The sequence below is a fragment of the Cellulomonas sp. URHB0016 genome (genome assembly GCF_054057935.1).
Genome location: NZ_JBSRZU010000001.1, coordinates 2633847 through 3088006, shown reverse-complemented (window position 1 = coordinate 3088006; position 454160 = coordinate 2633847). Strand labels below are relative to the sequence as shown.

The following is a 454160-nucleotide window of genomic DNA, read 5'->3' as shown; positions in this document are numbered from 1 at the left end:
CGTTGGGGCCGAGCACGCCGAGGACGGTGCCGCGGGCGACGGAGAGGTCGACGCCCTGCAGGGCCTTCGTCTCACCGAAGTGCTTGAGGAGGCCTTCTGCCTCGATCACCAGGTCTGTGGTCATGGCCGTCAGCCTGCCCGGGGCGCCTGACACGGCACCGACACGGCGCTGACACGCCCGCCGACACGGGCTGACGAGCGCCGACATGGCCTGACGTGCGCCGACACGGGCCGACGTGCGCCGACACGGGGTGGCCCCGGGGTGCCGGGCCTGCGGGTTGCGAGGCTTCTGGGGTGCCGGGGTCAGGCTTGGGTGGTGCCGAGCGCGGCCAGGGCGGCCACCAGGCCCGTGCGCGGGGACGTGAGCACCGGGACCGGCACCGCCGCGCGGTCGGCGGCCGCGGCCATCGTGGCCTGGGCCAGCACCACCACGTCGGCACCCGCCGCGGCCCGGACCACGGCGTCGGTGACCAGGCGGTCGGCCGTGTCGTCGTCGCCCGCGTCCCGGGCGTCCGCGGCACCGGGCACCACGACGGTGTCCACCTCGACGTGCACGCCCGCCGCCCGCGCGGCCTCCGCCACCAGCCGGCTCGTGGGGCCGACCGTCGACGACAGGGTGGCGAGGACCGCGACCCGGCCACCGTCCCCGGCGACGGCGACGGCACGGGCGGCCATCGGGCGGTCGACCCGCAGCACCGGGACGCCGGCGACGGCAGCCGCCTCGTCCACGACCTCACCGATCGACGAGCACGTGACCAGCACCGCCGACGCGCCCGACCGTTCGAGGTCCCGGACGTGTGCCAGCACCGTCGCCCGGACGTCGTCGGTCACACCCTCCCGCCGGACCGTCATGAGCACGTCGGCGTCGACGACGTGCACCGCCTCGACGCGGGGGGCCCGGTCGGCGAGCAGCGCGTCGAACGTCGGGGGGTGCACCGCACCGGTGTGCAGGAACCCGACGACCGCCCGGGCCCCGTGCACGGCCCGCTGCGCGGCGGGCGCATCGGCGGGCGGGTAGGCGACGGGGCCGTTCGGGTGGTCCACCGCGACGGGTGTCCCGGCGGTCCGGGCGGCAGCGACGAAGCGCGCGAACACCGCGCCCACGGCCTGGTCGTCGGCCCGCGGGCGGGACGGGGGGCCCGCCGCGAGCGCAGGGGCCGGTCCGTCCAGGAGGCCGGAGCGGTCGGCGGCCAGGAGCGCGGCGCCGGCGGCGACGGGTTCGGCCGCCTGCACCAGACGGGTCGGCGCGGGCGTCACGCGTGCCTTCAGGCCCAGCCACGCCGGGTTGCTCGTCATCGGCGCGCCGAGCAGGGCGACGTCCGCGGGCGAGGCCCCGCCCGCGAGCGCGAGCTGCGTCTGGAGCATCCAGCGGGCCTGCAGCGCGAGGCCGAGCAGCAGGCCGTGGGTGCGTTCCGCCGGCGTGCCGGTGCCGAGCTCCCGTACGCGGGCGGCCGGGTCCGGATCGGGGGTCTGCCGGCCGTGGAGGTACGGCAGGACGACGACCGGGCCGGGGTCGTCGCCGAGCGCGCGCACCTCGGCCATGAGCCGGTCCGGGTCCTCGTCGGGCACCTGCGTGCGCAGCCACCACGCGACCGTGGCGCCCGCGCTCGACGAGCCGGCGAGCAGCGCGGGCAGCCGCCCGGTCACCGTGCGGACCAGGCTCATGCCGGACTCCGCCACCGGGCCGGGCGCCGGGTCCACGGCCAGGACCGTGCAGACGGCCTCGGCGGTCCCGACCGAGTCGGCCACCTGGCCCGGCGCCCGGACGCCCGCTGCCCACGCTCCGACGGCGTGGTCGTGGCCCGCGATGGTGACGGGCGTCCCGGCAGGCAGCCCGGCCTCGGTGAACGGCCCGGGCCGGACGCGCCCGAGCACCTCGTCCGGTGCGAGCACGTCGGGCACCTGCGGACGCCGCAGGCCCACCTCGGCGAGCAGGTCGGTGTCGAAGCCGTCGGGCAGCGCGCCCGGGGTGCCGAGCCGGTACGCCATCGTGCGGCCCGCGAGGGTGTGGTCGGTGGCCAGCCGGCCGGTGAGGAGCAGGCCGACCAGGTCCGCGGCGCCCGCCCAGCGTCCGTCCCGCAGGTGGTCCGGCCGGTGCTCCGCCAGCCACGCCCACGTCGCCATCGGCACCTTGGCGCTCGCCCGGACCCCTGTCGCTGCGAAGAGCTCGGCCCGGCCCAGCCGCTCCGCGAGCACGGCGGCCTCCGCACCGGCGCGGTGGCCGTCCCAGCGGAGCCAGCCTCCGCGTGGCTCGCCGGACGCGTCGAGCGGGACGCCGGTCTCGGCCATCGACGCCACACCGACCGCCTCGGGTGCCGGACCGGAGGGGAGTACCTGGGCGACCAGGCCGGCGAGCACCGCACCGAGGGCGTCGGGCGACGGCGTCGGTGCGGAGGCCAGGCCGAGGACCCGGCCGTCCGCGACGTCGACGACCGCGACCTTGATGTTCGTCGTCCCGACGTCGACCCCGAGCGCTGTCCGTGGCACCCGAGCATTCTCCCGCCCCCGGCGCCGGCGAGGGCACCCGTCCCGGCTCGTCCGGTTGCCGGACGTCCCGGACCCGGAGCCGCACGAGTGAAGTGCGTCTCGGCGGAGCGAATCACCCGACGGCCACGGACGCCGGGCCGGTAGCCTTCCGACGCGCCCGCGCCGTCCACGGTCCGGTGCGTGATCCGTCCGCCGCACCGCATGTCCCGGTGCACGCTGCCCTCCGGGCGGCCTCAAAGGAAAGGGCCGCCCATGTACGAGCCTGATGCCTCGTCGTCGGCAATCCCCATCGTGGGGATCATCCTGATCGTGCTGTTCGAGGCGGCCATCGTCGCGTTCGCCGTCTACTGCTACGTCCGCGTGGCCCGCAAGGCCGGCTACTCCGGCTGGTACGCGGCACTGTGCTTCGTGCCGATCGCGAACATCGTGGTGCTCATCATGTTCTGCTTCCAGGAGTGGCCCATCGAGCGTGAGCTGCGCGAGCTGCGTGCCGCCGTGGGCGGCTATCCAGGGCAGGTCGGGTACCCCGCGTACGCGGCGCCGGGCACCAGCCAGTGGGGCCAGCCCGCCGCGCCGGCGTCCTGGGACACTGCGCCGCCCCAGTACCCGCAGGGCTACGGCCAGCAGGGACCCGGCACGGGCGGGCAGCCGCCCTCGGGTCCGCAGTACTGACGTCCGACGCGCACGCCCCCGGTGAGCCTTCACCGGGGGCCGTGGCGTCTGAGCGCCGGGACGCCGCGTCCTGACGCCGTCGGGCGCCTCCCGCGGCGCCGCCGGCCAGTCCAGGCCGGGCTCGGCGCCGCCGGCCAGTCCAGGCCAGGCTCGCCGCGGCGAGCCCTGCGAGGACGTCAGTGCCGGGGCAGGGCGCCGACCGCCCGCTCCAGCTCGTCGTCCGACGTGTAGTAGTGCGGTGACGCCCGGACCACCTCCGTCAGCCCACGGGAGGCCAGGTCGAGCTGGGACGACGACGACCGGGTGATGCTCACGTTGACCCCGGCGGCGTGCAGCGCGTCACGGACGTCGGCCGCAGGGACGCCGTCGACCGTGAACGTGACGATCGCGCACCGGTCCACGCCCTTGTCCCGGAGGGTCACGCCGGGAACGTCGGCGAGCAGGCCGCGCAGCCGGCCACTGACGGCACGCGCCTGCTCCTCGATCGTCCGAGTGCCCCAGCCGAGCGCGTACTCGGCCGCCGCACCGAGCCCCAGCACGTTCGCCACCGACCGTTCCCAGGTCTCGAACCGGCGGGCGTCGGGGGCGGGTTCGTAGGTCGTCGCCGACGTCCACGTCGCGGCGCCCAGGCCGAGCACCGGCGGGACCAGCCGTGGGGTCACGGCGCGTGACGCGTACAGGAACCCGGTACCTCGTGGTGCCCGCAGGAACTTGCGCCCTGTCGCCGCGAGGAGGTCGCAGCCGATCTCCTCGACGTCCACGTGCAGCTGGCCGACGGACTGGCAGGCATCGAGCAGGAACGGGACGCCGGCCGCACGCGTCAGGCGGCCCACGGCGGCCACAGGGTTGACCAGCCCCCCACCGGTGGCGACGTGCGTGAGGGCGACGAGCGCGACGTCGTCGTCGAGCCGGGCCGCCAGGGCGTCGACGTCGACCTGGCCGTGCTCGTCGTCGTCGACGACCTCGAGCACCGCACCGGTGCGCTCGCACGCCTGGAGCAGCGCGATGGCGTTGCTGACGTACTCGGTGCGGGCGGTGAGGATGCGCTGACCGGCTCGCAGGGGGACCGACGCGAACGCGACGTCCCAGGCGACCGTCGCGCTCTCGACGAGCGCGATCTCGTCGGCGTGGCCGCCGACCAAGCGGGCTACCGACCCGTAGACGGCCTCGACCCGGTCGGCGACCTCGTCCTCGGCCTCGTACCCGCCGATCTCGGCCTCCCGGCGCAGGTGCGCGACGACGGCGTCGGTGACCACCTGCGGACGGAGCGCGCTCCCCGCGTTGTTCAGGTGGGCGACGACGGCGGTGCCGGGCGTGTCACGGCGGGCGCGGTCGAGGTCGAACGTCACCCGGTGGAGTCTAGGCAGCACCAGCCGGGCTGTCGGCGCCTTCCCGCAGGTCGTGGGCCTGTCTCAGGCCAGGACCGCTGCCCGGAACGCGCCGCCGAGCACCTTCCCCAGCCCGTCGGCACGGCCGGGCGCGACGCGTCTCGCGACTGCTCCCGCGAGCACGTCGAAGTGCGTCGCGAGCGCCTCCGACCCGTGCTCGGCGAGCTCGGAGGCCGGGACGACGACGTTGGCAGTGACCCGCCGCTGCTTCGCCGAGAAGCCCACGTGGTGCACTCCGAACGAGCGGCGATCTCCATGCCACACCACCTTCGTACGTCGGGCGGATCGCCGGGCGACGGTCCACCTCAGGGCCGGACGACGGTCAGCGTGGCGTCGGCCGCCACAGGACGACGGCGCCGGTCTCGGCGGTGTGGCCGCTCCGTCGGGCCCGGAGCCCGCGCGGGACGGCCACCACGTCGCCACGGGCATCCGCGGTGAACACCCGCCGACCGGGCTCGACGAACGCCCGCAGGTACTCGACCTGCCGGCGCAGGCCGTCGATCTCGGACTCGAGCTCGAGGATCCGCTTGATCCCTGCGAGGTTCACGCCCTCGTCCTGCGAGAGCCGCTGGACCTCCCGGAGGGTGGCGATGTCCCGGAGCGAGTAGCGCCGGCCACGCCCGCTCGTCCGGCCCGGCGACACGAGTCCGAGCCGGTCGTACTGGCGCAGGGTCTGCGGGTGCATGCCGGCGAGCTCGGCCGCCACGGAGATGACGTAGACGCGGGCGTCGTCGGACGGCACGTCAGGTCACTTCCTGGCGGCGTCCAGCAGGCCGGCCCGCACGTCCTCGCTGGACGTCGCGATGCCGAACGCCTGGACGGCCTCGCGGGCGGCGCCGTTGAGGCGCTGCGGCACGACGACCTGGACCGTGACCAGCAGGTCACCGGTCACCTTCCCCCGCGTGATGCCCTTGCCCTTGACCCGCAGGACCCGCCCGGACGGGGTGCCCTCGGGCACCTTGAGCCGCACGGTCGAGCCGTCGAGCGTCGGGACCTCGATCGTCGCGCCCAGTGCCGCCTCGTCGAACGCGACCGGGACCGTGATCCGCACGTTCTCGCCGTCGAGGGAGAACACGGGGTGCGGGGTCACGTTGACGGTGACGACGAGGTCACCGGCGGGCGCGCCGCCGTCGCCGGGGCGCCCCTTGCCGGCCAGCTTGATCTTCTGGCCGTCGCGGACACCCGCGGGGATGCGGGCATTGACCGTGCGGCCCTCGACGCCGAGCGACACCGTGGAGCCCTCGGCGGCCTGCCGGAACGGTAGCGTGACGCTCGCCGCGAGGTCGGCACCCTGCTGCGGGCCGCGCTGGAACCCGGCACCGCCCTGCTGGCCGAACAGGCCGCCGAGCAGGTCCTCGAAGTTGGCACCGCCCGCGCCGCTCGTCGAGTACCGCGTCCGGCTGCCCGGCTGGCCACCGAACATCCCGCCGAACACGTCCTCGAAGCCACCGGCACCGCCGCGGCCCCCGGCGGTGAACCGGGGACCGCCGGCCATGGCCCGCAGCTGGTCGTACTGCTGGCGGTGCTCGGGGTCGGACAGGACCGAGTAGGCCTCGCCGACCTCCTTGAACTTCGCCTCCGCCTGCGCGTCACCCGGGTTGTGGTCGGGGTGCTTCTCGCGGGCGAGCTTGCGGTACGCCTTCTTGATCGTCGCGGCGTCCGCGTCCTTGGGGACGCCGAGAACCGCGTAGAAGTCCTTCTCCAGCCAGTCCTGCCCGGTCACGGCGCCTCCCTCCTGTTGTCGATGATTCTCAGGCCTCCGGGTCGACGACGGCGACGCGCGCCGCCCGAAGCACCCGGTCGGCCGTGCGGTACCCGTGCTGCAGCACCATCTGGACGGTCGGCTCGGTGACCTCCGCCGAGTGCGAGTGCATGAGCGCCTCGTGGACGTTCGGGTCGAACGCCTCGCCGACCTCGCCGTACTGCTGGATGCCCACGCGGGACAGGGTGGCCTGCAGCTTCTCGGCGATCGACGCGAACGGGCCGGTCAGGTCACCGTGCTGGCGGGCCAGCTCGATGTCGTCGAGCACCGGGATCAGGGCCTCGGCGAGGCTCGCGACACCACGGTCGTGGGCCGCGATCGCGTCCGCCTTGGCGCGCTTCACGTACGACGAGTACTGCTGCTCGAGGTTGTAGTACGCCGCCTGCGAGCGCTGCAGCTCGTCGAGCCGCTCGGCCGCCAGCTTCTGGGCCTCGACGAGCCCCTCCAGCACGACCTCCTCCTCGGCACCCGCCGCGATCTCCTCCGCGTCGGCGAGCACCTGCTCCTCGGGCGTGCGCACCTGGCCCGTCTCCGGGTCGATGCGCCGCTTGTCGACGAACCGCGGGGCCCCCTCCTCGGGGTCGGGCTGACCCGACCCCGAGGAGGTCTTGTCGGTCACTTGGCCGCCTCGTCCTCGTCGTCGACGATCTCGGCGTCGACGACGTCCTCGTCACTGCCCTGGCTCGCGGCCGGCTGCTCGGCGCTCGCGTCGGCGGACTGGCTCGACGAGTAGATGGCCTCGCCGATCTTCTGGCTGACCTGGGCGAGGTGCGCCGTCTTGGCCTTCACCTCGTCGGTGTCCGTGCCCTCGAGCGCGACCTTCAGCTCGCCGACCGCGGCCTGCACGTCCGTCTTCACGGCGTCCGGCAGCTTGTCCGCGTTGTCGACGAGGAGCTTCTCGGTCGAGTAGACGAGCTGCTCGGCGGAGTTGCGGGCCTCGGCGTCCTCGCGGCGGGCCTTGTCCTCGGCCTGGTGCTCCTCGGCCTCCTTCACCATGCGGTCGATGTCCTCCTTGGGGAGGGCGCTCCCGCCGGTGATCGTCATCGACTGCTCCTTGTTCGTGCCGCGGTCCTTGGCGGACACGTGCACGATGCCGTTCGCGTCGATGTCGAACGTGACCTCGACCTGCGGGACGCCACGCGGGGCCGGCGCGATGCCGGTCAGCTCGAACGTGCCGAGCGGCTTGTTGTCCCGTGCGAACTCGCGCTCGCCCTGGAACACCTGGATGAGGACGGACGGCTGGTTGTCCTCGGCCGTGGAGAAGATCTCCGACCGCTTGGTGGGGATGGCCGTGTTGCGCTCGATGAGCTTGGTCATCACCCCGCCCTTGGTCTCGATGCCGAGGGACAGCGGGGTCACGTCGATGAGCAGGACGTCCTTGCGGTCGCCCTTCATGACACCGGCCTGCAGCGCCGCGCCGACGGCCACGACCTCGTCCGGGTTGACGCCCTTGTTGGGCTCCTGGCCGCCCGTGAGCTCCTTGACGACCTCCGTGACCGCGGGCATGCGGGTGGAGCCGCCGACGAGCACCACGTGGTCGATGTCCGAGAGCTTGATGCCCGCGTCCTTGATGACCGAGTGGAACGGCGCCTTCGTCCGGTCGAGCAGGTCCTGCGTCATCTGCTGGAACTGCGCGCGCGTGAGCTTGGTGTCCAGGTGCACCGGACCGTTCTCGCTCATGGACAGGTACTGGAGGCTCAGGTTGGTGCTCGTCGCGGACGACAGCTCCTTCTTGGCCTGCTCCGCGGCCTCGCGCAGACGCTGCAGGGCGATCTTGTCCTTGGACAGGTCGACGCCCGTCGTGTTCTTCACCTCGGAGACGAGGTGCTCGACGATGCGGTTGTCCCAGTCGTCGCCGCCGAGGCGGTTGTCGCCGGACGTCGCGCGGACCTCGATCGTCGAGAAGCCGTCCTCGTCCTTGCCGACCTCCAGGAGGGACACGTCGAACGTGCCGCCGCCGAGGTCGAAGACGAGGATGAGCTCGTCCTCCTTGCCGCGCTCCAGGCCGTACGCCAGGGCGGCCGCGGTGGGCTCGTTGATGATGCGCAGGACGTTGAGGCCCGCGATCGTCCCGGCGTCCTTGGTGGCCTGGCGCTCGGCGTCGTTGAAGTACGCCGGGACGGTGATGACGGCCTCGGTGACCGGCTCGCCCAGGTAGGCCTCGGCGTCGCGCTTGAGCTTGGAGAGCACCCGCGCGCTGATCTCCTGCGCGGTGTACTTCTTGTCGTCGATCGCCGTCGACCAGTCCGTGCCCATGTGGCGCTTGACGGACGTGATCGTGCGGTCGACGTTGGTGACGGCCTGGCGCTTGGCGATCTCGCCGACCAGCACCTCACCGGTCTTGGAGAACGCCACCACCGACGGCGTCGTGCGCGACCCCTCGGCGTTGGCGATGACCGTGGGCTCGCCGCCCTCGAGGACAGCGACCACCGAGTTGGTGGTGCCGAGGTCGATGCCGACTGCTCGTGCCATGTGAGTGCCTTCTTTCGTGTCGTGCTGGGTCTGAGGTGGCCCGTGGTGTGCGGGCCGCTCTTGAGTCCGCCGCGCTCAAGTTTGCGTGCCGTGGTGGGCGGGCGCAAGTTCGAGGCGGGCGAACTTGAGTCTGACTGGCTCAACTCTTGGCGGGGAAGAGGCATTCCCGTGGCTCGTGACGGGAGTCGCCCGTGATGTGTGTGGGTTCGCACGCCCGTGAACGACCACGCCGGTGTGGGTCGGTGCCGGTACGTTGCCTGGGGAATCAACGACGCAAGGGGGCGGCATGAAGTTCGCGATGGAGGCTGACGCGCTGCAGGTGCTCGGCCGCAAGACGTCCACCGAGTCCGACGACCTGGCCCAGCTGGTCCGCAACCTCGTCGAGGCCGCCGAGCCGTTGGAGGGCACGTTCAACGGGACCGCGAAGGCGGCGTTCAACTCGTTCAAGTCCCGCACCGACGAGGTCGCTGCGACGTTGAGCAACGCGCTGGTCGGGATCACCGAGTCGATCGCCGGGCAGAACCTGGCGTTCGTGACCGCGGCCGACGAGGGCGCCGACGCGCACGCCTCGGCCGAGGGGTCGGCGGACTTCGCCGGCGCCGACACCACCAAGTTCGCACCGCGCTGAGAGGGGACCTGACCATGTCGAGCAACCAGATCGACCGCAACGACTTCGACATCGCCTCCTCGCAGTCGGCGCAGGCCAACTTCGAGCGGGCCGCCGCCGCCCTGGAGGCCGCCCTGGCCCGCCGTGACCAGGACGTCAAGGCCGCCCTGGCCGTCTACCAGGCCGACGGTGTCTCCGACCAGTACGCCGGCGTCGAGCACCAGTGGAACGCCGCCGGCACCGAGGTCCGCGGCATCATCCAGGCCATCCGCAACTCCCTGGCCGACAACGACGAGATCGCCCGCCGCTCCCTGCAGCGCGCCGCCTCGGCCATCCCGGGCTGAGCATGACGGGGTGGCGGATCGTGTCCGCGGACGTCCAGCAGGTGCTGCTCGACGTGCAGGGCACCGCCGGGGAGCTGCAGGCCGAGCTGTCCGACGTCAAGTTCGCGTCAGTCATGGACGGGGTGGCCACGGGTGGGCCGTTGACCGGTGACGTCGCGACCGCGCTGGACGCGGTGCTCGGCGCGCAGGCGGCGAACCTGACGCACATCGGCAACCGGATCCGGGCCGGGATCGTCGGGGTCGCGAACGCGACGATCGCCTACGACCAGTCCCAGCTCGACATGGCCGCCACGTTCCAGGCGGCCACGGTCGCCGCGGCGGACAGCGGTGACCTGGCGTACTTCGCGCAGTTCGGGAACCCCGGCTGATGGCCGCCAAGGGTGTGCTGATCGACCCGTCGCAGTTCCCCGCGACGTCTGCCGACCTGGACCCGTCCCGAGTCCGGGACTCCGCACGCGACCTGCGCACGATGGGCGCGGCGGTCGGACAAGACCGTCACAGTCAAGGCGACCTGGGACCGGCTCGGGGACTGTTACAACGCCCCCGAGCAGGACCAGGTCCTGTCCCTGATGGCACCGGCGGTGACCGCGGCCGCCGACGTGCGGGCCGCGTTCACCGCGGCCGGCAAGCACCTGGACACCTACGCCGGCGAGCTGGAAGCGATCAGGCCACGGCTGGTGCGCCTGGAGGCCCGGGCGCGCACGTTCCGGGCCGCGGTTGTGGGCGGGGTGTGGGTGGACGCCGCCGACGCGGCGGACGCCTCCTGGTTCGACCACCTCGACTGGTTCTCCCACGGGGGCAGGACGGGGCGTCAGGTCAAGGTCCCGTGGAACCAGGACGACGCGACGAACGCGAAGAACACCGCGCTGGTGACCGAGTACGGCCAGATCCTGGCCGACCTCAGCGCCGCCGCCGCCGCGTGCGCGTCCAGCCTGGAGTCGTTGGCCGGGGTATGCCTGCCGTTGACCGGTGCCATCCCGGTCGAGGCGTTCGTGTCCCCGGAAGCCGACCTGCCGTTCGGCAGCCCCGCCGTCGAGGACCGCAACTGCCGCGAGTCGGTCGGCAACGGCATCTACACGTTCGGCAAGGAGCTGGGCCAGGGGGTCGGCGCGCTGATCTTCGGGTACAACCCGCAGACCGACGACTGGTTGGACGGCGGCACCTACGGGCAGGCGTGGATGGGCGTCGCGAACCTGGTGACCTCCATCGCGATCGTCGGGTCCGCGACCCTGCGGCCCGGCGGGATCAAGAACCCCGACGCGATCACCGTGGATGCTGCCTACACCGTGCAGGCCGCCGCAGGGGCGTTGGTCGGGTGGGACCCGAACGCGAAGGACGGCTGGCACAAGTGGCACGAGGACGGCATCTCCACCGGCGTGAGCAGCGTGCTCGGCATCGCGACGTTCTTCGTCCCCGTCGCCGACGTCGGCGGCGCCCTGAAGGTCGGATCGGTCGGTGCCCGGGCCGCGGTCATCAGCGGCACCGCCGCTGAGTTCGCGATCGCCGGCGGGTCCTGGGTGGTCCGCGGCGCGGCGAAGGTCGTCGTCGGGCTGCGCGACGCGGTCAAGCTGTTCGACCTCGACAGCGCCCTGGCCACCGCCCGCCCCGGGGTGGTCCTGGACGCCGCCGCCGGCCTGCGCCTCAACCCGGCCGCCCTGGTCAACGCGATCGACGACGCCTCACACGCCGCCACCCGCCTCGACCCGTCCACACCGCTCAGCGACGCCGCGTTCGGCCGCGACACACACGCGACCACCGCCCTGGCCGATCCGCGGGTGCACGCCTCGGGCGGCGAGAGCGGTGCAGGGCCCCACACAGGCTCGACACCCGAGACCGGCGCTGCTCCGCGAGGCGACGCGCCTGCTGCCGCCACACCCGACGACGGGGCACCCGCGGGCCACTCGGGCGATCCGGCCGGCACCGCTGGGGACGTGTCCGAGACTGGACGACTCCAGACCGACGCCGACGTCGGGCAGCCCGGGACTGACGCTCCGGCCAACGCCGACGGTCGAGCTGTCGAGAACGGCACCGCCGAACCGCTGACCGCCGCTCGCGCCGAGGCGCCTCCGTCGCGCGACAACTGGGAGCCGCCCTCGACGAACCCTCGCCCTTTCGTCGAGCGCACGGTCACGCTCGTCGATACTGCTGGGGAATTGCCCGGGCCTCAGACACCGTTCGCACGAAGGTCCGACCTGCTACCTGACACCCTCTACCAGGTCACGACCCGGTCCGGCATCGAGAGCGACTTCTACACCGATGCCTCCGGAAAGGTCGTCTACGTCGAGACCACGTACGGCAAGAGCGGGGCGCTCAACTGGGACCTGGTGAAGCCCCAGCCCGAAGTGACCTACGTCGTGCACCCGCATACGGAAGGCGGCTCCGGCACCTACACCCACGTCTTCCGAATGGACGAGGCCGGACGTACCGTCGCCGCATCGACCGACGACCTCCAGCGTGGCCTTGCAGACCGCTCACCAAGCATCCAGCAGCGCGTCGGCAGCGTAGGGACTGCGCAGTACGGCATCCCCTACGAGGGCGGGCATCTGCTCGCGAACATGTTCGGAGGCGGGCCGGAGTCGGCGAATCTCGTCGCGATGATGGAGTCGGTTAACCGAGGGAAGGCACCAAGCTTCAGCAGCCTGGAACGGCTGTGGGACGAGAGCATCGCGCAGGGGAAGAAAGTCGAGGTCGACGTCATTGCCCGCTACGGCGACCCTGGCACGGTGCCGACTCGCGTGACTGTCAGATGGACGATCGATGGCGTCCCGTACCGAAGGGTGTTCGGAAATGTCCCCAGCTGAGCTCGGCCATCCGAGCCCTCTGATGGAGCAGGCGCGGATCGTCAACGAGGTCGCCCGGCTTGTCCTGGACGAGGTCGCACAGCCGTGGGAGCTCGCCGTCCTGGAGTTCCGGGTGCTGACGACGTCCGCTGAGGACGGCCTGACGATCATCCATGCGGGGCAGCCACGCAAAGACTTCCCACCAGACGACACTGTCGACCTCCTGCTCGACCTGCGGCGTGTGATGTACGTGCCGGGGTCGGGTACCTGGTTCAGCATGGAGCTCGAAGTTCGGCCGGACGGACGGACAGCGACCCGCTTCAACTACGACACTGAGCCGTCGTGGGCTCTCGTCCCCGATGATGCGACCTACGTCGAGGACCTGGAGCTGTTTCCGCGCGACGCTGAGCACCAGCCCGACTGGCTGCGCCAGAAGCTTGAGCGCGGTCGGGGCTTCGCTCGCGGGCGAACTCGGTGCGGATGCATGGGTAGGGGTGCGGTTCCAGGAGTCGTTCACCGCGGACGGTGGGCTCCCGACCGATCTGGACTTCACTCCGCCGCCCGCCGCGACCCGCTGGGCTCACGAAGTCGCCGCGAAACTCGTCGAGGCCGGCATCGCCGCGCACGTTGATGAGGACACGGACGACGAGAGCGACGCCCGCTTTCCCACTGTCGACGTAGCCGTGGGGCCCCGCGGGTCTTGCCAACTCGCCTTTTGGAACCCGCAGGTGTTCTGGAGCGTAGAGGTGACCTCCTCAGAGGTCGACCTGGCAACGGCTCGCCAGATGCTTGCGACGGTACGGCAAGTCGTCGAAGACGTGACGACCTGGAAGTTCGTCGATTCAATAGTGACGAGCGCGTACGAGAGGACGCTGCTGGGCCTACCTCCGCACAGTCGGTGACCCAAGCACGCGCACGGGCTGTGGCAGCCGCCAGCTGCGCGGACCGTGTCCAGATGCATGGGCTACTGCACAGATAGGTGACACCTTTGACGGCTCATCACGAATGAGGGTGTAGTCGGGGTCGGAAGCCGCCGGTCTCGAGCAGGGACCTGGCGATGTAGTTGGTGAGGTTGCGGAAGCCGAGGGCGGAGCCGCGGAGGTGTTCGAGGCGGCCGTTCATGGCCTCGGTGGGTCCGTTGCTGGTGCCGGGGCGGTCGAAGTAGGCCAGGACGTCCTCGGCCCGCTTGTTGAGGGTCCGCCCGAGGGTGCGGATCTCGGTGAGCGCGGCCGGGACGCCGTGGCTGACGGACTCGATCAGCTTCGTCATGAGCTGCTTGCCGCGGCTGCGGTCGGGTTCGCGGTAGGCGTCGATCATGCGCTGGTAGATGCCCCAGGTGGCCTCGACCTGGACGTGGTCCTCGAGGCTGAACAGGGCGGTGAGCCGTTGGCGTTGGCGGTCGGTGAGTAGGTCGTGGCCGGTGTGCAGGGTCCGGCGGGCCCGGTAGAGCGGGTCGCCGGCGCGGCCGCGGTGCCCGTGCAGGTCCTGCTGGACCCGGCGCCGGCAACGGTCCAGGGCGTCGCCGGCCAGGCGGACGACGTGGAAGGGGTCCATGACCGCGGTCGCTTCGGGCAGCTCTTCGGTGGTGGCGGTCTTGAAGCCGGTGAAGCCGTCCATCGCGACGACCTCCAGGCCCTCACGCCAGGGCGTGGGTCGCTCGGCGAGCCAGGTCTTGAACGCTTGCTTGGAGCGGCCCTCGACCATGGCCAGCAGCCGCGACGGGCCCGTCTTGTCGCGGACCGGGGTGAGGTCGATGACCACGGTGACGAACTTGTCGCCGCGGCGGGTGTGGCGCCAGACATGCTCGTCGACACCGATGACCCGCACACCCTCGAAGCGCGCCGGGTCGTCGATCAGGACCCGCTGCCCTTCGGCCAGTACGGCGCTGTTGGCGGTGTCCCAGGACACTGCGAGTGCTGCGGCGAGGCGGGCGATGGTGAGGTGTTGGCAGACCAGGGCGACCAGGGCCCAGCGCAGCGCGGTCCGGGACAGCTTCGCGCGGGGCTCGGCTGCGCGGCTGGTGTCCTGGGGCCACACGTGCCCGCAGCCCATGCACTTGTAGCGGCGGATGGTGACCAGCAGCGTCGTGGGGCGCCAACCCAGCGGCTCGTGCGCCAGGCGCCTGGTGACGGTGTCCCGCGGGCTGCCTTCGCAGCCGCAGCGGCGGCACCAGTGGTCGTCCGCGTCGGCGTCGACCCGACAGGCGAGCACCGCCTTGTCCGGTTGCAGGTGCTGGCCGACCACGACCAGACCGAGCTCGTCGAGGCGGCAGAACGTCGTCAGGTCAGGGGTCGCGAAGGTAGCGTCGGGCACGTCGAGGTCTTCCTGGATGGGCAGTGTGAGAACTTCCATCCTCGGGAGGCCTCGACCTCTACCCAGGCATCGACGCGCCAACCCTTCCCGCGCCCACCGCGCCTCCAGCTACACCCTCAACTGGGAAGAGCCCCCAAAGGTGCAGACCCGTATCGGAGGCGAGGGCGGGGTCGGCTATGACGGCGGGCACCTGTTCGCCAAGATGTTCGGCGGCGGCGGAGAAGACATCAACATCGTCCCCATGCTCGACGAGGTGAACCGAGCCGGGACCGGTAGCTTCTACGAGCTCGAACAGCAGTGGAGGTCGCTGATCGGGCAAATGCCACCGGTCGACGTCAGCGTCCGGATCGAGCCGGAGTATGTCGGAGCCAGTCGGGTTCCGGACCATTTCGTCGTGCTCTGGTCAGAGAATGGGGTTTGGAAGGACAGGGAGTTCGACAATGTCGCTAGTTGATGTCGATGGCATGCCGCCGATGATCGCGCAGTCGCGAATCATCGAGGCGATTGCTCGTTCGCTCGCGCTGGTCGTCGAACCGGGATGGACCGGGATCGACTACCGCCGCGCCGTCCTCTCGCCGGTGAGCGAGGGGCATCTGCACGTCGTGTATCCGGAGCGAGAGGCCTACCCGCCCGCGCCGCGCGAGGTCGCCAAGTTGGTGAAACAGCTTCGCGACGTGATGTACGTGGAGCGGTCGGGGACGTGGTTCACGTTCGAGCTGTGGATCGAGGCGCCGGGCTCGGTGAGGTCAAAGTTCAACTATGACGACGAACCGGCATGGGACGCGCCCGTCCCCGCTGGCGCGTACGTGACGGACCAGCACTCCTACCCTCGTGACGTCGAGCACCAGCCAGCTTGGCTGCGGGACAAGATCGCCGCCGGGTGGGCTCGGATCAACGACCTGGCGCCCGGCGAGCGACCGGAGTGGGTGCGGCGCCGCATCGACGAGGGCACACACCACCTGACCGCGGAAGGCCTCGTGGCCAAGCAGTAGGCCCAGATTCAGAATGTCGGTGGCTGATGTGGACGGGTTGCCGCGGACAAGAGGCGAGGCCCGACTGATCGAGGCGATCGCCAGGTGCATGCCCCACGGGCGACGCCGACCGCTCCCCGAAGGTGCAGACCTGCGTCGGAAGCGAAGGGGGACCCGGCTACGACGGCGGACACCTGCTCGCCAACATGTTCGGCGGCGGGGGCGAGTACCTCAACACCGTCCCCAGTGGCGATCACTGATCGGGCAGACCCCGCCGATCGACGTCAGCGTGAGGATCGAGCCGGAGTACGTGGGCACCAGCCGGGTACCCGACAGCTTCCTCGTCGAATGGTCCGAGAACGGAACCTGGAAGGAAGAGGTGTTCAAGAATGTCGCCGGTTGATGTCGACGGACTGCCACCGATGATCGCGCAGGCACACCTGATTGAAGCCATTGCCCGATCGCTCGTGTTCTCGGTGGAGCCGGGGTGGACCTCGATCGAGTACCGGCGGCTCGTACTCTCGCCCGTGAGCTACGGCGCTCTCCGCGTCACCTACCCGGACGGGGTGAAAGGGCCGCGCTCGCCACGCGACGTCTACAAGATGGCAGAGCAGCTGCGCGACGTGATGTATGTCGAGGGACCGGGGACGTGGTTCACGTTCGACCTGCGCATCGAGGCGCCCTCGTCGGTAACTTCGCGGTTCAACTACGACGACGAACCGGAGTGGGACGTCCCGGTCGACCCCATCGCCTACGTGGTCGACCAGCACTCCCATCCCCGAGATATCCAGCATCCGCCAGCATGGCTGCAGGAGCGGATCGCGACAGGGTGGGCTCGCATCAATGAGCTGCCGGCCGACAAGCGACCTGCCTGGGTGCAGCGCCACATCGACGAAGGCACACACGACCTGACCGCGGAAGGCCTCGTGGCCAAGCAGTAGGCCCAGATTCGGAATGTCGCTGGCTGATGTGGACGGGTTGCCGCGGACAATTGGCGAGGCCCGACTGATCGACGCGATGGTCAGGTGCATGCCCGTGATGTCGAGGATGGGCAGCGACGCGCGGTGACTGCATCGGAGTCGGCCGAGCTGCGGAAGGCCGATCGCAGAGTCCGGCTGCTCGGGCACGAGAACGAGCCTGGCGCCGCTCGGAGGCCCGCTTGTTGCAGGCGGACCTTCCGGGACAGGGTTCTACCCGAGCACTCACCGGCGACCGTCTCCCGTCGCGGTGACGTGTCGAGGAGGCTCGCAATCACCCACGAACCGATGGTCTGCTAGGTCGCACATGACCGCGGGCGGAGTGGGTTCGCCCGATGTTCTCAGGCGAGGACCGTAGGTTGCGACGTATGCGCTTTGAGGTGGACGCGATCCTGTTCGACATCGACGGGACGTTGGTGGACTCGACCGCTGCGGTCGGGCGCTCGTGGCGGGCATGGTCCGCTGTCCGCGGGATCGACGCCTCGGAGGTCCTCCGGGTCTGTCACGGGCGCCGCTCGGAGGACACCGTGGCCGAGTTTCTGCCGGGCGACCAGCGCGCCGCGGCGGTCGCTGAGCTCGAGCGGCTGGAGATGGCAGACCTCGATGACGTGATCGCGCTCCCCGCCACGCGAGACGTCTTGTCGCGCGTCCCATCCGATCGATGGGCCGCAGTGACGTCGGGGTCGCAACAGCTGATGCGTGCGCGGCTGGCCGCCGCGGGGCTGCCGGTGCCCGGCGTGCTGGTAGCGGCAGAGGATGTCCGGCTGGGCAAGCCTGACCCGCAGGGATATCTGGACGCGGCCCGCCAGCTCGGCTTCAGCCCTCGCCGGTGCCTCGTCGTGGAAGACGCACCAGCCGGCCTGGAGGCGGGACGTGCAGCGGGAGCGCACGTGCTCGGGGTGGCTACCTCCCACCCGGCCCACGACCTGAGCACAGCGCACGTGGTCGTGCCCGACCTGGCGGCCTGCGTCGTCGAGGTGACTGTCGAGGGCCTGGTCATCAGCACGGGAGCCTGAGGCGACAGCACCTTCAGCGCTTCACTACCGTGGCGCGACCTCGGCGACGAAATGGGCTGACCGCTCGCTTCTTTCCCACGTGCTCGGCCGAGCTCCACACTACGAGGCCCACGATCGACGCCAACGCGGCGACCAGCCACGCCAGAACCGCTCCGAGCAACATCCAGTCCTGTACCTGCCCCCCGACGGCGGTGATGACCAGGCTGCGCTCGGGCCCGGCGTCGTCGACGTCGGGCACCACCGCGCCCGTCGCGAAGATCGCAATCCCGAGCACCCACGCCGCCGCGAGCGCCCACGGGCGTGTCCGAGCCGCGCGGCGGGCTCCGACGAGTGCCGATGTGAGGAAGCACGCTCCGGCGAGGGGTACGCCCAGCAGCACCGGGGAGCCGAGCAGGGCCATCGCGAGCATCCAACCCGGGAACGCAACCTTGACCACGACACCCGCGATGAGCAGGAGCCACATCGCGATGACCGCGACGGACGCCGCCACCGGCTTGCGGAGCCCGCCCGCGGCCGGAGGCGGAAAGGCCTGCGTACTCATGGTCGACGAGGCGTCTGCGGACGGCATGGCTGGGATCGTAGGGCGGCTTCGCCGCCCGCGCCCGGACCACCCCCAGGCGAAGCGGCGGACCGCCGGATCAGCCCGCGCGTCCGTCGTCGACGATGGAGAGGCCCTCAGCGACGATCGCCTCCGCGAGAGATCGGCCCGGACCCAGAATCTGGCTCCTCCTCTCTTCTCGTGGACACCTGCTTGACGACCGCAGGTCTGCGGCCGCCGGACGAAGCTCGGTGCTGGACCGGGGACCGTATCCCCCGGTGGCTCACGAGCGAGCCGATGCGGCCGCGACGAGGCCGCCCGAGACATGGGCTCGGTGACGCCGGTGGGGCGCGCCTCGCAGCGCGCCGGCGAGGATTCGGACAACGGGGTGAGACGACGGGCGTCCCGGCAAGCTTCCCGGTGCAGGTCGACGGCGGCACCCGGTTTGCCGACACGATGGGAACGTGGATCTCGACATCGAACTGCGTGCTGCCGGCGAGTTCACCGATCCCGAGCTCAATGGGTTGCACGCCGAGGCGTTCGGCCATCCGCTCACGGAGGAGCCCTGGGGACAGCGCCTGGCGCACCACAGCCTCACGTGGATCACCGCCCGCCTGGAGGGTCAGCTGGTGGGCTTCGTCAACGTGATCTGGGACGGAGGCCGTCATGCGGTCCTCCTGGACACCTGCGTCGCACCCGATCTCCGGGGGCACGGTATCGGAACAGCTCTGGTCGCGGCCGCGGGGCACGAAGCGAGACGTTCAGGCTGCCAGTGGCTGCACGCGGACTACGAGCCGCACCTGGTCGACTTCTACGAGGGCGCGTGCGGCATGCGGCACAGCGAGGCGGGTCTCCTGCGCCTGGAGGGCAACGACTGAGACTGGCGGTCGCGTACGATGTCCGCAGTCCGCGCTGAAATCGGGCGTCGGTCCAGCAGGACCCGAGGGCCGGCCCTGTTCGCGTCGACACCCGTCGGCACCCTACCGGCGGTGCAGGTTCTTCAGGCCGACGACGGCCGCCGCGGGCTTGATGAGGGTGATCTCGCCGACGCGATGGTCCTCACCCCGTCGCAGACGGCTCGCCAGGTCTGGACGGAGCCGCCAGAGGTAGGCGCGCCCCTTCTCCGCGTGCACGGAGCTCGAGACGACCTTGATCGTGTCGGCGTCCTCGATGAGGGGGATCGCGTTCTGGATGTTCTCCCACGTGGACCGACTCCCGCGGTCGAGGAGGACCGGACCCGCGTACCCGAGATCGCGGGCGTAGCGCTCCAGGAGCTCGGCCTCGGGGACGTCACCCCCGACGGCCCCGCCGCACAGCACGAGGACGCTCTCGCTCGCCGCCGGATCCAGCGACCGGAGACCAGCGCGCACCCGGTACCGGTTCACGTAGTTGGCGCGCGCCCCCCGGTTCCGGTAGCCGAGCACCACAACCGCTTCCCTGCCGCCCGAGCTGCGGCCGTCGCCGAGGCGGCGCCAGCTCGCTCTCCAGTGCGTGGCTTCACCCCAGACGAGGATCGCCACGGCACCCGCAACGCCAGCGATGATCGGGATCGGGCCCACACCGCCACGATAGTGAGCAGGACACCGGCGCCGCGCTCTCCGAGGATTCGGACGACTTCGTGAGACCTGCGCCGGTACGACTACGTGTCCAGTCGCAGGTCGCGACGCCGGGCCCCGGACAACTTCGATGAGCTCCTACATCACGTGTGGGATCCCGTTCTGGTTGTCCGAATCCACCTACCTGTCCGCGGCGTGTCCGAATCCCATCTGTCTGTCCGCCCGGCATGCTCGGGGCGCGGGCACAGGAGCGGCTCGCTCCGCCTGGGGGCGGTAGCCCCGGCGCGTCACCGAGGCCGGCGCGGTCCTCCGCACGAGCCCGAACAGCAGCCCGCGAGCCACGAGCCGAGGAGCCCGACCCATGGCGTCCGCCCCGCAGTCACCCGCACCCCCGCCACCCGCACCTCAGTCACCCGCGGCCCCCGGAACGCCCCCAGGCCCCGGCGCGCCCGGCGCCCTCGACGTCGTGGCCTTCGCCGGGGAGCTCGTGCTGGTCGCGCTCGTCGCCGTCTCGGGCTGGCGCCTCGGCGGTGGCGGGCTCGCGTCCGCCCTCCTCGCCGGCGGTCTGGTCGCGGTCCTCGTCACCGCGTGGGCCGTGTGGGTGGCGCCCCGCAGCAGCCGGCGGCTCGGCCGGTGGGGACGCTGGTCGGTCGTCACCGTCCTGGTGATCGGGAACGCGGTGCTCGCCGGGCTCGCCGGGACCGCGCTCGCGCCGGCGATCGTGCTCGCCGGCGTGATGTCCTGGCTGTTCAGTCGCGACGCCTGAGTGCCGGGCTCAGCGAGGCTGGGTTTCCCGTCACCCGCGTCTGGGGTGGGGCGACCCGCACACCCACGACAGCCGACTCGCCTCTCCTGATCTTCGAGGCTTGGAGCAAGATGAGCGCGTCCCGCCGCAGGTCCGAGCGCTGAGCACCGGACAACTCTGACCACCTCGGCCACGACATCGCGCAACGTCGGCGCCCTCCGGTCCGCACGCTTGAGGACGTGGACGCGTAGGAGGACACGCACTGTCGCCTGCTTGTCCCATCGCAGGTCAGGAGCGTGCACGTCGGACAGTGACGATCAGCTCCTATGGCGGCAGGTGCTCCCGGGAGGACGCCGGCTCGTGGTCGCTCGACCTCATCGCCGCCGTCGACGCATGGGCAAGGGCTTCGTCGTTCCTGGGGTCGAGTGGGCTCACGTGCTGTCCGGCAAGCGACGTCCCTCACGTTCGACGCCGGTGTGGTCGTCGTCGGCCGAGAGCGGGCCGGGGTGCTCAGGAGCCATACGGCGACATCCCCTGCAAGGATCGAGACCGTGATCGCGTTGCTCGACCTCGACGAGACGCTGGTCAACCGCGCCGCGGGGTTTTCCGCGTGGGCTCGGTCCTTTGTCGACCGGTGGTCGCTGAACGACGATGAGCTGGCCTGGATCGAGCAGTCGGACAGCACCGTCAAGCAGCGTGACCAGTTCTTCAGCATCCTCTGTGAGCGCTTCCCGCAGGCGGGACCACCTGACCAGGTCTGGCAGGACTACCGCACCCAGATGCCGCTGCTCACGCCGGCCTTTCCCGGCGTCCTCGAACGGCTGCAGTCACTGCGGTCCGCTGGCTGGCGCCTCATGGTGGTCACGAACGGGCGTGTGGACAACCAGGTCGGCAAGCTGCGGCGAACCGGCATCGCCGACCTCGTCCACGGCTGGTGCGTCTCCGAGGAGGCCGGGGTCCGCAAGCCCGACGCGGCGATCTTCGCCATGGCCATGACACGACTTGGTGCACGCGACGACGACGAATGCTGGATGGTCGGCGACGATCCGGCCGCCGACATGGCAGGCGCGACCGGCGCGGGCCTGCGAACGATCTGGATCAGCCACGGTCGCTCGTGGCCGTCGAGCGACTTCCGGCCCGACCGGACCCAGGTGTCGCCGAGCGACGCACTGGCCGCTCTCGAGGCCTGAGTGGCATTGGTCTCTCGGGTGCACCGCCCGCCCTGAGGGACCGCATGACCCGAGGATTCGGACAGGGGCGGTCGTACCCCAGGCGCGACGAGCTCAGCGCTGTCCCCCCGAGACGAGGATGACGTCGCCTGTGATCCAGCGGGCTGCGTCCGAGGCGAGGAAGGCCGCGACGGGACCGTAGTCGTCAGGGCGGCCGGAGCGGCCGAGCGGGGTCGCGAGGACCGAGGCGGACTCCATGTCCGAGCCGACGAAGCCGCTGGCCCTGGTCCCTTCGGTGTCGGAAGGGCCGGGGGCGATGCCGTTGACGCGGATGCCGCGCGGGCCGAGCTCCTTGGCGGCGATGATCGTGAACGCTTCGACGGCACTCTTGGTGGCGACGTACATGCCGCCGCAGGCGGGGTGCTGCAAGGTGCCGCCCGTCGAGACGTTGATGATGGATGCGCCGTCGATGTCTTCCTGGGCGGCGAGCGCCTGGGTGGTCTGGACCACGCTCCAGAAGTTGGTGTCCATCTGGCGGCGGTAGTCCTGCGCCGTGATCGCCGTCAGGGGAGCGAAGGTGACGACGCCGGCGTTGTTGACCAGGATGTCGACCGGCCCGAACTCGGCGCGTGCCGCGCGGAACAGCGAGTCGACGTCTGCGGCTACCGAGACGTCGCCGGCCACGGCGATCGCTCGGCCGCCGGCAGCGCGGATGTGCTCGACCACGCGCTCGGCGCCTGCTGCGTCAGAGCGGTAGTTCACGGCGACGGCGGCGCCGGCCTCGGCGAGCGAGCGTGCGATGCCCGCTCCGATGCCTTTCGATGCTCCGGTGACGATCGCGGTCCGGTGGGGCGTGTTCATGGTCCTCTTTCCGACGAAGGAGCTTTCACGCTACGGATCCGATAGGAACCGTTTGGTACCTTTCAGGACATGAGTGCGACGCCGGGAACGATCTTCTTGGCCGACTGCCCGGCTCGGACCGCGATGGAGGTCATCGCGAACAAGTGGGCGGTCGTGACGCTGTATGCGCTCCACGACGGGCCGAAGCGGTACGGGGACCTCGTGGAGATGTCCGGCGGGATCTCGCGGAAGGTCCTGACGCAGACACTGCGCCGGTTGCAGGGGAACGGGCTCGTGCTCAGAACTGCGTTCGCGGAGGCGCCACCACGCGTCGAGTACAGCCTGACCGGGCTCGGGATGTCGCTGCAGGAGCCCATCGCAGCCCTGACGAGGTGGGCGCAGGAGCACGGTGAAGCGCTCGTCGAGTTCCAGGAGAGCGTCGAGCCGTCGGCCGACGGCGTGTCCTGAGCGGGCAGGTCTTCCTGCGCCCCGGAGAGACCTTCTGGGTCGACGACCGGACCTCGTACATCCGGAGGCTGGACGGTGCAGTGCGGCAGGTGACCGCGCGACCGTCGCGTCCCGACGACGCCCGCTAGCGGCCGAGCCGTCAGAGGGGGCGCGGTCGGTAGGCGTCGAGAAGGCGCTCCGTGAGCGCCTCGTACTGCGGATCGATCGCCCGGCGCGTGGGGTCGGCATCGTGCCAGGCGACGATCTCGCGGGCGCCCTGCGCGAAGGGGATGCGGGGCGAGAACTGTGGGACCAGTCGTCGGATCTTCGTGTTGTCGAAGATCATCGTGTGCGCCTTGTCGCCGAGGATCCCTGCGCCGACCTCGGGGTCGGCGGCGGCGATCGCGTCGGATGCGACATGAACGAGGCGCGGCTCGTGGACGCCGGCCGCCCTGGCCATCGCGAGGTAGATCTGGTCCCACGACGGCGCCTCGTCGCCGGTGATGTGGAACGCCTCGCCGATCGCCTCCTCGCGCCCCAGCAGGCCGACCAGCCCGACCGCGACGTCGGCGCTGTGCGTGATGGTCCACCGAGACGTCCCGTCCCCGGGGACCACGACCTCCAGGCCTCGACGCATCCGGTCGATCACCGTCCAGCCGCCGTCCATCGGGACGAGTGTGGCGTCGTAGGTGTGTGAAGGGCGCACGATCGTCATCGGCAGGCCGGTGGCGCGGTACGTGCGGACGAGGAGGTCCTCGCACGCGATCTTGTTCCGGGAGTACTCCCAGAACGGGTTGCGCAGCGGCGTCGACTCGACGACGGGCAGGTGGGTCGGCGGCGTCTGGTAGGCCGAGGCGGAGCTGATGAACACGTACTGATCGGTGCGGCCGGTGAACAGGTCCAGGTCGGCCTGGACGTGCTCGGGGGTGAACGCCATGAACTCCACGACGGCGTCGAACTCGAGGTCACCCAGCGCGGAGCGGACGGACCTGGGGTCGCGGACGTCGGCGTGAAGGACGCGGGCGTCGTCGGGCACCGCCTGCGTCGACGACCGCCCGCGGTTGAGCAGGGTGAGGTCGACGCCTTCCGCGATCGCCCGCCGGGCCGCCTCCGAGCTGATGATGCCGGTCCCGCCGATGAAGAGTGCGCGCAGTGCCATGCCTCGGAGGATACGAACAGCGGACTGCGGTGTCGCGGGAACTCGTCTGGGCGCGAGCGCGTGGGGTCCTCCGTCAGCTGACCTCGCGGCCCGCCGTGCCTGGACCGGACGCTCCGCCGTCAGATCGCGTCGGGCCCGTGCTCGCCGGTCCGCACGCGGACGATGTCCTCGACGGACTGCACCCACACCTTGCCGTCGCCGATCTTGCCGGTCCGCGCCGAGGCGACGATCGCGTCGCTGACCGCGGCGGCGTCCGCGTCGTGCACGACGACCTCGAGGCGGACCTTCGGCACGAACTCGACCTGGTACTCCGCGCCGCGGTACACCTCGGTGTGCCCGCCTTGGCGGCCGTAGCCCTGCACGTCGGAGATCGTGAGGCCGCGCACCCCGAGGGCGTCGAGCGCGTCGCGGACGTCACCGACCTTGAACGGCTTGACGATGGCGGTGATGAGCTTCATCAGTGGAGCCTTCCCGTGCTGGACGTGGACGAGAGCTCGTAGGCCGTCTCGGCGTGCTGCGTGGCGTCGAGGCCTTCGGACTCCTCGTCGGGCAGCACCCGTAGCCCCATCGCGGTGTGCAGGACCCGGGAGATGACGTAGGTCACGACGAACGCGAACGTCGACGCGGCGACGACGGCGAGCAGCTGCCGCCCGAGCTGGAGCAGTCCGCCGCCGAGCAGCAGTCCCTCGTGGTGGACTGCCGGATTGACGACGGCCGCGGCGAACAGCCCGATGAACAGCGTCCCGATCACCCCGCCGACGTAGTGGACTGCGACGACGTCGAGGGAGTCGTCGTACCGGAACCGGAACTTCAGGCGGATCGCCAGCAGGCACACCGCGCCGGCGACGACGCCCAGCAGCAGGGCCGGCAGCGGCTGGAGGTAGCCGGACGCGGGGGTGATCGCCACGAGCCCGGCGACAGCGCCCGACGCGCCGCCGAGCGTCGTGGCCTTGCCGGTCAGGCGCTTCTCGAGCGCCAGCCAGCCGATCATGCCGCCGACGCCCGACAGGTGGGTCGCGAGGGCCGCACTCGCCGCGAGCTGCCCGGCGCTGAGCGCGGACCCGGCGTTGAAGCCGATCCAGCCGACCCACAGCAGTCCCGCCCCGAGCAGGGTCAGGGGCAGGTTGTGCGGCGCCATCATCTCGCGCGGCCAGCCCCGACGTGGACCCACCACCAGCACGATCGCCAGCGCCGAGGCGCCCGAGCAGATCTCCACGACGGTGCCGCCCGCGAAGTCGAGGACGCCGAGCTTCGCCAGCCATCCATACGGCGACCAGGCCCAGTGCGCGAGGGGTGCGTAGACCACGACGGACCAGATCGCGATGAAGGTCACGAAGGCGCCGAATCGCATGCGGTCGGCGGTCGCGCCGGTGATCAGGGCGGCGGTGAGGATCGCGAACATCATCTGGAACAGCACGAACGCGTACGGCGGGAACGTGAGGTCGATCCCCGGGACGGCCACCTCGGCGTGCGCGAGCCCAGCCAGGTGCAGGCCGCCGACCAGCCCACCGCCCGCGTCGCTGTCGAACGCCAAGGAGTACCCGACGACCACCCACGTCACCGACACGACCGCGATGCAGACGAAGCTCTGCATGATCATGCTCAGCACGTGCTTGGAGCGGACCATCCCGGCGTAGAAGAACGCCAGCCCGGGTGTCATCAGGAGGACCAGCGCGGTGCAGACGATGATCCACGCGGTGTCGCCGGTGTCTGCTTGCGCGGCCGCGGACAGGGGGTGCATCGTCGTCGAATCACTCTCGCCGGTGGCCGCCCGCCGCGTGCCGGGAGCGTGCCGCGGGCCAGGGTACCGTCGCGGCGTCCCGTGCCGGTCACAGCCCTCGCGCCGGCAAGACGCTCAGGTCCCGTGGGGGATACGGCAGCTGGCGTGCCGGAGGGCCCTCCACTGCGCGGCGATCTCATCTGGGCGGCGGGACTGCCCGACCGGCGAGGTGGGCCGTCAGTGGGTGGTTTGTCCGGCCCGGTCCGCGGCGGCCTGAGATCGTCCGCGCCCGCGGCGCGCGGCGATCCAGCACCCCACACTGGCCGCATGACCCGATTCGCCATCGACGCAGCCACAGCCGTGATGCTCGCGCGGGAGAACGTCACGGTCCCCGTCGAGCACCAGCTCGTCGCACCCACCCTGCTGCGCTCCGACGTGCTCTCGATGCTCTACCGCGAGGTCCGTCGGGGCGAGCTCGACCCCCGGGAGGGAAGAGCTCTCCTGGACCGGGTGACGACGACCCGCATGCGCCTGCTCGGCGACCGCGTGTCGCGCGCGACCGCGTGGCGGATAGCCGAGCAGCTGGGCTGGGAGGACACCACCCGCGCTGAGTACGTCGCCGTCGCGGCGCTGCAGGCGGACTTCTTCGTCACGGCCGACGACGAGCTGGCGGCAGCGGTCGCGGGCACGGTGGCGCTCGCGCCCTTCGACGCGCTCAGCAGTCCTCGTGGTGGCGGAACGTCCTCGCTGTGATCTCCACCTCGAGTGGATCAACCTGCGGCCTCGCCGATCGCCAGATCCCCGACCCCGAAGCGGCCGGTGAGCTCGAGCCCGTGCATCTGGGGAACGTCGAACGTCGCACCGGCACGGGCGCACCAGCGCGCCCGGCCCGCATCGACAGTCGGGTTCGCCGTCGGGACGGATGGCTCGGTCGCTACCGATCCTGGGGGCCCCGTCAGAGCCGGCAGCCAGCGTCTGCTGGCCGCCGGCTCTGATGGTGTCGTTCGTGCAGGTCAGAGCGCAGCTGCACCCGCCGTGCGCCTCCGCCGGACCTGGAGCAGGAGGAGACACCCGGCGACCAGTGTCAGCACGGCGCCGATCGCAGCCATCGGGGTGTGCACAGTCGGGCGAACGTGGTTCGTCCCGAGAGGTGACGTGCCCGGGACGAGCGAGCGCGGGCTGCCCAGGAGGGTTTCGCCCGGCTTGATCTGGCCCGCATCGAGAGCCTCGTGGTAGTCCTTGTCGTACGCGGCCACTCGCGCCGCTTCCTGCGTGGCCTTGACGTCCCGGAACTTCTCGACCGGCATCGCGCCGTTGCCGATGATGTCTCGGGCCACCGCGTTGAGCGGTCGAACCTGCTTGAGGTTCTTGGACACCTCGTAGAGGTCACCCTCAGGTCCGCCCGACGCGAGCATCTCGGTGGGCCTGACGTGTTCCACGTCCTCGATGTCCTCGAACATCCAACCCAGCTGCATGAAGTCCCCGTTCTCGTGCATGACGACGACGCTGCTGGCAACACCGTCCACGTACTGCACGGCCGCGTACATCACGGTCGGGTACAAGTCTTCCGGCGACAGGGCCTCGGCGGTCGAGCCCGCGACAAGGTTCATGAACACATACCTGACCGGGTCGCCGAACGTCGTTCCTGCGACCTTCTTCCTTGCGGCTGCGGAAGTGTTCGCCGTGCCGTCAGGGTTGGTCTGGTCGAGCTCGGCCACCTTCTTGGCGCCCTCGCCACCGTGCACGCTCTCCAGGACAGCCTGCGGGATCGGTGGGTTCTCCGACCAGTCCTGCGATGCGTCCGCCATGGCAGGCGTGCCGATACCTGCCACAAGCAGAGCAGCTCCGACCGAGACCGCAGCAGCGGCGAGTCCTCGCTTCACGCGTCGAGCCCCCGTCACTTGTGCCCCATAGGCCAGGAGGGAGTGTAAGCCGTCCATGCACCCGTGCCGGCGATGTAGGAGCTGTAGGTGATCCACACCCCCGTCGCGCTGGGCCCCACGCATCAACGACGCGGTCGATCGGGGTGAGCGGGTCTGGCGAGCGGGTCTTCGCCGGCAGGCCATCGGGATGTCGCCGATGTGGTGGCCGAGCAGCGACGCTGGCGCCCCCTCAGCGAAGGGACCCGAGCTGCTGCGCGTCGTAGAGCTGGACGAGGTCGTCGTAGTCGGTCCAGAAGTCGCCGATCGGAAGGTCGGCACCCCGGAGGTGCGCCTCCAGGTAGTGGAGATGACGGTGCCAGCCGGCAGCGTAGGAGACCGCATCGTCCAGGCCCTGATGATGCACGGACAGCGTCGCCGCGGACGAGCCTGCCTCGTCCAGTGCGAAAGCAACCTGACTCTGCCGCTCCTCGGGAAAGTCCCACGTCAACGTCAGCAGGCGTGCAGGGCGCCACTGCAGCACGGCGTGCCGTGACCGGACGTCGTCGTCGTGCCAGAGATCGAAATGCGCGCCGCTGGTCACGGCGTCGACGTCGATGCGTCCGAGCCACGTGGCGGTGTGCTCACCGTCCGTCAGCGCTTTCCACACATCCTGGACGGGCGCCGGCAGCGCGACGTGCATCCGGACTTCTCCATGGGCCTTGTCGGCATGGCCGACTGTCGCGGATGCCTGCACGCGCCGATCGTACCCAGAGCGGTCGGAGCTGAGAGCCGGCCGCGACGGCTCACGCCGTGCGCGTGGCCAGGAACTTCAGCACGGCGAGGACGCGGCGGTTGTCGGTGTCGGTGGGGGGCAGGTCCAGCTTGGCGAGGATGTTGCCGACGTACTTCTCGACCGCGCTGTGACTGACCGACAGGGCCTCGACGATCCCGGCGTTGGAGCGGCCGTCGGCCATGAGCCGCAGCACCACCAGCTCGCGTGGCGTGAGGCGGTCGATCGGGTCGTGGCCGCGGCGCACGAGCAGCTGGGCGACGACCTCGGGGTCGAGCACCGTCCCCCCGGCGGCGACCCGGCGCAGCGCGGCGAGGAAGTCCGGCACGTGCGCGACGCGGTCCTTGAGCAGGTAGCCGACACCGCTGGTCTGCACGGACAGCAGATCGGTGGCGTAGCGCTCCTCGACGTACTGGGACAGCACGAGGATGGCGACCTCGGGGTGCTGGTGGCGGATCAGGAGGGCGGCGCGGATGCCCTCGTCCGTGTGGGTGGGCGGCATCCGGACGTCGATCAGCGCCAGGTCGGGGCAGTGCTCCTCGACCGCACGCAGCAGCTCCTCGGCGTCGGGCACAGCCTCCACCACCTCGATGTCACCGCCCGTGAGCAGCGTGGTCAGGCCGGCACGGAGCAGGACGGAGTCCTCGGCGATCACGACTCGCACGGCAGCTCCACGGTGATCGTCGTCGGCCCCCCGGGCGGGCTGTGGAGGCGGAACGTGCCGTCGACGGACGCGGCGCGCTGAGCCAGGCCGCGCAGCCCGGTCCGGTCGGGGGCGGCGTCAGGGTCGGCGCCACCCTGGCCGTCGTCGGACACGACGACCCGGAGCCGGTCGCCGACGCGCTCGACGACGACCTCGGCGCGGTCGGCCCGGGCGTGCTTGGCGATGTTGGTGAGCGCCTCGGAGACGGTGAAGTACGCGATCGCCTCGATCACCGGGGAGCAGCGTGGGGTCACCGCGACGGTCAGCCGCACCGGTAGCGGCGCCCGCGCGGCGATCCCCGACAGGGCGGCGTCAAGCCCCCGGTCGTCGAGGACCGCCGGGTGGAGGCCGCGGACCAGCTCGCGGAGCTCCGCGACGGCCTGGACGGCCTCGTCGTGAGCCGCCTCGATCGCCCGCCCGGCGGGTCCGGACTCGTCCGTGAGCCCGGCGCGGGCCATCCCCAGGTTCATCGCCAAGGAGACCAGCCGCTGCTGCGCGCCGTCGTGGAGGTCCCGTTCGATCCGCCGTCGCTCGGCGTCCGTGGCGGCGACGATGTCGGCCCGGCTCCGCGACAACGCCTCCACACGCCCGGACAGCGTCTCCCTGCGGCTCGGGCCGAGCAGGGCCCCGGCCGCGGCGGTGTCCACCCTGGCCACTCCCCTGGCGACCCACGGGGCCGCGAGCAGTGCCGCCACCGCCAGCGCCGTCAGCGCGGCGGTGCGTGCCGGTGGCTGGGCGCCGCCGGACGCCAGTGCCGTGGCCACCCCGACCCAGGCCAGCCAGGACACCGCCACCGCGCCGGCGCCGAGCGCGCCGAGGGGCAGTGCCAGCCCGTGGTACGCGATCTGCCGCCAGGTGCCCGGCGCGACCCGTTCGCGCAGCAGCGACCGCGACCACCGGCCGTCGGGGCTCGGCGGCGGCAGGTCGACCCCGAGGAGAACCCGGAAGCGCCGGCGCTGCAGTGCGGTGAGGGCCCGGACCGCGGCCAGCACTGGGAGCGGGACGACGACGGCCACGGCCACCAGGGCGACGGTCCGCACCCGGTCCTCGGGGGCGGCGTAGATCAGGCTCCACACCGCGCAGTACACGGCGGCGACCGGCAGCACCCAGGCGAGCGCGAACGAGACCACACCGAGGGGCAGCCCCACGAGCGCGTGCGCGGTGCCCCCTCGGCCGCGCGCCGACCACCAGGCGCCCAGCACCGCGGTGAGGGCCGATCCGCGTCGCCGGGCCACGGCCGCTCCAGTCGAGGTCACGGGGTCACCGTAGAGGCGAGGCCGGCCGTGCAGCCATGAGGCCACCCCGCCGCCGGGGTGCGGACATCCCCACCCCGCCGCGACCGTCAGCCCCACCGACAAGGCCCCGCGGTCCCGGCAGCCTGACAACGCGGCCGCCGAACGGGCCCGCCATGACACAGGAGGAACCCCCACCATGCGCACGAGCTCCCCACGGCACCGACCCTGGCTGCTGACCGCCGCACTCCTCACCGCGGGGCTCGGACTGGTCGCCGGCGCCGCGCCGGTCGCCGCCCAGCCCGGCCACCCGCCCGTCACCGCCGGCTACCGCCTCCCGGCACCGAGCGGTCCTGAGCGCCTCGGCACCGTCTCGCTGCACCTCGTCGACTCCGCGCGCACCGACCCGTGGGTCCCGTCCCACCCCGTGCGCGAGATCATGGTGCAGCTCTGGTACCCGGCCCAGCGGACCCACGGGTACCCGGTGTCGCCGTGGTTGTCGCCCGGCGCGGTCCCGCACTTCGCCGAGGCGTTCGGCCTCCCCGCGGACACGGTGCGGTCCACCGTCACGCACGCCTACGACGGTGCACCGGTGCACCGGGCGCCGGGCGGCCGACCGGTGGTGCTCTACTCACCGGGCCTCGGCGGGGACCGCGGCACCAGCACCGCGCTCGTCGAGGAGCTGGTCAGCCACGGCTACGTCGTGGTCACGATCGACCACACCCACGACGCCAGCGAGGTCGAGCTCCCCGACGGGCGCGTCGAGGTCGGCGCCATCCCCGAGATCGACGACGCGGTCATCGCCCAGGTCGCGGCCGTGCGCGAGGCCGACACGCTGTTCGTCCTGGACCAGCTCGCCGTGCTGAACGCCGGGCGCAACCCCGATGCGGAGGGACGCCGGCTGCCGACGGGCCTGCGCGGTGCCCTCGACCTGGACCACATCGGCATGTTCGGCCACTCCCTCGGTGGCAGCACCGCCGCGGCGACGATGCACGACGACCCGCGCATCACGGCCGGCGTCGACCTGGACGGGACCCTCGTCGGCACCAGCGCGACCTCCGGCTCGGACAGGCCGTTCCTGCTGCTGAGCAGCGACCACGGCGCCGAGCCACGGGATCCGAGCTGGGACACGTTCTGGGCGAACCAGACGGGGTACGGGCGGGAGCTGAGCCTGAGCGGCTCGACGCACGGCTCGTTCAACGACGGTCTGGTGCTCTACCCGCAGGCGGCCTCGACCATCGGGCTCCCCGCCGACGTGCTGGCCGGGCTCGTCGGCACCCTCGACCCCGACCGCTCGCTCACGATCCAGCGCACGTACCTGCGGGCGTTCTTCGACGAGCACCTGCGGCACGGGAGCGGCCGGCTGCTCCGTGCGCCACACCCGCGGTACCCCGAGATCCAGTTCGTCCGGTAGCACCGAGCCGGGTGCGCGGCGGGCCGGTGGCGCGCCGCGCGCCCGGGGTCGGGGAACCTGGAATCTGGAGGACACGCTTCGTCGGGCGCCATAACGTTCGGCCATGACTGTCGAGTCGCACCACCTCATCTGGCGCCCGCTGGCCGTGTCCGACGCCGCGGCGATGGCCGACCTCATGAACGCGATCGACGCGGAGGACCACGTCTGGGGGCAGTACACCGCGGAGGACGCGGCCGAGGAGCTGAGCTCACCGGTCGACGACCTCCCGACGTCCACGCTGGCGGTGTTCGACGGTCCGACGATGCTCGGCTTCTCGGCGGTCCACCACCAGCCGACAGCCGAGATCGTCCACACGGTGCAGGCGGCCGGCGCCGTCCGCCCCACCCATCGTCGCCAGGGGCTGGGGACGACGCTCATGCAGCACGGGCTGGCCACCGCCGAGACGCTGCACGCACGGCATCACCCCACGCTCCGTCTGGTCGTCGAGTCCATCTACGGGGAGCACGTCGACGGTGCCGTCGCCCTCTACCGTGCGGCAGGCATGACGGCCACGAAGTGGACCCGGCACATGAGGCATCCGCTGGGCACCGCCGTTCCGGACGCACCCCTTCCCGCCGGCATGCGGATCGAGGGCTACACGGCCGAGGCCGACGAGGAGTTCCGCGCGGTCCGCAACGCGGCCGTCCAGGTCGACCCGACCAGGTCGCAGCTCACCGCCGAGCAGTGGAAGGTCTCGGTGGTGGGCTCGAGCTTCCGGCCCGAGCTGAGCTTTCTGCTCCGTGACGGCGAGACCGGGACGGCGGCCGGCGTGCTCCTGGTCGTCTCGTGGGAGGCGGAGACGGAGGCGACCGGCACCCCTGACGCGTACTTCAGGGTCATCGCCACACGGCCCGCGTACGAGGAGCGCGGCGTGGCCGAAGCACTGATCTCGCACACGCTCCGGGCTGCGCAGGACCAGGGCTACGGACGTGCCAGCCTCAGGGTCGACGCCGACAGCTCGAGCAAAGAGCTCGGAGCCTACGAGAGTGCCGGGTTCGTCACGCAGGACACCCAGGTCCACTACCGCCTCGAGCTCTGACGCGCTGGGTCTTCCGCAGCTCAGTGCATGGCGGCGAGCAGCACTGCGGTCTCCGGGTAGGTCTCGACGGGGCCGAAGCCGTGCTCGACCAGCCACGGGATCGCCGTGAGGGCTCGGTACGACCACCACCCCTGAATCAGCTCGAGGTCGGCTTCGCCGTACCCGGCAAGGACATCGTCGAGGTGTTCCGGATGTCCCAGCGTGAGGACGGCGAGGTCGTGCAGGGGGTCCCCCGGCCCGGCGCTGGACCAGTCGATGATGCCGGTCACCCGGTCGTCGACGACGAAGATGTGGTCGGGCTGCAGGTCGCCGTGCGCGAACACAGGCGTGTGAGGCCGCAGCACGAGCCGCGCCAGCCGACGATTGTGCTCGAGGACGTCGACGGTGACGGCCTCGTTCGTCAGGATCCATGCGCACGCCTCGTCGAGGCGCTCGACGAGCTCGTCGACGGATCGGCCACCCCATGACGGCAGCGGGGTGGTGTCGTGCAGTGCCCGCACCGCGGCGCCTGCGGCCGTCCACGAACCGGGACCCACCGGCGACCGGTGGCCGTACTTGCCCAGCGCCGTCCCCGGCACGAGCCCGATCGCGAGCACCGGATGGTTGCGCCACAGGATCTCCGGGGTGGGTACCGGAACCAGTGCCATCGCCGCGACCTCGGCGTCGATGCCGGCTCTGTCAGGGTCGACCTTCAAGAACACGTCGCCGACCCGCAACGTCGCTCGTGCCCGGTGGGCGACGACGACGTGGACCTCAGGCACGGCCTCGGTCTTCATGGCGCGATGGTGTCAGCGGCCTCCGCGCCGTCCACAGTGCTTTTCCTCGGCGGTCGAGGGAGCTCCATCACAGGTCGGACAGCATCCCGCACGGCATCGGCCAAGGACCACTCGCACCGCACGGTGGCCGCCGTGGGCGCATCGACGCCGCGATCACGCACCTTCTCGGCAGCGCCGGAGTCCTCTCCCTCGATGAGCTAGGAGGTCGCCGCGGGAGCGACCACGCCGGCCGGTAGCTCGCCCTCGGCCAGCTGGGAGCCGCCGCGGCGCTTCGCTGTGTACATGGCGGCATCGGCCCGGTGCAGGACCTCCTCGATGCACCCGGTACCGCGGTCGTCGTCGTGCAGCGACGCGACGCCGATGCTCGCACCGACGTGGGCGGACGACCCGTCGCGCAGCACGTACGGCGCGTCGAGCGATGCGAGCAGCCGGGCGGCGACTGCCTGGGACGCCTCGGGCGGTCCGGGGACCAGGACGGCGAACTCGTCGCCGCCGAGACGCGCTGTGGTGTCGCCGTCGGCCACGTGGGCGCGCAGCCGCCGGGCGACCTCGACGAGGAGCTGGTCGCCGGCGTCGTGCCCGTGCTCGTCGTTGACCTCCTTGAAGCCGTCGAGGTCGATCACCAGGACGCCGACCGGTCGGGTCGCGGTGGTGAGGTGCTCGAGCAGCAGCGCGCGGTTCGGCAGCCCGGTCAGGACGTCGTGCGAGGCGCGGTGGCGCAGCTCGGCCTCGCTCGCGGCGAGCCGGGCCACGAGGTCCCGGTTCTCGGCGAGCGTGACGAACTGCCGCAGGAGCACGAGCGCGACGAGCGCCGCGGCGCCGACCTCCTCGGGGGCGCTGAGCGCGCCCGTGCGCAGTCGCGTGCCGAGCAGCACGACAGCCGCGGGGGCGGCGAGGACGTACGGCGCGAGACTCACGAACCACGCGCTCGGAGAGACGTCGCGGCGTGGGGAGGTGCCGGGGTAGACCAGGCCGGCCGCGAGGACGAGCAAGAAGCACAGCACCCACGCCCCCGCTGCCGTCCGTGACGGGTCGCCGCCCGTGAGCGCCTGGACGGAGCGTGCCGTCTCCGCGCCGGCGGCGACCGTGAGCGCGCCGCTGAGGAGCAACGGCATGGGCCACCGCTGCACCGGGATCTCCGCGACCATGATGCAGAGGTAGAACATGGCGAGCAGAGCGGGTACGACGGGCCGGACGAGCGGCATCACGTCGAGCCGCCCGGACGCCTCCCACAACGGGCCGAGCAGGACGGCGTAGGTCAGGGTCACGGCGGCGACGGCGGCCGTCGTGCCGTCGAGCAGCATCCGGACGCGCGAGCGGGCGTCGGCGCCGCGGGAGGTCAGCCACATCCCGGCCGCGACCAGGGCGGGGGCGGTGACGTCGAGCAGCGTTCGCGGGACGGCGGTCAGGGGCAGAGGGCCGAGCCAGCCGACCGCCGCCCCCAGCGCCCACGCGAGGCACGCGGCGGCCTGGCAGCGCCACGCGAGCGCGCCCCGGGACGACGCCCGGGCGGCGGCGCGCAGGCAGACGACGGCGGCGGTGACCGCCGTCACCGCTCCCGCCACGTCCAGGGTCGACACCGTCTGAGCTCCTCCGGGCGCGCAGAAGGCGCGCGCACGTCCACCCTCCCTATCGGCACGTGCGGCGCGGGACTGATGCCTCGGGAGGTGCGGTCCGCCACCCGCGCTGGACGGGCCGACGGGAATCCGGCACCTGCGACCTGCGCCGTGAGATCGTCGCGCCATGCCGAGCACTGCCGCGCTGCTGCACGCCTACGACGCCCAGCTGCGCACCGACGCCGAGACTGCCGGCGCCGTCGCAGTGGAGCGGCTCGGCCCGCTGCGCCTGGTCACGTTCGCCGCGGGGCGTGGTTTCATCACCTATCCGGACCTCGCGGGGGCGAACGCCGGGACCATCCGTGGATGGGTGGGCGCTGCGATCGACCACTTCCGGGCGGACCCCGACGTCATGCAGGTGGAGTGGAAGTCGCGCGGCCACGACGACGCGCCGGGTCTGCACGACGCGTTGGTGGAGCACGGCTTCGTGGAGGGCGAGGCGGAGTCGGTGATGATCGGCGAGGCGCGGCGCCTCGACGTGGACGTCGCGCTGCCGGCCGGCGTGACGCTGCGGCGGGTGACGGGCGAGGCAGACGTGCGGGCGATGGCCGCGATGCAGGACCTCGTGTTCGGCGGGTCCGGCTCCGACGCGATCGCCGACGCGCTGCTCGGTCGGCTCGCACGACGCGACGGGATCGAGCTCTGGGTCGGTGAGGCCGACGGGCACGTCGTCAGCGCGGGGCGGCTGCAACCGGTCGAGGGCACCGAGTTCGCCGGGATCTGGGGCGGTGCGACCCTGCCCGGCTGGCGCGGCCGGGGGATCTACCGCGCGCTCACAGCCGAGAGGGCGCGCTCGGCGCTCGCCGGCGGCAAGACGCTGATCCACAGCGACTCGACGGAGTACTCCCGCCCCATCCTCGAGCGTGCGGGGTTCGTGCGGGTCTCGACGACGACGCCCTACGAGTGGCGCCGCTGACCGCTCGGGCGCCGTGTCGCCGGCCCAGCGCCACCGCCGGCTCGGGCAGGCCGTTCCTGCTGCTGAGCAGCGACCACGGCACCGAGCGACGCGATCCCAGCCGGGACACGTTCTGGGCGGACCGGACGGGGTACGCGCGCGAGCTGAGCCTGAGCGGCTCGACCCACGGCTCGTTCAACGACGGTCTGGTGCTCTACCCGCAGGCGGCCCCGACCATCGGTCCGGCCGCCGACGCGCTGGCCGAGCTCGGCGGCCCCAGCGCCCGGGCGGGACGGCTCCCGCCCGGGCGCTGCGCAGTCAGGCGGCGCGCTGGAGCCCGACCCGGGGGAAGTCGACGGGCACGGCGAGTGCGACGTTGACGTAGTTGGTGAACAGGTTGAGCGCCACCTGCGCGATGGTCTCGACGATCTGCTCGTCGTCGAACCCCTGGTCGCGGACGGCCCGGACGTCGTCGGCGGTGATGTGCCCACGCTCCTCGACCACGCGCAGCGCGAACGTCAGCAACGCGGCGGTGCGGGGGTCGTCGGACTCGCCGCTCTGCGCGGCGGCCATGGCCTCGCCCGTGACCCCCGCCTTGCGACCGAGGGCGGTGTGGGCGGCGAGGCAGTACTCGCAGGAGTTGCGGTCGGCGACGGCGACGGCGATCTGCTCGCCGAGCGCAGCCCCGAGAGAGCCACCCCCGAACGCGCCGAACGAGGTCCACATGCTCGTCAGGGCGGCGGGCGAGTTGGCGACGGCCCGGAACATGGCAGGGACGGTGCCGAACGTGGCGTGGATCTGGTCGAGCTGGTCCTTGACGGTGCCGGTAGCGGACTCGCGGTCGACGAGGTGGACGTGAGACATGTGTGGCTCCGTGGATCGGGATTCGCCCTCTTGCTGGGGCACTCCCTCATCTTGTGGGCGCTGACGAGACGGAATGACTCGCATCGTCTCCAATACACGTCTGATCGTCTGGCACACTGCTCCCGTGGCGTCCGTCGACCGTCTCTCGGCCCTCCTTGATGTCTTCCGCGCCCACACCCGCGTGTTCCACACGGGTCCCCTGTGCGGCGTGACGACATTCGCCGCGCAGCCCGGCCGCGGCTTCCTGCACGTGCTGCGCCGCGGCGAGATGCAGGTGACCCACCAGGGCCCCGGCGGGTCGCTCGTGACGCGGCAGGTCGACGAGCCCAGCCTCGTGTTCTACCCGCGGCCGCTGGAGCACGCGTTCCGCAACGCCCCCACCGAGGACTCCGACTTCGCGTGCGCGACGTTCGAGTTCGAAGGAGGTCGCACCCACCCGCTGGTCCGCACGCTCCCGCCGGTCCTGGTGCTCCCCCTGGACGCTGTGGTCTCCCTGGAACCTGCGCTGGACCTGCTGTTCTCGGAGATCGACAACGTCCGGTGCGGGAACCGGCTGCTGGCCGACCGTCTCTTCGAGATCGTCCTCATCCAGCTGTTCCGCTGGATCCTGGAGCACACCGAGGAGCTCGCGCTGCCTGCCGGGCTGATCTCGGGCCTGTCCGACGAGCGGGTCGCGCGCCCGCTGGTCGCTCTGCACGAGCACCCGGGCCGCCCGTGGACGCTCGCGTCGATGGCCCGTGAGGCGGGGATGTCGCGCAGCTCGTTCGCCGCACGGTTCAAGGAGCTGGTCGGCCAACCACCCGCCGAGTACCTGACGCACTGGCGCCTCACCATCGCCCAGGAGCGGCTCCGCTCCGGGGCGTCCGTGGGGCGGACGGCGACCGAGCTCGGCTACGCGACGCCGGCCGCGTTCTCCCGCGCGTTCACCCGCGCGCTCGGGTCGTCCCCACGAGCCTGGCTGGCGGCGTCGCAGGACCTGGTCGTCCGACCGCACGTCCGGACAGGCCGGGCGACACTCGGCCAAAACGGTGAACTCGCCGGAGTCTGAGCACCCCGCCTGCCGAACGGCTCACGGATGGGTCGCCATATGCCGACGACTCGGACACAACCCGCGCACGTTCGTCGCGGGATCGGCACACCTAGGAGGACCCCTGTGCGCACTCGCACACTGACCGGGCTCGCGCTCGGTCTTTCACTCACCGTCGCCCTGACGGGCGTCGGCGCCGTGGCTGCCTCGGCCACCCCCCACTCCTCGCACGGCGCGCTCCTCCCGTCGTCGTCCTGGGACACCGCCGCAGCGGCGCCCGACGCGTCGGCGGACGGGACGCAGGCCGCCATGTCGGCCACGGTCGACCGCACCGTCAAGGGCCTCGACTGGCCCGCGTTCCGGAGCGTCAACCTCGCCCGCCTCTCCGGCGGACACGAGCCGGTCAGCCGCCGCGCAGAGCTCGACTCCGTCGCCGGGGACTGGGCCAGCCGGCAGGCGGAGCTGGGCTGGACCCAGAACGACGAGGGCGAACCCCAGCAGGACCCGGACCTCGAGTCGAAGGTGCCGGCCGGTTCGCTGGACGGCACGTCGGGCCTCGTCTACTGGTGGGGCACCTGGGAGGACGGGTCGCCCGTCACCCAGGCCGACTTCCTGGACGAGGTGGCGTTCTGGCTGGACGAGTGGGAGTACGAGGGCTGGGCCCCGAACATGACCGATGCGGGCGTCGCGATCGCGCACTCCGACTACGGCTGGGTCGCCAACATCGTCCTGGTCCAGTACCCCCACAGCACCGCCGCGGCGGATGAGATGCCCCTCTACCGCTTCTACGTGCCGAGCACGGGGACGCACTTCTACTCGACCTCGGACGGCGAGCGCAACACCGTCATCGGCTACCCCGAGTACCTGTACGAGGGCCGGGTGGCCTACATCAAGTCGCCCTACGCGACCTCGTCCACCACGCCGCTGTCCGACCTGAACCGCTTCCAGCTCAAGGGCACCGCCTCGCACTTCTACACGGCGAACACCGTCGAGTACGCGCAGGTCGTGGGCTTCCCGCAGTACCAGCTCAACGGGATCGCCGGTCGCGTCTTCTCCGCGAACGGCCCCGGCCTGAGCGCCATGCACCGGTTCTACCGGCCCGCGTCCGGCACGCACTTCTACTCGGCCAACCCGGACGAGATCGCCCTCGTCAAGACCATGCCGGAGTACCAGTACGAGGGTCCCGCGTTCTACCTGCGCCTCGCGAACTGACGTCCGGGCCCGACGGTACGCCGACGTCGTAGCTCACGACTGTCGGCGGACCACGTCACCCCTGGTCAGGCCCGGGTGTGATGGTGCAACGCTTCTCGCGCCGTCACACCCGGGCTGGCGACGGCCGGCCCGCGCGCCGGACGCCCACCGCCGTGCCTGGGCATGACGGGACCACCCAGATCCGCCTGATTCCCCCTTACGGTCGCACACATGACCCGTGACCGAGCTCAGCTGGCGGCGTTCCTGCGCTCGCGCCGGGACCGGCTCACGCCCCAGCAGGCAGGCATCAGCCCGGTGCCCGGTGAGCGCCGGGTACCCGGTCTGCGCCGCGAGGAGCTCGCCATGCTCGCCGGTGTCAGCGCCGACTACTACAGCCGCCTGGAGCAGGGCCGCCAGGCCAACATCTCCCGCGAGGTGCTCGATGCCCTGGCCAGGGCGCTGCGCCTGGACGAGGTCGAACGTGCCCACCTCGACGACCTCGCCGCACCCGGGGCGGCGCACCCGCTGCGCGCGACCGCCTACCGGCCGCAGCGGCCGGATCCTGGTCTGCTGCGCGTGATCAGCATGCTCGACCACCTGCCCGCCCTCGTGATCGGACGACGCGGGATCGTGCTGGCCCGCAACGCCTTGTTCTGCGCCGTCTACGGGCACCCGATGGAGCCGGGCACGTCCTACACGCGCTACCTGCTGCTCGACCCGGACGCACGCGAACGGATCGTCGACTGGGCCGCTTGTGCCCGCGCAGCCGTCGCCGGGCTGCGACGCGAGGCCGCGCGGTACCCGCAGGACCGCCGCCTGGAGCACCAGATCGACGAGCTGCGCCGAGCCGACCCGGACGTCGCACGCTGGTGGGACGACCATCGCGTCAGCGAGTACTCCTCGGCCCCACGCCGCATCCGGCACCCGGTCGCGGGCGACCTCGTCTTCGACGTCGAGCTGCTCGTCGCCCCGCAGGAGACCGACCAGCACCTCGTGCTCTACACCGTCGAGCCGCACTCCCGGACGGCGCGCACCTTGCCGCTGCTCGCCGCCTGGGGCGCGGAGCCCGCCGCGTCCGTCGTGATCACCGAGCAGACCCGCGAGCCGTGACCAGCGCAAGCGCACCCATCCCGTGTCGCCCCCGTCGGCGACTGCCGGTCCCAGCTCAGGAGTGACATGAGATCTCCCCTCGCTCACCCGTCCCTCGGCGGCGCGACGCACCCCGGTGCCCGGTCTCCGGCGAACCGCCGACGGGTCGTGGGTCTCACGCCGACGTGGATGCCGGCCGTGGCCATGGGGATGGTGCTGTGCCTGCTCGCAGCCGTCCTGGTCGCGCTGCACGCCGCGCCCGCTGCGGCTGAGGACCGGCCGCTGTCCAGCACGCCGTTGGTCACCTGGAACATGCGGGGCGCCAACGAGGACGAGGCGGACACCAACAAGTGGTTCAACAACGTTCGCGGGTGGGCGCGGCAGTACCCGATCGTCCTGCTGCAGGAGGCGGGCGCCACTCCGGCGTCCTCGTCCACCCAGCTGACGGGCCTGACCCGCACGACCGTGTCCAGGAACGGCACCATCACCGCCCACCAGATCCAGCGCTACAGCTGGAACGTCGGGACGGAGAACACCGCACCGGCGTACCGCACGGTGTACTTCGTGCTCACCCAGAACGGTCGGGGTGGCCGGGTCAACATCGCCGTCGTCGTCGACCGCGAGCCCGACGAGGTGAACGTGGTGGAGAACCCGATCGACGCGGGCCGCATCGCCCTCGGCGTCCGGTACGGCGCGCACTGGTACTTCACCGTCCATGCCCTCTCCGGTGGCGGCGGCGACGCCGGCCTCCTGCTCGACGAGATCGACAGCGAGGTGCTCCGCTGGGGCGAGGACCGAGGGGTCGACTACCGGTGGACGGTGGGCGGGGACTTCAACGTCGAACCGCAGGTCCTCGTCGACCGCGACTACTTCCCGCCCCTGGCCGGCATGATCGCCACGGACGTGAACACTCCGACCCACGACAGCGGGAACCGGTACGACTACTTCGTCACCAACGAGCGCAACACCGACCTCGGCGACGCCTACGTGCTCGGCGGCCCACCCTCCGACCATCGCCCCGTGGGCATCGGGCGGCAGCGGGCCGCTGCCGAGCCGCCGTCCGGGCTCCGGCTGATGCCCCTGGGCGACTCGATCACCGAGGGCTACGGCAGCAGCAACGAGTCCGGCTACCGCGACAAGATGCAGGACGACCTCGGCAAGGTCACGTTCGGCCAGCTGCTCGGCACCCTGGCGGCCACGCTCGTCTTCGCGTCGATCCTCAAGCGGGACCTGGTCGGCAGCCGGAACCACGGTCGCGACATTCCCGACACCGACCACGAAGGGTGGCCCGGGTACACGATCGACCAGATCTCCCAGAAGGCGTCGACCGCCGTACCGTCGAAGCGCCCGAACGTCGTGACGTTGCTCGCCGGCACCAACGACATGGTGGGCAACGTCGACGTGGCGAGCGCCCCTGCCCGGCTGAGCGCGCTGATCGACCGGACCTTCGCCGGGTCGCCCGGCGTGGCCATCGTGGTCGGTACCCTCCCGCCGGCGCAGGACCCGAGCGTCCAGGCCCGGATCACCGCGTACAACGCGGCGATCAGGACGATGCTCGACGACCGGATCAACCGGGGCGACCACCTGGTCCGGGTGGATCTCGACGCGGTCACCCTCGGCGACCTGGCCGACGGGCTGCACCCGAACGACGAGGGCTACCGCAAGATCGCCGACGCCTTTGCGGGAGGCGTCCAGACCGCCCTCGTCATGGGCTGGGTGGGGGAACCCGGGACGCCGTCCACCCCCGGCGGACCGGTGCGGGGCTGGGCACCGCAGGGCGTCGTGGCGAGCGGCACCATGGCGCCCGGCGCGTACCCCGGTGGCCTGGCCCTCGGCAGCGGTGACGAGGTGCACTTCGCCGACCTCGACGGCGACGGCCGCGCCGACTACCTCGTCACCCACCCGGACCAGACGGTGGAGCAGTGGACCAACGGCGGCGTCAACAACGACGGCACCGTGACCTGGCACTCGCACCGCACCGTGAGCACCCCCGCGTGGGACGTGCGCCCCGTGTGGCGGTTCGCCGACTTCGACGTCGACGGCAAGGCCGAGATGATCAAGTACGACCCCGACCACGGGGACATCGCGACCTACAAGGCCGACGGCACCGCCACGTCGTACCTGCCGAGCCGCGGCATCGCCGGCCGGCACTACTTCGCCGACATCGACGACCCCGGCCCGGCCGACTGGCTGACCGTCGCCGACGACAGCTCGGTCACCGCACGGCTGTACGTCAGAGGCAGCGTGGGCCCGGTACTGAAGATCGCCCCGGGCGTCGGGGTCCCCGGCGACCGGGTCCGGTTCGCCGACATGGACGCCAACGGCACCGCCGACTACCTCGTGGTCAACCCCGACAGCTCGGTGCGGGCGTGGCTCAACGCCGGCTTCAAGCCGTCGGGCGGCGAGGAGCTGGCCTGGCGCGAGGAGGGCACGGTCGCGACCGGCGTCGGCGTGTCCGGCGACCGTATCCAGTTCGCCGACATCGACGGCGACGGGCGGGCCGACTACCTCGACGTCGACCCGACCACCGGCAACACCCGGATGTGGCGCAGCACCGGCGTCTGGCAGTGGGAGCCCCGCGGTTCCATCACCACCGGCAGCGCCAGCCGGGTCGTGTACGCGGACCTCGACGCCAACGGGTCGGCCGACTACCTGCAGGTCAACGCGAACGGCTCGGTGCAGGCCTGGCTGAACGGCGGCCGCAACCCGTCGGGCGGCGATGAGTGGATCTGGCGCCCGCAGGGCACGATCGCCAGCGGGGTGGGCGCGCCCGGCAGCAGGGTGCGCTTCACCGACCTCGACCGCAACGGCCTCGCCGACTACCTCGTGGTCAACCCCGACAGCTCGGTGCAGGCGTGGCTGAACGGCGGCCGCAACGGGTCGGGCGGCGAGGAGTGGATCTGGCGCCCGCAGGGCACCATCGCCAGCGGGGTGGGCGCGCGCGGGGACGAGGTCCGGTTCGCCGACCTCGACTCCGACGGCCTGGCCGACTACTGGCGGGTGAACGACAACAGCTCGGTCCAGGCGTGGCTCAACGGCGGCATCAAACCCACCGGCGGCGACTGGTCCTGGACGCCGCAGGACACCATCGCCAGCGGCGTCGGCGCTCCCGGCAGCCAGATCCGGATCGCCGACCTGACCGGCGACCGCCGACCCGACTACCTGGTGCTGCACGACGACAGCTCCGTCGACATGTGGACCAACGGCGGCCCGAGGCCCGGAGGCGGCGAGTGGATCTGGCAGCCCCAGGGCCAGGTCGCCTCCGGGGTCGGCGTGCCGGGCAGCCAGGTCCAGCTCGCCGACCTCGACGGCGACGGGCGCGACGACTACCTCGACGTGGACCCCCACACCGGTGCGACCCGGGCGTGGATCAACACGCCCTGACCTCGGCCGCGCTCTCCTGCCGCCGTCTGGCACCGCGTGGCCGCCTCGACGTCGGCGACCCCCTCACTGGACCCGGTGCCCCGGCGGCCGCGATCATCGAGCCGAGGTGATGCTCATGACCACCCTGCGTCACGGCAAGATCTGCCACGTCGAGCTGCCGGCAGACGATCCGCAGAAGGCGGCCGAGTTCTACGCCCGCGTCTTCGACTGGAAGGTGCGTGCCGAGCACGGCACCTACTTCTTCGAGGACTCGACCGACGAGGTCAGCGGCCACTGGGTCCCCCACCGGGACGCGGCCGCGCTCGGGGTCCTGGTGTACGTCTGGGTCGACGACCTCGAGGCGGCGGTCGGGCGCGTGATGGCCGAGGGCTGCGAGATCGTCCAGCCGGTGGGCGGGGACCCGGGTGAGCTGACCGCTCGATTCCGCGATCCGGGAGGGAACGTCGTCGGCCTGTACCAGGAGCCGCCGGCCTGAGCGTCGGCGACGGCCTGTGGTCGGGGAGCGCCGGTCGGTGACCGGCTCTCACGTCGCGGGCCGCGCGCGCCGACATAGTCCGTATGCGTCGCTACCCGGCACTGCATCTTCTCTGGTCGCTGCCGATCACCTGCGCCGCGGGGTTCGCCGCGTGGCTCGTCGCGGACCTCGCGCTGTGCGGCATCAGCGGGTGCACCGGCGGTGGGTTCGGTGTCGATGACGCCGACCGCCTGTACGTCCTCCCCTTTCTGCTCGCGTCCGCGCTCGTCGCGCCCGTGCCGGTCGCGGTCGTCCCGTGGACGACCCGCGGTCGCCGCGTGGCGGTCTACCTCGCAGTCGCGTTCGGCATCTTCGCCCTCACCGGCGTGCGCATGCTGTGGATCTTGTCGAACGCGGCCGCTCCGGCGAGCTCCTGAAGCGGACGTCCCCGACCACCTCGTCCCCACACCCACTGCCGACGGCGCGTCAGCGACGCAGCCGCACCTCGGCGTCCAGGACGTCCGTGACGACGACGCCGGACGCGTCGTCGGTCGCCTGCGCCGTCGCGTCGAGCTGCGCCAGTCCGCGGCCGAACGGGACGCTCCCGGCGGGGACCACGGTCGCCGTCCAGGTCGTGGCGGTGGGCCCGCACGCGACGTCCTCGAGGGACCAGGAGCCGGTGGCCAGCTTGCCGCGGGAGATGCGCTGCGCGAGGGTGCCCGCGAGGTCCACCTGGGTCTCGCGGCTGCACGTGAGCGTGCCGGTCAGCTCGGCGCGGCCGGACACCCGCGAGACCGTGCCGGAGGTCACCTCGGCGTCGACGGTCAGCTCGACCGGCGCCACCTCGTCCGCGATGACGACCCGACCGGTCGCGACGGACGTGGTGCTGTTCTCGCAGTGCTGCTCGAAGGTGGCCTCGAACTGCTCGACCGACCCGTCGGGGTTGAAGTCGGCGGCGAGCACCGTGAACGACCCGCTCAGCTCGTTGCAGCCGCGGCCGTCACCCGACAGGCTGAGCCCGGGCTCCTCGGACTCCTGGAACGGGTAGCGGGTCGCGCCGTCGTAGGTGACCCCTGCGGTCAGGCTCTCGCCCGCCGGCGCCGCGAAGTCGAGGTACCACCGGGTGTCGCCGTCGATGCCGAGGTTGAGCCGGTTGCCGTCGGCCGATGCCGTGGCCGTGATCGTGGCGTCGCTCGTGTCGTAGGACCAGGCACGGTCCTGCGTGATGTAGTCGCCCCCGCTCCCGGAGAAGTCGACGGTGCTGCCCGCACCGACGGGCGCGGCGGAGGCGGGAGCCGCGCCGGCGAGACCGGCCGTGAGGACGGCTGCCAGGACGATCGGTAGACGCAACGAGGACAAGCCCGACATGGACGAACGCATAGGTAGAGCCCCCTGACCGTGGGGCGCGCCCCGGGTGGGCGGCCACCGCGGAAGGCTAGTGGAGGTGCTGCGACCGCGCATCGGCTCTGGGGGGCCGCCGGATCGTCGGCCGTGGTCAGAGGCCGCCGGAGGTCCGCGACGCGGGTCGGCGTAAACGATTCGTCCCCGAGGAAAGACGCGACCGCCCCCACGCGACCCCGACACCGAGGTGCACACTCGGGGCGATCCGTCGCCCACCGGGAGGAACCGTCATGTCCGCGCAAGGGAAAGTCCGTCCGTGGAGTCGTGTGCTCGCCGTGCTGCTGGCGGGCGCGGCGCTCGTCGTCGCGCAGGTGCCTGCGCACGCCCTGACCCCCGGCGGTGAGCCCGCGCCGGTGACCGGCAGCGCGACGTGGTTCGACAACCTCGGCGCACCGTACGGGGGCTGCGGACTGCCGCAGGACCAGCTCGAGACCCAGAACTGGATCGCGCTGAACGTCTTCAACACGCCGCGTGACTACGCGATGTACTCGCGGCCGATGGCCGCGAACGACCCCAAGGTCGGCATGTGGAACAACGGCCTCAACTGCGGCCGCTGGGTGCGGGTGTCGATCTCCGACTACTGCACCGGCATCAACGACGGCGCCGCCGGGCAGGCGTTCTGCCGCAACGGCGCGTGGGTGCAGGACAAGTACAACGGCGCGACGCTCGACATGCTCGTCGCCGACAGCTGTGGTGACCCCAACGCGTGGTGCCGTGACGACCCGTACCACATCGACCTGGCTCACCAGGCCATCAACCTGTTCCAGAAGAACGGCACCGCGGTCGGTGACCTCGAGCCCGCGCACTGGGGCAACCGCAAGGTGACGTGGGAGTTCATCAAGGCGCCGAACTACTCCGGCGACATCGAGATCGGGTTCATCCAGGGCTCGGAGAAGTGGTGGGCCGGGGTCTCCATCAACCACCTGCCCAACGGCATCCACGGCGTCGAGCACTTCACCGACGGCGCGTGGGTGACGACCCCGATGAACATCGACATGGGGCAGTCGTACCTGGTCAAGCCGACCACCGCGGGCGGCACGGACTACCGGATCAGGGTCAAGGACGTCACCGGCGCGTACCTCTTCGGCGGTCGGGAGTACTCCTTCTCGTTGCCCTCGTCCTGCGGCGGCAAGTGCTCGGCGGCACGGACGGTCGTCACGTACAAGACGGCGGGCGGGGACGGCTCGACGCCCACCCCGACGCCGACGCCCACCGTCACGCCGACGCCCACGCCCACGCCCACCGTCACTCCGACCCCGACCCCGACCCCGACGCCCACCCCGACGCCGACCGGCGGTTCGTCCGTGTGCACCGCCACCTACCGCACCGTCAGCGCGTGGCAGGGCGGCTACCAGGGCGAGGTCACGGTCACGGCCGGCAAGTCGGCGATCACCTCGTGGAACGTGACCCTCCCTGGCGCGTCCGTGAGCTCCACGTGGAACGGGGTCGCGACGGGCTCCGGCGCGACACTGACCGTGCGGAACGCGCAGTACAACGGCAGCGTCGCCGCCGGCGGATCGACGAGCTTCGGCTTCCTCGGCAGCGGGTCGCCCAGCACGTCGAGCCCGACCTGCTCCTGACCCGCTCGATCCCGGAGAGCGGGCCGTCACGGCGCTGAGCCGCCGTTCCGCTCTGCCGTGGTCCATGCGTGGGTGACGCGAGAGGCCGCTCCCTCAGGAGCGGCCTCTCGCCTTGCACCATTCACCCGGCCACGCCGTCATCCAGGGTGAGCCGCGCGCGGCCCCGACGAGCGATCGTCGGGGCCGCGCTCACACGGTGTGCACCACCGGTGGGCGGTGGATCATCGCGAGACGACCACCTTGCCGATGCCCGGACCGTCCGGGTCCGTGAGAGGCCTCGTCAGAAGGACGGTCGCCTGGCCCGTGGCCGGGTCGTGCCGGGTGACGGACCGCGTGACTGCATCGGAGCCGCACTCGGACTCCCCGGTGTAGAGGAACCCGTCGACCGCCCCGATCGCGGACGTGGACCCGTCGCCCGCGGACGGGACCGGCGCCGTCGCCCGACCCTCGCCGTCGAACCACACGACCCCGGGACAACGAGCACCGGGCCAACCACGGCCTTCCCCGGCCCACGCCGCGAACACCCCGTCCGCGACCCGCACGGCGTTCGCCGGGTACGGCTCGCCGTCGTCGTACTCCCGCGTGGACACCACCACGGGGTCCCCGCCCGAGACGTCGACGACCACTGCGGTCTCGACCACCGACTGGTCCTCGCCCAAGGAGACGCAGTTGACCAGCAGGCGTGTCGCGCTGAACCAGACCCCGGAACCGCACTGGTCGCCCGCCGGCCGCTCCACGCTCATCGGCGCGCCGAGCGTCTCGGACGTCAGGTCGAGCACTCCGGGGCCCTGCCCCGTGCTGACCGCCGCGTACCGGCCGGAGGGGTCGACCGCAAGGACGTCCGTGTCGTCGTTCTCGCCGCCGGGCCCCACCTGCCGAGCCTCCCCCGACGCCGGGACCACCCACACGCCGCCGAGCGGGAACGCACCCGGCGACCTCTCCCAGACCTCGGTGCCGTCGGGCGTCACGTCGACGAGCTGCATCTGCTCCGGAAGGCCGCGGTCGTCCTCCGTGACGACTCCGGTGAGCAGGTCGAGGCGGCCACGGTGCTGCCACTCACCCAGGCCGCTCACCACGGCGTAGGACGCACCCACGGGCCATCGTTCCAGGGTGAACGCGACCTTGGACCGAGGGCCGACGGCGGACGGGTCGGGAGCAGCCGCGCGGTAGACGTCGCCGGTCGGCGACGACACGAAGATCGCGGTGCCCTCCGCCGGGACGAAATCGGACTCGTCCGTCCCGGGCAGGTCGAGCTCGCTGACGACCCATCCGGCACCTGCGGTCGCCAGCACGTCGGCGGTCAGTGGCCGGTAGGGCGGCAGGCCGGGCTCCTCGATCAGCGGCACCGGCGGCGTCGACGGCACGGCCGTCGCGGTCGGTGTGGTCGACGGGTGCGGGCTGGTCGAGACGTGCGGGCTGGGCGTCACCGCCGGGTCCACGTGCGGTCGGGCCAGGTTGCCCGCCAGCACCACCGCGACCCCCAGGGCGGCGACCGCCGCGACGCCGAGCACCGTCTGCTGGGAGTGCCGGACCCGGCGACGGTGCCGCACACCGGCCAGGGCGCGCCCCATCGGACCCTCGGTGCCCACGTGGGCGAGCGTCGCCTCGTCCGCATCCGCTGCGACACGCATCAGCTCGTACAGATCACGCTCCACGACCAACCTCCTTCACGTTCGCGAACTCCAGATCGCTCGCCGAGGTACCGAGCGCCGCGTTCAGCGCGCCGATGCCGTCAGCGGTGTACCGCTTGACCGACCCCTCCGTGAGCCCGAGGGCAACCGCGGTCTCCCGGATCGACAGGTCGTCCAGGAACCGCAACGCCACACAGGCCCTCGCACGCGGCGGCAAGGCCGCCAACGCGCCGACCACGTCGCGCGACAACCCCTGCGGCTCCACCAGCACGGCCGGCGCCGCGTGTCCGGCCAGCCGCGACCGCGCACCCCACTCACGCCGCGCAGTTCTCGCGCGGTCCACCGACCTGGTCGTGATCGCCCGGCGGACGTACGCCTCGGCCTCGTTCACCGAGCCGAACCGCGCCCGTCCCGAGAACGAGGCCACCAAGGCCTCCTGGACCAGATCCTCCGCATCCTGACGCGACCCCGTCAGGAACGTCGCGCGCGACAACAGCCGCGCGTACCGCTCCTGTACGAGCTGCTCGAGCATCGGCTCCCACCGAGCCATCAGCACACCCACCTCTCCATCGGTCAACGCCCACAAGAACGGCGCAACCGCCAAAAAGGTTGGGGCACCGGCGGAAGACTGTCCCAGACCGGGTCAGTGAGGGCTCCTGGCATCCACGACGGATCATCGGCACGCACGTCGTCACGGGCGCCGGGCCGTCGTCGACGCATCGACCCGTCGCGGTCCCCCGGGCACTTGCCGGTGCCTCCGTGCCGCTGCCAACCTTGAGCTCCCGTCCGGTCGGAGGCAGTCATGGGCAAGCTGATCTACGCAGCCAACACGTCGCTCGACGGCTACCTGGAGGACGAGGACGGCTCCTTCGACTGGTCGATGCCCGACGAGGAGGTGCACGCGTTCTGGAACGAGCACGAGCGGCACATCGGCACCTCGCTGTACGGCCGCCGCATGTACGAGACGATGCGCGTCTGGGAGGACGACGAGTGGTTGACGGACGAACCGGCCGTCGTCCGGGAGTACGCGGGGATCTGGCGCGACGCCGACAAGGTCGTCTACTCCACGACGCTCGACGCGGTGTCCACGGCACGGACGACCATCGAGCGACAGTTCGACCCGGAGGCGGTCCGACGGCTCAAGGAGACGTCCGGCTCGGACCTGAGCGTCGGCGGCGCGACCCTCGGGGCTGAGGCGTTCCGGCACGGCCTCGTCGACGAGTGCGTCCTGCTGCTGGGCCCGGTGCTCGTGGGCGGCGGCAAGCCCGCGCTGCCGCGGGGCGTCCGTCTCGACCTGGAGCTGCTGGATCACCGAGCGTTCGGCAACGGCGTGATCTACGTGCGCCATGCCGTACGACGCTCCGCCTGACACCGGTGGTGGTTGACGTCGTCGCATTGACCACGGCTCGTGCCGGCATCCCCCGAGCGAGCTACAGGCCAGTGTCCACCGAGCGGTGACGCGCCGGAGGCACCCCGTTTTCTAGCGTTCCCAGGAGCCGCAGCACCCCGCCGCGGCATCTGAGGAGGGCTCGTCATGCGTCTGGTGAAGCAGCTGGGGACAGTCGGGAGCGTCGCCGTCGCCGGCGGCCTGGCGGTCGGTGCGGCCAAGGGGAGCTGGCTCCTCGCGCTCGTCCTGGGGCTGGCGACGGCAGTGCTGGCGCTGCTCGCGTACTCGTGGGTGGTGCGCAGGACCGAGCACCGCGAGCCGGTCGAGGTCGGGCTGGCCGGGGCCGGCTCGGCGCTGGTCCGAGGTCTGGGGATCGGCCTGGTGATGTTCTCGGTGGTGATCGGCGGCATCACGATCGCCGGCGGCTACGACATCACGGGCTGGGGGTCGGTCCCGGCGGCCCTGGCGTTCGCGGGTCTCACGGCCGCCGCCGCGGTGTCGGAGGAGCTGGTGTTCCGCGGCATCGTGTTCCGGCGCCTCGAGGAGCGCACCGGCACGTGGGTGGCCCTGGCGCTGACGTCCGTCCTGTTCGGCGCCGTGCACCTGGTCAACCCCGACGCCACCCTCTGGGGAGCGGTCGCCATCGCGGTCGAGGCCGGCGCGATGCTGGGTGCTGCCTACGTCGCGACACGCAGGCTGTGGCTCCCGATCGGCATCCACTTCGGCTGGAACTTCGCCGCGGGCGGCATCTTCGGCACCGTCGTCTCGGGCGCCGGCACCCCTGCGGGCCTGCTGCACGGGGTCACGTCGGGGCCTGTCCTCCTGTCCGGAGGCGCGTTCGGCCCGGAGGCGAGCCTGTTGTCCGTGCTGGCAGGACTGGCGCTGACCGCCGGCTTCCTGCGGCTGGCCCACCGGCGCGGCCGTCTGGTACCGCGGCCGCGGCGGGCGGCGCGGGCCGCATCGACCGTTACGGTCTGACCGTGATCGAGCTCCGGCGGGCGTCCGCGACGTGGCAGGGCTACGACGTCGTCGTCCGGGACCTCCCGCTCGCGGTGGCGCTCCTGCTCGGGTCGTTCGTCGGGGCTCTGCACGACCAGGGGACGCAGCTCGGCAACCTGCCGGACCGTGCCACGGACGGGGTCGCCGTCGTGGTCGTCGTGCTGCAGTGCCTGCCGCTGGCCGTCCGCCGACGGTCGCCGGCCCTCTGCCTGGCGCTGGTGTCGCTCGGCTTCGCGATCGACCAGCTCCGCGGCTACCACACGGTCGCCGGCGTCGCGCTGCTCGTCGCGCTGCTCAGTGCGGCCGCGCACCTGGAGCGCCACCGGCGTCTCACGGTCGTCGCCGCCTCTGCCGCCTACGCGGTGCTGGCACTCCTGCTCGCCCGGCTCGGGTCGTCCGAGGGCGGTTCCGGGTTCGTGACGTTCTACCTCGTGCTGACGGTCTCCTGGGGCATCGGGGCGTGGCTCCGGCAGACGAGGGTCGCCGAGGCCGAGCATCGCCGCCACGTGGCCGAGACCGCCCGTGCGGGCGAGCGCACCCGCCTCGCCGCCGAGCTGCACGACGTCGTGACCCACCACGTGACGGCGATGGTGGTGCAGGCCGAGGCGGCCCGGTACCTGACGGCCGACGCGGACCGCCTCGACCGGACCCTCACGGCCGTCACCGACACCGGGCGTCGGGCCATCAGCGACCTCCGGCACCTGCTCGACGTGCTGGACCCCGGCCACGACCCCCACCCGCGCACGCCGACCGTCGGCGAGCTCGGTGGCCTCGTCGAGCACGCCCGGCAGGCGGGCCAGCCGGTGGAGTACGTCGAGGAGGGTGTGCCGACGGCCGACGACAGCAGCGGGGCGATCGCCGCCTACCGGGTGGTGCAGGAGGCCCTCACCAACGCGCTCAAGCACGCGCACGGCAGCCGCACCGTCGTCCGCGTCCAGCACGGCCCGGACGACATCCTGGTCGAGGTCCGCACCGACGCCCCCGGCTCGCTCACCGTGTCTCCCGGGGGGAGCGGCCGGGGCCTGGCCGGGCTCCGGGACCGCGTCGGCCTGCTCGGCGGCGAGCTCACCGCGGGACGCCAGGTGGGTGGCGCGTTCGTCGTCCAGGCTCGCATCCCCGGGCCGGGTCGGCCGTGACGGCACCCGTCCGCGTCGTCGTGTGCGACGACCAGGCCCTGATCCGCACTGGCTTCGCGACGATCATCGACGCCCAGCCCGACCTCGAGGTGGTCGGCGAGTGCGGCGACGGTCGTGCCGCGGTGGACCTGGCGCGAAGGGTGCGGCCCGACGTCCTCGTGATGGACGTCCGCATGCCCGTGCTCGACGGCATCGAGGCGACCCGCCTGCTGGCCGGCTCCGGCGTGCCCGACCCCGTCAAGGTGCTCGTCGTCACGACGTTCAACCTCGACGAGTACGTGTACGAGGCGCTCCGCGCCGGTGCGAGCGGGTTCCTGCTCAAGGACGCCCCACCGGCCCAGCTGCTGAACGGCATCCGCACGGTCGCCACCGGGGCCGCTCTCCTGGCGCCCGAGGTGACCCGACAGCTCGTCGGCCGGTACGCCAGCCGGATCAGCCCGCCCGCGTCGGCGCCCGACGAGGCCCGGCTCACCCCTCGCGAGCTCGAGGTGCTCCGCCTCATCGCCGCCGGCCTGTCCAACGGCGAGATCGCCGCCACGCTCGTGCTCAGCCCGGAGACGGTCAAGACGTACGTGTCACGCATCCTCGCGAAGCTGGGCCTGCGCGACCGGGTGCAGGCCGTCGTCTACGCCTACCGGCGCGGGCTGGTGACCTGAGCGGTCGACTCCTGCGAGCGTCAGCGCTTCTCCACGTGGGCCGCGCGACGCGAGGGGCGCTCGTCGAGCGGTCGTCGGGACGGGCGGATCCGACCATCGGCCTCGGCCTTTCGGGGGAGCCGCGTCACCGGCGGCTTCGCGATGATGGCGCGATGACCTCCCCCGCAGGAACGGTTCGCCGGACCGATGTCCGGGTCTGGCCGCTCGTCCTGCTGCTGATGGTCGTCGCACCCGTGTCGGCGGAGTACCTGACGGCCTACGACCCGGAGGTGACCGGTCGGCCCTGGCAGCTGCTGGGCGGGCTCCTCGTGCTTGCACCCCTCTACGGAGGACCGGCCGTGCTGATCCGCGAGGTCGCGGCGCGCACGAGGATGCACTGGACCGGGATCCTGGCGCTCGCGGGGGCGTTCGGCGTCCTGGAGGCGGGAGTCGTCGACCAGTCGCTGTTCGCCCGGTACTACATGGAGTACGCCGACTGGGGGGACTGGATCGGACCGACCCTCGTCGCGCCGATCGGTGTGAGCGGCGCCTTCGCACTGAACTTCCTGGTCGGGCACGTCGTCTGGAGCATCGGCGCGCCGATCGCCCTGGTCGAGGCGTTCGACCGACGGCCCGGTCGGCAGCCGTGGCTGCGCGTTCCGGGCATCGCGGTGCTGACGCTGCTCTGGGTGCTGGCCTCGGTCGCCGTGTGGTCGGACAGCCGGACGTCCGGCAGCGACCCGGCCTCGGCGGCCCAGCTGGCCGGCGCCGTGACGGTGGCGGCGGTGCTCGTCGTCGTCGCCTGCACGTTCGGCCGGCGCACCCTGCCGGCACCGGCGCCCACGCGCGTGCCCTCTCCGGCCCGGGTGGGGGGTCTGGTGCTCGTCCCGGCGCTCGGCTACGGGTTCATCCCCTTCACCTGGGTCGGCGTGGCGGTCGGGGTACTCATCCTGGCGATCACCGGCGTCGTCGTCACGGCCTGGTCGCGTTCCGCCGCGTGGGGACCTCGCCACGTCGCCGGGGTCGCAGGGGCAGCGGTCGTGGCGCGGGCGATCAGCGGGTTCGCGACGGTCGCGTCGGCGAGCCCGCGCCCGGCCGGCGGCTTCGCGCAGAACACGGTCCTGCTCGTCCTGTCGGCCGCGCTGGTCCTCGCGGCGCTGCGGGCCGCCTCCCACCCGGGCCGGGCCGCAGCCGACGGGCTGAGCGAGCGCGAGGCGGGCGGCTGACAAGCGTCGGATGGCACGGTCAGGGCCAGCGACAGTGCGTCGCCGTCGTCGACGACGGCCCGCCCGCGGCCCTGCGCCTCCCGGGCCGGTGCACCGGCTCGGCCGCGCGCCGCCCGGTACGGCGTCTCGTCGGGCACGCTCCGGGCGATGTGGTTACCGTCCGGATATGAAGCGCTCGCTGCGGACGGCGAGGTCCGCCGTCGTCGTCATGGCCGCCACGCTCGCCCTCGCCGGCGCCAGTGCCAGTGCGGCCCCGGCCGCCGCCCCGCGCGTCGTCTACGACGCCCTCGGCGACTCGTACGCCTCCGGTTACGGCGTCCCGCCCTACGCCGCGTGCGGCCGCTCGCAGAGCGCCTACCCCGTGCAGCTCGACGGGCGCCACCACCTCCGGCTCGACGACTTCGTCGCCTGCGCAGGCGCCACGACGACCTCGCTGGTCAGCGGCGGCCAGCTCACCGCGCTGGGCGCCGACACCGATCTCGTGACGGTGAGCGTGGGCGGCAACGACATCGGCTGGTCGACCGCCGTCACCGCCTGTCTGGGCGGCACCGACGCCCAGTGCGCGGGTGCGGTCGCCCTTGTCGACAGCCGCATCACGAGCCAGCTGCCGCTGCTGCTCGACACCGTGTACGCCGGGATCGCCGCGGCGGCCCCGCACGCCCGCGTCGTCGTGACCGGCTACCCGCGGCTCTTCTCGACGAGGGACGGTGACTACCTCGCCGCCTCGCCGGCCGAGCTGGGTGCCCTCAACGCCGCTGCCGACAACCTCGACGCGGTGATCGCCGCCGCGGCCGCCCGTGCCGGGTTCCGGTTCGTCGACGTCCGCAAGCGCTTCGCCGGCCACGGTGCGAACTCGCCGGACCCGTGGATCCTGGGGCCGTCCGACCCCGCGGCGTTCCACCCGACGGTCGAGGGCTACGAGGCCTACACGGCCGCCGTGACCTCGGCGCTCGGTCCGGTCAAGCCGCGAGGCGGCAGGCACCACCACTGAGCGACCGACGGCGCCCGGGCCCCCTCACCAGGGCAGGGTGCCCGTGTCGTTGCGGAACGTGCCGTTCGGGCCGCCGTCGGGCAACGTGGCGAGCTCGAGGAAGACGGCGGCTCCCTGCTCGGGCGTTCGCGTCCCACGGTGGCCGTTGAGGTCGGTCGCCACGTACCCGGGGCACCCGGCGTTGACCAGGATCCCGGACCCGGCGAGCTCCTTGGCGTACTGCACCGTGACGGCGTTGAGGAACGACTTGGACGGGGAGTACGCGGCCGAGATCGGGCCGACGGCCTCGGCCTGCGCTGTCTGCAGCGCGAGCGACCCGACCGTGCTGGACACGTTGACGATGCGCGGGGACCGGCCTCGGCGCAGCATCGGGAGCATCGCGTTGGTGACCCGCAGGACGCCGACCACGTTCGTGTCGACGACCCTCAGGACCTCGTCGGCGCTGACCTTGCTCGGCTCCTGCGGCACGCCACCGGTGATGGCGGCGTTGTTGACGAGCACGTCCAGGCCACCGTGCTCCTCGAGCTGCGCGGCGGCGGCGGCGACACTGGCGTCGTCGGTCACGTCGAGCGGTACGCCGAAGACGTCGAGCCCCTCGGCCCGGAGCTTCTGCACGGCGTCCTCGCGTCGACCGGTGTCGCGCGCACCGACGCCGACGCGGAACCCGAGCCGAGCCAGCCCGGCGGCGATCTCGTAGCCGATGCCCTTGTTGGCACCCGTGACGAGCGCGGTCCTCTTGTTCGCGGTGCTGTTCTCTGTCATGCGTCGATCGTGCGACCGTGGGGGCGTCGCCCTCCAACACCGATCAGGTGGGGCCTGATACCGCGCCGGTATCGCACGAGGCCAACGGCGTACGCTGGCTGGCGTGGAGACCCGCGAGCTGCGCTACTTCGTCGCCGTCGCCGAGGAGTCGCACGTCGGGCGGGCCGCCCAGCGCCTCGGCATGGCGCAGCCTCCCTTGTCCCGGGCCATCGCCCGGCTCGAACGCCGGATCGGGACCCACCTGTTCGAGCGCTCTCCCCGCGGCATGACGCTCACCACCGCCGGCGAGACCCTGCTGCGCGAGGGCCGGTCGGCCCTGGCTGCGGTCGAGGCGGCCGAGCGGCGCACCCGCCGCGTCGCGGAAGCGGCCGGCCGGGCTCCCGTCGTGCTCACGGCGAAGGCCGGCGCGTCCAGCGAGCTGATGGTCAAGCTGCTCGACGCGTATGCCGCCGAACCCGATGCCGTCGACGTCGAGGTGGTGCTCAGCCCGCCGGGCCATCAAGGACCGATGCTGCGTGACGGGCGCGCGGACGTCGCGATCCTGCACCACCCCTTCGACGACCTCAGCGGCTTCGACGTGGACACCCTGAGGGTCGAGGGCCAGGTCCTGATCCTGCCCGCCGGCCATCCCGTGAGCCGCGCGACGTCGCTGACCGTCGCCGAGGCGAGCTCGATCCCGCACCTCCCCCTGCCGCGCTGGCCTCGGCTCGACGGCACCTACCCCGACGGGCCGGGCCCGGAGCTGCGCGACCTGACACAGGTGCTGCAGCTCGTGCGGCTGGGCCGCACCGCGATCGTGATGCCGGAGTCGGTGCGCGACGCCGTGCGCGACGGGGTGGCGGTCGTCCCCGTCTCCGACGCCGCGCAGGTCACGACCGTCATCGCCTGGCCGCCACAGAGCGTCTCGCCCGGCGTCGCCGGCCTGGTGCGCACCGCATCGCGTCTCTCGGAGACGCCGGGCGACTGAGGGCGCCGGGCGCGGAGCTGCGGTCGTCCACCGACACAGGGGGCGACACGGACGGCTCTCGCCGTGCCGCCTCCCCTGCCGCCTCGCCTGAGCGCGCCAGGAATGGGGAGACACCTCCTAGGCACACCGCGGCATCACGGATAGCGTCGTCGGGCATGGACATGCTGACGGGTGGCGAGATCGCCGAGGCCGACCTGACCGACTGGCGCCAGCTGGCTCAGGGGCTGCATGCCCGCTACCTGGTCGACGACTTCGGCGCCGGCGCCCGGTTCGTCGCCGCGGTGGGCGAGGCGGGCGACGCGCTCGGGCACCACCCGAGCGCGTCGATCGGCCACGGGTACGTCGACCTCAAGCTGATCAGCGCCGACGCCGTGTACCGGGACGGCGAAGGTACCGAGCACGTCGTCGAGTGGGTGACCCACAGGGACGTCGACCTCGCTCGACGGATCACGGAGATCGCCGCCGAGCACCACCTCGACGCCGACCCTGCCTCGGTCAGCGTCATCGAGCTCGGCCTCGACACCGCGCACCCCGGGGTGATCGCGCCGGTGTGGGCCGCCCTGCTGACCGGGAACGCCGAGGCCCAGGGTCACGGTTCCCCCAGCGACGAGGTCCGGGACGCCACCGGACGCGTGCCGAACCTGTGGTTCGGGGACGCCGACGAGGACGAGACGGCCCCCCGGCAGCGGTTCCACGTCGAGGTCTACGTGGCGCCCGAGGTCGCCGAGCAACGGGTCGCCGCCGCCGTCGCCGCGGGCGGGACCGTCGTCGACGACAGCGACGCGCCGTCGCTCACCGTGATCGCCGACCAGGACGGCAACACCGGCGTCGTCTGCGTCGCCTAGGCGGGTCTCGCTCGGTCGGTCGCTTCCCACGCCCCTGACGGCACGCAGCGGCCACGTGACGCTCGCGCGCTGAACACCGCGTGCGTATGCCGATAGCGTGACGTCAGCAGCGAACGCTTGGAGGTCAGTCACGTGCCCCAGCTCCCGCCGGTGCGGCGTGCCGACGCCACCGTGACGGGCGCGTGTGCTGCGCGGGTGGCCGCGGCCGTGCCGCTGGTGGTGGCGGTGCTGGTCGCTCTGGGCGGCGCGATGACCTCCCACCCGCAGCTCGTCCTGAGCGCAGCGGTCGGTGTCGCCGGCGCGGCCGTCGTCGCACGCCTGTACGGGCTCGTCGTGGCCGTCGCAGTCGGTGTTCTGCTCCTCACCGGACCGCTTCGGCGTCCGGACCTCCTCGTGCGGCGCGGGCCGGCACGGCAGAGCGACCCCAACAGGCCGGGCCGTGCCCGACCACGTGCGCCCGGGGCATCGACGCCCCCGTGCGCCGCCTGACTCACTCCACCGGAACGACTCACCCACCTCGGTGAGCGGGCTCGCGCACGGGACTCCCGTCCCGTCCCGTCCGCCTGAGGAGTTCCGTCATGCCTGTCATCCACCTGCTCTCCGCCCTCACCTTCCCCGTTCGCTGGCTCGTCGCCTCGCTACTGGTGGGCCTGCACGACCTCGTCACCGCCCTCGGCCTGGAGCCGGCCAGCGGCGCCGCCTGGGCGTCGGCCATCGTCGGCCTCGTCGTGGTCGTCCGCGCCGTCCTCGTCCCGCTCGCCGTCCGCCAGGTGCGCGCCGCCCACGCCATGAGCGCGCTGCAGCCCGAGCTGCGCCGGATCCGGCACCGGCACCGCACCGACCCAGCGGCCGCGCGCCGTGAGCAGCAGGACGCCATGCGGTCGGCCGGGGTCAACCCGGTCGCCGGCTGCCTGCCTGCCCTGCTCCAGGCGCCGGTCCTCTACGCGCTGTACGCCACGTTGTCGGGGCTCGGCCGGCGCTCGACCATCGGTCCGCTCGGAGCGGCGTCGGTCGCCCAGGCGGGAGCGGCGACGATCTTCGGTGCGCCGCTGGGCGTCGCGGTATCCGCCGGCGGTGCGGGGAGCATGGCCGGCGGGACTCTGTTCGTGGTCCTGATGTGCGTCGCCCAGCTGTGCGCCGCGTGGCTGGCGGCCCGGAACCGTCCCCCTGTCGGCGACGACGTCCCGTTCGCGCAGCAGACCCGGTGGCTGCCGTACCTGGCACCGCTCGGGATGGCGGTCGCGGCGGTGCACCTGCCTGTGGGCGTGCTCCTCTACTGGGCCACGAGCGCCGTGTGGTCGGCCGGTCAGCAGCTCGTCGTCAACCGTGCCCTGCCGTACCCCACACTCGCAGCACCGTGACCTCGTGGTCCCTGCGACGACGAGCCGGCCCTCGCGCCCGCGGACGGGCTCAGCAGCACGGCATCGGGTCCCGTCGGGAGCGACCGGCGTCGGCACGCGGCGGCCACGGTCATCCGGCGCTCGACGGAGCGCGGGCGGATACCCTGCCGACCGTGCTCGCGGCAGCGGAGCTCCAGGTCGTCACAGTCCCCGTCGGGGCCCCCTCCCGCGCCGACCACAGTCGAGGAGGGCTCCATGGCACGGGCCGACGACCTGCGAGCCCTCCGCGCGCGCTGGTCAGGGGTGGATCGGGCCGAGATCGCGCGTCTGGTCAGCCACCTCGTCCGAGGCGTCCCGATCGTCGACGGACCGTTCGGGCACGTCGACGATCGGGTGGACCTGCGTGGATGTCCCGTGACGCCGACGTCCACGCCGGCCCAGCGCACGACGGTCGGTGCACGTGCGGAGGGCGCTGCCGACCTGCCGACCTGGTCGGGCCTCGACCTCTCGGGCGCCCACCTCGACGCGATGTCGTGGATGGAGCTGTCGGTCCGGGACTGCGTCCTCGACGATGCCGACCTGGGCGGCCTGCGCTGCTGGGGTGTCGAGGTGGCCGACACCTCCCTGCGCCGGACGAGCCTGTCCCACGGCCAGCTCGGCACCGGGCTCGAGTCGTACCACCTGCCGAGCTCGTGGACGGACGTCGACCTGCGAGGCGCGGACCTGCGCGGTGCACATGCCCAGGTCCGGTTCGAGCGCGTCGACTTCCGCAACGCCCGGTTCAGCGCGACGGACTGGGGATGGAGCGACCTCGTCGGCTGCACGTTCGCGGGCGTCGTCCACGGTCTGACCATCGGCGGGAGACGGGCCGCGGACCGGCCTCCGGGATGGACGCTGCGCGAGGTCGACCTCACCTCGGCGCGACCCCGTGACCTGGTCCTGAACGGTGTCGACCTCGGCGCTCCCGAGGTCGACGTCCGTCTGCCGGCCGACGACGAGCACTGGCGCGTCGAGGGCTGGCCGGCGTTCCTCGACCGCGTCGCGTCCGCCGTCGCCGACCTGCCGGACGGCGACGACAGGACGGTCGCCGCCATCTGGCACGAGTACGAGGTCGGGTACCTCGGCGCGCGCCAGCAGCAAGGCTTCATCGCCACGTGCGACGTCCTGAGGCTCGGCGGCCCACCGCTCCGCGAACTCCTGCGGGCCTGCCTCGCGCCCGACGCGTGACGCGCACGGCGCCGGGCGGGGACTGAGGTCGGTCCGGGCGCCTAATCGATTCCGCCTGGCCCCAGGCGTCCGTCGCGGCCGCCGGCCGCCCTACCGTGGCGCGAGCGCTCCCACGACGGCCGTGTCCAGCGCTGGGCAGAGGGCCGTGCGTGGTGGGTCGCCGTCCACCACGTCGCCCGCCCAGCAGAGGACAGCCATGTCACCGAGTACCCACCACGGAGGCCGGTTGACCCGGCGCCGCGCCGCCGGCCTGGCGGTGGCCGCCGCACTGGCGGTCTCCGGCCTCGTCGTCGCCCCGCAGGCCGCCGTCGCCGCGACCGACCCGGGCTCCCCGGTCAAGGTCAACCAGGTCGCCTACGTGCCCGGCGTCGCCAAGGTCGCGACGCTCGTGAGCACGTCCACCGCCCCGGTGGCGTGGACGCTGCGGAACGCGGCCGGCACGGTCGTCGCGTCGGGCCAGTCGACGGTCAAGGGCACCGACGCGCTGTCGGGCGACTCGACCCACCTCATCGACTTCTCGACGTTCGACACACCCGGCTCGGGCTACGTCCTGTCGGCGGCGAACGCCAGCAGCTACCCCTTCGACATCTCCGCCGACCCGGTGAAGAAGCTGCGCTACGACTCGCTCGCGTTCTTCTACCACCAGCGCAGCGGCATCGCGATCGACGCCCAGTACGTCGGCAGCACCTACGCGCGCGCGGCCGGTCACCTCGGCATCTCGCCGAACCAGGGCGACACGAGCGTCCCGTGCCGGCAGTCGTGCGGCTACAGCCTGGACGTGCGGGGCGGCTGGTACGACGCGGGCGACCAGGGCAAGTACGTCGTCAACGGCGGCATCGCGACGTGGCAGCTGCAGAACGCCTACGAGCGCACCCTCTACGTGTCGGGCGCCGACAAGACCGCGCTGGCCGACGGCACGATGGCGATCCCGGAGCGCGCCAACGGCGCGCCGGACATCCTCGACGAGGCGCGCTGGGAGGTCGAGTTCCTGCTCCGGATGCAGGTGCCGGCCGGACGGACGAACGCCGGGATGGTGCACCACAAGATCCACGACGAGAACTGGACCGCGCTGCCGACGATCCCCGCGCAGGACAGCCAGCGCCGGCTGCTGTCGCCGGTGAGCACCGCAGCGACGCTCAACATGGCCGCCGTCGCGGCGCAGGCGTCGCGGCTGTGGAAGACGCTCGACCCGACGTTCTCCGCGCGGGCGCTCACCGCGGCGCAGACGGCCTACACCGCCGCCAAGGCGAACCCGAACCGGTTCGCGTCCGCGGACGACGGCGCGGGCGGCGGCGCCTACGGCGACCCCTCCGTGACGGACGAGTTCTACTGGGCGGCCGCCGAGCTCTACGCGACGACCGGCTCCGACACGTACCGCGCCGACGTCACCGGGTCGTCGCTGTACAAGGGCGCCAGCTTCGCGCAGCGCGGGTACGACTGGGGGTGGACCGGCGGGCTCGGCGACACGACGCTCGCGTTGGTCCCGAACGGGCTGCCGGCCGCCGACGTCGCCGCCACCCGCGCGGCCGTCGTGGCGTTCGCCGACGCGGCGCTGGCCCGCGCCACCAGCCAGGCCTACCCGGCACCGAACAACCCCGGCGCCTACAACTGGGGCTCCAACGGCCAGGTCGCCAACAACGCGAACGCCCTCGCCCTCGCGTACGACTTCACGGGCCAGGCGAAGTACCGCACCGGTGTGTACGCCGCGCTCGACTACTTCCAGGGCCGCAACCCGCTCAACCAGTCCTACATCGCGGGCTACGGCGAGAAGGCCGTCCAGAACGTGCACCACCGGTTCTGGGCCCACCAGGCCGACGCGTCACTGCCCACCGCCCCGCCCGGATCGTTCTCCGGCGGCCCGAACAGTGAGCTCCAGGACCCGAAGGCGGCGGCCGCGGCCGCCGGCTGCGCACCGATGAAGTGCTACGTCGACGACATCGAGGCGTACTCGGTCAACGAGGTCGCGATCAACTGGAACTCCGCGCTGGCGTGGCTCGCGAGCTGGGCCGCCGAGCACGCGGGTGCGACCCCTGCGGTCGACACGACCCCGCCGAGCGTGCCGGGCACGCCGGTCGCGAGCACCGTCGGCGACACCTCGGTGACGCTCACGTGGTCGCCCTCCACGGACGCGGAGAGCGGGGTCGCCGGGTACGACGTCGTGCGCGTCGCCGGGGACTCCCTCGAGATCGTGGCGACGACCACCACGACGTCCGCCACGGTCACCGGCCTGCGTGCGGGCACCGCCTACACGTTCGTCGTCGTGGCCCGCAACGGCGCCAAGCTGTCCTCCACGTCGCCGTCCACCACCGTGACGACCACCGACGGCGTCCCGGTCGACCAGTCGCCGACCACGCCCGGCACCCCCGTGGTCTCGGGCATCACCCAGACGGGCGCCACGCTCACCTGGACGGCCTCGACCGACGACAAGGGCGTCGCGGGGTACGACGTCCTGCGTGTCCAGGACGGCACGTCCACGGTCGTGGCGAGCTCGACGAGCACCTCCACGACGCTCACCGGGCTCACCCCGGACACCAACCAGGTGTTCGCCGTCCGCGCCAAGGACACCGCCGGACAGCTCTCGGCGGTCTCGACGACCGTCACGTTCCGGACCCTGCCCACCGTCACCACGCCGCCCGGCGGGTGCAAGGTGACGTACTCGGCGAACTCGTGGGGCAACGGGTTCACCGCGAACATCACGCTCACGAACACCGGGTCGACCGCGTGGACGTCGTGGAAGCTGGCGTTCACCTTCCCGGGCGACCAGAAGGTCACCCAGGGCTGGAGCGCGACCTACAGCCAGTCCGGCTCGGCCGTGACCGTGGCGAACGCGGCGTGGAACGGGAACCTGGCGGCCGGCGGCTCCACGAGCATCGGCTTCAACGGCTCGTACAGCGGCACGAACTCCGCGCCGACGGGCTTCACCGTCAACGGGGCGGCCTGCGCCTGAGCCCCCGGCACGTGCGGCGAGGGCCGTCGGTCACGAGACCGGCGGCCCTCGCCGTCTGCGTCCTACGCGGTGAGGTGGTCGATCGCCTGCAGGATCACGGCGACGACGGCGTCGGGCTGCGACACCATGACGGAGTGCGACGCCCCGGGAACCTCGGTGGTCGTCACCGCTCCGGCACGGTCGGCCATGAAGCGCAGCCCCTCGACGGGGATGTTCCTGTCGGCGTCGCCGAACACGAACCACGACGGGAGCGACGCCCAGGCCGGAGCCGACGGCTGCGCCTCGGTCAGGGCGACGTCCCTGACCGGTCGCTGGGTCCGGGCCTGGATTGCGGCCTCGGCGGGGGCGACGTCGGCGGCGAACTGGTTCGGGAACAGGTCCCGGTCGACGAGGAGGTCGTGAGTGCCGTCCCCGAGCGGGTAGGACCGCAGGGTCTCACCCAGGGTGCTGCCGGGGAACTGCCCGGTGAGCTGCAGCGCGTTCTCCCCGAGATCGGGCGCGAAGGCGGCCACGTAGACGAGGCCGACGACCGCGGGGTTGTCGACGGCCGCCTCGGTGATGACGGCGCCGCCGTAGGAGTGCCCCACGAGCAGCACAGGGCCGCCGATCCCGTCGACCGCACTGCGGACGTTGGCGGCGTCGGTGCTGACGCTGCGCAGCGGGTTGGGCGTGGCCACGACGTCGACACCGCGCTCGGCGAGCAGCTCGATCACCGCCGACCAGCCGCCCGACTCGGCGAACGCACCGTGGACGAGGACGACTGTGGGTTCGGTGGACATCGGCTCTCCTGTGGTTCGAGCGGTGACAGGACGGTCGGCTCGATCCATCAGTCGTCCTTCGCGCCCGGGGAGGCGTCCGGCCCGGCGTGGTCCGCGCCGAAGAACGGCGTCGTGAGGTCCTGGTCGAGCTGCGAGGCGCCGTTCAGCACCCCGGTCGACCGCTACCCTGCGCGGTGGAACAGACCCCGGTCCCGTCGGAGATGGTGATGTACGGAATCTCGCTCGTCCTTCGTCTGGATGTCGGCGCCCTTCTCAGGGCACCGCTCCGCGGGCCGACCGTGAGACCCATTGGACCGACGGGGAGCGCCGCCTGACCAGGCAGGAAGCAGGCAGAACTGCGGACTTGCCTGCTGTCGGTGCGTCCCGCTCGCTCGCCGAGCGGCTCCGGGAGCTACGGCTCTCCGCCGACCTGACCCTGGAGGGCCTGGCCGAGCGCTCAGGCGTCGGCGTCCGCACGCTCAGCGACATCGAGCGCGGCGTCAGTGCCGCGCCGCAGCGCAGGACGGTCGAGGCCATCATCGGCGCGCTGGGCCTGGCACCGCAGGAACGTGCCGGTGTGCTGCGCGAGGCCCGCGCCCGGCGAGCGGCATCGGCTCAGAGCCGAGAGGGGTCGGCGGTCGCCCCGCACCGGGTCCCGGACTTCACGGGACGGGAGCGCGAGCTGGTCGAGCTGCTCGCCCTGCTCGCCCGGACGCCGACCGGGCCCACGTCGCCGGTGGTGATCTCCGGGCCGCCCGGCGTCGGCAAGACCAGCAGCGCGTTGGAGGCGACGCATCGCGTCGCAACCGGCCGGCCGATCCTCGTCGTCGACCTCGCCGGGCTCAGTCCGGTTCCCCTGTCACCGCTGCAGGTGATTCGCACGCTGCTGCGCCAGGTGCCGGGAGCCCGGGCAAAGGTGCCGCCGAACCTGGACGAGGCGACGGCGATGTGGCGCTCGACCGTGGCGGACCACCCGGCAACCGTCCTGCTCGACAACGCGGCGACCGAGAGCCAGGTCCGGCCCGTCCTGACGGCCGGCCCCGGCACCACGGTGGTGGTGACGTCGCGGCGCACGCTCGCCGGGCTCGAGGGTGTACGCCGGATCACGCTGGGCCCGCTGGACCACGAGGACAGCGTGGCACTGCTCGCGAAGCTGATCCCCTCGGCGCAGTGCGCGCCGGGCGACCTGCGGGAGCTCGCCGAGCTGGCCGACCACATGCCCCTGGCCCTGCGGATCGCCGCGAACCGCATCGCCAGCCGCCCCGCGCTGCGGGTGGCCGACTTCATCGACCGGCTCCGCACGAGCGAGAACCGCCTGCGACTGCTGGTCGCCGGCGACCTCGCGGTCGAGGCGGCGTTCGCCCTGTCGTACGACGACCTCGAACCGGAGACCGCGGACCTGTTCCGGTCCATCTCGGTGATCGACGTCGGGACGTTCGACGCGCGTGTCGCCGCCGCCACCCTCGACCACGACGACGGTGACGTCGACCTTCGACTGGACGAGCTCGTGGACCTCGGCCTCGTCGAGGCCCGCGGCGGGAACCGCTACCAGCTGCACGACCTCCTGCGCCTGTACGCCGCGGCACGGCTCCTGTCGTCGGAGGGAGCCGACGCGGTGGAGCGGCGCCGCGCCCGGCTCCGCGCCTGGCTGCTGGGCACGCTCGAGCGCGCGGGCGCCTGGTTCGAGCCGGCACGCACCCCCACGCGGCCCGGTGGGACGGGGACCGGCTTCCCGGACGCCACGACCGCCGAGGCGTGGATCCGGCTCGAGGACCACCAGTGGTGGCCCGCGATGCAGGCAGCCGCCCACGCCGGCGACCACCTGCTCGTCGTCGACGTCGGCGACGCCCTGCACTGGTTCTCCGAGAAGTGGCTGGAGTGGGGCAGCTGGCGGGAGCTCTTCAGCCTGGCCGTCGACTCGGCGCGTGCGCTCTCGGACAAGCGGCTCGAGGCCATGCACCTCGGGTACCTGGTGTGGGCGACGATCCTGGAGACCCGGGACGGCGCGGAGTCGCTGCGGATCGCGCGCCTCGCGGTCGACGCGGCAGAGGCGTCCGGCGACCACCAGCAACGCGGGTGGGCCTACTTCTACCTCGCGTGGATGCTCACGAGGACCGAGCCGGACGACGCACTCGCCGCGTGCCGCGAGTCGCTGGCGCAGTTCGAGCTGGCCGGGGACACCGACGGCGCCGCGCAGTCGATGATCCAGCTCAGCCAGATCCTGCACCACTCCGGCGACGACGCACGGGCCATCGAGGAGTACCAGCGGGTGCTCGAGCACCTGGAGGCGAACCGGTCGACGACGCACGACCTGGTGCAGTCGATCACGACGCTGAGCCTGCACCAGCGCCTGTCGCAGACGTACCTGGCGCTCGGCAGGAGGGCCGAGGCCGTCCGGTCTGCGACCACGGCGATCACCGCCGCCGAAGCGGTCGGCTCGCCCACGAGAGTGGCGGAGATGCTGCGGCTCCGGGCGACCGCGCACCTCGCAGCAGGAGCGACCGACGAGGCCGGAGCCGATGTCGAGCGTGCCCTCGGCGCCCTCGACGCCGGCTCGACGAGCCCGTACGTCGTGGCCGAGCGCGGGAGGCTCGAGGCGCTTCGCCACGAGATCGGCTCCGCGGCCGCCGCCTCTCCGCCGGCCTGACGCAGACCTTCGCTACCGTGGCGCCGTGACGGTGACTGCGCGGCAGGTGGCGGAGCGGATCGGTGCGCACGTGGGGGTGCCGCCGAGACCGACCACGGTCGACGGCTTCCTCGCCGGGGACCCGGACGCCCCCATCAGCGGGGTGGCCGTGACGATGATGGCGACGCTCGACGTGCTGCACCGCGCGGCGGCGCGAGGCCTCCACCTCGTCGTCACGCACGAGCCGCTCTACTTCGACCATCACGGCGCCTCCGACGCGGTCCTCGCCGCGGAGGCCGACCCGGTGTACGCGGCGAAGTCGGCGTTCGTCGCCGAGCACGGGCTCGTGGTGCTCCACCTGCACGACGCCTGGCACGACCGCGAGCCGGACGGCATCCTGACCGGCACCGCCCGGGCCCTCGGCTGGCTCGACGCCGAGCGGACAGGCGACCCGGGGGTCTACGACCTGCCCCGGACGACGCTCGGCGCCCTGGCCGCGCACGTCGCACGGACGCTGGGGGCAGGCGCGCTGCGCTACGCCGGCGACCCCGAGACGGCCGTGTCCACCGTCGGCCTGCAGCCGGGCTTCCAGGGCTTCGAGCGGAACCGGCACCTGCTCGCCCGGCCGGACGTCGACGTGGTCGTGATCGGCGAGGGCCACGAGTGGGAGACCGGCGAGCACGCCGCCGACGCCGTCACCGCGGGCCTGTGCGCCGGCCTCGTCGTCGTCGGGCACGTGCCGTCGGAGCAGGAGGGCATGGCCGAGCTCGGCCGCTGGCTGACGGACCTCGTGCCCGAGGTCCCGGTCGAGCTCGTCGCGACCGCCGACCCCTTCCGGACGGTCGCGGTCTAGGGGCGCTGCCGGTCGCCGGCGGTGAGGCGGGGTGGCAGCGCGCTCGACGGCCACCTGTGCCGGCCGGGTCAGCGCCCTGCTGCGTACCCCTCGGACGCCTCGCCGAGCCAGGCCGTCAGCAGCGGCCCAGGCGGGTTGAGCCGGCGGGCGAACCCGGCGTCGGACTCGTCAGGCGGCATCGTCGCGACCAGCAGGAGCACCTGCCGGCGGGCCGACCCGGTGCCGAACACGCCTTCGTCGTCGAGCAGCCGCAGCGCGGCCTCCATCGACGCGAGCCGGAGCCCGTGCTCGCGCTCCGCGTCCTGCGGCGCCAGGTCGCGGACGTCCCCGCGCTCGGCGTAGAGCGGCTGCACGCCGGCGAGGTGCTCGTCACCGTAGATCGCGAGGGGGCTGTCGGCCAGGTCCCACCGCTCGGGGCCGTCGAGGGTCACGCTGAGGTACGGGCGCAGCGCCTCTCCGGTGGTCACCAGCGCGAACACGCAGAACGGGCCCGCATGCTCCTCGCGGAGCCGGCCCACGGCCCGCCGCGTCGCGTCGGCGAGCGCGGCGGTCAGCACGGGGTCACCGTCCGGGTTCATCGCCGTGGCTTCGACGCTCGACACCCCAGCCTCCTGTGGACGTTCGCCCCGCGACCCACGCCGCGGGGACGGCACACGATCAGACCAGCTCGACGCCGTCGGCCTGCGGTCCCCGGTCGCTCTGGCGCACCTTGTACCGGACCCGGTCGCCCTCCTGCAGCACGACGGCGCCCCGGACGACGGAGACGTGCACGAATAGGTCCGCACCGCCGGCGTCCGGCGTGATGAAGCCGAAGCCGCGGTCCGCGTCGTAGCGCGCGACGACGCCCTCGCCACCGCGCACGGAGCTCTCGAACGCCGGCGGCCGCCCGGTCCGACCGCGGTCCGGCGCCGCCGGTGCGCCCCGACGTACCGGGCCGCCCACGAGCCGCACGTTGCGGGCCTGCAACCCTCGCTCGCCCTCGGCGACGTCGAACGTCACCCGGTCGCCCTCCGACAGCTCCGTCAACCCTCCGGCCAGCGACCGGACGTGGACGAAGATGTCCTCGCCGCCGGACTCCGGCGTCACGAACCCGAAGCCCTTGCCGTCGTCGTACCACGACACCGTGCCGTCCGCCCCGTCGGACGCCACGACGTGCCGGGCCGCCTCGGCCCCGAGCGGCAGCACGTGGTCGGCCTGCGGCCCCTTCTCCCCGTCGACGACCAGGAACGCCACCCGTTGCCCGTCCGCGATCACGCCCCCGCCCACGATCGCGGAGCTGTGCACGAAGATCTCCGCGCCACCGCCGTCGGGCGTGACGAAGCCGTACCCCTTGCCCGGCTCGTACCAGGAGACGGTGCCGAGCACGCCCAGAGCCGCGTCCGGGGCGAGGTCGCTGGTGACGCGGACCCGGCGTGCCTGCGGGCCACGGTCCCCCTCGCCCACCTCGAACTCGACGACCTGCCCCTCGCGGAGGACCCTCGGGCCGTCGTCGCCGAGGATCTCGGACGCGTGCACGAACAGGTCCTCGGCGTCGCCCCCGAGGGACAGGAAGCCGAACCCCCGCTCGGCGTCGAACCAGCGGACAGTTCCCTCAGGCACGGTGGACTCCTCGTCGATGCAGGACGTTGCTGTCGCCCAGTCTCCCCCGACGGGACCGCGGACAGGTCACGCCCGGACCGCGACCCGTCGGTGACACGATGACGGCGTGACTCCGTCGACGGATGCGAGCGACCTGCGGTTCGTCGGCGTGTCCCTGGACTGTGCCGACCCCGCCGAGCTGGCGGACTTCTACGTCCGGCTGCTGGGCGGACGCCTGCTGTGGAGCCGCAGCAGCAGCGTCGGGGTGCAGGTCCCAGGACTGCTGCTCATCCCGCAGCGAGTGGAGGGCTATCGTCCGCCCCGGTGGCCGGGGGCCTCGATCGTCCACCTGGACCTGACGGCCGGCGATCGTCTCGAGGAACCGGTCCACCGGGCCGTGGCTCTCGGTGCCACGCTGGCCGACCCGCAGCCGGACCCCCGGTGGAGGGTGCTGCTCGATCCCGCGGGTCACCCCTTCTGCATCACCACCGTGGCACCACGCCCCGAGCTGCTCGCGTCGACGGCGGACCCGGCCCGCCGGCCATGACGGCGTGCGATCCCGCACCCACGACGGGGGCTCCCGCGAGATCGGTCGCGCCGGCCCGGACCGGTGGGCGCCCGCGTGCCTCGGCAGCCCGCGGAAGCGGCTGAGCCAGACCGCACACGCCCCACTCCTCAAGGTCGACGGCCGGCGGCCGAACTGACACCAGGAGACCTCGCAACGCGTGAGGTGCGATCTGGCGTCCCCTGCTGGGTCCGAGCGACGGGACCAGGGTGAGGAAGACGGTGAGGATGAGCAGGCCGACGACGCGCCGTCGTCCCTTCTCGTCACCCCTCGCCTCGGCCGCGGTCGCGACCGCCTGCGTGCTCGGACTGCTCTGGTGGTGGGCGCCTGCGTCGAGCGCCGAGGCCGGCGTCGACCTCGTGTCGGACACGGCGACCGCGTTGTTCACGCCCGACGTCCCGCTCGTGGTGGGGCAGCCCGTGGACTCCTGCGTGGTCGTCGCCTCCTCCGGAGCCTCGGCCGGGGACGAGGTGCGGGTGGGCGCCAAGGACGTCGTCGGGGCGCTGGCACCCGGCCTGCAGGTGGTCGTGGAGGTCGGAACCGGCGGTGGCGGCGGGTCGTGCACGGGCTACTCCCGTGCCAGGACGGTCTACGCCGGCACGCTCACGGACCTCGCGACGGCGTACGCCGACGGCGAGGGCGTGCCGACGGGCTGGCTTCCCGAGGCCGCGCCGCAGGTCACGTTCCGGATCGCCGTGACCGTCGCGGACGGGGCACCGCAGGACGAGACGGCGAACGCGCGCTTCACGTGGCGGCTGCTGCCCCCGAGCGCACCCCTGCCGACATCGACGCCCACACCGGAGCCGACGCAGCCGACCCCGACGTCGACGCCCACGCCGGAGCCGACGCAGCCGACCCCGGAGCCGGAGCCGACCCGGCAGCCCCAACCCACCCCGGAGCCGGAACCCACCCGGCAGCCGGAACCCACCCCGGAACCAGAACCCACCCGGCAGCCGCAGCCGACCCAGGCACCGCAGCCGACCCGCGAGCCGAGCGTCCCCGCACCCCGGCAACCCACCGCCCCCGCGACCGACCAGCCGACCACCGGGCCGACCACCGGGCCGACCACCGGGCCGACGGCCGCGCCCGTCCCGCCAGGGGGCGCGCCACCACCCTCCGGGCCCGCCGCCGGCACACCGGACGTCGAGATCGAGCCGGGCGGCATCGCGGGCGTCGTGCAGTCCGCACGCGACCTCGCCACCCGCACCGGCCGCGCCGTGGACCAGGCCCGGGCGGAGGTGGACCGTGCCGTGGAGAGGACCGTCACCGGCCTCCTGGGCGGGGTGGTCGACGAGGAGACCGCCGTGGCGGCCGGCCGGACGGTGGCGAACGTGGTGTCCCACCCCGAGTACCTGATCGCCAGCGTGCTCGCCGCCCTGGCCTTCCTCGCGCTGCAGGGCCGCGTCGACCGACGCGATCCCAAGCTGGCCCTCGCCGCGCGCTCCGGGCGCGACAACGAGCGGTCCTTCGACGATCTCTTCCCCGACGGCACGAACCCGACGAGCGAGGCCCACCCATGAACGTGATCCCCACCGGGCGCACCGCGCCGACGACCGACGACACCGGCTCCCGGGCCGACGTGGGCGGCGAGATCGTGCCCCTGGCCGAGCGGGCCCGAGCGCTCGCCGTCCTGCGGGTGGTCATCACGGTCGCCGTCCTCGGTCTCGCGGCGGCGGGCGGCAGTCTGCACGTCCGGGACGCCCTGGTCGTGGCAGTGCCCTACCTCGTGATCACCTCGCTGCTCGGGCTCGCCGTGTACCTCCCGCGGCGCTCCCTCGGGATCCGCGCGTTCGGGTTCGCGCTCCTGCTGGACGGCGCCTACCTGCAGAACCTGCTGCAGAAGGACGGGCACGGGTTCGCCGTGCAGTTCGCCATCGCGGCGTTCCTGGTCGCCGTGACGCTGCTGGGCTCGTTCCGTACCGGCATCAAGATCGCCGTCTGGAGCTCGATCCTGCTGGTCATCGGCCACCAGGCGCAGGTGAACGGCCTCATCGCCGCCGGGTCGGGCCGGCCGACCGACCTGGCCCTCGTGTCTGACCTGGTGCTCATGTGGATCGTCGTCGTGACGGCCGCGACCGCCGCCTCGATCAACGAGCGGGAGCTGCGCCGGCGCCGGTACGACGCCGAGGTCCTGCGGCGGCTGGCCACCGTGCAGCATCGCAGCGAGACGCCCGGGGACGTGCTCGGGACGCTCGTCACCTTCATCCACCACGAGCTGGACGCCGGTCGCGTCCTGCTGTGCCGCGACGCACCGGCCGGTCTGGAGGTGCTGCACGGCCTGGGGCTGTCCGAGGTCCCCGACGACACGGCCCAGCACGCCGCGGAGTCGGCGCTGCTCCGGCTGGTGACCAGCGCCGACCCGGTGCTGGTGCTGCGCATGGACCCCGCCCGTGACGCGTGGCTGGCCGGCCACCTGCCCGGCGCCAGCAAGCTCGTCGCCGTCCACCTCACGACCGGCGGTGAGCCGGTGTACCTGGTGCTCGAGCTGAAGGTCGGCGGCACCCGCGTGGAGCGACGCGTGGTCGACACGCTGGAACAGGCGGCAGCGACGACCGCCCTGGCCCTGTCCCGCGCCGAGCTCCTGGTCCAGGCCCGGCGGTCCGCGTCGACCGACGGGCTCACCGGGGCCTGGAACCGCCGGACGTTCGACGCCGAGCTCACCGCGAACGTCCAGCACGCCCGGCAGGCCTCCGTCCCGGTCTCCTTGATCATGGTCGACGTCGACCACTTCAAGAAGGTGAACGACGACCACGGGCACCAGGTGGGCGACGAGGTCCTCGTCCTCGTCGCGCACACCCTCGCCGCGACGCTGCACGCGCTCGACGACGTCGGCATGGCGTACCGCTACGGCGGTGAGGAGTTCTCCGTGCTGCTCCCCGGCGCGGACGCGAGCACCGCGGCGGCCGTCGGCGAGCACCTCCGCGCGGCGATCGCGAACCTGCAAGGCCCCGTCCCGGTCACCGCGAGCTTCGGTGTGGCCGCCTTCGGCCGTGCGGCGCACGACGAGGCGGGCCTCGTGCTGCATGCCGACGCCGCGCTGCTCCAGGCGAAGCAGCGCGGCAGGAACCAGGTGCGGCTCTTCGAGGGGGCGACGACTCTGGCTGCGGCGCAGATCCCGACGCCCCGCCGGCCGTCCGGCATCCCCACCTCGCACCCGTCGGCCTGACCGACGCCCGGTGCCGGCCAGCGTCCCGCGGGCCACCGGAGGGCCGTGCGCCCGGCAGCCAGGAATGCCTCAGCGACCCGGCACGAGCCGGTTCGCCCGTGAGCCACGCTTGAGTGGCGACCCGGCATGAACCGGTTCGCCCGTGAGGTCACGCCTGCGTGGCGTCCCACTTGAAGGCGGCGCTCGCCGTCTGAGCCGGCACGTTCGCGTCGTCGGGCAGCTCCCAGGTGAGCCGGTAGGTCCTGGACTCGCTGGCGGACGGTGACCAGGCGGAGAGTCCGCTCGCCGGGTCGTGGTGCGTCGAGCCCAGCCGGGCGAGCGTCGCCGGCCCGAACAGCGCCGGGCCGACCGGCGTGAACCCGGTGCAGTCGGGGTCGCCTCCCGTGCCTTCCTCGACGCTCACCTGCAGGGCCGACGCGAGGGGGCCTGACGTCTCGGCCCACAGCTTCACGTGCACAGCGACGTTCCCGGTGTACTCCACCCGGATGCACCGCGTACCGCTCTGGCCCGGCATGACGCGCTTCGCCGTGAAGAGGGCGGTGGAGGCCGCGTCGGTGCTCAGCACGACCTTGCCGCTGCGCCAGCCGTTCACCTCGGTGTCGTACGCGGCGGTCGACGCAGCTCGTGACGCCTGCACGACGAGGCCCGTGCTCAGCAGGGCGGCGAGCGGCACGGCCACGGCGACCGCGACGGGCGGTCGGCGGCGCGCCTGCTTGTCGGGGGTCACCGTCAGTGATTCGACCAGGAGGGGTCCGACCTTGAGCCCTGCCGGGCGGCAAACCTGCGCCGGCCGGCAGCGGTCAGACGCGCTCCAGCGCCTGCCACGGCTGCGGTGGCAGCTCGACCAGGATGTCGTCCCCGACGCGCACGTCCCCGCCGGCGAGGACGACGCTCATGATCCCGGCCTTGCGCCGGACCGTGCCGTCGGCATCCCGGGGCGTGAGCGCCTTGAGCATGCCGGGCCGGAAGGCGTTGATCTGCGCGCACGGGTTGCGCAGCCCGGTCACCTCGACGACGGCCTCCTCACCGAGGTGCAGCCGCGTTCCCCGGGGCAGCTCGAGGAGGGCCAGGCCCCGGGTGGTGATGTTCTCGCCCAGCTCACCGGGGCCCACCTCGAAACCGTCCTCGTGAAGCTCGTCGTGGAGCTCGCCGTGGATGAGGTGCACCTGGCGCAGGTTGGGCTGCGTCGGGTCGGCCGCCACGCGGCTGCGGTGCTTGACCGTGGCCCCGGCGTGCGCGTCACCCTCGACACCGAACCCGGCCACCAGGGTGATCGTCTCGACGACGGGCTTGCTGAACCGGTGCGTGCCGTCACGGGTGACGGCGGTGACTCGTCCTGCCTGCTCGGTGCTCACGGTCAGATCATGGCCTACGGCGCGTCGCCGTGGACCGGTCGGACCCGGGGTCGTCGTGGACGGGCGACACGGACGGTGACCTTGACGCCTCCCTGAGCCGTACCTACGTTGTCACCCACACGGCCTAGCGAGCGATCATTGTCGATGCGGTCCTCTACATCGATAGAGAACGTCCGGGGGCTGCGCCTGGGGCGGCTGTCGACAGTGCTGTGCGACGGCAGGGCCTCGGGGTGTCGTGTGCAGATGTCGGCCAGACGGGGGCTCACCGCCGCTGCGCCGACTCCGAGGGTGCCAGCGGGAGGAACGTGTGATGACGGGGCTTGCCACACGACGGCGTGGTGGTGGACAGCAGACGGTGCGGCGGGAGAGCCGGCGCTGGGTCGCACGGTGGGCCGGAGCGGCCACGGCGGTGGTGCTGGCGGCTGTCGGCCTGGCTGCGCCGGCCCAGAGCGCCGTCGCGCCCGACACGTTCGACGTCCAGATCCGGGTGTCCGGGCACGGGACCGTCTCCGGCGCGGGCACCTACCAGGCCGGTGACACCGTCGAGCTGACGGCCATTCCGGGCAAGGCGGACGTGTGGGGCGGGTGGACGTCGGCCGACCTCGACTGGATCGGCGCCCGGGTCGGCTCGTTCACGATGCCGGCGGGCGACGTCGTCCTCGACACCACGTTCCGGCACCGGATGGCTCCGCTCAAGGACGCGTACCGCGACTACTTCGACGTGGGCAACATCTACTCGGGCCCCTGGAGCTACGAGGACGGGTCGCTCCCGTCGACGACCATCGCGCGGCACTACAGCGTCATGACGGCCGAGAACGCCATGAAGCCGGACCAGCTGCTGCCGAACGACAACATCGACCCCGTGACCGGTGCGTTCACGTTCGACTTCGCGGCCGCCGACGCCTTCGTCGACCAGACCCTCGCCCGGGGCATGAAGGTCCACGGCCACGTGCTCGTGTGGCACGGCCAGACGCCCGCCCGCATCAACACCGGCACCACCGGCGGCGCCCGTGCGCTGGCCCGGGCCAACATGGAGCGCTACATCAAGGAGGTGCTGACCCACTTCCGTGGCCGCGCGGCCTCCTGGGACGTCGTGAACGAGGCGTTCGTCGACGGGCTCGACGAGTTCGACCCGGCGACCGAGGACTGGCGCGACTACCTGCGCGGCGGACCCCACGGCGGCTGGTCCAGCTGGTACGCGGCCTACGCCAACGGCACGGACGCGGCGGCCGGCGAGAGCCCGGCCGACTTCCTCTACGACGCGTTCGTCCTCGCCCGCACGTACGGGCCGGAGGTGCGGCTCGTGTACAACGACTTCAACGTCTTCCAGTCCGAGGGCAAGGCGCAGGCCATCATCGCGATGGCCACCGACCTGAACGCGCGGTACGCGGCCGAGCACCCGGAGGACCCGCGGCTGCTCGTGGAGACGATCGGCCTCCAGTCGCACAACTACATCAACCAGACGCCGGCCTTCGCCTGCTCGGACCTCACGCGGCTGCCCGCCCTCGTCCACGACGACGCCGAGGAGTGGCAGCCCGGCGCGTGCTCGGACCACGCGTCGGTCGAGCGGTCCCTCCAGCTCATCACCGAGGCGGGCCTGACGGCCGACGTCAGCGAGCTGGACCTGCAGGTGTGGGAGGCGTGGAACGGCCAGCCCGAGGGCGACGACCGGGCGGCGTACCGCGACCTGACCGACCCGTCGGTCAAGGACCGGATCTCCCGTGACGGGTTCACCTACTGGGTCGGCAAGATCACCAACCGTGCGGAGCTCGAGGCGATCCAGGCGCAGCGGTTCGCCGAGTACTTCGCCGTGTACAAGAAGTACTCGCAGGACATCGACCGCGTGACGTTCTGGGGCCTGACGGACCAGGCCAGCTGGCGGTCCACGCACAACCCGCTGCTGTTCAACAGCGACTTCTCCGAGAAGCTCGGGGCGGCCGCCAGCGCCGACCCGGAGCGCTGGCTCGGTGTCCGCGGGCAGATCACCGACACCTCGACGCTCGAGGCGACGGTCACCGGGGCCCGCGCGCTGGACGTGCGCGGCTACACGCCGAAGAGCGCCGCCGCGGTGAAGAAGGCACTCGGCCGCGCCGAGGCCGTCCTCGTCAAGGGCGGGCCTCAGGGCGAGGTGAACAAGGCGACCGTCGCGCTGGCCGACGCCGTCGCCGCGCTCGAGCGGGACACGCCGCGCCCGCCGAAGCCGGGGCCGCACCCGCACCCCCACCCGAGGCCGTGACCGCCTCGTGCTGACACTGCAGCCACCGGTGGTGCGGCCGTTCTGCACGCTCGAGGTCGAGCTCGCCCCGGTGCTCGACCTCGGGCTGGGCCGGTTCGCGCAGCGGCGGATCATCCCCGTCGTCGGCGGGCGCGTGACGGGGCAGGTCAGCGGCACCATCCTCGACCTCGGCGCGGACTGGCAGTCCGTCGCGCACGACGGCGTGGCCGAGCTCGACGCGCGGTACGCCTTCCGGACCGCGGACGGGGCGCTGGTCGAGGTCGTCAACAAGGGATACCGGCACGGTCCGGCCGACGTCATGGCCCAGCTCGCGTCGGGTGCGCCGACACCGCCGGAGTCGTACTCCATGCGGTCGACGGCGCGGCTCGAGAGCGGCCACCCGGACTACCGGTGGCTCAACCGGATGGTGTTCGTCGGCACCGGCGCACGCGACGCGAACGCCGTGCAGATCGACCTCTACAGCGTGGGATGAGGACCATGTCCGGACCGCACGTGCTGATCGCGGGTGGCGGCATCGGCGGGCTCGCGGTCGCGCTCACCCTGCACCAGCTCGGCGTCGGCTTCACGGTGCTCGAGGGTGCCCGGGAGCTGGCACCGCTCGGGGTGGGGATCAACCTCCAGCCGAACGCGGTGCGCGAGCTCGGCGACCTGGGGATCGGTGCGGACGTGCTCGACCGCATCGGCATCGCCACCCGCGAGTGGGCCCTGGTCGGACGCAACGGCAAGGAGATCTACAGCGAGCCGCGGGGCCTGCTCGCCGGCTACCGCTGGCCGCAGTACGCCCTGCACCGCGGCCGGCTCCAGGTGCTGCTCGCCGAGACCCTCCAGGAACGGGCCGGTGCGGACGTGGTCCGGCTCGGTCACCGCGTCACCGGCTACGAGACGCACGCGGACGGGTCCGTGACGGCGACCGGGAGGCGGGCCGACGGGAGCGCGTGGCACGAGCGCGGCACGCTGCTGATCGGGGCCGACGGCATCCACTCGGCGGTGCGGGCGCAGATGCACCCCGACCAGCCGCCGATCCACTGGGGCGGCACGATCATGTGGCGCGGCACGGCGCAGGCGAAGCCCGTCCGGACCGGCTCGTCGTTCGTGGGCCTGGGCACGGCTCGGCAGCGGGTCGTGGTCTACCCGATCTCGCCGGCCGACCCGGACACCGGCCTGGCCACCGTCAACTGGATCGCCGAGGTCACGGTGGACGACGCCCAGGGCTGGCAGAGCACCGGCTGGTTCCGGCCGGTCGCCGTCGAGGAGTTCGCGCACCACTTCGCCGACTGGACGTACGACTGGCTGGACGTGCCGGACCTGCTCAGACGCACCGAGGTGGCCTACGAGAACCCGATGATCGACCGCGACCCGGTGCCGACCTGGCAGGACGGGCCGGTGCTGCTCGTCGGCGACGCGGCCCACGCGATGTACCCGACAGGGTCGAACGGGGCGAGCCAGGCCGTCATGGACGCCCGCCTGCTCGGCGCCGCGATGGTCCGGCACGGCGTGACCCCCGACGCGCTCGCCGCCTTCGACGCCCAGCTCTGCGGCCCGGTCTCGGAGCTCGTCCTCCGGAACCGCGGAGCGGGGCCGTTCGGGCTGCTGGACCTCGTGGACGAGCGGTGCGGCGGCCGGTTCGACGACATCGACGACGTCGTCCCGCGGGCCGAGCGCGACGCGTTCATGGCCGGGTACAAGGCGGCGGCGGGCTTCGCCCTGGAACAGCTGGACGCGGCGGGGCCGACCATCGCCGCCGGTGCCGGCGCGGTGACGCGCCCGGGGTCCGCGCGCGTGCAGCCCCTGCACCCGTGACGGCGCCGGGTGCCCGGCGAGGTCACGTCGCTCGCAGGACGTCGCCGATGATGCGGGCGGCGTCGACGAACCGGTCCGCGTCCGGTCCGGAGTAGTTGAGCCGGACGTACGGCGCGGGCGCCTCCGCGGGGAACCACTCGTCCCCGGGGGCGATGGCGACGCCGCGGGCCTGGCAGTCGTCCGAGAACCGCGCGGCGTCGGTGCCGTCGGGCAGCTGCGCCCACAGGTTGAGCCCGCCGGCGGGGACGTGGTCGATGTCGAGCTCGGGGGCGTGCTCGCGCAGCGCGGCCAGGAGCAGGTCGCGCCGTGCACGCAGGGCCGGTGCGAGGGTGCGCAGGTGCGTGCGCCAGGCGGGTTGGGTGACGACGTCGAGGGCGGCGGCCTGCAGGAGGCCGCTGACGTACATGGTCTCTGCTGCGCGGTCGGCCAGGATGCGGTCCCGAGCGGGTCCGCGGGCGATGACGGCGGCGACGCGCAGCGCCGGGGAGACGCTCTTGGTCAGGGAGCGCAGGTAGATGACGTGCCCGTCGTCGTCGTGGGCGGCGACGGGGTGCGGTTCGGTGTCGATGGCCAGGTCGTGGGCCCAGTCGTCCTCGACGAGGAAGGCACCGTGCCGCACGACGATCTCGTGGATGGCGCGTGAGCGCTCGGTCGACCACTGTGCGCCGGTGGGGTTGGCGTAGGTGGGCTGGGCGTAGAACGCGCGGGCGCCGGTCTGCTCGAACGCCCGGTCGACCTCGTCCGGGTCGGGGCCCTGGGGGCCGGCGGGGACCGGGACGAGCCGTACGCCGGTCTGGGCGGCAGCGAGGACCGCGCCCCAGTAGGTGGGCGACTCGATGAGCAGGGGTTCGCCCGGCCTGACCACGGTGCGGAAGATCGAGCTCAGGCCGGCCTGGCTGCCGGACAGCACGATCACGTCCCGGGCGGTGGGGCCGCCGGACGTCGGGCTCACTGCGGCGAGCTCGGCGGCGAACCACGCCTGCAGCTCGGGCAGGCCCGCCGCGCGCGCACGGGTCGTTGCGGCGTCGGTGCGCGCCGCGCGGGCGATCGCCGCGCGCACGAGGCGCTCGGGCAGGAGCTCGCCCGCTGGGTAGCCCGAGTGCAGCGCGATCGCGTCGGGCGCGGTGACGCGCTGCGTGGATGAGAGCGTGGTCGCGTGCGACGGCGGCGTGCTCAGCGCGGAGGTCTGCCATCCGTAGTCGACCGGGCGACGCGTGCGACGGGCGCGGACGAACGTCCCGACCCCCGGACGACTCTCGACCAGTCCTTCGGCGGTGAGCCCGCGCATCACCTTCTGCACCGTCACAGGGCTGACGGCGAACCGAGCGGTCAGCTCCCGGCTCGACGTCACGCGGGCGCCGGCCGGAGCGTTCGCGATCCAGGCGCGCAGGTGGTGGGCAACCCGGCTGGTGCTATCGTCGCTCATGACGGGGCACAGTAGCACTATCGCCGATAGGCGCTCGGCGCTACCGGCGCCCGGTGCACCCACGGTGGTCGCAGCGGCCTGGGCTGAAGCTCGCTCGGGTGGCAGCGTGCGCGTGGCCGTCGGCGGGTCTGCTCCCGCAACGGACGCAGGACGGACCACCCCGATCCCCGCCGGGGAGAGCGGTCGCCGGCTCTCCGCCATCGACCGAAGGAGGACGACGTGCGCCAGACACCGCGTTATCTCATGACCGATCCGGGCGAGGTGAAGGCCCTGGTCCGGGCACACCCGTGGGCGACCTTCGTGTCGGCCACGAGCCACGGGCTGCTCGCGTCGCACTACCCCGTCCTGCTCGAGGAGGACGACGACGAGATCGTCATCCTCAGCCACTTCGGCCGACCGGACGACGAGCTGCACGAGCTCGGCCGGCACGAGGTCCTCGTGATCGTCCAGGGCCCGCACGACTACGTGTCCGCGAGCTGGTACGAGCCGGGAGAGCTCGTCGCGACCTGGAACCACGTCACCGCGCACCTGTACGGCACGCCGCAGATCCTGAGCGACGAGGAGAACTACGCCGTGCTGTCGCGGCTCACGGACCACTTCGAGGGCGGCCGTCCGGGCGCCCGGCACCTGTCGCAGGACGAGGCTGGGACCAGGCGGGTCGCGAAGGGGACCGTGGGGCTCCGCATGGTCGTCGACCGTTTCGACGCCCGCGCCAAGCTGAGCCAGAACAAGGCGCCCCACGTCGTGCGACGCATCACCGAGAACCTCGAGGCCACGAACCCCGAGCTCGCGGCAGCGATGCGGGACGCCCGTGAACGCGGGTCCTCGCCGCGGTGACGGCCCGTGGGTCCGCTGGTTCGCCGGCGACGTGACCCGCGCGCCGGCCGGAGCGCTCGCGACCCAGCGCCGAGGATGGTCGGCGATCCTGCTGGTGCTATCGTCGGCCATGAGAGAAGAGAGTAGCGCTATCGGCAGCGCGCCCGTGGCGCTATCCCGTCCCCGGTACCCGCACAGCATGCGCAGCGGCCTCGGCTGGGGCCTCCTCGCGGTGGTGGCGTTCTCGTTCACCATGCCGTTCACCCGCGTCGCCGTCGGCGGGCAGGCGCCCGTGTTCGTCGCGTCGGCGCGGGCCGTCGGAGCCGGCCTCCTCGCCGCCGGGGCACTCGCCCTGACCCGTCAGCGCGTGCCGTCGGGAGGGCAGTGGCGGCGCGTGGCCGTGGTCGCCGCCGGCGTCGTGGTCGGGTTCCCGTTCCTCACCTCGTTCGCGCTGCAGACCTCGCCCGCGAGCCACGGGGCCGTGGTCGTGGGTCTGCTGCCGGCGGCCACCGCCGTCATGGCGGTGCTGCGCGGTGGCGAGCACCCGCCGCGCTCCTTCTGGGCCTTCGCCGGCGCGGGCGCCGTCGCGGCGGTGGCGTTCACGGCCGTGCACGGTGGCGGCCTGGGCAGTCTGCACCGCTCGGACCTCCTCCTGTTCGGCGCGGTGCTGGCCGCCGCCGTGGGCTATGCCGAGGGCGGCCTGCTCGCCCGGGAGCTCGGCGCGTGGCAGACGGTCTCGTGGGCGCTGGTGCTGGCGTGGCCCGTGATGCTCGCCCTCACGGTCGCCTCCGCCGTGCAGCAGACGCCGACCGGCACCACCGGCCAGCGGCTGGCGCTCGCCTACCTGGCGGTGGTGAGCATGTTCCTCGGGTTCTTCGCCTGGTACCGCGGGCTCGCGATCGGACCGATGGCGCAGGTCAGCCAGGTCCAGCTCGTCCAACCCGTCCTGGGCATCCTGTGGGCGGCGGTCATCCTGCACGAGCAGATCGGCCGGCTCACCGTGCTCGGCGGTGTCACGGTGATCGCGTGCGCCGCCTGCGCCGTCCGCAGCCGCGCCGGGCGCGGGACGGACCGCCCCGAGCCCGCCCCACAGGGCGTCGGGGCGTGAGGCAGAGGATCAGGCGTCGGCGACGACGACCCGGTCCCGGCCCGCTTCCTTTGCCCGGAGCAACGCGAGGTCGGCCAGGTGCAGCGGGTGGTCGCCGGCGACCAGCGGTCCCACGCCCACGGAGACGGTCACGGCGAGACCGGGGACGAGCTCGCCCCACGCGCGGCGGCGGACGAACTCGTGCACCCGCCGGGCGACGGCCTGGGCGGCCACCGGCCCGTCGCCGGGCAGGATGACGAACTCGTCGCCGCCGTAGCGCGCCACGACGTCGCTGGTGCGGGACGCGGCACGCAGGATCTCGGCGACGGCCTGCAGGACGAGGTCCCCGACGGAGTGGGACAAGGTGTCGTTGACCGCCTTGAAGTTGTCGACGTCGACGAACACCGCCCAGGCGTCGGCCGCGGCCGCGTCGAACGCCGCCGACAGGGCGCTGCGGTTCGCGAGCTGGGTCAACGGGTCCTGCCCCGCCGTGCGGCCGACCCTGTCGGTCTCCGACGCCAGGCGGCGCAGGTCGTTCCGGTCGCGGAGCGCCGAGTACCGGGCCTCGCGTTCCGCCCACGCGCGCCCGAGGGCCGCCTGGGCGGTCTGCCGCCAGAGGTCCATCGCGGGCTGCGGCCCGTGCTCGGCGACCACGAGGTCGGCCAGCTCGGCGCGAGCGGCCGCCGCCCACACCTCCCGGCTCGTGCTGTGCGTCGCCTCGAGCAGGGCGTTCAACCGCTCGGCCGCCGCGGGGTAGTCCCTCGCCGCGCGGTCGGCCCGGGCCAGGACAAGGTGCAGCAGGTGCGTCTCGGGGAGCTCCGGCCGCGCCGAGAAGCCCTCCGCCGCACCACGGGCGCGGACGAAGGCCAGCTCCGGCTCGCCCAGGTGCAGCAGCGCGTACGCCTCGATGACGTCGGCGCGCGCGTGCATCGACGGCTGGGACGTCCGCTGCGCGAGCCGCCGCATCCAGGTCGCCCTGCTGGCGGCGCGCACCAGGTGGGCCGCCGCCTCCTGGCCGCGCCCCTGGATGAGCAGGGCCGTCGCCCAGTACGCGCTGAGCACCGCCGTCTCCTGCGCGACGTGGATCAGGGTCTCGGGCGCATGGTCCCGAGAGATCGCGGCGAACGCGGCCTCCGACTGCTCCACCAGGTGCGTCGACCGCATCGCCAGGGCCACCGCCATGCTGGCCGAGAGGTGGCCGAAGGTGTCGGGCGGGATGTCCTGGAGCAGCCAGTCCGCCTCGGCCATCGCGGCGATCGACACGCTGTGCTCACCGAGGTGACCGCTGGCCTCCGCCACCACGGCGAGCGCCCGGGCCCGCCAGTCGGGCAACGGGTCGTCCCCGAGCATCGTCAGGAGAACCTGGGCGGCCGTCACGGCGGCCCGGTGCTCGCCGAGCTCCAGGAGCACGATCGCCTCGCCGTAGTGCACGTACCGGGACGTGGACCGGTCACCGGTGGCCTCCGCGACGCACGCCCACTGGCGGCACTGGGCCACGGCGCGGGCGGAGAACCCGTCGATGTAGCTCTGGTGCGCGACCGCGGCGAGGTCGTGCAGAGGGCCGAGCTCGGACACCGGTACCAGCTCGCGCGACGCCGACGAGCGCCCGGTCGCCTGCACGCGGTCCGGCGCCGGCGCGGCGAGCGTGCTCTGGTCCAGCGCCGGCCCGGCGAGCGTGCTCTGGTCCAGCGCCGGACCGGCGGGCGTGCTCGGGTCCGGCGCGGCCCTGGTGGGCTCGGCAGCGGTGAGGGGCACGACCCTCCACGGGAGACGAGTGCGACGGCGGGTACGCCGACCGGCGCCCGCTCGACCCATCGGTCGCCGGGATCGACCTTCCAGCGTTCCCCGCGACGAAGTCGGCCGGGTCGGTGTCCACGGCCCGCGAGAGCGGGTGGTCACCGACCAGGACGCGTGCCCGATCCGTTGCCTGGAGGGGCACGTTCGACCGGCGCGGGTGCTGGCAGGCTGTCGCGGAGGCTTGTGCGGCCGCACGACGCGCGGTCGGCCGGAGTGCGACGCGGGGGGCGTCATGGACCGAGTCGGTGGTGCTGCGCGGTCGGTGACCGGTGGGCAGCGGGACGTCGTGCCTGCTCGGCGGGGCGCCGGGCGGGCGCTGGCCGCCCTCCTGAGCGCGCTCCTCAGCGTCGCGCTCCTGGTCGCGGTCGCCCCGGCGGCACAGGCCGCGACCATCAAGCCCAAGACGCTGTCGGTCGTCGAGGTGTGGGACGCGGCGCAGTCCCCTCCGTGGCAGCTCACCATCACCGCGACGGCGGATTTCGACCCGCCGTCCGGCCTGACGGAGGCGGACCTCTACTGTCGCGCCATCGGCAGCGGTCAGTGCACCGACCAGGTGCTGTTCGGCTCGGGCTCGAGCTCCACGGTGACGTTCCAGCTCGCGGTGCCCCCGGGCCACTACCAGTTCTGGGTCACCTGGTCCGGCAGCGGGCTGGCCTACACAGGCATGCACGAGGACTCGCCGGTCAAGGACATCACCCTGCCGGCGTACAGCCAGCTCTGCAACGCATCCTGCAAGGCGAGCATCCAGGCCGCCACGGTGGGGTCCGCCGCAGTGGGCCTCCTGACCTGCGCCGCCGCCGGGATCGCCGCCGGGGTGAGCGTGACCGGCGTCGGTGCACCGGCCGCCGCACTGCTGCCGTGGCTCGGTGGCGGGTGCGGTGCGGCCGCCATCGCGACGGCCGCCGGGGTCGGCCTCCTCCTCGCTGATCCACCGGACCAGGACTACGGCGAGATCGCGGAGCCCGGTTCGCTCAGCCCACCCGGCCTGCCGTCGCTGTGCGGGGCGCTCCCGGACCCGCCGTGCAGCGCGCTCGGCGCCGCCGGGGAGGCCTACCGGCAGGCCGCGTACGACGTCGCGAACCTCCAGGCGGCGATCTACCGGACCACGAACCGGTACTCGACCGCCGCCGACGCCCTCGACGCGGGCAGCGCGGGCCTGCAGGCGTCCGCGCTCGACACCTATGCGGGGCTGCTCGCCACGGCGCTGACGGCGCAGAACACGGCGGCCGCGGCGCTCGCACAGGAGCTGCGCCAGGCCGGCATCGACTTCGTCGCGACCGACCCGTCCGCCCTGGCGGCCGAGGCGGAGGGGGCCGACTGGCTCTCGGCGGCGGACCCGCAGGACAGGGCCTTCGCCACCGCGCTCGGCGTCACGAGCGCGGACATCGGCTCCGGCTTCCACTACGAGCTGGAACGGGAGCCCGGCATCGCCTCGATGACCTTCACGGACGCGCTCTCGCTGCCCGTCGACACGACCGGCCTCGACGAGGCGCTCGCGTCCTTGGTGCCGGGCGTGGTGCGGGCCCAGGTCGACGCGCTCCAGGCGCAAGGGCGGGTCGGCTCCGCCGCAGCCCAGGCCCTGACGGCCGACCTCGACCACCTGGGCGGCGTGAACGCGGTGCAGGGGGCGGCGGTCGCAGGCCCGTGCGCCGCCGCGGTCGCGCCCTTCCAGAACGACGTCACCAGTCTCGTCAGCGACGACTTCGCCCGGGCGTTCCTGCTGAGCAGCGCTCAGGGCCTGGCGCAGAACCCGGCGATCTGCCCGGCAGCCGGCGGGGTTCCCGTGGTCCTCGGCGTCTCCCCCCAGGTCGGCCCGACCGCCGGTGGCACGCCCGTCGTGATCACCGGCACCGACCTCGGCGGCGTCACCGAGGTGGCCTTCGGCGACCAGGTCGTCACGGGTGGCACCTGCAGCGACACCGAGTGCGACGCGACGTCGCCTCCCGGTGTCGCGGGCACGGTCGACGTCACGGTGACCGGCCCCGGCGGCACCTCGGCGACCACTCCCGCGGACCTGTTCACGTATGTCGCAGGACAGTTCGGCCCGACGCAGCTCCCGGCCGGCACGCTCGTGTCGAACGGCGGCTTCGAGCCCCCCGCGTCCACAGCGGTCGGCAGCTACGACACGCTCGGGACCGGTGACTCGGCCGAGCTCGGTGGTACGTGGACGATCTCGGCCGGCAGCATCGACCTGGTCGGACCCGACTCGGCCCAGGCGACCGAGGGCGTGCAGTTCGTCGACCTGGCCGGCAATGACGAGGACGCCGGCCCGGGCACGATCACCCAGACGATCGCGACGCAGCCGGGCCACCTGTACCGCCTGCAGTTCTCGCTGTCCGGGAACCCCAACGGCGACCCCGCCGTCAAGACGCTCGACGCCACCCTCGGCGCCGTCACGCGGACCTTCGGCTACGACACCGCGACGGCGTCCAACGTCGACCTGCAGTGGCAGGTGCAGACGCTCGACGCGGTGGCGTGCGCGGAGACCACCGCCCTCACCTTCACGTCGACGACCCCGGGCATCCGCGGGCCGCTGATCGACGCGGTGAGCGTCGTCGACCAGGGCGCGTCGGCGGAGCCGTGCACGCCCACGCCGACGGGCTCGCCGACCGCGGTCCCGTCGACGACGACCACCCCGGCGATCACGGTCGACACGACGACGGTGACGGCCGGCGGCACGATCCACGTGCGCGGCACCGGCTTCGCCGCCGGTGCGCCGATCACCCTCACGCTGCACTCGGCCCCGGTCCGGCTCGCGACCGCGCAGAGCGACGCCTCGGGCGCGTTCACGGCCGCCGTCGTGGTCCCCGTCTACACGGCGGCCGGGGCGCACGACCTCGTCGCGTCGGACGCCGTGTCCGATGCCGGCGTCCACCTGACCGTCGTCGCGGCGGCCGAGCCGGCGTCCACGCTCCCCACGACCGGCGCCGACGTCGCGCGGTACCTCGCCCTCGCCGTGGTCCTCACGGCGCTCGGCGTCGCCCTCCTCCTGACGCGGTCACGCCGGTCGGCCCGCTGAGGGCATCGCACGAGCGTCCCGGCGACCGCCCGTGCGACGATCCACGCAGAGACCTGCCGCAGGACGGGGGACGGATGAGCGAGACGACCGACGTGCTCCCCACGTTCGACTTCGCCGCGTTCATCGGCGCGGTCGACCGGGCACGCCGCGGCCAGGAGCTGCACTGGTACGCGCTCGCCGACGAGCTCTGGGACCTGTCCGTGACGCTCAACGCCCAGCGCGACGACCACCCGCTCTGCGGGGGCGCGGTCTCCCGGCTCGGGGCGCGTGGTGAGACGTCGTGCCAGTACGCGCTCTACCTCCTGCGCTGGCTCGGGGAGCCGCCCGAGGCGTTCCTCGTCGGCCCGGTGGTGGACGTCGGTGACGCCTCGCTCCCCGATCCGGGGCCCGACAGCCGGCTCCGCTGGGACCTCCCGCAGCTGCACGCCGCCGTCGACGAGCAGCGGCGCCGGCAAGGGCTCACCTGGGTGGCGCTGGCTGCCCACGTCGGCTGCACGCCCGCACGGCTGACGGGGCTGCGCGGCGCGCGGCAGGCCGACATGGCTCTGACGATGCGGGTGACCCAGTGGCTGCGCCGACCCGCCGCCGACTTCATCCACCCGGCGAGCATCCGGCACCGCGCCGACCTGCTCTGACCACCGGGCCCGGCTGTGACAAGGTCGACCCCGTGGACGCCACCCCGCTCCCACCGACACCCGGCCGGGTGCCGGCGCGCGAGCGCACCGTGAGCGTGGTGACGCACCCGGAGGCCACCCATCACGTCGACGGCCTGGTCGGCGGGCAGTTCGACTCGGCCCTGACACCGGCCGGGGAACGGCAGGCAGCGGCCATCGCCCGGACGCTCCGCGACCGCATCGACACGCCGGCACGGGCCGCTGTCGTGACGTCCGACCTGCAGCGCACCCGCCGGACCGCCGAGATCCTCGGGGCCGCGCTCGCGGTCGAGCCGACCCTCGATGTCCGGCTCCGCGAGAAGTCGTACGGCGAGGCCGGCGGGCGGCCGCAGTCCTGGCTCGACGCGCGCTTCGTGCCCCCGCCCGCCGTGGGCGACCGGCTCCGCCACCACGAGGGGATCGCGGGCTCGGAGACCCGGCTCGACGTCGCCGTCCGGGTCTACCTGTCGATGACCGACCACCTCGCGCGGGACGTCGACCACCTCGTCGTCGTGACGCACGGCTTCACCGCAGCGCTGGTCGTCGCCGCCTGGATCGGCATGCCCATCGAGGCTGCCGGCCACGTCGCCTTCCCGGTGCCGTCAGGGAGCATCACGACGCTCCGCGAGGACGGGTACTTCCACAACCGCGCCGTGGTCTGCGTCGGCGACACCACCCACCTCGCGGGCTGACGCACCACGCGGACGTCCCGGGTGGCCGTCCCTGAGCAGCACCACGCCGAGGACCAGGAGCCCGAGGTACCACACGGAGTAGACGGTCGAGCCGACCGCGGTCAGCCCGTCGTCGTCGAACCAGCCCGCGGGGACGAGGGTGACCGACCACGCCACGGCGAGCACGGCGAGCGACCGACGCAGCCAGGCGGGTGCGACGTCGGCCGCGCGCCAGGCGAGGACAGCGATCCCGACGGCCCAGACGCCCTGCAGGAGCCAGCCGAGGTGCTCGCCGAGCGCCCCGCCGGCGTAGGCGTTGAGCAGGTCGTAGCTCGCGGCGGTGGCCTCCTTCGCCGCGCCGGTGGTGGACGGGTCGAGGTAGTGCTCCGCGAGGGCGGGGACCACGAGCGGCCACCGGACCCACCCGAGGCACTGCACCACGGGCGCGACGACGCCGAAGGTGGTGACGGTCAGGAGCACGGCGTCGGTGCCGCGGCTGCGCGCGAGGATCCGGTGCAGCGCGATCACGCCGGGGACGAGGGCCAGGCTGGCGACCATCTGCAGGACGAAGAGCGCCTGCACGGTGGCGGCGACCTCGGCGAACGCGGGCAGCGCCTCGGTGGCGGGGGCGTCCAGGACGTCCGGCCAGCCGAACGTCACGCTCAGGCCCACGCTGGCGGTCGCGGCGATCGCGCCGGAGGCGACGAGCGAGACGGCGGCGGTGCGGCGGTCGCTGGGCATGGCGGCTCCTGTCGTCAGAACGAGAACACTGTTCTCGTATTTCCCGGCCAGCATCTCGTTCCCGCAGCCGCGTGTCAAGAACAGTGTTCTCGTTTAGAGTTCCGGACGTGCCCAGGACACCGCGTGAGCAGCGACGCCAGGAGATGACCGACGCGATCCTGAGGTCCGCACGAGCACAGCTGGAGACCGCGGGCGTCGAGGGCGTGACCCTGCGCGAGGTCGCGCGGGACATCGGCATCGCCGTCTCCGCGCTCTACCGCTACGTCGACAACCGCGACGACCTGATCACCGAGCTGCTCGTCGACGCCTTCACCGACCACGCGGACGCGGTCGACGCCGCGGTGGACGGCGTGGACCCCGACGACGTCGCGGGCGCGATCGTGGCCGCCCTGCGCGCCTACCGCTCCTGGTCGGTGCACCACCCCGCGCAGTTCGGCCTCGCGTTCGGCGCGCCCGTGCCGGGCTACCGCGCACCCGCGGGTCGCACGATCGCGGTCGCCGTCCGGCCGGGCAACCGCGTGATGGCCCTATACGCCCACGCCCACGCGGCCGGCCTGGTCGACCCCGGTGCCCTGGACCGCAGAGCCGCACGTCTCGACGAGGGGACGGCGGCGGGTTTCGAGGCCCTGGCGCAGCGGCAGTCGTACCCGTTGCCGGTCCCCGCGGTCGCCCTCGCCGTCGACGCCTTCGTCCGCGTGCACGGGTTCACCGTCATGGAGGTGTTCGGCCAGCTCCGCCCGCTGGTCAGCCCGGCCGACGCGTACTTCGACACCCTCCTCACGGACACGCTCGCCACCCTCGGCCTGCAGGTATGACGTCGAAGCAGGGCCCAGGACCTTTGCGACGGGTCCGCGGGCGGGACGTCGGGCATCCTGAGCCGATGGATCTGACGACCACCCGGCACCGCGACCCGGTCGCCGACGCCTACCGTGCCTTCGCCGAGCAGGAGGCCCGAGGTGTCTCGCCGACCTACGAGGCATGGGCGCTCGGGGTGAGCGAGGACGCCACCGTCACCGACCTCCTGCTGACGCTGCCGCCCGGCAAGCGCCAGCCGAACCTCGTCTTCGCGGCCGCGCGACGGCACGGCGCCCGAGGCGCGTACGACCAGCTCCGGTCCACCGTCCTGGAGAGGTGGCCGCAGGTCCGCGCGACGATCCTGGCCCGTGCGACCCAGACCAACGAGGCGAACCGCTGCGCGGTGCTCCTCCCCTACCTCGCGGAGCTGCCCCAGCCGCTCGCCCTTCTGGAGGTCGGCGCCGCCGCCGGGCTCTGTCTGCTGCCCGACCGCTACTCGTACCGCTACGACGACGGCACCGCCCTCGACCCCGACGCCGGCCGCAGCGACGTGGTGCTGCCCTGCGCGGTCGGTCCCGGTGTCGCCGTACCCGACCGGCTCCCGCGGGTCGCCTGGCGCGCCGGCATCGACCTGGCACCGGTCGACGTGCACGACGATGACGCGTGCGACTGGCTCGAGACGCTCGTGTGGCCGGAGCAGGACGACCGCCGCACCCGCCTGCGCGCCGCGGTCGACGTGGCGCGCCGCGACCGGCCGCGCATCGTGCGGGGCGACCTGCTCGAGGCGCTCCCCGCCCTGGCGGCGGAGGCGCCCGCCGACGCGACGCTCGTCGTCTTCCACAGTGCCGTCCTGGCCTACCTCGACCCCGAGGGGCGTGCGGCGTTCGTCGACCTGGTCGGCACGCTGCCCGGGCACTGGATCAGCAACGAGGGAGCACCGGTCCTGCCCGCGACCGCACATCTGGGCTCGGGCTCGGCCGGACGCGCCTTCGTCGTGATGGTCGACGGCGCGGTGCGCGGGTACGCCGACCCGCACGGACGCTCGCTGGTGGGGCTCGACGACTGAGCGCCCGGAAGCACCCGGACGCGGTCATCGACGCCGTCTGCCGCGGGACGGCGCGGCAGTCGACGCCGCCCGCGGTGCGCCGAGCCGCCTCACGCCTGCCACAGCTCCAGCAGCCACTCCTCGACACCGCTGTAGAAGAGCTCCCGACCCCGCCGTGCCGCGGCGTCGGCCCGCCCCCGGCACCGCACCCGCACGGCGTACCGGCCCGGCGCCGGCAGCCGGACGTCCTCGCCCGCCGGCAGCCCGTTCACCGACTCCAGCCGCAGCGACCCGCTGATCGCCTCGAAGTCGACCGTCGCCTCACGCTCCCAGGTCCCGCCCGCGTCGACCGGGTCCGCGGTCGGCTCGCCCGACAGCACCCGCAGCTCCACCGACGGCTGGAAGTCGTTGCCCGCCGAGTGCAGCACCGCGCCGTAGGGCGCCGTCGACACCAGCCGGTCCTCCCCTCGGGTGCCCCCGGAGCGCGACAGCGGGTTCTCGGGCGCGAGCACGTCGGTGAGCACGTAGACACCGAACTCGACGTCCGGGAGCTGCACGTACCGTGCCACCACCTCGGCCACCAGCACTCCTCTCGACGATCTCCCCGGCGGTCCCCCCGGACCGGCAGGTGCCCGGCCAGGCGGCGAGCCGGGCCGGGCACCTGTGTCCTGTCGGACCGCGGTCACGGGCGGCTGATCAACACCTGGCCCTCGCTCATCGTCCTCGGGTCGGCGATGTCCACGTCGAAGTCGGCGTCGGGCGAGTTGTCGAACAGCGTCCCGGTGCCCGGTGTCAGGCCCTCGGCCAGCGGCCAGACCAGCGTGCGCACCTTGCTCGTGCCCGGCTGGCACGGCGGGGGCGACTGGGCGCAGCCCTGGTAGCCGTAGACGACGAACCCGTAGCCGGGCTTGTTGTCGACGCTGCCGGTGCCCTTGGCCACCGTCTTGCCGTCCGGTGTCACGACCAGCCACTCCAGGTCGCGCGCCTCGAGCCGGAACGAGGTCGCCGGGACCCAGAGCGCGGCGCGTCCGGTCGGTGTGGCCGAGCCGTTGTAGTAGCGGCCGGTCAGGTGGTGCCACGAGGGGCCCGTGGCGGCGGACTGCGCCGCCACCGCCGATGCCGCCGCCGGTGCCTTCGCCGGTGCCGCCCCGCCGGGTGCGGTGGAGCCGCCGAGCGCGGACGAGCCGTCGAGGTTCGTCCAGCCCGCGTCCGGGTCGTACACGATGACCATCGTCTCGTCCTTGGCGCTGCCGCCGTCGTCGTCGGCGACCGTCGCCTCGATCGTGTACATGCCGGGTGCGGTGAACACGTGCCGCCGGTCGCACGTCCCGCCGGACGCCGGGTACCCGTCCGTCGACCCGTCGTCCCAGCTCACCGAGCACGTCAGCGGGTCGTTGCCGGCGTCGCTGACCGTGGCCGTCAGGTCGACCGGGGTGCCGGCCCGGAAGAGCGTCCACGGCGCCGGCCCGGTGAGCTCGATCTTCGGCGGCACGTTCCGCAAGGTCACCTGGGCGCTGTCCGAGACCGCACCGTCGGGCGAGTCCGCCGTCAGGGTCACGGTGAACACCCCGTCGTCGTCGCAGGTGAACGAGGTGGCCGCCCTGGCCGCGTTGCCGAACGAGCAGGAGGTGCCGGCGTCCGCCTCGACCGTCGAGTACGTCCACCGTGCGGCCGCACCACCCTCGGACAGCGAGTGCACCGACCCGTGCAGGGTGACCGGCGACCCCTCGTCACCGGTGACGTCGGGCCCCGCGTTGACGCTGGTGTGGTGCGCGGGAACGATCCCCCCGGCGCCCTGGCCACCGCCGCTGCCGGTGTAGCCGTCGTCCCCCCGGACCACGATGACGTAGTACGGGTCGTCGTGCAGGATGCGCTGCGTGCCGTACCAGTTCCCGATCCGCCGGCCCAGCTCCTGGTTGTCCCAGCCCGGTATCACGCGCGCCGAGTAGTTGCCGTTGGCGGTCGCGGCGCCCTGGTAGGTGGACGCCAGCGGGTACTCGTCGCAGTCGTTGCCGCCGTCCGCGTAGTTCGTGCCCCAGTACAGCCGGCAGGTGCCGCGGGCGGTCTCGCGGTTCGCGCGGTAGATCGTGCCCTCGTACCCCGGGTACAGCCGGTGCAACGGCGACGTGTTCGGTGCGAACGGGCTGCCCGGCATCGACTTGCCGTCCAGCGGTGGCAGCGTCAGCTCGGGCCGGAACTGGGCGTCGTAGACGTGCGCGGCCGCCTCCGGGTACTCCGGGTTGTCCGTGCTCACCGGGATCTGCTCGGTCACCCGGTTGAACATGCAGCCCCGCCGGCCCACCAGGTAGGTCGCCGAGTCGCAGCGCCACTCGTTGCCGCCGATCGTCACGGAGTCACCGTCCGGGCCCTCGACCGCGAGCTCGGTGTCGAACTCGAAGTAGGCGAGGGTGTCGCGGCCCTGGCCCTCGGTCGGGTCGTGCAGGAACCGGATGAAGGTGCCGCCGTCCAGCATCCACTGCGCCACCGTCTTCGTCTGGCCGTGGTCGAACGGGTGCTGCAGGCAGAGCGCGCCGTCCGTCTGGGCCTCGCACTGCATGCCGACGCGCAGCACCATCGCCGGGCCCACGCCGGTGGTCGTGAACTCGTCGAGCAGCGTCACGAACCGCATCTGGTTGTAGCTCGCGTCGACGTACTCGTCGTCGATCCGGGGCATCGAGCCGTCCCAGCCGTACCCGATCGTGGTCATCCGGAACGTCGCCGTCCCGATCACACGCCTGTAGACGCAGCGGAACGGACCGATCCGGGTGCACACCTCCGTCTTGGCGCGGAACCGCCCGGTCTGGCACCAGTAGTAGTGGCTGACCACGAAGCCGCCGGAGCCGCGGGCGAAGTCCTCGTCCTGGCAGTCGGTGATGTTCACCTGCTGCAGCGGCGCCAGCGCCTGCGGGGTCAGCCCCTGCGCCGTCGCCCCGTCCGACCCGGGCGCCAGCCTGCCCTCCGGGACGGCGTCGACCTGCGGGTCGTCCTGCGGCGGGTCGGTGTCCTCGGGTGGGTCCGTGTCCTGGGGCGGATCCGTGTCCTCCGGCGGGTCGGCGTCCTCGGGCGGCAGCTCGGTGCCTTCCGGCACGGGGGGCCGCGCACGGGTGCCGTTCTGCGTCACCCGCAGGCGCTCCTGCGCGTCGGCGGCGGACACGTCGTCCTCCTGCGCCGCCCGCAGCTGCGGCTCGGTCGACGACGCCTCGCCCTCGTCGCCGAGGTACTCGATCGTGGAGTGCGTCTCCTGAGCACCCGACGTGGCGGACGCGCTCGCGGCCGAGGGCGACGGCGCCCGTGCGGTCGACGACGCTGCTCCCGGTGCGGTCATGGCCAGCACGGTGGCTGCGCTCACCGCCAGCACGACAACGGCTCGTCTCACCAGTCATCCCCCCTCGAGCGGTCGGCGCGTCGAGGTGGCGAGGCCGGCTCGTTCCACTGGTGCCGGATCTGCCGGCACATGACGTGGCGGCGCCGAGCCTAGGGCGGGCGTCCGCACGGGCGGGACCCCCCAGGGGACGAGTTGGCGGAAACCCGCCGAATTTGGGCGTCCCGGACCGTGACGCCGTGGCCGAGGACCGGCGAGGGGTTCCGGCCCTGCGGCACATCGGGCAGGCTGAACGGGGCCGTCGGGTCGGGTGCGGCACGGACCGGGAGGGCGCGCGACGAGGGGGACCGGGCTTGTCCGTACCTGGGACGACGCGGCAACGAGAACGGCGGGCGGGGCCGGGGCGGCCCCCCGGTGGTGGTGCCACCGAACGCCAGCTCACCATCGTGCGGCTGCTGGCCGAGGGGATGAGCGACCAGGAAGCGGCCGCGGCGGCGTTCATCGGGGAGCGGACCCTCCAGCGGGACCTGGCCGGCCTGATGCTGACGCTGGGGGTGCGCAACCGGTTCCAGCTCGGCTGGGAGGTGGCACGGCGCGGCTGGCTGGAGGACTGACCCGCCGCGCGCGGCGTGGGAGACCTCGGGCACGGCGCCGGACTCCCGACGCCGGTGCGGTAGGAAGCACCCGTGACCTCACCTCCGGCCCTGCGCGAGTCACGCGGCTTCACCCGCCTGTGGACCGCCTCGACGGTGTCGTCCTTCGGCACCTACGTCACGATCCTGGCGGTCCAGGTGCTGGTGGTGGACGTGCTGCACGGCGACCCCCTGGACGTCGGTCTCGTCAACGCGGCGCGCTGGCTGCCGTATCTGCTGTTCGGGCTGCTCGCCGGGGTGCTCGTCGACCGGGTCCGTCGCCGTCCGGTGCTCGTCGCGACCGACCTCGCCAGCGCAGCAGCCCTGTCGGCGATCCCGTTGCTGGCCGCCGTCGGGTCGCTGACCGTCGGCCGGCTCGCCGTGCTGATGGCCGCGTTCGGGCTGTGCTCCCTGGTGGGCGACGCGGCGTTCCAGTCGTTCGTCCCCCGGCTCGTCCCTGCGCCGCTGCTCGGGCCCGCGCACGCCCGGCTGGACCAGTCCGACGCGGTCGCGCAGGTGAGCGGGCCGGCGATCGCCGGTGGTCTCGTGGTGGCCCTGGGCGCGCCGCTGGCGGTGCTCGTCGACGCGGTCAGCTACCTGGCCTCCGCCGTCCTGCTGTTCACCGTGAAGGTCGAGGAGCCCCCAGGTCGCTCGTCGCGGCGGGTGCGGGACATCGGTCCCGAGATCCGTGAGGGACTCCGGTGGATCTACCACCACCCGACGCTGCGGCCCCTCGCCGTCTCGACGCACGCGTGGTTCGCCTGCTCGGCCGTGGCCGGAGCCGTGATGTCGCCGTTCGCGCTGCGGACGCTCCGTCTCAGCCCTGGCACGTTCGGGCTGGCCCTCGCCGCCGCCGGCGCCGGCGCGCTCGCGGGCTCCTCGGTGGCGGTCCGGCTGGGCGACCGATGGGGCGCGGGGCACGTCATCATCGGCGCACGGTTCGGCACCGGGATGGCGTGGTGCCTGATGGCGGGTGCGTCGCTGCTGGTCCCCGCGGGGCCGGTCGACGGGACGTGGTGCGGGGGACCGGCCTGGGCGGTGTTCGCACTCGGTCAGCTGCTGCTCGGGCTCTGCATGGGGGCCGAGAACGCCAACGAGATGGCGTACTGGCAGACCGCCACCCCCGACCGGCTGCAGGGCCGGACCAACGCCACGAGGCGGTCCGCCAACCGTGCGGTGATCGTCGTCGCCGCACCCCTGGGCGGCATGCTCGGCAACGCGGTCGGCGCCGGGGCCGCGCTCGTGGTGGCCGGGTCCGGGTTGACCGTCGTCGCGGCACTGTCGGCGGCCACCAGGTTCCGGCGAGCCCGGCTCGGCGACGCGTACACGTCGGTGCCGGGCTGAGCGCCACGCCTGCGACCGGCGCGTCGGGGCGGTGCACGAGCGGGCCGACCGAGCGGACCACGACGGCGGTCAGGAAGGCGTCGGGCCGACCGAGCGGACCACGACGGCCGTCAGGAAGGCGTCGGGCCGACCGAGCGGACCACGACGGCCGTCAGGCGGGCGCCGAGCCGCCCGCGTGGCCACGGAGGGCGGCGACCACCGGTTCGATCGCGCCGCAGGCCTCGTCGAGGGAGTCGGCCTCCTCCCACAGCTCGCGCCACTCCGAGCCCTCGGCGACGACGCGGTCGACCGCCCGCAGCGCCAGGTCCACCTCGCCGGGGTCGAGGCGCAGGCCGACGAGCGTCTCGACGTCCGGGCCGTAGTTGTGGTTGACGTCAGGACCGTCCGGCAGTCCCGCGGCGACGACGGCGGCCGCCGCGAGCGCGACGCTGGCGTCGTCCAGGTCGAGGTCGTCGTCCGCCTCGACCGCCGCCAGGAGCGCGGTCCGCACGAGGGCGGGACGGTCCGCCGCCTCGGCGTCGTCGAGGCCACCGGCCCAGTCCGCGGCCGTGTCGTTGTCGAAGATCCCGCTTCCCCACGCTCCCATGGGCAGACCATAGCCGGGGGTGCGGCGCCCGCGGACCGCAGGCCCCACCGGCGAGCAGCCGCCCGACACCGTCCACGGTCTGCCGGACGCACCACCGCGTCCCGGCTCGCGCGGCCGGCCGGACGCCCGCCGCCCGTCTCCTCGTGAACCGTTTCGCCTCTTCCGGTCCCGCGTGGTAATCGATGTAGATTCGCTGGACCCGCGGGACTCGACCCGCGACCGCCGCCTCCGGCACCGTCGCCGGGGCCCGTCGAGGGAGAGACCCGTGCGACACCTCACCCCGTCCCGAGGCCGGCGCGTCCTGCTGACGGCCGCCGTCGCCGTGCTGGCGACCGTCGGGCTCACGGCGCCGTCCTCCGCGCTGACCGGCGGCGGCGTCCAGGCGGCCGCCACGGCCGGCTGCGGCAAGCCCGCGGGCCTGGCGACCGGCACGCAGACGATCACGAGCGGCGGCCAGTCCCGCATGTTCCGGCTCGACGTGCCGTCCGGGTACGACCGGAACCGTCCCTACCGGCTCGTGCTGGCGCCGCACTGGTGGCACGGCACCTCGGCGGACGTGGTGAACCAGGGCTTCTACGGCCTCAAGCCGCTCGCGGGCGACAGCACGGTGTTCGTCGCCCCGCAGGGCATCGACGACGCGTGGCCCAACACGAACGGCCAGGACGTCGCGTTCATCGACGACGTGCTGCGCACCGTCGAGTCCGCGCTCTGCATCGACACCACCCAGCGGTTCTCCACCGGCTTCAGCTACGGCGGCGGCCTGAGCAACGCCCTCGCGTGCGCACGGGCCGACGTGTTCCGCGGCGTCGCCGTGCTCAGCGGCGCTCAGCTGTCCGGCTGCGCCGGTGGCACCCAGCCGATCGCGTACCTCGGCTCCCACGGCGTCGTGGACAGCGTGCTGAACATCTCGCAGGGCCGTGCGCTGCGGGACCGTGCGCTGCGGAACAACGGCTGCCAGTCGCAGCAGGCACCCGAGCCGGCAGCGGGCAGCGGCACCCACATCCGGACCGCGTACACGTGCCGCGACGGCTACCCGGTGGTGTGGATCGCGTCCGACGCCGACCACCAGTGGGACGTGCGGGACCGTGGGCAGCAGCAGTCGTGGGTGCCGGGTGAGGTCTGGCGGTTCTTCACGTCCCTGACGTCGACGACACCGACGCCCACCGCCACGCCGACTCCCACGCCGACGGCCACGGCCACACCCACACCGACCTCCACCCCGACGCCCACCGTGACGCCGACGCCCACCGCGACTCCCACGTCCGGCCCCACGACTCCCGCGGGCGCCTGCACGGCGACCTTCCAGACGGTGCGGGCCTGGACCGGCGGCTTCCAGGCGGAGGTGACCGTCCGGGCAGGGGCCGCGTCCACCGCATGGAGCGTCAGCTGGCGCACGTCGGGCGAGCGCGTCGACCAGGTGTGGAACGGCACGGTGACGTCGCAGGGCGATCTCGTCGTCGTCCGGAACGCGGCCTGGAACGGCGGGCTGCCGGCCGGCGGCACCACCACGTTCGGCCTGCTGGGCAGCGGGACGCCGCCGACACCGACGCTGACGTGCGCGAGCTCCTGACGGAGCGCACGGCCTGACGGGCGCCTCCGCCTCCACCCGCGGTGGCGGCGGGGCGCCGGACGGCGCCGCCCACCTGCAGCGTGCGGACGTCGGCGGCCGCACGGTTCACACGCCGGTCAGCCCGGTCGGAGGGCCGAGTACAGCAGCATGTCGACCCGCCGGCCGCCGATCACCTGACGGCTCCGCAGGAGGCCCTCGCACCGGTAGCCGACCTTCTCGGCGGTCCGCGTGGACGCCACGTTCCACGGCTCGATGTCGAGCTCGACACGGTGCAGCCCGGTGATCGTCCAGGCGAACGTGGTCAGCGCCGTCAGGGCCCGCGCGGCGACACCGCGGCCGCGTTCGTCGGGCGCGACGCCGTAGCCGGCGGTGGCGCGTCCGTGCTCGATGTCCCGCAACCACAGGCCGGCCTGCCCGAGCGCACGGTCGTCCTGGACGTCGGCGATGCAGAACGAGTACCCGACGCCGGCCGCCAGGCGGCCCTGCTGCCGCGCGATCCACTCCCTGGCCTCCTCGATCGTGGCGTCGGCGACGAGGGTGCCGGTCAGGGGCACGTAGGGATCGGTGGAGAGGCGCCGCGCCATCGCCGCGTCACGCGGTTCGAACGGGCGCAGCCGGACGCCGGCGAAGGTCGGGGCGACTGCCGGCATGGTCAGCATGAAGGCCAGTATCGAGGGCGAGGCCTTGACCAGCTGCTTGTTTTTTGCAAGCGTGGTGCTCGTCCGCACGCCCATCTGACACGGGAGACCACGATGACCGCCATGTTCGTCAACCTGCCGGTGACCGACCTGGAGCGAGCCAAGGCGTTCTACACCGCTCTCGGGTTCACCATCAACCCGCTCTTCACCGATCACAACGCCGCGTGCGTGGTCGTCGAGGAGGACCACAGCGCCTTCATGCTGCTGGTGCGCGACTACTTCCAGACCTTCAGCAACCGGCCGATCGGCGACCCGGCGCAGGCCGTCTCGACGTCGACCGCGATCTTCCTCGACAGCCGGGAGGCGGTCGACGCGACGCTCGCCGACGGGCTCGCCGCCGGCGGCACCGAGGACCAGCCCGCCTCGGACTACGGCTTCATGTACCAGCGTCAGCTGACGGACCCCGACGGTCAACGTCCTCGAGTTCGGGTATTTCGACCCGGTCGCCGCCGGCCAGGGGCCGCAGGCCTTCCAGACGCAGCAGGCCTGAGGTCCGTGGCGGCACGCGAGTACGGGCAGTACGGCGGCGTCACGCGCGCCGTGGAGCTCGTCGGCGAGCGTTGGGCGCTGCTCATCGTCCGCGACCTGCTCGTCGGGCCGCGCCGCTACGGAGAGCTCGCGGCGGGCCTCCCCCGCATCCCGAGCAACATCCTGGCGGCGCGGCTCAAGGAGCTGCAGGCGGCCGGCGTCATCCGCCGGGCACCGCGCTCCCGGGTGATCGTCTACGAGCTGACGCCGTACGGCCGTGAGCTCGAGCCCGTGGTGCTCGCGCTGGGCGCCTGGGGCTTCAAGGCGATGGGAGACCCGCGCGACGAGCAGATCATCACCCCCGACTCCATGACGATCGACCTGCGGACCGCCTTCCGCCCGACGGTGGCGGCCACGCTGCCCGCCACCGCCTACGGGGCCCGCGTCGGTTCCACCCCGCTGCTCATCCGGGTGGACGGCTCGACGCTCGACGTCACGCGCGGGGACGGACCGGTCGACCTCGCGTTCGCCGCCGGCCCGGGGATCCACCGGATCATCTCCGGCGAGCTCGCGCCGGACCGCGCGATCGCGTCGGGCGACGTCGAGGTGCTGCGCGGGCGCGGCGAGCTGCTCGACCGGTTCGCGAGCACCTTCCACCTGGCCGCCTGACCGCCAGGGGCCGCGCGCCGACCGGCTCGACCCGGCCGGCGCGCGGGACGCCCGCGTCACCCGCAGGGGGGTGCGGTGGCACGCCGGGCGCACCCGATCGGGCGAAACCGGGCGAATCCGGCACCGTCGGTCCGGCCCACCACGCACACTCGAGGTCCGGCGCGGAGCGCGTCGTCGTCGAGCCAGGAGGATCGTCACGTGTTCGGCAGCCGCACCACCCTCCCCGACCCGCCGCTCCCTGCGCACGAGGACGACTGGTCCGAGGGCCAGCTGGCGGCCTTCCACCAGCAGCTCGCGGTGGCGGTCACGTCGGACCCCGGCTCGACGCACGTCGCGGCGCTGCTCGACGAGGTGCCCGACACCCCCCGGAACGTCGCGTTCCTCATCGAGCACCTCGTCGACGAGCACGCGCGGCGGGCTCGCGGCGAGGGCCGGGCGCGCCAGGTCGTCAAGGGACCGGTGCCCACGGGGCCCGTGCCGCGCGTCGGCCACATCCTGGTCGTGCGGTGGCTGACCCGACGCGAGGCGACGGGACGCCGGGTGATCCGGCACGTCGCGCACCCCCGGACCTCCGCCGTGCCACGGTCGGCACGGACCGGTTGGCTGGTGCTCCGGCACCTGGCCGACCAGCTCTCCTCGCCCGCGCCGGCCTGATCGCTCCTGCGGGCACCGGCCCGGTCGCTCTCGCGGGCACCGGCCCGGTCGCTCTCGCGGGCACCGGCCCGGTCCCGCGGCCACGCCGACGCCGGCGCGGGACCGGATCCGGGGACGGCCCGGCCCCTCACTCGGCCGGGCGGACGGCGCGAGCGGCCGCCTCGACCTGCGCGCGGTACGTCGCCCGGGCGGCCAGGGCCGCGTCGTCCAGGGCGGACGGCCGGCCCGGGACCTCACCGACGGCGCCGTCGAGCCCCTCGCGGAGGATGTCGGCGTGGCCGGCGTGCCGGCTGGTCTCGGTCAGGACGTGGACGACGACGTTGAAGAGCTTGACCTCCGGCCTCGGCCACCACGGCACGTGGCCCGGGGTGTCGACGGGCAGCGCGTCGATGGTCGCGTCGGCGTGCCGGCACGCCCGCTCGTAGCGTCCCAGGATGTCGGCGCGCGTCTCGTGCTGGGTCACCCACAGGTGTTCGCGGTTCGCGGCGGCGTCGTCCCAGCGCGGGATCGGCTCGGGGAACGGCCGACCGAAGATCTCGCCGAGGTAGCGGGCCTCCGCCACCGCCAGGTGCTTGACGAGCCCCAGCAGGTTCGTGCCGGTGGACGTCAGTGGCCGCCGGGCGTCGTACTCGGAGAGCCCGTCCAGCTTCCACAGCAGCGACTCCCGGGTCCACCGCAGCTCGTCGCGCAGGTACGCCTTCGCGAAGTCGTCGATCATGGCGCCAGCCTCCCAGCCGGGAGTAGGGACCGCGTCCTGACCTGTGGTTCCATAGCGCGGGTGAGAGACCGTGAACGCCCGGCGGGCGACTTCGACTACGAGCAGCACGGCACGGGTTACGCGGCGGTCCGCCGTCCGGACCCCCGGATCGCGGCACAGGTGCACGCCGCGCTGGGTGCCAGCCGGACGGTGCTGAACGTCGGTGCCGGGACGGGGTCGTACGAGCCCGCCGACCGGTACGTGCTGGCGGTCGAGCCGTCGGCCGTGATGCGCGCCCAGCGACCCGCCGGTGCGGCCCCCGCGGTCGACGCGACCGCGGAGCACCTGCCGTTCGACGACGACAGCTTCGACGCCGCCATGGCGACCGTGACCGTCCACCAGTGGAGCGACGTGGAGCAGGGCCTGCGCGAGCTGCGCCGGGTGAGCCGGGGGCCGGTCGTCGTGCTGACCTTCGACGCGCCCCTGCTGCACGAGTTCTGGCTCGCTGACTACGTCCCCGAGGTCATGGAGGCCGAGGTCGACCGGTTCCCCACGCTCGACCAGGTGACCGGCGCCCTCGCCCCGGGCAGCACGGACGTCCGCGTCGAGGTGGTGCCCGTGCCGTGGGACTGCATCGACGGGTTCGGCGAGGCGTTCTACGGCCGACCGGAGGCCTTCCTCCGTCCCGAGGTGCGCGGCGCGACGTCCGCCCTGGCCCTGGCCGACCCCGGCGTGATCGAGCGCGGGCTGGACCGCCTCGAGGCGGACCTGGCCAGCGGCGCGTGGGACCGGGCGTACGGGCACCTGCGCACGCAGCCCGAGCGCGCGGGCGCGCTGCGCCTCGTCGTCGCGCGGGCCTGAGAAGCCCCCAGGGCTTGACCTTCGAGCCGGGTCGAAGGTTTACCGTCGGGCTCATGAGCTACCGCATCGCCGAGGCCGCTGACCTGGTCGGTGTGCCGGCCACCACGCTGCGCTACTACGAGGAGATCGGCCTCGTGGCGGCGCCCGCCCGGGGCGGCAACGGGTACCGCAGCTACGACGACGGCGACATCGCCCGGCTCCGGTTCGTCACGGCCGTGAAGAACCTGGGCCTCCCGCTGTCGGACGTCGGCGACCTGGCCGAGGCGTACGACGCGGAGGACTGCTCGACCGTCGCCCACCAGGCCGTCGAGATGGTCTCCGCACGGCTGGCCGAGGCCCAGGACCGGATCGCCGAGCTGGTGGCGCTCGCCGCGCAGCTGCAGACCGTCTCGGCCCGCCTGGCCGTCGCGCCGGCGGCCGGCCCGTGCGGTCCCGACTGCCCCTGCGCGACGTCGGCGCCCGAGCCGCTCGCGGACCGGCGCACGTTCGTCCCGCTGACCCGCGGCGCGGTTCCGGCACCCGGGGCGGCCGCTGTGCCCGTGGCCTGCTCGCTGGACGCGGAGGCGGTGCCCGACCGGGTCTCGGACTGGCAGGCGCTGGTGCCGCGGGCGACCGCCCGGGAGGCGATCAACGGCGGCGTGGCCCTGACGTTCGGCGCGTCCCCCGAGCTGGCCGCGGAGGTTTCGCGGCTGGCAGCGGCCGAGCAGGACTGCTGCCCCTTCTTCACCTTCACCCTGCGCCTGACCACCGGGCAGCTCCGCCTGGAGATCAAGGCACCCGCGGACGCCGCCGACGTGGTGGCCGCGATGTTCGGCACGGCGTCACCCTGATCGTGCAGGCTCCACGCGGCACGGTGGCCTCCGACGCCCGACGGTGTCGCCCGCGTCACCCCTGCCGGTACCACCGGCCCCGCGGCAGTGCTCATCAACGGCCGCCGCGTGCCGATCAGACGGTCGCGAACATCGCCATCTCGCCGCACCAGTGCGGCCATGTCGACCGGACGGACCCCACCATGCACGACCTCGCACGCTGCGCCCTTGCGGCCGGTGGCCAGCTGCTCGACGGCCACGTCGACGCCTTCGACGACGACACGCTCACCTTCGGCGCCGAGCACGGCGTCATCGGCGCGGTCCGGGTCGGCGAGGACGTCGAGGTCCTGGTGCTCGACGAGGTGCGGGGAGAGGTCCGGTACAGCGGCTGGGTCGCCGGCGTCGGCGCGACGACCGTGCAGGTCTCGGGGCTCGAGCTCACGTCCATGGTGCAGAAGCGGAAGGTCGCGCGGGTCAGCATCGCGCAGCTGTGCACGGGCGTGGCGCGGACGCCGGGCGGGGCCTCCCGGCCGATCTCGTTCGTCGTGGTCGACGTCGGTGCGCACGGCATGCGGATCTCCACGACCGCGGAGCTGACGGAGCAGGACAGGATCACGTTCCAGTTCCCTGCCCCGGAGCGCGCCGTCGCCCTGGACGCCGAGGTGCTGCGGTCGCAGACCACCCGCAGCAAGTCGACGCAGTACGGGTGCCGCTTCGTCAACCTCGCGGAGAAGGACGCGGACGTCCTGTTCGCCTTCGTGCTCCAGACGCAGGGCGCCCAACGGCGCGCGCGTCTGCAGCCCTGACCCTCCCGGAGCGCTCGGCGGCCACGGGCCGCCGGTACAGGGTCGTCAGCCGGTAGTCCTTCAGCGGGCCTGTCGCGTGCCAGACCTCCTCGAACCAGTCGTCGCCGAGGAACCGTCCGGCCACCGTGTAGGTGTCCCGGCCGCACGAGTGCTCGGCCGCCCAGCGGTCGTCCACCACGTCGAACCGGTAGAACGGACGGCCGTCGCCGAACAGCACGTCGACCGACCGCGCGCCCGCGCTGCGCAGCAGGAGCCGCCGGACCGCCGGCAGGACGTCATCACCGAAGGTCAGGACCCCGTGCTCGACGTAGGCCACGCCCTCGTCCGCCGTCGGCTCGAACCGCGCCGTACCGCGCAGGCGTCCTTCCACCCCGGCACGGGCGTCCACGACGGCACGGTCGATCGACCACTCACCGAGGAACCTGTCGACGACCACGGTCGTGAGCCTGCCACGTGGTCCGCGCGCACCGCAGGGACGGGACGACTCTCAGTGCCAGACGGTCGCCTGGGTGTCCTGCTCGGCGGGCACCGGCGGGACCGGGGGCACCGACGCGGGGGCGGAGGCGGCCAGGTCCCGCACGTTCTTCTGGACGGCGACCACGGAGAACAGCGCCATCGCGTAGCCGAGGCCGAAGAAGCCCTTCTCCGAGAGCTCCAGCGACGAGTTGCTGAGACCCGTCGCCACCAGCACGAGGGAGATGAGGACCATGCTCCACGCCAGGCCCAGGAAGATCCCCGTGACCGGGATGCCCTCGGCCCGGTCCCGGACCGACTTCTGCAGGGCGATCGCCGAGAACAGGCCGAGCAGCAGCAGCGTGCCGTAGAAGCCCTTCTCCGAGAGCTCCATCTTCGCGTTCCACAACCCGATGCCGAACGCGCTGACGGAGATGAGGAGGGCGACCCACGACGCGCCGACGAAGGCGGCGGTCGGTCGGGCCGGGACGGGCTGCTGCGACATGGGATGCTCCGGAGGTCGGGCTGCCGGCATCGTGCCAGCCGCGCCCACGATGGTGATGGTCCGGAACGCCCGACCGCAAGCATCTCGCCGCACGCCCCTCGGTCGGGCTAGCGGTCCCGCCGGCGGCCACGTCGGGCGCCTAATCGTTTACATCGCGGCCCACGGCCGCGAAGGGGTGGCAGGGAGCGCCGCCACAGCGCACCCTTTTGCCTGCCGCCTGACGAAAGCCCGCGCACGGTCTCCCCCGAACGTGCCGGTCGTCGGCGCACACCACTCATCGACGAGGAGCTCTATGTCACAGCGCACCAGGGCCGCCGCCCTCCTGTCCGCCGCCGTGCTGGCGGTCACAGGGATCGGCGCCATCACCGCAACGTCGGCACAGGCTGCGGTCGGCTGCAAGGTCGACTACTCCATCACCAACCAGTGGGGAGAGGGCTTCGGCGCCAACGTCACGCTGACCAACCTCGGGGACAACCTCGACGGCTGGACGGTGGGCTGGACCTTCGCGTCGGGCCAGAAGGTCACCCAGCTCTGGAACGGCACGGCCACCCAGTCGGGCAGCACGGTCTCCGTGCGCAGCCTGAGCTGGAACAGCGCCGTCCGCAGCGGAGGCACGACCAGCTTCGGCTTCAACGGCTCGTGGAGCGGCTCCAACCCCGTCCCCACCGGCTTCACCGTGAACGGCACCGCCTGCACGGGCTCGGTCACCACCACGCCGACCCCGACGCGGACGGCGACGCCGACCCCCACGCAGACCCAGACGCCGACCCCCACCCCGACGCCGACGCCGACGGTGACCCAGCCGACGGGCTCGACGCCGCTGGCGATCAACGGCCAGCTGCACGTGTGCGGCGTGAACCTCTGCAACCAGTACAACAAGCCGATCCAGCTGCGCGGTGTCAGCACGCACGGGCTCCAGTGGTTCGGGGCGTGCTACAACACGAACTCCCTCGACACGCTCGCGTACGACTGGAAGGCGGACGTCCTTCGCATCGCGATGTACGTCAACGAGAACGGCTACGTCACCGACCCGGCCGGCTTCACGGCGAAGGTGAACAACCTGGTCGACCAGGCCGAGGCGCGTGGCATGTACGCGATCATCGACTTCCACACCCTCACGCCGGGTGACCCGAACGCCAACCTCGACAACGCGAAGACGTTCTTCAACAACGTGGCCACCCGCAACGCGTCGAAGAAGAACGTGATCTACGAGATCGCGAACGAGCCGAACGGCGTCACGTGGGACCAGATCCGCACCTACGCCAACCAGGTCATCCCGGTGGTCCGGGCGGCGGACTCCGACGCCGTGGTCATCGTCGGCACGCGCGGCTGGTCGTCGCTCGGGGTCTCCAACGGGTCGAGCTCGGCCGAGATCATCGCCAACCCGATCACGTTCTCGAACATCATGTACACGTTCCACTTCTACGCGGCGTCCCACACGGACAACTACCGCACCGAGGTGAAGAACGCGGCGAGCAAGCTGCCGATCTTCGTCACCGAGTGGGGCACCACCAGCGCGACCGGTGGCGGCACCGTGGACATCGCCAGCTCCACGGCGTGGCTCGACCTGCTCGACTCGCTGAAGATCAGCCACACCAACTGGACGTACTCGGACGCGAACGAGAGCAGCGCCATCTTCAAGTCCGGCACCTGCTCGGGCTCGAACTACGGCACGAGCCAGCTCTCGACCTCCGGCCAGTTCGTGCGGAGCCGGATCGTCACGGCGGACAACTTCCCCACCAGCTGACGAACGACACGACGCCGCCCCGGAAGCCCTGGCTTCCGGGGCGGCGTCGTGCGTGCTACAGGGTGAGCAGCACCTTCGTGGCGCGCCGCTCGTCCATCGCCTGGTACCCCTCGGCCGCCTTGTCCAGCGGCAGCGTGAGGTCGAAGACCTTGCCGGGGTCGATGGTGCGGTCCCAGATGAGCCGGATCAGCTCGGGCAGGAAGCGGCGCACGGGCGCCGGGCCGCCGTGCAGGTGGACGCCGGAGAAGAACAGCTCGTCGCCGGGCAGCGACACGTCGTGCGCGACGCCGACGTACCCGACGTGGCCGCCGGCCCGGGTGGAGCGGATGGCCTGCATCATCGACTCCTGGGTGCCGACCGCCTCGATGACCGAGTGTGCGCCGAGGCCGCCGGTCAGCTCCTTGACCCTCGCCACCCCCTCGTCGCCCCGCTCCTCGACGATGTCGGTGGCGCCGAAGTACCGCGCGAGGTCCTGCCGGTCGGCGTGCCGGGACATCGCGATGACCCGCTCGGCGCCGAGCTGCCGGGCGGCGAGCACGCCGAGCAGACCCACGGCGCCGTCGCCGACCACGGCGACGGTCTTGCCCGGCCCGACCTCGGCGGCGACGGCGGCGAACCAGCCGGTGCCGAGCACGTCGGAGGCGGCCAGCAGCGACGGCACGAGGTCGGGGTCCGGCGTGCCGGGCGTCGCGACGAGCGTGCCGTCGGCGAGCGGGACGCGCACGTACTCGGCCTGCGTGCCGACGGACCCCATGGGGACCGCGTGCACGCAGCGGGACTGGTAGCCGGCCCGGCAGATCTCGCACGTGTTGTCGGAGGCGAAGAAGGACCCGACGACGAACTCACCGACCTTGACCTCCCGCACCGCGGAGCCGACCTCCTCGACGACGCCGACGTACTCGTGGCCCATCGGGGTGTGGTCGACGTGGTCGGCGCCGCGGTACGGCCACAGGTCGGACCCGCAGATGCACGTGGCGGCGAGCCGGAGGATCGCGTCCGTCGGCTCGACGATCGTCGGGCGGGGGGTCTCGTCGACCCGGACGTCGCCCGGGGCATACATGACGACTGCTCGCATGGGTGGTGCCTTTCTCTCGGGGTGCTACCGGTGCGCGGTCGGCGCGACGGCAGGTGTGCGTGTCCGGCCCGTGCGGGGTCGGGCGGTCAGTGCCAGGAACGTCCCCGCGGCCAGCAGGAGGGACGTGACGGTGACGAGGCCGAGCGGCAGGATGCTCGCGGCCCCGGCGACGCCGACGAGCGGCGCGGCGATGCCGCCGAAGCCGAAGCGCACCATGCCCAGCAGCGAGGACGCGGTCCCGGCCATCTGCGGGTAGGGGGTCAGGGCCAGCGTCGTGGCGGGCGGTGAGCTGAACGCGACGCCGCAGGCCAGCACGAGGAGGGCGCCGATCACCACGCCGACCGGCACCGACGCGAGCCCCGCGAGCAGCAGCCCGGCCGCGCCGACGCCGGCGACCGTCGTCCCCGCGAGGAGCGTCGGGCGGGCGCCCCACCGGGCCGAGCAGCGGCCGGCCAGGTGGCCGGACACCATGTACCCGGCGGAGTTGAGCCCGAACGCGAGCGCGTAGCCCTGGGGTGACAGCCCGTAGACGCCCTGGAGCACGTAGGTCGCCCCGGCGAGGTACGCGAACAGCGCCGCGTACACGAGCCCCTGGCTGACCACCGCCCCACGGTAGGTCCGGTCGGAGAGCAGCACACGGTAGTCGCGGGCGGTCTGCGCGAACCCGCCCGTGGCCCGCAGCCCGGCCGGCAGCGTCTCCGGGAACAGCGCCAGGACGGCCAGCAGCAGCAGGACCCCGACGGCCGCGAGGACCACGAACATCCCGCGCCAGTCGGTCAGCGTGGTCAGCTGACCGCCGACCAGCGGGCCGACGACCGCGGCGAGCCCGCCGACGACCGTGAGCTGCCCGTAGAACCGCATCAGGCGGTCACCGTCGAGCACGTCCCGGCCGGCGGCCTGCGCGATCACGATGCCGACGCCGCCGGCGAGGCCCTGCACGAACCGGGCGGCCACCAGCAGCTCCACGCTCGGGCTCGCGGCGCACAGCAGCGACGTGGCGACGTAGGCCGCCACCCCTACCAGGAGCACGGGCCGCCGGCCGAGCCGGTCGGAGAGCGGCCCGGCGACGAGCTGGCCGAGCGCCAGGCCCACGAGGCACGCGGTCACCGTCAGCTGCGCCGTCGAGGTGGCGGCACCGAGCTCGGCCGTCAGGGCGGGCAGCGCGGGCAGGTAGAGGTCCATGGAGAGGGGGCCGAACACCGTCATCAGGAGCAGGAGCGTCGGCAGCCGGTGGGCCAGGTCCAGGCGGGGGGATCGCGACGAGGGCATGTCCACCAGGGAACCGGGCGCCCGGGACGGCCGGGAGCCCCTGTGGAGGGGTGTACCCGCGGTGCACCTCATGCCGTGGACTCCCGCACCGCCGGCGACCGGCCTACCGTCGGAGCCATGGACAACCGAGCGGACGTACGGGAGTTCCTCATGTCGCGGCGGGCGAAGGTCACCCCGGACGCGGCCGGGGTCGTCACGGCCGGCCACCGTCGCGTGCCGGGCCTGCGGCGCAGCGAGGTCGCAGTGCTCGCGGGCGTGAGCGTCGAGTACTACGCCAAGCTCGAGCGCGGGGCGATCGCCGGGGCGTCCGCGTCCGTGCTGGACGCCGTGGCCCGGGCCCTGCAGCTCGACGACACCGAGCACGCGCACCTGCTCGACCTGGCCCGCGCCGCCGACGGCATCCCGCCGTCCGGCCGGGCCCGCCGGCGCGGCACCCGGTCCACGACTCCCCGGCCGAGCCTGCAGTGGGCGCTGGCCGCGATCACGGACGGCGTCGCGTTCGTCCGCGACCAGCGCCAGGACCTGCTCGCGACCAACGCGCTGGGCCGTGCGTTCTACTCCCCCGTCATCGGCTCGGGCGGACGCACGCCCAACCTCGCCCGGTTCCAGTTCCTCGACCCGGCCGCGCGGGACTTCTACCCCGACTGGGACCTGTTCGCGGAGATGTGCGTCGCGATCATGCGCGCCGAGGCGGGGCGCGACCCGCACGACAAAGGGCTGCAGGACCTCGTCGGCGAGCTCTCGACGCAGAGCGAGACGTTCCGCCGCCTGTGGGGCGCGCACGACGTGCGCACCCACGGTGCCGGCACCAAGCGGTTCCACCACCCCGTCGTCGGCGATCTCACGCTGGCGTACGAGGAGCTCGCCATCACGGCCGAGCCGGGCCAGGTGCTGCTCGTCTACACCGCGGAGCCGGGGTCGCCCTCGGCGGAGCGTCTGCGGCTGCTCGCGTCGTGGTCGGCGGACGCCCAGACGAGCGGCCCGGTCCGGGCCGGGGGCTGACCGGCGGCTCCCCTCCCCAGCCGGGCTACCCCCGCACCGACCGCGTCCCCGACGCGTCGGGGAGCAGGCGCGCCCAAGCGGTGCGGACCAGCAGCCGGCGCACCGCACCCGTGCCGCTCGACGCGCCCAGGGCCGCCCGGGCCGCGTTCCAGCCGCACGCGCCGTGCACCCCACCGCCGGGGTGGGCCGACGCGCTGGCCAGGAACAGCCCGTCGATCGGCGTCTCGGGTCGACCCAGCCCGGGCGTGGGCCGGAAGAAGAGCTGCTGGTGGACGGCGGACGTGCCGCCGTTCACGGCACCGTCGCGCAGGCTGGGGTTCGCGGCCTGGAGGTCTGGTGGGCTCTGCACGTGGCGGGCGAGCGCGATGTCCCGGAAGCCGGGCGCCACGCGGCTGACGGCGTCCTCCATCCGCCTGACCTCGGCGGCCACGTGGTCCGCCGACCAGTCGAGGGCGTGCGGCACGTGCGTGTACGCCCACGCCGACTCGGTGCCCGCGGGCGAGCGGGTCGCGTCGGCCGTGGTCATCTGTCCGAACAGCAGGAACGGGCGCTCGGGGACGCGGCCGACGGACAGGTCCGCCGCGAAGTCCGTGAACCCCAGCCGGTCGACCCCGAGGTGCACCGTGCCGGCGCCCCGGGCGGCGGTGGACGTCCAGGGGACCGGACCTGCGAGCGCCCAGTTCACCTTGAACGTCGGGTGGTCCCACTGGAACCGGTCGAGCTCGCGCAGCAGCCGGGCGGGAAGCTGGTCGGCACCCACCAGCTCCCCGTAGAGCGCCGGGGCGGTCACGTCGGCGAGCACGGCTCGGCGTGCCCGGACGTGCCGCCCGTCCGCCGTGCTCACCCCGACGGCCCGGCCGCCCGCGACGTGCACCCGGTCGGCCGCGGCCCCCGTCTCGAGGTGCCCGCCGCCGGCCGCCAGGCGCGCGACGAGCGCTCCGGCGAGCTCCCCCGCGCCGCCCTGCGGCACCGGGAACCCCACGTCCTGCCCCAGCATGGCGAGCAGCCAGCCGAGGACGCCGCTGCCGGCCGCGTCCGGCGGGACGTCGGCGTGCATCGCGTTGCCCGTGAGCAGGAGCCCGCCCCCGTCACCCCGGAAGTGCTCGTCGGAGAGCCGTCGGACGGGCAGCACCGCGAGCCGCGCGAGGTCCACGGTGCCGGCGACCCCCAGCCGGCGCAGCAGCCGGGCGGCCGAGACGACCGGCGGGAACGGCGTGAACAGGGCGTCCAGCAGAGGGTCGCGGAGGTGCTGCCACGCCGCGCAGAGCGCGGCCCACGCCTCTCCGTCACCCGGCGCGAAGCCGTCGAGGCTCGCTGCGGTGTCCTCGACCCGGGGGTGCAGCACCGCGGCCCGCTCGTCGTCGAGCACGTGCGCGAGCACCTTCGGCGCGCGGACCCAGCGCAGCCCGTGGTCCTCCAGGTGCAGCCCACGGATGACCGGTGACGCCGCGGCCAGCGGGTAGAACGCGCTGAAGAGGTCGCTGCGGAACCCCGGGGCCGTCACCTCGGCGGTGCGGACGGCACCCCCCGGGGCGTCCTGCGCCTCGAGGACGAGCACGTCCCAGCCTGCGTCCACCAGGGCGTTCGCCGCGACGAGACCGTTGGGTCCCGCGCCGATCACCACCGCGTCGACCGTCCGCACCGCCATCCGCCCTCCTCCTGACCGGCGGACGTGGCCACCGGTCGCTCCTGTCACCGGCCGCTGCCCGTGCCGTCCCCGACGACCCGTGCGGACCACCGCCGGGCGACCACCGCGCCGCCGACGACCGCGCAGGCGCCGACCGCGCGCAGCCAGTGCCGACCCCAGCGCCCGTGCAGCGCCTCGCCGGCCGGCGTCGGTTCCCAGAGGTTGCCGGGGCGCGGCTCGACGCGCCCGGGCGCCAGGCCGGTGACCCACATGGCCGGCCGCACGAGCCGGTCGTACACCCCGGGCAGGTACCGGAACCCGGCCACCGCGACGGCGTTGGCCGCGCCGACGGACGCGTGGCGCCGCGGGTGGTCGAGGGCGCGCACCAGGGCCCGGGCGACCGCCTCCGGCCTGCTGACCGGTGGCGGTGGACGTCCGATCCGCCCGCCGTAGCTACCGGCCTGGGTGTACACCGGCGTGTTCACCGCTCCGGGGCTCACCATCGAGACGTGGACGCCCCGCATCCCCCGCGCCTCGATCTGCACCGTGCGCACCAGCCCGTGGAGCGCCCACTTGCTGGTCACGTACGTGCTCATCCAGGGCGTCGCGATCCGCCCGAGGAGCGACCCGACGACCACCAGGTGCCCGCCACCTTGTGCGGAGAAGGTCTCCAGGGCGGTGCGGGCCACGTTGGCCGCGCCGAGCAGGTTGACCTGAACGACACGGTCGAAGGCCTCCGCGGGGACGACGTCGAACCGTCCGTAGGCCACGACGCCGACCGTGTTGACGACGGCGTCGACCCGGCCGAACCGCGATCGGGCACGCGCCAGGAGCTGCTCGACCGAGGCACGGTCGCTGACGTCGACGGGGACGACCAGGACGTCCTGCACCGTGAGCCCGGACCGCGCCCCCATCGACCGGCACTCCGACGCGACGGTCTCGAGCGTCTCCGCCGACCGGGAGGCCAGCACGAGCGCCGTGCCCTGAGCGGCGAGCGCGTGCGCGGTCGCACGGCCCACCCCGCTCGAGGCTCCGACGACCACCACGACCCGCCGCGGGGCGTCCCCGCGCAGGTCACCCACGGACGTCCTCCGGGACCGGGTGCTGCTTCGCGCGGGCGGGCTGGGGCATCGTCGGGCGTCCTTGGTGACGTTCGATGCCGGAGGCTTCCTCCCCGCTCCAGCGATTGTGCGGTCGGACGCCCGGATCCGCCTGCCCAGCCGGGTGCGATGCCAGGATGTCGGCATGGAACGTGTGACCGGCATCGGCGGGTACTTTGTCCGCGCCTCCGACCCTGCCGCCCTCGGCGCCTGGTACCGCGAGTGCCTTGGCCTCGACGCCGACGAGAACGGGCTCTGGAACCCGGAGGCCGGACCGACGGTGTTCGCGACCTTCGAGCCGGGGACGGACTACTTCGGGTCGCCGGCCCAGCAGACGATGCTGAACTTCCGGGTCCGCGACCTCGACGCGATGCTGGCGCAGCTGCGAGCCCACGGGGCGGACGTCGCGGCCGACACGATGGACATGGACGGTGTCGGCCGGTTCGGCTGGGTCACCGACCCCGAGGGGAACCGGGTCGAGCTGTGGCAGCCGGCGTGAAGGTCGACCACAAGGCGCTGGTCCCGACGTACACCGCCCGGCTCGGCACGTTCGACGTCGTGACCGTGCCGCCGCTGCAGCTCCTCATGGTCGACGGTCACGGCGACCCGAACACCTCGCCGCGGTACGAGGACGCCCTGGCCTCGCTCTACCCCCTCGCGTACGCGCTCAAGTTCCTGAGCAAGGGCGAGCTCGGCCGCGACTACGCGGTGATGCCCCTCGAAGGGCTGTGGTGGTCGCAGGACCTGCACTCGTTCACGACCGCGCGCGACAAGTCCCGCTGGGACTGGACGATGATGACGATGGTCCCGGACTGGCTCGGGCAGGAGCACGTCGAGACGGCGCGCGCGGCGGTCGTGTGCAAGGGCGGCGCGCCCGTGCTCGACGCGGTGCGTCTGGAGACCTTCGACGAGGGTCTCTGCGTCCAGACGTTGCACGTCGGGCCGTACGACGACGAAGGGCCGGTGCTCGACGCGATGCACCACGAGGCCATCCCCGGCCGAAGCCTGCGGATGACCGGCAAGCACCACGAGATCTACCTGTCCGACGCCCGCCGGACGGCCCCCGCGAAGCTGCGGACGATCCTGCGCCAGCCGGTCGAGCCGGCGCCAGGCCCGGTCAGGCCGCCGCGTGCGTCAGGAACACCGTGAGCTGCGCACCGGGCTCGCCTGCCTCGCCGGTGCCCGGCGGGTCGACCTCCCGCACGGTCAGGCCCACCTGCGACGCCAGCGCAGCGATGCTCTGCGCGGTCTGCCAGTGGATCACCCACACGCGCTCCACCTGCTCGGGCGGACCGCTCGGGGGGATGCGCTCGTACCGCACGGTCGAGCGCCGGGTGCGCGAGGCGGGGTCGTAGTCCTCGGAGACGGGGGTGTAGCGCAGGACGGTCCCCGAGTCGTCGACGGCCTCGCGGGCCACCCCGAGCTCCTCGGCGGGCGTGGGTCCCGCGACCCAGAGGGGAACCATGGCCGTGCCGTCGGGGGCCAGGTGGCGGCGGAACGCGGCGAGCGCCCGGACGGCCACCTGGTCGTCGGGCAGCAGCTCGAACGTGGGGCCGGCCAGGTACACCGACCGGTACAGCCGGCCCAGGTCCATCTCCTCCATCCGGGCCACGTGCAGCCCGACCTCCAGGCCCCGCTCACGCGCCGTGACCCGGGCGCGGTCGATCATGTCCGGCGAGGAGTCCACCCCGTCCACGTCGAGCCCCTCACCGACCAGGTCGAGCAAGGGCTCACCGGCGCCGCACCCGACCTCCAGGCCCGGCTGACCGTGTGCCCGGACGAACGCGGCGTACGGGGCCGGGTCGAAGGTGTACGCCCTCAACGCCGAGTACGCCTCGGCGACGAGGCCCGTGTAGAAGTCGGCGGGGTCGGTCATGCGGGAATCATCCACGAGCCCGGCGCCGCCGCGTGCACCGCCCGGGCCGGACGGCCCGGACGGCGAGCACGGACCGCTGACCAGCGCCCCGACACCTCCCGGCCCGTGCTGCGCCCGGTTGCGGCGCCTTGTGCGCCGCGTACGGTCGGCTTGCTGTTCGCCGACGAGCCGTAGGGGGCCTCCATGGTTGCGCGCATCTCCGAACCCGTCCGCACCGATCCCGACCTCCCTCCGGTCGCCGTCGTCGAGAGCGGGCCGATGCCCGCGTCGAAGCGCGCGCTGTTCGTCGTCGTCGCCGTGGTCGGGGCCGTCGCGTGGTCCGTGCTCGCGCTGGCGCGCGGCGAGACGGTCAACGCGGTGTGGTTCGTGTTCGCCGCCGTGTGCACGTACGTGATCGGGTACCGGTTCTACTCGCGGCTCGTCGAGGCGAAGATCGTGCGGCCGCGGGACGACCGCGCCACACCGGCGGAGCTGCACGACAACGCCAAGGACTTCATGCCCACCGACCGGCGGGTGCTGTTCGGGCACCACTTCGCCGCCATCGCCGGCGCCGGCCCGCTCGTCGGTCCGGTGCTGGCGGCGCAGATGGGCTACCTGCCGGGGACGGTGTGGATCATCGTCGGCTGCGTGCTCGGCGGCGCCGTGCAGGACTACCTGGTGCTGGCGATCTCGGTGCGGCGACGTGGGCGCAGCCTCGGCCAGATGGCGCGCGACGAGCTCGGCCGGTTCGGCGGCGTCGCGGCGCTCGTGGCCGTGTTCGTCATCATGATCATCCTGATCGCCGTCCTGGCCCTCGTGGTCGTGAACGCGCTGGCGGCGAGCCCGTGGGGCGTGTTCTCGCTCGCGATGACGGTGCCGATCGCGCTGTTCATGGGCGTGTACCTGCGGGTCCTGAGGCCCGGGCGGGTCTCCGAGGTGACCGTCATCGGCGTCGTGCTGCTGCTGCTCGCGATCGTGGCCGGCGGCTGGGTCGCGGACACCGGCTGGGGCCAGGACTGGTTCTCGCTGAGCCCCGTCGCGCTCGCGTGGTGGCTGGCCGCGTACGGGTTCGCGGCGTCGGTGCTGCCGGTGTGGCTCCTGCTCGCCCCGCGCGACTACCTGTCGACGTTCATGAAGGTCGGCACGATCGTGCTGCTCGCCGTCGGCATCGTGGTCGCGCGGCCGGAGGTGCAGGCGCCCGCCGTCTCGTCGTTCGCCCGGAACGGCGACGGGCCCGTGTTCGCCGGAGCCCTGTTCCCGTTCCTGTTCATCACGATCGCGTGCGGGGCGCTGTCCGGGTTCCACTCGCTGATCGCGTCGGGCACCACGCCCAAGCTCCTCGAGAAGGAGAGCCAGGCCCGGCCCATCGGGTACGGCGCGATGCTCACCGAGTCGTTCGTGGCCGTGATGGCGCTGGTCACGGCCGTGATCATCGACCAGCACCTCTACTTCGCGATGAACGCGCCGGCCGGGGCGACCGGCGGCACCGCCGCGACGGCGGCCGACTACGTGAACGGGCTCGGCCTGAGCGGGTCCCCGATCACCCCCGGGGAGATCGAGCGGGCCGCCTCGGCCGTGGGCGAGGACTCCGTCGTCTCCCGGACCGGTGGTGCGCCGACGCTCGCGTTCGGGATGTCCCAGGTGCTCAGCTCCGTGATCGGCGGCTCGGGCCTGGCGGCGTTCTGGTACCACTTCGCGATCATGTTCGAGGCGCTGTTCATCCTCACCACGGTCGACGCCGGCACGCGCGTCGCACGGTTCATGCTCTCCGACAGCCTCGGCAACCTCCCCGGACCGGCGCGCCGGTTCCGCGACCCGTCGTGGCGCATGGGGGCGTGGTTCTGCTCGGTCGTGGTCGTGGTCCTGTGGGGGGCGATCCTGCTGATGGGCGTGACCGACCCCCTCGGCGGGATCAACACCTTGTTCCCGCTGTTCGGGATCGCCAACCAGCTGCTCGCCGCGATCGCGCTCACCGTGGTGACCGTGATCGTCGTCAAGAAGCAGCTGTACCGGTGGGTGTGGATCCCCGCCGTCCCGCTCGTGTGGGACCTGGCCGTGACGATGACCGCGTCGTACCAGAAGATCTTCTCCGACGAGCCGCGCATCGGGTACTGGGCCCAGCACCGGGCCTTCCAGGACGCCCGGAACGCCGGTGAGCAGACGTTCGGCGTCGCCACCTCCCCCGCCCAGATGGACGCCGTCATTCGCAACACGGCGGTCCAGGGGACGCTGTCGATCGTGTTCGCCGGGCTGGTGCTGGTCGTCGTGCTGGTCGGTCTCGTCGTGATCGTGCGGTCGGTGCGCGCCGGCGGCCTGCCCACCACGGAGGAGCCCGACGAGCCGTCGCGTCTCTTCGCCCCGCGGGGGATGATCCCGACGGCCGCCGAGCGGGAGGTCCAGGCGCTGTGGGACGCGCACGACCGGGAACACACGCAGGCCACGACCGGAACGCGGCCGTGAGCACGGTCCGTCGGGGCGGCGCCGGACGGGGCCGTGCGCTGGCGCGTCGGCTGGCGCGTCCGCCGGCGCGCGCCGGCCGGGCCGTGCACTGGTACGTCACCGCGCTCCTCGGCGACCAGGACTACGCCCGCTACGTCGCGCACGTCGAGCGGCTGCACCCGGGAAGCACGCCCGTGTCCGAGGCGACCTACTGGCGCGAGCGGCACGCGGAGCAGGACGCCCACCCCGGGGCGCGCTGCTGCTGACCGGAACGAGGACGAGCCCGCCGACGGAGCGCGATCCCCGGCTGATCACCGCCCGTCGAAGGGGGACGCCGACCGGTCAGTGCTGGCCGACCACGGCCTTGGCGTAGGCGCTGAGCTCCAGGCCGGCGGCGCGTGCGGCCGCTGTCAGCTCGCGACGGGCGGTCTCCGCGTCGGTCCGGTCGCGTGCCATGAGATATCCGACGGCGATCTCGACGGCCTCCCTCTCGGCGAGGCGGGCCGGACCTTCCCGGGCGTCGTCCAGAGCACGCATGGGGAGGTCGTGGTTCAGCACCGCCGTCTGCGCGGGGGCGCCGAGCAGCGGCAGCAGCACGTGGGAGCAGGCGGTGAACGCGTCGGGCCGGGTGGCGTAGGCGGTCAGCTGCCCGGTCATCTGGTCCTGCTCGTGCAACGCGATGGCGATGCTGGCGGCGCATCGGGCGTCGGCGTCGCCGGCCCGCTCGTGCTGCCAGCGTCGCTCCGACAGCACGTCACCGAGGTCCGGCCCTGCGGTGCGCAGGGGCCGACGCGCGAGGTAGACAGGCCCGGTGAGGGCGATGGTGACGCCCGACGACAGGGCCAGACAGATCGCGATGCACGAGGGCACCAGGTCGGCGATCAGCGCGGCGCGCACCGCCAACGCCTCGGCCAGCCCGGGGTTCCCACGGGCCTCGAGCGCGTCGAGGACGCGACGGCTCTCAGGGATCAGATGCATCGCGGCCCACCGCCCGGGGAGCACGTGGGCGGGGCGAGACGCAGCCGGGGGGGGTGTGCATGGAGCCAGTTCCTGGCGGACGACGATCGCCCGGCATGTTGCCGTTCATCGCAGACGGTCCGCTCGGACGAGCAGGCTCAAGAGAGCCGACGACCCCTCCAGCATGCGCTCTCTCCTCAGTTCGTCAACCCCCGGTGCCGAGCTCGTCAGGTCAGGCCGATGTCGGCGCTCACGGTCAGCCCGTCGGCGTCGGTGACCTCCACGACGACGGGCACGTACACGTCCTCGTGGCCGAGCCACCAGTCCTCCTCGACGAACACCCCGGTGGTCGCGTCGAACCGGACCCCCTGCGGCAGCTCCACGGACGCCCCGGGCACGGCCGAGGTCACACGGAACGTGAACGGCTCGCGGCCGCCGGTGATGACGGGCTTCGCCGAACCGTCGTAGACGACGTGCACGCTGACCGGGTAGTCGATCGAGAAGGCCTCCGCCGCGCTCGCGAGCGGGCACACCTCGACACGGGTCCGGCCCGACCTCGGGCCGCCCTCGTCGTGCCCGTGGTACCGGCCACGGACCGGGTCCCTCGACACGGCGCACACGGAGCGGTCCGTCGCGACCAGCAGCAGCGGCACGTGCCCGCCCGCCAGGACCGATGTGCGCGCGGTCGTCGCGAGCTCGTCCCCGCTGCCGTACATCCCCGAGACGGTCACCTCGCCGGCCGCCCGCGCGTCGAGCGCCACCCGGACCGCCTGGGCGGTGTCGCGGCGGGCGTGCGAGGCGTCGGCGCTCGTTGAGACCAGCCAGGACACGAGCACCACCACCGCGGCCGTGACCACGACGCAGAGCCCGACGACGCGCTTGTGGCGCATGCGGGCGACCGGGCCGACGAACAACGCCACGACCGCCAGGACCGCGCACGGCGAGCCGACGAGCGCCCCCCACCACGGCACCAGGAGAGCGGCCGAGGCGAGCGCCATGAGCACGGCGGGGACCAGCGCCCGGCCGGCTCTCCAGTACGCGACCGCGACCGCTGCACTGAGCGCGACGCCGGCGACGAACACCGCAGGGACGTACGCCGGGGCGGGTTCGGAACCCATCCAGCCGCTGAACGCCAGCACCACGCCGGCCCCCGCTGCGACCTGCGACACGACCAGGCCGACGACCGCGAGCGCCGCCACGACCCGCAACGGCCGGTCGCCGAAGAGCCGGTCACGGGTCGACCGAGGGGTCAGCTCCGCGTCGAGGCTCAGTGGGGCGAAGGTCACAGCAGCCGATCGTGACCCATCGGAGGGCCGACCGGCACCGCCACAGCCCTCAAGTCATGCGGACGGCGCAACACCGCCTCGGCCGGCCGGACCTCGCGTGCGACGGCTCCTACACTCGGGCGCATGACGGGGACCGAGGTGCTGATCGAGCGTGTCGAGGCCGTCGACGACGAGCTCGTCGAGGCGTGGCACCGGCTCCTGCCGCAGCTGTCGGCCGGCGCAGCCGAGGTCACCGCCGAGCACCTGCGCGAGATCGTCGGGTCCGCGACCACCAGCCTGCTCGTCGCCCGTGTCGACGGGAGGATCGCCGGGTCCCTGACGCTGGCGGTCTTCGCCATCCCGACCGGACGGCGGGCCTGGGTCGAGGACGTCGTCGTGGACGCCGGGGCGCGGGGGCGCGGCGTCGGCGAGGCCCTCACCCGGGCGGCGCTCGAACGGGCCACGGCGCTCGGCGCCCGCACCGTCGACCTCACCTCACGGCCGTCACGCGCGGCGGCGAACAGGCTGTACCAGCGGGTCGGTTTCGAGCGGCGCGAGACGTCGGTGTACCGGTGGTCGGGGAACGACCAGTGATCGTCGACGCCCCGGTCCCGCTGGGCGTCGCGCTCGCGGTCTCCCCGGACGCGGCCGGCTGAGGTCGCGCGAGCCGGTCACGGCAGCTCGGAGAGGTCCACCCGCAGCCAGCGGAACGCGCTCAGGTCGTCGTCGACGAGGGACCAGGGCTCCCCCACGTCGGGGTCCGGACGGAACGTCACCGAGGTGCCCGACGCCCTCGCGGCACGGACCGGCCGCAGCTCGCCGTCGGGGACGCCGTACCGGTAGGTCTGCGACCACGCTCCCGTGGCGCGGTGGTTCTCGTGGACGAGGACCGCGCTGAGCGCCGCGACGGTCGAGATCCCGTGCCGTGGCAGGCCGTCGGGCAGCCGAGGAGCGTCCGGGGCGCCGAAGAACCGGACGTCGCGCGTGGCCATGACCGGCTTGCGGACCACGTTGCCGGCGGTGTCCGTGCGGGTGTCGGTGCCGCGGCCGTCGTCCGCCACCGTGACCGACCCGTCGGCGTGCGTCGTGACCGCGGCCCGGCCGACGCGGCCGAGCGACTCGGCCTCCTCGTCGGCGTACGCGAGCACCTCCAGGATCAGGTGCCGCCGGCCGCCGGCCCCGTACACGGTCCGGCTCTGGCGGATGCCTGCCAGGTGCGCCCGGTCGACGTCCTGCGACCACTCGTGGGTCGTGACCGTCCAGGTCTCCCGCTCGCTCACCCGCCCGACCCTAGACGTACCGACCGGACGCAGGCGGCCCTGAGCGGAGGTCCCGCAAGAGCGCGACACACCGGGCTGCTGAAGGATGTTCCTGATGGAGTCGAGCACACGAGCACACGCCCGGCGGCCGAGCTCGGCCGTCGTGCCGCTGGCGCTCTCGTTGGTGCTCGTCGAGCTCCTGGCCGGGATGCAGCGCTACCTCTCGCAGACCGTCGTGCCGCTGGTGGCCGCCGAGCTGCAGGGTGCTCGCCTGTACGGGCCGCTCGACGCCGCCGCGCAGGCGCCGATGTTCCTGATGATGCCGGTGGGGGCCTGGCTGCTGTCCCGGTTCCAGGTCCGCCGGCTCATGGTGCTCTTCACCACGGTGACCGTCGTCGGGTCCGTGCTCTGCGCCGTCGCGCCGACCATGCCGGTCTTCGTCGCCGGGACGGCCGTGCGCGCCCTCGCCGCCGGGGCGCTGGCGACCGTGGGGATGGGAGCGATCAGCCAGGGACTGCCGACGAGGTACCGCCAGCTCGTGCTGGGGGCGATGTCGGGCGTGTGGGTGTTCGCGTCGGTGCTGGGGCCCGTGTACGCGGTCGCGGTGACCGAGATGCTGAGCTGGCGGTGGGCGATGGTGCTTTACCTGCCGGTTCTGGTGCTCGCGAGGCTGCTCGTCGCGCGGTACGTGCCGGAGCGCACCGAGGAGGCCGTGGGCGAGGACGCCCCCTGGGGGTGGGCCGTGGTCCTGGCGACGGGTTCCGCGGTGCTGGCGCTCCCGCTCGGCGGGTGGTCGGCGGTGGCGGTCGTCGTCGGTGCCGGGTCGATGCTGTGGGCCGCCCGCGCGATCCTGCCCACCGGCACCTTCCGGGCCACCCGCGGGCGCCCCGCCGCGCTGTCGGCACTCCTGGTGACGGCTGCCGTGTACTTCGGCGCCACGACGGTGCTGTCGGTCGTGTCGCACGACGCGTTCGGGCTCGGCGCGCGGACGTTCGGGCTCGTCATCGCGGCACCCGGCCTCACGTGGGCGCTCGCCGGGCTGTGGACCGGGTCGCACCCTGCAGCCGACGAGGACGCGTTCCGGCGTCGGGTGCTGCCGGCGGGGTCGGTGATCACGCTCGGTGTGGCCGTGGTCCTCGGGACGACGCTGCTGGCGACCGACGCGTCGCGCGCGATGGGCGGTCTGCTCCTCGGCGCCTCGCTCCTCGGCCTCGGGATGGGCTCGCTGTACCCCGACCTGCTCGGCCGGTGCCTGACCCGGCCGGCCGTCGACGACGGGATCTCCGAGGACCGGATGGCCGCGGCCGTGGTGGTCGCCGAGTCGGTCGGCCTGGCGCTGGCCACCACGGCGGCCTTCACCTGGCTCGGCACCGGCTTCGGTGTGGTCGACGAGCCGCTGCGACGCGCCCAGGTGCTGTACGTGGTCCTGCTGCCGTCGGCCGTGGCCATGGTCGGCCGCCTGGCGGCCGCCGGCCGGTCTGCGCGATAGCGTCCGGTGGGTGAGGCGGGCGGTGGTGCTCGGCGGGACGGGCGCGATCGGCGGCGCCGTCGCGTCGAGGCTCGTCCGCAGCGGCTGGGACGTGCAGGTGACCGGTCGCGACGTGCGCTCGATGCCACCCGAGCTGCAGCGAGCCGGTGTCGGCTTCCACGCCGTCGACCGTGCCGACGTCCGGGCGACGGAGGCCCTGGTCGGTGACCGGACGGACCTGCTCGTCGACACGCTGGCCTGGGGCTCACCCGACGTGCGCGCGCTCCTGCCGGTCATGTCGGCCGCGGGCTCGGTCGTGCTCGTCTCGTCCCGGGCGGTCTACTGCGACGGCGCGGGCAGGCACCTGAACGGACCGCAGGCGCCCACGTTCGAGCACCCGGTCCGCGAGGACGGCGGCACGGTGCCACCTGCCACGCCCGGGACCGATCCGCGGTCGCGTGCGGGGTACGCACCCTCGAAGGTCGCGGCCGAACGCGTCGCCCTCGACAGCGGGCTGCCCGTCACCGTCCTGCGTCCGTCCCAGGTGCACGGCCGCTGGGCGCGCAACGCCCGGACCCGGCCGTTCGTGGAGCGCATGCTGGCGGGCGAACCAGTGATCGCCCTCTGCGACCGCGGCGGCCCGGTCGTGCAGCTGACCGCCGCGACGAACGTCGCCGTACTCGTCGAGGTCGTCGCGGACGTGCCCGGGCGCCGCATCCTGAACATCGCCGACCCGGACGTGTCGACCGCTGCCGAGATCGTGGCCGCGGTGGGCGCCGAGCTCGGCTGGACGGGCCGCCTGGACCTGCTCGCTGCCGACGCCCCGGGGGGTGACCATCCCTGGCGGGCGTCGCACGGGCTGCTGCTCGACACCACGGCGGCCCGCGTGCTCGGCTACCGGCCGGCAGGCACCGGGCTGGAGCTGTTGGCGCAGGAGGTCCGCTGGCTCGCGGACCTCGCAAGGTGAGACGCAGGCTAGCCTGCCTGCTCGTGCGCGCACTCACGTGGGACGGCTACCGCAACGCCCGGGACCTGGGCGGCCTGCCCACGCCGCTGTCGTCGACGGGCACCACGACGCACGGGCGCGTCGCGCGGGGCCCGCGGCGCGAGTGGCTCACGGCTGCCGGTCGGCGGGAGGCGCGACGCTGGGGCGTGCGGACGGTCGTCGACCTGCGGAACGCCGACGAGCACGGCCCGCGCCCCGGCGACCCGGACGTCGCGGCCTCGCGGTGGGACGGGGTGACGATCGTGCACGCGCCGACGGAGGACCCGGCGCACGAGGAGTTCATGACCGTCTGCGGGCCGATCCTTGACTCGCCGGAGTACTGGACCCACAACGCCCGCCTCCTGCCGGACCTGCTGCGTGGCGCCCTGCTCGCCCTCGGCGACGCCGAGCCCGGCGTGCTGGTCCACTGCAGCGCAGGACGCGACCGCACGGGCATGGTCGTCGCGCTCCTGCTCGCACACGCCGGCGTGCCGCCCGAGGTCGTCGCGGACGACTGGGCGCAGTCGGTGCGCGCGATGGCCGGACGCGGCCACCACCCCGACGACCGGCAGTCCACGTGGAGCAGCGCGCAGGTCGAGACCTTCCTCGCCGCGACGACGCCCATCGTCGAGGACGTCGCGGACGGCGTCAGCACGGTGTTCGACACCGTCGGCCTCGGCGACGACGCCCGTGAGCGCCTGCGCGACCTGCTCGTCTCCTGACGGGCGCCGGCCGGTTCCGTGGCCTGACGCGCGTCCGGTCCCGGGCCCGGCTCCGTCCGGACCAGCCTGAACCGCTTCACACGCTGTGCCGGCGGACCGGCCTCCTGTACCAAGGGACGCTCCTGCCGACCGGCCGGCGCCACCTGACGAAAGGACCTGGTGTGCGACGACTGCGTACCGCCCTCACGCTGACCGCTCTCACGGCGTGCGTCGCGCTGCTCCCGGGCGGCGCCTCGGCGGCGTCGTCGAGCACGGACCTCTCCGCCACCGTGCACACCGCCGGACGGGTCTCCGTCGACGGCGCGACCTGGCAGCACGCGTGGCCGGGCGTCTACTTCGAGGGCCGGTTCCGCGGCACCGGTGTCGGCGTGGTCCTCGACGACGCCTACGGCGACTACGGGATCGAGGTCGACGGGAAGCCGTACGCCACGCTCGTCACACCCGGCCGCATCACGTACCGCGTGACCGGGCTGACCGCGGGCGTGCACAGCGTCCGGGTCGTCAAGCGCAGCGAGGTGCCGTGGGCCACCAGCACGTTCGGCGGCTTCGTCCCGTACGACGGCGAGATCCTGCCGGCCCCGGCGGCCCGCGACCTGCAGCTCGAGTTCGACGGCGACTCCTACACGGCCGGCTACGGCAACACGTCGACGAGCCGCGACTGCACGAGCGACCAGGTCACCCGCACCACGAACGCCGACCTGTCGTTCGGTGCGCTCACCGCCCGGGCCCTCGGTGCGGACTACCAGGTCAACGCGTTCTCCGGGCGCGGGATGGTGCGCAACTACGCGGGCGGCGAGCCCGGCACCAGCTACCGCACCTACTACGACCGCGCCCTGCCGGGCGTCGCCGGTGACGTGTGGGACCGGCCGGCCGACTGGCAGCCCGACGCCGTCGTGGTGGGCCTCGGGATCAACGACTTCTCGACGGCTCTCGGCAGCTCGGAGCAGTGGACCAGCACGACCGCCCTGCGGGAGGCGTGGGTGACGGCGTACCACGGGTTCCTCGACAAGCTCCGCGCGCACTACGGCCCGGACACCTACCTCGTCGTCACCGGGACCTACGTGTCGACCGGCACCGACCAGTCCGACCTGGCGCGCCGGGTCGTCGCCGAGGAGAACGCGGCGGGCGACGACCGGGTCCGGTACTGGTACTACGGCAACGAGGGGCTCGACTACAGCGGCTGCCACTGGCACCCGTCGGTGCACGACCACCAGGTGATCGCCGCGCAGCTCACCGACTTCCTCACGGCACTGCACCTCGACGGCGGGTCCACCCCGGTGCCGACAGCCACGCCGACGCCCACCGTCACGCCCACGCCCAGGCCCACGCCCACGCCGACCGTCACCCCGACGCCCACGCGCACGCCCACCCCCACCGTCACGCCGACGCCCACGCGAACCCCCACCCCGACGCCCACCGTGCCCGGCACGCCCACCGACCCGCCGTCGCCGTCGCCGACCGTCCGTCCCGCCGCCTGCCGCGCGACGCTCACCGTCGGCGGCACGTGGCCCGGTGGCTACACCGCCTCGGTCGAGGTCACCGCCGCGACGACGATCAGCCGCTGGGCGACCACGGTCCAGCTCCCCACGGGCGGCGCGGTCACCAGCCTGTGGTCGGGTGACGTCTCCACGTCCGGGACGCTCGTGACAGTGCGGAACAAGGAGTGGAACGGCTCCCTCGCGCCAGGCGTGTCGACCGTGTACGGCTTCCTCGGCACCGGCACACCCCCGGCCGACGGCACGGTTGCCTGCACCGCCTGACCTGCACCGCATGACCGGCCGACGTGCGCCGGACGTGGGACGGGCGCCGTCCCACGTCCGCACGCTCGTAGGCTTCGACGGATGCGGCCGCGCTTCGAGGACACCTACGTCTCCCGCGAGGAGTGGTTCACGCTCGGCGTCGACGTCGTGACCGGCGGCTTCTACGCGTCGGTCCCCGTCCGCAACCGCCGCGTCGAGTACTCCGAGTACTACGCCCTCTCCGCGGACGAGTACCGCGCGTACCTCGCCGACCCCGAGGCCGCGCTGCCGTTCGTCGAGGCGTGCCGCCGCCACGAGCACGACGACCGCCTGCTGCTCGCACCGGGCAGCGACCGCGGCAGCCCGATCTGAGCCCGGCACGGAGCACGCCGACCGCCCGGGCGCCCGTCACGGCGCGGCGGCCGCGAGATCCGCGTCGTGCTCCCACGCCGTGAGATGACGCAGCTGGGTGACGCAGACCAGGGCGGCGAACCCGAACAGGCCGCCGGCGACGGCGAACGGGACGAGGAACCCGAACGCCGACGCGAGCACACCCCCGACGACGGCGCCGACGGTCAGACCGAGCAGACCGAGCAGGCGGCTGACCGACCCGGCGCGGCCCATCATCGCGGCCGGCGTCGCCCGCTGGCGCACGGACGCGGCCATGACGTTCCACACCACGGCGTGCGCGATGTACGTGGCGAGCGCGACCGCCACGACGACGACGTCCGTGGTCAGCGACATCACCACGAACGACAGCGCCCCGACGGCGAGGGCCGCGACAATGGTCCGGCCGTAGCCGAGGCGGCGACGCAGCCGGGACGCGACGAGCGCTCCGACCAGCCCCCCGAGCGCCGAGAAGGACAGCAGCAGCCCGTAGCCCGTCGGGTCGAGCCCGAGCGCGTCGCGGGCGTACAGGACCAGGTAGGAGAAGGGGATCATGTAGGCGACGCTCGCGATCGCGCCGAGGACGACGAGCAGTCGCACGACGCGGTGGTGCCACGTCCACACGGCCCCGTCCCGGATCGACGCGAGCACGCCGGCCGGCGACGCCGCACCTGCGTCGCGCGGGACCACGTAGGTGCCGCGCAGCCGCCAGTAGGCGAAGCCGGCCACCAGGAACGCCGCCGCCGTGAGGGCGGACGGGGCGAACGCCGCACCCGCGAACAGGAGCCCGCCGAGCGGTGGGCCGACGAACTCGTCCACGACCGTCTGCGTGGCCGCGATCTGCGAGTTGGCGCGGTCGAGGCCGCGACCGTCGACCGCCTGCGGCAGGACCGCGAACGCGGCACCGTCGGAGAGCGTCTCGACGACCCCCATCACGGCGTAGACGGCGTACAGCGCGGCGAGCGGCACCGCGGACGTCAGCACCAGCGCCGCGAGCACGGCGAACACCGCCGCCCGGGAGAAGTTCGCCAGGTACAGCAGCCTGCGCCGGTCGGCCCGGTCGATCAGCACGCCGATCCCGAGCACCGACAGCACCCGCGGCGCCGAGTACGCGACGGCCAGTGCCGAGACGGCGAGGGGGCTGTCCGTCAGGGTCGCCGCCAGGAGCGGGAGCGCGACGAACGTGACCCCGTCGGCCAGGTTCGACGACGCGTTGCCGAACCAGATCCGGTGGTACTCCCGGCCGAGCGTCAGGGCGGCCCTCCCGTCTGTCGAGATGCAAGATAGCTCGACTGAACGGGCCTCGCGGTGGACCCGGAAGATCTCACCGTGGCAAGAACGGCGGGTCCGCGTCGAGGTCGACCACCAGGTTCTCGTCGTCCCCCACCCAGAGCCCTCCGAACCGGTGCACCTCCAGGTAGTGGGCCGACGGCCGCCGCCGCCCCAGACCGGACGGATCCATGAACGTCCCGCCGACGTGCGACGTGGAGAACCGTTCGGGCCCGTGACGGCGATAGCCGTCGGGCTGGGCGGACGTCGCGCAGTGGTGCAGCGGCTGACCGGTGCGGGGCGACCGCCGCCACGTCACGGGGTCGATCGCAGGCCCGCCGGACCCGACCCAGCCCACGTCGACCGGAGCCGGACCGTCGGGCCGGTGCGCCCGCGCCTGGTCGGCCGTCCCCACCACGAGGTCGTACGCACGCAGTCGGGACACACCGCCCATGCTGGCACGCAAGCCTGCGACGCCACACGGACCGCCCGGTCACTGCGCCCTGTGCTGGACTGGTCCGTGGAGGTCGCGGCATGGCGCACCCGTACTTCGGCGAGGCCGGTGGTGTCGCCGCGCTCGCGCACCGGGGGTTCTCGCCGGCCGGGCTGGAGAACTCGCTCGCGGCGTTCCAGGCGGCCGTCGACCTCGGGTTCCGGTGGGTGGAGACCGACGCGCACGGGACGGCCGACGGCGTCGCGGTGGCCCTGCACGACGCGACGCTCGACCGCACGACCGACGGGACCGGCCGGGTCAGCGAGCTCGCCTGGTCCGTCGTCGGCCGGGCACGGATCGGTGGGGTCGAGCCGGTCCCGCTGCTCGAGGACGTCCTCGGCACGTGGCCTGGGCTGCACGTCAACATCGACGTCAAGGAGCGGTCCGGCGTCGGGCCGGTCGCGGCGGCCATCGAGCGGACGGCGTCGCACGACCGGGTCTGCGTGGCGTCCTTCTCGGCCGCCCGGCGGGAGGCCACGCTCGCGCGGCTCACGCGTCCCGTCGCGACGTCGGCCGCGACCAGCGAGGGTGCGGCGTTCTTCGCGTCCGGATGGACGGGCCGGGTGCCGGTGTGGGCGGTGCACCGGGTCGACGCGTTCCAGGTGCCGTGGCGCCTCCGGGGCCGGCAGGTGCTCACGGAGCGGCACGTCCGGGCGGCGCACCGGATCGGCAGGCTGGTGCACGTCTGGACCGTGAACGACGCGGCAGACATGCGGGCCCTGCTCGACCTCGGGGTCGACGGGCTCGTCAGCGACCGCGCCGACGTGCTCCGGGACGTGCTCGTCGAGCGGGGCCGGTGGTCCTGAGCACGCACCTCCCGCACCGCTGGCCCGCGGCCCGGCAGGGAGCCCTCGTGCGGGCTGTACGTTGGGCGCCGGACCGGCGATGCGGGCCGCCGGGTCGTCGAGCGGGTGCGTGCGCCCCGCTCTCGGAGTTCCCGCCCGGCACCGGCCCTCAGGGAGGCGTCGCATGGCGAAGGCGACCGACGAGCAGAAGGAGCGGTTCCGGGCGCTGGTCCCCGACGGGCCCGGCGTGCAGGTGAAGCCCTTGTTCGGGCAGCTCGGGGCGTACGTCAACGGCAACATGTTCGCGGGCCTCTACGGCGACTCGGTCGGCGTCAAGCTCGACGACGTGGCACGGGCCGAGCTCGGCGCCCTCGAGGGGACCGGGCCGTTCAGCCCGGGCGGCAAGCCGATGGGCAGCTACCTGGCACTTCCCCCCACCATGTCTCCCGACGACGCGGCCGGCTGGCTGGCCCGTGCGCGCGACCACGTCGCCTCGTTCCCGCCGAAGGGCTGACCTCCGGTGACAGCCGGCTGACCCGCGCCGCCCCAGGGGTGCCCTGCCAGTGCCTCGCTGCCTTCGACGGACGGACGTACCGTCGAAGCCCCGGCACGAAGGAGGACACCATGCACACCCGCACCCTCGGACAAGGGCTCCAGGTCTCCGCGATCGGCCTCGGCGCCATGGGCATGTCCATGAGCTACGGTCCGAACCCGGGCTCGCGCGACGACATGATCGCGGTGCTGCGCGGCGCCGTCGACCTCGGGGTCACGTTCTTCGACACGGCCGAGGTGTACGGCCCGTACGTCAACGAGGAGCTCGTGGGCGACGCGCTGGCACCCGTGCGCGACCAGGTGGTGGTCGCGACGAAGTTCGGCTGGAACATCGTGGACGGCCGCATGCAGGGCACCGACTCCCGGCCCGAGCAGATCCGCCGCGTCGCCGACGCGTCGCTGGCCCGGCTGCGCACCGACGTGATCGACCTCTTCTACCAGCACCGGGTGGACCCGGACGTGCCGATCGAGGACGTCGCCGGCGCGGTGGGCGAGCTCGTCACCGCCGGGAAGGTGCGGCACTTCGGCCTGTCCGAGGCCGGAGCGACGACGATCCGCCGGGCGCACGCCACCTACCCGGTGACCGCGGTGCAGTCGGAGTACTCGCTCTGGACACGCGACCCCGAGCCGGAGGTGCTGCCGACGTGCGCCGAGCTCGGCATCGGGTTCGTCCCGTTCAGCCCGCTGGGCAAGGGGTTCCTCACGGGGACGGTCTCACCGTCCACGGAGTTCAGCGAGGGGGACATCCGCACGACGATCCCCCGGTTCACGGAGGAGAACCGCGACGCCAACCAGGCGCTGGTCGACCATGTCCGCGCCCTCGCCGGGTCACGGGGAGCGTCGCCGGGCCAGGTCGCGCTCGCGTGGCTGCTCGCGCAGCAGCCGTGGGTCGTGCCGATCCCGGGCACGCGGCGCCTGACCCGGGTCGAGGAGAACGCGTCGGCGACCCGGGTGGCGCTGTCCGCGGACGAGATCGCCGACCTCGACGCCCTGGCCGCCAGCGTGGGCGTCGTCGGCAACCGGTACAACGACGCGGGGATCGCGATGGTCGGCCGCTGAGCCGGCGTCGGGATCGCGCCGGTCGGCCGCCGAGGCGGCGCGGCGATCAGGCCCGCTCGGCCTCGATCAGCCGCGTCCGCAGCCGCAGCATGGCGGCGGTGTGCATCTGGGAGATCCGCGACTCGGTGACGCTGAGCACCCGGCCGATCTCGGCCAGGGTCATGCCCTCGTAGTAGTAGAGCACCACGACGATCCGCTCGCGCTCGCCGAGCTGCTCGATCGCACGCGCCAGCAGGTGCGTGGTCTCGGCCGCGTCGAGCGCGCCGCCCGGCTCCACGCAGTGCGGGTCCGCCAGGGTGTCACCCAGAGGCGTGCCGCCGCCGTCGTGGCTGCCGCCGAGCATCTCGTCCAGCGCAGACACGTTGACCGTGGCGAGCTGGGCGAACACCGCCCGCAGCTCGCGGACGGTCAGGTGCAGGTGCGCGGCGGTCTCCTCGTCGGTCGGCGAACGGTGCAGCATGGCCTCGAGCTCGGCGCGTGCGCGGTCCACCGCGCGAGCCTTGGTCCGCACGGAGCGGGGCACCCAGTCCATCGCCCGCAGCTCGTCGATGATCGCGCCACGGATGCGCGCGGAGGCGTACGACTCGAACTTCACGGCGCGGTCGGTGCTGTACTTCTCGATGGCGTCGATGAGGCCGAACATCCCGTAGGAGGCCAGGTCGGCCTGCTCGACGGTGCGCGGCAGCCGCATGCCGACCCGACCGGCCACCTGGGCCACGAGGGGCGCGTAGTGCACGATCAGCCGGTCGCGCGCCTCCTTCGCACCGGTCGTCTTGTACTCCTGCCACAGCAGCGCCGTGGCCTCGTCGAGGCTGTCGGAGCGCTGGGCCGGGACGTCCTCGACCAGGGTGAGGTGCGGCGCGTCGGCCGGAACCGCGAGCTCCGCGGTGACGTCGCCGTCCAGCGCGAGCTCCGCGACGACCGCACCCGGGACCGGGCGCGGCTGCGGGACGACCCCGTCGGGGGCCGGGTCCGCGAACCGCGTGCGCGGCAGGTGCAGCGCGTGGGGAGTGGTCATCGTTGACTCCGTTTCGACCATGAAGCCTGGGGTGAGCGAGCTGGGGACGAGCACGACGGCTCGACGTGGTTGGTGCTACCGCGGCGTGCCGGCCAGCTGGAGGGCCGGCGGCTCGCTTCTGCCTCACGCAGGTCCGACATGTACTGACCTGTCGGGAGGGGGTACACACGAGAATACGCGTATACACGCATTCGACTTGAGGGACCTAAGTCCCTCTCCTTGACACCGGACAGAGCCGTTTCTATCGTGCTGTTCCATGTTCTATAGAGACGAGGCGCCCTCATGACGATCGCTCCGGCCCAGGACGCCGTCGGCCTCGAGGCCGCCGAGCACGCCGCCCGCTCGTTCCTCGAGGCCCTCGGGGTGCCGTGCGACACGTCCGGCACCGAGCGCAGCCCGCGCCGCATGGCCGAGGCGTTCGCCGCGATGCTGACGCCGCGCCCGTTCGAGATGACGACGTTCCCCAACGACGAGGGGTACGACGAGCTCGTCGTCGTCCGCTCGATCCCGGTCCAGTCGCTGTGCGAGCACCACCTGCTGCCGTTCGTCGGCGTCGCGCACGTCGGCTACCTGCCGGGCGACCGGATCCTCGGCCTGTCGAAGTTCGCCCGGGTCGTCGAGATGTTCGCCCGCCGACCTCAGGTCCAGGAGCGGCTCACGCGTCAGGTCGCGGACTGGATCGACATGGAGCTCGAGCCTCGCGGCGTCGGCGTCGTGGTGGAGGCCGAGCACATGTGCATGACCCTGCGCGGCGTCCGCGCGGGCGGGGCCGTCACGACCACGTCCGCCCTGTCCGGGCTCCTGCGGGACTCCCCCGCCACCCGGGCGGAGTTCCTCGCCGCGGTCCGTCCATAGGGACGGGGAGGGACAGGTAGGCGAAGCCGGTCGCCGCGACCGTCACGCGAAGGCGGCGGGACTGCGAGGCGTCAGCATCGCCGCATACGTCCGGTTGGTCGCCATCTCGGTGAGCACCCGCACGTCGCGCGCCGGAGCGCCCGTCATGCTGCCCACCGCGCGGCACACGCACAGCAGCAACAGGTCCTTCATGGCCGCCGAGGTGGTCGCCGCCGCGATCTCCCCCGCTGTCGCCTGGGCGGCCATGAAGGCCCGCGCGGTGGCCTCCGTCGCGAGCTGCACCCGGGCGAGGTCCTTCGCGCGGGACACGAGCCGGACGAGCCCCTCGGACAGGGCCACGTCGGTCTGCGTGACGGGCGCCGTCGACGAGAAGGCCCCCGCGGCACTGAGACCGGGACGGTCGTGCACCGTCAGCGCCTCCACCTTGGACCAGTACGGCATGCAGTCCGCGAAGTGCGTCGCCGTCGCGCCGGAGTACGCGGCCGTCAGGTCGACGGAGGCCCAGTCTCCCCTGCTGAGGTTGAGCCGGACCCAGAGGCTGTGCAGGTTGAGGCCCATGTTCCAGGCGGACCGGGTCACCTCGGACGCGTCGCGGTTCGCCTGCTCGAGCGCGGTCAGCGGGGCCGCGGTGTGGACGACGCCCCCGACGGTGACCGACGTCCCCGCCTCGACGAAGACCGTGCCCGGGTACGCGTGGGCCATGCCCAGCAGTCGCCTGGCCGGAACCTCGTAGTGCGCGGCGTTGTCGAGCTTCACGGCGGGCGCCAAGGTCGTGAAACCGGGCGTCCCCAGGTACCCGTAGTCCTTCACCGTCGACGTGCCGGCGTGCATGGACTCGTGCAGCACCAGAACCGTCGCCGGGTCGTTGGCCGGCGAGTCGATCGTCCCCGGCGACAGGGCCATCCGTGCGCTGTTCGTCAGGCCGCCGAGCCCCACCTGCCCGGAGTACCCGGACCGGTCGGTGACGATCCGCCCGTTCGTCTGGAGCCAGGCCAGCCGGGCGGCACCGGCGCCGTACCGGGCCTGGGCGGTGGCGACGTTCGCCGCACCGAACACGTCGCGCAGGTGCGGGACCGCGGCCGGGGCCATGCAGAGGTTCATCAGCGCCGTGGCGTTCGTGACGAGCGTGGCGATGTTCGCCGTGTCCGCCGTCGAAGGACGGGCACCGATGTTGATCAGCGCCGGGTCGCCGAGCACGAGCGCCGGCCGGAACGCGCGCAACGCCGTGGCGAGCGTGCCCGCCCGGTCCGCCGGCGGCAGGGCGGCGTAGGCCGCGGCGGAGCCTGCTGCCGCGTGCGCGCTCGCCATCACGGTCGCCCGGTCCGCGGGGGTCAGCTCCGACAGCGCACGCTCGTTGAGGCGCTCCAGCCCGGCCACGTGCGCCGCGCGATCCATGGCGCCGGGAGCCGTCAGCGGGTTCGTGCGCGCGGCCGACGGGATCCGCCGCTGCACGGTGGCGGCCGGCCGGGACCGGTGCATCGCACCCGCCACGGCCCGGTTGCCGGCGAGCCGCTGGAGGCGGAGCGCCGTGAGCGCACCCCACGCCACCGGGGGCCGGACCGGACCGGCGCGGCCGTCGATCCTGGTGCCGAGCCCGGCGTCGAGCCGGCCGTCGAGCGGCGCGCCGAGCGGGCCGTCCAGCCCGTCGCCGAGCCCGCCGTCGAGCCGGCCGTCGAGCGGCGCGCCGAGCCCGTCGTCGAGCCGGGCGTCGCGCCCGTCGCCGGGACGCGCGTCGGACGGCCCGTCCGTGCGCGCGTCGGCACGGTCGGCCGGCCGTGGCGCTCGACCGGGCGGTGGCCCGTCGCGCGCGACCGACGCGGCCCCCGCTCCGGGATGCTGGTGGACCGGGCTCATGCGCTCACTCGTCCATGGGCGGATCGCCGATGGCGACCTCCGCCGGACCGGACCCGTCGTCGGCGGGGTCGTCGGCCGGCGCGACCGCCGGGGCGGTCGCCGGCACGGTGGTGAACGGCCGCAGGAGCTCGGCGACGTCGGAGGCCCCGGCGTCGAGTGCGTGCTGGAGCGCGGTCCGGCCCGCGCGGTCGACGAGGTCCGCACCGGCGTCGGGCCGCCGCAGCAGGGCCGCGACGACGTCGGCCCGGCCGTGGCGCGCGGCGTCCATGAGCGCCGTCGCGCCCTGGCCGTCCCGTGCCTGCGCGTCGAGGTCGGGTCGTGCGAGGAGTGCGTCGAGCGCGGCGGTCCGGCCGAGCCGTGCCGCGTGGTGCAGGGCGGTCGCGCCGGTCGAGTCACCGCGCCGGACGTCGGTGCCGTCCTGCGCGAGCAGCCAGTCCACCACGTCCTGCATCCCGGCGACGACGGCCGTGACGAGCGGCGTCCACCCGTTCCACGCGCTCGGAGGGTCCAGGTCCGCACCACGTCGGCGGAGCTCCGCGGCGAGTGCGAGGTTCCCGTTGCCCAGCGCGTGCGCGAGCGGGGTCGAACCGTCCTTCGCGCGCGGGTCGACCGGGACCCGGTCGAGCACCCAGGTCACGACGGCGGTCTCCGCGCCCGCGGACGCGAGCTCGTGGAGCAGGGTCATCCCGTCGGCATCGGGGTGGGTCGGGTCGACTCCGGGGTGCTCGACGAACGCCCGCACGACCTCGAGCGCCGCGCCGCGTGCCCAGCACCACGACCCGTGCTCCGGCAGCGCCCGTCCCGCCGACACCCCGGGGAGCGCCAGCACCGCGTGGAGGAGGTCGACGTCACCGGTCAGCAGGACCGACTCGAGGAGCGTGCGCGGCCCTTCCGGACCGGGGATGACGAGGAGGCCGAGATCGGTACCGGCGCGCGACAGGGCGGCGAGCGCGTCCGGGTCGCGCGCGTCGACGGCGGCGCGCGCCGCGATCACCGCTGCATCGACGGACACCGGCACCACCTCTCCTCGTACGACCGGGGGCAATCCCCTTGCGGCGCACCTCGCCGCGGCGGCCATGCCGTTGCGCCCTGGCTCGCCGCGGCCCGCACGCCGTTGCCGCCTGCACCCGCCGGGCCGGCACGCCGTTGCGCCTTGGCTCGCCGGGGCCGGCACGCCGTTCCGGCCTCGGTCCCAGCCTGTTCCCCGGGCGGTCGCGGGTCCAGGGCCTCCGGGGCACTCGATGGGCCACAACGTGGTGTTGACAACAGGTTGTTGAGGGCTTCTCCTGTCGGCATGACCACGGACGACCATGCGGCTGCTGCGGCGCTCGGGGCGGCCCGTGCCGCCCTGCACCGAGCCGGCGCCTCCGACCTCCCACCACGCCCCTGGCAGGCCCCGGGACAACCCCCGTCGGACACGGAGCTCGTGCGCTTCGCCGCCTGGGCGTCCCGCGACGCCGCCTCGACCGACCCCGACGTCGTCGCGGCGGGGCTGCGGCTCGTGGCGTCCGCCCGTGCCGAGCTCGACCAGGTCGAGATCGCGCTGCTGTTCGCGGGCCGAGCAGGCGGGATGACGTGGCCGCAGGTCGCCTCAGCGCTCGGACTCGGCAGCCCGCAGGCTGCGCAGCAGCGTCTCGACCGCACGCTCAGCCGGCTCGGCGGCCGAGATGAGCGGGACGGCCGCGACCCTGGCGAGCGGGCCCCGTGACCCGCGGCGAGGGCGAGCCGGTCAGCATCACCCTCGCCCAGGGCGAGCCGGCCCGCATCACCCGCGGCCAGCGCGAGCCGGTCCCCCTCACCCGCGGCGAGGGCGAGCCGGTCCCCATTACCGTCGTGCCGCTCGCCGAGGCCGATGCCAGGGCCGGCGCGAAGGCCGCCCACCTCGGCACCCTGCTGCGCGCGGGCTGTCCTGTGCCGCCCGGCGTCGTCGTGCTGGACCCACTCGGCGACGACGCCTGGGAGCGCACCATCGGCGGCGCGCTGAGCAGGCTCGGGACCGGACCGTTCGCGGTGCGCTCGTCGGCCCACGGTGAGGACGGTGCGCGCGCGTCGTTCGCCGGCCAGCTGACCACGGCGCTCGGCGTCGACGCGTCCGACGTCGTGCAGGCCGTGCGCCGCAGCGCTGCCTCCGGCGGGTCGGAGCGGGTGGCGGCCTACGCGGCGCGGACCGGCCGGCCGGTGCCGTCCGTCGGCGCGGTGCTCGTGCAGGTGATGGTCCGGCCGGACTGCGCGGGCGTCATGTTCACCCGGAACCCGACGACCGGTGCGGACGAGGTCGTCGTCGAGGCGGTGCGCGGGCTCGGCGACGGCCTCGCCGACGGGACCGTCACTCCCGAGTCGTCCGTGGTGGCCGGCGGGCACCTGCGGTCGGCCGGGACGGTGCTGACGGCGGTGCAGGTCCGCGAGCTCGCAGCCGTGGGGCGCAGGATCGAGACCATGCTCGGCGGCCCGCAGGACGTGGAGTGGGCGATCTCGGGCAAGGTGACCTGGATCCTGCAGTCCCGACCGGTCACCACCGGTCGTCCGTCGGTCCTCGGCGACGCGCCGACAGGAGCCCCGCTCGCCACCGGCGTCGCCGCGGGGCCCGGCACCGCCGTCGGGGCGGCGCGCGTCGTCACGGGTCTCGACGACGCCGCGTCCTTCCGCCCGGGTGAGGTCCTGGTGTGCCGCACCACCTCACCGGCCTGGACCCCGCTGCTCGCCCGGGCCGCCGCCGTCGTCACCGAGACCGGCGCGATGCTCTGCCACGCCGCCATCGTCGCGCGCGAGTTCGGCATCCCCGCCGTCGTCGCCGCGAAGGGCGCGACGACCGTCCTCCGTGGCCGGGTGGTGGCCGTGGACGGGGCCCGCGGTGTCGTGACGGCCGCCGACCATCAGTGAGAGGTCCGATGCCCGACGACATCCTCGTCCTGCACGCGCTCCGCGTGCTCGGCCACGGCACCACGGCACAGGTCGCCGCCCGGTTCGGGCTCCCGCCCGGACCGACCGCGGAACACCTCCTCGACGCGCAGGCGTGCGGGTGGGTCGGCGAGATCCCCGCCGTCCTCGGGGGCGGCTGGTCACTGACGGAGGCGGGCAAGGCGCGCGGCGAGCATCTCCTCGCCGTCGAGCTGGACGGCGTGGGCGGACGGGCGGCGCTGGCCCAGGTCTACGACGACTTCCTCCCGCACAACGTCACGGTGACCCAGGCCTGCACGTCATGGCAGCTCGCCGGGCTGGGCCTCGGACCCGCCGTCCGGCTCGACGAGGTCCTCGCCCGGCTCACCGTCGGGGCCGACGCGCTCCTGAGCCTGGAACGGCGTCTCGTGGCGATCCACGACAGGTTCGGCGGCTACCACCGGCGGTTCGCCGACGCGGTCGCGGCGGCGCGGACGGACAGCGCCTGGGTCACGGCGACCGGCCGGGACTCGTGCCACCAGGTCTGGTTCGAGCTCCACGAGGACCTGATCGCGTCCCTGGGACTGACCCGCTGACCACGAACGGGGATCGGTACCTGCTTCCACCGGACCTGGACAGGTGTTCCGTTCGACGATAACGATCCGATAACGTCGCGGGCATGCCTTCGCCGTCAGCACCACGCCGCCGGGATCTTCGGCGGTGGGAGCGGAGGCGACGCACGAAGGTCCGCCCCCGCCGTGTCCTCGTCGGGACCGTGCTGGTGTCGGCGCTGCTCGGTACGGCACCGGTGTGGGGACCGTTCGCGGCGTCGGACCTGCCGTCCACCAGGTCGGACGCAGTGAGCGTCGGCGCCGTGGTGGACCGGGCCACCGACGCGGTCAGCCGCGGCTTCAGCCGGGACACGGACGACGACGCAGGTCCCGACCCGGCCCCTGCGGGTCCGGCGACGACCTCCGCCGAGGCGACACCGTCGAGGTCGCCGTCGACCTCGGACGACGCAGGAACCGCACGCCCGGTCGCACCGGTCACGGAGCAGACGGAGACGGCGCCGGCTCCCGCCGCCCCGGCCCCCGCACCGGCCGCACCCGTCGTCGACGCCTCCCCGACGGTGGTGCTCGCCCAGGAGATCGTCGTGGCGACCAACGCCGAGCGTCGCAAGGCCGGCCTGAGCGAGCTGGTCGTGAACGAGTGCGCGACGGCGATGGCGGTGCTGCGCACGGACCGCCTGGTGGCGGAGGGCCGGTTCGAGCACGACCCGCTCGGCGAGATCGTCGACGCGTGCGGCATCGGCACGATCGGCGAGAACCTCGCCCTCGGCTACCCGACGGCAGCCGCCGTGCTCGCCGGGTGGATGGGGTCGGAGGGGCACCGGGCGAACATCCTGCGCCCCGGCTACGAGCAGATCGGCGTCGGTTGCACGTCCGGGCCGAAGGGCATGCTCTGCGGGCAGGTCTTCCTCGGCTGACCGGATCCCGGGCGAGCGACGGAAGTGAGCCGCTCACGCGGGCCGCAGCGACGGGAGTGAGCCGCTCGCGCCGGCCGCGGCGGCTGGCGCATGCTGAGCCGCGGTCTGGCGCGCCGGCGCGAGGCGGGGTCAGCCGGAGAGGGCCGTCGAGACCGCCCGGGCCACCGGCCAGGTGCCGTCCGACGTGTTGCTGACCACCGTCCAGGTCGTGCCCGTCGTGCGGTGGTGCGAGCTGCGGAACGAGACCCCGGCGTCGGCGCCCTCGAGCTGGACGCGGTCGTCGTCGGCGGCGTCCACCCAGAAGCCGAGCCCGTAGGAGGACGTCCTGCCCGGGCTGCGCGGCGCGACCATCGTGGCGACGGTCGCGGCGGGCACGATGCGACCGGCGTCCAGTGCGGTCCAGAACCGGTGCACGTCCTCGACCGTGGTGGAGGCGCCGCCGTCGCCGGTCGCGAGCACCGGCAGGTGGAGCACGTTGCTCCGTTCCACGCCGTCCACCTCGACATACCCGATCGCCGCGTCACCGGGCAGGTCGTCGCCCCGCAGGAAGTCGGTGCGGGTCATGCCGGCCGGGGCGAGCACCCGCTGCCGGACGAGGTCGTGGTACGACGCACCGGCCGCCCGCTCGGCGAGAAGGGCGAGGACCACGTACCCGCCGTTGCAGTAGGAGAACTGCTCGCCGGCTGGGAACCGGGTCGCGTGCCCGTCGAGCATGGGCAGGAACGCCTCGGTGGTCGCCAGCCGGTGCACGGGAAGGGTCATCAGGTACTCCCCCGAGCCGGCGTCGTCGTCGAGGTAGTCGCCGATGCCGGACCGGTGCGCGAGCAGGTGCTCGACGGTGACGTCGCCGGAGATCAGCGGCAGGTCCGTGCCGAGGAGGGACCGCGCGGTCGTCGACAGGCTGAGCATGCCCTCCTCGACGAGGGACATCACGGCCAGCGCGGTGAACGTCTTGGACCCGCTGGCCATACCGAGCCGGGTGTCGGGGGTCATCGCGATGCCGTGCGCCCGGTCGGCGAGGCCGAACGCCCGGACCAGGGGAGGTTCGCCCGGAACGTCGACGCGGACGACCCCCGAGAAGTCCGTCTCCGCGGCGGTGCGGGCCAGCTCGTCGTCGAGGGTCGGCATGCGTCGGACCCTAGTCCTGCCCCGGGCGCCTGATGCGGTCCGGCCCGGTGCAGGCCACGAAAACGGGCGATCACCCCTTCGGCGCAGAGCGATACTTGCGATACCGCGTCTGCCACGTTGTAAATGCCGCCTTAATCGATTCAGCACTCGATGTGATGGATGCGCCTGTCTTGCTGCAGGTCACAGGCCCCACCACACTCGGCCAAGTGCCTCCGCAGGTACCTGAACGGGCCAACGCGGATCACGCAGGGAAGGCCGACCGCTCCCTTCGAGGAGCGACAGCCCGACACTTTCGACGCCGATGTCGCAAGAAGGAGCCCATCTTCATGACCCCCAGCTCAATCCTGACCAGGGGCGCACAGACGCGCCGCCGGTCGCTGCGCGCCCTCGTGAGCGTCGCCGCCGCGGGCGCGATCGCCGCGACGGCCCTCGTCGCCGCGAACCCCGCCGCCGCCGTGTCGTCCAACGAGACCGGCACCAACAACGGGTACTGGTACTCGTTCTGGACCGACAGCCCCGGCACGGTCTCGATGACCCAGGGCTCGGGCGGCAACTACTCCACCCAGTGGTCCAACACCGGCAACTTCGTCGCCGGCAAGGGCTGGTCCACCGGGTCGCGCCGGGCCGTGAACTGGTCCGGCTCGTTCAACCCCTCCGGGAACGCCTACCTGTCGCTCTACGGGTGGACCAAGAACCCGCTCGTCGAGTACTACATCGTCGACAACTGGGGCACCTACCGGCCGACCGGCACGTTCATGGGCACCGTCAACAGCGACGGCGGCACCTACGACATCTACCGGACGCAGCGCGTCAACCAGCCCTCCATCGAGGGCAACAGCTCGACGTTCTACCAGTACTGGTCCGTTCGGCAGTCCAAGAAGACCGGCAGCGGCACCATCACCGCCGGCAACCACTTCGACGCCTGGGCCTCCAAGGGCATGAACCTCGGCACGCAGAACTACCAGATCCTCGCGACCGAGGGCTACCAGTCCTCGGGCAACTCCAACATCACCGTCAGCGAGGGCTCGAGCAGCGGCGGCGGCAGCACCGGCGGCGGTGGCACCAGCACCGGCTGCACCGTGAGCGTCACCAAGGGCAGCGACTACAACGACCGGTTCAACGTGAACTTCGCGGTCTCCGGCAGCACCGGCTGGGTCGTCACCGTCAAGCTCAACGGCTCGCAGTCCGTGCAGAGCAGCTGGAACGCCACCGTCTCCAGCAACGGCAGCACCGTCACCGCCAAGCCCAACGGCAACGGCAACAACTTCGGCATCACCGTCTACAAGAACGGCAGCACCACGCTTCCGACGGCCACCTGCGCCAAGGCCTGACCCGACGAGCGGGTGGGGTGCCCGGCATCCACCGGGACCCCACCCGCTCGACGCGCCTCCGGATCGCGGAGGCGTAGCTCGGCGTCGCAGCGGCTCTGTCCGTGAGGCGACGCCGTCCACGACCGCGACACCGATGTCGCCCGAAGGGAATCCCACCTATGTCCGTCACCTCCATCCCGAGCCGCGGCCTGCATGCACGCCGCCGGTCGTTCCGCGCCCTTGCCGGCGTGGCGACCGCCGCCGTCATGGCCACCGGCGCACTCGCCGCCGCGGCAGGCCCCGCCTCCGCCGCCACCTGGTCGGGCAGCTGCTCCGCCGGGTACGTCGGCCTGACGTTCGACGACGGCCCCACCCCGGCCACGACGAACACGCTCATCAGCACCCTGACGTCCGCGGGCGCGACCGCGACCGTGTTCCCGACCGGCTCGAACGCGACGAACAACGCGTCGCTCATGCAGGCCTACAAGAACGCGGGCCTGCAGATCGCCAACCACAGCTGGGACCACCCGCACCTGACCACGCTGAGCCAGAGCGACATCCAGTCGCAGCTGTCGCGGACCCAGACGGCCATCAAGAACACGGCCGGCGTCACGCCCACCCTCTTCCGCCCGCCGTACGGCGAGTCCAACGCGACCCTCAAGTCGGTCGAGGCCTCGCTCGGCCTCCGCGAGATCATCTGGGACGTCGACTCGAACGACTGGAACAACGCGTCTGCTGCCGCGATCCGCTCGGCGGCCGCTCGGCTGACCAACGGCCAGATCATCCTCATGCACGACTGGCCGGCTGCGACCCAGCAGGCGCTGCCGAGCATCCTGAGCGACCTCAAGTCGCGCAACCTGTGCCCCGGCCAGATCTCGTCCAGCACGGGCCGGGCGGTCGCACCGTCCGGCACGAGCACCGGTGGCGGCAGCACGGGTGGCGGCAGCACCGGCGGCGGCAGCACGGGTAGCTGCACCGTGTCCGTGACCAAGGCCGACGACTGGACCGACCGCTTCAACGTGAACTTCGCGGTCAGCGGCAGCAGCACCTGGGTCGTCACGATCAAGCTGAGCGGCAGCCAGTCCGTGCAGAGCAGCTGGAACGCCTCCGTCTCCAGCAGCGGCTCGACGGTCACGGCGAAGCCGAACGGGGCCGGGAACAACTTCGGCCTCACGCTCTACAAGAACGGCACCAGCACGGTCCCGACCGCGACCTGCGCGAAGGCCTGACCTGACCCACGGGTGGCGGTGCCGGCAGCGCGCCGGCACCGCCACCCGTCGTGTTGTCGAACCGGTACGACCGAAGACCGGCAACACTTTCGGCAACTATCGGCCGAACGATCCGCATGACCGGGCCGAAAACTTAATCGGTTCGACGTGGCATTCAGGTATTCACGAACTCTCGGACTCCACTGCACACTCGGCTCGATAACGATTTCGACGCCGCGGGTCGGCCCGCGACGTCGATGGTCGGCCGCCCACCCGCACCCGGGCGCCCATCCAGCATCGCCACCGTCGGTCAAGCAGCTGGCACAAAGGAGTGCATGATGTCCGATAGTTTCGCCCTCGCCCGACGCGCCCCCCGGCGTCGACGGTCCTTCCGAGCGCTGGTCGGCTTCGCCGCTGCCAGCATCACGGTGATCGGCGCCCTCGTCGCGGCGAACCCGGCCGCCGCCGTCTCGTCCAACGGGACCGGCACCAACAACGGCTACTGGTACTCGTTCTGGACCGACAGCCCCGGCACCGTGTCCATGGACATGGGCTCGGGCGGCCAGTACTCCACCCAGTGGTCCAACACCGGCAACTTCGTCGCCGGCAAGGGCTGGTCCACCGGCGGCCGCAAGACGGTGAACTGGTCCGGCTCGTTCAACCCCTCCGGGAACGCCTACCTCTCCCTGTACGGCTGGACGCAGAACCCGCTCGTCGAGTACTACATCGTCGACAACTGGGGCACCTACCGGCCGACCGGCACGTTCATGGGCACCGTCAACAGCGACGGCGGCACCTACGACATCTACCGGACGCAGCGCGTCAACCAGCCCTCCATCGAGGGCAACAGCTCGACGTTCTACCAGTACTGGTCGGTGCGTCAGTCCAAGAAGTCCGGCAGCGGCACCATCACCACGGGCAACCACTTCGACGCCTGGGCCTCCAAGGGCTGAACCTCGGCAACCACAACTACATGATCATGGCGACCGAGGGCTACCAATCCTCCGGCAACTCCAACATCACCGTCAGCGAAGGCACCAGCAGCGGTGGCGGCGGGAGCACCGGCGGCGGCGGCTCGACCGGTGGCGGCGGGAGCACCGGCGGCGGGACCAGCACCGGCTGCACCGTGAGCGTCACCAAGGCCGACGAATGGTCCGACCGGTTCAACGTGAACTACACGGTCAGCGGCGCCACGAGCTGGACGGTCAACACCACGTTCAACGGTGGCCAGACGCTCCAGAGCAGCTGGAACGCCAACGTCACGGGTAGCGGAAGCACGCGGACCATCACACCGAACGGCTCCGGGAACAGCTTCGGCCTGACCCTCTACAAGAACGGCAGCACGGCGCTGCCGACCGCCACCTGCACGGCGGCGGGCACCGGAGGTGGCGGCAGCACCGGCGGCGGCGGCTCGACGGGCGGCGGCGGCTCGACCGGAGGCGGGACGACCGGCGGCTGGACGGGCTCCTGCTCGGCCGGGTACGTGGGTCTGACGTTCGACGACGGCCCGACGGTCGGCAACACCGCCAACCTGACGAACATCCTCAAGAACGCCGGCGCCACCGCGACCGCGTTCCCCGAGGGCCAGTACGTCCAGGCGCACCCGGACCTGCTCAAGCTCTACCAGTCCGCGGGGCTCGCCATCGGGAACCACACCTGGGACCACCCGCACATGACGAACCTGAGCCAGTCGGACATGACCTCCCAGATCTCCCGGACGCAGTCGATCATCCAGCAGACCGTCGGCACGGCACCTCGCCTGTTCCGGCCGCCCTACGGCGAGACCAACTCGACCCTCAAGTCGGTCGAGAGCTCGCAGGGCCTGCGGGAGATCATCTGGGACGTCGACTCCAGCGACTGGAACAACGCCAGCGCCGACGCCATCCGTCAGGCCGCAGCACGCCTGACCAACGGCCAGATCATCCTCATGCACGACTGGCCGGCCAACACGATCTCGGCGCTGCCGAACATCCTGAACGACCTCAAGTCGCGCAACCTGTGCCCCGGCTCCATCTCGCCGGACACGGGCCGGGCGGTCGCCCCGTCCGGTAGCACCGGCGGCGGCGGGAGCACCGGCGGCGGCGGGAGCACCGGCGGTGGCGGGAGCACGGGCGGCAGCTGCACCGTCAGCGTCACGAAGGCGGAGGACTGGAGCGACCGGTTCAACGTCACCTTCGCGGTCAGCGGCAGCAGCTCGTGGGTCGTCACGGTCCAGCTGAACGGCAGCCAGTCCGTGCAGAGCAGCTGGAACGCGTCGGTCAGCAGCAGCGGCTCGACGGTGACGGCCCGGCCGAACGGTGCCGGGAACAACTTCGGCATCACGCTGTACAAGAACGGCAACAGCAACACGCCGACCGCGACCTGCGCGAACGGCTGATCGACCGGGGTGGGGTGCGGGCGGCAGCCGGCACCCCACCCCGGGAAACACATCGAGGTCCCCCGGGCGGCGCCCGGGGGACCTCGGTGCATGTGTGGAGCGGGCCGCGCACCTGCGGCGGCCCGTCCGGCGGCGGTGGTCGTCAGCCGGCGGCAGCCGGTCGACCGTCAGCCGGCGGCAGCCGTCAGGCGGTAGCCCTCGTCGGCCGGCCGCGCTCGTCAGGCGGCGGAGCGGGTGCGCGACCAGCGCCAGATCGCGGTGATGACCACCGCACCGACGATGGAGCCGATGATGCCGCTGGGTCGCAGCTCCAGCCCGTCCCCCGCCAGCAGGCTGGCGAGCAGGCCACCGACGAACGAGCCGACGAGACCGGCGACGATCGCCATGGTCCAGTCGACCCGGCCGGATCGCCTCCCGAGGACGAGCTGCGCTGCGGCACCGACGAGCATCCCGAACAGGATCAGGCCAAGGATCAGCATGGGCCGAGCGTAGAGCAGCAGGTCACGCCGCGCCCAGGGTCAGTGGACGGCCGTGTGCGGCATCGCGAAGCGTGCGTGGACGCCCGGCGAGTAGAGCACCGAGTCCGGCGGTCGGGACGTGACGCCCGGCAGGCCGCCGGCGGCGACGAGCTCGTCGTCCAGCGTCACGAGCTCGGCGCGGCGCAGCGGCCACGGCTGGTGCTCGACGGGCACGTACCGGGTGCGGCCGAGGATGCTCGTGTGCGCGCCCCATCGAGCGGTGAGGAAGTCGGCGAGCGGGTCACCGACGACCGGTTCGCGCGTGGGCCGCACCACGATGCGGGTGGAGGGATGGGTGCCGGTGAGCCTGGTCGACCGGTAGTCGATCGCGTCACCGGTCCGGCGGACGGACATCCGCGCCCACTCGTACGGCACGTTCGTCGCGGCGCGTGCGCCGAGCACGGTGAGGAGCCGCGTCGCCTCGAGGGAGCGGAACACGACCCCGCGGCGTCCGTCGTCGTCGACCGAGTACAAGCGCACGTTGATCTCGGGGAACGTGCCGATGTACGGCAGCGGCGGCCCGGGGAGGATCGCGAACCGCTCGACGCGGAAGGCGATGAGGCCCACCCACGACGTCCCGTCGTACAGGTCCGGGTGGGTGCCTGCCGGGAGCAGCGGCACGACGAGCGACGGGTCCACCCGCCAGTGCAGGAAGCTGAGCCGGACCCAGTCCTGCGTCAGGACCACACGACCGTCGAGCGGGGGCGCCGTCGGGCTGAGGGGATCCATACCGCCACCGTAGGTCCGGGCATCCCAGGCTGCTGCCGCGACCACGTCACACCCGGCACGGCGTCGGCCCCAGCCCGTCGGCGGTGCTGTCATGCGCGGGCGCGTGACGACCCGGCTCCCGGTGGCGGAGCACCGGCGCGCTGGAGCTTCAGCCGCCTCGCGACGCGGTGCCACACCACCTGCTGGACGAGCAGCGTCGCCCAGCCGGCCACCGCCATACCGACGATGTTGACCAGCAGCTGCAGCGCGCTGCCGCGGGCCTCGGACCACGCGCCGAACGTCAGGCTCAGCGCGAGGCTGCCCGCGGCCGGCACGGTCGTCACGGAGATGAACACGCCGGACAGGCCACCGAGCCGGGCGGATGTCAGGGACAGCACCCCCGCCGCACCCGCGATGACCGCGACGACGATCGACCACCGGTCGGGCGAGAAGACGAACGACGTGTCGGGACGCGGCCGCGCGAAGTCCTCGACCGTGACCCAGCCGACCGCCTCCCCGACGAGCGCCCACCCGGCGGTCACCACGATGGCCAGCGCGAAGCCGAGGAACAAGGTCACCACCGCCCGGCGCAGCAGCATCGGCCGGCGTCGCACCAGCCCCACGCCGAGGGCCACCACCGCACCGAACTCCGGGCCGAGGACCATCGCGCCGATCACGAGCACCTGCGAGTCCAGCAGCAGCGCGATGGCGGCGATCATCGTCGCGAGGCACATGAAGCTCGCGTAGGTCCAGTTGAGCTCCGAGTCCTCGTAGGCCTGCTGCGTGACCTCCGCCCACACCACCGAGTCGGCGCTGCTGCCCGGGGCCGCCCGCTCGGCGTCGAACCCGCGCTGCGACACCCACGTCTCGACCTCGTCGACGCGCAGGGTGCCCTCGCGGTGCACCCCCAGGCCGACGAGGCGCTCCACGACGCCGTCGGTCGCCTCACGCGCCACGTCGGCGATCACGACGTCGCCGACCGGCAGCACCGACGCGTCGCGCAGCACGGTCAGGCTGCTCACCGCCCGGTCGTCGGACAGTGCGTCGACGACCTGCGCGCTCAGGTCGTGCGGGACGGAGAGCGTCAGTCGTAGCACAGAGGCATTGTGGACCCCCCGCCGGCACGATCTCGGTGGTCGGGCGGGTGAGGGCCGCACGGGTCGCGGTGCGAGGGCGCGTGCCGGTGGTGGTGTGAGGGCGACGCGGGTGTGTGGCCGGGTGCCTGTGCGTCAGGCCGGCCGGGGCGCCGGCTCACCCGTCCGGCGGCGCGGGCCGAGCCGGCCTGACGGACGCGGCCCCGTCAGCAGCACGACGGCGACCATGCCACCGGCGAGCAGCCACACCACCGCCTCCGCAGCGGCCTCAGGCAGGACGAGCACGAGGGCCGACGAGACGAGCACGGGCGCCCCGATGCGCACGGCGCGGTCGAGCGCCGCCCGCCGGTCGGGACCGGACGCGCGCAGACCCACGGCCAGGTGGATCCCCACCGACTGCAACCCGTACAGCAGGTACGCCGCGACGGCGAGCACCCGGTCGTGGTCGCTCACCGGCGCGGCAGGGTCGGCGACGAGCCCGCCGAGCACCGCCGCCACGGTCGCGAGGGCCAGGGTCGCGCACAGGTGGGCCGCCCAAGCCAGGCGCGGGGTGATGCCGCCCTGCGGAAGCATCGCGACGCCGGCGTACCCGCGGCGTACGGCGACGGCCCACAGGGCGAACACCAGCGCGAACGCACCGGCGCCGGTGACCGCGAGCTGCCGGTCCCAGGTGGCCTCGCTCGCGGCGTCGATCACCTGCACCAGCCCTTCGCCGAGCACGATGAGGACGAACAGCCCGAGCCGCTCGCCCAGGTGCGGGGCGTCGGCGTCCATCGCGACGACCGTCGTGGGGAGCTCGCGGCCCTGGCGCCGGTCGTCGCGGCCGCCCTGACGGCCGCGGCCGCGCCCGCGGCCGTCGGCGACCCTCGCGAGCACCCGGTCGAGCCGCGACTGGCTGTCGGCCAGGAGCCGCTCACGGGTCGTCGTGAGCAGGATCAGCAGGTCCAGCGCGAGCCCGACAGCCCACAGGACGTACCGGGCCGTGCCGTCGACCCACCAGGAGGCGACCCACGGCAGCACCCCGACCGCGGCCTGCACGACCGGGAGGTCGACGACGACGGTGGCCTGCCGCCAGGGCCGCGCCGCGATCACCCGGCCGACCACGTAGGCGATCGCGAACGCGCGGGCGTGCTCCTCGCGGATCTCGGGCACGGCGGCCGTCATCACGCCGAGCACGACCATCCCGGCGAGCATCTGCGGCGTGTGCGTCTCCTCGCCCGCGATGTTGCCGTAGGTGGTGAAGCACGCCCACACGATCCAGAACGCGGTGAACGCGACCACGTACACGGCGAGGGCGCCGCCGGTCTCGTCCTCCTCCAGCAGGTGCGCGAGCATCCCGATGCCCGCCACGGCCACGAGGTCGAAGAACAGCTCGAGCCAGGACGCGTGCCGTTCCTCTGCCATGCCAGGCATCGTGCCGAAGGCGGGTGCCGCTCGTCGAGGCCGCCCCGGACGGTGCCGACGTGCGGCAGGACGTGCGGCACCGGTGTCCGACGTGCCAGGCTGGACGGCGGTGCGCGCGGCCGTCCCCGCGCGGCCGGGAGCGGAGGTCGACGTGGTCCTCGTGCCGGCCTGGGAGGCGCTCGGGGGCGATCCCGACCTCACCTCGCTGGTGCGCGTCATGGGCGACACCGGCCTGGACTCGGTCCTGGGCGTGGGCGACCTGGCCCTCGGAGCCGTCGCGGCGCAGCGGCTCGCCGCCGAGGAGCTCGGCACCGGGTCGGCCCCGACGGCGCCCGTGGCGCTGGACGCCCGGCACATCGGGATCGCGTTCCGCAGCGAGCGGTTCCTGCGGCTCGACGGCCACCCGGCGGGTGGGCGCTTCGCGCCGCTGTCCCGCTTCGCGGCGACGGCGGACGGCTGGGTGCGGCTGCACGCGAACTACCCGCACCACGTGCGGGCGCTGCACGACGCGCTCGGACCCGATCCGCTCGACGCGGCCGCGACCATGCCCGCCGCCGCCGTGGAGGACGCGGTCGTCGCGGCAGGCGGGGTGGCCGCACGCGTCCGGACCGAGGAGGACTGGTCGGCGTCGGACGCGGGCCGGGCCGTGCAGGACCTGCCGCTGCTGACGCTCGCCCGCGTGGGCGACGCACGGCCGACGGTCCCCCGGCTCGACGGCCTGCGCGTCCTGGACCTGACCCGCGTCATCGCCGGGCCGGTCGGCACCCGGACCCTCGCGTCGTACGGCGCGGACGTGCTGCGGCTCGACAGCCCTCGCCTGCCGGAGGACCCCGCGACCCTGCTCGACGTCGGTCCCGGCAAGCGGCACGCGCACCTGGACCTCGCGACGAGCGACGGACGCGAACGGTTCGAGGACCTGCTCGACGGCGCCGACGTGCTCGTGCAGGGCTACCGCCCGGGCGCGCTCGCCCGGTTCGGCCTCTCGTCGGCGGAGCTCGCCGAGCGGCGGCCCGGGCTCGTCGTCGTGAGCCTGTCCGCGTGGGGCACGGCCGGTCCGTGGGCGGGGCGCCGCGGGTTCGACTCGATCGTGCAGGCCGCCACGGGGATCGCACACGCCACCCGGGGGCAGGACGGCTCGCCCGGCGTGCTGCCCGCGCAGGCGCTCGACCACGCCGCGGGCCACCTCGTCGCGGCCGCGGTGATGCGGGCCGTGACGGAGGCCGGTCGCGGCGGCACGTGGCACGCCGACGTCTCGCTGGCGCAGCTCGCGACCTGGCTCCTCGCCGCGCCACGGTCGCCGCAGCCGGCCACCGCACCGCACCCCGACCCCGACCCGTACCTCGTCGACCTCGACTCCCCGTGCGGCACCGTCACGCTGGTCGCACCGCCGGGCTCCCCCATGTGGCGGCACGGGCCGGTGCCGAGCGGGTACGACGAGTCGGCGTGGTGAGCACCGGGCCCGTCGGTGCGGCGCGACCGGGGGTGCCGCGCGAGCGGTCCGACGTGACCGCGCACCGTACCGACGTGTGACGTCTGCGCCTCGTGAGCCGGATCCTCGACACCGTGGTGCCGCCCCGGCTCGGCCGTGGGTTCCGCTGGCTGCTCGCGTCGTCGTGGACGTCGAACCTCGGCGACGGCATCGTGCTGGCGGCGGGTCCGCTGCTGGTGGCCTCGCGGACGCAGGACGAGTTCCTCGTCGCGCTCGCGGCGCTGCTGCAGTGGCTGCCGCCGCTCCTGTTCGGCCTGTGGGCGGGGGCCCTGACCGACCGGCTCGACCGGCGTCGGCTCGTCATCACCGTCGACCTGGTGCGGGCGCTCGTGCTCGTGCTGCTCTCGGTCGCGGTGTTCACGGACGTCGCGTCGATCGCGCTCGTCCTGCTGGCGATGTTCCTGCTCGGCACCGCCGAGACGTTCGCCGACAACGCGTCCAGCACGCTCGTCCCGATGCTCGTGGTGCGCGACGACCTCGCCCTCGCCAACTCCCGCGTCCAGGCCGGGTTCGTCACCGTCAACCAGCTCGTCGGGCCACCGATCGGCGCGCTGCTGTTCGCGGCCGGCCAGGCGAGCCCGTTCGCCGCCGAGGCCGTGCTCGTCGCGCTCGGCGCCGTGCTCGTGTCCCGCGTCGAGCTGCCGCCGCACCGCGTCGAGCCCGCGCACCGCAGCCACCTCCGCGCCGACATCGCCGAGGGCGTCCGCTGGACGTTCCGCCACCCGGCCGTCCGCACGCTCGTCCTGACGATCTTCATCTTCAACGTGACCTGGGGCGCGGCCTGGTCGGTGCTGGTGCTCTACGCGCACCGCCGGCTCGGGCTCGGCGCCGTGGGGTTCGGGCTGATCACCACGGTCGGCGCGCTCGGCGGCCTGGTCGGGACCGCCTCGTACGGGTGGATCACGCAGCGGGTCAGCCTCGCGAACCTCATGCGGACCGGCCTCGTCGTCGAGACGCTCACGCACCTGGCGCTCGCGCTCACCACGACCCCCGCCGTCGCGTTCGGCATCTTCTTCGTGTTCGGCATGCACGCGTTCGTGTGGGGCACCACGTCGGTGACCGTGCGGCAGCGGGCCGTGCCCACGGCCCTGCAGGGACGGGTCGGGTCCGTCAACCTCGTCGGCGTGTTCGGCGGGCTCGTGATCGGGTCCGCGATCGGTGGGGTGCTCGCGCAGAACCGCGGGGTCACCGCACCGTTCTGGTTCGCGTTCGTCGGGTCGGCGCTGTTCGTCGTGCTGATCTGGCACCAGCTCCGGCACGTCGCACACACGGACGCCCAGGACGCGCCCGAGCCGGTGTGACGGTGGCCGGTCGGCCGCCGTCAGGAACCGGCGGCCTGCCGGACGAGGTCGGCGGTCAGCGGCCCCCACCGGTCGCTCGCGACGACGGCGCGCACGTCCGCGCGGGTGAGGAGGCGCCGGACGTCGGCGGGGAGCTGGTAGGCGGCCTGGGGATCGTCGACGGCCTCGGGGTGGGCCCGCAGGTGCTCGGCGAGCAGCGGCCACCGGACCTCGACGATCGTCCACAGGGCGAGCGGTTCCAGGCGGATCGGCACCCGGTCGTTCAGCCGCAGGAAGTGCAGGATCCCGAAGTGGTTGACGAACAGCTTGATGCTCCGGGGGTTCGAGTCGAGCAGCTCCGCGAACGGCTCGAGCGCGTGGGCGACCCGCTGCTGGAACTCCGGATCGTTGAACGTGCTCCTGACCTGCTCTTCGACGAGCCGGGCGTCGGCGGACGGCAGCCGGTCCAGGTGCTGCGCGACGTCGCCCAGGTCGTCGACGGTGGCCGGGTTCTCGGCTCGTGCCCGCAGCTCCGGACCAGCCGGCCGTGCGGTCTGCTCGACGTCGGCGTCCGCCGGCGCCCTGCCCAGCACCTCCGCGAGGAAGTCGGCGCTCGACGAGGCGGTCGGCGCGCTCAGGCGGACCCGGAGCTGGAACAGCTTCTCCAGGAACAGGTAGCCCAGGGGGCGACCCGGCTGGGCGGTGGCCGAGAACGTCTCGTAGTGCGTGTCGTAGCTCCTGCGGATCCACGCGCCGTCCGCGGCGACGACGAGGCAGATGCGCGGTGACGGCCCCCGCTTCGCCCGGGTGTCGCGCGCCCCGGCAGCCCGTCCCCCGGTCGGGCCGTCGGTCAGCCCGTCCGCCTGCTCGTCGGTCAGCAGGTCCGCCTGCCCGTCGGACAGCCCGTCGGTCGGGCCGTCGAGCACGTCGCGGACCAGCGTCTGCACCGCTTCGAGGAACTCGACCACGTACTCGGCGTCGCAGCGGTCGAGGTCGTCGACGAGGAACACGACCGGCCGCCCGGCGCGCCGGAGGGTGCGGCGGAAGAGCTCGCGGACCTCGTGCATGGGGTCGTCGGCCCGGGCGACGAGGCTGCGGGCGGCCCGTCCGGAGCTGGGTGCGACGTACTGCAGGGCCGCGAACACCGCGCCGACCGCGGCGATGACCACGCCGGACACCTTGAGCCACATCTCGACGTTCTGCTTGTCCGCCCCCAGCACCAGGGCGGCGACGACGAGCCCGAGGGCGAGGACCATGCCGACGATCAGCGAGGACCACCGGGCCCCCACCCGGTCGTACGCGATGCCGACCCGGGCCGTGAACCGCTTGCGGCCTGTCCGCGACCCGACGTGCGCGCGCTGCAGCGCGTTGAGCAACGTCCACCACTGGACGCCGACGCGCTGCTCCCGCCACGCGTTGATCTTGACCACGAGGAACTCGACGGGTGGCTCGTCGGCGTCGCGGTCGCCCGGCGGGGCCGGTGACCTGAGCGCACGTTCCAGGAACACGAACACCGACGACTTCCCGGCACCCCACGGGGCGTCCAGCAGCACGAGCAGGGAGTTGTCGGTGCGGTCGGCCGACCTGGCGAAGCTCCGCATGCGCAGGGCGAGGTGCCGCGCGAGCTGCTTGCGCCGGAGGGTGTCCCTCCGGGCCGGGCCGTCGCCCAGCAGGTCGGTCTCCTCGCGGACGCGTGGGCGCAGCGCCGACCGGTCCTCGATCCTGGACCGAAGACCGGTCCGGTCCGCGTACGCGGAGAGCGCCCGGTCCAGGACCGCCAGCCCGAGGAACGTCAGGCTCTCGTCGACCCGCGCGTGGTGGGAGCTCGCGACGGCGTCGAGGTCGTAGAGGGTGAGGATCTGGTCCAGCCACGTGTCGGTCGGCTGGGTGGAACCGGCGTCCACGTCCAGGGCCTGCGCCGGATCCACCTCGCCCACCACCGTGATCCGGAGCTGCTCGACGATCGCCCCGGCGGTCACCGGCACGGTCGGCCCCAGCCGGGCGCGCGCCGCGAGCACGGCGGGCGTGAACCAGCGCTCCACCTCGGACGGCTCGCCGGGGGGCGCCTCGTCGGTGGGCGGAGGCGGCGCAGGGACCGGAGCGAGCGGTGGTCTTTCTGCAGGCGGCTCAGAGGACGAGGAGGGTGCCCCCGACGACGCGCCGGCGAACGGCTCCGGGAACGGTTCGGAGAACGGTTGGTGGAACGGTTCGGAGAACGCCTCTGAGGAGACCTCGACGAAGGGTTCCGAGAACGTTTCGGTGGGCTCCTCGACGAAGGGTTCCGAGAACGTTTCGGTGGGCTCCTCGACGAAGGGTTCGGAGAACGGTTCGGCGCGCGGCTTGCCCGGCGGTCGAACGGGCGGCCCATCGGACGGGCCGGGCTCAGGGGACCGCTTCCCGACGGACCGCTCCGCCGCGGCCGCGGCCCGGTCCACGTCGAGCCCATGACGTGCGAGGCGACCGGGAAGCCGGCCCTCGTCCGGATGGGCGCGCACGTCGCGGAGGATCGCGAGGACGACGTCCCCGACGTCGATCGGCCGCCGCCCGCGCACGTGCGGCAGGTAGTCGTCGAGGGCACGGTGCAGGTCCTCGTTGAGCGTCGGCAGGGTGGCCCCTGGCGCCACTGCGACGTCGTCGAGCCGGAGCGCGCTCGTGAACGCAGCCGCGTCGAGCCCGCTCGACCGCAGGAGCCGGCGGGTGGAGGGGTCGAGCTGCATGGCGGCCCACAGGGCCGTGGACCGGTTGAGCGACAGGTAGCGGCTCGCGTTCCGGTCGCGCCGTACCGCCTGCGCAGCCGCGCCCGACCGCATGACCTGGTCGAGCTCGGCGGTCGCCTCCCGGCCGTGCGCGTGGAGGAGGGCGCCGATCGTGCCTGCGCCCTGGCCGGCGCCGCCCGGGGCCCTCGGGGATGGTGCCATCGTCATGAGTCGTCCCCCATGGGGAGAAGGAACGGGCGAGGCGCCCGGTGATACGCCGGACGCCCTGAGCGTCGTCCCGGTGCCCCGGGGACGGTCGGGGGCCCGGCCGGTCTGCACGGCCTCAGCCGAGCCGGACGCCAGTGCCCTCCGGGAGGTTCAGCGCCCCCAGACCAGCGTGGTCGAGGCGCGCCTGCCCGAGACGCGTGGGAATCGCGCCGGCCCCGACGCCGACCGCGCCGACTCTGGCGTCGAACAGGTCCGCTCCCCGGAGGTCCGCTCCGGTGAGGTCGCACCCGGCGAACGAGGCGCCCCGCAGCGATGCCCCGCGCAGGTCGGCACCCGACAGGTCGCAGAGCTTGAAATGAGCCCCGTCGAGAGTCGCGTGGCGCAGGTCGGCGCGGGTGAAGCGGCAGCGGTCGAACCACATCGACGTCGGTAGGGCCACGGAGCTCAGCAGCTCTCCGGTGAAGTCGGCGCGCCGGATCGACTGCCCGTAGCGCGCCGCGGCCAGGCGGGCCCTCGCCGTGGGCGGGTTCGTGTGGCGGGTGCTCACGCACGGCAGTATGCGCGGTCGCGGTCGTGGTCGGGGTGATGCTGACGACTTCGGGTCGCCTGGTGGGACGACGTCCTCAGCCGCCCGCCCGTCGGCGGCGCGCCACGACATAGGCCCCGGATCCGGTCCGGTTGCCGCACCCGGCGCCCTGAACCGGGAGGATGGGTCGGTGACCACCACCGACGCCCCGCCGAGCGGCTCCGACCGCCGCTACCGCTGCGCCCTGTTCGTCGACTTCGACAACGTCTACATCGGCCTGCGCCGCCTGGACCCGGACGCGGCCGAGGCCTTCGCGACGGACCCCGGCCACTGGCTGTCCGAGCTGGAGCAGGGCAGCGACCCCGAGGGCGACTTCACGCGCCGGTTCCTCATCCGGGCCTGCTACCTCAACCCGTCGGTGTTCTCGCGGTACCGACCGAACTTCACGCGCGCCGGCTTCCAGGTGGTCGACTGCCCGTCGCTGACCCAGCAGGGCAAGAGCAGCGCCGACATCAACCTGGTGCTCGACGCGGTCGACGCCCTCGCCGCGGACACCCGGTACGAGGAGTTCGTCATCGCGTCCGCCGACGCCGACTTCACGCCGTTGGCCCTGCGCTGCCGCGCCGCCGACCGGCGCGTCACCATCATCACGTCCGGGCCGGCCGCGAGCGCGTACCGGGCCGTGGCGGACACCGTCATCACGGCGGACGACCTCGCCGAGCTGGTCACGTCGTCGGCGCTGAGCGAGGACCTGCAGCCGGTAGAGGTCGTCGCGGCCGAGCCGGCGGTCGTTCCCTCCCCCGCCCTCGCGGCGGACGATGTCGCGACGTCGATCGTCGTCACCTCCCCCGCCCACCGGGCCGTGCTGCAGCGTGTCCGCTCGGCGGACCGACCGCTCCCGCTCGGCGTGGTCGCGCAGGCCGCCCAGAAGGCCGACCCGCACCTGGCGACGACCGGGTGGGGTCCGGGCGGGTTCTTCGCCTGGCTGACCCGGACGGTCCCCGAGGTCGGGGCGTCGTCGCGCCCGCCGGGCTTCGTGTGGGACCCGGCCCGGTTCGGCGAGGCGGACCTGCCGGGCGCGGTCGCGGACACGGACACGACGGCGCTGCAGCAGCAGGTCGTCAAGGTCACCGACACCCCGGGCCTGAGCCAGGCCAACTACCGGGTGCTGCTGGAGTCGTTGGCCGCGGACCTCAAGGCCCACCCGTTCGAGCGGGTGTCCACGTCGAAGCGGGTCCGCAACGCGTGCCAGGAGGCCGGCGCGGCGGTCGGACGGTCGACGGTCGACTACGTCATCTCCTGCGTGCTGTACGGGGGCCTCGAGCTGACGTCGGCGGTGGCTGCGCCCGACCTCGCGGCGGCGTGGGCGGACTACGTGGTCAGCCTGTGCCGGGGGGCCCGGATGGAGCTCAGCCCGGGCGAGGTGGCCGCGATCCGGTCGTGGGTGGGCGGCGGTCTCGTGGACCGCTGAGCCACGGGCGGCGGGCGGGTCGGCCTGGCCGGCCGGCTCACCCGTGGGGGTCAGGCCGACTCGCGCCGGATGAGGTGGATGATGTCCGACCCGGGTCGCCGCGGGGCCGCCCGGCCGGACAGTCCCCGGAGGACGAGCGCCGCGATGTACTCCGCGATGGTGCCCTGTTCGGCGTGCACCGTGGTCAGGGGCGGTGACGCGAACGGCGCGGCGGGGATGTCGTCGACACCGACGACGGCCAGGTCGCCGGGCACCGACACGCCCGCGAGCCGGGTGCCCGCGAGGACGGCGAGCGCGACGTCGTCGTTGTACGCGCACACCCCGGTGACCCCTTCGGCCACCCACGCCCGGACGGCGGCGGCGGCGGAGTCCGCCTCCATGGCGACGGTCCGGACCACCGGGGCGTCGAGGCCGAGCTCGGCGCACGCGGTGCGCACGCCCTCGAGCCGGGGCTCGGCGAAGCCCTTCACGCGCGGGTCGTCCGGGTAGGCGTAGCCGATCAGGCGGTGGCCGGTGGCGGCGAGGTGCTCGGCCTGGACGCGGCCGGTGCGCTGCTGCGGGACGAGGAGGTCGCCCCGCCGGCGGCTCGTGGGGCTGAGCAGCGCGACGGTGACGGCGATCCCGGCCGCGCGCATGGCGTCGAGCTCGGCGTCGTCGAGCTCGTCCCACAGGACGACGGCGGCGGGGCCGAGCGAGCGCCACACCTCGGACACGGGGCGGCCGGCGGCCCGCGGGTGGGCGTACAGGGTCAGGCCCTCGGCGGCCAGGCTGGTGGAGAGGGTCTCCAGGAGGCTGCCCATCGCGGGGCCGATGGGCCAGTCCGGCAGGAGGCAGAGCACCACGTCGGACCGGCCGCTCTGCAGGGCGCGGGCGGTGGCCGACGGGGCGTACCCGAGGCGTCCGACGGCGTCCATGATCCGTTGCCGGGTGGCGTCGGGGATCTTCTGGTGCGGCGTCCCGTTGAGCACGTAGCTCACGGTGGTGCGTGAGACCCCGGCCTCGCGCGCGACGTCCGCGCTGGTCACGCGCTTGGGGCGGTCGTCGACCGACATCTTCACAACCTCCGCGGTCCGGACATCTTGTGCTCCCGGGCATTCTTGTGCGATCTTACTTACACGCGCAAGTGACGCGTGTCAGTGACACGCAAAAGTGAGTGGCTGGAAGCCAACCGCCCTCCCCCACAAGCAGTTGCTCCCCCTCAGAAGACGGAGAACGACCATGCGCCACGACGCGGTCGAGCACATCAACCCGCTCATCGACGAGACCCCCAGCAGCAGCGAGCTGCCGGCGTCCATCGTCACGTCGGGCATCCCGGGCCACGAGCGCCCGGTCCCCCCGTACGCGATCGAGCCGCCCACACAACCCGTCACCACCAAGTTCGTGGTGACGTTCGCCTTCGCCCAGCTCGCGCTCTTCATCGCGCTGCTCGGGCCGGTGACCATCAGCATGGCCATCAAGGTCACGCAGATCGTCGGCGACGCCCAGGCCACCACGGCGCAGGGCCTCATCCTCGGCGTCGGCGCCCTCGCGGCCCTCGTCGCCAACCCGCTGTTCGGGCGGCTGTCCGACCGCACGATGTCCCGGTGGGGCCGTCGCCGCCCCTGGATGGTCGGTGGGTCCCTCGGCCTCGCGGCCTTCCTGTTCGTCATCGCCGTCGGCACCAACGTGCCGACGTTGCTGATCGGCTGGTTCCTCGCACAGCTCGCCGCCAACGCGTGCTTCGCGGCCTACCTCGCCACCATCGCCGACCAGGTCCCCCCGACGCAGACCGCCAAGATCAGCGCGCTGGGCGGCGTCATGCAGAACGTCGGCATCCTCGCCGCCACCTGGCTCGCCGGCATGTTCACGTCCCAGATGATCGCGCTGTTCATGGTCCCCGCCGCGATCGGCGTGGTCGGCATGCTGGCCTACGCGCTGGTGCTCCCCGACAAGCAGCTCCCGAAGCGCCCGCCGGCCATGACGCTCAAGGCCCTGGCGCACACGTTCTGGATCAGCCCTCGCCGCCACCCCGACTTCGCCTGGGCCTGGGTGTCGCGGTTCATGCTCGTCCTCGGCAGCTTCATGTTCTCGACGTTCCGGTTCTTCTGGATGAAGGACCACCTCGGGCTCTCCGACGCCGAGGCGGCGTCCGCGGTGTTCAAGGGCATCCTCATCTACACCCTTGTGCTGGTGGTCGTCGGCCAGGTGGCCGGGTTCGTGTCCGACAGGCTGGCGCGCCGCAAGGTGTTCGTGTTCGCGTCGACCGCCCTGTTCGCGATCGGCCTCGGCCTGCTGACGCAGGTGGGCACCGTCAGCGGCTTCTACGTGGTCGAGGCGATCCTCGGTGCCGCGTACGGCATCTACATGGGCGTCGACCTGGCGCTCGTCATCGGCGTGCTGCCCAACCCGGACGACTCCGCCAAGGACCTCGGCGTGTTCAACATCGCCAACGCCGGCCCCCAGTCGCTCGCACCGTTCCTCGGTGCTCTGCTGATCGGTGGGGCCGCCAAGAACTACGACCTGCTGTACCTCACGGCGGCGGCCCTGACGTTCGTCGGAGCCCTCGCGATCATCCCCGTCAAGAAGGTGAAGTGATGACGACCCAGCCCGCGATCGACCCCACCGTCCTCGTCTCCAAGCTCGACCTCGAGACCAAGGTCCGCCTCCTCACCGGCGCCAGCGCGTTCACCCTGGCGCCGGAGGAGTCGATCGGCCTCGGGGAGGTCAACCTGTCCGACGGCCCGACGGGCGTCCGTGGCCTGAAGTTCAGCGGCGGCCGCCAGGTGGCCCTGTTCCCCAACGCCACGCTGCTCGCCTCCGCGTGGGACGAGGAGACGACCGCCGAGGTGGGCCGCATGCTCGCCGAGGAGGCGATGGCCCAGGACATCCACGTGGTGCTCGGCCCGACCATCAACCTGCACCGCTCGACGCTCGGCGGCCGGCTGTTCGAGGCGTACTCCGAGGACCCGCTGCTCACCGGCAAGCTCGCCGCCTCGTACGTCCGGGGCCTGCAGTCGCTGGCCGTCGGCGCGTGCCTCAAGCACCTCGTCGCCAACGAGTCCGAGACGGCCCGCAACACCATGAACTCCGTGGTGGACGCCAAGACGCTGCGCGAGCTGTACCTGCTGCCGTTCGAGATCGCGACGGCCGAGTCGGACCCGTGGTCGATGATGGCCGCGTACAACGACGTCAACGGCGTCGCCGCCACCGAGCAGGACCACGTGATCAACGAGGTGGTCAAGGGCGAGTGGGGCTACACCGGGCTGATCATGTCGGACTGGTTCGCGACGAAGACCGCCGCGCCGGCCGCCGCGGGTGGGCTCGACCTCGTGATGCCCGGGCCGGACGGGCCGTGGGGGCAGACCCTCGTCGACGCCGTGCGCAACGGTGAGCTCGACGAGTCCGTGGTCGACGAGCACCTGCGCCGGCTGCTGGTCCTGGCGGACCGGGTCGGAGCCCTCGGCGAGCTCCGCGAGCTGCCGGCCGACCTGCCGGCGCCCGACTCCCCCGTCCGCCGCGAGCAGCTGACCCGTCTGGCCGCCTCCGGCATGACGGTGCTGACGAACGACGGCGCCCTGCCGCTGACCCGCGGCACGTCCGTCGCGCTGATCGGCCGGCACGCGCTGGAGACGATCGACATGGGCGGCGGCTCGGCGCAGGTCAACCCGCCGTACCAGGTCAGCGTCGCCGAGGGCCTCACCGCCCTGCTGGGCGACGCGGTGCAGGTCGTCGACGGCGTCGAGGTGCGGACGCGCCCCGTGCCCGCCCGGCCGGGCTTCGTGGTCGACCCGTCCACCGGGAACCCCGGGGTGCACGTCACGCTCCTCGCCGCCGACGGCTCGGTGCTCGACGAGCGGCACGACGCCCCGCCGACCGTGATGGTCGGGTTCGACGACGACTTCACCGAGCCGGTCGCCACCGTGCGGTTCCGGGCGCAGGTCGCCGCCGAGGGTCCCGTGGAGCTCGGCGTGATCGGCGTCGGCGCGTGGGACGTGCGGGTCGGCGACACGGTCCGCTCGTTCGAGCTGCGCTCGTCGGGCGGGTTCGCCGAGGAGATGCTCGCGCCGCCGGTCGAGACGGGCACGGTGGAGGTGGCCGCCGGGGACATCGTGGACGGCTCCGCGATGCTGCGACCGCCGACGTCGACGGAGGTCGTCGAGGGCGCCGCCGCGATCGAGGCCGCGGCCAACCCGCTCGCCGGGGTCGGCCTGTTCGGGATCGTCGCCCGCCCGGCCCCGCGCTCGGTCGACGAGGTCGTGGCCGAGGCCGCCGCTGCGGCGGCGGACGCGGACGTCGCCGTGGTCGTCGTCGGGCTCACCGAGGAGCAGGAGACCGAGTCCGTCGACAAGTCGACCCTCGCCCTGCCCGGCGCCCAGGACGCGCTGGTCAGCGCCGTCGCGGCCGCCGCCCGGCGGACCGTCGTCGTGGTGAACGCCGCGACCCCGGTGCTCATGCCGTGGCTCGACGAGGTCGACGCCGTCCTGTGGGCCGGGCTGCCCGGCCAGGAAGGCGGTCACGCGGTCGCCGCCGCGCTGCTCGGCGACCTCGAGCCCGCCGGCCGTCTGGTCACCACGTTCCCGGCCGCCGACGGCGCCGCACCCGCCTGGTCAGTGACGCCCGTGGACGGCGACGTCGAGTACGCCGAGGGCACGTTCATCGGCTACCGCGGCCACTGGGCCGGGACCGCCCCGGCACCGGCGTTCTGGATGGGTCACGGGCTCGGGTACGCCACCTGGGACTACACCGACGCGGCCGTGTCGCAGGACGGCACGTCGCCCGAGGTGTCCGTGACGGTGACCAACACCGGCGAGCGGGACTCGCGCGAGGTCGTCCAGGTGTACCTGGAGCCGTCGTCGTCCGACGAGCCCGTGCGGCTGGTCGGCTGGGCGGCGGTGCCGGTGGCCGCCGGCGCGTCGGCCCGCGTGCGGGTGCAGACGGACGACCGGCTGTGGCGGGCCTGGGACACGGGGTCGGGCACGTGGACCCGGATCGCGGACGGTGGCCGGCTGCTGGTCGCCCGCGGGCTGGGCGACGTGCGGGTCACGCTCCCGCTGTGACCTGAGGCTCGACCCCGGGACCGGGCCCCGGCGCCACCACGGCGTCGGGGCCCGGTTCCGCCTCCGGCACCGGGTCGGCGACGTCCGGGCAGGTCGGCGCACGTTCCTTGCGCGTCGCGGTGCGCGCCACTACGTTCGCGTCGTCCGGAGCGGGTGGGCCGGGCGCCACGCATCAGGGGGTTCGACGGTGAGCGGAAGCGGCCTGTCCGAGGACGAGCGGCGCGCGACGGTGCGGATGCTGGTCGAGTCGGCACCGGAGGGCGTGGACGTCCACAGGCTCCTCGGCGGCTCGCTGGCGGGCGCGGAGAGCGCCGACCGGCCGGACGTGCCCGTCTGGGAGTACGCCGAGCACGTCGCGACCCACCCCGACCTCACGCTCGACGACCTGGCGTCCCTGCGCTTCCCGTTCCGCAACGCACACGGCGACACCGCCCTGACCTCGCTCGACGAGCTCGTGGCGGCGGGGCCCGTCCCCGGTGCGGTGCATCCGACGCGCCACGACGTCGTCGACCTCTACGGCGCCCTGCACGCCGCCGGCCTGCTCCGGTGGGACGCCGAGACCCGCACGGTCGTCCAGGTGGAGGCGGCCCCGGCCGACGTGGCCGCCGTCGTCCGGGCCTGGCGCGACCGCGTCACGGGAGCCACCGGCCGCTGAACGCCGCCGGGCCGCGAGACAGCCGGCCGTTTCGCCCACGTCCGCAGCGAATCGTCGGTATCGTCGGCGACCGGTCGACGGCTGCGCTGGTCCTACCGGCAGTGCCTGCACAGGTGGCGCTGAGCCTCTCCGAGTGCTCGTCGTGGGTCATGGCTGTCCGCAGCCCCGTGTCCGTCGCAGGTCCTCCGCTCCATGGTGGGAATCAGATGAGATCCGTCCGTCCTGTCGCAGCCGCCGCCGTCCTCGCGGTGACGACCGGCCTCGCGCTGCTCGGCGCCTCGTCCGCGCACGCTGACACCGCGCCGACCATCTCCATCGCGCCGTCCACCGTGAACGCCGGCGGGGTCGTCGTCGTCTCGGGCACCGGGTGGGGGGACCTGACGGGTGCGCCCCCGCTCGCGAGCTTCTCCGTCACGGACCAGGGCGCCGGGTACACGATCACCAAGGGAACCTTCGCCGCCACCGCGGGCCCGTGGACGCAGAGCATCACGATCCCGATGTACATCGAGCCTCCCGACCCGGAGATCCACGAGCCTGGTGGGGACTACGACCTGTGCGTGTGGCTCGAGAAGGCCGGCTCGCGACAGAGCGGTGGGTGCGCCACCGTCACAGTGATCCCTGCCCCGCAGCGACCCATCCCGAGCATCCCCGTGTACCGGTTCTGGAGCCCGACCTTCTCCAACGCCCACTTCTTCACGACGAACGCCGACGAGGTGGCGCACGTCCGCGCGACCGACCCGAACTGGAGCTACGAGGGTCTTGCGTTCCACGCCGTCCCCCTCGGTGACAAGGGGTGCAGCTTCGGTTCAGCGGTGTACCGGTTCTACTCGGCGGTGGTCCAGGAGCACTTCTACACGCAGGACTGGGAGGAGAAGGAGCACATCATCGCGACGGACCCCACCTGGCACTACGAGGGCGTCGCCTACTGTGCGCTGTTCCACCAGGTCGACGGGTCGGTCCCGCTCTACCGCTTCTGGTCGCCGGGGTTCGGCAAGCACTTCTTCACGGCGAACCAGGCAGAGGCCGACCACATCCGGGCCGTCGACCCGCGATGGAGCTACGAGGGCATCGCGTACTACGTGCTGCCGTAGTCGCGCGGAGCTCCCAGCCGACCAGAGGACACCCGATGTCGAGCACGTCCGCGTCAACGGCAGCGCCGCGTTCGCACCGACGGCGGGTGGGGGCGGCCGCGACGATCGCCTCGATCGCGGTCTACGTCGCTGCGGGCCGGCTCGTCGGGTCCGACGACCCGGCGGCCGTCGCCGTGCTGCTGTGCGGCGTGCTGAGCATCGCCGCGGTCGTCGGCGCTGCGTCCGGCCTCGCTGTCGCGACCGCACGGCCCGAGGGTGCGGCGAGCCCGCCGGACGCAGCACCGGGCGGCCGCGGCGCGGGACGCGCAGGTGCCGCCACGCTGGTCGTCGGGGTCGCGCTCGCGGCGGCCTACTGGGTGCTCCGGGCGCTCGGCGTCGCCGACCTCGGCGCTCCCGCGAACATCGGCGGGGGCATGGTCCAGCTCGTGACCTATGCCGTGACCGCGGTCGGGGCATTCGTGTTCGTCGCTGCCCGACGCTGAGGGCATCGCCCGTCTCCCGGGTCGCCCGTGCACACGGGATCACCTGCGCTGCTTCTTCTCCGTTCCGCCGAGAAGGGGGTCGCCGGGCCGCTTGGCCACGGGGGCGTTGGCGGTGTTGTACCCGTACAGGTAGCCGCCGTGCTGGTGGACGGGCGCCGGCACGCCGTTCCGCTTGTCGGTCTCGCCCGCCGCGTAGTCGCCCCAGCCCTTGCTGAACACGACCCGCGCCGGCTGGTCGGGCTGCGCCGCGTGCCCGGCGGCGACCCCGGCCGCGTACTCGCGGAAGCCGCGCGCGGTGACGCGGCCTGCGGGGGCCGCTCCCTGCAGCTGGGCGAGGCCGGCGCGCGCGTGCGCCCGACCGGCCCGGAAGTGGTGGAAGGCGGTGTCGGCGGCGGCGTGCCCGCCGGGCGCGTTCACGCTGCCGACCGCATGGGCCTCGCCCGACCAGTAGTCGCCGGCGCCCTCCGCCCCGGCCGTCGTGGCGGGGGGCGGCGTGCCGGCCGCGTTCCCGACGGCGTGCACGACGCCGGCCTGGTAGTCGGTGACGCCCTGGGCGGCTGCGGTCGAGGCGGTCGCGACGGCGGCAGCGTGCGGCTGGGCCCGGGCGGCGTCGACACCGTTCCAGTAGTCCGTCACGGCGGCGTCGCCCGCGGCGCCACCGACCGCCTGGCGACGGGGCGCGGTCCGTGCCGCGGCGAGCGCGTTGCCGTACGCGTCGAACGCGGCGCGGTCCACCAGCCGGCCCGGCGGCGTGGCCAGGTCGCGGCGGGCCGCGTCCAGCCCTGCCGTGTAGCCGGCGTGGCCCGTGCTGCGGACCGCCTCCTCCGGTGTCGTCGCCGGGGCGTCCGGCAGCCCGGAGTGCGCCCGCGCCCCACCCTGCGCGTGCAGGTAGCCCGAGACGAAGCCGCCGTCGGTCCGGTCGGTCGCCGCGTCGACCTGCTCCTGGCCACGGGCCATGCCGTCGGCGCAGTCCTGCCAGCCACGGGCTCGCGCGCTGCGTGCCACGTCGGCAACGGCACCCGACTTCCTGTCCTCGACGCCGGCCCGGTAGTCGGCGAAACCGACCGCGGCACCGCCGCCTGCCGGGGCCGCGCCGGTCAGGCGGGCGAGGGTGGCGCTCGCCGCGTCGGCGCCGGCCCGGTAGTCCGCGTAGCCGGCGGACCCGGCCGAGCTCGCGCCGCCGTACGGGGCGCCCCAGACGGCGGCCTGGCCGCGGTCCACGCCCTGCCAGTACTCGGTCCAGCCGGCGGTCGTCGCCACGTTGTCCGCGCCGGGCGGGGCCGACCTCAGCCCGGCCCGCGCCCGCGCGATGCCTGCGACGAACTCGTCGAACCCGAGCCGCGCACCCGGTTCCGGCGGCGGGGTCGCGTCGCGGTCGGCGCGGGCGGCGGTGATCCCGTCGCCGTAGTGGCCGTGGCCCGCGGCGGTGAGCTGGTCCTCGACCGTCGCGGTGGTCGCGGGTGCGGAGCCGCCACCGCGCGCCGCCGCCGCACCCTGTCCGTACAGGTGCCCGCTCGTGAACCCGCCCTCGGTCCGGGCCGACGCCGAACCTGCCTGCCCCGCCGCGACACCCGCGATGGCGTCCGCCCAACCGGTCGCGTGCGCGGACCGGGTGGCGTCGGCGGGGCGGCCGCCGACGCCGTGCTCGACCCCCTGGCGGTAGTCCTCGAAGCCCTCGCCGCGGCCGCCACCCGCCGGTGCGGCGCCGGTCATCGACGGCAGGTCGGTCCGCGCCAGCACGGCCCCGGACCGGTAGTCGGCGTGACCTGCCGCCGCTGCCGAGCTCGTGCCCGCGTACGGCGTACCCCACGCCGACGTCCGGCCGGCGTCGACCCCGCGCCAGTACTCGGCCCACCCGGCGGCGCTCGCGTCGCTGCTCGCCGGCGCCGGACCGGTGCGGACGCCGGCCTGCGCCTGCGACAGCCCCGACACGAACTCGTCGAACCCTCGCGCGGCCGCGGTGCGGGTCGGCTTCGAAGCGTTCCGGTCCGCCCTCGCCGCGTCGACGCCGCTGCGGTAGTCGGCGTGCCCGACGCCGGTGAGTGCGTCCTCGACGACCCCGCCGCCGGTCGGCGCCACGTGGCCGGCACGGGCCGCCACGGCGCCGTGCGCGTACAGGTACCCGCTGGCGTAGCCGCCGTCCGTGCGGCTCGGCTTCGTCCCGGTGTCGGCCTCCGCCATCCCGTCGCCGGAGTCCTGCCAGCCGCGTGCCTGGCCGGTCCGCTTCGGGTCCGTGGCCGCGCCGGCCTTGCGGTCCTCGACGCCGTCGCGGTAGTCGGCGAACCCGAGCGCCGCCCCGCCGCCGACGGGCGGTGCGCCCGCGAGCGCCGCCAGGCTCGCCCGGGCGCCCTCGACACCGCTGCGGTAGTCCTCGTGGCCCGCGGACTCGGCCGAGCTCGACCCCGCGTAGGGTCCCGACGGCCCGGTGCGGGCCAGGTCGGCGCCGCGCCAGTACTCGGTCCACCCGGCGGTCGTCGCCTCGCTCCCGGTCGGGGCGGGGCCGGCGGGAACGCCCGCCTGGGCCTTGGTGATCCCGGTGAGGAACTCGCCGAACCCGAGCGCGGCACCGCGGTCTGCGGGCTTCGCCGACTTCCGGTCCGTCCGGGCCGCCGCGAGACCCTTGCGGTAGTCGCCGTGCCCGGTCGCACCGACCGCCTCCTCGGTGGACGCGCCGGTCGGGGCGGCGCCTCCGGCACGGGCGAGCGCGGCGCCCTTGCCGTACAGGTGACCGCTGGTGAACCCGCCCTCGGCCCGCGACGGGGCCTTCGCCGCGTCGCCCTCGGTGAACCCCTCCGAGGCGTCGGTCCACCCGCGCGTGTGCGCGGGGCGTGCGACGTCGGCGGGCTGGCCGCCGATGGCGGCCTCCACGCCCTGCTTGTAGTCGGTGAACCCCTCGGCGGCGCCGCCACCGGCGGGCGGTGCCGCAGTCAGCGTCGCGAGGCTCTTCGCCGCCTGCGCCGTGCCCTCGCGGTACTCGGTGAAGGCAGCCGCGGCGGGGGCGTCCTTGCCCGTGTACACGACGGGCGGTGCGGACTTGCGGGCGAGGTCGACGCCCTGCCAGTAGGTCGTCCACACCGCTGTCTGGACGAGCGTGGGCGTGGCGACCACGCCGGTCCTCGGGTTGGCGCGCGCGAACGTCATCGTCCCGAGCGCGTCGGTGTGCGCCGCCAGGCCGGCCTGCACGGTCGGGGCGGCGACGGCGAGGTTGGCGACCACCTTCTCGGCGGCGTCCCAGTAGGCGTCGTGCGCCTCCTTCTGGGCGAGGTTGTTGACCGGGGGCGTGCCCTTCGCCGACTTCTGCGCGTGCTCGATGCCCGCCCAGTAGTCGTCGTGGCCCGCCTTCTGGGCGGCCTTCGCGGCGGGCGGGCTGGCCTTCGCGTGGGTCCGCGCGTGCTTGACGCCCTCCCAGTACTCGGCGTGGCCCGCGATCTCCGCCCGGTTCGTCACGGGTGGCGCGGCGAGGAGCGCCGTCCTGCCCTTCGCGACGCCCGCCCACAGCTCGGTGTGGCCCGCGATCTCGGCAGCCCAGTTCGTCGGCGGGGTCGCCAGGGGGTTCTTCTTGCCGTGCACGATGCCGTCGTCGAAGTCCTTGTAGCCGAGGAGATAGCCCCGGCCGAACCGGGTCGTCGACTTCGGACCTGCCCGGGACCCGGTGACGCCCTCTCCGTAGTGCTGGTGCCCGAGCAGGTACACGGCGTTCCCCCCGGGATCCGTCGGGTTGCCGGCGCGCGCGTCGTCGTTGCCGCGCCACCGCTCCGCCAGGATGAACGTGCGCGCCGGGTTCGGCGGTGCGTTGGCGGCCCCGCCGGGAGGGAGCACACCGGTCCACACCCCCCGGTGGGTCTGCTTGAAGTTCTCGTGGTGCTGCCAGGAGCGGTTGGGGATCGCCGGGAACTCCAGGGCGCGGGTCGCGGGTTTCGTCGCCGACATCGGGCTCGGGATCGCGAGGCTGAGGGTCCCGCTGATCCCGGCCGGCTTGAGGACGGGGGCCGCGTTGGTGTGCGCGGTCGCGTCGACGAGCTCGTCCCAGTCCGCGAACAGCGACGACGCGTAGGTGAAGGTCGCCGCGGCCGGTGCGATGCCTGCGGCCGTCGCGACGCCCAGGTTGGCGGCGCCGAGCCGTTTGCGCAGCCGCGGCCCCGAGTCCGTGCTGTACCCGATGGTGACGCGGTACCGGAACCAGCTGCCCGCGGCGGCGGCCTTGACCCACTCCTCGATGCCGTTGCTGTGGTCGACGTTGGTGGGGACCTTCGGGAACGCGGTGAGGTTCTCGTCGGCATGGGCGGTGCCGGACCTCGCGGGGCCTCCGAGGTTGTCGTTCAGCAGGTGTCCCTGGACGTACGAGACGCCGGTCACGGTCTTGAAGAGGCGCATGTAGTCGTACGGCCGGAACCCGGGAGCCGCCCCGGTCTTCTGGCCGTACGTGAAGTGGGGGCCGACGATCGCGTCCACGCCGGTCCCCTGGCCTGTGTTCGGCTCGACGGGAGTCCAGGTCCTGTCGTTGACGTACGAGCGCTGCACGGCGGCGACCGGCGCGGCGGCAGCGGCCGGCGCCGGGCTGAACGCCTCGCCGAGCGCGCCGGTCAGGGCGGGCACGGCGACTGGCCCGGTTGTCACCGGGGCGGTCACGACCGCCGGCTGGGTCACGGGCGCCGCCCGCGCGAGCAGCCCCACCACCGCACGGTTCCCGGCGGAGCGCTGCAGACCGACGAGCCGGGTGGCGGCCGGCCCCGGCAGGGAGGGCCGTGGCGGTGCACCATGCGCGACGACCGGGGGTGTGCGCACGGACGCGCGGACGCCGTCGGCGCGCGAGGACGGCTCCTGCGCCCCGCGGGACGCTGCCCCTGGCCCCATGCTGCTCATCGTCACCCCGGCCGACGACGCCCGGAAGGTGCGCTCGCGCAGCGTCGGCGGCCCTTTCGGGCACGCCACCGGACTGCGGGTCGCGGTGACGACCGGCTGCGCCGCCGGCCGCCACCGCTGGACGGCGGTCGCGGTCAGGCGGTCCGAGCCCGCTGGGCGCGCCGGCGGGCGGCGAGGTCCCGACCGGCGACGACGGCGGTGAGGAGCCGCGGCGACAGCAGCAGGACGCCGAGCACGAGCGCCTCGTAGAACGTCCACGTCGTCGGTCCGGCGGCCACCAGCGAGTCCCGCATCCACGACAGCAGGTGCCACGTCGACGGCAGGAACAGCACCACGAAGAACCAGGTGGCCAGGAGCAGGCCGGCCACGTGCACGAACCGGTACCAGCGGGCCACCGCCAGGTCCCGCGCGGGGCTCGACGCCAGGGCCGCACGCTCGTCGGGCGTGAGCCGCCAGAACGTGCGCCGCAGCAGGAGCCGGGTGGTGCGCTGCAGGTGCGTGCAGCCGAGCAGGGCCGTCATGACGGCGTACACGTCGCTCCGCAGGAACACGAAGAACTGGGCGACGATCGCGGACAGCTCGACGAGCGCGATCGCGGCCCACAGCCGGTCCGGGCCGAGACCGGCCAGACGCAGCGCCAGGACGGCCGCGAGCACGATCGCGTCGAACGCCATCCCCGCCACGAGCGGACCGACCCGGCGGCGCGGCGGCAGCGCCCACAGGCCGGTCAGGTTCGTCTCGAACGTGAGGAAGTACAGGCGCCGCGTGATGCGCAGGCGGGCGGGCACACCGAGCGCCGCCGCACCCATCACGTGCGCGAGCTCGTGCACGCCCGCCAGCAGGTACGTGATCACCGTCAGGGCGGCGAGGCTCTCGGCGGGGGTGCGCAGGAAGAACACGTCGAGCGCGCGGGGCCGCACCTGCGGAGCAGCGACGAGCATGACGACGACCGCGACGGCGCAGGCGGCGGCCACGGCGGCGCCTGCGGGCGAGAAGAGCCAGCGGGCACGGGCGCGCGGGGCGACGACGAAGCCGCGCGGCGGGTGGACGGCGGTCCCGCCCGTCCTGCCGGTGGTCGTGCCGTCAGTCGTGCCGCCGGTCGTGCCGTCCGTCGGTGCGTCGTCGACCGCGGCGACGAAGCCGAGCCGGACCAGGCTCCGGGCGAACCCGAGCACGTCCACCGGGTCGGCGGCGTCCGTCGGGGTCACCGCACGCTCGACCTCGTCGACCGTGAAGCCGGCCTGCAGCAGCTCGAGGGCCTGCGCGCCGACGGCCGGGATCGCGACGAACCGGCCGGTGTCCGCCCGGCCCACGACCACCCGGTCGGCCTGCGCGGTGCGGGTCAGCGGTTGCAGACGCAGGACGGACGACGCGCGGACCTCCGGACCGGTGAGCGCTGCGGCGGAGGCGGTCCCGTCGGCGGGACGCGTGGTGTCGGTGGCGCTGGCGGGACGCATGGCGGCCGTCCCGTCGGCGGGACGCGCGGCGGCGGAGGCGGTCGCGGCGGCGGAGCGCGCTCCCTCGGCGGCGGCGGCCGCGACGGCGGTACGCGCTCCCTCGGCGACGGCGGTCATCACGCGGCCGTGGCCGCGAGCGCCCGGCGGGCCGGCGCGGTGGCGCACACGGGGCAGCCCGGGTCGGCGGGCCACGCGTCGCTCGACGTGCGGCCGTCGCCCGCGAAGTCGACGAGCTGGTACCGGCCGAGCGCCACGGGCGGGGTCAGCCCGGTGAGGAACCGCATGGCCTCCATCGCCACGAGCCCGCCCAGCACGCTCGTCACCGGCCCGATGGCCCGGTTGACCCGGTCCTGCACGAGGACGCGTGGCCGGTCGACGACCTCCCGGTCGATCCCGTCGGCGAGGCGGTCCCGGTGCCGTTCGAGGCACTCGCGGCACGCGCTGCGGCCGGGGTCGACGGACCAGTAGAGGCCCTGGGTGTAGGCGAGGCCACCACGGACGAACGGGACGCCGGCGGCGACGCATGCCTGGTTGACCCAGCGGTCCACCTCGTCGGGCTCGTCGATCGCGGAGACCACGAGGTCGGGCAGGGCGGAGAGCGCCGAGCCGCGGAGCAGCGCGGTGACGTCGTCCGGCGACTCGACGCGGCGGCGGACCGCCTCGACGCGCAGGGTCGGGTCGAACGCCGTCAGCCACTGGGCGACGCGCTCGGCCTTCGGCGACCCGACCTCCGCCTCGGTGTACGTGAACTGCCGCGCGAAGTTGCGCAGCTCCACCCGGTCCTGGTCGACGACCGTGACGGCGCCGACGCCGAGCCCGGCGAGGTTCATGAGGACGGCGGACCCAAGCCCCCCGGCGCCGAGGACCAGCACGTGAGCCGCGCGCAGCCGGTGCTGCGGCTGCTCCCGCGGCGTCGACAGGGTGGTGAACGCGTCGAAGAACGCGAGGTTGCTGAAGTACCGCTCGCGGTCGTGCGCGTCGAACGCCGTGGGGGCGGACGCGTCCTCCAACCAGCCGAGGCGGTCGAGCTGGGCGAGCACGGCGGAGACGTCCTGGTCGGTGGTCGCGGGCCACCGCTCACGCAGCAGCGCCGCGAGCGCCGGGACGTCGCGGGTGCCGTCGCGCAGCAGCGTGAGGAGCGCGAGGACCTGGCCGTCGGGGTCGGCGACCCGGGTGCGGACCTTCGGGTCGAGGCTGACGATCAGCTCGCCGTCACTGGCGAGGCAGTTGAGCGACTTGAGTCGGGGCAGCATGGTGCGGATCCTCAGGACGGTGCCGGCGGGAACGTGAGGAGCCGGCCCGGTCGTGGTGACCGGGCCGGCTCACGGGCGGGCTCAGGCGCCGCCTGCGTCGGGGTCGAGGTGGATCCGCGTAGCGGTGATCTCCTCGACGTCCATGATCTCGATCGTCATCTTCGTTGCACCTCCCCCTGGTTCCTTGCCGTTCTGCGTCGCTCTCGCGGCGACAACACCGGATCAGGAACGGGAGGGTGCCAGGCTGATACGGACGGTGGCGGTCTTCACCCGCCGCGCAGCAGAACCGCAGGTCAGACGGGGGTCGTGCCCACGGGGACCACGGGTGTCGGTGCCGTCGTGGCACCGCGTGCCTCCGGCGCGACCACGACGGCGGGCTCGCTGCTGCGGGCCCGGACCGGGCTCACCGCCTCCTGCGGCGTGAGCACGGACGAGGTGCGCAACCGGCGGCGCATGAACCACTTGTCGACCTCGGCCACCACGGGGAGCAGCAGGGCCAGCAGGAGAGCGACGGCCCACTGGTCGCCGGTCAGCTCCTGCGTGGTCAGCCAGTCCTGGAGGAAGTCCAGCTCGGTCGCGAGCCACATGAGCAGCGCCGGGATCGCGAGCACCTTGACGGCGGACAGCAGCGGCGGCAGCAGGCCGGACTCGGGCTCGCGGCGCAGCACCAGGCCGGAGAACGTGCTGCCCAGCCCCATCACCACGAACGCCATGGTCATCGACGCCGACGGGGAGTCCGCCGACGGCTCGTCGGGGCCGGCGACCAGCGGGATGAGCGTGGCGAGCATCAGGATGCCGCCGTACAGCAGCCACCGGCTGAGCGCGCGACCGTTGCTGATCCCGACCTTCGGGTCGCGCGGCGGCCGGTTCATGATCTCCGGACCCACCGGGTCGAGCATGATCGCGATGACGGGCGCCACACAGACGAAGAAGTTGAGGAACAGCACCATCATCGGCGTCATCGCGACGCCGTCGTTGAGGTCGGCGATGCTCGCGATGAGGAACAGGGACACGAGCCCGATGAGCTGGCTCATCTGGAACCGGATGTACGCGGTGATCTTCTGGTAGATGCTGCGGCCGAGCTCGACGGCGTGCACGAGGGTCGAGAAGTTGTCGTCCGTCAGGACGAGGCGGGCCGCCTGCTTGGTGACCTCGCTGCCGGACCCCATCGCGACCCCGATGTCGGCCTGCTTGATGGCGGCGGCGTCGTTGACGGCGTCCCCGGTCATCGCCACGACGAGGCCCTGTCGCTGCATGAGCTGCACGAGGCGCAGCTTGTCCTCGGGGGTCACGCGGCCGAACACGTGCAGGTGCGGGAGCCGCTCCAGGAGCTCGTCGTCGGTGAGCCGCGCGAGCTCGGCACCGTTGATGGCCCCGGTCGGCAGGCCGAGGTCGCCACCGATGGCGGCGGCGGTGACGGCGTGGTCACCGGTGATCATCCGCACCACGATGCCGGCCTTGTGGGCGATCTCCACGGCGACCTTCGCGGTCGGTCGCAGCGGGTCGACGATGCCGACCATGCCGACGAACACGAGGTCCTCGACGTACGACATGGGGTCCGCCACGAGCGGTCCCTCGTCCGCGGGCGTCAGGATCCGCACGGCGAAGGCGAGCGTGCGCAGCCCGCTCCTCGCCAGCCGCTCCTGCTCCTCGTCGATGTCCGCCCGGAGCTGCTCGATGCCCACGAACTCGCCGGGAGCCGCGAGGGCCCGGGTGCAGCGGGCCAGCACCACGTCGGGCCCGCCCTTGACGACCTCGACGAGCGAGTGCTCGCCGCGCCACGGCATCCAGTGCGCGGTCGCCATGAACTTGTACGCGGAGTCGAACGGCACCACGGCGACGCGCGGGTACGTGCGGCGGCTCTCCACCGCGTCGACCCCGAGCTTCGCGGCCAGCACCACGAGGGCGGCCTCCGTGGGGTCGCCGACCACGTCGCCCGTGTCGGAGACGGTCGCGTCGCTGGCCAGGCACAGCCCGTACGCGAGCGGTGTCAGGTCGGGGACCTCGGCGCCGGCCGCCGCGAGGATGCGACCGGTCTTGGCGTACCCGGCACCCTCCACCGTGTAGTGCCGGCCGCCCAGGTACAGCGCCGTGACCGTCATCTCGTTGAGCGTCAGCGTGCCGGTCTTGTCGGAGTTGATGGAGCTCGTGGCCCCGAGCGTCTCGACGTCGCTGAGGTTCGCGACGATGGCCTTCGCCGCGGCGAGCTGCTTCGCGCCGTACGCGAGCATCGCCTGCACGAACGTCGGCAGACCCGTCGGGATCGCGGATATCGCCACGGCGGTCGCGAGGAACAGCAGGTCGCCGATCGAGTCGCCGCGTGCCAGGCCGATGACGACGATGAGCGCCACAGCGGACCACGCGATGGCCCCGAGCACCTTGGTCAGGCTGTCGAGCTCGCGCTGCAGCGGCGACTTCGTCTTCTCGACGGACGACAGCAGCGTCGCGATGTGGCCGATCTGCGTCGACATCCCCGTCGAGGTGACCAGCAGCGTGCCGGTGCCGCGCGTGACGGCGGTGTTCTGGAAGGCCATGTTGTCCCGGTCGCCCAGCGGCACGTCCTCGTCCGCGAGCGGCTCGGTCGCCTTGCCGATCGGCGCGCTCTCCCCGGTGAGGGCCGCCTCCTGGGTCTCCATGGTCGCCGTCCGCACGAGCCGGCCGTCGGCGGGCACGATGTCCCCCGCCTCGAGCGCGACCACGTCGCCCGGCACGAGGTCGTGCGCGGGGATCATCGCGAGGACGCCGTCCCGCACCACGCGGCTGGTCGGCTCCTGCATCGTCGCGAGCGCGTCGACGCTCTTGCGCGCCTGCATCTCCTGCCGGGTGCCGATGACCACGTTGACGAGCACGAGGAAGGCGACGATCGCGGCCGTCGACCCCTGGCCGATCGCGACGCTCACCACGGCGACCGCGATGAGCATGAGGTTCATCGGGTCGGCGAGCTGGGTCAGCAGCACCGCCCAGACCGACGGCGGCGCCTGCGCGGTCAGGGTGTTGGGCCCGTACTGCCGCTGCCTCTTGCCCACCTCTCCGCCGGTCAGACCCGTCTCGGGGTTGGTCCCGAGCGCACGTGCGACCTCGACGGAGGACAGCGCCCACCACCGGGTGTCGTTCGCGGGCGCACCGGGCGGCGGAGCTGGGACGACCTGCGACGGCGACTGAGCCACGGAATACCCCCACACGTCGGCCCGGGATCTTCCGGGCTGTGGCGCCTTGTCCTGCTCGTCACCGTAGCAACGCCCCCGAAGGGCGCCTCACCCGGGGCGGGTGACCCGGGCCCGTCCGGGCCCAGTGCCGGCCCGTGCCGGTGTATCTCCCGACGGGACGACGACTCCTCCTCATGTCCGACGCCGCCGCGTGCGGCCCGTGGCCCGGAGGTGCACCGTGCGGAGCATGACGGCGAGTGCCGCGCGACTCGTCGCGGCACTGTGCGCGCTGCTCGCGCTCGTCGCCGGCTGCATCCGGCCGACGACCGTCGGACCGACACCCGCACCACCGGCCTCGTCGTCACCCGCGGCGACGGACCCGGTCGGGCCGTCGAGCTTCGAGCTCATCCGGGCGGCACGTGAGGCCGGCGCCCTCTCGCTCGACGCGGCGGTGCTCTACGAGGCCTACGCGACGTTCGACGCCACCCGGCTGCCTCGCCGGTACCGCGGCGACCCACGCAGTCCCGACCAGGGCGACTTCGCAGGCGAGGTGGAGGCGAGCTGGTCGAGCCTGAGCTCGTCCGCCCGACAGGCGATCCGGCCCTGGACCCTTCCGGCGTACACGGCGGGCAGCGCGTGGAACCAGCCGGAGAGCAGCACCATGCCGGCGGCCTCGCGCGCTCCGGACGCGAGTCCGTGGTGCTGGGGGCACGGGCCGGAGCTGGACTTCTCCACACGATGGACCAGCGTCGACGGCCCGGGCGGGTTCAAGGTCTGGTGGAACCGAGGTGACTCGGAGGACGAGGATCTGGCCAGGCACGTCGCCGAGATCGCCGCCGAGGCACGCGACCGGACGAGCAAGGCGCTGGACGGTCTGACCGCTCCCGCGGACGACGGCAGCCCGTGCGCCGGCGGGGACGCCTCGTTCGACATCGTCATCCTGAACCTGAGCCTCGGGGCCGGCCAGACCTATCCACGGACCTCCGCGAATCCCACGCCGTCCTACACGATCATCGACGCGAGGACGTCGTGGAGGTCCGACGACACGTGGCTGCGGTCGATCCTGGCTCATGAGCTCAGCCACTCCGTGCTCCTGGGCATCGCCCACGACTGGCCCGCCGCCGACGCGTGGTTCTCCGACGGCACCGCTGTCTGGGTCCAGCGAGAGGCCTACCCCCGGGCCCACGTGGAGCAGACGACCGGTCCCGACCTCGTCCAGAACCTGGACCGGCCGTTGGATGCACCCGCGCTGTCGGGCGGTGATCGCGCCTATGCCACGTGGCTGTTCTTCTACGACGTGGTCCGGCGCCACCATGATCCCGGGCTCGTGGCCGCGATGTACCGCAACCGCGCCACGCTGGGCGCCCTCCCGTCCGTCGCGCTCGCGCTCGCGCCGTCCGCGGCGGCACCGGACCGCAGAGGGCTGGCAGCCGACTGGCGGCAGTTCGTCCTCGATGCCCGCAACAAGGACGAGCACGCCGAGTGGGGGCAGTGGCTCCCGACGCTGACCTACGGTGCGTGGACCTCCGCACCGGACTCCGGCGGGCCGCCGACCGCCCCGCGTCCGACGGTCGTCGACCTGGCGCACGACCACGTCCGCACGTACCGCCTCGTCGACACCGCCACGGAGTCGTTGGCCCACCTGTCGGCGCGCTACTACGCCTTCGACCTGGCCGCCTCGACGACGGTGCACGCGATCGAGCTCCGCAACCCCTACTCCACCGGGTCCGCCGGGGACATCCGTGCGTTGATCATGCGGGACGGCACCTGGACGACAGAGGACTGGACCGGGAGGGCGACGGTCGACCTGTGCCAGGACCACGACGCGGAGCGCGTCGACCAGCTCGTCCTGGTCATCGGGAACCACGACGACACCCGCGCGGCGCCGGGCACTCCCGAGCTCGTCGCGCGAGATGCCTGCGACCGCGACTTCACCCTCACCGGCACCCACCGGTGGACGCACAACGCCCCCCAGGACGCGGTCCCCTGGGACACGGACGGCGACATGACGTTCGCCGGCGACATGCACTGCGCGCGTCCCGACCTCCCACCCTGGGCGGGCGAGTGGACGTGCACCGGACGCGTCACCGTCAACGGCGGCGGCACGATCTACGCCTACCGGGTCGGGACGTCGACCCAGCCACCCGACTGCCAGGAGCCGTACGTCGTCCTCGACCTGCCGATGAGGTTCTCGGGGAGGGCGCCCGCGGGTCCGCTGGAGAAGGTCGGGCTCACACGCGACCCGGCGGGCGTCCCGAAGGACTTCAAGTGCCGCACCAGCGCCAACGCCACACCCGGGCTGGCCGTCGACCGCGTCTATCTCGGTGGCGAGCTGCCCCTGCCGGACATCGGGGCCACTCTCCACGAGACGTTCCCGGCACTCGATCCTGCGTTCGGCACGCCGAACGGCCAGATCACGGTGACCGTCGCGGACAAGAACCGCTGACCCGGGCCGGCGCACTACCGATGTCCGCGCGGACGAGGGCCTGGGAGTGGGACACGACCTCGGTGATCGGCCCCTGTCAGGGCAGGAGGCCGAGGTCGCGCCCGCGCCGCACGGCCTCCCGGCGCGTGCCGACCTCGAGCTTGCGGAACAACGACTTGAGGTGCGCCTTCACGGTGTTCACGGAGACGAACAGCTCGGCGGCGATCTCGGCGTTGCTCTGCATCGTCGCGAGCGCCGTGAGGATGGCGAGCTCGCGGTCGGTCAGCGGCGTGACGAGCGGGGCGGGCTCGGCGCCGGGCGGGCGCCGGCCGAGGTGGGTGCCGATGGCGGTCGAGATCGCGTCGTGGCGGCCGGCGACGGCACGGTTCACCGCGGTGCGCAGCGGTTGCGGCGCACCCACGACGAACGGCTGCACCAGCCCGGTGCCGGCGGCCTCGTCGAGCGCCTGCCTGGCCCACGCGTCCGCACCCGCGGTGTCCCCGACCGCCTCGGACGTGCCCGCGAGCACCAGCAGCGCCTCGACCCGGGTGAGCGGGATGACGTCCACGCCGGCCGCGAGCACCTGGCGCGCCGAGTCCGCGGCCGTGGCGGTGTCGTGCCGGGCCAGCGCCGTGCGGGCGCGGCACACCAGCCGCACCTCCCGCGTGGTCCGCGTGTGGGGCGCGGGCAGCTCGACGCGCTGGTCGTGCAGGAGCGCGTGGACGGACAGGTCGGTGGCGGCACGGGCCAGCAGGTCCGCGGCCACCGGCGGCAAGGGGACGTCGGTGGCGTCCCGGCAGGCGGCGTCGAAGGCGGCCCGCGCGGCACGGATCCGCCCCGAGGCGACCGCGACCTGCGCCTGGAGCGCGTGCAGGGCCACCAGCAGCACCGGTTCCTCGCCGCCGACGTCGGCCGCGAACCCGTAGGCGAGCGTCCGGTCGGCGCCGTGCCAGTCGCCCCGCACCAGTGCGACGAGCGCCGAGGCGGCGTACGCGGGGCGCAGGTGCTCGTAGCCCTGCCAGCCGGCGTTCTCGGCGAGCACCAGCGTGCCCTCGGCCTGGTGCGAGGCGTCGTCGTAGCGGCCGTCGACCGCGTCGCAGAAGGCCAGGTACGCCCGCCCGTTGAGCGTCGTCAGGCTCGCCACCGTGGGGTCCACGTCGCGCAGCATCCGGCCGAGCTCGGCGCGCGCGGGCTCCAGGTCGCCCTCCCAGCACAGGCCGGTGGCGCGCAGGTCGTGCACCCAGGTGCCGTACTGCTCGAACGCGGGGAACGGCCAGGGGGTCTCGGTCAGGATGCGGTTGGCCGCCGTGGCGGCGGAGACGGTCCCCGGCAGGTCCCCACGGCCGAGGGCCACGTGCGCCTCCAGGATCTCGACGAGCACGTCCGCGGCGGCCCGGTGCTCCGGCGGGAGCTGGGCGAGCAGCGCGCGAGCACGCCGCAGGTGCACGTGGCCGGCGGGGATCCGCCCCCGCACGCACGCGTCGGTCGCGGCGCAGAGCTCCAGCAGGGCGGACTCGGGGGCGTCGACGAACGGGACGCGGCGGGCCGCGGACAGCACCGCCTCGCGCTGCGGCCCGACCACCAGCGCGGCTCCGGCCTCCACGAAGATCTCGCCGAACAGGTCCCACGACCCGGCCGTCGCGGCGTGGTCGAGGGCGTGCAGCGGGTCCCCGTGCTGCACGAGCCACCGGGCGGCCCGCACGTGCGAGTCCCGGAATCCCACCGGGTCCTCGAACCGGAGCGTGCCCATGAGCATCTCCCGCAGCAGCGGGTGGTAGCGGTAGTGCGCCGAGACGCCGCCCAGCGGGGTGACGAAGTCGTTCGACGCCACGAGCTCGGCGAGGTACCGGTGGGCCGGCGCGCCCGGCACGATCGCCTCCGCCAGGTCCGGGGTGAGCGTCATCGCGACACTCGTGCGGACCAGGAAGTCCCGGACCTCCGGCTTCTGCCCGGCCAGGACCTCCTCCAGGAGGTACTCGCCGACCGCCCGGTCGGGGTCGGGCAGGCCCGTCAGGGTGCCCGTGCGCGGGTCCGCGGGCTGCCGCAGCCCGAGCCGGACGCCCACCGGCCAGCCCTCGGTGCGGTCGAGCAGCACGCGGCTGCCCGCGGCGGACAGCGGCACGGCCTCGGCGGACGCGAGCGCCCGGACGTCCAGCGCGTCGAAGGCGAGGTGCTCGGCGCGGACGTGGTCGACGCGCCCGTCGAGCGACATCCTCTGCAGGGTGAGCGGCGGGTCCGCACGGGTCACGACGACGACATGCACGGGCAGCGCGTAGCGCACCAGGTCGCCGACGGCGGCGAGGACGTGCGGGTCGTGCACCACCTGGAAGTCGTCGAGCACCAGGACGAGCTGCTCGGGCAGGTGCTCCAGCGCCCGCAGGAGCCGGGTCGCGAACGGAGCGGTGACCGTCGGCGGCACCTGCAGCCCCGCGAGCTGGTGACCGCGCGGCACCGCACCGCTCGCCCGCACCGCCTCCACGACCCGCAGCCAGACGGCGCTCAGCGTGTCGTCCCGCGGCTCCAGGGTGACCCACGCCGTCCGGACGTCACGGCTGCGGCACCAGGACGCCACCGCGGTCGACTTGCCCCAGCCCGCCCCCGCGGCCACCACGGTCAGCCGGTGCGCGAGCACCCCGTCCAGACGCTCCTCCACCCGCGGGCGGACGATCGCGCCCGTGGTCGCCGGCACCGTCGACGTGCGCGCGCGCTCGGCGCCGCCGCTGCTCCATCCCACCGTGCTGGAGATGGTGCTCTCAGCGGCGTCGGAGGTCCGGCCGTGGGCCGGCCCGACGGGGGCCATATCGGGAGAGTAACCACATCAGTACCCATTTCGGGTGATGAGAGGTGTCCGGCCCGCGAACACACTTTCGGCACGCGGCGGAGGAGGGGGCATGCCCGCACAACCTGTCGAGGTGACCGTCCTCGGGACGCTGCCCCCGACGGCCGTCCTCCGGCTCCGTGCCCGCGGCGTGCGCGACACGCAGCGCCAGACCGTGGTGCACGGCACCGTGCAGGACACCGCGGCGCTGCTCGGCCTCGTCGAGCAGTCGCACGCGCTCGGGCTCGACGTCGTCGCCGTGCGGCGCACCACCCCGGTGGGCCGCCGCACCGAGGGCATGGGGGTGGCCCTCGTGGTCGCGGGCGGGGTCGGGGACCTGCTCCTGTCCATGCTCGACCACCTGCAGGACCGGGAACGGCTGCGCTGCACCGCCCTGAGCGTCCGGCCCGACGCGTTCGACGACGTCCTGGCCTGGCTGCGCGCGCACGCCGTCACCGTCCTCACCACCGCCGCGGGACTACCACCCGCCGCGGGTGATGCCCCGGCCAGGGCCGGTGACGAGGCTGGCGGTGCGACGGGACGCACGGCGCCGGCCCGCTCACGGGCGGGTGCCGTGCCTGCAGACGAGGAGGACGACGTGGTTGACCTGGACGACGACGACAGAGACCTGGGACCGATCGACTACATCGTGGTCGAGTTCCCGCACAACAAGCTCGACGGCACGGCGCTCCCGCTCCTCGTCGACCTCGTGGACCGCGGCGTCATCCGCATCCTCGACCTCGTGTTCGTGGAGAAGCAGGACGGCGTGGTCCGCGGGCTGCAGATGCACGAGATCGAGGAGGGGGGCGGGGTGGACCTGTCCATCTTCGAGGGGGCCTCGTCGGGCCTGCTGGGCGACGACGACATCGCGGAGGCCGCGAGCGCGCTCGAGGACGGCACGGCGGCCGCGATCCTCGTCTACGAGAACTCGTGGGCCGGCCCGTTCGCGGCGGCCCTGCGACGTGGCGGCGGCCGGCTCGTCGCCACCGGACGCATCCCCGTCCAGTCGCTCCTCGCGGCGCTCGACGACCTCGACGCCGTCTGACGCTCGCGTACCGCACCCAGCTAGCACGAGGAGGACACCATGCCTGGTCTGATCCGCGGGGTGGCCCGCACCGCCGTCGTCGCAGGGACCGCGAGCGCCGTCTCCGGTCGCGTGCAGCGCCGCCAGCAGGGGCGCTGGGCGGCGCAGGAGGCACAGCAGCAGGGCTACCCGCCCCAGCAGTCGTACGCCGCCCCTCCGCCGCCGCCCCCGCCGACCTACGCGCAGCCCGTGTACGTCGAGGCCGTACCGCCCGACAGCCCCGACATGGACGCCAAGATCGCCCAGCTCAAGCAGCTCGCCGAGCTGCGCGACGCCGGCATCCTCACGCACGCCGAGTTCGACGCCCAGAAGGCGCAGATCCTCGCCGGGTGACCGGACACCACGACGGGACGGGGCCCGGGACCGCTGACGCGAGGGGCTGACGCGGTCCACGAGGACCGTCCCGTCGTGGCGTCACGGTGCCGGCGCCTGCCCGCACCGACGGTCGTGCAGCACGCAGGGCTCACGGAGGACCCATGGACGTGTCGTTCGTGCTCGAGGCGGTCGTCGTCCTGGCCGCGATCGTCATGGGGACCCGCTCCGGCGGCGTCGGCGTCGGCGTGTGGGGCGGGCTGGGCGTCGCGGTGCTGGTGTTCGTGTTCGGGGAGCGGCCCGGTGAGCCGCCCATCGACGCGATGCTCATCATCCTCACGGTCGTCACCGCCGCGTCGCTCATGCAGGCCGCGGGCGGCATCGACTGGATGGTCAAGGTGGCCGCGAACGTGATCCAGGCGCACCCCCGGCAGATCACGCTGCTCGCGCCGTTGACCGCGTTCGCGTTCTCGATCGGCTCGGGGACGGGCAACATCATCTACCCGCTGCTGCCGGTCATCTACGACGTGTCGTACCGGAACCACATCCGGCCGTCGCGGCCGCTCACCGTGTCGGTGGTGCAGTCGGGGATGGCGCTCGCCGCGTCCCCGGTGTCCGCGGCGATGGCGGCGATGCTGACGCTCACCGACGTGCCGCCCTACGACTTCGGGCTCGCGCAGATCCTGTCGATCACGATCCCTGCCGCGCTCGCCGGCATCGTGGCGACGGCGGTCGTCGTCGGGCGGATGGGCACGGACATGGACGACGACCCGGAGATCCAGGAGCGCATCCGTTCGGGCGCCCTCCCGGACCCCGACGCCGCCTCCGAGTCCATCGAGCTGACCTCGACGACGGCCGGACGGAGGTCGGCGATCGTGTTCCTGCTGGGCGTCCTCGCCATCGTCGCGTTCGGGCTGTTCCCCGGGCTGCGGCCGTCGTTCGCGGAGGAGGGCGGCGAGTCGGTCCCGATCGACATGACGACCACCATCGAGCTCGTGATGTTCACCGTCGGGGTGCTGATCATCCTGGTCGGGCGGCCCAAGCTGTCCGAGGTGCCGAACACGTCGGTGTTCAAGAGCGGGCTCGTCGCCGCGATCGCGCTGTTCGGGATCGCGTGGCTGACCGCGACGTTCATCGCCGCGCACGAGGAGTACATCGTGTCGACCGTCGGCGCGTGGGTCACGGACTGGCGGTTCATCTTCGCGCTGGCCGTGTTCCTCGTCGCCGCCCTCACCACCAGCCAGTCGACCGCCACCCGCACCATCGTGCCGATCGGGCTGGCCGTCGGGCTCAGCCCCGCGCTCGTCACGGGCATGTGGGCCGGTGCGCTGAACGGCGTCTACACGCTGCCGGCCAACGGCACGCAGATCGCCGCCGCCAACTTCGACCTCACCGGGTCGACGAAGCTGGGCGGCAAGCTGCTCGACCACTCGTTCTTCGTCCCGATGCTCGTGATGAGCGTCGTGTCCGTCGGCGTGGGTGCGCTCATCGCCGTGATCTTCTACTGAGCCATCCTGCTGCTGAGCCGTCCTGCTGCTGAGCCGTCCTGCTGCTGACCCGTCCTGCGAAGGAGCACCACCGTGGACCAGTCCGAGGCCCGCACCCGCGTCGCTGCCGTCATGCCGGGCGTCCTGACCGACCTGGAAGGGCTCGTGTCCCTCCCGTCGGTCGCGTTCCCCGGCTACCCGCCCGAGCCCGTGCACGCGATGGCCGCCCGCACCGTCGAGCTGTTCCGCGGCGCCGGCATGACCGACGCGTACCTGGCCGAGGTGCCGACCGGGTACCCGCCGGTCGTCGGGGAGATCGCCGGCCCGGAAGGGTCGCCGGTCGTCACCCTCTACGCGCACTACGACGTGCAGCCGGCGCCGGTGACGCAGGGTTGGACGTCGGACCCGTGGGTCGCGACCCGGAAGGCCGACGGCCGCATCTACGGTCGCGGCGCGGCCGACGACAAGGGCGGCCTCGCCATCCACCTCGCGACGCTGCGGGCGCTGGACGGGCGGCCGCCCTGCACGGTCCGGCTCGTGGTCGAGGGCATGGAGGAGACGAACAGCAACCTCGAGGAGTTCGTCCTCGCCCACCCGGAGCTGTTCCGGTGCGACGTGTTCGTGGTGTGCGACGAGGGCAACCTCCGCGTCGGCGAGCCGTCGCTCACCACCACCCTGCGCGGTGACGTCGCCTGCATCGTGACGGTGTCCACCCTCGAGTTCCCCCTCCACTCGGGAGTCTTCGGCGGGCCCGCCCCCGACGCGATGATGGCGCTCGCGCGGCTGCTCAGCTCGCTGCTGGACGACGACGGCGACGTCGCCGTCGAGGGCGTGACCCGGTACGACTGGACCGGCGCCGAGCAGTCCGAGGACGAGTTCCGCGCCAGTGCCGGCCTGCTGCCGGGCGTCCGGACCACGGGCACCGGCTCGATCAGCACGCGGCTCTGGACCCGGCCGTCGGTGTCCGCCATCGGCGTGGACATCACGTCCGTCGCCGGCTCGTCGAACGTCCTGCACCCGTCCGCCCGGGCCAAGGTCTCGATGCGCATCCCTCCCGGGGCGGACCCGGAGGCCGAGCTCGAGGCGCTCGTCCGCCACCTGGAGACGCACGCCCCGTGGGGTGCCCACGTGGAGGTGGAGCGGACGAAGACCGCCCCGCCGTTCTCGTGCACGTCGGACGGCCCGGGGTACGCGGCGGCCCGCCGTGCGCTGCACGCCGCGTACGGGCAGGACGCGGGCGAGGTCGGGTCCGGAGGGTCCATCCCGCTGCTGCAGACCCTGGCCTCCGTGTCCCCCGGCGCGGAGTTCGTGCTGTGGGGGCCGGAGGACGTCGCGCTGTCCCGGATCCACGCGTCCGACGAGAGCGTGGACCCCTCGGAGATCGAGCGGATGGCGGTCGCCCAGGTGCTGCTGCTGGAGGAGCTCGCGCGCTCGTCGGGCTGACCGCGACCGCTCGGTGCCGGGGCCGGCCGCGCCCGGCCGACGGTTCGCCGACGGTTCAGCGACGGCTCAGCCGAGCGCCACGCCCTCGATCGCGCTGTTCGGCGACGGGTCCGGCAGCCGGCGCATCCGGAAGCCGTTGACGATGCCGGCCAGCCCCACGAGCAGCGGCACGAGCAGCGCGACCTGCAGCGCCCGGGGCCGCACGTCGGTGTTGATCCGGATGATCTCCGCCTGCACGTCCGGCGGCTCCTGCACGAGCAGCTCGTTCAGCGCGGTGTTGCTCATCAGCTGCGCGTCCTCCTCCAGCACCGAGGACACCTGCTCCTTCTGCGCCCCGTCGAGGACCGTGCTCGCGTCAGCCTGGGTGGTGAAGCCGAGCGACAGCGCCGCGAGCAGCACGCCGCCCGCGAACGCCAGGCCGAACGACAGCCCGAACGAGCCGGCGGCGGAGTTGACGCCCGCGGCCTCGCTCACGTGCTCCTCGTCGATGGGCGACAGCGTGTAGTTGTTGAGCTGCGACACCAGCAGGCCCAGCCCGGACCCGAGCACCACGAGCGGGATCGACAGGTACCAGCCGGACGTCGCCCGCGGCACCACCACGATCAGCCCGATGACCCCCACCACCACGAGCACGAACCCGGCGAGCACGATGTCCGCGGGCCGCCGGCCGCCCGAGCGCTTCCCGGCGAGGATGGCCAGCGCGAACATGCTCAGCGACAGCGGCGCGAGCGAGAGCCCTGCCGACATCGCGTCGTACTCCAGGACCATCTGCAGGAAGATCGGCAGCGTGATCATGGCGGCACCGAGCGTGATCTGCTGGAGCATCTGCTGGGTCACGCCGATCTTGAACAGCGGGAGCCGGAACAGGTCCGGGTCGATGAGCGCCGGCTTGCCCGCCCGCTTGCGGCGCACCAGCCACCGCGCGAGCCCGAACAGCGCGACGGCGCCGACCAGGATCAGCGCCCCGACGGCCTCCCCGCCCTCCTGCCACACCAGGATGCCGAGCACCACGCCACCCATGCCGAGCGCGGACAGCGACGCCCCGACGAGGTCGATCTCGCGCCGTCCCGTGTAGGGGACGTCCTTGACCAGCCCGATGCCGACCAGGACCACCGCGATGATCACGGCCTCCAGCCCGAACGCCACCCGCCACGACAGGTAGGTGGTGATGAAGCCGCCGAGCAGCGGCCCGACGGCCGCGGCGATCGCGGCGGACGCCCCGACGAGCGCGTACACCCTGGTCTGGGCCGACCCGGTGAAGTTGCCGTGGATGAGCGACTGCATGGACGGCAGCAGCAGCGACGCCCCGAGCCCGCCGATGATCGCCCAGAAGATGATCACCGCCGTCAGGCTCTGCGCCAGCACCATCGCCACCGCGCCGGTCGCGTAGGCGAGCAGGCCCACCACGTAGGCGCGCTTGCGGCCGGCCAGGTCGCCGATCTTGCTGCCGATGAGGATGAACGCCGCGGACACGAGTGCTTCCAGCGCGATCGCCGACTGCACGCCGCTCACGGTCGTATCCAGGTCCTTCACGACGGCCGAGATGGACACGTTCATGAAGGACGTGTCCACCACCAGGACGAACATGGCCATGGCGAGCAGCACCGCGAGGCGCTTGTCCAGGGGTGCTTCGGTCTGCGGTGCGTCGGCCACGTCGTGGCTCCGTTCGTCCGGTCCGATCCTCCGAGCCTCGGGTACCCGCGGGCGGCTGGGCGTCACCCGTTACGGGTGGTCCTCCGTGGGCGGCACGCTGCGAGGATCGCGGCGTGGGGACGGTCGCCGCAGGGTGGACGGAACGGACGGTCAGCGTCGGCGGCCGTCGGATGTTCGTGCGCACCAGCGCGGAGGTGCCCGACGCGGTGCCGATGGTGCACGTGCACGGGTTCGCGATCTCGGGGACGTCGCTCCTGCCGACCGCGCTGCGGCTCACGGGCCGGGCCACCAACGTGGTCCCCGACCTGCCGGGCTACGGCCGCAGCGAGGACCCCGAGGCCACCCTCGGGATCACGGCGCTCGCCGAGACGCTGCTGGAGTTCCTCGACGCCGTCGAGCTCGACAAGGTCGTGCTGGTGGGCAACTCGATGGGCTGCCCCGTGATCCTGGACGTCGCCCACACCGCCCCCGAGCGGGTGCAGGCCGTGGTCCTCGCGTCCCCCGCCGGCGGCGTCTGGAACCAGCCCCTGGGGCGCGGGCTCATGCAGCTCGCGCGGGACGCCGTGCGGGAGAGCCCCAAGATGGCGCGGCTGGCCGTGCCGGACTACTTCCGGTTCGGTCCGGTCAACGCGCTCCACCTGTTCAGCGAGCTGACCCGGTTCCCGTCGCAGGAACGCATCCTGCGCACGCCCGTCCCCACGCTCGCCGTGGTCGGCAGCCGCGACCCGCTGATGCCCCCGCCGTGGCGGGTCATGGAGGTGGCCCGCCTGGCACCGGCGCACGTGACGCTCGCCGTCATCCTCGGTGCCGCGCACGCGATGAACTTCAGCCACCCCGGGGAGCTCGCCCACGTGATCGGGTCCTGGCTCGACGGCCGGGAGATCGTCGACGACCCCGACGAGCCCGGCATCTCCCGCGTCCTGCAGGTCCCGCACGAGTGAGCCGACCGGCTCCGCTCGGACCTGACCTCCGACCTCAGCGGTGACCTACCCGCCGACCTGCGCGCCGACCTGCCCGCCGACCTGCCCGGTGACCTGCCCGCTGACCTGCCCGCTGACCTGGCACGACTACCCGCCACGGGTGAGGGACCGGGGACCTGCGAGGGCCACGGTGGTCCCAGACGCCGGAGCCCTACCCGGCGCGGACTTAGAGGAGGCCACACGTGGACAGCTTCTGGAGTTGGTTCTGGCTGCTCGTCTGGTGGTTCGTGTTCTTCATGTACCTGATCATCCTGTTCCAGATCTGCGGCGACCTCTTCCGCGACAAGACCACGGGCGGGTTCGCGAAGGCGCTCTGGGTCATCGGGCTGATCCTGATGCCGTTCCTGATCGCGCTGATCTACATCATCGCCAAGGGCCGCGGCATGGCCGAGCGCCAGACGGCGCAGATGGTCGAGTCGAAGAGGGCGACGGACGAGTACATCCGGCAGACGGCGTCCTCGTCGCCGGCGACGGCGATATCCGAGGCGAAGAACCTGCTCGACGCGGGTGTCATCGACCAGAACGAGTTCGCGGCGCTCAAGGCGAAGGCGCTCGCCTGATCCCCACCTGACCGCCGTCCGACCACGCTGCGGGCAGTCCGCCGGCCTCCGGGCCGTGCGGGCTGCCCGTCGTCGTGCCCGGATCCATGTCCGGCTCCTCCATTGAACGGAACGGAACGTTCCGTTACGCTCGGACCATGCGGAACAGGACGTTCCGTTCCGCGTGTCGACGAAGGAGAGACCGATGACCACGACCATCGCCTGGCCCGTCCTGGACGACGCCCACGCCGCACTGCGCACCGCCGTCGCGGACCTCACCGACACCGACCTGTCCCGCCCGACGCCGTGCACGGCGTGGGACGTGGCGCAGGTGATCCAGCACGCCGCCGGGGACCAGCGCGCCTACGCGGCCCGGATCACCGGCGAGGACGGGCCCACCGAGGACCCGTTCGCGCCCTCGGGCACGCTCGACACCACCCTGGCCGCGCTCGTCGAGCCCGCGCTCGACGCCTCGGCCCGAGCGTTCGCGACCGTCGCCCGCGGCGCCACCGCGCCGACCCCGCTCCCCCAGGGCGCCCTGCCGGCGGAGGTCGCGGCCGGCGCTGCGGCCCTCGACGCCGCCGTGCACGCGTGGGACGTCGCCGTCGCCACCGGTCGGCCCTCCCCGCTCGACGACGGGCTCGCCGCCCGGCTGCTGCCCGTCGCCCGCGCGATCGTCGAGCCGCTGCGGCCCTACGGCGCCTACGCGGCCGCCCTGGACCCGCAGCCTGGGGAGCGTCCGGCCGAGGAGCTCCTGCGGTACCTCGGCCGCGACCCGCGCTGGACCGCCTGACACGCGCCGAGCGGCGGTGGGGAGCCGCTCGGCGCGTGTCGTCAGCGGGTGTAGACGTTCGGCTGGGCCGGCATCGTGAACGGGCTGCCCAGGAAGAACCCCGGGTGCGGCGGCTGGTTGTACGCCGTGTTCTGCCACGCGATCGCCGTCCGGTACTGCTGGTCGTGCAGGAGCGTCCAGAGCCGGGTCGTGGTGGGCGTCGGCGTCGCGTAGATCCGCAGCGCGGAGTCGTCGGACGTCGGCCACACCACCTCCTCGCGCCAGTCGCCGAGCAGGTCGCCGGACAGGGACGGCGTCGACTTGGTGCCGTTGTTCGCGTGCACCCCCGACGCGGTCAGGAGGCGGGTGTCGCCGCTCGTGCCGTACTTGTCGACGTGCGTGCCGTCGAGGAGCTCACGGCTCGTGTCGGCGTCCCACCAGGCCAGGAAGTTCGTCGACCCGGGCTTGCGGCCGATCGTCGCGCCTGTGGTGTCCCGGAGCTGCGAGTCGGACGCCGACCACGACTCGGCCCCGGCGCTCCCCGGCCAGATGTCGCCGGACACCCCGCGGCCGTTGTCGACGGTGGCGGCCGTCTTCCACAGGATCTGGCCCGTGCGGGCGTCGGCCATCCACGAGTCGGGCTGGCTCGTCGACTCGGTCACCTTGTAGTACTCCAGGCCCGGACGGCCGGGGATCAGGTCGCCGAGGTGAGCGGCGTCACCGTGGCCCGTCTGGGTGTTCCACAGCGGCCGGCCGTCGTCGTCGATCGCCATCGCGCCGTAGACGATCTCCTGGCGGCCGTCCCCGTCCACGTCTCCGACGGTCAGCGCGTGGTTGCCCTGACCCGCGTACGAGCCGTTGCCGGTGCTGTCGGAGTCGAAGGTCCAGCGCCGGGTCAGCCTCCCGTCGCGCCAGTCCCACGCGGTGATGACCGTGCGCGTGTAGTAGCCGCGGGCCTCGATGATCGACGGCCGCTGCCCGTCGAGGTACGCGGTCCCCGCGAGGAACCGGTCGACGCGGTTGCCGTAGGAGTCGCCCCAGCTCGACACCGTGCCGCGCGCCGGCAGGTAGTCGGTGGTCGCGAGGACGGCACCCGTCCGGCCCGAGAAGACGGTGAGGTACTCGGGGCCCGACAGCACGTACCCGGACGAGCTCCGGTAGTCCGCGCTCGCGCTGCCGATCACCTGGCCGGTGCCGGAGACCGTGCCGTCGGCCGTCTTCATCACGACCTCGGCGGTGCCGTCGCCGTCGTAGTCGTACACCTGGAACTGGGTGTAGTGGGCGCCGGCCCGGATGTTGCGGCCCAGGTCGATGCGCCACAGCCGCGTGCCGTCCAGCCGGTAGCCGTCCACGACGACGTCGTCGGTCACCCCGGACTGCGAGTTGTCCTTCGCGTTGGTCGGGTCCCACTTGAGCACGACGTCGAGGTCGCCGTCGCCGTCGAGGTCGCCCACGCTCGCGTCGTTGGCCGTGTACGCACTGCCCGGCTTCTGTATGGGGACGTCGAGGTAGCCGTTCGAGAAGGGCAGCGACGGGGCCGACGACGCCTGCTCCGCGCCGTCGACCACCGCGCGGACGGTGTAGGTCGCGTCCGCCGGTGCGCCGTCGTCGAGGTAGTTCGTCGAGCCCGTGACCGGGCCCGCGATCCTGGTGCCGCCGCGGTACACGTCGAAGCCCGTGGCCGCCGGCTCCGTGCCGAGCAGCCGCCACTGGACCAGGTTGCCGGTGCCCGAGCGGACGCTGATGAGGCCGCGGTCCAGGTTCTCCGCCTGCCAGGCGCCGGACCGGGGCGTCGCGGTGGGGGTCGGCGTCGCGCTCCGGGTGGGCGTCGTCATCGGGTTCGACGGGGTCGGCGTCGCGCTCCGGGTCGGGGTGGTCATCGGGTTCGACGGGGTCGGGGTGGTGACCGTCCCCGTGCACGTGGTGCCGTTGAGCGCGAAGCTTGCCGGGACCGGGTTGCTGCTGCCGTTCCAGGAGCCGTTGAACCCGAAGCTCGTGCTCGCCCCCCGCGCGACGGCACCGTTGTACCCGGCGTCGGTCACAGTGACGGCCGACCCGGACTGCGTCGCCGTCCCGTTCCACGCCTGCGTCACGGTCTGGCCCGCGGCGAACGACCAGGTCAGCCGCCATCCGGCGACGGCGTCGCCGAGGTTCTCGATCGCCACGTCGGCGCCGAACCCGGTCCCCCACTGGTTCGTGACCGTGTACGTGACGCGGCAGCCCGTCGCCGCCGAGGCCGTGGACGCACCCGCGAGCCCGGCGGCGACGATCCCCAGCGCTGTCACCAGCACGGTGGCGCCGAGCCCTCGACCTCCGGACATCACGCGTCTCCCTCGACCGTGAGCAGGACGCCGCTTGCCGGCGCCCCGCTCGACGGTAGGGGCCGCCTGGCACGGCCGCGGCCCTCCGAATCGGTTAAGCAGTGCGGCCCCCGTCAGCCTTCGGCGCCCCGGGGACGCCCGCCGTCGGCCCGGTAAACGGCCCCGTGGCTGCCGTCAGGCCGCCACCGGCCGCCCGGCCGGGGTCAGAGCCGGGCGAGCAACGCCCCACCGTGGACCGCCAGCACCTGGCCGGTCGTCCACCCGGCGTCGGGCGCCGTCAGGTACGCGACGGCCGCCGCCACCTCGTCGACCGTGCCGGGCCGCCCCGCGGGGATCCGCGCCACCCGCGCCTGCCGCTCGCGGTCGTCGAGCCGGTCGTCCCAGAACTCCGTGTCCGGGACGAAACCTGGCGCCACGGCGTTCACCGTGATGCCGTCCTTCGCCACCTGCCCGGCGACCCCGGTGACCCAGGAGTTCACCGCGGCCTTCGCGGCCCCGTACGGACCGGCACCCCGCAGCGCGGCGACCGAGCTCATCGCGACGACCCGCCCTCCCGGGCGCGACAGGTGCGGCAGCAGCGCCTCCCCGAGCAGCACCGTCGTCAGGACGTTCAACCGGAAGTCGTCCGTCCACAGACGCGCGGTCGCGGCCAGCCCGTCACCGTCCCGCTCGAGCATCCCGCCCGCGTTGAGGACCAGGACGTCGACCGGACCACCCTCAGCCAGCCGGGCCGCGAGCGCCTCCACCTCGTCGGGCTCCTGCAGGTCAGCCGTCTGCACCGTCACCGCCGGCCGCCCCGCCGCCGCGTCGACCTCCGCGGCCGCCCGCTCCAGCACGTCGCGCCGTCGCCCGACGACCACCACGTCCGCGCCGTCGGCCACCAGCCGCCGCGTCACCGCCAGGCCGATGCCCGTCCCGCCACCCGTCACCACCGCACGCCGCACGTCGTCCCCTTCCGGGCGCCGGGACGCCCCCGGCGCGCGCGGACCAGTCTGTCCTCGACCCCCGGCCCGTGCCTGTCGATATCCGGGATCCTCGCGCGTCATCTCCCCGACGGGCACAGTGAGGGTGCTCGCGACGACGAGAGGACCGGCCATGACCACCGCGCGCTACGTCGTGCTGCTGCACGGCGACGAGAACGTCTGGGACGCCCGCGACGCGTCCCAGCGGCAACGGACCGACGAGGACCACCGGCAGTTCGGCGCCGCCTGCGCCGCCCAGGGCCACAAGATCGTCGGCGGCGAGGAGCTGCAGGCGGCCTCCACCTCCCTCCTGGTGCGCCGGGGCGACGGGCCCCTGCAGGTCACTGAGGGGCCGTTCGCCGAGACGGCCGAGCAGCTCGGCGGGTTCTACCTCGTCGAGACGGACGACCTCGACGGGCTCGTGCGGCTCGTCGGTGCGTTCCAGCGCGAGGCCGAGACCGCCGAGATCCGCCCCGTCGTCGACCACTCGGAGGTGTGACATGACCAAGTACCTCGTGCTGCTCTACGAGGACGAGCGGATCTGGGCCGAGGCCGACGACGCGCAGCAGGCGGAGTGGTTCGGACAGCACCGCGAGTACTCGGCCGGTGGCGCCGAGCACGGCGTCACCTTCCTGGCCAGCGAGGCGCTGCTGCCCGTCGCCACCGCCACCACCCTGCGGCGGCCGGACGGGACGACGACCATCACCGAGGGGCCGTTCGCCGAGACCGCCGAGCAGCTCGGCGGCTTCTACCTGGTCGAGGCGCCCGACGTGGACACCGTGGTCAAGCACGCGCACCTGCTGCCGTCGCACTACACGGTCGAGGTCCGCGAGATCATGCAGCTGTGATGCCGTCGATCAGCGGGCTGTCTGGTCGCCTCCCCGGAGGGCTCCCGTGAGGTTCGTGGTGCTCGAGCGGGGCGCGCCGGTCGACGAGGCCGGGCTGGCGGCCCGGGCGGCACGGTGTGGCGTCACCGTGCTGACCCGGGAGGTCGTCCGGCCCGCCGAGACCGCCACGACGGTGCTGGGCGGGCTCGCGCTCGACCGGCCGTCCGACGAGGGCGACGGGCCGCTCGCCGCCGTCCTGCTGCTCGACGCGCCCGACCTCGACGCGGTCCTGGACGTGCTGCCTGACCGCGGGACGGGCTCCTTCGAGGTCCGTCCGGTGGCCGGATGAGCGACGTGCCCGACGTGCTGCCCGACCGGCTGGCTGCGGCTGGCGCCGCGTCCGCTGCGGTGCCCGCCGGTGTGCCCGCGGCCGCCGTTGCGGGTGTGCCCGCAACGGCGGTGGCCGCGGCCGCGGGTGCGGGTGCGCCTGCGGACGTGCCCGCGGCCGCCGCCGTGACCGCGGCGTGGCACGACCACTGGTCGCGGCTCATCGGCCTGCTCATCGGCCAGTTCGCCCGGCCCGACCTCGCCGAGGACGCGGTGTCCGACGCGTTCGAGTCCGCCACCACGCACTGGCCGACCGACGGGATCCCCACCAACCCCGGGGCGTGGCTGCTCACCGCGGCCCGCCGCCGGGTCATCGACCGGCTGCGCAGCGAGTCCGTGCTGCGCCGGAAGGAACCCCTCATGGTCGTCGACGACGAGATGCGCGCCCTCGCGGCCGCCGTCGTCGACCCCGGCGCCCACGTGGCCGACGAGCAGCTGCGTCTCGTGTTCACCTGCTGCCACCCGGCGCTCGCGCCCGACGACCGGGTGGCACTGACGCTCCGCTTCGTCGTCGGGCTGACGACCGCCGAGATCGCCCGGCTGCTGCTCGTCCAGGAGTCCGCGATGGCCGCGCGCCTCACGAGGGCCAAGAAGCGGCTCGCGTCGTCGGGCATCCCGTTCGCCACCCCGCCGGCCGCGCGCCTCGACGAGAGGCTCGACGCCGTCGCGACCGTCGTGTACCTCGCCTTCACCTCCGGCTACCAGCCCGGTGTGGGGTCCGAGCCGCTGCGCGTCGACCTGGGCGACGAGGCGATCCGGCTGCTGCGCGTGCTCGACGGCCTCCTGCCGGGGCGGTTCGTGGTCCGCTCGCTGCTCGCCCTGCTGCTGCTCCAGCACTCCCGGCGCGACACCCGTCTCGACGGGGACGGCCGGATCGTGCTGCTGCCCGACCAGGACCGGGGCCGGTGGCACCGCGACGAGATCGCCGAGGCGGTCCGCATCCTCGCGTCGCTGCCCGACGACGCACCCCACCGGTCGGCTGCGGACCGACCGGCCGCCGACGACGAGGTCAGCCGCTCCGCGTACCGCACCGGCGCCCTCGCGCGGGAGTACCGGTTGCAGGCGCTGATCGCCGCGGAGCACGCCACCGCTCCGACGGCCGACGCCACCCGGTGGGACGTCATCGCCGCCCTGTACGCCGAGCTGGAGGTGCTCACCGGGTCACCGGTGGTCCGGCTGGCCCGCGCGGTGGCCGTGGCCGAGGCCTCCGGACCGGACGCGGGCCTGTCGCTGCTCGACGGCCTGGAGGACGCGCTGCCCCGGCACCACCGCGTCCCGGCGGTCCGCGCCGAGCTCCTCGCCCGCGCAGGGCAACCGGTCGCGGCAGCGGCCGCCTACCGCCGGGCCCTCGCACTCGTGACGAGCCCGACGGAACGCGCGTACCTCGAGCTGCGGCTGTCGGCGCTCGACGACGCGTGACCGCGGCATCCGTCGGGCACGGTGGGCGATCTTCGAGGGCCGGTCGGCTGAAGGTTGTGGACGAACCGGTCCCCGTGTTCGCTTTGCGGGCTACGGTTCCGGCGCGGCGGTCGGCCGTCGGCCTCGGGTTCCCGGGGTACACCGAGCTCGGAGGATCTGATGGCGAACCTGAACGTGTCGTACCAGGAGATGCGGGACGCGGCGACGCGCCTGACCAACGGCCAGGACGAGATCACCACCAAGCTCAACGAGCTCAAGGGGTTCATCGAGTCCCTGATCTCCTCCGGGTTCGTCACCGACCAGGCCTCCGTCGCGTTCGGCGAGTCCTACCGGCAGTTCACCCAGGGCGCCACCGACACCGTCGCCGCCCTGACCAGCCTCGGCGACTACCTGCGCAACGCCGCCGCCACCCTCGAGGACGCCGACACCCAGCTCGCCTCCGGCCTGCGCGGCTGACCCAACCGTCTCCGGCGTCGTGCCCGCCCGCTCGCGTGGCGGGCACGACGCCCCTGGTCCGGGTTCGCACGTGAGGGGAGAACGATGAGCGACGAGCTCAAGGTGGACACCACGGCACTGCGGGAGGCGGGCACGCTGCTGCGCTCGATCACGCAGGAGCTGCACACCGCCGGCGCGCACGCCGACCGGGTGGCGGACCTCGTCGGCCACCCCGGGCTGGCGCAGTGCATGCAGGACTTCGCCAGCAGCTGGGACGGCAGGCGTGCCCGCCTGGTCGACGAGATCGGCGCGCTGGCGACCGCGTGCGGGGACATCAGCGACCAGTTCGAGGCGATCGACACCCAGTTCGCCTCCGCCCTGGCCGGTGAGTCATGACCCGGCCCTACTCGTGGTACCCGTTGGCATCGTCCGACCCGGTCCCCGGCGACCCCGACGGGGTGCGGCGCGCGAGCCTGGAGTACGGCACGATCGCCGACACACTCAAGGACGCCGTCGACGCGCTGGCTCGGGTCGCCGACCAGTCCGCGAACCGCTCCAAGGCGGTGAACGAGGTCCGCGACCGGGTCAACGATGTCAAGAAGAAGGTCTTCAAGGCGATCGAACGCTACGAGGCTGTCGAGACGGCGCTGACCCGGTACGCCACAGCACTGACGGACGCCCAATCGAATGCTGACGCGGCCCTCCGGGATGCGCAGAACGCGCAGAATGCGATCGACCTGGGGGAACGTCACGTCGCTGCCGCGTCCCGTGCGCTGGACGACGCCGCTCCCGACGACGTGTCCACCGCACGAGGAAAGCTCCGCGCCGCTCGGGACGACGTACACGCCGCCGACGCCCGCCTCGAGTCGGCACGGCGAGCCCTCGAGGCGGCCGTCACGGACCGGGACCGGGCCGCGCAGACCGCGATCGACGACATCACGGCGGCCGTCGAGTCGGACGACCTGAACGACGGCGTGTGGCAGGCGTGGGCAGGTCTCGCGCACTGGGTGCACGACAACATCGGCAAGGCCGCCACCGTGGTAGGCGTCCTGGCACTCGTGCTGTGCTGGGTGCCCGTGCTCGGCCAGGCCCTCGCCGTCGCCGCGCTGCTGCTCACGGCCGTCACGCTGGTGGCGGACATCCTCCTTGCGATCAACCACGAGGGTTCCTGGACGGACGTCATCTTGGGGATCGTCGCCGTTGCGTCGTTCGGCCTCGGACGGGTCGTCGGCATGGGAGCCAAGGCTGCGGTCAGTGCCGCCCGCGGTGCCACGCGGGTCGCCGCAACAGGGTTACGCGCGGGTGGGCGGTCCACCATCCGCTCGCTGGTGGGTAGCGGGATCGGCCGGCTCAGCCTGAAGCAAGGTAAGGCCATGGCTGCGGCTGGCGGCTTCCGCACCGGCGCCATGCAGGGATGGCGGGCACTGCACCCCAAGGTGCTCTGGAAGGAGCTCGCCGACCTTAAGACGTTCCGCTGGTCGGATGTTGGCACCGGCTGGAGCGCTCTCCGTAACGGGCTGCGTTCGGCGAATCCGCTGTCTCTGTTCGCCCTCAGCCAAGGCGAGACGGCAGCAGCCCAGGCCTACGCGGAGCTGGACGACGTGGCCGCGTCGGTGCTTCGGGCCGACGGTGCACGGCAGGCCGCCGCCAGCGCCACAGGGGGCGCCGTGGCGTGGATGGCCGCGGTGGGCCACGACTCGTTCCACTCGGTCATCGGTGACAGCTGGGCTATCCGCACCGCCCAGGACATGCCGGCCACACCCGCCGTGGTCGACGCCTATCAGTGGATCACGTTCCAGCACGATCCGTCCGCGCCGCAGGTGCTGCACCTGACCGGGGACGCATCATGACGCTTCCCCCGCCCGGGATCCCGTTCGTCGACATCGGCTATTCGCCGAGCTCGGACCCCACAGTGCTGACGAACGTGCTGGCCGGCGTCAGCGCACTCGCGATTTTCTTCTTCGTGGCGGTGTGCATCGGGGCCGGTCCGACCTCCCGCAAGGGATACAGCCCTTACCCCCTCTTCCTGATCGCGCTGGTTGCCATGGTGCTCGCGATCAGCTCGACGTACGTCAGCTTTCGCATCCACGAGACAAGTTACGAACGCGCCATGGAAGCGCACGAGACCCTGGAACGGACCACCACCGAACGAGTACTCGGCCAACTCCAGGACGCCTACGGGGTGACCTTCCTCGACGACCACCAGCGCCTGCCACACCGGGCCGACAGTGAGCTCCTCGCGGATCTGCGCCTGCCGGACGGCACAGAGCAAACCTGCGCGATCGGCAGCTTCGATGACGTATTCGCGCTCAGGTGCGGCGACGCCTACTGGGAGGACCAGACTCCGCTCCCCATCGTCGAGGGCTGGACCGGCCCCGGCGAATGACCCAGATCACCACCGACTGCACGCTCGCCATCCGCACAGCCGAGGAGAAGCCGGCCGCTCCGGCCGTAGTCCAGGCACACCAGTGGATCACCGTTCCGCGCAAACCCTCCGCAGCCCACGTGCTGCACCTCACCGGGGCGACATCGTGACGCTTCCACCGCCCGGGATCCCGTTTGTCGAGATCGGCTATCAGCCCAGCGCGGATCCCGGGACGCTGGGCTGGGTGCTCCTCTGGATCAGTACCGTCGCGATCATCTTCTTCGTCGCGGTGGTCATCGGAGCTGGCCCCACGGCCCGCAAAGGGAACAGCCCGTATCCACTGTTCCTGATCGCGCTCGTAGCAATGGTGCTCGCTCTCGGCTCCACCTACCTGAACTACCGAGTGGAAGACGCGCGCTACGAACGTGCCATGGAAGCGCACGAGACCCTGGAACGGACCACCACTGAACGGGTGCTCGGCCAGCTCGAGGACGCTTACGGGGTGACCTTCCTGGACCGATGGCAATGGCTGCCGGACATGGCAGACGCGGAAGCCCGTGCGGACCTGCGTCTGCCTGACGGCATCGAGCAGAGATGCCACATCGGCAGCTTCGAGGGCACGTATTCCATCCGATGCGGTGAGGGCTACTGGGAGGAACAGACCCCGCTACCCATCGTCGAGGGATGGACCGGTCCCGGCGAATGACCCAGATCACCACCGACTGCACGCTCGACGCTCACGCGGAGAACGTAGCCGCCGCGTCGGCGCTCCGGGTCGGCGGGCCACGGGACACCGCCGCCCACACCACGGGTGGCGCAGAAACGTCGATGGCCGCGGTGAGCCACAACTCGCTCCACTCAGTCCCCGGCGACAGCTGGGCCATCCACACAGCCAAGGAGAAGCCGGCCACCCCCGCCGTGGTCCAGGCACACCAGCGGATCACCATCCCACGCGAACCCTCCGCAGCCCACGTGCTGCACCTCACCGGGGCCGCATCGTGACGCTCCCACCGCCCGGGATCCCGTTCGTCGAGATCGGTTATTCGCCGAGCTCGGATCCCGGGACGCTGGGCTGGGTGCTCCTCTGGATCAGTACCGTCGCGATCATCTTCTTCGTCGCGGTGGTCATCGGAGCCGGCCCCACGGCCCGCAAGGGGAACAGCCCGTATCCACTGTTCCTGATCGCGCTCCTAGCGATGGGGCTCACTCTCGGCTCCACCTACCTGAACTACCGGGTGGAAGACGCGCGCTACAACCGTGCCATGGAAGCGCACGAGACCCTGGAACGGACCACCACCGAACGTGTACTCAGCCAGCTCCAGGACGCCTACGGGGTGACCTTCCTCGACGACCACCAGCGCCTGCCACACCGGGCCGACAGTGAACTCCTCGCGGATCTGCGCCTGCCGGACGGTACCGAGCAGACCTGCGCGATCGGCAGCTTCGATGACGTGTTCGCGCTCAGGTGCGGCGACGCCTACTGGGAGGAACAGACCCCGCTACCCATCGTCGAGGGATGGACCGGTCCCAGCGAATGACCCAGGAGACCGCCGGCTACGCGCTCGGCCCTCACGAGCCGGACGACGCGGCCACATCGGTGCACCAGATCGGCCCTTTACGGGACATCGCCGCCCACGCCACGGGTGGTGCCGAGGCCCGGATGGCCGCGGGCCGCAACTCGTTCCGCTCTCTCCACGGCGACAGCTGGGCCATCCGCACAGCCGAGGGGAAGCCGGCCACCCCCGCCGAGGTCGGCGCCCACCAGTCGATCACCTTCCCGCGCGCACACTCCGAAACCCACGTGCTGCGTCTCAGCGGGGCCGCATTGTGACCCTTCCACCGCCCGGGATTCCGTTCGTCGAGATCGGCTACGGGCCGAGCTCGGACCCCACAGTGCTGACGAACGTGCTCGCCGGCGTCAGCGCGCTCGCGATCTTCTTCTTCGTGGCCGTGTGCATCGGGGCCGGTCCCACATCCCGCAAGGGCTACAGCCCGTATCCGCTGTTCCTGATTGCGCTGATCGCCATGGTGCTCACAATCAGCTCGACGTACGTCAGCTTCCGCATCCACGAGACACGCTACGAACGTGCCAGGGAGGCGCGGGAGATCCTGGAACGGACCACCACCGAACGGGTGCTCGGACAGCTCCAGGACGCCTACGGGGTGACCTTCCTCGATGAACGGCAGACGTTGCCACTGGTCGCCGGGACCGGCGCCGACGCCGACCTGCGTCTGCCTGACGGCGGGGAGCAGACCTGCGATCTCGGCGGATACGACGGCACTTACTCCATCAGGTGCGGGGAAGGCTTCTGGGACGACGAAGTTCCCCTGCCTCTCGTGCACGGGTGGACGGGGCCCCACTCATGACGCTTCCCCCGCCCGGGATTCCGTTCGTGGAGATCGGTTACGCGCCGAGCTCGGACCCCACAGTGCTGACGAACGTGCTGGCCGGCGTCAGCGCGCTCGCGATCTCTTTCTTCGTGGCGGTGTGCATCGGGGCCGGTCCGACCTCCCGCAAGGGATACAGCCCTTACCCCCTCTTCCTGATCGCGCTGGTTGCCATGGTGCTCGCGATCAGCTCGACGTACGTCAGCTTTCGCATCCACGAGACACGCTACGAACGTGCCATGGAAGCGCACGAGACCCTGGAACGGACCACCACCGAACGGGTTCGGGGCCAGCTCGAAGATGCCTACGGGGTGACATTCCTCGACGAACGCCAGCGCATGCCGAAGGTGGCAGGCGCCGAGATCTACGCAGAGCTGCGTCTGCCTGACGGCACCGAGCAGACCTGTGACGTGGGCGGGTACGACGGCACGTACTCCATCCGATGCGGCGAGGGCTACTGGGAGGACCAGACTCCGCTCCCCATCGTCGAGGGCTGGACCGGTCCGGGCGAATGACCCAGATCGCCACCGACTGCACGCTCGCCATCCGCACAGCTGAGGAGAAGCCGGCCGCTCCGGCCGTAGTCGAGGCGCACCAGTGGATCACCGTCCTGCGCGAACCCTCCGCAGCCCACGTGCTGCACCTCACCGGGGCGGCATCGTGACGCTTCCAGCGCCCGGGATCCCGTTCGTCGCGATCGGTTATTCGCCGAGCTCGGATCCCGGGACGCTGGGCTGGGTGCTCCTCTGGATCAGTACCGTCGCGATCATCTTCTTCGTCGCGGTGGTCATCGGAGCCGGCCCTACGGCCCGCAACGGGAACAGCCCGTATCCACTGTTCCTGATCGCGCTCGTAGCGATGGGGCTCGCTCTCGGCTCCACCTACCTGAACTACCGAGTGGAAGACGCGCGCTACGAGCACGACCGGCAAGCCCGGGAGACCTTGGAACAGACGACCACCGCACGGGTGCTCGGCCAGCTCGAGGACGCTTATGGGGTGACCTTCCTCGATGAACGGCAGTCGTTGCCACTGGTCGCCGGGACCGGCGCCGACGCCGACCTGCGTCTGCCTGACGGCGGCGAGCAGACCTGCGATCTCGGCGGATACGACGGCACTTACTCCATCAGGTGCGGGGAAGGCTTCTGGGACGACGAAGTTCCCTTACCCGTCGTCGAAGGGTGGACCGGGCCTCCGTCATGACGTTTGGCCCGCCCGGGATCCCATTCGTCGAGATCGGCTATCTGCCTAGCTCGGATCCCGGGACGCTGGAAGGGCGGTCGATCATCGCGGCGACCAGGAGTGAGAGGTCCCCGTGGTGGAGCACACCGCTCCGACGGGTACGAAGCCTTCGATCGTTCAGGCGCCCACCCGCCCGGACCGGCCGATGCCCGGGACGAGCAGGTCGTCGTCGGACGGGGTGGCCGGTGACGTGGGGATCGTCATGCCCAGCGGGGTGTGCACACGCTCGGTGAGGACGGGCAGGCGCCGCACCCCCCCCGGTGGGCGGCGAGGTCGCCGAGCAGCAGGCCCGCATGCCCGGGACGAGCCGGTCGTCGGAGATGCGGTGGGCGATCTTTGGGGGCCGGTCGGCTGAAGGCTGTGGACGAACCGTTCCCGGCCTCGGCGCCGCGGGCTAGGGTTCCGGCGCGGCGGTGGGCCGTCGGCCTCAGGTGGGCGAGGGCTACTGGCTAGACCAGGCCTCGTGACCGGCCGTCGAGGGCTGAAGGGGCCGACCTCATGACGAAAGTGCTCGCGGACTACACGCTCGGCGCTCCCGAGGACTGGGGCGGCTGGACGCCCGGCAACGGGCTCGCGGAAGCCGACGAGGTCGCCGAGCTCCTCGCGGACGGGGACGCCGCCCGGGCCCGGGTCCGGGAGGCGGTGCTCACGTTCGACAAGGGCCTGGGCGACGACCGTGCCGTGCTGAACGCCGCCGTCTGGGTGCCCGACCGGGCCACCGGTGAGCTCGGCGCGTTCCTGCGGGTGGACCTCCTGGAGCTCGGCGGGCAGACGGCCGACGAGTGGCTGCGCACACAGCGCCGGCCCCGGCGCGAGCGTGGCGTCAAGGTGTTCCACTGGTCGACGGACCTCCGGGAGATGCCCGCCGGTCAGGCGAGCGTGGTCGTCCGGACCTGGGCGCACGAGCGGACCAAGGTCGTGGTCGCCGACGTCGTGTGGACGCTCTTTCCCGACGGGTCGAGCCAGGGCCTGCAGCTGGAGTTCACCGCCGCGTCCCCGGAGCTCGCGGACACGGTGGGACACCAGAGCGTGACGGTCGTCGAGACCGTGAACGTGGTGCTGGAGGACGCTCAGTGAGCGCGGAGACGGACGTCCGCAGGCCCCGTGTCGACGGCCTGGGTCTGCTGCTGCCGGAGTCGTGGTGGACGGTCGACCTCACCTCGGAGGCCTCGCGTCGCCGCTCGGTGGCCAAGCTGGTCGAGCATCAGGTGGGTCGCGACGACCAGCGCGCGAACCTCCGCGCAGACCTGCGCAAGGAGCTCGGGCGCGCCGTCGACGAGTCGGCCGACCGCGGCGGGCTGATGATGGCGATCTCCCTGATGCGTGCGGGCGACGTGCCTGTCCCGGCCACGCTCACGGTGTACCGGGTGCCGGGTGCCGGCCTGCTCGGCGTGGGCCTCGACGAGCTCGAGCTGATCCTGCGCGCAGGGTCGGGGACGTTCGACTCGTTGGACCTGGCCGAAGGACCACGCGGTCCCGTCCTGCGGCGGGTCGGTCGGCGGGACGGACCCGAGGACCTCGGTGCCGAGAAGGTCGAGATGCTCGTCGCGGAGTACTGGCTCAGCGCAGGCGACGAGCTCGACGACCTGGACCTGGGTGACGACCTCGACGACCTCGTCGGCGGCCACGAGCTCGGCTCTCCCGGCAACCAGAACCTGCCCGGCGACAACGGCGAGCCCGGCAACGGCGAGCCGGCCGACGACGAGCCGGGCAACGACGAGCTGGGCCATGGCGAGCTGGGCAACGGCGGGCTGGGCAACGACGGCGAGAGCGGTGCCAGGCATCCGGCGGGGGACGCTGACGGGCCGGGTCTGGTGTCGCTCGTGTTCAGCACGCCGCTGGTCGTCGCACGCGAGCCGATGCTTCTGCTGTTCGACACGATCGTCGCGACGCTCGGCGCCGCGGAGTCCTGACCGGTCGACCGCCGCCCGTCAGGTCAGGTCGTCACGAGGAGGAACAGCAGCGTCAGGTTCAGTGCGACGACGAGTGCCACGACCACGATCAGTACCGCGTGCAGCCACGGGCCGTTGCGGGCGGCGCCCATCAGAGTGCGGTCGCGGGTCAGCCGGACCAGGGGGATCACGGCGAACGGGATGCCGAAGCTCAGCACCACCTGGCTCAGCACGAGGGTCCAGGTCGGGTTCACGCCGATGGCCAGCAGCACCACGGCGGGGATGAGCGTGACGACGCGGCGGGCCAGCAGCGGGACGCTGCGGTGCAGCAGTCCTTCCATGATGGTCGCGCCCGCATAGGCACCGACCGAGGTGGAGGCCAGCCCCGACGCGAGCAGCCCCACGGCGAAGGCGATCCCGACGGCCGGCCCGAGAGCGACGACGATCGCCTCGTAGGCGCCCCCGATCGAGTCCGTGCCAGCGGCCCCTCGCAGCCCTGACGCGGCGAGCAGCAGCAGCCCGATGTTCACGACGCCCGCGATCACGAGTGCCGTGCCGACGTCCCAGCGGGTCGCGCGCAGCAGCCGCGTCCGGGAGGAGCCCGACGCCTTGCCGTGCCGGTCCCGCACGAGGGCCGAGTGCACGTAGATCGCGTGTGGCATCACGGTCGCGCCCAGCATGCTCGCCGCGAGCAGCACCGAGTCCGGCCCGTCGAACCGCGGGACGAGGCCGGACAGCATGCCCCGCGCGTCGGGCGGGCTGACGAGCAGGCCGCACAGGAAGCCGATGGAGATGACGGCGAGCAGGGCGACGATCACGGCCTCGAAGCGCCGCTGCCCGTAGCGGTTCTGCGTCAGGAGCAGCGCCATCGAGACGACCCCGACGATCACCCCGCCCAGCGCGAGCGGCACGCCGAACAGCAGGTGCAGCGCGATGGCCCCGCCGACCACCTCGGCGATGTCCGTGGCCGCGGCGACCACTTCCGCCTGGAGCCAGTAGGCGAGCCGCGGGCCGCGGCGCAGGCGCCCGCCGAGCACGCCGGGCAGCGACTCTCCGGTGACGAGGCCCAGCTTGGCCGACTGGTACTGGACCAGCACGGCCATGCCGTTCGCGACGACGAGCACCCACAGCAGCAGGTACCCGTAGCGGGCGCCGGCGGTGAGGTTCGCGGCGACGTTGCCCGGGTCGACGTACGCGATCGCGGCGACGAACGCCGGGCCCAGCAGCAGTGGCGTGCGGCCGCGACCGGTGCCGGGCGTCCGACGGTCGAGCACGGCCGTCGGGGCTCCCTCGACGTCCACACGGTCCTCCAGCAAGTTCGGGTTACCGAAACTCTACTCGGGGACGTCCCGATCGGCGCACGGCCGGACGGGGGCACTGTCGGGCCAGACGTCACGCCGCCACCTCCACCTGCCGCTCCCACACGCCGTCGCGCGCCCGGAAGCCCACGCGCTCCAGGTACTCGGTGTTCCTGGGCCCGGGCTCCGCGACCAGCGACCGGAAGCCGTGCGCGGCGAACACGCCGCTGCGCCGGTACACGAACTCCCCCGGCGTGAAGTCCCGGAACCGCGGCGTCACCCAGTCGAGCTCCACGCGGCCGACCCCGTCACCGACCGCTCGCACCACCACCACGCCGACCGTCTCGTCCCCGCGCACGACGAGGAACGACGCATGCCCGGGCGGCTCGAGGTCCCCGGCGGGCGGGCCCTCGGAGGCAGCGGCAGGGACGGGGACAGGTCCAGACGCCGGCTCGGGGACCGCGCCGTCAGCCGGCCCGTCGAGCGCGAACCCCGGCTGGAACTGCGCGATGTCCTCCCGGTGGACGCGGAGGAGGTGCCGCAGGTAGGCGTCGTCGGAGCGGACCTCCACGACCGCGTACACCTGGTCGTCGTGCCGCTCGCGGGACAGCCGCCACAGCCAGTAGACGTCGATGACGGAGATGACGGCGTTCATGGCCGCGAACGGCCACACACCGATCGCCACGTTGTAGCCCGTCGCGAGGAGCGCGCCGACGAGGTTGAGCACCCGGAACCGCAGCACACGCGCCTGCATGAGCGACAGGATGACCAGCAGCGAACCGGCCCAGCCGATGAGTTCGAGCATCCTCGAAGTAAATCGCCTCGACCGTTGCGCGGCACAGGCGGATGGTGGTGGGCATGACGACGTGGTCCATCACCGAGGTTCCGGTACCCGCCACCCTGGACGAACCGGGGGCGGGCCTCCTGCGCGCGTACACCGAGGTGCGCAACGCAGTCATCGAGGAGTCGTGGGGGGTCGACGACTTCCATCGCACCGCGCCCGACGAGCTGGGCTCGCTGCACGACCAGAAGTACGTCCGCAAGCTGCGCTTCGTGGTCGGCCCGGAGTCCGGCGACGCGTGGGGCTACCTGGCGCTGAACCTCCCGCTGCAGGACAACACGCACCAGGCGACGTTCGACATGGGCGTGCTGCGCGGGCGCCAGGGCCAGGGCCTCGGCTCGGCGCTGCACGACAAGGCCCTGGAGGTCGTCCGGGCGGCCGGGCGGACGACGGTGCACGCGTCGATCGACCAGCGGGTGGAGCCTCCTGAGGGGCCGACGACGCTCACCCCGTCGACGGGCTCCGGCCTGGTCGACTCCGAGGACCCGGCGACGCAGTTCGCCCTCAAGCGCGGGTGGGAGCTCGCCCAGGTGGCGCGGTACTCGGTGCTGCAGCTCCCCCTCGACCAGGCCGTGCTCGCCGCCCAGCGCGCCGCCGCCCAGGAACGGGCCGGCGACGACTACCGGATGGTGTCCTGGGGCACGCACTGCCCGGACGAGTGGCTCGACGAGTACGCCAAGCTCAACACCCGGATGAGCACCGACGTGCCCCTCGGCGACCTCGACTACGAGGAGGACGTGTGGGACGGCGCACGCGTCCGCACCACCGAGGCCCAGTTCACCGAGCGCGGTTTCGAGCTCGTCGTCACGGCCGCGGAGCACGTGCCGACGCGCACCCTGGCCGCCTACACGGTGCTCCTGGCGCTGCCCCACACCGACCGGTACGTGGCGCAGGAGGACACCCTCGTGATCCGCGAGCACCGTGGACGACGTCTCGGCATGCTCGTGAAGGCGGCGAACCTCGAGCTGCTCGCGCAGCAGCGCCCCACGGTCCGGCGGGTCGGGACGTGGAACGCCGAGGAGAACTCGTTCATGCTCGACATCAACGTCGCACTGGGCTTCCGACCGTCCGGCGGCTCCGGCGAGTGGCAGCTCCGGCTCACCTGACCGGCGGTCAGGCTCCGACGGCGGCCTGACCGTGGCCGCTCGGCAGGGACCTGCGCCACCACCCCGACCACCGCTCGCGGACCTGCTCGAACGTCTCGTCGTCGAGCCCGAACGTGTTGAGGACCGCGCCGACGGTGCCGTGCGGCGGGTGGCTGGCCACGGGCGTCTCGAAGATCACCAGGAACGACTCCGTGATGCCGTGCAGGGTCAGCCCGAACTGCTGGTCCTCCTTGTAGACGAGCGTGCCGCCGAGCAGCGTCCCGTCCGGGCGGCGCGCCTGCACGTGACCGCCCAGCGGCACCCCCCGGATGCCGTGCAGCCCGGCGCGGTCCAGGAGCCGGTCCGTCCGGTCGCCGGCGTCCAGGCCGAACACGGAGAGCGTGCGCCGGTCCTGCCCGGGCTGCACCGTCAGCGCGAACCGCAGCTGCTGGGCGGACGCGATCCAACGCTCGTCGATCTCGTCCCGCACACCGTCGTAGCCGGAGCGGCCGTCGTGGCTCGGACGGGTGACGATGAGCTGGGTGTGGCCGGGCTCGTGCACGGTCGACCTCACGGCGACCACGTCGCCCTTGCGGTTCGGCCACGACAGCAGGCGGGTGGTCGTGTCGCCCTCGATGCGCCGGCCCTCGACCGGGCGCTGCTCGAACACCTTGTCACCCTCGAACACGTGCTCCTCGATCGACCGGTCGAGGAACACCCGGCGGATCTCGGCCTCGAGGGCCGGGTCGTCCCAGCCGTACCAGCGGCGGATCAGCTGCGGGTCGCGCAGGTGCTCCCAGACGGTCGCGAGCGGGATCGGAATGTCGATCGACACGATCTCGCGGCGGTCCAACGTCATCGCTCTCACCCCTCGTCAGCGGCGCCCGGTCCATGCTGCCCGGACGCTTCCGACGGTAGTGCGGGGGGCGCGCGGATGCCCACCGACGCGGGGACCCTGCATCGCGGCGCAGGGACGACACGCCGCGTCGGGACGGCGCGCCGCGGCGCGGACGGCGGGCGTCTGTCAGGGACGCACGGGGGCGCGCGTCACCGCCGCGCGGAGCCGCCCGGCAGCACCGCGAGGGCGTCCGCGTCGACGACGAGCGGCAGGACGGCGCCCGCGTCGAACCGTGCGCCGACGGGCGCGAGCGCGGTGACGGTGCCGATGCCGTCGACCTCGACGCGCACCTCGGAACGGCCCCGGCGCGAGGTCACCGCCCGCACCTCGCCCTTGACGGTGTCGGGCAGGTCCGAGGTCCCGGCGCGGACCACGAACGCACCCTCGCCGAGGGCGAGCACGTCGTCGGCGTGCAGGTCCCGGCCGAGCGCCCGGGTCAGGGGCCCCGCCGCGGCCGACGAGGCGACGACGAACGCCTCGTACCCGAGGAACTCGGCGACCGCCCGGGACGCCGGCCGCCGCCACAGGTCGGCGGGTGCGTCGACCTGGAGGAGCCGCCCGGCACTCATCACGGCGACCCGGTCCGCGACGGCGAACGCCTCGTCCTGGTCGTGCGTGACGAGCACGGCGGTGGTGCCGGTCGCGACGAGCACGGCCCGCAGGTCGACCGCGAGGCGTTCCCGCAGGGCGCGGTCGAGGGCGGACAGGGGCTCGTCGAGCAGCAGGAGCCGGGGTGCGGGCGCGAGGGCGCGGGCGAGGGCGACGCGCTGGCGCTCGCCGCCGGACAGCGTGGCGACAGGGCGGGCGCCGTAGCCCGCGAGCCCCACGAGGTCGAGCAGCTCGTCGACCCGGTGCGCGCTCGCGGTCCGCAGCCCGTACGCCACGTTCCCGGCGACGTCCCGGTGCGCGAACAGCTGCCCGTCCTGGAACATCAGCCCGAACCCCCGCCGGTGCACGGGCACGCGGTCGACCGGGTCCCCGTCCCACGCGACGGACCCCGCGGCGAGCGGCTCGAGCCCGGCGACGGCCCGCAGCAGCGACGACTTGCCGCACCCGGACGGCCCGAGCAGCGCGACGACCTCGCCGGGCGCCACGTGCAGGGACACGCCGTCGACGGCGGTCGTCGGGCCGTACCGCACCACCGCCGCGCTGACCTGCAGACCTGCGCTCACCGCTCACCTCCCGCTGCTGCGCTCACCGCTCGCCCCGCCCCTGCGGGCACCACTCGCGTCGCTCCTGCGCGCACCACTCGCCCGGCTCCCGCGCTCACCACTCGGCTCGCACCTGCCTCACCACTCGCCTCACCCCTGCGCTCACCACTCGCCCCCCGCTCCGGCGACGCGCAACCGCTCGCACGCCGCGACGATGCCCGCGGTGAGCACCGCGAGCACCACGGAGGCGGCGAGCGCCATCCCGTAGCTGTCGGCCCCCGGTCGCCCGATGAGCCGGAAGATCACGACCGGCAGCGTCGGCCGGTCGGGCCGGGCGAGGAACGACGTCGCGCCGAACTCCCCCAGCGACGCGGCGAACGCGAACCCGACGGCGAGGCCGACGGACCGGGCGGCGATGGTCAGGTCGACGGTCCGCAGCACCCGCCCGGGAGCGGCGCCGAGCGTCGCGGCGGCCTCCCGCAGGCGCGGGTCGATCGCCCGCAGCACGGGGAGCACGGTCCGGACCACGAGCGGCACGGCGACGACGGCCTGCGCGATCGGCACCAGCACCGGTGAGCTCCGCAGGTCGACGTCGAGCCCGAACGGCCGGTGCATCGACAGCAGGAAGCCGAAGCCGACGGTGACCGCCGAGACGCCGAGCGGCAGCATGAACAGCGCGTCCAGCCCGGCGACGGCCCGGCGTCCCACCGCGCGGCGGGGCCGCCGGGACACGACGAGCGCGACGAGCCCGCCGACGACGAGCGCGATGACCGTCGCGTCGAGGGCGATCCGCAGGGAGTTGAGGGCCGCCTGCCACACGGTGACGTCGAGCGCGCCGCCGGTGGTGCCCAGCGCCGTGTAGTGGTCGACGCCCCAGCGGTCGCCGACCCGCAACGAGCGGACCACGAGGTTGACGAGCGGCAGGGCGAGGAGCAGCACCACGGCGGCCGTGACGCCGGCGGCCGCGAGCGCCGGGCCGTGCCCGTCGCCGGGCGGCATCCCGGTGGGCCGGCGCAGCGTCAGCGGGCGGACGCTCTGCGCCGGGGCGCCGAGGGCGAGCGCCCGCTCCTGCCGCGACCGGGCCCGGCCGGCCAGCACGAGCACCCCGGCGACGATGACGAGCTGCACCACCGACAGCACGGCGGCGGCACGCAGGTCGAGGAACTGCGTCGTCTGGATCCAGATCTCCGTCTCGACGGTGCCGAACCGCAGCCCGCCGAGCACGAGGACCGTGCCGAACGCCGTCGCGCAGAACAGGAACGTCAGCGACGCCGCGGACGCGATCGCCGGGGTCAGCGCGGGCAGGGTGACGGTCCGGAACGCGCGCCACGGTGACGCGCCCAGCGCCCGTGCGGCCTGCGCCGGCCGCGGGTCGAGCCGCTCCCACAGGCCCCCGACGGCCCGCACCACGACCGCGTAGTTGAAGAACACCAGCGCGGCGACGATGGCGGCGAACGTGCCGTCGAGGTGCAGGAACCCCAGCGGTCCGCCCTGCACCAGCAGCGACCGGAACGCGACGCCCACCACGACGGTGGGCAGCACGAACGGCACGGTCACGAGGGCCCGGACCGCCGACCGGCCCCGGAACCGACGGCGGTACAGCACGTATGCGCCCGGCACGCCGAGCAGCACCGACGCGACCGTCGCGATCGACGCCTGCGCGAGGGTCAGCCCGACGATCCGCCACGTCCGCGGCCGGGAGAACACCTCCGCGAACGCCGACAGGTCCAGGTGCCCGTCGGTGACGAAGCCCTTGCCCACCATCACGACGACGGGCCACGCGAAGAACACCCCGAGGAACAGCAGCGGGACGACGACCGCGGCGGACCAGAACACGGCCGTGCCCACGGGCACACCCGGGCGCACCCCCGGACGCACGCCCCGCCCCGGCCCGCCGGTCACCGGCAGGTCGGGGCGGGTCGTCGTCGCCGTGCTCATCAGCCGACCACGGTCTCCGACCAGTCGGCGAGCCACGCCTCGCGGTGCGCGGTGATCTCGTCGGGCGGCACGGTGAACGGCTTCGGGGCCAGCGGGGCCCACTGCGCCCACTCGTCGGGCAGCGTGGCCGTGCTGCTGACCGGGTACATGTACATGGACCCCGGGATGTCGTCCTGCACCTCGTCGGAGAGCAGGAAGTCGAGCAGCTGCTGCGCGCCCGTCGGGTTCTTCGCCCCCGCCAGCACCCCGGCGTACTCGACCTGACGGAAGCACGTGTCGAGCAGCGCACCCGTCGTGGGCTCGGTGCCGCCCTCCGGCACGCTCGCCGGCGGCGACGACGCATACGAGAGCACGATCGGCCGCGGGCCGCCGCCGCCACCGCCGCTGAAGTCGGTGTCGTACGCCTCGGTCCAGCCGCTCGCGACCTGCAGGCCGTTGGCCCGCAGCTTCGTCCAGTAGTCCTGCCAGCCGTCCTCGCCGAACGCCCCGACGGTCGCGAGCAGGAACGCCAGCCCGGGCGACGAGGTCACGGCGTCCGGGACGACGAGCAGGTCCTTGTACTCGGGCCTGGTGAGGTCGTCGAGCGTCGTCGGCTCGGGGACGCCGTGCGACCGGAACCAGGTGTGGTCCGTGTTGATGCAGACGTCACCGAGGTCCACGGCGGTGAGGGCGCCGGTGTCGCCGACCGCGTACTGGGCCGCGTCCTTCGCCGCCGGGGCGTGCGACGTGTAGGGCTCGACGACGCCCTCGTCGACCGCGCGGGACGCGAACGCGTTGTCGATGCCGTAGACGAGGTCGCCGAGGGGCGCGTCCTTGGTCAGCACGAGCTGGTTGACGAGGGTGCCCGCGTCGCCCGGCTGGACCACCTTCACCGCCAAGCCCGTCTGCGCGGTGAAGTCGTCGAGGATGCCGTCCGACAGCCCGAACGAGTCGTGCGTGACGAGCGTGACGGTGCCGGCCGAGCCGCTGGGCCCGTCGGACCCCGAGCCGGACGAGGTGCCGATGGCCGAGCAGCCGGCGACGGCCGCCGTCGTCAGGCCGGCGACGAGGACGAGGGCCGTGCGGCCCGGGTGCGAGGACGTGCTCGCCATGTGTGGTGCTCCTCCTGGTCATCAAGGAGGGGGTCACCGCGTCCGTCGTCGGCCTCGCGCGGGACGCCGACGACGACCGCGGGGACTGAGAAGCCCGACTCCCTACGCCGGTACCAACCGGATCAGGTTCGAGGGTCTGCGGTGGTCCGCACTCTCAGCGTCCCGGCCTCCCGGCGATGTGCCGGGCCACCTGACGCTCCCCTGTCGTTCGCCCGCGATCCTACGCCCGGTCCCTGCGGCGTCCGGACGTCCGTCCAGGCGCCGGGTTCCACCGTCGGGCAGCGACCTGACCGGCCGCCGGTTACGGTGGACGGCAGGCCGTGACCAGGCCCCTCACCTGGAGGTTCGCCATGCCCAGCAAGTCCCAGCAGTCGATGTTCGCGAAGATCGTCGGCGCCGCGGTCGCCCTCGGGGCGGCGTGGGCGGCGCAGCAGGCGATCAACCAGTCGTGGAAGGCCGCCACCGGCCACAAGCCGCCGAAGCCGGACGACGACGACGGTGACCACGGCCTGACCGAGATCGTCATCGCCGCCGCGGCGACCGGCGCCCTCGTGGCCGTCGCCCGCGTGCTGGCCACCCGAGGCACGGCGAACTACGTGTCGAAGGTGGACCGCAAGCGCGGGCTCGACACCGACTGAGACGGACCCGCCCGCCGGAAGGCCGACGGCAGTCGACCTTGTTCGTCAGATCGAGGCGTGGTCGAGCAGCTCGTCAGATCGACGCCTCGTCGACCAAGCGGTCAGATCGACGGGTCGTCGACCAGGTACCGCGGCAGTGGTGACAGGTCCGGCACGGTCGGGTCGCAGAACACCTCGCGCAGCACCCGTCGGGCCGCGTACCAGCCGGAGAGCCCATGCACCCCGGGCCCGGGCGGCGTGGACGCCGAGCACAGGTACACCCCGTCGCGCCCGGTGGCGTAGGGGTTGAGGCGCGCCGTCGGCCGGGCGAGCACCTGCCCGATCGTGGCCGCGCCGCCGGCGATGTCGCCGCCCACGTAGTTGGCGTCGTGGTGGCTCATGCGCGCGGCGGGGACGCAGCGGGAGGCCACGACGACGTCCCGGAACCCGGGCGCGTACCGCTCCACGTGGGCGGTCACCGCCTCGGTCACGTCGACGTCGGAGAACGCCGGGACGTGCGCGTAGGTCCACAGCGGTCGCACGCCGCCGCGCTCGCGGTCCGGGTCCACGACGGTCGGGTCGCTGAGCAGCACCGTCGGCCGCTCGGCGTGCCGGCCGGCGGCGACGGCGGCCTCCGCCGCGGCGACCTCGGCCCGGGTGCCGCCGACGTGCACGGTACCCGCCAGACCCACGTCGGGAACGGTCCACGGCACCGGGCCCGAGAGCACGAAGTCGACCTTGGCGGCGGCGTTGCCGTGCCGGAACGAGCCGTAGGCCCGCCGGATCCGCGCGGGGATGCGGTCACCGAACACCTCGACGACCGCGCCCGGCGTGGTGTCGAACAGGTAGCAGTGCGCGGGCGGGAGGTCGGCGGTCGACCGCACGGGGTGGTCGGTGACGATCTCGCCGCCGTGCGCGCGCAGGTCGGCGACCAGGGCCGCGACGATCGCGCCCGACCCGCCGCGCGGGATCGGCCACCCCGCCCCGGCGTGCCCCAGGCTCGCGAGGAGCAGAGCCGTCCCGGCGGCGGCGAGGCTCGGCATCGGCGTGATGGCGTGCGACGCCACCCCCGTGAGCAGCGCGGGCGCGACGTCGTCCACGAACCGCCGGTCCCACGCACGCGTCCCCTGCTCGAGGAGCTCCAGCCCGAAGTGCGCCGCGGTGCGTAACCCGGTGGGCAGCAGGCCGGGCGGGATGCTCCGCTTGTCGCCGAGCGCGACCCGGACGGTGTGCTCCGGCTCGGCGACGAGCGGGCCGAGCAGGCCGCGCCACGCGGGCCCGTCCACGCCGAGCCGCTCGACGGTGCGGTCGAGGTCCCGGTAGGCGATGCCCGCACGGCCGCCGGCGAGCGGGTGGGCGAACGACACGTCCGGGGTCAGCAGCTCGACGCCGCGTGCGGCGAGGTCGAACGCGCCGAAGAACGGCGACGCCCACGCCATCGGGTGGACCGCGGAGCAGACGTCGTGCACGACGCCGTCGGCCAGGCCGAGGTCGAGGGTCCGCGCACCGCCGCCGATGGTGGGCTGGGCCTCGAGCACCGTCACGGAGAGCCCGACCCGTGCGAGCGTCACGGCGGCCGCGAGCCCGTTGGGGCCCGAGCCGACGACCACGACGTCGCCGGTCATGCGTACGCCTTCATCTCGCGATTCAAGCACCGGTGCGGGCGGTCCGTCAGTGCCCAAGGTCCCTTGCGCTTATTTAGTCCGTGCGCCTATAGTCGGTCCACGGACTAAATACCTTCCGAAGGAGCGACGTCATGTGGAGCACCGAGCACACCACCGAGACCACCCTGTCCCCGAAGGCCGTCTGGACCGCACTCGCCGACCTGCACCGCGGGGTCCTGACCTACCCCGGCGCCGACGTGTTCGAGCTGCACGGCCCGTTCGCCGTCGGCTCCACGCTCGCCGTCACGCCCGACGGCGGCCCGGAAACCTTCCAGTCCACGATCGTCGACCTCGTCGAGGAGGCCACCTACGCCGACCAGACCGCGTTCGGCGACGTGGTGCTCCAGTTCCGCCACACCCTGACCCCGCTCGACGACGGAGGCACCCGCCTCGCACACCGCCTCGAGATCACCGGCCCGGGCGCCGACGCCACCGGCCCTGTGCTCGGCCCGCAGATCAGCGGCGACTTCCCCGAGTCCATGGCCGCGCTGCTCGTGGCGGCGGAGCAGTACGCGTGACCCGGTTCGCCGGCGGCCCGTCGCAGAGCCCCGGGTTCCTCATGTGGCACGCGACGATGGCCTGGCAGCGGACCATGACGGCCACGCTGGCGCCGCTCGGGCTCACGCACGTGCAGTTCGTGCTGCTCGCGTGCGCCTGGTGGCTCGCCTCGACCGACGAGCCGCCCACCCAGGTCCGGCTCGCGGCCCAGGCGGGCACGGACGTGAAGATGACGTCCGACGTCGTCGTCCGGCTGGAGGCCAAAGGGCTGGTGCGGCGCGACGCCCACCCGACGGACGCCCGCGCCAAGGTCGTCACCGTCACGGACGAGGGCGCGGCGCTCGCGCGACGCGCGATCGAGCAGGTCGAGGCGGCCGACGCCGACTTCTTCGCCGGTGTGGACACGGCCGGGCTGGTAAAGGTCTTGACGACGCTCGCGACGTCCGGCTGACGCCCCGGAGCCCGGACCTTGTCGGCGCGCGAGAGCGGGACGGACGACGAGCGAACGCGCGAGCATCGACGGGAAGCAACGCCGTCGGACCGAAGGAGTGCACGTGCCCGACCGACCTGAGATCGTCTGCCTCTGCGGCTCTGCGCGGTTCGTGGACCAGCTGCGTGCGGCGAACCGTGAGCTGACCTTCGCAGGAGTCATCGTCGTCGCACCAGGCGAAGCAGACGAGGTGGTGACCTCCGAGCAGAAGACCGCGCTCGACGCGCTCCACCGGCACAAGATCGACCTGGCCGACCGGGTCCTTGTCGTCAACCCCGGCGGGTACATCGGCGAGTCGACGCGCAGGGAGATCGCCTACGCCGAGACCACCGGCAAGCCGGTGACGTTCACCGATCCGTCTGGCCCGTAGACGAGCCGTGGTCCGCGCCTCCGTGGGCTTCGGGGCTCATCGCGGTTCTCCGCCTGGCACGCCACGGGCCGAGCGGCGGCGGGTGTCGGAGGCGCGCGGCAAGATCGTCCCCGCAGGACCGAGCCGTGGCCTGCGCCGAGCGTCCGCGACGTCACCGGAGGTCCTGACATGGCCGAGATCCTGCTGCTCCACCACGCCCAGGGCCTGACCCCGGGAGTGCGGGCCCTCGCGGACACCCTGCGAACCGCCGGCCACACCGTCCACGCGCCGGACGTGTACGACGGCCGGACGTTCGACACGCTCGACGACGGCATCGCCTACGCGGGCGAGGTCGGGTTCGACACCGTGATGGAGCGCGGTCGCGCGGCCGCCGACGGGCTGCCTGAGGACCTCGTCTACGTCGGGCTGTCGCTCGGTGTGATGCCGGCACAGCTCCTCGCGCAGACGAGGCCGGGCGCCCGCGGCGCGGTGCTGCTGCACGCCTGTGTGCCGACGTCGGAGTTCGGCGGCCCGTGGCCCGCGGGGGTGCCCGTGCAGGTGCACGGGATGGACGCCGACCCGTTCTTCGTCGGCGAGGGGGACATCGACGCGGCACGGGCGCTGGTGGCCGAGACCGACGAGGCCGAGCTGTTCCTGTACCCCGGCGACCAGCACCTGTTCACCGACAGCAGCCTCGCGTCGTACGACGAGCCCGCGACCCGCCTCTTGACCGAGCGGGTGCTCACGTTCCTGGACCGGCTGGCGTAGTGGGCCGGGCGAGCGGGCTCGCACCTGCTCGGACAAGGGCCGGATGCGCGTCCAGCGACTCCTTGGCAGCCGCGGGGAGCCGACGAGCTACTCGATCGCTCCGAGGTCGAGGCTGTACCAGGTGGTGCCGACGAAGAAGTGGGCCTCTGATCCACGGCAGTGCACCTGTGCCGCAGGCAGCCGCGTTCCGTCCGGCGTGCGCAGCTTGAACCGGCCGTTCTCCACGAAGGAGTGGTCCCCTGCGAGGCGTCCGACGACCAGCAGCGCGGGGTCCTCGTAGCTGCCGACGAGCCCGACGCGGTCCGCGGTCGCGATCAGCCCTCTCACCCCGGCCACCTTGCGGGTGGGGTGGACGGTGACGTGCCCGCCGGCGATCCGGATCACCGGGAAGTCGGTGTACGTGCAGGCGAGGACGTCGTCCGCGGTGACGTTGAGCGCGTAGCAGTCGCTGACCAGGCCCTCGCTGGGATCGAGCTCCCAGACCTTCTCGAGGTCGGCCGACCAGGCGACGATCCCCCCGCGCCCGAGAGGCGCCGGCCCGTCGGGCGCGCCCCAGCCGTAGCTGCCGAACACGCCCTCGTCGAAGTAGCCGGCCCAGATGGTCCCGTCGGCCGCGACCTGGACGTGCTGCAGACCGTCACCGAGGCACCCGCGTCGGACGGTGCGGCCGTGCTCGTCGACGACGACGGCGTTGAGCTCCGGTCCGGTCTCCCTGGTCCAGCGGCAGCGTGCGCCCACCGCCAGGAATGAGCCGTCCACGAGCCGGTCGACGTAGGGATGCGCGACTGCGAGCGACCGGAGCTCGACGACCGCCGTCGGCGCGCCCGACTCGGGATCGGTGTACGCGGCCAACGTGACCGGCGGTCGTCCTGCCGGGCGAGTTCGTGGGAAGGAGGGCATGCCTGGCTGCGTGTCGCGCTCATGGAGGGCCTGCTCGCCTTCGCTGGAGGCCCAGATCGCGACCGGGCCGCTCGTCGCGACTCCGACGGTGACCAACGCGTCACGGCCGGGGGGCGGCGCCAGCTCCCCGCGTCGGCGCAACCGGACGTCGCGGCCTCGGGAACCGGAGAGCTTCACGACCGCACGGCCCGACGTCGCCTTCCCATGGCGAGGATTGTGCCCTGTCCGCGTCGCCGGTCGGCGACGGACGCACCCTGCGGTGCCGGCGCGTCGCCGTCGCCTACGCCGTCATGGCCCCGCCGCCGTCGGCCGCGAAACCGGAGGTCGCGGCGACGAGAACGGGAAGAGCTCCGCGGCTGCGCTGTCGCACGGCGCCATCGCGTGGAGAGGACTTGCGCCCTGTGACCGGGTAACCGGTCAGCGGTCGGTGACCGGCGTGGACCCGGTCGTCCCCGCAGTGTCGCCGTCGCCCGCGCGGTCCAGGTCGCGGGTCAGCTCGTCGACGACGAGCAGGTCGGCGCGCACCTTGCCGGTGCGGAACCCTGCCCGACCCACCATGTGGGCGGCGACGGGCGCGGTGAGCATCTGGAACACGACCACCAGCACGAGCGCCCACACGGCCCCGCCGGACCGCAGCCGCAGCGCGAGCCCGACGAGCACGAGGACCAGGCCGAGCACCTGCGGCTTGGTGCCGGCGTGCATGCGGGAGAGCAGGTCGGGGAACCGCAGCACGCCCACACCGGCCGCGAAGGCGAGGAACGCCCCACCCAGCAGGCAGACGGCCGAGAGCACGTCGGCGACGGTGTCCCAGGCTCCGTGCGTCATCGGACCTCCCCGTGCGCTGCGCCGCCGTGGTGCTCGTCGGCCTCCACGGCACCGTCGTCGGCCGCGGCCTCGTGCGCGTCCGACAGCGACGCCTCCTCGGCGGCCCGACGGGCGGCCTCCTGCGCGGCGATCTCCTCACGGGTCCGCACGCGGCCCTCCCCCTCGGGCTCGATGGACGCGAACCGCGCGATCGTCACCGACCCCACGAACCCGACGAGCGAGAGGACCACGAGGATCGGCACCACGTCGGCCCGGCGGTACACGGCGGCGTACAGGGCGATGCCGGCGAGCATCGTGGTGACGACGATGTCGAGGGCGATGGTCCGGTCGAGCATCGACGGGCCCTTCTCCGCCCGGACGACCGCGAGGACCGCGCCCAGGACGAGCAGCGCGGAGCAGACCAGCACGACGACGCTCATGCTCCCACCGCCACGAGATGCGCCGCCGCGAGCTCCTCGTCGGACGCGAACGCCCGGAGCACGCGCGCCTCCTGGTCGAGCACCGACTGCCGGGCCGCCTCGATGCCGCGCGACTGACGCACGTCGAGCACGTGCACGTAGAGCATCCCCGTGAGGCGGTGCGCCTCGACCACGAGCGAGCCGGGCACCAGCGAGCACAGCTCGGCGGTCAACGTGAGGTACAGGTCGGAGTGGCTGCGCAGCTGCACGCCGATCACGGCTCCCCGGGGCGTGTACCCGAGACGCAGCGCAATGAGGCTGACCTCGAACGACGCGCGCACCAGGTCGACCGCGAACCGCCCGACGAGGTGCAGGAGGGGGCCCAGCCGCAGGTGGCCGTGGAACCAGATCGGCGTCATCCGCAGCCCGGCGGTGACGACGAACCCGATGACCAGCCCGGCCAGCACGTTGCCGACGGACAGGTCGCCCCAGAGGAACACCCACACGACGGTCAGCCACACGATCGTCGCCCACTGGGTGCGCCACCGGGCGCGTCGGGGGTGCAGGCTCATCCGTCGCTCCCCTCGCCGCCGGCGGCGGGACCGTCCGCCGCAGAGCCGCCGGTCGCAGAGCCGTCCGCCGCAGGACCGTCCGCCGCGGGGCCGTCCGGGCCGGAGCCGTCCGCCACGTCCGTCAGCCTCGCCGACTCGCCGGTGCCCCGCTCGCCGTCGGGCAGCACCGCCTCGATGTACGGGGTCCGCTCGGTGAGGGCGACGGCGGCGCGGCCGGTGTAGGCGTACAGCGGCCCACCGGCGAGCGTCAGGGTCAGGCCGACCGCCACGAGGGCCGCCGCCGGCCCGACCATCCCGAACGGCAGGCGCACGGGCGGGCGCTCGACGGGCGGGGTCTGCCAGAACGCCTTGTTCCACGCCTTGACCAGCGCGTACAGGGTCAGCAGCGACGTCACGACGGACCCGGCGACCAGCACGTAGGCCATCGGGGTGCCGACGGCGACACCGGCCTCCAGGAGCCCGACCTTGCCGAGGAACCCGGACAGCGGCGGGATGCCCGCGAGGTTCATGGCGGGCACGAAGAACAGGATCGCCAGCACGGGGGTGAGCTTCGCGAGGCCACCGAGCTTGGTCAGCGACGTCGAGCCACCCGCGCGCTCCACGAGCCCGACGACGAGGAACAGGGCCGTCTGCACGGTGATGTGGTGCGCCACGTAATAGATGGCCGCGGTCCAGCCCTCGTCGGTGGACAGGGCGATGCCGAACACCATGTACCCGATGTGGCTGACCAGGGTGAACGACAGCAGACGTTTGATGTCGTCCTGCGCGACGGCCCCGAGGATGCCGACCACCATCGTCGCGAGGGCGAGCCACATCAGGACGTCGTCGAGCCGCCCCTCGGGGAACAGCAGGGTCTGGGTGCGGATGATCGCGTAGACGCCCACCTTGGTGAGCAGGCCGGCGAACACCGCCGTGACGGGTGCGGGGGCCGTCGGGTAGGAGTCCGGGAGCCACGCCGACAGCGGGAAGACGGCGGCCTTGATGGCGAACGCGAGGATCAGCAGGACCTGCAGGACGAGCCGCACACCGGGGTCGATCTCGGGCAGCCGCAGCGCGAGCTGCGCCAGGTTCACCGTGCCGCACGCGGCGTAGATCATCGCGATCGCGACGAGGAACAGGACCGACGAGAGCAGGGCCACGACCACGTAGATGGTCCCGGCGCGGATCCGCTCGCCCGTCCCGCCGAGCGTCAGGAGCACGAACGACGCGGCGAGCAGGATCTCGAAGCCGACGTAGATGTTGAACAGGTCGCCGGACAGGAACGCGTCGGCGACCCCCGCGGCCAGCACCAGGTACGTCGGGTGGAAGATCGAGATCGGCGCGGACTCCTCGTCGTCCTCGCCGCCCTGCGCCAGCGAGTACAGCAGGACGCAGAGCGTCACGGCCGACGAGATCGTGAGCATCAGGGCCGACAGCCGGTCGGCGACCAGGTCGATGCCGACCGGTGCCGCCCAGCCGCCGACGTCGAGCACGAGCGGGCCGTCGTCGACGCTCACCAGCAGGGTCACCGACGCGGCGAGCACGATCGTCAGCGCACCCACCGACACGATGCGCTGCAGGTTCGGCCGGCGGTACAGCGCGAGGGCGAGCCCGGCGGCGAACAGCGGGACGACGACGGGCATGGGGACCACCCACGTGAGGTCGCTCATCGGCGCGCCTCCCCCGCCGGCTCGGCGGCCGGGTGCCCCTCGTCGGTCTCGTCGCGGGTCTCCGCGGCGTCCTCGTCGAGCGTGCGCGTCGGGCCCTCCTCGTCGCTGTCCGACACGGCGAGCTCGTCGAGCGCGGCGAGCTGGGCGATGCGCCGGTCCTCCACGTCGTCCTGCACCTCGTCGTGCCGGTGCAGCTGCCAGGACCGGTACGCCATGGCCAGCAGGAACGCGGTCATGCCGAGGGTGATGACGATCGCGGTGAGCACCATCGCCTGCGGCAGCGGGTCGCTCATCTCGCCCTCACGGGTCACGCCCACGATCGGCGGGCCGCCCGCGGCACCGCCCGCGACGAGGAACAGCAGGTTCGCGCCGTTGCCGACGAGGATCACGCCGATCAGCACGCGGGACAGGCTGCGCTCGAGGAGCAGGTAGACGCCGACGGTGAACAGCACGGCGATCGTCACCACGAGGACGAGGTTGGGGCTCATGTCGATCACGGCGTCGACCCCCTCGCGGCGACGACGGCGTCCGCCGGGTCGGCGTCCCCGCCCGTCGCCTCGTCGATCTCGCCGTCCTCACCGGTCTCCGCGCGCCGGTCGATCTCGGCACCGAGGCTGCGCAGCACGTCGAGCACCAGCCCGACGACGACCAGGTACACGCCGACGTCGAAGAACAGGCTCGTGACGAGGTGCAGGTCACCGACCAGCGGGAGGTGCAGGTCCAGCGTCCACGACTGGAGCACGGACCCCCCGGCGAGCTGCGCGACGAGCCCGACCCCGGCCGACAGGAACAGCCCACCGCCGAGCAGCAGACCGGGCTGCACGGGGGCCGCCTCACCGAGCTCGTACCGGCCGCCCGCGAGGTACCGGACGACCAGCGCGATGCCCGTGACGAGACCCGCGGCGAAGCCGCCACCGGGGGCGTTGTGCCCGCTGAACAGCAGATACACCGAGTAGACGATCATCGTGTGGAACAGCAGCCGGACCACGACCTCGAAGATCACCGAACGCCGCTGCGGCGCGAGCGTGCGGCCGGCGCGCAGCCACTCGCGGGCGCGGGCGGCCGACCGGGGGGCGACGTCGCTCGTCGGGCCCTGACCGCGGGACTCGTCCACCGTGCTGCCGGCGACGCGGGGCCCGTCGGGCCGCCGCAGCTGCGCCATCGTGTCGGGGATGCCGCCCCACACGGCACGGTCGGCGGGGGCGTCGCGCTCGCGGAAGATCGCGCCGCCACGACGGGAGAGGAACACCAGCGACGCGACGCCGGTCGCCGCGACGAGCAGCACCGAGATCTCGCCCATCGTGTCCCAGGCACGGATGTCGACGAGCGTCACGTTGACGATGTTCTTGCCGCCGCCGAAGGTCACGGCCTCCTCGGCGAAGTGCTCCGAGACGGGCGCACGGAGCCGGGCGCCCGGCGCGACGAGCGCGATCCCGCCGACGGTCAGGCCCACGGCCAGCCCGATCGCCAGGCGCACCCACCGGCTCGCCGCGAGGGGCCGGTCGGAGAAGTACGGCGGCAGCCGGCGCAGCACCAGCACGAACACCACCAGCGTCACGGTCTCGACGAGCACCTGCGTGAGCGCCAGGTCGGGGGCGCCGTGCAGCAGGTACAGCCCGGCGACGGCGTACCCCCCGATGCCCAGCAGGATCACCGCCTTGAGCCGGCGCCGGGCCCGCGCGACGAGGACCGTGGACACGATGGTCATCCCGGCGAACACCACCTGCGCCGGCTGGTCCCACGCCGTGACGTCGTCCGGCCAGGTGGTCCCCGCGAGGGTCGTGCCGCCGACGCCGACCACGAACACCAGCAGGATGATGCCGAGGTACAGCGGCAGCGACCCGCGCTGGGTGAGCGCGGTGACGTCCGCGGCCACGTCGTCGAGGCGGCGCATGAACCGCCGGTACACGCGGTCGGCCTCCGGTCCGGAGTACACCCCGGCCTGCCAGCGCTCCACCCGGTCGCGGACCGCGAACAGCAGCGCCCCGGCGGCGAGGATGCCGAGCGTGAGGACGAACGTCGGCGTGACGCCCGCCCACAGCGTCAGGTGTCCCGGCGCACCCTCCGGGTAGGTGTCCGCATAGGGGCTGAGCAGGTGCTCGCCGAGCTGCGGCAGGAGCGCGACGGCCAGGCCGAGGACCGCGAGGACGAGCGCGGGCCACACGAGCAGCAGCGACGGGGTGGTGATCGGCGCGGGGGCGGCGCTCTCCCGGCCGGCCTCGGCGATGGACACGCTCTGCCCGTCGTCGGACTCGGCGACGGCGGCGGGCACCACGGCCGGCTTCGTCGAGAACGCGCCCCACCACAGCCGGCACCCGTACGCGACCGTCAGCACCGAGCCCACGGCGACCGCCGCGAGGACCCAGGGCAGGTCATGCAGCGACTCGAGGCCCGCCTCCTTCGCCACGTACCCGGCGAACGGCGGCAGCCCGATCATCGACGCCGTCGCCAGCGCCCCTGCCGTCGCGGTCAGCGGCAGCCGGCGGCCCACGCCGGACAGCCGCCGCAGGTCACGGGTGCCCGTCGCCGCGTCGATCCCGCCGACCACGAGGAACAGCGACGCCTTGAACATCGCGTGCGCGCCGAGCATCGCCAGTCCCGCGAGCGCCGCCGCCCGGGTTCCGAGGCCCACCAGCAGCACGATCAGCCCGAGCTGGCTGACCGTGCCGAAGGCGAGCACGAGCTTGAGGTCGTGCTGCCGCAGCGCCCGGTACCCGCCGAGCAGCAGCGTGCCGCAGCCGAGCGTGAGGACGATCCAGTGCCACACCGCGTTCGTCGAGTAGGCGGGGGCGAACCGGGCGACGAGGTAGACGCCGGCCTTCACCATCGCCGCGGCGTGCAGGTAGGCGCTCACGGGCGTGGGGGCCGCCATCGCGGCGGGCAGCCAGAAGTGGAACGGGACCAGCGCCGACTTGGTGATCACACCGACCAGGAGGCAGACGACCGCGACCGTGGCGACCGTGCCGCCCGGCGGGTCCGCGATGACCGCGGAGAGCCGGTACGTGCCCGCCGCGTTGCCGAGGAGCACGACGCCGACGAGCATCGCGAGGCCGCCCGCGGTGGTGATGACGATGGCCTGCATGGCGGCCCGGCGGCTCGTCTTGCGGTCCGCGTAGTGGCCGATGAGCAGGTACGACGTCACCGTGGTGAGCTCCCAGAAGACGAACAGGAGCAGCATGTCGTTCGCCGTGACGAGGCCGAGCATGGCCCCCGCGAACGCGACGAACACCCCGCCGAACCGCCCGAGCCCCTGCGCCGCGGCGGAGAAGTAGCCGGCGCAGTACACGAGGACCAGCGCGCCCACGCCGCCGACGACGATGGTCATCAGCCACGACAGCGTGTCGAGTCGGAAGCTCAGGCCCAGGCCCAGCGCGGGGATCCACTCGACGTTCTCGACAGGCCCGTCGCCGCTCTGCACCTGCGACGTCCACGACAGGGCCCAGACCAGCGCGCTCGCCGGCGCCAGGGCCAGCACCCAGAACGCGCGGCGGCCCATCCAGGAGACCAGGGCGGGCGCGACGACGGCGGCTGCGAGGTGCACGACGAGCAGCAGCAGCACGCGTCCGGCTCCGTCCTGTCGGGGGCGGGTGGTCGGTCGGGAGGCTTCGAATGGATTTGGTCAAGACTCTACCAACCCGGTTCGAGCCCGGCGGCGTGCGCCGGGTCGTCGGCGGCCGGGCCACGGCTCAGGCGGACGCGCCGGGTGGACGCGCCGAGTCGACTCGCCGGGTCGGACGCGCCGGGTCTGACGCGCCCGGTGGACACGCCGGGTGGACGCGCTGCGGTGGACGAGCCGGGTGGACGCGCTGCGGTGGACAGGGTCAGATGGTCGCGCACAGCCGCACAGCCGCACAGCCGCACTGCGCCGCCCGGCGCTCCGTCCCGCCGGGCACCCCGAGACCGCACCCGGCCGCCCCCACACCGCGCCCGGCCGCTCCGACACCGCGGAGGACCCGATGACGTCGAGCCAAGGACCCTCGTCCGCCGACCAGCAGCCCCCGGAAGGCACGTCGCCCTCGCCGGCGCGCGTCCCCCTCCCGGGGAGCGGACGCACGGCGGTCCCGCAGGCTGCCGTGCCCGTCGACGGGCCGGTCCACGAGCCGGTCGACGGGCCGATCGGCGGGCCGGTCCACGAGCCGGCCGACGGGTCGGAGGTGGTGACGGTCACCGTCGTCCTGCGTCGACGCGCACCGCTCCCCGCGGTGGAGTCACTCCCGGGCCCGCTCGGCAGCGACTCGATGGCGGACCGCTTCGGCGCGGCCCCCGAGGACGTCGCCGCCGTGACGCAGGCCCTGGAGGCGTCGGGGCTGCGCGTCGACTCCGTCTCGGTGGCATCGCGCACGCTGCGGGTCACCGGCACGGTCGACGTGCTGAGCGGGTTCTTCGGCACCCGCCTGTACCGCAGCACCGTGGCCGGCCAGGAGGGCACGTACCGGACCCGTCACGGCGAGCTCTCCGTCCCCGCCGACCTGCACGGGCTGGTCGTCGCCGTGCTGGGCCTGGACGACAGGCCGCAGGCCTTCCCGCGCTCGGAACGGGCCGCGCGCGCCGCCACCAGCTACACCGCGCCGGAGCTCGCCGAGCTGTACGGCATGCCCGACTCGGACGGCGCCGGCCAGACCATCGCGATCATCGAGCTCGGCGGCGGCTTCGCCCGGAGCGACCTGAACCACTACTTCGCCGGTCTCGGCCTGCGGACGCCGACGGTGACGGCCGTCGGCATCGACGGGGCGACGAACGCGCCCGGGCAGGACCCCGCCTCCGACGGCGAGGTGCTGCTCGACATCGAGGTCGCAGGCGGCATCGCCCCGGGTGCCCACCAGGTCGTCTACTTCGCGCCCAACACCGACGCCGGGTTCCTGGACGCGGTGACGGCGGCCACCCATGCCACGCCGACCCCCGTCGCGATCAGCATCAGCTGGGGCCAGAGCGAGGACCAGTGGACGGCGCAGGCGCGCACGGCCATGGACGACGCGTTCGCCGACGCCGCGGCGGCCGGCATCACCGTGACCTGCGCCGCGGGCGACAGCGGCAGCGGCGACACCGACCCGGCGGGCGGCGACCACGTCGACTTCCCGGCGTCCAGCCCCCACGTCCTCGGCTGCGGCGGCACCACCCTGCGCGCGACGGACGGGAAGGTGGTCAGCGAGACGGTGTGGAGCTCAGGCGGTGCCACGGGCGGCGGGGTGAGCGACGTGTTCCCGCTCCCGTCCTGGCAGGCGCGGGCCGGGGTCCCCGCCCGGCCGCGGGGCGGACGCGGCGTGCCCGACGTCGCGGCGGTGGCCGACCCGGACACCGGCTACGCGGTGTACATCGACGGCAGCCCCGCGGTGTACGGCGGCACGAGCGCCGTCGCCCCGCTGTGGGCGGGCCTGGTCGCCCGGGTCGCGCACCTCGCCGGCGGGCCGCCCGGCTTCGTCCAGCCGGCCCTGTACGCCGGCGCCGTCGCCGGGGAGGCGAGCGCGGCGCTGCGCGACATCACGCGCGGCAGCAACGGGGCGTTCCGGGCGGGACCCGGCTGGGACGCGTGCACCGGTCTCGGGGTGCCCGATCCCGCCACGGCCACCACGCTCGGCACACCTGCCTGACCGGCGGTGCGGCCCGGCGCGCGGGGTCGCTCGGGGGCCTCCCGTCGAGCGGTCAACCCGGCCCGCTCAGACGGCGAGCACGTCGCACGAGAGGCCCGGCGCGCGGGCCAGGCGCCGGTCACGCGTGAGCAGGGGGCAGCGCAGGCGCTCCGCGAGGGCGACGTAAGCCGCGTCGTAGCCGCTCAGCGCGCCAGTGAGCCGCCACACGTCGTCCTGCACCGCCGCGAACGGCCACAGCTCGGCCGGGAGCGTCACGAAGGCGTCGAACGCGAGCGTCGCCTCGGTACCGGAGAGCACGCCCGCCGCCCGGTGGCGGCGCAGCACGTTCGTCACCTCGTACGGCAGCAGGTCGGGCGCCGCGAGGCGCGCTGCCTCGACGTGCCTCGCGACGGCCTCACCGTCGCCGCCGGGGTCCAGCAGCAAGGTCACGAGGGCCGAGGCGTCGACGACGAGATGGCTCACCGACGGTCGGTGTCGAGGTCGTCGAGCACGCGCGCCAGGTCGAACGGCGGGTACGACTTCGGCGGAGCATGGCGGCGGGCGGTGATCCGGCCACTACCGTGGCGCCGTGGATGCCGTGCAGTGGGTGTGTCTCGGGCTCGTCGTCGTGGCGACCGTGGTCGGGGTCGGGTTGTTCGCGCGCGGGGCCGTGACGATCGGCCGGACCGCGGCGATCGGGAAGCCGGCGCCGGGACGGCTCGCGCCCGTGGGCACGCGGCTCGGCACGCTCGCGCGGGAGGTCGTGGGGCACGGGCGGTTCCAGCACCGACCCGTGGTCAGGGCGGCCCACTGGGTCGTCATGGTGTCGTTCCCGCTCCTGTTCGTCACGCTCGTCACCGGGTACGGGCAGGTCGTCGACCCGGAGTGGTCCCTGCCGGTCGTCGGGCATTTCCCCCCGCTGGAGTGGGCGGTCGAGCTGTTCGCGTGGCTGGCCCTCGTCGGGATCGTGGCGCTGTTCGTGCTGCGGGTGCGGCTCGGCTCGACGCGGCGCGCGTCGCGGTTCTTCGGGTCGAACCAGGGACAGGCGTTCTTCGTCGAGGGCACGGTGTTCGCCGTGGTCGTCGCGGTGATCCTGCTGCGTGGGCTGGAGTACGCGCTGGCCGCGCAGGACCCGGCCACCGCCGGGATCGCGACGCCCTGGCACTTCCCGCTGACCGCCTGGTTCGGGGCGTCGTGGGTGGAGGTCGCGCACGGCACGCTCGCGACCGCCGTGGTGCTGTTCGCCACCGTGAAGATCCTGGTGTCGATGTCGTGGTTCGTGGTCGTCGGGCTGCAGCCCACGATGGGCGTCGCCTGGCACCGGTTCCTGGCCATCGTCAACATCTACGCCCGGCGCGAGGCCGCCGGCGGCCCGGCGCTCGGCCCGCTGGCCCCGCTCACCGACCGCAGCGGCGCGGCCGTCGACCTCGCCGCGCTGGAGGACCTCCCCGACGACGCCCGCCTCGGCGCCGGCGCGATCGAGGACCTCTCGTGGAAGCAGCTCCTCGACACCGCGACGTGCACCGAGTGCGGCCGCTGCCAGGACCAGTGCCCGGCGTGGGCCACGGGCAAGCCGCTGTCGCCGAAGCTGGTCACCCTCGCGCTGCGGGACCACGCCGCCGCCACGGCGCCGTACCTCCGGGCGGCAGGCGCGCCGTCGGCCGGTGGCGCAGCGACCGTCGACGACTCCCACGCCGGGATCGACCTCGTGGGATCGGGCGTCATCGACGCCGACGCGCTGTGGGCCTGCACCATGTGCGGCGCGTGCGTGCAGCAGTGCCCGGTCGACATCGAGCACGTCGACACGATCGTCGACCTGCGGCGCTACCAGGTGCTCATGGAGTCCGCGTTCCCCAAGGAGCTCGGCGGCACGTTCACCAAGCTCGAACGGCAGGGCAACCCGTGGGGCCTGCCCGCCCGCGCCCGGCTCGACTGGGCCAAGGGACTGCCGTTCGACGTCCCCGTGGTCGGTGCCGACGTCGAGTCCGCCGCCGACGTCGAGTACCTGTTCTGGGTCGGCTGCGCCGGTGCCTACGAGGACCGCGCCAAGAAGACCACCCGGGCCGTCGCCGAGCTGCTCCACACCGCGGGCGTCTCGTTCGCGGTGCTCGGCGACGGGGAGTCCTGCACCGGCGACCCCGCCCGGCGCGCCGGCAACGAGCTGCTCTACCAGATGCTCGCGTCCGCCAACGTGGAGGTCCTCACCGAGGTCGGCGCGCAGCGCATCGTCGTGACCTGCGCGCACTGCTTCAACACCATCTCCCGGGAGTACCCGCAGCTCGGCGGCCGGTTCGAGGTGGTGCACCACACCGAGCTGCTGAACACCCTGGTCGGCGACGGGCGGCTGGTGCCCCTTCCTGCCGACGAGGGCTCGGCCGACCAGCGCATCACCTACCACGACCCCTGCTACCTGGGCCGTCACAACCAGGTGTACTCCCCGCCGCGCGAGCTGCTCGGCGCCCTGCCCGGCGTCGAGCTGGCCGAGATGCCCCGCAACCGCGAGCAGTCGTTCTGCTGCGGCGCCGGCGGCGCACGGATGTGGATGGAGGAGTCCATCGGCACCCGGATCAGCACCACGCGGGCGGAGGAGGCGATCGGCACGGGCGCCGGCGTCGTCGCGACGGCCTGCCCGTTCTGCTCGGTGATGCTGTCCGATGGCGTCGCGGCGGCCGGTGGCACGTTTGCGTCGGCGGGCGGCGCGTCGGCGTCGGCCGGCGGCGCGTCGGCGTCGGCCGGCGGCGCGTCGGCGTCGGCCGGCGGCGCGTCGGCGGCGGCCGGCGGCACGTCGGCGTCGGCCGGTGGCGCGTCGACGCCGGCCGGCGGCGCGTCGGCGTCGGCCGGCCCGTCGGCCGGCGTGTCGGCCGGTCCGGCCGATCGGTCCGCCCCTCCCGCCCGCGCAGCGGTCGGCGTCCCGGAGGTCGCCGACATCGCCATCCTGCTGCTCGACCGGGTCCGCCGGTCCGGGACCAAGGACGCGTGACGGCATCGACCGGCTCGGGCGCCACGGCCGGCGGCCCTCGCACACCCGCGCAGCGCCGTGCCGACACCGAGCACCGGCTCGCGCACGACGTCGACGCGTGGGTCGCCACCGCCGACGACGGTGACACCCCGCGCCTGACGCCGCTGTCGTTCCTGTGGGACGGCTCGACGCTGCTGCTCGCCACCTCGGTCGCCGGCCCGACCGGCACGAACCTCGCGGCCAACCGCTCGGTCCAGGTCGGCGTCGGCCTGACCAGGGACGTCGTGCTGGTCCAGGGCACGGTCGACGTGGTGGCGCGAGACGCACTCTCCGTCGAGGAGGGCGACGCGTTCGCCGAGAAGACCGGGTTCGACCCCCGTGCCCTCCGCTCCGATCACGCCTACTTCCGGGTGCTCCCGCAGACCGTCCAGGCATGGCGCGAGGTGGACGAGCACGCGGACCGCTGGCTCATGCGCGACGGCGTCTGGCTCGTCTGAGCATCAGGGGGCCACGCGGTGTGGCTCCCGGACCAATTCGATGTCCGCCGGGGCGCACAAGTCACGGTGGATGTCCGCCGGGGCGCACAGGTCACGGTGGATGTCCGCCGGGGCGCACAGGTCACGGTGGTCGCGGTGCGCTCGACCCGGCCGCAGGTCGTCGGCAGCGGGATCGGGCCGGGTCGCCCGCACCACGTCGCCGCCGAGCGGCGCCCCCTCCGGCGTCAGGACGAGCCAGACCAACATCGCGGCTGACCCGGACCGCCCCGTCCACCCCCATGTTGGTCTCGCGCTCGAGGTGGGGGTGGTGACCGTGGTGCGGCGGCCGGGGCGGGGCGACGGACTGCCTGCCGCTGGTGGTGGCCCGGGTGGGGCGGCCCGGCGGGGCGAGCGGCTGCCTTCTCGCTGCAGGGTTCGCGTGGCTCAGCGGTGCAGGGCCTTCACCGGGCGGCGGCCGGGGAGCCGACGCGCCGCAGCGACGGCAGGAGGTGCTCGGCGGCCATGTCGACGAACGCGTCGAGCGTCGCGCTGCGCGGGGTGGCGGTCGGTGCGGCGTCGCCGTGCTTCGCGTGGTCGGGCCGCGGGTCGGTCGCCACCTGGTGCAGGTAGAGCGCGTCGAACCCCAGGTCCGCGAGCGCCACGAGCCGGTCCAGCAGCCGCTCGGGGTCGTGCTCGACGACGACGCTGGCGCGGACCTGGTCGTCGCCGACGTCCCTCGTCGCGTCGTCGAACGCCTCGGGGGTGTCCAGGTCCCACGCACGCGGCGGGCCGAGGACGTTGGACCTCCACTGCTCGCGGGCGACGCCGATGGCGGTCTCTTCGTCGGGCGCCCAGGAGACGTGCACCTGGAGGGCGGTCGTGCCGCGGCCGCCGGCGTCGCGGTACTCGTCGAGCACGCGGCGCAGCACGTCCGGCGGCTGGTTCACGGTGACGAGCCCGTCGGCCCACTGCGCGTGCCGGCGGGCGGTCTGCGGCGTGACGGCGGGACCGACGAGTCGCGGCGGGACGTCCGGGAGCGTCCAGAGCTTGGCCCGGTCCACCGTCACCAGCCCGTCGTGCGTCACCTCGTCGCCCGCCAGCAGGGCACGGATCACGTCGACGCACTCGCGCAGCCGCGCGTCGCGCTCGTCCTTCGAGGGCCAGGGGTCGCCGGTGATGTGCTCGTTGACGTTCTCGCCGCTGCCGAGCGCCACCCAGAAGCGTCCGGGGAACATCGCCGCCAGCGTCCCTGCGGCCTGCGCGACGACCGCCGGGTGGTAGCGCTGACCGGGTGCGCAGACCACACCGAACGGCAGCCGGGTCGTCGCGAGCGCCGCACCGAGCCAGGACCAGGCGTATCCGGAGTGACCCTGGCGGACGCTCCACGGCGCCCAGTGGTCGGAGCACATGGCGGCGTCGAAACCCGCCTGCTCCGCCCGCTGGACGGCCGCGAGGAGGGCGGCGGGGTGGACCTGCTCGTGCGAGGCGTGGAAGCCGACGATCGTCATGCCGACCGTTCCTACCGGTCCCGGCGGGGTCGCGCGCGCCGAGCCGGCTCCGGTCGCAGCGCTCGTCCGGGCCGCTACGGCCGGATGATGCGCAGGACGCTCTCGGACAGCAGTGCGACTGCGACCTCGTGCGTGACGGCGAGATCGAGGACGTGCGACTGCGCCGCACCTCCGGCGTGCCGCCGCCGGCTTCGCTACCCTCACGTCGGCGGGCGCCCATCGTGGGCACCCCGGCCGTGGAGGCGCACGTGGTGGATCGGGTCGTTGCTCTCGTGGTGTCGGTGCTGTGCGTGGGCGGCCTCACGGCATGCTCGACGCCTGCTTCGGCGCCCGAGCCGGTCGCGCAGACGGCGAGCGCTGCACCGACACCGACACCCACGCCGACGCCGACACCCGCCACAGGCGTCGTGTTCGAGAACATCCCTGCCATGGGGATCGACGAGACCCATGTCTGGAGCGCGCTCAACAAGTTCGAGAACGCGTACTGGCGGACGCTGACCAGCAACGAGCCCTCGACCGAGATGAACTTCTCCATCTCGACGGCGGTCGACGACGCCCTGGCGCAGCTCGCCACCAGGAACGCGGGTGCGGGACAGACCGTCGGCGGCGCGCTCCACGCCCGCATCGGGGACATCGTGGTCGGCGACGGCACCGCGACGGGCACGATCTGCAACGACTTCCGGGAGACCACGTTCGCCACCCCGACCGGCACGTCCACCGCTGCGGACGTGGGCATCGGTGAGCCGATCCTCTCGAGCTTCACGCTCACGCAGTACTCGGAGGGTGTCTGGACCGTCCAGACCGTCGAGGCGGCCGGGTCCTGCTGACGTCAGTGCGCGGCGTCCTGCTCCCATGGCCGCCGGACGTGACGTCGACGGCGCGCTCGCCGACGAGGAAGCGCCGCGTCCGTCGCGGTCACCCAGCCGTGCACCGTGTCGAGGTCCGCGTCGGGGCCGAGCACCCGGACGCCTAGGGCCCCCGGCCCTCGACCTCGCGGGGGTGCACCACCTGGCCCTGCCACCCGGTGGCCGGCGGGCGGCCGCCTGTCACGCCGGCCCCTTGCACGTCGGCCGCCGTCACGCCGAACCCCGAGCGCCGGGTGCGACGGGCGTCGGCCACGGGTGCGGCCGGAGCAGCTCCCAGCCGGTCACGACCGGCACGGTCCGGGCCGCCGCCCAGTCGCCGAGCTGGTCGGCGAAGTGCGGGCCGGCCGGGTCGCCCGACGCACCGAACGGCACGCCCCAACGGCTCCCCCGGCGGTCGTCGAGGTCCCACACCCAGCGCGCCACCGACCCGCGGAACACGTCACCGCCGAACCAGGGCAGGCCGGTCGTCGAGCGCACGCAGTCGGCGTCGCCCCCGAGGGGGACGCCGGGCACGGCGGGGGCGTCGACCCCGGGCACGGCGTCGAGAACGTGCACGGGCCGCAGCCGATGCACGTCGCCCCAGCGCGCCGGCTCGCGGGTCGAGCCCGTCCGTCCGTCGGCGCTCCCGTCCGTGCCGGCGTGCTCGGCGTCTGCCACCGCTTGGTCCACCGCCAGGGCGGCTTCCTCCCAGGCGGCACGAAGCACCTCGTCGGGGTCGAGCGCGGGCACGTCGAGCAGCCGTGGCAGCGCGTCGGTGACGCGCCCGGCGACGGAGAACCACGGGTCGAACAGCGCGCCGTCGCCGTGCGGCCGGTGCAGCGGCGCGAGGTCGGGATGCGAGGCGAGCCGGGCGACGACGGCCGCCCGCCACCGGGCGAACAGGGCGGCGTCCGGGCTCGCCGCGTCCATCCGCCGGTCCCAGGCGAGCATGCGCGAGCGCGCGTCGTCGGCCGCCGGGGTCAGACCGTCGAGGGCGGCGAGACGGCCGAGCAGGGGCGCCGCGGTCGCCAGATCGGTGTCCGCGTGGATCGTCGTCATGTCCTCGGGCGTGAGCGGCTGCTCGGCACGCGCGGCCAGCAGCTCGGCGATCCGGTCCGCGCGCGAGGACGACGGGTACCCGGTGCCGAGGTCGGGTGAGCGCCCGTCGGGCCGCTCGTTGGCGTCGACGGCCACGTCGGTGACCTCGACGGCGGCGGGCAGCACCTGCCACGCCTCCGGGCGCGCGGCGGCGGACCACGCGTCGAGCGGTAACCGCCGGTCCGCGGACGGACTGGGCCGGCGCACGGCCCGCAGTGAGGCTCAGCACGGTGCCGTCGGTGTCGGCGGCGAGCACCCGGTTGACCGGGTCGACCCACCCGGCGAGTGCCGTCGCGACGTCCCGTGCGGTCCGGGCGCGCAGGAGGGCGGGCAGGCACGCCACCCCGAGGTCGCCGTCGACGCGCGCCGGCATCCGCACGCTGTACGCCGCCCCGGCCCCACGGTCGACGACCACCGGCCCGCGCCGGGTCTCGACGACCTCCACCGTCTCGCCGGGCCCCCCGCGCACCTCGATCCGCTCCACCGACACCTTCGTCGGCTCCCAGCCGTCGGGGCCGAGCGCGCGGACGCCGCCGCCGTCGCGGTGCAGCCGCTCGCGGAATACGTCCACGTGGTGCGCCATGGCGTTGGTGATCCCCCACGCCGCGGTGCCGGTGTGGCCGAAGTGCGCGACCCCCGGCACGCCGGGGAAGGCCAGCCCGACCACGTCGTACTCGGGGCATGCGAGCCGGACCTGCTGGTAGGGGCCGGGGAGCTCGATGACGCGGTGCGGGTCGCCGGCGAGCAGCGGCCGGCCGGACGCGGTGCGGGACCCGTGCAGCGCCCACGCGTTGCTGCCCGCGGTGGGCTCATGCGCGGTCCCGCCCGTCCCGTCGGGCACGAGGACCGACGCGAGGTCGGGTCCGACCGTCCGGAGCACGTGGTCGTGCCACAGCAGCCGCGGGAACGACGAGAACAGCGCGTGCGCGACGTGCAGCACCCCCAGCGGTGCCCACACGGGCCACGGCTCGGCCTCGACGACGTCCCCGAACCGCTCGTCGAGCGCTGTCGTCTCCGGGGTGCCCCCCGACGACGCGAGCCCGTCCCGCACGCCGTCGACGTACGCCGCGACCCAGTCCTGGACGTCGCCGGGCTGCGCGTCGAAGGCCCGTCGGGCCGTGTCGGCGAGCCGGGCACGACGCGCGAACCGGTCCCACTCCACGCCCGCTGCGCCGAGGTGCTCGGCGAGACGGCCCTCGGCCCGCCACCGGCCGACCTGGATCTGCCAGCCGCGGTCGAGCGCCGTGACCCGTCCCTGGGCGCGGGCGAGGGCGAGGTGGCCGGTGGCCCGCACGTGCGGGATGCCCCAGGCGTCGCGGAACAGCTCGGCGCCGTGCTCGTCGGGCAGCGGCGGGCCGAGCGGTTCCGGCGGGGTCGGCCGGTCGTCGCCGCTGCGTGCGGCCGTCATCGGCGCGCGATCGGGTCGGCGATCGTTCCCGCGCGGGTCAGGGAGCCCGGCCGGGACGACCGGAACCACCGGGACGACCACAGCTCGTGCACGACGACGGCTCCCTGACGAGGTGCCTGACTCAGCGCGACCCAACCTACTGAGCTCCGGCAGCCCGTCAACCCCGGCAGCGCACGCTGCGCCACTTCTCCCACCGGGTCCTGCCGGTCGACACCGCGGTCGCGCTCGCCGCGGCGGACCTGCACCTGCCCGACCGCCGCCCGGCGAACGACGCCTACCTCGCGGCCACCGCGATGGTGCACGACCTGGTCCTCGTCACGCGCAAGACCGAGGACTTCGTGGGGCCCGAGCCGGAGCTGGTCAACCCTGGGGCCGCTGAGCCCGCCGAACCTGAGGCAGGATGCTCCGGTGCCGTCCCCCGTTCCTGTCGCCCCCGCGCCGGGCGCGCTCCACGCCCCGGTCCTGGCCTGGTTCGACGAGCACGCGCGCGACCTCCCGTGGCGCGCCCCGGACCGCACCCCGTGGGGTGTCCTGGTCAGCGAGGTGATGCTCCAGCAGACGCCGGTCGTCCGCGTGGAGCCGGCGTGGCGGGCATGGATGCGCACCTGGCCGACCCCGGCCGACCTGGCCGCTGCCTCGACGGGCGACGTGCTGCGCGCCTGGGACCGGCTGGGCTATCCGCGCCGGGCACTGCGGCTCCAGGAGTGCGCCCGCGCGGTCGTGGAGCGGCACGGCGGCTCGGTGCCCGCCTCGACGGCGGACCTGCTCGCGCTGCCCGGCATCGGCGCGTACACGGCGGCCGCCGTGCAGGCGTTCGCGTTCGGCCGCCGGTCGGTGGTGCTCGACACGAACGTCCGCCGCGTCCTGGCCCGCACGGTGGCGGGTGCGGCCCTGCCGGCCCCCTCGCAGACCGTGGCGGAGACGCTGCTCGCCGGCACCTACGTGCCGGACGACGACCTGACGGCCGCCCGCTGGGCCGCCGCCTCGATGGAGCTCGGCGCGCTCGTCTGCACGGCACGCGCACCACGCTGCGACGACTGTCCTGTCGCGGCCCTGTGCACCTGGCGCGCCGCCGGCAGACCGTCGGACGAGCACGCCGCTCGACGGCGCACCCAGACGTGGACCGGGACCGACCGGCAGGTCCGGGGCCGGATCATGGCCCTGCTGCGGGAGGCGACCGGCACGGTCCCGGCCGAGGCGGTCGACGCCGTCTGGCCGGGTACCGCCCAGCGCGAGCGCTGCCTCGACGCCCTGGTCGCGGACGGTCTCGTCGTGCGCGGCGACACCGACCCGCCGACCTACCGCCTGCCGCACTGACCGGCCCGCCGCCGCGATGGCCGCGCCGGTCCCGGGCACCACGTCGAGCTCCAGCGACCCGGCCGCCGCACCGACCCGGTGCCGCCCGGTGCCGCACTGGCCTGGTGCTGCACTGGCCTGGTGCTGCGCTGAGCGCGGGCCTGCGACGAGGGAGGATGCCGGCATGCGCCTCTTCGCGATCCCGTCCCGCACCGTCGACGCGTTCGGCTCGTCCGGCGTGCTGATGGACTTCCTCCCGCCGCTCACCGACGCCGCAACCGCCTCCGTCAACGTGGCGCACGTCGCCGCCGGCGGCACCCTGGGCCGGCACCCGGCGGTCCGCCGTCAGGTGTTCGCGGTCGTCGCCGGGACGGGCGAGGTCCAGGTCGACGAGGAGCCGCGCCGTCCGGTGACCGCCGGGACGCTCGTCGTCTGGGAGCCGGGCGAGACCCACCAGACGTGGGCGACGACGGGCCTCACCGCCGTGGTCGTCGAGACGTCGGGCGCCCTGGACCTGGGGACCTCCTTCCGGGAGCTGCCGCACTGAGAAACTCGTCGGCCTCCGGCCCCAACACGGAGGGCCCCTCGTCCGTCTTGGTGGTGACGGCCCTGTCCTCTCACCATGAAGGAGCGCGGTATGCACCGCTGGTCCCACGTGCTCGACGAGCTCGTGCGCGACCGCGGCCCGGGCCTGCTGCGGTACGGCTACCTGCTCACCGGTTCTGCCGACGACGCCCAGGACCTCGTTCAGGAGGCGATCGTCCGGGTGCTGACCCGCAAGCCTCGGCTCCGGGCGGCCGCGACCCTCGAGTCGTACGTGCGCCGGACGATGCTCACGATCCTCATCGACGACTCGCGCCGCACGCGGCGCTGGCGCGAGGTGCAGCACCTGGTCGCCGCGCCGGCCGTGGCCCCGGACGCGTACACGGGCGCCGACGACCGGGACGCCCTCGACGCGGCGCTCGCGACCCTGAGCCCGCGGCAGCGGGTGTGCGTGGTGCTGCGCTACCTCGAAGGCCTGTCCGGTGCCGAGATCGCCGCGACGCTCGGCATCAGCGAAGGAGCCGTGCGGCGGTACCTGTCCGACGCCCTGGACCGGCTCGGGACGGCGCTCGGTCCGCTCGCCGCGCCGCCACCCGCACCGGACACCGAGGTCGAGCTCGCGGTCGAGAGGAGCCATCGATGACGTACGACCTGCACGAGCACCTCGTCGAGCGCGAGCGGACCGCGCCCGTCGGTCGCCTCGACGTCGCCGCCGTCGCGGCCCGGACCGCCCACCGCCGCACCGCCCGCGTCGCGACGCGGCTCGTCTCCGCCGCCGCCGGGTGCGCGCTGGTGCTCGGGCTCGGGCACGCCGGGTGGACGTCGGTACGCACCGCACCGGCCGGGCCGGACGTGGCACCCGCCCCGACGGCGCCCGCGACCGCGCCTGCCTGCGGCGATCCGCTCCCGGCGGTCGCGGGGAGCACCGCGGGTCTGTCGGCCGTCGCCTTCCCCGAGCTCCCGGGCGCGCCGGGGCCGGACACCGTCACCGTGAACGTGGACCTGCGCGGCCGGTCCGGCGCCACGTTCGACGGGCGCCTGACGCGTCCCGTGCTGTACCTCGCAGCAGACGACCGGATCGTCTCCGCCGCGGCGTCCGACGAGGCGCACCCGGTCCATCTGGCACCGGGCTCGGCGACGATGACGATCGCGACCGCGTCCACGCTGGGCTGCACCGGGGACCGTCTACCGGACGGCACCTACGCCCTGTACACCTACACCACGCTGGTCTCGACGACGGGAACCGTGCAGCCGGTCTTCACCGGCGGCCTGCCCGTCACGATGGTGGACGGCAGCCTCGTCCCGGTGCCCGTGGAGCCGGCGCGGGGCCTGACCACCACCGCGACCGTCGCGGGCAGCGGAGCCGACCGGGGCGTCGACCTCGACATCGCCTGGGACCAGGAGGTGAGGGCAGGCGACACCCTGACGGTCCAGGCGACGGCGGTCGCGCTCGATGCGACCGGCAGAGTGATCGCGACCGGCCCGTTGGCGATCAGCTCCGTCACCGCACCCGACCGGCACCTGCGGCTGCCCGCGCCGGGCGTCGCCGAGCAGCTGGCCGTCGTCGGCACGGGCCAGCCGCTCCCGGCGGGGGAGCACCGCCTGCGCATCCTCGTCTCCGGGTTCGTCGTGAGCGCCGACGGGACGAGGACCGAGGTCGTCGGCGACAGCATCGACGTCGAAGGGCTTGCCCTCGGCTGACTCGTCGTGGCGGGACGGTCAGGTGAGCTCGACGAGCATCCGGGTGTTGCCCAGGGTGTTCGGCTTGACCCGGGCCAGGTCGAGGAACTCCGCCACGCCGTCGTCGTGCGAGCGCAGCAGCTCGGCGTAGACGTCCGGCGTGACGGGTGTCCCCTCGATGACCCCGAACCCGTGCGACGTGAAGAACGCGACCTCGAACGTCAGGCAGAACACCCGACGCAGGCCGAGCGCGCGGGCCCGGTCGAGCAGCGCCTCCAGCAGCAGGTGCCCGACCCGTCGACCCCGGTAGGCGGGGTCGACGGCCAGCGTGCGGATCTCCGCCAGGTCGTCCCACATGACGTGCAGGGCGCCGCATCCCACCACGGTGCCGTCCTCCGCCTCGGCGACGAGGAACTCCTGCACGGCCTCGTAGTAGCCGACCCACTCCTTGGCGAGCAGGATGCGCTGGTCGGCGTAGGGCTGCACGAGCCCGCCGATGGCCCGCACGTCTGCCGGGAGCGCCGGCCGAACCTGGATGGTCATGCGCCTACCGTAATAGTGATTCAGGCGAGGACGGGCACGGTCTCGTCCTCGTCACCCTGCCCCGACGCGCCGGCCGCGGCGGGCGCCACATCGGTGAGCGCCCAGGCCTCCTCGGCCACCGTCCGCGGCCACAGGGCCGCCGCCAGCAGGTACGCGACCAGCGAGGCGGCCGCGGCGTACATCGTCGGCCAGCCGTCGAACGAGGCGGAGACCCACGAGTTCTCGATGTAGAGCACGTCGTTCGGGACGCCGTACATCGTGGGCGTCAGGACGAACAGCGTGAGCCGCACGACGAGCCCGACGGACATCGCCGCGACCGCCGCCCGCGTCCCGCCGCGCTGCCAGAACAGCCCGAGCAGGAACGGCACGACCAGCGCGGCGAGCATGAGGTCGAACGCGAGGGTGAGCAGGATCCCGGTCTGGGCCACCTCGAGCGCGATGGTCACGCCGAACGCCACGATCGGCAGCATCGCCACCCGGGTCCACTTCAGCAGCGGGTCCTTGACCCCCGGCTCGTCGACGATCCGCCGGACCCCGAAGATGTTGCGGACCGCGACGGCGGACGTGGCGAGGATCGCGCCCGACGCCGTCGAGAAGGACGCCGCGACGATGCCCGACAGCACGAGGATCGTCAGGCCGGCCGGGGCGTAGTCGTCGAGCAGCGTGAACAGCACCGGGCCGTCGGCCGGGTCGAGGCCGAGCGTCGTCGCGGCGGTCAGCGCGATCATCCCGTACGCGATGCCGACGAAGGCGGTGCCGGCCGACGCGCTGAAGCACGCCCGGCGGGCGACCTGCGGGCTGCGGGCGGCGAAGATCCGCTGCATGAAGTCGATCGCGACGATGTCACCGATGCCGAGCGCGATGAGCGTCGCCCAGTTGATCGGCGCCCCGGAGCTCGTCGACGTGAGCTGCTCGAAGTCGAACGGACCGGTGCCCGGGGCGACGTGGAACCCGATCGTCGAGCCGACCCACCACAGCATCCCGACGGTCGCGACACCCGTGATGGTGATCTGGATGGCCGCCGTGTACGCGTCGGAGAACATCCCGCCGCCGACCGTGTAGGCCAGCACCAGCACCACGGAGACGACGACGCCGACCCAGTACTCGATGCCGAGGAACTTCTCCAGCAGGAACCCGCAGGCCACGAGGTTGCCGGCCATGAGGATCGCGAACGCGAAGATCATCAGCACCGACGCCCCGACCTCCACCCCTCGGCCGTACCGCACCCGGTAGAAGTCGCCGAGCGTGAAGAGGCCCATCTTGTTCATCGGCTTCGCGAGGAACAGCCCCGTGAGCAGCAGGCAGATGGCGAGGCCGACCGCGAGCGACGCCCCCGCCCAGAACCCGAAGGACGCGGTCAGGTCGGTGTTCCCGACGGTGGCGTTCGAGTCGACGGCAGCGGCCATGAGCGACGCCGCGACGAGCGGCACACCCAGCCTTCTCCCGGCGACGAGATAGTTGGCGCTGTCGCCGTCGACCTTGCGGGCGACGACGATGCCGACGAGGACGACGGCGAGGACGGAGAGCCCGACTCCGGCGATGATCATGGTCGCTCCGGGGTGCTGAGGCCGCTCGGGCGCGGGGGCGCCGGCGGCACGGTTCATCAGGTCAGGACGAGCCGTCGGGGTTTCTGTCGCCCGACAGGTTCATTGACCACCCGGCCTGTGTCCGGCCCGATGCACCCGTGCAACGCCTGTGTTAAATCACCGACCGTCGAGTGCGCGCACACGCCCGCACACGCGAGGGGACGGGGCACCTGACGGAGAAGCTCATGGAACCGGCGATCTGCTGCAGCTCGGCGAGCGCGGTCTCGGGCGTCGAGTCCCACTCGACGTGGTAGGCGCGCGTCCCACCGTCCGAGGTGCTGGCGTCGAGGTCGACGCGGACGCGGTAGCGCCCCTCGTCGTCGGTCCCGATCTCCGCGAGCGCGGATGCGGCGCCCGGGACCAGCAGCCGGTAGTTCTCGAACTCTCGCACGGCGGTCCACCGCACTCCCTCGCCCGGAGCCGCGTACGAACCGGCTCCGTCGATCCGCAGCTCGCGCCCGGGCCCGAGAGTGAACGTCTTCCAGCTCCGCGCCTCGTTCTCGGACTCCTTGGCGAGAACCGCTCCCTCGAGCAGGGTCAGGGACAGGTCGTCGATGGTCGCCACCGGGCCGGCGGCACCCGCCAGCCCGTGCAGCGGGGCGATGGTGCGGACGTCCGGCACCTCTGCACCGACGGTGACGTGGTCGCGCCACTCGATCCCGCTCGCGGCACCCGTCGCCTCGTCGGAGGAGATCGTCGCCGAGAGCCAGTGGACGAGCTCCCACGTCCGCCCGTCCTCCGTCAGGACCGGTTGCCGGTACCTCGCGTCGACCTGGACGTTGATGCCGGAGAACCCGAGCCGGTAGTCGCCGTCGATCGCGCTCATCGTGATCCCTGCGACTTCGAGCTCGTCGAACGACATCCGCGGGACACCCGGTTCGTAGGGCGCCGGCCGCAGCCCCTGGTTCTCGCGCCAGTCCCCCGCATCCGACCAGCCGGTCGTCGTGCCGTCGCCGATCGAGGCCCGGACGTCGTGCGGCGAATCGCCGAAGAGCGCTCCGGTCGCGGCGTCGAGGCCCGCCCAGGCCTCGGGCGAGTCGTCCCACTGCGCCGTCGAGTCGATGAGGTCCTGCACCACGAAGCGCCCCGCGGCGGCCACCGCCGCCCGCACGTAGCCCTCGTCGAACCCTTGGCTCCCGGGCGCCAGGAGCGAGCGGTCCGGACCCGTCGCATCGAAGGCCAGGACGGGTGCGTCATCCCGCAGGCACGTCCGCGTGAAGGTGCCGTAACGGTCGGTCGCCGTCGTGTCGCACGGGACGACGCCCAGGTCGAGGTCGCCCGTGCCGTAGCCCGGCGCGCGGGCCAGGCCGGCGTCCACCAGCTCCGCCGACGTGATCGGCGGTCGTCGCGAGACGGACGGGGACGGGTCGGGTACCTCTGCCCCGCTGTCGTCGTCGGTGCACCCCACGAGGGCGACGACCACGGCGAGCGCGAGAACGGCTGGGCGGACACGTAGCACCGGAGGACCCCCTGGTCGACATCGCGCCGAGGCCGACGCGGCGGTCAACGTACGAAGAACCGACCGAGCGCGAAGCCCGTCATCCACAGGCCCGGCGTCACCGACCGGCCCAGGCGTGCTCCGCCCCCCGACCACCGACGGACGCAGCGCGCGGTGGCGACAGCGCAGGGAGGCGACCGAGCGCACGCCGGCCGGACGACCCGCCGCGGCGGACGAGCGCGCCCCGTCAGACGAGAGCGCCGGCCCCCGTCCGGGCGGCGGCGATCCGTCTCTCGTCGCACCCGAGCAGCCGCAGCACGCCGTCGGCGACCGCGTCCGCGACGGCGACCGGGTCCAGCGACGCCGTGTCCCGCCGCCGCAGGATCACCGACTCGACGAGCCCCAGCACGAGCGGCCCCCGTTCGGCGCCCGTCCCGTCGGGAGCCACGGCCGACGCGAGCTCGTCGTACCGCGTGCGCAGCCGGTCCCGCTGCGCGTGGAACTCGGCGAACTGCTCGCCGGCGACCTCGGGCAGCACGTACAGCACCCCGAGGTTCAGCGGCCCGGTGGTGAGCAGCCGGACATCGGCGTGCGCGAGGGCCCACAGGCGCGCGTCGGCGGGCTCCGGGGCGGCCGCGAGCGCGTCGGCGAGCTCGACGGACGGACGGACGGTGCCCAGCAGCAGCTCCAGCAGGAGGGCGTCCTTGCCGGCGAAGTGGTGGTAGATCGACGCCTGCCGCACACCCGCCCGCTCGGCCACGGACCGGGTGCTGGTCGATGTGAAACCGACGGTGCAGAACAGCGCGGCGGCGGCGTCCAGCACGTCCTGGCGCGTGTCGCGCTCACCGTGCGGGTCGCCGCTCGCGCGGGGTCGACCGGGTCTGCGAGCCATGGCCCGCCGAACGTATCACCGCCGATGAGGCGTCCCGAGCCTGCACGTAACGAGAGGTTTACCTGCCGGTGACAGGGCCGGAACCGCCCGTCGGCACGCTGTTTCTGTCAGACGACAGAAATGTCGCGCACAGACCAGGAGCGGACATGACCACGACGACCAGCGCGACCACCGGCACGGCGGCCCCCGGCACGGCGACCACGGGCACGGCGACCACTGCCGGTGCGAAGGCCCACGCCCGCGCGCAGGAGGCCGACCACCGCGGCCGTGTCCTCGCGATGCCGACGGTCCCTGCGAGCGCCTGGCCGCACCCCCCGGAGGGTGTCGAGCGGCGGGACCTCGTGCACGCCGAGGTCGTCCCGGGCGGCGGGTACACGCAGCTCGTCGTGGCCCGCGGTACGCACGTCCGCCTCACCGACGTGGCCGGCGACGCCTGCGCGCACCTGCTGGCCTACCGCGCGGACCGCCCGTGGGAGCGGCTCAACGTCGCGGACACGGTCAAGGTGCAGTGGCAGGTGTACCTGACGTCGGGGCACCTGCTGCTCTCGGACGCCGGCCGGGTGCTCGCCTCGGTCGTCGGGGACACGTCCGGCCGCCAGGACGCGCTGTACGGCACGACGACGCGGGCCCGCAACGAGCAGCGCTACGGCGACGGGTCGCCGCAGGGCGGGTCGCCGGCGGGCCGCGAGCTGTTCGCCGTCGCCGCCGCGAAGCACGGCCTGGCCCGACGCGACCTCCCGCCGAGCATCTCGTTCTTCCAGGGCGTCCGGATCGACGCCGACGGGCACCCGGTGTTCGAGGGGTCGGCAGGCGCGGGCCGGGCGCTCACGATCCGAGCCGAGGCGCCGCTGATCCTGCTCGTCGCCAACACGGCCCACCCGCTCGACCCCCGCCCGGAGTTCACCAGCACGCCGCTCGAGGTCGTCGCATGGAAGGGCCGCCCCGCCGACGAGTCCGACCCGCTGTGGACCGCCACACCCGAGGGCCGCCGTGCCTTCGCCAACACCGTCGCCGACCTGACCGCCCGGGGGATCGCATGACCACCGACCTGACCACCGCCGTCGCACCGGCAGTCGACCCGGCCGTCCCGCACGTGCTCCTCGACGAGGTCGTCCCGGCCCGTGCCCCCTGGTCGGCCGTGATCGCCGCCGGCGACACCCTGACGATCGTCGACCTGGGCGGCAACCAGGCCGTCGACTTCCTCGTCTACGACGCGCACGACACCACGCTGCGCTACAGCGCCCCCGACACGATCCAGGCGCAGGACTCGATCTTCCTCACCACGGGCTCGGTGCTCCGCGACTGCGAGCACGGCCCGCTCATGACGGTCACGGCCGACGAGTGCGGCCGCCACGACACCCTCGGCGGCGCGTGCTCCAAGGAGTCGAACACGCTCCGGTACGGCCACCACACGGCCGCCCAGCACGCGTGCGCGGAGAACTTCCTCGCCGAGGGCGGGCGCCACGGGCTCGGCAAGCGGGACCTCGTCTCGAACATCAACTGGTACATGAACGTGCCGGTCGACCCCGACGGGGCGCTCGGCATCGTCGACGGCATCTCCGCGCCCGGCCTGTCGGTCAGCCTGCGGGCCGAGCGCGACGTGCTCGTCGTCGTCTCCAACTGCCCCCAGGTCAACAACCCGTGCAACGGCTTCGACCCGACTCCCGTCCGGATGGTGGTGACCCGATGACGTTCGACACCCTGCTCGTCGCGAACCGCGGTGAGATCGCCGTCCGCATCCTGCGGACCGCCCGCGACCTGGGTCTGCGCACGGTCGCGGTCTACTCCGACGCCGATGCGGGCGCCCCGCACGTGCACGACGCCGACACGGCCGTCCGCCTCGGCCCGGCCCCGGCGAACCAGTCGTACCTGCGCGCCGACGCGATCATCGAGGCGGCCCTGGCCACCGGTGCGGGCGCGGTCCACCCCGGCTACGGCTTCCTCTCGGAGAACGCCGGGTTCGCCCGCGCGGCCGAGGCGGCGGGCGTCGCGTTCGTCGGCCCGACGCCCGAGCAGCTCGAGCTGTTCGGCTCCAAGCACACCGCCCGGGAGGCGGCCAGGGCCGTGGGGATGCCCATGCTCACGGGCACCGGCCTGCTGGACACGCTCGACGACGCGCTCCTCGAGGCGGACGGCATCGGCTACCCGGTGATGCTCAAGGCCACCGCGGGCGGCGGCGGCATCGGCATGCGCGCCTGCCACTCCCCCGACGAGCTGACCGCCGCGTGGGAGGCCGTCCGCCGCACGGCGGGTGCGGCGTTCGGGTCGGCCGGGGTCTACCTGGAGCGGCTCATCACCGCCGCGCGGCACGTCGAGGTCCAGGTGTTCGGCGACGGGCTCGGCCGGGTCGTCACGCTGGGCGACCGGGACTGCTCGCTGCAGCGCCGCCACCAGAAGGTCGTCGAGGAGGCACCGGCACCGGCCCTGCCCGACGAGGTCCGCGAGCACATCGCGTCCGCAGCCCGGGACCTCGCCGCCTCGGTCGCGTACCGCTCGGCGGGCACCGTCGAGTACGTGTACGACGCCGAGCGTCAGGAGGCGGCGTTCCTCGAGGTCAACACCCGCCTGCAGGTGGAGCACCCGGTCACCGAGGCCGTGTTCGGTGTGGACCTGGTGGCCTGGATGATCCGGCTGGCGCAGGGCGACACGTCGGTCGTCGACACCCCGCTGGTCGCGCGCGGCGCCGCCGTGGAGGCCCGCGTCTACGCGGAGAACCCGGACCGCGACCACCTCCCGTCGGCGGGCACGATCACGGCCTTCGAGACCGCAGCGGGCGCCCGCGTCGACACCTGGATCGCCCCCGGCATCGAGGTCTCGACCCACTACGACCCGCTCCTGGCGAAGGTCGTCACGGCCGGAGCCGACCGTGACGAGGCCTGGCGCGCCCTCGACGACGCCCTCGCGCAGACCCGCGTCGACGGCATCGCCACCAACCTCGGCCTCCTGCGCACGATCGTGCGCACGCCGGAGGTCGCCGAGGCCCTGCACCACACCGGCACGCTCGCGCACCTGCGGGACGAGTCCCCGCGCGTCGAGGTCGTCCGACCCGGGATGCTCACCGCCGTCCAGGACTGGCCCGGCCGCACTGGCCTGTGGCACGTCGGCATCCCGCCGTCGGGCCCGATGGACGACCTCTCCTTCCGGCTCGGCAACCGCGCGCTGGGCAACCCGGAGGGCGCTCCCGGCCTGGAGTGCACGATGGCCGGCCCGGAGCTCCGGTTCGTCACGGGAGCGACGGTGATGGTGACCGGCGCCCCGACCCCGGTGACCCTGGACGGCGCGCCCGTGCCGCAGTGGGAGCCGGTCGAGGTGCCCCGGGGTGGCGTGCTGGCGATCGGCACGCCCACCGCCGGGATGCGCACCTACCTGCTGGTCCGCGGCGGCCTCGACGTGCCGCGCGTGCTCGGCTCGGCGGCGACGTTCGACCTCGGGAAGATCGGCGGTGCGACGGGTGTCCCGCTGCGGCCCGGCGACCTGCTCGCTCTCGGCGGCGCGACGACCGTGAGCGGCGACACGGCGACCAGCGGCCGCAGCTCCGGCCCGACCACGGGCCCGACCACCGGGCCGGCCCGGCCTGTGCCCCTGGCCACCGGCCACGCCCGGCCCGTGCCCGTGCCCGTCGCCGAGCGCCCCACCATCACCGGCTCCTGGCTCGTCGGCGCCCTGGAGGGCCCGCACGCCGCGCCGGAGTTCTTCACGCCCGACGACGTCGCCGAGTTCTACCAGGCCACCTGGTCGGTGCACTTCAACTCGGCCCGCACGGGCGTCCGCCTCGTCGGCCCGAAGCCGACGTGGGCCCGCTCCGACGGCGGCGAGGCCGGTCTGCACCCGTCGAACATCCACGACACCCCGTACGCGGTCGGCGCGGTCGACTACACGGGCGACCTGCCGATCCTCCTGGGTCCGGACGGCCCGAGCCTCGGCGGCTTCACCTGCCCCGCGACCGTCGCGCTCGGCCAGCTATGGAAGCTCGGCCAGCTCCGCCCGGGCGACGAGGTCCGCTTCGTGCCCGTCGACGAGCCGCAGGCCGACGCGCTGCGCCGCAGCCCCACGGCCACCCCGGTCCCGAGCCGCACGGCGCACGACGACGGCGGCATCCTCGCTCGTCGGGAGAGCGACACGCTCGTCACCTACCGCCGCAGCGGCGACGACAACCTGCTGGTCGAGTACGGCGAGATGCGCCTCGACCTGGCCTCCCGGATGCGCGTGCACGCCCTGGCCGAGGCGGTGCAGCAGCGCGTGGACCACGACGGGCTGCGCGGCGTCGTCGACCTCACGCCCGGCATCCGCTCCCTGCAGTTGCACGTCGACCCCGACGCGCTCCCCCTGCGTCGCGCGCTGGACCTCGTGCAGGAGCTCGAGCAGACCCTCCCGTCGACCACCGACCTCGTGGTGCCGTCCCGCACCGTGCACCTCCCGCTGTCCTGGGACGACCCGGCCACCCGCGAGGCCATCGAGCGGTACATGGCGGGCGTGCGCGACGACGCCCCGTGGTGCCCGTGGAACATCGAGTTCATCCGCCGCATCAACGGGCTCTCGTCCGTGGACGACGTGTACCGGACCGTGTTCGACGCGTCGTACCTGGTCATGGGCCTGGGTGACGTCTACCTCGGCGCACCGGTCGCCACACCGCTGGACCCCCGGCACCGGCTCGTCACCACCAAGTACAACCCCGCCCGCACGTGGACCCCGCAGAACGCGGTCGGCATCGGCGGCGCCTACCTGTGCATCTACGGCATGGAAGGACCGGGCGGGTACCAGTTCGTCGGCCGCACCATCCAGGTGTGGGACACGCACGCCCGGCACCGGCCGTTCGAGCCGGGCACCCCGTGGCTGCTCCGGTTCTTCGACGTGATCCGCTGGCACCCCGTCGGCGCGGACGAGCTGCTCGACATGCGGGCCGACATGGCCGCCGGACGCCTCGACGTCCGCATCGACGACGGCACCTTCTCCCTCGCCGAGCACGAGCGGTTCCTCGCCGCCAACGCGTCCTCGATCGCCGACTTCCAGCGGCAGCAGTCGACGGCGTTCGGCGCCGAGCGGTCCGCCTGGGAGGCGGCCGGCGAGTTCGACCGCCGCGACCCCGAGCCCGTGCTCGCGGCGGCCGGCACCGACGTCCCCGACGGATGCGAGGGCGTCGAGGCACCCTTCGTCGCGACAGTGTTCCGGATCGACGTCCGCCCCGGCGACGTCGTGGAGCCCGGCCAGCAGCTCCTCGCCCTGGAGGCCATGAAGATGGAGGCCCCGGTCACGGCGACGGTCGGCGGCACCGTCCTGGACATCGTGGTCACCCCAGGCGACCAGGTGGGCCCGGGCCAGGTCCTCGTCATCGTCCAGCCGGAGGCGATCGCCACCGCGGCCTGAGTGTCCCGCCCGCCGGGAACGGCACTTCGGGTGGTCGATCGCGGCCAGGCACCGCCAGGGCGCGGCTTGTCACCGCCGACAGGCGACGGCTGCCGCTGCACCACGGGTGCGAGCCCGACCGACGTCCTGGCCGACCTCACGAGCACCACCCATGACCCGCGCCCGGTGGGTGCAGCCAACAGTCCCGCCGGACTCACGTACGTGTGATCTGGGGGTGGCTGCACGGATAGGTGACACCGACGCCTATCCGTGCAGCAGCCGCTTGACGGAGCTGAAGCGCCGCGTATGGCCTACGCCGTACCGCAAGGGACGATCCGACACACGCACTCGCCGTTTCTGCACGCGCAGTAGTAGCAGCGGGTGCCCTCGATAGGTTGATTCGGCCGAACAGAAGCGCCTGGTTCCCAGGTGACAGGTGCCGCCTGCGCTCCGCTCAGCGGAGCGCTGAGAAACAGAGCGACCGCCGTGGCGGGCACCGCCAGCGCGTTCGTCATGGTCCCCCGCCTGCGCGAGTGGCGTTGTGCTACCGGTGAAAGGGCAACCTCGTTGAGCTTGGACATTCGTCTTCCCCTCCTGATCCTGCCGGTGGCCAAAGAATTCCGCCATCACGGAAATCGCCGCCTATCCGCGGTCGATCGGGTCGACGACCATGGAGACAGCAATTTTCATGAGCGGAATCCTGAGCCGTCCCCGAAATGGGATGGCACAACGATGCCCGCCAGCGGCGGCGAGCACATCGGTAATTCACTTAGGTCGCCCCTGCAGAGCGCTTAGGCGCGACCGGCATCTGCGATGCCACGTTGACGGTGCCGCCACTCCACGGGCTGCCGGAGGCTCTGCCGGCTCCACCAAGGTGTCGTTGCTGCCTGAGCCGCCGGTCTCGAGCAGGGATCCGCGGTCAAGGTGTCAGCGGAGCCGCGAGGACCGGAGAGCCCGGCCGCGCCCCGGGCTCATCCTGATCGGCGGCGACGCCATCGTCGAGCCCCCGCGGCCCGCACATCGGTAGTCCGCTCAGGTGGCCCCTGCAAAGCACTTGGGCGCGACCAGCAACCCCGGAGCCCGTGACGACGGTGCCCCGGCTCGAGGAGCTTCCACAGGCCGGCCCGGCTCGACGGGGACTGCCTAGAGACCGAGGTTGCGGGCGACGGCTGCCGCTGCCGTCCGATTCGCGACGCCGAGCTTGCCGAGGATGTTGGACACGTGGACGCTCGCGGTGCGTTCCGAGATGCCGAGCGCGCGACCGATCCGACGGTTGGTCAGCCCGCGCTTGAGGTGGTCGAGGACTTGACACTCGCGTGGTGTCAGCGCGACCGGTGCGCGCACCGCAGGCGCCTCGGTCGGTACGGAGATCACCACCGATCCTCGTGCGGCCAGCGCCTCGATCTCCTCGACCAGCGGTCGTGCGCCCAGCGCCGAGGCGGTCTGCCAGGCGCGCGACAGGGCCTCTTCGGCACCGGGCACGCCTTCACCAAGGCACGCCTCGGCCAGCCGCAGCCCGGCGTAGGCGCGCTCGGACGGCCACTGCTCGGCAAGCACGGTCACGCGCCGCCACAAAGTCACGGCAGGCAGTGCGTCCGCTCGCGCCCACTCCGCCGCGACCTCGGCCGCGAGCAGGCCAGTCATGCCGTGATCGTGGAAATCGCGCCCGAACCTGTCGACGAGCTCAGCGGCCTGGCTTCCCTGCGGAGCGGGCTGCCCGCGCAGCCGGCGGACCACCGCGATGTCCCCAAGGGCGCGCAGGCACCAGTACAGCAGGTAGGCACGCTCGGCGGCGAACATCGTGTGATCCAGCTCCGCCTGGACAAGTGCCAGAGCGGACTCGGGATCGTGGCGCCACAGGCACAACTCCGCGATCGCGGGCACCACTACCCTGCGCTGAACGACGTCCGGGCTGTCCCGCAACGGCTCGAGCAGACGCTCGGCCTCCGCCCACTGACCCCTCCCCGTGCACAGCATCGCGTGCGACATGGCCAGGTGGACCCGGTCTAGCGGTTCAAGTTCCTGTCCCGATGAACTCTCCAACGCTTGCGCCTGCTGCTCGGCCAGATCCCACTCACCGAGCATGTACAGCTCCATCGGCAGGTTGCTCACCAAGCTGGCGGCCCAGCCGCTGAGGCCCGGACCGCTGCGGCGGGCGACCTCCACCGCTTCGCTGGTGACCGCGACGCACTCGTGGAATCGGAGATCGTCGAACAGCACGCCCGATATTGCGGTGGCGACCCGTAGCTCGTCCTCGACATCTCCGTACGTGGCGGCGAGGTGTCGCCCTTCGCCCAGCGCCTCGATCGCTGCAGCGGCCTCGCCCAGGCCCTTCAGTGCGGTCCCGAGCGTCGTGAGTGCCGAGCACTCCAGAACCGGGGCACGCGCGGACACTGCGAGCTCCCGTGCGTTCTCGGCGGTGCGGCGCGCGCGTTCGAGGTCTCCTGTCATCATCAACATCTTGGCGAGCTGCGCGGTCACCTCGGCCTGGATCTCGACCGGGGAGTCGCCTGGCAGCAGGTCGTGACCGCGCCGCGCGTCCCACAAAGCCTCCGCCGTCAGCCCTTGCCTGTATCGGACGATGGCACGCCGGGCGTGAAGGACCGCCAGGGTGGCGGGGTCACCCGACGCGCCCTGCCTCAGGGCGGCCGAGAGCAGGTCGTCTGCCTCCTTCACGCGCCGGGTCCGGCCGGCGGCCTGCGCCGCGCCATTGAGCGCCTCAAGCTCCAGCACCGGATCTTCCCCCGGGGTGAGGGAGTCGAGGAGCAGCCGCCACAGCGAGTAGGCCTCCTCGTACGCCTGTTGCGACCACGCCTGTGCGGCCGCCCGCCTCAGCGCCGGTCGTGCACGGGTGGCACGACCCGCGCTCAGCCAGTGATCGGCGAGGACGGCAGGCGCGAGCACCTGCCCACCCAGCTCGGCCTGCAGGGACTCGGCGGCGACCGCAAGGGCTTCGTGGCTCTGCCTGAGGTTGGAGGCGCCGAGGAGGGGGGTCAGAGCCTCGCCGTACAGGCTGTGGCGCAGCCGGAAGCCGGATCCGTCTTGGAGCACGAAGTTGCGCATCCCAGCGTCCCCGACAGCTTCGGCGACCTCGGGGCCCAGGGCGTGCTCGGCCAAGCTCGTCTCGACGTGCCCACCTCCGGCGAGGACGAGACCCACCAACCGGCGCCCTGGCATGCCTACCCCGGACAGCTCGTGGGCGACCACGGCACGAACGGATGAGGGCAGCGCTCCCTGCTCCGGCCCGGAGTGCAGCAGCTGCTCGGCGAAGAACGGGTTCCCACCAGAGCGTTCCAGCAGGTCGTCCACATCGGCGGTCGTCCCGTGCGTGCCGTGCCTTGCTGTGGCGAGTGCGGCCAGCTCGGCACGGTTGAACGGCCGCAGCTCGATCGTCGTGGTCAGCGGGCTGCGCACGAGCTCTGCGTACGCCGAATCCACGGTCGCGGACCAGCCAGGCTCACGGCCGACCAGCACGAGCAAGACCGGCTGCCACGACAGGTTGCGGGCAAGGAAGGTCAGCAGCTCGAGGGTGGACGGATCGGCCCACTGCACGTCGTCGATGACGAGCACGACGGGGTCCTCGAGGTCACCGAGAAAGTCGAGCAGCCCCTCGAAGACCGCCTTACGGGTCGGGGCAGCGAGGGGCTCCTCCCGTGGAGCGATGAGCGCGTCGAGTGCGGCTGCCTGCTGCGGCGGCAACGCCCGTGGGCGCCGGGCCCGTACCAGTGGGGCAAGAGCTTCGCTCAAGGGTCCAAACGGCACCGCGTCCGCGCGCGCTACGGAGCCCCCGGCCAAAGGTGTGACGTCCGTGGCCAGCACACGGCCGAACTCCTCGACCAGGCGCGTCTTTCCAACGCCGGCGGCGCCCAAGACCAGCGCCACCCTGGACCCGTGCCCTCGTGCCACGTCGAGGAGTCGGCACAGTTCGCGCAGCTCGGCACCCCTGCCGATGAACGGCTTGAGCGAAGGCTGGCGGCTCCGGTGCGACACCGCCTCGTGAAGACCCATAACCAGATGATGCGACACAGTCCTCTGCCGCAGGCACCCACGAATCGGGTCTGCTGCAGCGGTCCACTCTTGGAGCATCCTCGACCGCCGTGTCAACGACGGCTGAACACGGACCCTGTGTCGACGGGCGAAAGTGAACCCCTCTCGTGGTGTGGTCAGTCGGTGGTGGCCGCGGGCGGGCGGCCGAGATCGCGGTTCTTGCGTCACCGACCGCGGCGTCTCGCCTGCGACCCGACGACCGGCTGTGTCCGGTCGTCCGGTACGGCGTGGTCCTCCAGCCACCGGGCGATCTGGTCGAGCGGCGGATGGTCGTCGCCGGCGACCATCCGCATGAACGCGTCGCCGTCGTCGGCACGTGTGACGAGGGCGTAGCCGTTGAGGTCGTAGAACCGGGCCGCCAGCAGCCATGCGAGACGCTTGTTGCCGTCGTACAGGGGGTGGCTCCGGCTGATCGAGTCGAGCAGCGCAGCAGCCTTGAGGTGGAGCCCATCGTAGGACTCGTGGCCGAACACCACCTGCTGGGGTCGTGCGAGTGCCGCACCGATCAGGCCGGCGTCCCGCGCATGGAGCGCGAGCAGGCCGAGCACCGCCTCGACGTCGTTCTCGTCGGGGTAGCTGATCGAGGTCACTTCGCCAGCCGGTCCAGCAGATCTCGGTCCCGTTCGATCAGCCGGGCGATCGCCTCCGTCGACGCCTCACGGCCGACGCGCCGGGCGGCACGGTCGCGGATCGCGAGGACGACGACGTCGTTCATCGACCGGTGCTCGGCCTCAGCGAGGTCCCGCAGAATGGCCGCCTCTTCCTCGGACAGCCGCAACGTCATGGCCATGACCACTCCTCCAGTGTCAGGGTGATACCACCGTAGTGGCAGGTTGCCACCGTGTCATCGCGGCCGAGCTGACGCTGCCTGAGTGTCCCCCGCGCCGAGACCGGTACTTCGGGGTGAGAACGGCACTGTGATGCCGTTCTCACCCCGAGGTCACGTGCTCGGCCAGCGGTGCGGGTGAACCTCTCCTGGGGCCCCGGGCAACGGGGTGAACTCGGCGCATCGGGCCCGATCCGGACACGTGGGGCTGCGAAGGTGTCGACTCCCCCGTCGGCGAGTCCCCGAGGTCTCCATGCGTCTGTTCTGGTCCAGGTTCCGTCGTCCCGTGGTCGTCGGAGCCATGGTCTCGGCACTCGTCGCCGGTCCCGTGGTCGGTTCCGCGCAGGGCGCGCCACCTGCGTCGCCTGCTGCGGCGGCGGTCGCCATGACGGCAGGCCGGTGGCTCCAGGTACCTCTGCGGGTCGAGCGGGGAGCATCCGGGGGAACGACGCTCGCAGCCGGGACGGCCCGCGACGCGCGGCTCGCCGCCGGACCGGACGCGCCTCGCGGTACCCGCTCGTTCCTGGCCCAGGTCCGCATCGACGCCGTCAGCGCCGGCACCCTGTCGATCTGGAGCCGCGGCGACCGGCGACCGGACACACCGGCGATCAGCTACGGCGCGGGCACCTCGTCCACGACGACACTCGTGTCCACCGACGGGACGGGCAACCTCACCCTCCTCGCGTCGTCGGGCGTCCGGGTCCGGCTCACCGTCACGGGGTACCTGCAGGGCGCGCCGGGCGCCGACCCAGGTGCGGGTGGCACCGTCGTCGTCCGATCCTCGACCGTCGTCGACTCCTCGACCGGCGCCGGCGGTTCGGTGCCCGATGCCGGCAGGACAGCCGTCGTCCCCGTCGCGGGCAACGGACCGGTCCCGGTGCGTGGCGCCCGCGCGGTGTGGCTGTCGGTCGCGGCACGGGGGCCAGCGGGCGGCACCCTGGCCTTCGGCACACCCGGGCTGACCTCCGCCGAGGTCAAGCTGTCGACCTCCTGGTCGACGTCGCTGGTCCTCGTGCCGCTCGACGAGGACGGTCAGCTCGCGTACTCGACGGGCGGCCCCGCCCCGGCCGCGCTTCGTGTCGCCGTCGTCGGGGCTGGGTCGGCGGCACCCTCCCCGACGGGAGCCGACCGGCGCTGTCGGACGGCATCGTGCCGATCCCGGGCCGTGCCCTCACGCCGACCACGGGCCCCGCGCGCGTCCACACCGTGCAGGTCACCGGGCGTGACGTCCCGCTGGGTGCGTCGGGTGCCGTGCTGACGGTGGGGGTCCGCACGACGGCGACAGCCGGAGTGCTGCGGGCCTCCGACAACACCCTCGGCTCCCTCCTGGCGGGCGGACCCGGTGCTGCCGTGCCCGCGGGCACAGCCGCGACGGTCACGCTGGTCGTACCGATCGGCACGGGCGGCCGCACCTATCTCTCGGTCCCGCCGGCCTCGACGCTCTCGTCCGTACAGATCCAGGGCTATCTCACCGGCCCGGTGCCCGCCTCCTCGGACATCGTCGCGCCGACGCTCACCGTGGAGACGCCCGCGCAGGACGCGACGATCGACCAGGCGCAGGCTCCGGAGCTCACGATCACCGGCACGGTCGCGGACAGCGGCTCCGGCGTCCGAGACGTCACGGTCAGCGTCGGAGGCACCCAGGTCGGCGCCGCGTCGATCGCGGCGACGAGCACGGTGAAGCAGACGTGGACCGTGACGACGCCCGCACCCGTGGGCAGGGCGACCCTCGTGATCACGGCGACCGACTGGGCCGGCCGCAGCACGACCGTGGCTCGGGACATCACCGTGACGGCACCTGCTGCGGACGAGGTGGTGGTGGCACCGGACGCGCACGTCCTGACCTCGGTCGAGTCCGCGTCGCTGACGCGAGTGGGGACGCGGACGGTGGTGTTCGACGGCGCCGCACGGGTCGTCGCCGGGGACGTCCTGGTGAGCGGGATCACCGCCTCAGCGCCGGACGGTCTGCTCCGGCGCGTCGTGTCGGTGGAGCGCCTCGGCACCACGTCGGTCGTGCACACCGAGGACGCCAAGCTGACGGACGCGATCCTCGAGGTGCACATCGACGCCGACGACGTCGAGCTGGACGGAGGCGACGAGCTCATCGGCCCGTCCCGCGCCGCGCCGCAGGCCGTGGGCCTGTTCGGCCGGCTGTCGGCCGCCGCCGCGAGCCCGTCGGCGGACGAGCACGAGCCGGGCCAGTGGTACACGGAGGGTCAGGACTTCTCCTTCGCGGACGGCATCGGCCGGGTCGTGGTGGGTGCCGGCTTCTCGATGGCCGCCTCCATCAAGCTCGACATCGAGATGAGCGTCACCTGGTCCGGCGTCTCGTCCGAGGTCCGGTCCTTCTCGGCCACGCTGACCTCGGTGACCACGCTCAGCACGGATGCATGGTCGTCGTCCGGCCTCCCCGAGGCGTCCGTCTCGAAGTCGTTGTGGAACAAGTCCGTCGGCTCGCTCACGGTCCTGGTCGGTCCTGTCCCGGTCGTCTTCGAGTTCGAGCTCGGCCTCGACGTCTACGGCAAGCTCGCTGCCGAGCACGAGTTCGAACGGCACGACGAGGTCACGTTCACCGCTCGCGCGGGCGTCGCGTACGCGGACGAGGAGTGGCACCCGATCTGGGAGAGGTCGGCGAGGAGCTCGAGCACCGAGACGGGCTCCGACACCGTCAAGGTCGGCGCGGGAGTGGGCTTCGAGTTCGCCGTCAAGCTCTACGGGTTCGTCGGTCCGTTCTTCGGCATCTCGCTGGGGCCCGAGTTCGAGTCCGTGCGCGACGCCGTCACGGGCGAGCACCGGAGCAAGCTGGAGGGCGTGCTCGGCGCCTCTCTCGGGGCGAAGCTCGAGTTCGAGGTGTGGAAGTTCACCGTCACCCTCGCGCAGGCCCAGTGGGACCTGCCGTCACTGCGTGTCCTGATCTGGAAGTCGCCCTCGGCGCCGGGTGACCCGACCGACCCGGGAGACGACGGCGGAGACACCGGTGGCGGCGGCGGGGACACCGGTGGCGGCGGGGACACCGGTAGCGGCGGCGGGCACACCGGTGGCGGTGGAGACGGCGACGACGGCACGGGTACCGGCCACGCGCCTCCCTTCGGTCTGACGGACGTCGAGCTCCCGGTCTGCACGACACCGACGACCCCTGTCGTCGAGCGCTTTCCCGCCACGCAGCTCGGCGCGCAGGAGGACGGCTCCAGGAAGTTCTCCTTGGAGGCCGACGCGCGGGACTGGATCGAGACGTACGACGCCATGTCGTGGCTCGACCTGCGCATCCCCGGCCTCGATCCCACGAGCTCGGTGTCGGCCTACTGGCAGCCCACCCTGGACGGCGCCTGGCCGACGCTCCGGTGGCAGGACGCGCACTACTACGTCGACGAGTCGGGCGAAGGACGGTGGGCCGTCGACCTGAACTCCGCCCAGCGGCGGGCGCTCCGGGAGGGCAACACCGGCTTCCAGATCTACGTGGTGGGCGCCGCGACCCCGCCCACCGAGGCCACGATCGTCGCGAGCCACGCCCGGTTCATGTGGTTCCCCGGCGAGGACCTCTGCGGGAACCGCCCGGGCCAGCGGATCGCCGACGGACGGCCCGAGGTGCGGGGCCTGCACTGGGACGCCTTCGGCGACCGGATCCAGCTCTCGCTGGAGCAGGACCTGGTCCCCGCCGAGACGAGGTGGGTGGGCCTGGAGTGCGTCGTCACGGACGACTTCGGGAGCGGGGAGGACTTCGGGCCGTTCCGCACGGTGCTCTCGGTCAACGAGCCCTACGAGCGGTGGGTGGGCCGGTTCGAGACGGCCTACAAGCCCGTGCCTGCCTACATCTCCAGCATCGGGACCGACTCGGTGACTACCGTGCGGTGCACCGCGACCGCCTACGACCGCCGCAACACGCCGCTCGAGTCGTTCACGCAGGTCGGCCCTGACATCAACAGGCCGTACTTCGCGCCGTTCTGATCGTGGACCTGACCGGAGGCAGGGGCCTCCGGTCAGGTCGGGTCCTCCCGGTCACACCTTCGCGCGCACCCGCCGGGGCAGCGGCGGCGCCACGGCCTCGAGGAGCTGGGTCGCCGTGAGCTCGTCGACGACGAGGTCGGTGACGACCCCGGCGCGCAGCGCGGCGAGCAGCGGTGCCACCTTGTTGTCGCCCGCCACGATGCACACCCGCCTCGGCACGTGCTGGAGCTCGTCGGGCGTCGGGCCGGTCGCACGTTCGTTCAGGTGGACGTCCTGCCAGGACCCGTCGGCCCGCAGGAACACCGTGCAGACGTCCCCGACCACGCCCTCGTCGTGCAGCAGCCGCACGTCGGCGTCGTCGAGGTAGCCGGCCGAATAGACGTGCGAGGGGACCGCCCCGGCCACGGCACCGGCGGAGAACACCGCGATGTCCGCCCGCCGCTGCATGTCCAGCACCCGTCTCACGGACCGCTCCCGCCACATGGCGGCCTTCGTGTCGGGGTAGTCGAAGAACGCCGGGACCGAGAAGTGGTGCACGGCCGCGCCGAACGCGGTACCGAACGACGAGATGAGGTCGCTCGCGTACTCGATGCCGCTGGTCCGCATGTTGGCGGCCCCGTTGAGCTGCACGACGGCGGAGCCGCGGGTCGCCTTGGGTGCGAGGTAGCGGGACACGGCAGCGAGGGTGGTGCCCCAGGCCACGCCCATCACCATGTCGGAGTCGAACCACGACGACAGCAGCCGGGCCGCGGTCATGGAGACCTGGTCCAGCCTCTCGATGTGCGAGGCGGAGTCCGGCACGGGCACCACGTAGGTGTCGATGCCGAACGTCGCGGCGACCGACCGGCCCAGCCCCGGTGCACGGGTGCTCGCCGGGCGGAGCGTGATCTCGACGAGCCCGGCCTGCCGCGCCCGCTTGATGAGCCGCGACACCGTCGACCTCGACGTGCCGAGGTGCCGGGCGATGACCTCCATCTTGAGGTCCTGCAGGTAGTACATCGACGCCGCCCGAAGGACGTCCTGCTCACGTTCCACGTACATGCGGCTCACCCCCCGGTGCCGGACGCTGGGTGCACGTTCGTGCAGCCCGGTTGCGCGTTCGTTCGCCCCGTGATGACCATAGCGAGCACGTGTGGGAGACAGCGACACGTAGCGCGGCGAATCACCCGGGGGACGGCACATGCGCACAGCACCGTTGACGGCACAGGGACGACAGGACGCGCTCGGTGCGCTGCGGGCCAGCGCGGACCGGGGCAGCGAGCTCGACGTGCTGGTCGTCGGGGGTGGCGTCACCGGTGCAGGCATCGCCCTGGACGCGGTCAGCCGGGGGCTCTCGACGGCCGTGATCGAGGCGCAGGACTGGGCCAGCGGCACGTCGAGCCGGTCGAGCAAGCTCGTGCACGGCGGCCTGCGCTACCTGCAGATGCTCGACTTCCACCTCGTCCGCGAGGCGCTCACCGAGCGGGACCTCCTGATCACCCGGCTCGCGCCGCACCTGGTCAAGCCCGTCTCGTTCCTCTACCCCCTCGAGAACCGGGTCTGGGAACGGGCCTACGTCGGCGCAGGCGTCGCGCTGTACGACACGCTCGCCAGCGTGACCGGCTCGAAGCGGGCGCTGCCGATCCACCGGCACCTCACCCGCAAGGGCATGGAGCGGCTGTTCCCGGACCTGCGCCACGACGCGGCGATCGGTGCGGTCCGCTACTGGGACGCGAGCGTCGACGACGCCCGGCTCGTCGAGACCCTCGTCCGCACCGCGGTCTCCTACGGCGCGCACGCCGCGAGCCGCACCCAGGTGGTGGGGCTCCAGACGACGACCGGCGGCGCGGTCACCGGCGCCGAGCTCGTGGACCTCGAGACGGGCGAGCGGCTGGACGTCCGGGCACGGCACGTCATCAACGCGACCGGCGTGTGGACCGAGAAGACGGAGTCGCTCGCCGGGTCGGAGGGCGGGCTGCGGGTGCTCGCCAGCAAGGGCGTGCACATCGTCGTCCCGCGCAGCCGCATCGCCGGCGACACGGGCCTGATCCTGCAGACCGAGAAGTCGGTGCTGTTCATCATCCCGTGGTCGCGGTACTGGGTGATCGGCACCACCGACACCCCGTGGACCGAGGAGCTCGTGCACCCCGTCGCCACCAGCGCGGACATCGACTACGTGATCGAGCACGCCAACACGGTGCTGTCCCGGCCGATCACCCGGGAGGACATCATCGGCACGTGGGCGGGCCTGCGGCCGCTGCTGCAGCCGCAGATCAAGGAGGGCACCTCGTCGGCGAAGGTGTCGCGCGAGCACACCGTCGCCGCCCCCGCCCCCGGCCTGACCGTCATCGCGGGCGGCAAGCTCACCACGTACCGGGTGATGGCCAAGGACGCGGTGGACTTCGCGATCGGGTCCCGGGCCACCAGCCTGCCGTCCATCACGCACGACCTCCCCCTCGTCGGCGCCGAGGGGCTGCAGGTGTTCCAGCGGCAGGCCCGTGCGATCGGTGCGCGGTACGGCTGGGACCGTGCCCGGATGGACCACCTGCTGCACCGGTACGGGTCGCTGCTCGGCGAGATCGTCGACCTGGTCGACGCCACCCCGTCGCTCGCGGACCCGCTCAAGGCCGCGCCGGCGTACATCGGCGCGGAGATCGTCTACGCGGCGAGCCACGAGGGCGCGCTCCACCTCGACGACGTGCTCATGCACCGGACCCGCCTCAACTACGAGCAGGCCGACAAGGGCGTCGGGGCGCTCGACGAGATCGCCGACCTCGTGGGACCCGTGCTCGGCTGGGACGAACGGACGCGCAGCCGGGAGATCGAGGCGTACACCGCGCGGGCCGAGGCGGAGGACGCGGCCGCGCAGCAGCCCGACGACGCGGCCGCGGTGCAGGTGCGGCTGCGGGCGCTGGACCTGGCGCCGATGCAGGGCGTCGAGGAGACGGTCGGAGCCGGTACCAAGCCCGGTTCACCAGCCGGTCGCGGAGCGTCCGGACCTGCCGGCACCTGAGCGCACGGGATCACCGAAGACCCCCCGCGCCCCGTCGCGGGGCGCACGTGACAACGACGTCAACAGAAGGGGTAGCTCGTGGACACTCTCATGTCCCACGCGTTCGTCTCCGAGATCCTCGGCACCGCGACTCTGATCCTGCTGGGCACCGGGGTCGTGGCGAACGTGGTCCTGCCCGCCAACAAGGGCTTCAACGGCGGATGGCTCCTCATCAACTTCGGATGGGGCCTCGGCGTGTTCTCCGGCGTGTACGTGGCCTTCAAGTCCGGGGCGCACCTCAACCCGGCCGTGACTCTCGGGCTGCTGGCCGCCGACATGCCGTTCGCCACGCTGACCGGACCCGGCGGCCACGTCACCGCGACGATCCAGCCCACGGCCGGCAACGCGTTCTGGTACATCCTCGCCGAGTTCATCGGGGCGTTCATCGGCGCGGTGCTCGCGTACGTGGCGTACAAGAAGCACTTCGACGAGGACGCCGACCCGGCCGTCAAGCTCGCCGTCTTCTCCACCGGCCCGGCCATCCGCTCCTACACCTGGAACCTGCTCACCGAGATCATCGCCACGTTCGTCCTGGTGTTCTTCGTCGTCGCCTCGGGCAAGACCCCGTCGGGCCTGGGCCCGCTCGCCGTCGCGCTCGTCGTCGTCGGCATCGGCGCCAGCCTCGGTGGTCCCACCGGGTATGCGATCAACCCGGCCCGTGACCTCGGCCCTCGCATCGCGCACTTCGTGCTACCCATCCGCGGCAAGGGCACGAGCGACTGGTCCTACTCCTGGGTGCCGGTCCTCGGCCCGGTCATCGGCGGCGTGCTCGCCGGCCTGGCCGGTGCCGCCTACACGTGACCGGCGCGTGAACGGCACCGCCCCCGACAGCTCCCGGAAGGAATGACCGCACCATGCCCGACACCCAGTACGTCCTGGCCATCGACCAGGGGACGACGAGCTCCCGCGCGATCGTGTTCGACCACGGCGGCCAGATCGTCGCCACCGGCCAGAAGGAGCACGAGCAGATCTTCCCCAGGGCCGGGTGGGTCGAGCACGACCCGGAGGAGATCTGGACGAACATCCGTGAGGTCGTCGGCCTCGCCCTGACGCGGGCCAACATCACGTACCGCGACCTCGCCGCCGTCGGCATCACCAACCAGCGCGAGACGGCCGTGGTGTGGGACCGGACCACCGGCAAGCCGGTCTACAACGCGGTCGTCTGGCAGGACACCCGCACGGCCAAGATCACCGAGGAGCTGGGGGCGCTCGGCGGCGGCGCCGAACGGTACAAGGACCGGGTCGGCCTACCGCTCGCGACGTACTTCTCCGGCCCGAAGGTCCGCTGGGTCCTCGACAACGTGGACGGGGCCCGCGAGAGGGCGGAGCGCGGCGACCTCGTGTTCGGCAACACCGACACCTGGGTGCTGTGGAACATGACCGGCGGCGTCGACGGCGGCGTGCACGTCACCGACGTCACCAACGCGTCGCGCACCATGCTGATGAACCTCGACAGCCTCACGTGGAACGAGGAGATCGCCGGCGAGATGGGCATCCCCGTCTCGATGCTCCCGGAGATCCGCTCGTCGTCCGAGGTGTACGGCACCGGCCGTGAGGGCGGGATGGTGCCGGGCGTGCCCATCGCGGGCATCCTCGGCGACCAGCAGGCCGCCACCTTCGGCCAGGCCTGCTTCGAGGTCGGCCATGCGAAGAACACGTACGGCACGGGCAACTTCATGCTGCTCAACACCGGCACGTCACCGGTCGCGTCGAAGAACGGGCTGCTCACCACGCTCTGCTACAAGATCGGCGACGCCCCCGCGGTCTACGCGCTGGAGGGGTCCATCGCCGTCACCGGCTCGCTGGTGCAGTGGCTGCGCGACAACCTCGGGATCATCAGCAGCGCACCGGAGATCGAGGAGCTCGCCAGGACCGTCGACGACAACGGCGGGGCGTACTTCGTGCCGGCGTTCTCGGGCCTGTTCGCGCCGTACTGGCGCTCGGACGCACGCGGCGCGCTCGTCGGGCTCACGAGGTACGTCAACAAGGGCCACATCGCGCGGGCCGCCCTGGAGTCCACGGCCTTCCAGACCCGGGAGGTGCTCGACGCGATGAACGCCGACTCCGGCGTGGACCTCACCGAGCTCAAGGTCGACGGCGGCATGGTCGCCAACGAGGCGCTCATGCAGTTCCAGGCCGACATCCTCGGCGTCGACGTGGTCCGCCCCAAGGTCGCCGAGACCACCGCGCTGGGCGCCGCGTACGCCGCGGGCATCGCCGTCGGGTTCTGGTCCGGCGAGCAGGACGTGATCGACAACTGGGCCGAGGACAAGCGCTGGTCGCCCTCGATGGACACCGGTGAGCGCGACCGGCAGTACCGGCTCTGGAAGAAGGCCGTGACCAGGACCTTCGACTGGGTGGACGACGACGTGAGCTAGGGGCCGCTCACGCTCGAGGGCCGGAGCGCGCGCTGAGGAGCGCCGCCGCACCGGCGAACGACGAAGGCCGGGTGCGGGGGCATGTGCACCCGGCCTTCGCCGCGTCCGGGTGCATGCCTCGATCCTGGACCCGCGGTGCGGCTTGCTGCCGAGCGCCGTGCCGAGGGCTCTGCGATCCTGGCCGCATGCCGCAGGGGACGAGCAGACGCCGGTCGCCGGACCGCGCGGAGCGTGAGGTCGTCGACACGTCGGCCCGACGGCCGTCCGTGGTCGCCGCAGCGCCGTCGGGGGTGCCGTCGCTCGTCGCGCTCCAGCGGACAGCGGGCAACGCCGCCGTCGCCGCGCTGCTGGCCGGCCCCGGCGCCGAGCGCGGCCGATCGGTGGCCGGCCGCGCGGTGCAACGCAGCCGGATCGACCTGGACGGCGAGCCCGTGCCAGGCACGCAGGAGGAGCAGACCGGCCTCTTCCAGCAGACGGTGGCGCAGCAGCTCTACCCGGACCGAGGACCTTCGGTGCTGACCACCCTGCACGACGCGTTCACCGCGCTCCCCGCTCGGACGCCGTGGGACGAGACGCAGATGGCGTGGCTGCAGAAGACCTTCCACCAGGTGTACGGCACCGTGATCAGCGGGCACGGCGCCCTCAACCGGCAGATGCTGGCCAAGCAGCCAGCCGAGGGCACCCGGCGCCGAGCCGTCGGCACGACGTTCACCGTTCCGCAGGGCGTGCACCTGTTCTTCTACCTGCCCGACGGTGCGCTCCTGGAGCAGCGGGTCGCCAACGCCATCGAGCTGGGGAACCCGCCGTCGGCCGGCGACGTGCATCTCCTGCAGAACGGCGGGTCGGTGAAGAAGCCGGTGCCGGACCCGTTCCCCGAGGTCGTCGGGCCGGGCGAGCAGGCGGAGAACTACACCGTGAGCCCACCGCTCAACCTCACGGTCCGCGGCGGCGCCGTGACTGTCGCCGAGAACACGCTGCTGTCCACGCTCCTCGAGAGGATCGCCCGGGCAGGGGGCGGGATCGTCCACTTCGCCTGCTGCAAGCGCACGCTGCCGGGCCGCAGGGACTGGACCGGTTACCTGCTGGAGTTCAGGTCGTAGCCCAGGGCACTCGGACGTCGACGAGGTCCTCCAGCCCGGCGACGTGCGCCGGGCGGTGGGTGCGGAGCGTGGCGCCGTGCGGGAGCGCCGTCGCGGCGATGTGCGTTCGCTCGCCGTAGCGTTCAGGCGTGGAGCGAGCGCCGGGTCGGGCACCGTGACCGCCGCTCCCGTCGGGAAGCTGGCCGTCGCGCTGGTCACGCTCGTCGCGATCACCCTCGGGACGCTGAGTCTGGCGCGCGTGGACGTCCGTCGCGACGCACTCGTCGCGGTCGCGCGAGCAGCGGTCCAGCTGACCGTGGTCGCCCTGCTGATCGGCTGGGTGTTCCGGCATCCCGAGGCGACGGTGCTCTACCTCGCGCTGATGCTCGGCGCGGCCGCCTGGACGTCGACGCGCCGGATCGGCCTCGGCCGGGCATCGTTCGCTCCGCTCCTGCTGGCGATCGCTGCCGGTGCGACGGCGGCGGTCGTGCCGGTGCTGGCCAGCGGGGCGTTGCCGACGCGCGCCGAGACGGTCGTCCCGTTCGCCGCGCAGATCGTCGGAGGTGCCATGACCGCTGCGAGCCTGGCGGGAGGCCGGCTGAAGGACGACGTCGCCGGCGAGTGGGACGTCGTCGAGGGATGGCTCGCGCTGGGCGCGAGGCCCCGACAGGCCGTCGCGACCCAGGCGAAGCGCGCTGTTGCTCGTTCCCTCGTCCCGGCCCTGGACCAGACGCGGAACGCCGGCATCGTCGTGCTGCCGGGCGCGTTCGTCGGCCTGCTGCTCGGCGGCGCATCGCCGGCGGAAGCCGCCCAGGTCCAGCTGCTCGTCCTCGTCGGGCTGCTCGCCGCGGAGTCCGTCGCGGCCGTCGTCACGGCGCGTCTGCTTGCCGGACGGGTCGGGGCTCGTCGACCCGGGCCGTCCGGGGGCTGATCGCTCCGGGATCCACCGGGCTCGGAGCGTCCCCGCTGACTGCCCCGGCCGCCACGCCGGTGAGAGCGGACGGGCCGGTTCCGGCGACGGGTGCGTACCCCGTCACGCGTCGGCCACGGGCACCGGGTCAGGCTGTGCCGTCTCGACGTCGCGCTGGGTGATCGACAGGTAGACGACGATGCCCGCGATCGCCACGAGGAAGACCAGGCTCGTCACCGTGGTGCCGAGCCCGAGCCCGCCGTCGGCCTTCGGCTGCGAGAGCAGGTCGCCGATGGAGGCGCCCAACGGACGGGTCAGGATGTACGCCGCCCAGAACGACAGCACCGCACCGAGCGCGAAGCGGTAGTGCGCCAGAGCAACGACACCGAGGGCTGCGGCGAAGAGGGCGACCGAGGCGAGGTAGCCCAGGCCGAGGCCCTCGGCGAGCAGGTCGCCGGCGGCGGTGCCGAGCGCGAACGTGAACAGGATCGCCAGCCAGTAGAAGGCCTCGCGGCGGGTGCTGGTGATCGAGTGGATCGAGAGCGTGTGCTCCAGGCGGTGCCAGACCGCGAACGTGACGGCGAGGGCGACGGCGAAGACGACGGTCGTGACCCACAGGGGCACCCCGTAGCCGTCGACGAGGTTGTCGGTGATCAGGGTCCCGACGACGCTGATCAGGACGACGGCCAGCCAGTACAGAGGTGCGACGTAGCGGGAGGCGCGGAACTGCCCGACCAGCGTGATCACCAGGAGGGCACCGACGACGAGGCTGGCGACGCCCAACGTCATGCCCAGGGTCTCGGTCAGGTAGTCGGCGAACGTCTCACCGACCGTCGTGGCCAGCACCTTGATCACCCAGAAGAAGACGGTGATCTCGGGAACCTTGTTCAGCACGCGCCTCGCGGTGCTCGGGCCTGTCGGGGCGTTCGATGTCATGGGACGTACGCTCACGGAACGATGCTGAGGATCCCCTGAAAGCAGGTGCCGACCACGTGAAGGTGCTGGTCGTCGAGGACGAACCCGCGATCGCCGATGCCCTGCGCCGGGGGTTCGAGAGCGAGGGGATGGCCGTCGACGTCATGGCCGACGGCGTCGACGGACTGTGGGCAGCGACCGAGAACCCCTACGACGCGATCGTCCTGGACCTCATGCTGCCGGGGATCAGCGGCAGCGACGTCCTCGTCGGTCTGCGGGAACGCGGTGTGTGGACGCCGGTGCTCGTGCTGACGGCGCGAGAGGGGGACGAGGTCGAGATCGGGGTGTTCGACCGGGGCGCCGACGACTTCCTGGCCAAACCGTTCTCGTTCGAGATCCTCCTGGCCCGCCTGCGCGCACTGGTGCGACGCGGCGCACCGGAGCGCCCGGTGGTCCTGTCGATCGGCGACCTTCGCCTCGAGCCTGCACGTCGTCGGGTCGCGAGAGGCGGGAGCGAGATCACGCTGACGCCGCGCGAGTACGGCGTCCTGGAGCTCCTGATGCGGCGCGGCGGCGACGTCGTGACCAAGTCGGAGATCCTCGACAACGTGTGGGACTCGGCGTTCGAGGGCGACCCGAACGTCGTCGAGGTGTACATCAGCTACCTGCGCCGCAAGGTCGACACCCCGTTCGGACGACGGTCCATCGCGACGGTCCGAGGGATGGGCTACCGGGTCGTCGACGAGGACTGAGCCCCCGGGAGCTCGACGACGAACGCGGCACCGCCCAGGTCGGACTCGACGACGCGCACACGGCCGCCGTGCGACCCGGCGATGCCGCGGACGATGGCGAGCCCGAGGCCGGAGCCCCCCGCCGAGCGCGCACGGCCCTCGTCGAGCCGGACGAACCGGTCGAAGACGAGCTCGCGGTCCGGTGCGGCGATGCCGTCCCCGTCGTCTGCGACCTCGACCAGCGCCCACCCGTCGGCGCCGCGGACAGACAGCCGGACGCGACCGTGCGCATGTCGGACCGCGTTGTCGGCGAGGTTCTGCACCGCGCGCACCAGCTCGCCGAGGCTTCCACGCACGCGGACAGGCTCCGTGGACACCTCCACCGAGATCCCCGCCGGCGGACGCAGGGCGAACCCGACACGTTCGACGACATCATCGAGGTCGACGTCGTCGTCCCTCCCCGGCGCACCGCTCTCAGCGGTCCGGGCCAGGACGAGCAGGTCGTCGACGAGCTGCTGCATCCGTTCGTTCGAGGCGCGGAGCACGCGGGCCGTGGCTCGCCAGTCCTGGTGCTCGGGGTCGTGGGCAGCCACGTCGAGCTCGGCACGCGCGGCGGCCAGTGGGCTGCGAAGCTCGTGGCTCGCATCGGCGACGAACCTGACCTGAGCCTGTTGTGCCGCGTGCAGCCGGTCGAGCATCCCGTTGAGCGTCACGGCCAGCCGCGCGATCTCGTCGCCCGTCTCGGGGACGTCGATCCGGGTGTCCAGGTCCGCCTCACCGATCTGGGCCGTGCGTGCTCGGATCTGCTCGACGGGGCGGAGGGCGCGTCCCGTGAGCAGGTAGGTGACCACGCCGACGACGGCCACGAGGAGCGGGACGGTGACGAGCATGGCCTGCGCGGCGTCCGTCACGGTCTCGTTGCCGTCGGCGTAGGACTGCCGCACGATCACCGTGTCGACGCCGGTGACACCGTCGACACCGAGCGCGACGGTGACGTAGGGGCCCTCACCGGGTCCGGGGACCTCCGCGCCGGACACCTGCACCGGCCGGTCGGCGGGAGCGGGTTCGGCCGTCAGCGGCGGGTAGCCGGCGAGATCCGGGCTGGCCGCGACCACCGTGCCTGAGTCGACGAGCTGGATGGAGGCATCGTCGCCCGGCCCGGGCTCCAGGTTGAGACCGTCCGTGACGGCGCCGTCCGCCGTGAGCTCGGCGGCGACGTCGTGCGCCCGGGTGGTCGCCGCCGAGACCGCGTTCCGCTCGACCGAGGCATGCAGCACGACCAGCAGGCCGAGACACGCCAGGACGAGAGTCACCGCAACAGCGCCCATGGCCACCATCGCCGACCGTGCGCGGACGGTGCGCAGGTGCCGAACCATGCCGGTCACGCTAACGTCCGGGGCTCCGCTCGTCGGTCGAGCGTCATCTTCAGCACCAGCGCGACGATGGCCAGGCTCAGGACGAGCGCGACTCGCCCGGAACCGAGCCCGAGACCACCCCGCTCGGCGGGGACACCGAGCCAGTCGGCGAACGAGGCCCCGACGGGACGGGTCATCACGTAGGCGAACCAGAAGGCGAGGACGCCGTTCATGCCGAACCAGCGATAGCCGACCGCCGGGATCAACAGCATCGCGCTGAACACGAGCCCGGCGGTCAGGTAGCCGAGGTGGAGCGTCACGGCGAGCAGGTCACCGGCGGCTGTCCCCAGCGCGAAGGTGGTCATGACGGCCGCCCAGTAGAAGAGCTCGCGACGACCCGTGCGGATGCTGTGGATCGAGAGCGTCTTCTCCGTGACCGACCACAGGACGAACACCACGGCGAGGGCCACGGCGAAGAACGTCGTCGACACGGCGTACGGGACACCGAGGCCGACGTGCACGACGTCGGCAGCCATCGTGCCGAACACCCCCACCATCGACACGGCGAACCAGTACCTCCACACCACGTACCGACGCGCGCGGAGCTGGATCGTCAGAGCCACCGCGAAGGCCACGGCACCGAGGAGCACCGCGACCTCCGGCGGCATCGCACGCACCAGGAAGTCGGACGCAGACTCGCCCATCGCCGTCGTCAGCGCCTTCGTGACCCAGAAGATCGCCGCGACCTCCGGGACGCGGCTGGCGGCTCGCGGGACCGCTCGGGGCAGGTGCACTGCGGTGGGTTCGCTCGTCGACATGTCGGGGACGATGGCCGGTCGAACCTTCAGATTTCCTGAGGGCGACTCTCGCGAGGCGGGCTCGCCGGTCACGATCACCGCGACGACGGCTGTTCCCCGAGGTCCTGCATGCGCGCCGGTCGGTCGTCGCTTCCCGGGGAGTGCCGCTTCAGGTGACGTGGAACGGGCCGCTGACTGAGGGCGTTCCGTCCTCCCGTGTTGTCACAGGCGTCACCCGGATGCCACATCAGCCGTCCGGGTGAACGAGCGTGGCGGGGGCGGACGGTGCGGCCGGGAGGGGGCCGCGCCGGGCCGTGGCGGACGCTCGTCGTCGAGGGTGGCCGTGATCTGCGCGGACGCCGAGCTGGGACGTCGTAGCGGGCCTGGTTCGTGGCTGGTGCAGGGGTCCGGTGGCCGAGCTCACGGACGAGTGTTTGCCGGGACCTGCCGGGTCGGTTGGTCGAATGTTCGTTCGGAGTCATCGCCAAAGCGCTCACCTGTGACCCGTCTGGCACCTACGGTGACGTGGTCCGCTCCCCTCGATGGTGTTCTGGCGTGCCGGTTCTTGTCGGTTCGTTGGGGTGCTGTTGCGGGCGGGTGGGTGTTCAGCGGGTGGTCGCCGGGTGGGTGGTTGTCCGACGTGGTGGGTCGGTCTGAGGGGGAGCTCGTGGTGGGCGCTGCTGTGCGGTCGTTGGTTGCTGGTGTCGTGGCGGTGGTTCTGGGCTGCACGGTGGGCGGGTTGCCTGCGGTCGCGGTCGAGGACGGCGCCGGGGTGGCTGACCGGTCGTGGGTGGTGTCGTTGGTGGCGTCGGGGACGCCGTCGGTGCGGCGTGCGGCTGAGGCGGCGTTGCTGGGGTCGGACGAGGATCTGGCGGCGTTCGTGGATGCCGGGTTCGAGTCGGCGTTGGCGGAGGACTACCGGGCTTCGGCGCAGGTGCTGGCCAGCACGGATGGTCCGTCGTTGAAGGCTGCGGCGGTGGCGGCGCTGGCCGGTTCGGATGCGTCGTTGCGGGAGTTCGTCGACGGGGGGTTCCGCACGGCGTGGACCGCGGACGAGCGGTTGCGGGTGGCGCGGGCGCTGGACAGCGGCGGGCCGGCGACGCGGGCGGCGGCGCAGGCGGCGTTGGCCGGTGATGCGGCGGCGTGGTCGCAGTTCTTGTCCTCGGGGTTGGCGGCGGCGCGGTATGCCGATGAGCGGCTGATGGCCGCGACGATGCTGACCGGTGCGGCGAACAAATCCGGCGCGGCGTTGGACGCGGCGGCGCAGGGCGCGTTGGCGGGCACGGCGGAGGATCTGCACGAGTTCTTGGCGAACGGTCAGTTCGTGGCGCGGGCCCGGGATGCGGAGCTGGCCACGGTGCGAGGGCTGACCGAGCAGGCCCGGCAGGCCGGTGCGGTGACCGCGACCGAGGCGGCGGACGCGACGGAGGCTTCGGCGCGGGCGGTGTCGGCGGCGGAGCGGGCCAAGGCCGCGGCGGGTGAGGCGTTGGCGCAGGCGGGTGCGGCCGGTGGTGCGGCGGACGGCGCGTCGGCGGCTGCGGGTCGGGCCGCGGACGCGGCCGCGGCGGCGGAGGGTGCTGCTGCGGAGGCGGTGTCGGCCTCGAGTGCGGCGTTGCGGGCGGCGCAGACCGCGGCGGACGGTGCCCGGCAGGCGACGGCGGCGGCGTCGTTGACGGCGCGGGCGGCGGCGGCGGCGCAGTCGGCGGCGGCGGCGGCCCGCACGGATGCGGGTAAGGCGTCCGCGGCGCGGGTCGCGGCGCAGGCCGCCCGGGACGCCGCGGCGCAGCTGGTGGTCCTCAACGAGGTCAAGGCGCAGCGGGACGCGGCGTTGGCGCAGGCCCGCACCGCGGCGGGTGCGGCGTTGAGTGCGTCGGTGAACGCCGATGCGGCGGCGGTCGCGGCCGACTTGGCCTCGAGGCAGGCGGGGGTCTCGGCGGCGCAGGCGAAGCGGACCCGGGCCGCGGCGGCCTCGGCGAAGGTGCAGTCGGCCCGGGCGGCGAGTGCGGCGCAGCGGGCGTTGGGCTTCGCCGAGGACGCAGCGGCGGCCTCTGATGAGGCGTTCGAGTTCGCCCGGCAGGCCGGTGAGCACGCCCGGCTGGCGGCGTTGGCCGCCGACGAGGCGGCCGGTGCGGCCGGGGACGCGTCGGTGGCTGCCGCCAAGTCCGCCGAGCACGCGACGGCCGCGACCGCGGCCTCGCAGGTCGCGGTCGCTGCCGCGGCCGCGGCGGTCGAGGTGGAGAAGCTGGCCCGGGAGGCGGATGCGGCCCGGTTGGCGGAGGCCACCGAGCAGGGTGTCGCCGACGCGCAGGCCGCGGTTGCCGACGAGCAGGCCGCCGCGGCGGCGGGTGGGGAGCTGGCCGGGTGGGACCGGGCGGTGTTGTGGGACACCGCCGAGGACGCCCGCATCCCAGCGGCCACCCAGACGCTGCTCACGGAGGCGGGCGCGTCGGGCGCGTCCACGCAGACGGTGCTGGACAAGGGGCGTCGGGCGGCGTTGGCGTTGATGTCCACCGGTGGGGAGTGGACCAAGGCCGCCGCGGCCGAGGCGCTGGCCGGTGACGAGACCGTGCTGCGGTCCTGGCTGAGCCAGGGCCGGGTGGCGGCGGCCGGGCAGGACGACCGGGCCCGGGTCTGGCACCTGGTCGACACGTTGCCCGAGGGGCAGCAGAAGGTCGCCGCGCGGGCGTCCCTGGACGGTGACGACGCCGCCGTGGCCACGTTCCTGCGCACGAGGGCCTACCCGCGCAAGGCCGCCGACGACCGGCTCGCGCTCGCGCGGATCCTGGCCGCCAAACCCGGACCGGCCCTGTATGCCGGGACCCAGAAAGCACTGGCCGGGACCGCCGCTGCGGCGCACGAGTTCCTGCGGGCCGGGCAGTACACCGCCCGGGCGGCCGACCAGCGCGTCGAGATCGCCCGGGTGCTGGACGCCGGCGGCCCGGAGGTCAAGGCCGCCGCCCAGGTCGCCCTGGCCGGACCCGCCTCGTACGGGTCGTACTTCCTGACCGTGGGCCAGTTCAAAGCAGCCCAACGCGACACCGAACAGACCGCGCACGTGCAGGCCGTGCAAGGCCTGGTCGCCCAGGCCCAGCAGTACGCCCAGAAAGCCGTCGGTGACGCCGCCGAGGCCCGCCGGGTCGCTGCCGTCGCCGCCGGCGCCGCCACCGAGGCAGCCGCTGCCGCCGACCAGGCCGCAGCCGCCGCACAACAAGCCGCCGGCTACGCCGCCACAGCCAACCAGTCCGCCGCAGCCGCCAAGACCTCCGCCGACCAAGCCGCCGCCTCCGCACAAACCGCCAAGAACGCAGCAGCCCAAGCACAGGCGTCCGCGAACAACGCCGCACGCTCCGCCTTGACCGCATCGGCGGCGGCCAAGCGAGCGAGCGTGGATGCAGCTGAGGCGCAGTGGGCGAAGCAGGATGCGCGGGCGGCTGCTGACAGCGCCGGCTCGGACGCTGCTGCCGCGAACCAGGCAGCCAACGAAGCAGCGGCGACTTACACCGCCCGGCTCAAGCAGTGGGAGGTAGACGACCGACGCACCGAACCCGGCACCGGACCCGACGGCGTCGGAGCCGCGATCGACACTCAGCGGTACTGGAGCTGCTTGACCTCCGTCGACACCGCACTCGGCTCGCCCGACGTGTGCGTGGACGGGTTCAAGGCATTCGGGCAGGTGATGCTGGACCCGGCCAAGTGCGACGCGCCGTCAAACCGGGACTCGTTGGGCTGCCAGATGTATGGCGAGTTCAGACAGTTTCTGGGAGACAACAAGGAGCTGATGTGGGACGTCGCGCAGCTCGCCCTCGGGCTGTGCGGGCTGGTCCCTGCGGTCGGCGAGGTGTGCGACGCGTTGGACACGGCCGTCTCCGCGGCCCGCGGCGACTGGGGTGGCGCCGGACTCTCGCTACTTGCCATGGCGCCGATCTTGGGCGCCGCAGCAGGCGGCGCCAAGGTGGCCAGGCTGACAAACAAGCTTCGAGAGTACGTCGACACGATTCTCAACGGGCTGACGGCCGGTAGGCGAGCGAACCTCGACGACATCCCGCTGGGCGCCGTCTGCCGAGCCGGGAACAGCTTCGGTGCCGACACGCCCGTGCTCCTGGCCGATGGCCAACGTGTACCAATTTCGGAAATCACCGTAGGCGACGAGGTCATCGCCACCGATCCAACCTCGGGGATGCAGGGCAGCAGGACTGTAACCCGGGTGCTGATGCACCAAGACGACCTGTTCGAGTTCGAGGTCGACGGTGACCTGATCGTCACGACGGAAGATCATCCTTTCTGGTCCGTCTCGGACAAGAAGTGGGAAGGCACCGAAGACCTCCGACTCGGGGAAAAGGTGCTTGCTGCCGACGGCAATACCCTGACGGTCACCCGTGCGGTCGACCTCAGCACCCGCCGGCTCGGCGCTGCGTACAATCTCACGGTCGCGGACCTCCACACTTACCACGTAGGGCTCGTCGACGTTCTCGTCCACAACTCGGATGGGATTGACCTTTCCGGCGCGACGGAATGGACCGCGGGGGGGAAGTTTCCGGTGGGCGGTTCGCGGGATGCTGGGGGCCCGGCGGACGGGATTCTGTTCCGAACGCAGAACGGCAAGATCAGCAACTACGCGGTCTACGACTCTGACGGTGTCATCGTGAAGCGTGTCGACCTGGTCGGCGCCGCGCACGGGGGCGTGCCCACACCGCACGTGCAGGAGTGGACACGCGACGAGGCCCCGGACGGTCGCCTCTTTCCCAGGCAGCTGAGTCATGCGACGCCGGCAGGTCCGGACGACATTCCCAAGGGATGGTGCCTATGACCGATCGACCTGTGTTGAATCTGCGGGAGTTCAACGACCTGAACGTCTTTTTGCGCGACGCTGCCGCTGACCCTCGTCCGTACATGGAAGCGACGATCTCTGCGTCCATGCTCGCGGCCGTCATCTGCTTCCTTTCTCCGCCGTTCATCGAGTACCGAGGAGCGGTGCTGCTCGAGTTTGCGTTCGACCAGGCGGTGGTCGACGACTGGTTCACGCGCTTGGGGGACGTGGCGGATGTCGAGCGCATTTCGAACCATGTCCATGTCTGGGACTTGCTGCCCAGCGCAGGGTTTTCCGAAGCGGAGGCGCAGCGTCTTGCCGAGCCCATGGCATGGTTTTGGCGGTCGGCACTCAGATACGAGTACCCGGACCGCGAGTTCATCGTGCAAGCCGTCGAAGACGGCTCATACGGACCTGAACTGACATTCTTTCAGGGCTGAACCGCTCTTTCTCTGGCCAAAAGACGGGTGAGCGATTGTCGTCCACGCGGCCGTGTGCGTAATCCAACCCTGCAATCCAGTTGTCGGACCAATGATCGATAGGAGTGATGGTGAAGAGGTTGGTGGGTTTGTTGGGGTTGCCGGTGGTGGTGGCCGGTGTGGTGGTGGCGTTGAACGGTGGTGGGGCGGCCGTCGCTGCCGGTGAGCCGGGGACGGAGGTGCAGTCCTCGTTGGTGGAGGACTTCGCCTACCCGGGGGCTGAGGCGATCTGGGCTGAGCATGGTCTGAAGGTGTTCAAGGGTGACGGTCACATCCAGGTGGTCTCCTCGGGGGAGCCGTGCGCGCCGGGGCTGATCCAGGTCGAGTCGATGCCGGACGTGGACCCCTATCTGGGGTACTTCTGCTTCGGCACGTCGGGGGCGCGGGGGTTCTTGACCTTGGAGGTGCCCAACACGTTCCTGCTGCGCGGTGGCGACAAGCCGGTCGCGGCCACGGCGAAGCTGCCCGGTGAGGCGTTGGAGACCTACACGGTGCCGGCGAACACCTCGGTGGCCGTCGACCCCGGTGAGGGTGAGCAGCGGCCGCAGGCGATCTTGGTCGAGCTGCGGTTCGGTGCCTGGTGAACCGGCCCAGCAAGCACAACGAGCACAGCGCGGGCAGCGGGCACAGCGGGCGTGACGGGTGTGAGGAGAGCAGAGGGTTGATGGGCGTGCGCAAGGGCTGGGCGGTCCGTGTCGGTGCGACCGCGGCGGTGCTGGTCGGGGTGGGGGTGCCGGCCGCGTACGCGGTGACCGGTTCCACGCCGACCGGGGCGGTCGCGGCCGCGACGGTGAAGGTCGACGTCGGCGGCAAGGGCGCCTGCTCGGGTGCGCTGCTCAGCCCCGGGTGGGTGATCACCGCGAAGTCCTGCTTCGAGCAGACCACCGGCGCACCGCTGGTCAAGGGCGCCCCGACGCTGACCACCACCGCCACGATCGGACGCGTCGACCTGACCGGGTCCGCCGGCACGGTCGTGGGCGTGACCCTCCTGGTGCCCCACCCCGACCAGGACGTCGTCCTGGCCAAGCTCGCCACCCAGGTCAACGACGTCGCCCCGGTCAAGGTCGCGACCACGCCCCCCGCCACCGGCGACACCGTCACCGTGACCGGGTACGGGCGCACGGCCACCGCACTGGTGCCCGACACCGCACACGCCGCCGCGTTCACCATCACCGACGTCGCCGCCGCCACCCTCGACCTGCAGGCCGACGAGACCGGCGCGACCATCTGCAAGGGCGACGCCGGCGGACCCACACTGCGCACCACCAGCACCGGCATCGAGCTGCTCGCCCTCCACCACAGCGCCTACCAAGGCGGCTGCCTCGGACAGACCACCACCCGACAAGGCGCCACCGACACCCGCCTCGACACCCTGCGCGACTGGATCACCCAGAACACGCGCAGTGCTCAGGGGGCCGACTTCGACGGCGACGGCAAGGCCGACGTGTTCTGGGCGAGCCAGGCCGACGGCCGCTGGCGGATGTCGTACGGCGGCACGACTCCGTGGGCGGCGGTCAACGGCGCCCCGGGGATCCGCACGGACATGCTCCGGTTCGCCGACTTCGACGGCGACGGCAAGGACGACGTGTTCTTCGCCAACCCGTGGGACGGGCGGTGGATGGTCTCGTACGGCGGCACGGGCGGTTGGGTCACCGTGAACAACGCGGGCGTCCCGAACGACCAGCTCGCCCTCGGCGACTTCATGGGCGACGGCAAGGCCGACGTGTTCTGGGTCCGCCCCAGCGACGGCCTCTGGTTCGTCTCGGACGACGCGGTCGGTGGGTGGCGTCAGATCAACGGCGCCCCCGGGATCAGGACGGACCAGCTCCGGATCGCCGACGTCAACGGCGACGGCAAGGACGACGTGTTCCTCGCCAACCCGTGGGACGGGCGGTGGATGGTCTCGTACAGCGGCACGACCGGATGGGTGACCGTGAACAACGCGGGCGTCCCGAACGACCAGCTGGGTCTCGCCGACCTGACGGGCGACGGGAAGGCGGACGTGTTCTGGGTCCGCCCCAGCGACGGCCTCTGGTTCATCTCCGACGGGACGGTCGGCGGCTGGCGGAACATCAACGGCGCCCAGGGCATCCCGGCAACCATGTACCAGCTCGCGGACATGAACGGCGACGGCAAGGCGGACGTGTTCTTCGCCAACCCGTGGGACGGGCGGTGGATGGTCTCGGACGCCGGCACGGCCGGGTGGACGAGCGTCAACGGAGCCGCGGAGGTCCTTCCGGACCGGGTGGCGGTGCGCTGAGCGCCGTACGACGGGCGCAATGACGGTCAGCGGGGCGGAACCTCGACGGTTCCGCCCCGCTGACGTGCAACGAATGGATTCCAGCCGTCAGCGGTGGCAGATGCCGCGTGATCGATCGGAGTGACAGTGAAGAGGCTTGTGGGTCTGTTGGGTGCGTCGGCCGTCGTGGCCGGTGTGGTGGTGGCGGTGAACGGTGGTGGTGCAGCCGTAGCTGCCGGTGAGCCGGGGACGGAGGTGCAGTCGTCCTTGGTGGAGGACTTCGCCTACCCGGGGGCTGAGGCGATCTGGGCTGAGCATGGTCTGAAGGTGTTCAAGGGGGACGGTCACATCCAGGTGGTCTCCTCGGGGGAGCCGTGCGCGCCGGGGCTGATCCAGGTCGAGTCGATGCCGGACGTGGACCCCTATCTGGGGTACTTCTGCTTCGGCACGTCGGGGGCGCGGGGGTTCTTGACCTTGGAGGTGCCCAACACGTTCCTGCTGCGCGGTGGCGACAAGCCGGTCGCGGCCACGGCGAAGCTGCCCGGTGAGGCGTTGGAGACCTACACGGTGCCGGCGAACACCTCGGTGGCCGTCGACCCCGGTGAGGGTGAGCAGCGGCCGCAGGCGATCTTGGTCGAGCTGCGGTTCGGTGCCTGGTGAACGGGCACAGCAAGCACAACGAGCACAGCGCGGGCAGCGGGTGTGCGGAGAGCAGAGGGTTGATGGGCGTGCGCAAGGGCTGGGCGGTCCGTGTCGGTGCGACCGCGGCGGTGCTGGTCGGGGTGGGGGTGCCGGCCGCGTACGCGGTGGCCGGTTCCACGCCGACCGGGGCGGTCGCGGCCGCGACGGTGAAGGTCGACGTCGGCGGCAAGGGCGCCTGCTCGGGTGCGCTGCTCAGCCCCGGGTGGGTGATCACCGCGAAGTCCTGCTTCGAGCAGACCACCGGCGCACCGCTGGTCAAGGGCGCCCCGACGCTGACCACCACCGCCACGATCGGACGCGTCGACCTGACCGGGTCCGCCGGCACGGTCGTGGGCGTGACCCTCCTGGTGCCCCACCCCGACCAGGACGTCGTCCTGGCCAAGCTCGCCACCCAGGTCAACGACGTCGCCCCGGTCAAGGTCGCGACCACGCCCCCCGCCACCGGCGACACCGTCACCGTGACCGGGTACGGGCGCACGGCCACCGCACTGGTGCCCGACACCGCACACGCCGCCGCGTTCACCATCACCGACGTCGCCGCCGCCACCCTCGACCTGCAGGCCGACGAGACCGGCGCGACCATCTGCAAGGGCGACGCCGGCGGACCCACACTGCGCACCACCAGCACCGGCATCGAGCTGCTCGCCCTCCACCACAGCGCCTACCAAGGCGGCTGCCTCGGACAGACCACCACCCGACAAGGCGCCACCGACACCCGCCTCGACACCCTGCGCGACTGGATCACCCAGAACACGCAGGCCCCGCCGGTCAAGGGCGCGCCGATCAAGTTCGTGTACACGGTCAACGGCGGCCAGGTGTGGGAAGCGGCGTCGAGCAACTGGTGGAAGAACCTCAACTCGGGGATCCCCACCTCGGGCCCGCTCGCGGTGCTGGAGATGGACGGCGTCAAGTACGTCTACACCGTGATCAACGGCCAGGTCTGGGAAGCGGCGTCGAACAACGGGTGGAAGTACCTGAACTCCGGGATCTCGACCTCCGGCCCTCTGGCGGTCACCGCGATGGGCGGCGTCAAGTACGTCTACACCGTCAACGGCGGCCAGGTCTGGGAAGCGGCGTCCAACAACGGGTGGAAGAACCTCAACTCCGGGATCGCCACCTCCGGCCCCCTCGCCGTGACCTCGATGGACGGCGTCAAGTACGTCTACACCGTCAACGGCGGCCAGGTCTGGGAAGCCGCGTCCAACAACGGATGGAAGAACCTCAACTCGGGGATCGCCACCTCCGGCCCCCTCGCCGTGACCTCGATGGACGGCGTCAAGTACGTCTACACCGTCAACGGCGGCCAGGTCTGGGAAGCCGCGTCCAACAACGGATGGAAGAACCTCAACTCCGGGATCGCCACCTCCGGCCCCCTCGCCGTGATGGCCATGGACGGCGTCAAGTACGTCTACACCGTCAACGGCGGCCAGGTCTGGGAAGCCGCGTCCAACAACGGGTGGAAGAGCCTGAACTCGGGAATCTCGACGTCAGGCCCGCTTGCGGTGCTCGATCTGCCGTCGGGCTCCTGATCGCTGCCGACTGAGGAGATCACTCCCGTGCCCCCGTCAGGCGAACGCCTGACGGGGGCACGGGAGTGAAGGGCTGACGGGCGGGTGCATCCGTATCAGCTCGCCCGCGGCGGCACCTGCGATGGTGGAGGTGCCCGATCGGGGCCCAGGAGACCGAGCGCCCGGCATCCGCACGGGCAGCGCGAAGCCCTTCGTCGTCGTCGTCGTGGATGCAGAAGCCGATCACGACGCGCGTCACCTGCGGAGCTCTTCCGCCACCACCACGTCGAAACGTGCCAGGTGTCCCCCACTGACTGAGGGCATCCCTCACAGCCCGTTGAGCAGGGCCGTCATGGTGGCGATCTCGGCGCGCTGGTCCGTGCTGATCTTCGTGGCGAGGCTCAGGGCGTCGGGGTTGGAGCCGTTGGCGAGCTCCTGCTCGGCCATCGCGATGGCGCCCTTGTGGTGGGCGATCATCAGGTCGAGGAAGCGTCGGTCGAAGTCTGCTCCGGTCGCGCCGTCGAGGTGCCCCATCGCTTCGTCCTGGGACAGGCCGTTCATGGTCATGCCGTCCATGTCCATGCCGTCGTGGTCCATGCCGGGCATGGCCGACCCGGTGCTCTCGTCCCAGGCGTCGAGCCACCCTGTCATGAGGTCGATCTCGGGGCCTTGCGCCTGGGAGATGCTGTCGGCCAGCTCGCGGACCTCCGCTGTGCTGGCGTTCTTGGCGGCGAGCGCGGCCATCTCGATCGCGCCCTCGTGGTGGACGATCATCGCCTGAGCGAACTGGGTGTCCGTGTCGTTGTGCACGGCGGCGGAGGTTGTTGTGGCCGCGCTGTCCTGACCTTCTGTGGCGCTCGGCTCTGTGGTGGCGCAGGCCGCCAAGGTGAGCGCGAGTGCAGCGGCGGCGCCGGCTGCGGTCAGACGGCGTGGTCTCCTGCGACGGGTCATCGTGGCGTCTCCTCGGTGGATCTCGGTGCTCAGGTCGTCGGTTCGGTGGTGGAGGTCTGCTCGCAGCAGCTCATGGCGTGCGCTCCAGTGGGTCGGTGCCCCGGGATCGGCGGCTCGGTGGAAGATCCCGGGCAGTGCGGGGATGGCGGTGCACGGTTCGGCGGCCGGTTCGCGGGCCGTCTTCCACCATCGGTGCTGAACTCCCCACGGGGGAACGCGGATCGCTGAAGATTCGATGAAGGTCGCGGCCGACCCCCGTGTGCCGACGTCGGGCGGCCCCTGACGCGCAGAATGAGCCGGGTGACCAGCCGTCCAGATCCGCTCCCCGACCGATCGGACCTCCCCGTCGCGCCGCGGCGGGCGGTGGTGGTCGACGACGAGGTGCCGCTGGCCACCGTGATCGGCAGCTACCTCAGACGGGACGGCTTCGAGGTGCGCCTGGTCCATGACGGGTCCTGCGCCGTCGACGTGCTCCGTGAGGTGGATCCCGACGTCGTCGTCCTGGACCTCGGTCTGCCCGGCCTGGACGGCGTGGAGGTCTGCCGGCGGCTGCGGACGTTCTCGGACTGCTACGTGCTGATGCTGACGGCGCGGGCCGAGGAGGTCGACACGCTGATCGGGCTCTCTGTGGGGGCCGACGACTACATGACGAAGCCGTTCAGCCCACGCGAGCTGATCGCCCGGGTCGGCGTGCTGATGCGCCGTCCCCGCCGGATGCCGACCGCACCCGCGGTCCCTGTTCCTGTGCTTCGGGTGGGGGACCTCACGATCGACCCGATCGGCCGGGAGGCTCTCCGCTCGGGAGCCGCGGTGCTGCTGACCCGGACCGAGTTCGACGTGCTGGCCGCGTTGGCCGCCGAGCCGGCCCGCGCGTTCACCCGCCGGGCGCTCATCGAGGCGGTCTGGGGGGCGGGCTGGGTCGGCGACGAGCACCTCGTGGACGTGCACGTGCTGCACGTCCGCCAGAAGCTCGGCGACTCCGCCGATCGTCAGCAGTACGTCCGGACGGTCCGAGGCGTCGGGTACCGGGTGGGGACAGGACAGTGAGCGGCTGGTGGGCGCGCCGAGGACTCGCCGCGCGGCTGCTGGCGGCGCTGGGTGTCGTGACGCTCACCGGCACGCTGACGGCGTGGCTCGTCGCGGACGCGATCGCACCGCCGGTGTTCCACACGCACATGGTGCGGGCCGGCATGGACATGCAGGGGCCTGGCGTCACCCACGCCGAGGAGGCATTCACCTCGGCGTTCGCACTGTCGCTGGCCGTCGCCCTGCTGGCGGCCCTCGCGGCGTCGTTCGCAGTGAGCGTCGTGCTGACCAGGCGGATCGGCCGTTCCCTCACGTCGCTGACGGCAGCGGCCCGCCGCGTCGGCGCCGGCCACTACGACGCCCCGGTCACCTCCGCCGGGCTGGGCACAGAGTTCGACGAGCTCGCCGCCTCGTTCTCCGCGATGGCGCGCCGCCTCGCCGAGGGCGAGCGGTTGCGGACGCGGCTCCTGGCCGACGTCGCGCACGAGGTGCGCACCCCGGTCTCGACCATCGACGCGTATCTCGAGGCCGTCGAGGACGGCGTGCAGCCCCTCGACGACGCGACCGTCCGCCTGCTTCGCGAGCAAGGGCGACGCCTCACCCGGCTGGCCGACGACCTGGCCGCGGTGACCAGGGCCGAGTCGGGAGACCTCGTCCTCGACATGGCCAGGACCTCGGCTGCGGACCTCGTCGGCTCGGCGGTCCGAGCCGGCGCCGAACGAGCGGCGGCGGCAGGGGTCCACCTCGCGGGTGACGCTGCACCAGGAGCTCCCGACGTCGACGTCGACGTCCATCGGCTGGCTCAGGTCCTGGACAACCTCGTGACGAACGCAGTGCGGCACACACCACGTGGGGGCCACGTGACGCTGTCGGCGGAGGCTGACAGGGCTGGCTGCCTGGTCGTCCGTGTGAGCGACGACGGTGAGGGGATCGGTGCCGCGCACCTGCCCCATGTCTTCGAGCGCTTCTACCGGGCGGACACCGCCCGCGACCGCGCCCGCGGAGGGTCAGGAATCGGCTTGGCCATCAGCAAGGCCCTCGTCGAGGCGCACGGCGGCACGATCGCCGCCGACAGCCCCGGCCTCGGCAGCGGGGCGACGTTCACGGTCGTGCTGCCACCCACCGGCCACGTCGCGGCAGAACGGCGCTGACGTGCACGTCGGACGTCACATCCGGTGGGCCATCGGCAGCAGGAAGAGCCACACGTTCACGATGCTGAGCAGCGCGATCACGGCGAGGTACGGCGCGGTGGTGGCATGCCGGCGAGCCGGTGTCCGGTACCGCCGGTAGGCGATCCGCTTCACCGCGTAGACGGAGGCGAGCGTCCCCAGCCCGAGCAGCCCGAACTGCAGCGCCTGGATCGTCCCGGCTCCGACCAGGGCGGCGTCACCGGTGACATCCGCGCCGAGCATGCCCATGGTGGTGTAGTAGACCGATCCGCCTTCGGCGAGCAGGTGGAACAGGTTGTGCGCGAGGTGTCCCGCCACGTCCAAGGGGATCAGTGCGTACCCGAACCGGGCGAAGTTCTGCCACGTGCTCTCCAGGTTGGCCTGCGCCGCGACACGGCTCGCAAGGGTCAGCAGCCCGAGGGGCAGCGACACGGCGAGCGCGAACGCGACGGTGAAGATGACGGGGTAGCTGGTGACGCCGGTCAGGGTGGCGATCTCGTCGAGGACGTCCTGCCAGACGCTGAGCATCGTGACGTTCTGGATGAGGACGATGCCCATGATCGCCATCGCGAGCGCGGACTGCTCGGTCTTGGGTTTGGCGATGAACCACAGCTCGGAGGTGGGCTTGCGCAACCGGACGGCGATCGCGTCGTTCGGGCAGGACTTGAGGCAGTTGGCACACAGGTTGCAGTTCGCCGAGTCCTCCATCGTCCGCGGGAAGGCGAACAGCGGGCACCCGGCGACCTTGTCGGTGCCGTTGTAGCAGGCGGCCTTCGCCGAGCAGGTACGGCAGATGGCGGCGTCGGCGCGCAGCTCGACCATTCCGGTGCGCGCGTAGTTGCCCGCCAAGCCTCCGAGGAAGCACAGGTACCGACAGAACGTGCGCCGCTGGAAGAACGCGCCCGACACGATGACGGCGGTCGTCAGGAGGAGCAGCAGGACTCCCGACCCGAACGGTGACTCGACGATGCCCCACACGTGGTCGGCCCAGGTGATGGCCAGGAACGAGGCGTCGATCAGCCATATCCCGTAGTTCTTCAGGAACCGGGGGACTGGTTGGTTGACCCCGACCCACTTCTGCACCGTGTCCGAGATGAGTCCGAAGGGACAGACGGCGCACCAGAACCGCCCGAGCAGCACGAAGACGATCGGGATGACGGGCCACCACAGCACCCACATGAGTGCGGTGCCGGCGTTGTCGTGTGCGACGTCGGGCCCCACGAGGAGCTGGAACGCGACCAGCCCGAAGACCGCGGTGACCGGTATCTGCAGGATCTTGGGGTACCAGCCGCTGCGCAGCATCCGAGCGACCCAGGGGACAGTCATGAGGTCGTGACCGACGCGCGGCGGGCTCAGGTCGGGCGTGGCGTCCGGGTCCTCGACGACGGCGCCCTCCTCGACGGTCGATGCGTCGGCGGTCACGAGGTTTCCTTTGCTCGGTGGGCCATGGTGTCTCTCGCTGGTCCGTGTCAGGCGGTCGCCGGGGCGCCCTGATGGCGCCGGGGACGCAGGCGGTTCGTGCGACGGCGCCGCGCAGCGGTCAGGAGGACGGCGGCATTCACCGCACCGAAGGCCGTGAGCACCACCATGCGTGCCCGTCCGAGGCTCGGACGAGCGGCACCCTGCTCATCCCCCGGCGAGGACGTGTCGTCGTGGTTCATGCCGGCCATCTGGTCCATGTCGTGCGGTCCCTCGCTCCTGGTGGGGGCGCTCCCGTGGTCCATGCCGGCCATGTCATCCATGCCGTCCATGCCGTCCATGCCGTCCATGTCGGGCGATCCGTCCTGCGCAGCGGTAGCCACGCTGCGGAGCCCGGCTCCGGCGTCCGTGACGTGGGGCACGGCCGGTGTGTCCGGGCCGGCCTGCTCACGCGTGAGCGTGTCGGCGGTGGCCCAGCCTGGGGCGGCGGGAAGGAGGAGCAGGAGGCTGACGCCGGCGGCTGCGGGGAGGCGGTGCAGGTGGTGGTGGCGTCGGCGCATCCTGATCTCTCCACTGGTGGGGTGCGCCTACCTTCCAGTGGACACCCCCGCAGGTCGTAGGACTTCAGGTCCCTACGGCGCGATCTCCATCAGACCTTCATCTCGGATCCCGGTGGCTCTCGGGCCCGTCTGCCCGATCGAGGCCTAGGAGCCCGAGCGCCCGACGTCCGCACGGGCAGCGCGAAGTCCTTCGTCCTCGTCGTGGTGAATGTTGAAGCCGATCACGACGCGGGTCACCTGCGTGTCCCGCCCGCGGAGCTGCTCCAGGGAGACGCGCACCGTCGGCGCGCCGAGTCGCACCTCGAGGTCGTGGTCGCCGATGTCCGTCGCGGTACGGAGCCATCTGCGGCGTAGCTCGTCGCCGACGGGGAAGTCCCACTCGTACGACCCGCCTGTCCTGGCGAGGATGCCGGCCAGCAGCAGTCCACCCCACCGCGGATCAGCCGCTGCTAGTGCTACTGCTCGGCGGATGGCCGGGAGCACGCCGACGACGTGGGTGCCGCGTGCCATGCTCGACGCCATGACGTGGTGGATCTGCCGCACCTGCGCCGTGGAGAGCTCCGGACGGCCCGACGTGTGCCCGATCTGTGCCGACGAGCGCCAGTGGGTGCCGGCCGACGGCACGCGCTGGACCACGCTCGACGAGCTGCAGGCAGAAGGTCATGAGGTCGAGGTCGTCGAGCTCGAGCCCGACCTGTTCGGCCTCTCGGCGACGCCGGGTGTCGGCATCGCGCAGCAGACCAAGCTGCTCCGCACGCCCGCGGGAGTGCTGCTGTGGGACCCGATCGGCTACCTCGACGAGGAGGCGGTGGCGGCCGTCAGGGCGGTCGGGGACGTCGTCGCGATCGTCGCCAGCCACCCGCACATGTACGGCGTGCAGGTCGAGTGGAGCCGCGCTCTCGGCGGTGTCCGGGTGCTGGTCGCCGAGGCCGACGCCGGCTGGGTGCAGCGACCCGATCCGGTCGTCGAGACGTGGAGCGGCGAGCGGGAGGTGCTGCCGGGCGTCGTCCTGTCGCAGCCCGGCGGGCACTTCCCCGGCAGCGCGGTGGTGCACTGGGCGGCCGGTGCGCACGGCCGGGGCGTGCTGCTCGCCGGGGACACGATCATGGCCAACCCGGACCGCACGTCCGTGAGCTTCATGCGCAGCTACCCCAACCGGCTCCCGCTGTCGGGCCCGGTGGCCCTGCGGCTCGCGGAGCACGTGGCCCGGCGGCCGTTCGACCGGCTCTACAACAACTTCCAGGACGTCGTCCCGGAGGACGCTCTGGGCGTCGTGCAGCGGTCCGCCGAGCGGCATGCGGCGTGGGCCCGCGGCGACTTCGACCACCTCACATGAGGATCGACCCCGAGGACGGAGCGTCGTGACCCCGACCCGGGCAGATCTGCCCGTCCCTGTCGCCTGCTCGCTCGTGCTGCCCGAGGCTGACTCCTCGCTGCGCGACCCTGGCCCCTGCGTCCGGACGTCACCATGACGAAGAACCGTGGGACGTCGGCGGAGGACTTCCTGACGCGGAACCTGATGTCGCGGCGCAAGGCGTGGCTCGTCGCAGCGGGTGTGCTCCTCGTCGGCGTCGCGTTCGGCGTGGTGCGGTACGTCACCGGGTGGGGTCTGGCGGACGCGATCCGGTCGGGGGCGTACCTCGTCCTCGGCGTCGGCTGCGGCCTGACGGTCAACCAGGTCGCCACGCGTCGCCGCCTTCGACGACGGCAGCGCGCGCCCCGGCAGCCCTCGCCAGCCCCGCAGCCAACGGCACCGCGCCCGCCCGGGGACGACGCGGGCCGGGCCTGATGAGCGACGTCGCCGGGTACTGGGACGGGCAGGCCGCGACCTTCGATGAGGCCGCCGACCACGGCCTGACCGACCCCGTGGTGCGCGCGGCCTGGCGCCGGCTCCTCCTGCCGCTGGTTCCCACCCCGCCGGCGCGCATCGCCGACCTGGGGTGCGGCACAGGCAGCCTCGCAGTGCTCCTCGCCACCGCCGGCCACGACGTCGCCGGCGTGGACCTCGCACCCCGGATGGTCGAGCGGGCGAGCGCCAAGGCCGCGGCCGTGGGCGTCCGCGCGCAGTTCCAGGTCGCTGACGCGGCGGACCCTCCGTGGCCGGACGGCTCGTTCGACGTGGTGCTCGTCCGGCACGTCCTGTGGGCGATGCCGGACCCCGATGCCGCACTCGCCCGCTGGGTCGGGCTGCTGGCTCCCGACGGCCGGCTCCTGCTCGTCGAGGGGCGGTGGTGGACGGGCGGCGGGCTGGCCGCCGACGAGGTGGCGGCCCTCGTCCGGAAGCACCGCGACGAGGCGACCGTGACCGCGCTCGACGACCCGGACCTCTGGGGCGGACCCGTGGACGACGAGCGCTACCTGGTGGTCAGCCGCCGATGACGACGGCGGCCGGTCAGACGGTGGCCGCCGGCTCGACGCCGACCGCGGTCTCGTGCTCGTGCGGGTGGTGCCGCTCCAGGGCGGCACCCTCGACGTCGACGTCCGGCAGGAGCCTGTCGAGCCAGCGCGGCAGCCACCACGCCCGGTCCCCCGCCAGGTGCATCAGCGCGGGGATGAGGACCATGCGGACCACGAACGCGTCGACGAGCACGCCGAACGCGAGCGCGAACCCGATGGGCCGGATCATCGCGGAGTGCGAGAACACGAACCCGCCGAACACGGCGATCATGATGATCGCGGCCGCCGTGACGACGGACTTGCCGGACCGCAGACCCTGCACGACGGCGATGCGTGCGGGTGCGCCGTGGGCATACGCCTCCCGCATGCCGGAGCCGAGGAACAGCTGGTAGTCCATCGCGAGGCCGAACAGGATGCCGACCAGGATCGTCGGCAGGAAGTTCAGCACGGGGCCGGGGGTCGCGACGCCGAACACGCCCCCGAGCCAGCCCCACTGGTAGATCGCGACGACCCCGCCGAGTGCCGCGAAGAACGACAGGATGAACCCGAGGGTCGCGACGACCGGCACGAAGATCGACCGGAACACGAGCACCAGGATCACCATCGACAGCCCGACCACGACGAGCAGGTAGGTCGGCAGCGCGTCGGCCAGCGTCGCCGAGACGTCGATGTTGCCGCTGGCCTGGCCGGCGACGCCGATCTCGACACCGCCGCCGAGGGTCAGGCCACGCAGGGTGTTGACGAGCTGTTCGGTGGACTCGCTCGTGGCGCCCTCAGCGGGGACCACCTGGAACGCGATCGTCCTGCCGTCCTTCGACGTGCCGAACGGGGCGACGGCCTCCACGTCGTCCTGCTCGAAGATCTGCCGGGCGATCTCGGCCTGCGTCGTCGTCTCCTCGCCCGCGGCGGGGGCCTCGGGCAGCGAGGCGACGACCAGCAGCGTCCCGTTCTGGCCTTCGCCGAACTGCTCGGCGATCGTCGAGTACGCGTGGTACTGGGTCGACTCGTGCGGCTCGGTCGCACCGTCGGGCAGGCCGAGGCGCAGCTCGAGCGCGGGGAGGGCGACGACGACGAGCGCGCCGACGCACGCGAGCGCGCGCAGGACGGCGCCGGGGGTCGACATGGGGCGCAGCGGCTTCGTGGGCTCCGCCGCCGGCAGGACGCCGTCGTCGGTGCTCGGGACCACCGCCGCGCGCTCGCGGCGGTTCAGCACGCGCCTGCCGATCATCGCGAGCAGCGCGGGCGTCATCGTCACCGCGATCAGCACGGCGACGAGCACGCAGAACGCGCCGACGGTGCCCATGAGCCCGAGGAACGGGATGCCGGTGATGTTGAGCGCGAGGAGCGCGATGAGCACGGTCGCGCCCGCGAACACCACGGCATTGCCGGACGTGCCGTTCGCCAGGCCGATCGACTCGTGCACGTCGTAGCCCTGCTTCAGCTGACGTCGGTGCCGGTTGATGATGAACAGCGAGTAGTCGATGCCGACGGCCAGGCCCAGCATGACGCCGAGCATCGGGGTGACCGACACCATCTCGACGACGCCCGACAGGGACATCGCGCCGAGCGCGCCGATGGCCACGCCGACCAGGGCGGTGAGGATCGGCAGGCCGGCCGCGAGGAACGTGCCCAGCATGATGACGAGCACCACGCCGGCGACGAGCACGCCGATGACCTCACCGGGCCCGAGGAGCTCGGGCACGCCGCCCGCGATCTCGGCGGAGAAGTCGGTCTCGACACCGTCGATCGGCTCGAAGTCCGCCATCAGGGCGTCCTTCGTCTCCTGGGGGAGGTTCATGGCCGCGTCGGTGAACGTCACGGGTGCGACCGCGGCGCTGCCGTCCTGCGAGACCAGGCGGATCTCGGCGGCCATGTCGAGCAGCGCGGCGCCGGCCTCGAGCTGCGGCTCCTTCGCGTCGAGGTCCGCCTTTCCCGCGTCGATCGAGGCCTGCTGCGCCTCGACGGCGGCCCGCTGGGCGTCGAGCTGGGCCTGCTGCGCGTCCAGCTGTGCCTGCTGCGCGTCCAGCTGAGCGCCTGCACCTGCACCCGCGGACTCGGCCTGCGCCCGCGCGGCGTCGAGCTGCGCCTTGCCCGCGTCCAGCTGCGCCTGGCCGGCCTCGAGCTGCTCCTTGCCCGCGTCCAGCTGCGTCTGGCCCGCCTCGAGCTGGCCGCGGCCCTGCTCGATCTGCGCGCGCCCGTCCTGGACCTGCTGGCCCTGCTCGTCGAGCTGCGCCTGCGTGGCGAACGGGTCGATGACCCCGTCGACGCCCGGGATGTCGGACACCCCGGCGATCTGCTCCGAGATCGCGGCCTGCTGCTCCGCGGTGAACGGCTCGCCGTCCGTCGTGGAGAACACGATGGTGCCGGAGCCGCCGGCCGCCTCGGGGAGCTCGGACGCGAGCGTGTCCGTGACCTCGGCCGTCGGGGTGTCGGGGATCGAGAAGCTGCTGGCGAGCGTGCCGCCGCCGACGGCGAACGCGACGCCGACCGCGACGAGGACGGCGAACCACGCGGTCACGACGAGGCGTGCGTGGCGGGCCGAGGCACGGCCCAGGCGGTACAGGAGCTCAGCCATGGTGGTCTTTCCGATCGGGGTTGTCGACGGATGCAGGTTATACGACAACTGTTGGAGAACTCGCGTGCCATCATGGCCCGGTGCCCCAGGACGACGCCCGCCTCGACCCGCGGGTCCAGCGCACGCGCACCCTCCTGCAGGACGCGTTGCTCGCCCTCGCGCGGGAGCGGCCGCTCGACGAGATCGCGGTCGCCGACGTCGCCGACCGCGCCACCGTGAACCGGAGCACCTTCTACCAGCACTATCCCGACACCGACACGCTGCTCGCCGACGCCCTCGACGCCCGCGCAGCCGCCGCCGGCGCCGACCTGTCCAGCATCCACCCGGACGCGGGCGCGGCGCCTCCGGAGGTGCTCGTCCGCTACGCGGAGCACGTCGCCGAGCACGCGGAGCTCTACCGCAGTGCCCTCGGCGAGCACGGTTCACCCGTCGCCGTCACCCGTCTGCGCCGGCGCATCGGCCAGATCTCGCTCGAAGGGCTGCGCATGCACGGCACGCCCGCCGCCCTCGCCGAGCTCCCGCCGGAGGTCGCCGCCGCCGCCTTCGCCGGGTCCGTCATCGGGGTGCTGGTCGCGTGGCTCGACCAGGAACCGCTCCCCCGCGCCCACGACGCGGCGTCGTGGGCGTGGGCCGCCGTCCGCGGCTGGCCTGCGGTCGAGCGGGCCTGACGCGCCGACCTGCCGGAGCCCTCTCCTGGCACGTGCCCGGACAGCGACCGTGACGTGTCGAGCGCACTCGAGACGTCAGGAGAACCAGGCGCCGCCGTTCACGTCGAGCACGGTCCCGGTGATGAACGCGGCACCGTCGGAGACCAGGTACAGGACGGCGCTCGCGACGTCGTCGGGCACCCCCGCCCGGTTCAGCGCCGACGCCGCGATCGCGCCCTTCTGCGCCGGCTCCGGCGTGTGCTGCGTGTGGAACGGCGTCGCCGTGACGAACCCCGGAGCGACCGCGTTCACGGTGATGCGACGGGAACCGAGCTCGCGGGCCAGGGCGCGGGTGAAGCCCTCGACCCCGGCCTTCGCCGTGGTGTAGGCCACCATCCCGGTCCCACCGCCGCTGCGCGCCGCCTGGGCACCGACCGTCACGATGCGCCCTCCGTCAGGCATCACGGTGAGCGCCGCGCGGCTCGCGTAGAACGCGGACGACAGGTTGAGGTCGAGGACGTGGTGCCAGTGCGCGTCGTCCAGGGCCGCCACGCTGCGGCGCTCGACGATGCCACCGACGTTGTTCACCAGGATGTCGATGCCGCCGCCGAGTGCCGCCGCGGCGTCGGTCACGGCCTTGTCGACGTCCCAGCTGCGTCGCGCGTCGAGCTGGAAGGCGGCCGCGATCCGACCCTCCTCCTCGATCTCGGCCAGCACGGTCGTCGGCTCGTGCGAGAGGTACGTGACCGCGACGTCGGCGCCGGCACCGGCCAGGGCGACGGCCACAGCCCTCCCGATGCCCGACGCGCCGCCGGTCACGAGCGCGCGGCGACCCTTGAGGTCCTCGTTCACGTCCACCTCTCTCACGCGCCCGGACCGGGGTCGTTCCCGCACCGTGTGAGCCGGACCGTACTGGACGGGAACGTTGCCCTCAACACCCGACTCGTCCGGTTCGTCCGAACGGGTATCCCCCGAGCCGTCGCTACGGCGTGACCGTGGTGATGCTGCCGTCCGGCCCGAGCTCGAGGCGGGCCATCCGCACGTCGCGGAGGTTGTCGCGGGCCGACCGGGCCGCCGAGTGGTAGAGCAGGTAGTGCTCACCGTCCCAGTCGACGATCGAGCCGTGCGTGGTCCAGCCCTCGACGGGGTCCAGCACGGTGCCCCGGTAGGTGAACGGGCCGTACGGCGAGCTGCCCGTCGCGTACGCGAGCCGGTGCGTGTCCCCCGTCGAGTACATGAAGACGTACGTGCCGCCGAAGGCCGACATCCAGGACGCCTCGAAGAACCGGCGCGGGTCACCCTGCGTCAGGCGGGAGCCGTCCTCGTCGAGCAGGACGACCTCACGCGTCGGCTCCGCGAGCTGCAGCATGTCGTCGGAGAGCCGGGCGACGCGCGGGCCGAGCGCCGGCTCGTCGTCCGCCGGGTACTCGTCGCGGCCGGTGTAGGTGTCGCCGTCGTACCTCTGGAGCTGGCCACCCGCCAGGCCGCCGGTGTAGAGGTACGAGGCGCCGTCGGCGTCCGTGAACACCGCCGGGTCGATGCTGGGGGCGCCGGTGATCGGCTCAGGCTCGGCGACGAACGGGCCCGCAGGGTCCTTCGACGTCGCGACCCCGATGCGGAACACCCCGTCGGGCGTCCTCGCCGGGAAGTACAGGTAGTAGGTGTCGCCACGGCGCGCGGCGTCGGGCGCCCACATCTGCTTCTGGGCCCACGGCACGTCCGCGATGTCGAGCGCGACCCCGTGGTCCGTGACAGGACCGCCGAACCGGTCCATGGACAGGACGTGGTAGTCGCGCATGTCGTACTGGCTGCCGTCGTCGTCCGCCGGGACGTCCGTCGGCACGTCGTGCGACGGGTACACGTAGAGCGTCCCGTCCCACACGTGCCCCGAGGGGTCCGCCGTGAAGATGCCGTCCACGAGCGGGTCGCCCGGCTGCCCGCTGACGCCCCCGGTGGGCTCCGGGACGGGCTCGGCCCTGGCAACCGACGAGCACTGTCATCATGGCCGCCCCGGCGACGACCTGGGCGGCACGGCTCCGCTGCGGCACGTAGCTCCTCGGTTCTCGTCCGGAACGCGGCAAAGGCCGCAGACCGGTCTGGCTGTTCGCCGGAGCGTACCCGGTGCGGTGCGGGTCGTGTCGGCGTGCGCCGGTACCCTCCACGTCCATGCGCCTCGCGACCTGGAACATCAACTCGATCCGTGCCCGCACTGACCGGGCCGTCGCCTTCCTCGAGCGCACCGGCGTCGACGTCCTTGCGCTGCAGGAAACCAAGTGCAAGGACGAGCAGTTCCCGCGTGAGGCGTTCGAGGCCCTCGGTTACCAGGTGGCGACCAGCGGGTTCAGCCAGTGGAACGGTGTCGCGATCGTGTCCCGGGTCGGCATCGAGGACGTGGAGACCGGCTTCCCCGGGATGCCGACGTGGGGCGACCCGGCTGCGGCCGAGGCCCGGGCGATCGGCGCGACGTGCGGGGGCGTCCGGGTCTGGAGCCTCTACGTGCCGAACGGCCGTGAGGTCGACGACCCGCACTACGCCTACAAGCTCGACTGGCTCGCACGGCTGCGGGACGCCGCCCGGGGCTGGCTCGACGCCGACCCGCAGGCGCAGGTCGCGCTCGTCGGCGACTGGAACATCGCCCCCGTGGACACCGACGTGTGGGACATGGCGCACTTCGCCGGACGCACCCACGTCACCCCTGCCGAGCGGGAGGCGTTCGCCGCGCTCGCCGGTGCCGGGTACACCGAGGTCTCCCGCGTCCACCTGCCCGCCGAGCACACCTACACGTACTGGGACTACCAGCAGCTGCGCTTCCCCCGGAACGAGGGCATGCGCATCGACCTCACCTACGCCTCGCCGGCGCTCGCGTCCCGGGTCTCCGGGGTGACGGTGGAGCGCAACGAGCGCAAGGGCAAGGCGCCGTCCGACCACGTGCCGGTCGTCCTCGAGCTGGCCGATCCGCATCATCCCGCATGACCGGTCGGTCGGGTGAGATGCCGGACCGGACCGGCTCGACGACCGGACGTTCCGCTAGGTTGCCGCCATGAGCAACACGTCCGGGGGTCCCACCCCGGAGCCCAACCCGTACGCCGCACCCGACGACCGCGCAGAGGCCGGCCCGAGCCCGGACCCGGCCTCCGGTGCGAGCCCGGTCCCGCCCTACGGGTCCACGCCCGCACCGCCCTACGGAGCGGCGCCGTCAGCGCCCTACGGTTCCGTGCCCGCACCGCCTTACGGGTCCACGCCGACCTACGGGTCCGCACCGGCCTACGGGTCCGCACCGACCTACGGGTCCGCACCGGCCTACGGATCCACGCCGACCTACGGGTCCACGCCCGTACCGCCGGGGTCCGCCCCCGCGTACGGGCCCGGGCCGTCGTACGGCGCGTCCACGCCGTACGGGTCGCCGGCGGCCCCGTACAACCCCGCAGGGCCGGGTTACGGGTCCGCGCACGGCTACCCCGGACATCCCGGGGCCCCGCACCCGTACGGAGCGGCGCCGTCGCCCACCACGGACGGTCTCGCGGTCGCGTCGCTCGTGACGAGCATCGCAGGCCTGGCCGTCTTCGTGGGCGTGCCGTGCCCCGTCGGCCTCGGGCTCGGCATCGCGGCGCTCCGCCGGATCAAGCGCACCGGTGCCGGGGGGCGTGGCGTCGCCGTCGCCGGGGTGGTGATCGGGGCGATCGGCACGCTCGCGCTGGTGGCCTTCGTCGCCATCGGCCTCTGGTTGCTCCACATGTACCAGACCGACAGCGAGTTCCGGGACGCCTGGGACGAGGAGTACGCAGGCGAGACCGGCGGGACGTTCGACGACGGCACCGTCGAGGACTCCTACTTCTCGCTCCGGACGGACCTCGCGGCCGGGACCTGCATCGAGGCCTACCCGTCGGAGCCGGACATGAGCGACGCCGTGGTCGTCGAGTGCGCGGTCGCCCACGACACGGAGGTCGTCGGCACCGTGCCCCTCGACGTACCCGTCACCAGCGACCCGGACGACGAGGAGTACGGCGCCGCCGTGGACCGCTGCTACACGCAGATCGAGGACGCCGCACCGGGCCTGCTCGACGTCGACGGCTTCGCGGACGTCTACACCCCCCACCCCGACGACTTCGCCCAGCCCGGCGGTGACGCGGCGTGGTGCGTGTTCGTGTCCGACGGCGAGAACCTCACGGGCTCGATCGCGGCCGGCGACCTGAACGTCGACGGGCAGGTGACGGCGTCCTGAGCACGCCACCGCCGACCGCCGGACCCACCGGCTACCCCGAGCCGCACTACGCGGCCGGGTGGCAGCCCGCACCCGCCGCCCTCGAGCCCACCGCGGTGCTCTCGCTCGTGGCCGGCGTGGTGCTCCTCGGCCCGGTGGCCCTCGTCCTCGGCATCGTGGCCCTGCGTCGCACCGCCGTCCGAGGCACGCGGGGCCGGGGCCTCGCGATCGCCGGCGTGGTGCTCGGGGTGGTCGGCACCGTCGCGCTCGCCGCCGGCGTCACCGTGGCCGTCCTGACCGCGTCCCAGCAGCGGCCCCTGCCGGCCGACGTCGCCGAGGCGCGCACCGCCCACGTCGCGCAGCTCGTCACGGGAAGCTGCCTGGACGCCCTGCCGTCCGGCGAGTCCGTCGAGTCAGTCCGGGTGGTGCCCTGCGCAGAGCCGCACGCCGCCCAGGTCGTCACGGACTACGAGTTCGCCTCCGACGCCGTCTGGCCCGGCCAGGACGCGGCCGACGCGCGGGTGGCCCGCGCGTGCGTGCTCGACGCGGACGAGGTGGCCGAGGGGGTTCGCGCGGTCTCGTGGGCGCCGACCGAGAGCGGCTGGCGGCGCGGCGACCGGCAGGGTCTGTGCCTGGCGGTGCTCGACGACGGTCAGGTCTCCGGCTCGTTCCTCGACGGATCGGCGACGGTCACAGCCCCCTGAGCCGGCCCGCACGTCAGCGCCGAGCGGCCGACCAGGCAGTCCGGAGGTCGCCGGTCAGGGCGGTCAGCGCCGCCGCACGGTCCGCGGAGTCGCGCAGCCGGAGGATCGAGGACGGGTGCGCGGTGACGACGGTCCGCACCGCGACGTCGCCGTCGGGCTCCAGGACCTGGCCCCGCACCGCGGAGATCGTCACGTCCCGCCCGAGCACCGCCCGGGCGGCCGTGGCGCCGAGTGCGACCACGACGTGCGGGTGCACGGCCGACAGCTCCGCCGCCAGCCACGGCAGGCACGCCCGGATGTGGGCCACCGTCGGGGTCTTGTGCAGCCGTCGCGGGCCGCGCTGCTCGAACCGGAAGTGCTTCACGGCGTTGGTCAGGTAGACGGCGTCCCGGTCCACGCCCGCCGCGTCGAGGGCCTCGTCGAGCACGCGGCCGGCCGGCCCGACGAAGGGCTCGCCCGCGCGGTCCTCGCGGTCGCCGGGCTGCTCGCCCACCAGCACCATCGCGGCGTCGCCGGGGCCGGACGAGAACACGACCTGCGTGGCGGGTGCCCACAGCTCGCAGCCGCGGGCATGCGGGCGCCGCGTCGGCGAGGGTGTCCACGTCGGCGTCAGGGGGCACCCACCGCTGGGCGCCTGGTCGGTCGTCAGCCACGGTCCAGGATCCCGCGGCGGGCCCCCGGCCGCAGGTCGGCATCAGACGCTGTCCGGCCTCACGCGCTCGTCCGGCATCAGGCGCTCGTCCGGCGTCAGGGCCCGTCCGGCGTCAGGCGCCCGTCCGGTCTCAGGCGCCCGTCCGGCCTCGGGCGCCCGTCCGCCCTCAGGCGTGGGCCGGGGCCGTGGCGTGGGAGGAGACCGTCAGGGTGTCGCCCTCGCGGTCGACGACCACCGTCTGGCCGTCCTTGACGTCCCCGGACAGCACGCCGCGCGCCAGCCGGTCGCCGATCTCCCGCTGCACGAGGCGCCGCAACGGCCGCGCGCCGTAGGCCGGGTCGTAGCCCTCGAGGGCGAGCCACTCGCGCGCGGCCGGCGACACGTCGAGGGTGAGCCGCCGGTCGGCGAGCCGCCGGCCCGAGGGCGTCCACCTGCAGGTCGACGATCTGCCCGATCTCCTCGAGCGACAGCGGGTCGAAGATCACCACGTCGTCGAGGCGGTTGAGGAACTCCGGCTTGAACGACGAACGGACGGCAGCCATCACGGCGTCGCGCTTCGCCTCGTCGGACAGGATCGGGTCGACGAGGTACTGGGAGCCGAGGTTCGACGTGAGCACGAGGATGACGTTCCGGAAGTCGACCGTCCGCCCCTGACCGTCGGTGAGCCGGCCGTCGTCGAGCACCTGCAGCAGCACGTCGAACACCTCGGGGTGGGCCTTCTCGACCTCGTCGAGCAGCACCACGGAGTACGGCCGCCGCCGCACCGCCTCGGTGAGCTGGCCGCCCTCCTCGTACCCGACGTACCCCGGAGGGGCACCGACGAGACGGGCCACGGAGTGCTTCTCCGAGTACTCGGACATGTCGATGCGGACCATGGCGCGCTCGTCGTCGAACAGGAAGTCCGCGAGCGCCTTGGCGAGCTCGGTCTTGCCGACGCCGGTGGGCCCGAGGAACAGGAACGAGCCGGTGGGGCGGTCGGGGTCGGAGATGCCGGCGCGGGCGCGACGGACCGCGTCGGACACCGCAGTCACGGCACGGGACTGGCCGATCAGCCGGGCACCGATGACCTCCTCCATGCGCAGGAGCTTGGCGGTCTCGCCCTCGAGCAGGCGGCCGGCCGGGATCCCCGTCCACTGCGCGACGACCTCGGCGACCTCGTCGGGCCCGACCTTCTCGGCGATCATCGGGGGCCCCTGCGGGGCTGTGTCCTCGTCGGACTCCTCGGACGCCTCGGCGTCGGCGATCTGCTGCTGGAGCGCCGGGATCTCGCCGTACTGGATGCGCGCGGCGGCGGACAGGTCACCCTCGCGCAGGAGCCGCTCGGCGTCGGAGCGCAGCTGGTCGAGGCGGGCCTTGAGGTCGCCGACGAGGTTGTGGCCGGCCTTCTCCTTCTCCCACCGGGCCGTGAGCGACGAGAGCTCCTCGCGGCGGTCGGCCAGGTCCTTGCGGAGGCGCTCCAGACGCTCGCGGGACCCGGGGTCGTCGGACTCGGAGAGGACGACCTCCTCCATCTCCAGGCGTGTGACGGCGCGGCGCAGGGCGTCGATCTCGATCGGCGACGAGTCGAGCTCCATGCGCAGCCGGGACGCGGCCTCGTCGACCAGGTCGATGGCCTTGTCAGGCAGCTGCCGGCCGGTGATGTACCGGTCGGAGAGGGTCGCGGCGGCGACGAGTGCGGAGTCGGCGATCGTCACCTTGTGGTGCGCCTCGTACCGCTCCTTGAGCCCGCGCAGGATCGCGACGGTGTCCTCGACGGTCGGCTCCCCGACGAACACCTGCTGGAACCGGCGCTCGAGCGCGGGGTCCTTCTCGATGCGCTCGCGGTACTCGTCGAGCGTGGTGGCGCCGACGAGGCGCAGCTCGCCGCGGGCCAGCATCGGCTTGAGCATGTTGCCGGCGTCCATGGCGCCCTCGGCGCCGCCGCCCGCGCCGACGACGGTGTGCAGCTCGTCGATGAACGTGACGACCTCGCCCTCGGCGCCGGTGATCTCGGCGAGCACGGCCTTGAGGCGCTCCTCGAACTCGCCGCGGTACTTGGCGCCCGCGACCATCGCCGGCAGGTCGAGCGCGACGAGCCGCTTGCCCCGCAGGGACTCCGGGACGTCGCCGGCGACGATCCGCTGGGCGAGGCCTTCGACGACGGCCGTCTTGCCGACGCCGGGCTCGCCGATGAGCACGGGGTTGTTCTTGGTGCGCCGGGACAGCACCTGGATCACCCGCCGGATCTCGGCGTCGCGGCCGATCACCGGGTCGAGCTTGCCGTCGCGGGCGCGCTGCGTGAGGTCCATGCCGTACTGCTCGAGCGCCTTGAACGTGCCCTCGGGGTTCGGGCTCGTCACCCGGGTGTTCCCGCGGACGGCCGGCAGCGCGGCGGACAGGGCATCGCGCGACGCACCCGCGGCGCGGAGGGCGTCGGCGACCCCGGACTGGCCCGTGGCGAGGCCGAGCAGCAGGTGCTCGGTGGACACGTAGTCGTCGCCCAGGGCACGGGCCTCGGACGACGCGGCCTCCAGGGCGGCGGCCGTCGCACGCGACGCGACGGGCTGCGCGACGGTGCTGCCGGACGACGAGGGGAGGCCGACGAGCGTGGACCGGACGGACCGGCCGAGCGCGGCACGGTCGGCACCGACTGCGTCGAGGAGCGCGTTCGCGACGCCGCCCTGCTGCTGGAGCAGCGCGTTGAGCACGTGCGCGGGCTCGAGCTGCGGGTTGCCGGCTGCGGACGCCTGCTGGACGGCGTCCCCCAGGGCCTCCTGCGAGCGGGTGGTGAACTTGGCGTCCACATGACCTCCTGAGTGGGGGTGGATGGTTCTGCACGTCCCAACGACGACCGAACTTGAGTCTATTCCGCTCAACTTCGCACGCCACCCGCACGAGCGGACCGGGAAACGTTGCCGCCCCGACACGCGCGCGCCTTCTGTTCGACACACGGCGTCCCTAGCGTCGTCGCTCCCAGCGAGAGAGAGCAGGGCACCGATGACCCTCACGATGACGCTCGTCCGCCACGGCCGCACCCAGTTCAACGTCCGCCGCATCCTGCAGGGACGGTGCGACTCACCGCTCACCCGCGACGGTCGCGCCGGCGTCCGCCAGACCGCGCGACACCTGGCCGCCACACCGTTCACGGCCGCCTGGTGCTCCCCCTCCGGGCGCGCCGTGGCCACCGCCCGGGAGCTGCTCCGCCACCACCCCGAGGTACGGCTCCGCACCGATCCTGGGCTGCTCGAGCTCGACTTCGGCGTCTACGACCAGCGACCCGAGAGCGTCCTCGACGCGGTCGTCGCCTGGCCCGACCTCGTCACCGAGGTGCTCGCCGGCCGTCACCCCGGTCTGCCGGGCGGCGAGCCCGCCGCCGAGTTCATGGGGCGGACGCGGGAGGTGTTCGCCCGGATCGCGGAGCAGCAGGACGGGGACGTCCTCGTCGTCGGGCACGGCCTGGCGCTCGGTGCCTACCTCGCGACGGTCGACGACGTCGGTCTCGTGCCGCTGCCGAACGCGTCGGTCTCGACGGTCGTCGTCGGGACCGACGGCTCCCCGCGCATCACGAGCGTCGGCGTGGACGTCGCCGGCCAGGGGCACGTCGCCGCACGCCCGATGCGCACGCCCACCCCGATCACGTCCGTGGCCTGACGCGCCGTCCCTGACACCCGAGGCCGGCCGCCTGCCCGCGCGCCCCGCCGTCGGCCTGGCACGACGCCGCAGGATCTCCGCGCCCGGCGGCGGCTAGCCCGCCCGCGACTCGTCGACCGGAGCGGAGTACTGGGCGTGGATGTCGCCGTCGACCAGGCGCCAGCAGAAGTCGTTCATCCGGGCCGCAGCAGCGGCGTGCCGGGCGAGGACACCGGCCACGGCCGCGGGAACGTCGGGCGGGATGTCCCCGCTCGCGCATCGCCGCACGTACGCGTTGCGTGCGACAGGGCCACCGGTGGGCGGCATCGGCACCCCGCACACCGTGGTGACCAGCCAGTTCACCAGGCGCATCGCCGCATAGTCGGCGTCGTGGTCGACGTTCCGCGCGACGAAGTCGCGCTCGGCGTCGGACAGCTCGAAGCGTGGCGACGTGGCCAGCCCGAAGTCGACGAGGTAGATCCGGTCGTGGTCGGCACGCAGGTTGGCGAAGTGCCCGTCCATGTGCAGCAGCTGGCGGCTGCGCAGGAACCCGACGACCTCGAAGAGCTGCCGCTCGAGCGTCTCGGCGCCGCCGACCGGGTCGTCCAACCGCGTGAGCAGCGGGTCGGCGACGTGCTCGGAGAACAGCACGAGGCTGGAGGCGGCACCGGCCAGCTCCTCGAACCGTGCCCGGACCGCGGGGTCGCCCCCGAACTGCGCGACCACCGCCTCGACGTCGTCGTGCTCGGCCGCGACCGGTGGACGACCGGGGAGCACCCGCCAGTGGTGCAGCAGGGCGAACGACTCCGTCTCACCGCCCAGGACCCCCTCGGTGACGGTGACGTTGGCGGCCAGCTCGCGCCACGCACCGAAGCCCGGGCCGGCGAGGCGGTGCATGCCGTACTGGCAGGAGGTCGGCAGCCCGAACAGGTTCGCCGTGCTGTGCGGGTGCGCGAGCTCCCGGTCGGTGATCGGGATCCTCTTGGCGAACACGGGCACCCCGTCGACGTCGAGCACCGACGAGGCGCCCCCCACGCCCACGGCGCCGGCAGGTGCGGCGTGCAGGAGTCCCGCCAGCTCGGCGTCGTCGCGGGCGGCGAGCGAGGCCGAGACCAGGTCGTGCCGGGCGCGCCGGGCGCGTCGGGTGGTGAGCATCGCTCCATCCTGCCCGCCGCGCCGACGCACCCGAGCCGGTGCGTCGTTCCTCCAGCCGTCCCCACGTCGCCGTGGCAGGATCGCGCGCATGGTCGACGACGTCACGGACGTGCTCGGTCCCGGCTGGACCGCCCGGACGATCCCCCTCCGCCCGGACACCCGCGGCGACTCCCCGGTCGCGACCCTCGTCCACCGGACCACGGGCACACCGTCGCGCCGCGCCGTGCTCTACGTGCACGGGTTCGTCGACTACTTCTTCCACGCCCACGTCGGCGAGGCGCTCGCCGCGCGCGGCTACGACCTGTACGGCCTCGACCTGCGCGACTACGGCCGCTCCATCCGCGACGGCAGGCCGCCCAACGACACGACCGACCTCGCGACGTACACCGAGGAGATCGACGCCGCCGTCCGGATCGTCCGCGAGGACCACGACGAGCTCGTGCTGCTCGGCCACTCGACCGGCGGGCTGCTCGCGGCGCTCTGGGCGGACGCGCGGCGGGGCCTCGGGCTGATCGACGCGCTCGTGCTGAACAGCCCGTGGCTGGACCTGCGCGGTTCCTGGTTCGAGCGGCAGGTCCTCACGCCCGTGCTCGACGTGGCCGGGCGGGTCGCCCCGAACCTCGTCGTCGCGCACCTCGCCCCCCACTACGGCCGTGCCCTCCACGCCGACACCGGCGGCGAGTGGGCGTACGACCTCACCTGGAAGCCGCACGAGGGGTTCCCCGTCCGGGCCGGGTTCATCCGGACCGTCCGGCGCGGGCAGGCGCGCGTCGGCCGGGGGCTCGCCGTCGACGTGCCGGTCCTGGTGCTCGCGTCGGACGCCTCCGGCCCTGACGACCGGTTCCACGACGGGCTGGTCAGCACCGACTCCGTGCTCGACGTCGCGCAGATGGCCGCCCGGGCGCCGCTGCTGGGGCCCGACGTGACGTTCGTCGAGATCCCCGGCGGTGCCCACGACCTGGCACTGTCACGGTCGCCCGCCCGGGAGCGCTACATCGACGAGGTGCTGCGGTTCCTCGACGCGCGGCTCAGCCCGGCGTCGGGCCCGGCGTCGGACCGGACGCCGGCGGACCGTCCGGAGCCGGCAGCGGGCTGACGGCACCGGTACGGCTGGCTGCCCGCCCGGCGTCCGCGTCCTTCGCGATCAGCTCGGGGACGGTTGGTGACCAGCAGCCACGCCGCGAGCGTCGCGGCAATGAGGGCCGGCAGGAGCGTCAGGTCGGTGACGATCGCGATCGCCATGAAGATGCTGAGCCACCCGCTGCGGGTCACCGCGACGAGGATCCCGGCGGTCGCGGCTCCGACGGCGAGGGCCGGTGAGACCGACGGCCACGCGGTGCTGACGGCGAAGCCGAGCGCCACCCCGACGAGCGCCACCGGGAAGATGCGCCCGCCGCGGAAGGCCGTCGAGCTCGCGACGAGCATCGCGAGCAGCTTGACGAGCGCGAGGGCGAGGAACCCGAGGGCCGTGGTGGTGCCGACCCGCTCGGGGAGCTCCCGCATCTGGTCGAGCCCCTTGAACAGGGTGATCGGGCCGCCGACCACGCCCAGCAGCCCCAGGAGCAGGCCGCCGACGGTGAGCAGCAGCACGGGGTGCCCGATCCGGTGGAACAGCCGGTGCATCGGGTCGAACACGGAGGCGGCGGCGACGCCCAGCGCGGCGGCGCCGAGCCCGACGACGACCGCCACCCCGAGGTCGCGGACGCCGTGCGCGTCGTACGCCGGCAGGTCCACCGAGAGGCTCAGGTCGGCGAGCTGGGCAGCCGTCAGGGCGCCCGCCGTGGCCGCGACCAGCGGGGCGAACAGGCGGTCCCACAGGGGGACCCGACGGTCGCCGGGGTTCAGCTCGGAGAACATGAGCGCCGCCGCGACGGGCGTGCCGAACATCGCCCCGATGGTCCCCGCCGTCGACACCGAGAGCCACACCGGCACGCCGACGCGGGGCAGGAACCGGGCGCCCCCCGCGACGACGAGGGCCGCGTTGATCGCCATGATCGGGTTCTCCGGGCCGAGGCTCACGCCGCCGGCGAGCGTCAGCACGAGCGCGACCGCCAGCCCGGGCAGCACGCGCATACCGAGCGGCGTCGACACGAGCTCGGTCGTCGCGGGGTCGGGGCCGGCGTGCCCCGGGGAGTACCGGACGACGAGGCCGACGGCCAGACCGGTCGCGGTGAGGACTGCGACGATCCACCACCCGGAGCCGGGGTCGACGCCGACCGCGTCGGCCAGCGGACCCCACAGCCACCGCTCGACCAGCGCGGCGAGCTCGCTGAGGGCGACGAGGGTGAGCGCGCAGCCGACGCCGACCAGGAGCGCCGGGACGGTGAGCCGCAGGAGCTGGCCCACGGGCACGCGGAACGGCGTCGCCTCCGCGTCGACCCACGCGTCCACCCGCGCGTCCGCCTCCGCGTCGATCCCCGCGCCCATTCCCGCGCCCATCTCCGCGCCCGGCGCCGCGGGACCCGTGACCGGCGCCGCGGTCGGCTCGTCGGCGGGTCCCGCCGTCGGCTCGGCCATGGTCCTCCTTCGTCGGGACCGCTCCAGCGTGGCCGCTCGGTGCTCGGCCGCACCTCACCCGCGGGTGATGAACCGGGTCAGACGTCCCCGGCCGGGTCGAGCGACGGCTCCTGCGGCTCGGACAGCGACAGCACCGCGGCGACGATGCCGGGCTGGGCCGAGATGCGCCGCTCGAGCGTGGCCAGGAGGTGCGACGCCTCGCTCTCGCCGGGGTCGCCCGCCAGGTCCACGGCCCCGATGAGGAAGAGCTGCTGAGCGCCCATGTACTGCAGGTGCAGCTGCGTGACGCGGGCGATCTCCGGTTGGTCGACCAGTGCGGCGATCGCCGCCCGCCGCAGCGGCTCGTCGGCGGCCTGCCCGACGAGGAACCGCCGGTTGCGGTCGATGAGCACCACGGCGACGACACCGAGGAGGACCCCCACGAGGATCGACCCGATCGCGTCCGGCACCGCGGACCCGGTCGCCTGGTGCAGCCCGATGCCGACGGCGGCGATGACGATGCCGACGAGCGCCGCGGCGTCCTCGAAGAACACGGCCCGCACGGTGGGGTCGGAGGTGGCCAGGATGTGCGCCAGGACGTCCTGCTCGCGTCGGGCCGCGGACCCCTTGGCCTGCCGGGACGCCTGGACGAACGACGCGCCCTCCAGGACGAACGACACCGCCAGCACCGCGTACGCGATCCCGAAGTCGGTCGCCGGTTCCGGGTGCACGAGCTCCTGGACCCCGTGCGTGATCGAGACCCCGGCACCGATCGCGAACAGCCCGATCGCCGCGAACAGCGACCACACGTACACCTCGCGGCCGTACCCGAACGGATGGGACCGGTCGGCGGGGCGCGCGGCCTTGCGCTGGGCGACCAGCAGGAACACCTCGTTGCCGGTGTCCGCCCAGGAGTGCGCCGCCTCCGCGAGCATCGACGCCGCGCCCGTCATCACCGCGGCCGCGGTCTTCGCGACGGCGATCAGCAGGTTGGCACCGAAGGCGACGACGACGGTGAGTGCGCTCTCGCCGCCAGTCTCCTGCGCCTGCTCGGCGGCCCCGTCCGGCAGCACGGCGAGCACCGGCTCGTGGCGCTCCCGCGCTCCCGTCCGCTCCTCACCCATGCACACGTGGGTAGCACAGGGCCGGTGGGCACGCGCGCCGGCCGGACGTCAGGGCGCCGGGTCGAACACGCCCCCCATCTCGAAGTCCAGCCGCCGGTCCAGCACCGCCCGGTGACCGTCGCCGAACGTCACGCGGCACAGGCACACCGCGGGGCCGTAGGCGTGGGTGCGCATGCCGATCTGCGCACCGGGGCGGATCGGCACGTCGAACACCCGCCCCCACTTCGCGCCGAGGTCGAACTCGGCCCGCACGACGTCGGACAGGTCCTCCGGGAGACCGTGCCGACCCCGCTGGTGGCCGACGAGGTACACGTACACCTCGAACTTCTGCCCCGGCGCGGTGGACGGCGTGATGACGTGCGCGAGGAACACGCGGCGGGTGCCCTCCAGCAGCGCCTCGCGGTCCCCCGACGGCCAGCCGTGGGGCTCACCAGGCTCGTCGGAGGGACCCTGCGGCGCGGGCGGCGCCTGCGGCCCCGGCTTCTCGGGTGCGACGGCCGGCAGCTCGCCGTGCTGCTGCTCGATCCGGGCGGAGAACCCCGCGGCGCTGACCTCCACGTCGGCCCCCTCGGCGATGCGTGCGCGCACCGCCTCGACGACCTGCCGCAGCTGCCCCCGGAACGCGATCACGAGCCCGACGAGGACCACGGGCCACACCAGCGTCTGCAGCAGCGGGATCCACTCCTCCATCGCTGCAGCGTGGCACCGCACGACGGTCGGCCACCAGTGGCCCGTGCCCCCGGCGCGGGTGTGTGATGGGGCCGTCCGCAGGTCACCGGTGGCAAGGAGGCCGTCATGTCCACGCACCGCGCCGCCTTCCCGCCGGGCACACCCGCGTGGGCGGACATCACCGTCCCCGACGTCGACCGGGCGCAGGCGTTCTACGGGCCGCTGCTCGGCTGGGAGTTCGAGGTCGGCGGCCCGGCGACGGGCGGCTACGTGCAGGCGACGCTCGTCGGGCGCCGGGTCGCGGGTCTGGCGGAGCCCATGGGCGAGGACCCCGCGCCGGCGGCGGCGTGGTGCGTGTACCTGGCGACGCGGACCGACGACGTCCACGCGACGACCGCTGCGGTGACCGAGGCGGGCGGACAGGCGCTCGTGGGGGCGATGCCGATCCTCGACATGGGTGTCATGGGGATCTACGTGGACCCGACGGGAGCGGTGTTCGGTGCGTGGCAGTCGGCCACGCACACCGGGTGGGACGCGGTCGACGAGCCCGGCTCCGTGGTCTGGTCCGAGGTGATGACGCACGACCACGCGGTGGCGCTGGCGTTCTACCGGCAGGTGTACGGCTGGGGCGTCGACGACATGTCGGGCCCCGGCTTCACGTACGCGACGGTCGCCGTGGACGGCCAGACGGTCGCCGGGGTCGGCCAGTACGGCAGCCAGGCAGGTCCGGACGCGCCGTCGGCGTGGACGCTGTACTTCGGGGTCGACGACGCGGACGACGCGGTCGCGCGGGCTGCGCAGCTCGGCGGGACGGTGGTGAGCCCGCCGACGGACACGCCCTACGGGCGGATGGCGCTGGTGCAGGGCCCGTTCGGCGAGGTGTTCGCGCTGATGGGGCCCGACGTCGGGCAGGCGATGGCACAGGGCTGACCTCCGGCCGCCGCACGACCCTGCCCGCCGCCGCACGACCGTGACCACCACCGCCGCCGCGCGGCCGTGGCCGGGCGGGACCGGTGACCTCCGTAGGCTGACCGCTGTGACCCTGCCCTCCGACGCCTTCCGGCACGTGGCGTCGCGCCCGCACGAGCCGCTGCGCACGTTCCACCCGCGCCGCGCCCCGCTGGGCCCGGGCCGTGAGGACGCGCTGGCCCGGCTGTGGCCGCGGTACGGGATCTCGGTGCACGACGCGGACGGCTCGATGCCCCGGACGCCGGACGGGATGCTCGACGTGCGCGCCCTGTTCGGCCGGGAGGCGCCCCTCGTGCTCGAGATCGGGTCGGGGATGGGCGAGACGACGGCGGCGATGGCTGCGGCCGACCCCGACCGGGACTACCTGGCGCTGGAGGCGCACCTGCCGGGCGTCGCACACCTGCTCGGCCTCGTCGAGGAGCACGGCCTGTCGAACGTCCGGGTCGGGCACGGCGACGCGCTGGACCTGGCCCGCCGCGCGCTGCCCGAGGGGTCGCTCGACGCGGTGCACGTGTTCTTCCCGGACCCGTGGCCGAAGGCCCGGCACCACAAGCGGCGGCTCGTGCAGCCCGCGCACGTCGCTCTCCTGCGGAGCCGCCTGCGGGTCGGCGGCACGCTGCACTGCGCGACCGACTGGGTCCCGTACGCCGCCCAGATGCTCGAGGTGCTCACGGCCGACCCCGGCCTGGCGAACACCGCCGACGGCTTCGCGCCTCGGCCCGCGCACCGGCCCGTGACCAAGTTCGAGCAGCGGGGACTCGACCTGGGCCACGAGGTGCGCGACGTGGTGATGGAGAGGGTCCGATGAGCGAGGACGCGACGACGGACGGGACAGCGGACGCGACGACGGACCGGGCGACGGACGGGACCACGGACGCGACGGCGGACCGGACGACGGACCGGATGGGCGACCAGCCCGGCGGCGACGGCGCGACGGCCGCGCCGGACGCCTCCGGCGGGTTCCGGGTGCTCATCGTCCCCGGGGTGAACCCGGACCGGTGGCTGCGGGTCTGGGAGGAGCGGCTGCCGGACGTCCCGGTCCGCCTGCTGCACGCGGACCCGCCCGAGGCGGTCGCCGCCCTGCGGGAGGGCCGCACGGACGTCGCCCTCGTCCGGCTCCCCGTCGGCCGCGACGGCCTGCACGTGGTCCCCCTCTACACCGAGGCGACCGTCGTGATGGTGCCCAAGGACCACCTGTTCTCGGTGGCCGACCAGGTCACGCCCGACGACCTGGCCGACGAGACGGTGATCCGCCCGGACGACGACCTCGTCGGCTGGACGGACGCGCCCGGCACCCCGTTCGCCGGCGGTGCGGTACCGACCACCACCGACGCCGTCGACCTCGTCGCCGCGGGGGTCGGCGTGCTGCTGCTCCCCCAGTCGGTCGCGCGCCTGCACCAGCGTCGCGGGCTCACGGCCCGGCCCGTCGTGGACGCCCCGGGGTCGCAGATCGGGCTGGCGTGGCTCGTCGACGCGGAGGACGAGCTCACCGAGGAGTTCATCGGGATCGTGCGTGGCCGGACCGCCGGGTCGTCGCGCGGGCGGGGCGCCCCGCCGGCTCCGGACCCGAAGACGAAGCCGACGAAGAAGCCGGCGTCGTCGCAGCGCGGCGGGTCGACGAGAGGTCAGGGTCCTTCGTCGGGCGCGAAGCGTGCCACGGGCAAGGGCGCGAGCCCGGCCCGCGGTGCCCGCAAGCCGCGCCGCGGCCGGTGACCACGCCACCGGACACTGCCGAACCCGTCGAGCCGACGAGGCCGCGTCCAGAGGACGCCGAGCCGACGCGCGCCCGCCGCCTGGCCGCCGAGCTCGCCGGACGGCTCCGGGGCACGGCCGCGTGGCGGCTCGGGACCACGTTCCTGGCCGGGTTCGTGCGGATCGAGCCGTTCGACCGGGCCATGACGCTCGCCGCGCAGGCGTTCACGTCGATCGTCCCGGTGCTCATCGTCACCGCCGCGTTCGGCCCGTCCCACCGGGGTCCCGGCGTCGCGCTCGCGGACGCGATCGGCCTGCCGCAGTCCACCCGGGACGAGCTGGCGACGAGCGTGCCCCCCGATGCGGCCGTCGCCAGCAGCATCGGCCTGCTCGGCGTGCTCGTCGCCCTCATCACGGCGACCGCCTACTCGCGGGCGCTGGAGCGCATGTACGCGAAGATCTGGGACGTCGGGCGTCCGGGCCTGCGGACCGCGTGGCGGTGGCTCGCCACCGTCGGCGCCGTGGTGGTCGCGGTCGCCGTCCTCCGGATCACCCGGCAGGTCACCGCCGGGGCGACCTGGTCGCAGCTCGCGCAGCTCGCGGTCGAGGTGGTGGTGTGGAGCGCCGTCTGGACCTTCGTCCCGTGGGTGCTTCTTCAGCATCGGGTGCCCGCCCGGACGCTCGTGGGCGGCGGCCTCGTGTCTGCGATCGCGCTCGCGGTCCTCGATGCCGTCGGCAACGTCTACCTGCCGCTGGCGCTCGAGGCGGGCGCTCGGCAGTACGGCGTGCTGGGTCTGACGTTCGCGTACATCGGGTGGCTGTTCGCCCTGTCGTTCGCGATCGTGGTCGCCGCGGTCGCCGGGCGCGCGTGCGCGGTGGACGACGGACGGCTCGGGCGGCTGTTCCGCGGGGAGCCGCTGTCCGACTGGCACGACGCGACGGACTGAGGGCGGCACCGGCCGGCCGTCGGACGGTCACGGCCGCCTGCCCGCCTGCCAGGTCAGGCCCGCTCGGCCTCGGCGCGGCGGTCCGCCTCCTTCGAGCGCTGGATGCGCTCCTCGCGACGGACCTCCTCGGCGGTGGCCCGCTCGCGGACCAGCCACTCGGGCGGGTCGGCGACGAGGTCGGCGATCTGCTCGGTGGTGAGCGGCTCCGTGACGCCGGCCCGGGCGAGGCCGCTGATCGACACGCGCAGGCGCCCGGCGACCACGTTGCGCGGGTGCGGCCCGTCCCGGCGCAGGTCCACCAGCCACTGCGGGGGGTTGCGCTGCAGCTCGGCGAGATCGTCCCGCGTCACGGTGCCCTGCTGGAACTCCTCAGGGGTCGCCGGCAGGTACACGTCGAGCTTGGCGGCCGCCGTGGACGGCTTCATCTCCTGGGACTTCTTGGGCGGGGTCACCGGACAAGGGTAACGAGCGCGCCTGCGGCCCGGCCCCACCGCGGGGGCCGGGCCGCAGGTCGCGACGCTCAGGCGTTCGGGTCGACGGGGTGGGTGCCCCAGATGCGGTCGATGTAGTCGCGCATGCTGCGGTCGGAGGAGAAGAACCCCGACCGGGCCACGTTGAGCACCGCGGAGCGGGTCCACGCCTCGGTGTCGGCGTACGCGGCGTCGACCCGGTCCTGCGCGTCGAGGTAGGCCTGGAAGTCGGCGAGCACCAGGAACCGGTCCTCCTGGAGCAGGTTGGCGACGATCGGCTCGAACGCCTGCCGGTCCCCGCCGGAGAACCTCCCCGACGCGATGAGGTCCAGGGCGTGCCGCAGCGTCTTGTTCGACTCGTAGTAGGCCGTCGGGTGGTAGCCCGCGTCGACGACCTCCGTCACCTCGGGCTCGGTGAGCCCGAACAGGAAGAAGTTGTCGTCGCCGACGAGCTGGCGGATCTCGACGTTCGCGCCGTCGTCGGTACCGATGGTGAGGGCACCGTTGAGCGCGAACTTCATGTTGCCCGTGCCGGACGCCTCCTTGCCGGCGAGCGAGATCTGCTCGGACAGGTCGGCCGCCGGGATGAGGGTCTCCGCGAGCGTCACGTTGTAGTTGGCGGGGAACGCGATGCTCAGGCGGCCCTTGATCGCCGGGTCGGAGTTGATGGTCCGGCCGACCGCGTTGATGAGCCCGATGGTCTGCTTCGCCATCCGGTAGCCGGGCGCCGCCTTCGCGCCGAAGGCGAACGTCCGCGGCGTGACCTTGTCGACGTCGAGCTCCCCCGACGTGATGCGCTCGTACAGCGACACCACGTGCAGGAGCTTGAGCGTCTGGCGCTTGTACTCGTGCAGGCGCTTGACCATGACGTCGAGCATCGTGTCCGGGTCGAGCTCGATGCCGTCCCGCTCCCGCAGCACTCCCACGAGGCGGTGCTTGTTGTTCGTCTTGATCTCGCGGAACAGCCGCCGGAACTCCGCGTCCTCCGCGAGCGGCTCGAGCTCCCGGAGCCGTTCCAGGTCGGTGACCCAGCCGTCGCCGATCGCCCCGGTGATCAGCCCCGACAGGCCGGGGTTGGCGAGCCGGACGAACCGGCGGGGCGTGACGCCGTTCGTCACGTTGGTGAACTTCTCCGGGAAGTAGTCGGAGAAGTCGGCCAGCACCTTGTCGCGCAGCAGCTGCGAGTGCAGAGCCGCGACCCCGTTGACCTTGGTGCCCGCGACCGTCGCGAGGAACGCCATCCGCACCGACCGCTCCGGGTGCTCCGCGATGATCGACATCCGCCGGACCCGCAGCTCGTCGTCCGGGTACCGCTCCCGCACGCCCTCGAGGAACTCCTCGTTGATGCGGTAGATGATCTCCAGGTGCCGGGGCAGCAGCCGGCCGAGCAGGTCCGCCGACCACACCTCGAGCGCCTCCGGCAGCAGCGTGTGGCACGTGTACGCGAACACCTGCTGCACGGTGGCCCACGCGTCGTCCCAGTCCCAGCCGCGCTCGTCGACGAGGATCCGCATGAGCTCCGGGATCGCGATGACGGGGTGGGTGTCGTTGAGCTGGAAGATGATGCGGTCCGGCAGCGTGTGCAGGTCGAAGCCGTCGGGCAGCACCTCCTCGAGGAAGTTGTGCAGGGAGCACGCGACGAAGAAGTACTGCTGCTGCAGGCGCAGCTCCTTGCCCTGCGGCGTCGAGTCCTCGGGGTAGAGGACCTTCGAGATGTTCTCCGCGAACGTCTGCGCCCGGACTGCCTCGGCGTAGTCGCCGGCGTTGAAGATCTCGAGGTCGAACGCGCGCGTGGCCTGCGCGCTCCACAGCCGCAGGGTGTTGACGCGGCCGTTCTCGAACCCCGGGACCATGTAGTTGTAGGGGACGCCGAGCACGCTCCAGCCCGGCACCCACCGGGTGCGCTCGACGCCCTCGTCGTCGTACGTCTCGGTGTGCCCGCCGAAGCTGACGGTGACGGCCGCCTCCGGGTGCGGGAACTCCCACGGCGACCCGAGGGCCAGCCAGTTGTCGGGCTTCTCCACCTGCCAGCCGTCGACGAACGTCTGCCGGAAGATGCCGTACTCGTAGCGGATGCCGTACCCGATGCACGGCACGTTCATGGTGGCCAGGGAGTCCACGAAGCACGCCGCGAGCCGCCCGAGCCCGCCGTTGCCCAGCCCCGGCTCCACCTCGGCGTCGCGCAGCGTGGCGAGGTCGATGCCGAGGTTGCCGAGCCCTTCCTCCACCACGTCCTGCAGCCCGGACGCCAGCAGCGCGTTGTCGAGCTGCCTGCCGAGCAGGAACTCGGCCGACAGGTAGGCGACCGACTTCGCCTGCAGCTCGTACTGGTGCCGCAGCGTCTCCAGCCAGCGGACCATGAGGTAGTGCCGCACGGTCCTCGCGAGGGCGAGGTACTGGTCGTTCACGGAGGCGCGGGACAGGTCGACGCCCTGGCCGAAGTTCAGCTCACGCAGGAACTCGCGCGTGAAGCCGTCGACCGTGCGCTCGCGGATGGCGATGGGTTCCGAGTTCTGGGTCACCCGTCGAACGCTAGCCACGACCGGGGGCACCGTGCCAGGCCAGCGAGTCACCGAGTACGTCACCACGTCGCCCGAGGCATCCGTGGAGCTGCCTCGTGCGCTCAGGTCGGCTCACCGGCACACTCGCCGCATGACCCGCGATACCGTCCTCGCCGCCGTCGCCCGCCACCTGGCGGACCGCGACCCCGGGCATCCGCTGCGCGTGGGTGTCGACGGCGTCTGCGGCGCCGGGAAGTCGACGTTCGCCGACGAGCTGGCGCAGCACGTCACCTCCCTCGGGCGGCCGACGGTGCGCCTCGACTCCGACGGCTTCCACCACGTGCGGGCGATCCGGTACCGCCAGGGCAGGGAGTCGGCACGCGGCTACTACGAGGACGCGTACGACTTCGACTCGCTGCGCGACCTGGCGCTGGTGCCCCTCGGACCCGGTGGTTCCGGCCGCTACGCGACGAAGGTCCACGACCTGCGGACCGACGAGGTCGCACCCGACTGGGCCTTGGCGGACCCCACCTCCGTCGTCATCTTCGACGCCACGTTCCTGCAGCGCGACGGGCTCCGCGACCACTGGGACGACGTCGTCTACCTGGACGCCTCGACCGAGCGCGCCCAGGCACGCGGGACCGCACGCGACGCGGCAGCCCTCGGCGGGCCGGACGCGGCGAACGCCGCCTACACGTCCCGGTACATGGCGGCGTGCCGGATCTACCTCGACGAGCAGGACCCGCTGGGCCGCGCGAGCATCGTCGTCGACCACGACGACCCCGCCGCGCCTGGGCTGGTGCGCGGGCTGCGCGACTGACCTCGCCGGCGCACGGCCCTGCACGGTCGGGTCGTCAGGGCCGGGACGCCTCGTCCGGCTCCTGCGTGCGTGCCTCGCCGGGCTGCCGGGTCGGCAGGCTGTCCGACAGGAACAGCGCCGCGAGCGCCACGACGGCCAGCACCGCGAGCGCCGCCCGGAGCGCGTCGAGCCGGGCCGCCGCGTTCTCGTCGACTACCGCCTGCGCCGTCGCCCCCGTCACGCCGACGGTCGCCAGGGCGTCGCCGAGCTGGGCGTCGGAGATGAACGGGACGCCCTCGTCGAGCTGCACCTCGGCCTGCGACGCGAGCGCGTCGGGCACGTCGGGGTTGTCCCGGATGCCGGCGAAGAACGACGTGGCCAGCGCCGACATGAGGACGGTGCCCGCGAGCGCGACCCCGATCGACGCGCCGAGGAACGTCACCGAGTTCTGCAGGCCGCCCACCTCGGCGCTCTGCTCGTCGGGCAGCGCGCTGACCGTGACGCTGCCGAGCTGCGAGGCGAGCGCCCCGATCCCCAGCCCCGCGAGCAGCAGCGGCCACGTGACGACCTCCGGCCCCACCCCGATCTCCAGCGCGGACAGCAGCACCACGATCCCGGTGAACAGCAGCGCGAACCCGAGCCGGACCACCCGCCGGGGCGACGCGTGCGGGAACAGCCGTGGGATCCCGACGGCGGCCGCGAGCAGGGCCAGCGACAGCGGCAGGATGCGCACGCCGGTCGCCACGGCGGACAGTCCGAGGGCGACGGACAGGAACAGCGGGACCACGAAGAACAGGCCGTTCTGCAGCACGTACTGGAAGAAGAACGAGGTCAGGCCGCCACGGAGCTGCACGGACCCGAACATCGCCGGGTCGATGAGCACCGCCCGACCGGCGGCCAGCCGGCGATTCTCCCACCGGAAGAACCCGACGAGCACCAGCCCGCCCGTCAGCAGCATCCACAGCACCGGCGACGCACCCAGCCAGGACGGCGCACCCGGGTTCGGGATGACCAGACCCCACGACCCCGCGCGCATCACGGCGAACACCACGAGGCCGAGGCCCGACGCCGACAGCGCCGTGCCGACGACGTCGAGCCGCACCGACCGGTCGCCGGGGGCGTCCGCGATCCGTCGCGCCATCACCACCATCGCGGCGACGAGCACCGCCTCGCCGGCGAACACCCACCGCCACGACGCGTACGTGGTGAGCAGCCCGCCGATGAGCGGCCCCACCGCCACGGCGCTCGCCCCTGCCGCCGCGACCAGCCCGTAGGCGCGCGGCCGGTCGGCCCGTCCGAAGTTCGACGCCACGAGCGCGACGATCGCCGGCATGATCAGCGCCGCCCCGACCCCTTCGAGGATCGACCAGCCGACCAGGAGCACCGCGAGGTTCGGGGCCAGTGCGGTGGTCAGCGATCCCGTGCCGTAGATCAGCGCCCCGACGGCGAAGGCACGCTTCCGGCCGATGATCTGGCCGATCTTCCCGCCCGTGATCATGAGCGAGGCCATGACCAGCGTGTACAGGGTGATGGCCGTCTGGATGCCCGCGACGGTGGTACCCAGGTCGCTCGCCACGGTCGAGATCGACACGTTCATGACCGAGCTGTCGAGCGCCATGAGGAACTGGCCGGAGGCCAGCGTGAGAAGCACGAGCCCCGGCGACAGCGCGGGCCGGGCGGGCGGTGCGGGCTGGGCGGGCTGGGCGGGCGGTGCGGGCTGCTCGGCGGCCATCGGTCCACGCTCGTCTCTGTGGGGTGGTGCTGACGATCCTGGCGCAGATGGCAGGTGCCGTCACGGCTCGTCCGGTCGGGACACGCACCCGCCCCTCGCGCTGTCGCCCCGCCGGGAGGGCCGAGCACCTCCGGCGGGGCCGAGCACCTCCGGCAGGGCCGAGCACCTCCGGCAGGGCCGAGCACCGCCGGCAGGGCCGAGCACCTCCGGCAGGGCCGCGCCGAGCCGGAATGCGTCAGCCGTTCCTCCGGGATAGCGTCCGTCACACGCTCTGTGTTAGCGGTAACAAAGCATCTTGCTGGTCCCGGGTCCCCCGGCGAGCAGCGACGCCGCTGCCCGCCGACCCGTCGCCCGGCGCACCGCCGCGAGAGGCCCGTCGGTCAGCCGACCAGGAATGGAATGCCTTCATGGTGGGAATCAGCTCCGCGCGCCGTTCGACGGCGCATCGTGGCGGTCTGGGAACGCGGCGAGAGCCCTTTGCGGCACTCGTGCTGATCGCGCTGGTCGGCGGCGGCCTCGCGGTCGGCACACCCAGTGCGACCGCCGCACCGCCACGGCACGGTCCGGCGTACCAGGACACGTCGCTGCCGTTCAACGTCCGGGCCGCCGACCTCGTGTCGAGGATGACCTGGGAGGAGAAGCTCGACCAGCTGCGTGCGATGCAGCCGCACGCGACCTGGTTCGCCAAGCCCCAGGTCATCTCCCGGCTGGGCGTCAGGTCGTACGGCTACTGGGGTGAGGCGAACCACGGGATCTACTTCCCGACCCTCCCCGGGAACAACGACTACACGCAGTACCCGCAGAGCACGTCGATCGCCTCCACCTGGGACACGGCCCTCACCCAGAAGATCGCGGGCGGTATCGCGGACGAGGCGCGGGTCACGTACAACACCTCGTGCCCGCCGGGCAGCGACGCCCCCGTCCTCCCCGGCGGCGCCTGCTACGGGCTCACGTACTGGTCACCGAACCAGAACCTGAACCGCGACCCCCGCTGGGGCCGGGCCGACGAGTCGTACTCCGAGGATCCCGAGCTGACCGCGGGCATCGCCGGCGCGTTCGTCACCGGCATGCAGGGCGAGACGGCGTCGCGCCCCGACACGGTGCCGACCCACCCGGACGACTACGTCCAGGCCGTGGCGACCCCCAAGCACTACCTGGCGAACAACTCCGAGGCGAACCGCGACGACGGCACGTCGAACCTGACTGAGCGCTCCATGATAGAGTACTTCGTCCAGCCGTTCGCGGCGTCCGTGGGCGCCGCCGGCGCACGGTCGATGATGACCGCCTACAACGCCATCAACATGGTCGAGGACTACACGACCGACTACCCGTCGGCCGCGAGCTTCCCGACGACGTGGAGCCCGGACGACCAGGTGACGCCAGGCGGCACGCCCGGTACCCCGATGGCCGCGAGCCGCTACGCGATCGAGACGCTGATGCGCCGCTCCTTCGGCTTCGACGGCTTCGTCGTCTCCGACTGCGGCGCCATCGCCCGGGTGTACGCCACCGGCACGCAGGGACACTCGTGGCACCCGGTCCAGCTCGGCGGCGACACCCAGGTCACGAAGCCCGTCGGCAACGCGTGGGCGCTGAAGGCGGGCACCGACCTCGACTGCTTCGGCCCGGACTACCCGTCGGCGGACGGTCTGCCCGCCGCTCAGGACCAGGGGTACGTGACGGAGAGCGACGTCGACAACGCCCTGGTCCGGGCGTTCACCGCGCGCTTCCAGCTGGGTGAGTTCGACCCGGCGGCCGCCGTGCCGTGGAACGACCCGTCGTACTCGCTGTCCACCGCCGGCAACCCCGACGTGAAGCTGGCGTCCGCCGCACACCGCGCGGTCGCGCACGAGGCCGCCCTCGAGGCGCCCGTGCTGCTCAAGAACGAGGGCTCGACGCTGCCGTTCGCCGGTGCGACGACCGGCACGACCGTGGCGCTCGGCCACGTCGACAGCCTCAACAGGTTCCAGTCCGGGTCGTACTCCGGCCCGACGGCCGTGAGCACCACCTTCGCGCAGGCGCTGGCCGCGGAGACCGGCGGGAGCACCGCCGACATCACGGCCGGGTCGGCGACCCCGTACCTGTCGGACCACCTGTCCGTCTTCCCCGACGTGCTCGACCCCGCAGGCACCGCGATCACGACCTCCACGTGCTCGAGCGACCCGTGCGACCCCGTGGCGGACGCCGCGACGGCCGAGTACCGCATCTCGCAGGCCGACCACGTGGTCGTCGTGGTGGGCCACCGCAACGACGACGGCGGCGAGGGCACCGACCGCACCACCGTCGCGCTGCCCCGCATGCAGGCCGAGCTGATCCGCGACTCGATCGCGCCGCTCGCCGAGAAGTACGGCAAGAAGATCGTGGTGTGGATCCAGGGCAAGTCGATCGTCGACCTCAGCGAGCTCAAGGACCTGCCCGCCGTGGGCAGCATCGTCTGGTCGTCCTTCGACGGGATGTACCAGGGCCCGGCGATGTCGCAGCTGCTGTTCAACGACTCCGTGACGCTCGAGGACGGTCGTACCGCGATCGCCAACTTCTCGGGAAAGCTGCCGCTGACGTGGTACTCGGACGTCGACGCGCAGCTGGGCAAGGCGACCGCACCGGACCTCGCCGTCGAGGACTACCGGATGACCCAGGCCGAGGGCGCCACGTGCGGGCGCACCTACCTCTACTACCAGGTCGGCGCCGGATGCGCCCCGCCGGACTACGCGTTCGGCGCCGGGCTCTCGTACTCGCAGCTCGAGTACGGGGCTCCGACCCTGTCGTCCTCGACGATCGCACCGGACCAGCCGGTGACGGTCGCCGTCCGCGTCTCGAACCGGGACGCCGACCGCCCCGGCAGGGCCGTCGTCCAGGTCTACGCCAAAGCTCCGCAGGGCGCCGACGGCAACGAACGCCCGCTCAAGCAGCTGAAGGGCTTCGTCAAGACGGGCGTCATCGACGGCAAGGCCGAGACGGTGAACGTCTCGATCGATGCCGGTGACCTCTGGTTCTGGGACGACGCGTCGCACAAGAAGGTCTTCCCCACGGGGGACTGGACGATCCTGGCCGGCCCGAGCTCGGCGGACGCCGACCTGCAGGCGACGACGCTCCGGGTGACCGGCAAGCGCAAGGCCGGTGTCGAGGTCGTCTCGGCCCAGCCCGACGGCACCCGGCTGCGCCTCGACACCCCGCACAACCGGATCAACGCCCAGCTCTCGGTGACCAAGCACGACCTCACGTTCTGGGACGTCGCGGACCGGGCGCTCAAGGTGAGGTACAAGTCCTCCGACCCGGCGGTCGCGACGGTCGACCCCACCGGTGCGGTCGCCCCCAAGCACGTCGGCACGGCGCTCATCACCGCCACGGCCACCGCCGACGGCGAGACGGGCTCGACCACCTTCCCGGTCGCCGTGACCGCGGGGGCGCCGGACGCCACCGGCAGCGCGTTCCCGGCCACCCACACGGCCGCCGTGGACCTCGGCGACCGGAGCGTCCCGCTCCACGCCGCCACCACGGGTGTCCAGCTCTCCGCCACGCGGGTCCCGGCCGCCGTCGACACGACCTACAGCTACCGGATCGCCCCGATGGACACGAACACCGCGGGGGCGGCGGTGACCGCCACGGGCGTGCTGACCGCGAGCAGGGCCGGACACGTCCGGGTCACGGTCACCGCAACCTCGGGCGGCGTGAGCACCTCGGAGTCGGCACTGGTCACCGTGGCGGCGCCCAAGCGGCACGGGGGCCCCGGTCCGGGCCCTGGCCAGGGACCCGGACCCGGCCCGGGACCTGGACGACCTGGTCACGGCGGCTAGGGCACCCGGCGTCCACCTCCGGCCGGGCAGGGGATGTGTTCCCGGACCGGCGCGCGGCGCAGGAGGTCCGGCTTTGAAGGCGTCTGTCCTGGCTGCTGGGATGGCGAGTGTGAATCCGGTCCCCGAGGTCGTTCGTCATCCGATTGCCGCTGGTCGACGGCACACCGTCGGACTGCGGGCCGACGGGACCGTGGTCGCCGTCGGTGCGGACAGCGCCGGGGAGTGCGGGACGTCGACGTGGCGCGACGTCGTCGCTGTGGCCGCCGGCAGCGTGCACGTGGCCCGCAACACCGGCAGGTCCCACACGCTGGGCCTGGGCGCCGACGGAGCCGTGCGGGCCTGCGGCTGGAACAGCTATGGCCAGTGCGACGTGCAGAGCTGGCAGGACATCGTGGCGGTCGGCGCGGGGTGGCGCTTCAGTGTGGGGCTACGCGACGACGGGACCGTCATCGCCACCGGGCGCGTGGCGCATGCGGCACTCCACAGCTGGCGCGACGTGCGTGAGATCGCGTGCGGGGACTGGCACGTCGTGGCCCGTCGGTCCGACGGGACCGCCTGCGCCGCGGGGAACGACACGTGCGGCCAGTGCGATGTCCGTGGCTGGACCGGGCTCACCGGGCTGGCCGCCGGGTACCTGCACACCCTCGGCCTCACGCAGGACGGCCGCGTCCGCGCCACCGGCAACCCGGCGTCCTGGGAGGGCTGCGAGCGGTGGGCGGACATCACGTCGGTGGCCGCAGGCAGCTACCACAGCGTCGGCCTCACCGCCGAGGGCACGGTCGTCGCGGCGGGGAGCTCCGAGCTGGGGCAGTGCGCCGTCTCCGGATGGCAGGACATCGTGGCCGTGGCGGCCGGTGGCGCGCACACCGTGGGGCTGCGCGCGGACGGGTCCGTCGTCGCCACCGGTGACGACAGCCACGGTCAGCTGCAGACCGCGGCCTGGCGCCTCCTTGCTGAACCGCGCGTGACGCTTCCCGACGGGGCGGAGTCCGCCTCGTCTGCCCTAGGCCGAACCGGTCGGCCCGGGCCGCTCTCAGCCGCGCCGGAACGACGCGACACGCGGCGGCCACCCGCGATCTGATGGGTCCATGAGCACCGTCCCGAGCATCGTCCTCAACAACGGCGTCACGATCCCCCAGGTGGGCCTGGGCGTGTTCCAGATCCCGCCCGACGAGACGAAGGACGCCGTGCTGCAGGCGTTCGACGTCGGTTACCGGCACATCGACACGGCGCAGAGCTACCGCAACGAGCAGGGCGTCGGCGAGGCCCTGCGCGAGTCAGGGCTGGCGCGCAGCGACGTGTTCGTCACCAGCAAGCTGAACAACGGCGCGCACGCCACGCAGGCGGCGCACGACGCGTTCGACCGGACCCTGGAGCGGCTCGGGACCGACTACGTGGACCTGTTCCTCATCCACTGGCCGATCGCGATGCTCAGCGACTTCGTGGAGACGTGGCGCGCGCTGGAGGACATCTACGCCTCCGGCCGGGCCAAGGCGATCGGTGTGTCCAACTTCCAGCGCGCCCACCTGCGCCGCCTGCTCGACGAGACGACCGTGGTCCCCGCCGTCAACCAGATCGAGGTGCACCCGTACCTCACGCAGACCGGCCTGCGGGCACTGGCGTTCGAGCACGGGATCGCCGTCGAGGCATGGTCGCCCCTCGCGCAGGGTGCGGTGCTCGGCGACGAGACGATCGGGCGGATCGCACGCGCGCACGGCCGCACGCCGGCCCAGGTCGTCCTGCGCTGGCACCTGCAGCACGGTCACGTCGTGTTCCCCAAGTCCGTGACCCGCGCCCGCGTGGAGGAGAACATCGACCTCTTCGGCTTCACGCTGAGCGACGAGGACCTGATGGCCGTCGACGCGCTGAACCGCGACGAGCGGACCGGCCCGGACCCCGACACGTTCGACCGGGTGCCGCCGGCCTGAAGGTCGCACAGGAGGCGAGCAGCACCGGCGCCCGCGAGCCATGATCGGCTCGCGGGCGTCGGTCGCTCGCTGGCGGTCCTGCGGAAGGCCCTTCCCCGGTCGTCAGCCCGTCGGGCGCACGACCATCGGAAGAACCTTGCTGCTGTAGTTGTACTGCGAGTACTTGACCCCGCTGTTGACGCCTGCCGCGTGGATGATCCGGTCGCCGCCGATGTAGAGCGCGACGTGCGTGATGGCGCCGGCGGACGAGCCGTAGAAGATCAGGTCACCGGGCTGGCGCTGGGCGATCGGGTACCGCGCGCCGTTGTTGTACTGCTTCTGCGCCTTGTGGACGAGCGAGATCCCTGCGCGCGCCCAGGCGGCCATGGTCAGGCCGGAGCAGTCGAACGTGTCCTCGCCCGAGGTGGCCCAGACGTAGGGCTTGCCGATCTGCTGCTCCGCGTACGCGATCGCGATCTGCGCCTTGGAGGACGGCGCGGGCGCGCCGCGGTCGAGGTTCGTCGCGCCGACGGACCACCACAAGGGCTGCAGCGACGCCGAGTACAGGACCACGTTGCCGTCGTCCTGGACCTGGAACAGGCCACCCGGCTGGGTGTTGGTCATCGTGGCCCATGCGTATCCGCTCGTCGTGTAGAGCACGAGGTTGCCGTCCGCCTGGGCGACGAGCTGGGTGATCTGCTGCCCGCCGGAGCCGATCCTCCATTGCCAGACCCCGTCGGCGTAGAGGTCGACGCTCGTGCTGGCGACCTTCAGGGTGTACCGGCCGTTCGGCGACTGCAGGCCCTGGCCGGGCGCCAGCGAGGCCTGGGCCTGGATCGCCGAGGGGAACCAGAACGTGTTCGTGTTCCAGACCGGGGTGGACGTGGAGCTGTACAGGACCAGGTTGCCGTCGTCCTGGACCTGCAGGAAGCTCGCCGGCCCGGCACCCGCATTGCCCATCGAGCTCCAGAGAGGCACCGCCCCGGGCGCGTAGACGACGAGGTTGCCGTCGCCCTGCAGCTGGACCCAGGCCCCCGGGTGCCCGGACGTGCCGGACTGCCAGCGCGCGGACATCCCGGGCGCGTAGAGCACGAGGTTGCCGTCACCCTGCATGAACAGGTTCATCGTGCCGCTCGGGGACGAGAGGCTCTGCCCAGCCGCCAGCGCCTCTCCCTGGTTGAGCCGCGGCGTCCCGACGCTCGCGTGCGTGACGGTCCCGACGGACATCAGTGAGACCAGCGCCAGCACGAGCGCCAGCGCGAGCTGGCGCAGACGGGCGACTGCGGTGGTGGACCTTCGAGCGTTCGGCCGCGGCCGGGGTCGATCGGACATGGTGTTGCCCCCTGTCAGTTGGTCAGCCTCATCTCCTGAGGCAACGCGAACCTAGGGCTTTTGTCCGGTTCTGCCGCTTTTGTCCCGACCGGCGGACACGGCTCTCGGAAAGGGTGAGCGACCGCGATGAGTCCTCTTGCGGAACCGGACGGCGATCGTCCGGAACGGTGCCTAGCGTCGGTCGCATGACACCCGACCCGTACTTCCCGCCCCTCGCCGGCACCGAGGTCGACCACCTCGTCGGCTCCCTCGACCTGATGCGCGTCACGTTCCGCTGGAAGGCGGACGGCCTCGATGCCGCGGGCCTGTCCCGGACCGTCGGAGCGTCCACGCTCACCCTCGGCGGCCTGCTCAAGCACCTCGCCGCCGTCGAGGACACCTACTTCTCCTGGCACCTGTCCGGCCGGCATCCCGGGCCGATCTGGCACCCGGAGAACTGGCAGGACAACCACACGGAGCTCCTGGCCGCGGCGGACGACTCCCCCGCCGAGCTGTACGCGCTCTGGGACGGTGCGGTCGCCCGCTCGCAGGCCAGGCTCAGGGAGGCGATCGCGTCCGGCGGGCTCGACCTGCCCACGCACCGGGGCGACGACGACGGCAGCCGCTCGAGCCTGCGGCGCCTGCTGTTCGACCTGCTCCAGGAGTACGCGCGGCACGCCGGCCACGCGGACCTGATCCGCGAGGCCGTCGACGGGCGGGTCGGCGAGGACCCGCCGGAGGGCTGGATGCCGGAGGTCGGCGACCGGCTCACCTGGCTCTGGCGGGCGTGACGTCCCCGGTCGGGGCACTCGCCGCACCGTTCGGCGCCCTGTTGGCCGCACCGTCCGGCGCCCTGTTCGGCGCACCGTTCGGCGCGGTGCTCTCGGCGGCACCGGCCGCGTCGCTCGTCGCCGCCACCATCCGTCGCCCCAGCGACCTCACCGTCGCCCGCAGCTCGGGCCCGCCCACGACGCGGAACGGCACGGGCAGCGCCGCGAGGCGCTCGGCGTACCAGGAAGGGTTGTCCGTCGTCGCGACCAGTCGGCACGAGGAGCCGTCCACCGGCTCCAGCCGCCCGAGGCCGCGCGGGAGCCACGCCCGGGCCCGGTGCGCGGGCGCCGCGACGACGACCTCCACGTCGAGGTCCCGACCGACTGCGAGGTGCGCCTCCAGCTCGGCGACGGCGTCGAGGTCGTCGGGCGGGGTGAAGGTGGTGTCGAGCACCGCGACGTCGAGCACCCGGTCCACCCGGTAGGCGCGGACGGCGTCCGCGTGGTGCGCGTGGCACAGCAGGTACCAGCGCCCGTGCCGCACCACCACGGCCCACGGGTCGACGTCGGTGCGCCAGGTCCGCCCGCTCTCCGACCGGTACCCGATCCGCACCGTCCGCCGGGCGGTGCAGGCCTGGACGAGCACGGTCGCGGTGGACGGGTCGGGCCGGGCGGCGCTGCGGTCGGGGGCGGGGAGCACCGTCGAGCGCAGGGCCGACGCGGGTTGCGCGACAGCCTCGGGCAGCGACCGCAGCAGCTTGCCGACCGCTGTCCCCACGGGTGCGTCAGGGTCCGCGACGTCGTGGTGGCCGTCGAGCGCCGCCATGACCAGGGCGAGCGCCTCCTCGGCGGAGAACAGCAGCGGCGGGGGCCGGACCCCGCGGCCCACCCGGTACCCGCCGTACGGGCCGCGGACGGACAGGATCGGGATGCCCGCGGCCCGCAGCGTCGAGACGTACCGCCGCGCGGCCCGCTCCGTCACGCCGAGGGCGTCCGCGAGCCGCTGCGCGGTGACGCCGGGGGTGCGCTGGATCAGCTCGAGCGCCACGAGCGCCCGTGCCGTCGGGTTCTGCTCCTCGCTCACGACGCCTCCCGGGTAGCGGACGGGTTCCGTCCGCTACCCGGCACGGTACCCAGCCACCGTCGTGCACCACCACGTCACCGCCTGACGGTCACGCCTCCTCGGGCTCGTTCCGCGGCCGGCCCGGCGGCCGCCCCGGCCGAGCCTCGGCGGGGAGTCGGCCGGCGTCCTTGAGGGCCCGGCGGAGCAGCATGTCGATCTGGGCGTTGACGCTGCGCAGGTCGTCCGCCGCCCATCGGGCCAGCGCCGCGTGCACGGCCGGGTCGAGGCGGAGCAGGAGCGCCCGACGATCGGCGGCAGCGCGTCGTCCCGCCGCGTCGGGTGCACCGGACGGGCACACGGTCAGGCGTAGAGCGAGCCGGTGTTGACGATCGGCGTCGCGCGGCTCTCACCGCACAGGACGACGAGCAGGTTCGAGACCATCGCCGCCTTCCGTTCGTCGTCGAGCACCACCACGTCGTCCGCCTCCAGCCGGGCCAGCGCCTGCTCGACCATCCCGACCGCGCCGTCGACGATCCGCTCACGGGCCGCGATGATCGCTCCGGCCTGCTGCCGCTGCAACATGGCCTGGGCGATCTCCGGCGCGTACGCGAGGTTCGAGATGCGCGCCTCGACGACCTCGACGCCCGCGATGACCACCCGTGCGGCGACCTCGGTCGCGATCTCGCGGGAGACGACGTCGGTGGCGCCGCGCAGGCTGTTCTCGCCCTCGTCGGCGTGGTCGTACGGGTGCGACATCGCCACGTGCCGCAGCGCGGACTCGGACTGGACGCGCACGAAGTCGGTGTAGTCCTCGACGGCGAACGTGGCGCGGGCGGTGTCGGCGACCTGCCACACGACGATGGCCGCGATGTTGACCGGGTTCCCGTCGGCGTCGTTGACCTTGAGCTCGTTCGTCTCGAAGTTCCGGACCCGCACGGACACCCTGCGGCGCCTCGTGAGGGGCAACGCGACCACCAGGCCCGTGCGCCGGATCGTGCCGATGTACCGGCCGAACAGCTGGACGACCCGGGTCTGCCCGGGGCTGACGACCGACAGCGTGGTGAACGGGACGATGGAGAGCACCATCAGCACCACGCCGACGAGAGCGAACACGCCGTCCTCCTCCACGCCCGCCACGACGAACGCGGCCACCATCGCGGCGAGCAGGCCGAACCCGAGGAGCAGGACGAGAAGGGCCGGGCCCGTACCGGCCGACCACGCCTCGCGCTCGTCGACCTCGACCCGCGTCCCGGCGTGCCCGACGGGCTTCCCGGCCGGCGCACCACCGGTGGACTCCTGCGGCGGGACCTGGGCATCGGGCACGGCGACCTCCTGGAGAGCGGAACGGATATCAAAGTGATATCACATTCCCGACGCGGCGGGCCAGTGCTCGCCTGGTCGCCGTGGTGGTCGGCGCTCGCACTTCCCGCCGGCGACGTGCACGATCGTCCGGTCGGCCCGGAGAGCGTCGACGACCCACACGTCGACCAGCCGGAGTGCGCGGCTGCACCCCGAGGACCACCCATGTTCAGCATCACGCGCGGCGACGGCCCGCCCGTCGTCCTCGTCCACGGCTTCGGCCTGGACCACCGGTCCATGACACCCCTCGACGCCACGCTCGCCGCGGCCGGCCGCCGCCGGGTCTACGTCGACCTGCCCGGGTCGGGACGCAGCGCCGCGGTCCCCGCGTCCAGCTCCGACGACATGCTCGACGCGCTGACCGCCCTCGTCGACGGCGAGCTCGGCACGGAGCCGTTCGCGGTCGTCGGCTCGTCGTACGGCGGCCTGCTGGCGCGAGCGCTGGCCGTGCGGCGGAGCGACCAGGTGACGGGTCTCGCCCTCCTCTGCCCTGTCGTGGGAGCGGACGTCCGCGACGTGCCGCCCCCGCACGTCGCGGTCGAGGACCCCGCACTGCTCGCGTCGCTCGACCCTGCCGAGGCCGCCCAGTTCGCGTACATGGCGGTGGTCGAGTCACCCGCGACGTGGGCGCTGTTCCGCGACCACGTGCTGCCGGGGATGCGCGACGCCGATCCCGCGACCCTCGCCGAGGTCCGGTCGCGGTACGCCCTGTCCCACGAGCCCGAGTCGGAGGGCCGCACCTTCGACCGGCCCACGCTCGTCGTCACCGGCCGGCACGACCACGTCGTCGGGTACCAGGACGCCATGCGGCTGCTCCCGCACTACCCTCGGGCCACGTTCGCCGTGCTCGACGACGCGGGCCACAACGCCTACCTCGAGCAGCCGGTCGTCGTCGCCGCCCTGCTCACGGAGTGGCTCGACCGGGTCGGCGCCGCGGGCTCCCGCTGAGCGTCGGACCCCGCGACGGCCGGACCACCTCTCTCGGGGGACTACCGCGCACCGGTGAACGGCGGGAGCATAGGCTCCGCCCGCGCCCTCGACGACAGGAAGGAGCGACCGGCATGAGCGAGAACCGTGCGGGCGGGTACCGCGAGCCGCTGGCCGGCGAGTCGCTCGAGGAGTACGAGGCCGCGATCACGGCCGCCGAGGACGAGGTGGTCGCCGCGATCTGGCGGGCCGCGCTGAGCGACGCACTCGTGGACGACGCCGAGAAGGCGGCCCACCGCCTCGACGGTCCGGGCGGACAGCAGGAAGGCTGACGCGATCATCCCCACGGGGTGATGGGCGTCCCACGTCCGCCGCCTACGCTCCGAACGTGGGCGTGCCCCGTGCGCGTCCCACGGCAGGTCCGCGCTGCGACCGCAGGAGATGAGCCGAGATGGCCGAACCGCGACCGGACACCGTCGCCGCAGTCCCGTCCGGCGCCCCCGACCGCGCCGGTGTCGTGCTCCTGTCGCTGATCATCGTGGCCGGGGTCGCCAACCTGAACCTCTCCGTCGCGAACGTCGCGCTGCCCTCGATCGGTCGGGCCTTCGACTCGTCGCAGACGACCCTCGACCTCATCGCCGTCGGCTACTCCCTCGGGCTGGCCGCCTCCGTGCTGTACCTGGGGGCGCTCGGCGACCGCTACGGCCGCAAGCTGATGCTGGTCCTCGGCATGGCGCTCTCGATCCCGGCGAGCCTGCTCGCCGCCTTCGCCCCGACCGACGGCGTCCTGTTCGCGGCGCGCCTCCTCGGCGGCGTGTCCGCCGGCATGGCGTACCCGACGACGCTCGCCCTCATCGCGGCGCTCTGGACCGGGCCGGGCCGCACGCGGTCGATCGCCCTCTGGTCGGCGATCGGCGGTGGCATCGCGTCGCTCGGCCCTCTCGTGGCCGGCGCGCTCCTGGAGCAGTTCTGGTGGGGGTCCGTGTTCCTCGTCACCCTGCCGCTCGCCGTGGTCGCGCTGCTCATGGCCGTGCGCTTCGTGCCGAGCCACGTGAACGAGACGACCGCCCCGGTGGACAACCTCGGCGGCGTCCTGTCCGTCGCGCTGGTCGGCGCTCTCATCCTGGCCATCAACTTCGCGCCCGTGCCGGACAAGGGGACGCTGGCGCTGGGCCTCGGGATCGTCGCCCTCGCCGCGCTCGGGGCCTTCGTGCTGCGCCAGCGTCGCGCCCGCGAGCCGCTGTACGACCTGCACATCGCGAGCCGCCGGGTGTTCTGGGTGGCCGCCGTGGCGGGGGTCATCGTGTTCGGCTCGCTCATGGGGTCGGCGTTCATCAGCCAGCAGTACCTGCAGAACGTGCTCGGCTACTCGACCCTCGAGGCGGGCGCCGCCTTCCTGCCCGCGGTCGTGCTCATGGTGTTCGTCGCGCCCCGGTCGGCGAAGCTCGTCGAGACCCGTGGCGCCCGCTCCACGCTTCTTGCCGGGTACGTGTTCCTGCTGCTCGCGTTCGCGTCGATGCTGTTCCTCTGGAACGACCACAGCCCGTTCTGGCAGATCGCCGTCGCGTACGTGTGCATCGGTATCGGCGTCGGGTTCGCGGGCACCCCGGCGTCGCACTCGCTCACCGGGTCCGTGCCGGTGCGGCGTGCCGGGATGGCGTCGGGGACCGCCGACCTGCAGCGGGACCTGGGCGGCGCGATCATGCAGTCCGTGTTCGGCGCGCTCCTCACCGCCGGCTACGCCGCCGCCGTCACGTCGACCATCTCGTCGTCGGGCGACGACGTGACCACCAGCGTGCAGAACCAGCTCACGAAGTCGTTCTCCAGCGCGGCCGACGTCGCCCAGCAGTACCCGCAGGACTCGGCGCAGATCATCGAGGGCGCGAAGACGTCGTTTCTGGCCGGTGCCGACTGGGCCTACACGGCGGGGATCATCGCCGTGCTGGTCGGGGCCGTCGTCGTGTTCCGGCTCTTCCCGCGCAGGGACGAGGAACAGCGCCTGCTCGCCGAGTACCACGCGGAGGACACCGCCTGAGCGGCCTGGGACAGCTTCGGGGCCGCGCCGCGGCGGTGCATCAGGCATGCTGACCGGCATGTTCGCGGAGCGCATCGCACGGTGGGGTGAGTCGGTGTTCGCGCCTCCCGCCTCCCCGCACCAGATCGCGGAGTGCGAGGTGGCGCTCGGACACCCGCTGCCCGCCGACCTGCGTGAGCTGCTGGCAGAGACGAACGGCGTCGAAGGGTCGTACGGCCTCGACCTCGTCTGGAGCACGGAACGCATCGCACGGGACAACGTCCTGTTCCGCACCTACCCGGACTTCGCCGAGCTGTACATGCCGTTCGACGGGCTCGTCCTGTTCGCCGACGGCGGGAACGGCGATCACTTCGCGGTCGCCCTGAGCGGCAACCGCGAGGTCTTCGTCTGGAACCACGAGAACGACAGCCGCACGTGGGTCGCGTCGTCGGTCCTGCGGTACCTCGAGGAGTGGATGACGGGCCGGCTCGAGGTCTGACCCTCCGGCCTCGACGTCAGCGCTGCTCCTCGCCCGGTCCGCCGGGGCGTGCTCCCACGTGCGCGCCAGGACAACGCCGGGCCCGCCCGGACGCGGCAGGAATCGCATCGATGGCGATCGATATTGACAACCGCCGCGAAGACGGCCACAGTCCTCATATTGACCACCATCGATATATGGAGGACGACATGGACGACATCCGGGAGCAGGTGCGGGAGCACTACGCCCTTGCCGCGACGCAGGCCGGCGGCGGCAGCGAGGGCTGCTGCGGCACCGGTTGCGGCTGCGGGGGCGCCACGGCGGAGGTCGACGAGCGCTTCGGCGCCGCGCTGTACGACGCGACCGAGGTCGCGGGCATCCCCGTCGAGGCGGTCGCCGCCTCGCTCGGCTGCGGCAACCCGTTGGCCGTCGCCGAGCTGGTGCCCGGTGAGCGGGTCCTCGACCTCGGCTCCGGCGGCGGGATCGACGTGCTGCTGTCCGCCCGCCGCGTGGGCCCGACCGGTTTCGCCTACGGGGTCGACATGACCGACGAGATGCTCGCCCTCGCCCGGGCCAACGCCGCACGGGCCGGAGCCACGAACGTCGAGTTCCGCCAGGGCACCATCGAGGACCTCCCGTTCGAGGACGGCGCGGTCGACGTGGTCATCTCCAACTGCGTCGTCAACCTGTCCCCCGACAAGCCGGCCGTGCTCGCCGAGGTGTTCCGCGTCCTCGCCCCCGGCGGCCGGGTCGGCATCTCGGACGTCGTCGCCGAGGACCTCCTGCGCCCGGACGAGCGGGCCGAGCGCGGCTCGTTCGTCGGTTGTGTCGCCGGCGCCCTGTCCCGGCAGGAGTACCTCGACGGGCTCGCCGCGGTCGGGTTCGTCGACGCCGACGTCACGTTCACCCACGAGGTCGCGGACGGCATGCACGGCGCCGTGGTCCGCGCGCGCAAGCCCCGCGGGTGATTCAGGTGTCGACCGGATCCGTCCGGTATGCCGGGCTGCCATAGTTCTGCGTGCCGCCGCTTCCGTGGCGTCGGATCGTCTGCGCCTCGCCCGAACGGAGCACCATGTCGACTCTTCCAGGACGCAGCCGACGGGGTCGCAGCGGCGCGCTGGCCGTGGCGCTCGCGCTCGGTGGACTGGTGCTCGCCCCGATGGTTCCGGCGTCGGCGGCGGCGCCGGGCCCGTCGGGCGCACCGACGACCGTGGCGTCGCCGTCCTCGCAGCAGCTCGTCGATGCGGGGTCCGCTCCCGCCGCGACGCCCGCCGGATCCCCGACGGACGCCGGTCCCGAGCAACCGGCACCTCCCGGGTCGCCCACCGCGTCGGCCACTGCGTCGCCCACTGGGTCCCCGGCCGGCGTCGCGACACCCGCCCCGACGCAGCCGCCCGTCGTCGGGACGACCACCGCCGTGCCGGGCGCCACCGGAACGAACGCTGCTGTGCCGGGCACCCCGGCACAGCAGCGGTCCGCGGCACCCGACGCGGCCGAGGCGACGGCGGCCCAGGCACCGGTGCCCCAGGCACTGGCCGCCCAGGCGGCGAGCACGCCGTATCCGCCCGCCGACGTCACCGTCTCCCAGATCGGGGTCGACCGGTTCACGATCGGGTGGACCGCACCCGTCGGCGGTGCCACGGCGACGGCGTACCGCGTGTACGTCTGGGAGAACCGCTGGCAGGGGACGCCCGCGCTGGACGTGACCGTCGACGCGGGCACCCGCAGCGTCGTCGCGACCGGCCTGAAGCCGGGGACCGCGTACACCGCCGAGGTGGTCACCGTCGCCGGTGCCGACCTCTCGGCCGCGAGCGCCGCATCCGTGACGACCGTCCTGACCGACCACCGGCCCGTCGGCTACCTGGACTCCGTGACGGTGATCCCCGGCGGCGGCGGCGTGCGGGTGGTCGGCTGGGCGCTGGACGTGGACACCGCGGGCCCGCTCGAGGTCGAGCTCCGGATCGACGGCTCGATCGTGCCCGCCGACGTGCTCGTCGCGAACCGCGACCGGCCCGACGTCGGTGCCGCCTACCCGGGGAGCGGCAACCTCCACGGCATCGACTACGCCTGGTCGTCTGCCACCCCCACCCGCATCACCCCCGGCGCGCACCAGGTCTGCCTGTGGGCCCGTGAGCCGAACGAGCCGCCCGAGGTCGGCACGACGAACGTGGGCTGCCAGAGCGTCACGATCAAGCCCGTGCGGCCCGTCGTCGGCAACTTCGAGGTCCTGGCCCGGTCCGGCTCCGACATCACGGTCAGGGGCTGGTCCCTCGAGCCCTCGGGCGGTGAGGACGTGGAGGTGATCGTCGAGGTCGACGACGACCTGGACACCGACACCGTGACGTCGTACCTCCACACGGACGCGGCGCGCCCCGACGTGGCGGCCGCCTACCCCGGTACCGGGACGCAGCACGGCTTCACCGTCACCCTGCCCTCGGACCCGGGCGAGCACGTCGTGTGCGTGTGGGCGCTCCTCCCGTTCCTGTACCAGCCCGAGCGGGAGACGCCGCTGGGCTGCCGGACCCTGGGCGTGGACCCGACGATCCCCGTGGGCAACCTCGAGTCCCTGGCGAGCACCGTGAGGGGGCTGTCGTTCTCCGGCTGGGCGCTGGACCCGCAGGTCTCCGGGCCGGTCGACGTCGACGTCTACCTGGACGACGTCTGGGCCTCGACGGTGCGGACGACGACGGCGCGTGCGGACGTCGAGCGGGCGTACCCGGGGACGGGCACCCTGCACGGCTACTCGGGGTCGGTGCCGGCGATGTCCGGGACGCACGAGGTGTGCCTGTACACGTCGGACCCGACCTACGACGTGGACGTCCCGGTCGGCTGCCGCACGGTGACGGTGGCACCGCCGCCGAACCGGATGCCGCTCGCCAACTTCGAGTCGCTGACGTCGATGGGCTCCACGGTGACGTTGTCCGGCTGGGCGCTGGACCCCGACGTGAACGGCCCGATCGACGTGCACTTCTACGTCAACGGCGGCTGGGGCGGTGCCATGAGCACCACAGGCGTGCGGACCGACGTGGGCAGGGCCTACCCGGGCACCGGTGACCTGCACGGGTTCAGCCGGTCGTTCACCGCCGGTCCGGGCACGCACCAGATCTGCGCCTATGCGATCGACACCACCACCCGGACGGGCACTCCGATGGGGTGTCGAACGGTGACGGTGGGCAACAAGCTGCCGCTCGGGAACTTCGAGTCGCTGACGGCGACGGGCTCCACGGTCACGTTGTCCGGCTGGGCGCTGGACCCCGACGTCAACGGACCTGTGGACGTGCACTTCTACGTCAACGGGCGTTGGGGTGGTGCGATGAGCACCACAGGGGTGCGGACCGACGTGGGCCGGGCCTATCCGGGCACCGGTGACCTGCACGGGTTCGCCAGGTCGTTCACCGCCGGCCCCGGCACCCACGAGGTCTGCACCTACGCCATCGACACCGCCACGGGCGCGAACACCCCGACCGGCTGCCGCACCGTCACCGTGCACTGACCGCGGCGCCCCGGCTCACCTCCCGTCCGCGTCACCACCGCCGCGCCCGGCGCAGGGCTACCAGCGCCGGGCCAGGCCCGGGTGGAGGTGCAGCGACGGCAGGCGGTGCACCCGTCGGACCTGCCTGCCGCCGCTCTCGAGGTTGGAGCGTCGGCGCTCCAACCGCACCTCGAGGTCGTGCTCCTCGCGCACGTACAGGGCCATCGCAAGATCGGGGTGCATCAGGGGTCTCCTCGTTGAGCACTGCATGATGAGCGGTTCGTGGCCGCCTCACCCACTGTGCGACGCCGGGGGCCCGTGCACATCGGACGTTGGTCCGTCACCCGACTGCCGCACGCAGCACGCTCCTCCGTCCGGCCCACCTCGGCCGGCCGGCGACGCCCGGGATCAGTGCGTCGCCGCCACCTCGGGGAGCGCGACGAGGAGCTCCTCCAGCCGCGCGACGACGTCCGCCCCCGGCGGGAGCAGCGGCGCGGGCAGCCGTCCGGTGCACAGCCCGAGGACCTCCCCGATGGCGTGCGCGACGCGTGGCCCACCGTGCCCCAGCGCCAGCTCGACGACGGGACGCACCACGTCGAGGAGGCGGTCCACCTCCGGGCGGTCACCGGCAGCCCCCGCCCGGGCGAGCGCGACGTACGACGTCGGCAGCACCGACGCGAGGCCCGAGTGCCAGGTCGCTGCCCCGGCGAGCAGCCCCTCGACGCCGAGGAGGTCCCCGCTGAACCCGACCTCCACCGACGCCGGAGCGTGCGCGAGCAGCGCCGAGGCGCGGGCACGGACCTCCGCCGCGCCGCTCCCCCGGTCCTTGAGCCCGCCGACACCGGGCAGCGCCACCACCCGCAGCAGCGTCTCGACGCTGAACGCGAACCGCGTGGTCACAGGGTTGTGGTAGACCCACACCGGCCGCTCGACGGCCCGCGTCACGTCCTCGTACAGGCCGACCACCTCGTCGTCGGTCAGCGGCAGGTAGGACACGGTCGGCAGGAGCAGCGCGTCGGCCCCGGCACGCACCGCGTCGTCGGCGTGCGCGAGGACCGTGCGGGTGGTGGTCGCGCCGACGCCGGCGACCAGCGGGACGCGCCCGGCGACCACCTCGGCCGCGACCTCGACGACGCGACGGCGCTGGCCGCGGTCGAGGTAGGCGGCGCCGCCCGTCGACCCGAGCACCGCAACCCCGTCCACACCCGCGGCGACCGCCCGGTCGACCAGCGCCGCGAGGGCCGGTTCGGCGACGTCACCGTCGGTGGTGCGCGGGGTGGGCGGGTAGGCGACGAGACGTCCCAGGAGCGGCATCCCCGCAGCGTAACGGCGGGACAGGATGGTTCGATGGCCGCGTGAGCAGGGCCGTCGAGGAGACCAACCGCCGCATGCTGCGCGCGCGGGACGCGATGGACCGCGCGTACGCCGAGCCGCTCGACGTGCCCGCCCTCGCGCGCCTCGCCCACGTCTCGGAGGCGCACTTCATCCGGACGTTCCGCACCACGTTCGGCGAGACGCCGCACCGCTACCTGCAGCGCCGCCGCGTCGAGCGGGCGATGCTCCTGCTGCGCGAGACCGATCGCAGCGTGACCGACGTGTGCCTCGCCGTCGGGTTCACGAGCCTGGGCACGTTCAGCCGGACCTTCCGCGACATCGTCGGCGAGTCCCCGTCCGCGCACCGGGCCAGAGGACCGCTCGCCATCGCTCCGACGTGCTTCACCAAGGCGTGGGTCAGACCGAGCAGTTTCGGAGAAGCGCCGCCCTGAGGTGGGTCGCTACCGTCGAACACATGCTGAACTCCATCTCCATCTCCCAGATCTACGTCCTCGACCAGGACCAGGCGCTCGACTTCTACGTCGGCAAGCTCGGCTTCGAGGTGCACACCGACCAGGACCTCGGCTTCATGCGGTGGCTCACCGTCGCCGTGCCGGGCGCACCCGACCGGGAGGTGCTGCTCGAGGTCCCCGGCCCTCCGTCGCTCGACCCGGCCACCGCCGAGCAGGTCCGCGAGCTCGTCGCGAAGGGCGCGACCGGCGGCCACCTGTTCCTCACGACCGACGACGCCCAGGCCGTGTACGACGCGTACAAGGAGCGCGGCGTCGAGCTGACCGACGAGCCCACGGAACGCCCGTACGGCATCGACTTCGGCCTGCGCGACCCCTTCGGCAACCACGTCCGCGTCGCCCAGATCACCACCTGACCGGTCCCGGGACGGCAGGCGCCCTACCCCGGCGACTGTGCTGGGGCAGGAGCGCCCTGGCGCATGCCGGTCGAGGGTCATCGTGCGAGGTTCGTCCGACCGTCGAGGTCGGGTGGGTCCGCACGACTCGGGCCGATCCGGTCGCGGCGCGGCACCCGGACCTGGTGAACCGGGAGTTCAGCGCGGTGGCACCGAACCGGTTGTGTGTCACGGACCTGCGACGGGATCCCATCGATCGTCCATCTGACGGTCACGCGAGCAGGTCCCGTGCCGGGGTTCGCGTAGCGGGAGATGACGTCGACCTCGTCTCCGGGGCTGCCTGCGTCAGGCGTCATGAATCCACGTGCAGCCGGGACGGCTTGAGCGACGACTACCGCTTCTGGACGAGACCGGTCGGGGTCAACTCGTGCGTGCCCGCCTCGATGCGGCGCCGCACCCACTCGGGGCGGTTCTCCGGCGCCAGCTCGTTCATCCGCGCCCAACCTGCCTCGAGCTTGTCCCGCAGCCATGCCGGCTGGTGCTCCACGTCACGCGGGTAGGAGTGCTGGTCCGTCACGTACGCGCCGGCGGGGACGGGCGCTTTCCAGTCCGGTTCGTCGTCGTAGTTGAACCGTGACGTCACCGACCCCGGCGCCTCGATCCGCAACTCGAACGTGAACCAGGTCCCAGAGCCCTCCACGTACATCACGTCGCGCAACTCTTCGCTATGTCGTAGGCGTCCCAAGGCATGCGCGTCTGAATCGTCCGGCCCGAATAGGTGACACGCATGTAGCCATAGCTCACGGGCGAAAGCATTGACCGGTGATACTCGATCATTGCCCAACCCGGCTCCACGAACGACACGACGGATCCGGCGATTGCCTCGATCAGCTTCGCCTGCGCAATCATCGTCGGCAGGCCATCGACATCAACGAGCGACATTCTCGAACACCTGCTCCTCCGGAATTCCGTCCTCGGCCCACTCTATCAAAGAAGCGTTCGGGGACTCGGCTGGTCCCCACGTATTGGGTTCCATCCTGACGCTGATGTCGACTGGTGGGACTTGTGCAATCAGCGTCCGCCATTGCTTTTCCAGTTCCCAGTAGCTTCCGACGCCAGCCTGGTTGACCTCTCGCAGCATCGGGGAGAGGTTGATCTGTTCGCCGCCGCCGAACATGTTGGCGAGCAGGTGCCCACCGTCGTATCCGGGGCCGCCGAGGTCACCGACCGATCCCTGGATCGACCTGGATCGGTGGGCGTCGCCCAGGGTGAGGTGTTCGACATGGGCGACGCCGGTGCGCCCGCCGGTGCTGCGTCGTCGACGGCTCGTGGTCAGGCGAGTGCGGTCCGGTCGGGTCGTGCGCGGACATTCGCAATGATCGACAGCAGCCCGCCCACGTCAACGAGCGACTCTGAATCCGGGCCTACTGCTTGGCCACGAGCCCTTCCGCGGTCAGGTCGTGTGTGCCTTCGTCGATATGGCGCTGTACCCACGCGGGTCGCTGGCCGGCCGGCAGCTCGTTGATGCGGGCCCATCCGGTCGCGATCTTCTCTTGCAGCCATACCGGCTGGTTCTGGGCGTCACGAGGGTGGGTGTGTTGGTCCACGACGTACGCGATCGGGTCAACGTCGACCTTCCAAGCCGGTTCGTCGTCGTAGTTGAACCCCGAGGTCACCGACAACGATGCGTCGATCTGCAGGTCGAACGTGAACCACGTCCCAAATCCCTTGACGTACATCACGTCGCGGAGCTGCTTCGCCATCTTGACGGCTTCGCGGGGTACGCGCGGCCCAAGGTCCCGGTCAGGGGAAGCGACGCGCACGCCGCCCTCGCTCGTCGCGGAAAGAGCTAGATGCCAATAGTGGATGGCTGTCCACCCAGGCTCAACGGAAGACACGATAGATCTAGCGATGGCCTCGATGAGCCGCGCCTGAGCGATCATCGGCGGCAGCCCATCGACATCAATCAGCGACATTGTCGAACTCCTTGTAGTTCGAGATCCCATTCTCAGTCCACTCGACAAAGAAGCTGTCAGGGACCTTGCTCGCACCCACGTACTCCGGCTCGATCCTCACGCTGACATCGACCGGCGGGGTCTGCCCGATCAGCGATCGCCACTGTTGCTCGAGGTTGTAGAAGCTCGCGGGGCCGGACTGGTTGATCTCCCGGAGCATGGGGACTGTGTTGAGGTATTCGCCGCCGCCGCCGAACATGTTGGCGAGCAGGTGTCCGCCGTCGTAGCCGGGCCCTCCTTCGCTTCCGACGCGGGTCTGCACCTTCGGGGAGCGGTCGGCGTCGCCGGTGGCGAGGTGTTCGACATAGGCGACGTCGGTGCGTCCGCCGGGTCCGATCTCGAAGACGTGCGGGCTGAAGTGCGCGTCGCCGTCGGCGTAGACGACGTAGACGGCGCCCTCTTGTGGGTTCTGGAGGTCGGCGTTGAGTTTGCCGGTTCCGCCGTAGGTGGTCTCGACGTAGGTGACCTTTCCGGTCGCGTCAGTGTGGAAGTCGCCGCGGCCCTCGACGTGATAGACGGCGTCCGGGAGAAGGTCGGTGCGGGCGGTGAACGGGGTCCGCGGGCCCGGGTAGCCGGCGTCGGTGGGGCTGATGCTGACCTGGTGCTCGGACTGCGGGCGCGGGTACAGCTCCGGGGGCTGACGGTCGGGGACATGGTCGGGCTCGCGCGTGCCAAGTGAGGTGCCGTCGACAGACGGGCTCTGCCCGTTCCCGTCGTCGACCGGGTGCGCGCCGGTGGGGTGCTCGGGTTCGGTCGTGGAGCTGGGACTGGTCGTAGGCGATCGTCGCGTTCGCGACCCCGACGATCCCGGCCCGGATCCGGTTGCCGATGTGCGTCAGGTTCGCCGCCTGCGCGCCGAGCACCGCGTCCAGGGCGGTGGCGACGTCACCGGTCAACGGCCCACCCGTGGCCACCCCGTCCATCACCGACGCGAACTTGAGCTCGGACAGCTCGCCCTCGAGCTCCTGGGCGCTGCCCTGCACGTCGAGCAGCACATGCTGGACGTCCGCGGACACGATCCGCCACCCCGTCATGCTCAGCCCGGGATGGCCGACGCGGCGCGCTGCAGGGAGCGGCGGGCGATCTCGTCGTTGTCGGCCAGGGAGTTGCGGATGGCCTGGATGATGCCGCGGACCTCGGTGCCGGCCGCGTTCCACTGCTGCTCGACACCGGCGTACTGCTCGGAGACACCGTCGGCCTGGTAGACGGCCAGGGCGGCCTTGGCGTCCTGGTCACGGCGGGCCAGGGCGGCCTCCAGTGCGGCGGCGGCCCGCTCGAAGTTGGCCTGCGCCGACTGCGAGGACGCGATGTCGAAGTCGTTACGGTCGATCTGGTTGCTCGACATGATCAGGTCCCCTCTCAGCGCGGTGCGAACTTGGTGGTGTCGGCGCCGGCGAAGTCCGCCGACCCCTCGGCCGAGGCGTGCGCGTCGGCGCCCTCGTCGGCCGCGGTCACGAACGCCAGGTTCTGCCCCGCGATCGACTCGGTGATCCCGACCAGCGCGTTGCTCAACGTCGCCGCGACCTCATCGGTGCGGGACTTTAACGAGTTGAACGCCGCCTTCGCGGTCCCGTTGAACGTCCCCTCCAACGGCTCGGCCGCCTCCACGAGGTTCCGCACCAGCTGGGCCAGGTCGTCGGACTCCCCCGACGTCTTACGGCCCAGCACCTGCAGCGCGTCAGCCTCCATCGCGAACTTCATGCCGCCCCCTCGAACGTCGTGATCGTCCGAAGGTACAGGGGGGCTCCGACAGCGGCCGCCCCCCCTGGGCGCCTGCACGTCGCCCGAGAATGCGAGACGCCTCAAGACCGAGGTCCTGAGGCTTCTGCAACATCTACCAGCTCGGTGCGCCCGAAGGTGTGCTGTTTCAGGACATAGGCAACGGATGTCTCAGGACATAGGAAACGTCGACCGGGATGCTCGGGCATGTCGCGTGCCCAGTTGGTCATCACCGCTGTCGTGCTCGAGGGCCGTCCGCGGGCCGAGGTCGCCCGGGCCTACGGGGTCTCACCGAGCTGGGTCTCGCGCCTCGTGGCCCGCTACCGCCAGGACGGGGAAGCCGCGTTCGAAGCCCGCTCCCGGCGCCCGCGGACCAGCCCGACCCGCACCCCGGACGCGACCCTCGCGCTGATCGTCCACCTGCGCGCCAAGCTGACCGCCGACGGCCTGGACGCCGGCCCGCACACCATCGCCTGGCACCTGACCCACCAGCACGACCTGACCGTGGCCCCCGCCACGATCTGGCGGCACCTCAAGGCCGCCGGCCTGGTCGAACCGACCCCGTCCAAACGCCCCCGCTCGTCCTACGTCCGCTTCGAGGCCGACCTGCCCAACCAGCTCTGGCAGAGCGACTTCACCCACGTGCGCCTCGCCGACGGCACCGACACCGAGGTCCTGACCTTCCTCGACGACCACTCCCGGCTCGTGCTGGCCTGCACCGCTCACCACCGGGTCGGCGGCCACGACGTCGTGACCACGTTCCGCGCCGCGATCAGCGAGCACGGCGTCCCGGCCGCCGTGCTGTCCGACAACGGGATGGTCTTCACCACCCGCCTGGCCGGCGGCCGCGGCGGACGCAACGCCTTCGAGTCAGAGCTGGCCCGCCTCGGCATCGAGCAACGCAACTCCCGACCCAACCACCCCACCACCTGCGGCAAGGTCGAACGCGTCCAGCAGACCCTCAAGAAGTGGCTCACCGGACGACCCCGAGCCGCCGACCTGAACCAGCTGCAGACCCTGCTCGACACCTGGCGCGAGCACTACAACAACGCCCGTCCACACAGCTCTCTGCACGGACGCACACCCACCGCCGCCTACACCGCCAAAGCCAAGGCGCACCCCGTCGGCGGCGCCGGGACCCACCAGCGCGTCCGCCACGACCGCATCGACGACAACGGCAAGCTCACCTTGCGGATCGCCGGCCGGCTGCACCACATCGGCATCGGACGAACCCACGCCCGAACCCCCGTGATCATGCTCATCGCCGACCTCCAGGTCCGCATCGTGCACGCCATCACCGGCGAGCTCCTGCGCGAGCTCACCATCGACCCCACCCGCGACTACCAGCCCCAGAAACAACAAGACCCCGAACCCTGAGGGTTCGGGGTCTTGCTGATGTCTTGCAACATCACACGGTGCGCCCGAAGGGACTCGAACCCCCAACCTTCTGATCCGTAGTCAGATGCTCTATCCATTGAGCTACGGGCGCATGGCCCTCTGCGGGCCGCGTAAGACGATACAGGTCACGGGGCCGCCGCCCAAACCGGATCGTCGTGACCCTCCCCACGTCGGGGCGGCCCTGGCACGATCGCCCGCATGACGGCATCCGCGGCAGGCACCACACGGCTCGGCACGGGCGGCGGCACGTGGGGCATGCGGGCCGACGTGCTGCGGCACGGCGGCGGGGACGACTCCAGCCGGGTCGGCTTCGTCGAGCTGTTCTTCGACCTGGTGTTCGTGTTCGCGGTGACGCAGCTGTCGCACAGCGTGATCGCGCACCCCGACGTCGAGCACCTCGTGCAGGCGCTGGTGCTGGCGTGGGCGATCTGGTGGCTGTGGATCGACACCACGTGGGTGACGAACTGGCTGGACCCCGACCGGGTGCCGGTCCGGGCGATGCTCATCGTGCTCATGCTGCTGGGCCTGCTGATGTCGAGCGCGATCCCCGAGGCGTTCGGCGACAAGGCCCTGCTGTTCGCGGTGCCGTACGTCCTGGTCCAGGTGGGCCGGACGGTCTTCACCACGTGGGCGATGGGCCGGTACTGGCCGGACAACGCACGGAACTTCGTGCGGATCACCGTGTGGCTGTGCGTGTCGGGGGCGTTCTGGGTGGCGGGCGCGCTGGTCGACGAGGCGCGGATGGCCCTGTGGCTCGTCGCGGCGCTCATCGACGTCGCGGGCCCCCGCGCACTGTTCTGGGTGCCGTGGATGGGCCCGACGGACCCGACCACGTGGGAGGTCCGCAGCTCGCACATGGCAGAACGGGTGTCGCTGTTCATCATCATCAGCCTGGGCGAGTCGATCGTGGTCACGGGCAGCGCGTTCTCCGAGCTCGACGTCGACGTGGTCACCGTGGTCGCGTTCCTCGCCGCGTTCGTCAGCACCGTGCTCATGTGGCTGCTGTTCTTCGACCGGTCGGAGCAGCAGGCCACCACCTACTTCGCGGAGCAGGACGCGCCCGGCATGGTGGCGCAGACCGCGTACACGTACGTGCCGTTCCTGCTGGTCACCGGGATCGTGCTCACGGCGGTCGCCGACGAGCTCGTGCTCCTGCACCCCCGCGGGTCGACCGACCTGTGGACGGCGGGGATCCTGTGCGGCGCCGCCGCCGTGTACCTCCTGGGCAACGCGCTGTTCCGACGGGCGACCGGCGGCACCTGGTCGACGGCCCACCTCGTCGGCGTCGCGGTCGCGGCGGGGCTCGTCGCGCTCCACGGCACCGTCACGCCGCTCACGCTGAGCTGGGCGACGAACGCGGTGCTGCTCGCCGTGCTGGTGGGTGACGTCGTCGCCCAGCGCCGCGCGGCCGTCCGGTCCGCGAGCCGCTGACCCCGGCCGTCCGAGCCGTCGCTACGTTCGAGGTTCCCAGCCCTGAACGGAACAGGTGACCCGTGACCGAGCAGACGACATCGCCCCGCACCGTCGCGATCCTCGGACCCGGAGGCGTCGGCGGCCTCGTCGGCGCCCTGGCCGCCCGCGCCGGCCACCGCGTGGTCTTCCTCGCAGGGCCCTCGACCGTCGAGGCGCTCCGGTCGGACGGGATCAGCGTGACGAGCGCGCTGCTGGGCGACTTCTCGGTGCGTGCCGAGGCGGACACCGAGCTGCGCGAGCCCGTCGACGTCTGCGTCGTGTCCGTCAAGCACACGGCCATGCCCGAGGCGCTGGAGCGGGTGCCGGCCCCGCTGGTGGCGGATGGGCTCGTCGTCCCGTTCCTCAACGGCGTCGAGCACGTCGCGACCCTCCGCGAGCGGTTCGCCCCGCAGGCCGTCGCCGCCGGCGTGATCCGCGTCGAGTCCACCCGGACGGCCCCGGGGCGGATCGTGCACGGCAGCCCGTTCGTGCAGGCCGACCTGGCGAGCAGCACGTCCCCCGCCGAGCGCCTCGACGTGGCCGCGACCGTCCTCCGGGAGGCCGGAATCACGACCCGGGTGCTCGACGACGAGGTCGCCATGCTCTGGGGCAAGCTCGCCTTCCTCGCCCCGTTCGCGCTGCTCACCACCCGTTACGGGGTGCCCGTCGGCGACATCCGCACCACGCACCGCGACGAGCTCGTGGAGCTCGTCGCCGAGGTCGCGGCGGTCAGCCGGGCGAGCGGTGGGCCGGACACGAGCGCGAGCGCCCTGACCTTCTTCGACTCGTTCCCGCCCGGGGCGCGGTCGTCGATGCAGCGCGACGCGGAGGCCGGGCGCCCGCTCGAGCTCGACGCGATCGGCGGGGCCGTGCTGCGGGCCGCCGACCGGCACGGCGTGCCCGCGCCTGCCACCCGGAGGCTCGTCGGCCGGCTGACCTGACGGGCCAGCGCGTCGCCCGCCGCGTCACCCGCCGCGTCGCCCCACGCGTCCTCCGCGGACGACGAAGGCCCGGTCCGTCGTGGACCGGGCCTTCGTGAAGCGGAGACGGTGGGATTTGAACCCACGGAAGGGTTGCCCCTTCACGACCTTAGCAGGGTCGCGCACTAGACCTGGCTATGCGACGTCTCCAAGAACGTGGGACAGGGTACCGGGTGGGTGGTCCTGGACCAAAGCGGTCCTTCCGCGACGCCGGTCACCGGTCGAACGCCCAGGTCCGGTCGGTCAGCATCCGGGCCACGGCGAGACCGATCGACAGCGCGACGACGACCAGGCCGGCCTGCACGGTGTACGCGATCGCCGGGACGGTGGCGCCGTCGGCCAGGTGGAACACCGCCCGGTACGCGGTGGCGCCGGGCACCATGATCACGACCGCGGGCACCGAGATCGTCACGCGCGGCACCCGGATCCGTGGTGCGGACCACGCCGCGAGCACCCCGACGAGCAGCGCGGCACAGGCGGCGGCGCTCGGCGGCGCGAACCCGGCCTCGGCGAGCTCCAGCCGTCCGACGTTCGCGACCATCCCGATGCCCGCGGCGAGCAGCGCCATCCGCCACGGGCTGTTGAACATGAGCGCGAAGCCCAGCACGCCGAGGAAGCTCGCCGCGAACCTCAGCCCGAGCACGACCCCGGGGTCCAGGTCGAGCGGCGTCGACGGGTCGGGTTCCAGCCCGACGACCGTCGAGACCGCCCACAGGGCGAGCGCGGCCGAGACGAGGATCATGAGGGCGTACGTCAGGCGGGTCAGGCCGGCGGAGAAGTCGAGCCGGGCGAGGTCCAGGGCCGCGGTGACCAGCGCGAAGCCCGGGATGAGGAAGAGCACCGCGGAGACGTAGCCCGCCTGATGGCGGCCCTCCACGAGGCCCGCGCCCTGGAGCGCTTCGACGAGCCCGAGGTACACGGACGCGGCGACGGCGGCCGCGAGCATCGTCACGCCGAACTGGTTGTACCCGCGGTGCAGCAGCGCTCGGCGGACCGCCTGACCGAGCGCGGCGCCGAGGAACACCGCTCCGATCTCGACGGGCCCGCCGTTGTTGAGGAACGCGAACGCGGCGCACGCGATGCCGGACCAGAGCGCGTTGAGCGGCGCCGGGTACAGCGGCGGCGTGGTGGCGATCCGGTCGAGCTCGGCGGTCGCCCGCTCGACGGTGACCTCCCGGCCCGTGGTCGTCGCCTCGGACTCGAGCTCGCTCACCAGGATCTCGAGCGCGGCGAGCCGGTCGGCGTTGATCCCCACCGCGCGGACCTCCGACACCTCCGTGCGGAAGCTGGCTCCCCGGTGGGACGTCGTGGTGATCTCGGTCAGCGTCACGTGCGCCTCGTGCCGCTCGACGCCGAGCGCACGGGCCGTCCGCGCCATCGACGCCTTCACGCGGTACGAGCCGGTGCCGGCCGAGAGGCTGAGCCTGCCCACCCGCAGCGCGACGCCGGAGCGTCGGATCAGCTCGAGCTCGTCGTCCGTGGGCGCGGTGGGCACCGCACCATCATGGCCGCCGCCGGCGCCGGGACGCAGGACCCGCCCTAAACACCTGTGAGTCGGCTGAGAGTCCCCTGTCCGCTCCCGGCGAATCTCCCTTGACCCTCCTGGACGCGCGCTGGTGTGCTGACCAGCAGCAACCCTGCACGCCAGGGCATGTCAGAGGTCGCCGCTACCGTGCGGTGCACATCCCCACCACCTCCGGCGACGACGCCGAACCCTTCCTTCCCTGCGCCCCTGGGAGCCTGCCGTGACCGACCCTGCCCTTGCGACCGACGCGCCTCGCGTCGCCACCGACGCCGCAGAACCCGACCCGAGGCGGTGGTTGATCCTCGCGGTCATCGCCATCTCGCAGCTGATGCTCATCATCGACGCGTCGATCATGAACATCGCCCTGCCCTCCGCCGCGGCGGACCTCGACATCGCGTCCGAGGACATCCAGTGGGCCATCACGGCCTACACCCTGGCGTTCGGCGGCCTCCTGCTGCTCGGCGGCCGCATCGCGGACTACGTCGGCCGCAAGCGGGCGCTCATCATCGGGCTCCTCGGCTTCGCCGTGGCGTCCGCGCTGGGCGGCGCCGCCCAGACCGAGGCGCTGCTGTTCGCGGCGCGCGCCCTGCAGGGGGCGTTCGGCGCCCTCCTCGCGCCGGCCGCCCTGGCCCTCATCACCGTGACGTTCACCGAGGGGCGGGAGCGCGCGAAGGCGTTCGGCGTGTTCGGGGCGATCTCCGGGGGTGGCGCCGCGATCGGCCTGCTCGCCGGTGGTGTGCTCACCGAGTACCTCGGATGGCGCTGGTGCCTGTTCGTGAACCTGCCGATCGCGATCTTCGCCGCGGTCGCGGGCACGCGGATCCTCAAGGAGTCCAAGGCCTCGGGCGACACCCGGTTCGACATCCCCGGCGCCGTGCTTGCCACCTCCGGGCTCGTCGCCCTCGTCTACGCCTTCACCGAGGCCGCCAAGCAGACCACCGGCGAGGACGGCCTTCCGCAGGCCGTCGGCTGGACGGACCCGCTCGTCGTCGGCCTCCTTGCCTTCGCCGCCGTCGCGCTCGTGTCGTTCGTGCTGCTCGAGCGCAAGGTCAAGAACCCGCTCCTACCGCTGCGCATCGCGCTCGACCGCAACCGTGGCGGCTCGTACCTGGTGTTCTTCCTGGTCGGCGCCGGGCTGTTCTCGATGTTCCTGTTCATGACGCTGTACTTCCAGTACGTGCTCGGCTACGACCCGCTCAAGGCCGGGTTCGCGTTCCTGCCGTTCAGCATCGGGATCATCCTCATGGCCGGTGTCGTCGCGCAGCTCCTGCCGCGTGTCGGACCCAAGCCGCTCATGCTCGTCGGGCTCGCGATGGCCACCACCGGGCTGCTCCTGCTGCTCCGCACGACGCCCACGTCCTCGTACGTCACGTCGGTGCTGCCGGGGCTGATCGTCATGAGCGTCGGCATGAGCATGGTGTTCATCCCGGCGTCGAGCACCGCGCTCTACGGGGTCGGCGGGCACGACGCCGGCATCGCCTCGGCGCTGCTCAACACGTCACAGCAGGTCGGCGGGTCGCTCGGGCTCGCGCTGCTCAACACGTTCGCCATCACCGCGACGACGAACAAGCTGGCCGACCTCGCCGCATCCGGCCAGGACGTCACCCAGGCGGCGGTCGCCGCGCAGGCGCAGGTCGCCGGGTACCACGTCGCGTTCCTCGGCGGTGCCGTGCTGCTCGCGCTCGGGTTCGTGGTGGTGCTGACGCTCATCTCGGCGAAGAAGTCCGACCTGCCCACCCAGGCCGCCGTCGCCGCCTGACCGGCCGTGCCCGCGGCGCGAGCCGCGGGCACCGTCACCGTCCGACGGCACCACCCGTGCGCCGGGCCGGGCACACCCGGTCAGGTGCGCGGCCACTGGTTGGCGCGCTTGCCCTCCTGCGCGAGCCGCGCGGTCTCATCGAGCCGCGCGGCTCGCGTCGCCTCCCGCTTGGCGTAGACGATCCACTGCAGCGTCGCCCGGCGGTAGGACGGCGGGAACGCCTCCCACTGCTCGGCCGCTCCGGGGTAGCGCTCGAGCGCGGCCGTGAGATCGGGCGGGATCACGAGGTTCTCCACGTCGTCGAGCAGCGACCACGAGCCGTCCGCCTTCGCCGCCTCGACGACGGCCCTGCCCGCCGGTGTCATGCGACCGTCCGCCTCCAGACGTGCCACCCGCTCCTTGTTGGTCCCCGCCCAGCCGCTGCCCGGCTTGCGCCGCGTGAACCACAGGGCGTGCCGCTCGTCGTCGAGCGTGCGGCCGCTCGAGTCGATCCACCCCACGGACAGCGCCTCCTCGACGGCGAGCTCGTACCGCACCGACGGACGGCCGGTCGTCGACTTCCACGACACCAGCCACGCGCCCGGCGTGTCGGCGTGGTGCTCCAGGAGCCACGCGCGCCACTCCTGCACGGTCTCGGCGTGCACCTGGGGTGCGTCGTCGCGGCTGCCGGCCATGTCGTCCTCCGTCCCGGTGCCGCAGTGGCGGCGCCCGTGCGTGCGACCGCGGTCACGGTCGGCCTGCTCTCGGAGAGTCTGCCGGGGGTCGCCCTCCGTGGCGGCCCGGTCGGTGCGGTCCGGTCAGGTGATCGTCTCGTCGTCGAGCGCCGCGAGGTCCTCGTCCGCCGCGCGCAGTGTCCGCTCGGCCCGCCGGAGGTCCTGCGCGGCGGCGATCACGGCTCGTTCCTCGTCGTGCAGCGCCCGCTCCGCCTTCGCCAACCGTTCCTCGGCCCGCACGGCGTCCTTGTCGGCCTTGGCGAGCCGGCGGCGCAGCTCGGTCATCGCGGCCATGAGCTCGTCGTGCAGGTCGTGCGCCGCGCGGGCCCGAAGGGACACGTCCTCCAGGTCGGCACGTCGCTCGTCGCGCCGGCCGGTGGCCCGGTCGGCGGTCTTGCGCGCACGGTCGCGGGCGTCGACGGCGGCGGCACGGGCCGCCTCGGCCGCACGACGGCGACGATCCGCCGGGTCGGCGGAAGCCCGCGCCTTCTTCGGCGTCGTCGCCTTCGCCTTGGCCTTCGCCTTCGCCTTCGCCGGGTCCCGCTTCGTGGTGCTGCTGGGCCCCGACTCCCCGCCCGCCGTCGCCGTCACGCCCGCTGCGGCACTGCGGGGATGCTCGTCCGTCGGCTCCGCGACGACGGTCAGCCGTCCCCGAGGCCCTCGCCGCGACGCACCGCCGGCGCCGCGGACGCCCTGCCCCGCCGACCGCGGCTCTTCCTGCGCGCCTACGGACCCGCCGCCACCGGACGCGCCGCCACCGGACGCGGCGCCACCGGACGCGGCGGCCCCCAGGCCGGCGGCACCCGGGCCGGCGGCACCCGGGCCGGCGGCACCCGGATCAGCGGCATCGGGACCAGTCGCCGGACCAGGAGCCCCCGGACCGGCAGCGGCCGAACCGGCAGCAGCCGAGCCGGCGGCACGTCCTTCCTCGGGCGGCCCCAGCCCGAACACCCCGAACCCCGCGTACTCCCGGCCGGCGCTGAGGTGCCCGGACGTGACCTCGCGGGCGACGTCCGGGTCCGCGAGCGCGGCGGTGAGGGTGGCGTCGACCTCCTGCGTGACGGCGTCGCCCACCCGCTGTCCCGTTGCCCGGCCGAGCTCCCGCGAACGCCCGACGAGCGCGGTGACGAGCGTCCGGCGCTGCCGTGACAGGTCACGCAGGCCGGGCCCGTCGAGGGCACGCTCAGCCTCCCGGAGCGCCTCGCCGAGGGCGACGACCCGGTCCGCGAGCGTGGGGTCGTCGCGCATCAGGGCGTTGACGAGCGCGGCGGCGACGGTCGGCTTGCGCAGGGTGCCGATGCGGCGGGCGCGGTCCCGGTCCCCCGCGGCTCGCGCCGTGCGGACGGCGGCGTCACGGCGGGCCACGAAGTCGTCGAGCGGTCCGCCGTACAGGTCGTCGAGCACGTCGGCACCGACGGTACCGGCAGCCTCGTCCGCCTCGGCCACGGCGGGGACTCAGGCGTTCCCGTCGAGCGCGAACCGGACGGTCCGCCGGGCCACCGACGCGTCGGTGAGCCGCACGTCCACCCGCTCGCCGAGCGGCAGGTCGACGCCCTCCACACGGCCCCTCACCACGGGGTCGCGGAGCTGCACGACACCCGCCGTCCGGTCGTCACGCACGTCGACGACGACCCCGGAGAACGTCTCCCCGACCCGGTCGGACAGGAGCACCGCCTCGACGAGGTCCAGGCAGCCCCGCTCGTACTCGGACGCCCGACGGTCGCCGCCCGCCATGAGCTGCGGAAGGCCCGGCAGCGCCTCACGGACCCAGTCCGGCACCGGCTCCCCCGCGCAGACCGCGACGCACACCTCACCGACGAACCGGTCGACGAGCCGGCGCAGCGGCGCGGTGGTGTGCGCGTAGGGCGCGGCGATGGCGGCGTGACCGACCTCGTCGGGCACGGTCCCGTCGAACGCGACGTAGCCGGCCCCGCGCAGCAGGGTCGTGGCCTCGGTGAGCAGCGCCGCCTCGGCCGGGGTCCCGGCGTCGAGGTCGCGGATGAACTCGCCGTGCGTCGCACCCTCCGGCCAGGGAACGCCGAGTGCGAGGGCGGAGCGTCGCAGCCGGTCGACGTCGCGAGGGTCGGCGGTCGGCAGGGTGCGCAGCACGCCGATGCGGGCGTCGATCATGAGGCGGGCGGCGCACATCCCGGTCAGCAGGGAGATCTGGGCGTTCCAGTCCTCGACGGGCAGGGTCGCGCGGCTGACGAGAGCCCAGCCGTCGTCGGCGACGGGCACGACCTCCTGCTCGGGGGTGGGCAGGGTGATGCCGCCTCGGGCCCGTTCGGCGTCCTCGCGCAGCAGGCCGACCTCGCGCAGCAGCTGCAGCGACGGCGACGCGGTGCCGTCGTCGAGCGTGCGCTGCACCTCGTCGTACGTGTGCTGCGCGCGGCTGCGGACCCGCGCACGCCGCACGGTCACCTCGACCGGGGCGGCCTCCGCGTCGAGGTCGATGGTCCACAGGAGCGCAGGGGCGTCCTGGTCGGGCAGCAGGCTTGCGGCGCCCTCGGAGAGCTCCGGCGGGTGCAGCGGCGTGCGGCCGTCGGGTCCGTAGAGCGTCTCGACACGGCGCCGCGCCTCCGTGTCGACCGCGCCACCGGGCGTCACCCAGGCGGCGACGTCCGCGATCGCGTAACGGACCCGGTAGCCGTCACCGCGGCGCTCGAGGTGCACGGCCTGGTCGAGGTCGCGCGAGCCGGGCGGGTCGATCGTGACGAGCTCGAGGTCCGTGGCGTCGAGCGGTGCCGCCACCGGGCGGTCCGCCGCCGCCCTGGCCTCCGCGAGGACGTCGGCGGGGAACTCGTCGGGGATGTCGAGCTCGTCACGCAACGCTCGCAGGCCGCCACGCACGGCTTCGTCGACGCCCGTGAGGGTGGGCGCGGTGGCGAGGTGGACGCGGCGTCGGGGCACGGCGTGAGCCTAGGTCGACGTGCGCCACCTCGCCCAGCAGGAGACGGGCGGTCACCCGCGGCGCACCCGGCTGATTCCTGTACCGGCCGGGCTCCTGGTGGGAGGGGATCAGCCGTGCCGCCGTGGAGCCATCGGGTGGCGGCCCACCCGCTCTCCGGTGAGGATGTGCACCGCCGGCTGGCCCGGACGGGGGGACTGACGCGCCGCACGGCGCACCTGGAGGAGGACTTGGTGATCGAGGTCGACTCACCTGACCCGCGTTCCGTCGCCCGCCGGACGGGTCTCGCATGATCCGGCACGTCGCCGTCGTGGTCCCCGCCCGCGACGAGGAGGAGCTCGTCGACCGCTGCCTCGGGTCGATCACCGTGGCGCGCGGGCTGTCGCCGGTGCCGACCTCGCTGGTGGTGGTGCTCGATGCCTGCACCGACGGCACCGCGGCAGTCGTCGCCGGCGTCCCGGGTGTCCGCACGGTCGTCACGGACCAGGCGAACGTGGGCGCCGCCCGCGCGCTGGGGGTGTCGCACGCCCTGGCGGCGCTGCCTCTGGACGCGCACGACGTGCTGCTGGCCTGCACCGACGCCGACTCGGAGGTGCCACCGTGGTGGATCGCCGAGCTGGTGCGGCTGGCCGACGAGGGCGCCGACGTCGTGGTGGGGACCGTCCGACCGGACCCCGCCGACCTGGTTTCCGACGAGCTCGACGCCTGGACGGCGGGCCGGGTGCCCGGCGTCTCGAACGGGCACGCGCACGGGGCCAACCTCGCCGTGCGGGCGTCGTCGTACCTGCGTGCGGGCGGCTTCCCGCGCCGCACCGAGCACGAGGACGTCACCCTCGTGGCGTCGCTGCGCGCGACGGGTGCGCGCGTGGTGCCCTCGGACGCGGTCGACGTGCTCACGTCCGGGCGCAGGGTCGGCCGCACGCCCGGCGGGTACGCGGGACTGCTCGACCAGCGCTTCGTCGCCGCCTCACGCGCGTGAGACGCATCGAGGGCTGACCCGAGGGCTGCTGCCGTTAGCGTGAACGGCATGCTGCTCGCCGAGGACGTCCTGCTGATCTTCACCGACGACACGTCCGGCAAGACCACGCTCGACGGCACCCGGCTGGGCTTCGTGCTCGCCGGTGCCGTGCTGCTCGACCTGGCCATGCTCCGCCGGGTCGACGTCACGCCGCCCGGCCACCCGGTCGGCAAGGGCCGGGTCGTGGTCGTCGACCGCACGCCCACCGGCGACGCGCTGCTCGACGGCGCCATGGTCAGGATCGCGGAGCGCACACCTCGCCGGGCCAAGGACGTCCTGGGACTGATCAAGAAGGACCTGCAGACGGCGGTGCTCGACCGCCTCGCCCGCGCGGGGATCCTGCGCCAGGAGGCGGCCAAGGTCATGGGCATCTTCCCCGTCACGCGGTGGCCCGCCGTCGACGGCAGCCACGAGTCGGAGATCCGGGCGGGCGTCCGCGACGTGGTCGTCTCCGGCCGCACACCGACGGACCGGGAGGCCGCGCTCGTGTCGCTCCTGCTCGCCGTGGACAAGGTGCCCGCCGCCGTCGGACGGACCGAGGTGTCGCACCGCGAGCTGCGCAGCCGCGCCAAGACCATCGCGCAGGGCGAGTTCGCCGGCGAGGCGGTGCGGCGCGCGATCGCCGACATGAACGCCGCGGTGGCGGCTGCCGTGGCCGCGTCCACCGTCGCGGCTACGAACGCGGGAGCATGACGACCGCGGGAGCATGACGGCCGCGTGCGTGTGACGCTCGCGCCGGTGTGGCCGCCGCGAGCGCGTGAATCCGCCCTCCGGGTGACGTCCGCCACGAGCAGGGCTCCCAGCGCGCGCAACCTGGCGCGCCCTCCTACCCTCCGAGCATGCCTCCGACACCCAGCCGCAAGCGCGCCCTCCTGCGCGCCACCGCGTTCGGGCTCGGCGTCTCGATCCCGGTGTTCGTGCTCGCCTACCTCGTGCGCGCAGAGGCACCGGGGCTGACCGGGTTCGACGAGAAGGCGATCGTCGCCGCCACCACGTTCACCCGCGAGCACCCGGGCTTCTTCCGGGCGCTGGTGGTGTGGCAGGAGGTGTTCCAGGCCCGCTGGGTCAACCTCGCCGGCGCGCTGCTGTGCGTGTGGGTGTGGCGTCGGCACGGCCTGGCGACCCGGGCGCTGTGGGCGTTCTGCACGCTCATGGTCGCCTGGGTCCTCCAGCTCGGCGCCAAGGCGCTCGTCCAGCGGGCCCGGCCCGTCGTCGACGACGCCCTCGAGCACGCCCCCGGATCGAGCTTCCCGTCGGGCCACGCCACCAACACGGCCGCCGCGACGCTCACCCTGACCCTGCTCGTGTGGCCCCTCCTCGGGCGCAGGGGCCGGGTCGTCGTCCCGGTCGCCGCGGGCACGATCACCCTGGTCACGGCCCTCGACCGGGTGTTCCTCGGCGTGCACTACCCGTCCGACGTGGTCGCCGGCATCTTGTTCGGCACCGCGATGGCCGGCGCCTCGTACATCGGCTACCAGGGCTGGAGCCCGCAGCTCCCTGCGGACTCGCAGCCCTCTGTGGAGAGGATCCCGTGACCGCCCTCGTCGACCCCAGCCCGCACCGCACCACCGTCCACACGTTCCTGCACCGCTACGAGCTCGACACGTCCCCCACGACGTTCCGCGACGCGGTACGGGACCTCGCCCGACGGACCCTGCTGCCCGCTGTTGCGTGGTGGGTCGTCGTGGTCGCGATCGGCTTCCTCATCGTGGGTCCGCTCGACGACCTGCCCGCGGAGCTCGCGGTCAACAAGTGGTTCGAGGAGCGCCGCACAGCCGGCCTCAACTCGTTCACCCTGTTCCTGTCGAACATCGGCCAGACGCAGTTCATCATCGGCGCGTGCGTGCTGGTGGTGGCGCTGTTCTGGTGGCGGACCAAGCAGTGGTGGGTCGCCGTGATCCCGGCCATCGCGATCGGTGTGCAGTCGATCCTGTTCCTCACGTCGTCCTTGCTCGTCGGCCGTGGCCGCCCGGAGGTGGAGCTGCTCGACGACTCCCCGCCCACCACGGCGTTCCCCAGCGGCCACACGAGCGCGTCCACCGCGTTCTACGTGTCGCTCGCGCTGCTCTGCCAGCGCATCCAGCGGCCGTGGCTGCGGCGGAGCCTGACGTTCCTGTGCCTCGTGGTCCCCTTCGCGGTCGGGACCGCGCGGCTGTACCGAGGGATGCACCACCTGACGGACGTGCTCGTCGGGATGGCGAACGGCTTCGTCTGCGCGCTGCTCGCGTGGCGCTACCTGCGGCGTGACGTGTGAGCGGCCTGCCCGCCGCCGAGCAGCGGAACGACGACCGGCCCCTGCGCTCGGCGGTCGTCATCAACACGAACCGCGTGGAGGGCGCCGACGAGCTCCGCGCGGACATCACCGCGCAGCTCGCGGAGGCCGGCTGGCCGGCGCCCGCCTGGCTGGAGACGAGCGCCGACGACCCCGGCCGCGGCCAGGCCCGGCAGGCCGTGGAGGACGGTGCCGAGGTGGTCTTCGTGTGCGGGGGTGACGGCACCGTGCGCTCCTGCGTCGAAGGGCTCGCCGGCACGGACGTCGCGCTCGCGGTGCTTCCCGGCGGCACCGGCAACCTGCTGGCCGCCAACCTCGACATCCCCACCGACGTGCCCGACGGCATCGCCACCGCACTGGCCCGCGGACGGCGCTGCATCGACGTCGGCGAGGTCGACGGCCAGACGTTCGCCGTGATGGCGGGCATGGGCTTCGACGCGTCGATGGTCGACGACGCGCCCACCGAGCTGAAGAACCGTGCCGGCTCGATCGCGTACGTGGTGTCCGCCCTCAAGCACCTGGGCGACGACGAGATGCACGTCGAGGTCCGCGTCGACGACCAGCCGCCCGTCCGCCGCCACGCGCGCAGCGTGCTCGTCGGGAACGTCGGACGGCTCCAGGGCGGGGTGAACCTCCTGCCCGACGCCGAGGCGGACAGCGGGAAGATGGACGTCGCGATCATCGCGCCGCGCAACCTCGGCCACTGGGTGCAGCTCGCCGTGGCCGTGGTCCTGCGCCGCGAGCGGGTGCCACGGATGGAGGTGCTGCGCGGCGCGAAGATCACGGTCCGCAGCACCAAGCCGCAGCCGCGGCAGCTCGACGGCGACGTGATCGACCCGTCGAACAACCTGGTCGCGACCGTCCGGCCCGGCGCCCTGTGGGTGTGCGTGCACCAGCCGGACACCACCGACGACCTGGCCGAGGGCGACTGAGCTCCTGACGCCGGTCGGGCGGCGCTCAGCTCGGGGCGTAGCGCTCGACCGCCGACACGAAGTACGCCGCCGTGGACCGCCGGGCGGACCGGAGACCCTCCTCCGTCCGGCGCACGTCGAGCCAGTCCCGATCCCGCAGCTCGTGCTCGACGACCCGCCGCAGGACCGGCGGCACCGGTCCGGTCCGCATCTCGCGCCCCAGGGCCTTCTGCTCGACGAGCGCCTCGACCGCCTCCACGACCACCGCCGGCAGGTCCGCGCCCGCGACGAGGGTCGGCAGGTCCATCGGCGGGATCGCCGCCCCGGGGTGCAGGTCGAGCCATCGGAGCGCCAGCGCGGGACGCAGGGCGTAGAACGTCTTCTTCAGCGGCATCTCGCCGTCCGGGGAGAGGAACCGCTGCCACTGGCCACGGCCGACCCCCTGGTAGTGCCGCCCGACGAGCGCCCGGTCCGCCACCTCGTCCGCGAGCGCCAGGAACTCGTCCGTGAACCCCGGCACCGCCCGGTACACCAGCGGTGAGCGGATCCACTCGGTGATCACCGCGTTGCCCTTGACGAGCAGGCCGACGGCCTTGCGCAGGTCCCACCCGTTGACGTCGAGGACGGCGTCCGGGGCGCGCTCGACCACGTCGCGCGCCGGCCACGGGTCCAGGTACGCCGTCAACCGGCGCACGTACACGAACCGGCAGTCGTAGTCGCTGTCGGGCGACGGGAAGCCCCACGCCCGGCTGCCGCTCTCGACGGCTGCGAGGATCGCGACGCCCTCCTGCCCGACGACCTCGTCGAGCAGTGCGTCGACGGCCGTCACGGCTTCGGGGGCGAACGAGTCGGGGAGGGTGTGCACTCGGGGACCCTACGGTCCGGCGGCCGCGAGCTCATCGTGATTGCACCGGGCAGCCGGGTGAGATCGGGCCGCCGGGTCATGACGTGGCCGAGCGCGACCGAGCGCCTGACCGCAGTCCCTAGTCCACGCCGTCCGGGCGGATCTTCTCCGCGTCCGTCGTCAGGTCGACGTCGTCGCCGGTCTCGTCCCCGGGCAGGTCGTCCGCCCGGATCTTGTGGGCGTCCGTCGTCGCCGCCTCGGCCTCGGCGGCCGCGTCGGCCCGCTCGCCAGGAAGGCCGGCGGCACGGATCCGGGCGCTCTCCGACTCGTCGTCCCGGTCCGGGCGCCCACCTGCGAGGCCCGCGGCACGGATCCGCTCGCCCTCCGTCTCGGACCGCTCGTCCGGGGTGTGCTCGCCGTGGGTGTCCATGCGGTCCTCCTCGTCGACGCCGTCGTCGTCAGCGACCCGTCGAGCGTACGTCCGGTCGCCTCCGAGGGCCTCGGGAGCCGGATGGGGCCCGCATTGAACCGTTCGCCCCTTTCACCCGTCTCACCCACACCGACACACAACGTGCACCCGTCGAGCAGTCGCGTGGGCTCATCAACCGCGGGAAACCGCCGATAACTATCTGTACCGGTGCGACGTCGCCCCTGTCCGGACGAATCTCTCGTCCAGGGGTCCGAAGGAGACGCCGCTCCTCTGGGGGAGGAACAGATGACCATGACCATGACCACCGAGAACCCGACCGTCCTCACGGACGACGAGTCGACGCTGACCAGCCGCGAGCGCATCGTCCTCGCCGAGCTCCGTCAGGACGTGACGCTCGAGGAGATCGCCCGCCAGCTGTGGGTCACCCGCAACACGGTGAAGTCCCAGGTGCGGTCCATCTACCGCAAGATCGGCGTCTCCACGCGGGCCGAGGCCGTCGCCTGGGCGCGCTCGCACCGCTTCTGAGACGGTTGCCGGCGAGGACCGTCCGCCTGACGTCACCCGTCGACGACGGGACGCCTGACGACGGCTAGAGCCGCCCCTCCTCGACCGCCCGCGTCACCCAGGGGATGACCTCGTCGAGCATCTCGTCGAGCGTCGTCGTCGCCTCGAAGCCGAGGACCTCGCGGGCCTTCGTCACGTCGGGGATGCGGCGCTGGACGTCGTGCTCGAACGGCTCGTCGCTGACGAACCGGAACGGCACGTCCGGTCCCTTGATCTTGCGCCAGACCACCTCGGCGAGGTCGGCGACGGTGGTCGACGCGGCCGTCGACAGGTTGAAGTGGTCGTTGAGGGCCGCCGGGTGCTCCAGGGTGTCCGCGATGCCACGGGCCAGGTCGCCGCCGTACGTGTAGTGCCGCACCTGCGAGCCGTCGCCGAGCAGGTGCAGCGGGTCCTGGCCCTTGAGGATCTTCTGCACCAGGTCGGGCACCACGTGCGACATCGCGAGCTTGACGTTGCCCGACAGCACCTCGACCTCGCCGGCCGCACGGCCCTCGCCGACGCCCACGCAGTTGAAGGGCCGGACGATCGTGTACGGCAGGCCGTGCTGGTCCCACGCCGCGCGCGCGTAGTACTCGACGGCGAGCTTCTGGAAGCCGTAGCTCGACGACGGGGGCGGCACGAGCCGCTCGTCGCCCTCCTTGGACGGCCACTCGGTCGTCGACTCGTAGACCATCGACGATGACACGTACGTCAGCTTGCGCAGCGTGCCCGTCCGGTGGGCCTCGATGGCGGCGTCGCAGGTCGACGCCATGATCCGCTCGTTCGTGGCCAGCAGGTCGTACGCGTACGTGTGGAAGTAGGAGATGCCGCCGATCATCGCGGCCCCCGCGACGAAGTGGTCGCAGCCCACGAGCAGCTCGCGCAGCAGGTCGACGTCCCGGGCGTCGCCCTCGACCAGCCGGTACGCCGGGTGGTCGTCGTAGGCGTGCGTCACGGGTCCGTACTTGGAGAAGTTGTCGACGCCGACGACCTCGAAGCCGCGTCCCAGCAGCTCCTGGACCAGGTAGCCGCCGATGAAGCCGGCCGAGCCGGAGATCAGAACCTTGGTCAACGTGTGTCCCGTCGTCTCAGATGCGTGTCCCGGCGCCGGTCAGACCCCACAGGTCGGCGACGGGCTTGTCGGTGGGCAGGTCCCGGTACTCCGGGTGCGGTGCGGCGATCACCAGCAGGTCGGCACGTCGCAGCACCTCGTCGAGGGGCAGGAAGCGGTCGTCGACGACGTACGGGTCCGTGCACAGCGTCTCCTTCGCGCGGACCGCGAGGATCTTGCGCAGCTTGAACGCGAGGCTGGCGCGGGTGTCGTCGCTGCCCGCCTTGAACGCCATGCCGAGCACCCCGACCACGAGCTCGGACAGGTCGTAGCGCATCTCCAGCCGGGAGACCAGGTAGAGCGGCAGACCCTCGTTCACGAGCATCGCGGCGTGGCCGAGCACGAAGTTGTTCCGGGTGAACGCCGCGAGCTGCATGGTGTCCTTGAGCAGGCACGGCCCGGCGGCGAACCCCGGTCCCGGCATGTCCGCCGCGCGCGGGTAGTCGTGGGCCAGCGCGGCACGGATGCGGTCGAAGTCCAGGCCCGCGTCGTTCGCCATCATCCAGAACTGGTTGGCCGTCGCGAACTTGACGTAGCGCCACGTGTTGGTGAACAGCTTGGCGAGCTCGGCCTCCTCGGGCGAGAGCCGCACCGTCTGCCCGGTGAGCCGCCCGAACAGCGCCTCGGCCCGGACGTAGGCACGCTCCGTGCGCGCCGCGACGAGCTGCGGCAGGTCGAACAGCTCGGTCATGGCCTTGCCCTCGGCGATCCGTTCGGGGCAGAACGCGACGTCGAGGTCGAGCCCACGGTCGGCGAGCACCTTCTCGGTGAGCGCCGTGACGCCAGGGTGCACCGTGCTGCGCAGGACGAGCAGCTGACCGTCCCGCAGGTGCTCGGCGCACCGCCCGACCGTGCGCGGCACCGCGCCGACGTCCGGGTTGAGGTGCTCGTCCACCGGCGTCCCGACGATCACCACGACCGCGTCGCCGAGCGCGACGGACGACGGGTCGGTCGTCGCGCGCAGGCGCTCGTCGCGCACGGCGTCCGCGAGGGGCACGGCCGCACCGGGCTCGTCGAACGGGAGCACCCCGCGGTTCACGGTGGCGACGGCTGCCTCGTTGACGTCGTGCAGCACCACCGACAGGCCGCGGGACGCGAGCGCGACACCGAGCGGCAGGCCGACGCGCCCGCAGCCGCCGACGACCACGACCTCCACCGCGGTTGTTCCACGCCCGTCCTCGGTCACAGCTCGGCTCCCTCGTCCGCACCCGGTGAGACCTGCGACTTCGCCCAAATCCGGCGCAACGTACCATGCACGTCGCTACTGTGGCAGCGTTCCCACTGGGCGCGCGCCCAACTCCCGCTGGACAACTTTGAGGGGTGAGCTGTGCTCAGGCAAGAGATCCCGCTCGACGGCACCGACGTCCCCTACCTGTACGGGGTCGACGTCACCAGGGAGCTCGTCGCCGCCCTCGTCGACCTGGTGCCCGGTGCCGACCTGGTGGTGCTCGTCCACGACGCGGCCGTCGCCGAGCATGCCGCCCCGGTGGTGGAGGAGCTGCGCCGCCGGGTCCCGGTCACCACGATCGCCGTCGAGGCGGGCGAGCCGCGCAAGACGCTCTCGCTCGTCGAGAGCATCGTCGACCACGCCGTCGCGCACCACGCGACCCGGCGCACCGTGGTCGCGGGCATGGGCGGCGGCATGGTCGGGAACGTCGCCGGGCTCGCCGCGTCGCTGCTGTTCCGCGGCATCCGCCTCGTGCACCTGCCGACCACGCCGGTCGCGGCCTTCGACTCGGTCCTGTCCGTCAAGCAGGCGGTGAACCTGAGCGCCGGCAAGAACCTCGCGGGCGCCTACCACGCACCCACGCTGATCGCCTGCGACCTGCGCTGGCTGACCTCGGTGCCCCACGGGCAGCTGCTCACGGGCGCCGCGGAGATGGCGAAGAACGTCCTCGCCGTGGTGCCCGAGCGGCAGCCCGGGCTGCGGCGCGCGCTCGACCGGCTCCGGGACGAGCCCACCGCCGCCCTGCTCGAGCTCCTCGACATCGGCTGCGCCGCGAAGCGGCCCTACCTGGCGTCCGACCCGCGGGAACGGCGCGAGGCGCTCATCTTCGAGTACGGCCACACCGTGGGCCACGCCCTGGAGTTCCTCTCCGGCGGCCGCACCACCCACGGGGAGGCGGTGGCCTGGGGGATGCTCGTGGCCGCCGAGGTCAGCCAGGCGCTCGGGCACCTCGCGGACGACGACGTGGAACGGCACTACGACGTGGTCAGCTGGCTCCAGCTCGACCCCGCACCGGCCTGGGCCGTCGGGTTCGACCCCGACCGCGTGCGCGCGGTGCTGGCGACCGACAACAAGCGCGGCTACGTGCGCACCTCCCGGGACACGGTCCCCATGGTCCTGCTCGAGGCGCTGGGCCGACCGCTCGCCGACGAGCACGGACGCCCGCTCGTCCCCGTGCCCGTGGACGTGGTGATGTCGGCGCTGGACACGGTCGCCGCCGGGTCCGCCGTCATGCCGATCGTCGCCGGGCCGGTCGTCGCCGGGCCGGTCACGGCCGACACCGCGGGCACTACGCGCCCGGCGGCCGGCTCATGACCCGGATCGCGCTGTTCGACGACTTCACGGACACGGTGCTGGGCCACCACCCGGACTTCGTCGTCGGCCTCGCCAACGCGGCCGCGACGCTCTCGGACGGCCAGGACGGCCAGGACGGCCAGGACGGCACGCGGCTGTACTGCCCGCCGTCGTACCTCACGGGCCACCGGCTGTGCGCCGGCGTGGTGCACCGGCCGGTGGCCGGTGCGTCGCCGAGCTCGACCGGTGCGAAGCTGCCGTACTCGCAGTCGGTGGACCCGGCGAACCTCGCGTCGGCGGTCCGGGACGCGGCCGACCACGGCACCGACCTGTTCCTGAACTGCTACTTCGACGAGAACTATCCGGCCTGGCCCGGACCCTCGACCGGTCTTCGCCACGTCCACGCGCTGCACCGGCCGGGGTACTTCGCTGCCGACGCGGCCGGGCAGCTCACGGGCACGCAGCGGCTGGCGGACATGGTGCGCGCGCGCGCCGGCGACGCCGTGTTCGTGGTGAACACCCGCGTCGGCGAACGGCAGGCCCACGAGTTCATGGACCCCCACGCCGTGCTGCGCACCGGGTGGCCGACCGCGACGCGCGCCGAGGTCGCGCACTGGTTCGAGGCCCCGAGGCCCGCCGGCGACCAGGAGCCGTACGTGCTGTCCATCGGCAGCGCCCGGTCCGACAAGGGTGTCGACGTGCTGCTGTCCGCCCTCGCCGACGGTCCGACGGTCAAGATCCTGGGCCAGCAGTACGACGGGGTCGAGGAGCGCATCCGGCGGGAGCACCCGCGGACGCGCGTCGACTGGGAGTCCGGCTGGATCTCCCGGGATCGGCTCGGCGAGGTCATCAGCGGCGCCGCCGTCGTGGTGTTCCCCTACCAGGAGGAGTTCGCCGGGTTCGGCGGTGCCTCCGGCGCGCTCGCCCAGGCGCTCACCGTGGGCAAGCCGGTCATCGTGTCGGAGGTCCTCGCCGACCAGGTCCCCGACTCGCCGGCCTGCCGTGTGGTCGGCACCACCGACGTCGTCGCGCTGCGTACCGCCGTCGACGACGCGCTGCGGAACACCGCCGAGCTCCACCTCGCGGCGGCCGGCCTGCGGGGCCACGTCGAGGCGAACCACACCTACGAGGGTTACCTCGAACGGATCCTGGACCGGTGCAGCTGACGCCGGCGGAGTCGGCCCCGCCACCGTCGCGCGCGCGGTTCGCTGCGCTCGCGGCGCTGCTCGTCGCCACGTTCTGCTTCGTCACGACCGAGAACCTGCCTTCGGGCCTGCTGCCGCTGATCGCCGCCGACCTGCACACCTCCCTGTCGGCCACCGGCCTGCTCGTCAGCGGCTACGGCCTGACCGTCGCGGTCGTCTCGGTGCCCCTCACCCGCGCCACCCGCAACATCCCCCGCCGGTACGTCCTCACGGGGCTGCTCGCGGTCTTCGTCGCCGCCACGCTCGCGTCCGCCCTCGCGACCGGCTACCCGGTGATGCTCGCCGGCCGGGTGGTGACCGCGCTCGCGCACGCGGTGTTCTGGGCGGTCGCGGTCGTGACGGCGACGAGCCTGTTCGCCCCGCAGGTGCGCGGTCGGGTCGTCACCGCCGTGTTCGGGGCCAGCGCGCTCGCGACCGTCGTCGGCGTGCCCGTCGGAGCGTGGATCGGCGCACAGTCCGGGTGGCGCGTCGCCTTCTTCGCCCTCACCGTGCTCGGCCTGGTCGCGATGGTCGTCGTGGCGGTCAGCCTGCCGAACGTCCGGCCCGGTGAGGAGCACACCGCGCACGCCGCCGCACCGGACACCCGGCGGTACACGCTGCTGCTCGTCGCGACGGCTCTCGCCATCACCGGGCTGTCCGTCTCGTCGACGTACACCGTGCCGTTCCTGACCGACGTCACGGGGTTCAGCGAGGACGCCGTCGGGCCGCTGCTCCTCGTGCGAGGCGCCGCGGGAGTGGTGGTGCTCGCGGTCGGCGCGACCTTGCTCGACCGCTGGCCGCGCGCTGCCATGACCGTCCCGACGTGGCTGCTCGCCCTCTCGTCGATCGGGCTCTACCTGTGCGGCCGGAACCGGGTCGTCTCGACGCTCCTCCTCGCCCTGTTCGGGGCGGCGATGATGCTGATGATCACCGCGATGGCGAACCGCGTCCTGCACGTCGCCCCCGGCCGGACCGAGGTGTCGGCCGCCGCGCACAGCGCCGTCTTCAACGCGAGCGTCGCCGCCGGAGCGCTCGTCGGCGCTCTCCTGCTCCCGTCCCACGGCGGACTGCGGAACACCGCGCTGGTCGCCGGCGTGCTCGTCGCCGCGGCCGCCGCGGCGCTCGTGCTGGAACCGCACCTCAAGTCCCGGCGACCGGCACGGGGTCGACGGCCCGTGCGGGACCACCGGCCGGCCGCGCCGGCACGTTCCGGCTGACGGGTCCCCGGGCGTGGCCGGACAGCCGGGTCAGGACCCCAGCACGCCGGCCCTCGGCACGCCGGCCCCCGGCGCGCCCTCCCCCGGCCCGCCGGCCCTCGGCACGTCCGCGCTGACCCGCAGCGTCCGGCCCACCCGGCGGGCCTCCGCCTCGATGAGGTCGCCGTACTGGTCCCAGACCCCGCGGAGCCGGCTCGTGACCAGCACGACGTCCACGGCCCCGTCCGGCAGGACCGTGCGCAGCCCGAGGGCGTGGTGCCTGGCCTGCGGGAGACCGGCGGGCAGCGACGCCAGGGCGTCGGCGTCGAAGTCGAGGAGCACCGCGTCGTCAGGCAGCGACGGCGGCACGGCGGATCCGCACCCCAGCACCGCGACGGTCGACCCGCTCGGCAGGTCACGCAGGGCCGCCTCGATCTCCGCCTCGACCTGCACGTCCCGCACGGCGTCGCGCCAGTCGAGGACCGCGCCGTACTGCTCGTGCAGCGGCGCCGAGCAGTCCTCGACGAGCCACGCGCCCGTGGCGAACCAGGACCAGTTGACCTCGGTCTCCGGCTCGGGGAACTTGCCGTGCAGCTGGAGGGCGTTGCTGGTCACGCTCGCCGCATGGCCGGCAGGGTCACGCTCGTGCGGCGTCTCGATGGCCCAGGCGGCGCGACCGACGACGAACCGCACACCGGCCTTGCGCAGCCGCAGCCCCAGGTCGAGGTCCTCGACGCCCCAGCCCTGGAACGACTCGTCGAACCCTCCGGCGCGCCAGAATTCCTCCGTGCCGACCGACAGGTTCACCGCCCACGCCATGATCCACGGCAGCGGCAGCGCCTCGACGTCGAAGCCGACGGACGCGTACTCGGCGTGCCGGCAGTCCTGGAACGACGCGCTGTCGCCGTAGCGGGCGTGCACCTGGGCCGGATCGAGGGTCGCGACCGCGTCGAGCAGGCCGGGCGTCGGGTCGAACGGGCGGTAGCCGTAGGTGTACCCGATGACGGCGACCGGGCGGCTGCCCTCGGTCGCTGACGCGTGCTCCGCGAGGTGCGCCCGCACGAACCCCGGCCCCGCGAGCGTGCCCGAGTCCGTGAACACGAGGACGGGGGCCGAGGCCAGCCGGGCACCCGCGTTGCGAGCCGCCGCGACGCGCGCTCCCCGGTCCTCCTGGAAGTGGTACTTCAGGTTGAGCACCGACGAGAACGACCGGACCACGGCGGCGGTGTCGTCCGTCGACCCGTCGTCGGCGACCACGACCTCGAACTCGTCCCGGGGCAGGTCCTGCGCCGCGAGCGACGCCAGCGTCGCGCGGAGCTCGTCGCTCCGGTCGTAGGTGGGGACGACGACCGTCGCCCGTGGTCGTCCCGACGACGTCATCGCGCGCTGCCCCTCCGCAGGTCCGAGGCGGATCCGGTCCGCCCGGACGCCTCTGGCGCGTCACGCTAGCGCATGCCGCGTCGGTGGGGCGTGAGCGCGAGTGGTGCGGCTGCCCGACGAGTGTCCGCGCCCCGGTTCGCGGCCCTCAGCGCGTCGAGTCGTCGATCTCGACCTCGGTCGGTCGAGGAAGGTCGACGGGCGCGACCTGACCGACTCCTGCGTACTGGCCAGGACCTCCGAGGCATCTGGCGTTCACGTCGTCGTCGACGAACCGGTACACCCCTTCCGTCACCACGAACGACGCGTCCTGCGGGTCGCGGCTCGGCCGGTCGTCGCCGTACTGGCCGGCGCGCGCGACGGCGGACTCGCCGGCGGCGAGCACCTGTCCGTACAGGGTGGGGCCGAACTGGCCGGGGATCGTCCAGGGCTGCACGCCGTCGGGCATCGTGTAGTACCCGGTGTGGACGAAGTTCCAGCCGTCGACCCGCACATCGAAGTCGGCGACCTTGACGTCCTCCGACGACCGGTTGGTGACGGTGACGTCGACCACCGCGTGGGCACCGACGACGGTCGGGTCGTCGGTGGTCCAGCCCGACACTCTCGCCCAGGTCACCACGAAGGTCGGTGCGGTGCAGGGGTCGACGGACGGGCTCGGGCTCGGGGCGGGTGCCGTGGGGCGTGACCCGACCGCGTGCTCGACCTCAGGGCGCACCGCGGCATCGTCGGGCAGCAGCTCGAGAGTCTCGGCGTGGTCGAGCGGGCTCACCTTGAGCTCGATCTCGTCGTCGGGGTCGGGCCGCGAACCTGCCTCTTGCACCTGGTCCACGACCGCCCAGCTCGACCAGTGGACCAGTACTCCACCGGCGACACGGTGGGCGAAGACGTGATCGAAGCCGGCGTCCTCGAGCATGTCCTCCGCCACGTCGAGCCGTTGGCCGGTCACGTCCGGGACGACGCGCGGCTCCGGTCCGGAGCACCCGCACGCCACGACGGCGACCAGTGCAGCCACGACGGCTGCGACGACGACACGCGAGGACCTCACCTCCACATCATCGGCGGCCGAGACCGCCTCCTGAACGCCGCCGGCGACCAGGCGACGTCGACGCTCTCCCGGTCGTCCTGCTCCGGCGCGGTCGCACCCGGTCGTCGCTGTGCGTTCGCAGAGGCCCGCCCGAACCTTCGGCGGAGGGCGTGGGATTCGAACCCACGAGGACGGGGTTGTCCCGCCCCAACGGTTTTCAAGACCGTCTCTTTCGGCCGCTCAGACAGCCCTCCCGGTGCAGCGGACCCTAGCAGCAACCACTTCTGGCCTGGACATTCGCGGCGCTGACCAGCGCCTTCACCGGCCAGGCCGGCTCCGCCGCCGCGGCCTCGTCGGTCAGGTGCGCTCCCCGGCGTGACCCGGCGCGCCCGTCAGACGTCCTTCACGGCGGGCAGCCGGCCGCTGTCGATCGCCGCGACGAGCCGGGCGTGGTCACCCTCGATCCGGTCGGCGTAGGTGACGGCGTAGTCGGCGAGCGCCTCGTCGGCGCGCTCGGAGGACCCGAGGTACGCGCCGATCGCGACGCGGTCACCGGACCGGCTGTGCGCCCGTGCGAGGCTCCACGCGCACAGCTCGGCGTACCGGGTCATCCCGGCCGGGATCATCTGGTCGACGGGGAGCGAGCCCTTCCAGTCCCGCAGCTGGCGGATGTAGAAGTCGCGCTCGACGTCGTCGACGCCCGTCTCGCGCTGCCAGCCGAGGAAGATGTCGCTGGCCGCCTGCATGAGCCGCTGGCCTTCCACCACGCGCTGCGCGTGGTTCCCGTAGTCGCTGGCCCCGGCGAACTCCTCCAGGACGGACGCCTGGGCCTCCTTGGCCTGCAGGACGATCAGGTCGTCCTCGTCGGTGCCCTGCAGGAGCATGATCCACGCCCGGGTCCCCACGCTTCCCACGCCGACGACCTTGCGCGCCATGTCGACGAGCCGGTACTGCTCGAGCAGGTGCCGCCGGTCGTCCTGGAGGGACGTGCGATAGGCCACGAGCAGGTCGTGCATGCGCAGGGCCGCGTGGTTCTCCTCCATCAGGTCGCGCAGCGGCACCAGCAGCGGCGGGTCCGCGACGAACCTGCGGTGCCCGCCGACCACGGCCGTCAGCTTCTCCACGGCCTTGAGGTGGTCGCTGGAACGCGCCTTGGAGACCGTCGCCCGGGTCCGGCGCGCCGACTTCCCGGGGAGCGACGTGAGGATCTCGTCCATCATGTCGTCGACCGACGCGTGCGCGTACCAGACCGCCAGCATGGGCTGCCGGGCGAACTCCCGCACCGCCTCGCGGTAGGCCCTCGCGGCGCCGAGCACCAGCTGGCGCCGCTCCTTGCGGTGGAACTCGTTGGCCCGCCCGGCGAGCTCCGCGCTCGCCAGGAGCCGCTTCACGTCCCACTCGAACGGGCCGGGCAAGGTCTCGTCGAAGTCGTTCGCGTCGAACAGCAGCCGCCGCTCCGGTGAGCCGAACACACCGAAGTTGCTCAGGTGCGCGTCACCGCAGAGCTGGGAGCGCAGACCGCTCGACGGCGCCTTCGCGAGGTCGTGCGCCATCACGAGGGCGGAGCCCCGGTAGAACGCGAACGGCGACTCCGACATCCGCCCGTACCGCAGCGGGACGAGCTCCGGGACACGGTGCTCCGCCTGCTGCTCGAGCAGGTCCAGCGGGTCGGGCCGGCCGTCGGTAGGCCCGGCGTCGGCCAGGGCCTCCAGCGGCAGGACGGTGCGGGCCGCCTTGCCGCGCGCCACCCGCTCCTCACGGGTCAGGTGCTCGATGGCGCTCACGACCTGAACCTATGTGCGCGACGACCCTCGACGACAGTGCCTACGGGCGCCCGTCGTCCTCCCACCACCGGTCCGACAGACCCGGGCTCACCACGTCGAGCAGGTACAGCGCCGCGACCTGCGCGAGCCGGACGTCGTACGTCACCACCGCACCGACGTCCGGGTGGGCGATCGCCGCACCGGCATGCAGCGCGGTGAACGGCCGCAGCACACCTGCCACCAGGCTCGCCGCCCGGAGGGTCTGGTCGGAGAACCGCACCACCTCCACCCGCTCGGCGACGTCGTGCGCCACACCGTGCGCCTCGACGCCCCGCGGGCGGGCCGTGCACCGCAGCTCGGTCATGCCGAGCGGAGTCGTCACGAGCTCCCGCTCGTGCAGGACGGTCCACGCGAGCCACTCCGCGCGGCACGGTGCGCCCGCCAGGTAACGCGTCAGGGCGGTCCCGTCGGCGTACACCCGACGACGGCAGGGCGCGCCGTCGTCCGGGGCGCTCCTGGGACGAGGCACGAGCCGCAGCCCGACCTCACCACGAGGGCCGGGAGCGCGGACGTCGGCAGGCACCCGTCCATGATCACGCAAGCACCGGCGTCCCGACGTACGGGTGGTCCGGTGATGCCCGCGCCGACGACCTTGTCGACGCGGACCGGTATGCCCGTGCCGACGACCTCGTCGACGCGGACCGGTATGCCCACGCCGACGGCTCTGTCGACGCGGACCGGCGGTGCCCGCGTCGACGACCTTGTCGACGCGGACCGGTCGTGCGCGCGCCGACAGCAGCGGCGGCGCCGCACCCCGACGGCCGGCACCCGCGAGGGGCCGGCCGTCGGTGGTCAGTCCGGGATCACCGGCTGCGCAGACGCTCCATGGCGAGCTGCACGAGGGAGATCAGGGCCTGCTTGGTCGCCGCGCGCGAGCGGGCGTCCGTGTAGAGCACCGGCACGTGCGCCGGGATCGCGAGCGCCTCGCGGACGTCGTCCAGCTGGTGCTTGGCGACGCCGTCGAAGCAGTTCACGCCGACGACGAACGGGATGCCACGGCTCTCGAAGTAGTCGACGGCCGGGAAGCACTGGTCCAGGCGGTCGGTGTCCACGAGCACCACGGCACCGATGGCGCCGCGGACCAGGTCGTCCCACATGAACAGGAACCGGTCCTGGCCAGGCGTGCCGAACAGGTACAGCCACAGCGACCCCGGCAGCGCGATGCGACCGAAGTCCATCGCGACCGTGGTGGTGGTCTTGCGGTCCGACACACCGCCGGCGTCGTCGACGCCGACAGAGTGCTCGGTCATCGCGGCCTCGGTGTTGAGAGGCTCGATGTCCGAGATGGACCCGATGAAGGTCGTCTTGCCGACGGCGAAGCCGCCTGCAACGACGATCTTGACGACAGTGGGGGCAACGGACCCCGCCGGACCCGCCGGAGCGGCCACAGCGGCGTCAGAGGGCGGAAATGCCATTGAGAACACTCTCCAGCACGCTCAGGGACAGGGCGGGGGACTCACCGGTGTTGACGTCGACCGGCTGCGAGGTGTGCACGCGCACGTACTGCTGGTCGGCAAGGTCGGACACGAGGATCCGGACCACGCCGAGCGGCAGGTGAAGGAGGGCCGAGAGCTCGGCCACAGAGATGTAGTTGTGGGCGGCATGCTGGATGATCGCCCGCTTCTCAGGCGGGAGACCTTGACCGGACACGGCACCCGGCATCACCTCGACCAACGCCTCGAGCGGCAGGTCGGAGCGCGCCGAGCGCACGCGGCCACCGGTCACGGCATACGGCCGGACCGTTCGCGCCTCGTACTCGATGTGCTCGCTCATCCGTCAGACCCGGGGCCTCAGGCGACGGGAGCGCGCGTGGCGCCGTCGACGGGGAGCTGGCCACGCATCTCGGAGATGAGCTGGGGCGTCAGGGTCGCCTCGGTCCGCGAGACGAGCATCGCCATCTCGTAGCCGATGAGCCCGACGTCGCAGCTCGACTCCGCCACGACGGCGAGGACGGAGCCGTTCGAGACGCTCATCAGGAAGAGGAACAGCTGGTCCATCTCGATGATCGCCTGACGCACCTCCCCCGCACGAAGCTGGCGCGACGCGCCACGGGTCAGGCTCGACATGCCCGAGACGATGGCCGCGAGCTGGTCGCCGCTGGTGCGGTCGAGAAGCTCGGACATCGCCATGAGAAGACCGTCGGCAGACACCACAAGCGTGTGGCGGGTGCCGGGCACGGTCCGGACGAAGTTGTCCAGGAGCCAGCCGAAGTTGGCTGCCTCGGTGCTGAGCGCGGTCACGCTTCCTCCTTGCTGGTGCAGTCGACGACTGCGGGGTACGACGTCACCGAGGCGGCGACGACAGGGGTGGGGTCGGTCGAGTTCATCAGGCGGGGCCGTTCTGCTCAGGGGACGGGTCACCGGAGGCGCGGCGGCCGCGAGAAGTCCCGGACTGGAAGCTCGACAGACGCGAGCGGAGCTCGTCCGCGTCACGCTGCACAGGCTTGCCCTCGTCGGCGGAGACGGGAGTCGTCGGCACTGCCGACGGCACACGCCGGGTGAGCTGCTCGGCCGCGCCACCAACTGCGCTCGGCCGGTAGGCCGAGAGCTGGCTGAGCTCGGACAGCGCCTGCTCCTGGATGTCGGACCGCAGGGCGAGCATCGCCGCGACCTCGTCGTCCAGGGTCCCGATCCGCGGGGCGACCGACGGCGGGACGTTGGGGTGGGGCACCGTCGACACCGGCGCACCGGCGGCCGCCGGGCGCGAGGCCCAGTCGGGCGGTGACCAGGAGCCGGCGGACCGCTGCTCCAGCGGAGCCGGGGCGGCGGGCGCGGGGGCCTTGGCGGGCGCTGCGCTGGGCGCCGGCGGCACGACCATGGCGGGCGCCGTGGGTGCGGTCCACGCCGGGGCCGACCAGCTTCGGGTCGCATCGTCAGCGGCCGGAGCAGGTGACTCCGCCGACCACGCGGAGGTGCGCGGCGGCGAGACGGGGTCAGCCGGAGCCGGTGCAGCGGGCGTCGCGGCCGACGACGCGGCCTCGCCACCCTTGCGCTTGCCGAACAGGCCGCCCCAGCGACGCTTGGGCTGCGACTCGTCGTCGCCCGCGTTGACGAGCTGGGAGAACGGCTGCTCGGCGGCGGGGGCGGAGGCCCACGCCTGCGCGCTCTGCACGGGGGCCGGAGCCACCGGGGCAGGAGCGGCGGGAGCCGGAGCCTCCGCGAACGGAGCCGGAGCCTGCGCGTACGGCGCGGGAGCCTGCGCGAACGGCGCGGGAGCCTGGGCGTAGGGGGCCGGGGCCTGGGCGTACGGCGCGGGAGCCTGCGTGTACGGAGCCGGGACCTCGACGTGCGGAGCCGGGACGTACGGTGCCGGGGCGGCCTCGGCGACCGCGTGCTGCTCCGTCTGCTCGACGGGAGCAGCCTCCGGGTCGGGCACGAGCGTCGGCCACGCCTCGGCGACCGGGGCGTTCCACGTCTCGGGCTCCATGTCGGGCTCGAGCTCGGGAATCACCGGCGCGAAGGTCGTCGTCTCGTCCGTGCGTGCGCTCGGGGCCTCGACGGCCACGTGCTGGTCGACGGGCTGGGCAGGCGCGTCGGTCGACTGGAACGCCGGTGCCTGCCAGGTGGGCGGCTGCCACGCGGGCGCCTCCCACGCGGGGGCCGGCCACGCGTCGTCGGCCGGCTGCTGAGCGTCGGCCACGGGGGCCGGCTCCTCGGCGGCGGCCGGCTGGGGCTGCGGGGCCGGGACCACGGGCAGTGCACCCGTGTGCCAGGCGCGCGCCTCGTCGAGCGTCCGCTCGAACGGGACGTGCGGGGTGCTGAGGGCCGCGGGGATCCCCTGCGACGCCGCGCCGGCCCAGCCGGAGTAGCCGCTGTACGAGGTGAACGCGGCGGGTGCGTCGGCCACGGAGGCCTCGGCGGCGGCGGCGGCCGACCGACGGGTCGGGAGGGTCGGCTCCGCCGAGGCGGGAAGCTCGGCGGCGGGAAGCTCTGCGGCGGGCTCCTCGGCGTGGTCGGCGGCCTCGTGGAGGACCGTGTCGAACATCGGCGAGTCGTCCAACGGCGAGACGCGGTAGGACAGCTGGTCAGCGGCAGCCTCGGCGGCCTGCGGCGCCCACACGGGCTCCTCAGCGGCAGCCTCAGCGACCTGCGGCGCCCACACGGGCTCCTCAGCGGCAGCCTCAGCGACCTGCGGCGCCCACACGGGCTCCTCAGCGGCAGCCTCAGCGGCTCGCGGGGCCCAGACGGGCTCCTCAGCGGCAGCCTCAGCAACCTGCGGCGCCCACACGGGCTCCTCAGCGGCAGCCTCAGCAACCTGCGGCGCCCACACGGGCTCCTCAGCGGCAGCCTCAGCAACCTGCGGCGCCCACACGGGCTCCTCAGCGGCAGCCTCAGCGGCTCGCGGGGCCCAGACGGGCTCCTGCGACTGCGCGGGCGTCGCCCAGCCCTCGGCCGGCGCCCACGGCTCGGCGGCGACGGCCTCGGCCGCGGTGGCGACCTCGTTGTGCTCGGGGGCGGTCGGGGCCCAGACGGGCTCCTCGACCTCGGCGGTGTACGTCGGCTCGCTCGGGGCCCAGACGGGCTCCGACGGCTGCGACGGTGCCCACGCCTCGGCGGGCTCGATCTCGGCGTGCTCGGCGTGAGCGGGCTCCACGTCGGCGGTCTCGGGCTCGACCTCGCCGGAGAGCTCGACGACGGGCGTCTGCTCCTGGGCGGCGTCGGGCTGCGCGGGCGTCCATGCCGGCTCGTCGTCCTCCACCAGGGCGGGGACCACGAGGGGCTCGGGGGCGGCCGAGTGGGCGCCGAGGCTCATCCACGGTGCGCGCACCGCCGTCGGGCGCGCCCTGACGGTCGTCGTCGGCCAGACCCGGGATGGCTGTGCCACCGGCAGGCGTGCCGGGCTGGATGTCACCGCGACCGCGGAAGCCGGAGAACAGGCCGGCACGGGCGGACGGGGCGGGAGCGCTGACGACCGGGGCCTCCTCGACGGGCTGCGCCCAGGCCGACGTGGCGGCACGGGTACGGCTCGGCAGGCCGAGGTTCTTGAGCGGCTCGGCCGCGATCGTCGGGGGCTTCCACTCGCTGGAGCCCGTCGCGAGGTCCGCCGAGATGTTCCCGGAGGGCGCCTCGGGCAGGACGATGTTGTCCTCGTCGAACGTCTTGCGGGGACGTGCGGGCAGCTCGCTGCGGCCCAGCGCGGGAGCGACGCCGGGGACGCCCTCGGCGTTCGTGTCGGTGTCGGCACCGTCGTCGCCGCGGCGGCGACGCGGCAGGCCCAGCGCGGTGGCGCCGTCGGTCAGCGCGGCGAGGTCGACCTCTTCGACGACCGGCGGCTGGAACGCGTCCGCCGAGATGCTGGGAGCCGAGGCCGGGGCCGGCGCCGAGGAGCCGTAGAGCGACTGCTCGTTCGCCGCGAACAGCGAGGCGGGGAAGCGGACGATCGTCTGGGTGCCCGTGCCGCTGGGGCTCTTGCTGAGGATCACGTCGGCGCCGAGGCGCTGGGCGATGCGACCGACGACGAAGAGGCCGAGGCGCTGGGCACCGAGGGCGTCGCCGGCACCGGTGGACCGGATGCGAGCGTTCGCGGTCTCGATCTCCACGTCGCTCATGCCGAGGCCCTGGTCGCTGACCTTCACCATGACGAACTGGCCCACCACGCCGGTGGTGACCATGACGGGCGTCTCCGGCTCGGAGAACACCGTGGCGTTCTCCAGGAGCTCGGCGAGCATGTGCGCGGCACCGAGGGCGTTGAAGCCGAGCATGGCCGGGTCGACCTGCAGGTCGAGCTCGACGCGGTCGTACTGCTCGATCTCCGACGAGGCGGTACGGATGACGTCCGAGAGCGGCATGGCGTCCCGCAGGCGGCGACCGGAGTCGATGCCGGCGAGGACGAGGAGCGACTCGGCGTTACGACGCATCCGGGTGGCGAGGTGGTCGAGGCGGAACAGGTTCGCCAGCGTCGACGGGTCCTCCTCCGCACGCTCCAGCGAGTCGATGAACGACAGCTGGCGGTTGAGGAGCACCTGGTCGCGGCGGGCCACGTTGACGAACATCTCCGCGATGGAGCCACGCAGGGCGGCCTGCTCCTGGGCGATCTGCACGGTCGTCGCGTTGACCGAGTTGAAGGCCTGGGCGAGCTCGCCGACCTCGTCGCGGGTGGTCACGGGGATGGGCTCGAGCGTGATCTCGGGACCCTCACCGGGGACGGCCACCTGCTCGACGAGCCTCGGCAGCTGCTCGCGGACGTTCGCGGCGGCGGCGGTGAGGCGACGGAGCGGGGTGACGATCCCTCGGGCGATGACGACGGCGAAGAACAGGGACGCGACGGCGGCGGCGATGGCCAGGCCGATCGTCAGGATGGCGCGCTTCTGCGCGTCGTCGGCCGCCTTGGTGGCGATCGCGTGGCCCTCCTTGAGGACCGCGTCGTTCACCGAGGAGAGGGAGAGCAGCTGGTTCTGGATGTCCGTGGCGTAGGCACCCATGTCGACGGCCTCGAAGGCGCTCGCATTGCCCTGCGACAGGTCGGACCGGACGTTGGTGAGCAGGTACGAGGGGTCGTCCTGGCTGAGCTCGACGTCGATCCCGAGGCCCTCGACCGCGTCACGTGCACGGTGACGGGCCTGCTCGTTGGCGGCCGTCTCGTTGGCGAAGGCCAGCGCGGCGGTCTGCAGCGACACGCGGGTCTTGATCAGGGCCACGGCGTCGACGAGCTCGCTCACCAGGCCGTCGCTCGTGGTCGCGACCTCGCGGTACGCCGTCACGTAACGGGCCAGGTCACGGTTGGGCAGCGCGTTGGCCACCGACTCCATGAGGTCGATCTGACCGGTGATGATCGTGGTGTAGTACCGCGCGATCTCCTCGCGGTGACCGTTGATGTCCACGAGCTTGCGCGCGGACGGCAGCATCTCGTTGTGCGCGAACTGCACGTCCTGGAACTGGGTGACCACCGCGTCCGGGAAGGCGTCGAGGTTGAGGGCCCGGGTCTTGGGGAACACGTCGCGCAGCGCGTCGTCGGACGCGATCCGCGCGGCGTTGATCTGCTCGGGGGTGCCGCCGTTGAGGCTGAGGATGCGCTCCGCCTCGATGGCGCTCGCGAGGGGGGCGTACGCCTGCAGTGCGGCCATGACGCCCTCGGCCGCGCTGACCTCGCTGGCCTCGCGGAGCGCCTCGTTCGAGATGTAGGCGCCGGCGCCGAAGAGAACGAGCATGGGCACGGCGAGGACAGCCATCACCTTGGCGCGGATGCCAAGCCGTCGCAGCATGTCGATCCTTTCGTTCACCCGTCTCGGGTGTCACCATCGGGGCTGTGCCGAACCAGTCCTGCGTCGCCCTGTGACGACTTCCGTTCGCCTCATCGGCTGCTGGACAGCGGACCATTAGCCCGCGGCAGAGTTTGCCACGGACCTCACCCGCTGGGATACGGCAGGGCCGAACGAGTCACGGCTACGCTCGGCCTCCGGGCTAGTGTGCCGGTTGTGCGTGCCGTCGTGGTCGAACATCCTGGCGATCCCGACGTCCTGAGCGTCCGTGTGGTGCCGGACCCGGTGGCTGCCGCGGGCGAGCTGCTGGTCGACGTCGCAGGTGCGGGCGTCAACCGCGCCGACCTCCTCCAGCGCGCGGGCCGCTACGACCCGCCCCCCGGATCACCCGCGTGGCCGGGTCTCGAGGTGGCGGGAACGGTCGCGGCCGTGGGCGCGGAGGTGCCCGAGGAGGCCGGGTGGCTCGTCGGCGACCGTGTGGCGGCACTTCTCGCGGGCGGCGGGTACGCGGAGCGGGTCGCGGTCCCGGCAGGCCTGGTGCTGCGGGTGCCCGACGCCCTCCCGCTCATGGACGCGGCCGCGCTGCCCGAGGCTCTCGCCACGGTGTGGTCGAACCTGCGGGCCGCCCGGCTCGAGCCCGGTCAGTCGTTGCTCGTGCAGGGCGGGTCGGGCGGTGTGGGATCGGCGGCCGTCCAGCTCGCGGCGGCGCTCGGCGTCCGGGTGCTCGCGACGGCGGGCGGCCCGGAGCGGGTCGCGCGCGTGCGCGAGCTGGGTGCGGAGGTGGTCGTCGACCACCGTGCCGGTGACGTCGTCGCCCAGGTCCTGGCCGCGACGGACGGGCGCGGCGTCGACGTGGTCCTCGACGTGCTCGGTGCCGGCGGGCTCGCGGACAACCTGGCCATGCTCGCCGACGACGGGCGGCTCGTGGTGATCGGGATGCAGCGCGGCCGCCGCGGCGAGCTCGACCTGGGTGCGCTCCTGGCCAAGCGGGGCAGCGTCATCGGCACCACGCTGCGCGGCCGGCCGCTCGACCAGAAGGTCGCGATCATGGACGGGGTGCGCCGGCACGTCTGGCCGCTGGTCGCGTCGGGCGAGGTGCGACCCGTGGTGCACGCACGGCTGCCGTTCGAGCAGGCGGCCGACGCGCACCGCCTGCTGGAGAGCGGGGAGGCGTTCGGCAAGGTCGTGCTGGTGCCGTGAGGCGGTGTCAGTCGAGCAGGCCCGCCGCGAGCGCCGGCACGATCACCGGGGTCAGGGGCAGCCGGGGGATCAGGGTGGCCTGCACCGCGTGATAGAGGTCGGCCTTGCCGGCCCAGACGGTGCGCGACACCGTGTTGTCGGTGCCGAGCTCGTGCCACCACGAGCCGCCCTCGCGGTCGAGGACGTGCGCGCCGATGTAGTCCCACCACTGGGAGTAGCGCTCGTCGAACCGCGGCTCCCCCGTCGCGGCGTGCAGCGCGGCGGCGGCGGCGACCGCCTCGGCGGCGACCCAGTGCATGCGTTCGCGGACCACGGGCGCCCCTGACCAGTCGACCGTGTAGACGAAGCCGTCGGCGCCGTCCACCGCCCAGCCCTCGCGCACGCCGGCGTCGAACAGGGCGACCGCGTCGTCGAGCATCCACGCGGGCGCGACGTCCCCGCGGGCGGTGACCGCGGCGCGGGCGTGCAGCGTGAGCCGGGCCCACTCGAACCAGTGGCCGATGGTGGCGCCGTAGGGGCGGAACGGGTGCGCGGGCTCGTCGACGTTGTACTCGAGGTCCGGCGTCCATGACGCGTCGAAGTGCTCCGGTATCCGCCAGTCGTTGCCCCGGGCGAGCCCGTGCACCACGCGCTCGACGATCCGGACCGCCCGGTCGAGCCACACCCGGTCGCCCGTGACGTCGGCGGCCGCGAGGTAGGCCTCGACGGTGTGCATGTTGGCGTTGACGCCGCGGTACCCGTCGAGCGCGCCGAACGTCCGGTCCCACTGCTCGACGGCCATGCCCGCGGACTCGTCCCAGAACCGCTGCTCCGAGACGGCCAGCGCCTCGTCGAGCAGCGCCCGCGCCCCCGGCCGGCCCGCGGCCGTGGCGCTGGACGCGGCAAGTACCACGAACGCGTGCGGGTACGCGGCCTTGGCCGTGTCCTTCGGCGTGCCGTCGCGCTCGACCTCGGCGAACCAGCCGCCGTGCTCGTCGTCGTGGAACAGCCCCGTGATCGCGGCGAGACCGTGGTCCACGAGGGCCCTCGCACCCGGGCGTCCCAGCAGGTGACCGATCGCGTACACGTGCGTCATGCGGCAGGCGATCCAGAGCTCCAGCGGCCCGTCCGTGGGCTCCCCCACGTCGTCCTGCCGGGCGAAGCCACCGCTCGGCAGGGCCGAGGCCCGGCCGAAGTCGAGCAGCCGGTCGGTCTCGTGCTCGAGCCAGCGCGCGTGGGCGGGGGTCGTCAGCCAAGCCATGGATCCAGCGTATCGACGCACGCTGGACCTGCCGCGTGGGCTGCGGGGGCGACGGGGTCCGGGCACAATGCCCGGGTGGACGACGAGGCACGGACGACGCACCAGGACGAGCCGCGGGTCGTGATCGTCGACCCGGCTCGGAGCGAACCGCAGGGCGAGGCCCGGGGCGGTCTGCGGCCCGACGTGCAGCCCGACGTGCAGGGCGACCCGCAGGACGGGACGCGCGACGGGCAGCAGCGGCGGCCCGAGGACGTCGGCGGGCTCGTGGGCCAGCCGGCCAAGGTCATGCGGATCGGCACCATGATCAAGCAGCTGCTCGACGAGGTGCGCAGCGCCCCGCTCGACGACGCCGCACGCGCCCGTCTCGCGGAGGTGCACGAGCGCTCGCTGCGTGAGCTCGAGGACGGGCTGTCCCCCGAGCTCGTCGACGAGCTGCACCGCATCACGCTGCCGTTCGTCGACGACGACACCCCGCCGTCGGACGCCGAGCTGCGGATCGCGCAGGCGCAGCTCGTCGGCTGGCTCGAAGGGCTGTTCCACGGCATCCAGACGGCTCTCGTCGCACAGCAGATGGCGACACAGGCCCAGCTGTCGGGGATGCGCCGCCAGCTCCCGCCGGGCCACCGACCCCCGGGTGCACCGGGCCTGGTGCTGCCGGGCGACGGGCCCGACGGCGACGGCGAGGGCGGCACCGGGCAGTACCTCTGACCCTCTGCGCCGCCCATGGGGTCAGCCCGAGCTCGCCATGCCGGCTCGAGCCGGGCCCGTCACACCGGGTCGGGCGTCGCGCGTCACACCGGGTCAGGCCGGGGGCGGCTCCTCGTCGGCGCGTGCGGTGAGCGCGATCGCCCCGGACACGAGCAGCAGCCCGACGACCTCCCACCCGTGCGGCACCTGCTGCAGGGCCACGGCGCCGACGACGGCCGCCGTCGCCGGGAGCAGCGCGAGCAGCACCGCGAACGTCGCGGGACGCAGGCGCCGCAGCACCACCTGGTCGATGGCGTACGGGATCACCGAGGAGAACACGGCGACGCCGAGCACGAGCGCGGCCAGCCGGCCGTCGGTGAGCACGGGCCCGGCCGCCTCGGCGAGGAACGGGCCGAGCAGCAGCGCACCGGCGGCCATCGCGACCGACAGCCCGGCGAGGCCGCCGCTCGCCGCCCTGGCCACCCGTCGGCCGAGCACGATGTAGCCCGCCCAGCAGGCCGCCGCGACCCCGATCGCGACGAGCCCGACGACGGCGTCCGGCGTCGCCTCCAGGGTCACACCGGCGAGCAGCACCACCCCCAGGGCCGCCACGGCGATCGCCGCCCGGTCCCGCCAGCCGCGCCCGGTGACGGCGGCCACGGCGACCGGGCCGGTGAACTCGAGCGCGACCGCGGTGCCCAGCGGCAGGTGGTCGATCGCGACGTAGAACGCCGCGTTCATCACGCCGAGGACCAGCCCGAACGCCACGGCGACGAGCAGGGCCCGGCGGTTCCACAGGACGCGGGTGCGCCACGGGCGGCCCCACAGCAGGAGCACGACCGCCGCGACGGCGATGCGCAGCCACGCGACGGTGGCCGGGGGGAGCTCGTCGAACAGGCCCACCGCGAGCGCGGCACCGAGGTACAGCGTGAGGCCCGAGACGACGAACAGCAGCGGCGCGGGCACCCGGCCAGGCTAGGGCGCACCGTGTGCCGGCGAGCGTCGGCGGGTGGGCGCGCTTCAGCGGACGGCGTGGACGTCGGCGGGAGCGCCCTTCAGCGGACGGCGAGCGTCGGCGGGTGCGCGCGCTTCAGCGGACGGCGTGGACGTCGGCGGGTGGGCCCGCGTCAGCGGACGGCCGCCCGGAGGGTGTCGACGAGCGGGGTGGTGGGCCGGCCGACCAGCGTGCGCAGGTCGGCGGTGGCGTCGGCGAGGTCGCCTCGGCGGATCCCCTCGTCGAGCGCCACGACGAACTCCGCCGTGCCCGCCTCCAGACCGGCGTCCAGGAGGATCGCGCGGTGCTCGTCGGACGACACGTGCTGGACGACGACGGGCGTGCCGAGCACCTCGGTCGCTGCCTGCGCGAGCTCGTCGAACGTCCAGGCGACGTCGCCGCTGAGCTCGTAGACCCGGCCGTCGTGGTCGTCACCGACCAGCACCACGGCCGCGGCGGCGGCGTAGTCGTCGCGCGGGGCGCTGGCGACGCGGCCCTCACCGGCGCTGGTGAGAATCGCGCCGGTGACCCGGGCCTGCTCGACGGCCCCGACGTAGGTCTCCGTGTACCAGTTGTTGCGCAGGACGGTCCACGCGAGACCGGAGGCCCGGATCAGCTCCTCGGTGGCCTTGTGGTCGGGGGCGACCACGAGACCGGCGGTGTCGGCGTGCGGGGCGCTGGTGTAGACGACGCGGCGCACGCCGGCGGCGCGGGCCGAGTCGACGACCTGCTGGTGCTGCGCGACGCGGCGGCCGACCTCGTTGCCGGACACGAGCAGCACGGTGTCGGCGCCCGCGAAGGCGGCCTGCAGGGCGGGACCGTCGGAGTAGTCGGCCGCGACGGCGCGCACGCCCTGGGCGGCGAGGTCGGCCAACCGGTCGGCTCGCCGCCCGACGGCGGTGACCTGGTCGGCGGGCAGGCCGCCCGCCAGCAGGTGCTCGACGACGAGGCGGCCGAGGTGGCCGGTGGCTCCGGTGACGGCGACGGGCATGGGGGTTCCTCCTGCGGGTGCGGTGCGTGACGCGGTGTCGTCGGTGCCAACCCGCGGCCGTCGAGAAGCCTTCCCGATCGTCGGTGCCCAGCCGACGCCGGGACGCCGAAGGGTTCGTCGCACCTGGCGCGACGAACCCTTCAGCTTGTGGCCCGGCCGGAGTCGAGCCCGGGTGTCAGCCCTTCACGGACCCCGCGAGCAGGCCGCGCACGAAGTACCGCTGCAGCGCGAGGAACACCACCAGCGGCACCGCGAGCGCCACGAACGCCCCGGCGGACAGCAGCTGCCACGCCGTCCCGCGGGTGCCGGACAGCTCCGCGACGCGCACCGTCAGCGGCGCCACGTCCGGGGTGCCGCCGACGAAGACCAGGGCGACGAGCAGGTCGTTCCACACCCACAGGAACTGGAAGATCGCGAACGAGGCGATCGCCGGCGTGAGCAGCGGGAGCAGCACCTGGAAGAAGATCTTCACGTGCCCGGCGCCGTCCACCCGGGCCGCCTCGACCAGGGACGCCGGGATCTCCTTCATGAAGTTGTGCAGCAGGTAGATGGCCAGCGGCAGCGCGAAGATCGAGTGCGACAGCCACACCACCCAGAACGACCCCGCGAGGCCCCACTGCACGAACTGCGACAGCAGCGGGATCAGCGTCACCTGGATCGGGACGACCTGGAGGGCGAAGACGGCGACGAACAGGATGCCCCGGCCCTTGAAGTCGACCCAGGCGAACGCGTACGCCGCGAGCAGCGCGAGCGTGATCGGGATGATCACCGCCGGCAGGGTGATGACGATCGAGTTGACGAAGTACGTCGACAGGCTCGTCGAGGACCCGAACAGGGCCTGCTGGTAGTTGTCGAGCGTCACCTCCCAGTTCCAGGGGAGGGTCCACCAGCCGGAGGTCCGGATCTCCGACCGCGGCCGGAACGACGTGACGAACAGCCCGAACGTCGGCACCGTCCACAGGATCGCGATGACCACCGCGAGGCCCGACGCCCACGGCGAGCTGAGCCGGCCCTTCACGGCGATGGCCCGCTGCTCCGCGCGGGACAGCTTGCGGGGGGTGTCGCGGGTGTCGGCCTCCTCCTTGTCGACGAGGGACGCCGGCGGGATGACGGTCATCGGATCTCCTCCGCGAGCCTCAGCTGCCGGACGTTGTAGACGACGATCGGGATCACCAGCACGAACAGGATCACGGCGAGCGCAGCCCCGATGCCCGGCCGCTGCGCACGGAAGCTCTGCGTGTAGAACTCGTACGCCACGACGGAGGTGTTGAAGTTGCCGCCCGTCATGGTCCGGACGATGTCGAACACCTTGAGCGTCGCCATGGCGATCGTCGTGACGACGACGATGAGGGCGGGCCGGATGCTCGGGACGGTGATGAACCGGAACATCCCGACGCCGTGCAGGCCGTCGAGCCGGGCCGCCTCCACGATGTCGTCGGGGATCGCCTTGATGGCCGCGGACAGCACGGTCATCGCGAAGCCGGCCTGGATCCAGACGAGGACCGCGATGAGGAACAGCGTGTTCCACGGCTGACCGAGCAGGAACTGCTGGGGCGGGAAGCCGAGCCACACGAGGATCTGGTTGAGCAGGCCGATCTGCTGGATGTTGCCGATGTCCGGCCGGAACTCGTAGACGAACTTCCAGATGATCGACGCGCCGACCAGCGAGATGGCCATCGGCAGGAAGATCAGGGTCTTCGCGAACGACTCGAACCGGGTGCGGTCGATGAGCACCGCGTAGACGAGCCCGATGAACGTGGCGGCGAGCGGCACGATCACGACCCACAGCACGGTGTTCCGCAGCACCGTCTGGAACGCGTCGTCGGTGAACGCCTTCACGTAGTTGTCGAGGCCGACGAAGTTGCCGCCCTTGTCGCTGTAGAACGACGTCCGGATGGTCCGGATCCCGGGGTACACGAGCCCGAAGGTCACGAACAGCAGCGTCGGGCCCAGGAAGCCGGTGACGACCAGCCAGGTGGGGGCCCGCTTGAGCCGGTCGATGCCGAAGAGGATGACGCCCATCACCACGACGAACAGCAGGATCGCGATGATCATCAGCGCGAACTTCTGCCCCGTGGACGTGGGGGTGAGTAACCAGTCCATACCGACCCTTTCCTCGCTGTCGAGGTCAGCGCCCTCCGGAGGGCGTCCGGAGGGCAGCACCCGACGGCGTTGTCGTGACGGACGTGGTGGGAGCCGTCAGCTCGGCGACTCCCACCACGTGCGCGTCAGTGCTGCTCGATCAGGACGTCGGCCAGCTCGCCTCGATGTTGTCGAGGGTCTTCTCGTCGGTCTGGTCCTCGCCGATCCACGCAGTCATCTGCTTCCAGAAGGCGTCGGCGCCGACGGCACCGGGCATCTGGTCGGACCCGTCGAACCGGAACGTGTAGCTGTCGTCGGTGAGCAGGTCGAACGACAGCTTGTCGAGCGGGTTCTTCAGCAGGCTCGGGTCGAGGCCGCTGTTGGCGCTGAACCAGCCCTGCCCCGTGACCCGGGCCTTCTCGTTGGCCCACTCGGGGCTCGACAGGAACGCCTGGAACGCCTGGACCTCGGGACGGTCGGCGAACGCGGTCACGAACTCCCCGCCGCCGAGCAGCGGCTTGTCGTCCTCCGTCTTGCCCGGCAGGTAGAAGGCCCAGACGTCGCCGTCCTCACCGACCTTGACCTCCGGGTCCCAGTTGGCCTGGTAGAAGTTCGCCGCACGGTGCAGGAAGCAGGTGCCGTCGGGGATGCCGTTGCCGGCCTCGTTCCACGGCGTGGTGGCGATGGACTTCACGTCGCCGAGCCCGCCGTTGACGTCCTTGTCGTTCTTGAGGATGCCGCCGACCGTCTTCAGCGCCGCGAGGATCTGCGGGTCGTTGAACGGGATCTCGTGGTTGACCCACTGGTCGTAGACGTCCGGGCCTGCGGTCCGCAGGACGACGTCCTCGAGCCAGTCGGTGGCCGGCCAGCCGGTGGCGTCACCGGACTCGATGCCCGCGCACCACGGCTTCGCCTCGGGGTGGTCCGCGGCGATCTTGTCCGTGAGCTTCATGAGGTCGTCCCATGTCTTGGGGACCTCGTAGCCGTTCTCCTCGAACGCGCTGGGCGAGTACCAGACGAACGACTTCACGTTGGCGCCGAGCGGCGTGGCGTACAGCTTGCCGTCGACCGAGCCGTAGTCGACCCACGACTCCGTGTAGTACTCGCTCGCGTTCTTCTGCACGGCCTCCGGGGCCGGGACCACGACGTCGGGGTAGTCCGCGACGATCGACTTGAGGAAGCCCGGCTGAGGGATGTACGCGATGTCCGGCGCGTTGCCGGACTGGAGCCGCACGGGCAGCTGCGCCTCGAACTCCCGCGATCCCTCGTACTTGATCGTCGCGCCCGTGCACTCCTCGAACGGCTTGTAGGAGTCGGTCTGCTGCTTGGACTCCGGGTCGACGATCGACGTGTACACGCTGATCGACTTGCCGGACAGGTCGCCGTACTGCTCGTAGGCCGCGCAGTCCGTGGACGAGGACGGCTCGCTGCCCCCGTCGTCGTCCCCGCCCGAGCAGGCTGAGAGGACGAGGGCCAGGCTGGCGCCCGTCGCTGCGGCTGCCGCGTACCCGCGGCGCTTTCGGCTGTTCATGAGACCTCCACGTCGTCATGCACCGGTGTGGCGCGTCCTCCCCGGGCGCGCCCTCCTCAGCGATGCAAGTCGCCTGGCAGGAGCTTTGCAACCTCAAAGACCGGACAACTCGGTCACGATCCGGTCACGTTTGCGCCATCACTCGGGCCGGGCCGGGCGAACACGCGGAACTTGCGGCAAACGGTTGCAACGCCGGCGAGCCGCAGGTCAGGCCAGCAAACTGCGCAGCACCGCGAGGGCTCCGTCGTCGTCGATCGTGCCGGTGACCTCGTCGGCGGCGTCCCTCACGGACTGGGCGGCGTGCCCCATCGCGACCCCCCGTGCCGCCCACCGGAGCATCTGCAGGTCGTTGCTGCCGTCACCCACCGCGACCGTCGCGAACGGCTCCACGCCGACCTCCTGACGGATCTCCTCGAGGGCGCTCGCCTTCGACACGCCGCCCGGCGTCAGGTCGAGCCACGCGCTCCAGCCGACGGCGTACTCGACCTCGTGCAGGCCGACCCGCTCGACGAGCGCGTGGAACACCTCGGGGCTCGACCCGGGTGCGCGGATGACGACGCGCGTGGCGGGAGCCGTCGCGAGCTCGTCGAACGGCACGACCTCGAGGTGGCCGGACAGCTCGCCGTCCGGGAAGTCCCCGGACACCCGGAACCCGGTGCCGAGCGCCTCCACGGCGTACAGCGCGTCGGGCAGCTCCATCGCGATCGCCCGCAGCGCCGGGCCGGCGTCGAACGTCACGACCTTGGTGATCTCGTGCCCGCCGTCAGCAGCGGGGTCGAGGCGCACCGTGACGGCGCCGTTCGAGGCGACGAGCCAGCCCTCGGTCAGGCCCAGCTCGTGCGCCACCGGGACCGCCGAGTGCACGCTGCGGCCCGTCGCCAGGACCACGTGCCGGCCCGAGTCCCGGACCGCGAGCACCGCCGCCCGGACGCCGTCCGACACCACGCCGTCGTAGGTCATGAGCGTGCCGTCCACGTCGAGGGCGACGAGCTCGCAGCGGCTCACGGCTCCAGCACCTCCAGGCCGCCGAGGTACGGCCGCAGCCCGGCCGGGACGCGGACGGACCCGTCCGCCTGCTGGTGGTTCTCGAGGATCGCGACGAGCCAGCGGGTGGTGGCGAGCGTGCCGTTGAGCGTGGCGACCGCGCGGACCTGGCCGTCGGCGGTCCGCTCCCGCACGCCCAGGCGGCGGGCCTGGAACGTGGTGCAGTTCGAGGTCGACGACAGCTCCAGCCAGCGCTCCTGGCTCGGCAGCCACGCCTCGCAGTCGAACTTGCGCGCGGCGCTCGACCCCAGGTCCCCCGCGGCGGTGTCGATGACCCGGAAGGGGAGCTCGACGAGCGCGAGCATCTCCTTCTCCCAGCCGAGGATGCGGCGGTGCTCGTCGGCGGCGTCCTCCACCGTGGTGTAGCTGAACGCCTCGACCTTGTGGAACTGGTGCACGCGGATGATCCCGCGGGTGTCCTTGCCGTACGAGCCGGCCTCCCGCCGGTAGCAGGCGCTCCACCCGGCGTAGCGCTTCGGGCCCGACGACAGGTCGAGGATCTCGCCGCTGTGGTAGCCCGCGAGCGCGACCTCCGACGTGCCGACGAGGTACAGGTCGTCCGCCGGCAGGTGGTACACCTCGTCGGCGTGCGCGCCGAGGAACCCGGTGCCGGCCATGACCTCGGACTTGACGAGGGTCGGGGTGATCACGGGTGTGAACCCCACCGACAGGGCCTTGTCGACGGCCGCGTTGAGCAACGCCAGCTCGAGGCGTGCACCGATCCCGGTCAGGTAGTAGAACCGGGCGCCGGACACCTTGGCGCCGCGCTCGGTGTCGATCGCACGCAGCCGCTCGCCGAGCTCCAGGTGGTCACGGACCGTGAAGTCGGGCCCGTACTCGGCGGCGAAGTCGCGCGGCGTGCCGACATGCTCCAGCACCACGTAGTCGTCCTCGCCGCCCGCCGGCACGCCGTCCTCGATGACGTTCCCGATGCGGCGCGACAGGTCGGTGGCCTTCTGCTCGGCGGCCTCCGCGTCGGCCTGCAGGGCCTTGACCTGCTCGGCGAGCCGCTTGCCGTGCGCGAGGAGGTCCTGCTTCTCGTCACCCTGCGCGGCGGCGACCTTCTTGCCGTGCGCCTTCTGCTCGGCGCGGAGCATCTCGTACTCCGTGAGTGCGGAGCGGCGACGGGCGTCGGCGTCCAGCACCTCGTCGACCAGGTGCGGCGAGTCACCCCGCGCCACCTGGCTCGCCCGGACACGGTCGGGGTCCTCCCGCAGGAGCCGCAGATCGATCACCCGTCGAGCGTACCGACCCCGTCCCGGCGGGCCTGTCGCCGTCCCACGGCCGCCGCGCCGCCCCTCGGAACGAGAACGACCACCAGGTGGGCCGTAGATTGCGGCACATGGTCTGGCAGGCGTGGGTCGCGGTGGGGGTCGCCACCACCGCGCTCGTGCTCGTCCTCATCCTGTGGGTCCGGCAGAACGAGCTGCGCCGCCGCATCACCTCGCCCCGGGCCTGGGCCCACGAGCGGGCGCTGCGGCTGCAGCGCGAGGTGCGGTCCGAGGGGCAGCACGTCGCGTTCGTCGCGAACCCCTCGAAGCCCGACGTCGCCGCGCTGCACGCCTCGATCCTGCGGGCATGCGAGGAGCAAGGGCTCCCCGAGCCGCTGTGGCTGGAGACGACCGTGGCCGACCCCGGCGTCGGGCAGGCCCGGCGGGCCGTCGACGCGGGGGCCGACGTGGTGGTCGCGATCGGCGGCGACGGGACCGTCCGGGGCGTCGCCGAAGGGCTCGTCGGCACGGGTATCCCGATGGGCCTGATGCCGCTGGGCACGGGCAACCTGCTCGCGCGCAACCTCGACATCCCGCTGAACGACCCGCTCGCCGCGATGCAGATCGCGCTGCAGGGCCGCGACCGTGCCATCGACGTGGGCTGGCTGCGGGTGCTGCGGTGGGAGTCCCAGGTCGACGACGACGTCGCCGAGGCCGCCGAGCCCGACTCCGCCCGGCGCCACCCGGACGAGCCCCGCGACCACATCTTCCTGGTCATCGCCGGGCTCGGGTTCGACGCCGCGATGGTCGCCGACGCCGACGAGCAGCTCAAGGCGCGCGTCGGGTGGATCGCCTACTTCGTCGCCGGCATGCGCCACCTGCACGGCCGGCGCACCCGGGTGCACGTGCGGCTCGACGACCAGCCCGTCACCACCACCCGGCTGCGCAGCCTGCTCATCGGCAACTGCGGCCGGCTCCCCGGCGGCATCACGCTGCTGCCCGACGCGGTGCTCGACGACGGCTGGCTCGACATCGCCGCCATCGACACCCGCGCCGGGATCGCCGGCTGGGCGCAGCTGCTCGGCGAGGTCGTGCTGCAGGGCGTCGGGATGCGCAACGACCTGCCCGCGAAGATCGGCCGCATCGACCACACCCGCGCGCAGGAGGTGCGGCTCGTGGTGCAGGGCGGCGAGCACGTCCAGGTCGACGGGGACGTGGTCGGCCGGGTCACCGAGCTGTCGGCACGCGTGGACCACGGGGCGCTCGTCGTGCGCGTCGCGACCGCCTGACCGCACCTCGCGCGACCGCTCCTGACCAGGCTCCCGACCGATACCGTGTGACTTGCTCATGCCCGCGCCAGAGCCGCCGCGGTCCGCCCCCTCGTACCGCAGGAGTCGCCGTGCCCGTACCCACCCGGCCCAGACCCACGGACTCCGCGCGGACGCTCCTGCCCGACCTGGTGTACGACAACGTCCTCGCCCTCGTCATCTCGGGCGACCTCGAACCCGGCGAGCTGCTGCGCGAGGAGGAGATCGCGGCGTGGCTCGACGTCTCCCGCACGCCGGTCCGCGACGCGATCAACCGGCTGCGCGACCAGGGACTCGTCGTCTACCGCCCCAACCGGGGGACGCGCGTCGCGGAGATCGACCTGGAGCACGCGCGGATGATCTTCCAGACGCTCGCCGCGCTGCACGGGATGGCGGCGCGGCTCGCCCTGCCGAACCTCACCGCGGACGACGTCGCCCACATCCGCGGCCTCGTCGCCGAACCGGACCAGGCGGACCCGCTCAACGTCGGGCCCGTCCAGATCACCGCGGTCCAGGAGATCATGGTGATGTTCCTCGAGCGCAGCGGGAACCACGTGCTCAGCGAGGCGGTCCGCCGCCTCCAGCCGCACATGCAGAGGCTGCGCAGCCACACCTCGGACCACCTGTCGCGCGAGTGGGTGCAGGAGCGCGGCGGGGCGATCCTCACCGCGTTCACCACGGGCTCGCCCGAGATCATCGGCCAGCTCATGCAGGGGTTCTTCCTGGCGTTCGGCGAGAACCTGCTCGCCGAGGCGGCCGAGCAGCTCGGCCTCCCGCTGGCTCCCGCCGGCTGAGCCGTTCGATCCGGGAGTGAGGCTTTCGGTCCGGGCCTGAGCCGCTCGGCCCCGGGCTGAGCGGTTCTGTCCGGGGTGTCCCGTCCGGTCCGGGCGGGTCAGGTGGCCCGGCCCTCCCGCACGGCGCGCAGCCACGAGCGTGCACCGACGAAGTCGGCGTCGGCCGTCCCGACGTGCACGGTCGGCTCCACCGCGTCGGCCCGCGGGTACGAGCCGAGGAACCGCACGTACGGGCAGCGGCGGTGCAGGCCCATGATCGCCTCGCCGACCCGCTCGTCGGTGACGTGGCCCTCGGCGTCGATGGAGAACGAGTACCGCCCGAGGGCGTCGCCGATGGGCCGCGACTCGATGCGGGACAGGTTGACCCCCCGCACGGCGAACTGCTCCAGCATGGCCAGCAGCGCGCCGGCCTCGTTGTCGGGCAGGTGCACCACGAGCGTCGTCTTGTCGGCACCCGTCGGCGGGGGCACGTCGCCCGGGTGGCCCACGACGACGAAGCGCGTCAGGGCCGCGACGTTGTCGGCGACGTCCTGCGCGAGCACGTCCAGGCCGTAGGTCTGCACGGCCGGCGGCGGGACCAGGGCGGCGTCGAAGCCGAGGTCCGCCGGCCCTCCCGCCCGCAGCGCGTCCGCGATCAGGGCGGCGGGCGCCGTGTTCGACGTCGCGGGGACGTGCACCACGTGCGGCAGGTGGTGCGCGAGCCAGCGACGGCACTGCACCCACGCGTGGGGGTGCGCCGAGATGCGGCGCACGTCCGCGAGCCGCACGCCGGGCGCGGCCGCCAGCGCGAACTGGACCGGGACGAGCACCTCCCGCAGGAGCACGAGCGGCTCGCCGGTGGCGAGGCTGTCGAGCGTGGCGGTCACGCCGCCCTCGACGGTGCTCTCGATGGCGACCACCGCGAAGTCGGCCTCGCCCGACCGGACCGCGGCGATCGCGGACGCCACGTCGGACTGGGGCAGGTAGTCCGCGGCGTCGGGCGGGGCGACCTTGCGCAGCGCCGCCTCCGTGAACGTCCCCTCGGGCCCGAGGTACGCGTAGCGCGGCCGTGCAGCCATCAGCCCTCCCGTCCCGCCCGTCGGCGCACCTCGCCGGCGGCGGCGGGCGCTCGTCCTGCACGGTCCGCGCACGTCCGTGCAGGTCCGCACAGGCCCATGCCGTCCCGTGCAGGTCACGTGGCCACCAGGTGGACGTCCCTCGCTCGGGCGGCAGGCCCGCCGGGTCGAGGGTAGTGCCGCACGTAGGCTGGTTCGGTGCCCAACCCTGCCCGTCCGCGCGCGACCTGCCGGACCCGCGACACCGTGCGACGTGCGCTCGGAGGGCTCGGGGCGCTCGGGCTGCTCGGGGTGCTCACCCTCGGTACGGCGGCGGCGTCCGCCGCGAGCCCCGTCGACGTCCCGGTGCGCGCCGCCGCCGGCACCGCTCAGGACACCTCGCTGCCCCCGGTGGTCCTGGTCGGCGTCACCGGCCTGCGCTGGGACGACGTGACCACGCTCACCACCCCCGCCCTGTGGAGCATGTCCCGCGAGGGCTCGGTCGGCGACGTCGCCGCCCGGTCCGTCGCGTCGAGGGCCTGCCCCGCGGACGGGTGGCTCGCCGTCTCGTCGGGCACGCGCGCCGCGGACCTGTCCGCCGACGACCGCACCTGCCGCACGCTGCGGGACCCCGGCGAGTCGGGCCTGGCGCCCGGGTGGGACGACTACCTCCAGGCCGCCGACGCCGAGTCGTACGGCGCTCATCCCGGGCTCCTCGGCGACACCCTCGCGGACGCGGGCGTGCCCGTCACCGGCATCGGTCCCGGAGCCGCGATCGCCCTGGCCGGCTCCGACGGGCTCCCCGTCGGCACCCACCTGCCGCGGCCCGACTCGGCCGGCGCCGTCACCCGGGCCGTCCGCACCGCGCTCGCCGAGTCACGGCTCCTGGTCGTCGACGCGGGCGTCATCCGCGACCCCGGATACGCGACCCGGCCGCGCACCACCTCCGAGGTGCCGCCGGACGACACCGACGAGGACGTCGTACCCGGGCTGTCCGACCCCACCGCACCCGACCTGCCGTCGCCCGACGCGATCGTCGAGCCCACCCGCTCGTCGCAGGCGCAGACGCTCGACGCGCGCATCGGCGCCGTCGTCGCCGGCGCCCGGGCCTCCGGTGCGACCGTCCTGGTCGTGTCGCTCGCCGACTCCAGCCGGCCCGTGCTCCAGCTCGCCGCGGCGACCGGTGTCGCGCCGAACGGCGAGGCGTACTCCGAGTCGTTCCTCACCTCCGGGTCGACCCGGCAGAAGGGCCTGATCGTCACCGTCGACGTCACGCCGACCCTGCTCGACTCGCTCGGTCTCGCCGGTGCCGCACCGGCGCTGACCGGCTCGGCGATCCTGCCCGTCGCCGGGCCGCCCACGGCGACGGCCCGCGTCGACGCCCTCCTCGACGTCCAGCTGCACGCGTCCTGGATCACTCGCGTGAGCGGCGGGTTCTCCGCACGGCTCGTCCTCGTCCAGGCCGCCCTGTTCGTCGCCGCCGCGATCATCCTCACGCGCAAGGGCCGCTCCGACCGCCGACCGCTGCGACCCACCCTGCGGGTGCTGCGGGTCGCGTCGCTCGCGCTCGCCGCCGCACCGGTCGCGGCCTTCCTCACGGCCCTGGTGCCGTGGTGGCGGGCCGACGACCCCCGGACGGCGTTCTGGTGGGTGGCGTTCGGCTGGGTCGCCCTCATCACCGTGCTCGCCCTCGTGGGGCCGTGGCGGCGCAACCTGCTGGGCGCCGCCGGGTTCGTCGCCGGGGTGACGGTGGCGGTGCTCGTGGTCGACGCGTGCACCGGCTCCAACCTCGTCATCGACACCCCGATGGGCGCCCACCGGCTGCTCGCCGCCCGGTTCTACGGCATGAGCAACCAGGCGTTCGCGCTGCTCACCGCAGGCGGCCTGCTCCTCGCCGTCGCCATCGCCGACCCCCTCCTGCGCCGCGGTCACCGCCGCCTCGCGACGGCCTCCGTGGCGGCGCTGGGACTGCTCCTCGTCGTCGTCGACGGCACCCCGGGCCTCGGCAGCGACTTCGGCGGGCCGCCCGCCCTCATCGTCGCGTTCGCCCTGCTGACCGTCGTGGTCAGCGGGCGCAAGGTCAGCTGGAAGACCGTCGCGGTCGTGTGCGCCGTCGGCGTCGCGGTCGTCGGAGGCTTCGCCGTGCTCGACTGGCTGCGCCCGCCCGACGAGCGCACCCACCTCGGCCGGTTCTTCGCGACCGTCCTCGACGGCGGCCTCTGGGACGTCCTCGGACGCAAGCTGTCCGCCAACCTGCGGCTCCTCACGTCATGGCGCTACCTCGTGCTCGCCGTCGCCGGGGTGGCCCTCACCTGGATCGTCGTCGCCGGTGCCCGGCCGCGGCGCGGCCAGCTCATGGGCGGCGGCAGCCCGCTCGCCGGGCTCGGGCACGCCGTGCCGCTGCTGCGACCCGCCGTCGCCGCGATCGGCGCGGGGCTCACGGTCGGCTTCCTCATCAACGACTCCGGGATCGTGGTGCCGGCCACCGGGATCGCGCTCGCGGTGCCGTGCCTCGTGGCCGCCGCCGCCCAGTGGCGGCTGGGGTCCCCGGACGGGTCGACCGGCGATGTCGAGGGCGGGGGCGACGCCGGCGCGGCCTCGGCCGGCGGGGTCGCTGCCGCTGGGGCCGGCATCGACACGGCGGCTGCCGGCGGGGACGGCGTCGACGCAGACACTGCGGACGGAGCCGGCGCCGACGCGGCGGACGGGGCCGCCGTCGACGGCGTCCCGGCCGGCGGGGTCACCGCGGGCAGGGACCGGCCCGACGAGCAGCCCGGCGACCCCGGTGACCGGACGCCGCAGGAGAGCAGCCCCACGCCCACCTGACGACGGCGGGCCAGGGCCGGCGGCCCTCAGAGCCACCGTCAGCGCCGCACAGCGCCGCCGTCACACGGCACAGCGACCCGCACAGCGCGCACAGCGTCGGGATCAGCGCCGCGCAGCGCCACCGCCGCGCCGGTCAGCGGTGCGTCGGTGGCGTCCGGGTCGTCGGGCTGACCGCGTTCCGCATGCTCGACGCGGCGACCCGCACCCGGCGGGCGTTCACCGCGAGCTGGACGTCGCGGTACTGCGCGGCCCGGTGCATCTGGCCCCGCAGGTCCGTGCCGGAGGGCCGGTGCCGCAGCTCGCACGGCACCTCGACGACGCGGAAGCCCTGCCGCAGCAGGTCGATGGTCATGCCGGTCTCGACGCCCCAGCCGCGGGCCAGCGGCGTCGCCGCCTCGAAGGCCTCGCGCGTGAGGCAGCGCATGCCGGACAGCGGCTGGGTGGGGGTCCAGCCCGTCATCGACGCGATGGCTCGCCGAGCCGCGCCGACCACGATCCCCCGACCGCCGGCACCGGGCTGCGGGGGGAGCAGCGCGATCGACAGGTCGGTGTGGCCCTCGACGACGGGCGGCACGAGCGGCGCGGTGTTGACGGCCGTCTCGCCGAGGTCGCCGTCGACGAACAGCAGGATGCGCGGGGACCGGTCCGGGGCGTCCCGCATCGCCACGACAGCGGCGCCCGTCTCCATCGCGGCGGCCTTGCCACGGTTGTGCGAGTGCCGGACCACGACCGCCCCGGCCTCGCGGGCGACGTGCTGCGTGTTGTCCTCGGACCCGTCGTCCACCACGAGGACCAGGTCCACGAACGGGATGGCCCGGGCCGAGCGCACGGTCGCCGCGATCCGCCGGGACTCGTCCTTCGCCGGGATGATCACGGCGACCCGCTGCCGGGACCGGTGAGCGGGAGCTGCGCCGTCCCGCGGGTCCACCTGGTGCGTGCCTGCGGCGGCCGCCTCGCTGTCGGCGGACTTCCCGCTCTTGCGCGTCACGGGCGCCAGCCTAGCGATCCGCGGGGATGCTGCCGGACGCAGCACCGCCCGCCGCCCGCTTCACCCGTCGGGGCGCCGACAGGTGAAGCGGGGCGGTCGGCACGGTCAGCGCAGCGTGACCTGGCGGGCGACGAGGCCGGCCCGGGCGGGCGCGACGCTCGTTGGCGTCGAGCGGGCTGGTGTCGGCGAGCGCGGCCTCGAACGCGGGGCGGAACGCGGCGACGGGCGACTCGATGTCCTCGGCCTCCGAGCCCTTCGCGAGCTCCCACACCGGGACCACCAGCCCGCTGGAGCGGAAGTAGCCCACGAACTTGGCGCCCTCGAACCCGGACTCACGGCGGGCGTGGAGCCGTGCCAGCGCGTCGAGGACCACCTGCTCGTCGTGCGGCTGTGCCCACCGCAGGAACTCCCGCGCGCCCATGCGGCACCAGTACGCGGACTCGGCGGCGGCGAGCTTGACCGTCTCGACGATGCCCGAGTCGGCCTCCTCGATGGCGGCCTGCAGGTCGGAGGTGCGCTCCGTGTCGGGCGCGAGCCAGTAGGAGAACGAGTCCAGGACCGTCACCTCGAACGGCACCGAGAGGTCCAGCACGTCCTGCAGCCGCGGGCCGGCCTCGGGCAGGCCGACCGTCTCGACCGCCGTGCCGGGCTCGACGTCGAGCGCCTCCAGCAGCGCGACGGCCAGGTCGCGGCTCGCGTCGCCGGAGCTGCCCACCGTCTGGAGGGCGAGCAGCACCACGCCGTCCGCGCGGTGCAGGGCGGGCCAGGCGGTCGGCAAAACGGTCGTGACGAGTACGTCGCGCGCGCCGTGCTCCTTCGTGGTGCGGGCGGTCGCGGTCGCCGCCGGGACGAGCTCCTTCAGCGCGACCCAGTCGGGCTCGCCGGGGAGCCCCTCGAACGGGCGCAGCACGAAGTCGGGCGTGTTCTTGGCCATGCGGCCCAGGTTACCGGCCACGCCCGACCCTGTCGGCCTCCCCACCCCGCTCGCCACCACCACCCAGGCCCACCACCCCCTCGCCCCACCACCACCTCGCCCACCACCCCCAACCCCACTGCCCCAGCCCCACCACCACCCCAGCCCCACCACCACCCCAGCCCCGCCACCGCCCCCGAGCCCGGCGCCCCCGCGAGCCAGTGCGGCCGACGAGACCAACATCGGTGTCGATCCGGTGCCCCTCGTCGACACCGATGTTGGTCTCGCCGTCGCGGCCGGCCCGGGCCGGAAGGGACGTGCGGGTACGAGTGCGGGTAGCAGGTCCGGGCCCCGGGTGGGGCGTACCCGCGGGGCAGCTGGGGCGACGAGACCGACACGGCGGTCGATCCAGGGCCCCTCGTCAACACCCACGTTGGTCTCGTCGGCGTTGTCGGCCGAGGGCCGAGGGCCGAGGGCCGAGGGCCGAGGGCCGAGACCAGGGTGGAGGTCAGACGCGCGGAACGGTGCGGGCGAGGAGACCAACGCGGCCGCCGACCCGTGCATGGCGGGGGCAGAGCCAGGACCAGGGCCGGGGGCCATCGCCGGGGTGGGGCGGGTGGCCGGGGGCAGGGGATGTGGTCAGGGGTGGAGGGTGTGGACGGGGGGCTGCGGACCCGCGGATGGTGAGGGAGGATCGCGGCATGGACCCGCGCGCCGGAACACCTGCCCAGCCGTCCGACCTCGTCGACCTCGACGCCCTCACGGGTGCCTACTACGACCGCGAGCCTGATCTCGACAACCCGGACCAGAAGGTGGTGTTCGGCACCAGCGGCCACCGTGGCTCCGCGCTCGACTCGGCCTTCAACGAGGCGCACATCGTCGCGATCACGGCGGCGATCGTCGAGTACCGCCGCTCGCAGGGCACCGACGGGCCGCTGTTCATCGGCCGGGACACGCACGGGCTGTCCGAGCCGGCGTGGAAGAGCGCGCTCGAGGTGCTGGCCGCGGCCGGCGTCGAGGTGCACGTGGACGCGCGGGACTCCTGGACGCCGACCCCGGCGGTGTCGCACGCCATCCTGCGCCACAACGGCGCGGGCACCTCGGAGGGCGTCCGGACGCACGGCCCGGGACTGGCCGACGGCATCGTGGTGACCCCGTCGCACAACCCGCCCCGGGACGGCGGTTTCAAGTACAACCCGCCGGACGGCGGTCCCGCCGGGTCGCAGGCCACCGGGTGGATCGCGGACCGGGCGAACCAGATCCTGGCGTCCGGGTGGCGGGACGTCCCGCGGGTCAGCGCGGAGAAGGCGCTCGCCGCCGACTCGACCCGCAAGCACGACTACCTCACCGCGTACGTCGACGACCTCGCGAACGTCCTCGACCTCGACGCGATCCGGGCGTCGGGGGTCCGCATCGGGGCCGACCCGCTCGGCGGCGCGTCCGTCGAGTACTGGGGGGCGATCGGCGAGCGGTACGGCCTGGACCTCACGGTCGTGAACCCGACGGTGGACCCGCGCTGGGAGTTCATGACGCTCGACTGGGACGGCAAGATCCGGATGGACTGCTCGTCGCCGTACGCGATGGCGTCGCTCGTCGCGCGGATGAGCGGGGACGCGCCGTACGACATCGCGACCGGGAACGACGCCGACTCCGACCGGCACGGCATCGTCACGCCGGACGGCGGCCTGATGAACCCCAACCACTACATCGCGGTGATGATCTCCTACCTGTACGGCGGGGCCCGGGGTGGGTGGCCGGAGGGCACGGCGATCGGCAAGACGCTCGTGTCGTCGAGCCTCGTCGACCGGGTGGCGCACAAGCTCGGGCGGCGGCTGCTGGAGGTGCCCGTCGGGTTCAAGTGGTTCGTGCCCGGGCTCGTCGACGGTTCCGTCGGGTTCGGCGGCGAGGAGTCCGCCGGGGCGTCGTTCCTCCGCAAGGACGGCACCGTGTGGACCACGGACAAGGACGGCATGCTCCCCGCGCTGCTCGCGTCCGAGATCCTCGCGACGACCGGCAAGAGCCCGTCCGCCCACCACCGGGACCTCGTCGAGGAGTTCGGGGAGTCCTGGTACGCCCGCGTCGACGCCCCGGCGACGCGCGAGGAGAAGGCGACGCTCGCTGCGCTGCACCCCGACCAGGTGACCGCGACGACGCTCGCGGGCGAGCCCATCACGGCGCGGCTGACGAACGCGCCCGGCAACGACGCGGCCATCGGCGGCCTCAAGGTGACCACGGACAACGCCTGGTTCGCGGCGCGGCCGTCGGGCACCGAGGACGTCTACAAGATCTACGCCGAGTCCTTCCTGTCCCCGGAGCACCTGGCACAGGTACAGTCCGAGGCGAAGCAGGTGGTGGCGCAGGCCCTCGGGTCCTGACGCCGCACTCCACAGGCTTCACGGTTCGACGAGGGCCCCGGCCGGCATCGAAGCCCCGGGGCCTTCGCCGTGCCCCGCGGCGCGGCGTCCCGGCCCCGCCCGGCCCGGCCCGGCCCGGCCCGGGCACGCTCTCGACCCCGGCGCCCGCGGGTGACCCGCTCACGGACGGTGCACCCGCTCACGGGTGGGGCGTCGTCACCCGCACCAGGTCCTGGTAGTCGGGGTGCTTCCCGATCCACGCCCGCGTGTACGGGCAGAGCGCCACGACGTCGGCGCCACGCGCCCGCACGAGGTCGAGCGCGCCCTGCACGAGCCGGGAAGCGACGCCCTGGCCCTCGTGCTCGGGCTCGACCTCGGTGTGGATGAACACCACGGTCGTCCCGTCGAGCGCATAGGCGGCGAAGCCGAGGAGTCCTCCGGACGGGTCTCGCGCCTCGAACCGCTCGAGCTCGGGCACATCGTCCACCAGCACTGTGGTCATCGTCTGATCCTGCGGGACGGATCGCGTCCCGGGAAGCCCAGCAGGAGCCGTCGTGCACGCGGTGCGAGACTGGCGGCATGCTCCAGCCCTACCGTGAGGTGCTGTCGCGTCCGGGGGCGCTGTCGTTCTCGGCGGCCGGGGCGCTGGCACGGCTGCCGATGTCGATGGTGGGCATCGGGATCGTGCTGATGGTGTCGGCGGTGTACGGGTCGTACGGGCTGGCCGGCCGGGTGTCGGCCGTCTACGTGATCGCGCAGGCGGTGTGCTCGCCTCAGCTCGCGCGGCTGGTGGACCGGCACGGGCAGGCACGGGTCATGCGGCCTGCGGTGGGCATCGCGACGGTCGGGCTGGTCACGCTGATCGGTGCGGCGGTGGTCGGGGCCCCGACGCTCGTGCTGTACCTGGCGGCGGCCGTGACCGGGGCGGCGATCGGGTCGTTCGGATCGCTGGTGCGGGCGCGGTGGAGCCGGACGCTCGGCGGAGATCCCCGGACGATCCACACCGCGTACTCGCTGGAGTCGGCGGTCGACGAGCTGGTGTTCGTCGTCGGGCCGGTGCTGGCGACGCTCCTGGCGACCGGGGTGCAGCCCTCGGCGGGGCTCGTGGTGGCGCTCGGCGGGATGGTCGTCGGCGGGTACTGGTTCCTGGCGCAGCGCACCACGGAGCCGCCGGCCGCACCGGCCGGGACGCCGCGGGCGCGGGGGTCCGTGCTGGCATCGGCCGGCATGGTGGTGCTCGCGCTCGTGTTCGTCGCGATGGGGTCGATCTTCGGGGCCACGGACGTGTCGACGGTCGCGTTCGCCGAGGAGCAGGGCCGCAAGGGCCTCGCGGGCGTGATCCTGGCGGTGTTCGCGTGCGGGTCGCTCATCTCCGGGCTGCTGTACGGCACGCGGCACTGGCGGCGGCCGCTGCACCAGCGGTTCGCCAACGGCGTCGTCGCGCTGGCCGTCGGCGTGTGCTTCTTCTTCCTGGTGGACGACCTGGTGGTCCTCGCGGCCGTCATGTTCGTCACCGGGTTCGCGATCGCGCCGACGCTGATCAACGGTAACGGCCTGGTGCAGCAGCTCGTGCCCTCGAACCGGCTCACGGAGGGGCTCACCTGGGTGGGCACGTCGCTCGGGGTCGGCGTGTCGATCGGGTCGTCGATCGCCGGTGTCCAGATCGACCGGCACGGGTCGCACGGGGGCTACCTCGTGGTCATCGTGTCCGCGGGGTTCGCGCTCGTCGCGACGCTGGCGGCGTTCCGGACCCTGCGGGGTGACGCGGCCGCACGGGTCCGTGGGGCCGTCGAGGACGCCTCCCCGTCCGCGAGCGCCGGCGCGGCGGTCGCCGCCTGCGAGGTGGCGGACGCGGTGGAGCCGGACGACGCGCGCGGGTCAGTGCGGGACGGCGCGCGCGGTTCCGTGCGGGACGACGAGGGCGGGTCCGTGCGGGACGACGAAGGCGGCCCGATACCCTCGTCGCCGTGACCGCGGCAGAGCAGCCCGTGCCGACCGGCGACGCCCTGCGCGCCCTGGTGCAGCCCCTCGGCACCATGGCGTCGTACGAGAAGCTCGACGGCGGCATGTTCGCCGTCACGTACCGGATCACGCTGGACGACGGCACACGCGTGATCGCCAAGACGGCCCCGACGGACACCGACCGGCTGCTGACCTACGAGCTCGACCTCGTCCGCACGGAGGCGCTCGTGTACCGGCTGGCCGAGGGCCGTGGCCTGCTCATGCCGAGGGTCCTGCTGACGGACTTCTCGCGGACCGTGCTGCCGTCCGACGTGGTGGTGGTGACCCACCTCGACGGGGAGCCGCTCGAGGGGGCGGGGTTCGGACCGGCGGACTCGGACCCGCGCACCGCGCGCGTGGAGCACGAGCTCGGGGCGTTCATGGCCCGGCTGCACGCCGTGCGAGGCGAGCGGTTCGGGTACCCGAACGAGGCCAACGGGCTGGTCGGCGACACGTGGGCGCAGGCGTACGGGCGGATGGTCGAGGCCCTGCTGGCGGACGCGGAGCGCACCGGGACCACGCTCCCGGCCGACCGGATCCGCGAGGTGGTGGCCGGGAACCTGCACGCGCTCGACGTGGTGGAGCGGCCGAGCCTGGTGCACACGGACCTCTGGGCGGGGAACCTCTTCGTCGACCCGGACACCGGCGAGCTGCTGGGCGTCATCGACACCGAGCGGTGCATCTGGGCGGACCCGTTGTACGACCTGGTCGGTGCGAACCAGATGACGGTCGGAGAGCCGGACCCGCGGTGGCTGGCCGGCTACGCGTCGGTGACGGGCGTGCCGTTGGACGTGGAGAGCCCGAACGCCCGGACCAGGCTCGCCCTGTACCGGCTGACCTCCACGCTCATCATCATCACGGAGATCCTGCCCCGGAAGTTCGAGGGCGACTGGCTCGTGGAGTACCGCCAGACCCTGTGGAGCAACCTCGGCGCGCTCCTCGAACGCCTCGGCCGCAGCGCCGGGGAGGGCCCGCCCCCGTCCTGAGCTCCCGCTGCTGCGAGATCAGTGCGCGAGACGGAGAGGCGTCGCTGCAGGCGGTGACGGTGAAGTGGTCACCTCAGACGACCTGGCGGTGGGCGTCGTAGTTCCAGAACGTGCGCTGCGCGCGGACCAGGAGCCACAGCAGCACGACGCACAGGCAGCCGCCGAGCACGACCGCCCACGCCTCGCCCACCCGGTCGGAGAGGGTGCCGATCCACAGGTCGCCGAGCCGCGGGCCACCCGCCACGACGACGATGAAGATGCCCTGGAGCCGGCCGCGCATGTCGTCGGGGGTGGCGGTCTGCAGGATGCTCTGGCGGAACACCGCGCTGATCGCGTCGGCACCGCCGGCGACGGCCAGCGTGAGGAACGCCAGGCCCAACGCGACCCACAGGACGTGCTCCGGCCTGGTGTCCCCCACCCTGACGAGGACCAGCCCGAAGCAGACGACCGCCAGCCCCCACACGGTGATGGCCAGCGTGATCACCCGCCCCTGCCACCGGACCCCGGTCAGCCGGCCGGAGAACAGCCCGGCGAGCACCGAGCCGAGCGCGATCGCCGTCGCCAGCGCGCCCGTCGTCCGCCCTCCTCCGCCGAGGTACAGCAGCCCCACCGCGGGGAGCACCACGCGCGGCATCGCCGTGACCATCGCGATCAGGTCCACGGCGAACGTCATGCGGACGTCGGGCTGGGTGCGCAGGTAGCGCAGGCCGTCGACCACCGAGCCGATCCCGACGCGGCTGCGCCGGGTCGACGACACCTCGGGGGGCACGGGCGGGAGCCGCAGGAGGGCGCCGAGGGCGGCGGTGAACAGGATCGCGTCGACCGTGTAGGCGAGACCGAAGTCGACGGCCGCGAGCGCCGAGCCGAGCATCGGGCCGACGGTCATGGCGACGCTGAACCCGACGGTCTGCAGGGCGTTCGCGGCCGGGATGAGTCGCGGTTCGAGCAGTCGCGGGATGATCGCGCTGCGCGCGGGGCTGTTCACGGCCCCGGCCCCGGAGTGCACCGCGACGAGCACGAACAGCAGCCCCACCGACGTGCTGCCGGCCCACGCCTGCGCGGCCAGGGCCAGGGTGGCCGCCCAGCTCACCAGGGAGGCCACGAGCGCGACCGTGCGGCGGTCGTAGTGGTCCACGATCGCCCCGCCGTACAGGCCGAACACCACGAGCGGGACCAGCGCGCACAGGCCGAGCACGCCGACCGAGAACGTCGACCGGGTCAGGTCGAACACCTGCAGGCCGACCGTGAAGACGGTGAGCTGGGTCCCGAGGTTCGAGACGGACAGCCCCCACCACAGCCGCCGGAACTGAGGGCTGACGCGCAGGGGCGTCATGTCGACGACGAGAGAGGGCACCGAGGGAGTGTAGTTGCCCTGAGTCACGACCTCGCGCGGCGGCCCAGGACAGTTGGCGTCAGGCCGAGCGGGACGCGGCCCAGGCCACGGGCACGTCGATCACGGGCCACTGGCGGGGCACCACGCCCTGCCACCGGCTGCGTGCGGCGGCGTACTGCTGGAGCAGGACCTGCTCGCCGCGCCACGCGACCTGACGGCGGTGCAGCTCCGCCGCGTCGGCGGGGAGCCGGCCCGTGCGGCCGAGGGCACGAGCGAGCCGGATCGCCGGGAGGGCACCGTCCTCGGGCGTGCGGGCGAGCTCGAGGCGCAGGCCGTACCCTTCGGCCGCCTCGCGCAGCGTGCGCCTGCCCTGGCAGCCGGGCTGCAGGTGCTTGTCCAGGACCCGGGGGTCGATCACCGCTCCGTGCTCGAACCCGTCGAGACCGTGACGCCGCGCCTCACGGTCGACGACCGTGAGGTCGAACGTGCCGCCGGACACGACCAGGGGCAGGTGCGCGGTCGAGGCCAGGAGGCGCACCACCTGGGCGATGCCGTCACGCGTGGGTAGGCCGTTCTCCCGGGCGTCCGACGTCGTGATGCCGTGCACCCGTGTCGCCGGTTCGGGGATCTCCACGCCGGGGTCCACGAGCACGTGGTGGACGCGGGCCGGGCCGACCGCCGGGTCGTCGACGGTGATCTCCGCCGCGACGATCCGGGCGGACTCGACGTCCGGTCCTGTGGTCTCCAACCGGAACCCGACGAGCGGGCCCTCCCACCATGCACTCATCACGACCGCACTCCCTCGCCTGCCTCGCGCCGTTGCGAGGCACGTCGACGCTCGATGCTCTACTCCTGCCCTATCGGCAGGGCCGGCGCGGGTTGTAGGGCTGAGTGGCAGAGTGGCCGCGAGATCGGGAGGAGACCTGTGGGCGCGCACCAGCCGGACCCGGACGACCAGGCCGACGCACCGCCGACGGCGGACGTCGTGCACCTCGTCGTCATGGGGGTGTCGGGGACCGGGAAGACGACGATCGGGAAGCTCGTCGCCGAGCGGCTGGGCGTCCCGTTCATCGAGGGCGACGAGCTGCACCCGCCGTCGAACGTCGAGAAGATGCACGCCGGCATCCCGCTGACCGACGACGACCGCGGACCGTGGCTCCGGCTCGTGCGGGACGCGATGACGGAGCACGCGCAGGCGGGACGGTCGACGGTGGTGGCCTGCTCGGCCCTGCGACGCGCGTACCGGGAGACGCTCCGGGAGGCCGAGGGGCGCGTGCGGATGGTGCACATCGCGGTGCCCGACGACGACCTCGGCCGGCGGATGGCGGCGCGACGCGGCCACTTCATGCCGGCGGGCCTCCTGGCGTCGCAGCTGGCGACGCTCGAGCCGCTCGGGTCCGACGAGGACGGTGTGGTGGTCCCGGCCGGAGCCGTCCCCTACGCCACGGCCCGGGCCGTGCTGGACGGTGTGCAGGACCCCTCGGGGTCGCCATGACAGAGCGTCCCCTCCTGCCGATGCTGGGCCGCACCGCAGGCAAGCGGTCCCCCGTCACCTGCCGCCTCGCGTGCGCCGACGCCTGCGCGCACCCGGTGCCGAACGAGAGCGCCAACCCCTACTTCCGGGACGTCGCCGAGATCGCGCTGACCCGCCGTGCCGTGCTCGCCGGTGCGGCGGCCGCGGGGGCCGCGATCGTTCTCGGTCCGGCCGTGGCGGGGGCGGGGCCTGCCGCTGCCGCCGCGCCGTCGACAGACCCGCCGCAGGCCGCCGGGAGGCTGCCCTTCGTGCCCATCGAGCCGGTGCCGTCCAGCGTCGACCGGTTCATGGTGCCGGACGGCTACACCTGGGCGCCGCTCATCCGGTGGGGCGACCCGCTGTTCTCGCACGACGACCGGTTCGACCCGGCGAGGCAGACCCCGCAGCTCCAGGCCCGCCAGTTCGGCTACAACAACGACTACCTCGACATCCTCGAGGGACCGCTCGGGTTCTGGGCCGTGCTCGTCGCGAACCACGAGTACACCAACGAGGCGCTGATGTTCCCTCCCACGCAGGACCCGGAGGTCGCCGACACGCGGCGCCGGGCCTCCATGGAGGCGCACGGGCTGAGCGTCGTGCAGCTGTTCCGGCTGCGGCGCGGCCGCCCCTGGTCGTACCGCGTCGGTGCACCGCTCAACCGGCGGATCACCGCGACGACGCCGTTCCGGTTCACCGGGCCCGCGGCCGGCTCTCCCCTGCTGCGGACCGTCACCGACCCGGCCGGCACCACTCCGGTCGGCACGCTGGGCAACTGCTCGGGCGGCACCACGCCGTGGGGCACGGTGCTGTCCGGCGAGGAGAACTTCCACGGGTACTTCCGTGCGGCCGGCACGTCGGCGGCCGACCGCCGGTACGGCCTGCTCGACAGGAGCACCGAGCGCGGCTGGGAGGACGTCGACCCGCGCTTCGACGCCCGCAACGCCGGCTACGCGAACGAGCCGCACAGGTTCGGCTGGATCGTGGAGGTGGATCCTCACGACCCCGGGGCACCTCCGGTCAAGCACACCGCGATGGGTCGCATCAAGCACGAGGGCGCCAACGTGATCGTCGGACGGTCCGGCCGGGTCACGGCATACATGGGTGACGACGAGCGGTTCGACTACCTGTACAAGTTCGTCTCCCGCGACACCTACCGGCCCGGCGCCCGGCACCGGCGCCACAACAGGACGCTGCTCACCGCCGGCGACCTCTACGTGGCCCGGTTCACCGGCGACTCGCCCACCGCCGAGCTCACCGGCTCGGGCGCGCTGCCCTCGGACGGCGCGTTCGACGGCACCGGCGAGTGGCTCCCGCTCGTCGTCGACGGCGTCAGCCACGTGCCCGGCTTCACCGTCGACGAGGCCCTCGTGCACACGCGGCTCGCGGCGGACGCCGCCGGCGCGACGAAGATGGACCGCTGCGAGGACGTCCAGCCGCACCCGACGACCGGGCGCGTCTACGTCGCGTGCACCAACAACGTCGAGCGCGGGATGCCGGGCCGGGAGGGCGCGACCGAGCCGAACCCGCGGAGCGCCAACCGCGACGGGCACGTGGTCGAGATCGTCGAGGCGGGCGGCGACGCGGCCGCGACGACGTTCGGCTGGAGCATCCTGCTGCTCTGCGGCGACCCGGCGCGCAACGGCTCGACGTACTTCGCCGGGTTCCCACCCGAGCGGGTCTCGCCGATCTCGTGCCCGGACAACCTGGCGTTCGACTCGGCGGGCAACCTGTGGATCGCGACCGACGGAGCCCCGGCCGTCATCTCACGCAACGACGGCCTGTTCAAGGTGCCCCTCACCGGGCCCGAGCGCGGGCACGTCCAGCAGTTCCTGTCCGTTCCCGTCGGCGCCGAGACCTGCGGTCCGGTGGTCCGCGACCGGGACGGCATGGTCTACGTGTCCGTGCAGCACCCCGGCGAGGACGGGTCGTGGGACGCGCAGCAGTCGGCGTTCCCCGACTACGTGCCGTCGGGAACCGTGCGGGACGGGGCCTGGGGCGGGCCGCGGCCCAGCGTCGTGCAGGTCTGGCGGACCTGACGACGGCGGGCGCGCCCGGGGCGGACGCGCCACGCCGAGGGCCGCGCCCGCGACGATCAGGGCCGGCCGTGCTCCAGGTCGTCGACGTCGAGCACGGGCTCGCCCGCCCGCACGTCGACCACCGGGTCGTCCGCCTCGGGCGACGAGGTCCACTTGCTGTCGCCCGTCCTGCCGGACACCGCCGACTTCGCGACCTCGACGGCCTTGTCCTTGAGCGCCGCGCCCTGCTGCTTCGCGAACTGGGTCGCCTGGCTCTCCGCCTCCTGGACGTAGTCCTGCACGCGCGGGTCGTGCCACGCGTCGTTCGCCCAGCTCTTGATCCGCTCGAACTGCCCCCGGCCTGCGCGTGCTCCGAGCACGTAGCCGACACCGGCACCGACGGCGAATGCGACCTTGCCCTTCATGGGACCTCCCGTGGCTCGCGGTCGTGGAAAGGTCCGAGCGTAGGCAGCGATCCGCGGGCCCGCTCGTCGAGCGGCCGGGCCGATGCACGGTCCGGCGTGCTCCCGGCGCGCAGGCACCCGACCTCCGGCGGCGCGCTCCTCGCAGCCGACGCGCGGCCTCGCGAGCCGCGCGGAACACTGGCGGGCATCCGACGTCGAACGCCCGCGGAGGTCCCGTGACCGACCAGCCGACCGCCCCCACCGCACCCACGGCCGACCGGTCGCCCGGCCTGCGCCGCACCATCGGCCGCAAGGTGCTCCTGCTGTTCGTGGTCGGCGACATCCTCGGCGCGGGCATCTACGCGCTCACCGGGAAGGTCGCCGCGGAGGTCGGCGGCGCCATCTGGGTCCCGTTCCTGTGCGCGTTCGCGCTCGCGACCCTCACGGCGACCGCCTACGCCGAGCTGGTGGGGCGGTTCCCGCAGGCCGCAGGCGCCGCGCTGTACGCGAACCGGGCGTTCCGCAGCCCGTTCCTCACGTTCCTGGTGGCGTTCACGGTGATGATGTCCGGCATCACGAGCGCCAGCGCCGCCGCCCGGGCGTTCGGCGGCGACTACCTCGCCGAGTTCGTGAGCGTCCCGACGCTCCTCGCGGCCTGGTTCTTCCTGCTCGTCATCACGGCCGTGAACGTCCTCGGCATCTCGGAGTCCGTGAAGGTCAACGTGGTGCTGACGATCATCGAGGCGTCCGGTCTCGTCGTCATCCTCGCGATCGGCGCCTGGGCGCTGCTTCAGGGTGACGGCGACCCGCAACGGGCGCTCACGCTCGACCCCGAGGGCACGCCGTGGGTCGCGGTGCTCGGGGCGACGGCGCTCGCGTTCTACGCGCTGCTCGGCTTCGAGGACTCGGTGAACCTCGCCGAGGAGTGCCGTCGGCCCCGCCGGGACTTCCCTCGGGCCCTGTTCGGCGGTCTCGCGGTCGCCGGCGTCATCTACCTCGGGGTCGCGTTCACGTCGTCGATGCTCGTGGACACCGAGACGCTGGCGGGCTCCACCGGGCCGCTGCTGGAGGTCGTGAAGGTGGCAGGCCTGACGTTCCCGCCGAAGCTGTTCGCGCTGATCGCGCTGCTCGCCGTCACCAACACGGCGCTGATCAACATGATCATGGCGTCGCGGCTGGTGTACGGGATGTCCAACGAGGGCATCGTGCCGCCGGTGCTCGGCCGGGTGCACCCGGGCCGCCAGACCCCGTACGTGGCGATCGCGTTCACGGTGCTCATCGCGATGACCCTCGTCGCGACGGGCGACCTGGCCGGGCTCGCCGACACCACCGTGCTCCTGCTGCTGCTGGTGTTCGCCGTGGTCAACGTGTCGGTGCTCGTGCTGCGACGCCAGCCCACGGACGGCGACGAGGGCTCGCCGGAGGACGAGGAGGCCGGCACGCGGCCCTTCCGGGCGCCGACCTGGGCCCCGGTGCTCGGCGCCGTGGCGTCCCTGGTCCTCGCCTCGCCGCTGACCGGCCGGGAGGGTGCGGTGTACCTGCGAGCGGGCGTGCTGCTCGCGGTCGGCGTGCTGCTCTACCTGGTGAACCGGTGGTGGGCGGGCCGGGCGCAGGTCCGGCCCGTGACGGCGTAGCACCGTGCTCCGCTTCGACGTCGACGAGCGCCGCGCGCGGCTCGCCCGCCGACATGCCGTGACGCCGGCGTCCCGGGTCGCGACCGTCGAGGACGCCACCGACGCGATGGTGGTGCTGCACGGCACCGACCCCGCCGCCTTGTTCCTGGCCGCGTGGGCGCGCGTCGACGGCTTCCACGTGAAGGACCTGGAGCGGGCGCTCTACGAGGAGCGGTCGCTGGTCAAGCACCTCGCGATGCGCCGGACCATCTTCGCGGTGCCACGGGACCTGCTGCCCGTGGTGCAGGCCGCGGCGAGCGACGGCGTCGCCGGGACCGAGCGTCGGCGGCTCGCCAAGCAGGTCGCCGCCGCCGGGCTCGTCGACGACGGTGAGCGTTGGGTCGCCGACGCGATGGCGGCCGCCGTCGCCGAGCTCGCCGCATCCGGTCCCCTGGCCGCGACCGAGCTGCGCACCCGGGTCCCGCTGCTCGACAGCACCGTCGAGCACAGCGCCGGAAAGCCGTGGGCGGGCCGGTTCGCCGTCGTGGGGCGGGTCCTGACCTGCCTGTCCGCGGGCGGCGTCGTGGTCCGTTCCGGCAACCAGGGGCAGTGGACGACGTCCCGCCCGACGTGGGCGCTGATGCAGGACTGGCTCGGCGCGCCCCTCGAGCCGGTGCCGGAGGCCGTCGCCCGCGCGCGGCTCGTCGGGCGGTGGCTGCGGACGTTCGGTCCGGCCACGGAGGTCGACGTGAAGTGGTGGCTCGGCTCGACGCTGACGGCGGTCCGCGCGGCCCTGCGCGACGTCGGCGCCGTCGAGGTCGACCTCGACGGCCGCACCGGCTACGTCCTGCCCGACGACCTCGAGCCCGTCGGGCCGGTCGACCCGTGGGTCGCGCTCCTGCCGGGCCTCGACCCGACGACCATGGGCTGGTTCGACCGCGACTGGTACCTCGGCCCGCACAAGCCGCAGCTGTTCGACGCGACGGGCAACGGCGGCGCCTCCATCTGGGTCGACGGGCGCATGGTCGGCGGCTGGGCCACCAGCCCGGCCGGCGAGGTCGAGATCGTGCTGCTCGAGGACGTCGGGGCCGACGCCCGCGCCGCGATCGACGCCGAGGCGGACCGCCTCACGACCTGGCTCGGCGGCACCGCCGTCGGCGTCCGGTTCCCCGCCCCGCTCGTGAAGCCGTCCCGGCACTGAGCCGGCCTCCGTTCCGGCAGTGCGGGCGAGGCCACGCCGGGTGGCGCCGCCTCACGGCTCCCCCACCACCCGGCGGATCTCGTCACGCACCTCGGCAAAGCACGCGGGAAGGTCCTCGGCGCCGTGGCTCAGCCCCGCCACCGCACGCGCCGCGGCCTTGCCGGGGTGCTTCTTCCCCGCGCCCTGCACCGCCTCGATCGCGGAGGCCTCGGGCCCGAGCGGCGTGCGCGGGGGCGGTCCGCCGCCGAGCGACACGGTCGTTGCCGTGTGGAGGGTCACGACGACCTGCGTGGGCTCGTCGCCCTCGTCGGGCGGGAACAGCGCGTCCCAGACGGCGTCCCAGTCCTTCCAGAGCGCGGGCAGGCGACCGCTGCGCGCGACCAGGTCGAGCGCCTCGACGGCCGCGGGCACGTCGAGGATCCCGGCCCGCTCGCACGCCCGGGTCGCCGCCCACGTCGCCACCGCGCGCTGCTGGCCGGGCGACAGGGCGACGAGCCTGTCGACGAGGTCGCGGTCGTCGCGCGCGAGCCGGGCCGCCCGCCAGCCCCAGCCGCGCAGCTCCTCGGTCGGCGGACGACCGCCCCACAGGTCCGACTCCTCCTGCACGCGACGCAGCCGCGCCCGTCGCGCTGCCCGCCGCGGGCGCCGATCAGGTCGTCGACCGACGCGAAGCTCGGCTCGACCGCGAGGAACCCGTAGTGCACCCACACCGGGCCGTCGAACAGCACCCGCCCGGCGGGCCCGCCCAGGTCAGGCGGTCACGCGGTCAGGCAGTCAGGCGGTCACGCGGTCAGCGGGATGCGCCGGACGCTCCGGTACCGCCGTGAGGTGCCGTCGACGGGGTCGGTGAACGCCAGCTCCCCGGCCAGCAGCTGCAGCGGGGTGCTGAAGTCGTCCACCGAGACGTCCCGCACCTCGGGGTACAGCGGGTCGTCGACGATCGGGATGCCGAGCCCGCACAGGTGCAGGCGGAGCTGGTGGGTACGGCCCGTGCGGGGAGTCAGTCGGTACACCCCGTGGCCGTCGGCCTCCGACTCGAGCTCGACGAGCGTCTCGGCGTTGACGGGCGCACCGGGCACCACCTCGGCCTGCAGGGACCCGCGCTCCTTACGGAGGTGGTCGCGGACCACGACCGGGAACGTCAGGTCGTCGCGCAGCGGCGCGAGCGCCCAGTAGGTCTTGTGCACCTCTCGGCGCTCGAACAGGGTCTGGTACGGCGCTCGCCACCGCGGTTCGGTCGCCAGCATCAGCAGGCCCGACGTGACCCGGTCCAGGCGGTGCAACGGGGACAGGTCCGGCAGGCCGAGCTCGGCGCGCAGGCGGACGACAACGCTCTGCACCACGTGCCGGCCGCGCGGGATCGAGGACAGGAACGCGGGCTTGTCGACGACCACGAGCCGGTCGTCGTGATGCACCACGTGGATCGGCGCCGTCACCTCGGGCTCGTCGCGCAGGTCCCGGTGGAACCACACGAACACGAGCGGGGCGAACGGGTCGTCGGCCAGCACGGCGCGCCCGCCCTCGTCGACGAAGCACCGTCGCTCCAGCATCGACCCGACGTCGACGTGGTCCGGCAACCGGTCCCTGAGCCAGTCGCCCATGGTGGGCCACCCGTGCACCCTGGAACCCTCCCGGTCAGGGGTGCGCATCCACGCGGCGTTGAGGCCGTGCCGCGCGGGCAACGGCGATCGGGGGGGCACCGGCCCGATGCTACGGGCTGGGTCGCCACCCCTGACGAGCCCCCGGGCCGTGCCCGACGGCGAGGCATGATGCAGCACGTGACCGTCCCGGTGCCCCGCGCGTGAGCCCGTCCCTCTGGCTCGCGCTGGTCGGCGCCTGCCTCGTGATCTCGTGCACACCGGGTGCGGGGGCGATCAACACGATGTCCAACTCGCTGGGCTCGGGGTGGGTGCGGTCGATCTGGGGGATCCTCGGGCAGCAGCTCGCGCTCGTGGTGCACGTGGTGGTCGTCGCGGCGGGCGTGGGGGCGCTGGTCAGCCGCTCGCAGACGGCGTTCGACGTGATCCGCTACCTCGGCGCCGCCTACCTCGTGTACCTCGGCGTCCGTCAGTTCCGGGCGAGCACGGCCATCGGCGGCGTCGCCGAGCAGGTCAGGGAGCCCGCGTGGTCGATGTTCCGCCGCGGGCTCCTCGTGAACCTCACCAACCCGAAGGCGATCGTCTTCTTCCTCGCCTTCCTGCCGCAGTTCGTGCGGCTCGACCGGCCGCTCGTGCCGCAGTACGCCGTCGTCGGGGCCACCGTCGTCGCCGTCGACGTGGTCGTCATGTGGTTCCTCTTCGCGAGCGCGGCGCGCGGTCTCGTCCGGGTCACGGCACGGGAGTCGGGCCGTCGGGTGCTCAACCGCGTGTTCGGCGGGTTGTTCGTCGGCGTCGGCATCCTGCTCGCCGTGATCCACTGACGGGACACCAGGCCGAACGCGTCGCCCTGGACGCGCGTCAGCTCGGCTCGGCGCGCCCTTCGCGCCAGTACCCCATGAACGCCACGGCGCTGCGGTCCACGCCGCACTCCCCGACCAGGTGCCGCCGGAGCGTCTTGATGACGGCGGCCTCCCCGGCCAGCCACGCGTACATCACCGCCTCGGACGCCAGCGCCGCGCCGGTGGTGTCGACCGGCACCTCCCACAGGAGGCCGCCGTCGACGTCCACGTCCTCCAGCTCGACGTCCGGCGTGGGAGCCCGCCCGGGCAGCATGCGGGCGGCGGCAGCCTGCACGGCGGGGACCAGGAGCGACCCGTGGGCGCCACCGTCGCGGCCGTACCAGCGGACGGTGACACCGGCAGGAGCGACCAGGTCGAGGCGGTCCTCGCTGCACGGCATCTCGATGAGGGCCTCGCCGCGGGCGTCGGCGGGGAGCCGCTCGAGGATGCCGGCGATCGCCGGCAGCGCGGTCTCGTCCCCCGCGACGAGCAGGCGGTCCGTGCGGGTCGGCGGGACGAAGTCGACGCCGCCGTGCGGGCCGACCGCGTCGGCGTTGGGCCCGAGGATCACGAGCTCGTCGCCGGGGGTGGCGGCCAGCGCCCACCGGGAGGCCGGCCCCAGGTCGCCGTGCAGGACCACGTCCACGTCGACCTCGCGGCGCTCCTGACGAACTCCGCGAGCCGTGTACGTACGGAGGGGATGGCGGCGGTCGTCGGGCAGCGAGCGCCAGCGGCCGTACCAGTCGTCGCTCGCCGAGAGGTCGAGGAGCGCGTCGTAGCCGCAGTCCAGCGGCAGGAAGAACTTGATGCGCTGGTCGAACCCGTTGTCGGCGAACCGGTCCAGGTCGTCGCCCGTGAACGTCAGGCGGACCACGCTGGGGCACAACCTCTGCACGGCCGCGACCTGCACCGCGAACATCCGGAACGGCAGGGCCGGAGCCTCCACTGTCGTCGTCACGCCCGTCAGCATAAGGGAAGGTGAGGCTTGCCTCACCTTCCTCTCGGTCACACCGTCGAGCCGAACGCCAGACCGAGGAGATAGGTCGCCCCCGCCGCCCCGTAGCCGATGGCGAGCTGCCGCAGGGCCCGCTTCGCCGGTGACGCCCCCGACAGCACGCCGACGACAGCCCCCGTGCCCAGGAGCGCGATCCCGACCAGCACCGCCGCCCACGCCACGGCCGCCGGACCCTCCACGCCCAGCAGGTACGGCAGGACCGGCACGAGCGCGCCCGACGCGAAGAAGCAGAAGCTGGCCGCGGCCGCACCGACCGCCGTGCCGATCGCCTCGTGCTCGTCAACCTCCTCGACGCCCTCCGGCGGGGGAAGCACGAGCGCCGACGTCCCCGGGGCGCCGAGCGCCGCGTCCGCGCGGGCCTGCGCCTCGTCCGCGGCCATGCCGCGCGCCCGGTACACGAGCGCGAGCTCGTTGGCGTCCACGTCGAGATGGGCCAGCGCCGCCCGGGCGTGCTCGCTCGGGCGGGACGCCTCGAGGAGCTCGCGCTGCGACCGCACGGAGACGTACTCGCCGGCCGCCATCGACAGGGCGCCCGCCAGCAGCCCCGCCAGGCCCGTGAAGAGCACGGCCTGGTTCGACGCGCCGCTCGCGCCGATACCGAGCACCAGCGCGAGGTTGCTCACCAGCCCGTCGTTCGCCCCGAAGACCGCCGCCCGGAACGTCCCCGAGATGCGGTTGCGGCCGCGCAGCGCCAGCCCGCGGACCACCTCCTCGTGGATCCGCTCGTCCGCCGCCATGGCCGCCGTGGCGTCCACGTCGTCGCCGTACCCCGAGCGTGCCTCCGCCCGCTGTGCGAGCGCGAGCACGAACACGGACCCGAACCGCCGGGCCAGGAACCCGAGGACCCGCGTGCGGAAGTCACCACGCAACGGACGGCCCACGTCGTCGCCCAGCAGGTCCAGCCAGTGCTGCTCGTGCCGGCCCTCCGCGTCCGCGAGCGCCAGCAGGATCGCCCGCTCCTCACCGGTCCGCCGCGAGGCCAGGTCGCGGTACACCGCAGCCTCCGCACGCTCGTCCGCGAGGTACTGGCGCCACCGGCGGACCTGGCTCCTGGTCGGACCGTGGCCCGCGGGGGTGCCGCCGGTGGAGGGGGGAGCTGTCGGCTGCACGCGTCCATGCTCCCAGCCGGGCGGGCGACATCCGGCCCTCGGGGCGGTGTTCGACTTGCCGAATCATCGGATGTGAACGACCGTGGCGAGGACCGCCGGACGACCACCGGCGGGACAGGCACCACCGGCACCACCCGCTCCGCCCCCTGGAGGGTCCCCATGCGCGCCGAGACGCCCGTCACCGCCGACCTGGCGGCCATCGCGCCTGCTCGCCGATGGGCCCGGGAGCGGCTCACCGAGGCGGGCGTGGAGCCCGACCGGCTCGACATGCTGGTGCTCCTCGTGAGCGAGCTCGTCACGAACGCCGTCGCGCACGCCGACCCGCCCGTGGTCCTGCGTGTCGACGTGGACGACGAGCGCACGCGCGTCGAGGTCACCGACGGCGCCCGGGACGTGCCCGTGCTCCAGGACCCGCCGCCCATGGCGCTCGGCGGCCGCGGCGTGATGTTCGTCGACCGGCTCTCGAGCGCGTGGGGCACCGCGCCGGAGAGCGGGGACGCCGTCAAGGCCGTCTGGTTCGAGCTGCGGCACGACGACATCCCCGCGGACCTGGCGCGGTTCGGGCACTGACCACCCGCCTGGGACCGGCCGGCTCCCGTCAGTCGTCCCAGGGCGGGGTGTCGTCGAGCTTCGCGTAGTACTTCGCCAGGTGGCTCTTGACGCGGTCGCGGTCCTTGTCCGGCAGGTCGACGCCGCCGCGGGACCCCTGCATGACGGCCGCCGCCGCGAACACGCCACGCGGGACCGCCGTCAGCCGTCCGTCCAGGACATCGGCGATGAGCAGCTTGTACGCCGTGAAGTTCCCCTTCGCGTCGGCGTCGTACCAGACGTGCGCGTCCCGGTACTTGCCGTTCGGCTCGTCCTCGGCGTCGGCCCAGGCGCGCACGCGCTTCTCGGCGGCGGCGCCGTCCCACTCACGGTCACGGTCGGCGAGCGGGAGGTCCTGGAACGTGGTCACTGCCATGGGTCTCTCCTTCGGTCACAGGCGCTCCGGGGCAGGGGCGCTCTCGGTCAGGGGCGCTCCCGGTCAGGGGCGCTCCCGGTCAGGGGCGCTCGCGGTCAGGGACGGGGGGCGGCCGCGCGGAGGCGTTCGAGCAGGGGCCCGGCGGCCTTGGCGAGGAACTCGTCCTGCGCCTCGTCGCCGACCTGCACCAACGCGATGTCCGTGAAGCCGGCCTCCCAGTACGCCGAGACCGCCTGCACCATCGCGTCGAGGTCGGGTCCGCACGCGATCTGCTCCGCCACGTCCTCGGGTCGCACGAACTGGCTGGCCGCGGCGAACGCCTCCGTCGTGGGCAGGTCGGCGTTCACCTTCCACCCGCCGGCGAACCAACGGAACTGTTCGTGCGCGCGGGCGACCGCCCGGTCGCGGTCGGTGTCCCAGCTGATCGGCACCTGACCGATCTTGCGGGACGGCCCCGGGTGGACGGCGTCCCACGAGCGCACCAGGTCGGCGTCCGGCTCGACGGCCACGAGGTGGTCCGCCAGCGGCGCGAACCGCTCCACCGACTGGTCCCCGGACACCGCGACACCGATCTGCACCGGCTCCTCCGGCACGTCCCACACGCGGGCGGAGTCCACGCGGTAGTAGCTGCCGTCGAACGAGAAGCGCTCGCCGGTGAGCAGGCCGCGGATGATCTCGACCGCCTCCTCCAGCATGTCGTGGCGCTCGCCGACCGCCGGCCACCGCTCACCGACCACGTGCTCGTTGAGGTTCTCGCCGGCCCCGAGGTTGAGCTGGAACCGGCCGCCGGACAGGACACCGAGCGTCGCGGCCTGCTGCGCGACGACGGCCGGGTGGTATCTCAGGATCGGGCACGTCACGTACGTCATGAGCTCGACGCGCGACGTCGCCTGGGCGACCGCGCCGAGCAGCGTCCACGCGTGCGGCGCGTGGCCCTGCGCGTCGAGCCAGGGGAAGTAGTGGTCGCTGGAGACCTCGAAGTCGAACCCGAGGTCCTCGGCGGCGGAGGCGTACCGGACCAGCTCGCGCGGCCCGGACTGCTCGGTCATCAGCGTGTATCCGAAACGGGTCATCACTCGACGTTCGCACCGGTCCGGGAGGTCCGCATCCGGACGCGGCGGGCCGTTCAGGAGGGCGGGTGCCAGCCGACGACGTCCTGCAGCCGGCGCTCCATGAGGGGGCCGGCGAACCGGCCGGCGAGCCGCATCCCCACGTCCCGCAGGGCCACCGCCGGCGTGGACGTCCAGGCCGACGGCGCCCCGACCTGGGCGGACATCCGCGCGATCCTCGTGGTGCGCGGCAGCCGCGCGGCCGAGTACTGGGCGAGCCCCGACCCGACGTCGGCACCGCCGGCCACCGAGGCGGCCAGCACGACCGCGTCCTCCAGCGCCTGGCACCCGCCCTGGCCGAGGTGGGGCGGCATCGCGTGCGCCGCATCACCGAGGAGCGCGACGCGTCCCACGTCGAACCGCGGCAACGGCGTCGCGAGCCGGCGCAGGTCGTGGTGCAGCACCGCGGCCGGGTCGAGGTCCGCGAGGAGCTCGGGGATCGGGGCGTGCCAGCCGCCGAACCGCCGGCGCAGCTCGTCGGGCTCGTCGTCGAACCGGGTGCCCTCGGGCTGGGCGGCCGTGAGGTAGCAGTAGACGCGGCCGTCGGCGAGCGGCGTCAGCCCCACGACCGACCCGCGACCCCAGGTCTCGGCGGGCTCGACCCCGCCGGGCGGGGCGGGCGCGACGAACCGCCACGCGGTGACGCCGGTGTACGTCGGTGCAGGATGACCGGGGAACAGGGCACGCCGGACCGGCGAGTCGATGCCGTCCGCGGCGACGACGAGGTCGGCCTGGAGCTCGCCGTCGCGCGCGGTCGTCACCACGGCCTGCGGCCCGCCGGGCACGGTCGCCACTACGGGCTGCGGCCCACCGAGCGGGGTCGCCACCACTGCCCGCCCGCCGGGTGCGACGGACGACACCTCGACGCCCGTCCGCAGCGCACCCGCGGGCAGGGCGCGGGCGAGCAGGTCGACGAGCTGGGCGCGGTGCAGCACGACGGCGGTGTCGCCGAGCCGCTCCGCCGCGGCGCTGACGTCGGCCCGCACCGTCCAGCGCCCGTCGGGCCGCCGCAGGCCGACCTCCCCGCTCAGCCGGGCCAGCCCGCGCACAGCCTCGCCGAGCCCGAGCGCGTCGAGCGCCCGCAGCGCGTTGGGGGCGAGCGCGATGCCGGCGCCGACGGGCTCGAGCGACGCCGCCCGTTCGAGGACCGTCACCGACCAGCCGCGACGCGCGAGCGCCACGCCGGCGGCGAGGCCCCCGATCCCGGCACCGACCACCACGGCTGACGTCATGGGGAGGAGTCTGCCGCGCCGTCAGGCGTCGGCCCACGCCTCCCGGGCGGTCCGGACGGGAGCGCCCGTGCGGGACGCCTCCTCGATGGCGAGGCCGAGGAGGTGGTCCTGGCAGCCGTCGGCGAGCGGGTACGGCGGCGGTCCGTCGCCGCGCACCCAGGCGCCGGTCGAGGTCAGCAGGGCGGCGACGGCGATGTCGTCGTCGGCGAGACGGGCCCCCTCGAAGGCGTTCCGGTACAGGACCCGGCCGTCGAGGCTGATGTGCTCCAGGTCGAAGCCGTCGAGGTTCTGCTCCAGCCCGGACACCTGCCGCTGGAACGTGGACGACAGGACGGTCCGCTCGTCCACCCAGCGCGTGACCGTGTCGTCGACGATCTCACCGTGCGAGCCGCGCACGACGATCCGGTTGGTGCGCAGCGGGTTGTGCCACTGGTTGTCGCTGAAGTCGTAGACGGCGCTGCGGCCGGCGCCGAGGTCGAGCGTCGCGACCACGTGCCAGCGGTCCCGGGCCACCGTCTCGCCGGTCCAGCCGTCGCGCCCGCGCGGTTCGAGCAGCGGCGCGGTGAACGTGGTGGCGCGCACCGTGGCCTCGTCGCGCCCGGCCCTCAGCAGCCGTCGGACCAGGCCGACGGCGTGGTACAGGTGCGTCGAGGAGATCTGCACGTGCGTCGGCACGCCGATCAGACCGTCGTCGACCGCGGCGATCCGCGCGGCGTGCGCCGGCATCGACGGGCTGTGCTCGGCGACCTGGACCAGGCCGGAGCTGCCCACCTCGGCCCACAGGGCGCGCAGCCCCTCGGCGTCCGGGGCAGGCGGGGTCTCGGCCAGCACCGGGATGCCGAGCGCGACGAGCTCGGTGGTCACCTCGGGCGTCACCGGCCACGGCACGGAGACGACGACGAGCTCGGGACGGTCCGTCGTGGGGCCGGTGGCGGTCACGAGCTCCTCGACGGTCCGCACGGTCGGCACCCCCCACGCGGCCTCGACCTCGGCTCCGCGCTCCGCGGTCCGGGTCACCACACCGACGCAGCGGAACCGGTCAGGCATCAGGCGGGCCATCCGCACGAAGAACTCCGCACGCCAGCCGCTGCCGACCACGCCGAACCGGATGGGTTGCTGCTCGGTCATGGACCGTCCTCGTCGTCGGGGGCCGAAGTCGCTCCGAGCCTAACCGGACCCCCGGGCCCGCCACCCCGCTCCCCCGCCCCCGGGACCAACATCCGTGTCGACCAACGCCCCCACGTCGACCGGGATGTTGGTCTCGCAGTCGTGGGACGGCGGAGCCGACACGAGTTCTCGACCAACGGCCCCACGTCGACCGGGTTGTCGGTCTCGCGGTCGTGGGACGGCGAGACCAACACGGACGTCGACCAACGGGCCCACATCGACCGGGCTGTTGGTCTCGCAGTCGTGGGACGGCGGAGGGAGGGTGGGCGAGGGGCGAGGCATGGGGCGAGCGGTGGAGCGAGCACAAGGGCGCCGAGGGGATGCCGACCACAGCGGGCGGCGAGCCGGGAGCCGACGGAGGCGGTCGGACGTCGTCGTGGCCGTGCTCCGGTTCGCGCTGGCCGGGGCGGCGCTCGCGGGCACGCACGACATCTGGTGGCACGGGCGGCTCGACGGGCTCGTGTACTTCACCAACCAGTGCGGGTCGATGCTGGCCGTCGTGATGGTGTGGGCCGGTCTCGCGTCGCTCGGTCGGGTCAGGCAGCCGCCCGGGTGGCTCAAGGGGGGCGTGACGTTGTTCCTGCTGGTCACGGCCCTGGTCGCCTACTTCCTGCTCCCACCCGGTCCCGACCAGGGCGGCGGGCCGCGGCTCACGTCCGGGTTCGCGGAGCACCGGCTCGACCCCGTGCTGGCGTTCGTGGACTTCGTCGTGGTCGACGCGCACCGGCGGCTCCGGGTGCTGCACGCCGTGGCGTGGGTCGGGTACCTCGTCGCGTACGCGGTGGCGGTGACGGCCCGGGGCCTCGTGCGGCCGGACCTCGGCTATCCGTACGGGTTCCTCGACCTCGGACGGCTCGGCCCGGGCGGCTGGTCGTCGTCGGTGCTGCTGCTCGGTGCGGCGTTCCTGGTGCTCGGGCTGGCGCTCGTCGGCATCGACCGGTGGATGCCGGCACCGGCGCTCGTGGGGTCCGCCGGGCACGCTCCCACGACCCCGTCGTGACACGTTCACCCGCACCGGCGGCACACGGCGGGCGCTCGGGCTGGCAGGCTGAATGTCCGATCCGTCCACCGCCGCGCCGGATCGACCACCCACCCGCGGCCGTCCCTAGGGGTTCACCATGCGCTCGTCCCGTCGTCTTCTCGCCGTCCCCGCGACGGTCGCCCTCGTGTGGGCGCTCGCCGCGTGCGGCGGTGGCGCACCCGCCGCCGAGGAGGCGGCCCCCACCGGCACCGCGGTCGCCACGCAGGACCCGGAGCCGGCGCCGGAGGCGGCCACGATCACGGCCGCGAACATCGTCGAGACCCTGTCCGCCGCGCAGCAGGACGCCGGCAGCTACGACTTCGCCATGACGACCACGGCCCAGGGCCAGTCGATCGCGAGCAGCGGGTCGGCGCGCGTCACGGGCGACACGCAGGAGCTCTCCATGACCATGACGATCCCCGGGGCGGGCGAGACGGCGATGCGTCTGGTCGGCGGCATGCTCTACATGAACATGGGCGACGTCACGGGCGGCAAGTTCGTGCAGATCGACCCTTCCGACCCGTCGAACCCCCTGGCGGCGACCGTCGACCAGCTCACCTCCGGGCTGGACCCGAACAAGGGGATGGCGGGCCAGAAGGAGGCCATCGTGAGCGTCACCAAGAAGGGGGCGCCGGAGCAGCTCGACGGCGTCGCGGCCCAGCCGTACGAGCTCGTCATCGACCCGTCGAAGATCGTCGGCACGGAGCGCGCGACGCTCGACCAGGCGGCCGCCGCCGGCATCGCCGTGCCGGAGACGATCACCTACACGTACTGGATCGGCCCGGACGACCTCCTGCGCAAGATGACCTTCGACCTGGTGGGCGGCCACACCGAGATGACCTTCACCGGCTGGGGGCACGGCGGCGAGATCGTCGCCCCGACGGCCGACGAGATCGCGACGGAGAACCCGTTCGGCGCCTGACCCGGCAGCACCCGTCGCGCGCCGTCACCCCGGGGTGGCGGCGCGCGTCGGCGTTCGGGTCAACGGCACCCGGCAACCCTTCACCGACCGGCAATCTCCCCGACACACTCCTGCCGTACGTTCCGGCGAACCGGGCACGCCGCCCGTACCGGACGTGTGCCCCTGCCGGAAGGAGCCGTGCCGATGTTCGAGCGCGTGGACCCGTTCATCGGCACGGAGGCGACGTCCCTGCCGCAGCAGCAGGGGCTGGCATCCACGTGGTGGTGGCCGAAACCGCAGGTCGGGAACACGCACCCGGGGGCCCAGCACCCCCTGGGCATGGTGAGCGTCTGCGCGTACAGCGGGGCGTACCCGACGGGGTACGGCCGGTACGACCTCGGCACCGAAGGGCTGCCCGTCGAGCTGTACGACAGCACGATGGCCAGCGGTTTCACGCACTTCCAGCAGTCGGGGACGGGCGCGATCCGCAAGTACTACAACTACTTCCGCGTGACGCCGATGCTGCAGCCGCTCGACGAGCTGGGCCGGCTGTTCGCCGTCGAGCGGGAGGAGGCGGAGCCCGGCTGGTACGCGGCCACGCTGGACAGCGGCGTGCGGTGCGAGATGACGGTCGGGCCGAAGAGCGCCGTGCACCGGTACACGTTCCCCGGCCACCGGGACGCGAGGCTCGTGATCGACTTCTCGCTCGGCGGCCTCACCATCCCGCACGGGCGCACGGTCCCGCTGCGCGCCCACCTGGAGTCCGTGGCGCCGGGCGTCGCGCAGGGCGAGATCGTCGTCGAGGGTGCTCCCCTCGCGGTGCACGTGGAGTGCGACGCGCGGCACTGGCGGCAGCTGCTCTGGTACGACCGCCGCCTCATGCCCGGCGGCACGCGGCTGGACTTCGACCGCATCCGCCCCACGACGCTGCGGCCCTTCGGCCTCATGTGGGCCGGCCCGTCCGAGCCCGGTGAGGTCGTCGAGCTCCGCATCGGCTTCTCGCTGCGCGGCGTCGAGCAGGCCCGGGCCAACCTGCACCGGGACTGCGGTCCGGGCCCGACGAGCTTCGCGGCCCGACGGGCGGACACCGCCGCCGCCTGGCGCGAGCAGCTCGACAAGGTCCAGGTGGACACCCCGTCGGCCGACAAGCACACCGTGCTCTCGACGGCCGTCTACCACTCGCTCGTCAAGCCGTGCCTCGCGCCCGACGAGAGCCCGTTCTGGCCGACGGACACGCCGTTCGCGTTCGACATCGCGACCATGTGGGACATCTACCGCACCCAGCTCCCCCTGCTGACGGCGCTGATGCCCGACAGGGCCGTGGAGCTCGCGACGGCGCTGCTGCACATCAGCGAGGAGGAGGGCAACCTCCCCATCGGCTACCGGATGGCCCGCGGCGCCGACCAGTTCTCCCGGCAGGGCAGCGCGCTGGCGCACACGTTCCTGTCCGACCTGTGCCAGCTCGGGCTGCCCGGCATGGACTGGGACTGGGCGCTGGTGCACATGCACAACGACCTGCGGCGCACCTACGGCGAGGACTTCCTGCTGCGCGGGGTGGCGCACCCGATCAGCCACACGCTGGACCTGTCCTTCGGGTACTGGTGCACGTCCGTGGTCGCGGCGGCCGTCGGGGACCGCACGCTCGTCGACCAGTTCACGCCGCTCGCCGCCCAGTGGCGGCACGCGTTCGACCCGTCGACGGGCCTGCTGCGCGACTCGACGTTCTACGAGGGCGGCGTGTGGAACTACTCGTTCCGGCTGCTGCACGACATGGCCGGCCGGATCGAGCTGGCCGGCGGCGACGACCGGTTCACGGCGATGCTCGACCAGTTCTTCGGGTTCGGTGCGGACGCCGTGAAGCAGCCAGGGGTGCGCCCGTCGGTCGAGGAGATGGCGGCCGGGTACGCGCTGGGCCGCTTCGAGGGTCTCAACAACGAGCCCGACATGGAGGCCCCCTGGGCGTACATGTACGCAGGGCGCCCGGACCGGACGGCCGAGGTGGTGCACGACGTGGTCCAGCAGCAGTTCGGCACCGGCCGGGGCGGACTGCCCGGCAACGACGACTCCGGCGGGCTCAGCTCCTGGTACGTGTGGGCGTCGCTCGGCCTGTTCCCCGTGGCGGGGCAGAACCTGTTCCTGGTGAACGCGCCGGCGTGGCGGGAGTCCCGGCTGGACGTGGGCGGGCGGCCGCTCACGGTCGAGACGGTCGGGTTCGTCGAGCCGGAGCACGGCGGACCCGCACAGCACGTGCAGGCCGCCTACCTCGACGGGCGCGCGCTGGACCGCACCTGGCTCAGCGGCTCGGAGGTGCACCGGGGCGGTCGGCTGCTCCTCGAGCTGGGGCCGGAACCGGTCCCCTGGGGCTCCCGGCCGCCGTCGACGACCACCCCACCGGCCGGTGCGTCGTGGTGACCCGCCGGCTCGTCATCGTGGTCCGGGCCGACCCGGTGATCTGCGGCCACTCCGGCGAGGCGCGCAACCTCGCCGAGGCGGCCCTGCACCGGGGGTTCGACGAGGTCCGCATCATCACGTGGCCCATCGACCGGCTGCAGTCCACCGGCCTGCCCCTCAAGCCCCTCGACCGGGTGCTGCCGTACTCGGCCGGCATCCACGTCGAGCGGCCGGAGCCGGTCGGCGACTACAAGGTGCCCGACGGACGGTGGCTCGCGGGCATCACCGGCCGGCTCGTCGAGCTGTTCACCGACGGGGTGCCCACGGTCGCGATGTCGTTGTACCTGTCGCCGCACGCCACCGCCGTCGCGGACGCGGTGCACGTCGCGCGGCGCACCGGCCTGCCGGTGGACGTCGTGACGGTCGCGGAGGCGGTCGGCTCGGACGTCACCAACGTGGTGCGGGCCTGCGTCGAGACCGACCGGTTCGGTGCCGCCGCGCACGTCCTGGCCGGGTACCTCGACCACGACGTGTGCCTGGCGGTGTCCCGGTACACGCGGGACCTCGTCGTCGCGGAGGCGGAGGCGGTGGACGCCCGGCACGGCACCACGTTCGCCGAGCGCCTGCGCTCACGGGTGGAGGTGTCGTACCCGGCGATCGACGTCGGGCTGTACCTCGACCGGTCCGACGACGACGTGCTCGGCGCCCGCGGCCTGACCCGCGACGGCTACGTCCTGTTCCTGTCCCGGCTCGCGCACGCCAAGGGGGTGGACGACCTCATCGCCGGGTTCGCGCGTTCCACCGCCTGCGCCGACATGACCCTGGTCGTCGCCGGCAGCGGGCCGGACGCGGCGCGGCTGCGCGCGCTCGCGGCGGCCTCCCCGGCGGCCGACCGGATCCAGTTCCTCGACGACGTCTCCGACGACGAGAAGCCCCAGCTCATGGCGGGCTGCGCCGCGTTCGTGCTGCCGAGCAAGCCGCGGCCCGAGTTCGTCGAGACGTTCGGCATCGCCCTCGTCGAGAAGATGCTCGCCGGCGGCGGGCCCGTCATCACCACCGACACGGGCGGGATCCTCGAGGCCGTCGGGGACACCGCGCTCATCGTCCCCGTCGACGACCCCGACGCGATCGCCGCCGCCCTGGACCGGGTGCTCGGCATGTCCCCGCACGAGCGGGCCGACTGGGAGTCGCGAGGACGGGAGTTCGCGCTGCGGTTCGACCGGGCGGTAGTGCTCGACGGGATCCTCGAGCAGGTCGAGGGCGTGCGGTCCTCCCGCGACACGGTCGGGCACCTGACGAGGTCCACGGTGGGGTGACTCCCGCGCGGGGTTTCAGCCGGCCGCTGGCCAGGGCTCCTGGCAGCCGACAGTGCTCGGCTGTGGACAAGCCCGGGCCCCGGCTGTCCGCTCTGCCCTAGTGTCCGGGACGGCGGAACCGGTCCGCTGGTCCCGGCATGGTCCGGGAGCGTGACGCTGGCGGAGGACCTGATGGCGAACCTGAACGTGTCGTACCAGGAGATGCGGAACGCGGCGACGCGCCTCACCAACGGGCAGGACGAGATCACCACCAAGCTCAACGAGCTCAAGGGGTTCATCGAGTCCCTGATCTCCTCCGGGTTCGTCACCGACCAGGCCTCCGTCGCGTTCGGGGAGTCCTACCGGCAGTTCACCCAGGGCGCCACCGACACCGTCGCCGCGCTGACCAGCCTCGGCGAGTACCTGCGCAAGGCCGCCGCCACCCTCGAGGACGCCGACACCCAGCTCGCCTCCGGCCTGCGCGGCTGACCCACCTTCTCCGGCGTCGTGCCCGCCCGCTCGCGTGGCGGGCACGACGCCTGTTTCTCGACGCGGCGTGGAAGGAGTGGACCTGTGGGAGACCGGCTGGCGGTGGACACGACGGCGGTACGGATGGCAGCGGTGAGCCTGCGCGCGGTGGCGACGGAGTTCGACGGCGCCAACGCGCACAGCGACCGGGTGGCGGACGCCGTCGGCGGCGGGCCCCTGAGCGACTGCCTGCGCGACTTCGCGCACGAGTGGGACGACGCCCGGGCCACGATGGTCGAGCAGATCGCGGCGCTCGCCGAGGCGTGCTCGCAGATCGCGGTCGCCTTCGACGACCTCGACGTCGGGCTGGCCGACGTCATGCGAGGTCAGGCATGACCCGCCCCCTGTCCTGGTACCCGCTCGCCGGCTTCGACCCCGTCCCGGGCGACCCCGAGGAGGTCCGCCAGGCCAGCCGCGCGTACACCACCGTCGCCGAGGCCATCGAGGGCGCCGCGACCGGCCTCGAGTCCGTCACCGGCTCCGACCAGCTCTCCGAGTCACAGGCCCTCGACGCGGTCCACACCCAGGCCAAGGCCGTCGCCGCCGACATCCGCAAGGCCCACAAGCGCTACCAGGCCGTCGCCGAGGCCCTCGCCGGGTTCGCCGACCCCCTCGACCACGCCCAGGCCGAGTCGCTGACCGCCCTGGCCGAAGCCCGGGCCGCCCAACGGGCCATCGACGAGGCCCACCACACCCTGCGCACCACCGACTGGGGCGCTGCTCCGACCTCCGTCGGCGGCACGAGCCTGGTCCCGGTCGACAACCCCGGCCTCGCCGCCCTGCGCGCCGGCCTGTCCGACGCCGACCGGGCCCTGGACCGCGCCCGCGAGCGCCTCGCCGACGCGGTGCAGGCCCGGGACGCCGCCGCCGCCCGCGCCGTCGCGCACATCGAGCACATCACCGGCGGCGACGGCCTGCACGACAGCGTCTGGCGCAACGTCCTGCACGTCACCCACTGGGTCTCCGACGTGTTCGGGGCGATCTCCATGTGGGCCGGGGCCATGGCGCTCCTGCTCTGCTGGGTGCCGATCGTCGGGGAGGTCCTCGGGGCGGTCGCGCTGGTGGCCGGCGCCGTCGCGCTGGTCGCCGACGTCGTCCTCCTCTTCTCGGGCGAGGGCGACGTGCTCGACGTGGTCTTCGGCGCGCTGGGCATCATGACGTTCGGTCTGGGGCGCGTGGTGGGGGCGGGGCTGAAGATCACGATCCGGGGCGCCAGGGCCACGGAGGTGTCAGCAACGGCAGGAAGGGGTGCGGCGGCCGCGAAGGCTGGCAAGGCAGCAACGGACGTCGCCGACGACGTCCAGACCTTGGCGCGACCGGTAGAAGGAACGCTCAAAGACCTTGGATCGGCGATGCCTGACGGGGCGGCCGCCGCCCCGGTCGCGACTCGTGCATTGAGCCGGGCAGGGGCGCAGGAGATGGCCGCTAGCCTCAAGCCGTCCGCCGTCATGGATGACCTCGCAGAGACGTTCCGCGACGTGCGGGCCGTCCGGCCCGGCACGTTCAAGCCAACCCGCTCCCAAGCACTGGGCGCGGTCATTGGAGATGTCGATTCAGCCGAGTGGCTGACCAACCTCGACAAGGCGGCCGGCAACGGATCGCGTGAGGCGGCGCACGGCGCTGCGGCAGATGCCTCGGCACGAGCGATAGCCGCCGTGGCGGGCGGTATCGCCCTCGACAAGGCGTTGCTTGGAGCGAGCACCGCTCACGACCTCTTTCCGTCCAACCAGGCCGTGTCCGTCGACACACTGCACCTGAACCACTGATCGGAGAACGATGGGGACCTGGATCACCAACAGCCAGATCATGGTGCCGAAGACCTGGGCGCTCTGGGGTGCAGGCGAGCACAGGGCGGAGGCGAGCACTGCGCCGGCGCAGCTCGCCGACACCCCTGAGGGTCAGGACTTCGTTCGCCGCGCGATCCTCGGCTCCGAGTCCACGTTTCATGGGATAGGCACCCGGGTCGCGATGTTGGTCTGGGTGCCTGACCGTGCGACGGGTGCTGTTCAGGGAATCGGCTCCTGCTGGCGCATCGGCTGGCCTCCCGACACCCGTCCAAGCCGTGACGAGTACCTGGTCGAGGCAAAGAAGCTCGACCCCGCACCTGGTGTGACGATCGACGCCAGCAGCTTCACGACGTTCGATGTCGACGCCGGTCCCTTGGTGGTCGAAGGGCTGATCACGCGCGAGACCCCGCGCAGCCGGTTCGGCGGCTTTCTTCGCACGGCGAGCAGCCCGATCGCCCAGATCCGCTGCACGATCTTCCCAGAAGGCTGCGATGAGGTCTTCCGCATCGACCTCATGGTCGACGACCTCGACCTCGCGGGTCCGGCCTCTGCCCAGATCGGCAGCATCGCCAAGGGCGTCGTCCTGACCTTGGGCGAGCGACCGTGAGCGCGAGCAGCAACGAAACCACTGACGCGTCACCGCTGGCGCGCCCGCAGCGGGTCGGCGGGGTCCGGCTGGTGCTGCCCGCTACCTGGTGGGTGATCGACCTGCGGGACGCGTCGGCGCGCCGTCGGTCGATCGCGGCGCTCGTCGAGGAGCAGCTGGGCCGGGGCGACGAGCTGGCTGCCCTGCGGGAGGACCTGCGACGCCACCTGGGGGTCACCGCGATCGACGCCGGCGCGCTGGGCGGCCAGCTCATGGCGATCTCGTTGACGCGGGCGGGACCGGTGCCGATCCCCGCGTCGGTCACCGTGTACCGCTCACCGGCAGGCAGCGCCCGCAGCGAGACGCTCAAGGATGTCGAGGCCGCGCTGCGTGCCGATGCCCGCACGGACGACACGGTCGACGCTGCGGAGGGCCCGACCGGCCCGGTCCTGCGCCGGACGCGGATCGGTTCGGGCATCGAGGAGCTCGGCGCACAGGACGTGCCGATGCTGCTGGCCGACTACTGGCTGGACCCGGGCGACGGCGCCGGCCTGCTCTCCCTGACGTTCTCGAGCCCGCTGGTCGAGGCCCGAGACGCCCTTCTGCCCCTGTTCGACACCGTCGTCGCCTCGGTCGCCCCGGTGCCCGAGGGATCGACCACCCACGGAAAGTGATCCCCACCGCATGACGCACCTGACGTTGACCCTGCCCGTCACGACCGCCAGCACATATGCCGACGACGAGTACACGCCGTCCGCCGTCAGCTTCGTCGGCATGAGTGTCGCCATCGTCGGCATCATCCTGCTCGTTGCCGTTTCCTTGGGTGCGGCCGCTCTGATCCGTCGGGGACACCGCCCGCTGCGCTGGTTCGGGCTGAGCGCCGCGATGCTGGTCCTCGGACTCCTTGTCATGTGGCTCGGCGGCGCACGCTGACAGGCGCTCGTCTCGGACCCGTGCCCTCACCCCTGGGTCACCTTCACGTGCCCGCTGGCGCCGTTCGTCATGCTCGTGACACTGACGCGACGGTCTCGGGGCTCCGGCGGCGTCGGCTCGCCCCCGCTCGCCGAGCCTCGATCGGCTGAGGTTCGCCCGCGCGTTCCCCCGCCCGGCGGCTGGTGTGACGAAGGCCACACAGGCAGGGGAGTGAACCCGTCGGCCGCTGTGGGATAGTCCGCCCCCCTGCTTCGTGCCCTGCTCTAGTGTCCGGCGCGGCGGAACTGATCCGTCGGTCCCGGCCACGCGCGGGGGCGGAACCGGTAGAGGAGCAGGGCGATGGCGAACCTGAACGTGTCGTACCAGGAGATGCGGGACGCGGCGACGCGCCTGACCAACGGGCAGGACGAGATCACCACCAAGCTCAACGAGCTCAAGGGGTTCATCGAGTCGCTGATCTCCTCCGGGTTCGTCACGGATCAGGCCTCCGTCGCGTTCGGCGAGTCCTACCGGCAGTTCACCCAGGGCGCCACCGACACCGTCGCCGCCCTGACCAGCCTCGGCGAGTACCTGCGCAACGCCGCCGCCACCCTCGAGGACGCCGACACCCAGCTCGCCTCCGGCCTGCGCGGCTGACCGCACGCAGCGCGCCGGGCCCGCCCGCTCGCGTGGCGGGCCCGAGGGGCGACCGGTGACGACGTGACGAAGGGGTGGACCGGTGGGTGACCGGCTGACGGTGGACACGGCGATGGTGCGAGACACAGGACTGCGCCTGCGGACCGTCGCCGCGGAGTTCGACGGCGCGAACGCGCACAGCGACCGGGTCGCGGACGCGGTCGGCGGCGGGAGCCTGGGCGACGCGCTGCACGACTTCGCGCACGGCTGGGACGACCGCCGCGCCAAGATGGTCGAGCAGATCGCGACGCTCGCCGAGATGTGCACGGCCGTCGCGGACGGCTTCGACGGCGTGGACGCCCAGCTCGCCTCCGCGATCCTGGGCCAGTCGACGGTAGGCCCGTCGTGACCCGCCCGCTGTCCTGGTACCCGCTGGCCGCGTTCGACCCGGTCCCCGGCGACCCGGCCGAGGTCCTGCAGGCAAGCCGCGAGTACGCCGCTGTCGCCGAGGCCATCGCCACCGCGTCGGACGGGCTGGTGACCATCGCCGACGCGGACCCGCACTGCGTCTCGGCGGCCATGGAGGCGGTCCACGAGCACGCCAAGGCCGTGGCCGCCGACATTGCGAAGGCCCAGAAGCGCTACCAGGCGGTCGCCGACGCCCTGGCGGAGTTCGCCGACCCACTGGACCGCGCCCAGGCCGACTCGCTGACCGCCCTGAGCGAGGCGAGGTCCGCCCAACGGGCCATCGACGAGGCCCACCACACCTTGCGTACCACCGACTGGGACGCCCCGGCCGGCTCGGCGGTCGGCTCGACCCTCGGCCCAGGCTCCAACCCTGCCCTGATCGCCCTGCGTGCCGGGCTCTCCGACGCCGACCGGGCCCTGGACCGCGCCCGCCAGCACCTGGCCGACGCCGCGCACGCCCGGGACGTGGCCGCCGCCCGCGCCGTCGCCCGCATCCAGGCGACGACCGGCAGCGACCACCTGCACGACAGCTTCTGGCAGAACACGCTGCATGTCACCCATTGGGTCTCCGAGGTGTTCGGCAAGATCGCCGCCATCACCGGGGCGCTGGCTCTGCTGCTGTGCTGGGTGCCGATCGTCGGGGAGGTGCTCGCCGCCGTCTCCCTGATCGCCGGGGCGGTCGCCCTGGTCGCCGACATCGTGCTCCTGTGCTCGGGCGAAGGCAGCTGGCTCGACGTCACCCTCGGTGCGCTCGCCATCGTCACGTTCGGCCTCGGACGTCTGGTGGGAACCGGGCTCAAGATCGGCGTCCGGAGCGCGGAAGCAGCCGAAGCCTCGGCCAAGGCCGGCAGGGCTGAGCGTGTCGTCGCGGAAGGTCTCGCTGCTAAGGCGGGGTCGGTCGAGGCGGCGGCCGCCGGGTCGGTCTCCGAAGGCAGTCGCGCCTCTCGTGCCGCCCTCGGCTCGGACGTCGCGACGCGCGCTCTGAGTCGCGCAGGCGTCAAGGAGATGGTGGGCTCGCTCAAGCCGTCGGAGATCGTCCACGATCTGGGCGAGACCGTCTCGAAGGTTCCGCAGATCCGCCCGGGCCTGTTCACGCCGGGCGCCACCGACGCTTTCGGGGCGACGATCGGTAACGTCGAGACGGGCCGCGCCATCGTGAACATCGACAAGGTCGTGGGGAACGTCGCCCGCGACGCGCAGCTCGTCGGGGCGCGAACGGCCGTGGACCACGCTCTGACCGCAGTGGCAGGCGGGATCGTCCTGGACAAGGTGGTGCTCGGCGCGACCGTCCAGCACGTTCTCTTCGCCCCCGGTGAGGCCGGTCCGGTGGACCGGCTGCACGTGAACGACTGACCCGACGACGAAAGCAGACGGTGATGGGCACCTGGATCACTCACCACAAGGTGGGAGCCCCCCCGCTGTGGGGGATCTGGGCTGCCGGCCAGCACGAGGCGGAGGCCGAGATCCTTCCGCAGCGCCTGGCCGACACCCGCGAGGGCCACGACCTCGTGCGCCGGGCCGTGCTGGGCGCCGAAGCGAAGTTCGACGGACCGGGGAGCCTGACCAACCTGCTCGTGTGGGTGCCCGACCCGACCACAGGCGCGGTGCAGGCCCTCGGCGCGTGCTGGTGCCTCGGTTGGCCGGCCGGCACGCGCCCGACCCGTGACCAGTACCTGACCGACGCCAGGAAGCTCGACCCCGACAAGGGGGTCACGATCCTCGACAGCGACGTCGCCACCATCGACGTCGAGGCCGGCCCCGGGGTTGTCGAGGTCCTGTTCACCAGCTACCGGAAGCACTCCCGGTTCGGAGGCCTGCTCCGTACCGACGACACCCCCACCGGCCAGGTCCGCTGCACGATCTTCCCCGACGGGTGCGACGAAGCCTTCCGGCTCGAGGCCGTCCTCGACGACCTCTCCCTGGTCGAGGCTGCCGTCGAGGACATCGGTCGGATGGCCAAGTCCGTCGTCCTGACCCTGGGCAGCTGACATGGTCCGCCTGCACGACGCACCGACACCGCCGCTCACGGGCAGGGCACCCGCACCCGCGCCCTCGCCGATCGGCGTCGCCACCTCCCTCGGTGCCCCCGCATGACCGCCCCGGTGGACCCGACCGGTGAGGGCGACCCGACGCCCCTGGCGCGACCCCAGCGCGTCGCGGGCATCACGCTCGTGCTCCCGGCAGCCTGGTGGGTGGTCGACCTGCGCGACGAACCCGCGCGGCGTCGGTCGATCGCCGCTCTCGTCGAGCAGCAGCTCGGTCGGGCCGACGGGGCCGCCGCACTGCGCGCGGACCTCCGCCGGCATCTGGAGGTCGCCGCGATCGACGCCGGGGCCCTGGGCGGCCAGCTCATGGCGATCTCGCTGACCCGCGCCGGTCCGGTGCCCATCCCGGCGTCCGTCACGGTGTACCGGTCCCGTCCCGGCAACACCTCGAACGAGTCCTTGGACGACATCGAGGCCGCTCTGCGCGGCGACCCGGCGGCACCCGGCACGGTCGACGCCGCCGAGGGCCCGTCGGGCCCGGTGCTGCGCCGCACCCGCATCGGGTCGGGGACGCAGGACCTCGGCGCGCAGGACGTGCCCATGCTGCTGGCGGACTACTGGCTCGACCCCGGCGACGGTGACGGCCTCGTCGCCCTGACCTTCTCCAGCCCGCTGGTCGAGGCACGCGACGCCCTCCTGGAGCTGTTCGACACCGTCGTCGCCTCGGTCACGCGCCTGCCGTCCACCGGCCCCGCGGGCGCCGGCACGTGAGCCCCGCCGGATCTCGCACCTGACCTGCGACGATCTCGGGTCGCAGCGGCCGGCACGCTCGTCACCCGGCGGACTGTCCGCACCCGGGCCTACCCTCGGCCCATGCTCCTGCTCGAGGACGGCGGCCTGGTGCTCAGCCCGAGCGACCTCGCGCACGCCGCTGCGTGCGAGCTGGCCGTGGTCCGGTCGCTCGACGGCCGGCTCGGCTGGGCTCCGGCGGTCGTGCCGGCCGGGGACGCGATGCTGGAGCGGGTCGCGGCGCTCGGCGGCGAGCACGAACGGACCGTCCTGCGGGGGTATCTCGACCGGTTCGGGCCGTGGGACGAGGCGAGCGGTCGCGGGGTGGTCACGATGCGTCGGGCGCACGGCGACCGCGAGTCGCTCACGGCACTGCACGAGCGCACGCTCGCGGTGCTGGCCGCCGGTGCCGACGTCGTCTACCAGGCCGGGTTCTTCGACGGGCGGTTCAGCGGCTACGCCGACTTCCTGGTCCGCGACGACGACGGCCGGTACTCCGTCCACGACACCAAGCTCGCCCGCACGGTGAAGGTCACCGCGCTGCTGCAGCTCGCCGCGTACGCCGACCAGCTGAGCGCGGCGGGTGTCCCGACGGACGACGAGGTGCACCTGGTGCTGGGCGACCGCACGAGGTCGCGGCACCGGCTCGCGGACCTGCTGCCGGTCTACCGCGACCGGCGTCGCCGGCTGGAACGCCTGCTCGACGCGCACCGGGCCCGCGGCAGGGCGGCGGCCTGGGGCGACGAGCGGTACCGGGCGTGCGGCCGGTGCGACGTCTGCGCGCCGGAGGTCGAACGGCACCGCGACCTGCTGCTCGTCGCCGGCATGCGTGCGACGCAGCGGGTCCGGCTGCACGCCGCGGGCGTCACGACGATCGATTCGCTCGCCACCGGCGTCGGCGCGGTCGACGGCATCGGTGCCACGGCGCTCACCGGTCTGCGGGCGCAGGCGGCGCTGCAGGTCCGGCAGGGCGAGCCGCACGACGGGCCGCTGGTGTTCGACCTCGTCGACCCGGGCGCCGTCGCGGACCTGCCGGCCGCGGACGACGGTGACGTGTTCTTCGACTTCGAGGGCGACCCGCTCTGGACGGACGACACGATCCCGCCCGACGAGCCCGCGTCGTGGGGGCTGGAGTACCTGTTCGGCGTCGTGGAGAACGACGGCCCGGAGCCCGTGTTCCGGCCCTTCTGGGCCCACGACCGCGCGCAGGAGAAGCAGGCGCTCGTCGACTTCCTCGCCTACGTGGCGGAGCGGCGCCGAGCGCACCCGGCGATGCACGTCTACCACTACGCGCCCTACGAGAAGTCGGCGCTGCTCAGGCTCGCAGCCCGGCACGGCGTCGGCGAGGAGACCGTCGACCAGCTCCTGCGCGAGGGAGTCCTCGTCGACCTGTACGCCACGGTCCGGCGCGGTCTGCGCGTGGGCAGCAGCTCGTACTCGCTGAAGAAGCTGGAACCGCTGTACATGGGCGACGAGCACCGGGAGGGCGAGGTGACGACGGCGGGCGACTCGATCGTCGAGTACGCCGAGGCGTGCGCGCTCCGGGAACGCGGCGACGACGGTGCGTGGCGGGAGCGGCTCGACGCCATCGGCGACTACAACCGGTACGACTGCGTGTCCACGCTGCGGCTGAGGGACTGGCTGGTGGCGCGGGGCGCCGAGCACGGTGCGGTCCCGGGTGCCCGGCCGACGACCGAGCCCGACGACGCGACCGACGGGACCGGAGAGACCGGCGGAACCGGCGGGGCCGACGAGACCGACGAGCTCGTCGAGCGGCTCACGAAGTCGGCTGCCGCGGCGGACGGCGCCGACGCCACCGCCCTGGCCCTGCTCGCGGCCGCGCTCGGCTACCACCGCCGTGAGGACAAGCCGTTCTGGTGGGCCCACTTCGACCGCCTCCGGTCGGACCCGGCGGACTGGCTGGACCCGCGCTCGACGCTGCTCGCCGACGAGCCGCCGACCGTCGTCCGGGACTGGTACGTGCCGCCGCGGGGCAGGGCGAACCGTCGGGAGCTGCGGTTCGTCGGGCACCTCGAACCAGGCAGCGACCTGCGCGAGGGCGAGAAGGCCTACGCGCTGTACGAGCCGGCACCGCCGTTCGCGAAGACGTCGTCGGGTGGTCACCGCGGCTGGACGTCGAACGTCGTCGTGCTCGGCACGCGGACCGAGCCGGACCCGCGCTCACCGTCGGGCACCCGGGACGTCGTCCTCGTGTGCGAGGCGCTGGCCACCGCCGACTCGCCGACGGACGCGCTCCCGATGGCGCTCGGCCCGGCCGAGCCGCCGCCGACCGCCGGTGTCGCCGCCGCGATCCGGCGGGTCGCCGAGCAGGTGGCGGACAGCCTGCCGGCCCTCCCGGCCCACCCGGCGGTCGACCTCCTGCGCCGGGTGCCGCCGCGCACCCGCAGCGGCCTGCCCCTCCCACGCCCCGACAGCCCCGATGACGCGACCAGCACGATCGGCACGATCGGCACGCCGGAGGCGATCACCTCCGCCGTCCTCGACCTCGACAGGTCGTACGTCGCCGTCCAGGGTCCGCCGGGCACCGGCAAGACGTACACCGGTGGCCACGTCATCGCGGCGCTCGCGGCGCAGGGCTGGAAGGTCGGCGTCGTCGCGCAGTCGCACGCCGTCGTGGAGAACATGCTGCGCTCGGTCGCGGGCGCCGGCCTGGACCCTGCGCGCATCGCCAAGAAGTACAAGGACCACCCGCCGGCCGACCCCGTCTGGCAACCGCTGAAGGAGGACCGCGAGTTCTCGGCGTTCTACGGCCGGCAGCAGGGCGGCTTCGTCGTCGGCGGCACCACCTGGGACTTCACGAACGCGAAGCGGGTCCCGCCGGGCAGCCTCGACCTGGTCGTCGTCGACGAGGCGGGACAGTTCGCGCTCGCCAACACCGTCGCCGTGTCCGTCGCGGGCCGCAACCTCCTGCTGCTCGGCGACCCGCAGCAGCTCCCCCAGGTCAGCAAGGGCAGCCACCCGGTCCCGGTGGACCGGTCGGCGCTCGGCTGGCTGGCGGACGGCCACGACACGCTGCCCGACGAGCTCGGCTACTTCCTCGACCGCACGTGGCGCATGCACCCGGCGCTCACGTCCGCGGTGTCGCGGCTGTCGTACGAGGACCGGCTGGCGTCCGTCGGGCACACGTCGCTGCGGTCGCTCGAGGGCGTCGCGCCGGGCGTGCGCACCATCCTCGTCGACCACGCGGGTCACGCCGTCGCGTCACCCGTGGAGGCAGCCGTCGTCGTCGGGACCGTCCGGGACCTGGTGGGGCGTCGCTGGCAGGACCCGCACACCGGTGTCGACCGGCCGCTGGCGCCGCCGGACGTTCTCGTCGTCGCCCCGTACAACGCCCAGGTGTGGACCGTGCGCCGTACGCTCGACAAGGCCGGGCTCGGCGGTGTCCGCGTCGGCACAGTCGACAAGTTCCAGGGGCAGGAGGCGCCCGTGGTGATCGTGACGATGACGGCGTCGTCCGCCGAGGACGTGCCGCGCGGCATGGAGTTCCTGCTCAACCGGAACCGGGTCAACGTCGCGGTGTCCCGGGCCCAGTGGTGCGCGGTGGTAGTCCGCTCCCGTGCTCTCACCGACTACCTGCCGACCGGCCCGGCCCAGCTCGCGGAGCTCGGCGCGTTCCTGGGGCTGACCTCGGCGGGCTGACGCCTACGCCTCGTAGCCCTCGAACGCGTAGGCGTTCAGGATCTGGCGGCCCCACAGGTACGCGCGGTCATCGCCGGTCAGGTGCGCCTCGTCAGCCGCGTCGCTCCACTCCTCGCGGATCGTGGTGACCTGATGGTCGACGATCTCGCGCGCCTGCTCGGCCGTCAGGCCATACTCCGGCGCAGCCTGCACGCACAGGGCGAGCTGGCTGTCGCGTTGGCCGTCCCTCGTGACGTCCATGGCCTGCATCGCCTGAGTACCCGACCGAGGCTGCGGGCACAGGTCGTAGGCCGGGGTGAGCTCGAGCTCAGCACCGTCCCAGAACGCCGCGTGATTGCGGGCGTGGTCGTCGTTGTTGCCGACCGCCACGTTGAAGACGACGCGCTCGAACAGCGCGCGCCCGGTGCCGCTGCCGGTCGTCAGAGCGGAGGGTGACGCCGATTCCCCCAGACCCCACGGCAAACGGGTGGTTCCACCGTCAAATGGGGCCAATCGCTGTTCGGCGCTATCCGGAGCCCGCTATCTTCCGTCGCACGGGAATCGACAGGGGGGCAAGTCATGGCATCAACGCACCGGATGGCTGTCGTCACGGGCCTGGCAGCAGCAGCCGCGGCAGGCGCGGGCCTCATCGTGGGCGCCGCTCAGGCGTCGAGCTCTGACCAGCGTCCCCCGACGGAAGACGACAAGGTCAAGGCCGCCAACCTCGGCGTCGAGTGGGACGACGAGGACGGGTACGGCTACTCCTCGGCTCCGCCGGAGGTCGTGCCTGGAACCAGCGACGGTCCCACAAACATTCACGTAGAACTGCACGTCACGGAGGACGAGTGAGGCACGCTGCGCGTGCAAGACGCACGCTCTGGGCGGTGGCCATCACCGGCGCCCTGCTCGCCTCCGGGGTCAGCACGGCCTCAGCGGACGACGCTTCCCCAGACCCGGCTGCACCGATCATGACCGGTGACACCCTGGAGGGCACACCCGCGCCCAGATCCAGGATGAGCTAGGCGCCAGCTGCCCTGCCGACACCGGCTCCCCAGGCGCCCAGACGCTGTGCGTGTCGATCAATGCAACCGCTGACGCGCCTGTGATTGCTCCCTTCACCCCGGACTCCGATCCGTTGGCAGGCCCTGACTACTCTGACCTGGACGTCGACCCCGACGACCAGGTGGAACCGGGGGCGACCGCCCTCGAAACTCCCGGACCGACCCAGCTCCCCCCGGACGTCGCGACCCCCGCGCCCACCCTTCTCGGCTCTGCCGATCCGGGTCAGGAGAGCGGCACTGAAGAAGGCGTCGCTCGCGACCCGGAGGTGGCGGCCTCGAACCTGCTCGCAACCCCGGATGAGGAGCCCGTCGGCGACATTCCGTCCCCGCTGCGGCGCACCAAGGCGCCCGAATGGTGCAACTTCACACAGCAGCGGTTCACACGTACCGAGTATTGCTACGACTACACGTGGGACGTCACGCTGCTGCGCACTAATGCGCGAGGGGTCACCACCGTCGCCGGCACCGCCACCGGGACCATGCAGACCTACGTCTACATGTCGTGGAGGGTCCTGCACGTCATCAACCAGACGACGCTGCGTCTCTCGAAGACCACCGGCAAGGTCATCAAACTCGACATCACTGGCAAGTTCTGGTGCTCGTACAACTGCGATTACAAGCGTGGCACGCTTCCAGTTCGACGGCTGCAGGTCGGCAGGGACGTCGTCGCGATCGGCGATGTGTCACCGACCTTCACCGGCGGGATGGAAGACAACTGGGACTACACGCGGCTCAACTGGAGCTTCGACCTCCAAAACGTCAGCCCGGTCACGCTGCCGACGACCGTCACCGCACTCGCGTTCGCCGGCCGCTGTGACGTGATCATGTACGGGCCAGGCGGATGCGTGACCCCGTACCGCACGGTGTACTACATGCCAACGCCGGAGACCTCGCCGTTCCCGACCGTGTCCCGACACGTCCAACTCGCACTAGCCTCCGGCCTCATGGGGGCACCCGAGAACCAAGGGTTCCTTTCTCGCACACGGGACGTCAGTCTCATCCAGGCGAATAGGCAGGCTGCCTGCCCACGCAGCATCAAGCGCCCCACCGACATGTCGTGCGACGAGTACCCATTCGCCTCAACGCGTCAGGGCGCCTCCAACCAAATCTTCGACGGAGGCAGCGTTCGCGTCTTCGACGACTGCGGACTGCCGACCATTCCCGGCTCCGGGACTACCGGATTCAGCCGGTGCATCGTCCCGCTCACCGAGAACACCGCGGCCGGGCGCCACCTCGGCCAGTTCTACCGGACAGGTCGCGTGTGGGACGGTGACGAGTTCTACGTCAAGCTCGTGGACCCGGCGGCCCCACTGTGACCAGCGCGGGAGGCGGCACCGTTTGGGTCGAGTACCACCAGTGGTACGTCGGCGACGAGGACGTACTCGACGCCGACCCGACGCCCAACGCCGCCGCGATGATCAGCCCCGCGCCGGGAGGCGGGGCAGTGATGCTCACCGGCGTTGCGATCGGCCACGTCCAGTACACGTGGTCGACCCACGACAAGGAGCCACCCATAGGTGACGACTGGCAGGATGTCTCACAGGCGCCCGTGTTCGCCCCCCAGGGGCGTCTACACGTCATCGGCTGGCTGGGGGAAAGCTTCGACGAGGTCAATCTCGCTGTCACCGGGCCGGGCGTCTACATGGTGCGCTACAGCGCAACGGGGCGGGATCTGGACGCGGACCTGGGTGTTGAGCTGGCCCAAGAGAGCATCCACCTCGATGTGTGGCCCGCCGATACCGACGCCCGGGCCGCGGTGATCCGGCGCAAGTGACGGCGCCTGACAGCGCGTGGTCGGCCGGCGACTGGCGCGCGAGATGGTGCCACCGCTCCTTCCGTAAGCCGGGAGACCGAGCGCGGCAGGTATCGGGCGATGGGCTCGACGACGTTGCCGCGGCCGTCGAGCACCACCCACGGCGGTCGGGCTTGGACCTTTGACGACAGAGCCCCAGTGAGGCAGTTCAAGCTCTGAGCGATCTACAGTCCACCTTGTCCAGTCGTAGTCGGTGGACGAGGTCTATCCCTCAACCGGCTGGCTGCGCCGCGACGACGGTGAAGTTCACCTCAGCGCGGTCGGCCTCGACGTCGACGAAGGTCATGGCGGCGATCCGGCCGTCGCCGCCGACGACCCCATGGCCTCGCCGCTGCTCACCGGCTGTCGCGCGTGCAGGCGTCAGCGGCTCGTGCGCGGTCGCCTGGCCGCCGGGTTAGTCGTGGAGCGTCGCCGCGTCCAGCGACAGGACACCGACCACGTCGCCGACCGAGAGCCTTCGGACCACGCCCACCGGCTCGGCACGCGCCACCAGATTGCGCAGGACGTGCTCGTCGCACGCCTCGGCATCGAGCGCGCCGGCCCACGAACGAGCCACCACCACCCACCCGTCGCGCGCGAGGCCCTCCCGTTCCGGGGCGTCCGACCTCATGATGCGTGTCTGGCTCGGCATGCCAGGAGGGTCCCATGCAGCGTGCACCGGTCCCCGAGACGTCCGCCGCCGGGCCGGACGCTCCACGGGAGCGGCTCTCGCCGGGCGGACGGCCGCGCGACCCGGTAGACACGTGCCTCACGCCCGCGACCGACCCCCGCGATCGAGGAGTGCCCCGTGAGAATCAGCGACACCGGTGACCTGTGGTGGAAGAACGCCGTCATCTACTGCCTGGACGTCGAGACGTACATGGACTGGGACGACGACGGCGTCGGCGACCTGCCGGGCCTGCTGCAGCGCCTCGACCACCTGGCCGACCTCGGCGTCACGTGCCTGTGGCTCATGCCGTTCTACCCGACGGGCGCCGTCGACGACGGCTACGACATCGTCGACTTCTCGGCCGTCGACCCGCGCCTGGGCACCCCCGGCGACCTCGTCGAGCTCATCCGCACGGCCCGCGACCGCGGCATCCGGGTCATCGCCGACCTGGTCGTCAACCACACCTCGGAGAACCACCCCTGGTTCAAGGAGGCCCGCCGCAGCAAGGACAACCGGTACCGCGACTTCTACGTGTGGCGGTCGGACAAGCCGCCGTCGACGAAGGACCAGGCCGTCTTCCCCGACAAGGAGGAGGGCATCTGGACGAAGGACGACCGCACGGGCGAGTGGTACCGGCACCACTTCTACCGTCAGCAGCCCGACCTCAACACGGCGAACCCGCAGGTCAGGGACGCCATCGCAAAGAACATCGGCTACTGGGCGGAGCTCGGCCTGTCGGGCTTCCGGGTGGACGCGGTGCCGTTCTTCCTCGCCGACACGGCGAAGACCCCGTACGACGACGTCGCGAACCCCCACGACTACCTGAGGTCGCTGCGGGCCTTCCTCACCCGGCGCGCCGGTGACGCGATCCTCATGGGTGAGGTGAACCTCCCGTACGAGCAGCAGGCGCTGTTCTTCGGGGACAGCGACGGCGACGGGACGTCCGACGGCGACGAGCTCAACCTGCAGTTCGACTTCATCGGCATGCAGTCGCTGTACCTCGCGATGGCCCGGCAGGACGCCGCCCCGCTGGCCGACGCCCTCACGGCCCGCCCGAAGATCCCGCGTGACGCCCAGTGGGCCACGTTCGTGCGCAACCACGACGAGCTCACGCTGGACAAGCTGTCGGACGACGAGCGCCAGGAGGTGTTCGCCGCCTTCGGCCCGGACCCCGACATGCAGCTGTACGGCCGGGGACTGCGCCGCCGGCTCCCGACGATGCTCGGCGGCGACCCGCGGCGGATCCGGATGGTCTACTCGCTGCTGTTCTCCCTGCCGGGCACGCCGGTCCTCTTCTACGGCGAGGAGATCGGCATGGGCGAGGACCTGTCCGCCGAGGACCGGATGGCGGTCCGGACGCCGATGCAGTGGTCGTCGGGCAGGAACGGCGGGTGGTCCCGCGCTCCGCGCAACCGGCTGGTCCGGCACCTGACCGACGGCGGCTACGGGCCCGAGCACGTGAACGTCGCCGACCAGCGACGGGACCCGGAGTCGCTGCTCAACTTCGTGCAGCTCCTCGTGCGCCGCTACCGCGAGAGCCCCGAGCTGGGCTGGGCCGCAGAGGCGGAGATCCTGGACCAGCCGCACCCGTCCGTCCTGGCGCACCGGAGCAGCTGGGGCGACGGCTCGACGGTCGCGGTGCACAACCTGTCCGACCAGCCCGTCATGGTCCCCCTGCGGTTCGACGACTGCGACGACACCGTCGCCCTCGTGGACCTGCTGCGGGACGGGTCCTGCGTGGTGGCGAAGGACGGGCGCGTCGAGGTGGAGCTCGGCGCGTACGGCTACCGGTGGCTGCGGGTGGTCCGCGACGGCGACCGCCGGCTGCTCTGACCGACCGCAGAGGGCCGAATCGTTTCGGCCCTCTGCCCCCTCGGCACCCTCAGCACTTCCCCAGGAATCTCGCGTACCGTGCGTGGGTCCGCCGCCTCCCCGGGCGGGACCCGATCAGACGGAGGACCTTCGTGCGCCGCACGACCACCGCTCGCGGCCTCGCCGCCGCCACCCTCGCCCTCGCCCTGTCGTTCACGCTCACCGCGTGCGCAGGGGACTCCGGCGACAGCCCGTCCGCGTCCGCCTCCGCCTCCACGGGGGTGAACGCCGCCGCCGACAAGGCCGCGCTCGCCAAGGTGAAGCTCAAGGGCGAGGCCGGCAAGGAGCCGACCATCACGCTGCCGAGCAAGCCGTTCAACGTGACGGGGTTCGTGTCGCGGCTCGTCAAGGACGGTGACGGCGCCGCGATCGAGGACGGCCAGAACCTCACCGTCCAGATGATCGTCGTGGACGGCAAGGACGGCGCGACGCAGGGCTCCACCTACAAGGACAACGCCCCCGAGACCCTCACGGCCGGGGCGACCACGATCACCGAGCTCGACGAGGTCCTCAAGGACGCGCACGTCGGGGCCCGCGTGCTGCTCGCGCTCACCGCGCAGGACGCCACGCAGGTGTACGCGCTCGAGGTCGTCGACGCGAAGACGATCCCGGCGCGCGCCGACGGTGCGGCCGTGCCGCCCGTCGCCGGCCTCCCGGCCGTGACGCTCGACGAGTCGGGCGCACCGGCCATCACGCCGGTCGGCGGCGACGCCCCGGCCGCGCTGGTCGTCCAGCCCCTCATCACGGGCACCGGCCCGGCCGTCGCGAACGGCCAGAAGGTCACCGTGAAGTACACGGGCTGGCTGTGGGACGGCACCAAGTTCGACTCGTCGTGGGACAGCAAGTCCACGTTCCCGTTCACCGTGGGCGCCGGCCAGGTCATCCCCGGCTGGGACAAGGGCGTCGCGGGTCAGACCGTCGGCAGCCAGGTGCTCCTCGTCGTGCCGCCCGCCGACGGCTACGGCGACCAGGACAAGGGCACGATCCCGCCGAACTCCACGCTGGTGTTCGTCGTCGACATCCTCGACGCCGCGTAGTCGCAGCACCCCCCGGAGGCCCGGGGTCGTCGTCCGCACCCGGACGCCGGCCCCGGGCCTTCCTGCGTTCCCGGCCTGCCATCCACCCCGTCGCCTGGCTACTGTGGGCCCAGGTCCCCTCACAGGGAGCAGCGAGCGACGAAGCGAGCGAGCATGGACCAGGCGACGACGCCGCGGACCCGCACGGTGGCCCTCGTCGGCGCCGCGGGCGCGGGAAAGACCACCCTCGTCGAGGCCCTCCTGCACCGGGCCGGGGCGATCTCCCGGCCGGGTCGCGTGGAGGACGGCTCGACGGTCAGCGACCACGAGCCGGAGGAGATCGCACGCGGGATCTCCCTGTCCCTCGGCGTCGCGCCCTTTCCGTGGACGGCACCGGACGGGCTGACGTACGACGTCACGCTGCTCGACGCGCCCGGGTCCGCGGACTTCGCCGGCGCGCTCGACGCGGCGCTCGCGGCGGCGGACTTCGCGCTCGTCGTGGTGAGCGCGGTGGACGGGGTGCAGGCCGGCACGCTCACCGCGTGGCGGCAGGTCACCGAGGCGGGACTACCGCGGATCGTGGTCGTCACGAAGGAGGACCGGGCCCGGGCGGACTTCCGGCACGTGCTCGACGACCTGCGCAGCGCATTCGGCGACGGGCTGGTCCCGCTGGAGCTGCCGCTCGGCGAGGAGCACCAGTTCACCGGCGTGGCGGACGTGCTCAGCGAGGAAGGGCTGGCCTACGAGCCGGACGGGCGCCACCACACGGAGGCTCTGCCCGCGGGGATGGTCGACGAGGAGCACCGGCTGCACGACGAGGTGACCGAGGAGATCGTCTCGCACGACGACGACCAGCTCGAGCGCTACCTGTCGGGCGAGGTGCCGACCAGCGCGGAGCTCGAGCGGACCCTCGCGCACGAGGTCCGGGACGGGGAGGCGTTCCCCGTCCTGGTCGTGTCGGGGGTGACCGGGGTGGGTGTCGACCGGCTCGCCGACCTGCTGTGCGAGCTCGGGCCGTCCGCCGACGAGTGCCCGAAGCGGGTGCGCGCCGGGAAGACGGACGTCGAGGTGGCGCCCGACCCCCAGGGCCCGATCCTGGTGCACGCGTTCCGGACGCTCGCCGACCCGTTCGTCGGCCAGGTCACGCTGTTGCGGGTGCTGTCCGGCACCCTCCGGCCGGGCGACAAGCTCGTCAACACGACGACGAAGGCCGAGGAGCGCGTCCCCGGCCTGTTCCGGCTGCGGGGCAAGGAGCACCTGCCGCTCGACTCGGTGCCCGCCGGCCACGTCGCAGCCGTCGCCAAGCTCACCGGCACGCCGTCCGGCAGCCTCCTCGCCGACCGCGCCGGCCCGGGTGCCTCCATGACGGCCGTGCCCCCGCGCGAGCGGCCCGCCGTGTACGCGCTCGCGCTCGAACCGGTCACGCAGTCCGACGACGACCGGCTCTCCGCCGCCCTGACGAGGCTCACCGCCGAGGACCCCACGCTGAGCGTGGACCGGAGCACCGACCGCACCGTGCTGCGCGGCCTCGGGGACACCCACCTCGCGGTCGCCCTGGAACGGCTCGCGCGCGTGTTCGGCGTCCACGTCACCACCTCGCCCGTGCCTGTCGGGTACCGGGAGACGATCCGCAGGCAGGTCGAGGCCGAGGGCAAGGTGAAGAAGCAGTCCGGCGGGCACGGGCAGTACGCCGTGGTGCAGCTGCGGGTGTCGCCGCTGCCGCACGGGTCGGGGTTCGAGTTCGTCGACAAGGTGGTCGGCGGCGCCATCCCGCGCGGCTACCTGCCCGCCGTCCAGCGGGGCGTCACCGAGGCGATGGCGTCCGGCGGCCCGCACGGGTACCCCGTCGTGGACCTGCGCGTCGAGGTGTACGACGGCAAGTCGCACTCCGTCGACTCCTCCGACATGGCGTTCCGCACCGCCGCCGCCACCGGGGTCCGCGAGGCGCTGCACGCCGCCGGGACCCTCGTGCTGGAGCCGATCAGCCATGTCGAGGTCGTGGTGCCGAGCACCGCGCAGGGCGACGTGATGAGCGACCTGTCCTCACGCCGCGGGCGGATCAGCGCCACGACGTCGCTCGATGACGGCAGCGTCCGCATCGAGGCGACCGTGCCGGAGGCCGAGCTGGCCCGCTACGTGCTGGACCTGCGCTCGCTGACGGGCGGCCGCGCCGACCTGACGATGGCGCCCGACCACTACGAGGTGTGCCCCGACCACCTCGTGCCCGCCTGACCCTCCGGACTCCCTAGGCTCAGGTCCATGGCGCGCTACTTCGACGTGCATCCCGACAACCCGCAGCCCCGCTCGATCGCGCAGGTCGTGGACCTGCTGCGCAACGAGGGGGTCATCGCGTACCCCACCGACTCCTGCTACGCGCTCGGCTCGACGATCGACAACCACGACGGCGCCGACCGCATCCGGCGCATCCGGCAGCTCGACGACAAGCACCACTTCACGCTCGTCTGCGCCGACTTCGCGCAGCTCGGCCAGCTCGTGCAGCTCAGCAACAGCGCCTTCCGGGCGATCAAGGCGGCGACCCCCGGCCCGTACACGTTCATCCTGCCGGCGACCCCCGAGGTCCCGCGGCGGCTGGCCCACCCGAAGAAGCGGTCGGTCGGCGTGCGGATCCCCGACCACCCGGTCGTCGCGGCCCTGCTCCGCGAGCTCGGCGAGCCGCTGCTCTCCAGCACGCTCCTGATGCCGGGACAGGAGGACCCGATGACCGAGGGCTGGGAGATCAAGGAGGAGCTCGACCTGCAGCTCGACGCCGTCCTCGATGCGGGCGACTGCGGCCGGGAGCCGACGACGGTCGTCGACTGGACCGAGGGTGCGCCCGAGATCGTCCGGGTGGGCGCGGGGGACCCGGACCGGTTCTGATGAGTCCCGTCGCGGTGGCGTACGTCGGGGTCGTCGGACCCGGGGACGCGTCCGCGGCCGACGAGGCCCGTGCGCGAGACCTGGGGCGTGGCCTCGCGGACCGTGGCGACGTCGTCCTGTGCGGCGGGCTGGGCGGGGTCATGAGGGCCGTCGCCGCGGGCGTGCGTTCCGGCGGCGGGGTGGTCGTCGGGCTGCTCCCCGGTCCCGACCGCGTCGACGGGGACGAGCACCTCACCGTGGCGCTGCCCACCGGTCTGGGCGAGCTGCGCAACGCGCTGCTCGTGCGGTCGAGCGACGTGGTGGTGAGCGTCGGCGGGTCCTGGGGGACGCTGTCCGAGGTGGCGCTCGCGCTCCGCGCCGGGGTCCCGGTGGTCGCGCTCGACGGGTGGCAGGTGCACACGGCGGACGGATCGCCGCCCGGCGGCCCGTCGGCCGTGCGGGTCTCCTCGGTCGCCGACGCGCTCGCCGCGGTCGACGAGCTCGTCGGCCGCTCGGCAGGACCGGCGTGAGCACCGGCCCCACCAGCGCGGACGACGTCGCCCGGGCCGCCGCGGCCGCCGGTGACCTCACAGCGCTCGACGCCCTGGTCCCGACCTGCCGGGCGTGCCCGCGGCTCGTCGAGTGGCGCGAGACGGTCGCCGCCACCAAGCGGGCCGCGTACCGCGACGAGACGTACTGGGCCCGCCCGGTCCCGGGCTTCGGCGACCCGACGGCCCGTGTCCTCGTCGTCGGCCTGGCGCCTGCCGCCCACGGCGCCAACCGCACGGGCCGGATGTTCACCGGCGACCGCTCGGGTGACTTCCTGTTCGCCGCCATGCACCGCACCGGGTTCGCCTCCCAGGCCACCTCGGTGCGCGCGGACGACGGCCTCGTCCTCACCGGGATCCGCACCACGGCACCCGTCCGGTGCGCACCGCCGGCCAACGCGCCCACCCCCGAGGAGCGGCGCACGTGCGGGCCGTTCCTCGGGCGGGAGGTCGAGCTCGTGGCACCCCAGGTCGTCGTGGTGCTCGGCGGCTTCGGCTGGCAGGCCCTGCTCGCCACCCTCGGCGAACAGGGGTGGGAGGTCCCCCGGCCGCGACCCCGGTTCGGTCACGGCGCCGAGGTCCGTCTGCGGCGCGCGGACGCCGAGGTGGTGCTGCTCGGCTGCTTCCACGTCAGCCAGCAGAACACCTTCACCGGCCGGCTGACCCCCGGCATGCTCGACGCCGTGCTGCTGCGCGCGCGCGAGCTCGCGGCGCCGGTGGACGGCCGTCGCTAGCGTCGGTCAGAGACCGATGGCGGTCTCAGCCGTCACGCGCGGTCACCGTCACGCGCAGGTGGCCGTCACGTCGTTCGCCGTGAAGGGCTCCCGGCCGGCCTTCCTGGTCTCGGCGGGCGTCGGCACCGTCGGAGCCGCGGGCGGCGCTTCGGTCTCGACCGTCGTCGTCGCCGGCGGCGCGGCTGCGTCGTCCGTCGCCGTGGTCGGCACCGGCGGGACGGCGGACGTGTCGGCGGCCGCGCTCTCCGTGGGCACGACCGGCACGTCCTGCACCAGGTTGGACCAGACCGTCTCGGCCTCGTCGGTCCACACGACGCGGTTGCCGTTCTCGGGGTCGGGGCCGTTCGGGATCGTCATGAAGGTGATGCCCCCGGCGCCGAGGCCACGCGCGCTGTAGGCGAGGCCGACCATCGTCTGCACGGTCAGGTCGTTGTCGGTGGTGAGCGAGCTTGTCACCGCGGACAGGAACGAGAGCAGCTGCGGCACGTCCGTGACGACGTTCTTCGACAGCACCTCGGCCATCACCGCTGACAGCAGCCGCTGCTGGTTGCCGATGCGCGTCAGGTCGGAGCCGTCACTGCCCACGATGTGCCGCGCCCGGGCGAACTGCAGCGCCACCACACCGTCCAGGTGCGTCATCCCGGGCGTCCGGATGTCGAGCCCTGTGTACCGGTCCTTCATCGGGGTGGGGATGCAGATGTCGACCCCGCCGACCGTGTCGATGATCTGCTGGAAGCCGGCCATGTCGACGATCACGACGTGGTCGAAGGCCAGGCCGGTGTTCTCCTGCACGGTGCTGACCGTGCAGGCCGCCGCCGTGCGCAGGTCGCCCCCGAGCTTCCAGCCCGTGGCGAAGGCCGAGTTGATCTGTGCCTTCGCGCGGGCCTTCGACGTCGACCCGTCCGACCGGCAGGACGGGATCCGCACCATCGAGTCACGCGGGATCGAGACCAGCTCCACGCGTGTCCGGTCCGCCGAGATGTGCGCGACGATCGTCGTGTCCGACGCCATGGTCGAGTCCGCGCCACCGATCGCCTCGTTGGCGCCGTCGCGCTGGTCGGAGCCGATGAGCAGGATGTTGACGGGCGCGCCCGCGTTCGGGTCGTCCGGGTCCTTCGCGTGGGTCGGTTGCGGTGACGCCGCGGTGACGAGCCCGTCCATGTCGAAGTGGTCCATGTTGGACGTCATGCGCAGCGTCACCGCGACCGCCGCGCTGACCCCGAAGACGAGCACGCCCGCGAGCGACAGCGCCACCCCGCGGGCCACACGGTGGGTGCTGTGCGTGAGGGCGTGACGGGGCGGGGCGTGTCGGCGCGGGCGCCGGTGACCATCGGGCATCGCGCCACGCTAGCCGGGGCCTCCCCGCCGCGCGGAGGGTCCGTGGTGCACGACGTGAAGGCCCTGTGCAGGTCAGGCGGGGGTCACACGATGCGACCGCCCGTGACGGCGATGCGGTCACCCGTGATGTAGCTCGACTCCTGCGACGCGAGGAACACGTACGCGGGCGCGAGCTCGGCGGGCTGACCCGCGCGCCCGAGCGGGGTGTCCGACCCGAAGGAGTCGACCTTCTCCTCGGACATCGTCGCGGGGATGAGGGGCGTCCAGATGGGTCCGGGGCAGACGGCGTTGACCCGGATGCCCTTCTCGCCGAGCTGCTGCGCGAGCCCTTTGGTGAAGTTGAGGATCCCCGCCTTGGACGTGGCGTAGTCCAGCAGGCCGGGACTCGGCTGGAACGCCTGCACCGAGCTGGTGTTGATGATCGACGAGCCGGGACCCATGTGCGGCACGGCAGCCTGGGTGATCCAGAACAGGGCGTAGATGTTCGTCTTGAGCACCCGGTCGAGCTGCTCCGTGGTGATGCCGAGCAGGCCGTCGTCCTGCGCCATCTGGAACGCGGCGTTGTTCACGAGCACGTCGAGGCCGCCGAGCTCGCGGACCGCCGTGTCGACGAGCGTCCGGCAGAACTCCTCGTCACGGATGTCGCCCGGCAGGCGGACCGCCCGTCGGCCGGCGTCCTCGACGAGCCGGACGGTCTCCTTGGCGTCCTGCTCCTCCTCCGGCAGGTAGGAGATCGCCACGTCGGCGCCCTCCCGGGCGAACGCGAGGGCCACGGCCCTGCCGATGCCGGAGTCCGCGCCGGTGACGAGGGCGCGCTTGTCCTGGAGCCGGCCGGCGCCGCGGTAGCTCTGCTCGCCGTGGTCGGGCTCGTGGGACATCTGGCGGGTGAGGCCCGGGTGGGGGATCTTCTGGGCCGGCTGGGCCTCGGGGCTCGGGTACTGGTCGCGGGGGGTCCTGGTTCGTGGTCTGATCGCTCATCACTCCATGGTGAGCACGGTTCGCGTCTTCGCCACTCGACGGCCGCACCTCCCTCTGTGCGTTGCCGGGGGCTCGCGGAGTACCGTGCGTCATCACATCAGGGGCAACCGTCCCTCCCCGAGGGACGGGCCGACAGTGAGCGCTGACGATCCGCGCGGCGCGGTTGATCCGGACGGTGCCGTCGGCTCGACCGGCGGCGCGGTGACGCTCGCGACGGAGCCGCCGAGGTCCGCGCCGCACCGGCTCGCCCGCGCCGTGACGGAGATCCTCGCCCCGCCGTGCCTCGGGGCCCTGACGCTCCTGCTGCTCGGCTGGCGGGCCACCGGAACCGCCGGGCTCGTCGACGGCGCGGTCGCCGCCCTGTTCGTGGCCGGCATCCCGTACGCCGTCGTCGTCGCGGGCGTGCTCGCGGGCCGCTGGAACGACCGGATGCTCACCACCCGCCGGCAACGGATCGTCCCGATCCTGTCCAACATCACGTTCGCCACCGTCGGCCTCGTGATGTGCCTGGTCACCGACGCGCCGGGCACGCTGGCCGCGTTCATCGTCGCCGCGATCGGCACGCAGGCCCTGCTGTTCGTCGTCAACCTCGGCTGGAAGATCAGCTTCCACGCCGGCGTCTCCGCCGGGATCGTGCTGATCCTCGGGCAGGAGCTCGGCGTCGTTCTGATCCCGCTCCTGGCGCCGGTGGTCGTGCTCATCTGCTGGGCTCGGGTGCGGCTGCGCGAGCACACCGTCGCGCAGGTGGCCATCGGCGCGCCGGTGGGGGGCCTCGCGCTGGCCGTCCTGTACCGCGTCGCGCTCCTCGCGCCATGAGGCGGTCGGCCGCACCGCGCTGACGGCTCTCGGTGCGTCAGCCCTCTCCGCGCCACGCGGGCAGCTGCTGGATGGTCCACTCGTTCCCGTCGGGGTCCTTGAACCCGCTGAACCGCCCCCCACGCGAGCTCCTGCACCGGCGACGCCTCGACCCCGTGCTCCAGCAGGAACGCCCGGGCCGCGTCCGCATCGTCGACCACCACCTGCAGACCCTTGAGCGAGCCGGGCACCGTGTCGCGATGAGACCCTTCCCGATGGCGATCGAGCACGCCGATCCGGGCGCGGTGAGCTGGACGAACCGCAGGTCCTCGCTGACCGTCTGGTCGTGGTCCACGTGGAAGCCGACCTGGTCGGCGTAGAACGCCTTGGCCCGGTCCACGTCACTGACCGGGACGAACACGAGCTCTAGCCTGAACTCCACGGCGATGCCCTCCATAACCGCGTCGAGGTGTGAGCCCATCGTCCCGCCGACCGCCGACACCACCACCGGACTCCGCCCCGCATGGTGGGCAGGAGTGAAACTCTGCGCCTCGACGACGTACTGCCCTCGCGATTCGTGGCAGACCAGGGCAGGCATGATGACGGGATGAGCAGGCGGCCTGTCCGGCGTGAGCAGCTCGGGCACCAGGGCGGTCCCGTGGAGCCGGGTGCCGGCGGAGGCGGCACTCCGTGGCCGACGCCGATCGGCGACGGGCAGTGGGTAGACGAGTCGGGGACGCGATGGCGGCGTCGAGGCGGACTGTGCGCGGACAAGCGCGTGAGGCATCTGCTCGGCTCGCCGGAGGTTCGGGTTCCGAGCGCGATCGTCCCACCGGGCGCCGACAGCGCTGACGTCAGTCGAAGCCCTGATGGCCCAGCGGCTCAAGATGCCGAACCCTGCGTGGTACGCGCAGTGGGTCGACTCGGGGTTTACGCACCTCGAGATCATGGACTGGTACCCGCTCACGACGTACCGCACGCACGTTCCGACCGTGGCCACACGGCTGATCGCGGCTGGCTGGACCAGTGACGATTTCCGTGAGGCCATCGCGCAGAGGCTCGGCGGCTGGCCCGAGCGGGTCATGACGGACGCGGACAGTGCAGCGCGTGAGGCGGTGCTGTGGCACGAGGTCTCGGAGTTCTACCGCTTCCGGACCGAGGTCGCGCTGTACGCCCGCGACGATGCACTACGCGCGGCCCGGTCCTTGGGCGCCACCCTGGCCGCGCTGGCGCGGCCCTCCGGGTGGAGCAAGCAGCGAATCGAGCAGCTGACCCGCAAGCAGTAGCCGGCGGCCGCGCCGACGTTCTGCACGGCCAGGGGCCGCTGGCCCGCACTGAGGCGGTGACCTGGTACAAGGACCGCGACAGCATGCTCACGAGGAACCGCATCACGTTCGAGAAGGAACGAGGTCAGGACGTGGCTGGCGAGCGAGAAGACGTCGACGCGATGGACGCTGCGGAGTACCTCGTACACCTCAAGCGGAAGGCTGAAGCTCGGCGAGCTGCCGAGAAACGTCGCGCCGTTCCGCGCGGGTTCTGGTTCAACCGGCCCGTCGAGTCGGACTGGGTGCTCTGGACCGGATTCGTTTCGGGCGCCGTGCCAGCGATCCTGTACTTGTTCGTCAATGCCTCCGAGGAGGCGAACTCGTACGAGCCCACCCCGTTCGGGTGGGTGCTGTTCGATATGGCCATGCTGTTCATCAGCTGGTGGTTCCCGGTGACCTTATTGCTGTTGGTCATCCGTGGGCTTGCCCGGCGCGCGAGTCTCGGCCTGGCGCGAGGCCGTCCGACGACGTCGCGGAATCACTTGAACGCCTCAGTGCGCTGTCGAGCTCGGCCAGCAGGGAAATCAGCGAGGTATCAGGCATTGCTCACACCTGGTCGGCGATGCGTGCCCGGTCGACGTCGAGCCCGGTCAGCTCCGCGGCCCGGAAGGCGGCGAGCATGGTGTCATCGACGATGACGTTGCTTCCGTAGGCGTGTGAGGGGAAGAACGTACGCCCGGCGGTCCTGGCGAGGTCGAGGACCCAACGGATCGGTTGGCCGCTGGGTCCCCAGGTGCTGGCGTCCCTGTCCAGGACATCGGGCCGCTCGGTGAAGTGGGGGATCCGATAGTCGGCGCGGTATCCGTCGGCACCGACCACAACGGCCGGTAGCCACTGGACCTTGTCCAGTGGTGACAGGTACGCGTCGACGATCTCGGCCATCCGCTCGGAGAACAGCCTGGTGAGCGTGAGCGGCCAGTCCGGCGGCGTGTTGGGTGCCCCCCAAGCGAACTCGGTGACGCTCGGCTCAGCAATGACGCCCGGCTGGCGCAGTCGTTGGAGGAAGACGTGGCCCGCGTCGTACTTGGCGTACTGGTTCGCGGGCCCGTCGCCGTGGGACGTGACGGTGTAGTACGTGGTCATCGGCGGTGGCACTTCCAGTAGGAGAGTCGCAGGATCGTGGGGTCGGCCTTGACGACGTCGACGACCCAGGCGTTGAAGAGTCGCAGAAACTCGGCAGTGTTGCCGTACCCGGCCTGTTCAGCGGCATTTTCGACATTGTCCATGACCCATTGGTGGTATTCGGCCGGGTGGCGTCCCCTGTGCGCCACCTCGAACAGGTTCCAGGCCGCGGAGGCGTTGGCGCTCCCCTCGACCTGAAGGTTCAGGCCCCAGGCGTCGAGGATGTTCTGGAACTTTGCCCCGTTTCCTGTGTACCACGTGGCCATGTGATGCATCTGTTTGGGCAGGCCAGCGAGTAGTTCGTTGCGATCGTTCAGGTCACTCATGCAGTTTCCTGGCGGCGGGACTCGGCCGCCAGCTCCGGCCGCTGCCGGTTCGAGTTCGGGCTCGGGTTCAACTCGTTGGTCATCGGCGTGCTCTGAGAACCATTCGAGGCAGTCGCCGAGGGCGTTGATCTCGTCGCAGTCTGGCGTGAAGTTGTCGAGCTTGTCGCCGTTGGTCGATGCGTCGACCAGGGCAGTGACAGCAAGGTCGCCGGTGTCGCTGTCGGCGATCCACTGCAGGGCTTGCTGCAGGTCGTAGTCGCGGCAGATCTCGACGATGTCCGGCACGCTGACGAGGGCGGTGGCCGACCTGTCGGCCCTGACGGTTTCGCCGAGCGCCTGGCATGCGGTGTCGTGGTCGTTGTCGTAGCGGTGCACCAGCCGTGAGCGCAGGGTCGCGACCACGTCGGTGTCCAGCTCGAGTGTCGGCCACTCGGTGATGACGGTTGTCCCGTCGGGTCCGGCCGTGCCGTTGGGCAGGACCCGGCCGGGATCGCGGAACACGGCGCACGCGCTCAGGTCCACCGTGTACGGGCCCCAGTGGCACTGGTAGTCCTCGGCCCGGGTCGGGCTGACGTACCACTGCGGGCACAGGGCCGCCAGATCACCACAAGTCACCGGCTCGGTCGACGATTCCGTACTGAACAGCTGCAGGTGGCACGTCGTGACCAGGCATTGGGGCTGCAGCACGGGGACGCGCTGGACCCAAATGGGTGTGGAGGTGGACGGGGTGACGGGTTGCGGCGTGCCGCCGGCGGCGGTCCAGGTGGAACCGAACGTGACCGCGACCGACCCCGGTGGGCAGTTCAACGGCCCGAGCTCGAAGTCTGCGGCCTGTCCCACGGTCGCCGGGATCGAATCGGTGTAGGTCTGACCGTTCGAGCACGTCACGGAGCGCCTAAAGGTCCCGGACCCTGCCGGGACGCCCGGGGGAACCCCTGGTGCGTACGGCGGCAGCCAGTGGGGGGCGTAGTTCACCAACGGTGGCTGCGCGGTCGACGCGGCCGCTGCTGGCAGTCCCGAGTATCCGACGATCCCATCGACAACGATGTCCGGTGCGGGGCAGGTGTAGGTAGTCGTAAGGGTGCCTGTCGGTTTGCCGATCCGAGAAGTGTTGAGCCCTCCTAGGTAGCCAGGAGCCTCCTGGCCCGGACCGATCAGGGTTGATCCGCACCCGATCTTCATCTTCCAGACACCGCTTTGCTGCGTGCCAGGCTGGTGATCGATCGTCTCGACGACTGTCGCTTGATGCCGATCAGCGGACACCGTGACTGAGTCGACGGAGTGGATGGCGCCATACCAGCCCGAAATGTACCGGTACGCGGGCGGCAGGTCCCACCCGGCGGGAATTCCCGTCCCAGGGCTCAGCCCCGGCGTCGTCCCGCCGATGTGCAGCCAGCCTTTCAGCCACCCGAACATCCCGACGCCCGCGGCCGCGGTGCCAGTGATACCCGCCGCCTGGGCGGTGCTGATCGACACGCCCGTCACTCCGGCAGCGACCGGGGCGGTGGCGACCGGGATGCTCGCGATCCCGTTCGCGGTAAGGAATGCGTTGTCGGCCGCGGTGAACCCGGTGAAGACCTCGTCGCCGAGCACCGCGAGCCCTTGCGGCCCGTCCAGAGAGGAGAGGTTTGCTTCTGCTTCGGGGGCCGGTCCGAAGAGTATCCCGACCAGCAGCAGCGCCACCGTGGTCACACCGGCAACCACGGCCCTTGAACGATCCATTCGGACGACTTCCCATTTCGATCAGAACTTGTCGTCCCGGGCAAGTCGCACCGAGGCGATCGCCGACGCTACAGCCGGCACGAGCCATCCTTGGCGGGCATTCGGGTGAACCGCTCGGAGCGCGTTCAGTTCACATCCCGCAGCCCGTGAGCCCGCCGCGAACGCGAACGTCTTCCGCCTTCGGCGATTCGTCACACCGGCCGAGGCCACCGGAATCGATCGTCTTCGGCCACGCATTCGACGCAGTCCTCGTTAGCCGCCGAGCTGTCTCCGGACGATTCAGTGTCCGCATGGTCGATGCCGATGAACCGTCCGTGGTACCTCCGGGCCGGCAGCAGCCGACAAGCCGATGCGGCCGCGCTATACCGGCGTCTGCCGGCTCGGCCTGAGATTCAGGCACGCGGATCGGTCAGGACCGCCCGAACAAGAGGAGCAGCGCGGCGACGAACATGGCGGCGGCGCCGACACCCGCTGCGAGGAGCGCGATCAGCCGGTAGCTCTCGGCCTTCTCCGTCCAGCCCAGCTCCGTGGCGACCCCGCGGATGAGCTCGTGCGCCTCGGCGGTCGTGAACCGGCGCTCGGAGACGACCTCCGGCTTCCCGTCGGCGCCGCGCCGCCACGTCTTCTGGTGCGAGACCTCCCAGACGCGCCCGACGGTGCGGCTGACCTCCAGCCCACCGGCGGACGGACCGCCGACGGACCTGCGCACCTCGACGTGGTCGTCGGTGATCTGCATCGTGCGGGTCACCGGGTCCAGGACGACGTGGTTCTCGATGGCCCTGTGGCCCTGGCCGTTCGTGAGCACCCCGAGCCAGTGCGCCTCGGACAGGTTCGACGCGCACGTCGAACCCGACCTCGGTCGGCTCGACCAGGTACGGGGTACCCACAGCTGCCCAGCAACGGCCTCGCGGAACTCTGCGACGTCGGGCTCCTCGTCGACCGGCTCGCTCACTGGTCGGCACCGAGCGGCTGCTGGTCGACCTCGGCGTGCAGCAACAGCCCGGTGCCAAAGACCTCTCTCGAAGGGGAGGAGGTGCTGTTCAGCGCCGCAGTTGCGCCGAGTCAGCATCCACATGAGGGATCCCCGCCGTTGGGCGGGGATCCCTCATGTGGATGCATCAGTCCCGGAGAGCGGGCCGGTCAGATCGGCTTGAGCTCCGGATCACTCTTGACGGTGTTGCCGATAAGGAACTCACCGTGGCCCCATCGGTTCACGACCATGGTTGTGCTGGCGGTCGCTGTGACGGTCGGTCCCCAGGCGCTCACGCTCGTGTAGTAGTTGCCGCTCGCGTCCATGTACCGGATCGCCGCCTGGACCTTGTAGCAGCTCACGTTGATCACCTGCGCCGTGATTGCCGTCTGCGTGCCGGCCCGCCAGGTGCACGTTACGCCGTCGATGGGCCGGCTTGAGGTTTCCGCGTTCGCGGTGGGTGCGGCAGCGACAGCCAGACCGGCGGCTAGTAGGGCCGCAAGGCCAAGGCGTCGGGATTTGTGCATCATGTACGCTCGCTCTCGTTGTTGGGTGGTCGGGTTACGGGTTCTTTGCGTCAGTGTTGAACGGATCGGACATGCACGATTTCCCGTCAGGTGTCGACGGTTCGTAGATGCTTTCCCCGTCCGGGGGCAGCACCATCTCGGCGAAATCGGCGTCGGAGAGCTCTGCCCCGTCGGGAACATTGCGGGCCTTGAAGCAACGCCGCACGAGCTCGGCGAATCCCAGGTTCTCAGGGTTGGTCGCCATGCCTTGGCGGACCGAGAACACGATCGCGGTGGTGCCCTGCTCGCACGCCAGGATCTTGTCCTGATGCTCGAACTCGGCATCGCCCTCGAACGCGTTCGGCTGCCCCTCCTTCGGTCCGACCTGAGTCGAGCCATCGGCGCCGAACGTCACGACGTAGTCGGGATCGACGTCATGAGCGCACTCACGGAACAGGTCTTCCGCTTGGCTGACCTCCTGGTCGGAGATCTTGTAGTCGCTCAGGGCGTCACGCTCGAAGTGCGTCAGGTCGCGCGTGAGGTAGTTGTCGATCTCGATCTTCCAGGCGGGAGGTACGTCCGCAGGCACATCGCTGTGGTCAGACGAGGACGTGCACGCCGACAGAGTGAGGGCCAAGCTGGCGCCCAGCGCGGTGAGAGTGGACGCTCTTCGCACTAGAACGCGACGAAGTCAGTTGGCGAAGGATTGCCGTTGATGTTGATCTGCGCTCGGCCCGCACGCCTGGTCACCATCGTCGTGCTGGCCGTGATTGTGGCGACCGGGTGCAGCCACGAGCTCTCCGCAGTCATGGTCGAGCCGTCCGGTCGGATCCAGCGGATCTGGGCCTTGACCCGGTAGCAGCTCGTGTTCGTGACCGAGGCCGTCGTCGCGCCCGACGACGGGGTGTACGTGCAGCTGGCCGATCCCCCGGGGAGCGTCGCCTCGTATGCGTTCGCGACCGGCGCTGCCACGACGGCCGTACCTGTGGCGACAACAGCCGCAAGAAGTCCAGCAAAAATGCGTCGTTGCATTACACAAACTCCCGAGTTGTTGTGGAAATGACATGGTCGTTGCGGGATGTGACTTGTAGCGTCGCGCCTCGGCGGCGTCAAACGGACTTATCGGTCTCTAAAGTATCGAAACAAGTCGCGTTCTCTGGCCGTTGAGACGGCGGCTAGTGTGCCCGCAATCGCGCCCGCTGCGCCCGCGCCGACGGTGCGCAGCGCAGTCAGGTAGACGGCAGCGGAGGGGTCGGGGTTCCCCGCGGCGGCTGCCCATGCACTTGCGGCGCCCGCGACGAGCGTGGCTGCGCCGACCCAGCAAGTCGCCTCGAGCAGGTGCTGCCATGCCAGATGTGGGCGAGCGACGCGCGCGTGGAGCGCGGACGCGATCTGCAGGCGTCGGGCTCGCACGCCGGCCAGGCCCACGACGAGGCCGATAACTGCGGCGGCTGCCGGTGTCCAGCGTGTGAGGCGTGACGCCATCGCGGAGCGAGGGTCGTACGACGTGCCGCTGCTGGGGTTGAGCTGTGTCAGCGTCGGCTGAGCATCGGCCTTCGAACCGGCTGCCGAGTACAGCAAGCTGGCGCTGTCCTGGCTGGGCGGCCACGTGGCAGCCCAGCAGGCATCGAAGTTACCGGTGGCCGCGACCGGCACTACCAGGGAGTACCCCAGCGTGCGGGCGCGACCATCCTCAGGCCACGAGTACGTCCCCGCGACGAGAGCGTCGCCAGAGCTCGTTGCGAGCACGTCACCAGGCGCGAGACCAAGAGCCTCAGCCAGGTCCGCTGAGACCCACACTCCCGGGTCGGTAGGCACGTCGCGCCCGAGCGCGGCTCCCAGGAGGCCGGGACTGGCTTCCCAGGTGGTCAGCTGCGATGCGGGCAGTGCCAGTGCCCGCGTCGGGTCGCCCTCGCGCAGCGCACCGACGCGCATCCCGTCGGCGCCGTTCAGCGCATCGCAATGAGGCCCGTCGACGTTGCCCTTGTCTTCCAGGATCCAGGTGGCGCCGCCCGCAGACCGGAACTGCTCGGCGGCGCTGAGTACGCCGACCATCGCGCGAGCATCAAGCACTGCGAGGGTTCCCGCGGTGAGGATCAGCACTGCGGCGAGAGTGGCGGCGCGGGTGGTGCCGGTGCGCAGGTTCGCCCAGGCCTCCGAGACGATCGCCGTGGGCCTCACGACACCACTCGCGCGTCTGACGTGGGGCTTTGATACTCGGCGAGGTCAACAACCCGCGTGCATGCCTCACGGGTGTGAGCGTCGTGCGTCGCGACGACGACGATGGTGTCGTGCTGCGCGAGCGAGCGCAGGACATGGTTCACGGTCGCCGCCGTGTGCAGATCGAGCTGGGCGGTCGGCTCGTCGACGAGCAGCAGGCCCGAGGCTGTCGCGACCGCGCGAGCCAGCATGAGACGTTGCGCCTCACCGCCGGACAAGGCCCGGAACTGTCGGGGAGCGACGGCGGTCAGGTCGAACCGCGCCAAGATGTCGACGGCCTGCGCGACTGCGTCGCGCCGACTCATACCCCTGGCTAAGAGGGGCAGCACGACGTGATCGAGCGCGCTGCGGCGCGGCGCTCCGTGCGGGTTCTGGAAGACCCACCCGATGTGGCCGACGCCGACGCGCTCCACGCTGCCCTCGGTGGGGGGCAGCCACCCGGCCAGAATCGACAGAAGCGTGGACTTGCCGGACCCCGAAGGTCCGACCAGCGCGACGATCTCCCCTTGCGTCAGCTCGAGGTCAACGCCGGTAAACAGCCGCGCGGAGGCCGGGAACGCGTGGGACAACCCGCGGGCACGAACGACCGGACTGATCGAGGTCATACGCACGGTGTGGTGTCGTCGGGCGGGATCTGGACCTTGCTCGAAGCCCGCCCGTCGACGACGACCAGGCTCTTGCCCAGCGCGGAGGTGACGACCTTCACCGCGACCGGACCGTCCTGTCCCGCCAGGCACCCGCGGTCCCCCGACAGGTCGTACAGCGCAGCCGGCGGCACCACGACCGCGTCGATCGGAGTGGCCAGGGCGTACTCGAGTTTCACCGGTGCGCCACCCGAGTCTGAGCTGTCCTTGGACTGCGCGAACTGCCACTCGGCGGACGCAGTGAACGCGGCCAGGAACGTCGCATCGGTGATGCGACCGTCCGCGCCGACCGCGGTCTGGGCACCGTTGGAACGCATGACACGATCCCCCGCGACGAACCCGGAGACGTCCTCGGCGACGGACAGTGCGGTGACCCCACCCACCGTGGTCGCGAACTTGCCACTCTCGACGGACTGGGCGACGCCAACTTCGCAGCCGTCGATCGTGACCTGTGCCGCCGGAAGCCACAGGACGGACGACAACGTCAGGGCCCCTGTCGGAGCGCTGGCACCGGCGCGCCGCTGCAGATCCTTGACTGCACTCGTCGTGCTGGACCCGTACGAACCGGTGGCGTTGACCGGGTAGCCAAGGCGGTTCAGCTCGGTCTGCAACGCCGCGACGTCACCGCCCTTGACCCCCGGCCCGAGGTCACGCCACAACGGCTCGGGTGTCGCCAGCGCCAGGACCGGTCGGTCATCGACCCGCACCGGGCTCGTTCCCGAGACGAACTGCGCACCAGCGCTGCAGCTGGTGCGCGTCACCACGCCCACATCACGCAACATGAGCGGCGTACCCGTGGTCTGCTCCGCGGTCACCGACACCTGGCGCGCGTCGTCGAAGGACTCGCTCGACACGGCAATGAAGGACCGCCCGGGATGCGACCCCAAGATCGAAGGCGCCGGTTCAGGGCCGAAGGTGAGGCCGGCGATCGCCCCGGCGGACAGCAGCGCGACACCGACGAGTGCCACGGACGCGGTCGCCGTTCCGGACCTGCTCGATCGCTGCAACACCACGTCCCCCTTCGACTCCCGCACAACAAGCACGCGAACGCTAGCGCACACACACCCAACCAATGCGGCCCCATCCCGCGGGGCATCGCCGACCCGTCAGGTGTCCTTCTAGGACGGTGCCCTTCCGACGGATGCGACAGGTACGCCCAGACCTGGGCCGCGGACAAGATCGCCCGCGCGTGGACCGGATCGACGTCGCGCGCTCACCGCAGGCCACGCCCGACGATCGGGCGGCCGTCGCCGATTTTCGCCAGGACCCGCACCCCGACGTCGAGCTCGTCAGCGTCATCTTGCCCCACCCGCACGTTCCGGCGGGCGTCGTCACCCGCTACATCGCCGTCGACGCCGACGAGCGGGTGGCGGCCACTCTCCACCATTGGACCCAGCGGCCTGCCCATCCTCACGCGCTTCTCGGACGCCAAACTCGCTGGGCGTGCGGTCACCGCACTGCCGAACAGGTCCCTGACCATCGTCGTCTCCGCGACCGTCGCCGAAGCCCTGCTTGCGCTCGACCTCGTCGGCGGCGACTTATGAACACGGCCATCGGGCCGTGGATCGCCAGCCGATGTCCTCCGAGTCGGAAACGATCGCCGCCGGCCACGCAGCGCCAGCCAGGCGACACGCCCGGGTGGAGTGGCCGACACCAGTGGCCGGAAAGGGGCGAGGTGGCCGGACAGTGGCCGACGGGTTTCGTATGGCCCGCGCTTCGCACGGTTGTCGGTGACCCGCTGCGCGGGGCCCTTCGCTGATCGGCGACCGCTGGGGATCGAACCAGTAGTAGCCCTCCGAAATCGATCGTTTTCGGTGGACCAGGCGGCGCACCTCGTAGATGTGACTTCTAGCGATAGGTGTCGCTGTTTCTTCAGGGTTATGTGTCGGTGATGACGAGGGTGCTACGGGCTGTCTCGGTGGCGTCGCGGGGTGATCGCGACAGTGGGTGGTGTGCCGACTCGAGCGCCCGGGGGCGACCCCGCCGTCGTCGATATTGGCGACGGGTGATGGCCTGATCGAGCGATAGACCGCAGGTTGAGTCCACCGCGGGTCAGAACCTCTACCTTCGCGGCCGCTACTACGACCCCACCACCGCCCAGTTCCTCACCGTCGACCCCCTGCTGCAGACCACCGCCGACCCCTACGGATACACCGCCGGCAACCCCCTGCAGTACACCGACCCCCTTGGCCTGGACTGGCTCGACGACACCAGCAACTGGGCGGCCGGGTTCGGCGACGCCGTCACCTTCGGGGGCACCCGTGAGATCCGCAGGCTGATCAACTACGGGCTCAACGGAGAGATGGACGACGTGGCCGACCACTGCTCCGACTTCTACACCTGGGGCGGATACGGCGGCACCGCCGCCAGCTTCGTCCCGATCGGAGCTGGCGGCGCCAGAGCAGCAGCATGGGCCGCCTCCAAAGCCCCCAGACTCGCCACCGCTGTCACAGCCGTCAAGGTGGCGGTGAACGCGAAACTTTCGGCCGCCACGGCTGCCGTCGGCGCCCGACTCGTGACCACGGTCGCGCGCACTAGAGCCGAAGCGACGGTCGTCGCCACGGAGCGAACGGCTGCTCAAGCGCTGAAGCCGAGCGAAGCGGTGCCGCGCTGGGATGAGTTCCTCGGCGAAGGTCCGACCACGAACATCCATCCGCGAACGGGCCTGCCAGACCCTGACAGGATCGTCTCCGCGGATGGCCTGCGAAGCGTTCGGTTCGGGCCGCACGAGATGGGGAGTTCGCCTACCAAGTTCCACTTCCATGAGGAGACCTGGAAGTTCGACTCCGGCTCGAACACTTGGTCCGTCGACAACGTCCTGGTGCGGGTTCCTTTCCCGAAGGGGGCATGGTGATGCGGCTAGACCTTGCTTGGTCCGTGAGGGGTGGTAGCGCCTTCGTCGTCGTTGCCGCGGCTGGCGGTGGGGTCGCCGGCGCGGCTGCTTGGCGGGGCGGAACCCTCCCGCCTGGCACGAGGGACGTTGACGTTGAGCTTGAAGTGCCCGGTGAGGTCGACTGGCGCCAGATCGTTGTGACAGGTGAGGGCGCGGATGCCCAAGAGCCCGCAGAGGACGAGCTGCTGCTGCGGGGCGTTGTCGAGGACCTAGATCAGGACGGGGTCCTCACACTGCATGTCGCGGGTTCAGTCGTGCTCATCGAGACCGTGGGAGAGCCCCCGCTGTACGTGGTTGGCAAAGAGGTGGCGATTATCGTGCGCTCAGCTGAGATCTATCCGACCGGTGTGTGAGGGGGCCGGCTCCCGACTCCGGCCACACGCGCAGTCGGCCTCGGCGGTCAGGGTCTCTTTCGCGGACTGCTGAAAGAGATGCACCTTGCGGCTCGTCCGTTCGGCGTTCCCCTACCGGACACCGACCGACGACGGTCATCGCCCGTCGCGACCTGGCCCGTCGTCGTCTCACATGCACATGGACCCTCCGTAGGGAATGCCGGCGAGGGCCGTCCCCGTGGCGGCAGTCGTCCCTTGACTGCTCTTCGCGGTCCGTGGCGCACCGCAGATCTGCACGCCGGCGACCGCTACCGCCCGGTGACCGTCCACCGCCCCGCGGCCAGGTCGAGCAGCCGCGGCAGGATCACGTCCCCGGCCACGCGCAGCCCGTCGTGCAGGTACTCGTTGGTGATCCACACCTGGGTGTTCCCCACGGCGTCGGCGGTCGCGAGCGCGAGATCCAGGTCCACGTACGGGTCGTCGTAGTACTGCACCGCCGCCACGGGCACCTCGTTGGCCGCCAGCCGTTCCAGGTCGTACAGGTCGGGCCACCAGCGGCGCTCGGCGAGCAGGTGCGCGGCGTCGCGGAACGGGCGCAGGGCGGTGTGCTGCTCGTACATCCACGGGAACATCGCCTCGCCGGTCAGCAGCAGGGGCCGCGCGGACGACGAGAACCACGACCACCGCTCGAGCTCCGCCTGCGCCGCCCAGCCACCGGCCCGCTCGCCCTGGTGGTAGATGACCTCCTGCAGCACCGCGTACAGCGGGTTCGTGTCGAAGGACGTCAGGTGCGCGACGCTCGCGAGGAAGCCGGACGACGGCTCCCCCGACGCGTCGAGCGCGGTGTCGAGCAGCCAGTGCACCTCGTCGATGCCCGTGCTCATGCCGAGCCCCATGCCGAGGGTCTGCAGCCGCTCCGGGGTGAACGGGTCACCGTCGGGCAGCGCCACTCCGCCGGCCGCCAGCCGGTCCGCGAGCGCGCCGAGAGCGGCGACGTCGGCAGGGTGACGGCGGGCGAGCTCGGCGTTGCGGGCGCCCTGCCGGCGGAACGTGTGCCGGTAGACCGTCTCCGCGTCGGCCGTGACGCCGGGCAGGCCGCCCGTCACGTAGCAGGCGGTCAGTGCCTCGGGGTGCCGGGACAGGTAGGTCAGGGTGAGGAAGCCTCCGTACGACTGGCCGAGCGTCGCCCACGTCCGTCCGCCGTAGAGGGTGGCGCGGACGTGCTCGGCGTCGGCGACGATCGCGTCGGCCCGGAAGCACGCGAGGTAGTCCGCGGCCACCTGCGCGTCGTCGAACGACCCGATCGCGCGCCCGTCGACGGGCGACGAGCGGCCGGTCCCCCGCTGGTCGAGCAGCACCAGCCGGTGCTTCTCCAGCGCCTTCGCCACCCATCCGCCGCCGAGCGGCCGGGGACCCTGGCCGCCGGGGCCGCCCTGCAGGAACAGCAGGAGCGGCAGGTCCTCGGAGGCGCGGGCCGGGTCGACGAGCTCGCGGACGAACACGTCGATCGACCCGAACCGCTCCGGGGCCGACCAGTCCACGGGCACGGCCACGCGGTGCTCCCGCACGAGGAACCCGGTCATCCGGTACTCGCGCTGCCCGTCCACGTCGGTCAGCCTACGGTCGGAGGGAATGCCTGCACGGTGCATCGACTTGGAGGACACCGTGAGCCCCACCAGCCCTGCGACGCGCGCGAGCGTCCGCTTCCGCTCGGACCGCGGGCCGATCCTGATCGCGATCATGACGACCACGGGTCTCGTGGCGATCGACGCGACGATCCTGGCCACGGCCGTGCCGACGATCGTCCGGGACCTGGGCGGGTTCAGCAGCTTCCCGTGGCTGTTCTCCGTCTACCTGCTCACCCAGGCCGTGTCCGTCCCGATCTACTCCAAGGTCGCGGACACGGTCGGCCGCAAGCCGGTGATCCTCGTCGGCGTCGGGCTGTTCCTCGTCGGGTCGGTGCTGTGCGGGATCGCGTGGAGCATGCCGGCGCTCATCGCGTTCCGGGCGGTGCAGGGGCTCGGCGCCGGGGCGGTGCAGCCGATGGCGGTGACGATCGCCGGGGACATCTACACGGTGGCCGAGCGGGCGAAGGCCCAGGGGTACATCGCGAGCGTGTGGGGGGTCTCGTCCGTCGTCGGGCCGACCCTCGGCGGCGTGTTCTCCGAGTACCTGTCGTGGCGGTGGATCTTCTTCGTCAACATCCCGCTGTGCGTCGCGGCGGCGTGGCTGCTGGTCCGGTACCTGCACGAGACGGTCGAGCGCACCCGGCACCGCATCGACTGGACGGGCGGCGCCCTGCTGACCGCCGGGCTCAGCCTCCTGATCCTCGGGCTGCTCGAAGGTGGCAACGCGTGGGCGTGGACGTCCGTCCCGTCGTTCGCGTCGCTCACCGTCGCGGTGGTGCTGCTGGTCGGGTTCGTGCTCGTCGAGCGGCGCGCCGACGAGCCCGTGCTCCCGCTGTGGGTGTTCTCCCGGCCGCTGCTGCGGTCCACCGCGCTCGTGGGCGTCGGGGTCGGCGCGGTCCTGCTGGGCCTGACGTCGTACGTCCCGAGCTACCTGGAGGCGCTGCTGGGCGTGACGCCGCTGGTCTCCGGGCTCACGCTCGCCACCCTGACGATCGGCTGGCCGATCAGCGCGTCGCAGTCCGGCCGGCTGTACCTGCGCCTCGGGTTCCGGGCGACGGCCCTCATCGGCTCGTCCGTGGTGGTCGTGGCCGCGGTCGTGCTCGCCCTCACGTCCGACCGCCCCTCGCTGTGGGTGGTCGGGTCGTGCTGCTTCGTCATCGGGGCGGGCCTCGGCCTCGTCGCCACGCCGAGCCTCATCGCCGCCCAGGCCAGCGTGGGGTGGAGCGAGCGCGGCGTCGTCACCGGGGCCAACCTGTTCGCCCGGTCGATGGGCAGCGCGGTCGGCGTCGCGGCCCTCGGCGCCCTCGTCAACGGCCGCATGCACGGGCTCGACGCCACGCAGGCGCCCGACCTGTTCCAGCAGGCCGTGACCGCGGCGTTCGTCGCGGTGGCCGTGGTCGCGGTCGGCACCCTCCTCGCCGCGGCGTCGATGCCGCGCACGGGCAGGCCGGAGCCCGCTGTCCCGTGACCGGGCAGGCCGCAGGCCGCAGGCCGCCGTCCCGTGACCGGGCCCGAGCGGCGGGGTCAGGATGCCGCGGGATGCTCCACATGGACGTCCGGCCCCGGGAACACGAGGGCCTCGTGGCCGTCGTCGAACCGGACGACGTACGGCGGCTCGCCGTCCCGTCCACGCGCCTCGAGCACCGTGCCCGAGCGGGTCACGGTCCCGACCGTCCGGCCGTGCATGACGACCTTGTCACCGACCTCAGCGTGCATCGTCGCTCACCCCCGACGACCAGGGTAGGCGGCCGTCCTGCGCGCCGCACACCGGTCGGTGTGCGGCGCGCAGACGTGGACGGGCCCGCGGGCCGGGCCCGTCCGAGGTGTGTCACTCCTCGACGATGCACAGGACGCTGGTGTCGTCCTCGCCCTCGAGGTAGGAGGCCGACTCCTCCGGGCACAGGTCCGGGGTCGCGACCTCGGTGAGCGCCTTGTACTCGTGGTCGTCGTCGCAGGAGACGGCCACCGCCTCCTCGTCGTCGCCGACGGTCCAGCAGGAGCCGGCGCCCTCCGGGATCGACTCCGCCTTCACCAGCGACGACACGGCCGTGGCCCCGACGGCGAGGCAGGCGATGACGCCCACGGCGGTCGCAGCCTTGCCGAGCAGCGTGAGCGCGGGCGCGCCCTCCTTGCGCGACGACCGGTACGCGGCGAAGGCCCGGAACAGCAGGACGG

The 454160-nt window shown here is 73.0% G+C and carries 419 protein-coding genes, 3 tRNA genes, 7 pseudogenes and 1 riboswitch (2 of these 430 cut by a window edge); of the genes and pseudogenes, 239 read left to right on the top strand and 190 right to left on the bottom strand.

Annotated features, from left to right (window positions below; genetic code table 11):
• Together ACVW07_RS14220 and ACVW07_RS14215 are read right to left on the bottom strand one after the other, a co-directional pair.
• A protein-coding gene (locus ACVW07_RS14220) for an ATP-binding cassette domain-containing protein (protein WP_456819888.1) crosses the window boundary here: on the bottom strand, positions 1-124 show its 5' end (the start). 854 nt of this gene lie to the left of the window's left edge; 124 of the gene's 978 nt are visible here — the first part of the coding sequence; the start codon lies at positions 122-124; the stop codon falls past the left edge of the window.
• 179 nt (positions 125-303) lie between these two features.
• Complete coding sequence (locus ACVW07_RS14215) at positions 304-2487, bottom strand: FGGY family carbohydrate kinase (protein ID WP_456819887.1); 2184 nt, start codon at positions 2485-2487, stop codon at positions 304-306.
• 252 nt (positions 2488-2739) lie between these two features.
• Between ACVW07_RS14215 and ACVW07_RS14210 the strand changes: the two genes are divergently transcribed.
• Complete coding sequence (locus ACVW07_RS14210; RefSeq protein ID WP_456819886.1) at positions 2740-3159, top strand: hypothetical protein; 420 nt, start codon at positions 2740-2742, stop codon at positions 3157-3159.
• A gap of 176 nt (positions 3160-3335) precedes the next feature.
• Here ACVW07_RS14210 and ACVW07_RS14205 read toward each other — a convergent pair whose 3' ends face one another.
• The 6 genes from ACVW07_RS14205 to dnaK all read right to left on the bottom strand — a co-directional run bounded on the left by ACVW07_RS14205 (position 3336) and on the right by dnaK (position 8781).
• A complete protein-coding gene (locus ACVW07_RS14205; RefSeq protein WP_456819885.1) occupies positions 3336-4508 on the bottom strand; it encodes an aminotransferase class V-fold PLP-dependent enzyme in 1173 nt (390 codons plus the stop codon).
• 63 nt (positions 4509-4571) lie between these two features.
• Entirely contained in the window at positions 4572-4772 is a 201-nt protein-coding gene (locus ACVW07_RS14200) for a hypothetical protein (RefSeq protein WP_456819884.1), read from the bottom strand.
• A 97-nt stretch (positions 4773-4869) separates the two neighbouring features.
• Positions 4870-5232 carry a heat shock protein transcriptional repressor HspR gene (locus ACVW07_RS14195; RefSeq protein ID WP_456821086.1) on the bottom strand — a complete coding sequence of 121 codons (363 nt, stop codon included), beginning with the start codon at positions 5230-5232 and terminating at the stop codon, positions 4870-4872.
• A gap of 63 nt (positions 5233-5295) precedes the next feature.
• A complete protein-coding gene (locus ACVW07_RS14190) occupies positions 5296-6270 on the bottom strand; it encodes a DnaJ C-terminal domain-containing protein (RefSeq protein WP_456819883.1) in 975 nt (324 codons plus the stop codon).
• A 28-nt stretch (positions 6271-6298) separates the two neighbouring features.
• Positions 6299-6928 carry a nucleotide exchange factor GrpE gene (gene grpE / locus ACVW07_RS14185; protein ID WP_456819882.1) on the bottom strand — a complete coding sequence of 210 codons (630 nt, stop codon included), beginning with the start codon at positions 6926-6928 and terminating at the stop codon, positions 6299-6301.
• Positions 6925-8781: a molecular chaperone DnaK gene (gene dnaK / locus ACVW07_RS14180; protein ID WP_456819881.1), complete on the bottom strand. Its 1857-nt coding sequence runs from the start codon at positions 8779-8781 to the stop codon at positions 6925-6927. The genes grpE and dnaK overlap by 4 nt, the downstream gene beginning before the upstream one ends.
• A 286-nt stretch (positions 8782-9067) precedes the next feature.
• Between dnaK and ACVW07_RS14175 the strand changes: the two genes are divergently transcribed.
• From ACVW07_RS14175 to ACVW07_RS14155, 5 genes are all read left to right on the top strand, one after another.
• Entirely contained in the window at positions 9068-9409 is a 342-nt protein-coding gene (locus ACVW07_RS14175) for a hypothetical protein (protein ID WP_456819880.1), read from the top strand.
• Positions 9410-9423: 14 nt separating this feature from the next.
• Positions 9424-9732, top strand: coding sequence for a hypothetical protein (locus tag ACVW07_RS14170; RefSeq protein ID WP_456819879.1), 309 nt, complete (start codon positions 9424-9426; stop codon positions 9730-9732).
• Between the two features lie 2 nt (positions 9733-9734).
• Complete coding sequence (locus ACVW07_RS14165; RefSeq protein WP_456819878.1) at positions 9735-10100, top strand: DUF6507 family protein; 366 nt, start codon at positions 9735-9737, stop codon at positions 10098-10100.
• A gap of 201 nt (positions 10101-10301) precedes the next feature.
• The gene (locus tag ACVW07_RS14160; RefSeq protein ID WP_456819877.1) at positions 10302-12533 is read left to right on the top strand and encodes a DNA/RNA non-specific endonuclease; all 2232 of its coding nucleotides are present in this window, start codon (positions 10302-10304) and stop codon (positions 12531-12533) included.
• Between the two features lie 473 nt (positions 12534-13006).
• Positions 13007-13414, top strand: a complete 408-nt coding sequence (locus tag ACVW07_RS14155) for a hypothetical protein (protein ID WP_456819876.1) — start codon at positions 13007-13009, stop codon at positions 13412-13414.
• A 97-nt stretch (positions 13415-13511) separates the two neighbouring features.
• On the opposite strand, the gene ACVW07_RS14150 is transcribed toward ACVW07_RS14155, so the two are convergent.
• Positions 13512-14864, bottom strand: a complete 1353-nt coding sequence (locus ACVW07_RS14150; protein ID WP_456819875.1) for an ISL3 family transposase — start codon at positions 14862-14864, stop codon at positions 13512-13514.
• Between the two features lie 100 nt (positions 14865-14964).
• On the opposite strand from ACVW07_RS14150, the gene ACVW07_RS14145 reads away from it, so the two are divergent.
• The 4 genes from ACVW07_RS14145 to ACVW07_RS14130 all read left to right on the top strand — a co-directional run bounded on the left by ACVW07_RS14145 (position 14965) and on the right by ACVW07_RS14130 (position 17789).
• Entirely contained in the window at positions 14965-15279 is a 315-nt protein-coding gene (locus ACVW07_RS14145) for a DNA/RNA non-specific endonuclease (protein ID WP_456819874.1), read from the top strand.
• Between the two features lie 19 nt (positions 15280-15298).
• On the top strand, positions 15299-15817 hold the full coding sequence (locus tag ACVW07_RS14140; RefSeq protein ID WP_456819873.1) for a hypothetical protein: 519 nt from the start codon (positions 15299-15301) through the stop codon (positions 15815-15817).
• Between the two features lie 368 nt (positions 15818-16185).
• Positions 16186-16737: a hypothetical protein gene (locus ACVW07_RS14135; RefSeq protein WP_456819872.1), complete on the top strand. Its 552-nt coding sequence runs from the start codon at positions 16186-16188 to the stop codon at positions 16735-16737.
• A gap of 404 nt (positions 16738-17141) precedes the next feature.
• Complete coding sequence (locus ACVW07_RS14130) at positions 17142-17789, top strand: HAD-IA family hydrolase (RefSeq protein ID WP_456819871.1); 648 nt, start codon at positions 17142-17144, stop codon at positions 17787-17789.
• 13 nt (positions 17790-17802) lie between these two features.
• On the opposite strand, the gene ACVW07_RS14125 is transcribed toward ACVW07_RS14130, so the two are convergent.
• A complete protein-coding gene (locus ACVW07_RS14125; protein ID WP_456819870.1) occupies positions 17803-18357 on the bottom strand; it encodes a hypothetical protein in 555 nt (184 codons plus the stop codon).
• 434 nt (positions 18358-18791) lie between these two features.
• On the opposite strand from ACVW07_RS14125, the gene ACVW07_RS14120 reads away from it, so the two are divergent.
• Positions 18792-19205: a GNAT family N-acetyltransferase gene (locus ACVW07_RS14120; protein WP_456819869.1), complete on the top strand. Its 414-nt coding sequence runs from the start codon at positions 18792-18794 to the stop codon at positions 19203-19205.
• Positions 19206-19307: 102 nt separating this feature from the next.
• Here the strand turns inward: ACVW07_RS14120 and ACVW07_RS14115 are convergent, their stop codons facing one another.
• Positions 19308-19886 (bottom strand): YdcF family protein, encoded by a 579-nt coding sequence (locus tag ACVW07_RS14115; protein ID WP_456819868.1) that lies wholly within the window; start codon positions 19884-19886, stop codon positions 19308-19310.
• Between the two features lie 463 nt (positions 19887-20349).
• Between ACVW07_RS14115 and ACVW07_RS14110 the strand changes: the two genes are divergently transcribed.
• Positions 20350-20649, top strand: coding sequence for a YrdB family protein (locus tag ACVW07_RS14110; RefSeq protein WP_456819867.1), 300 nt, complete (start codon positions 20350-20352; stop codon positions 20647-20649).
• Positions 20650-21179: 530 nt separating this feature from the next.
• Positions 21180-21818: an HAD family hydrolase gene (locus ACVW07_RS14105; protein WP_456819866.1), complete on the top strand. Its 639-nt coding sequence runs from the start codon at positions 21180-21182 to the stop codon at positions 21816-21818.
• A 93-nt stretch (positions 21819-21911) separates the two neighbouring features.
• Here the strand turns inward: ACVW07_RS14105 and ACVW07_RS14100 are convergent, their stop codons facing one another.
• Positions 21912-22658, bottom strand: a complete 747-nt coding sequence (locus ACVW07_RS14100; protein ID WP_456819865.1) for an SDR family NAD(P)-dependent oxidoreductase — start codon at positions 22656-22658, stop codon at positions 21912-21914.
• Between the two features lie 69 nt (positions 22659-22727).
• Between ACVW07_RS14100 and ACVW07_RS14095 the strand changes: the two genes are divergently transcribed.
• Positions 22728-23105 carry a winged helix-turn-helix transcriptional regulator gene (locus ACVW07_RS14095; RefSeq protein WP_456819864.1) on the top strand — a complete coding sequence of 126 codons (378 nt, stop codon included), beginning with the start codon at positions 22728-22730 and terminating at the stop codon, positions 23103-23105.
• Positions 23106-23244: 139 nt separating this feature from the next.
• On the opposite strand, the gene ACVW07_RS14090 is transcribed toward ACVW07_RS14095, so the two are convergent.
• The 3 genes from ACVW07_RS14090 to ACVW07_RS14080 form a co-directional block, all read right to left on the bottom strand.
• Entirely contained in the window at positions 23245-24243 is a 999-nt protein-coding gene (locus ACVW07_RS14090) for an NAD-dependent epimerase/dehydratase family protein (protein ID WP_456819863.1), read from the bottom strand.
• Positions 24244-24362: 119 nt separating this feature from the next.
• Positions 24363-24701, bottom strand: a complete 339-nt coding sequence (locus ACVW07_RS14085) for a P-II family nitrogen regulator (RefSeq protein WP_456819862.1) — start codon at positions 24699-24701, stop codon at positions 24363-24365.
• On the bottom strand, positions 24701-25984 hold the full coding sequence (locus ACVW07_RS14080; protein WP_456819861.1) for an ammonium transporter: 1284 nt from the start codon (positions 25982-25984) through the stop codon (positions 24701-24703). The genes ACVW07_RS14085 and ACVW07_RS14080 overlap by 1 nt, the downstream gene beginning before the upstream one ends.
• 306 nt (positions 25985-26290) lie before the next feature.
• On the opposite strand from ACVW07_RS14080, the gene ACVW07_RS14075 reads away from it, so the two are divergent.
• Positions 26291-26716, top strand: coding sequence for a type II toxin-antitoxin system VapC family toxin (locus ACVW07_RS14075; RefSeq protein WP_456819860.1), 426 nt, complete (start codon positions 26291-26293; stop codon positions 26714-26716).
• Positions 26717-26976: 260 nt separating this feature from the next.
• Here ACVW07_RS14075 and ACVW07_RS14070 read toward each other — a convergent pair whose 3' ends face one another.
• From ACVW07_RS14070 to ACVW07_RS14055, 4 genes are all read right to left on the bottom strand, one after another.
• Positions 26977-27771 carry a hypothetical protein gene (locus tag ACVW07_RS14070; RefSeq protein ID WP_456819859.1) on the bottom strand — a complete coding sequence of 265 codons (795 nt, stop codon included), beginning with the start codon at positions 27769-27771 and terminating at the stop codon, positions 26977-26979.
• A gap of 304 nt (positions 27772-28075) precedes the next feature.
• Positions 28076-28579, bottom strand: coding sequence for an SRPBCC domain-containing protein (locus ACVW07_RS14065; protein WP_456819858.1), 504 nt, complete (start codon positions 28577-28579; stop codon positions 28076-28078).
• Between the two features lie 49 nt (positions 28580-28628).
• Positions 28629-29279 (bottom strand): response regulator transcription factor, encoded by a 651-nt coding sequence (locus ACVW07_RS14060; protein ID WP_456819857.1) that lies wholly within the window; start codon positions 29277-29279, stop codon positions 28629-28631.
• Positions 29267-30574 (bottom strand): histidine kinase, encoded by a 1308-nt coding sequence (locus ACVW07_RS14055; RefSeq protein ID WP_456819856.1) that lies wholly within the window; start codon positions 30572-30574, stop codon positions 29267-29269. The genes ACVW07_RS14060 and ACVW07_RS14055 overlap by 13 nt, the downstream gene beginning before the upstream one ends.
• 175 nt (positions 30575-30749) lie before the next feature.
• Here ACVW07_RS14055 and ACVW07_RS14050 point away from each other — a divergent pair, with 175 nt between their 5' ends.
• Together ACVW07_RS14050 and ACVW07_RS14045 are read left to right on the top strand one after the other, a co-directional pair.
• Entirely contained in the window at positions 30750-31964 is a 1215-nt protein-coding gene (locus ACVW07_RS14050) for an alpha/beta hydrolase family protein (RefSeq protein ID WP_456819855.1), read from the top strand.
• Between the two features lie 103 nt (positions 31965-32067).
• Positions 32068-33042 (top strand): GNAT family N-acetyltransferase, encoded by a 975-nt coding sequence (locus tag ACVW07_RS14045; RefSeq protein WP_456819854.1) that lies wholly within the window; start codon positions 32068-32070, stop codon positions 33040-33042.
• A gap of 20 nt (positions 33043-33062) precedes the next feature.
• On the opposite strand, the gene ACVW07_RS14040 is transcribed toward ACVW07_RS14045, so the two are convergent.
• Complete coding sequence (locus ACVW07_RS14040) at positions 33063-33818, bottom strand: phosphotransferase family protein (RefSeq protein WP_456819853.1); 756 nt, start codon at positions 33816-33818, stop codon at positions 33063-33065.
• Positions 33819-34015: 197 nt separating this feature from the next.
• Positions 34016-35398 (bottom strand): diguanylate cyclase domain-containing protein, encoded by a 1383-nt coding sequence (locus ACVW07_RS14035; RefSeq protein ID WP_456819852.1) that lies wholly within the window; start codon positions 35396-35398, stop codon positions 34016-34018.
• Between the two features lie 163 nt (positions 35399-35561).
• Here ACVW07_RS14035 and ACVW07_RS14030 point away from each other — a divergent pair, with 163 nt between their 5' ends.
• Complete coding sequence (locus ACVW07_RS14030; protein ID WP_456819851.1) at positions 35562-36350, top strand: GNAT family N-acetyltransferase; 789 nt, start codon at positions 35562-35564, stop codon at positions 36348-36350.
• A gap of 297 nt (positions 36351-36647) precedes the next feature.
• Here the strand turns inward: ACVW07_RS14030 and ACVW07_RS14025 are convergent, their stop codons facing one another.
• Positions 36648-37193 (bottom strand): carboxymuconolactone decarboxylase family protein, encoded by a 546-nt coding sequence (locus ACVW07_RS14025; RefSeq protein ID WP_456819850.1) that lies wholly within the window; start codon positions 37191-37193, stop codon positions 36648-36650.
• A gap of 73 nt (positions 37194-37266) precedes the next feature.
• Between ACVW07_RS14025 and ACVW07_RS14020 the strand changes: the two genes are divergently transcribed.
• The 6 genes from ACVW07_RS14020 (at position 37267) to ACVW07_RS13995 (ending at position 44775) form a co-directional block, all read left to right on the top strand.
• Entirely contained in the window at positions 37267-38241 is a 975-nt protein-coding gene (locus ACVW07_RS14020) for an AraC family transcriptional regulator (RefSeq protein ID WP_456819849.1), read from the top strand.
• 105 nt (positions 38242-38346) lie between these two features.
• Positions 38347-39432: a hypothetical protein gene (locus ACVW07_RS14015; protein ID WP_456819848.1), complete on the top strand. Its 1086-nt coding sequence runs from the start codon at positions 38347-38349 to the stop codon at positions 39430-39432.
• A 210-nt stretch (positions 39433-39642) separates the two neighbouring features.
• A complete protein-coding gene (locus tag ACVW07_RS14010; RefSeq protein WP_456819847.1) occupies positions 39643-40521 on the top strand; it encodes a helix-turn-helix transcriptional regulator in 879 nt (292 codons plus the stop codon).
• A gap of 66 nt (positions 40522-40587) precedes the next feature.
• Positions 40588-43884: an FG-GAP-like repeat-containing protein gene (locus tag ACVW07_RS14005; RefSeq protein ID WP_456819846.1), complete on the top strand. Its 3297-nt coding sequence runs from the start codon at positions 40588-40590 to the stop codon at positions 43882-43884.
• A 115-nt stretch (positions 43885-43999) separates the two neighbouring features.
• Entirely contained in the window at positions 44000-44359 is a 360-nt protein-coding gene (locus ACVW07_RS14000; protein ID WP_456819845.1) for a VOC family protein, read from the top strand.
• A gap of 83 nt (positions 44360-44442) precedes the next feature.
• Complete coding sequence (locus tag ACVW07_RS13995; protein ID WP_456819844.1) at positions 44443-44775, top strand: hypothetical protein; 333 nt, start codon at positions 44443-44445, stop codon at positions 44773-44775.
• Positions 44776-44824: 49 nt separating this feature from the next.
• On the opposite strand, the gene ACVW07_RS13990 is transcribed toward ACVW07_RS13995, so the two are convergent.
• Positions 44825-45706: a hypothetical protein gene (locus ACVW07_RS13990; RefSeq protein ID WP_456819843.1), complete on the bottom strand. Its 882-nt coding sequence runs from the start codon at positions 45704-45706 to the stop codon at positions 44825-44827.
• 299 nt (positions 45707-46005) lie between these two features.
• Here ACVW07_RS13990 and ACVW07_RS13985 point away from each other — a divergent pair, with 299 nt between their 5' ends.
• On the top strand, positions 46006-47319 hold the full coding sequence (locus ACVW07_RS13985) for a cellulose binding domain-containing protein (protein WP_456819842.1): 1314 nt from the start codon (positions 46006-46008) through the stop codon (positions 47317-47319).
• 221 nt (positions 47320-47540) lie between these two features.
• Here the strand turns inward: ACVW07_RS13985 and ACVW07_RS13980 are convergent, their stop codons facing one another.
• Both ACVW07_RS13980 and ACVW07_RS13975 read right to left on the bottom strand, forming a co-directional pair.
• Complete coding sequence (locus ACVW07_RS13980) at positions 47541-48974, bottom strand: hypothetical protein (RefSeq protein WP_456819841.1); 1434 nt, start codon at positions 48972-48974, stop codon at positions 47541-47543.
• A complete protein-coding gene (locus ACVW07_RS13975) occupies positions 48964-49500 on the bottom strand; it encodes an RNA polymerase sigma factor (RefSeq protein ID WP_456819840.1) in 537 nt (178 codons plus the stop codon). Before ACVW07_RS13975 ends, ACVW07_RS13980 begins: the two co-directional genes overlap by 11 nt.
• A gap of 252 nt (positions 49501-49752) precedes the next feature.
• Between ACVW07_RS13975 and ACVW07_RS13970 the strand changes: the two genes are divergently transcribed.
• From ACVW07_RS13970 to ACVW07_RS13945, 6 genes are all read left to right on the top strand, one after another.
• A complete protein-coding gene (locus ACVW07_RS13970; protein ID WP_456819839.1) occupies positions 49753-50319 on the top strand; it encodes a dihydrofolate reductase family protein in 567 nt (188 codons plus the stop codon).
• 165 nt (positions 50320-50484) lie between these two features.
• A complete protein-coding gene (locus tag ACVW07_RS13965; protein WP_456819838.1) occupies positions 50485-51315 on the top strand; it encodes a CPBP family intramembrane glutamic endopeptidase in 831 nt (276 codons plus the stop codon).
• A 2-nt stretch (positions 51316-51317) separates the two neighbouring features.
• Positions 51318-52472 (top strand): sensor histidine kinase, encoded by a 1155-nt coding sequence (locus tag ACVW07_RS13960; protein WP_456819837.1) that lies wholly within the window; start codon positions 51318-51320, stop codon positions 52470-52472.
• Positions 52469-53128, top strand: coding sequence for a response regulator (locus ACVW07_RS13955; protein ID WP_456819836.1), 660 nt, complete (start codon positions 52469-52471; stop codon positions 53126-53128). The genes ACVW07_RS13960 and ACVW07_RS13955 overlap by 4 nt, the downstream gene beginning before the upstream one ends.
• Before the next feature lie 152 nt (positions 53129-53280).
• A complete protein-coding gene (locus ACVW07_RS13950) occupies positions 53281-54333 on the top strand; it encodes a hypothetical protein (protein ID WP_456819835.1) in 1053 nt (350 codons plus the stop codon).
• Between the two features lie 166 nt (positions 54334-54499).
• Positions 54500-55324 (top strand): SGNH/GDSL hydrolase family protein, encoded by an 825-nt coding sequence (locus tag ACVW07_RS13945; RefSeq protein WP_456819834.1) that lies wholly within the window; start codon positions 54500-54502, stop codon positions 55322-55324.
• 24 nt (positions 55325-55348) lie between these two features.
• Here the strand turns inward: ACVW07_RS13945 and ACVW07_RS13940 are convergent, their stop codons facing one another.
• Positions 55349-56086, bottom strand: a complete 738-nt coding sequence (locus ACVW07_RS13940) for an SDR family NAD(P)-dependent oxidoreductase (protein WP_456819833.1) — start codon at positions 56084-56086, stop codon at positions 55349-55351.
• Between the two features lie 103 nt (positions 56087-56189).
• Between ACVW07_RS13940 and ACVW07_RS13935 the strand changes: the two genes are divergently transcribed.
• The 6 genes from ACVW07_RS13935 (at position 56190) to ACVW07_RS13910 (ending at position 63412) form a co-directional block, all read left to right on the top strand.
• The gene (locus ACVW07_RS13935) at positions 56190-57053 is read left to right on the top strand and encodes a LysR family transcriptional regulator (RefSeq protein ID WP_456819832.1); all 864 of its coding nucleotides are present in this window, start codon (positions 56190-56192) and stop codon (positions 57051-57053) included.
• Between the two features lie 155 nt (positions 57054-57208).
• The gene (locus ACVW07_RS13930) at positions 57209-57898 is read left to right on the top strand and encodes a 4a-hydroxytetrahydrobiopterin dehydratase (RefSeq protein ID WP_456819831.1); all 690 of its coding nucleotides are present in this window, start codon (positions 57209-57211) and stop codon (positions 57896-57898) included.
• A 132-nt stretch (positions 57899-58030) separates the two neighbouring features.
• Positions 58031-58387, top strand: coding sequence for a hypothetical protein (locus tag ACVW07_RS13925; RefSeq protein WP_456819830.1), 357 nt, complete (start codon positions 58031-58033; stop codon positions 58385-58387).
• An 89-nt stretch (positions 58388-58476) separates the two neighbouring features.
• Complete coding sequence (gene yidC, locus ACVW07_RS13920) at positions 58477-59259, top strand: membrane protein insertase YidC (RefSeq protein ID WP_456819829.1); 783 nt, start codon at positions 58477-58479, stop codon at positions 59257-59259.
• Positions 59260-59493: 234 nt separating this feature from the next.
• Entirely contained in the window at positions 59494-60465 is a 972-nt protein-coding gene (locus ACVW07_RS13915) for a pentapeptide repeat-containing protein (RefSeq protein WP_456819828.1), read from the top strand.
• 226 nt (positions 60466-60691) lie between these two features.
• Positions 60692-63412, top strand: a complete 2721-nt coding sequence (locus ACVW07_RS13910; RefSeq protein ID WP_456819827.1) for a glycoside hydrolase family 9 protein — start codon at positions 60692-60694, stop codon at positions 63410-63412.
• Between the two features lie 62 nt (positions 63413-63474).
• Here ACVW07_RS13910 and ACVW07_RS13905 read toward each other — a convergent pair whose 3' ends face one another.
• Entirely contained in the window at positions 63475-64191 is a 717-nt protein-coding gene (locus ACVW07_RS13905; RefSeq protein ID WP_456819826.1) for an alpha/beta fold hydrolase, read from the bottom strand.
• Positions 64192-64534: 343 nt separating this feature from the next.
• Here ACVW07_RS13905 and ACVW07_RS13900 point away from each other — a divergent pair, with 343 nt between their 5' ends.
• The gene (locus tag ACVW07_RS13900; protein WP_456819825.1) at positions 64535-66817 is read left to right on the top strand and encodes a helix-turn-helix domain-containing protein; all 2283 of its coding nucleotides are present in this window, start codon (positions 64535-64537) and stop codon (positions 66815-66817) included.
• A gap of 25 nt (positions 66818-66842) precedes the next feature.
• A complete protein-coding gene (locus ACVW07_RS13895) occupies positions 66843-67649 on the top strand; it encodes a Nif3-like dinuclear metal center hexameric protein (protein WP_456819824.1) in 807 nt (268 codons plus the stop codon).
• Positions 67650-67717: 68 nt separating this feature from the next.
• On the opposite strand, the gene ACVW07_RS13890 is transcribed toward ACVW07_RS13895, so the two are convergent.
• Together ACVW07_RS13890 and ACVW07_RS13885 are read right to left on the bottom strand one after the other, a co-directional pair.
• Positions 67718-68251, bottom strand: coding sequence for a DUF4303 domain-containing protein (locus ACVW07_RS13890; RefSeq protein ID WP_456819823.1), 534 nt, complete (start codon positions 68249-68251; stop codon positions 67718-67720).
• A gap of 55 nt (positions 68252-68306) precedes the next feature.
• On the bottom strand, positions 68307-69248 hold the full coding sequence (locus tag ACVW07_RS13885) for a cold-shock protein (protein WP_456819822.1): 942 nt from the start codon (positions 69246-69248) through the stop codon (positions 68307-68309).
• Between the two features lie 106 nt (positions 69249-69354).
• Here ACVW07_RS13885 and ACVW07_RS13880 point away from each other — a divergent pair, with 106 nt between their 5' ends.
• The 3 genes from ACVW07_RS13880 (at position 69355) to ACVW07_RS13870 (ending at position 72958) form a co-directional block, all read left to right on the top strand.
• Positions 69355-69774, top strand: coding sequence for a VOC family protein (locus tag ACVW07_RS13880; RefSeq protein ID WP_456819821.1), 420 nt, complete (start codon positions 69355-69357; stop codon positions 69772-69774).
• A gap of 245 nt (positions 69775-70019) precedes the next feature.
• On the top strand, positions 70020-71312 hold the full coding sequence (locus ACVW07_RS13875; protein WP_456819820.1) for a hypothetical protein: 1293 nt from the start codon (positions 70020-70022) through the stop codon (positions 71310-71312).
• Positions 71309-72958, top strand: coding sequence for a GGDEF domain-containing protein (locus tag ACVW07_RS13870; RefSeq protein ID WP_456819819.1), 1650 nt, complete (start codon positions 71309-71311; stop codon positions 72956-72958). The genes ACVW07_RS13875 and ACVW07_RS13870 overlap by 4 nt, the downstream gene beginning before the upstream one ends.
• Positions 72959-73106: 148 nt before the next feature.
• On the opposite strand, the gene ACVW07_RS13865 is transcribed toward ACVW07_RS13870, so the two are convergent.
• Together ACVW07_RS13865 and ACVW07_RS13860 are read right to left on the bottom strand one after the other, a co-directional pair.
• A complete protein-coding gene (locus ACVW07_RS13865) occupies positions 73107-73685 on the bottom strand; it encodes a hypothetical protein (protein WP_456819818.1) in 579 nt (192 codons plus the stop codon).
• Positions 73686-73758: 73 nt separating this feature from the next.
• Entirely contained in the window at positions 73759-74313 is a 555-nt protein-coding gene (locus tag ACVW07_RS13860) for an MOSC domain-containing protein (RefSeq protein ID WP_456819817.1), read from the bottom strand.
• A gap of 310 nt (positions 74314-74623) precedes the next feature.
• Here ACVW07_RS13860 and ACVW07_RS13855 point away from each other — a divergent pair, with 310 nt between their 5' ends.
• From ACVW07_RS13855 to ACVW07_RS13845, 3 genes are read left to right on the top strand one after another with little or no spacing between them, the layout of a single operon-like run.
• The gene (locus tag ACVW07_RS13855; RefSeq protein ID WP_456819816.1) at positions 74624-76549 is read left to right on the top strand and encodes an endo-1,4-beta-xylanase; all 1926 of its coding nucleotides are present in this window, start codon (positions 74624-74626) and stop codon (positions 76547-76549) included.
• 7 nt (positions 76550-76556) lie between these two features.
• Entirely contained in the window at positions 76557-77021 is a 465-nt protein-coding gene (locus ACVW07_RS13850) for a DUF3237 domain-containing protein (RefSeq protein ID WP_456819815.1), read from the top strand.
• A gap of 5 nt (positions 77022-77026) precedes the next feature.
• On the top strand, positions 77027-78349 hold the full coding sequence (locus tag ACVW07_RS13845) for a flavin-dependent oxidoreductase (RefSeq protein WP_456819814.1): 1323 nt from the start codon (positions 77027-77029) through the stop codon (positions 78347-78349).
• A gap of 22 nt (positions 78350-78371) precedes the next feature.
• On the opposite strand, the gene ACVW07_RS13840 is transcribed toward ACVW07_RS13845, so the two are convergent.
• A complete protein-coding gene (locus ACVW07_RS13840) occupies positions 78372-79775 on the bottom strand; it encodes an aminotransferase-like domain-containing protein (protein ID WP_456819813.1) in 1404 nt (467 codons plus the stop codon).
• A gap of 219 nt (positions 79776-79994) precedes the next feature.
• Between ACVW07_RS13840 and ACVW07_RS13835 the strand changes: the two genes are divergently transcribed.
• Both ACVW07_RS13835 and ACVW07_RS13830 read left to right on the top strand, forming a co-directional pair.
• A complete protein-coding gene (locus tag ACVW07_RS13835; RefSeq protein WP_456819812.1) occupies positions 79995-80612 on the top strand; it encodes an FMN-binding negative transcriptional regulator in 618 nt (205 codons plus the stop codon).
• A gap of 178 nt (positions 80613-80790) precedes the next feature.
• Positions 80791-81699, top strand: a complete 909-nt coding sequence (locus ACVW07_RS13830) for a DMT family transporter (protein WP_456819811.1) — start codon at positions 80791-80793, stop codon at positions 81697-81699.
• A 9-nt stretch (positions 81700-81708) separates the two neighbouring features.
• On the opposite strand, the gene ACVW07_RS13825 is transcribed toward ACVW07_RS13830, so the two are convergent.
• Entirely contained in the window at positions 81709-83433 is a 1725-nt protein-coding gene (locus tag ACVW07_RS13825) for a diguanylate cyclase (protein WP_456819810.1), read from the bottom strand.
• Positions 83434-83707: 274 nt separating this feature from the next.
• On the opposite strand from ACVW07_RS13825, the gene ACVW07_RS13820 reads away from it, so the two are divergent.
• The 3 genes from ACVW07_RS13820 (at position 83708) to ACVW07_RS13810 (ending at position 87839) form a co-directional block, all read left to right on the top strand.
• Entirely contained in the window at positions 83708-86494 is a 2787-nt protein-coding gene (locus ACVW07_RS13820; RefSeq protein WP_456819809.1) for a DUF642 domain-containing protein, read from the top strand.
• 74 nt (positions 86495-86568) lie between these two features.
• Positions 86569-87129 carry a hypothetical protein gene (locus ACVW07_RS13815; protein WP_456819808.1) on the top strand — a complete coding sequence of 187 codons (561 nt, stop codon included), beginning with the start codon at positions 86569-86571 and terminating at the stop codon, positions 87127-87129.
• Between the two features lie 32 nt (positions 87130-87161).
• Entirely contained in the window at positions 87162-87839 is a 678-nt protein-coding gene (locus ACVW07_RS13810; RefSeq protein ID WP_456819807.1) for a histidine phosphatase family protein, read from the top strand.
• Here the strand turns inward: ACVW07_RS13810 and ACVW07_RS13805 are convergent.
• Positions 87750-88559 carry a DUF4386 family protein gene (locus ACVW07_RS13805; RefSeq protein ID WP_456819806.1) on the bottom strand — a complete coding sequence of 270 codons (810 nt, stop codon included), beginning with the start codon at positions 88557-88559 and terminating at the stop codon, positions 87750-87752. The two genes, ACVW07_RS13810 and ACVW07_RS13805, sit on opposite strands and share 90 nt — an antisense overlap.
• 107 nt (positions 88560-88666) lie before the next feature.
• Between ACVW07_RS13805 and ACVW07_RS13800 the strand changes: the two genes are divergently transcribed.
• On the top strand, positions 88667-89374 hold the full coding sequence (locus tag ACVW07_RS13800) for a TetR/AcrR family transcriptional regulator (RefSeq protein ID WP_456819805.1): 708 nt from the start codon (positions 88667-88669) through the stop codon (positions 89372-89374).
• A 65-nt stretch (positions 89375-89439) separates the two neighbouring features.
• Complete coding sequence (locus tag ACVW07_RS13795; protein ID WP_456819804.1) at positions 89440-90420, top strand: DUF2332 domain-containing protein; 981 nt, start codon at positions 89440-89442, stop codon at positions 90418-90420.
• 89 nt (positions 90421-90509) lie between these two features.
• Here the strand turns inward: ACVW07_RS13795 and ACVW07_RS13790 are convergent, their stop codons facing one another.
• Both ACVW07_RS13790 and ACVW07_RS13785 read right to left on the bottom strand, forming a co-directional pair.
• Positions 90510-90980, bottom strand: coding sequence for a hypothetical protein (locus ACVW07_RS13790; protein ID WP_456819803.1), 471 nt, complete (start codon positions 90978-90980; stop codon positions 90510-90512).
• Between the two features lie 101 nt (positions 90981-91081).
• Complete coding sequence (locus ACVW07_RS13785; RefSeq protein WP_456819802.1) at positions 91082-93775, bottom strand: PKD domain-containing protein; 2694 nt, start codon at positions 93773-93775, stop codon at positions 91082-91084.
• Between the two features lie 392 nt (positions 93776-94167).
• Here ACVW07_RS13785 and ACVW07_RS13780 point away from each other — a divergent pair, with 392 nt between their 5' ends.
• Both ACVW07_RS13780 and ACVW07_RS13775 read left to right on the top strand, forming a co-directional pair.
• Positions 94168-94335 (top strand): hypothetical protein, encoded by a 168-nt coding sequence (locus ACVW07_RS13780; protein WP_456819801.1) that lies wholly within the window; start codon positions 94168-94170, stop codon positions 94333-94335.
• A 72-nt stretch (positions 94336-94407) separates the two neighbouring features.
• Positions 94408-95697, top strand: a complete 1290-nt coding sequence (locus ACVW07_RS13775; RefSeq protein WP_456819800.1) for an MFS transporter — start codon at positions 94408-94410, stop codon at positions 95695-95697.
• Positions 95698-95848: 151 nt separating this feature from the next.
• Here ACVW07_RS13775 and ACVW07_RS13770 read toward each other — a convergent pair whose 3' ends face one another.
• Complete coding sequence (locus ACVW07_RS13770) at positions 95849-96283, bottom strand: DUF4259 domain-containing protein (protein ID WP_456819799.1); 435 nt, start codon at positions 96281-96283, stop codon at positions 95849-95851.
• Positions 96284-96548: 265 nt separating this feature from the next.
• Between ACVW07_RS13770 and ACVW07_RS13765 the strand changes: the two genes are divergently transcribed.
• A complete protein-coding gene (locus ACVW07_RS13765) occupies positions 96549-97853 on the top strand; it encodes a cellulose binding domain-containing protein (RefSeq protein WP_456819798.1) in 1305 nt (434 codons plus the stop codon).
• A 116-nt stretch (positions 97854-97969) separates the two neighbouring features.
• On the opposite strand, the gene ACVW07_RS13760 is transcribed toward ACVW07_RS13765, so the two are convergent.
• Positions 97970-98512, bottom strand: coding sequence for a GNAT family N-acetyltransferase (locus ACVW07_RS13760; RefSeq protein ID WP_456819797.1), 543 nt, complete (start codon positions 98510-98512; stop codon positions 97970-97972).
• A gap of 93 nt (positions 98513-98605) precedes the next feature.
• On the opposite strand from ACVW07_RS13760, the pseudogene ACVW07_RS13755 reads away from it, so the two are divergent.
• The 3 genes and pseudogenes from ACVW07_RS13755 (at position 98606) to ACVW07_RS13745 (ending at position 100342) form a co-directional block, all read left to right on the top strand.
• Positions 98606-99041: pseudogene (locus ACVW07_RS13755) on the top strand (VOC family protein).
• 5 nt (positions 99042-99046) lie between these two features.
• The gene (locus ACVW07_RS13750) at positions 99047-99688 is read left to right on the top strand and encodes a winged helix-turn-helix transcriptional regulator (RefSeq protein ID WP_456819796.1); all 642 of its coding nucleotides are present in this window, start codon (positions 99047-99049) and stop codon (positions 99686-99688) included.
• Between the two features lie 198 nt (positions 99689-99886).
• On the top strand, positions 99887-100342 hold the full coding sequence (locus ACVW07_RS13745; protein WP_456819795.1) for a hypothetical protein: 456 nt from the start codon (positions 99887-99889) through the stop codon (positions 100340-100342).
• A gap of 127 nt (positions 100343-100469) precedes the next feature.
• Here ACVW07_RS13745 and ACVW07_RS13740 read toward each other — a convergent pair whose 3' ends face one another.
• Positions 100470-101060, bottom strand: a complete 591-nt coding sequence (locus tag ACVW07_RS13740) for a DinB family protein (protein ID WP_456819794.1) — start codon at positions 101058-101060, stop codon at positions 100470-100472.
• A gap of 60 nt (positions 101061-101120) precedes the next feature.
• Between ACVW07_RS13740 and ACVW07_RS13735 the strand changes: the two genes are divergently transcribed.
• The 3 genes from ACVW07_RS13735 to ACVW07_RS13725 all read left to right on the top strand — a co-directional run bounded on the left by ACVW07_RS13735 (position 101121) and on the right by ACVW07_RS13725 (position 103515).
• Positions 101121-101900 carry a class I SAM-dependent methyltransferase gene (locus ACVW07_RS13735; protein ID WP_456819793.1) on the top strand — a complete coding sequence of 260 codons (780 nt, stop codon included), beginning with the start codon at positions 101121-101123 and terminating at the stop codon, positions 101898-101900.
• A 53-nt stretch (positions 101901-101953) separates the two neighbouring features.
• Positions 101954-102730 carry a MerR family transcriptional regulator gene (locus tag ACVW07_RS13730; protein ID WP_456819792.1) on the top strand — a complete coding sequence of 259 codons (777 nt, stop codon included), beginning with the start codon at positions 101954-101956 and terminating at the stop codon, positions 102728-102730.
• A gap of 182 nt (positions 102731-102912) precedes the next feature.
• Positions 102913-103515 (top strand): PilZ domain-containing protein, encoded by a 603-nt coding sequence (locus ACVW07_RS13725; protein WP_456819791.1) that lies wholly within the window; start codon positions 102913-102915, stop codon positions 103513-103515.
• Here the strand turns inward: ACVW07_RS13725 and ACVW07_RS13720 are convergent.
• Positions 103427-103951: a DUF6314 family protein gene (locus ACVW07_RS13720; protein ID WP_456819790.1), complete on the bottom strand. Its 525-nt coding sequence runs from the start codon at positions 103949-103951 to the stop codon at positions 103427-103429. The two genes, ACVW07_RS13725 and ACVW07_RS13720, sit on opposite strands and share 89 nt — an antisense overlap.
• 51 nt (positions 103952-104002) lie before the next feature.
• Positions 104003-104473, bottom strand: a complete 471-nt coding sequence (gene yiaA / locus ACVW07_RS13715) for an inner membrane protein YiaA (protein ID WP_456819789.1) — start codon at positions 104471-104473, stop codon at positions 104003-104005.
• Between the two features lie 292 nt (positions 104474-104765).
• Here yiaA and ACVW07_RS13710 point away from each other — a divergent pair, with 292 nt between their 5' ends.
• The gene (locus ACVW07_RS13710; protein ID WP_456819788.1) at positions 104766-106220 is read left to right on the top strand and encodes a cellulase family glycosylhydrolase; all 1455 of its coding nucleotides are present in this window, start codon (positions 104766-104768) and stop codon (positions 106218-106220) included.
• A 55-nt stretch (positions 106221-106275) separates the two neighbouring features.
• On the opposite strand, the gene ACVW07_RS13705 is transcribed toward ACVW07_RS13710, so the two are convergent.
• Complete coding sequence (locus ACVW07_RS13705) at positions 106276-107295, bottom strand: zinc-dependent alcohol dehydrogenase family protein (protein WP_456819787.1); 1020 nt, start codon at positions 107293-107295, stop codon at positions 106276-106278.
• A 24-nt stretch (positions 107296-107319) separates the two neighbouring features.
• Positions 107320-108564 (bottom strand): multidrug effflux MFS transporter, encoded by a 1245-nt coding sequence (locus tag ACVW07_RS13700; RefSeq protein ID WP_456819786.1) that lies wholly within the window; start codon positions 108562-108564, stop codon positions 107320-107322.
• A gap of 117 nt (positions 108565-108681) precedes the next feature.
• On the opposite strand from ACVW07_RS13700, the gene ACVW07_RS13695 reads away from it, so the two are divergent.
• Positions 108682-109566, top strand: a complete 885-nt coding sequence (locus ACVW07_RS13695; protein ID WP_456819785.1) for a helix-turn-helix transcriptional regulator — start codon at positions 108682-108684, stop codon at positions 109564-109566.
• A gap of 25 nt (positions 109567-109591) precedes the next feature.
• On the opposite strand, the gene ACVW07_RS13690 is transcribed toward ACVW07_RS13695, so the two are convergent.
• Entirely contained in the window at positions 109592-111214 is a 1623-nt protein-coding gene (locus ACVW07_RS13690) for a phytoene desaturase family protein (RefSeq protein WP_456819784.1), read from the bottom strand.
• Between the two features lie 44 nt (positions 111215-111258).
• A complete protein-coding gene (locus ACVW07_RS13685; protein WP_456819783.1) occupies positions 111259-112275 on the bottom strand; it encodes an SDR family NAD(P)-dependent oxidoreductase in 1017 nt (338 codons plus the stop codon).
• A 163-nt stretch (positions 112276-112438) separates the two neighbouring features.
• Here ACVW07_RS13685 and ACVW07_RS13680 point away from each other — a divergent pair, with 163 nt between their 5' ends.
• Positions 112439-112792, top strand: a complete 354-nt coding sequence (locus tag ACVW07_RS13680) for a VOC family protein (RefSeq protein WP_456819782.1) — start codon at positions 112439-112441, stop codon at positions 112790-112792.
• Positions 112789-113442: a GyrI-like domain-containing protein gene (locus ACVW07_RS13675; protein WP_456821085.1), complete on the top strand. Its 654-nt coding sequence runs from the start codon at positions 112789-112791 to the stop codon at positions 113440-113442. Before ACVW07_RS13680 ends, ACVW07_RS13675 begins: the two co-directional genes overlap by 4 nt.
• Here ACVW07_RS13675 and ACVW07_RS13670 read toward each other — a convergent pair.
• Positions 113411-114169, bottom strand: coding sequence for a class I SAM-dependent methyltransferase (locus ACVW07_RS13670; RefSeq protein WP_456819781.1), 759 nt, complete (start codon positions 114167-114169; stop codon positions 113411-113413). The genes ACVW07_RS13675 and ACVW07_RS13670 overlap by 32 nt on opposite strands.
• Positions 114170-114352: 183 nt before the next feature.
• Between ACVW07_RS13670 and ACVW07_RS13665 the strand changes: the two genes are divergently transcribed.
• Both ACVW07_RS13665 and ACVW07_RS13660 read left to right on the top strand, forming a co-directional pair.
• Positions 114353-116608 carry a carbon starvation CstA family protein gene (locus ACVW07_RS13665; RefSeq protein WP_456819780.1) on the top strand — a complete coding sequence of 752 codons (2256 nt, stop codon included), beginning with the start codon at positions 114353-114355 and terminating at the stop codon, positions 116606-116608.
• Positions 116605-116853: a YbdD/YjiX family protein gene (locus ACVW07_RS13660; RefSeq protein ID WP_456819779.1), complete on the top strand. Its 249-nt coding sequence runs from the start codon at positions 116605-116607 to the stop codon at positions 116851-116853. The genes ACVW07_RS13665 and ACVW07_RS13660 overlap by 4 nt, the downstream gene beginning before the upstream one ends.
• Positions 116854-116929: 76 nt before the next feature.
• Here ACVW07_RS13660 and ACVW07_RS13655 read toward each other — a convergent pair whose 3' ends face one another.
• Positions 116930-117565, bottom strand: coding sequence for an ANTAR domain-containing protein (locus ACVW07_RS13655; protein ID WP_456819778.1), 636 nt, complete (start codon positions 117563-117565; stop codon positions 116930-116932).
• A gap of 206 nt (positions 117566-117771) precedes the next feature.
• Positions 117772-118830 (bottom strand): hypothetical protein, encoded by a 1059-nt coding sequence (locus ACVW07_RS13650; protein WP_456819777.1) that lies wholly within the window; start codon positions 118828-118830, stop codon positions 117772-117774.
• A 123-nt stretch (positions 118831-118953) separates the two neighbouring features.
• On the opposite strand from ACVW07_RS13650, the gene ACVW07_RS13645 reads away from it, so the two are divergent.
• Positions 118954-119403 carry a GNAT family N-acetyltransferase gene (locus ACVW07_RS13645; RefSeq protein ID WP_456819776.1) on the top strand — a complete coding sequence of 150 codons (450 nt, stop codon included), beginning with the start codon at positions 118954-118956 and terminating at the stop codon, positions 119401-119403.
• Between the two features lie 77 nt (positions 119404-119480).
• Here ACVW07_RS13645 and ACVW07_RS13640 read toward each other — a convergent pair whose 3' ends face one another.
• On the bottom strand, positions 119481-120089 hold the full coding sequence (locus ACVW07_RS13640; protein ID WP_456819775.1) for an ATP-binding protein: 609 nt from the start codon (positions 120087-120089) through the stop codon (positions 119481-119483).
• A 94-nt stretch (positions 120090-120183) separates the two neighbouring features.
• On the opposite strand from ACVW07_RS13640, the gene ACVW07_RS13635 reads away from it, so the two are divergent.
• From ACVW07_RS13635 to ACVW07_RS13615, 5 genes are all read left to right on the top strand, one after another.
• On the top strand, positions 120184-121557 hold the full coding sequence (locus ACVW07_RS13635; protein ID WP_456819774.1) for an MFS transporter: 1374 nt from the start codon (positions 120184-120186) through the stop codon (positions 121555-121557).
• Between the two features lie 10 nt (positions 121558-121567).
• Entirely contained in the window at positions 121568-122503 is a 936-nt protein-coding gene (locus tag ACVW07_RS13630; RefSeq protein WP_456819773.1) for an NAD-dependent epimerase/dehydratase family protein, read from the top strand.
• Between the two features lie 23 nt (positions 122504-122526).
• A complete protein-coding gene (locus tag ACVW07_RS13625; RefSeq protein WP_456819772.1) occupies positions 122527-123243 on the top strand; it encodes a tyrosine-protein phosphatase in 717 nt (238 codons plus the stop codon).
• Between the two features lie 161 nt (positions 123244-123404).
• Complete coding sequence (locus ACVW07_RS13620) at positions 123405-125003, top strand: cellulose binding domain-containing protein (RefSeq protein WP_456819771.1); 1599 nt, start codon at positions 123405-123407, stop codon at positions 125001-125003.
• Between the two features lie 81 nt (positions 125004-125084).
• Positions 125085-125354 (top strand): hypothetical protein, encoded by a 270-nt coding sequence (locus tag ACVW07_RS13615; protein ID WP_456819770.1) that lies wholly within the window; start codon positions 125085-125087, stop codon positions 125352-125354.
• Between the two features lie 36 nt (positions 125355-125390).
• Here ACVW07_RS13615 and ACVW07_RS13610 read toward each other — a convergent pair whose 3' ends face one another.
• Both ACVW07_RS13610 and ACVW07_RS13605 read right to left on the bottom strand, forming a co-directional pair.
• Complete coding sequence (locus ACVW07_RS13610) at positions 125391-126596, bottom strand: MFS transporter (RefSeq protein WP_456821084.1); 1206 nt, start codon at positions 126594-126596, stop codon at positions 125391-125393.
• 97 nt (positions 126597-126693) lie between these two features.
• Positions 126694-127083: a hypothetical protein gene (locus ACVW07_RS13605; protein WP_456819769.1), complete on the bottom strand. Its 390-nt coding sequence runs from the start codon at positions 127081-127083 to the stop codon at positions 126694-126696.
• An 89-nt stretch (positions 127084-127172) separates the two neighbouring features.
• Between ACVW07_RS13605 and ACVW07_RS13600 the strand changes: the two genes are divergently transcribed.
• The 3 genes from ACVW07_RS13600 to ACVW07_RS13590 all read left to right on the top strand — a co-directional run bounded on the left by ACVW07_RS13600 (position 127173) and on the right by ACVW07_RS13590 (position 129527).
• Positions 127173-127937 (top strand): glycerophosphodiester phosphodiesterase, encoded by a 765-nt coding sequence (locus ACVW07_RS13600; RefSeq protein ID WP_456819768.1) that lies wholly within the window; start codon positions 127173-127175, stop codon positions 127935-127937.
• Positions 127938-128100: 163 nt separating this feature from the next.
• Complete coding sequence (locus ACVW07_RS13595) at positions 128101-128430, top strand: TfoX/Sxy family protein (RefSeq protein WP_456819767.1); 330 nt, start codon at positions 128101-128103, stop codon at positions 128428-128430.
• A 110-nt stretch (positions 128431-128540) separates the two neighbouring features.
• On the top strand, positions 128541-129527 hold the full coding sequence (locus ACVW07_RS13590; protein ID WP_456819766.1) for an aldo/keto reductase: 987 nt from the start codon (positions 128541-128543) through the stop codon (positions 129525-129527).
• 46 nt (positions 129528-129573) lie between these two features.
• Here ACVW07_RS13590 and ACVW07_RS13585 read toward each other — a convergent pair whose 3' ends face one another.
• Positions 129574-130545, bottom strand: coding sequence for a FliA/WhiG family RNA polymerase sigma factor (locus ACVW07_RS13585; RefSeq protein ID WP_456819765.1), 972 nt, complete (start codon positions 130543-130545; stop codon positions 129574-129576).
• A gap of 282 nt (positions 130546-130827) precedes the next feature.
• On the opposite strand from ACVW07_RS13585, the gene folE reads away from it, so the two are divergent.
• The gene (gene folE, locus ACVW07_RS13580; protein WP_456819764.1) at positions 130828-131400 is read left to right on the top strand and encodes a GTP cyclohydrolase I FolE; all 573 of its coding nucleotides are present in this window, start codon (positions 130828-130830) and stop codon (positions 131398-131400) included.
• Between the two features lie 42 nt (positions 131401-131442).
• Here the strand turns inward: folE and ACVW07_RS13575 are convergent, their stop codons facing one another.
• Together ACVW07_RS13575 and ACVW07_RS13570 are read right to left on the bottom strand one after the other, a co-directional pair.
• Positions 131443-133254 (bottom strand): hypothetical protein, encoded by a 1812-nt coding sequence (locus ACVW07_RS13575; protein WP_456819763.1) that lies wholly within the window; start codon positions 133252-133254, stop codon positions 131443-131445.
• Positions 133255-133258: 4 nt separating this feature from the next.
• Positions 133259-134266 (bottom strand): ankyrin repeat domain-containing protein, encoded by a 1008-nt coding sequence (locus ACVW07_RS13570; protein WP_456819762.1) that lies wholly within the window; start codon positions 134264-134266, stop codon positions 133259-133261.
• Positions 134267-134548: 282 nt separating this feature from the next.
• Between ACVW07_RS13570 and ACVW07_RS13565 the strand changes: the two genes are divergently transcribed.
• The 4 genes from ACVW07_RS13565 (at position 134549) to ACVW07_RS13550 (ending at position 137617) form a co-directional block, all read left to right on the top strand.
• A complete protein-coding gene (locus ACVW07_RS13565; RefSeq protein WP_456819761.1) occupies positions 134549-134962 on the top strand; it encodes a hypothetical protein in 414 nt (137 codons plus the stop codon).
• On the top strand, positions 134959-136134 hold the full coding sequence (locus ACVW07_RS13560; RefSeq protein ID WP_456819760.1) for a PEP/pyruvate-binding domain-containing protein: 1176 nt from the start codon (positions 134959-134961) through the stop codon (positions 136132-136134). The genes ACVW07_RS13565 and ACVW07_RS13560 overlap by 4 nt, the downstream gene beginning before the upstream one ends.
• 8 nt (positions 136135-136142) lie before the next feature.
• Positions 136143-136727 carry a hypothetical protein gene (locus ACVW07_RS13555; RefSeq protein WP_456819759.1) on the top strand — a complete coding sequence of 195 codons (585 nt, stop codon included), beginning with the start codon at positions 136143-136145 and terminating at the stop codon, positions 136725-136727.
• Positions 136728-136810: 83 nt separating this feature from the next.
• On the top strand, positions 136811-137617 hold the full coding sequence (locus ACVW07_RS13550; protein ID WP_456819758.1) for a CAP domain-containing protein: 807 nt from the start codon (positions 136811-136813) through the stop codon (positions 137615-137617).
• 129 nt (positions 137618-137746) lie between these two features.
• On the opposite strand, the gene ACVW07_RS13545 is transcribed toward ACVW07_RS13550, so the two are convergent.
• Positions 137747-138745: a serine hydrolase domain-containing protein gene (locus tag ACVW07_RS13545; RefSeq protein ID WP_456819757.1), complete on the bottom strand. Its 999-nt coding sequence runs from the start codon at positions 138743-138745 to the stop codon at positions 137747-137749.
• Between the two features lie 326 nt (positions 138746-139071).
• On the opposite strand from ACVW07_RS13545, the gene ACVW07_RS13540 reads away from it, so the two are divergent.
• The 4 genes from ACVW07_RS13540 to ACVW07_RS13525 all read left to right on the top strand — a co-directional run bounded on the left by ACVW07_RS13540 (position 139072) and on the right by ACVW07_RS13525 (position 143640).
• Positions 139072-140076 (top strand): glycoside hydrolase family 11 protein, encoded by a 1005-nt coding sequence (locus tag ACVW07_RS13540; RefSeq protein ID WP_456819756.1) that lies wholly within the window; start codon positions 139072-139074, stop codon positions 140074-140076.
• A gap of 158 nt (positions 140077-140234) precedes the next feature.
• Positions 140235-141284: a polysaccharide deacetylase family protein gene (locus ACVW07_RS13535; RefSeq protein ID WP_456819755.1), complete on the top strand. Its 1050-nt coding sequence runs from the start codon at positions 140235-140237 to the stop codon at positions 141282-141284.
• A 317-nt stretch (positions 141285-141601) separates the two neighbouring features.
• On the top strand, positions 141602-142216 hold the full coding sequence (locus ACVW07_RS13530) for a glycoside hydrolase family 11 protein (RefSeq protein ID WP_456819754.1): 615 nt from the start codon (positions 141602-141604) through the stop codon (positions 142214-142216).
• A 20-nt stretch (positions 142217-142236) separates the two neighbouring features.
• Positions 142237-143640, top strand: a complete 1404-nt coding sequence (locus ACVW07_RS13525) for a polysaccharide deacetylase family protein (RefSeq protein ID WP_456819753.1) — start codon at positions 142237-142239, stop codon at positions 143638-143640.
• 218 nt (positions 143641-143858) lie between these two features.
• Here ACVW07_RS13525 and ACVW07_RS13520 read toward each other — a convergent pair whose 3' ends face one another.
• The 4 genes from ACVW07_RS13520 to ACVW07_RS13505 all read right to left on the bottom strand — a co-directional run bounded on the left by ACVW07_RS13520 (position 143859) and on the right by ACVW07_RS13505 (position 147364).
• Complete coding sequence (locus ACVW07_RS13520; RefSeq protein ID WP_456819752.1) at positions 143859-144119, bottom strand: GlsB/YeaQ/YmgE family stress response membrane protein; 261 nt, start codon at positions 144117-144119, stop codon at positions 143859-143861.
• A gap of 39 nt (positions 144120-144158) precedes the next feature.
• The gene (locus tag ACVW07_RS13515) at positions 144159-144887 is read right to left on the bottom strand and encodes a YqjF family protein (protein WP_456819751.1); all 729 of its coding nucleotides are present in this window, start codon (positions 144885-144887) and stop codon (positions 144159-144161) included.
• 89 nt (positions 144888-144976) lie between these two features.
• Entirely contained in the window at positions 144977-145963 is a 987-nt protein-coding gene (locus ACVW07_RS13510) for a DUF389 domain-containing protein (protein ID WP_456819750.1), read from the bottom strand.
• A gap of 132 nt (positions 145964-146095) precedes the next feature.
• A complete protein-coding gene (locus ACVW07_RS13505; RefSeq protein ID WP_456819749.1) occupies positions 146096-147364 on the bottom strand; it encodes a low temperature requirement protein A in 1269 nt (422 codons plus the stop codon).
• 82 nt (positions 147365-147446) lie between these two features.
• Between ACVW07_RS13505 and ACVW07_RS13500 the strand changes: the two genes are divergently transcribed.
• Positions 147447-148814 (top strand): CoA transferase, encoded by a 1368-nt coding sequence (locus ACVW07_RS13500; protein ID WP_456819748.1) that lies wholly within the window; start codon positions 147447-147449, stop codon positions 148812-148814.
• A gap of 92 nt (positions 148815-148906) precedes the next feature.
• Complete coding sequence (locus ACVW07_RS13495; protein ID WP_456819747.1) at positions 148907-150154, top strand: MFS transporter; 1248 nt, start codon at positions 148907-148909, stop codon at positions 150152-150154.
• 20 nt (positions 150155-150174) lie between these two features.
• Here ACVW07_RS13495 and ACVW07_RS13490 read toward each other — a convergent pair whose 3' ends face one another.
• Complete coding sequence (locus ACVW07_RS13490) at positions 150175-153057, bottom strand: P-loop NTPase fold protein (protein WP_456819746.1); 2883 nt, start codon at positions 153055-153057, stop codon at positions 150175-150177.
• 115 nt (positions 153058-153172) lie between these two features.
• Entirely contained in the window at positions 153173-153604 is a 432-nt protein-coding gene (locus tag ACVW07_RS13485) for a pentapeptide repeat-containing protein (protein ID WP_456819745.1), read from the bottom strand.
• Positions 153605-153773: 169 nt separating this feature from the next.
• Between ACVW07_RS13485 and ACVW07_RS13480 the strand changes: the two genes are divergently transcribed.
• A complete protein-coding gene (locus tag ACVW07_RS13480; protein WP_456819744.1) occupies positions 153774-155054 on the top strand; it encodes an NYN domain-containing protein in 1281 nt (426 codons plus the stop codon).
• A 50-nt stretch (positions 155055-155104) separates the two neighbouring features.
• On the opposite strand, the gene ACVW07_RS13475 is transcribed toward ACVW07_RS13480, so the two are convergent.
• Positions 155105-156106 carry a LacI family DNA-binding transcriptional regulator gene (locus ACVW07_RS13475; protein ID WP_456819743.1) on the bottom strand — a complete coding sequence of 334 codons (1002 nt, stop codon included), beginning with the start codon at positions 156104-156106 and terminating at the stop codon, positions 155105-155107.
• 166 nt (positions 156107-156272) lie between these two features.
• On the opposite strand from ACVW07_RS13475, the gene ACVW07_RS13470 reads away from it, so the two are divergent.
• The 5 genes from ACVW07_RS13470 to ACVW07_RS13450 all read left to right on the top strand — a co-directional run bounded on the left by ACVW07_RS13470 (position 156273) and on the right by ACVW07_RS13450 (position 162318).
• Complete coding sequence (locus tag ACVW07_RS13470; RefSeq protein WP_456819742.1) at positions 156273-157628, top strand: MFS transporter; 1356 nt, start codon at positions 156273-156275, stop codon at positions 157626-157628.
• Complete coding sequence (locus ACVW07_RS13465; protein WP_456819741.1) at positions 157628-160090, top strand: glycoside hydrolase family 3 C-terminal domain-containing protein; 2463 nt, start codon at positions 157628-157630, stop codon at positions 160088-160090. The genes ACVW07_RS13470 and ACVW07_RS13465 overlap by 1 nt, the downstream gene beginning before the upstream one ends.
• A gap of 187 nt (positions 160091-160277) precedes the next feature.
• Complete coding sequence (locus tag ACVW07_RS13460; protein WP_456819740.1) at positions 160278-160745, top strand: hypothetical protein; 468 nt, start codon at positions 160278-160280, stop codon at positions 160743-160745.
• Positions 160746-160951: 206 nt separating this feature from the next.
• Positions 160952-161836 (top strand): hypothetical protein, encoded by an 885-nt coding sequence (locus ACVW07_RS13455; protein ID WP_456819739.1) that lies wholly within the window; start codon positions 160952-160954, stop codon positions 161834-161836.
• 35 nt (positions 161837-161871) lie between these two features.
• Positions 161872-162318: a hypothetical protein gene (locus ACVW07_RS13450; RefSeq protein ID WP_456819738.1), complete on the top strand. Its 447-nt coding sequence runs from the start codon at positions 161872-161874 to the stop codon at positions 162316-162318.
• A 39-nt stretch (positions 162319-162357) separates the two neighbouring features.
• Here the strand turns inward: ACVW07_RS13450 and ACVW07_RS13445 are convergent, their stop codons facing one another.
• The 4 genes from ACVW07_RS13445 to ACVW07_RS13430 all read right to left on the bottom strand — a co-directional run bounded on the left by ACVW07_RS13445 (position 162358) and on the right by ACVW07_RS13430 (position 173058).
• Complete coding sequence (locus ACVW07_RS13445; RefSeq protein WP_456819737.1) at positions 162358-167172, bottom strand: hypothetical protein; 4815 nt, start codon at positions 167170-167172, stop codon at positions 162358-162360.
• 143 nt (positions 167173-167315) lie between these two features.
• On the bottom strand, positions 167316-168755 hold the full coding sequence (locus tag ACVW07_RS13440; RefSeq protein WP_456819736.1) for a hypothetical protein: 1440 nt from the start codon (positions 168753-168755) through the stop codon (positions 167316-167318).
• Complete coding sequence (locus ACVW07_RS13435; protein WP_456819735.1) at positions 168755-169891, bottom strand: HesA/MoeB/ThiF family protein; 1137 nt, start codon at positions 169889-169891, stop codon at positions 168755-168757. Before ACVW07_RS13435 ends, ACVW07_RS13440 begins: the two co-directional genes overlap by 1 nt.
• Before the next feature lie 293 nt (positions 169892-170184).
• Complete coding sequence (locus tag ACVW07_RS13430; protein ID WP_456819734.1) at positions 170185-173058, bottom strand: cation-translocating P-type ATPase; 2874 nt, start codon at positions 173056-173058, stop codon at positions 170185-170187.
• Between the two features lie 226 nt (positions 173059-173284).
• Between ACVW07_RS13430 and ACVW07_RS13425 the strand changes: the two genes are divergently transcribed.
• Complete coding sequence (locus ACVW07_RS13425) at positions 173285-175483, top strand: hypothetical protein (protein ID WP_456819733.1); 2199 nt, start codon at positions 173285-173287, stop codon at positions 175481-175483.
• Positions 175484-175559: 76 nt separating this feature from the next.
• Here the strand turns inward: ACVW07_RS13425 and ACVW07_RS13420 are convergent, their stop codons facing one another.
• The gene (locus ACVW07_RS13420) at positions 175560-178262 is read right to left on the bottom strand and encodes a LuxR C-terminal-related transcriptional regulator (RefSeq protein ID WP_456819732.1); all 2703 of its coding nucleotides are present in this window, start codon (positions 178260-178262) and stop codon (positions 175560-175562) included.
• 91 nt (positions 178263-178353) lie between these two features.
• Here ACVW07_RS13420 and ACVW07_RS13415 point away from each other — a divergent pair, with 91 nt between their 5' ends.
• From ACVW07_RS13415 to ACVW07_RS13400, 4 genes are all read left to right on the top strand, one after another.
• On the top strand, positions 178354-179325 hold the full coding sequence (locus ACVW07_RS13415; protein WP_456819731.1) for a DUF6325 family protein: 972 nt from the start codon (positions 178354-178356) through the stop codon (positions 179323-179325).
• A 39-nt stretch (positions 179326-179364) separates the two neighbouring features.
• Positions 179365-179697: an SHOCT domain-containing protein gene (locus ACVW07_RS13410; RefSeq protein WP_456819730.1), complete on the top strand. Its 333-nt coding sequence runs from the start codon at positions 179365-179367 to the stop codon at positions 179695-179697.
• 143 nt (positions 179698-179840) lie between these two features.
• The gene (locus ACVW07_RS13405) at positions 179841-181184 is read left to right on the top strand and encodes an anaerobic C4-dicarboxylate transporter family protein (protein ID WP_456819729.1); all 1344 of its coding nucleotides are present in this window, start codon (positions 179841-179843) and stop codon (positions 181182-181184) included.
• 72 nt (positions 181185-181256) lie between these two features.
• Entirely contained in the window at positions 181257-182606 is a 1350-nt protein-coding gene (locus ACVW07_RS13400) for a M20/M25/M40 family metallo-hydrolase (protein WP_456819728.1), read from the top strand.
• 66 nt (positions 182607-182672) lie between these two features.
• Here ACVW07_RS13400 and ACVW07_RS13395 read toward each other — a convergent pair whose 3' ends face one another.
• Positions 182673-184199, bottom strand: coding sequence for an MFS transporter (locus tag ACVW07_RS13395; RefSeq protein ID WP_456821083.1), 1527 nt, complete (start codon positions 184197-184199; stop codon positions 182673-182675).
• A 173-nt stretch (positions 184200-184372) separates the two neighbouring features.
• Between ACVW07_RS13395 and ACVW07_RS13390 the strand changes: the two genes are divergently transcribed.
• From ACVW07_RS13390 to ACVW07_RS13380, 3 genes are all read left to right on the top strand, one after another.
• The gene (locus ACVW07_RS13390) at positions 184373-185200 is read left to right on the top strand and encodes an alpha/beta fold hydrolase (protein ID WP_456819727.1); all 828 of its coding nucleotides are present in this window, start codon (positions 184373-184375) and stop codon (positions 185198-185200) included.
• Between the two features lie 221 nt (positions 185201-185421).
• Positions 185422-185799, top strand: coding sequence for a hypothetical protein (locus tag ACVW07_RS13385; RefSeq protein ID WP_456819726.1), 378 nt, complete (start codon positions 185422-185424; stop codon positions 185797-185799).
• A 184-nt stretch (positions 185800-185983) separates the two neighbouring features.
• Complete coding sequence (locus tag ACVW07_RS13380; protein WP_456819725.1) at positions 185984-186571, top strand: TIGR03086 family metal-binding protein; 588 nt, start codon at positions 185984-185986, stop codon at positions 186569-186571.
• Between the two features lie 41 nt (positions 186572-186612).
• Here ACVW07_RS13380 and ACVW07_RS13375 read toward each other — a convergent pair whose 3' ends face one another.
• Entirely contained in the window at positions 186613-188871 is a 2259-nt protein-coding gene (locus tag ACVW07_RS13375; protein WP_456819724.1) for a rhamnogalacturonan lyase family protein, read from the bottom strand.
• Positions 188872-189074: 203 nt separating this feature from the next.
• Positions 189075-189815, bottom strand: a complete 741-nt coding sequence (locus ACVW07_RS13370) for an SDR family NAD(P)-dependent oxidoreductase (protein ID WP_456819723.1) — start codon at positions 189813-189815, stop codon at positions 189075-189077.
• A gap of 151 nt (positions 189816-189966) precedes the next feature.
• Here ACVW07_RS13370 and ACVW07_RS13365 point away from each other — a divergent pair, with 151 nt between their 5' ends.
• From ACVW07_RS13365 to ACVW07_RS13285, 17 genes are all read left to right on the top strand, one after another.
• The gene (locus ACVW07_RS13365) at positions 189967-190332 is read left to right on the top strand and encodes a YciI family protein (protein WP_456819722.1); all 366 of its coding nucleotides are present in this window, start codon (positions 189967-189969) and stop codon (positions 190330-190332) included.
• Position 190333: 1 nt separating this feature from the next.
• Positions 190334-190681: a YciI family protein gene (locus tag ACVW07_RS13360; protein ID WP_456819721.1), complete on the top strand. Its 348-nt coding sequence runs from the start codon at positions 190334-190336 to the stop codon at positions 190679-190681.
• 46 nt (positions 190682-190727) lie between these two features.
• Positions 190728-191009: a hypothetical protein gene (locus tag ACVW07_RS13355; RefSeq protein WP_456819720.1), complete on the top strand. Its 282-nt coding sequence runs from the start codon at positions 190728-190730 to the stop codon at positions 191007-191009.
• Entirely contained in the window at positions 191006-192466 is a 1461-nt protein-coding gene (locus ACVW07_RS13350) for an RNA polymerase sigma factor (protein ID WP_456819719.1), read from the top strand. The genes ACVW07_RS13355 and ACVW07_RS13350 overlap by 4 nt, the downstream gene beginning before the upstream one ends.
• A 159-nt stretch (positions 192467-192625) precedes the next feature.
• Positions 192626-192922, top strand: a complete 297-nt coding sequence (locus ACVW07_RS13345) for a WXG100 family type VII secretion target (protein WP_456819718.1) — start codon at positions 192626-192628, stop codon at positions 192920-192922.
• A gap of 84 nt (positions 192923-193006) precedes the next feature.
• The gene (locus ACVW07_RS13340; protein WP_456819717.1) at positions 193007-193297 is read left to right on the top strand and encodes a hypothetical protein; all 291 of its coding nucleotides are present in this window, start codon (positions 193007-193009) and stop codon (positions 193295-193297) included.
• A gap of 167 nt (positions 193298-193464) precedes the next feature.
• Positions 193465-194751, top strand: a complete 1287-nt coding sequence (locus tag ACVW07_RS13335; RefSeq protein ID WP_456819716.1) for a hypothetical protein — start codon at positions 193465-193467, stop codon at positions 194749-194751.
• The gene (locus tag ACVW07_RS13330) at positions 194748-195287 is read left to right on the top strand and encodes a hypothetical protein (RefSeq protein WP_456819715.1); all 540 of its coding nucleotides are present in this window, start codon (positions 194748-194750) and stop codon (positions 195285-195287) included. The genes ACVW07_RS13335 and ACVW07_RS13330 overlap by 4 nt, the downstream gene beginning before the upstream one ends.
• Complete coding sequence (locus tag ACVW07_RS13325) at positions 195284-195436, top strand: hypothetical protein (protein ID WP_456819714.1); 153 nt, start codon at positions 195284-195286, stop codon at positions 195434-195436. Before ACVW07_RS13330 ends, ACVW07_RS13325 begins: the two co-directional genes overlap by 4 nt.
• Complete coding sequence (locus ACVW07_RS13320) at positions 195433-195972, top strand: hypothetical protein (protein WP_456819713.1); 540 nt, start codon at positions 195433-195435, stop codon at positions 195970-195972. The genes ACVW07_RS13325 and ACVW07_RS13320 overlap by 4 nt, the downstream gene beginning before the upstream one ends.
• Complete coding sequence (locus tag ACVW07_RS13315) at positions 195969-196268, top strand: hypothetical protein (protein ID WP_456819712.1); 300 nt, start codon at positions 195969-195971, stop codon at positions 196266-196268. Before ACVW07_RS13320 ends, ACVW07_RS13315 begins: the two co-directional genes overlap by 4 nt.
• A gap of 74 nt (positions 196269-196342) precedes the next feature.
• Entirely contained in the window at positions 196343-196804 is a 462-nt protein-coding gene (locus ACVW07_RS13310; RefSeq protein ID WP_456819711.1) for a hypothetical protein, read from the top strand.
• Positions 196801-197097 (top strand): hypothetical protein, encoded by a 297-nt coding sequence (locus ACVW07_RS13305; RefSeq protein ID WP_456819710.1) that lies wholly within the window; start codon positions 196801-196803, stop codon positions 197095-197097. The genes ACVW07_RS13310 and ACVW07_RS13305 overlap by 4 nt, the downstream gene beginning before the upstream one ends.
• Before the next feature lie 62 nt (positions 197098-197159).
• Positions 197160-197633, top strand: a complete 474-nt coding sequence (locus tag ACVW07_RS13300) for a hypothetical protein (protein ID WP_456819709.1) — start codon at positions 197160-197162, stop codon at positions 197631-197633.
• A gap of 26 nt (positions 197634-197659) precedes the next feature.
• The gene (locus ACVW07_RS13295; protein ID WP_456819708.1) at positions 197660-198169 is read left to right on the top strand and encodes a hypothetical protein; all 510 of its coding nucleotides are present in this window, start codon (positions 197660-197662) and stop codon (positions 198167-198169) included.
• Entirely contained in the window at positions 198166-198318 is a 153-nt protein-coding gene (locus tag ACVW07_RS13290) for a hypothetical protein (protein WP_456819707.1), read from the top strand. The genes ACVW07_RS13295 and ACVW07_RS13290 overlap by 4 nt, the downstream gene beginning before the upstream one ends.
• 74 nt (positions 198319-198392) lie before the next feature.
• The gene (locus tag ACVW07_RS13285) at positions 198393-198854 is read left to right on the top strand and encodes a hypothetical protein (protein ID WP_456819706.1); all 462 of its coding nucleotides are present in this window, start codon (positions 198393-198395) and stop codon (positions 198852-198854) included.
• A 156-nt stretch (positions 198855-199010) separates the two neighbouring features.
• On the opposite strand, the gene ACVW07_RS13280 is transcribed toward ACVW07_RS13285, so the two are convergent.
• Positions 199011-199145: a hypothetical protein gene (locus tag ACVW07_RS13280; protein ID WP_456819705.1), complete on the bottom strand. Its 135-nt coding sequence runs from the start codon at positions 199143-199145 to the stop codon at positions 199011-199013.
• Between the two features lie 246 nt (positions 199146-199391).
• On the opposite strand from ACVW07_RS13280, the gene ACVW07_RS13275 reads away from it, so the two are divergent.
• Both ACVW07_RS13275 and ACVW07_RS13270 read left to right on the top strand, forming a co-directional pair.
• Complete coding sequence (locus tag ACVW07_RS13275; protein WP_456819704.1) at positions 199392-199970, top strand: hypothetical protein; 579 nt, start codon at positions 199392-199394, stop codon at positions 199968-199970.
• A complete protein-coding gene (locus ACVW07_RS13270) occupies positions 199967-200806 on the top strand; it encodes a hypothetical protein (RefSeq protein ID WP_456819703.1) in 840 nt (279 codons plus the stop codon). The genes ACVW07_RS13275 and ACVW07_RS13270 overlap by 4 nt, the downstream gene beginning before the upstream one ends.
• 23 nt (positions 200807-200829) lie before the next feature.
• Here ACVW07_RS13270 and ACVW07_RS13265 read toward each other — a convergent pair whose 3' ends face one another.
• On the bottom strand, positions 200830-202059 hold the full coding sequence (locus ACVW07_RS13265) for an Nramp family divalent metal transporter (RefSeq protein WP_456821082.1): 1230 nt from the start codon (positions 202057-202059) through the stop codon (positions 200830-200832).
• Positions 202060-202177: 118 nt separating this feature from the next.
• Positions 202178-202888, bottom strand: coding sequence for a hypothetical protein (locus ACVW07_RS13260; RefSeq protein ID WP_456819702.1), 711 nt, complete (start codon positions 202886-202888; stop codon positions 202178-202180).
• A gap of 53 nt (positions 202889-202941) precedes the next feature.
• On the opposite strand from ACVW07_RS13260, the gene ACVW07_RS13255 reads away from it, so the two are divergent.
• Complete coding sequence (locus ACVW07_RS13255; RefSeq protein WP_456819701.1) at positions 202942-204030, top strand: N-acetyltransferase family protein; 1089 nt, start codon at positions 202942-202944, stop codon at positions 204028-204030.
• A gap of 7 nt (positions 204031-204037) precedes the next feature.
• Here ACVW07_RS13255 and ACVW07_RS13250 read toward each other — a convergent pair whose 3' ends face one another.
• The 4 genes from ACVW07_RS13250 to ACVW07_RS13235 all read right to left on the bottom strand — a co-directional run bounded on the left by ACVW07_RS13250 (position 204038) and on the right by ACVW07_RS13235 (position 209087).
• Complete coding sequence (locus tag ACVW07_RS13250; RefSeq protein ID WP_456819700.1) at positions 204038-204868, bottom strand: hypothetical protein; 831 nt, start codon at positions 204866-204868, stop codon at positions 204038-204040.
• Positions 204869-205056: 188 nt separating this feature from the next.
• Positions 205057-206079: an ABC transporter ATP-binding protein gene (locus tag ACVW07_RS13245; RefSeq protein ID WP_456819699.1), complete on the bottom strand. Its 1023-nt coding sequence runs from the start codon at positions 206077-206079 to the stop codon at positions 205057-205059.
• Positions 206080-206220: 141 nt separating this feature from the next.
• The gene (locus tag ACVW07_RS13240) at positions 206221-207996 is read right to left on the bottom strand and encodes an ABC transporter permease (RefSeq protein ID WP_456819698.1); all 1776 of its coding nucleotides are present in this window, start codon (positions 207994-207996) and stop codon (positions 206221-206223) included.
• A complete protein-coding gene (locus tag ACVW07_RS13235) occupies positions 207996-209087 on the bottom strand; it encodes a thiamine ABC transporter substrate-binding protein (protein ID WP_456819697.1) in 1092 nt (363 codons plus the stop codon). The genes ACVW07_RS13240 and ACVW07_RS13235 overlap by 1 nt, the downstream gene beginning before the upstream one ends.
• 82 nt (positions 209088-209169) lie before the next feature.
• Positions 209170-209300, bottom strand: a riboswitch (TPP riboswitch).
• A gap of 137 nt (positions 209301-209437) precedes the next feature.
• Between ACVW07_RS13235 and ACVW07_RS13230 the strand changes: the two genes are divergently transcribed.
• Positions 209438-209725 carry a DUF4235 domain-containing protein gene (locus ACVW07_RS13230; RefSeq protein WP_456819696.1) on the top strand — a complete coding sequence of 96 codons (288 nt, stop codon included), beginning with the start codon at positions 209438-209440 and terminating at the stop codon, positions 209723-209725.
• A 101-nt stretch (positions 209726-209826) separates the two neighbouring features.
• Here ACVW07_RS13230 and ACVW07_RS13225 read toward each other — a convergent pair whose 3' ends face one another.
• Positions 209827-211329 (bottom strand): phytoene desaturase family protein, encoded by a 1503-nt coding sequence (locus tag ACVW07_RS13225; RefSeq protein WP_456819695.1) that lies wholly within the window; start codon positions 211327-211329, stop codon positions 209827-209829.
• A 131-nt stretch (positions 211330-211460) separates the two neighbouring features.
• Here ACVW07_RS13225 and ACVW07_RS13220 point away from each other — a divergent pair, with 131 nt between their 5' ends.
• From ACVW07_RS13220 to ACVW07_RS13205, 4 genes are all read left to right on the top strand, one after another.
• On the top strand, positions 211461-211886 hold the full coding sequence (locus ACVW07_RS13220) for a polyketide cyclase (RefSeq protein ID WP_456819694.1): 426 nt from the start codon (positions 211461-211463) through the stop codon (positions 211884-211886).
• Positions 211883-212317: a MarR family winged helix-turn-helix transcriptional regulator gene (locus ACVW07_RS13215; RefSeq protein ID WP_456819693.1), complete on the top strand. Its 435-nt coding sequence runs from the start codon at positions 211883-211885 to the stop codon at positions 212315-212317. Before ACVW07_RS13220 ends, ACVW07_RS13215 begins: the two co-directional genes overlap by 4 nt.
• A 103-nt stretch (positions 212318-212420) precedes the next feature.
• Positions 212421-212726 (top strand): hypothetical protein, encoded by a 306-nt coding sequence (locus ACVW07_RS13210; RefSeq protein WP_456819692.1) that lies wholly within the window; start codon positions 212421-212423, stop codon positions 212724-212726.
• A 168-nt stretch (positions 212727-212894) separates the two neighbouring features.
• On the top strand, positions 212895-213473 hold the full coding sequence (locus tag ACVW07_RS13205) for a dienelactone hydrolase family protein (protein WP_456819691.1): 579 nt from the start codon (positions 212895-212897) through the stop codon (positions 213471-213473).
• Between the two features lie 87 nt (positions 213474-213560).
• On the opposite strand, the gene ACVW07_RS13200 is transcribed toward ACVW07_RS13205, so the two are convergent.
• The 7 genes from ACVW07_RS13200 to ACVW07_RS13170 form a co-directional block, all read right to left on the bottom strand.
• Positions 213561-214325: a hypothetical protein gene (locus ACVW07_RS13200; RefSeq protein WP_456819690.1), complete on the bottom strand. Its 765-nt coding sequence runs from the start codon at positions 214323-214325 to the stop codon at positions 213561-213563.
• 465 nt (positions 214326-214790) lie between these two features.
• The gene (mnhG, locus tag ACVW07_RS13195; RefSeq protein ID WP_456819689.1) at positions 214791-215198 is read right to left on the bottom strand and encodes a monovalent cation/H(+) antiporter subunit G; all 408 of its coding nucleotides are present in this window, start codon (positions 215196-215198) and stop codon (positions 214791-214793) included.
• A complete protein-coding gene (locus ACVW07_RS13190; RefSeq protein WP_456819688.1) occupies positions 215195-215617 on the bottom strand; it encodes a monovalent cation/H+ antiporter complex subunit F in 423 nt (140 codons plus the stop codon). Before ACVW07_RS13190 ends, mnhG begins: the two co-directional genes overlap by 4 nt.
• Entirely contained in the window at positions 215614-216168 is a 555-nt protein-coding gene (locus ACVW07_RS13185) for a Na+/H+ antiporter subunit E (RefSeq protein WP_456819687.1), read from the bottom strand. The genes ACVW07_RS13190 and ACVW07_RS13185 overlap by 4 nt, the downstream gene beginning before the upstream one ends.
• Positions 216165-217817 (bottom strand): Na+/H+ antiporter subunit D, encoded by a 1653-nt coding sequence (locus ACVW07_RS13180; RefSeq protein ID WP_456819686.1) that lies wholly within the window; start codon positions 217815-217817, stop codon positions 216165-216167. The genes ACVW07_RS13185 and ACVW07_RS13180 overlap by 4 nt, the downstream gene beginning before the upstream one ends.
• Positions 217814-218305 carry a Na(+)/H(+) antiporter subunit C gene (locus ACVW07_RS13175; RefSeq protein WP_456819685.1) on the bottom strand — a complete coding sequence of 164 codons (492 nt, stop codon included), beginning with the start codon at positions 218303-218305 and terminating at the stop codon, positions 217814-217816. Before ACVW07_RS13175 ends, ACVW07_RS13180 begins: the two co-directional genes overlap by 4 nt.
• A gap of 5 nt (positions 218306-218310) precedes the next feature.
• Positions 218311-221376 (bottom strand): Na+/H+ antiporter subunit A, encoded by a 3066-nt coding sequence (locus ACVW07_RS13170; protein WP_456819684.1) that lies wholly within the window; start codon positions 221374-221376, stop codon positions 218311-218313.
• Positions 221377-221773: 397 nt separating this feature from the next.
• Between ACVW07_RS13170 and ACVW07_RS13165 the strand changes: the two genes are divergently transcribed.
• On the top strand, positions 221774-223405 hold the full coding sequence (locus tag ACVW07_RS13165; RefSeq protein ID WP_456819683.1) for a S53 family peptidase: 1632 nt from the start codon (positions 221774-221776) through the stop codon (positions 223403-223405).
• A gap of 66 nt (positions 223406-223471) precedes the next feature.
• On the opposite strand, the gene ACVW07_RS13160 is transcribed toward ACVW07_RS13165, so the two are convergent.
• A complete protein-coding gene (locus ACVW07_RS13160; RefSeq protein ID WP_456819682.1) occupies positions 223472-223867 on the bottom strand; it encodes a type II toxin-antitoxin system VapC family toxin in 396 nt (131 codons plus the stop codon).
• A 106-nt stretch (positions 223868-223973) separates the two neighbouring features.
• Between ACVW07_RS13160 and ACVW07_RS13155 the strand changes: the two genes are divergently transcribed.
• Both ACVW07_RS13155 and ACVW07_RS13150 read left to right on the top strand, forming a co-directional pair.
• The gene (locus ACVW07_RS13155; protein WP_456819681.1) at positions 223974-226364 is read left to right on the top strand and encodes a heterodisulfide reductase-related iron-sulfur binding cluster; all 2391 of its coding nucleotides are present in this window, start codon (positions 223974-223976) and stop codon (positions 226362-226364) included.
• A complete protein-coding gene (locus ACVW07_RS13150) occupies positions 226361-226840 on the top strand; it encodes a pyridoxamine 5'-phosphate oxidase family protein (protein ID WP_456819680.1) in 480 nt (159 codons plus the stop codon). The genes ACVW07_RS13155 and ACVW07_RS13150 overlap by 4 nt, the downstream gene beginning before the upstream one ends.
• A gap of 440 nt (positions 226841-227280) precedes the next feature.
• Here ACVW07_RS13150 and ACVW07_RS13145 read toward each other — a convergent pair whose 3' ends face one another.
• Entirely contained in the window at positions 227281-228327 is a 1047-nt protein-coding gene (locus ACVW07_RS13145) for a TIGR03885 family FMN-dependent LLM class oxidoreductase (RefSeq protein WP_456819679.1), read from the bottom strand.
• 248 nt (positions 228328-228575) lie between these two features.
• Here ACVW07_RS13145 and ACVW07_RS13140 point away from each other — a divergent pair, with 248 nt between their 5' ends.
• A complete protein-coding gene (locus ACVW07_RS13140; protein ID WP_456819678.1) occupies positions 228576-229154 on the top strand; it encodes a hypothetical protein in 579 nt (192 codons plus the stop codon).
• A gap of 249 nt (positions 229155-229403) precedes the next feature.
• Here the strand turns inward: ACVW07_RS13140 and ACVW07_RS13135 are convergent.
• Positions 229404-231678, bottom strand: a pseudogene (locus ACVW07_RS13135) (penicillin acylase family protein).
• Positions 231679-231842: 164 nt separating this feature from the next.
• Between ACVW07_RS13135 and ACVW07_RS13130 the strand changes: the two are divergent.
• The 5 genes and pseudogenes from ACVW07_RS13130 to ACVW07_RS13110 form a co-directional block, all read left to right on the top strand.
• A pseudogene (locus ACVW07_RS13130) lies at positions 231843-231989 on the top strand (PIN domain-containing protein); the annotation flags it as partial.
• A gap of 97 nt (positions 231990-232086) precedes the next feature.
• Positions 232087-232995 (top strand): A/G-specific adenine glycosylase, encoded by a 909-nt coding sequence (locus ACVW07_RS13125; protein ID WP_456819677.1) that lies wholly within the window; start codon positions 232087-232089, stop codon positions 232993-232995.
• A gap of 163 nt (positions 232996-233158) precedes the next feature.
• Entirely contained in the window at positions 233159-233521 is a 363-nt protein-coding gene (locus ACVW07_RS13120; protein WP_456819676.1) for a cupin domain-containing protein, read from the top strand.
• A gap of 90 nt (positions 233522-233611) precedes the next feature.
• Entirely contained in the window at positions 233612-234160 is a 549-nt protein-coding gene (locus ACVW07_RS13115; protein ID WP_456819675.1) for an RNA polymerase sigma factor, read from the top strand.
• A complete protein-coding gene (locus ACVW07_RS13110) occupies positions 234157-235218 on the top strand; it encodes a hypothetical protein (RefSeq protein WP_456819674.1) in 1062 nt (353 codons plus the stop codon). Before ACVW07_RS13115 ends, ACVW07_RS13110 begins: the two co-directional genes overlap by 4 nt.
• Before the next feature lie 18 nt (positions 235219-235236).
• On the opposite strand, the gene ACVW07_RS13105 is transcribed toward ACVW07_RS13110, so the two are convergent.
• From ACVW07_RS13105 to ACVW07_RS13090, 4 genes are all read right to left on the bottom strand, one after another.
• Positions 235237-235740: an amino-acid N-acetyltransferase gene (locus tag ACVW07_RS13105; RefSeq protein WP_456819673.1), complete on the bottom strand. Its 504-nt coding sequence runs from the start codon at positions 235738-235740 to the stop codon at positions 235237-235239.
• Between the two features lie 20 nt (positions 235741-235760).
• Positions 235761-237287, bottom strand: a complete 1527-nt coding sequence (locus ACVW07_RS13100; protein ID WP_456819672.1) for a sodium:solute symporter family protein — start codon at positions 237285-237287, stop codon at positions 235761-235763.
• A gap of 151 nt (positions 237288-237438) precedes the next feature.
• Positions 237439-238785: a hypothetical protein gene (locus tag ACVW07_RS13095; RefSeq protein WP_456819671.1), complete on the bottom strand. Its 1347-nt coding sequence runs from the start codon at positions 238783-238785 to the stop codon at positions 237439-237441.
• A 226-nt stretch (positions 238786-239011) separates the two neighbouring features.
• Positions 239012-239656: a TetR/AcrR family transcriptional regulator gene (locus tag ACVW07_RS13090; protein WP_456819670.1), complete on the bottom strand. Its 645-nt coding sequence runs from the start codon at positions 239654-239656 to the stop codon at positions 239012-239014.
• 146 nt (positions 239657-239802) lie between these two features.
• Here ACVW07_RS13090 and ACVW07_RS13085 point away from each other — a divergent pair, with 146 nt between their 5' ends.
• From ACVW07_RS13085 to uca, 3 genes are read left to right on the top strand one after another with little or no spacing between them, the layout of a single operon-like run.
• Positions 239803-240696, top strand: a complete 894-nt coding sequence (locus ACVW07_RS13085; RefSeq protein WP_456819669.1) for an urea amidolyase associated protein UAAP1 — start codon at positions 239803-239805, stop codon at positions 240694-240696.
• Positions 240693-241346, top strand: a complete 654-nt coding sequence (locus ACVW07_RS13080; protein ID WP_456819668.1) for an urea amidolyase associated protein UAAP2 — start codon at positions 240693-240695, stop codon at positions 241344-241346. The genes ACVW07_RS13085 and ACVW07_RS13080 overlap by 4 nt, the downstream gene beginning before the upstream one ends.
• Positions 241343-245020, top strand: a complete 3678-nt coding sequence (gene uca / locus ACVW07_RS13075) for an urea carboxylase (protein WP_456819667.1) — start codon at positions 241343-241345, stop codon at positions 245018-245020. Before ACVW07_RS13080 ends, uca begins: the two co-directional genes overlap by 4 nt.
• A gap of 1122 nt (positions 245021-246142) precedes the next feature.
• Here the strand turns inward: uca and ACVW07_RS13070 are convergent.
• The 3 genes from ACVW07_RS13070 to ACVW07_RS13060 all read right to left on the bottom strand — a co-directional run bounded on the left by ACVW07_RS13070 (position 246143) and on the right by ACVW07_RS13060 (position 249836).
• Entirely contained in the window at positions 246143-249007 is a 2865-nt protein-coding gene (locus tag ACVW07_RS13070) for an ATP-binding protein (protein ID WP_456819666.1), read from the bottom strand.
• A gap of 203 nt (positions 249008-249210) precedes the next feature.
• Positions 249211-249636 (bottom strand): type II toxin-antitoxin system death-on-curing family toxin, encoded by a 426-nt coding sequence (locus tag ACVW07_RS13065; RefSeq protein ID WP_456819665.1) that lies wholly within the window; start codon positions 249634-249636, stop codon positions 249211-249213.
• Positions 249633-249836, bottom strand: a complete 204-nt coding sequence (locus tag ACVW07_RS13060) for a ribbon-helix-helix protein, CopG family (protein WP_456819664.1) — start codon at positions 249834-249836, stop codon at positions 249633-249635. Before ACVW07_RS13060 ends, ACVW07_RS13065 begins: the two co-directional genes overlap by 4 nt.
• A gap of 289 nt (positions 249837-250125) precedes the next feature.
• On the opposite strand from ACVW07_RS13060, the gene ACVW07_RS13055 reads away from it, so the two are divergent.
• Together ACVW07_RS13055 and ACVW07_RS13050 are read left to right on the top strand one after the other, a co-directional pair.
• Positions 250126-251130, top strand: coding sequence for a hypothetical protein (locus ACVW07_RS13055; protein ID WP_456819663.1), 1005 nt, complete (start codon positions 250126-250128; stop codon positions 251128-251130).
• Positions 251022-253817 (top strand): hypothetical protein, encoded by a 2796-nt coding sequence (locus ACVW07_RS13050; protein ID WP_456819662.1) that lies wholly within the window; start codon positions 251022-251024, stop codon positions 253815-253817. The genes ACVW07_RS13055 and ACVW07_RS13050 overlap by 109 nt, the downstream gene beginning before the upstream one ends.
• A 51-nt stretch (positions 253818-253868) precedes the next feature.
• Here ACVW07_RS13050 and ACVW07_RS13045 read toward each other — a convergent pair whose 3' ends face one another.
• Positions 253869-254858: a sugar-binding transcriptional regulator gene (locus tag ACVW07_RS13045; RefSeq protein WP_456819661.1), complete on the bottom strand. Its 990-nt coding sequence runs from the start codon at positions 254856-254858 to the stop codon at positions 253869-253871.
• Between the two features lie 139 nt (positions 254859-254997).
• On the opposite strand from ACVW07_RS13045, the gene ACVW07_RS13040 reads away from it, so the two are divergent.
• The 5 genes from ACVW07_RS13040 (at position 254998) to ACVW07_RS13020 (ending at position 261236) form a co-directional block, all read left to right on the top strand.
• A complete protein-coding gene (locus tag ACVW07_RS13040) occupies positions 254998-256809 on the top strand; it encodes a glycerol-3-phosphate dehydrogenase/oxidase (protein WP_456819660.1) in 1812 nt (603 codons plus the stop codon).
• A gap of 90 nt (positions 256810-256899) precedes the next feature.
• Positions 256900-257649 (top strand): MIP/aquaporin family protein, encoded by a 750-nt coding sequence (locus tag ACVW07_RS13035; RefSeq protein WP_456821081.1) that lies wholly within the window; start codon positions 256900-256902, stop codon positions 257647-257649.
• A gap of 53 nt (positions 257650-257702) precedes the next feature.
• Positions 257703-259226, top strand: a complete 1524-nt coding sequence (glpK, locus tag ACVW07_RS13030; protein WP_456819659.1) for a glycerol kinase GlpK — start codon at positions 257703-257705, stop codon at positions 259224-259226.
• A gap of 185 nt (positions 259227-259411) precedes the next feature.
• A complete protein-coding gene (locus ACVW07_RS13025; RefSeq protein WP_456819658.1) occupies positions 259412-260326 on the top strand; it encodes a putative adhesin in 915 nt (304 codons plus the stop codon).
• Between the two features lie 154 nt (positions 260327-260480).
• The gene (locus ACVW07_RS13020; protein WP_456819657.1) at positions 260481-261236 is read left to right on the top strand and encodes an ABC transporter permease; all 756 of its coding nucleotides are present in this window, start codon (positions 260481-260483) and stop codon (positions 261234-261236) included.
• A 102-nt stretch (positions 261237-261338) separates the two neighbouring features.
• Here ACVW07_RS13020 and ACVW07_RS13015 read toward each other — a convergent pair whose 3' ends face one another.
• Positions 261339-262151, bottom strand: a complete 813-nt coding sequence (locus ACVW07_RS13015) for a COG4705 family protein (protein WP_456819656.1) — start codon at positions 262149-262151, stop codon at positions 261339-261341.
• Between the two features lie 56 nt (positions 262152-262207).
• Between ACVW07_RS13015 and ACVW07_RS13010 the strand changes: the two genes are divergently transcribed.
• Positions 262208-262882 carry a response regulator transcription factor gene (locus tag ACVW07_RS13010; RefSeq protein WP_456819655.1) on the top strand — a complete coding sequence of 225 codons (675 nt, stop codon included), beginning with the start codon at positions 262208-262210 and terminating at the stop codon, positions 262880-262882.
• Here ACVW07_RS13010 and ACVW07_RS13005 read toward each other — a convergent pair.
• Positions 262858-264237, bottom strand: a complete 1380-nt coding sequence (locus tag ACVW07_RS13005) for a sensor histidine kinase (RefSeq protein ID WP_456819654.1) — start codon at positions 264235-264237, stop codon at positions 262858-262860. The genes ACVW07_RS13010 and ACVW07_RS13005 overlap by 25 nt on opposite strands.
• Positions 264238-264242: 5 nt before the next feature.
• Entirely contained in the window at positions 264243-265034 is a 792-nt protein-coding gene (locus ACVW07_RS13000; RefSeq protein ID WP_456819653.1) for a COG4705 family protein, read from the bottom strand.
• A gap of 649 nt (positions 265035-265683) precedes the next feature.
• On the opposite strand from ACVW07_RS13000, the gene ACVW07_RS12995 reads away from it, so the two are divergent.
• From ACVW07_RS12995 to ACVW07_RS12970, 6 genes are all read left to right on the top strand, one after another.
• Complete coding sequence (locus ACVW07_RS12995; RefSeq protein ID WP_456819652.1) at positions 265684-269820, top strand: polymorphic toxin-type HINT domain-containing protein; 4137 nt, start codon at positions 265684-265686, stop codon at positions 269818-269820.
• Complete coding sequence (locus ACVW07_RS12990; RefSeq protein ID WP_456819651.1) at positions 269817-270260, top strand: hypothetical protein; 444 nt, start codon at positions 269817-269819, stop codon at positions 270258-270260. The genes ACVW07_RS12995 and ACVW07_RS12990 overlap by 4 nt, the downstream gene beginning before the upstream one ends.
• A 128-nt stretch (positions 270261-270388) precedes the next feature.
• A complete protein-coding gene (locus ACVW07_RS12985) occupies positions 270389-270883 on the top strand; it encodes a hypothetical protein (RefSeq protein ID WP_456819650.1) in 495 nt (164 codons plus the stop codon).
• 80 nt (positions 270884-270963) lie between these two features.
• On the top strand, positions 270964-272559 hold the full coding sequence (locus ACVW07_RS12980; protein ID WP_456819649.1) for an FG-GAP-like repeat-containing protein: 1596 nt from the start codon (positions 270964-270966) through the stop codon (positions 272557-272559).
• A gap of 126 nt (positions 272560-272685) precedes the next feature.
• Positions 272686-273198: a hypothetical protein gene (locus ACVW07_RS12975; RefSeq protein ID WP_456819648.1), complete on the top strand. Its 513-nt coding sequence runs from the start codon at positions 272686-272688 to the stop codon at positions 273196-273198.
• Positions 273199-273260: 62 nt separating this feature from the next.
• Complete coding sequence (locus tag ACVW07_RS12970; protein ID WP_456819647.1) at positions 273261-274769, top strand: S1 family peptidase; 1509 nt, start codon at positions 273261-273263, stop codon at positions 274767-274769.
• Between the two features lie 306 nt (positions 274770-275075).
• Here ACVW07_RS12970 and ACVW07_RS12965 read toward each other — a convergent pair whose 3' ends face one another.
• The gene (locus ACVW07_RS12965) at positions 275076-275558 is read right to left on the bottom strand and encodes a DUF305 domain-containing protein (RefSeq protein WP_456819646.1); all 483 of its coding nucleotides are present in this window, start codon (positions 275556-275558) and stop codon (positions 275076-275078) included.
• A gap of 432 nt (positions 275559-275990) precedes the next feature.
• Here ACVW07_RS12965 and ACVW07_RS12960 point away from each other — a divergent pair, with 432 nt between their 5' ends.
• The gene (locus ACVW07_RS12960; protein ID WP_456819645.1) at positions 275991-276746 is read left to right on the top strand and encodes a response regulator; all 756 of its coding nucleotides are present in this window, start codon (positions 275991-275993) and stop codon (positions 276744-276746) included.
• On the top strand, positions 276743-277876 hold the full coding sequence (locus ACVW07_RS12955) for a HAMP domain-containing sensor histidine kinase (protein WP_456819644.1): 1134 nt from the start codon (positions 276743-276745) through the stop codon (positions 277874-277876). The genes ACVW07_RS12960 and ACVW07_RS12955 overlap by 4 nt, the downstream gene beginning before the upstream one ends.
• Positions 277877-277891: 15 nt before the next feature.
• Here ACVW07_RS12955 and ACVW07_RS12950 read toward each other — a convergent pair whose 3' ends face one another.
• The 3 genes from ACVW07_RS12950 to ACVW07_RS12940 form a co-directional block, all read right to left on the bottom strand.
• Entirely contained in the window at positions 277892-279316 is a 1425-nt protein-coding gene (locus tag ACVW07_RS12950) for a 4Fe-4S binding protein (RefSeq protein WP_456819643.1), read from the bottom strand.
• Between the two features lie 47 nt (positions 279317-279363).
• Entirely contained in the window at positions 279364-279873 is a 510-nt protein-coding gene (locus ACVW07_RS12945; RefSeq protein WP_456819642.1) for a hypothetical protein, read from the bottom strand.
• Between the two features lie 144 nt (positions 279874-280017).
• The gene (locus ACVW07_RS12940; protein ID WP_456819641.1) at positions 280018-280383 is read right to left on the bottom strand and encodes a hypothetical protein; all 366 of its coding nucleotides are present in this window, start codon (positions 280381-280383) and stop codon (positions 280018-280020) included.
• Between the two features lie 10 nt (positions 280384-280393).
• Here ACVW07_RS12940 and ACVW07_RS12935 point away from each other — a divergent pair, with 10 nt between their 5' ends.
• From ACVW07_RS12935 to ACVW07_RS12925, 3 genes are all read left to right on the top strand, one after another.
• The gene (locus ACVW07_RS12935) at positions 280394-281209 is read left to right on the top strand and encodes a hydrolase (RefSeq protein ID WP_456819640.1); all 816 of its coding nucleotides are present in this window, start codon (positions 280394-280396) and stop codon (positions 281207-281209) included.
• 132 nt (positions 281210-281341) lie between these two features.
• Positions 281342-281662 carry a hypothetical protein gene (locus tag ACVW07_RS12930; RefSeq protein ID WP_456819639.1) on the top strand — a complete coding sequence of 107 codons (321 nt, stop codon included), beginning with the start codon at positions 281342-281344 and terminating at the stop codon, positions 281660-281662.
• Entirely contained in the window at positions 281662-282252 is a 591-nt protein-coding gene (locus ACVW07_RS12925) for a class I SAM-dependent methyltransferase (RefSeq protein ID WP_456819638.1), read from the top strand. The genes ACVW07_RS12930 and ACVW07_RS12925 overlap by 1 nt, the downstream gene beginning before the upstream one ends.
• Before the next feature lie 13 nt (positions 282253-282265).
• Here ACVW07_RS12925 and ACVW07_RS12920 read toward each other — a convergent pair whose 3' ends face one another.
• The gene (locus tag ACVW07_RS12920) at positions 282266-284845 is read right to left on the bottom strand and encodes an MMPL family transporter (RefSeq protein ID WP_456819637.1); all 2580 of its coding nucleotides are present in this window, start codon (positions 284843-284845) and stop codon (positions 282266-282268) included.
• Positions 284846-284925: 80 nt separating this feature from the next.
• Between ACVW07_RS12920 and ACVW07_RS12915 the strand changes: the two genes are divergently transcribed.
• Positions 284926-285513: a TetR-like C-terminal domain-containing protein gene (locus ACVW07_RS12915; RefSeq protein WP_456819636.1), complete on the top strand. Its 588-nt coding sequence runs from the start codon at positions 284926-284928 to the stop codon at positions 285511-285513.
• A 75-nt stretch (positions 285514-285588) separates the two neighbouring features.
• Here the strand turns inward: ACVW07_RS12915 and ACVW07_RS12910 are convergent, their stop codons facing one another.
• A complete protein-coding gene (locus ACVW07_RS12910) occupies positions 285589-286359 on the bottom strand; it encodes an SDR family NAD(P)-dependent oxidoreductase (protein ID WP_456819635.1) in 771 nt (256 codons plus the stop codon).
• 115 nt (positions 286360-286474) lie between these two features.
• Positions 286475-287410: a glycoside hydrolase family 43 protein gene (locus ACVW07_RS12905; protein WP_456819634.1), complete on the bottom strand. Its 936-nt coding sequence runs from the start codon at positions 287408-287410 to the stop codon at positions 286475-286477.
• A 248-nt stretch (positions 287411-287658) separates the two neighbouring features.
• Here ACVW07_RS12905 and ACVW07_RS12900 point away from each other — a divergent pair, with 248 nt between their 5' ends.
• The 3 genes from ACVW07_RS12900 (at position 287659) to ACVW07_RS12890 (ending at position 290397) form a co-directional block, all read left to right on the top strand.
• Positions 287659-288465: an exodeoxyribonuclease III gene (locus ACVW07_RS12900; RefSeq protein WP_456819633.1), complete on the top strand. Its 807-nt coding sequence runs from the start codon at positions 287659-287661 to the stop codon at positions 288463-288465.
• A gap of 67 nt (positions 288466-288532) precedes the next feature.
• The gene (locus tag ACVW07_RS12895; RefSeq protein WP_456819632.1) at positions 288533-289714 is read left to right on the top strand and encodes a DUF4190 domain-containing protein; all 1182 of its coding nucleotides are present in this window, start codon (positions 288533-288535) and stop codon (positions 289712-289714) included.
• A 95-nt stretch (positions 289715-289809) separates the two neighbouring features.
• Positions 289810-290397, top strand: coding sequence for a DUF4190 domain-containing protein (locus tag ACVW07_RS12890; protein WP_456819631.1), 588 nt, complete (start codon positions 289810-289812; stop codon positions 290395-290397).
• A gap of 13 nt (positions 290398-290410) precedes the next feature.
• Here ACVW07_RS12890 and ACVW07_RS12885 read toward each other — a convergent pair whose 3' ends face one another.
• The gene (locus tag ACVW07_RS12885) at positions 290411-290929 is read right to left on the bottom strand and encodes a UdgX family uracil-DNA binding protein (protein ID WP_456819630.1); all 519 of its coding nucleotides are present in this window, start codon (positions 290927-290929) and stop codon (positions 290411-290413) included.
• A 286-nt stretch (positions 290930-291215) separates the two neighbouring features.
• Positions 291216-293832: pseudogene (gene clpB, locus ACVW07_RS12880) on the bottom strand (ATP-dependent chaperone ClpB).
• A 193-nt stretch (positions 293833-294025) separates the two neighbouring features.
• Between clpB and ACVW07_RS12875 the strand changes: the two are divergent.
• Positions 294026-294679 carry a histidine phosphatase family protein gene (locus ACVW07_RS12875; RefSeq protein WP_456819629.1) on the top strand — a complete coding sequence of 218 codons (654 nt, stop codon included), beginning with the start codon at positions 294026-294028 and terminating at the stop codon, positions 294677-294679.
• A 93-nt stretch (positions 294680-294772) separates the two neighbouring features.
• On the opposite strand, the gene ACVW07_RS12870 is transcribed toward ACVW07_RS12875, so the two are convergent.
• Positions 294773-295813 (bottom strand): serine/threonine protein phosphatase, encoded by a 1041-nt coding sequence (locus ACVW07_RS12870; protein WP_456819628.1) that lies wholly within the window; start codon positions 295811-295813, stop codon positions 294773-294775.
• Positions 295814-295901: 88 nt separating this feature from the next.
• Between ACVW07_RS12870 and ACVW07_RS12865 the strand changes: the two genes are divergently transcribed.
• Positions 295902-296909: an alpha/beta hydrolase gene (locus ACVW07_RS12865; protein ID WP_456819627.1), complete on the top strand. Its 1008-nt coding sequence runs from the start codon at positions 295902-295904 to the stop codon at positions 296907-296909.
• Here the strand turns inward: ACVW07_RS12865 and ACVW07_RS12860 are convergent.
• The 3 genes from ACVW07_RS12860 to ACVW07_RS12850 form a co-directional block, all read right to left on the bottom strand.
• The gene (locus tag ACVW07_RS12860; protein ID WP_456819626.1) at positions 296804-298330 is read right to left on the bottom strand and encodes an ion channel protein; all 1527 of its coding nucleotides are present in this window, start codon (positions 298328-298330) and stop codon (positions 296804-296806) included. The two genes, ACVW07_RS12865 and ACVW07_RS12860, sit on opposite strands and share 106 nt — an antisense overlap.
• Before the next feature lie 77 nt (positions 298331-298407).
• On the bottom strand, positions 298408-299433 hold the full coding sequence (locus tag ACVW07_RS12855; RefSeq protein WP_456819625.1) for a cation diffusion facilitator family transporter: 1026 nt from the start codon (positions 299431-299433) through the stop codon (positions 298408-298410).
• Between the two features lie 48 nt (positions 299434-299481).
• Positions 299482-300123 (bottom strand): hypothetical protein, encoded by a 642-nt coding sequence (locus ACVW07_RS12850; RefSeq protein WP_456819624.1) that lies wholly within the window; start codon positions 300121-300123, stop codon positions 299482-299484.
• A gap of 105 nt (positions 300124-300228) precedes the next feature.
• Here ACVW07_RS12850 and ACVW07_RS12845 point away from each other — a divergent pair, with 105 nt between their 5' ends.
• From ACVW07_RS12845 to ACVW07_RS12830, 4 genes are all read left to right on the top strand, one after another.
• Complete coding sequence (locus ACVW07_RS12845) at positions 300229-301032, top strand: VOC family protein (RefSeq protein ID WP_456819623.1); 804 nt, start codon at positions 300229-300231, stop codon at positions 301030-301032.
• A 106-nt stretch (positions 301033-301138) separates the two neighbouring features.
• Positions 301139-301879 (top strand): tRNA (guanosine(46)-N7)-methyltransferase TrmB, encoded by a 741-nt coding sequence (gene trmB, locus ACVW07_RS12840; protein ID WP_456819622.1) that lies wholly within the window; start codon positions 301139-301141, stop codon positions 301877-301879.
• Positions 301876-302784 (top strand): LysR substrate-binding domain-containing protein, encoded by a 909-nt coding sequence (locus ACVW07_RS12835; RefSeq protein WP_456819621.1) that lies wholly within the window; start codon positions 301876-301878, stop codon positions 302782-302784. Before trmB ends, ACVW07_RS12835 begins: the two co-directional genes overlap by 4 nt.
• A complete protein-coding gene (locus ACVW07_RS12830) occupies positions 302781-303710 on the top strand; it encodes a YhjD/YihY/BrkB family envelope integrity protein (protein ID WP_456819620.1) in 930 nt (309 codons plus the stop codon). Before ACVW07_RS12835 ends, ACVW07_RS12830 begins: the two co-directional genes overlap by 4 nt.
• A 53-nt stretch (positions 303711-303763) precedes the next feature.
• Here ACVW07_RS12830 and ACVW07_RS12825 read toward each other — a convergent pair whose 3' ends face one another.
• Both ACVW07_RS12825 and ACVW07_RS12820 read right to left on the bottom strand, forming a co-directional pair.
• Positions 303764-304162 (bottom strand): DUF5997 family protein, encoded by a 399-nt coding sequence (locus ACVW07_RS12825; protein WP_456819619.1) that lies wholly within the window; start codon positions 304160-304162, stop codon positions 303764-303766.
• Positions 304163-304230: 68 nt separating this feature from the next.
• On the bottom strand, positions 304231-306702 hold the full coding sequence (locus ACVW07_RS12820; RefSeq protein WP_456819618.1) for a glycogen/starch/alpha-glucan phosphorylase: 2472 nt from the start codon (positions 306700-306702) through the stop codon (positions 304231-304233).
• Between the two features lie 130 nt (positions 306703-306832).
• Between ACVW07_RS12820 and ACVW07_RS12815 the strand changes: the two genes are divergently transcribed.
• Positions 306833-307501, top strand: coding sequence for a uridine kinase (locus tag ACVW07_RS12815; protein WP_456819617.1), 669 nt, complete (start codon positions 306833-306835; stop codon positions 307499-307501).
• Positions 307502-307535: 34 nt separating this feature from the next.
• Here the strand turns inward: ACVW07_RS12815 and ACVW07_RS12810 are convergent, their stop codons facing one another.
• Positions 307536-309212 (bottom strand): MFS transporter, encoded by a 1677-nt coding sequence (locus ACVW07_RS12810; RefSeq protein ID WP_456819616.1) that lies wholly within the window; start codon positions 309210-309212, stop codon positions 307536-307538.
• Between the two features lie 488 nt (positions 309213-309700).
• Between ACVW07_RS12810 and ACVW07_RS12805 the strand changes: the two genes are divergently transcribed.
• From ACVW07_RS12805 to ACVW07_RS12795, 3 genes are all read left to right on the top strand, one after another.
• Positions 309701-313003 (top strand): beta-glucosidase, encoded by a 3303-nt coding sequence (locus tag ACVW07_RS12805; protein WP_456819615.1) that lies wholly within the window; start codon positions 309701-309703, stop codon positions 313001-313003.
• A gap of 100 nt (positions 313004-313103) precedes the next feature.
• Positions 313104-314084 (top strand): RCC1 domain-containing protein, encoded by a 981-nt coding sequence (locus tag ACVW07_RS12800; RefSeq protein ID WP_456819614.1) that lies wholly within the window; start codon positions 313104-313106, stop codon positions 314082-314084.
• Between the two features lie 7 nt (positions 314085-314091).
• Positions 314092-314931: an aldo/keto reductase gene (locus ACVW07_RS12795; RefSeq protein WP_456819613.1), complete on the top strand. Its 840-nt coding sequence runs from the start codon at positions 314092-314094 to the stop codon at positions 314929-314931.
• Between the two features lie 102 nt (positions 314932-315033).
• Here the strand turns inward: ACVW07_RS12795 and ACVW07_RS12790 are convergent, their stop codons facing one another.
• Positions 315034-316242, bottom strand: coding sequence for an NlpC/P60 family protein (locus ACVW07_RS12790; protein WP_456819612.1), 1209 nt, complete (start codon positions 316240-316242; stop codon positions 315034-315036).
• 185 nt (positions 316243-316427) lie between these two features.
• On the opposite strand from ACVW07_RS12790, the gene ACVW07_RS12785 reads away from it, so the two are divergent.
• A complete protein-coding gene (locus ACVW07_RS12785) occupies positions 316428-317012 on the top strand; it encodes a mycothiol transferase (protein WP_456819611.1) in 585 nt (194 codons plus the stop codon).
• Here the strand turns inward: ACVW07_RS12785 and ACVW07_RS12780 are convergent.
• The 3 genes from ACVW07_RS12780 to ACVW07_RS12770 all read right to left on the bottom strand — a co-directional run bounded on the left by ACVW07_RS12780 (position 316990) and on the right by ACVW07_RS12770 (position 319377).
• Positions 316990-318075, bottom strand: a complete 1086-nt coding sequence (locus ACVW07_RS12780) for a helix-turn-helix transcriptional regulator (RefSeq protein WP_456819610.1) — start codon at positions 318073-318075, stop codon at positions 316990-316992. The genes ACVW07_RS12785 and ACVW07_RS12780 overlap by 23 nt on opposite strands.
• An 88-nt stretch (positions 318076-318163) precedes the next feature.
• Positions 318164-318412, bottom strand: coding sequence for a hypothetical protein (locus tag ACVW07_RS12775; protein ID WP_456819609.1), 249 nt, complete (start codon positions 318410-318412; stop codon positions 318164-318166).
• A gap of 2 nt (positions 318413-318414) precedes the next feature.
• Positions 318415-319377, bottom strand: coding sequence for an SPFH domain-containing protein (locus ACVW07_RS12770; protein WP_456819608.1), 963 nt, complete (start codon positions 319375-319377; stop codon positions 318415-318417).
• Positions 319378-319578: 201 nt separating this feature from the next.
• Here ACVW07_RS12770 and ACVW07_RS12765 point away from each other — a divergent pair, with 201 nt between their 5' ends.
• From ACVW07_RS12765 to ACVW07_RS12740, 6 genes are all read left to right on the top strand, one after another.
• Positions 319579-320361, top strand: coding sequence for an alpha/beta fold hydrolase (locus ACVW07_RS12765; protein ID WP_456819607.1), 783 nt, complete (start codon positions 319579-319581; stop codon positions 320359-320361).
• A 113-nt stretch (positions 320362-320474) separates the two neighbouring features.
• Positions 320475-320672: a hypothetical protein gene (locus ACVW07_RS12760; RefSeq protein ID WP_456819606.1), complete on the top strand. Its 198-nt coding sequence runs from the start codon at positions 320475-320477 to the stop codon at positions 320670-320672.
• Between the two features lie 119 nt (positions 320673-320791).
• Positions 320792-322375: an MFS transporter gene (locus ACVW07_RS12755; protein WP_456819605.1), complete on the top strand. Its 1584-nt coding sequence runs from the start codon at positions 320792-320794 to the stop codon at positions 322373-322375.
• Positions 322376-322421: 46 nt separating this feature from the next.
• Positions 322422-322853: an SMI1/KNR4 family protein gene (locus ACVW07_RS12750; RefSeq protein ID WP_456819604.1), complete on the top strand. Its 432-nt coding sequence runs from the start codon at positions 322422-322424 to the stop codon at positions 322851-322853.
• Positions 322854-323041: 188 nt separating this feature from the next.
• On the top strand, positions 323042-323800 hold the full coding sequence (gene arsM / locus ACVW07_RS12745) for an arsenite methyltransferase (RefSeq protein ID WP_456821080.1): 759 nt from the start codon (positions 323042-323044) through the stop codon (positions 323798-323800).
• Between the two features lie 104 nt (positions 323801-323904).
• Positions 323905-326325: a fibronectin type III domain-containing protein gene (locus tag ACVW07_RS12740; protein ID WP_456819603.1), complete on the top strand. Its 2421-nt coding sequence runs from the start codon at positions 323905-323907 to the stop codon at positions 326323-326325.
• 57 nt (positions 326326-326382) lie between these two features.
• Here ACVW07_RS12740 and ACVW07_RS12735 read toward each other — a convergent pair whose 3' ends face one another.
• Complete coding sequence (locus ACVW07_RS12735; protein WP_456819602.1) at positions 326383-326547, bottom strand: hypothetical protein; 165 nt, start codon at positions 326545-326547, stop codon at positions 326383-326385.
• A gap of 165 nt (positions 326548-326712) precedes the next feature.
• A complete protein-coding gene (locus ACVW07_RS12730; protein ID WP_456819601.1) occupies positions 326713-327618 on the bottom strand; it encodes a dihydrodipicolinate synthase family protein in 906 nt (301 codons plus the stop codon).
• 41 nt (positions 327619-327659) lie between these two features.
• On the opposite strand from ACVW07_RS12730, the gene ACVW07_RS12725 reads away from it, so the two are divergent.
• Both ACVW07_RS12725 and ACVW07_RS12720 read left to right on the top strand, forming a co-directional pair.
• The gene (locus ACVW07_RS12725) at positions 327660-328070 is read left to right on the top strand and encodes a helix-turn-helix domain-containing protein (RefSeq protein ID WP_456819600.1); all 411 of its coding nucleotides are present in this window, start codon (positions 327660-327662) and stop codon (positions 328068-328070) included.
• 23 nt (positions 328071-328093) lie between these two features.
• Complete coding sequence (locus ACVW07_RS12720) at positions 328094-328504, top strand: VOC family protein (protein ID WP_456819599.1); 411 nt, start codon at positions 328094-328096, stop codon at positions 328502-328504.
• Between the two features lie 370 nt (positions 328505-328874).
• Here ACVW07_RS12720 and ACVW07_RS12715 read toward each other — a convergent pair whose 3' ends face one another.
• The 5 genes from ACVW07_RS12715 to ACVW07_RS12695 all read right to left on the bottom strand — a co-directional run bounded on the left by ACVW07_RS12715 (position 328875) and on the right by ACVW07_RS12695 (position 330835).
• Complete coding sequence (locus tag ACVW07_RS12715; RefSeq protein ID WP_456819598.1) at positions 328875-329201, bottom strand: hypothetical protein; 327 nt, start codon at positions 329199-329201, stop codon at positions 328875-328877.
• Positions 329189-329425 carry a hypothetical protein gene (locus ACVW07_RS12710; RefSeq protein WP_456819597.1) on the bottom strand — a complete coding sequence of 79 codons (237 nt, stop codon included), beginning with the start codon at positions 329423-329425 and terminating at the stop codon, positions 329189-329191. The genes ACVW07_RS12715 and ACVW07_RS12710 overlap by 13 nt, the downstream gene beginning before the upstream one ends.
• Entirely contained in the window at positions 329412-329750 is a 339-nt protein-coding gene (locus tag ACVW07_RS12705; RefSeq protein ID WP_456821079.1) for a DNA/RNA non-specific endonuclease, read from the bottom strand. Before ACVW07_RS12705 ends, ACVW07_RS12710 begins: the two co-directional genes overlap by 14 nt.
• 157 nt (positions 329751-329907) lie before the next feature.
• Entirely contained in the window at positions 329908-330459 is a 552-nt protein-coding gene (locus ACVW07_RS12700) for a hypothetical protein (RefSeq protein WP_456819596.1), read from the bottom strand.
• On the bottom strand, positions 330446-330835 hold the full coding sequence (locus ACVW07_RS12695; RefSeq protein ID WP_456821078.1) for a DNA/RNA non-specific endonuclease: 390 nt from the start codon (positions 330833-330835) through the stop codon (positions 330446-330448). The genes ACVW07_RS12700 and ACVW07_RS12695 overlap by 14 nt, the downstream gene beginning before the upstream one ends.
• Here ACVW07_RS12695 and ACVW07_RS12690 point away from each other — a divergent pair.
• Complete coding sequence (locus ACVW07_RS12690; RefSeq protein ID WP_456821136.1) at positions 330794-331177, top strand: hypothetical protein; 384 nt, start codon at positions 330794-330796, stop codon at positions 331175-331177. The two genes, ACVW07_RS12695 and ACVW07_RS12690, sit on opposite strands and share 42 nt — an antisense overlap.
• 73 nt (positions 331178-331250) lie before the next feature.
• Here the strand turns inward: ACVW07_RS12690 and ACVW07_RS12685 are convergent.
• The 3 genes and pseudogenes from ACVW07_RS12685 to ACVW07_RS12675 form a co-directional block, all read right to left on the bottom strand.
• Positions 331251-331532, bottom strand: a pseudogene (locus tag ACVW07_RS12685) (DUF6507 family protein); the annotation flags it as partial.
• A gap of 2 nt (positions 331533-331534) precedes the next feature.
• Positions 331535-331843 carry a hypothetical protein gene (locus ACVW07_RS12680; RefSeq protein ID WP_456819595.1) on the bottom strand — a complete coding sequence of 103 codons (309 nt, stop codon included), beginning with the start codon at positions 331841-331843 and terminating at the stop codon, positions 331535-331537.
• Positions 331844-331857: 14 nt separating this feature from the next.
• Positions 331858-332199, bottom strand: coding sequence for a hypothetical protein (locus tag ACVW07_RS12675; RefSeq protein WP_456819594.1), 342 nt, complete (start codon positions 332197-332199; stop codon positions 331858-331860).
• Positions 332200-332424: 225 nt separating this feature from the next.
• On the opposite strand from ACVW07_RS12675, the gene ACVW07_RS12670 reads away from it, so the two are divergent.
• Positions 332425-333594: an IS481 family transposase gene (locus ACVW07_RS12670; protein WP_456818460.1), complete on the top strand. Its 1170-nt coding sequence runs from the start codon at positions 332425-332427 to the stop codon at positions 333592-333594.
• A 39-nt stretch (positions 333595-333633) separates the two neighbouring features.
• Here the strand turns inward: ACVW07_RS12670 and ACVW07_RS12665 are convergent.
• Positions 333634-333706, bottom strand: a tRNA-Arg gene (locus tag ACVW07_RS12665).
• A gap of 107 nt (positions 333707-333813) precedes the next feature.
• Between ACVW07_RS12665 and ACVW07_RS12660 the strand changes: the two genes are divergently transcribed.
• Positions 333814-335046, top strand: coding sequence for a low temperature requirement protein A (locus tag ACVW07_RS12660; RefSeq protein ID WP_456819593.1), 1233 nt, complete (start codon positions 333814-333816; stop codon positions 335044-335046).
• A gap of 62 nt (positions 335047-335108) precedes the next feature.
• Positions 335109-336008, top strand: coding sequence for a ketopantoate reductase family protein (locus tag ACVW07_RS12655; RefSeq protein WP_456819592.1), 900 nt, complete (start codon positions 335109-335111; stop codon positions 336006-336008).
• A gap of 100 nt (positions 336009-336108) precedes the next feature.
• Here the strand turns inward: ACVW07_RS12655 and ACVW07_RS12650 are convergent.
• Together ACVW07_RS12650 and ACVW07_RS12645 are read right to left on the bottom strand one after the other, a co-directional pair.
• A tRNA-Ser gene (locus tag ACVW07_RS12650) sits at positions 336109-336197 on the bottom strand.
• 64 nt (positions 336198-336261) lie between these two features.
• Positions 336262-337542, bottom strand: a complete 1281-nt coding sequence (locus tag ACVW07_RS12645) for a threonine/serine ThrE exporter family protein (RefSeq protein ID WP_456819591.1) — start codon at positions 337540-337542, stop codon at positions 336262-336264.
• A 250-nt stretch (positions 337543-337792) separates the two neighbouring features.
• Here ACVW07_RS12645 and ACVW07_RS12640 point away from each other — a divergent pair, with 250 nt between their 5' ends.
• Positions 337793-339331, top strand: a complete 1539-nt coding sequence (locus ACVW07_RS12640) for an MFS transporter (RefSeq protein ID WP_456819590.1) — start codon at positions 337793-337795, stop codon at positions 339329-339331.
• 80 nt (positions 339332-339411) lie between these two features.
• On the opposite strand, the gene ACVW07_RS12635 is transcribed toward ACVW07_RS12640, so the two are convergent.
• The 3 genes from ACVW07_RS12635 to ACVW07_RS12625 form a co-directional block, all read right to left on the bottom strand.
• A complete protein-coding gene (locus ACVW07_RS12635; protein ID WP_456819589.1) occupies positions 339412-340005 on the bottom strand; it encodes a YdeI/OmpD-associated family protein in 594 nt (197 codons plus the stop codon).
• Positions 340006-340128: 123 nt separating this feature from the next.
• Positions 340129-341490, bottom strand: coding sequence for a hypothetical protein (locus ACVW07_RS12630; protein WP_456819588.1), 1362 nt, complete (start codon positions 341488-341490; stop codon positions 340129-340131).
• A 9-nt stretch (positions 341491-341499) separates the two neighbouring features.
• Positions 341500-342954 carry an RNB domain-containing ribonuclease gene (locus ACVW07_RS12625; protein ID WP_456819587.1) on the bottom strand — a complete coding sequence of 485 codons (1455 nt, stop codon included), beginning with the start codon at positions 342952-342954 and terminating at the stop codon, positions 341500-341502.
• 287 nt (positions 342955-343241) lie between these two features.
• On the opposite strand from ACVW07_RS12625, the gene ACVW07_RS12620 reads away from it, so the two are divergent.
• From ACVW07_RS12620 to ACVW07_RS12600, 5 genes are all read left to right on the top strand, one after another.
• Positions 343242-343931, top strand: coding sequence for a glycosyltransferase (locus ACVW07_RS12620; RefSeq protein ID WP_456819586.1), 690 nt, complete (start codon positions 343242-343244; stop codon positions 343929-343931).
• A 48-nt stretch (positions 343932-343979) separates the two neighbouring features.
• A complete protein-coding gene (locus tag ACVW07_RS12615; RefSeq protein ID WP_456819585.1) occupies positions 343980-344663 on the top strand; it encodes a GOLPH3/VPS74 family protein in 684 nt (227 codons plus the stop codon).
• 146 nt (positions 344664-344809) lie between these two features.
• Positions 344810-345505, top strand: a complete 696-nt coding sequence (locus tag ACVW07_RS12610) for a phosphatase PAP2 family protein (RefSeq protein WP_456819584.1) — start codon at positions 344810-344812, stop codon at positions 345503-345505.
• Positions 345502-346224, top strand: coding sequence for a phosphatase PAP2 family protein (locus tag ACVW07_RS12605; protein WP_456819583.1), 723 nt, complete (start codon positions 345502-345504; stop codon positions 346222-346224). The genes ACVW07_RS12610 and ACVW07_RS12605 overlap by 4 nt, the downstream gene beginning before the upstream one ends.
• On the top strand, positions 346221-347174 hold the full coding sequence (locus ACVW07_RS12600; RefSeq protein WP_456819582.1) for a diacylglycerol/lipid kinase family protein: 954 nt from the start codon (positions 346221-346223) through the stop codon (positions 347172-347174). Before ACVW07_RS12605 ends, ACVW07_RS12600 begins: the two co-directional genes overlap by 4 nt.
• A 25-nt stretch (positions 347175-347199) precedes the next feature.
• Here the strand turns inward: ACVW07_RS12600 and ACVW07_RS12595 are convergent, their stop codons facing one another.
• Together ACVW07_RS12595 and ACVW07_RS12590 are read right to left on the bottom strand one after the other, a co-directional pair.
• Positions 347200-348018: a nucleotidyltransferase domain-containing protein gene (locus ACVW07_RS12595; protein ID WP_456819581.1), complete on the bottom strand. Its 819-nt coding sequence runs from the start codon at positions 348016-348018 to the stop codon at positions 347200-347202.
• A 118-nt stretch (positions 348019-348136) separates the two neighbouring features.
• Positions 348137-348427, bottom strand: a complete 291-nt coding sequence (locus ACVW07_RS12590; RefSeq protein WP_456819580.1) for a hypothetical protein — start codon at positions 348425-348427, stop codon at positions 348137-348139.
• A 285-nt stretch (positions 348428-348712) separates the two neighbouring features.
• On the opposite strand from ACVW07_RS12590, the gene ACVW07_RS12585 reads away from it, so the two are divergent.
• Complete coding sequence (locus ACVW07_RS12585) at positions 348713-348952, top strand: LuxR C-terminal-related transcriptional regulator (RefSeq protein ID WP_456819579.1); 240 nt, start codon at positions 348713-348715, stop codon at positions 348950-348952.
• A 64-nt stretch (positions 348953-349016) separates the two neighbouring features.
• Here ACVW07_RS12585 and ACVW07_RS12580 read toward each other — a convergent pair whose 3' ends face one another.
• Together ACVW07_RS12580 and ACVW07_RS12575 are read right to left on the bottom strand one after the other, a co-directional pair.
• On the bottom strand, positions 349017-350042 hold the full coding sequence (locus tag ACVW07_RS12580) for an NAD-dependent epimerase/dehydratase family protein (protein ID WP_456819578.1): 1026 nt from the start codon (positions 350040-350042) through the stop codon (positions 349017-349019).
• 16 nt (positions 350043-350058) lie between these two features.
• Complete coding sequence (locus ACVW07_RS12575) at positions 350059-351267, bottom strand: nucleotide sugar dehydrogenase (protein ID WP_456819577.1); 1209 nt, start codon at positions 351265-351267, stop codon at positions 350059-350061.
• A 141-nt stretch (positions 351268-351408) separates the two neighbouring features.
• Between ACVW07_RS12575 and ACVW07_RS12570 the strand changes: the two genes are divergently transcribed.
• From ACVW07_RS12570 to ACVW07_RS12560, 3 genes are read left to right on the top strand one after another with little or no spacing between them, the layout of a single operon-like run.
• Positions 351409-352623 carry a 3-dehydroquinate synthase family protein gene (locus tag ACVW07_RS12570; protein ID WP_456819576.1) on the top strand — a complete coding sequence of 405 codons (1215 nt, stop codon included), beginning with the start codon at positions 351409-351411 and terminating at the stop codon, positions 352621-352623.
• Positions 352620-353768 (top strand): glycosyltransferase, encoded by a 1149-nt coding sequence (locus tag ACVW07_RS12565; protein ID WP_456819575.1) that lies wholly within the window; start codon positions 352620-352622, stop codon positions 353766-353768. The genes ACVW07_RS12570 and ACVW07_RS12565 overlap by 4 nt, the downstream gene beginning before the upstream one ends.
• Complete coding sequence (locus ACVW07_RS12560; RefSeq protein ID WP_456819574.1) at positions 353759-355003, top strand: MFS transporter; 1245 nt, start codon at positions 353759-353761, stop codon at positions 355001-355003. The genes ACVW07_RS12565 and ACVW07_RS12560 overlap by 10 nt, the downstream gene beginning before the upstream one ends.
• 30 nt (positions 355004-355033) lie before the next feature.
• On the opposite strand, the gene ACVW07_RS12555 is transcribed toward ACVW07_RS12560, so the two are convergent.
• From ACVW07_RS12555 to ACVW07_RS12510, 10 genes are all read right to left on the bottom strand, one after another.
• Positions 355034-356362: a glycosyltransferase gene (locus ACVW07_RS12555; protein WP_456819573.1), complete on the bottom strand. Its 1329-nt coding sequence runs from the start codon at positions 356360-356362 to the stop codon at positions 355034-355036.
• Between the two features lie 145 nt (positions 356363-356507).
• Positions 356508-357404 carry a PASTA domain-containing protein gene (locus ACVW07_RS12550; RefSeq protein ID WP_456819572.1) on the bottom strand — a complete coding sequence of 299 codons (897 nt, stop codon included), beginning with the start codon at positions 357402-357404 and terminating at the stop codon, positions 356508-356510.
• Positions 357405-357545: 141 nt separating this feature from the next.
• Positions 357546-357637: transfer RNA gene (locus ACVW07_RS12545), tRNA-Ser, on the bottom strand.
• A 138-nt stretch (positions 357638-357775) separates the two neighbouring features.
• A complete protein-coding gene (locus tag ACVW07_RS12540) occupies positions 357776-359167 on the bottom strand; it encodes a DUF2252 domain-containing protein (protein ID WP_456819571.1) in 1392 nt (463 codons plus the stop codon).
• Positions 359168-359207: 40 nt separating this feature from the next.
• Positions 359208-359729 carry a hypothetical protein gene (locus tag ACVW07_RS12535; RefSeq protein ID WP_456819570.1) on the bottom strand — a complete coding sequence of 174 codons (522 nt, stop codon included), beginning with the start codon at positions 359727-359729 and terminating at the stop codon, positions 359208-359210.
• A 280-nt stretch (positions 359730-360009) separates the two neighbouring features.
• Positions 360010-360621, bottom strand: coding sequence for a GTP-binding protein (locus ACVW07_RS12530; RefSeq protein WP_456819569.1), 612 nt, complete (start codon positions 360619-360621; stop codon positions 360010-360012).
• Positions 360602-360979 carry a DUF742 domain-containing protein gene (locus ACVW07_RS12525; protein ID WP_203758244.1) on the bottom strand — a complete coding sequence of 126 codons (378 nt, stop codon included), beginning with the start codon at positions 360977-360979 and terminating at the stop codon, positions 360602-360604. The genes ACVW07_RS12530 and ACVW07_RS12525 overlap by 20 nt, the downstream gene beginning before the upstream one ends.
• 17 nt (positions 360980-360996) lie before the next feature.
• A complete protein-coding gene (locus tag ACVW07_RS12520) occupies positions 360997-361446 on the bottom strand; it encodes a roadblock/LC7 domain-containing protein (RefSeq protein WP_456819568.1) in 450 nt (149 codons plus the stop codon).
• A gap of 85 nt (positions 361447-361531) precedes the next feature.
• On the bottom strand, positions 361532-363349 hold the full coding sequence (locus ACVW07_RS12515; RefSeq protein WP_456819567.1) for a hypothetical protein: 1818 nt from the start codon (positions 363347-363349) through the stop codon (positions 361532-361534).
• 187 nt (positions 363350-363536) lie between these two features.
• Complete coding sequence (locus tag ACVW07_RS12510; protein WP_456819566.1) at positions 363537-366407, bottom strand: ATP-binding protein; 2871 nt, start codon at positions 366405-366407, stop codon at positions 363537-363539.
• Positions 366408-366620: 213 nt separating this feature from the next.
• Between ACVW07_RS12510 and ACVW07_RS12505 the strand changes: the two genes are divergently transcribed.
• Positions 366621-367604, top strand: coding sequence for an NAD(P)H-quinone oxidoreductase (locus tag ACVW07_RS12505; protein ID WP_456819565.1), 984 nt, complete (start codon positions 366621-366623; stop codon positions 367602-367604).
• 7 nt (positions 367605-367611) lie between these two features.
• Here ACVW07_RS12505 and ACVW07_RS12500 read toward each other — a convergent pair whose 3' ends face one another.
• Positions 367612-368844, bottom strand: a complete 1233-nt coding sequence (locus ACVW07_RS12500; protein WP_456819564.1) for an AGE family epimerase/isomerase — start codon at positions 368842-368844, stop codon at positions 367612-367614.
• Between the two features lie 75 nt (positions 368845-368919).
• On the opposite strand from ACVW07_RS12500, the gene ACVW07_RS12495 reads away from it, so the two are divergent.
• A complete protein-coding gene (locus ACVW07_RS12495) occupies positions 368920-369552 on the top strand; it encodes a bacterial proteasome activator family protein (RefSeq protein WP_456819563.1) in 633 nt (210 codons plus the stop codon).
• 93 nt (positions 369553-369645) lie between these two features.
• Here ACVW07_RS12495 and ACVW07_RS12490 read toward each other — a convergent pair whose 3' ends face one another.
• From ACVW07_RS12490 to serS, 7 genes are all read right to left on the bottom strand, one after another.
• Entirely contained in the window at positions 369646-370497 is an 852-nt protein-coding gene (locus ACVW07_RS12490; RefSeq protein WP_456819562.1) for an EamA family transporter, read from the bottom strand.
• 161 nt (positions 370498-370658) lie between these two features.
• A complete protein-coding gene (locus ACVW07_RS12485) occupies positions 370659-371516 on the bottom strand; it encodes an SDR family oxidoreductase (protein ID WP_456819561.1) in 858 nt (285 codons plus the stop codon).
• Between the two features lie 175 nt (positions 371517-371691).
• Positions 371692-372633: a carbohydrate ABC transporter permease gene (locus tag ACVW07_RS12480; protein ID WP_456819560.1), complete on the bottom strand. Its 942-nt coding sequence runs from the start codon at positions 372631-372633 to the stop codon at positions 371692-371694.
• The gene (locus ACVW07_RS12475) at positions 372630-373619 is read right to left on the bottom strand and encodes a carbohydrate ABC transporter permease (protein ID WP_456819559.1); all 990 of its coding nucleotides are present in this window, start codon (positions 373617-373619) and stop codon (positions 372630-372632) included. Before ACVW07_RS12475 ends, ACVW07_RS12480 begins: the two co-directional genes overlap by 4 nt.
• A 139-nt stretch (positions 373620-373758) precedes the next feature.
• Positions 373759-375129, bottom strand: a complete 1371-nt coding sequence (locus tag ACVW07_RS12470; RefSeq protein WP_456819558.1) for an ABC transporter substrate-binding protein — start codon at positions 375127-375129, stop codon at positions 373759-373761.
• Between the two features lie 207 nt (positions 375130-375336).
• Positions 375337-376134, bottom strand: a complete 798-nt coding sequence (locus ACVW07_RS12465; RefSeq protein ID WP_456819557.1) for an HAD family hydrolase — start codon at positions 376132-376134, stop codon at positions 375337-375339.
• Positions 376131-377408: a serine--tRNA ligase gene (gene serS, locus ACVW07_RS12460; protein WP_456819556.1), complete on the bottom strand. Its 1278-nt coding sequence runs from the start codon at positions 377406-377408 to the stop codon at positions 376131-376133. The genes ACVW07_RS12465 and serS overlap by 4 nt, the downstream gene beginning before the upstream one ends.
• Positions 377409-377515: 107 nt before the next feature.
• Here serS and ACVW07_RS12455 point away from each other — a divergent pair, with 107 nt between their 5' ends.
• Together ACVW07_RS12455 and ACVW07_RS12450 are read left to right on the top strand one after the other, a co-directional pair.
• The gene (locus tag ACVW07_RS12455; RefSeq protein WP_456819555.1) at positions 377516-378673 is read left to right on the top strand and encodes a diacylglycerol/lipid kinase family protein; all 1158 of its coding nucleotides are present in this window, start codon (positions 377516-377518) and stop codon (positions 378671-378673) included.
• 110 nt (positions 378674-378783) lie between these two features.
• Positions 378784-379485 carry a GntR family transcriptional regulator gene (locus ACVW07_RS12450; RefSeq protein WP_456819554.1) on the top strand — a complete coding sequence of 234 codons (702 nt, stop codon included), beginning with the start codon at positions 378784-378786 and terminating at the stop codon, positions 379483-379485.
• A gap of 98 nt (positions 379486-379583) precedes the next feature.
• Here ACVW07_RS12450 and pheA read toward each other — a convergent pair whose 3' ends face one another.
• Positions 379584-380543: a prephenate dehydratase gene (gene pheA / locus ACVW07_RS12445; RefSeq protein WP_456819553.1), complete on the bottom strand. Its 960-nt coding sequence runs from the start codon at positions 380541-380543 to the stop codon at positions 379584-379586.
• 195 nt (positions 380544-380738) lie between these two features.
• On the opposite strand from pheA, the gene ACVW07_RS12440 reads away from it, so the two are divergent.
• The gene (locus ACVW07_RS12440) at positions 380739-383345 is read left to right on the top strand and encodes a hypothetical protein (RefSeq protein ID WP_456819552.1); all 2607 of its coding nucleotides are present in this window, start codon (positions 380739-380741) and stop codon (positions 383343-383345) included.
• Between the two features lie 133 nt (positions 383346-383478).
• Here the strand turns inward: ACVW07_RS12440 and ACVW07_RS12435 are convergent, their stop codons facing one another.
• Positions 383479-384273: a glycosyltransferase family 2 protein gene (locus tag ACVW07_RS12435; protein ID WP_456821077.1), complete on the bottom strand. Its 795-nt coding sequence runs from the start codon at positions 384271-384273 to the stop codon at positions 383479-383481.
• Between the two features lie 165 nt (positions 384274-384438).
• Positions 384439-385267: pseudogene (locus tag ACVW07_RS12430) on the bottom strand (DUF5926 family protein).
• A 680-nt stretch (positions 385268-385947) separates the two neighbouring features.
• Here ACVW07_RS12430 and pgm point away from each other — a divergent pair.
• Positions 385948-387621 carry a phosphoglucomutase (alpha-D-glucose-1,6-bisphosphate-dependent) gene (pgm, locus tag ACVW07_RS12425; RefSeq protein ID WP_456819551.1) on the top strand — a complete coding sequence of 558 codons (1674 nt, stop codon included), beginning with the start codon at positions 385948-385950 and terminating at the stop codon, positions 387619-387621.
• A gap of 178 nt (positions 387622-387799) precedes the next feature.
• On the opposite strand, the gene ACVW07_RS12420 is transcribed toward pgm, so the two are convergent.
• Complete coding sequence (locus ACVW07_RS12420) at positions 387800-388102, bottom strand: GNAT family N-acetyltransferase (RefSeq protein ID WP_456819550.1); 303 nt, start codon at positions 388100-388102, stop codon at positions 387800-387802.
• A 77-nt stretch (positions 388103-388179) separates the two neighbouring features.
• Here ACVW07_RS12420 and ACVW07_RS12415 point away from each other — a divergent pair, with 77 nt between their 5' ends.
• Entirely contained in the window at positions 388180-389571 is a 1392-nt protein-coding gene (locus ACVW07_RS12415; protein WP_456819549.1) for an MFS transporter, read from the top strand.
• On the top strand, positions 389568-390587 hold the full coding sequence (locus ACVW07_RS12410; protein ID WP_456819548.1) for a phosphotransferase family protein: 1020 nt from the start codon (positions 389568-389570) through the stop codon (positions 390585-390587). Before ACVW07_RS12415 ends, ACVW07_RS12410 begins: the two co-directional genes overlap by 4 nt.
• A gap of 73 nt (positions 390588-390660) precedes the next feature.
• Here the strand turns inward: ACVW07_RS12410 and ACVW07_RS12405 are convergent, their stop codons facing one another.
• Together ACVW07_RS12405 and ACVW07_RS12400 are read right to left on the bottom strand one after the other, a co-directional pair.
• The gene (locus ACVW07_RS12405) at positions 390661-391941 is read right to left on the bottom strand and encodes an MFS transporter (RefSeq protein ID WP_456819547.1); all 1281 of its coding nucleotides are present in this window, start codon (positions 391939-391941) and stop codon (positions 390661-390663) included.
• A 58-nt stretch (positions 391942-391999) separates the two neighbouring features.
• Positions 392000-392707 carry an exonuclease domain-containing protein gene (locus ACVW07_RS12400; RefSeq protein WP_456819546.1) on the bottom strand — a complete coding sequence of 236 codons (708 nt, stop codon included), beginning with the start codon at positions 392705-392707 and terminating at the stop codon, positions 392000-392002.
• A 213-nt stretch (positions 392708-392920) separates the two neighbouring features.
• Here ACVW07_RS12400 and ACVW07_RS12395 point away from each other — a divergent pair, with 213 nt between their 5' ends.
• Together ACVW07_RS12395 and ACVW07_RS12390 are read left to right on the top strand one after the other, a co-directional pair.
• A complete protein-coding gene (locus ACVW07_RS12395) occupies positions 392921-393415 on the top strand; it encodes a gluconokinase (RefSeq protein WP_456821076.1) in 495 nt (164 codons plus the stop codon).
• On the top strand, positions 393412-395469 hold the full coding sequence (locus tag ACVW07_RS12390; RefSeq protein WP_456819545.1) for a PhoX family protein: 2058 nt from the start codon (positions 393412-393414) through the stop codon (positions 395467-395469). The genes ACVW07_RS12395 and ACVW07_RS12390 overlap by 4 nt, the downstream gene beginning before the upstream one ends.
• A gap of 56 nt (positions 395470-395525) precedes the next feature.
• Here ACVW07_RS12390 and ACVW07_RS12385 read toward each other — a convergent pair whose 3' ends face one another.
• Positions 395526-395873, bottom strand: coding sequence for a YtxH domain-containing protein (locus ACVW07_RS12385; protein ID WP_456819544.1), 348 nt, complete (start codon positions 395871-395873; stop codon positions 395526-395528).
• A gap of 215 nt (positions 395874-396088) precedes the next feature.
• On the opposite strand from ACVW07_RS12385, the gene ACVW07_RS12380 reads away from it, so the two are divergent.
• On the top strand, positions 396089-397486 hold the full coding sequence (locus ACVW07_RS12380) for an APC family permease (RefSeq protein ID WP_456819543.1): 1398 nt from the start codon (positions 396089-396091) through the stop codon (positions 397484-397486).
• Positions 397487-397490: 4 nt separating this feature from the next.
• On the top strand, positions 397491-398666 hold the full coding sequence (locus ACVW07_RS12375; protein WP_456819542.1) for a winged helix DNA-binding domain-containing protein: 1176 nt from the start codon (positions 397491-397493) through the stop codon (positions 398664-398666).
• Between the two features lie 51 nt (positions 398667-398717).
• Here the strand turns inward: ACVW07_RS12375 and ACVW07_RS12370 are convergent, their stop codons facing one another.
• The gene (locus ACVW07_RS12370; protein ID WP_456819541.1) at positions 398718-399272 is read right to left on the bottom strand and encodes a hypothetical protein; all 555 of its coding nucleotides are present in this window, start codon (positions 399270-399272) and stop codon (positions 398718-398720) included.
• Positions 399273-399448: 176 nt separating this feature from the next.
• Entirely contained in the window at positions 399449-400366 is a 918-nt protein-coding gene (locus ACVW07_RS12365) for a pseudouridine synthase (protein ID WP_456819540.1), read from the bottom strand.
• Between the two features lie 101 nt (positions 400367-400467).
• On the opposite strand from ACVW07_RS12365, the gene ACVW07_RS12360 reads away from it, so the two are divergent.
• On the top strand, positions 400468-401085 hold the full coding sequence (locus ACVW07_RS12360) for a LysE family transporter (protein ID WP_456819539.1): 618 nt from the start codon (positions 400468-400470) through the stop codon (positions 401083-401085).
• 37 nt (positions 401086-401122) lie between these two features.
• On the opposite strand, the gene ACVW07_RS12355 is transcribed toward ACVW07_RS12360, so the two are convergent.
• Positions 401123-402070, bottom strand: a complete 948-nt coding sequence (locus tag ACVW07_RS12355) for a siderophore-interacting protein (protein ID WP_456821075.1) — start codon at positions 402068-402070, stop codon at positions 401123-401125.
• 38 nt (positions 402071-402108) lie between these two features.
• Complete coding sequence (locus ACVW07_RS12350) at positions 402109-403227, bottom strand: VIT1/CCC1 transporter family protein (protein ID WP_456819538.1); 1119 nt, start codon at positions 403225-403227, stop codon at positions 402109-402111.
• A gap of 159 nt (positions 403228-403386) precedes the next feature.
• Here ACVW07_RS12350 and ACVW07_RS12345 point away from each other — a divergent pair, with 159 nt between their 5' ends.
• Positions 403387-403797: an ATP-binding protein gene (locus tag ACVW07_RS12345; protein ID WP_456819537.1), complete on the top strand. Its 411-nt coding sequence runs from the start codon at positions 403387-403389 to the stop codon at positions 403795-403797.
• A 28-nt stretch (positions 403798-403825) separates the two neighbouring features.
• Here ACVW07_RS12345 and ACVW07_RS12340 read toward each other — a convergent pair whose 3' ends face one another.
• The 4 genes from ACVW07_RS12340 to ACVW07_RS12325 all read right to left on the bottom strand — a co-directional run bounded on the left by ACVW07_RS12340 (position 403826) and on the right by ACVW07_RS12325 (position 407660).
• Complete coding sequence (locus ACVW07_RS12340; RefSeq protein ID WP_456819536.1) at positions 403826-404191, bottom strand: hypothetical protein; 366 nt, start codon at positions 404189-404191, stop codon at positions 403826-403828.
• Between the two features lie 95 nt (positions 404192-404286).
• Positions 404287-405264, bottom strand: a complete 978-nt coding sequence (locus ACVW07_RS12335) for a TIGR03557 family F420-dependent LLM class oxidoreductase (protein WP_456819535.1) — start codon at positions 405262-405264, stop codon at positions 404287-404289.
• 53 nt (positions 405265-405317) lie between these two features.
• Positions 405318-406532 (bottom strand): FAD-dependent monooxygenase, encoded by a 1215-nt coding sequence (locus ACVW07_RS12330; RefSeq protein WP_456819534.1) that lies wholly within the window; start codon positions 406530-406532, stop codon positions 405318-405320.
• 21 nt (positions 406533-406553) lie between these two features.
• Positions 406554-407660 carry a Gfo/Idh/MocA family protein gene (locus ACVW07_RS12325; protein ID WP_456819533.1) on the bottom strand — a complete coding sequence of 369 codons (1107 nt, stop codon included), beginning with the start codon at positions 407658-407660 and terminating at the stop codon, positions 406554-406556.
• A gap of 415 nt (positions 407661-408075) precedes the next feature.
• Here ACVW07_RS12325 and ACVW07_RS12320 point away from each other — a divergent pair, with 415 nt between their 5' ends.
• The 16 genes from ACVW07_RS12320 to ACVW07_RS12245 all read left to right on the top strand — a co-directional run bounded on the left by ACVW07_RS12320 (position 408076) and on the right by ACVW07_RS12245 (position 424658).
• Complete coding sequence (locus tag ACVW07_RS12320; protein WP_456819532.1) at positions 408076-408699, top strand: Pr6Pr family membrane protein; 624 nt, start codon at positions 408076-408078, stop codon at positions 408697-408699.
• Positions 408700-408817: 118 nt separating this feature from the next.
• Positions 408818-409642: a hypothetical protein gene (locus ACVW07_RS12315; protein WP_456819531.1), complete on the top strand. Its 825-nt coding sequence runs from the start codon at positions 408818-408820 to the stop codon at positions 409640-409642.
• A gap of 183 nt (positions 409643-409825) precedes the next feature.
• Complete coding sequence (locus tag ACVW07_RS12310) at positions 409826-412033, top strand: glycoside hydrolase domain-containing protein (protein WP_456819530.1); 2208 nt, start codon at positions 409826-409828, stop codon at positions 412031-412033.
• On the top strand, positions 412030-413328 hold the full coding sequence (locus ACVW07_RS12305) for a glycosyltransferase (RefSeq protein ID WP_456819529.1): 1299 nt from the start codon (positions 412030-412032) through the stop codon (positions 413326-413328). Before ACVW07_RS12310 ends, ACVW07_RS12305 begins: the two co-directional genes overlap by 4 nt.
• A gap of 150 nt (positions 413329-413478) precedes the next feature.
• Positions 413479-413796, top strand: a complete 318-nt coding sequence (locus ACVW07_RS12300; protein ID WP_456819528.1) for a WXG100 family type VII secretion target — start codon at positions 413479-413481, stop codon at positions 413794-413796.
• Positions 413797-413880: 84 nt separating this feature from the next.
• Complete coding sequence (locus tag ACVW07_RS12295) at positions 413881-414171, top strand: hypothetical protein (RefSeq protein ID WP_456819527.1); 291 nt, start codon at positions 413881-413883, stop codon at positions 414169-414171.
• Positions 414168-415601, top strand: coding sequence for a putative T7SS-secreted protein (locus ACVW07_RS12290; protein ID WP_456819526.1), 1434 nt, complete (start codon positions 414168-414170; stop codon positions 415599-415601). Before ACVW07_RS12295 ends, ACVW07_RS12290 begins: the two co-directional genes overlap by 4 nt.
• A 10-nt stretch (positions 415602-415611) precedes the next feature.
• Positions 415612-416229, top strand: coding sequence for a hypothetical protein (locus ACVW07_RS12285; RefSeq protein ID WP_456819525.1), 618 nt, complete (start codon positions 415612-415614; stop codon positions 416227-416229).
• A complete protein-coding gene (locus tag ACVW07_RS12280; RefSeq protein ID WP_456819524.1) occupies positions 416226-416882 on the top strand; it encodes a hypothetical protein in 657 nt (218 codons plus the stop codon). Before ACVW07_RS12285 ends, ACVW07_RS12280 begins: the two co-directional genes overlap by 4 nt.
• 10 nt (positions 416883-416892) lie before the next feature.
• Positions 416893-417141 (top strand): hypothetical protein, encoded by a 249-nt coding sequence (locus tag ACVW07_RS12275; protein WP_456819523.1) that lies wholly within the window; start codon positions 416893-416895, stop codon positions 417139-417141.
• A gap of 339 nt (positions 417142-417480) precedes the next feature.
• Positions 417481-417777, top strand: coding sequence for a WXG100 family type VII secretion target (locus tag ACVW07_RS12270; protein WP_456819522.1), 297 nt, complete (start codon positions 417481-417483; stop codon positions 417775-417777).
• An 82-nt stretch (positions 417778-417859) separates the two neighbouring features.
• The gene (locus ACVW07_RS12265) at positions 417860-418165 is read left to right on the top strand and encodes a hypothetical protein (RefSeq protein ID WP_456819521.1); all 306 of its coding nucleotides are present in this window, start codon (positions 417860-417862) and stop codon (positions 418163-418165) included.
• On the top strand, positions 418162-419577 hold the full coding sequence (locus tag ACVW07_RS12260; protein WP_456819520.1) for a hypothetical protein: 1416 nt from the start codon (positions 418162-418164) through the stop codon (positions 419575-419577). The genes ACVW07_RS12265 and ACVW07_RS12260 overlap by 4 nt, the downstream gene beginning before the upstream one ends.
• A gap of 23 nt (positions 419578-419600) precedes the next feature.
• Positions 419601-420212, top strand: coding sequence for a hypothetical protein (locus tag ACVW07_RS12255; protein ID WP_456819519.1), 612 nt, complete (start codon positions 419601-419603; stop codon positions 420210-420212).
• A gap of 102 nt (positions 420213-420314) precedes the next feature.
• Positions 420315-420980 (top strand): hypothetical protein, encoded by a 666-nt coding sequence (locus tag ACVW07_RS12250; RefSeq protein WP_456819518.1) that lies wholly within the window; start codon positions 420315-420317, stop codon positions 420978-420980.
• 102 nt (positions 420981-421082) lie between these two features.
• Positions 421083-424658: a TM0106 family RecB-like putative nuclease gene (locus ACVW07_RS12245; RefSeq protein ID WP_456819517.1), complete on the top strand. Its 3576-nt coding sequence runs from the start codon at positions 421083-421085 to the stop codon at positions 424656-424658.
• A 3-nt stretch (positions 424659-424661) separates the two neighbouring features.
• Here the strand turns inward: ACVW07_RS12245 and ACVW07_RS12240 are convergent, their stop codons facing one another.
• A complete protein-coding gene (locus ACVW07_RS12240) occupies positions 424662-425150 on the bottom strand; it encodes a HipA domain-containing protein (RefSeq protein WP_456819516.1) in 489 nt (162 codons plus the stop codon).
• Between the two features lie 84 nt (positions 425151-425234).
• On the opposite strand from ACVW07_RS12240, the gene ACVW07_RS12235 reads away from it, so the two are divergent.
• The 3 genes from ACVW07_RS12235 (at position 425235) to ACVW07_RS12225 (ending at position 427472) form a co-directional block, all read left to right on the top strand.
• Positions 425235-425486: a hypothetical protein gene (locus ACVW07_RS12235; protein ID WP_456819515.1), complete on the top strand. Its 252-nt coding sequence runs from the start codon at positions 425235-425237 to the stop codon at positions 425484-425486.
• Between the two features lie 223 nt (positions 425487-425709).
• On the top strand, positions 425710-427014 hold the full coding sequence (locus tag ACVW07_RS12230; RefSeq protein WP_456819514.1) for a NucA/NucB deoxyribonuclease domain-containing protein: 1305 nt from the start codon (positions 425710-425712) through the stop codon (positions 427012-427014).
• The gene (locus tag ACVW07_RS12225; protein WP_456819513.1) at positions 427011-427472 is read left to right on the top strand and encodes a hypothetical protein; all 462 of its coding nucleotides are present in this window, start codon (positions 427011-427013) and stop codon (positions 427470-427472) included. The genes ACVW07_RS12230 and ACVW07_RS12225 overlap by 4 nt, the downstream gene beginning before the upstream one ends.
• A 433-nt stretch (positions 427473-427905) precedes the next feature.
• Here the strand turns inward: ACVW07_RS12225 and ACVW07_RS12220 are convergent, their stop codons facing one another.
• On the bottom strand, positions 427906-428142 hold the full coding sequence (locus tag ACVW07_RS12220) for a hypothetical protein (protein WP_456819512.1): 237 nt from the start codon (positions 428140-428142) through the stop codon (positions 427906-427908).
• 156 nt (positions 428143-428298) lie between these two features.
• On the opposite strand from ACVW07_RS12220, the gene ACVW07_RS12215 reads away from it, so the two are divergent.
• From ACVW07_RS12215 to ACVW07_RS12190, 6 genes are all read left to right on the top strand, one after another.
• Positions 428299-429993 (top strand): alpha-amylase family protein, encoded by a 1695-nt coding sequence (locus ACVW07_RS12215; protein WP_456819511.1) that lies wholly within the window; start codon positions 428299-428301, stop codon positions 429991-429993.
• A 131-nt stretch (positions 429994-430124) separates the two neighbouring features.
• Positions 430125-431069: an FKBP-type peptidyl-prolyl cis-trans isomerase gene (locus ACVW07_RS12210; protein WP_456819510.1), complete on the top strand. Its 945-nt coding sequence runs from the start codon at positions 430125-430127 to the stop codon at positions 431067-431069.
• 153 nt (positions 431070-431222) lie between these two features.
• Positions 431223-433280, top strand: coding sequence for an elongation factor G (locus tag ACVW07_RS12205; RefSeq protein WP_456819509.1), 2058 nt, complete (start codon positions 431223-431225; stop codon positions 433278-433280).
• A gap of 27 nt (positions 433281-433307) precedes the next feature.
• Positions 433308-433925, top strand: coding sequence for an L-threonylcarbamoyladenylate synthase (locus ACVW07_RS12200; RefSeq protein ID WP_456819508.1), 618 nt, complete (start codon positions 433308-433310; stop codon positions 433923-433925).
• A complete protein-coding gene (locus ACVW07_RS12195; RefSeq protein ID WP_456819507.1) occupies positions 433925-434434 on the top strand; it encodes a TIGR00725 family protein in 510 nt (169 codons plus the stop codon). The genes ACVW07_RS12200 and ACVW07_RS12195 overlap by 1 nt, the downstream gene beginning before the upstream one ends.
• The gene (locus tag ACVW07_RS12190) at positions 434431-435186 is read left to right on the top strand and encodes a uracil-DNA glycosylase (RefSeq protein WP_456819506.1); all 756 of its coding nucleotides are present in this window, start codon (positions 434431-434433) and stop codon (positions 435184-435186) included. Before ACVW07_RS12195 ends, ACVW07_RS12190 begins: the two co-directional genes overlap by 4 nt.
• A gap of 48 nt (positions 435187-435234) precedes the next feature.
• On the opposite strand, the gene ACVW07_RS12185 is transcribed toward ACVW07_RS12190, so the two are convergent.
• Both ACVW07_RS12185 and ACVW07_RS12180 read right to left on the bottom strand, forming a co-directional pair.
• Positions 435235-436524, bottom strand: a complete 1290-nt coding sequence (locus tag ACVW07_RS12185) for an LCP family protein (protein WP_456819505.1) — start codon at positions 436522-436524, stop codon at positions 435235-435237.
• A gap of 83 nt (positions 436525-436607) precedes the next feature.
• Entirely contained in the window at positions 436608-437402 is a 795-nt protein-coding gene (locus ACVW07_RS12180) for an SDR family oxidoreductase (RefSeq protein ID WP_456819504.1), read from the bottom strand.
• A gap of 235 nt (positions 437403-437637) precedes the next feature.
• On the opposite strand from ACVW07_RS12180, the gene ACVW07_RS12175 reads away from it, so the two are divergent.
• Positions 437638-438318 carry a hypothetical protein gene (locus tag ACVW07_RS12175; RefSeq protein ID WP_456819503.1) on the top strand — a complete coding sequence of 227 codons (681 nt, stop codon included), beginning with the start codon at positions 437638-437640 and terminating at the stop codon, positions 438316-438318.
• A gap of 37 nt (positions 438319-438355) precedes the next feature.
• Here ACVW07_RS12175 and ACVW07_RS12170 read toward each other — a convergent pair whose 3' ends face one another.
• Positions 438356-438739: a VOC family protein gene (locus tag ACVW07_RS12170; protein WP_456819502.1), complete on the bottom strand. Its 384-nt coding sequence runs from the start codon at positions 438737-438739 to the stop codon at positions 438356-438358.
• Between the two features lie 427 nt (positions 438740-439166).
• On the opposite strand from ACVW07_RS12170, the gene ACVW07_RS12165 reads away from it, so the two are divergent.
• Positions 439167-439583, top strand: a complete 417-nt coding sequence (locus ACVW07_RS12165) for a hypothetical protein (RefSeq protein ID WP_456819501.1) — start codon at positions 439167-439169, stop codon at positions 439581-439583.
• Positions 439584-440168: 585 nt separating this feature from the next.
• On the opposite strand, the gene ACVW07_RS12160 is transcribed toward ACVW07_RS12165, so the two are convergent.
• From ACVW07_RS12160 to ACVW07_RS12115, 10 genes are all read right to left on the bottom strand, one after another.
• Positions 440169-440705 carry a hypothetical protein gene (locus ACVW07_RS12160; protein ID WP_456819500.1) on the bottom strand — a complete coding sequence of 179 codons (537 nt, stop codon included), beginning with the start codon at positions 440703-440705 and terminating at the stop codon, positions 440169-440171.
• Positions 440702-442762: an AHH domain-containing protein gene (locus tag ACVW07_RS12155; protein ID WP_456819499.1), complete on the bottom strand. Its 2061-nt coding sequence runs from the start codon at positions 442760-442762 to the stop codon at positions 440702-440704. Before ACVW07_RS12155 ends, ACVW07_RS12160 begins: the two co-directional genes overlap by 4 nt.
• Before the next feature lie 439 nt (positions 442763-443201).
• Positions 443202-443744: a hypothetical protein gene (locus ACVW07_RS12150; protein ID WP_456819498.1), complete on the bottom strand. Its 543-nt coding sequence runs from the start codon at positions 443742-443744 to the stop codon at positions 443202-443204.
• 188 nt (positions 443745-443932) lie between these two features.
• A complete protein-coding gene (locus ACVW07_RS12145; protein WP_456819497.1) occupies positions 443933-444124 on the bottom strand; it encodes a hypothetical protein in 192 nt (63 codons plus the stop codon).
• A 199-nt stretch (positions 444125-444323) separates the two neighbouring features.
• Positions 444324-444857: a hypothetical protein gene (locus ACVW07_RS12140; protein WP_456819496.1), complete on the bottom strand. Its 534-nt coding sequence runs from the start codon at positions 444855-444857 to the stop codon at positions 444324-444326.
• A gap of 86 nt (positions 444858-444943) precedes the next feature.
• The gene (locus tag ACVW07_RS12135) at positions 444944-445240 is read right to left on the bottom strand and encodes a hypothetical protein (protein WP_456819495.1); all 297 of its coding nucleotides are present in this window, start codon (positions 445238-445240) and stop codon (positions 444944-444946) included.
• 147 nt (positions 445241-445387) lie between these two features.
• Entirely contained in the window at positions 445388-446449 is a 1062-nt protein-coding gene (locus ACVW07_RS12130; RefSeq protein ID WP_456819494.1) for a hypothetical protein, read from the bottom strand.
• A complete protein-coding gene (locus ACVW07_RS12125) occupies positions 446446-447093 on the bottom strand; it encodes an ABC transporter ATP-binding protein (RefSeq protein ID WP_456819493.1) in 648 nt (215 codons plus the stop codon). Before ACVW07_RS12125 ends, ACVW07_RS12130 begins: the two co-directional genes overlap by 4 nt.
• Positions 447090-447986 carry a peptidoglycan-binding domain-containing protein gene (locus ACVW07_RS12120; RefSeq protein WP_456819492.1) on the bottom strand — a complete coding sequence of 299 codons (897 nt, stop codon included), beginning with the start codon at positions 447984-447986 and terminating at the stop codon, positions 447090-447092. The genes ACVW07_RS12125 and ACVW07_RS12120 overlap by 4 nt, the downstream gene beginning before the upstream one ends.
• 359 nt (positions 447987-448345) lie before the next feature.
• Positions 448346-448612: a hypothetical protein gene (locus ACVW07_RS12115; protein WP_456819491.1), complete on the bottom strand. Its 267-nt coding sequence runs from the start codon at positions 448610-448612 to the stop codon at positions 448346-448348.
• Between the two features lie 582 nt (positions 448613-449194).
• On the opposite strand from ACVW07_RS12115, the pseudogene ACVW07_RS12110 reads away from it, so the two are divergent.
• The 3 genes and pseudogenes from ACVW07_RS12110 to ACVW07_RS12100 form a co-directional block, all read left to right on the top strand.
• Positions 449195-449314, top strand: a pseudogene (locus ACVW07_RS12110) (RHS repeat-associated core domain-containing protein); the annotation flags it as partial.
• A 120-nt stretch (positions 449315-449434) separates the two neighbouring features.
• The gene (locus ACVW07_RS12105) at positions 449435-449986 is read left to right on the top strand and encodes a hypothetical protein (protein WP_456819490.1); all 552 of its coding nucleotides are present in this window, start codon (positions 449435-449437) and stop codon (positions 449984-449986) included.
• A gap of 23 nt (positions 449987-450009) precedes the next feature.
• Complete coding sequence (locus ACVW07_RS12100; protein WP_456819489.1) at positions 450010-450378, top strand: hypothetical protein; 369 nt, start codon at positions 450010-450012, stop codon at positions 450376-450378.
• Between the two features lie 287 nt (positions 450379-450665).
• Here the strand turns inward: ACVW07_RS12100 and ACVW07_RS12095 are convergent, their stop codons facing one another.
• Positions 450666-451940, bottom strand: a complete 1275-nt coding sequence (locus ACVW07_RS12095) for an alpha/beta fold hydrolase (protein ID WP_456821074.1) — start codon at positions 451938-451940, stop codon at positions 450666-450668.
• A gap of 49 nt (positions 451941-451989) precedes the next feature.
• On the opposite strand from ACVW07_RS12095, the gene ACVW07_RS12090 reads away from it, so the two are divergent.
• Positions 451990-453453, top strand: coding sequence for an MDR family MFS transporter (locus ACVW07_RS12090; RefSeq protein ID WP_456819488.1), 1464 nt, complete (start codon positions 451990-451992; stop codon positions 453451-453453).
• Positions 453454-453509: 56 nt separating this feature from the next.
• Here ACVW07_RS12090 and ACVW07_RS12085 read toward each other — a convergent pair whose 3' ends face one another.
• Both ACVW07_RS12085 and ACVW07_RS12080 read right to left on the bottom strand, forming a co-directional pair.
• A complete protein-coding gene (locus ACVW07_RS12085; RefSeq protein WP_456819487.1) occupies positions 453510-453701 on the bottom strand; it encodes a DUF1918 domain-containing protein in 192 nt (63 codons plus the stop codon).
• Between the two features lie 112 nt (positions 453702-453813).
• Positions 453814-454160, bottom strand: the 3' portion of a protein-coding gene (locus ACVW07_RS12080; RefSeq protein WP_456819486.1) for a hypothetical protein. Its footprint extends 289 nt past the window's final position; only the last 347 of its 636 coding nucleotides appear in the window; the start codon falls outside the window, past its right edge; the stop codon is at positions 453814-453816.

What these genes read in the sequence shown, in the direction of transcription:
- ACVW07_RS12400 (WP_456819546.1), bottom strand. Translation starts at nt 392,707, where the DNA reads ATGAGTGCATGGTGGGAGGGCCCGCTCGTCGGGTTCCGGTTGGAGACC.
- ACVW07_RS12290 (WP_456819526.1), top strand. Translation starts at nt 414,168, where the DNA reads ATGACCCGCCCCCTGTCCTGGTACCCGCTCGCCGGCTTCGACCCCGTC.
- ACVW07_RS13995 (WP_456819844.1), top strand. Translation starts at nt 44,443, where the DNA reads ATGCGTCGCTACCCGGCACTGCATCTTCTCTGGTCGCTGCCGATCACC.
- ACVW07_RS14070 (WP_456819859.1), bottom strand. Translation starts at nt 27,771, where the DNA reads ATGGCGGACGCATCGCAGGACTGGTCGGAGAACCCACCGATCCCGCAG.
- ACVW07_RS13180 (WP_456819686.1), bottom strand. Translation starts at nt 217,817, where the DNA reads ATGAGCGACCTCACGTGGGTGGTCCCCATGCCCGTCGTCGTCCCGCTG.
- ACVW07_RS14000 (WP_456819845.1), top strand. Translation starts at nt 44,000, where the DNA reads ATGACCACCCTGCGTCACGGCAAGATCTGCCACGTCGAGCTGCCGGCA.
- ACVW07_RS13220 (WP_456819694.1), top strand. Translation starts at nt 211,461, where the DNA reads ATGTGGAGCACCGAGCACACCACCGAGACCACCCTGTCCCCGAAGGCC.
- ACVW07_RS12610 (WP_456819584.1), top strand. Translation starts at nt 344,810, where the DNA reads ATGCCTCCGACACCCAGCCGCAAGCGCGCCCTCCTGCGCGCCACCGCG.
- ACVW07_RS13185 (WP_456819687.1), bottom strand. Translation starts at nt 216,168, where the DNA reads ATGAGCCTGCACCCCCGACGCGCCCGGTGGCGCACCCAGTGGGCGACG.
- ACVW07_RS13025 (WP_456819658.1), top strand. Translation starts at nt 259,412, where the DNA reads ATGCCGCAGGGGACGAGCAGACGCCGGTCGCCGGACCGCGCGGAGCGT.
- ACVW07_RS12500 (WP_456819564.1), bottom strand. Translation starts at nt 368,844, where the DNA reads ATGGCTTGGCTGACGACCCCCGCCCACGCGCGCTGGCTCGAGCACGAG.
- ACVW07_RS13175 (WP_456819685.1), bottom strand. Translation starts at nt 218,305, where the DNA reads ATGAGCCCCAACCTCGTCCTCGTGGTGACGATCGCCGTGCTGTTCACC.
- ACVW07_RS13645 (WP_456819776.1), top strand. Translation starts at nt 118,954, where the DNA reads ATGACGGGGACCGAGGTGCTGATCGAGCGTGTCGAGGCCGTCGACGAC.
- ACVW07_RS13555 (WP_456819759.1), top strand. Translation starts at nt 136,143, where the DNA reads ATGCCCGACGACATCCTCGTCCTGCACGCGCTCCGCGTGCTCGGCCAC.
- ACVW07_RS13380 (WP_456819725.1), top strand. Translation starts at nt 185,984, where the DNA reads ATGACCACGACCATCGCCTGGCCCGTCCTGGACGACGCCCACGCCGCA.
- ACVW07_RS13945 (WP_456819834.1), top strand. Translation starts at nt 54,500, where the DNA reads ATGAAGCGCTCGCTGCGGACGGCGAGGTCCGCCGTCGTCGTCATGGCC.
- ACVW07_RS14020 (WP_456819849.1), top strand. Translation starts at nt 37,267, where the DNA reads ATGACTCGCATCGTCTCCAATACACGTCTGATCGTCTGGCACACTGCT.
- ACVW07_RS12195 (WP_456819507.1), top strand. Translation starts at nt 433,925, where the DNA reads ATGAGTCCCGTCGCGGTGGCGTACGTCGGGGTCGTCGGACCCGGGGAC.
- ACVW07_RS12235 (WP_456819515.1), top strand. Translation starts at nt 425,235, where the DNA reads ATGGCTGTCGTCACGGGCCTGGCAGCAGCAGCCGCGGCAGGCGCGGGC.
- ACVW07_RS12315 (WP_456819531.1), top strand. Translation starts at nt 408,818, where the DNA reads ATGCGCTCGTCCCGTCGTCTTCTCGCCGTCCCCGCGACGGTCGCCCTC.
- ACVW07_RS12980 (WP_456819649.1), top strand. Translation starts at nt 270,964, where the DNA reads ATGGGCGTGCGCAAGGGCTGGGCGGTCCGTGTCGGTGCGACCGCGGCG.
- ACVW07_RS12310 (WP_456819530.1), top strand. Translation starts at nt 409,826, where the DNA reads ATGTTCGAGCGCGTGGACCCGTTCATCGGCACGGAGGCGACGTCCCTG.
- ACVW07_RS13225 (WP_456819695.1), bottom strand. Translation starts at nt 211,329, where the DNA reads ATGACCGGCGACGTCGTGGTCGTCGGCTCGGGCCCCAACGGGCTCGCG.
- ACVW07_RS12285 (WP_456819525.1), top strand. Translation starts at nt 415,612, where the DNA reads ATGGGGACCTGGATCACCAACAGCCAGATCATGGTGCCGAAGACCTGG.
- ACVW07_RS13005 (WP_456819654.1), bottom strand. Translation starts at nt 264,237, where the DNA reads ATGGTTCGGCACCTGCGCACCGTCCGCGCACGGTCGGCGATGGTGGCC.
- ACVW07_RS14030 (WP_456819851.1), top strand. Translation starts at nt 35,562, where the DNA reads ATGCCGAGCACTGCCGCGCTGCTGCACGCCTACGACGCCCAGCTGCGC.
- ACVW07_RS12920 (WP_456819637.1), bottom strand. Translation starts at nt 284,845, where the DNA reads ATGGCTGAGCTCCTGTACCGCCTGGGCCGTGCCTCGGCCCGCCACGCA.
- ACVW07_RS12785 (WP_456819611.1), top strand. Translation starts at nt 316,428, where the DNA reads ATGACACCCGACCCGTACTTCCCGCCCCTCGCCGGCACCGAGGTCGAC.
- ACVW07_RS13235 (WP_456819697.1), bottom strand. Translation starts at nt 209,087, where the DNA reads ATGGCGAGCACGTCCTCGCACCCGGGCCGCACGGCCCTCGTCCTCGTC.
- ACVW07_RS13090 (WP_456819670.1), bottom strand. Translation starts at nt 239,656, where the DNA reads ATGGCTCGCAGACCCGGTCGACCCCGCGCGAGCGGCGACCCGCACGGT.
- ACVW07_RS12480 (WP_456819560.1), bottom strand. Translation starts at nt 372,633, where the DNA reads ATGACCGTCATCCCGCCGGCGTCCCTCGTCGACAAGGAGGAGGCCGAC.
- ACVW07_RS12900 (WP_456819633.1), top strand. Translation starts at nt 287,659, where the DNA reads ATGCGCCTCGCGACCTGGAACATCAACTCGATCCGTGCCCGCACTGAC.
- yiaA (WP_456819789.1), bottom strand. Translation starts at nt 104,473, where the DNA reads ATGTCGCAGCAGCCCGTCCCGGCCCGACCGACCGCCGCCTTCGTCGGC.
- ACVW07_RS13855 (WP_456819816.1), top strand. Translation starts at nt 74,624, where the DNA reads ATGACGGGGCTTGCCACACGACGGCGTGGTGGTGGACAGCAGACGGTG.
- ACVW07_RS12935 (WP_456819640.1), top strand. Translation starts at nt 280,394, where the DNA reads ATGACGTGGTGGATCTGCCGCACCTGCGCCGTGGAGAGCTCCGGACGG.
- ACVW07_RS13950 (WP_456819835.1), top strand. Translation starts at nt 53,281, where the DNA reads ATGACCTCCCCCGCAGGAACGGTTCGCCGGACCGATGTCCGGGTCTGG.
- ACVW07_RS13505 (WP_456819749.1), bottom strand. Translation starts at nt 147,364, where the DNA reads ATGGCAGAGGAACGGCACGCGTCCTGGCTCGAGCTGTTCTTCGACCTC.
- ACVW07_RS13455 (WP_456819739.1), top strand. Translation starts at nt 160,952, where the DNA reads ATGAGATCCGTCCGTCCTGTCGCAGCCGCCGCCGTCCTCGCGGTGACG.
- ACVW07_RS12340 (WP_456819536.1), bottom strand. Translation starts at nt 404,191, where the DNA reads ATGGCAGTGACCACGTTCCAGGACCTCCCGCTCGCCGACCGTGACCGT.
- ACVW07_RS13035 (WP_456821081.1), top strand. Translation starts at nt 256,900, where the DNA reads ATGTCCCACGCGTTCGTCTCCGAGATCCTCGGCACCGCGACTCTGATC.
- ACVW07_RS13670 (WP_456819781.1), bottom strand. Translation starts at nt 114,169, where the DNA reads ATGACCGACCCCGCCGACTTCTACACGGGCCTCGTCGCCGAGGCGTAC.
- ACVW07_RS13445 (WP_456819737.1), bottom strand. Translation starts at nt 167,172, where the DNA reads ATGGGGCCAGGGGCAGCGTCCCGCGGGGCGCAGGAGCCGTCCTCGCGC.
- ACVW07_RS13205 (WP_456819691.1), top strand. Translation starts at nt 212,895, where the DNA reads ATGGCCGAGATCCTGCTGCTCCACCACGCCCAGGGCCTGACCCCGGGA.
- mnhG (WP_456819689.1), bottom strand. Translation starts at nt 215,198, where the DNA reads ATGACGCACGGAGCCTGGGACACCGTCGCCGACGTGCTCTCGGCCGTC.
- ACVW07_RS14195 (WP_456821086.1), bottom strand. Translation starts at nt 5,232, where the DNA reads ATGCACCCGCAGACCCTGCGCCAGTACGACCGGCTCGGACTCGTGTCG.
- ACVW07_RS12870 (WP_456819628.1), bottom strand. Translation starts at nt 295,813, where the DNA reads ATGCTCACCACCCGACGCGCCCGGCGCGCCCGGCACGACCTGGTCTCG.
- ACVW07_RS13325 (WP_456819714.1), top strand. Translation starts at nt 195,284, where the DNA reads ATGACCCAGATCACCACCGACTGCACGCTCGCCATCCGCACAGCCGAG.
- ACVW07_RS13165 (WP_456819683.1), top strand. Translation starts at nt 221,774, where the DNA reads ATGACGTCGAGCCAAGGACCCTCGTCCGCCGACCAGCAGCCCCCGGAA.
- ACVW07_RS12680 (WP_456819595.1), bottom strand. Translation starts at nt 331,843, where the DNA reads ATGTCGAGCAACCAGATCGACCGTAACGACTTCGACATCGCGTCCTCG.
- ACVW07_RS12710 (WP_456819597.1), bottom strand. Translation starts at nt 329,425, where the DNA reads ATGTCGCTCGTTGATGTCGATGGCCTGCCGACGATGATTGCGCAGGCG.
- ACVW07_RS13240 (WP_456819698.1), bottom strand. Translation starts at nt 207,996, where the DNA reads ATGAGCACGGCGACGACGACCCGCCCCGACCTGCCGGTGACCGGCGGG.
- ACVW07_RS13340 (WP_456819717.1), top strand. Translation starts at nt 193,007, where the DNA reads ATGAGCGACGAGCTCAAGGTGGACACCACGGCACTGCGGGAGGCGGGC.
- ACVW07_RS13595 (WP_456819767.1), top strand. Translation starts at nt 128,101, where the DNA reads ATGGCGAAGGCGACCGACGAGCAGAAGGAGCGGTTCCGGGCGCTGGTC.
- ACVW07_RS14075 (WP_456819860.1), top strand. Translation starts at nt 26,291, where the DNA reads ATGACCCGATTCGCCATCGACGCAGCCACAGCCGTGATGCTCGCGCGG.
- ACVW07_RS12845 (WP_456819623.1), top strand. Translation starts at nt 300,229, where the DNA reads ATGTCCACGCACCGCGCCGCCTTCCCGCCGGGCACACCCGCGTGGGCG.
- ACVW07_RS13870 (WP_456819819.1), top strand. Translation starts at nt 71,309, where the DNA reads ATGAACGTGATCCCCACCGGGCGCACCGCGCCGACGACCGACGACACC.
- ACVW07_RS14140 (WP_456819873.1), top strand. Translation starts at nt 15,299, where the DNA reads ATGATCGCGCAGTCGCGAATCATCGAGGCGATTGCTCGTTCGCTCGCG.
- uca (WP_456819667.1), top strand. Translation starts at nt 241,343, where the DNA reads ATGACGTTCGACACCCTGCTCGTCGCGAACCGCGGTGAGATCGCCGTC.
- ACVW07_RS12125 (WP_456819493.1), bottom strand. Translation starts at nt 447,093, where the DNA reads ATGACCTCGATCAGTCCGGTCGTTCGTGCCCGCGGGTTGTCCCACGCG.
- ACVW07_RS13315 (WP_456819712.1), top strand. Translation starts at nt 195,969, where the DNA reads ATGACCCAGATCACCACCGACTGCACGCTCGACGCTCACGCGGAGAAC.
- ACVW07_RS13290 (WP_456819707.1), top strand. Translation starts at nt 198,166, where the DNA reads ATGACCCAGATCGCCACCGACTGCACGCTCGCCATCCGCACAGCTGAG.
- ACVW07_RS13585 (WP_456819765.1), bottom strand. Translation starts at nt 130,545, where the DNA reads ATGACCACTCCCCACGCGCTGCACCTGCCGCGCACGCGGTTCGCGGAC.
- ACVW07_RS13710 (WP_456819788.1), top strand. Translation starts at nt 104,766, where the DNA reads ATGTCACAGCGCACCAGGGCCGCCGCCCTCCTGTCCGCCGCCGTGCTG.
- ACVW07_RS12720 (WP_456819599.1), top strand. Translation starts at nt 328,094, where the DNA reads ATGCTGAACTCCATCTCCATCTCCCAGATCTACGTCCTCGACCAGGAC.
- ACVW07_RS13250 (WP_456819700.1), bottom strand. Translation starts at nt 204,868, where the DNA reads ATGACGTTGGACCGCCGCGAGATCGTGTCGATCGACATTCCGATCCCG.
- dnaK (WP_456819881.1), bottom strand. Translation starts at nt 8,781, where the DNA reads ATGGCACGAGCAGTCGGCATCGACCTCGGCACCACCAACTCGGTGGTC.
- ACVW07_RS13435 (WP_456819735.1), bottom strand. Translation starts at nt 169,891, where the DNA reads ATGCTGCCCCGACTCAAGTCGCTCAACTGCCTCGCCAGTGACGGCGAG.
- ACVW07_RS14130 (WP_456819871.1), top strand. Translation starts at nt 17,142, where the DNA reads ATGCGCTTTGAGGTGGACGCGATCCTGTTCGACATCGACGGGACGTTG.
- ACVW07_RS13820 (WP_456819809.1), top strand. Translation starts at nt 83,708, where the DNA reads ATGGACCGAGTCGGTGGTGCTGCGCGGTCGGTGACCGGTGGGCAGCGG.
- ACVW07_RS12850 (WP_456819624.1), bottom strand. Translation starts at nt 300,123, where the DNA reads ATGGAGGAGTGGATCCCGCTGCTGCAGACGCTGGTGTGGCCCGTGGTC.
- ACVW07_RS12670 (WP_456818460.1), top strand. Translation starts at nt 332,425, where the DNA reads ATGTCGCGTGCCCAGTTGGTCATCACCGCTGTCGTGCTCGAGGGCCGT.
- ACVW07_RS13415 (WP_456819731.1), top strand. Translation starts at nt 178,354, where the DNA reads ATGCCCGCACAACCTGTCGAGGTGACCGTCCTCGGGACGCTGCCCCCG.
- ACVW07_RS14085 (WP_456819862.1), bottom strand. Translation starts at nt 24,701, where the DNA reads ATGAAGCTCATCACCGCCATCGTCAAGCCGTTCAAGGTCGGTGACGTC.
- ACVW07_RS12815 (WP_456819617.1), top strand. Translation starts at nt 306,833, where the DNA reads ATGACCCGCGATACCGTCCTCGCCGCCGTCGCCCGCCACCTGGCGGAC.
- glpK (WP_456819659.1), top strand. Translation starts at nt 257,703, where the DNA reads ATGCCCGACACCCAGTACGTCCTGGCCATCGACCAGGGGACGACGAGC.
- ACVW07_RS12865 (WP_456819627.1), top strand. Translation starts at nt 295,902, where the DNA reads ATGGTCGACGACGTCACGGACGTGCTCGGTCCCGGCTGGACCGCCCGG.
- ACVW07_RS12385 (WP_456819544.1), bottom strand. Translation starts at nt 395,873, where the DNA reads ATGAAGGGCAAGGTCGCATTCGCCGTCGGTGCCGGTGTCGGCTACGTG.
- ACVW07_RS12510 (WP_456819566.1), bottom strand. Translation starts at nt 366,407, where the DNA reads ATGCTGCGACGGCTTGGCATCCGCGCCAAGGTGATGGCTGTCCTCGCC.
- ACVW07_RS13070 (WP_456819666.1), bottom strand. Translation starts at nt 249,007, where the DNA reads ATGGGTCTTCACGAGGCGGTGTCGCACCGGAGCCGCCAGCCTTCGCTC.
- ACVW07_RS13770 (WP_456819799.1), bottom strand. Translation starts at nt 96,283, where the DNA reads ATGGGAGCGTGGGGAAGCGGGATCTTCGACAACGACACGGCCGCGGAC.
- ACVW07_RS12740 (WP_456819603.1), top strand. Translation starts at nt 323,905, where the DNA reads ATGTCGACTCTTCCAGGACGCAGCCGACGGGGTCGCAGCGGCGCGCTG.
- ACVW07_RS13535 (WP_456819755.1), top strand. Translation starts at nt 140,235, where the DNA reads ATGTCCGTCACCTCCATCCCGAGCCGCGGCCTGCATGCACGCCGCCGG.
- ACVW07_RS13440 (WP_456819736.1), bottom strand. Translation starts at nt 168,755, where the DNA reads ATGACCGCCGTCGCCGAGGGAGCGCGTACCGCCGTCGCGGCCGCCGCC.
- ACVW07_RS13040 (WP_456819660.1), top strand. Translation starts at nt 254,998, where the DNA reads ATGCGCACAGCACCGTTGACGGCACAGGGACGACAGGACGCGCTCGGT.
- ACVW07_RS12875 (WP_456819629.1), top strand. Translation starts at nt 294,026, where the DNA reads ATGACCCTCACGATGACGCTCGTCCGCCACGGCCGCACCCAGTTCAAC.
- ACVW07_RS13940 (WP_456819833.1), bottom strand. Translation starts at nt 56,086, where the DNA reads ATGACAGAGAACAGCACCGCGAACAAGAGGACCGCGCTCGTCACGGGT.
- ACVW07_RS14040 (WP_456819853.1), bottom strand. Translation starts at nt 33,818, where the DNA reads ATGAAGACCGAGGCCGTGCCTGAGGTCCACGTCGTCGTCGCCCACCGG.
- ACVW07_RS13875 (WP_456819820.1), top strand. Translation starts at nt 70,020, where the DNA reads ATGAGCAGGCCGACGACGCGCCGTCGTCCCTTCTCGTCACCCCTCGCC.
- ACVW07_RS12795 (WP_456819613.1), top strand. Translation starts at nt 314,092, where the DNA reads ATGAGCACCGTCCCGAGCATCGTCCTCAACAACGGCGTCACGATCCCC.
- ACVW07_RS14160 (WP_456819877.1), top strand. Translation starts at nt 10,302, where the DNA reads ATGGCACCGGCGGTGACCGCGGCCGCCGACGTGCGGGCCGCGTTCACC.
- ACVW07_RS13550 (WP_456819758.1), top strand. Translation starts at nt 136,811, where the DNA reads ATGCCTTCGCCGTCAGCACCACGCCGCCGGGATCTTCGGCGGTGGGAG.
- ACVW07_RS13515 (WP_456819751.1), bottom strand. Translation starts at nt 144,887, where the DNA reads ATGGATCCCCTCAGCCCGACGGCGCCCCCGCTCGACGGTCGTGTGGTC.
- ACVW07_RS13375 (WP_456819724.1), bottom strand. Translation starts at nt 188,871, where the DNA reads ATGTCCGGAGGTCGAGGGCTCGGCGCCACCGTGCTGGTGACAGCGCTG.
- ACVW07_RS13840 (WP_456819813.1), bottom strand. Translation starts at nt 79,775, where the DNA reads ATGAGCGACGATAGCACCAGCCGGGTTGCCCACCACCTGCGCGCCTGG.
- ACVW07_RS13110 (WP_456819674.1), top strand. Translation starts at nt 234,157, where the DNA reads ATGACGTACGACCTGCACGAGCACCTCGTCGAGCGCGAGCGGACCGCG.
- ACVW07_RS13700 (WP_456819786.1), bottom strand. Translation starts at nt 108,564, where the DNA reads ATGCCCTCGTCGCGATCCCCCCGCCTGGACCTGGCCCACCGGCTGCCG.
- ACVW07_RS12185 (WP_456819505.1), bottom strand. Translation starts at nt 436,524, where the DNA reads ATGCCCGATGGTCACCGGCGCCCGCGCCGACACGCCCCGCCCCGTCAC.
- ACVW07_RS13795 (WP_456819804.1), top strand. Translation starts at nt 89,440, where the DNA reads ATGGATCTGACGACCACCCGGCACCGCGACCCGGTCGCCGACGCCTAC.
- ACVW07_RS14150 (WP_456819875.1), bottom strand. Translation starts at nt 14,864, where the DNA reads ATGGAAGTTCTCACACTGCCCATCCAGGAAGACCTCGACGTGCCCGAC.
- ACVW07_RS13600 (WP_456819768.1), top strand. Translation starts at nt 127,173, where the DNA reads ATGGCGCACCCGTACTTCGGCGAGGCCGGTGGTGTCGCCGCGCTCGCG.
- ACVW07_RS12160 (WP_456819500.1), bottom strand. Translation starts at nt 440,705, where the DNA reads ATGACCACGTACTACACCGTCACGTCCCACGGCGACGGGCCCGCGAAC.
- ACVW07_RS12760 (WP_456819606.1), top strand. Translation starts at nt 320,475, where the DNA reads ATGAGCGAGAACCGTGCGGGCGGGTACCGCGAGCCGCTGGCCGGCGAG.
- ACVW07_RS12530 (WP_456819569.1), bottom strand. Translation starts at nt 360,621, where the DNA reads ATGGCATTTCCGCCCTCTGACGCCGCTGTGGCCGCTCCGGCGGGTCCG.
- ACVW07_RS14010 (WP_456819847.1), top strand. Translation starts at nt 39,643, where the DNA reads ATGACCCGTGACCGAGCTCAGCTGGCGGCGTTCCTGCGCTCGCGCCGG.
- ACVW07_RS13830 (WP_456819811.1), top strand. Translation starts at nt 80,791, where the DNA reads ATGCGCAGCGGCCTCGGCTGGGGCCTCCTCGCGGTGGTGGCGTTCTCG.
- ACVW07_RS12420 (WP_456819550.1), bottom strand. Translation starts at nt 388,102, where the DNA reads ATGACCACAGTGCTGGTGGACGATGTGCCCGAGCTCGAGCGGTTCGAG.
- ACVW07_RS13815 (WP_456819808.1), top strand. Translation starts at nt 86,569, where the DNA reads ATGAGCGAGACGACCGACGTGCTCCCCACGTTCGACTTCGCCGCGTTC.
- ACVW07_RS12960 (WP_456819645.1), top strand. Translation starts at nt 275,991, where the DNA reads ATGAGCCGGGTGACCAGCCGTCCAGATCCGCTCCCCGACCGATCGGAC.
- ACVW07_RS13725 (WP_456819791.1), top strand. Translation starts at nt 102,913, where the DNA reads ATGCACGACCTCGCACGCTGCGCCCTTGCGGCCGGTGGCCAGCTGCTC.
- ACVW07_RS13420 (WP_456819732.1), bottom strand. Translation starts at nt 178,262, where the DNA reads ATGGCCCCCGTCGGGCCGGCCCACGGCCGGACCTCCGACGCCGCTGAG.
- ACVW07_RS12790 (WP_456819612.1), bottom strand. Translation starts at nt 316,242, where the DNA reads ATGTCCGATCGACCCCGGCCGCGGCCGAACGCTCGAAGGTCCACCACC.
- pgm (WP_456819551.1), top strand. Translation starts at nt 385,948, where the DNA reads ATGGACCCGCGCGCCGGAACACCTGCCCAGCCGTCCGACCTCGTCGAC.
- ACVW07_RS12205 (WP_456819509.1), top strand. Translation starts at nt 431,223, where the DNA reads ATGGACCAGGCGACGACGCCGCGGACCCGCACGGTGGCCCTCGTCGGC.
- ACVW07_RS13365 (WP_456819722.1), top strand. Translation starts at nt 189,967, where the DNA reads ATGACCACCGCGCGCTACGTCGTGCTGCTGCACGGCGACGAGAACGTC.
- ACVW07_RS12115 (WP_456819491.1), bottom strand. Translation starts at nt 448,612, where the DNA reads ATGGTCAGGGACCTGTTCGGCAGTGCGGTGACCGCACGCCCAGCGAGT.
- ACVW07_RS13565 (WP_456819761.1), top strand. Translation starts at nt 134,549, where the DNA reads ATGACCACGGACGACCATGCGGCTGCTGCGGCGCTCGGGGCGGCCCGT.
- ACVW07_RS12245 (WP_456819517.1), top strand. Translation starts at nt 421,083, where the DNA reads ATGCTCCTGCTCGAGGACGGCGGCCTGGTGCTCAGCCCGAGCGACCTC.
- ACVW07_RS13465 (WP_456819741.1), top strand. Translation starts at nt 157,628, where the DNA reads ATGACGACCCAGCCCGCGATCGACCCCACCGTCCTCGTCTCCAAGCTC.
- ACVW07_RS13145 (WP_456819679.1), bottom strand. Translation starts at nt 228,327, where the DNA reads ATGACGATCGTCGGCTTCCACGCCTCGCACGAGCAGGTCCACCCCGCC.
- ACVW07_RS13970 (WP_456819839.1), top strand. Translation starts at nt 49,753, where the DNA reads ATGGGCAAGCTGATCTACGCAGCCAACACGTCGCTCGACGGCTACCTG.
- ACVW07_RS12620 (WP_456819586.1), top strand. Translation starts at nt 343,242, where the DNA reads ATGATCCGGCACGTCGCCGTCGTGGTCCCCGCCCGCGACGAGGAGGAG.
- ACVW07_RS12970 (WP_456819647.1), top strand. Translation starts at nt 273,261, where the DNA reads ATGGGCGTGCGCAAGGGCTGGGCGGTCCGTGTCGGTGCGACCGCGGCG.
- ACVW07_RS12730 (WP_456819601.1), bottom strand. Translation starts at nt 327,618, where the DNA reads ATGCCGCTCCTGGGACGTCTCGTCGCCTACCCGCCCACCCCGCGCACC.
- ACVW07_RS13525 (WP_456819753.1), top strand. Translation starts at nt 142,237, where the DNA reads ATGATCATGGCGACCGAGGGCTACCAATCCTCCGGCAACTCCAACATC.
- ACVW07_RS13575 (WP_456819763.1), bottom strand. Translation starts at nt 133,254, where the DNA reads ATGAGCCCGGTCCACCAGCATCCCGGAGCGGGGGCCGCGTCGGTCGCG.
- ACVW07_RS12855 (WP_456819625.1), bottom strand. Translation starts at nt 299,433, where the DNA reads ATGGGTGAGGAGCGGACGGGAGCGCGGGAGCGCCACGAGCCGGTGCTC.
- ACVW07_RS13120 (WP_456819676.1), top strand. Translation starts at nt 233,159, where the DNA reads ATGCGCCTCTTCGCGATCCCGTCCCGCACCGTCGACGCGTTCGGCTCG.
- ACVW07_RS12940 (WP_456819641.1), bottom strand. Translation starts at nt 280,383, where the DNA reads ATGGCACGCGGCACCCACGTCGTCGGCGTGCTCCCGGCCATCCGCCGA.
- ACVW07_RS12415 (WP_456819549.1), top strand. Translation starts at nt 388,180, where the DNA reads ATGCTCCAGCCCTACCGTGAGGTGCTGTCGCGTCCGGGGGCGCTGTCG.
- ACVW07_RS13930 (WP_456819831.1), top strand. Translation starts at nt 57,209, where the DNA reads ATGGACATGCTGACGGGTGGCGAGATCGCCGAGGCCGACCTGACCGAC.
- ACVW07_RS13350 (WP_456819719.1), top strand. Translation starts at nt 191,006, where the DNA reads ATGAGCGACGTGCCCGACGTGCTGCCCGACCGGCTGGCTGCGGCTGGC.
- ACVW07_RS13425 (WP_456819733.1), top strand. Translation starts at nt 173,285, where the DNA reads ATGACGGCGAGTGCCGCGCGACTCGTCGCGGCACTGTGCGCGCTGCTC.
- ACVW07_RS12330 (WP_456819534.1), bottom strand. Translation starts at nt 406,532, where the DNA reads ATGACGTCAGCCGTGGTGGTCGGTGCCGGGATCGGGGGCCTCGCCGCC.
- pheA (WP_456819553.1), bottom strand. Translation starts at nt 380,543, where the DNA reads ATGGCTGCACGGCCGCGCTACGCGTACCTCGGGCCCGAGGGGACGTTC.
- ACVW07_RS13115 (WP_456819675.1), top strand. Translation starts at nt 233,612, where the DNA reads ATGCACCGCTGGTCCCACGTGCTCGACGAGCTCGTGCGCGACCGCGGC.
- ACVW07_RS12735 (WP_456819602.1), bottom strand. Translation starts at nt 326,547, where the DNA reads ATGCACCCCGATCTTGCGATGGCCCTGTACGTGCGCGAGGAGCACGAC.
- ACVW07_RS12555 (WP_456819573.1), bottom strand. Translation starts at nt 356,362, where the DNA reads ATGACGTCGTCGGGACGACCACGGGCGACGGTCGTCGTCCCCACCTAC.
- ACVW07_RS12860 (WP_456819626.1), bottom strand. Translation starts at nt 298,330, where the DNA reads ATGGCCGAGCCGACGGCGGGACCCGCCGACGAGCCGACCGCGGCGCCG.
- ACVW07_RS13655 (WP_456819778.1), bottom strand. Translation starts at nt 117,565, where the DNA reads ATGCATCTGATCCCTGAGAGCCGTCGCGTCCTCGACGCGCTCGAGGCC.
- ACVW07_RS13395 (WP_456821083.1), bottom strand. Translation starts at nt 184,199, where the DNA reads ATGGCCATGTTCGTCCTGGTGGTGGACACGTCCTTCATGAACGTGTCC.
- ACVW07_RS13360 (WP_456819721.1), top strand. Translation starts at nt 190,334, where the DNA reads ATGACCAAGTACCTCGTGCTGCTCTACGAGGACGAGCGGATCTGGGCC.
- ACVW07_RS14170 (WP_456819879.1), top strand. Translation starts at nt 9,424, where the DNA reads ATGTCGAGCAACCAGATCGACCGCAACGACTTCGACATCGCCTCCTCG.
- ACVW07_RS13690 (WP_456819784.1), bottom strand. Translation starts at nt 111,214, where the DNA reads ATGGCGGTGCGGACGGTCGACGCGGTGGTGATCGGCGCGGGACCCAAC.
- ACVW07_RS13475 (WP_456819743.1), bottom strand. Translation starts at nt 156,106, where the DNA reads ATGTCGGTCGACGACCGCCCCAAGCGCGTGACCAGCGCGGACGTCGCG.
- ACVW07_RS12750 (WP_456819604.1), top strand. Translation starts at nt 322,422, where the DNA reads ATGCTGACCGGCATGTTCGCGGAGCGCATCGCACGGTGGGGTGAGTCG.
- ACVW07_RS12335 (WP_456819535.1), bottom strand. Translation starts at nt 405,264, where the DNA reads ATGACCCGTTTCGGATACACGCTGATGACCGAGCAGTCCGGGCCGCGC.
- ACVW07_RS12455 (WP_456819555.1), top strand. Translation starts at nt 377,516, where the DNA reads ATGGTCTGGCAGGCGTGGGTCGCGGTGGGGGTCGCCACCACCGCGCTC.
- ACVW07_RS12200 (WP_456819508.1), top strand. Translation starts at nt 433,308, where the DNA reads ATGGCGCGCTACTTCGACGTGCATCCCGACAACCCGCAGCCCCGCTCG.
- ACVW07_RS12615 (WP_456819585.1), top strand. Translation starts at nt 343,980, where the DNA reads ATGCTGCTCGCCGAGGACGTCCTGCTGATCTTCACCGACGACACGTCC.
- ACVW07_RS13060 (WP_456819664.1), bottom strand. Translation starts at nt 249,836, where the DNA reads ATGGCCATGACGTTGCGGCTGTCCGAGGAAGAGGCGGCCATTCTGCGG.
- ACVW07_RS13590 (WP_456819766.1), top strand. Translation starts at nt 128,541, where the DNA reads ATGCACACCCGCACCCTCGGACAAGGGCTCCAGGTCTCCGCGATCGGC.
- ACVW07_RS13405 (WP_456819729.1), top strand. Translation starts at nt 179,841, where the DNA reads ATGGACGTGTCGTTCGTGCTCGAGGCGGTCGTCGTCCTGGCCGCGATC.
- ACVW07_RS13345 (WP_456819718.1), top strand. Translation starts at nt 192,626, where the DNA reads ATGGCGAACCTGAACGTGTCGTACCAGGAGATGCGGGACGCGGCGACG.
- ACVW07_RS13490 (WP_456819746.1), bottom strand. Translation starts at nt 153,057, where the DNA reads ATGACGATGGCACCATCCCCGAGGGCCCCGGGCGGCGCCGGCCAGGGC.
- ACVW07_RS12835 (WP_456819621.1), top strand. Translation starts at nt 301,876, where the DNA reads ATGAGCGAGGACGCGACGACGGACGGGACAGCGGACGCGACGACGGAC.
- ACVW07_RS12270 (WP_456819522.1), top strand. Translation starts at nt 417,481, where the DNA reads ATGGCGAACCTGAACGTGTCGTACCAGGAGATGCGGGACGCGGCGACG.
- ACVW07_RS12675 (WP_456819594.1), bottom strand. Translation starts at nt 332,199, where the DNA reads ATGAAGTTCGCGATGGAGGCTGACGCGCTGCAGGTGCTGGGCCGTAAG.
- ACVW07_RS12220 (WP_456819512.1), bottom strand. Translation starts at nt 428,142, where the DNA reads ATGCCGAGCCAGACACGCATCATGAGGTCGGACGCCCCGGAACGGGAG.
- ACVW07_RS13915 (WP_456819828.1), top strand. Translation starts at nt 59,494, where the DNA reads ATGGCACGGGCCGACGACCTGCGAGCCCTCCGCGCGCGCTGGTCAGGG.
- ACVW07_RS13905 (WP_456819826.1), bottom strand. Translation starts at nt 64,191, where the DNA reads ATGTCCACCGAACCCACAGTCGTCCTCGTCCACGGTGCGTTCGCCGAG.
- ACVW07_RS12810 (WP_456819616.1), bottom strand. Translation starts at nt 309,212, where the DNA reads ATGGCCGCCGAGCAGCCCGCACCGCCCGCCCAGCCCGCCCAGCCCGCA.
- ACVW07_RS13705 (WP_456819787.1), bottom strand. Translation starts at nt 107,295, where the DNA reads ATGCGAGCAGTCGTCATGTATGCCCCGGGCGACGTCCGGGTCGACGAG.
- ACVW07_RS13015 (WP_456819656.1), bottom strand. Translation starts at nt 262,151, where the DNA reads ATGACATCGAACGCCCCGACAGGCCCGAGCACCGCGAGGCGCGTGCTG.
- ACVW07_RS12165 (WP_456819501.1), top strand. Translation starts at nt 439,167, where the DNA reads ATGGCCCAGCGGCTCAAGATGCCGAACCCTGCGTGGTACGCGCAGTGG.
- ACVW07_RS13635 (WP_456819774.1), top strand. Translation starts at nt 120,184, where the DNA reads ATGGAGTCGAGCACACGAGCACACGCCCGGCGGCCGAGCTCGGCCGTC.
- ACVW07_RS12660 (WP_456819593.1), top strand. Translation starts at nt 333,814, where the DNA reads ATGACGGCATCCGCGGCAGGCACCACACGGCTCGGCACGGGCGGCGGC.
- ACVW07_RS12485 (WP_456819561.1), bottom strand. Translation starts at nt 371,516, where the DNA reads ATGCCCGTCGCCGTCACCGGAGCCACCGGCCACCTCGGCCGCCTCGTC.
- ACVW07_RS14090 (WP_456819863.1), bottom strand. Translation starts at nt 24,243, where the DNA reads ATGGCACTGCGCGCACTCTTCATCGGCGGGACCGGCATCATCAGCTCG.
- ACVW07_RS13000 (WP_456819653.1), bottom strand. Translation starts at nt 265,034, where the DNA reads ATGTCGACGAGCGAACCCACCGCAGTGCACCTGCCCCGAGCGGTCCCG.
- folE (WP_456819764.1), top strand. Translation starts at nt 130,828, where the DNA reads ATGACGATCGCTCCGGCCCAGGACGCCGTCGGCCTCGAGGCCGCCGAG.
- ACVW07_RS12085 (WP_456819487.1), bottom strand. Translation starts at nt 453,701, where the DNA reads ATGCACGCTGAGGTCGGTGACAAGGTCGTCATGCACGGCCGGACGGTC.
- ACVW07_RS12945 (WP_456819642.1), bottom strand. Translation starts at nt 279,873, where the DNA reads ATGCGCCGACGCCACCACCACCTGCACCGCCTCCCCGCAGCCGCCGGC.
- ACVW07_RS13805 (WP_456819806.1), bottom strand. Translation starts at nt 88,559, where the DNA reads ATGCCCAGCGACCGCCGCACCGCCGCCGTCTCGCTCGTCGCCTCCGGC.
- ACVW07_RS13760 (WP_456819797.1), bottom strand. Translation starts at nt 98,512, where the DNA reads ATGCTGACCATGCCGGCAGTCGCCCCGACCTTCGCCGGCGTCCGGCTG.
- ACVW07_RS14100 (WP_456819865.1), bottom strand. Translation starts at nt 22,658, where the DNA reads ATGAACACGCCCCACCGGACCGCGATCGTCACCGGAGCATCGAAAGGC.
- arsM (WP_456821080.1), top strand. Translation starts at nt 323,042, where the DNA reads ATGGACGACATCCGGGAGCAGGTGCGGGAGCACTACGCCCTTGCCGCG.
- ACVW07_RS12930 (WP_456819639.1), top strand. Translation starts at nt 281,342, where the DNA reads ATGACGAAGAACCGTGGGACGTCGGCGGAGGACTTCCTGACGCGGAAC.
- ACVW07_RS12105 (WP_456819490.1), top strand. Translation starts at nt 449,435, where the DNA reads ATGGACGACGTGGCCGACCACTGCTCCGACTTCTACACCTGGGGCGGA.
- ACVW07_RS14025 (WP_456819850.1), bottom strand. Translation starts at nt 37,193, where the DNA reads ATGTCTCACGTCCACCTCGTCGACCGCGAGTCCGCTACCGGCACCGTC.
- ACVW07_RS12765 (WP_456819607.1), top strand. Translation starts at nt 319,579, where the DNA reads ATGTTCAGCATCACGCGCGGCGACGGCCCGCCCGTCGTCCTCGTCCAC.
- ACVW07_RS12895 (WP_456819632.1), top strand. Translation starts at nt 288,533, where the DNA reads ATGAGCAACACGTCCGGGGGTCCCACCCCGGAGCCCAACCCGTACGCC.
- ACVW07_RS12590 (WP_456819580.1), bottom strand. Translation starts at nt 348,427, where the DNA reads ATGGACACCCACGGCGAGCACACCCCGGACGAGCGGTCCGAGACGGAG.
- ACVW07_RS13680 (WP_456819782.1), top strand. Translation starts at nt 112,439, where the DNA reads ATGGAACGTGTGACCGGCATCGGCGGGTACTTTGTCCGCGCCTCCGAC.
- ACVW07_RS13965 (WP_456819838.1), top strand. Translation starts at nt 50,485, where the DNA reads ATGCGTCTGGTGAAGCAGCTGGGGACAGTCGGGAGCGTCGCCGTCGCC.
- ACVW07_RS14080 (WP_456819861.1), bottom strand. Translation starts at nt 25,984, where the DNA reads ATGCACCCCCTGTCCGCGGCCGCGCAAGCAGACACCGGCGACACCGCG.
- ACVW07_RS12345 (WP_456819537.1), top strand. Translation starts at nt 403,387, where the DNA reads ATGCGCGCCGAGACGCCCGTCACCGCCGACCTGGCGGCCATCGCGCCT.
- ACVW07_RS13230 (WP_456819696.1), top strand. Translation starts at nt 209,438, where the DNA reads ATGCCCAGCAAGTCCCAGCAGTCGATGTTCGCGAAGATCGTCGGCGCC.
- ACVW07_RS13615 (WP_456819770.1), top strand. Translation starts at nt 125,085, where the DNA reads ATGCGGCCGCGCTTCGAGGACACCTACGTCTCCCGCGAGGAGTGGTTC.
- ACVW07_RS12275 (WP_456819523.1), top strand. Translation starts at nt 416,893, where the DNA reads ATGACGCACCTGACGTTGACCCTGCCCGTCACGACCGCCAGCACATAT.
- ACVW07_RS13305 (WP_456819710.1), top strand. Translation starts at nt 196,801, where the DNA reads ATGACCCAGGAGACCGCCGGCTACGCGCTCGGCCCTCACGAGCCGGAC.
- yidC (WP_456819829.1), top strand. Translation starts at nt 58,477, where the DNA reads ATGCCTGTCATCCACCTGCTCTCCGCCCTCACCTTCCCCGTTCGCTGG.
- ACVW07_RS13545 (WP_456819757.1), bottom strand. Translation starts at nt 138,745, where the DNA reads ATGCCGACCCTCGACGACGAGCTGGCCCGCACCGCCGCGGAGACGGAC.
- ACVW07_RS13520 (WP_456819752.1), bottom strand. Translation starts at nt 144,119, where the DNA reads ATGCTGATCCTTGGCCTGATCCTGTTCGGGATGCTCGTCGGTGCCGCA.
- ACVW07_RS13410 (WP_456819730.1), top strand. Translation starts at nt 179,365, where the DNA reads ATGCCTGGTCTGATCCGCGGGGTGGCCCGCACCGCCGTCGTCGCAGGG.
- ACVW07_RS13540 (WP_456819756.1), top strand. Translation starts at nt 139,072, where the DNA reads ATGACCCCCAGCTCAATCCTGACCAGGGGCGCACAGACGCGCCGCCGG.
- ACVW07_RS13100 (WP_456819672.1), bottom strand. Translation starts at nt 237,287, where the DNA reads ATGATCATCGCCGGAGTCGGGCTCTCCGTCCTCGCCGTCGTCCTCGTC.
- ACVW07_RS14165 (WP_456819878.1), top strand. Translation starts at nt 9,735, where the DNA reads ATGACGGGGTGGCGGATCGTGTCCGCGGACGTCCAGCAGGTGCTGCTC.
- ACVW07_RS12585 (WP_456819579.1), top strand. Translation starts at nt 348,713, where the DNA reads ATGACCATGACCATGACCACCGAGAACCCGACCGTCCTCACGGACGAC.
- ACVW07_RS12180 (WP_456819504.1), bottom strand. Translation starts at nt 437,402, where the DNA reads ATGTCCCACGAGCCCGACCACGGCGAGCAGAGCTACCGCGGCGCCGGC.
- ACVW07_RS13740 (WP_456819794.1), bottom strand. Translation starts at nt 101,060, where the DNA reads ATGATCGACGACTTCGCGAAGGCGTACCTGCGCGACGAGCTGCGGTGG.
- ACVW07_RS12255 (WP_456819519.1), top strand. Translation starts at nt 419,601, where the DNA reads ATGGGCACCTGGATCACTCACCACAAGGTGGGAGCCCCCCCGCTGTGG.
- ACVW07_RS12755 (WP_456819605.1), top strand. Translation starts at nt 320,792, where the DNA reads ATGGCCGAACCGCGACCGGACACCGTCGCCGCAGTCCCGTCCGGCGCC.
- ACVW07_RS13085 (WP_456819669.1), top strand. Translation starts at nt 239,803, where the DNA reads ATGACCACGACGACCAGCGCGACCACCGGCACGGCGGCCCCCGGCACG.
- ACVW07_RS13260 (WP_456819702.1), bottom strand. Translation starts at nt 202,888, where the DNA reads ATGCTCGAACTCATCGGCTGGGCCGGTTCGCTGCTGGTCATCCTGTCG.
- ACVW07_RS12470 (WP_456819558.1), bottom strand. Translation starts at nt 375,129, where the DNA reads ATGAACAGCCGAAAGCGCCGCGGGTACGCGGCAGCCGCAGCGACGGGC.
- ACVW07_RS13665 (WP_456819780.1), top strand. Translation starts at nt 114,353, where the DNA reads ATGGTTGCGCGCATCTCCGAACCCGTCCGCACCGATCCCGACCTCCCT.
- ACVW07_RS12990 (WP_456819651.1), top strand. Translation starts at nt 269,817, where the DNA reads ATGACCGATCGACCTGTGTTGAATCTGCGGGAGTTCAACGACCTGAAC.
- ACVW07_RS13730 (WP_456819792.1), top strand. Translation starts at nt 101,954, where the DNA reads ATGAGCTACCGCATCGCCGAGGCCGCTGACCTGGTCGGTGTGCCGGCC.
- ACVW07_RS14045 (WP_456819854.1), top strand. Translation starts at nt 32,068, where the DNA reads ATGACTGTCGAGTCGCACCACCTCATCTGGCGCCCGCTGGCCGTGTCC.
- ACVW07_RS13105 (WP_456819673.1), bottom strand. Translation starts at nt 235,740, where the DNA reads ATGACCATCCAGGTTCGGCCGGCGCTCCCGGCAGACGTGCGGGCCATC.
- ACVW07_RS13255 (WP_456819701.1), top strand. Translation starts at nt 202,942, where the DNA reads ATGACGACGTGGTCCATCACCGAGGTTCCGGTACCCGCCACCCTGGAC.
- ACVW07_RS14050 (WP_456819855.1), top strand. Translation starts at nt 30,750, where the DNA reads ATGCGCACGAGCTCCCCACGGCACCGACCCTGGCTGCTGACCGCCGCA.
- ACVW07_RS13080 (WP_456819668.1), top strand. Translation starts at nt 240,693, where the DNA reads ATGACCACCGACCTGACCACCGCCGTCGCACCGGCAGTCGACCCGGCC.
- ACVW07_RS14125 (WP_456819870.1), bottom strand. Translation starts at nt 18,357, where the DNA reads ATGCCGTCCGCAGACGCCTCGTCGACCATGAGTACGCAGGCCTTTCCG.
- ACVW07_RS12800 (WP_456819614.1), top strand. Translation starts at nt 313,104, where the DNA reads ATGGCGAGTGTGAATCCGGTCCCCGAGGTCGTTCGTCATCCGATTGCC.
- ACVW07_RS12250 (WP_456819518.1), top strand. Translation starts at nt 420,315, where the DNA reads ATGACCGCCCCGGTGGACCCGACCGGTGAGGGCGACCCGACGCCCCTG.
- ACVW07_RS12635 (WP_456819589.1), bottom strand. Translation starts at nt 340,005, where the DNA reads ATGGCCGGCAGCCGCGACGACGCACCCCAGGTGCACGCCGAGACCGTG.
- ACVW07_RS13470 (WP_456819742.1), top strand. Translation starts at nt 156,273, where the DNA reads ATGCGCCACGACGCGGTCGAGCACATCAACCCGCTCATCGACGAGACC.
- ACVW07_RS13330 (WP_456819715.1), top strand. Translation starts at nt 194,748, where the DNA reads ATGACGCTTCCCCCGCCCGGGATCCCGTTCGTCGACATCGGCTATTCG.
- ACVW07_RS14175 (WP_456819880.1), top strand. Translation starts at nt 9,068, where the DNA reads ATGAAGTTCGCGATGGAGGCTGACGCGCTGCAGGTGCTCGGCCGCAAG.
- ACVW07_RS13695 (WP_456819785.1), top strand. Translation starts at nt 108,682, where the DNA reads ATGGACAACCGAGCGGACGTACGGGAGTTCCTCATGTCGCGGCGGGCG.
- ACVW07_RS12925 (WP_456819638.1), top strand. Translation starts at nt 281,662, where the DNA reads ATGAGCGACGTCGCCGGGTACTGGGACGGGCAGGCCGCGACCTTCGAT.
- ACVW07_RS13045 (WP_456819661.1), bottom strand. Translation starts at nt 254,858, where the DNA reads ATGTACGTGGAACGTGAGCAGGACGTCCTTCGGGCGGCGTCGATGTAC.
- ACVW07_RS12325 (WP_456819533.1), bottom strand. Translation starts at nt 407,660, where the DNA reads ATGACCGAGCAGCAACCCATCCGGTTCGGCGTGGTCGGCAGCGGCTGG.
- ACVW07_RS12090 (WP_456819488.1), top strand. Translation starts at nt 451,990, where the DNA reads ATGCCTGCACGGTGCATCGACTTGGAGGACACCGTGAGCCCCACCAGC.
- ACVW07_RS12475 (WP_456819559.1), bottom strand. Translation starts at nt 373,619, where the DNA reads ATGGACTGGTTACTCACCCCCACGTCCACGGGGCAGAAGTTCGCGCTG.
- ACVW07_RS14005 (WP_456819846.1), top strand. Translation starts at nt 40,588, where the DNA reads ATGAGATCTCCCCTCGCTCACCCGTCCCTCGGCGGCGCGACGCACCCC.
- ACVW07_RS13530 (WP_456819754.1), top strand. Translation starts at nt 141,602, where the DNA reads ATGTCCGATAGTTTCGCCCTCGCCCGACGCGCCCCCCGGCGTCGACGG.
- ACVW07_RS14095 (WP_456819864.1), top strand. Translation starts at nt 22,728, where the DNA reads ATGAGTGCGACGCCGGGAACGATCTTCTTGGCCGACTGCCCGGCTCGG.
- ACVW07_RS13055 (WP_456819663.1), top strand. Translation starts at nt 250,126, where the DNA reads ATGCGTCTGTTCTGGTCCAGGTTCCGTCGTCCCGTGGTCGTCGGAGCC.
- ACVW07_RS13190 (WP_456819688.1), bottom strand. Translation starts at nt 215,617, where the DNA reads ATGAGCGTCGTCGTGCTGGTCTGCTCCGCGCTGCTCGTCCTGGGCGCG.
- ACVW07_RS13275 (WP_456819704.1), top strand. Translation starts at nt 199,392, where the DNA reads ATGACGAAAGTGCTCGCGGACTACACGCTCGGCGCTCCCGAGGACTGG.
- ACVW07_RS14210 (WP_456819886.1), top strand. Translation starts at nt 2,740, where the DNA reads ATGTACGAGCCTGATGCCTCGTCGTCGGCAATCCCCATCGTGGGGATC.
- ACVW07_RS13975 (WP_456819840.1), bottom strand. Translation starts at nt 49,500, where the DNA reads ATGGCTCGGTGGGAGCCGATGCTCGAGCAGCTCGTACAGGAGCGGTAC.
- ACVW07_RS13990 (WP_456819843.1), bottom strand. Translation starts at nt 45,706, where the DNA reads ATGTCGGGCTTGTCCTCGTTGCGTCTACCGATCGTCCTGGCAGCCGTC.
- ACVW07_RS12525 (WP_203758244.1), bottom strand. Translation starts at nt 360,979, where the DNA reads ATGAGCGAGCACATCGAGTACGAGGCGCGAACGGTCCGGCCGTATGCC.
- ACVW07_RS12700 (WP_456819596.1), bottom strand. Translation starts at nt 330,459, where the DNA reads ATGTCGCTGATTGATGTCGATGGGCTGCCGCCGATGATCGCTCAGGCG.
- ACVW07_RS12390 (WP_456819545.1), top strand. Translation starts at nt 393,412, where the DNA reads ATGACAGAGCGTCCCCTCCTGCCGATGCTGGGCCGCACCGCAGGCAAG.
- ACVW07_RS12095 (WP_456821074.1), bottom strand. Translation starts at nt 451,940, where the DNA reads ATGACCGGGTTCCTCGTGCGGGAGCACCGCGTGGCCGTGCCCGTGGAC.
- ACVW07_RS12565 (WP_456819575.1), top strand. Translation starts at nt 352,620, where the DNA reads ATGACCCGGATCGCGCTGTTCGACGACTTCACGGACACGGTGCTGGGC.
- ACVW07_RS13845 (WP_456819814.1), top strand. Translation starts at nt 77,027, where the DNA reads ATGTCCGGACCGCACGTGCTGATCGCGGGTGGCGGCATCGGCGGGCTC.
- ACVW07_RS14135 (WP_456819872.1), top strand. Translation starts at nt 16,186, where the DNA reads ATGTCGCCGGTTGATGTCGACGGACTGCCACCGATGATCGCGCAGGCA.
- ACVW07_RS12395 (WP_456821076.1), top strand. Translation starts at nt 392,921, where the DNA reads ATGGGGGTGTCGGGGACCGGGAAGACGACGATCGGGAAGCTCGTCGCC.
- ACVW07_RS13450 (WP_456819738.1), top strand. Translation starts at nt 161,872, where the DNA reads ATGTCGAGCACGTCCGCGTCAACGGCAGCGCCGCGTTCGCACCGACGG.